The organism is Pseudomonas sp. SWI36 (genome assembly GCF_002948105.1).
GTDB lineage: Bacteria > Pseudomonadota > Gammaproteobacteria > Pseudomonadales > Pseudomonadaceae > Aquipseudomonas > Aquipseudomonas alloputida.
Genome location: NZ_CP026675.1, coordinates 5199201 through 5648894 on the forward strand (window position 1 = coordinate 5199201; position 449694 = coordinate 5648894).

The 449694-nt window shown below is 62.1% G+C and carries 424 protein-coding genes, 11 pseudogenes and 2 riboswitches (2 of these 437 running past the window's edge); of the genes and pseudogenes, 213 read left to right on the forward strand and 222 right to left on the reverse strand.

What is annotated here, in order from left to right; genetic code table 11:
• Positions 1 to 415: the 3' portion of an urease accessory protein UreG gene (ureG, locus tag C4Q27_RS24745; RefSeq protein ID WP_003253923.1), read on the forward strand. It extends 209 nt beyond the left edge of the window; only the last 415 of its 624 coding nucleotides appear in the window; the start codon falls outside the window, past its left edge; its stop codon occupies positions 413 to 415.
• An 803-nt stretch (positions 416 to 1218) separates the two neighbouring features.
• On the opposite strand, the gene C4Q27_RS24760 is transcribed toward ureG, so the two are convergent.
• From C4Q27_RS24760 to pnuC, 11 genes are all read right to left on the reverse strand, one after another.
• Positions 1219 to 2277: an IS110-like element ISPpu11 family transposase gene (locus tag C4Q27_RS24760; RefSeq protein WP_104887880.1), complete on the reverse strand. Its 1059-nt coding sequence runs from the start codon at positions 2275 to 2277 to the stop codon at positions 1219 to 1221.
• Between the two features lie 499 nt (positions 2278 to 2776).
• Positions 2777 to 3505, reverse strand: coding sequence for a thioredoxin family protein (locus tag C4Q27_RS24765; RefSeq protein WP_064491051.1), 729 nt, complete (start codon positions 3503 to 3505; stop codon positions 2777 to 2779).
• Between the two features lie 94 nt (positions 3506 to 3599).
• Positions 3600 to 5801 carry an LTA synthase family protein gene (locus C4Q27_RS24770; RefSeq protein WP_064491052.1) on the reverse strand — a complete coding sequence of 734 codons (2202 nt, stop codon included), beginning with the start codon at positions 5799 to 5801 and terminating at the stop codon, positions 3600 to 3602.
• Positions 5802 to 5936: 135 nt separating this feature from the next.
• Positions 5937 to 7217, reverse strand: coding sequence for a hypothetical protein (locus C4Q27_RS24775; RefSeq protein ID WP_004577464.1), 1281 nt, complete (start codon positions 7215 to 7217; stop codon positions 5937 to 5939).
• Positions 7218 to 7263: 46 nt separating this feature from the next.
• Positions 7264 to 8016 carry a hypothetical protein gene (locus tag C4Q27_RS24780; protein ID WP_010953760.1) on the reverse strand — a complete coding sequence of 251 codons (753 nt, stop codon included), beginning with the start codon at positions 8014 to 8016 and terminating at the stop codon, positions 7264 to 7266.
• 45 nt (positions 8017 to 8061) lie between these two features.
• On the reverse strand, positions 8062 to 8742 hold the full coding sequence (locus C4Q27_RS24785; protein WP_020191416.1) for a C39 family peptidase: 681 nt from the start codon (positions 8740 to 8742) through the stop codon (positions 8062 to 8064).
• A 60-nt stretch (positions 8743 to 8802) separates the two neighbouring features.
• Complete coding sequence (locus C4Q27_RS24790; protein WP_064491053.1) at positions 8803 to 10254, reverse strand: hypothetical protein; 1452 nt, start codon at positions 10252 to 10254, stop codon at positions 8803 to 8805.
• A 49-nt stretch (positions 10255 to 10303) separates the two neighbouring features.
• Positions 10304 to 10882, reverse strand: a complete 579-nt coding sequence (locus C4Q27_RS24795; protein WP_064491054.1) for a hypothetical protein — start codon at positions 10880 to 10882, stop codon at positions 10304 to 10306.
• 1 nt (position 10883) lies between these two features.
• Positions 10884 to 11321 carry a hypothetical protein gene (locus tag C4Q27_RS24800; protein ID WP_014591274.1) on the reverse strand — a complete coding sequence of 146 codons (438 nt, stop codon included), beginning with the start codon at positions 11319 to 11321 and terminating at the stop codon, positions 10884 to 10886.
• A 297-nt stretch (positions 11322 to 11618) separates the two neighbouring features.
• Entirely contained in the window at positions 11619 to 12188 is a 570-nt protein-coding gene (locus C4Q27_RS24805; protein WP_104887508.1) for an AAA family ATPase, read from the reverse strand.
• Positions 12185 to 12751, reverse strand: coding sequence for a nicotinamide riboside transporter PnuC (pnuC, locus tag C4Q27_RS24810; RefSeq protein ID WP_020191413.1), 567 nt, complete (start codon positions 12749 to 12751; stop codon positions 12185 to 12187). The genes C4Q27_RS24805 and pnuC overlap by 4 nt, the downstream gene beginning before the upstream one ends.
• Before the next feature lie 260 nt (positions 12752 to 13011).
• Here pnuC and C4Q27_RS24820 point away from each other — a divergent pair.
• Positions 13012 to 14366 (forward strand): IS3 family transposase gene (locus C4Q27_RS24820; RefSeq protein WP_104887510.1). Its coding sequence is split into 2 segments (ribosomal slippage): positions 13012 to 13485 and positions 13488 to 14366, totalling 1353 coding nucleotides; the frame shifts between segments, so codons are not numbered across the junction.
• Between the two features lie 102 nt (positions 14367 to 14468).
• Here C4Q27_RS24820 and mcpP read toward each other — a convergent pair.
• A complete protein-coding gene (gene mcpP, locus C4Q27_RS24825; RefSeq protein ID WP_104887511.1) occupies positions 14469 to 16103 on the reverse strand; it encodes a methyl-accepting chemotaxis protein McpP in 1635 nt (544 codons plus the stop codon).
• 300 nt (positions 16104 to 16403) lie between these two features.
• Here mcpP and C4Q27_RS24830 point away from each other — a divergent pair, with 300 nt between their 5' ends.
• Positions 16404 to 17234, forward strand: coding sequence for an undecaprenyl-diphosphate phosphatase (locus C4Q27_RS24830; RefSeq protein ID WP_003253910.1), 831 nt, complete (start codon positions 16404 to 16406; stop codon positions 17232 to 17234).
• A complete protein-coding gene (locus C4Q27_RS24835) occupies positions 17227 to 17640 on the forward strand; it encodes a DUF1294 domain-containing protein (protein ID WP_064491057.1) in 414 nt (137 codons plus the stop codon). Before C4Q27_RS24830 ends, C4Q27_RS24835 begins: the two co-directional genes overlap by 8 nt.
• 58 nt (positions 17641 to 17698) lie before the next feature.
• Here C4Q27_RS24835 and C4Q27_RS24840 read toward each other — a convergent pair whose 3' ends face one another.
• Complete coding sequence (locus C4Q27_RS24840) at positions 17699 to 18058, reverse strand: MmcQ/YjbR family DNA-binding protein (RefSeq protein WP_012052560.1); 360 nt, start codon at positions 18056 to 18058, stop codon at positions 17699 to 17701.
• Positions 18051 to 18953: a LysR substrate-binding domain-containing protein gene (locus C4Q27_RS24845; protein WP_003253907.1), complete on the reverse strand. Its 903-nt coding sequence runs from the start codon at positions 18951 to 18953 to the stop codon at positions 18051 to 18053. Before C4Q27_RS24845 ends, C4Q27_RS24840 begins: the two co-directional genes overlap by 8 nt.
• Positions 18954 to 19086: 133 nt before the next feature.
• Here C4Q27_RS24845 and C4Q27_RS24850 point away from each other — a divergent pair, with 133 nt between their 5' ends.
• The gene (locus C4Q27_RS24850) at positions 19087 to 19698 is read left to right on the forward strand and encodes an FMN-dependent NADH-azoreductase (RefSeq protein ID WP_020191409.1); all 612 of its coding nucleotides are present in this window, start codon (positions 19087 to 19089) and stop codon (positions 19696 to 19698) included.
• Between the two features lie 68 nt (positions 19699 to 19766).
• Here C4Q27_RS24850 and C4Q27_RS24855 read toward each other — a convergent pair whose 3' ends face one another.
• The 3 genes from C4Q27_RS24855 to C4Q27_RS24865 form a co-directional block, all read right to left on the reverse strand.
• Positions 19767 to 20969 carry an NAD(P)/FAD-dependent oxidoreductase gene (locus C4Q27_RS24855; RefSeq protein WP_104887512.1) on the reverse strand — a complete coding sequence of 401 codons (1203 nt, stop codon included), beginning with the start codon at positions 20967 to 20969 and terminating at the stop codon, positions 19767 to 19769.
• Between the two features lie 80 nt (positions 20970 to 21049).
• Positions 21050 to 21649 carry a helix-turn-helix domain-containing protein gene (locus C4Q27_RS24860; RefSeq protein ID WP_014591264.1) on the reverse strand — a complete coding sequence of 200 codons (600 nt, stop codon included), beginning with the start codon at positions 21647 to 21649 and terminating at the stop codon, positions 21050 to 21052.
• A 39-nt stretch (positions 21650 to 21688) separates the two neighbouring features.
• A complete protein-coding gene (locus tag C4Q27_RS24865; RefSeq protein WP_104887513.1) occupies positions 21689 to 23641 on the reverse strand; it encodes an FAD-dependent oxidoreductase in 1953 nt (650 codons plus the stop codon).
• Positions 23642 to 23815: 174 nt separating this feature from the next.
• On the opposite strand from C4Q27_RS24865, the gene C4Q27_RS24870 reads away from it, so the two are divergent.
• The 6 genes from C4Q27_RS24870 to C4Q27_RS24895 all read left to right on the forward strand — a co-directional run bounded on the left by C4Q27_RS24870 (position 23816) and on the right by C4Q27_RS24895 (position 27857).
• Positions 23816 to 24859, forward strand: coding sequence for an ABC transporter substrate-binding protein (locus C4Q27_RS24870; protein WP_020191209.1), 1044 nt, complete (start codon positions 23816 to 23818; stop codon positions 24857 to 24859).
• Between the two features lie 22 nt (positions 24860 to 24881).
• The gene (locus C4Q27_RS24875) at positions 24882 to 25637 is read left to right on the forward strand and encodes a class II aldolase/adducin family protein (RefSeq protein WP_104887514.1); all 756 of its coding nucleotides are present in this window, start codon (positions 24882 to 24884) and stop codon (positions 25635 to 25637) included.
• A gap of 162 nt (positions 25638 to 25799) precedes the next feature.
• Positions 25800 to 26684 (forward strand): EamA family transporter, encoded by an 885-nt coding sequence (locus tag C4Q27_RS24880; protein WP_003253899.1) that lies wholly within the window; start codon positions 25800 to 25802, stop codon positions 26682 to 26684.
• A 70-nt stretch (positions 26685 to 26754) separates the two neighbouring features.
• A complete protein-coding gene (locus C4Q27_RS24885) occupies positions 26755 to 27075 on the forward strand; it encodes a YbjQ family protein (protein WP_003258990.1) in 321 nt (106 codons plus the stop codon).
• Positions 27076 to 27213: 138 nt separating this feature from the next.
• Positions 27214 to 27402 (forward strand): hypothetical protein, encoded by a 189-nt coding sequence (locus C4Q27_RS24890; RefSeq protein WP_003253897.1) that lies wholly within the window; start codon positions 27214 to 27216, stop codon positions 27400 to 27402.
• A gap of 143 nt (positions 27403 to 27545) precedes the next feature.
• On the forward strand, positions 27546 to 27857 hold the full coding sequence (locus C4Q27_RS24895) for a hypothetical protein (protein WP_010953779.1): 312 nt from the start codon (positions 27546 to 27548) through the stop codon (positions 27855 to 27857).
• A 46-nt stretch (positions 27858 to 27903) separates the two neighbouring features.
• On the opposite strand, the gene C4Q27_RS24900 is transcribed toward C4Q27_RS24895, so the two are convergent.
• Positions 27904 to 28236 (reverse strand): hypothetical protein, encoded by a 333-nt coding sequence (locus tag C4Q27_RS24900; RefSeq protein WP_003253895.1) that lies wholly within the window; start codon positions 28234 to 28236, stop codon positions 27904 to 27906.
• A gap of 300 nt (positions 28237 to 28536) precedes the next feature.
• Positions 28537 to 29679 (reverse strand): class C beta-lactamase, encoded by a 1143-nt coding sequence (ampC, locus tag C4Q27_RS24905; protein WP_014591258.1) that lies wholly within the window; start codon positions 29677 to 29679, stop codon positions 28537 to 28539.
• A 106-nt stretch (positions 29680 to 29785) separates the two neighbouring features.
• Between ampC and C4Q27_RS24910 the strand changes: the two genes are divergently transcribed.
• Positions 29786 to 30787: a bile acid:sodium symporter family protein gene (locus C4Q27_RS24910; RefSeq protein WP_104887515.1), complete on the forward strand. Its 1002-nt coding sequence runs from the start codon at positions 29786 to 29788 to the stop codon at positions 30785 to 30787.
• 289 nt (positions 30788 to 31076) lie between these two features.
• Here C4Q27_RS24910 and C4Q27_RS24920 read toward each other — a convergent pair whose 3' ends face one another.
• Entirely contained in the window at positions 31077 to 31670 is a 594-nt protein-coding gene (locus C4Q27_RS24920; RefSeq protein WP_064491064.1) for a DUF4157 domain-containing protein, read from the reverse strand.
• Positions 31657 to 32220: a TetR/AcrR family transcriptional regulator gene (locus C4Q27_RS24925; RefSeq protein ID WP_020193790.1), complete on the reverse strand. Its 564-nt coding sequence runs from the start codon at positions 32218 to 32220 to the stop codon at positions 31657 to 31659. The genes C4Q27_RS24920 and C4Q27_RS24925 overlap by 14 nt, the downstream gene beginning before the upstream one ends.
• An 89-nt stretch (positions 32221 to 32309) precedes the next feature.
• Between C4Q27_RS24925 and C4Q27_RS24930 the strand changes: the two genes are divergently transcribed.
• The gene (locus C4Q27_RS24930; RefSeq protein ID WP_064491066.1) at positions 32310 to 33041 is read left to right on the forward strand and encodes an SDR family oxidoreductase; all 732 of its coding nucleotides are present in this window, start codon (positions 32310 to 32312) and stop codon (positions 33039 to 33041) included.
• Positions 33042 to 33069: 28 nt separating this feature from the next.
• The gene (locus C4Q27_RS24935) at positions 33070 to 33684 is read left to right on the forward strand and encodes a 2-hydroxychromene-2-carboxylate isomerase (protein ID WP_020192977.1); all 615 of its coding nucleotides are present in this window, start codon (positions 33070 to 33072) and stop codon (positions 33682 to 33684) included.
• Here C4Q27_RS24935 and C4Q27_RS24940 read toward each other — a convergent pair.
• The 5 genes from C4Q27_RS24940 to C4Q27_RS24960 all read right to left on the reverse strand — a co-directional run bounded on the left by C4Q27_RS24940 (position 33657) and on the right by C4Q27_RS24960 (position 37455).
• The gene (locus C4Q27_RS24940) at positions 33657 to 33956 is read right to left on the reverse strand and encodes a hypothetical protein (protein ID WP_231114224.1); all 300 of its coding nucleotides are present in this window, start codon (positions 33954 to 33956) and stop codon (positions 33657 to 33659) included. The genes C4Q27_RS24935 and C4Q27_RS24940 overlap by 28 nt on opposite strands.
• A gap of 2 nt (positions 33957 to 33958) precedes the next feature.
• Positions 33959 to 34504 carry a cupin domain-containing protein gene (locus tag C4Q27_RS24945; protein ID WP_003248033.1) on the reverse strand — a complete coding sequence of 182 codons (546 nt, stop codon included), beginning with the start codon at positions 34502 to 34504 and terminating at the stop codon, positions 33959 to 33961.
• An 81-nt stretch (positions 34505 to 34585) separates the two neighbouring features.
• A complete protein-coding gene (locus C4Q27_RS24950) occupies positions 34586 to 35791 on the reverse strand; it encodes an MFS transporter (RefSeq protein WP_064491067.1) in 1206 nt (401 codons plus the stop codon).
• A gap of 81 nt (positions 35792 to 35872) precedes the next feature.
• Positions 35873 to 36406, reverse strand: coding sequence for a cytochrome b (locus C4Q27_RS24955; protein ID WP_064491068.1), 534 nt, complete (start codon positions 36404 to 36406; stop codon positions 35873 to 35875).
• Entirely contained in the window at positions 36403 to 37455 is a 1053-nt protein-coding gene (locus C4Q27_RS24960) for a catalase family peroxidase (RefSeq protein ID WP_010953791.1), read from the reverse strand. The genes C4Q27_RS24955 and C4Q27_RS24960 overlap by 4 nt, the downstream gene beginning before the upstream one ends.
• A 124-nt stretch (positions 37456 to 37579) precedes the next feature.
• On the opposite strand from C4Q27_RS24960, the gene C4Q27_RS24965 reads away from it, so the two are divergent.
• Positions 37580 to 38101 (forward strand): sigma-70 family RNA polymerase sigma factor, encoded by a 522-nt coding sequence (locus tag C4Q27_RS24965; protein ID WP_019437145.1) that lies wholly within the window; start codon positions 37580 to 37582, stop codon positions 38099 to 38101.
• Positions 38098 to 38850 (forward strand): anti-sigma factor, encoded by a 753-nt coding sequence (locus tag C4Q27_RS24970; protein WP_104887516.1) that lies wholly within the window; start codon positions 38098 to 38100, stop codon positions 38848 to 38850. The genes C4Q27_RS24965 and C4Q27_RS24970 overlap by 4 nt, the downstream gene beginning before the upstream one ends.
• A gap of 40 nt (positions 38851 to 38890) precedes the next feature.
• Here C4Q27_RS24970 and xthA read toward each other — a convergent pair whose 3' ends face one another.
• The gene (gene xthA / locus C4Q27_RS24975) at positions 38891 to 39703 is read right to left on the reverse strand and encodes an exodeoxyribonuclease III (protein ID WP_020192971.1); all 813 of its coding nucleotides are present in this window, start codon (positions 39701 to 39703) and stop codon (positions 38891 to 38893) included.
• Positions 39704 to 39865: 162 nt separating this feature from the next.
• Between xthA and C4Q27_RS24980 the strand changes: the two genes are divergently transcribed.
• Genes C4Q27_RS24980 through C4Q27_RS24990 form a run of 3 tightly spaced genes read left to right on the forward strand, consistent with a single transcriptional unit; the run spans position 39866 to position 45982 of the window.
• Entirely contained in the window at positions 39866 to 40516 is a 651-nt protein-coding gene (locus C4Q27_RS24980; protein WP_104887517.1) for an N-acetyltransferase, read from the forward strand.
• 52 nt (positions 40517 to 40568) lie between these two features.
• Entirely contained in the window at positions 40569 to 42311 is a 1743-nt protein-coding gene (locus C4Q27_RS24985) for an autotransporter assembly complex family protein (RefSeq protein ID WP_104887882.1), read from the forward strand.
• Complete coding sequence (locus C4Q27_RS24990) at positions 42308 to 45982, forward strand: translocation/assembly module TamB domain-containing protein (protein ID WP_104887518.1); 3675 nt, start codon at positions 42308 to 42310, stop codon at positions 45980 to 45982. Before C4Q27_RS24985 ends, C4Q27_RS24990 begins: the two co-directional genes overlap by 4 nt.
• A 19-nt stretch (positions 45983 to 46001) precedes the next feature.
• On the opposite strand, the gene C4Q27_RS24995 is transcribed toward C4Q27_RS24990, so the two are convergent.
• The 4 genes from C4Q27_RS24995 to C4Q27_RS25010 form a co-directional block, all read right to left on the reverse strand.
• On the reverse strand, positions 46002 to 46556 hold the full coding sequence (locus tag C4Q27_RS24995) for a DUF2589 domain-containing protein (RefSeq protein ID WP_010953797.1): 555 nt from the start codon (positions 46554 to 46556) through the stop codon (positions 46002 to 46004).
• A 75-nt stretch (positions 46557 to 46631) separates the two neighbouring features.
• Complete coding sequence (locus C4Q27_RS25000) at positions 46632 to 47276, reverse strand: DUF2589 domain-containing protein (protein WP_064490732.1); 645 nt, start codon at positions 47274 to 47276, stop codon at positions 46632 to 46634.
• 65 nt (positions 47277 to 47341) lie between these two features.
• Positions 47342 to 47722, reverse strand: a complete 381-nt coding sequence (locus tag C4Q27_RS25005; protein WP_010953799.1) for a Mor transcription activator family protein — start codon at positions 47720 to 47722, stop codon at positions 47342 to 47344.
• A 251-nt stretch (positions 47723 to 47973) separates the two neighbouring features.
• Entirely contained in the window at positions 47974 to 48432 is a 459-nt protein-coding gene (locus C4Q27_RS25010; RefSeq protein ID WP_104887519.1) for a hypothetical protein, read from the reverse strand.
• A gap of 151 nt (positions 48433 to 48583) precedes the next feature.
• Here C4Q27_RS25010 and C4Q27_RS25015 point away from each other — a divergent pair, with 151 nt between their 5' ends.
• The gene (locus C4Q27_RS25015; RefSeq protein WP_003248064.1) at positions 48584 to 48772 is read left to right on the forward strand and encodes a hypothetical protein; all 189 of its coding nucleotides are present in this window, start codon (positions 48584 to 48586) and stop codon (positions 48770 to 48772) included.
• Positions 48773 to 48808: 36 nt separating this feature from the next.
• On the opposite strand, the gene C4Q27_RS25020 is transcribed toward C4Q27_RS25015, so the two are convergent.
• Positions 48809 to 49183, reverse strand: a complete 375-nt coding sequence (locus C4Q27_RS25020; protein ID WP_010953802.1) for a hypothetical protein — start codon at positions 49181 to 49183, stop codon at positions 48809 to 48811.
• Between the two features lie 217 nt (positions 49184 to 49400).
• On the opposite strand from C4Q27_RS25020, the gene C4Q27_RS25025 reads away from it, so the two are divergent.
• On the forward strand, positions 49401 to 51692 hold the full coding sequence (locus tag C4Q27_RS25025) for an acylase (RefSeq protein WP_177410046.1): 2292 nt from the start codon (positions 49401 to 49403) through the stop codon (positions 51690 to 51692).
• Positions 51693 to 51773: 81 nt separating this feature from the next.
• On the opposite strand, the gene C4Q27_RS25030 is transcribed toward C4Q27_RS25025, so the two are convergent.
• Together C4Q27_RS25030 and C4Q27_RS25035 are read right to left on the reverse strand one after the other, a co-directional pair.
• Positions 51774 to 52496 (reverse strand): UDP-2,3-diacylglucosamine diphosphatase, encoded by a 723-nt coding sequence (locus C4Q27_RS25030; RefSeq protein ID WP_104887521.1) that lies wholly within the window; start codon positions 52494 to 52496, stop codon positions 51774 to 51776.
• Positions 52493 to 52993, reverse strand: a complete 501-nt coding sequence (locus C4Q27_RS25035) for a peptidylprolyl isomerase (RefSeq protein WP_010953805.1) — start codon at positions 52991 to 52993, stop codon at positions 52493 to 52495. Before C4Q27_RS25035 ends, C4Q27_RS25030 begins: the two co-directional genes overlap by 4 nt.
• A 248-nt stretch (positions 52994 to 53241) precedes the next feature.
• Between C4Q27_RS25035 and C4Q27_RS25040 the strand changes: the two genes are divergently transcribed.
• Together C4Q27_RS25040 and cysS are read left to right on the forward strand one after the other, a co-directional pair.
• Complete coding sequence (locus C4Q27_RS25040) at positions 53242 to 54945, forward strand: glutamine--tRNA ligase/YqeY domain fusion protein (protein WP_010953806.1); 1704 nt, start codon at positions 53242 to 53244, stop codon at positions 54943 to 54945.
• Between the two features lie 9 nt (positions 54946 to 54954).
• A complete protein-coding gene (cysS, locus tag C4Q27_RS25045; protein ID WP_104887522.1) occupies positions 54955 to 56337 on the forward strand; it encodes a cysteine--tRNA ligase in 1383 nt (460 codons plus the stop codon).
• A gap of 315 nt (positions 56338 to 56652) precedes the next feature.
• On the opposite strand, the gene C4Q27_RS25050 is transcribed toward cysS, so the two are convergent.
• The 3 genes from C4Q27_RS25050 to csiR all read right to left on the reverse strand — a co-directional run bounded on the left by C4Q27_RS25050 (position 56653) and on the right by csiR (position 59472).
• Positions 56653 to 58044 carry a HAMP domain-containing sensor histidine kinase gene (locus C4Q27_RS25050; RefSeq protein ID WP_104887523.1) on the reverse strand — a complete coding sequence of 464 codons (1392 nt, stop codon included), beginning with the start codon at positions 58042 to 58044 and terminating at the stop codon, positions 56653 to 56655.
• Positions 58022 to 58702 (reverse strand): response regulator transcription factor, encoded by a 681-nt coding sequence (locus C4Q27_RS25055; RefSeq protein ID WP_010953809.1) that lies wholly within the window; start codon positions 58700 to 58702, stop codon positions 58022 to 58024. Before C4Q27_RS25055 ends, C4Q27_RS25050 begins: the two co-directional genes overlap by 23 nt.
• A gap of 74 nt (positions 58703 to 58776) precedes the next feature.
• On the reverse strand, positions 58777 to 59472 hold the full coding sequence (csiR, locus tag C4Q27_RS25060) for a DNA-binding transcriptional regulator CsiR (RefSeq protein ID WP_010953810.1): 696 nt from the start codon (positions 59470 to 59472) through the stop codon (positions 58777 to 58779).
• A 194-nt stretch (positions 59473 to 59666) separates the two neighbouring features.
• Here csiR and glaH point away from each other — a divergent pair, with 194 nt between their 5' ends.
• The 6 genes from glaH (at position 59667) to proP (ending at position 67330) form a co-directional block, all read left to right on the forward strand.
• On the forward strand, positions 59667 to 60644 hold the full coding sequence (gene glaH / locus C4Q27_RS25065; protein WP_010953811.1) for a glutarate dioxygenase GlaH: 978 nt from the start codon (positions 59667 to 59669) through the stop codon (positions 60642 to 60644).
• A 114-nt stretch (positions 60645 to 60758) separates the two neighbouring features.
• On the forward strand, positions 60759 to 62009 hold the full coding sequence (lhgO, locus tag C4Q27_RS25070; RefSeq protein ID WP_064490701.1) for an L-2-hydroxyglutarate oxidase: 1251 nt from the start codon (positions 60759 to 60761) through the stop codon (positions 62007 to 62009).
• A gap of 151 nt (positions 62010 to 62160) precedes the next feature.
• A complete protein-coding gene (gene gabP, locus C4Q27_RS25075; RefSeq protein WP_064490700.1) occupies positions 62161 to 63552 on the forward strand; it encodes a GABA permease in 1392 nt (463 codons plus the stop codon).
• A gap of 87 nt (positions 63553 to 63639) precedes the next feature.
• Positions 63640 to 64533 (forward strand): PA4780 family RIO1-like protein kinase, encoded by an 894-nt coding sequence (locus C4Q27_RS25080; RefSeq protein WP_064490699.1) that lies wholly within the window; start codon positions 63640 to 63642, stop codon positions 64531 to 64533.
• A 161-nt stretch (positions 64534 to 64694) separates the two neighbouring features.
• On the forward strand, positions 64695 to 65669 hold the full coding sequence (gene hemB, locus C4Q27_RS25085) for a porphobilinogen synthase (RefSeq protein WP_020192985.1): 975 nt from the start codon (positions 64695 to 64697) through the stop codon (positions 65667 to 65669).
• 158 nt (positions 65670 to 65827) lie between these two features.
• Positions 65828 to 67330: a glycine betaine/L-proline transporter ProP gene (proP, locus tag C4Q27_RS25090; protein WP_064490698.1), complete on the forward strand. Its 1503-nt coding sequence runs from the start codon at positions 65828 to 65830 to the stop codon at positions 67328 to 67330.
• Here the strand turns inward: proP and C4Q27_RS25095 are convergent, their stop codons facing one another.
• From C4Q27_RS25095 to C4Q27_RS25110, 4 genes are all read right to left on the reverse strand, one after another.
• Complete coding sequence (locus tag C4Q27_RS25095) at positions 67331 to 68032, reverse strand: YoaK family protein (RefSeq protein WP_104887524.1); 702 nt, start codon at positions 68030 to 68032, stop codon at positions 67331 to 67333.
• A gap of 9 nt (positions 68033 to 68041) precedes the next feature.
• Positions 68042 to 68671 (reverse strand): riboflavin synthase, encoded by a 630-nt coding sequence (locus C4Q27_RS25100; protein ID WP_003248093.1) that lies wholly within the window; start codon positions 68669 to 68671, stop codon positions 68042 to 68044.
• A gap of 172 nt (positions 68672 to 68843) precedes the next feature.
• Positions 68844 to 70910 carry a maltose alpha-D-glucosyltransferase gene (treS, locus tag C4Q27_RS25105; RefSeq protein ID WP_104887525.1) on the reverse strand — a complete coding sequence of 689 codons (2067 nt, stop codon included), beginning with the start codon at positions 70908 to 70910 and terminating at the stop codon, positions 68844 to 68846.
• A gap of 130 nt (positions 70911 to 71040) precedes the next feature.
• Entirely contained in the window at positions 71041 to 71958 is a 918-nt protein-coding gene (locus C4Q27_RS25110) for a LysR family transcriptional regulator (RefSeq protein WP_003248097.1), read from the reverse strand.
• A 120-nt stretch (positions 71959 to 72078) separates the two neighbouring features.
• Here C4Q27_RS25110 and C4Q27_RS25115 point away from each other — a divergent pair, with 120 nt between their 5' ends.
• From C4Q27_RS25115 to C4Q27_RS25125, 3 genes are all read left to right on the forward strand, one after another.
• A complete protein-coding gene (locus C4Q27_RS25115; protein ID WP_003248098.1) occupies positions 72079 to 72837 on the forward strand; it encodes a 5-oxoprolinase subunit PxpA in 759 nt (252 codons plus the stop codon).
• Positions 72838 to 72929: 92 nt separating this feature from the next.
• Positions 72930 to 73817, forward strand: coding sequence for an allophanate hydrolase subunit 1 (locus C4Q27_RS25120; protein WP_049586156.1), 888 nt, complete (start codon positions 72930 to 72932; stop codon positions 73815 to 73817).
• Positions 73814 to 74785: a biotin-dependent carboxyltransferase family protein gene (locus C4Q27_RS25125; RefSeq protein WP_014861077.1), complete on the forward strand. Its 972-nt coding sequence runs from the start codon at positions 73814 to 73816 to the stop codon at positions 74783 to 74785. Before C4Q27_RS25120 ends, C4Q27_RS25125 begins: the two co-directional genes overlap by 4 nt.
• A 62-nt stretch (positions 74786 to 74847) precedes the next feature.
• Here C4Q27_RS25125 and C4Q27_RS25130 read toward each other — a convergent pair whose 3' ends face one another.
• Together C4Q27_RS25130 and C4Q27_RS25135 are read right to left on the reverse strand one after the other, a co-directional pair.
• Positions 74848 to 75696: a TIGR03915 family putative DNA repair protein gene (locus C4Q27_RS25130; RefSeq protein WP_104887526.1), complete on the reverse strand. Its 849-nt coding sequence runs from the start codon at positions 75694 to 75696 to the stop codon at positions 74848 to 74850.
• The gene (locus C4Q27_RS25135; RefSeq protein WP_104887527.1) at positions 75687 to 76907 is read right to left on the reverse strand and encodes a putative DNA modification/repair radical SAM protein; all 1221 of its coding nucleotides are present in this window, start codon (positions 76905 to 76907) and stop codon (positions 75687 to 75689) included. Before C4Q27_RS25135 ends, C4Q27_RS25130 begins: the two co-directional genes overlap by 10 nt.
• A gap of 142 nt (positions 76908 to 77049) precedes the next feature.
• On the opposite strand from C4Q27_RS25135, the gene mqo reads away from it, so the two are divergent.
• A complete protein-coding gene (gene mqo / locus C4Q27_RS25140; RefSeq protein ID WP_104887528.1) occupies positions 77050 to 78669 on the forward strand; it encodes a malate dehydrogenase (quinone) in 1620 nt (539 codons plus the stop codon).
• A 9-nt stretch (positions 78670 to 78678) separates the two neighbouring features.
• Here mqo and C4Q27_RS25145 read toward each other — a convergent pair whose 3' ends face one another.
• Entirely contained in the window at positions 78679 to 80007 is a 1329-nt protein-coding gene (locus C4Q27_RS25145; RefSeq protein ID WP_020191326.1) for a UDP-glucose/GDP-mannose dehydrogenase family protein, read from the reverse strand.
• A 244-nt stretch (positions 80008 to 80251) separates the two neighbouring features.
• Here C4Q27_RS25145 and C4Q27_RS25150 point away from each other — a divergent pair, with 244 nt between their 5' ends.
• Positions 80252 to 81298 carry a class I SAM-dependent methyltransferase gene (locus tag C4Q27_RS25150; RefSeq protein WP_064490690.1) on the forward strand — a complete coding sequence of 349 codons (1047 nt, stop codon included), beginning with the start codon at positions 80252 to 80254 and terminating at the stop codon, positions 81296 to 81298.
• A gap of 130 nt (positions 81299 to 81428) precedes the next feature.
• Here C4Q27_RS25150 and C4Q27_RS25155 read toward each other — a convergent pair whose 3' ends face one another.
• The 6 genes from C4Q27_RS25155 to yghU form a co-directional block, all read right to left on the reverse strand.
• Positions 81429 to 82673, reverse strand: a complete 1245-nt coding sequence (locus C4Q27_RS25155; protein WP_003248123.1) for a saccharopine dehydrogenase family protein — start codon at positions 82671 to 82673, stop codon at positions 81429 to 81431.
• 32 nt (positions 82674 to 82705) lie between these two features.
• On the reverse strand, positions 82706 to 83803 hold the full coding sequence (nspC, locus tag C4Q27_RS25160) for a carboxynorspermidine decarboxylase (protein ID WP_003248125.1): 1098 nt from the start codon (positions 83801 to 83803) through the stop codon (positions 82706 to 82708).
• Positions 83804 to 83987: 184 nt separating this feature from the next.
• Complete coding sequence (locus C4Q27_RS25165) at positions 83988 to 84905, reverse strand: pyridoxal-phosphate dependent enzyme (RefSeq protein ID WP_064490689.1); 918 nt, start codon at positions 84903 to 84905, stop codon at positions 83988 to 83990.
• Positions 84902 to 85576 carry a transcriptional regulator gene (locus C4Q27_RS25170; protein ID WP_104887529.1) on the reverse strand — a complete coding sequence of 225 codons (675 nt, stop codon included), beginning with the start codon at positions 85574 to 85576 and terminating at the stop codon, positions 84902 to 84904. The genes C4Q27_RS25165 and C4Q27_RS25170 overlap by 4 nt, the downstream gene beginning before the upstream one ends.
• A gap of 82 nt (positions 85577 to 85658) precedes the next feature.
• Entirely contained in the window at positions 85659 to 87362 is a 1704-nt protein-coding gene (locus C4Q27_RS25175; protein WP_064490687.1) for an amidase, read from the reverse strand.
• Positions 87363 to 87553: 191 nt separating this feature from the next.
• A complete protein-coding gene (gene yghU / locus C4Q27_RS25180; protein ID WP_104887530.1) occupies positions 87554 to 88396 on the reverse strand; it encodes a glutathione-dependent disulfide-bond oxidoreductase in 843 nt (280 codons plus the stop codon).
• A 201-nt stretch (positions 88397 to 88597) separates the two neighbouring features.
• Between yghU and C4Q27_RS25185 the strand changes: the two genes are divergently transcribed.
• A complete protein-coding gene (locus C4Q27_RS25185) occupies positions 88598 to 89644 on the forward strand; it encodes a dienelactone hydrolase (protein ID WP_104887531.1) in 1047 nt (348 codons plus the stop codon).
• Here C4Q27_RS25185 and C4Q27_RS25190 read toward each other — a convergent pair.
• From C4Q27_RS25190 to C4Q27_RS25210, 5 genes are all read right to left on the reverse strand, one after another.
• Positions 89606 to 90799, reverse strand: a complete 1194-nt coding sequence (locus C4Q27_RS25190) for an MFS transporter (protein WP_076402995.1) — start codon at positions 90797 to 90799, stop codon at positions 89606 to 89608. The genes C4Q27_RS25185 and C4Q27_RS25190 overlap by 39 nt on opposite strands.
• Positions 90800 to 91042: 243 nt before the next feature.
• Complete coding sequence (locus tag C4Q27_RS25195) at positions 91043 to 92629, reverse strand: ABC-F family ATPase (protein ID WP_010953836.1); 1587 nt, start codon at positions 92627 to 92629, stop codon at positions 91043 to 91045.
• Positions 92630 to 92649: 20 nt separating this feature from the next.
• Positions 92650 to 93843, reverse strand: coding sequence for a site-specific integrase (locus C4Q27_RS25200; RefSeq protein ID WP_104887532.1), 1194 nt, complete (start codon positions 93841 to 93843; stop codon positions 92650 to 92652).
• A gap of 212 nt (positions 93844 to 94055) precedes the next feature.
• A complete protein-coding gene (locus C4Q27_RS25205) occupies positions 94056 to 94553 on the reverse strand; it encodes a hypothetical protein (protein ID WP_064490682.1) in 498 nt (165 codons plus the stop codon).
• A 53-nt stretch (positions 94554 to 94606) separates the two neighbouring features.
• A complete protein-coding gene (locus C4Q27_RS25210) occupies positions 94607 to 95527 on the reverse strand; it encodes a phosphohydrolase (protein ID WP_232862742.1) in 921 nt (306 codons plus the stop codon).
• 72 nt (positions 95528 to 95599) lie between these two features.
• Between C4Q27_RS25210 and C4Q27_RS25215 the strand changes: the two genes are divergently transcribed.
• Positions 95600 to 95785, forward strand: coding sequence for a hypothetical protein (locus C4Q27_RS25215; protein ID WP_104887533.1), 186 nt, complete (start codon positions 95600 to 95602; stop codon positions 95783 to 95785).
• A gap of 16 nt (positions 95786 to 95801) precedes the next feature.
• Here the strand turns inward: C4Q27_RS25215 and C4Q27_RS25220 are convergent, their stop codons facing one another.
• From C4Q27_RS25220 to C4Q27_RS25245, 6 genes are all read right to left on the reverse strand, one after another.
• Entirely contained in the window at positions 95802 to 96032 is a 231-nt protein-coding gene (locus C4Q27_RS25220) for a hypothetical protein (RefSeq protein ID WP_064490680.1), read from the reverse strand.
• Between the two features lie 34 nt (positions 96033 to 96066).
• On the reverse strand, positions 96067 to 96444 hold the full coding sequence (locus C4Q27_RS25225) for a hypothetical protein (RefSeq protein ID WP_256599817.1): 378 nt from the start codon (positions 96442 to 96444) through the stop codon (positions 96067 to 96069).
• Positions 96441 to 96836, reverse strand: coding sequence for a phage protein NinX family protein (locus C4Q27_RS25230; protein ID WP_104887534.1), 396 nt, complete (start codon positions 96834 to 96836; stop codon positions 96441 to 96443). The genes C4Q27_RS25225 and C4Q27_RS25230 overlap by 4 nt, the downstream gene beginning before the upstream one ends.
• A complete protein-coding gene (locus C4Q27_RS25235) occupies positions 96833 to 97156 on the reverse strand; it encodes a hypothetical protein (RefSeq protein ID WP_104887535.1) in 324 nt (107 codons plus the stop codon). Before C4Q27_RS25235 ends, C4Q27_RS25230 begins: the two co-directional genes overlap by 4 nt.
• Positions 97153 to 97440 carry a hypothetical protein gene (locus tag C4Q27_RS25240; RefSeq protein ID WP_104887536.1) on the reverse strand — a complete coding sequence of 96 codons (288 nt, stop codon included), beginning with the start codon at positions 97438 to 97440 and terminating at the stop codon, positions 97153 to 97155. Before C4Q27_RS25240 ends, C4Q27_RS25235 begins: the two co-directional genes overlap by 4 nt.
• Before the next feature lie 135 nt (positions 97441 to 97575).
• Positions 97576 to 98145 (reverse strand): hypothetical protein, encoded by a 570-nt coding sequence (locus C4Q27_RS25245; protein ID WP_104887537.1) that lies wholly within the window; start codon positions 98143 to 98145, stop codon positions 97576 to 97578.
• A gap of 124 nt (positions 98146 to 98269) precedes the next feature.
• On the opposite strand from C4Q27_RS25245, the gene C4Q27_RS25250 reads away from it, so the two are divergent.
• From C4Q27_RS25250 to C4Q27_RS25265, 4 genes are all read left to right on the forward strand, one after another.
• Positions 98270 to 98698 carry a LexA family transcriptional regulator gene (locus C4Q27_RS25250; RefSeq protein ID WP_104887538.1) on the forward strand — a complete coding sequence of 143 codons (429 nt, stop codon included), beginning with the start codon at positions 98270 to 98272 and terminating at the stop codon, positions 98696 to 98698.
• Complete coding sequence (locus C4Q27_RS25255; protein ID WP_104887539.1) at positions 98688 to 99962, forward strand: Y-family DNA polymerase; 1275 nt, start codon at positions 98688 to 98690, stop codon at positions 99960 to 99962. Before C4Q27_RS25250 ends, C4Q27_RS25255 begins: the two co-directional genes overlap by 11 nt.
• The gene (locus tag C4Q27_RS25260; protein ID WP_104887540.1) at positions 99956 to 100165 is read left to right on the forward strand and encodes a hypothetical protein; all 210 of its coding nucleotides are present in this window, start codon (positions 99956 to 99958) and stop codon (positions 100163 to 100165) included. Before C4Q27_RS25255 ends, C4Q27_RS25260 begins: the two co-directional genes overlap by 7 nt.
• A gap of 299 nt (positions 100166 to 100464) precedes the next feature.
• A complete protein-coding gene (locus tag C4Q27_RS25265) occupies positions 100465 to 101460 on the forward strand; it encodes a phosphotransferase enzyme family protein (protein ID WP_158666138.1) in 996 nt (331 codons plus the stop codon).
• Positions 101461 to 101521: 61 nt separating this feature from the next.
• Here C4Q27_RS25265 and C4Q27_RS25270 read toward each other — a convergent pair whose 3' ends face one another.
• From C4Q27_RS25270 to C4Q27_RS25290, 4 genes are all read right to left on the reverse strand, one after another.
• A complete protein-coding gene (locus C4Q27_RS25270) occupies positions 101522 to 102730 on the reverse strand; it encodes an aminotransferase class III-fold pyridoxal phosphate-dependent enzyme (protein WP_158666139.1) in 1209 nt (402 codons plus the stop codon).
• A 24-nt stretch (positions 102731 to 102754) separates the two neighbouring features.
• Positions 102755 to 103774 (reverse strand): cupin-like domain-containing protein, encoded by a 1020-nt coding sequence (locus tag C4Q27_RS25275; protein WP_104887543.1) that lies wholly within the window; start codon positions 103772 to 103774, stop codon positions 102755 to 102757.
• A 1118-nt stretch (positions 103775 to 104892) separates the two neighbouring features.
• On the reverse strand, positions 104893 to 105312 hold the full coding sequence (locus C4Q27_RS25285) for a hypothetical protein (protein ID WP_064490633.1): 420 nt from the start codon (positions 105310 to 105312) through the stop codon (positions 104893 to 104895).
• Positions 105313 to 105487: 175 nt separating this feature from the next.
• Complete coding sequence (locus C4Q27_RS25290; RefSeq protein ID WP_017147656.1) at positions 105488 to 105961, reverse strand: OsmC family protein; 474 nt, start codon at positions 105959 to 105961, stop codon at positions 105488 to 105490.
• Between the two features lie 1253 nt (positions 105962 to 107214).
• Here C4Q27_RS25290 and C4Q27_RS25300 point away from each other — a divergent pair.
• On the forward strand, positions 107215 to 107472 hold the full coding sequence (locus tag C4Q27_RS25300) for a hypothetical protein (RefSeq protein WP_020189883.1): 258 nt from the start codon (positions 107215 to 107217) through the stop codon (positions 107470 to 107472).
• Positions 107473 to 107743: 271 nt separating this feature from the next.
• Here C4Q27_RS25300 and C4Q27_RS25305 read toward each other — a convergent pair whose 3' ends face one another.
• Together C4Q27_RS25305 and C4Q27_RS25310 are read right to left on the reverse strand one after the other, a co-directional pair.
• Entirely contained in the window at positions 107744 to 108409 is a 666-nt protein-coding gene (locus tag C4Q27_RS25305) for an SOS response-associated peptidase (protein ID WP_104887544.1), read from the reverse strand.
• Between the two features lie 119 nt (positions 108410 to 108528).
• Entirely contained in the window at positions 108529 to 109899 is a 1371-nt protein-coding gene (locus C4Q27_RS25310) for an HD domain-containing phosphohydrolase (protein WP_104887545.1), read from the reverse strand.
• Positions 109900 to 110097: 198 nt separating this feature from the next.
• Between C4Q27_RS25310 and C4Q27_RS25315 the strand changes: the two genes are divergently transcribed.
• The 5 genes from C4Q27_RS25315 to C4Q27_RS25335 all read left to right on the forward strand — a co-directional run bounded on the left by C4Q27_RS25315 (position 110098) and on the right by C4Q27_RS25335 (position 115510).
• The gene (locus C4Q27_RS25315) at positions 110098 to 111096 is read left to right on the forward strand and encodes a cytochrome-c peroxidase (protein WP_104887546.1); all 999 of its coding nucleotides are present in this window, start codon (positions 110098 to 110100) and stop codon (positions 111094 to 111096) included.
• The gene (locus C4Q27_RS25320) at positions 111093 to 112907 is read left to right on the forward strand and encodes a DAHL domain-containing protein (protein WP_064490629.1); all 1815 of its coding nucleotides are present in this window, start codon (positions 111093 to 111095) and stop codon (positions 112905 to 112907) included. The genes C4Q27_RS25315 and C4Q27_RS25320 overlap by 4 nt, the downstream gene beginning before the upstream one ends.
• Positions 112904 to 114307: an ATP-binding protein gene (locus C4Q27_RS25325; protein WP_064490628.1), complete on the forward strand. Its 1404-nt coding sequence runs from the start codon at positions 112904 to 112906 to the stop codon at positions 114305 to 114307. The genes C4Q27_RS25320 and C4Q27_RS25325 overlap by 4 nt, the downstream gene beginning before the upstream one ends.
• 157 nt (positions 114308 to 114464) lie before the next feature.
• Positions 114465 to 114878 (forward strand): alternative ribosome rescue aminoacyl-tRNA hydrolase ArfB, encoded by a 414-nt coding sequence (arfB, locus tag C4Q27_RS25330; protein WP_010953846.1) that lies wholly within the window; start codon positions 114465 to 114467, stop codon positions 114876 to 114878.
• 266 nt (positions 114879 to 115144) lie between these two features.
• The gene (locus tag C4Q27_RS25335; RefSeq protein ID WP_014591145.1) at positions 115145 to 115510 is read left to right on the forward strand and encodes a histone-like nucleoid-structuring protein, MvaT/MvaU family; all 366 of its coding nucleotides are present in this window, start codon (positions 115145 to 115147) and stop codon (positions 115508 to 115510) included.
• 141 nt (positions 115511 to 115651) lie between these two features.
• On the opposite strand, the gene C4Q27_RS25340 is transcribed toward C4Q27_RS25335, so the two are convergent.
• Positions 115652 to 117034: a PLP-dependent aminotransferase family protein gene (locus C4Q27_RS25340; RefSeq protein ID WP_104887547.1), complete on the reverse strand. Its 1383-nt coding sequence runs from the start codon at positions 117032 to 117034 to the stop codon at positions 115652 to 115654.
• A gap of 121 nt (positions 117035 to 117155) precedes the next feature.
• On the opposite strand from C4Q27_RS25340, the gene C4Q27_RS25345 reads away from it, so the two are divergent.
• Positions 117156 to 118025, forward strand: a complete 870-nt coding sequence (locus tag C4Q27_RS25345; RefSeq protein ID WP_104887548.1) for a DMT family transporter — start codon at positions 117156 to 117158, stop codon at positions 118023 to 118025.
• A gap of 110 nt (positions 118026 to 118135) precedes the next feature.
• On the opposite strand, the gene C4Q27_RS25350 is transcribed toward C4Q27_RS25345, so the two are convergent.
• From C4Q27_RS25350 to C4Q27_RS25380, 7 genes and pseudogenes are all read right to left on the reverse strand, one after another.
• Positions 118136 to 119398: a GTP-binding protein gene (locus tag C4Q27_RS25350; protein WP_104887549.1), complete on the reverse strand. Its 1263-nt coding sequence runs from the start codon at positions 119396 to 119398 to the stop codon at positions 118136 to 118138.
• Positions 119395 to 120057, reverse strand: a complete 663-nt coding sequence (gene nthB, locus C4Q27_RS25355) for a nitrile hydratase subunit beta (RefSeq protein WP_064490624.1) — start codon at positions 120055 to 120057, stop codon at positions 119395 to 119397. Before nthB ends, C4Q27_RS25350 begins: the two co-directional genes overlap by 4 nt.
• A gap of 41 nt (positions 120058 to 120098) precedes the next feature.
• Complete coding sequence (nthA, locus tag C4Q27_RS25360; protein WP_064490623.1) at positions 120099 to 120680, reverse strand: nitrile hydratase subunit alpha; 582 nt, start codon at positions 120678 to 120680, stop codon at positions 120099 to 120101.
• An 88-nt stretch (positions 120681 to 120768) separates the two neighbouring features.
• Positions 120769 to 122282, reverse strand: a pseudogene (locus tag C4Q27_RS25365) (amidase).
• Positions 122283 to 122471: 189 nt separating this feature from the next.
• Positions 122472 to 122996: a group 1 truncated hemoglobin gene (locus C4Q27_RS25370; RefSeq protein ID WP_064490621.1), complete on the reverse strand. Its 525-nt coding sequence runs from the start codon at positions 122994 to 122996 to the stop codon at positions 122472 to 122474.
• A 53-nt stretch (positions 122997 to 123049) separates the two neighbouring features.
• Complete coding sequence (locus C4Q27_RS25375; RefSeq protein ID WP_064490620.1) at positions 123050 to 123916, reverse strand: transporter; 867 nt, start codon at positions 123914 to 123916, stop codon at positions 123050 to 123052.
• 82 nt (positions 123917 to 123998) lie between these two features.
• A complete protein-coding gene (locus tag C4Q27_RS25380; RefSeq protein ID WP_104887551.1) occupies positions 123999 to 125057 on the reverse strand; it encodes a phenylacetaldoxime dehydratase family protein in 1059 nt (352 codons plus the stop codon).
• A gap of 529 nt (positions 125058 to 125586) precedes the next feature.
• Between C4Q27_RS25380 and C4Q27_RS25385 the strand changes: the two genes are divergently transcribed.
• The gene (locus tag C4Q27_RS25385) at positions 125587 to 126528 is read left to right on the forward strand and encodes a helix-turn-helix domain-containing protein (protein WP_064490705.1); all 942 of its coding nucleotides are present in this window, start codon (positions 125587 to 125589) and stop codon (positions 126526 to 126528) included.
• An 85-nt stretch (positions 126529 to 126613) separates the two neighbouring features.
• Here C4Q27_RS25385 and C4Q27_RS25390 read toward each other — a convergent pair whose 3' ends face one another.
• The 3 genes from C4Q27_RS25390 to C4Q27_RS25400 all read right to left on the reverse strand — a co-directional run bounded on the left by C4Q27_RS25390 (position 126614) and on the right by C4Q27_RS25400 (position 128726).
• Positions 126614 to 127090: a nuclear transport factor 2 family protein gene (locus C4Q27_RS25390; RefSeq protein WP_010953850.1), complete on the reverse strand. Its 477-nt coding sequence runs from the start codon at positions 127088 to 127090 to the stop codon at positions 126614 to 126616.
• Between the two features lie 53 nt (positions 127091 to 127143).
• The gene (locus tag C4Q27_RS25395) at positions 127144 to 127710 is read right to left on the reverse strand and encodes a TetR/AcrR family transcriptional regulator (RefSeq protein ID WP_196766163.1); all 567 of its coding nucleotides are present in this window, start codon (positions 127708 to 127710) and stop codon (positions 127144 to 127146) included.
• Positions 127711 to 127835: 125 nt separating this feature from the next.
• Positions 127836 to 128726, reverse strand: a complete 891-nt coding sequence (locus tag C4Q27_RS25400; RefSeq protein ID WP_104887552.1) for a LysR family transcriptional regulator — start codon at positions 128724 to 128726, stop codon at positions 127836 to 127838.
• A 105-nt stretch (positions 128727 to 128831) separates the two neighbouring features.
• Between C4Q27_RS25400 and C4Q27_RS25405 the strand changes: the two genes are divergently transcribed.
• Together C4Q27_RS25405 and C4Q27_RS25410 are read left to right on the forward strand one after the other, a co-directional pair.
• On the forward strand, positions 128832 to 129839 hold the full coding sequence (locus tag C4Q27_RS25405; RefSeq protein ID WP_104887553.1) for a zinc-binding alcohol dehydrogenase family protein: 1008 nt from the start codon (positions 128832 to 128834) through the stop codon (positions 129837 to 129839).
• Positions 129840 to 130013: 174 nt separating this feature from the next.
• Entirely contained in the window at positions 130014 to 130340 is a 327-nt protein-coding gene (locus C4Q27_RS25410; protein WP_029615346.1) for a putative quinol monooxygenase, read from the forward strand.
• Positions 130341 to 130449: 109 nt separating this feature from the next.
• Here C4Q27_RS25410 and C4Q27_RS29480 read toward each other — a convergent pair whose 3' ends face one another.
• The 3 genes from C4Q27_RS29480 to C4Q27_RS25420 are packed head-to-tail and all read right to left on the reverse strand — an operon-like array spanning position 130450 to position 133145.
• The gene (locus C4Q27_RS29480) at positions 130450 to 130593 is read right to left on the reverse strand and encodes a hypothetical protein (protein ID WP_177410024.1); all 144 of its coding nucleotides are present in this window, start codon (positions 130591 to 130593) and stop codon (positions 130450 to 130452) included.
• A 56-nt stretch (positions 130594 to 130649) separates the two neighbouring features.
• Positions 130650 to 131561, reverse strand: a complete 912-nt coding sequence (locus C4Q27_RS25415; protein ID WP_064490615.1) for a magnesium transporter CorA family protein — start codon at positions 131559 to 131561, stop codon at positions 130650 to 130652.
• 3 nt (positions 131562 to 131564) lie between these two features.
• Positions 131565 to 133145: a RimK family alpha-L-glutamate ligase gene (locus tag C4Q27_RS25420; protein ID WP_020190206.1), complete on the reverse strand. Its 1581-nt coding sequence runs from the start codon at positions 133143 to 133145 to the stop codon at positions 131565 to 131567.
• A 94-nt stretch (positions 133146 to 133239) separates the two neighbouring features.
• Between C4Q27_RS25420 and C4Q27_RS25425 the strand changes: the two genes are divergently transcribed.
• On the forward strand, positions 133240 to 134334 hold the full coding sequence (locus C4Q27_RS25425; RefSeq protein WP_064490613.1) for a GNAT family N-acetyltransferase/peptidase C39 family protein: 1095 nt from the start codon (positions 133240 to 133242) through the stop codon (positions 134332 to 134334).
• Positions 134335 to 134425: 91 nt separating this feature from the next.
• Here the strand turns inward: C4Q27_RS25425 and grxC are convergent, their stop codons facing one another.
• Positions 134426 to 134680: a glutaredoxin 3 gene (gene grxC, locus C4Q27_RS25430; RefSeq protein WP_010953858.1), complete on the reverse strand. Its 255-nt coding sequence runs from the start codon at positions 134678 to 134680 to the stop codon at positions 134426 to 134428.
• A gap of 13 nt (positions 134681 to 134693) precedes the next feature.
• A complete protein-coding gene (locus tag C4Q27_RS25435; RefSeq protein ID WP_064490612.1) occupies positions 134694 to 135212 on the reverse strand; it encodes a carboxymuconolactone decarboxylase family protein in 519 nt (172 codons plus the stop codon).
• A 129-nt stretch (positions 135213 to 135341) separates the two neighbouring features.
• Between C4Q27_RS25435 and C4Q27_RS25440 the strand changes: the two genes are divergently transcribed.
• On the forward strand, positions 135342 to 136163 hold the full coding sequence (locus C4Q27_RS25440; RefSeq protein WP_003248200.1) for an AraC family transcriptional regulator: 822 nt from the start codon (positions 135342 to 135344) through the stop codon (positions 136161 to 136163).
• Positions 136164 to 136225: 62 nt separating this feature from the next.
• Here C4Q27_RS25440 and C4Q27_RS25445 read toward each other — a convergent pair whose 3' ends face one another.
• A complete protein-coding gene (locus C4Q27_RS25445; protein WP_014591125.1) occupies positions 136226 to 137104 on the reverse strand; it encodes a LysR family transcriptional regulator in 879 nt (292 codons plus the stop codon).
• A 107-nt stretch (positions 137105 to 137211) separates the two neighbouring features.
• On the opposite strand from C4Q27_RS25445, the gene C4Q27_RS25450 reads away from it, so the two are divergent.
• On the forward strand, positions 137212 to 138213 hold the full coding sequence (locus C4Q27_RS25450; protein WP_064490611.1) for a zinc-dependent alcohol dehydrogenase family protein: 1002 nt from the start codon (positions 137212 to 137214) through the stop codon (positions 138211 to 138213).
• Positions 138214 to 138409: 196 nt separating this feature from the next.
• Here C4Q27_RS25450 and C4Q27_RS25460 read toward each other — a convergent pair whose 3' ends face one another.
• From C4Q27_RS25460 to C4Q27_RS25475, 4 genes are all read right to left on the reverse strand, one after another.
• Positions 138410 to 138925: a GrpB family protein gene (locus C4Q27_RS25460; protein ID WP_019438508.1), complete on the reverse strand. Its 516-nt coding sequence runs from the start codon at positions 138923 to 138925 to the stop codon at positions 138410 to 138412.
• 118 nt (positions 138926 to 139043) lie between these two features.
• Complete coding sequence (locus C4Q27_RS25465) at positions 139044 to 139592, reverse strand: histidine phosphatase family protein (protein WP_104887884.1); 549 nt, start codon at positions 139590 to 139592, stop codon at positions 139044 to 139046.
• 17 nt (positions 139593 to 139609) lie between these two features.
• On the reverse strand, positions 139610 to 140638 hold the full coding sequence (locus C4Q27_RS25470) for an SDR family oxidoreductase (protein WP_064490609.1): 1029 nt from the start codon (positions 140636 to 140638) through the stop codon (positions 139610 to 139612).
• Between the two features lie 3 nt (positions 140639 to 140641).
• Complete coding sequence (locus C4Q27_RS25475) at positions 140642 to 140830, reverse strand: hypothetical protein (RefSeq protein ID WP_104887554.1); 189 nt, start codon at positions 140828 to 140830, stop codon at positions 140642 to 140644.
• 117 nt (positions 140831 to 140947) lie between these two features.
• On the opposite strand from C4Q27_RS25475, the gene C4Q27_RS25480 reads away from it, so the two are divergent.
• Positions 140948 to 141829: a LysR family transcriptional regulator gene (locus C4Q27_RS25480; RefSeq protein ID WP_104887555.1), complete on the forward strand. Its 882-nt coding sequence runs from the start codon at positions 140948 to 140950 to the stop codon at positions 141827 to 141829.
• Between the two features lie 65 nt (positions 141830 to 141894).
• On the opposite strand, the gene C4Q27_RS25485 is transcribed toward C4Q27_RS25480, so the two are convergent.
• Positions 141895 to 142338, reverse strand: coding sequence for a helix-turn-helix domain-containing protein (locus C4Q27_RS25485; protein ID WP_020190213.1), 444 nt, complete (start codon positions 142336 to 142338; stop codon positions 141895 to 141897).
• Between the two features lie 114 nt (positions 142339 to 142452).
• Between C4Q27_RS25485 and C4Q27_RS25490 the strand changes: the two genes are divergently transcribed.
• The 4 genes from C4Q27_RS25490 (at position 142453) to C4Q27_RS25505 (ending at position 146079) form a co-directional block, all read left to right on the forward strand.
• On the forward strand, positions 142453 to 143451 hold the full coding sequence (locus tag C4Q27_RS25490; protein WP_104887556.1) for an NADP-dependent oxidoreductase: 999 nt from the start codon (positions 142453 to 142455) through the stop codon (positions 143449 to 143451).
• Positions 143452 to 143497: 46 nt separating this feature from the next.
• Complete coding sequence (locus C4Q27_RS25495) at positions 143498 to 144292, forward strand: SDR family oxidoreductase (RefSeq protein ID WP_020190215.1); 795 nt, start codon at positions 143498 to 143500, stop codon at positions 144290 to 144292.
• Between the two features lie 40 nt (positions 144293 to 144332).
• Complete coding sequence (locus C4Q27_RS25500; RefSeq protein ID WP_064490605.1) at positions 144333 to 145400, forward strand: alkene reductase; 1068 nt, start codon at positions 144333 to 144335, stop codon at positions 145398 to 145400.
• A 199-nt stretch (positions 145401 to 145599) separates the two neighbouring features.
• Positions 145600 to 146079: a MerR family transcriptional regulator gene (locus C4Q27_RS25505; protein WP_104887557.1), complete on the forward strand. Its 480-nt coding sequence runs from the start codon at positions 145600 to 145602 to the stop codon at positions 146077 to 146079.
• A gap of 15 nt (positions 146080 to 146094) precedes the next feature.
• Here the strand turns inward: C4Q27_RS25505 and C4Q27_RS25510 are convergent, their stop codons facing one another.
• Both C4Q27_RS25510 and C4Q27_RS25515 read right to left on the reverse strand, forming a co-directional pair.
• Positions 146095 to 147021 (reverse strand): acetoacetate decarboxylase family protein, encoded by a 927-nt coding sequence (locus tag C4Q27_RS25510; RefSeq protein WP_104887885.1) that lies wholly within the window; start codon positions 147019 to 147021, stop codon positions 146095 to 146097.
• A 114-nt stretch (positions 147022 to 147135) separates the two neighbouring features.
• Positions 147136 to 147939 (reverse strand): type 1 glutamine amidotransferase domain-containing protein, encoded by an 804-nt coding sequence (locus C4Q27_RS25515; RefSeq protein WP_064490604.1) that lies wholly within the window; start codon positions 147937 to 147939, stop codon positions 147136 to 147138.
• 300 nt (positions 147940 to 148239) lie between these two features.
• Here C4Q27_RS25515 and C4Q27_RS25520 point away from each other — a divergent pair, with 300 nt between their 5' ends.
• Together C4Q27_RS25520 and C4Q27_RS25525 are read left to right on the forward strand one after the other, a co-directional pair.
• On the forward strand, positions 148240 to 149496 hold the full coding sequence (locus tag C4Q27_RS25520) for an NADH:flavin oxidoreductase/NADH oxidase family protein (protein ID WP_064490603.1): 1257 nt from the start codon (positions 148240 to 148242) through the stop codon (positions 149494 to 149496).
• Positions 149497 to 149663: 167 nt separating this feature from the next.
• On the forward strand, positions 149664 to 150206 hold the full coding sequence (locus C4Q27_RS25525; protein ID WP_020190221.1) for an AAA family ATPase: 543 nt from the start codon (positions 149664 to 149666) through the stop codon (positions 150204 to 150206).
• A 62-nt stretch (positions 150207 to 150268) separates the two neighbouring features.
• Here C4Q27_RS25525 and C4Q27_RS25530 read toward each other — a convergent pair whose 3' ends face one another.
• Positions 150269 to 150727, reverse strand: a complete 459-nt coding sequence (locus tag C4Q27_RS25530; protein WP_104887558.1) for a hypothetical protein — start codon at positions 150725 to 150727, stop codon at positions 150269 to 150271.
• A gap of 230 nt (positions 150728 to 150957) precedes the next feature.
• Positions 150958 to 151857 carry a LysR family transcriptional regulator gene (locus C4Q27_RS25535; protein WP_064490601.1) on the reverse strand — a complete coding sequence of 300 codons (900 nt, stop codon included), beginning with the start codon at positions 151855 to 151857 and terminating at the stop codon, positions 150958 to 150960.
• Positions 151858 to 151950: 93 nt separating this feature from the next.
• Here C4Q27_RS25535 and C4Q27_RS25540 point away from each other — a divergent pair, with 93 nt between their 5' ends.
• The 7 genes from C4Q27_RS25540 (at position 151951) to C4Q27_RS25570 (ending at position 156730) form a co-directional block, all read left to right on the forward strand.
• Positions 151951 to 152898, forward strand: coding sequence for a ketopantoate reductase family protein (locus C4Q27_RS25540; RefSeq protein WP_020190223.1), 948 nt, complete (start codon positions 151951 to 151953; stop codon positions 152896 to 152898).
• Positions 152895 to 153293, forward strand: a complete 399-nt coding sequence (locus C4Q27_RS25545) for a VOC family protein (protein WP_010953899.1) — start codon at positions 152895 to 152897, stop codon at positions 153291 to 153293. Before C4Q27_RS25540 ends, C4Q27_RS25545 begins: the two co-directional genes overlap by 4 nt.
• Positions 153290 to 153745: a MaoC family dehydratase gene (locus C4Q27_RS25550; protein ID WP_060537967.1), complete on the forward strand. Its 456-nt coding sequence runs from the start codon at positions 153290 to 153292 to the stop codon at positions 153743 to 153745. The genes C4Q27_RS25545 and C4Q27_RS25550 overlap by 4 nt, the downstream gene beginning before the upstream one ends.
• Positions 153742 to 154974: a CaiB/BaiF CoA-transferase family protein gene (locus C4Q27_RS25555; RefSeq protein WP_064490600.1), complete on the forward strand. Its 1233-nt coding sequence runs from the start codon at positions 153742 to 153744 to the stop codon at positions 154972 to 154974. Before C4Q27_RS25550 ends, C4Q27_RS25555 begins: the two co-directional genes overlap by 4 nt.
• Positions 154971 to 155789 carry a shikimate dehydrogenase gene (aroE, locus tag C4Q27_RS25560; RefSeq protein ID WP_064490599.1) on the forward strand — a complete coding sequence of 273 codons (819 nt, stop codon included), beginning with the start codon at positions 154971 to 154973 and terminating at the stop codon, positions 155787 to 155789. Before C4Q27_RS25555 ends, aroE begins: the two co-directional genes overlap by 4 nt.
• A gap of 4 nt (positions 155790 to 155793) precedes the next feature.
• Entirely contained in the window at positions 155794 to 156231 is a 438-nt protein-coding gene (gene aroQ, locus C4Q27_RS25565) for a type II 3-dehydroquinate dehydratase (RefSeq protein WP_010953903.1), read from the forward strand.
• Positions 156232 to 156472: 241 nt separating this feature from the next.
• Positions 156473 to 156730 (forward strand): hypothetical protein, encoded by a 258-nt coding sequence (locus tag C4Q27_RS25570; RefSeq protein WP_014591103.1) that lies wholly within the window; start codon positions 156473 to 156475, stop codon positions 156728 to 156730.
• 51 nt (positions 156731 to 156781) lie between these two features.
• Here C4Q27_RS25570 and C4Q27_RS25575 read toward each other — a convergent pair whose 3' ends face one another.
• The 3 genes from C4Q27_RS25575 to C4Q27_RS25585 all read right to left on the reverse strand — a co-directional run bounded on the left by C4Q27_RS25575 (position 156782) and on the right by C4Q27_RS25585 (position 158650).
• On the reverse strand, positions 156782 to 157474 hold the full coding sequence (locus tag C4Q27_RS25575; protein WP_104887559.1) for an anti-sigma factor domain-containing protein: 693 nt from the start codon (positions 157472 to 157474) through the stop codon (positions 156782 to 156784).
• Positions 157471 to 158019 carry a sigma-70 family RNA polymerase sigma factor gene (locus C4Q27_RS25580; RefSeq protein WP_104887560.1) on the reverse strand — a complete coding sequence of 183 codons (549 nt, stop codon included), beginning with the start codon at positions 158017 to 158019 and terminating at the stop codon, positions 157471 to 157473. The genes C4Q27_RS25575 and C4Q27_RS25580 overlap by 4 nt, the downstream gene beginning before the upstream one ends.
• A 103-nt stretch (positions 158020 to 158122) precedes the next feature.
• Positions 158123 to 158650, reverse strand: a complete 528-nt coding sequence (locus C4Q27_RS25585) for a DUF3455 domain-containing protein (protein ID WP_104887561.1) — start codon at positions 158648 to 158650, stop codon at positions 158123 to 158125.
• Between the two features lie 216 nt (positions 158651 to 158866).
• On the opposite strand from C4Q27_RS25585, the gene C4Q27_RS25590 reads away from it, so the two are divergent.
• From C4Q27_RS25590 to C4Q27_RS25600, 3 genes are all read left to right on the forward strand, one after another.
• Positions 158867 to 159154 (forward strand): hypothetical protein, encoded by a 288-nt coding sequence (locus C4Q27_RS25590; protein WP_104887562.1) that lies wholly within the window; start codon positions 158867 to 158869, stop codon positions 159152 to 159154.
• A gap of 403 nt (positions 159155 to 159557) precedes the next feature.
• Positions 159558 to 159926, forward strand: coding sequence for a hypothetical protein (locus C4Q27_RS25595; RefSeq protein WP_010953909.1), 369 nt, complete (start codon positions 159558 to 159560; stop codon positions 159924 to 159926).
• Between the two features lie 200 nt (positions 159927 to 160126).
• Complete coding sequence (locus C4Q27_RS25600) at positions 160127 to 160435, forward strand: hypothetical protein (protein WP_019438490.1); 309 nt, start codon at positions 160127 to 160129, stop codon at positions 160433 to 160435.
• Positions 160436 to 160660: 225 nt separating this feature from the next.
• Here the strand turns inward: C4Q27_RS25600 and C4Q27_RS25605 are convergent, their stop codons facing one another.
• On the reverse strand, positions 160661 to 160861 hold the full coding sequence (locus tag C4Q27_RS25605) for a hypothetical protein (protein ID WP_104887563.1): 201 nt from the start codon (positions 160859 to 160861) through the stop codon (positions 160661 to 160663).
• Between the two features lie 169 nt (positions 160862 to 161030).
• On the opposite strand from C4Q27_RS25605, the gene C4Q27_RS25610 reads away from it, so the two are divergent.
• Complete coding sequence (locus tag C4Q27_RS25610; RefSeq protein WP_020191127.1) at positions 161031 to 161390, forward strand: hypothetical protein; 360 nt, start codon at positions 161031 to 161033, stop codon at positions 161388 to 161390.
• Positions 161391 to 161432: 42 nt separating this feature from the next.
• Here C4Q27_RS25610 and C4Q27_RS25615 read toward each other — a convergent pair whose 3' ends face one another.
• Positions 161433 to 161639 carry a hypothetical protein gene (locus tag C4Q27_RS25615; RefSeq protein ID WP_020191128.1) on the reverse strand — a complete coding sequence of 69 codons (207 nt, stop codon included), beginning with the start codon at positions 161637 to 161639 and terminating at the stop codon, positions 161433 to 161435.
• 227 nt (positions 161640 to 161866) lie between these two features.
• Here C4Q27_RS25615 and C4Q27_RS25620 point away from each other — a divergent pair, with 227 nt between their 5' ends.
• The 6 genes from C4Q27_RS25620 (at position 161867) to C4Q27_RS25645 (ending at position 167211) form a co-directional block, all read left to right on the forward strand.
• Positions 161867 to 162847 (forward strand): quinone oxidoreductase, encoded by a 981-nt coding sequence (locus C4Q27_RS25620; RefSeq protein WP_019438486.1) that lies wholly within the window; start codon positions 161867 to 161869, stop codon positions 162845 to 162847.
• A gap of 13 nt (positions 162848 to 162860) precedes the next feature.
• Entirely contained in the window at positions 162861 to 163709 is an 849-nt protein-coding gene (locus C4Q27_RS25625; protein WP_012052451.1) for a TauD/TfdA family dioxygenase, read from the forward strand.
• A 54-nt stretch (positions 163710 to 163763) separates the two neighbouring features.
• The gene (locus C4Q27_RS25630) at positions 163764 to 164816 is read left to right on the forward strand and encodes a 3-keto-5-aminohexanoate cleavage protein (RefSeq protein ID WP_020191130.1); all 1053 of its coding nucleotides are present in this window, start codon (positions 163764 to 163766) and stop codon (positions 164814 to 164816) included.
• Between the two features lie 127 nt (positions 164817 to 164943).
• Entirely contained in the window at positions 164944 to 166224 is a 1281-nt protein-coding gene (locus C4Q27_RS25635; protein ID WP_104887564.1) for an MFS transporter, read from the forward strand.
• A 4-nt stretch (positions 166225 to 166228) separates the two neighbouring features.
• Positions 166229 to 166882 carry a DsbA family protein gene (locus C4Q27_RS25640; protein ID WP_104887565.1) on the forward strand — a complete coding sequence of 218 codons (654 nt, stop codon included), beginning with the start codon at positions 166229 to 166231 and terminating at the stop codon, positions 166880 to 166882.
• The gene (locus tag C4Q27_RS25645) at positions 166879 to 167211 is read left to right on the forward strand and encodes a Rieske 2Fe-2S domain-containing protein (RefSeq protein WP_020191133.1); all 333 of its coding nucleotides are present in this window, start codon (positions 166879 to 166881) and stop codon (positions 167209 to 167211) included. The genes C4Q27_RS25640 and C4Q27_RS25645 overlap by 4 nt, the downstream gene beginning before the upstream one ends.
• Here the strand turns inward: C4Q27_RS25645 and C4Q27_RS25650 are convergent.
• The gene (locus tag C4Q27_RS25650) at positions 167174 to 168205 is read right to left on the reverse strand and encodes an AraC family transcriptional regulator (protein WP_064490590.1); all 1032 of its coding nucleotides are present in this window, start codon (positions 168203 to 168205) and stop codon (positions 167174 to 167176) included. The genes C4Q27_RS25645 and C4Q27_RS25650 overlap by 38 nt on opposite strands.
• Before the next feature lie 246 nt (positions 168206 to 168451).
• Here C4Q27_RS25650 and C4Q27_RS25655 point away from each other — a divergent pair, with 246 nt between their 5' ends.
• The 9 genes from C4Q27_RS25655 to C4Q27_RS25695 all read left to right on the forward strand — a co-directional run bounded on the left by C4Q27_RS25655 (position 168452) and on the right by C4Q27_RS25695 (position 180956).
• Positions 168452 to 169027, forward strand: coding sequence for an alpha/beta hydrolase (locus C4Q27_RS25655; protein ID WP_064490589.1), 576 nt, complete (start codon positions 168452 to 168454; stop codon positions 169025 to 169027).
• 77 nt (positions 169028 to 169104) lie between these two features.
• Entirely contained in the window at positions 169105 to 171060 is a 1956-nt protein-coding gene (locus tag C4Q27_RS25660) for a DUF1302 domain-containing protein (RefSeq protein WP_064490588.1), read from the forward strand.
• Between the two features lie 38 nt (positions 171061 to 171098).
• A complete protein-coding gene (locus C4Q27_RS25665; RefSeq protein WP_104887566.1) occupies positions 171099 to 172457 on the forward strand; it encodes a DUF1329 domain-containing protein in 1359 nt (452 codons plus the stop codon).
• Between the two features lie 21 nt (positions 172458 to 172478).
• Positions 172479 to 173474: a YCF48-related protein gene (locus tag C4Q27_RS25670; RefSeq protein WP_104887567.1), complete on the forward strand. Its 996-nt coding sequence runs from the start codon at positions 172479 to 172481 to the stop codon at positions 173472 to 173474.
• A 15-nt stretch (positions 173475 to 173489) separates the two neighbouring features.
• Entirely contained in the window at positions 173490 to 175955 is a 2466-nt protein-coding gene (locus tag C4Q27_RS25675; RefSeq protein WP_104887568.1) for an RND family transporter, read from the forward strand.
• Entirely contained in the window at positions 175948 to 177726 is a 1779-nt protein-coding gene (locus C4Q27_RS25680; protein WP_104887569.1) for an acyl-CoA dehydrogenase C-terminal domain-containing protein, read from the forward strand. Before C4Q27_RS25675 ends, C4Q27_RS25680 begins: the two co-directional genes overlap by 8 nt.
• An 11-nt stretch (positions 177727 to 177737) precedes the next feature.
• The gene (locus C4Q27_RS25685; protein WP_256599829.1) at positions 177738 to 179378 is read left to right on the forward strand and encodes a fatty acid--CoA ligase; all 1641 of its coding nucleotides are present in this window, start codon (positions 177738 to 177740) and stop codon (positions 179376 to 179378) included.
• Between the two features lie 206 nt (positions 179379 to 179584).
• Positions 179585 to 180385: a hypothetical protein gene (locus C4Q27_RS25690; RefSeq protein WP_064490583.1), complete on the forward strand. Its 801-nt coding sequence runs from the start codon at positions 179585 to 179587 to the stop codon at positions 180383 to 180385.
• Between the two features lie 70 nt (positions 180386 to 180455).
• Positions 180456 to 180956, forward strand: a complete 501-nt coding sequence (locus tag C4Q27_RS25695; RefSeq protein WP_004576657.1) for a methylated-DNA--[protein]-cysteine S-methyltransferase — start codon at positions 180456 to 180458, stop codon at positions 180954 to 180956.
• 4 nt (positions 180957 to 180960) lie between these two features.
• Here C4Q27_RS25695 and C4Q27_RS25700 read toward each other — a convergent pair whose 3' ends face one another.
• Together C4Q27_RS25700 and C4Q27_RS25705 are read right to left on the reverse strand one after the other, a co-directional pair.
• Entirely contained in the window at positions 180961 to 181203 is a 243-nt protein-coding gene (locus tag C4Q27_RS25700) for a hypothetical protein (protein WP_064490582.1), read from the reverse strand.
• Positions 181200 to 181943 carry a carbon-nitrogen hydrolase family protein gene (locus C4Q27_RS25705; RefSeq protein WP_104887571.1) on the reverse strand — a complete coding sequence of 248 codons (744 nt, stop codon included), beginning with the start codon at positions 181941 to 181943 and terminating at the stop codon, positions 181200 to 181202. The genes C4Q27_RS25700 and C4Q27_RS25705 overlap by 4 nt, the downstream gene beginning before the upstream one ends.
• Positions 181944 to 182157: 214 nt before the next feature.
• On the opposite strand from C4Q27_RS25705, the gene C4Q27_RS25710 reads away from it, so the two are divergent.
• The gene (locus C4Q27_RS25710; protein WP_010953919.1) at positions 182158 to 182883 is read left to right on the forward strand and encodes a serine/threonine protein phosphatase; all 726 of its coding nucleotides are present in this window, start codon (positions 182158 to 182160) and stop codon (positions 182881 to 182883) included.
• Here the strand turns inward: C4Q27_RS25710 and C4Q27_RS25715 are convergent.
• Complete coding sequence (locus C4Q27_RS25715) at positions 182831 to 183445, reverse strand: LysE family translocator (protein ID WP_104887572.1); 615 nt, start codon at positions 183443 to 183445, stop codon at positions 182831 to 182833. The two genes, C4Q27_RS25710 and C4Q27_RS25715, sit on opposite strands and share 53 nt — an antisense overlap.
• An 83-nt stretch (positions 183446 to 183528) precedes the next feature.
• Entirely contained in the window at positions 183529 to 184338 is an 810-nt protein-coding gene (locus tag C4Q27_RS25720; RefSeq protein WP_020192415.1) for an AraC family transcriptional regulator, read from the reverse strand.
• Between the two features lie 131 nt (positions 184339 to 184469).
• Here C4Q27_RS25720 and C4Q27_RS25725 point away from each other — a divergent pair, with 131 nt between their 5' ends.
• Complete coding sequence (locus C4Q27_RS25725; RefSeq protein WP_012052432.1) at positions 184470 to 185093, forward strand: LysE family translocator; 624 nt, start codon at positions 184470 to 184472, stop codon at positions 185091 to 185093.
• Here C4Q27_RS25725 and C4Q27_RS25730 read toward each other — a convergent pair.
• From C4Q27_RS25730 to C4Q27_RS25800, 15 genes are all read right to left on the reverse strand, one after another.
• Positions 185090 to 187567 carry an autotransporter outer membrane beta-barrel domain-containing protein gene (locus C4Q27_RS25730; protein WP_104887573.1) on the reverse strand — a complete coding sequence of 826 codons (2478 nt, stop codon included), beginning with the start codon at positions 187565 to 187567 and terminating at the stop codon, positions 185090 to 185092. The genes C4Q27_RS25725 and C4Q27_RS25730 overlap by 4 nt on opposite strands.
• 112 nt (positions 187568 to 187679) lie before the next feature.
• Positions 187680 to 187955, reverse strand: coding sequence for a peptidylprolyl isomerase (locus C4Q27_RS25735; RefSeq protein ID WP_010953969.1), 276 nt, complete (start codon positions 187953 to 187955; stop codon positions 187680 to 187682).
• Between the two features lie 87 nt (positions 187956 to 188042).
• Positions 188043 to 189995, reverse strand: a complete 1953-nt coding sequence (locus C4Q27_RS25740) for an acetoacetate--CoA ligase (RefSeq protein ID WP_104887574.1) — start codon at positions 189993 to 189995, stop codon at positions 188043 to 188045.
• Positions 189996 to 190087: 92 nt separating this feature from the next.
• Positions 190088 to 190567, reverse strand: coding sequence for a serine protease inhibitor ecotin (gene eco, locus C4Q27_RS25745; RefSeq protein ID WP_012052429.1), 480 nt, complete (start codon positions 190565 to 190567; stop codon positions 190088 to 190090).
• Between the two features lie 55 nt (positions 190568 to 190622).
• Positions 190623 to 191393 (reverse strand): 3-hydroxybutyrate dehydrogenase, encoded by a 771-nt coding sequence (hbdH, locus tag C4Q27_RS25750; RefSeq protein WP_010953972.1) that lies wholly within the window; start codon positions 191391 to 191393, stop codon positions 190623 to 190625.
• Between the two features lie 10 nt (positions 191394 to 191403).
• Positions 191404 to 192795, reverse strand: coding sequence for a GntP family permease (locus C4Q27_RS25755; protein ID WP_010953973.1), 1392 nt, complete (start codon positions 192793 to 192795; stop codon positions 191404 to 191406).
• 225 nt (positions 192796 to 193020) lie between these two features.
• Complete coding sequence (locus C4Q27_RS25760; protein WP_104887575.1) at positions 193021 to 194403, reverse strand: sigma-54-dependent Fis family transcriptional regulator; 1383 nt, start codon at positions 194401 to 194403, stop codon at positions 193021 to 193023.
• A 59-nt stretch (positions 194404 to 194462) separates the two neighbouring features.
• Positions 194463 to 195479, reverse strand: coding sequence for an ABC transporter permease (locus tag C4Q27_RS25765; protein ID WP_020190943.1), 1017 nt, complete (start codon positions 195477 to 195479; stop codon positions 194463 to 194465).
• Positions 195479 to 196537 (reverse strand): microcin C ABC transporter permease YejB, encoded by a 1059-nt coding sequence (locus C4Q27_RS25770; protein ID WP_104887576.1) that lies wholly within the window; start codon positions 196535 to 196537, stop codon positions 195479 to 195481. Before C4Q27_RS25770 ends, C4Q27_RS25765 begins: the two co-directional genes overlap by 1 nt.
• The gene (locus C4Q27_RS25775; protein ID WP_104887577.1) at positions 196534 to 198333 is read right to left on the reverse strand and encodes an extracellular solute-binding protein; all 1800 of its coding nucleotides are present in this window, start codon (positions 198331 to 198333) and stop codon (positions 196534 to 196536) included. Before C4Q27_RS25775 ends, C4Q27_RS25770 begins: the two co-directional genes overlap by 4 nt.
• 142 nt (positions 198334 to 198475) lie before the next feature.
• On the reverse strand, positions 198476 to 198757 hold the full coding sequence (locus C4Q27_RS25780; RefSeq protein WP_003248318.1) for a peptidylprolyl isomerase: 282 nt from the start codon (positions 198755 to 198757) through the stop codon (positions 198476 to 198478).
• An 80-nt stretch (positions 198758 to 198837) separates the two neighbouring features.
• Positions 198838 to 199899, reverse strand: a complete 1062-nt coding sequence (locus C4Q27_RS25785; RefSeq protein ID WP_104887578.1) for a 3-deoxy-7-phosphoheptulonate synthase — start codon at positions 199897 to 199899, stop codon at positions 198838 to 198840.
• A 554-nt stretch (positions 199900 to 200453) separates the two neighbouring features.
• Positions 200454 to 201005, reverse strand: a complete 552-nt coding sequence (locus C4Q27_RS25790) for a YbhB/YbcL family Raf kinase inhibitor-like protein (protein WP_064490555.1) — start codon at positions 201003 to 201005, stop codon at positions 200454 to 200456.
• A 48-nt stretch (positions 201006 to 201053) separates the two neighbouring features.
• A complete protein-coding gene (locus tag C4Q27_RS25795) occupies positions 201054 to 201362 on the reverse strand; it encodes a hypothetical protein (protein ID WP_019438461.1) in 309 nt (102 codons plus the stop codon).
• An 81-nt stretch (positions 201363 to 201443) separates the two neighbouring features.
• Positions 201444 to 202742: an MFS transporter gene (locus C4Q27_RS25800; protein ID WP_020190937.1), complete on the reverse strand. Its 1299-nt coding sequence runs from the start codon at positions 202740 to 202742 to the stop codon at positions 201444 to 201446.
• Between the two features lie 426 nt (positions 202743 to 203168).
• Here C4Q27_RS25800 and C4Q27_RS25805 point away from each other — a divergent pair, with 426 nt between their 5' ends.
• Complete coding sequence (locus tag C4Q27_RS25805) at positions 203169 to 204044, forward strand: AEC family transporter (protein ID WP_014591064.1); 876 nt, start codon at positions 203169 to 203171, stop codon at positions 204042 to 204044.
• A gap of 136 nt (positions 204045 to 204180) precedes the next feature.
• Here the strand turns inward: C4Q27_RS25805 and C4Q27_RS25810 are convergent, their stop codons facing one another.
• The 4 genes from C4Q27_RS25810 to C4Q27_RS25825 all read right to left on the reverse strand — a co-directional run bounded on the left by C4Q27_RS25810 (position 204181) and on the right by C4Q27_RS25825 (position 210827).
• Positions 204181 to 206598, reverse strand: a complete 2418-nt coding sequence (locus tag C4Q27_RS25810; protein WP_104887579.1) for a TonB-dependent receptor — start codon at positions 206596 to 206598, stop codon at positions 204181 to 204183.
• Between the two features lie 155 nt (positions 206599 to 206753).
• On the reverse strand, positions 206754 to 207716 hold the full coding sequence (locus C4Q27_RS25815) for a FecR domain-containing protein (protein WP_049586091.1): 963 nt from the start codon (positions 207714 to 207716) through the stop codon (positions 206754 to 206756).
• On the reverse strand, positions 207716 to 208222 hold the full coding sequence (locus C4Q27_RS25820; protein ID WP_064490553.1) for a sigma-70 family RNA polymerase sigma factor: 507 nt from the start codon (positions 208220 to 208222) through the stop codon (positions 207716 to 207718). The genes C4Q27_RS25815 and C4Q27_RS25820 overlap by 1 nt, the downstream gene beginning before the upstream one ends.
• Positions 208223 to 208310: 88 nt before the next feature.
• Positions 208311 to 210827, reverse strand: coding sequence for an excinuclease ABC subunit UvrA (locus tag C4Q27_RS25825; protein ID WP_064490552.1), 2517 nt, complete (start codon positions 210825 to 210827; stop codon positions 208311 to 208313).
• Between the two features lie 58 nt (positions 210828 to 210885).
• On the opposite strand from C4Q27_RS25825, the pseudogene C4Q27_RS25830 reads away from it, so the two are divergent.
• Positions 210886 to 211179: pseudogene (locus tag C4Q27_RS25830) on the forward strand (IclR family transcriptional regulator); the annotation flags it as partial.
• A 78-nt stretch (positions 211180 to 211257) separates the two neighbouring features.
• Here the strand turns inward: C4Q27_RS25830 and C4Q27_RS25835 are convergent.
• Positions 211258 to 212130 (reverse strand): helix-turn-helix domain-containing protein, encoded by an 873-nt coding sequence (locus C4Q27_RS25835; protein WP_064490703.1) that lies wholly within the window; start codon positions 212128 to 212130, stop codon positions 211258 to 211260.
• 176 nt (positions 212131 to 212306) lie between these two features.
• Here C4Q27_RS25835 and C4Q27_RS25840 point away from each other — a divergent pair, with 176 nt between their 5' ends.
• Genes C4Q27_RS25840 through C4Q27_RS25855 form a run of 4 tightly spaced genes read left to right on the forward strand, consistent with a single transcriptional unit; the run spans position 212307 to position 216602 of the window.
• Positions 212307 to 213134 (forward strand): SDR family NAD(P)-dependent oxidoreductase, encoded by an 828-nt coding sequence (locus C4Q27_RS25840; protein ID WP_104887580.1) that lies wholly within the window; start codon positions 212307 to 212309, stop codon positions 213132 to 213134.
• On the forward strand, positions 213131 to 214846 hold the full coding sequence (locus C4Q27_RS25845) for an FAD-dependent oxidoreductase (protein ID WP_104887581.1): 1716 nt from the start codon (positions 213131 to 213133) through the stop codon (positions 214844 to 214846). Before C4Q27_RS25840 ends, C4Q27_RS25845 begins: the two co-directional genes overlap by 4 nt.
• Complete coding sequence (locus C4Q27_RS25850; protein ID WP_104887582.1) at positions 214846 to 215172, forward strand: NIPSNAP family protein; 327 nt, start codon at positions 214846 to 214848, stop codon at positions 215170 to 215172. Before C4Q27_RS25845 ends, C4Q27_RS25850 begins: the two co-directional genes overlap by 1 nt.
• A gap of 44 nt (positions 215173 to 215216) precedes the next feature.
• The gene (locus tag C4Q27_RS25855) at positions 215217 to 216602 is read left to right on the forward strand and encodes an MFS transporter (protein WP_104887583.1); all 1386 of its coding nucleotides are present in this window, start codon (positions 215217 to 215219) and stop codon (positions 216600 to 216602) included.
• On the opposite strand, the gene C4Q27_RS25860 is transcribed toward C4Q27_RS25855, so the two are convergent.
• Positions 216599 to 217282: an HAD family phosphatase gene (locus C4Q27_RS25860; protein WP_064490549.1), complete on the reverse strand. Its 684-nt coding sequence runs from the start codon at positions 217280 to 217282 to the stop codon at positions 216599 to 216601. The genes C4Q27_RS25855 and C4Q27_RS25860 overlap by 4 nt on opposite strands.
• A gap of 92 nt (positions 217283 to 217374) precedes the next feature.
• On the opposite strand from C4Q27_RS25860, the gene lexA reads away from it, so the two are divergent.
• The 4 genes from lexA to C4Q27_RS25880 are packed head-to-tail and all read left to right on the forward strand — an operon-like array spanning position 217375 to position 223114.
• Complete coding sequence (gene lexA, locus C4Q27_RS25865) at positions 217375 to 217992, forward strand: transcriptional repressor LexA (RefSeq protein WP_177410026.1); 618 nt, start codon at positions 217375 to 217377, stop codon at positions 217990 to 217992.
• Positions 217992 to 218612 (forward strand): translesion DNA synthesis-associated protein ImuA, encoded by a 621-nt coding sequence (gene imuA, locus C4Q27_RS25870; protein ID WP_064490548.1) that lies wholly within the window; start codon positions 217992 to 217994, stop codon positions 218610 to 218612. Before lexA ends, imuA begins: the two co-directional genes overlap by 1 nt.
• A gap of 6 nt (positions 218613 to 218618) precedes the next feature.
• A complete protein-coding gene (locus C4Q27_RS25875; RefSeq protein ID WP_104887584.1) occupies positions 218619 to 220037 on the forward strand; it encodes a DNA polymerase Y family protein in 1419 nt (472 codons plus the stop codon).
• A complete protein-coding gene (locus C4Q27_RS25880; RefSeq protein ID WP_104887585.1) occupies positions 220034 to 223114 on the forward strand; it encodes an error-prone DNA polymerase in 3081 nt (1026 codons plus the stop codon). The genes C4Q27_RS25875 and C4Q27_RS25880 overlap by 4 nt, the downstream gene beginning before the upstream one ends.
• Positions 223115 to 223590: 476 nt before the next feature.
• Here C4Q27_RS25880 and C4Q27_RS25890 read toward each other — a convergent pair whose 3' ends face one another.
• Together C4Q27_RS25890 and C4Q27_RS25895 are read right to left on the reverse strand one after the other, a co-directional pair.
• Entirely contained in the window at positions 223591 to 224412 is an 822-nt protein-coding gene (locus tag C4Q27_RS25890) for an aldo/keto reductase (protein ID WP_104887586.1), read from the reverse strand.
• Complete coding sequence (locus tag C4Q27_RS25895; protein ID WP_010954013.1) at positions 224400 to 225305, reverse strand: LysR family transcriptional regulator; 906 nt, start codon at positions 225303 to 225305, stop codon at positions 224400 to 224402. Before C4Q27_RS25895 ends, C4Q27_RS25890 begins: the two co-directional genes overlap by 13 nt.
• Before the next feature lie 140 nt (positions 225306 to 225445).
• Here C4Q27_RS25895 and C4Q27_RS25900 point away from each other — a divergent pair, with 140 nt between their 5' ends.
• The 9 genes from C4Q27_RS25900 to C4Q27_RS25935 all read left to right on the forward strand — a co-directional run bounded on the left by C4Q27_RS25900 (position 225446) and on the right by C4Q27_RS25935 (position 233817).
• Positions 225446 to 226144 (forward strand): CoA transferase subunit A, encoded by a 699-nt coding sequence (locus tag C4Q27_RS25900; RefSeq protein ID WP_104887587.1) that lies wholly within the window; start codon positions 225446 to 225448, stop codon positions 226142 to 226144.
• Positions 226145 to 226179: 35 nt separating this feature from the next.
• Entirely contained in the window at positions 226180 to 226836 is a 657-nt protein-coding gene (locus C4Q27_RS25905; RefSeq protein ID WP_004576290.1) for a CoA transferase subunit B, read from the forward strand.
• Between the two features lie 153 nt (positions 226837 to 226989).
• Entirely contained in the window at positions 226990 to 228408 is a 1419-nt protein-coding gene (locus C4Q27_RS25910; protein WP_064492808.1) for a short-chain fatty acid transporter, read from the forward strand.
• A gap of 76 nt (positions 228409 to 228484) precedes the next feature.
• Positions 228485 to 229027, forward strand: coding sequence for a helix-turn-helix domain-containing protein (locus tag C4Q27_RS25915; RefSeq protein WP_104887588.1), 543 nt, complete (start codon positions 228485 to 228487; stop codon positions 229025 to 229027).
• Positions 229028 to 229278: 251 nt separating this feature from the next.
• On the forward strand, positions 229279 to 229455 hold the full coding sequence (gene eppA, locus C4Q27_RS29485) for an EPS-associated small membrane protein EppA (RefSeq protein WP_004374238.1): 177 nt from the start codon (positions 229279 to 229281) through the stop codon (positions 229453 to 229455).
• Positions 229456 to 229719: 264 nt separating this feature from the next.
• Positions 229720 to 230277, forward strand: coding sequence for a polysaccharide biosynthesis/export family protein (locus C4Q27_RS25920; protein ID WP_014591044.1), 558 nt, complete (start codon positions 229720 to 229722; stop codon positions 230275 to 230277).
• Positions 230278 to 230301: 24 nt separating this feature from the next.
• A complete protein-coding gene (locus tag C4Q27_RS25925; protein WP_064492806.1) occupies positions 230302 to 231417 on the forward strand; it encodes a hypothetical protein in 1116 nt (371 codons plus the stop codon).
• 19 nt (positions 231418 to 231436) lie between these two features.
• A complete protein-coding gene (locus C4Q27_RS25930) occupies positions 231437 to 232999 on the forward strand; it encodes a Wzz/FepE/Etk N-terminal domain-containing protein (RefSeq protein ID WP_064492805.1) in 1563 nt (520 codons plus the stop codon).
• Positions 233000 to 233010: 11 nt separating this feature from the next.
• On the forward strand, positions 233011 to 233817 hold the full coding sequence (locus tag C4Q27_RS25935; protein ID WP_004576287.1) for a CpsD/CapB family tyrosine-protein kinase: 807 nt from the start codon (positions 233011 to 233013) through the stop codon (positions 233815 to 233817).
• Between the two features lie 62 nt (positions 233818 to 233879).
• Here the strand turns inward: C4Q27_RS25935 and galE are convergent, their stop codons facing one another.
• From galE to C4Q27_RS25950, 3 genes are all read right to left on the reverse strand, one after another.
• Complete coding sequence (galE, locus tag C4Q27_RS25940; RefSeq protein ID WP_064492804.1) at positions 233880 to 234845, reverse strand: UDP-glucose 4-epimerase GalE; 966 nt, start codon at positions 234843 to 234845, stop codon at positions 233880 to 233882.
• A gap of 105 nt (positions 234846 to 234950) precedes the next feature.
• Positions 234951 to 237551, reverse strand: a complete 2601-nt coding sequence (locus tag C4Q27_RS25945) for a cellulase family glycosylhydrolase (protein WP_104887887.1) — start codon at positions 237549 to 237551, stop codon at positions 234951 to 234953.
• 5 nt (positions 237552 to 237556) lie between these two features.
• Positions 237557 to 239083, reverse strand: coding sequence for an O-antigen ligase (locus C4Q27_RS25950; RefSeq protein ID WP_064492803.1), 1527 nt, complete (start codon positions 239081 to 239083; stop codon positions 237557 to 237559).
• Positions 239084 to 239178: 95 nt separating this feature from the next.
• On the opposite strand from C4Q27_RS25950, the gene C4Q27_RS25955 reads away from it, so the two are divergent.
• The 11 genes and pseudogenes from C4Q27_RS25955 (at position 239179) to C4Q27_RS26010 (ending at position 251245) form a co-directional block, all read left to right on the forward strand.
• Positions 239179 to 240555 (forward strand): oligosaccharide flippase family protein, encoded by a 1377-nt coding sequence (locus C4Q27_RS25955; protein ID WP_104887589.1) that lies wholly within the window; start codon positions 239179 to 239181, stop codon positions 240553 to 240555.
• A 236-nt stretch (positions 240556 to 240791) separates the two neighbouring features.
• The gene (locus tag C4Q27_RS25965; protein ID WP_104887590.1) at positions 240792 to 242258 is read left to right on the forward strand and encodes a GMC oxidoreductase; all 1467 of its coding nucleotides are present in this window, start codon (positions 240792 to 240794) and stop codon (positions 242256 to 242258) included.
• Positions 242259 to 242361: 103 nt separating this feature from the next.
• Positions 242362 to 242969: pseudogene (locus tag C4Q27_RS25970) on the forward strand (acyltransferase).
• 1 nt (position 242970) lies between these two features.
• The gene (locus C4Q27_RS25975; protein ID WP_054888345.1) at positions 242971 to 243927 is read left to right on the forward strand and encodes a glycosyltransferase family 2 protein; all 957 of its coding nucleotides are present in this window, start codon (positions 242971 to 242973) and stop codon (positions 243925 to 243927) included.
• An 8-nt stretch (positions 243928 to 243935) separates the two neighbouring features.
• Positions 243936 to 244460, forward strand: coding sequence for a serine O-acetyltransferase (locus C4Q27_RS25980; RefSeq protein WP_064492801.1), 525 nt, complete (start codon positions 243936 to 243938; stop codon positions 244458 to 244460).
• Positions 244461 to 244465: 5 nt separating this feature from the next.
• Entirely contained in the window at positions 244466 to 245443 is a 978-nt protein-coding gene (locus C4Q27_RS25985; RefSeq protein WP_104887591.1) for a glycosyltransferase family 2 protein, read from the forward strand.
• A gap of 9 nt (positions 245444 to 245452) precedes the next feature.
• Positions 245453 to 246457, forward strand: coding sequence for a VirK/YbjX family protein (locus tag C4Q27_RS25990; protein WP_104887592.1), 1005 nt, complete (start codon positions 245453 to 245455; stop codon positions 246455 to 246457).
• Between the two features lie 49 nt (positions 246458 to 246506).
• Positions 246507 to 247709 (forward strand): glycosyltransferase, encoded by a 1203-nt coding sequence (locus C4Q27_RS25995; protein ID WP_064492799.1) that lies wholly within the window; start codon positions 246507 to 246509, stop codon positions 247707 to 247709.
• The gene (locus tag C4Q27_RS26000) at positions 247706 to 248893 is read left to right on the forward strand and encodes a glycosyltransferase family 2 protein (RefSeq protein WP_010954029.1); all 1188 of its coding nucleotides are present in this window, start codon (positions 247706 to 247708) and stop codon (positions 248891 to 248893) included. The genes C4Q27_RS25995 and C4Q27_RS26000 overlap by 4 nt, the downstream gene beginning before the upstream one ends.
• Positions 248893 to 249645 carry a WecB/TagA/CpsF family glycosyltransferase gene (locus tag C4Q27_RS26005; RefSeq protein ID WP_104887593.1) on the forward strand — a complete coding sequence of 251 codons (753 nt, stop codon included), beginning with the start codon at positions 248893 to 248895 and terminating at the stop codon, positions 249643 to 249645. The genes C4Q27_RS26000 and C4Q27_RS26005 overlap by 1 nt, the downstream gene beginning before the upstream one ends.
• A 178-nt stretch (positions 249646 to 249823) precedes the next feature.
• Complete coding sequence (locus C4Q27_RS26010; RefSeq protein WP_104887594.1) at positions 249824 to 251245, forward strand: undecaprenyl-phosphate glucose phosphotransferase; 1422 nt, start codon at positions 249824 to 249826, stop codon at positions 251243 to 251245.
• Between the two features lie 33 nt (positions 251246 to 251278).
• On the opposite strand, the gene C4Q27_RS26015 is transcribed toward C4Q27_RS26010, so the two are convergent.
• Positions 251279 to 252220, reverse strand: coding sequence for a LysR substrate-binding domain-containing protein (locus C4Q27_RS26015; RefSeq protein WP_012052371.1), 942 nt, complete (start codon positions 252218 to 252220; stop codon positions 251279 to 251281).
• A 146-nt stretch (positions 252221 to 252366) separates the two neighbouring features.
• On the opposite strand from C4Q27_RS26015, the gene C4Q27_RS26020 reads away from it, so the two are divergent.
• Complete coding sequence (locus C4Q27_RS26020; RefSeq protein WP_104887595.1) at positions 252367 to 253743, forward strand: L-serine ammonia-lyase; 1377 nt, start codon at positions 252367 to 252369, stop codon at positions 253741 to 253743.
• A 69-nt stretch (positions 253744 to 253812) separates the two neighbouring features.
• On the opposite strand, the gene C4Q27_RS26025 is transcribed toward C4Q27_RS26020, so the two are convergent.
• From C4Q27_RS26025 to C4Q27_RS26040, 4 genes are all read right to left on the reverse strand, one after another.
• Entirely contained in the window at positions 253813 to 254490 is a 678-nt protein-coding gene (locus tag C4Q27_RS26025) for a DUF3313 domain-containing protein (RefSeq protein ID WP_064492796.1), read from the reverse strand.
• A gap of 140 nt (positions 254491 to 254630) precedes the next feature.
• Entirely contained in the window at positions 254631 to 255926 is a 1296-nt protein-coding gene (locus C4Q27_RS26030) for an FAD-binding oxidoreductase (protein ID WP_104887596.1), read from the reverse strand.
• 13 nt (positions 255927 to 255939) lie between these two features.
• Positions 255940 to 257028, reverse strand: coding sequence for a polyamine ABC transporter substrate-binding protein (locus tag C4Q27_RS26035; RefSeq protein WP_010954036.1), 1089 nt, complete (start codon positions 257026 to 257028; stop codon positions 255940 to 255942).
• An 80-nt stretch (positions 257029 to 257108) separates the two neighbouring features.
• On the reverse strand, positions 257109 to 258467 hold the full coding sequence (locus C4Q27_RS26040; RefSeq protein ID WP_010954037.1) for a glutamine synthetase family protein: 1359 nt from the start codon (positions 258465 to 258467) through the stop codon (positions 257109 to 257111).
• Positions 258468 to 258650: 183 nt separating this feature from the next.
• On the opposite strand from C4Q27_RS26040, the gene C4Q27_RS26045 reads away from it, so the two are divergent.
• Positions 258651 to 259550, forward strand: coding sequence for a helix-turn-helix domain-containing protein (locus C4Q27_RS26045; RefSeq protein WP_049587807.1), 900 nt, complete (start codon positions 258651 to 258653; stop codon positions 259548 to 259550).
• 186 nt (positions 259551 to 259736) lie between these two features.
• Positions 259737 to 261647, forward strand: a complete 1911-nt coding sequence (locus C4Q27_RS26050; RefSeq protein ID WP_104887597.1) for an AAA family ATPase — start codon at positions 259737 to 259739, stop codon at positions 261645 to 261647.
• Positions 261648 to 261684: 37 nt separating this feature from the next.
• Here the strand turns inward: C4Q27_RS26050 and C4Q27_RS26055 are convergent, their stop codons facing one another.
• A complete protein-coding gene (locus C4Q27_RS26055) occupies positions 261685 to 263070 on the reverse strand; it encodes an aldehyde dehydrogenase family protein (RefSeq protein WP_014591019.1) in 1386 nt (461 codons plus the stop codon).
• 107 nt (positions 263071 to 263177) lie between these two features.
• Between C4Q27_RS26055 and C4Q27_RS26060 the strand changes: the two genes are divergently transcribed.
• The 3 genes from C4Q27_RS26060 (at position 263178) to C4Q27_RS26070 (ending at position 265389) form a co-directional block, all read left to right on the forward strand.
• Entirely contained in the window at positions 263178 to 264044 is an 867-nt protein-coding gene (locus C4Q27_RS26060) for a LysR family transcriptional regulator (RefSeq protein WP_004374302.1), read from the forward strand.
• Between the two features lie 126 nt (positions 264045 to 264170).
• Complete coding sequence (locus C4Q27_RS26065; RefSeq protein ID WP_010954041.1) at positions 264171 to 264614, forward strand: hypothetical protein; 444 nt, start codon at positions 264171 to 264173, stop codon at positions 264612 to 264614.
• 253 nt (positions 264615 to 264867) lie between these two features.
• On the forward strand, positions 264868 to 265389 hold the full coding sequence (locus C4Q27_RS26070) for an acyloxyacyl hydrolase (protein ID WP_020193020.1): 522 nt from the start codon (positions 264868 to 264870) through the stop codon (positions 265387 to 265389).
• A gap of 31 nt (positions 265390 to 265420) precedes the next feature.
• On the opposite strand, the gene C4Q27_RS26075 is transcribed toward C4Q27_RS26070, so the two are convergent.
• Complete coding sequence (locus C4Q27_RS26075; RefSeq protein WP_064492794.1) at positions 265421 to 267541, reverse strand: TonB-dependent siderophore receptor; 2121 nt, start codon at positions 267539 to 267541, stop codon at positions 265421 to 265423.
• Positions 267542 to 267797: 256 nt separating this feature from the next.
• Positions 267798 to 268688, reverse strand: a complete 891-nt coding sequence (locus C4Q27_RS26080; RefSeq protein WP_104887598.1) for a universal stress protein — start codon at positions 268686 to 268688, stop codon at positions 267798 to 267800.
• Between the two features lie 125 nt (positions 268689 to 268813).
• Between C4Q27_RS26080 and hisN the strand changes: the two genes are divergently transcribed.
• From hisN to C4Q27_RS26155, 15 genes are all read left to right on the forward strand, one after another.
• The gene (gene hisN / locus C4Q27_RS26085) at positions 268814 to 269605 is read left to right on the forward strand and encodes a histidinol-phosphatase (RefSeq protein ID WP_104887599.1); all 792 of its coding nucleotides are present in this window, start codon (positions 268814 to 268816) and stop codon (positions 269603 to 269605) included.
• Positions 269606 to 269791: 186 nt separating this feature from the next.
• The gene (locus C4Q27_RS26090; protein ID WP_019751653.1) at positions 269792 to 270523 is read left to right on the forward strand and encodes a hypothetical protein; all 732 of its coding nucleotides are present in this window, start codon (positions 269792 to 269794) and stop codon (positions 270521 to 270523) included.
• Between the two features lie 299 nt (positions 270524 to 270822).
• Positions 270823 to 271779 carry a benABC operon transcriptional activator BenR gene (gene benR, locus C4Q27_RS26095; protein WP_010954047.1) on the forward strand — a complete coding sequence of 319 codons (957 nt, stop codon included), beginning with the start codon at positions 270823 to 270825 and terminating at the stop codon, positions 271777 to 271779.
• A gap of 94 nt (positions 271780 to 271873) precedes the next feature.
• Positions 271874 to 272803, forward strand: a complete 930-nt coding sequence (locus tag C4Q27_RS26100; protein ID WP_232968545.1) for an RHS repeat-associated core domain-containing protein — start codon at positions 271874 to 271876, stop codon at positions 272801 to 272803.
• Positions 272804 to 272886: 83 nt separating this feature from the next.
• Complete coding sequence (benA, locus tag C4Q27_RS26105; RefSeq protein WP_064491965.1) at positions 272887 to 274245, forward strand: benzoate 1,2-dioxygenase large subunit; 1359 nt, start codon at positions 272887 to 272889, stop codon at positions 274243 to 274245.
• Positions 274242 to 274727, forward strand: coding sequence for a benzoate 1,2-dioxygenase small subunit (gene benB / locus C4Q27_RS26110; RefSeq protein WP_004374327.1), 486 nt, complete (start codon positions 274242 to 274244; stop codon positions 274725 to 274727). The genes benA and benB overlap by 4 nt, the downstream gene beginning before the upstream one ends.
• A gap of 72 nt (positions 274728 to 274799) precedes the next feature.
• Complete coding sequence (gene benC, locus C4Q27_RS26115; RefSeq protein WP_010954050.1) at positions 274800 to 275810, forward strand: benzoate 1,2-dioxygenase electron transfer component BenC; 1011 nt, start codon at positions 274800 to 274802, stop codon at positions 275808 to 275810.
• Between the two features lie 193 nt (positions 275811 to 276003).
• Positions 276004 to 276765, forward strand: coding sequence for a 1,6-dihydroxycyclohexa-2,4-diene-1-carboxylate dehydrogenase (locus C4Q27_RS26120; RefSeq protein WP_104887601.1), 762 nt, complete (start codon positions 276004 to 276006; stop codon positions 276763 to 276765).
• A 57-nt stretch (positions 276766 to 276822) separates the two neighbouring features.
• Positions 276823 to 278151, forward strand: coding sequence for an aromatic acid/H+ symport family MFS transporter (locus C4Q27_RS26125; protein ID WP_104887602.1), 1329 nt, complete (start codon positions 276823 to 276825; stop codon positions 278149 to 278151).
• A 29-nt stretch (positions 278152 to 278180) separates the two neighbouring features.
• Positions 278181 to 279095 carry a catechol 1,2-dioxygenase gene (gene catA / locus C4Q27_RS26130; protein ID WP_064491967.1) on the forward strand — a complete coding sequence of 305 codons (915 nt, stop codon included), beginning with the start codon at positions 278181 to 278183 and terminating at the stop codon, positions 279093 to 279095.
• A 146-nt stretch (positions 279096 to 279241) separates the two neighbouring features.
• Complete coding sequence (locus C4Q27_RS26135; RefSeq protein WP_104887603.1) at positions 279242 to 280441, forward strand: benzoate/H(+) symporter BenE family transporter; 1200 nt, start codon at positions 279242 to 279244, stop codon at positions 280439 to 280441.
• Positions 280442 to 280495: 54 nt separating this feature from the next.
• Positions 280496 to 281746 (forward strand): OprD family porin, encoded by a 1251-nt coding sequence (locus tag C4Q27_RS26140; RefSeq protein ID WP_047602859.1) that lies wholly within the window; start codon positions 280496 to 280498, stop codon positions 281744 to 281746.
• 74 nt (positions 281747 to 281820) lie between these two features.
• Entirely contained in the window at positions 281821 to 282900 is a 1080-nt protein-coding gene (locus tag C4Q27_RS26145) for a metal-dependent hydrolase (RefSeq protein WP_064491970.1), read from the forward strand.
• 68 nt (positions 282901 to 282968) lie between these two features.
• The gene (locus C4Q27_RS26150; RefSeq protein WP_064491971.1) at positions 282969 to 283880 is read left to right on the forward strand and encodes a LysR family transcriptional regulator; all 912 of its coding nucleotides are present in this window, start codon (positions 282969 to 282971) and stop codon (positions 283878 to 283880) included.
• A gap of 100 nt (positions 283881 to 283980) precedes the next feature.
• Positions 283981 to 284961 (forward strand): LLM class flavin-dependent oxidoreductase, encoded by a 981-nt coding sequence (locus tag C4Q27_RS26155; RefSeq protein WP_104887604.1) that lies wholly within the window; start codon positions 283981 to 283983, stop codon positions 284959 to 284961.
• Between the two features lie 42 nt (positions 284962 to 285003).
• Here C4Q27_RS26155 and C4Q27_RS26160 read toward each other — a convergent pair.
• The 4 genes and pseudogenes from C4Q27_RS26160 to C4Q27_RS26175 all read right to left on the reverse strand — a co-directional run bounded on the left by C4Q27_RS26160 (position 285004) and on the right by C4Q27_RS26175 (position 290303).
• A pseudogene (locus C4Q27_RS26160) lies at positions 285004 to 286100 on the reverse strand (alkene reductase).
• Between the two features lie 95 nt (positions 286101 to 286195).
• A complete protein-coding gene (locus tag C4Q27_RS26165; RefSeq protein WP_104887605.1) occupies positions 286196 to 287206 on the reverse strand; it encodes an aldo/keto reductase in 1011 nt (336 codons plus the stop codon).
• A 72-nt stretch (positions 287207 to 287278) separates the two neighbouring features.
• Positions 287279 to 288799, reverse strand: a complete 1521-nt coding sequence (locus tag C4Q27_RS26170; RefSeq protein ID WP_104887606.1) for an FAD-dependent oxidoreductase — start codon at positions 288797 to 288799, stop codon at positions 287279 to 287281.
• A gap of 175 nt (positions 288800 to 288974) precedes the next feature.
• A complete protein-coding gene (locus C4Q27_RS26175; RefSeq protein WP_104887607.1) occupies positions 288975 to 290303 on the reverse strand; it encodes an MFS transporter in 1329 nt (442 codons plus the stop codon).
• 163 nt (positions 290304 to 290466) lie between these two features.
• Here C4Q27_RS26175 and C4Q27_RS26180 point away from each other — a divergent pair, with 163 nt between their 5' ends.
• Together C4Q27_RS26180 and C4Q27_RS26185 are read left to right on the forward strand one after the other, a co-directional pair.
• Positions 290467 to 291564, forward strand: a complete 1098-nt coding sequence (locus C4Q27_RS26180; RefSeq protein ID WP_104887608.1) for a sugar diacid recognition domain-containing protein — start codon at positions 290467 to 290469, stop codon at positions 291562 to 291564.
• 141 nt (positions 291565 to 291705) lie between these two features.
• The gene (locus C4Q27_RS26185; RefSeq protein ID WP_064491978.1) at positions 291706 to 292845 is read left to right on the forward strand and encodes a glycerate kinase; all 1140 of its coding nucleotides are present in this window, start codon (positions 291706 to 291708) and stop codon (positions 292843 to 292845) included.
• Between the two features lie 19 nt (positions 292846 to 292864).
• Here the strand turns inward: C4Q27_RS26185 and C4Q27_RS26190 are convergent, their stop codons facing one another.
• Positions 292865 to 293764, reverse strand: coding sequence for a LysR substrate-binding domain-containing protein (locus C4Q27_RS26190; protein WP_104887609.1), 900 nt, complete (start codon positions 293762 to 293764; stop codon positions 292865 to 292867).
• A 127-nt stretch (positions 293765 to 293891) separates the two neighbouring features.
• Between C4Q27_RS26190 and C4Q27_RS26195 the strand changes: the two genes are divergently transcribed.
• Positions 293892 to 294932 carry an SMP-30/gluconolactonase/LRE family protein gene (locus tag C4Q27_RS26195; protein WP_064491980.1) on the forward strand — a complete coding sequence of 347 codons (1041 nt, stop codon included), beginning with the start codon at positions 293892 to 293894 and terminating at the stop codon, positions 294930 to 294932.
• Here the strand turns inward: C4Q27_RS26195 and C4Q27_RS26200 are convergent.
• The 4 genes from C4Q27_RS26200 to C4Q27_RS26215 all read right to left on the reverse strand — a co-directional run bounded on the left by C4Q27_RS26200 (position 294922) and on the right by C4Q27_RS26215 (position 302794).
• Positions 294922 to 295902 carry a site-specific integrase gene (locus tag C4Q27_RS26200; RefSeq protein ID WP_081273223.1) on the reverse strand — a complete coding sequence of 327 codons (981 nt, stop codon included), beginning with the start codon at positions 295900 to 295902 and terminating at the stop codon, positions 294922 to 294924. The genes C4Q27_RS26195 and C4Q27_RS26200 overlap by 11 nt on opposite strands.
• A 60-nt stretch (positions 295903 to 295962) precedes the next feature.
• Entirely contained in the window at positions 295963 to 298278 is a 2316-nt protein-coding gene (locus tag C4Q27_RS26205) for a bifunctional diguanylate cyclase/phosphodiesterase (protein WP_104887610.1), read from the reverse strand.
• 81 nt (positions 298279 to 298359) lie between these two features.
• Positions 298360 to 299343 carry an SCO family protein gene (locus C4Q27_RS26210; protein ID WP_104887611.1) on the reverse strand — a complete coding sequence of 328 codons (984 nt, stop codon included), beginning with the start codon at positions 299341 to 299343 and terminating at the stop codon, positions 298360 to 298362.
• 55 nt (positions 299344 to 299398) lie between these two features.
• Positions 299399 to 302794 carry an Ig-like domain-containing protein gene (locus C4Q27_RS26215; protein WP_104887612.1) on the reverse strand — a complete coding sequence of 1132 codons (3396 nt, stop codon included), beginning with the start codon at positions 302792 to 302794 and terminating at the stop codon, positions 299399 to 299401.
• 241 nt (positions 302795 to 303035) lie between these two features.
• Positions 303036 to 303150: riboswitch (TPP riboswitch) on the forward strand.
• Between the two features lie 78 nt (positions 303151 to 303228).
• Here C4Q27_RS26215 and C4Q27_RS26220 point away from each other — a divergent pair.
• The 5 genes from C4Q27_RS26220 (at position 303229) to codA (ending at position 308493) form a co-directional block, all read left to right on the forward strand.
• Entirely contained in the window at positions 303229 to 303876 is a 648-nt protein-coding gene (locus tag C4Q27_RS26220) for a TenA family protein (RefSeq protein WP_104887613.1), read from the forward strand.
• Positions 303873 to 304538, forward strand: coding sequence for a thiaminase II (gene tenA / locus C4Q27_RS26225; protein ID WP_104887614.1), 666 nt, complete (start codon positions 303873 to 303875; stop codon positions 304536 to 304538). The genes C4Q27_RS26220 and tenA overlap by 4 nt, the downstream gene beginning before the upstream one ends.
• Before the next feature lie 229 nt (positions 304539 to 304767).
• Positions 304768 to 306033 (forward strand): cytosine permease, encoded by a 1266-nt coding sequence (gene codB, locus C4Q27_RS26230; protein ID WP_104887615.1) that lies wholly within the window; start codon positions 304768 to 304770, stop codon positions 306031 to 306033.
• On the forward strand, positions 306030 to 307247 hold the full coding sequence (locus tag C4Q27_RS26235) for a PucR family transcriptional regulator (RefSeq protein WP_104887616.1): 1218 nt from the start codon (positions 306030 to 306032) through the stop codon (positions 307245 to 307247). The genes codB and C4Q27_RS26235 overlap by 4 nt, the downstream gene beginning before the upstream one ends.
• Positions 307248 to 307251: 4 nt before the next feature.
• Complete coding sequence (codA, locus tag C4Q27_RS26240; RefSeq protein ID WP_047602846.1) at positions 307252 to 308493, forward strand: cytosine deaminase; 1242 nt, start codon at positions 307252 to 307254, stop codon at positions 308491 to 308493.
• 13 nt (positions 308494 to 308506) lie between these two features.
• Here codA and C4Q27_RS26245 read toward each other — a convergent pair whose 3' ends face one another.
• From C4Q27_RS26245 to C4Q27_RS26280, 7 genes are all read right to left on the reverse strand, one after another.
• Complete coding sequence (locus tag C4Q27_RS26245; RefSeq protein WP_014859560.1) at positions 308507 to 309454, reverse strand: ornithine cyclodeaminase family protein; 948 nt, start codon at positions 309452 to 309454, stop codon at positions 308507 to 308509.
• On the reverse strand, positions 309451 to 310440 hold the full coding sequence (locus C4Q27_RS26250; protein ID WP_104887617.1) for a threonine/serine dehydratase: 990 nt from the start codon (positions 310438 to 310440) through the stop codon (positions 309451 to 309453). The genes C4Q27_RS26245 and C4Q27_RS26250 overlap by 4 nt, the downstream gene beginning before the upstream one ends.
• Positions 310441 to 310533: 93 nt before the next feature.
• Positions 310534 to 311139 carry a transcriptional regulator gene (locus tag C4Q27_RS26255; RefSeq protein ID WP_104887618.1) on the reverse strand — a complete coding sequence of 202 codons (606 nt, stop codon included), beginning with the start codon at positions 311137 to 311139 and terminating at the stop codon, positions 310534 to 310536.
• 226 nt (positions 311140 to 311365) lie between these two features.
• The gene (locus C4Q27_RS26265; RefSeq protein WP_104887619.1) at positions 311366 to 311809 is read right to left on the reverse strand and encodes a heme-binding protein; all 444 of its coding nucleotides are present in this window, start codon (positions 311807 to 311809) and stop codon (positions 311366 to 311368) included.
• 2 nt (positions 311810 to 311811) lie between these two features.
• Positions 311812 to 313155 (reverse strand): amidohydrolase family protein, encoded by a 1344-nt coding sequence (locus C4Q27_RS26270; protein ID WP_104887620.1) that lies wholly within the window; start codon positions 313153 to 313155, stop codon positions 311812 to 311814.
• A 172-nt stretch (positions 313156 to 313327) separates the two neighbouring features.
• Positions 313328 to 314485 carry a S9 family peptidase gene (locus C4Q27_RS26275; RefSeq protein ID WP_104887621.1) on the reverse strand — a complete coding sequence of 386 codons (1158 nt, stop codon included), beginning with the start codon at positions 314483 to 314485 and terminating at the stop codon, positions 313328 to 313330.
• A 181-nt stretch (positions 314486 to 314666) separates the two neighbouring features.
• Positions 314667 to 315605, reverse strand: coding sequence for a LysR family transcriptional regulator (locus C4Q27_RS26280; protein WP_104887622.1), 939 nt, complete (start codon positions 315603 to 315605; stop codon positions 314667 to 314669).
• A 276-nt stretch (positions 315606 to 315881) separates the two neighbouring features.
• Between C4Q27_RS26280 and C4Q27_RS26285 the strand changes: the two genes are divergently transcribed.
• The 13 genes from C4Q27_RS26285 to C4Q27_RS26340 all read left to right on the forward strand — a co-directional run bounded on the left by C4Q27_RS26285 (position 315882) and on the right by C4Q27_RS26340 (position 329856).
• Entirely contained in the window at positions 315882 to 316823 is a 942-nt protein-coding gene (locus C4Q27_RS26285; RefSeq protein ID WP_104887623.1) for a VOC family protein, read from the forward strand.
• Positions 316824 to 316826: 3 nt separating this feature from the next.
• Positions 316827 to 317174: a Rieske 2Fe-2S domain-containing protein gene (locus tag C4Q27_RS26290; RefSeq protein WP_104887624.1), complete on the forward strand. Its 348-nt coding sequence runs from the start codon at positions 316827 to 316829 to the stop codon at positions 317172 to 317174.
• Between the two features lie 139 nt (positions 317175 to 317313).
• Positions 317314 to 318438: an FAD-dependent oxidoreductase gene (locus C4Q27_RS26295; RefSeq protein WP_010954084.1), complete on the forward strand. Its 1125-nt coding sequence runs from the start codon at positions 317314 to 317316 to the stop codon at positions 318436 to 318438.
• 86 nt (positions 318439 to 318524) lie between these two features.
• Complete coding sequence (locus tag C4Q27_RS26300) at positions 318525 to 320195, forward strand: DUF1302 domain-containing protein (RefSeq protein WP_064491994.1); 1671 nt, start codon at positions 318525 to 318527, stop codon at positions 320193 to 320195.
• Positions 320196 to 320209: 14 nt separating this feature from the next.
• A complete protein-coding gene (locus C4Q27_RS26305; protein ID WP_020191682.1) occupies positions 320210 to 321577 on the forward strand; it encodes a DUF1329 domain-containing protein in 1368 nt (455 codons plus the stop codon).
• A 54-nt stretch (positions 321578 to 321631) separates the two neighbouring features.
• Entirely contained in the window at positions 321632 to 322693 is a 1062-nt protein-coding gene (locus tag C4Q27_RS26310) for a YCF48-related protein (protein ID WP_064491996.1), read from the forward strand.
• Between the two features lie 3 nt (positions 322694 to 322696).
• On the forward strand, positions 322697 to 325186 hold the full coding sequence (locus tag C4Q27_RS26315) for an RND family transporter (protein ID WP_064491997.1): 2490 nt from the start codon (positions 322697 to 322699) through the stop codon (positions 325184 to 325186).
• Positions 325176 to 326366 carry an MFS transporter gene (locus C4Q27_RS26320; RefSeq protein ID WP_064491998.1) on the forward strand — a complete coding sequence of 397 codons (1191 nt, stop codon included), beginning with the start codon at positions 325176 to 325178 and terminating at the stop codon, positions 326364 to 326366. The genes C4Q27_RS26315 and C4Q27_RS26320 overlap by 11 nt, the downstream gene beginning before the upstream one ends.
• Entirely contained in the window at positions 326363 to 326527 is a 165-nt protein-coding gene (locus C4Q27_RS29490) for a hypothetical protein (protein WP_019438618.1), read from the forward strand. The genes C4Q27_RS26320 and C4Q27_RS29490 overlap by 4 nt, the downstream gene beginning before the upstream one ends.
• 11 nt (positions 326528 to 326538) lie before the next feature.
• Complete coding sequence (locus C4Q27_RS26325) at positions 326539 to 327111, forward strand: cupin domain-containing protein (protein WP_104887625.1); 573 nt, start codon at positions 326539 to 326541, stop codon at positions 327109 to 327111.
• Positions 327108 to 328100, forward strand: a complete 993-nt coding sequence (locus tag C4Q27_RS26330) for a fumarylacetoacetate hydrolase family protein (RefSeq protein ID WP_104887626.1) — start codon at positions 327108 to 327110, stop codon at positions 328098 to 328100. The genes C4Q27_RS26325 and C4Q27_RS26330 overlap by 4 nt, the downstream gene beginning before the upstream one ends.
• Positions 328091 to 329077 (forward strand): NAD-dependent epimerase/dehydratase family protein, encoded by a 987-nt coding sequence (locus C4Q27_RS26335; RefSeq protein WP_064492001.1) that lies wholly within the window; start codon positions 328091 to 328093, stop codon positions 329075 to 329077. The genes C4Q27_RS26330 and C4Q27_RS26335 overlap by 10 nt, the downstream gene beginning before the upstream one ends.
• A complete protein-coding gene (locus C4Q27_RS26340; protein ID WP_104887627.1) occupies positions 329074 to 329856 on the forward strand; it encodes a cyclase family protein in 783 nt (260 codons plus the stop codon). Before C4Q27_RS26335 ends, C4Q27_RS26340 begins: the two co-directional genes overlap by 4 nt.
• A gap of 79 nt (positions 329857 to 329935) precedes the next feature.
• On the opposite strand, the gene C4Q27_RS26345 is transcribed toward C4Q27_RS26340, so the two are convergent.
• From C4Q27_RS26345 to C4Q27_RS26370, 6 genes are all read right to left on the reverse strand, one after another.
• A complete protein-coding gene (locus C4Q27_RS26345) occupies positions 329936 to 330880 on the reverse strand; it encodes a PDR/VanB family oxidoreductase (protein ID WP_104887628.1) in 945 nt (314 codons plus the stop codon).
• The gene (locus C4Q27_RS26350) at positions 330877 to 332307 is read right to left on the reverse strand and encodes an amidohydrolase family protein (RefSeq protein WP_064492004.1); all 1431 of its coding nucleotides are present in this window, start codon (positions 332305 to 332307) and stop codon (positions 330877 to 330879) included. The genes C4Q27_RS26345 and C4Q27_RS26350 overlap by 4 nt, the downstream gene beginning before the upstream one ends.
• A gap of 38 nt (positions 332308 to 332345) precedes the next feature.
• Entirely contained in the window at positions 332346 to 333074 is a 729-nt protein-coding gene (locus C4Q27_RS26355; RefSeq protein ID WP_014862030.1) for an ABC transporter permease, read from the reverse strand.
• An 85-nt stretch (positions 333075 to 333159) separates the two neighbouring features.
• Positions 333160 to 334008 (reverse strand): ABC transporter ATP-binding protein, encoded by an 849-nt coding sequence (locus C4Q27_RS26360; protein ID WP_104887629.1) that lies wholly within the window; start codon positions 334006 to 334008, stop codon positions 333160 to 333162.
• Positions 334009 to 334073: 65 nt separating this feature from the next.
• Positions 334074 to 335099, reverse strand: coding sequence for an aromatic ring-hydroxylating dioxygenase subunit alpha (locus tag C4Q27_RS26365; protein ID WP_104887630.1), 1026 nt, complete (start codon positions 335097 to 335099; stop codon positions 334074 to 334076).
• A gap of 38 nt (positions 335100 to 335137) precedes the next feature.
• Positions 335138 to 336163, reverse strand: a complete 1026-nt coding sequence (locus C4Q27_RS26370) for an ABC transporter substrate-binding protein (RefSeq protein WP_104887631.1) — start codon at positions 336161 to 336163, stop codon at positions 335138 to 335140.
• Positions 336164 to 336819: 656 nt separating this feature from the next.
• Between C4Q27_RS26370 and C4Q27_RS26375 the strand changes: the two genes are divergently transcribed.
• The gene (locus C4Q27_RS26375; RefSeq protein ID WP_177410027.1) at positions 336820 to 337626 is read left to right on the forward strand and encodes a hypothetical protein; all 807 of its coding nucleotides are present in this window, start codon (positions 336820 to 336822) and stop codon (positions 337624 to 337626) included.
• A 192-nt stretch (positions 337627 to 337818) separates the two neighbouring features.
• Here C4Q27_RS26375 and C4Q27_RS26380 read toward each other — a convergent pair whose 3' ends face one another.
• Together C4Q27_RS26380 and C4Q27_RS26385 are read right to left on the reverse strand one after the other, a co-directional pair.
• A complete protein-coding gene (locus C4Q27_RS26380) occupies positions 337819 to 339402 on the reverse strand; it encodes a rhodanese-related sulfurtransferase (RefSeq protein WP_104887633.1) in 1584 nt (527 codons plus the stop codon).
• The gene (locus C4Q27_RS26385; RefSeq protein ID WP_104887634.1) at positions 339399 to 340007 is read right to left on the reverse strand and encodes a cysteine dioxygenase; all 609 of its coding nucleotides are present in this window, start codon (positions 340005 to 340007) and stop codon (positions 339399 to 339401) included. Before C4Q27_RS26385 ends, C4Q27_RS26380 begins: the two co-directional genes overlap by 4 nt.
• A 296-nt stretch (positions 340008 to 340303) precedes the next feature.
• Between C4Q27_RS26385 and C4Q27_RS26390 the strand changes: the two genes are divergently transcribed.
• Entirely contained in the window at positions 340304 to 341242 is a 939-nt protein-coding gene (locus C4Q27_RS26390; protein ID WP_010954101.1) for an ABC transporter substrate-binding protein, read from the forward strand.
• A gap of 57 nt (positions 341243 to 341299) precedes the next feature.
• Complete coding sequence (locus C4Q27_RS26395) at positions 341300 to 342619, forward strand: LLM class flavin-dependent oxidoreductase (protein ID WP_010954102.1); 1320 nt, start codon at positions 341300 to 341302, stop codon at positions 342617 to 342619.
• Between the two features lie 97 nt (positions 342620 to 342716).
• Here C4Q27_RS26395 and C4Q27_RS26400 read toward each other — a convergent pair whose 3' ends face one another.
• The 9 genes from C4Q27_RS26400 to C4Q27_RS26440 form a co-directional block, all read right to left on the reverse strand.
• A complete protein-coding gene (locus C4Q27_RS26400) occupies positions 342717 to 343817 on the reverse strand; it encodes an LLM class flavin-dependent oxidoreductase (protein WP_104887635.1) in 1101 nt (366 codons plus the stop codon).
• 140 nt (positions 343818 to 343957) lie between these two features.
• Complete coding sequence (locus C4Q27_RS26405) at positions 343958 to 345577, reverse strand: ABC transporter ATP-binding protein (protein WP_064492009.1); 1620 nt, start codon at positions 345575 to 345577, stop codon at positions 343958 to 343960.
• The gene (locus tag C4Q27_RS26410; protein ID WP_064492010.1) at positions 345574 to 346482 is read right to left on the reverse strand and encodes an ABC transporter permease; all 909 of its coding nucleotides are present in this window, start codon (positions 346480 to 346482) and stop codon (positions 345574 to 345576) included. The genes C4Q27_RS26405 and C4Q27_RS26410 overlap by 4 nt, the downstream gene beginning before the upstream one ends.
• Before the next feature lies 1 nt (position 346483).
• Positions 346484 to 347434, reverse strand: a complete 951-nt coding sequence (locus tag C4Q27_RS26415; protein ID WP_010954106.1) for an ABC transporter permease — start codon at positions 347432 to 347434, stop codon at positions 346484 to 346486.
• Entirely contained in the window at positions 347431 to 349050 is a 1620-nt protein-coding gene (locus C4Q27_RS26420; protein WP_064492011.1) for an ABC transporter substrate-binding protein, read from the reverse strand. The genes C4Q27_RS26415 and C4Q27_RS26420 overlap by 4 nt, the downstream gene beginning before the upstream one ends.
• Before the next feature lie 74 nt (positions 349051 to 349124).
• Complete coding sequence (locus tag C4Q27_RS26425; RefSeq protein WP_064492012.1) at positions 349125 to 349919, reverse strand: class II aldolase/adducin family protein; 795 nt, start codon at positions 349917 to 349919, stop codon at positions 349125 to 349127.
• Positions 349920 to 349934: 15 nt separating this feature from the next.
• Positions 349935 to 350879: a D-isomer specific 2-hydroxyacid dehydrogenase family protein gene (locus tag C4Q27_RS26430; protein ID WP_064492013.1), complete on the reverse strand. Its 945-nt coding sequence runs from the start codon at positions 350877 to 350879 to the stop codon at positions 349935 to 349937.
• The gene (locus C4Q27_RS26435; protein ID WP_064492014.1) at positions 350876 to 352009 is read right to left on the reverse strand and encodes an acyl-CoA dehydrogenase family protein; all 1134 of its coding nucleotides are present in this window, start codon (positions 352007 to 352009) and stop codon (positions 350876 to 350878) included. Before C4Q27_RS26435 ends, C4Q27_RS26430 begins: the two co-directional genes overlap by 4 nt.
• A gap of 194 nt (positions 352010 to 352203) precedes the next feature.
• A complete protein-coding gene (locus tag C4Q27_RS26440) occupies positions 352204 to 353094 on the reverse strand; it encodes a LysR family transcriptional regulator (RefSeq protein WP_020190852.1) in 891 nt (296 codons plus the stop codon).
• Positions 353095 to 353295: 201 nt separating this feature from the next.
• On the opposite strand from C4Q27_RS26440, the gene C4Q27_RS26445 reads away from it, so the two are divergent.
• From C4Q27_RS26445 to C4Q27_RS26460, 4 genes are all read left to right on the forward strand, one after another.
• A complete protein-coding gene (locus tag C4Q27_RS26445; protein WP_064492015.1) occupies positions 353296 to 354261 on the forward strand; it encodes an ABC transporter substrate-binding protein in 966 nt (321 codons plus the stop codon).
• Between the two features lie 16 nt (positions 354262 to 354277).
• Complete coding sequence (locus C4Q27_RS26450; RefSeq protein WP_064492016.1) at positions 354278 to 355234, forward strand: aliphatic sulfonate ABC transporter substrate-binding protein; 957 nt, start codon at positions 354278 to 354280, stop codon at positions 355232 to 355234.
• Between the two features lie 318 nt (positions 355235 to 355552).
• Positions 355553 to 356245: a phosphoribosyltransferase gene (locus tag C4Q27_RS26455; protein WP_020190849.1), complete on the forward strand. Its 693-nt coding sequence runs from the start codon at positions 355553 to 355555 to the stop codon at positions 356243 to 356245.
• A gap of 28 nt (positions 356246 to 356273) precedes the next feature.
• Entirely contained in the window at positions 356274 to 356909 is a 636-nt protein-coding gene (locus C4Q27_RS26460) for a dienelactone hydrolase family protein (protein WP_020415618.1), read from the forward strand.
• A gap of 17 nt (positions 356910 to 356926) precedes the next feature.
• On the opposite strand, the gene C4Q27_RS26465 is transcribed toward C4Q27_RS26460, so the two are convergent.
• Both C4Q27_RS26465 and C4Q27_RS26470 read right to left on the reverse strand, forming a co-directional pair.
• Complete coding sequence (locus C4Q27_RS26465; protein ID WP_104887636.1) at positions 356927 to 358294, reverse strand: erythromycin esterase family protein; 1368 nt, start codon at positions 358292 to 358294, stop codon at positions 356927 to 356929.
• 59 nt (positions 358295 to 358353) lie between these two features.
• Positions 358354 to 358923, reverse strand: a complete 570-nt coding sequence (locus tag C4Q27_RS26470) for a GNAT family N-acetyltransferase (RefSeq protein WP_010954116.1) — start codon at positions 358921 to 358923, stop codon at positions 358354 to 358356.
• Positions 358924 to 359147: 224 nt separating this feature from the next.
• Here C4Q27_RS26470 and fnrB point away from each other — a divergent pair, with 224 nt between their 5' ends.
• Positions 359148 to 359879: a Crp/Fnr family transcriptional regulator FnrB gene (fnrB, locus tag C4Q27_RS26475; RefSeq protein WP_104887637.1), complete on the forward strand. Its 732-nt coding sequence runs from the start codon at positions 359148 to 359150 to the stop codon at positions 359877 to 359879.
• On the opposite strand, the pseudogene C4Q27_RS30105 reads toward fnrB, so the two are convergent.
• Positions 359848 to 360572 (reverse strand): annotated as a pseudogene (locus tag C4Q27_RS30105) (hypothetical protein). The gene fnrB and the pseudogene C4Q27_RS30105 sit on opposite strands and share 32 nt — an antisense overlap.
• A 198-nt stretch (positions 360573 to 360770) precedes the next feature.
• Here C4Q27_RS30105 and C4Q27_RS26485 point away from each other — a divergent pair.
• The 5 genes and pseudogenes from C4Q27_RS26485 to C4Q27_RS26505 all read left to right on the forward strand — a co-directional run bounded on the left by C4Q27_RS26485 (position 360771) and on the right by C4Q27_RS26505 (position 363560).
• Positions 360771 to 361331: an Hsp20/alpha crystallin family protein gene (locus C4Q27_RS26485; protein ID WP_049587895.1), complete on the forward strand. Its 561-nt coding sequence runs from the start codon at positions 360771 to 360773 to the stop codon at positions 361329 to 361331.
• Between the two features lie 58 nt (positions 361332 to 361389).
• Positions 361390 to 361854: a CBS domain-containing protein gene (locus tag C4Q27_RS26490; protein ID WP_033730612.1), complete on the forward strand. Its 465-nt coding sequence runs from the start codon at positions 361390 to 361392 to the stop codon at positions 361852 to 361854.
• Positions 361855 to 361896: 42 nt separating this feature from the next.
• Positions 361897 to 362142, forward strand: a pseudogene (locus C4Q27_RS26495) (phosphoketolase); the annotation flags it as partial.
• Positions 362143 to 362257: 115 nt separating this feature from the next.
• Positions 362258 to 362509: pseudogene (locus C4Q27_RS29885) on the forward strand (outer membrane lipoprotein OprI).
• Positions 362510 to 362669: 160 nt separating this feature from the next.
• Entirely contained in the window at positions 362670 to 363560 is an 891-nt protein-coding gene (locus tag C4Q27_RS26505) for a universal stress protein (RefSeq protein ID WP_064492024.1), read from the forward strand.
• A 166-nt stretch (positions 363561 to 363726) separates the two neighbouring features.
• On the opposite strand, the pseudogene C4Q27_RS26510 reads toward C4Q27_RS26505, so the two are convergent.
• Positions 363727 to 363954, reverse strand: a pseudogene (locus C4Q27_RS26510) (phosphoribosyltransferase); the annotation flags it as partial.
• A 231-nt stretch (positions 363955 to 364185) separates the two neighbouring features.
• Between C4Q27_RS26510 and C4Q27_RS26515 the strand changes: the two are divergent.
• Both C4Q27_RS26515 and C4Q27_RS29890 read left to right on the forward strand, forming a co-directional pair.
• The gene (locus tag C4Q27_RS26515; protein ID WP_064492025.1) at positions 364186 to 365172 is read left to right on the forward strand and encodes a DNA-binding protein; all 987 of its coding nucleotides are present in this window, start codon (positions 364186 to 364188) and stop codon (positions 365170 to 365172) included.
• Positions 365173 to 365227: 55 nt separating this feature from the next.
• The gene (locus tag C4Q27_RS29890; RefSeq protein WP_010954124.1) at positions 365228 to 365392 is read left to right on the forward strand and encodes a DUF6021 family protein; all 165 of its coding nucleotides are present in this window, start codon (positions 365228 to 365230) and stop codon (positions 365390 to 365392) included.
• A 91-nt stretch (positions 365393 to 365483) separates the two neighbouring features.
• Here the strand turns inward: C4Q27_RS29890 and C4Q27_RS26520 are convergent, their stop codons facing one another.
• Both C4Q27_RS26520 and C4Q27_RS26525 read right to left on the reverse strand, forming a co-directional pair.
• The gene (locus tag C4Q27_RS26520) at positions 365484 to 365735 is read right to left on the reverse strand and encodes a hypothetical protein (protein WP_004374436.1); all 252 of its coding nucleotides are present in this window, start codon (positions 365733 to 365735) and stop codon (positions 365484 to 365486) included.
• Positions 365736 to 365743: 8 nt separating this feature from the next.
• On the reverse strand, positions 365744 to 366244 hold the full coding sequence (locus C4Q27_RS26525) for a DUF4142 domain-containing protein (RefSeq protein ID WP_104887638.1): 501 nt from the start codon (positions 366242 to 366244) through the stop codon (positions 365744 to 365746).
• Positions 366245 to 366396: 152 nt separating this feature from the next.
• Between C4Q27_RS26525 and C4Q27_RS26530 the strand changes: the two genes are divergently transcribed.
• Positions 366397 to 367965, forward strand: a complete 1569-nt coding sequence (locus tag C4Q27_RS26530; RefSeq protein WP_064492026.1) for a sensor domain-containing diguanylate cyclase — start codon at positions 366397 to 366399, stop codon at positions 367963 to 367965.
• 41 nt (positions 367966 to 368006) lie between these two features.
• On the opposite strand, the gene C4Q27_RS26535 is transcribed toward C4Q27_RS26530, so the two are convergent.
• Positions 368007 to 368516, reverse strand: a complete 510-nt coding sequence (locus C4Q27_RS26535; protein WP_064492027.1) for a GNAT family N-acetyltransferase — start codon at positions 368514 to 368516, stop codon at positions 368007 to 368009.
• Between the two features lie 17 nt (positions 368517 to 368533).
• Positions 368534 to 369247 carry an MgtC/SapB family protein gene (locus C4Q27_RS26540; RefSeq protein WP_004374444.1) on the reverse strand — a complete coding sequence of 238 codons (714 nt, stop codon included), beginning with the start codon at positions 369245 to 369247 and terminating at the stop codon, positions 368534 to 368536.
• Between the two features lie 397 nt (positions 369248 to 369644).
• Here C4Q27_RS26540 and C4Q27_RS26545 point away from each other — a divergent pair, with 397 nt between their 5' ends.
• Positions 369645 to 370112, forward strand: coding sequence for a sterol desaturase family protein (locus C4Q27_RS26545; RefSeq protein ID WP_020190834.1), 468 nt, complete (start codon positions 369645 to 369647; stop codon positions 370110 to 370112).
• 43 nt (positions 370113 to 370155) lie between these two features.
• On the opposite strand, the gene C4Q27_RS26550 is transcribed toward C4Q27_RS26545, so the two are convergent.
• On the reverse strand, positions 370156 to 371049 hold the full coding sequence (locus C4Q27_RS26550; RefSeq protein ID WP_012052327.1) for a bile acid:sodium symporter family protein: 894 nt from the start codon (positions 371047 to 371049) through the stop codon (positions 370156 to 370158).
• Between the two features lie 184 nt (positions 371050 to 371233).
• Here C4Q27_RS26550 and C4Q27_RS26555 point away from each other — a divergent pair, with 184 nt between their 5' ends.
• The 10 genes and pseudogenes from C4Q27_RS26555 (at position 371234) to C4Q27_RS26600 (ending at position 379938) form a co-directional block, all read left to right on the forward strand.
• A complete protein-coding gene (locus C4Q27_RS26555) occupies positions 371234 to 372097 on the forward strand; it encodes a Dyp-type peroxidase (RefSeq protein WP_104887639.1) in 864 nt (287 codons plus the stop codon).
• 89 nt (positions 372098 to 372186) lie between these two features.
• A complete protein-coding gene (locus C4Q27_RS26560) occupies positions 372187 to 373098 on the forward strand; it encodes an aldo/keto reductase (protein ID WP_104887640.1) in 912 nt (303 codons plus the stop codon).
• Positions 373099 to 373102: 4 nt separating this feature from the next.
• Complete coding sequence (locus C4Q27_RS26565) at positions 373103 to 374386, forward strand: NTP/NDP exchange transporter (protein ID WP_064492031.1); 1284 nt, start codon at positions 373103 to 373105, stop codon at positions 374384 to 374386.
• 204 nt (positions 374387 to 374590) lie between these two features.
• Positions 374591 to 374716 (forward strand): annotated as a pseudogene (locus tag C4Q27_RS26570) (general stress protein); the annotation flags it as partial.
• A gap of 58 nt (positions 374717 to 374774) precedes the next feature.
• Complete coding sequence (locus tag C4Q27_RS26575) at positions 374775 to 374972, forward strand: hypothetical protein (protein ID WP_020190830.1); 198 nt, start codon at positions 374775 to 374777, stop codon at positions 374970 to 374972.
• A gap of 18 nt (positions 374973 to 374990) precedes the next feature.
• Entirely contained in the window at positions 374991 to 376322 is a 1332-nt protein-coding gene (locus C4Q27_RS26580; RefSeq protein WP_104887641.1) for an iron-containing redox enzyme family protein, read from the forward strand.
• A complete protein-coding gene (locus tag C4Q27_RS26585; RefSeq protein ID WP_104887642.1) occupies positions 376322 to 377275 on the forward strand; it encodes a class I SAM-dependent methyltransferase in 954 nt (317 codons plus the stop codon). Before C4Q27_RS26580 ends, C4Q27_RS26585 begins: the two co-directional genes overlap by 1 nt.
• 6 nt (positions 377276 to 377281) lie before the next feature.
• Positions 377282 to 378388, forward strand: coding sequence for a carboxylate-amine ligase (locus tag C4Q27_RS26590; protein WP_064492034.1), 1107 nt, complete (start codon positions 377282 to 377284; stop codon positions 378386 to 378388).
• A gap of 56 nt (positions 378389 to 378444) precedes the next feature.
• Complete coding sequence (locus C4Q27_RS26595) at positions 378445 to 379032, forward strand: nucleosidase (protein ID WP_104887643.1); 588 nt, start codon at positions 378445 to 378447, stop codon at positions 379030 to 379032.
• 85 nt (positions 379033 to 379117) lie between these two features.
• Positions 379118 to 379938, forward strand: a pseudogene (locus tag C4Q27_RS26600) (Ku protein).
• A 22-nt stretch (positions 379939 to 379960) separates the two neighbouring features.
• On the opposite strand, the gene C4Q27_RS26605 reads toward C4Q27_RS26600, so the two are convergent.
• Genes C4Q27_RS26605 through ligD form a run of 5 tightly spaced genes read right to left on the reverse strand, consistent with a single transcriptional unit; the run spans position 379961 to position 385565 of the window.
• Positions 379961 to 380620, reverse strand: coding sequence for a glycosyltransferase family 2 protein (locus C4Q27_RS26605; protein ID WP_029615402.1), 660 nt, complete (start codon positions 380618 to 380620; stop codon positions 379961 to 379963).
• On the reverse strand, positions 380617 to 381216 hold the full coding sequence (locus C4Q27_RS26610; RefSeq protein WP_064492037.1) for a bifunctional 2-polyprenyl-6-hydroxyphenol methylase/3-demethylubiquinol 3-O-methyltransferase UbiG: 600 nt from the start codon (positions 381214 to 381216) through the stop codon (positions 380617 to 380619). The genes C4Q27_RS26605 and C4Q27_RS26610 overlap by 4 nt, the downstream gene beginning before the upstream one ends.
• An 11-nt stretch (positions 381217 to 381227) precedes the next feature.
• Positions 381228 to 381983 (reverse strand): PIG-L deacetylase family protein, encoded by a 756-nt coding sequence (locus tag C4Q27_RS26615; protein ID WP_064492038.1) that lies wholly within the window; start codon positions 381981 to 381983, stop codon positions 381228 to 381230.
• On the reverse strand, positions 381980 to 383023 hold the full coding sequence (locus tag C4Q27_RS26620; protein WP_064492039.1) for an acyl-CoA dehydrogenase family protein: 1044 nt from the start codon (positions 383021 to 383023) through the stop codon (positions 381980 to 381982). Before C4Q27_RS26620 ends, C4Q27_RS26615 begins: the two co-directional genes overlap by 4 nt.
• Positions 383024 to 383063: 40 nt before the next feature.
• Positions 383064 to 385565: a DNA ligase D gene (gene ligD, locus C4Q27_RS26625; RefSeq protein ID WP_064492040.1), complete on the reverse strand. Its 2502-nt coding sequence runs from the start codon at positions 385563 to 385565 to the stop codon at positions 383064 to 383066.
• A gap of 127 nt (positions 385566 to 385692) precedes the next feature.
• On the opposite strand from ligD, the gene C4Q27_RS26630 reads away from it, so the two are divergent.
• Positions 385693 to 386157 (forward strand): hypothetical protein, encoded by a 465-nt coding sequence (locus tag C4Q27_RS26630; RefSeq protein ID WP_064492041.1) that lies wholly within the window; start codon positions 385693 to 385695, stop codon positions 386155 to 386157.
• A complete protein-coding gene (locus tag C4Q27_RS26635) occupies positions 386154 to 386378 on the forward strand; it encodes a metallothionein (protein ID WP_020190819.1) in 225 nt (74 codons plus the stop codon). Before C4Q27_RS26630 ends, C4Q27_RS26635 begins: the two co-directional genes overlap by 4 nt.
• A 490-nt stretch (positions 386379 to 386868) precedes the next feature.
• On the opposite strand, the gene C4Q27_RS26645 is transcribed toward C4Q27_RS26635, so the two are convergent.
• From C4Q27_RS26645 to C4Q27_RS26660, 4 genes are read right to left on the reverse strand one after another with little or no spacing between them, the layout of a single operon-like run.
• Complete coding sequence (locus C4Q27_RS26645; RefSeq protein WP_064492042.1) at positions 386869 to 387822, reverse strand: lysylphosphatidylglycerol synthase domain-containing protein; 954 nt, start codon at positions 387820 to 387822, stop codon at positions 386869 to 386871.
• On the reverse strand, positions 387822 to 389024 hold the full coding sequence (gene clsB / locus C4Q27_RS26650) for a cardiolipin synthase ClsB (RefSeq protein ID WP_064492043.1): 1203 nt from the start codon (positions 389022 to 389024) through the stop codon (positions 387822 to 387824). Before clsB ends, C4Q27_RS26645 begins: the two co-directional genes overlap by 1 nt.
• Positions 389021 to 389794 carry an endonuclease/exonuclease/phosphatase family protein gene (locus C4Q27_RS26655; RefSeq protein ID WP_064492044.1) on the reverse strand — a complete coding sequence of 258 codons (774 nt, stop codon included), beginning with the start codon at positions 389792 to 389794 and terminating at the stop codon, positions 389021 to 389023. The genes clsB and C4Q27_RS26655 overlap by 4 nt, the downstream gene beginning before the upstream one ends.
• Positions 389791 to 390708 carry a DUF72 domain-containing protein gene (locus C4Q27_RS26660; RefSeq protein ID WP_064492045.1) on the reverse strand — a complete coding sequence of 306 codons (918 nt, stop codon included), beginning with the start codon at positions 390706 to 390708 and terminating at the stop codon, positions 389791 to 389793. The genes C4Q27_RS26655 and C4Q27_RS26660 overlap by 4 nt, the downstream gene beginning before the upstream one ends.
• Before the next feature lie 259 nt (positions 390709 to 390967).
• On the opposite strand from C4Q27_RS26660, the gene C4Q27_RS26665 reads away from it, so the two are divergent.
• On the forward strand, positions 390968 to 391519 hold the full coding sequence (locus C4Q27_RS26665) for an ATP-dependent Clp protease proteolytic subunit (protein ID WP_064492046.1): 552 nt from the start codon (positions 390968 to 390970) through the stop codon (positions 391517 to 391519).
• Position 391520: 1 nt separating this feature from the next.
• Here C4Q27_RS26665 and C4Q27_RS26670 read toward each other — a convergent pair whose 3' ends face one another.
• Positions 391521 to 391919 (reverse strand): NUDIX hydrolase, encoded by a 399-nt coding sequence (locus tag C4Q27_RS26670; protein WP_064492047.1) that lies wholly within the window; start codon positions 391917 to 391919, stop codon positions 391521 to 391523.
• A gap of 292 nt (positions 391920 to 392211) precedes the next feature.
• Between C4Q27_RS26670 and C4Q27_RS26675 the strand changes: the two genes are divergently transcribed.
• A complete protein-coding gene (locus C4Q27_RS26675) occupies positions 392212 to 392481 on the forward strand; it encodes a DUF6555 family protein (protein ID WP_004374494.1) in 270 nt (89 codons plus the stop codon).
• 78 nt (positions 392482 to 392559) lie between these two features.
• Here C4Q27_RS26675 and C4Q27_RS26680 read toward each other — a convergent pair whose 3' ends face one another.
• From C4Q27_RS26680 to paaF, 16 genes and pseudogenes are all read right to left on the reverse strand, one after another.
• Entirely contained in the window at positions 392560 to 392730 is a 171-nt protein-coding gene (locus C4Q27_RS26680; RefSeq protein ID WP_061405658.1) for a hypothetical protein, read from the reverse strand.
• Between the two features lie 251 nt (positions 392731 to 392981).
• A complete protein-coding gene (paaZ, locus tag C4Q27_RS26685; RefSeq protein WP_104887644.1) occupies positions 392982 to 395036 on the reverse strand; it encodes a phenylacetic acid degradation bifunctional protein PaaZ in 2055 nt (684 codons plus the stop codon).
• 37 nt (positions 395037 to 395073) lie between these two features.
• Positions 395074 to 396306: an OprD family porin gene (locus C4Q27_RS26690; protein WP_104887645.1), complete on the reverse strand. Its 1233-nt coding sequence runs from the start codon at positions 396304 to 396306 to the stop codon at positions 395074 to 395076.
• Between the two features lie 39 nt (positions 396307 to 396345).
• A pseudogene (locus tag C4Q27_RS26695) lies at positions 396346 to 397914 on the reverse strand (cation acetate symporter); the annotation flags it as partial.
• Positions 397905 to 398213, reverse strand: a complete 309-nt coding sequence (locus tag C4Q27_RS26700; RefSeq protein ID WP_004374508.1) for a DUF485 domain-containing protein — start codon at positions 398211 to 398213, stop codon at positions 397905 to 397907. The gene C4Q27_RS26700 and the pseudogene C4Q27_RS26695, both read right to left, overlap by 10 nt.
• A gap of 152 nt (positions 398214 to 398365) precedes the next feature.
• Positions 398366 to 399442: a 1,2-phenylacetyl-CoA epoxidase subunit PaaE gene (paaE, locus tag C4Q27_RS26705; RefSeq protein ID WP_064492051.1), complete on the reverse strand. Its 1077-nt coding sequence runs from the start codon at positions 399440 to 399442 to the stop codon at positions 398366 to 398368.
• 15 nt (positions 399443 to 399457) lie between these two features.
• On the reverse strand, positions 399458 to 399991 hold the full coding sequence (gene paaD / locus C4Q27_RS26710) for a 1,2-phenylacetyl-CoA epoxidase subunit PaaD (RefSeq protein ID WP_020190807.1): 534 nt from the start codon (positions 399989 to 399991) through the stop codon (positions 399458 to 399460).
• Entirely contained in the window at positions 399978 to 400736 is a 759-nt protein-coding gene (paaC, locus tag C4Q27_RS26715) for a 1,2-phenylacetyl-CoA epoxidase subunit PaaC (RefSeq protein ID WP_064492052.1), read from the reverse strand. Before paaC ends, paaD begins: the two co-directional genes overlap by 14 nt.
• Positions 400737 to 400744: 8 nt before the next feature.
• Positions 400745 to 401026, reverse strand: coding sequence for a 1,2-phenylacetyl-CoA epoxidase subunit PaaB (gene paaB / locus C4Q27_RS26720; protein WP_013972614.1), 282 nt, complete (start codon positions 401024 to 401026; stop codon positions 400745 to 400747).
• A 25-nt stretch (positions 401027 to 401051) separates the two neighbouring features.
• On the reverse strand, positions 401052 to 402041 hold the full coding sequence (gene paaA / locus C4Q27_RS26725) for a 1,2-phenylacetyl-CoA epoxidase subunit PaaA (protein ID WP_010954157.1): 990 nt from the start codon (positions 402039 to 402041) through the stop codon (positions 401052 to 401054).
• 199 nt (positions 402042 to 402240) lie between these two features.
• Complete coding sequence (paaK, locus tag C4Q27_RS26730; protein ID WP_064492053.1) at positions 402241 to 403560, reverse strand: phenylacetate--CoA ligase PaaK; 1320 nt, start codon at positions 403558 to 403560, stop codon at positions 402241 to 402243.
• Between the two features lie 121 nt (positions 403561 to 403681).
• Positions 403682 to 404902, reverse strand: coding sequence for a 3-oxoadipyl-CoA thiolase (gene pcaF, locus C4Q27_RS26735; protein WP_064492054.1), 1221 nt, complete (start codon positions 404900 to 404902; stop codon positions 403682 to 403684).
• A complete protein-coding gene (paaI, locus tag C4Q27_RS26740; protein ID WP_064492055.1) occupies positions 404895 to 405335 on the reverse strand; it encodes a hydroxyphenylacetyl-CoA thioesterase PaaI in 441 nt (146 codons plus the stop codon). The genes pcaF and paaI overlap by 8 nt, the downstream gene beginning before the upstream one ends.
• Entirely contained in the window at positions 405328 to 406845 is a 1518-nt protein-coding gene (gene paaH, locus C4Q27_RS26745) for a 3-hydroxyacyl-CoA dehydrogenase PaaH (RefSeq protein ID WP_064492056.1), read from the reverse strand. Before paaH ends, paaI begins: the two co-directional genes overlap by 8 nt.
• 2 nt (positions 406846 to 406847) lie before the next feature.
• A complete protein-coding gene (gene paaG, locus C4Q27_RS26750) occupies positions 406848 to 407639 on the reverse strand; it encodes a 2-(1,2-epoxy-1,2-dihydrophenyl)acetyl-CoA isomerase PaaG (protein WP_104887646.1) in 792 nt (263 codons plus the stop codon).
• A gap of 34 nt (positions 407640 to 407673) precedes the next feature.
• A complete protein-coding gene (gene paaF / locus C4Q27_RS26755) occupies positions 407674 to 408447 on the reverse strand; it encodes a 2,3-dehydroadipyl-CoA hydratase PaaF (RefSeq protein ID WP_104887647.1) in 774 nt (257 codons plus the stop codon).
• Positions 408448 to 408793: 346 nt separating this feature from the next.
• On the opposite strand from paaF, the gene paaY reads away from it, so the two are divergent.
• Both paaY and paaX read left to right on the forward strand, forming a co-directional pair.
• Positions 408794 to 409393, forward strand: a complete 600-nt coding sequence (paaY, locus tag C4Q27_RS26760) for a phenylacetic acid degradation protein PaaY (protein WP_010954164.1) — start codon at positions 408794 to 408796, stop codon at positions 409391 to 409393.
• Positions 409394 to 409470: 77 nt separating this feature from the next.
• A complete protein-coding gene (gene paaX / locus C4Q27_RS26765) occupies positions 409471 to 410394 on the forward strand; it encodes a phenylacetic acid degradation operon negative regulatory protein PaaX (protein WP_177410047.1) in 924 nt (307 codons plus the stop codon).
• 58 nt (positions 410395 to 410452) lie between these two features.
• Here the strand turns inward: paaX and fnrC are convergent, their stop codons facing one another.
• Positions 410453 to 411250: a Crp/Fnr family transcriptional regulator FnrC gene (gene fnrC / locus C4Q27_RS26770; protein WP_064492060.1), complete on the reverse strand. Its 798-nt coding sequence runs from the start codon at positions 411248 to 411250 to the stop codon at positions 410453 to 410455.
• 525 nt (positions 411251 to 411775) lie between these two features.
• Between fnrC and C4Q27_RS26780 the strand changes: the two genes are divergently transcribed.
• Positions 411776 to 412702, forward strand: a complete 927-nt coding sequence (locus tag C4Q27_RS26780; RefSeq protein ID WP_064492062.1) for a universal stress protein — start codon at positions 411776 to 411778, stop codon at positions 412700 to 412702.
• A 29-nt stretch (positions 412703 to 412731) separates the two neighbouring features.
• Here the strand turns inward: C4Q27_RS26780 and C4Q27_RS26785 are convergent, their stop codons facing one another.
• The gene (locus tag C4Q27_RS26785) at positions 412732 to 413280 is read right to left on the reverse strand and encodes a GNAT family N-acetyltransferase (RefSeq protein WP_104887648.1); all 549 of its coding nucleotides are present in this window, start codon (positions 413278 to 413280) and stop codon (positions 412732 to 412734) included.
• Positions 413281 to 413462: 182 nt separating this feature from the next.
• Between C4Q27_RS26785 and C4Q27_RS26790 the strand changes: the two genes are divergently transcribed.
• The 3 genes from C4Q27_RS26790 to C4Q27_RS26800 all read left to right on the forward strand — a co-directional run bounded on the left by C4Q27_RS26790 (position 413463) and on the right by C4Q27_RS26800 (position 416466).
• Positions 413463 to 414389 carry a universal stress protein gene (locus tag C4Q27_RS26790; RefSeq protein WP_064492064.1) on the forward strand — a complete coding sequence of 309 codons (927 nt, stop codon included), beginning with the start codon at positions 413463 to 413465 and terminating at the stop codon, positions 414387 to 414389.
• Positions 414380 to 415747, forward strand: a complete 1368-nt coding sequence (locus C4Q27_RS26795) for an MBL fold metallo-hydrolase RNA specificity domain-containing protein (protein ID WP_010954170.1) — start codon at positions 414380 to 414382, stop codon at positions 415745 to 415747. The genes C4Q27_RS26790 and C4Q27_RS26795 overlap by 10 nt, the downstream gene beginning before the upstream one ends.
• 74 nt (positions 415748 to 415821) lie before the next feature.
• Positions 415822 to 416466 (forward strand): hypothetical protein, encoded by a 645-nt coding sequence (locus C4Q27_RS26800; RefSeq protein WP_081273226.1) that lies wholly within the window; start codon positions 415822 to 415824, stop codon positions 416464 to 416466.
• Between the two features lie 60 nt (positions 416467 to 416526).
• On the opposite strand, the gene C4Q27_RS26805 is transcribed toward C4Q27_RS26800, so the two are convergent.
• A complete protein-coding gene (locus C4Q27_RS26805; protein WP_104887649.1) occupies positions 416527 to 416952 on the reverse strand; it encodes a potassium channel family protein in 426 nt (141 codons plus the stop codon).
• Positions 416953 to 417163: 211 nt separating this feature from the next.
• On the opposite strand from C4Q27_RS26805, the gene C4Q27_RS26810 reads away from it, so the two are divergent.
• The 4 genes from C4Q27_RS26810 (at position 417164) to C4Q27_RS26825 (ending at position 419653) form a co-directional block, all read left to right on the forward strand.
• Positions 417164 to 418054 (forward strand): universal stress protein, encoded by an 891-nt coding sequence (locus C4Q27_RS26810; RefSeq protein WP_064492066.1) that lies wholly within the window; start codon positions 417164 to 417166, stop codon positions 418052 to 418054.
• Between the two features lie 53 nt (positions 418055 to 418107).
• The gene (locus C4Q27_RS26815; RefSeq protein ID WP_064492067.1) at positions 418108 to 418545 is read left to right on the forward strand and encodes a YeeE/YedE family protein; all 438 of its coding nucleotides are present in this window, start codon (positions 418108 to 418110) and stop codon (positions 418543 to 418545) included.
• Position 418546: 1 nt separating this feature from the next.
• Positions 418547 to 418981 carry a DUF6691 family protein gene (locus C4Q27_RS26820; protein ID WP_104887650.1) on the forward strand — a complete coding sequence of 145 codons (435 nt, stop codon included), beginning with the start codon at positions 418547 to 418549 and terminating at the stop codon, positions 418979 to 418981.
• Positions 418982 to 419209: 228 nt separating this feature from the next.
• The gene (locus C4Q27_RS26825) at positions 419210 to 419653 is read left to right on the forward strand and encodes a hypothetical protein (RefSeq protein WP_256599856.1); all 444 of its coding nucleotides are present in this window, start codon (positions 419210 to 419212) and stop codon (positions 419651 to 419653) included.
• A 297-nt stretch (positions 419654 to 419950) separates the two neighbouring features.
• Here the strand turns inward: C4Q27_RS26825 and C4Q27_RS26830 are convergent, their stop codons facing one another.
• Together C4Q27_RS26830 and C4Q27_RS26835 are read right to left on the reverse strand one after the other, a co-directional pair.
• Complete coding sequence (locus C4Q27_RS26830; RefSeq protein ID WP_104887651.1) at positions 419951 to 420859, reverse strand: carbohydrate kinase; 909 nt, start codon at positions 420857 to 420859, stop codon at positions 419951 to 419953.
• A 161-nt stretch (positions 420860 to 421020) separates the two neighbouring features.
• Positions 421021 to 422589, reverse strand: coding sequence for a carbohydrate porin (locus C4Q27_RS26835; RefSeq protein ID WP_104887652.1), 1569 nt, complete (start codon positions 422587 to 422589; stop codon positions 421021 to 421023).
• Positions 422590 to 422757: 168 nt separating this feature from the next.
• On the opposite strand from C4Q27_RS26835, the gene C4Q27_RS26840 reads away from it, so the two are divergent.
• The 7 genes from C4Q27_RS26840 (at position 422758) to C4Q27_RS26870 (ending at position 430314) form a co-directional block, all read left to right on the forward strand.
• Positions 422758 to 424032, forward strand: coding sequence for an ABC transporter substrate-binding protein (locus C4Q27_RS26840; RefSeq protein WP_104887653.1), 1275 nt, complete (start codon positions 422758 to 422760; stop codon positions 424030 to 424032).
• Between the two features lie 21 nt (positions 424033 to 424053).
• The gene (locus C4Q27_RS26845) at positions 424054 to 425016 is read left to right on the forward strand and encodes a carbohydrate ABC transporter permease (RefSeq protein WP_104887654.1); all 963 of its coding nucleotides are present in this window, start codon (positions 424054 to 424056) and stop codon (positions 425014 to 425016) included.
• Positions 425013 to 425855: a carbohydrate ABC transporter permease gene (locus C4Q27_RS26850; protein ID WP_104887655.1), complete on the forward strand. Its 843-nt coding sequence runs from the start codon at positions 425013 to 425015 to the stop codon at positions 425853 to 425855. Before C4Q27_RS26845 ends, C4Q27_RS26850 begins: the two co-directional genes overlap by 4 nt.
• Positions 425856 to 425882: 27 nt before the next feature.
• Positions 425883 to 427028 (forward strand): ABC transporter ATP-binding protein, encoded by a 1146-nt coding sequence (locus tag C4Q27_RS26855; protein ID WP_104887656.1) that lies wholly within the window; start codon positions 425883 to 425885, stop codon positions 427026 to 427028.
• Positions 427025 to 428527, forward strand: coding sequence for a sucrose-6-phosphate hydrolase (locus C4Q27_RS26860; protein WP_104887657.1), 1503 nt, complete (start codon positions 427025 to 427027; stop codon positions 428525 to 428527). Before C4Q27_RS26855 ends, C4Q27_RS26860 begins: the two co-directional genes overlap by 4 nt.
• A 76-nt stretch (positions 428528 to 428603) precedes the next feature.
• A complete protein-coding gene (locus C4Q27_RS26865; RefSeq protein WP_020191092.1) occupies positions 428604 to 429596 on the forward strand; it encodes a LacI family DNA-binding transcriptional regulator in 993 nt (330 codons plus the stop codon).
• 214 nt (positions 429597 to 429810) lie between these two features.
• Positions 429811 to 430314 carry a CinA family protein gene (locus C4Q27_RS26870; RefSeq protein WP_020191090.1) on the forward strand — a complete coding sequence of 168 codons (504 nt, stop codon included), beginning with the start codon at positions 429811 to 429813 and terminating at the stop codon, positions 430312 to 430314.
• Positions 430315 to 430414: 100 nt separating this feature from the next.
• Here C4Q27_RS26870 and C4Q27_RS26875 read toward each other — a convergent pair whose 3' ends face one another.
• The 3 genes from C4Q27_RS26875 to C4Q27_RS26885 form a co-directional block, all read right to left on the reverse strand.
• Entirely contained in the window at positions 430415 to 431122 is a 708-nt protein-coding gene (locus C4Q27_RS26875; RefSeq protein WP_020191089.1) for an IclR family transcriptional regulator, read from the reverse strand.
• A gap of 163 nt (positions 431123 to 431285) precedes the next feature.
• Positions 431286 to 432512: an MFS transporter gene (locus C4Q27_RS26880; protein WP_232968549.1), complete on the reverse strand. Its 1227-nt coding sequence runs from the start codon at positions 432510 to 432512 to the stop codon at positions 431286 to 431288.
• 86 nt (positions 432513 to 432598) lie between these two features.
• Complete coding sequence (locus C4Q27_RS26885) at positions 432599 to 433276, reverse strand: RraA family protein (protein WP_020191087.1); 678 nt, start codon at positions 433274 to 433276, stop codon at positions 432599 to 432601.
• Between the two features lie 233 nt (positions 433277 to 433509).
• Between C4Q27_RS26885 and C4Q27_RS26890 the strand changes: the two genes are divergently transcribed.
• Both C4Q27_RS26890 and C4Q27_RS26895 read left to right on the forward strand, forming a co-directional pair.
• Complete coding sequence (locus C4Q27_RS26890) at positions 433510 to 434487, forward strand: hydroxyacid dehydrogenase (protein WP_064492076.1); 978 nt, start codon at positions 433510 to 433512, stop codon at positions 434485 to 434487.
• 82 nt (positions 434488 to 434569) lie between these two features.
• Positions 434570 to 435898: an MFS transporter gene (locus C4Q27_RS26895; RefSeq protein WP_020191085.1), complete on the forward strand. Its 1329-nt coding sequence runs from the start codon at positions 434570 to 434572 to the stop codon at positions 435896 to 435898.
• A 90-nt stretch (positions 435899 to 435988) separates the two neighbouring features.
• On the opposite strand, the gene atzF is transcribed toward C4Q27_RS26895, so the two are convergent.
• From atzF to C4Q27_RS29340, 8 genes are all read right to left on the reverse strand, one after another.
• Positions 435989 to 437752 carry an allophanate hydrolase gene (atzF, locus tag C4Q27_RS26900; RefSeq protein ID WP_104887659.1) on the reverse strand — a complete coding sequence of 588 codons (1764 nt, stop codon included), beginning with the start codon at positions 437750 to 437752 and terminating at the stop codon, positions 435989 to 435991.
• On the reverse strand, positions 437749 to 441357 hold the full coding sequence (gene uca / locus C4Q27_RS26905) for an urea carboxylase (RefSeq protein ID WP_104887660.1): 3609 nt from the start codon (positions 441355 to 441357) through the stop codon (positions 437749 to 437751). The genes atzF and uca overlap by 4 nt, the downstream gene beginning before the upstream one ends.
• A 202-nt stretch (positions 441358 to 441559) precedes the next feature.
• Positions 441560 to 442186: an urea amidolyase associated protein UAAP2 gene (locus C4Q27_RS26910; protein ID WP_064492079.1), complete on the reverse strand. Its 627-nt coding sequence runs from the start codon at positions 442184 to 442186 to the stop codon at positions 441560 to 441562.
• 9 nt (positions 442187 to 442195) lie between these two features.
• Entirely contained in the window at positions 442196 to 442909 is a 714-nt protein-coding gene (locus C4Q27_RS26915) for an urea amidolyase associated protein UAAP1 (RefSeq protein ID WP_064492080.1), read from the reverse strand.
• Positions 442906 to 443700 (reverse strand): ABC transporter ATP-binding protein, encoded by a 795-nt coding sequence (locus C4Q27_RS26920; protein WP_020193057.1) that lies wholly within the window; start codon positions 443698 to 443700, stop codon positions 442906 to 442908. The genes C4Q27_RS26915 and C4Q27_RS26920 overlap by 4 nt, the downstream gene beginning before the upstream one ends.
• Positions 443697 to 444512: an ABC transporter permease gene (locus C4Q27_RS26925; RefSeq protein WP_064492081.1), complete on the reverse strand. Its 816-nt coding sequence runs from the start codon at positions 444510 to 444512 to the stop codon at positions 443697 to 443699. The genes C4Q27_RS26920 and C4Q27_RS26925 overlap by 4 nt, the downstream gene beginning before the upstream one ends.
• A gap of 14 nt (positions 444513 to 444526) precedes the next feature.
• Entirely contained in the window at positions 444527 to 445594 is a 1068-nt protein-coding gene (locus C4Q27_RS26930; protein ID WP_104887661.1) for a putative urea ABC transporter substrate-binding protein, read from the reverse strand.
• Positions 445595 to 445656: 62 nt separating this feature from the next.
• Positions 445657 to 445757, reverse strand: a riboswitch (guanidine-I (ykkC/yxkD leader).
• 152 nt (positions 445758 to 445909) lie between these two features.
• Entirely contained in the window at positions 445910 to 446047 is a 138-nt protein-coding gene (locus C4Q27_RS29340) for a hypothetical protein (RefSeq protein ID WP_155741803.1), read from the reverse strand.
• 39 nt (positions 446048 to 446086) lie between these two features.
• Here C4Q27_RS29340 and C4Q27_RS26935 point away from each other — a divergent pair, with 39 nt between their 5' ends.
• Positions 446087 to 446488, forward strand: coding sequence for an ACT domain-containing protein (locus C4Q27_RS26935; RefSeq protein WP_064492083.1), 402 nt, complete (start codon positions 446087 to 446089; stop codon positions 446486 to 446488).
• 45 nt (positions 446489 to 446533) lie between these two features.
• On the opposite strand, the gene C4Q27_RS26940 is transcribed toward C4Q27_RS26935, so the two are convergent.
• Positions 446534 to 447985 (reverse strand): efflux transporter outer membrane subunit, encoded by a 1452-nt coding sequence (locus C4Q27_RS26940; RefSeq protein WP_064492084.1) that lies wholly within the window; start codon positions 447983 to 447985, stop codon positions 446534 to 446536.
• Between the two features lie 83 nt (positions 447986 to 448068).
• Here C4Q27_RS26940 and C4Q27_RS26945 point away from each other — a divergent pair, with 83 nt between their 5' ends.
• Entirely contained in the window at positions 448069 to 448683 is a 615-nt protein-coding gene (locus C4Q27_RS26945; RefSeq protein WP_010954179.1) for a TetR/AcrR family transcriptional regulator, read from the forward strand.
• Positions 448684 to 448760: 77 nt separating this feature from the next.
• Positions 448761 to 449694 carry the 5' portion of an efflux RND transporter periplasmic adaptor subunit gene (locus C4Q27_RS26950; protein ID WP_104887662.1) on the forward strand. 170 nt of this gene lie beyond the right edge of the window, so the window shows 934 of its 1104 coding nt (coding positions 1–934); it begins with the start codon at positions 448761 to 448763; its stop codon lies beyond the right edge, outside the window.

The window sequence follows — 449694 nt, forward strand, 5'->3', positions numbered from 1 at the left end:
TGGCTGCCCGCACACGGCCATTCGTGAAGACGCCTCGATGAACCTGGCGGCGGTCGAAGCGCTGGCGCGCAAGTTCGGTAATCTTGAAGTCATTTTCGTGGAAAGCGGCGGTGACAACCTCAGCGCCACCTTCAGCCCGGAGCTGGCTGACTTGACCATCTACGTGATCGACGTGGCCGAGGGCGAGAAGATCCCGCGCAAGGGCGGCCCAGGCATTACCAAGTCCGACTTCCTGGTGATCAACAAAACCGACCTGGCGCCTTATGTAGGGGCTTCACTGGAGGTGATGGAGCGCGACACCCAGCGCATGCGGCCGCAGCGGCCCTGGACCTTCAGCAACCTGAAGAAGGGCGAGGGGTTGCAGGCGGTGATCGATTTTATCGTTGAGCGTGGGATGCTGGGGGTGCGAGCCTGACAGATCGAGGTCTCTGTGCGGGCATGTCCGCAGAGAGACCAACGCGGTGGCTGGCACCGGCTCTGCCGGTGTTCGCGGGTAAACCTGCTCCTACGACGGGCTGTGTCCAATCACCGATGTGTGTCCACCAACGATCTGTGTGTAGGAGCGGGTTTACCCGCGAATACGGTAGCGGCGGCGACGGTGAACGGCGGGTGAAAATTGACCAGCAGGCCCGGCCCTTTCGCGGGTGAACCCGCTCCTACACGACGGGCTGTGTCCAATCACCGATGTGTGTCCACCAACGATCCGGCGTAGGAGCGGGTTTACCCGCGAATACGGTAGCGGCGGCAACGGTGAACGCCTGGTGGAGATTGGCCAGCAGGGCCGGCCTCTTCGCGGGTAAACCCGCTCCTACACGACGGTGCCTGCGCCCAACCATCGATGCGTGTCCACCCTCGATCCGGCGTAGGAGCGGGTTTACCCGCGAATACGGTAGCGGCGGCAACGGTGAACGCCTGGTGGAAATTGGCCAGCAGGGCCGGCCTCTTCGCGGGTAAACCCGCTCCTATGTATGGACTCGCCCACACTGTCTAGCTGCTTTTTTGAACATAGGAACCCGGTTGCATCTATGTATCAGGCCTGTTCGAGGAAGCTTTTTGCTTCTGGCCAACATCGTGGTGAGCTCGCAGTGTGCCGTTTACATGGAGGCCACTATCAGGCCTGTAGGAGCGGAGGCATCGGTCTGCGACGGTCTTACCTAGGGTCAATGTTCACTAGCAGGGGTTGGAGCGCCTAGCGCCCCGGTGGCATTACCCGGTTGGTCAGAGGCTCATAGCCGCCTCCGGTTTTTCGTTCGGTCTGCGTTGGTAAACCTGATCGCTCTGTAACAGGGCCCAGATAATCCGCAGATTTCGATTAGCCAGCCTGATCGCCGCCTCCTTGCGCCCAAGGCGGGATAGCCAGCGCAAGAGGCGGCGATCATCTGGCTGATCGGAATCAGGCCTTAACTGACTCAAGACAGCATGCGCGCCCTGGATCATCAGGCTGCGTATGTAGCCGTCACCGCGCTTGCTCATCTTGCCCAATCTGATTTTGTTTCCGCTGCTGTGCTGATCGGGCACGATACCGAAGAAGGCGGAATACATTCGGCCACTGGCGAAGCGGCTGGGGTCGGTCTGTTTCGCCACGATCGCCGTGGCAATGATAGGGCCGACGCCACGAATGGTGATCAGTCGCTGAGCGACTTTATCCTCTTGGGCAGTCGCTTCGAGCCGGCGGCTCAGCGCCGCTATGCGTTCACCTAGAGACAACCAGTCCATCAGCAACTCATCGAGCAACTCGCGCAACAGGTCGGGTAGAGGCAAGGAAGCATCCTCAAGCGCCTGAGGCACATGCTTATTGATCGCGGCATCGCCCTGGGGCATGGATACGCCATGCTCGAGTAGCAAACCACGGATCTGATTACCCAGCGCGGTATGTCGCTTGATGTTACCGCGCCGGATACGGTGCAGCGCTTGAATAGCCAGTGCTGTGGTGCTCTTGATCGGTATCGAAGCGATGCTCGTATCGCGACCGGCACGCAAAATGGCATAGCAGTCGTTACGATCGTTCTTAGCACCGCTGCGATGTTCGGCGACACGTTGCGCCGGCAGGATGCGAACCGGATTACCTTTGGCCTGCAGCAGTCTGGCCCAGGCTTGTGCACCTGGACCGCACTCCATCAAGACGGCCACGGTCGTTGGCAGCCTGAGCAGGAAATCGTGGAACGCTTGGCGGGATTTGATGCGATCTTCGTAGATCACCCGACCAGTAGCGTCCTCGCCTGCTAATTGGAAGACCTGTTTGGCCAGGTCTACGCAGATGGTTGTGCAAAGCTCCACATCAGTGGAAGACAGGGAATCGTGTTTCGAACTATGCTTTTTCATGGTCTCGCCCTCGCTGCCGTTGGCTTCTTCGAACACCACCGTGGCACTGTGATGCCTCGGCGGGGGCGAGTCCATCGATTACACGACGGGCTGTGTCCAACCTCCGATGTGTGTCCATCATCAATCTGTGTAGGAGCGGGTTTACCCGCGAATACGGTAGCGGCAGCAACAGTGAACGGCGGGTGGAAATTGGCCAGTAGGGCCGGCCTCTTCGCGGGTAAACCCGCTCCTACACGACGGGCTGTGTCCAATCTCCGATGTGTGTCCACCATCAATCTGTGTAGGAGCGGGTTTACCCGCGAATACGGTAGCGGCCGCAACGGTGCACGGCGGGTGGAAATTGGCCAGCAGGGCCGGCCTCTTCGCGGGTAAACCCGCTCCTACGGGGCGACCGCGCAGGCCGTCAATGTTGAGCAGGACAGTTGCCCCCCCACAGGTGTGCGTGTTGCCAGCATCATCTGTGACAGCAGTGAGGCTTGTCCGGTTGCCCTTCATAGCGGTCATGGTGCCGCACCCAGTCCATGGTCCCACCTTCGTTGCGCCCCAGTGGCGCAATGTCGAGGAAGTTGTAGGTGTTGACCAGAATGTCCAGTCCGCGGGCGTAGGTTGAGTAGGTGTGGTACACGCTGCCGTCGCCTTCGCGGAAAAACGCACTCAAGCCGGGCAGCTCGCTTTCATTGCCCTCGTACGGCTCATAGTTGTACTGCCGCTGGCCTTCGCTGCCGACACTGACGCCAAAGTCCTCGTTGAAGTCGCTGCCATGCGACGAATACCACGGGAACTGCCAGCCCATGCGCTGGCGAAATGCCTGGAATTCGGCATACGGCGCCCGAGACACCGCCACCAGCGACACATCGTGGTGGGCCAGGTGCAGATTGGCGCCGTCAAAGTGGTCGGCCAGAAAAGAGCAGCCGGGGCAGCCCTCGCTCCAGCCTTCGGCGAACATGAAGTGGTAAAGCAGCAACTGGCTGCGGCCTGCGAACAGGTCGGCCAGACTCAACGCGCCGTTTGGCCCGAAGAAGCGGTAATCCTGCTCGACCTTTACCCAAGGCAGGGCGCGACGGGCTGCAGCTAGCGCGTCGCGGTGGTGGGTAAATGCTTTTTCGTGCAGCCACAGTTGCTGGCGAGCCGCCAGCCACTGGCTGCGGGAAACCACCGGGTGCCTGCTTTCGCGGGTGCTCATGGTGCTGTCTCCTCGCTGGGGGATTCACACCTTGGTCGAGTACGACCAGGTCGATTCGACAAGCACCGGTGGCCGGGCGATGAGCGGTATCTGCTTAGCCCGAATGGGCGATATGCCCCTCGGCCCGTTCATCGGCGCCGTCATCCTCACCAGGCAGGGCGGTGATCACGCTGAAGTCGCTGACTTCTACCTTGCCGCCGCCATAGCCCAGCAAGTGGAAGGAAAACGCCTTGCGCTCGGTCGGGTTGTCGAAGCTGAACTCCATCTCCAGTGGCGCGTCGGTGGTGACCTTTACCTCTTCTGGCAGGCCCAGCGGCACGTCCTGTTCCAACTGCTTGGCCTTGAGCCGGATGTAGGCCGCACGTTTGGGGTCCAGCGAGCGGACCTTGACCCGCACGCGGGTGTGCGAGCCTCCGGGCATTTCCAGATACTGGGCGCCAATGAGGTTGTCGGCCCAGTCATCGTCAATGCGCTTGCGCAACTTGATCGGCGAAGGGCCGCCGAACTGGTAACGCAGGTTGAGCGGGGTTTGCAGCAAGGACTGGTCGAGCACCACGGCCAAGGCGCCGATCTGTTGGCCCAGCAGGCTGTCGGCCGGACCGAGGTAGCGGGCCTGGTCGGCGATGAAGCCTTCACTGGCATAACGCCGGCAGCGCTGCTGGAAGTCACATTCGGTGAACAGGCCCTGGCCGTTGTGGTAGCGCAGCATGCCGTTGGTGTAGGAGATCATCTCGCGGCCGCTGTCGTAGTCGCGGTACAGCGAGCGACCGCCAAGCGCGACGGGAATGGGCAGTGCGAAGTAGTCGAGCAGCGAGGTGGCCAGGTCGATATGGCCGTAGGTGCCGCGCTTGATGGTTGGCAGCTGGGCCTGCTCCGGCGCCAGGGTAAGGTTGAAGCCCCAGGACGAGGCCAGGCGCACGCCATCGATGCCGTGGGACTCGTCGGAAGTCACCACCACCAGTGTGTCCTTGAGGACGCCCTGGCGCTCAAGATTGTCAAGAAATGCCCCGACTGCGTCATCCAGGTAGGCGACCGCTGCCTGTTTCGGTGTGGCGTAGCGCTCGAGGTACTCGGCCGGCGCCGAATAGGGCTGGTGGGTGCCCACGGTGAGCAGCGTCAGCATCCATGGCTTGTCCTGCTTCTGCAACTGGCCCACATAGCCCAGGGCGCCTTCGAAGAAAGCGCGGTCATCCTTGCCCCATGGGAAGTGCAGGTAGTTCTTGTTGCTGAACCACTCCTGGCCATGCACCGCTTCGAAACCGATGTGCGGCATGATGCGGTCCTTGGCCATGAAGCGCAGGCCCGCGCCTTGCAGGTAGTGGGTGGTGAAACCGGCCTGGCGCAATTGTGCCGGCAGACAGGCCTGGTTGCGTTGGTTCTGGGTCAGCAGTTCCACGCCCTTGGGCGTGCCGTTGGCCAGCTTGTCGTAATCGCCGCACAGCATCGCATACAGGCCACGGATGGTCTGGTGGGTGTGCAGCACGTAGTCTGGGGTGTTCATGCCGCGCTCGGCCCATTTGCTGAGCTTGGGCATCAAGTCTTCGTTGAAATGGCTGTTCAGCGCCTGGCGGTTAGGTCGCAGGTAGGCGCCCGGGATGCCTTCCAGGGTAATCACCAGCAAGTTGCGGGCGCTTCCCGGGCCGGCAAGCAGCCTTTGCCCATGCAGGTCGGATTGAGTCAGGCCGCTGCTGGCCAGCGGGGTGAAGGTTTGCGTGTGGCCCATCCAGCCTTCGACCTGGCGTTGCAGGTTACCGACCCCGGCAGACATCAACTGGTGGGGGAGGTTGTATTGCCGCCACTGGTCGGCATCGGAAGGTAGCAACTGCTGGCTGCCCCAATGCGCGCCGAACAGCAGTACGGGTATGGCCCAGGCTTTGCGCGGCAGTGGCTGGCTACGCCGAGCACGGCTGCGCCACGCAAAGGCCAGCCAGGCCAGCAGGCCGCCACCCAGGGCCCAGGGGAGCCAGGCATGGGCCAGGCCGCCACCGGTCGAATTCTCCATGAATTGCGGGTCGGTCAGGTAGTTCAGGTCGGCGCTGGTGGGCAGTCGGCCCACTGCGCTCACCAGTTCGGCCGAGGCCACCCACAGCGCCGCCCAGGCCAGCAGCACCGGCAGCGCCAGCCACCACGGCCTGCGGTGTAGCAGCACTATCAACAGGCTGCCGAGGGCGAGATCGGACAGGTAACCGAACGGGTTGGACCAACCCAGCATGGCGCGCGTACCCAGTGGGATCACCAGCACCAGAGCCGCCAAAGTGGCAAGCCGGGTGCTTGGGTGGTCGGACAGGTTCTTCACAAAAACTTCCCTTTTGCCATTAAATCGTCATGCATCTGTGCTTGATGATATCAGGCCAGGGCAGGGAAGGCGGCCGGTTACAAGGCTCGTAACCAAAGCCGGGCCCGTTCGCACAGGCCCGGCCGATGGCAACTATCAGAAGTAATAAGGGAATTTCAGGCTGAAAGAAAAGTCAGGTGCGTCATCGGTCAGACCAATGGACAGGTTGGGCACGATGGTCAGGTTGTCGGTGGCGGCGAAGGTCAGGCCAATATTGAAGTTGGCGGCGTTGTAGTCACTGTTGGAGATCGATTGCCAGTCGCCGCCATCAGGTTTGATCTTGCTCTTGCGGGCGAACTGGTCAGATACCGAGAACGACATGCTCATCTTTTCGTTAAGGGCAAAGGCGATGCCCCCGCCGATCTGCCACGAGTCGCCAAGCTTGACGTCACCCGGCACCTTGCTGTTCACCTGCGGACTGATGTCGCTGAACGAGTCTTGCATGTTGTAGGTGTAGGACAGGCTGCCGAACAGCACGGCCGGGTCGAAGGTCTTGACCAGCGAGATGCCCGGTGTGATCGACCATACACCGTTGCCGGTCGGTAGGCTTTCCGGTACCGCGAGGTTGTTGTTGCCGTCCACCTCGCGCAGTTTGATGCCGTAGGGGTCTTTGCCGGTCGGTGCCTTGATGCGCAGGGTGGCCACTGCGTCAGGCCAGGTTTCGTCCTCGTCGAGGAATTTGTAGGCAACCCCGACGTTGATATCGCCGATTTCCGGGTCGCGGGTCACGCTGGCATCGGAAGTGGTTGCCCCGGCCCCCCCCGCACCACCGGACGAGTAGGTGGACTCGCGGTAAACCACGGGGACGTTGATATCGAACTGCCAGCGCTGCGCCAGGTTATAGCGGGCAGTCATGTCCAGGGTCCAGTTGTCAGCCTTGATCCGGTCGAGGTTGATGCTGCCGAGGAAGATCGAGTCCAGTGCCAGAAAGCCATTTAGGGTCAGCGCACGGGTATCGTAATGGGTATAGGTGACGCCGGTTTCGAAGCTGAACTTGCCCCCGCCAAAGAATCCGCTGGCTTCGTCATACAGGTTGGAAACGCTTTGCGCCGGCTCGGAATCGGCTGTCAGCGCCTGGCCGTAGGAGCTCCCTGTAGTGCCCGGTGCGCCAGAAGCGACGGTCTGCGCACCTTTCACCCCCTCGGCCGGAGACTTGACCAAGCGTTTGGGTTGCGCGGCAGCAGGGGCCTCCTCGACTTGGCGCACACGTTGCTCCAGCACCATCAGTGCCTGTTGCTGTGCCTCATAGCGGCGTTTGAGTTCAATCAGTTCCTGCTTCAGCGCTTCGACTTGTGGGTCGGCGGCTGCGTAAAGTGCGGTGGCGGGGGCCAAGGTCGTCAAGCACACAAAAGCTCGGAGCGTAAAAGATCGGTACATGGAGTTGCCGTCCCTTCCAACTACTTTCGATGAGACTGAGCGTAGATCAGTATCCGAAGGTGCGAAGACCTTTGAGCTGGTCGAGGCTACCGTTGAGGGAAGCCGCTGTCGGCACGCTCTCGCGCATGACAACGTTCAGGGTGGTGACGTTGTTGACCAGGTTGCCATTGCCAAGCAGCGTCGAGTTCTGCAGCAGGCCACCTTGGGCCAGGCGTTGAACGCTGCTGCCCTGGTTGTTGCTGGCATTGATGTTGAGCTGCACGCCTACACCGCTGGAAGACACACTGAGCGCGCCGGCGCCATTTTCCCCGACCAGGGTCTGGCCGGCGGCCAGTACCTGGCCTTGCTGTTGTACGGCGGGTGCCTGGTTGGCTTTGGTCACGTTGATATCGACGTTGTTGTAAGCGGCGTTGTTGTCACCGGCTGCACGGACCACCTGGGTCACACCTTCGGTGGTGGTCAGGCCGTTGCCGCCCGTTACCACGCCAGTCCCGGCAGCAGAAGCGTTGCTCGGCGCCGGACCTGCGCCTTTTTTGTCAATCATCGACACATAGAACTGGGGTTTGATGGTCGATTGCTGAACCTGCAGCGTGGACGTTGCCCCGATCACATCCCCTTTTGTATTTTGCCAAGTACTGGACATGACGATGCCGAAGCTCACGATTCTTCCGGGCATCACATAGCGGCCCCGCAGGTTCGCCAGCTCCTGGTCCTTCAGTTCAATGGGTTTCAACGCCTCTGCGTGACTGGGCAAGCTGGCTGCCAGGCAGGCGATGGCCAACCACAATGAAGTCTTCATGAAATGCTCCCTGGAGCCTCATGCTCCTTGTCATTAGAACAGTCGTTAGAAGAAGTCGCTTCTGATGAAGCCGAAGTCCAGCAGCTCTGAGTCCTGCACGGGGGTGAAGTTGTTCACCCGGCCCTTGGCGGTCAGTGGCAGGGGCGGGTCGAGCAGGATGTTGTTCTTGTCGTAACCCTGGCCGATCACCGCGAAGATGATGCCGTTCCAGCCCTTGAGGAAATCGTCGACCTTGTATCGTTTGTGGCCCAGCACCGGATCACCGACGTACACCCAACCTTTGTCGACTTTCTGCATGACCACGAAGTGCTTGTAGCCGCGCACATCCATCAGCACCACGACAGGAATGCGCACGCTGTGCAGGGTTTCGGGCGCCACCCGGTAACCGCGGGCACGCATCCCGAGGCTTTCGACGTAGCGCTTCATGTCGAGCATCGAGAAGCCTTGCGTGCGCACAAGGTCCTGGTCGGCGTGGGCCAGCATGCCTTCGATGATCTGATGTTCGTCCACATCCAGCCAGTATGCCTGGCGCAGGATGGTCGCCAGCGCGGCCGCGCCGCAGCTGAAGTCGGTCTTTTGTTGCACCAGGTCGGCGAACTTGCGTTCGCGCAAGCTCTGGATCGGTTTGAACACCACGGCGCCGCCCGGCAGGACGGACAGCGGCATTTGTGCAGCTTCGCTCACGCTGGCCAGGCACAGCAAAAACGCCAAGGCGAAAATACGCATGATCGGGTGCCTTACGGTGTGTTGAAGAAAGGCCCCCGAAGGGGGCCTCAAGCACAGCGGTCAGAACGAGGTGTTGGAGATGGCCAGCGAGTTGCTTTGCTGGTTGCCCACACCGGCTGCTACGTTCACGCCCAGGTTACCGCTGCCACCGTTCACCGAACCGCTAAGGGTTGCAGTGTTGGTGACGGGGTTGGCCCAGCCGGTCGGGGTCAGCACTTGGAAGGACACAGTATTGCTCAAGTCGTAAGCGCTGCTTTCGCTGTAGCTCTTCGAAACGTCGTTCGAGGATTCTTTCGAATGCTCGCCAGACTTCGAGAACTCAGACGCAGAAGCATTCTCGTACGAAGAGTCGTGAGACTTGGTGTACGAAGACTCCTTGGACTTGTCGTAGGACGACTGATGCGACTTGTCGTAGTTGGAGTCGAATGCTTTCTCGAACGACGAGTCGTATGCACTTTCGTGCGACTTGTCGATCGACGCATCCAGCGACGCATTCAGCGAGCCTTCGAAGGAGCTGGAATCGGTACGCTCGAAACGACCAAAGTCGGTGGTCCGGGTACGCGAGGCGCTAACGTCAGCGTCCAGCGAGGCTGTCAGGCTGGCGCTGCTCGACGCGCTGTGGCTGCCGCTGGCAGAGCCACTGGCATCCCAGCCGAACGAGCCACTTGCGCTCGAGTTGTGGGAGCCGCTGGCACTGCTGGATTGCGAGCCGCTGGAGTCCCAGCCACTGGAGCCGCTGGAGCTGGCGCTATGCGCACCGGCGAGGCTGAAGCTCGAAGACGAGCTGCGGTCGTCGGTCGAGTTGAAGCTGCCTTCCTTCGAGCTTGAACCGCTGGCCGACTTGGTGATGGTAATCGTATCCACCCGGTAGGTGCGGTCGGCGCTGTTGTTTACAACCAGGCCTGGGCCGTCCTGATTGGCCGAAGCCGTGGCAGTGGCGTTGCCCAGCGGAGCACCGGTGTTGGCGATGGCCATGGTGTTTTTCTGCTGGTTGAGGTCGCCACCGGCAACGTTGATGCCGATGTTGCCCTCAGCCCCGCTGGCTGAGCCGCTCATCACCGCCGAAGACTGGGTCGAATAGTTGTCGACCCGGTTGTTTCTGCTGGTTTGCACAACGTCAGCCGTGGCACTGGCCATGCCGAACACGAAGCTGTTGTCCAGGCTCGAGTCGGAGCCTGCGTTGGCAATGGCAGCGGCGTTGTCTTGCTGGTTGCCGTTACCGGCCGCCACGTTTATCCCAACGTTGCCGCTGGAGCCGGTGCCAGAGTCACTCATCTCGGCTTCGTTGATGGTGCCTTCATTGGAGATGCGGTTGCGAGTGCTGGTTTGGGTATCCCAGGCATTGGCCGTTGCATACACAGGGATCTTGGTGGGTGGAGGATTGTGATGACCATTGTTATGGTGGCCGTTATGGTGGTCATTACGCCGATCATTTTGCCCAGCTTGTACAGCAACAGCCATGACCGCAGCAATTGCGAAAACCAGAGGCTTGATTGCCATCGAGGGTTTCATGGTGATTCTCCGTACGCTATTAGGTTAAGTGTCGTTCTTAACTGCAGGGTCAATCCGCGACCCGGATGCTCAAGGTGTTGGCCATTCGGTTTCCCACCCCGGCACTCTGGTTCAACTGGATCACCCCTCGGCTACCGGTGAAGGCCTGGTCACTGGTAGTGACCTGGCGATAGCCTGCTGGAATGTCAGTTGCTCCTGAGTTGTTGATCAGCGCCACGTTCTGTTGCATGAGGACGCTGTCGTCGATGCTTTGCGGTTGTGCACCAATGCTGATGCTCAGTGCGTTGGCTTGCTGGGTGTTGGCACCTGCGCTCTGGTTGACCCCCAGGGCGCCGCTGCCGTTGCTGAAAGCGTTGCCCTGGATGGTTGAGCGCGCGTCCATCGCGGGGTCGGCGGGCGTGTTGAGCCGTTGCCGGATCTGAGTGCTTGCATTGGCTTCGGGGCCGACGGCGATGGCGCGCGCATTGACCTGCTGCTGTTTGTCACCAGCGGCCTGGTTGACAGAGAGGTTGCCCTGATAGCGGCTGCCGGAGCTGTCGATATCAGCGTTGTTGATGACCGGAACCAGGGATTGCGCAAAGGCCGGTGCAGTGCAAAGGGCGGCCAGCATCAGCAGTGTGCGCTTCATCTCACTTGCCCCCGCCGGTCAGAATCTGCAGCGGCGCGAGGCCACGCTGCACGCTCGAGTTGACCATGTTCGAGATACCGTTACCCGACCCCGTACCGCGTCCGCCCGCCAAGTTGGGAAGCTGGTTCTGGTTGCCGAGGTTGCCACCCAGGTTGTTGGTCTGCTGGGTGACCAGGTTGCTGATGCCTGCACCACTGCTGATGCTGGCGAAATCGCCATCGCTCAGCTCGTTGGTTTGCTTGAGCACGTGGGCAGAAGGGTTGGCATTGACGGTGGTAGGGCTCGGGTCTGGAATCAGCGGCGGGATGGTCGCGTTGCGCACCTGCACATCGCGCTTGATGATGATGATCCCCTTGTCCGCCTGAGCCGTCAGGCTGAGTGACCCCAGTACACAACCCACCAGTAATAGGTGATAGAGGCGTTTGTCACGTTTCCTCACGACGGCAACTCCTTCTTTGAGCGCTGGGCCTGTTCAGCGATGCGAACGACAGAGCAGAAGGTGTGCCGCTTTTTAGAATACGTTTCAGATCAGATAGTTAGGGCAAGAGGCTGACAAAATGCGGCGCATGCTGTCTCAGGCTTGAAACAGCTTGCCCTGCGCGTTGCCGGCAAAGTCAGCTGTGGCCTTGATGGGAAGGGTTTTTGCAAGTGTGTTTCACGGGCTTGACACTGCCCCCAGGACAGGGGGAAGCCCCGCAATTTCGGGGGCTTTGCCCCACCGGGGTGTGTCAGTGGTTTAACACTCGGTTGGGTATGATGGCGCATCGCTACCAAGCAGCATAGCAACCGATTGCAGGGCCAGCAATTGGCGTTGCGGCCAATTGCCATCAAGTATTTGGTGCGGTTGGTTGTGTCGCCTCAGCCACGCCTGGCTGTCGTCGAAAAAGCGCTGACGATCACTGAGGTCGGGTTGGCAACGCTGCCCATCGGCAATCCAGTCCACCCCTTGCGGGCTGAGCAACAGGTGCAGGTCGTAACGCCGTGCCAGCAGTGCCTCTTCCAGCCAGGTTGGGCAGTCGTCGAACAGTGCGTGGCTCCAGAGCATGTTGCTTAGCAGGTGGGTGTCCAGAATTAGCAGCGGGGGCGCCTGCTCACGTGCACGGTCCTCCCATGCCAGTTGTCCGCGGGCGATGGCGGGAATATCGGCGTAGCAGGTGTCACGGCATTGCTGGTCGATGAAATGGCGCACGTATTCGCCCACCACCACGCCACCAAAATGTGCCTGGATCACCCCGCTGAGCCAGCTTTTGCCACTGGATTCTGGGCCGCACAGTACCAGCACTTTCATTGCTTGCGGCGCACTCATGGCTGTACCAACGCCGGGTCGCGCCGCCATTCCAGCCAGCCGCGTACAGCAATCAGGGTGAGCACGGCGAAGAAGCCTGCGGTGAAATACAGCTGCTGATGCAGGTATTGGCCCACATAGACGATGTCGACCACGACCCACAGTGGCCAGCACTGCAGGCGTTTCTGCGCCATCCACAGTTGCGCGACCAGGCTGAATCCGGTCAGGGTGGCATCCAGCCAGGGCAGGGCGGCATCGGTCCAGTTGGCCATGGCCGCGCCCAGGGCGGCGCTCAGCAGCACCCCGGCGGCCAGGCCGGTGAGCAGTGCCGGGCGTGGCAGACGGGAGACCTGACGGGCGTCCTCAGCGTGGTCGGGGCGCTTCCATTGCCACCAGCCGTACAGTTGCAGGATGGCGTAGGCCACTTGCAGCAACATGCCCGAGTACAGCTTTACTTCGTAGAACAGCCAGCCATAGATCAGCACCATGACCAGGCCGATCGGCCAGCACCAGGCGTTCTGCTTGACCGTGAGCCAGACAGCGGTAACGCCGAGGAGGGCGGCAATGAGTTCAAGGCCGGACATCGGCGATCCTTGGAGACTACGGGGAAGGGGCGAGATTGTAGCGGGTCGGCCGGTGAAGGTGTAGGGCGCAGCGGTGGGATACCCCTTTGTAGGAGCGGGTTTACCCGCGAACACCGGCAGCGCCGGTGCCATCCACCGCGTTGCTTCCTTCGCGGGCATGCCCGCTCCCACAGGGATCGCGCCAGCTTTTAGAAATTGAGCTCCCACTCGGATGGACTGCCCCCAAGAAGTTGGACACCAATCCAACCCTTGGGGAATCTATGGGTAAGTACACCGAGCAATTCAAGCTCACAGCGATCACAGCCTACCTGGATGGCAGCAACGGTTTCCGAAAGATGGCTCAACACTTAGGTATCGATTTCAGCCTGCTTCGACGCTGGGTGGCCAGTTACCAGGCCAATAATGGCATTGGTCCAGGCTCGCATGGGCGGCGCTATACCAGTGATTTCAAACAGCAGGTGCTTAGCTATATGCACGAGCATCGGCTTTCGCTGCGCCAGACCGCTGCCCACTTTGGTCTTGGGCAGTCCTCTCAGATAGGCATTTGGCAGCGGCAGTACTACAGTGGCAGTCCTGCACCCTCTACTGCCATCAAGCCAAGAAAGCCAATCGACGTGTCGAAGAAGATCAAGCCTGCCAAACCCACCGATACCAATGATGATCAGAAGTCTCGAGATCAGCTGATGGCTGAACTTGAGTACCTGCGCATGGAGAATGCTGTCCTAAAGGAGCTCAAGGCTCTGCGCGAGGAAAAGGAACGAACACGCGGGAAAAAGTCCTGATCGTTTCCAAACTCAAGCGCAGGTTTCCTTTGCCTGACCTCCTTCAGTTGGTCGAGCTGGCGCGCAGCACCTTCTACTACCAGCTCAAAGCTCAGCAGAAGCCAGACCGGCATGCTGAGCTCAAGGCATTGGTGCATCGCGTCTATCACGAGCAGAAACGGCTTTATGGTTATCGCCGTATCGCACTCGTAATCAGGAAGGAAAAGCGGGTGAACAAGAAGGTCATTGAACGGCTGATGGCTGAGCAGGGATTGAAATCAGTAGTGCGCCCCAAGAAATATCGCTCCTATCGAGGTACCGTCGGCAAAGTGGCAGCGAATGTACTGGAGCGAAATTTTGTCGCTCAACGCCCAAACCAGAAGTGGGTGACTGACGTAACCGAGTTCAAAGTAGCTCAACAGAAGCTCTATCTGTCGCCCGTGATGGATTTGTACAACGGCGAAATCGTGGCCTACGAAATGGCCAGCCGCCCGTGCTATAGCCTGGTTGGGAACATGCTTGGCAAAGCGCTCGATTGCCTGGGAGAGAAACCGAAGCTCGTGCTGCATTCGGATCAGGGATGGCATTACCAGCAGGCGCAATACCGCCGTAAGCTAAGCGAATGCGGGGTAAAGCAGAGCATGTCCCGAAAAGGCAATTGCCTGGACAACGCGGCCATGGAAAGCTTCTTCGGCACGCTGAAATCTGAGTTTTTCTACCTGAAGCGTTTCGAGAGCATTGATGAGCTGAGAGCGGGTCTGGATGAGTACATTCACTACTACAACCATGATCGCATCAAGCTGAGGCTCAATGGCCTGAGCCCTGTGGAGTACAGGGCTCAGGCTGCAGCTTAAAACTGTCCAACTTTTGGGGGGCAGTCCAGGTTGCAGCACAGGCTTCAAGGTCACTCGATACCTGCTGGAGCAGGCCTGCCCGCTCCCCCAAAGGGCTTGTTCTCAGACCCGGAACTGCCGCAACAACTGCTCCAGCTCTTCGCTCAAGCGCCCCAATGCCACCCCGGCATCGCTGGACTGACGCGCCGCATCGGCGGTCTGCTGCGACAACCCGGCAGTATCCAGCACATTGCGGTTGATCTCTTCGACCACATGCGACTGCTGCAAGGTGGCGCTGGCAATGGAGGCGTTCAATGCGGTGAGGTTGTTCAGCACCTGGTTGATGGCGTCCAGGCTGGCGCCGGCCTCGCGTGCTTGTTCGACAGTCTGGCGCGATGCCTCGCTACTGGTGTCTATGGCCTTGACCGCAGCGTCCGACTGACTCTGCAGGTGCTCGATCATGGTATGAATCTCGGCCGTCGATTGTGCTGTACGCTGGGCCAACAGTCGCACCTCGTCGGCGACCACGGCAAAGCCTCGGCCTTGCTCGCCAGCCCGTGCCGCCTCGATGGCGGCATTCAGCGCCAGCAGGTTGGTCTGTTCGGCAATGGAACGAATCACGTCCAGCACGCCGCCGATGCGCGTGCTGTGACCGGCCAGGTCGCGGATTACCTGTACGGCCTCATCGATGGTCAGCGACAGGCGGTCGATCTGCGCCAGGCTGCCGTGGATGGCCTGCTGGCCGTGCGTCACCTGTTGTTGTGCCGTACGCATTTCTCCGGCGGCCTGTTCAGCGGTCTTGGCCACGTCCTGCACGGCGTAGGTCACCTCATTGACTGCAGTGGCCACCTGGTCCATCTGTAACGATTGCTGGGCACTGCGCTGTTGTGCGGCACCCGCATTGTCACCGACGTGCCCGGCGGACTGGGCCAATGCGTGGGCCGCGCCTTGCAGTTGGCCGACGACACCTTGCAGTTTGCCGTTGAAACGGTTGAAGTGCTCGCCAAGGTGGGTGATCTCGTCGCGGCCATGGGTGTCCAGGCGCCGGGTCAGGTCGCTTTCGCCGCTGGCGATGTTACCCATTGCCTGCACCGCTTCCTGCAGCGGGCGGGCGATGCTGCGGGCAATCAGCATGACCACCAGCGCCATCAGCAGGGCAATGCCCACGCCAACCAGCGAAGCGTCGCGTAACTGGCGAGCGAATTCGGCCTGCACGTCATCGACGTACACGCCCGAACCGATGATCCAGCCCCACGGCTTGAACAGCTGAATATACGAGGTCTTGGCTACCGGCTCACTGGCGCCGGGCTTGGGCCAGCGATAGTTGACCGGGCCGGCGTCCTGCTGGCGGGCAAGGGCGACCATTTCGTTGAACACGGCGAAACCATCGGGGTCGCGGATGGCGGAAAGGTCCTGGCCGTCGAGCTTGGGGTTGGCCGGATGCATGATCATCTTCGGCCCCAGATCGTTGATCCAGAAATAGTCGTCATGGTCGTAGCGCAGCGCGCGCACTACCTGCAGCGCCTGTTGCTGGGCGGCTTCGCGGCTGAGCGTGCCGGCAGCTTCCAGGCCTTGGTAATAGGCCAGCACACCCGCGGCGGTCTGCACCACGTGGCGGGTTTTCTCCGCCTTGGCCTGGTACAGGTCACCATGGATCTGCCGCAGCATCAGCAGGCCCAGTACCACCAGCATGGCCACCGCCACCACAAGGATCAGCCACAGGCGCCGACTGATTGACATCGATCTCAGAGTGTTCATCCATCAGCTCCCGCATTGTTCTTTTTATTGAGGTGCATCGAAGCATGCTTTGCAGCGAGCCCACACCCGACTAATGGCTAAGTGCTATGTTGGTGATAGTCTGCAACGGGTCAGGTAAAGCGATTGCCAAGGGGCTCTGTCAGGATTTCGGCCGCGCAAGATGAAACCTTTAACAGGCGTGAACTTTTCTACTGGCGTTGCGCCCAACAGTCGCTGTAAAAAAGCCGGGCCGTGTAAGGCAATTTCAAGCAAATCAAGAACAAGGGGCCTGCGACAAGCAGCGCTCCATCCGGGGGAATGATGGATTTTTGGACTGCCTTCCAGGCAATCATCTTAGGCGTGGTCGAAGGGCTGACGGAGTTTTTGCCGATCTCCAGTACCGGTCACCAGATTATCGTCGCCGACTTGATCGGTTTTGGCGGCGAACGGGCCATGGCTTTCAACATCATCATTCAGCTGGCGGCGATCCTGGCGGTGGTGTGGGAGTTTCGCAGCAAGATTTTCGAAGTGGTCTTCGGCCTGACCCACCAGCCCAAGGCGCGCCGCTTCACGGGCAACCTGCTGCTGGCGTTCATGCCGGCGGTGGTCCTGGGTGTGCTGTTCGCCGACCTTATTCACGAATACCTGTTCAACCCCGTCACCGTGGCGGCGGCTTTGGTGGTGGGGGGCGTGATCATGCTCTGGGCCGAGCGCCGTGAGCACCGCGTGGAGGTGGACCATGTGGACGACATGCGCTGGAGCCATGCGCTGAAAATAGGCTTCATCCAGTGCCTGGCGATGATCCCGGGCACGTCGCGCTCCGGTTCTACCATTATCGGTGGCCTGCTGTTCGGCCTGTCGCGCAAGGCAGCGACCGAGTTCTCGTTCTTCCTGGCAATGCCGACCATGGTCGGTGCGGCGGTGTATTCGGGCTACAAATACCGTGACTTGTTCCAGCCCGGCGATCTGCCGGTGTTCGCGCTCGGCTTCGTGACTTCGTTCATCTTCGCCATGATTGCCGTACGGGCGTTGCTCAAGTTCATTGCCAACCATAGCTACGCGGCATTTGCCTGGTATCGCATTGTGTTCGGCCTGTTCATTCTGGCGACCTGGCAGTTCGGTTGGGTCGACTGGTCCACGGCACATGGCTGAGGCGCTGCGTGGGCAACGGGCTGAAGGCGTGCGCAACGTGCGCCTGAAGCTGCTGCTGTTGGGCGTGCTTTGCCTGTTGCCCGGCCTGGGGGCGGCGCGCATGGCCTGGAACGATCAGGCCTGGTGGCCGTTGGCGTTGTACCCGGCCATGAGCCTGATCAGCCTGTTGCTGTATTGGCAGGACAAGCAGCAGGCACGTAACCAGGCCTGGCGTACACCCGAGAAAGTGCTGCATGCCAGTGAACTGCTCGGTGGTTGGCCGGGGGCGCTATTGGCGCAGCAGCTGTTTCGGCACAAGACCCGCAAGGTGTCGTTCCAGGTGGTGTGCTGGGGGATTGTGCTGCTGCACCAGGTGTTCTGGGCAGACTGGCTGTTTCTTGACGGGCGTTATCTGCCCCTTGGCTGATGTGCAGTTGTACCGGCCTCTTCGCGGGTAAAGCCGCGAAAGGGCCGGTACAGGTCGATCACATGACCAACCCCACCTGCAACCGCTTGGGCAACCGACGCACTACCAGCTGGTGCGACCGCTGCAACACATCACACAGTTCATCACGCCCCATGGGGTAGGGCGGCGCCATGCTGACCCACCGTGCCCGCGCCAGGTACGGCGCCGGCCGTATCCCGGGGCGATCGCAATAACCCAGAAACAGCTCGTCGGCTACCTTGAACGACAACCCGGCACCCGCCAGGTCGAGAACCGCGAACATCTTGTTTTCTGCAACCGAAAACACTCGGATGCCGCCCCATTTGTAGTCTTCCCGCGCACCCGGCAGGCTTAGGCAAAATGCCGCTACCTGGGCTTCGCTCATCTTCCGTTCAGACATACCGCTCTCCACAAGCCTCGAATGACGCCGCCAGGTGATCGATCCACACCCGGACTGCAGGCAGCAGGCCACGCCGGTGTGGGTAAACCGCCTGCAGGTAGCCACCCGGCAGCGACCAGTCTGGCAGCAGGCGCACCAGTTCGCCGCGTTCCAGTTCCTCTTCACAGAACATGCTGGGCAGCGCAGTGAACCCCAGGCCGGCACGTACAGCAGCGTTACGTACTACGAAATCGTCGATCGCCAAGCGTGGCTCCAGCGCTATTTCCTGCTGTTTGCCATGGGGGCCGAACAGGCGGAAGTGTACCAGCCGGTCTGCTTCGGCTGCGCCCAGTACGGGCAATGATGCCAACTCGCCCGGTTCGCGAATGTGGTCGGCAAAACCGGGTGCGGCCACCAGTTGCATTTGCGCCTGGCGCAGGCGGCGGGTGACCAGGGCCGGATCTTCGTCGCCCAGGTCGCGTACGCGCAACGCCACATCAATGCCTTCGGAAATCAGGTCGACCCGGCGGTTGAGCAATACCATGTCCAGTTGCACCAGCGGGTACTGCTCGAGAAAGCGGCTGATCACATCCGGCAGGAAGGCGTGTGCCAGTGCCACCGGGCACGATACCCGTAAACGCCCGCGCGGCTCACTGCTCATGCTGGCCACGGTCTCGTCGGCGGCTTCGGCCTCCAGCAACATGGCCTGGCAATGATGCAAGTAACGTTCACCTACTGCGGTGAGCTTGAGTTGCCGGGTGGTGCGCTGCAACAGGCGTGTGCCCAGGCGCTCTTCAAGCTCGGCGATACGCCGCGACAGGCGCGACTTGGGAATGCCCAGCTGGCGCCCGGCGGCGGCGAATCCGCCGGCTTCGACGACGCGCGCGAAGTAGAAGAGGTCGTTGAGGTCTTGCATGGGAATGTCTCACTGTTCCATATGTGGGACAAACTAACGCATTTTTGCTTACTTATCAGCTATTGGTCACTTCGATAGGATTCTCCCCATCGTGATCGCCCACAGCTGCGGTCTTCACTCACAGGAGAGTCCCATGAAACTGTTGCACATCGATTCGAGCATCCTGGGCGACAATTCCGCCTCGCGTCAGCTGAGCCGCGAAGTGGTCGAAGCCTGGAAGGCTGCAGACCCAAGCGTTGAGGTGGTTTACCGCGACCTGGCTGCCGATGCCATTGCCCACTTCTCCGCCGCCACCCTGGTCGCTGCAGGCACCCCTGAAGACGTACGCGACGCGGCCCAGGCTTTCGAAGCCAAGCTGAGCGCCGAGACGCTCGAAGAGTTCCTGGCTGCCGATGCCGTGGTGATTGGTGCGCCCATGTACAACTTCACTGTGCCGACCCAGCTCAAAGCCTGGATTGACCGCGTGGCCGTCGCCGGCAAGACCTTCCGCTACACTGAAGCCGGCCCGCAAGGCCTGTGCGGCAACAAGAAAGTGGTGCTGGTTTCCACTGCGGGTGGCCTGCACGCTGGCCAGCCGACTGGCGCCGGGCATGAAGACTTCCTGAAAGTGTTCCTGGGCTTCATCGGTATTACCGACCTGGAAATCGTCCGGGCCCACGGCCTGGCCTATGGCCCGGAGCAGCGCAGCCAGGCGATCGATGCTGCACAGGCGCAGATTGCCAACGAGCTGTTTGCTGCTGCCTGATCAAGGGAGCGGTTGGTTGCAAGCGTGGCCCTGTCGAAGCACAAGGCCACTCCAACCTGTAGAAGCGTTCAGGCCACCGGGATAAGCGGATCAGCTGCCGCCAGGGCCGATGCCCGGTCAGCCGCTGGCGGATAAATCCACACTGAATTGATCTGGCGCTTCAGCGCCTTGGCTTCGGCCTTGTCCTCCGGTGGCGAAACCTCACGGTCCCATCCTTCGGTGTACACCGCGCCCCAGGCCCCCAGGTCCAGGCACGTCACGTATTTGGGCTGGCTGTAAGCCATTGGTGCTACGCCAAGCAACTCGGCAGCGGCATTGTTGCCCGCATGGCGCCCCAGCGCAATCGCATGCTGGCACGACATCACGGCATGATTGCCAAGCTCGTCACAGGTGGCGTAGGCCACGTCTCCAGCTGCATACACGGCATCATTGCCCTTGACCTTCAGGTTGCCATCGACATGCAAGCGGCCGCGGTTGTCGCGCTCGCCGCTGATCTGTTCGGTGAGCGGGTTGGCCTTGAAGCCAACCGTCCAGACCACCGTGCTGGCGTCGATCCGCTGGCCGTTGTCCAGCTGCACACCGGCAGGGTCTACCGAAACTACTGTGGCACCGCAAACCCACTCCACGCCCAGGGCCTCGCATGCCTGCTCGATGGCTGGGCGGATGCCGTCACCCAGCGCTGCGCCAATCCTGGCGCCGCGGTCGATTACCACTACGCGCAACGCGGCGTCTTCACCCAGTATCGCGCGCAAGCGGGCCGGCAATTCGGTGGCCGTCTCGATGCCGGTAAAGCCGCCCCCGGCTACCACTACGGTATTGCGTGCCGGCGTGTTCGGCAGGCTGGCCAGTGACTTCAGGTGGGCTTCCAGGCGTGCGGCGCTGTCGAGCTTGTCGACGTCGAAGGCATGCTCGATGCCGACCATGTCAGGGCGCTCGAGCTCACTGCCGCAGGCCATGATCAGACGGTCGTAGGGCAGGGTGCAGCGAGTGCCGCTGCGAGTGCGATAGCCCACGCGGCGGGCCGCTTCATCGATGTGGTAGGCCGTGCCCTGCACGAAACGGACATTGACAGCGTCGAACAGCGCCTGCAGTGGTGCGGCCATGGTATGCACGTCTGGCTCGTAGAAGCGCGGACGCACATGCAGTTCAGCCTGGGGCGCGAGCAAGGTGACCTCGACGCCCTTGCTGCCGTTGAGGTCAAGCTGGCGGATGGCGCTGAGTGCGCTCCACAGGCCGGCAAAGCCCGCACCAATGATCAGGATCTGCTTCATGGTTGTGCTCCTTTGAAGTTCGGTGGACAAGGTAGACCGTATTGCCGGTCAACGGTGTTACCAGGGCTTGCTGGAGTGCTTCAGAATGTTGGCGGCGTGATCACCCAGATCACCACGGCATCCACTTCACCGGGGTTGCCGTAGCGGTGAGGTTCCTGGCTCGAGAAGCTGAAGCTGTCGCCTTCACTCAGCTGGAAATGCCGCTCGCCTACCCACAGCTCAAACGTGCCGCTGAGCAGGTAACCGGCTTCTTCGCCGTCGTGGCTGTAGCTTTGCTGGCTGTAGGTACCTGGCGGGAAACGTGAGTGCAGCATCTCCAGCTGGCGGTTGGGCTGGGGGGTGAGCAGTTGATCGACGATGCCATCTTCGTAATGCACGCTCAGGCGGCTGTTGCGCCGCACCACATAGCCTTGGTCTTCGGGCGCGGTGGTGGCCTCGCTGGCGAAGAACCACTGGATGGTCACGCCCAGGCTGCGGGCGATGTTGAACAGCGCCGGGATCGACGGGTAGGAGAGGTTGCGCTCCAGCTGGCTGATGTAGCCTGCAGTCAGTTCACTGTGTGCGGCCAGCTCCGCCAGGGTCATGCCGCGGCGCTTGCGCAGGCCGCGGATGCGGGTGCCGAGGAACTGCGGCGCGGCACCCCCGGGTTCGCTGGCAGGGGGCTGGGGGGGTTGGCTCATGCGCGTCGGTCCATCGCAAAAGCCGCAGTATGTACAGCCTCAGAGCGCCCAGGCAACCGTCAGGCCATCGTGAATCGCTTCTTCGGCCGTGCGCGGTGCCAGGCAGTCGCCAATCCGCCGTACGTCCACCACACCTGCCAGTTCAGTGGCCAGGCGGTCTTGCGGTTGATGCCCCATGCACAGCACCAAGGTGTCGATGCCTTCGAAGATCATCGGATCGCCGCTGGCGGTGTGCTGCAGGTACACCGTGTTGTCGTCGCTGCCATACAGGCGTGCGTATGGGGTGACAGGGATACCCAGGCGATGCAGCTCGCCGGCCAGTTGGTCACGTACGTAAAGCGGCAGGCTCTCGCCGCAATGAGTACCGTTGACCGCCAACTGGACCTGATGGCCTTCGCGCACCAGGCGTTCGGCGATACCGGGGCCGATCCAGTCACAGCGCCAGTCGATCACCAGCACCGAACGCCCCGGTTTCACCTCATTGCGCAGCACTTGCCAGGCGTCCACTACCTGAAGCTCGCCGGTACGCTCGAACGCCGGCCAGTAGGGGATGGCGCCGGTAGCGGCAATGACCAGATCAGGGCGCTCACGTTCGACCAGTGCGCGGTCGACCCGGGTGTTGCGCACCACTTCTACACCTGCCAGGGCCATTTCCCGTTGAAGGTTGGTGCTGGCACCCCCGAACTCGCTACGCCGTGGCAGTAGCTGGGCCAGCAGCACCTGCCCACCGAGCTGCGGGCCCGCCTCGTACAGCGTGACCTGGTGCCCGCGCGCGGCGGCCACGGCGGCGGCCTTCATGCCGGCAGGCCCGCCGCCGGCGACCATTATGCGCTTGGGCGAGGAAGTGGGCGTGAGGTGCCCGTACTGCAACTCACGCCCGGTTTCCGGGCGCTGGATGCAGGAAATGGGCAAGCCACGATGGAAATGGCCAATGCATGCCTGGTTGCAGGCGATGCAGGCGCGCACGTCTTCGACCTGGCCGCGTTCGGTCTTGCCTGGCATCGACGGATCGCAGATCAGCGCCCGGGTCATGCCGCACACATCAGCCTGGCCGCGGGCCAGGATCAGCTCGGCTTCCTGGGGCTGGTTGATGCGCCCGGTGACGAACAGGGGGATAGCCAGCTGTTGCTTGAAGGTGCCAGCCTCGCGGGCCAGGTACGCCGGTTCGATGGCCATCGGCGGCACGATATGGACCGCGCCCCCCAGCGAGGCCGAGGTACCGGCGACGATATGCAGGTAGTCGAGCTGGCCCTGCAAGGCCACGGCAGCAGCCAGTGACTCGTCTTCACTCAGGCCCTGGCTGTCGCGCTCGTCAGCGCTGATGCGCAGGCCAATGATGAATTGCTCATCGGTGGCGGCGCGCACTGCGGCCAGCACTTCGCGCAAGAACCTCAGGCGCTGATCCAGGTCACCGTTGTAGCCATCGCTGCGTACGTTCACACGCGGGTTGAGAAACTGCGCGGGCAGGTAGCCATGGCTGGCCACCACCTCGACGCCATCCAGCCCGGCCTGGTGCAGGCGGCGGGCGGCGCTGGCGTAGCCCTGGACGATTTCGTCGATCATTGCCTGGTCCAGCGCCCGTGGCATCACCCGGAAGCGCTCATTGGGCACCGCAGAGGCCGAGTAGGCTACCGCCAACAGGCCGTCTGCCGATTCCATGATCTCCCGCCCGGGGTGAAACAGTTGCGACAGCACCACGGTGCCGTGCGCGTGGCAGGCCTCGGCAAGCTGCCGGTAGCCATCGATGCAGGCATCGTCAGTGGCCATTAGCACATGCGAGGTGTAGCGGGCACTGTCGTGCACCCCGGCGACCTGCAGCACGATCAGGCCGACGCCGCCGGCAGCGCGGTCGCGCTGGTAGGCGATCAGCTTGTCGTTGACCAGGTTGTCGGTGGGCAGGCAGGTGTCGTGACCGGTGGACATGATGCGGTTTTTCAAGCGTTTGCCGCGGATCTGCAAGGGCTCGAACAGGTGTGGGAAGGCGGTCTGCATCAGGCGGCTCCGGTGCGGTGTTGTTATTTTTACTTATAAAAGTGTAGCGATAGTAAAAAATCAACTTGTTTTTTTACTTGCGTCTGTCTAGGTTTTCCTCACTCGCATGGCGAGGGTGTGACCTCAGAACAACAAGAAAACGGGCCCGTCGGGCACCGCCAGGAGGAAACTACGATGCAGCTATATCCACGTGTGACCGGCCTTTGTGCAGCCTTGTTGGCCCTTGGCCTAAGCAATGCGCAAGCTGCGCAGCAGATGGTCGTGGTCGGTTATGGCGGTGCAGGCCAGAAGGCCCAGGATGAGGCGATCTTCAAGCCCTTCATTGCCCAGGACGGCAGCCAGCTGATCCAGAGTGAATACAACGGCGAAATGGCACGGATCCAGGTCATGGCCGACACCGGCAATGTCGATTGGGATGTGGTGCAGATCGAAGGCCCTGACTTGATGCGCGGCTGCGACGAGGGGATTTACGAGCGCCTGGATTGGCAGCGCCTGGGCCATGCAGCCGAACTGATCCCGGCAGCCGCACAGGATTGTGGGTCGGCCGCGCTGGTCTGGAGCGTGGCTATTGCCTACGACCGCAGCAAATTGGCCCAGGCGCCGGCGTCGTGGGCCGACTTCTGGGACGTCGACAAGTACCCTGGCAAGCGCGGCCTGCGCAAGCGTGCGGTGTACAACCTGGAATTCGCACTGTTGGCTGACGGAGTCAAGGTCGAGGACGTTTACCGGGTATTGTCCACGCCGGCAGGTGTCGAGCGGGCCTTCGCCAAACTCAGCGAACTCAAACCCCATATCCAGTGGTGGGACGCCGGCGCTCAACCCGCGCAATGGCTGGCAGCCGGTGACGTGGTCATGACCTCCACCTACAGCGGACGAATTGCGGTGGCGGCGCAGCAGGGCAGCCCGTTGGCCGTGGTATGGCCTGGCAGCCTGTACGGTATGGACTATTGGGCGATCATCAAAGGCTCGCGGCATGTCGACCAGGCCAAGCGGCTGATTGCCTATGCCAATCAGCCGGATACCCAGGTGCGGTATGTACAACAGATCCCCTATGGGCCCACCAATACCCAAGCCGCGGCCAGGCTTGACCCGGCGCTGGCCAACTGGGTACCCACTTCGCCACAGAACCTGCAAGGGGCGCTGGCCATGAACGTGGAATTCTGGGTCGATCATGGTGAAGAACTGGAGCAACGCTTCAACGCCTGGGCCAGCAAATAGCGTTCAGTAAAGGGGCAACAAGATGACTGAAACGGAACTAAGCCTGCGTCGGGAGCTGGCTGCCTGCTACCGGCTGATCGCGCACTTTCGCATGAGCGATCTCATCTTCACGCATATCTCCCTGCGCCTGCCTGGGCCCGAGCACCATTTCCTGATCAACCCGTATGGGCTGCTCTTCGAGGAGATCACAGCGTCCAGCCTGGTGAAGATCGACCTGCAGGGGCGGCCGGTGGGGGCTGCCCGTCACCCGGTCAACCCGGCGGGGTTCGTCATTCACAGTGCCATTCACGCTGCCCGCGAGGATGCCCGGTGCGTGCTACACACCCACACCCGCGCAGGCTGCGCGGTGGCCGCACTGGAATGTGGCCTGCTGCCGGTCAACCAGATGTCCATGGAGTTTTACGGCAATGTGGCTTACCACGCCTACGAGGGCGTCGCGCTGGACATGGATGAACAGCAACGGCTGGTGGCCGACCTGGGCAACAAGCCGGTGATGATGCTGCGCAACCATGGGCTGTTGACCACGGGGCGTAGTGTGGCTGAAGCCTTCCTGCGCATGTACTACCTGGAGAAGGCTTGCGAGATCCAGTTGGCGGCGCAAAGTGCTGGGCAACTGATATTGCCGTCGACCGAAGTGTGCGTGCGTACCGAACGGCAGTTCAACGCGCCGGGGAGAGGGTTGAAGCAGGGGGAACTGACCGACCCGGATGCGCTGCAATTGGCGTGGGCGGCGTTGTTGCGAATGTTGGAAAAGGTGGCGCCTGGTTATCAGGATTGAACCTGTGCTTGCTGATTTGGCAGTTGGTCGTCCAGCCGACAGCGGGCAGACGGAACAGTCACTGTAGTGCAACCATTGGTTTCAACTGTGCTGGTCCCTTCTCAAGGAATACCGTTATGCTGTAACGAAATATGTCTAAAAAGCCTGCAGAAGGAAGTCGCAATGCCACTCAAGGATCTGCTTATCGCCCTGGTGGTGATTGTCGCCTGGGGCGTCAACTTTGTGGTCATCAAGGTTGGTCTCGACGGGCTGCCACCGATGTTGCTGGGGGCATTGCGTTTCTTGCTGGTGGCGTTCCCGGCGATCTTGCTGGTCAGGCGGCCCAAACTGCCGTGGCGCTGGCTGATCGCTTACGGTGCGACCATTTCACTGGGCCAGTTCGCGTTCCTGTTTCAGGCCATGTACAGCGGCATGCCGCCAGGGTTGGCTTCGTTGATCCTGCAGTCGCAAGCCTTCTTCACCCTCGGTTTTGCTGCGTTGTTTCTCGGTGAGCGGCTGCGCCTGGCCAGCGTGCTGGGGCTGCTGGTGGCGGCCGGCGGCCTGGCACTGATCGGCAGCGAAGACGGCGGCCATGTGCCCATGCTGGCGTTGGTGCTGACCCTGTGTGGTGGTGCGATGTGGGGCCTTGGCAACATCATTACCCGGCGGTTCGGCTCGGTCGACCTGGTCGCGTTGGTGATCTGGGGTGGGCTGATACCGCCACTTCCATTCCTGGCACTGTCCTGGTGGCTGGAAGGCCCCGAGCGCATTGGCCATGCCTTGGCCAATATCAGTTGGAGTTCGGTGCTGGCCCTGGCGTATCTGGCCTTTGTGGCCACCATGCTCGGCTACAGCCTGTGGAGCAAGTTGCTGTCGCGTCACCCGGCAGGCAAAGTGGCGCCATTCTCGCTGCTGGTACCGGTGATTGGGCTGAGTTCGTCGGCATTGCTGCTGGGAGAGCGCCTGACCGCTACGCAGGGCTGGGGCGCATTGCTGGTGATGGCCGGCCTGCTGGTGAATGTATTCGGTGCACGCATCGGTCAGCGTTTGCGGGCTGCCAACGCGTAAAGCGCTTAAATCTGCTGACCTGCGCTCTGTTAGAATCGGCCTCTTTCTGCCAGGCCAACGGAGCGCATCCATGATCATTTCCACCACCAGCCAGCTCGAAGGCCGCCCGATTGCCGAATACCTGGGCGTGGTCAGTTCCGAATCGGTGCAAGGTATCAACTTCGTGCGCGATTTCTTTGCACGGTTTCGCGACTTCTTCGGTGGCCGTTCGCAAACCTTGGAAAGCGCGCTGCGCGAGGCCCGGGAGCAGGCCACTGAAGAACTCAAGGCCCGGGCACGACAGTTGCAAGCCGATGCGGTAGTGGGGGTGGATTTTGAGATCAGCATGCCGTCGGTACAGGGCGGCATGGTCGTGGTATTTGCCACCGGTACGGCAGTACGCCTGAAGTAAAGCCTTTTGCCATTGGTCGGCTGCAAGGTTCTTGTCCGGTCGGTCCGCAAATGACCAGCTAGTCTCACTTTCACAGGCCGCGTTTCCTGGGCAACTTGTCTGGTTGCCGACGCGACCGCCACTGGAGGGAGACTGGGCATGAGCGAATCCTTTTTCGAAGACCTGAACGATGCGTTCCCGATCAACAGCCAGGTGCGTTGCGGCCAGGCGGCATTTCGCCTGGGTTTCGCCCACATGACGCTGGATGATTCCGAACAGCTCCAGCCTGCACATTTGCAGCGCAGCAAAAAAGGCCGCTTCATGCCGCGGGTACCGCTCAAGAAGTGATCCCGCGCCTGCACACGCCCCCCGCCCAACGGCGGGGTTTTTATTGCCATTCGTTGATCCGCCTCATGGTATTGCCCGGTAGCGCTCGCCGGATGGCCCGGCCTGTGGTTTTCTGACGCGGCATTCCAGCAACGGAGGATTGAATGCTCATGCGAGTCAGGGAAGAAACCTATTGGCAGTGGGCCGACGCACAGCTGCACAGCCGCTGCCACGACGAAGCACTCAGCGACGGCACCACACTGGACGTGCAGGTGCGCTTGTCGCGCCTGGGGGCGACGCAGCTGTTTCTGGGGTTGTACGCCGGGGATGGGCGGGCGTTGCTGGAAGAGTATTACCCCGCGCTGCCGGGCGAGACCATGACCCGTGCGCTGGTGTGGGGTGTCGACCGCGCCCGGGCGATGGCAACAGGCGCCTTGCCTCTGCCGGAAACCCGTCTGCAGCGGCGCCAGGCATGAAAAAGCCCGGCCTATGCAGGCCGGGCTCTGGTAAGGGTGCGAACCCTCAATTCAGCGGTTCGATCACCTTGACTGCCTGCTGCTCACGGGCAGCGGGCCATTCTTGTTGCAGGGTCTGCAGCACGCGGCCAACGAATTCAGTGTCGGCGGCGGCTTTCTTGCCGACGTAGCCTTGGCCACGGCGGTAGACCTTGAAGCGGGCACGCATGCTGGGCAGGTGCTCTTCAAATTCATCTTCGACGGTGTTCGGTGGCAGGCGGTCGAGGCGCACTTCACCGGTTTGGCTAACCCACAGCAAATGGTCGTCAAGGCTGTCCTTGCGCACGGCGAACAGCTGGGCCAATTGGTCGATAGTCGGATTGTTGTTCAAGTTCATCATAAAGCCCCCATTACCCATTCGTAGGTGATTTTCACAGTTGGCGCTATCACGGTGTAGCGCACTACCAAGGCTGCTACAGCAGCATCGCAACAGGGGCTTTCTCACGCTGCCTTTTGGACAGTTTCCCTCTCCACGGACGGCCTGCGTTACCGCGCAGGCCGTCTGGAACACCCTTGCCACCGCTCCCGATCGGGGAGACGGCTTCATCATGCCCAAGCGCGATGAACGGCGTCAACCATTTTGTAGTGAATATTTTTGCTCACTACATTCTGTCGTTTTGTCCGACAATCAAAGCTCGCGTTATAAGCCGGAAAGGATGTCGAAGGCGGCTTGAACCCGCGCCTGGTTGGGGTAATTCCGATTGGCCAGCAGCACGACTGCCAGCTGTTCTGCCGGCACGAACGCGGCGTACGCGCCGAAGCCGTTGGTGGCGCCGGTCTTGTTGTACCAAGCTGCCGGCAGCGCGGGCAGGGCCGGCTGCAAGCGAGTGGTGGCCTGCGGTTCGCGGATCAGCTGTGGGCTGTTGCCATCGATCAGTGTGCTCAGCGTGACCGGGTAGGGGTAGCGTTCCCAGCCCAGGCCTTGCGTCATGGCGCCAACCTGGAAGTAGCCCTGCTGGGTAATAGCGGTGGCTTTCGCCAGGGCCGGTGGCAGGCCCTGCGGCTGCATGTGCAACCGCACATAGCGCAGCAGGTCGCTGGCGCTGGTTTTGATGCCGTAGGCCTCATCGGCGTAAGGGCCGGGCCCTACACGCACCGGCTTGTCGTCGGCGTCATACCCTTGGGCATAAAGCCCCTGAGCGCTGGCCGGAACCTGAAGGTAGGTATTTTTCAGGCCCATCTTCGTCAGCAGGCCCTCACTCATCAGCGTGGAAAACGGTTGATGCTGCGCACGGGCGGCCAGGTCACCGAACAAACCCAGGCTGGGGTTGGAGTAGCAGCGCTGGGTGCCAGGTTTGGCACGAGGTTGCCAGTGGCGGAAGAAATCGACTACCTGTTGCGGTGTTTGTACGGTGTCGGGGAACTGCAGTGGCAGGCAGTCGGCGCTATAGGCGCCCAGTTCCAGCACCGTCGCGTCGCCGATGGGGACGCCGGCCAATGCCGGGTGATAGCGCTTGGCCGGGGCCTCGAGGTCAAGCTTGCCCTCGGCGCTGGCAAGCGCGGCCAGGGTGGCCGTGTAGGTCTTGCTCAGCGAACCGATCTCGAACAGCGTATCGCGGCTGACCGGTACGTTGTCGGCCTTGCTGGCCACACCGTAGCTGAAGTAATGCGCGTGGTCGCGTGCATAGATGGCCACAGCCATGCCGGTGATGCCTTGTTCCTGCATGAGCGGGCGGATGATCTGGTCGACCTTGGCCTGTAACTGGTCGTCGGCCTGGGCGCTGGCATGGCCTAAGGCAAGGGTAATGGCGGCTGCAAGTGCAGCCAGACGTGGGCGGAGCATGGTGAGTCCTTTTGTGGAGCGTGTCCGTTGAGCGATACCACTCGGGGTTCCGGCGTTAGCGACGGGGAGCCAAAGACCTTATCGTCTGCCCACCCACCATGACAAGATGGATACAGTGATGAAGTATTTGCGCATGTTATTTGACAATTTCACCCTGGCCTTGCTCGGTGTGGTACTCATCGCCACCGTACTGCCTTGCTCGGGCGATGGCGCGGTGTATTTCGGCTGGCTGACCAACCTGGCCATTGGCCTGTTGTTCTTCCTGCATGGCGCCAAACTGTCCCGTGAAGCCATCATTGCCGGTGCCGGGCACTGGCGCCTGCACCTACTGGTGTTCTCCTGTACTTTCGTATTGTTCCCGCTGCTGGGCCTGGCGTTCAAACCTCTGTTTCTACCGCTGGTGGGTAACGAGCTTTACCTTGGCATCCTGTACCTGTGTGCCTTGCCTGCAACCGTGCAGTCGGCCATTGCCTTTACCTCGCTGGCCCGCGGTAACGTGCCGGCGGCCATCTGCAGCGCAGCGGCCTCCAGCCTGTTGGGTATCTTCCTCACCCCGTTGCTGGTGATGTTGTTGCTGGGTGCCAGTGGTGATACAGGTTCCGGCCTGGATGCGGTGTTGAAGATCACTTTGCAGCTGCTGGTGCCGTTCGTTGCCGGGCAGGTTGCGCGGCGCTGGATCGGCGCCTGGGTCAAGCGCAATGCGCGCTGTCTCAAGGTGGTGGACCAGGGTTCGATCCTGCTGGTGGTGTACACCGCCTTCAGTGAGGCCGTGGTTACCGGTTTGTGGCACACCGTATCGCCGCAGCACTTGGCGGGGTTGTTCGTGGTGTGCGCAATTCTGCTGGCAGTGGTGCTGTTTGGCACCCGCTTGCTTGGCAAGGCGCTGGGCTTTGACCTTGAGGATCGCATCACCATCCTGTTTGCCGGCTCCAAGAAAAGCCTGGCTACGGGTGTGCCCATGGCCCAGGTGTTGTTCGTGGGCAGTGGCATTGGCGCGATGATCCTGCCGCTGATGCTGTTCCACCAGATACAGCTGATGGTGTGTGCTGTGCTGGCGCAGCGTTATGCCAGCCGTGAGCAGGCGGTGGAGGCTTCGGCGGTGTCTTGAGCGCCTTTACGTTCCCATGTAGATGCTGTGTTGGCGGTCAAGCTTTTCTGCGGTGCTGAGAGCTGAAAAGCTTGGTCGTATCAAAGGGGTGATAGCCGCGAAGAGGCCGGGCCTTCTGGCCAATCTCCACCCGCCGTTCAGCGTTGTGGCCGCTACCGTATTCGCGGGTAAACCCGCTCCTACACCTGATTGGGGGTGGACACACATTGGTGATTGGGCGCAGGCGCTAACGGCTGAATTTTGCGCCGGGCAAGACAGGCGCTGTAGATGTGGAGCGTAATGGCAGCGATCAGCGGGCCAGGCCTGAACGACGCTCGCGCAGCGCCTTGTCGACTTCGGCCTCGATCTTGTAGGCCGGCCCCTCCAGGTCGTCGAAGTTGCGCGTATAGCGTCGGGCAAACTCCTCCACGCCCAGCTCCTGATACTGCTGCACATGCTTGAGCTCGTGCGCCCACAAGGCCACGTTGTCCTCGGCATCGGCGGCCCGGCGGAAGATGATCGTGTCGATCAGTGTAACGGCGTTCACATCGGGGTTCTGCAATAGCGCATTGGCTGCGCTGATCTGTTGCTCATCCCCCACCCGGAAGCGCGCCGCGTCGAGCACGGCAAAGTCATACCAGGGTTCCAGCTGCGCCCGAATATGCAACGGAATCGGCTGCACACCGCTGGCCGTGGCTTCGTCGCGGGCCTGGCGCAAGGCGTATGCCAGGCTGGACGAGGCCATGACCTCCACATCCTTGAGGATCTGCCCGGCCTGGCCTGGATCGATCGGTGCGCAAAAGCAGCCCATCAGACACACTTGATACTGCCCAGGCGGGCAGGCCTGTTCGGCAAGCGCAGGGAGGGCCAATAGAAAACCCAGCAGGGCACTAATCCGCCTCATGCAGGGCCTGTTCGACAAACTGGCGGCTGGCGCCCAGTACCTGCGCTTGCACGCTTTCACTGGCCAGCATGCGCCCGACCAGCAATGCCCCTACGCACTGGCTGATCAGCACCCAGGCCAGCTGCTCATCCTCCAGGGTTGTGCTCCAGGCCCGGTGCAGTTCTACCAGCCAGTGCTCAGCCACTTCACGCACCGGCGTGTCGGCCCGGGCGATTTCCACACCCAGCGGCGGCAACGGGCATCCACCTTCGGCATTGCGCAGGTGGGCCAGGCTCAGGTACTGCTGCAGGCAGCGGCCCAGGCGTTCACGGTTGGCTCCCTGGTTGGCCAGGCGTGCGAGGGGGCTGTTGCTCAGCTCCTGGCGTACCACCTCGGTAAACAGGTCGTCCTTGGACGGGAAGTGGTTGTAGAAGGCACCGCCGGTCAGGCCGATCGCTTTCATCAACCCGGCCACGCCGGTACTGGCAAAACCCCCGCGCTTGGCCAGCGCGCCGCTGCTGGCCAGCAACCGTTCGCGGGTTTGCTGTTTGTGTTCGTTGGAATAGCGCATTCACATGCCTCGGCAAACAGGCTTGACGATGACCGCGATCATAACATAGCGTTCGTTTACTAAACGATCATTTACCAATGGAGGCAGGCATGTCAGAACAACAAAAAGTCGTGCTGGTGATCGGGGCGGGCGACGCCACTGGCGGCGAGATCGCCAAGCGTTTTGCGCGTGAGGGCTATATTGCCTGCGTAACCCGTCGCCAGGCCGACAAACTGCAGCCGCTGCTGGAGGAAATACACGCCGCTGGCGGCCAGGCCTACGGTTTCGGCTCTGATGCGCGCAAGGAAGAGGAGGTGGCCGAGCTGGTAGAGACTATCGAGCGTGATATAGGTCCGATTGAGGCATTTGTCTTCAATATCGGTGCGAATGTGCCGTGCAGCATCCTCGAGGAAACCCCACGCAAGTACTTCAAGATCTGGGAAATGGCCTGCTTTGCCGGTTTCCTCACCGCGCAGGCGGTGGCCCGGCGCATGGTTCAGCGTGAGCGCGGCACCCTCCTGTTCACCGGCGCTACAGCCGGTACCCGCGGCGCAGCCGGTTTTGCAGCCTTCGCCGGGGCCAAGCATGGCTTGCGTGCCCTGGCGCAGAGCATGGCGCGCGAGTTGGGGCCACGCAACATCCATGTCGCCCATGTGGTGGTGGACGGTGCCATCGACACGGCCTTCATCCGCGACAGCTTCCCCGAGCGCTATGCCCTCAAGGACCAGGATGGCATCCTTGACCCGGCGCACATTGCCGACAGTTACTGGTTCCTGCACGCCCAGCCCCGCGATGCCTGGACCTTCGAGCTGGACCTGCGCCCCTGGATGGAACGCTGGTAACCCCCGTTAACATGCAAGGACCGTCACCATGCAAACGTCTGTTGATTTCTTTTTTGACCTGGGTAGCCCGGCCAGCTACCTGGCCTGGACCCAACTGCCGAACCTGTGTGCCCGCCACGGCGCTACGCTGCGCTACCGGCCAATGCTGCTTGGCGGGGTTTTCCAGGCTACCGGCAATGCTTCGCCGGCCATGATCCCGGCCAAAGGGCGCTACATGTTCACCGACCTGGCCCGCTTTGCCGAACGCTACGGTGTGCCGTTCGGGATGCCGCCGGGCTTCCCGGTCAATACCCTGACGTTGATGCGCGGCGTGACAGGGACCCAGTTGCGTTCACCTGATCGGTTCGAGGCATTGCTATCGGTGCTGTTCACTGGGCTGTGGGTACAGCGCCGCAACCTGAGCGACAGCGCTGTGCTGAATGAAACACTCGCGCAGGCAGGCTTCGACCCGCAGGTTTTTCATGCCCTGGCCGCTGACAGCGAAGTAAAAGCAGCGCTAAAGCAGGCGACCGAGGCCGCTGTGGCGCGCGGGGTGTTTGGCGCGCCCACCTGTTTTGTCGGTGATGGGATGTTCTTCGGCCAGGACCGCCTGGACTTTGTCGAGGAGGCGCTACGTCAGGGGGCCAGCAGCCTCTCCAGCTGAGTGCGCTCCCACAGGCTGAGCAGGTCGGTGGGGTTGGTGCCATAGCGCTGCCAGTGTTCGAGGCCGGCCTGTTCGCCGTCGGGGGCTTGGCAATGAACGCAATGCGACAGGCCTTCGGTATCCAGGGCCAACGTCAGTTGCCAGCCCTGGATGCCGACATCGACCAGGCCGCCATCGCGGCGTGCAGCCACCTCAAGGTGATGCACGCCAAGGGCCACATTACGCAGGCACTGATAGACATCCCGGGCGCTCAGTGAAGGTCTGTGGGTCAAGATCAGAAATTCGCCGGCGTGTTGGCGCTGATGATCTCGGCCTCATCCGGGCCGATGTTCTTGAAACTGTGCGGCAGGGTCGTAGGGATGTAGTAGCCGTCGCCCGAATTGAGCACGCTGACCTGGCCGTCGACCCACAGCTCGACTGTGCCACGGGTGACCAACCCGCATTCTTCGCCTTCAGCGTGCACGATCGGCTCGCCAGAGTCGGCGCCGGGTGCATACAGCTCACGCAGCATGCGCATTTGGCGGCCTTCGACGCTGGCGCCGACCAGCAGCATGCGCAGGCCATTGCGGCCCAGGTCGGGTTGTTCGCCACCACGGAATACGTAGCGTTCCTCACGCACCGGCTCGTCGAAGCTGAAAAACTCCGCCAGGCTCATGGGAATGCCTTCGAGCAGTTTTTTCAGGGAGCTGACCGAAGGGCTGACGCGATTCTGCTCGATCTGCGAGATCGTCGAATTGGTCAGCCCGCTGCGACGGGCCAGTTCCCGTTGGGAGAGGTTGTTGCGTTCACGCACCAGTTTGAGTCGCGTCCCCGTGTCCATAGCCGCCTTGTAATCAGAGGTGTCAATAATAATGAGCGATGCGCATTAAAACACACTCTGCGCCCTTGCGCGCTGTGCTTCTCAAACCCGCTGCTCACGCGGCATCGGCCACAGCCCGACCAGCAGCAACAGCACGGCCACGGCCAGGAATGGCAAGCGCGGATCAAGGGCATACACCAAGGTACCGGCGAGCGGCCCGATCACCGCGCCCATGCCTTGGGCGGCGCCAATGGAACCGGCCGTGGCACCTTGTTCGGTGGCCTGCATGGCATTGGCCGCCAGTGCCGAAAACGCCGGGAAGACGAAGCCCATGCCGGCCGCCGCAACAAAATAGCAAGCCCACAGCCACGGCGCCGTGGTGGCCAGCGAGCCACAGGCAAAGCCCAGTGCCGATACCGTGGCACCCACCCGGATCATCTTCAGCGGTGGCCACTCCAGTTGGCGCAGTATCACCTGGGCCAGCATCAGTGCCACACCCACGGTGGTCAGGGCGATGCCAGCCGCCTGGGCCGCTTCGGCAGGGCCCAGATGCAAGCGGTCAAGGGCAAAGAAACCGACGATGATCTGCGACACGGTCACGCTGAGCATGGCGCTGAATGCCACCAGCAGCGGCCGGCGCAGGCGCGGGTCGTTCAGCCGCACCGGGCTGGGGACGTGGCTGTGCGGCAGCGCCTGTGGTTTGAGGGTGAAAAACAGCACGAGGAAGGCAGTGGCCGGCAGCAGCGACATGATATGGAACGGCAGGCTCAGGCTGTGCCGCGCCAGCAGTGCGGCCAGCGCCGGCCCGACCACCAGACCGACGGCGTTGGCCGCCCCCAGTGAGGCCATGGCCCGCGCCCGGCGTTGCGGCTCCACATGGTCGGCGATCAGCGCGTTGCAGCCTACCGGGATGGCGGCATAAAAGGCGCCGATGCAACCACGCGCGATCATCAGGCCGATGAACGCCAAGGTCGCCCCCGGCATCCAACGCAGTGCGCCTTCGACGAACAGGCACAGCAGCCAGTAGGCCAGGGTGAAGCCGGCGCTGCCCAGCAGCAGGATGCGCCGGCGGCCCAGGCGGTCTGCCGCGCGGCCCCAGGGCCGGGCCAGCAGCACCCAGACCACGCCGGCCACGGTCACGGCGGCGCCGGCTTGCCAGGTGGCCATGCCAAGCTGGCGGGCTATCGGGCCGATCAGGGCGACGAACGCCATCATCGACATGGTGCAGGCCATGTTGGCCAGCAGCAGCGGGCGCAGGTTCAGGGTGCTGGCAGGCAGAAGGGTTGCAGGATCCTTTGCGACGTTCATGGGCAGTCCAGGGCAGAGTGGCAAACAAAACCGATATTATTAGGAATCATTATCGACTGTCGAACCCCGTGCTGCTACCGTTCATTCGCTGCGGTGCAAGGGGCCAGGCCACATGCTACGCAACACACCGTCACGGCGCACCCACGCATGCATCAAGGCGGCCCCCACATGCACCAGTACCGTGGCAAACAGCAGGTAGCCGGCCCAGCCATGGGCCTGGCGCAACACGGCATATAGCTGCAGGTTGTGGGGGGCGATGGCGGGCAAGCCGAGCGGGCGCGGGTAATCGCCTGCCGACAGCATGGCCCAGCCCAGCAGCGGCATGGCCAGCATCAGGCCATAGAGCAGCAGATGCGAGGCTCCGGCGGCCCAGCGCTGCAGTTTTGGCAGGTCGTTCGGCAGGGGCGGGTGAGGTAGGGTCAGGCGCACAGCGATGCGCAGTACCACCAGCACCAGCAGGGCCAGCCCGGTGGCCTTGTGCAGGCTGATCAGCACCGGGTGGCGTAGCGACAGGTCGGCGACCATGCTCACGCCGATGAACAGCATGGCAAGAATCAGCACGGCCATCAGCCAGTGCAACAAGCGGGCGAAAGGGTGGAAGGCTTGAGGTTTCATGGCTTGGCTCCGGTGCTGAGCGATTCGCGGCTACGGCGGTTGAACGATTCCGAATAGGCGGCCGAGCGGGCGGCGAGGATCGGGTCGGCCGACGCCTCTATACCGCGCGGCAGGATCAGCGGGTCGAAGTTGAGGTCGCGGCAGGCCCCTTGCTCGGGGGCGTCGACCTGTTCCAGCACCAGAGTGCCGGCGTCCACGCTGCGCCGCTCGGCGGGCCACGGCCGTGCAGGGTCGTCCACGGCATCGCCTGGTTCGGCCAGTACCAGGCGCAGCGTCCAGCGCAACGGGCCTTGGGCAAGGCGCTGCTGCAAGTCGTGTTGCAGGAATTGCTTGTCATCAACTTGCGCGGGTAATGCTGCAAATGCAGTTTGTGGCTCGAGCTGCCAACGCACCGGATGCGCCGCGCCAGCTGCGTCGATCAGGCGGAAGGCATTGATACTGTGGTATTGCGTGTTGGCGAAGCTGTCGCTGGGTTTGTAACCCGCCGCCCATTGGCGAAACGCCGCGCTTTCCGGGTGGGCGGCGAAGAACGCCTGCAGCTTGCCAGGGTCCGGTTTGCCGGTCGCCGGGTCTGGTGCACTCGCCAGTACTTGCTGGTAGAACGCTTGCGGCGTGCTGACTGCCAGCACCGGAGGGTTGTTCATGCCCGTCCGCCAGACCTGGCCGTCGTCGGTGCTCAGCTCAATCGCCAGGCTGCGTACCGGTATACCCGTATCCGGGGCGAACGGGTTGGCACCGCCAATGGCAAAGCGGCCAACCACCGGCACCCGTTGCTGGCTGAAGGCGCGCGCCGTGGACAGGTTGGCGGCCTGCCCGCTGGCCTGGAAGTAGCCGCTCACGCACAAGCCCTTGGCGTGGTTCTTGCGGTAGCCTGGGTAATGCCCGGCCTGGGCTTCGAAGGTGTCGATGATGCGTTGTGGCGTCAGTCGGGGGGCGCCGAGCCAGCCAGCGGCATAGGCAAAGCCGGCACCTGCGGCCAGCAGCACGCCGCCAATGGCGGCCAGGCGCAAGGCTTTGGCCGGGCCGTGCAAGGGTGTGTTCATGGTCATCGTCCGGTTCAGTGAAGGTGCCAGTACGACGTGTCAGAGAAAAAGTTATTCCCTCATCGGGAATAGAATTTGTTCACAGGCGTCTGCCCTTTACACTGACAACCCCAGAGGCCGGGACCTAGCCATGCATGATTTGGACGACCACCAGTGGCGCGAGCTGCTGGCCCGCCTGCGCCGCTTTGCCGTGTGGCTGACCCGCGAGCCGGGCAGCGCCGACGACCTGGTGCAGGCTACGGTCGAGCGGGCCCTGAGCCGTCGCGACCAGCAACGGGACGCCGATGCCCTGCGTGCCTGGCTGTTCACCATCCTGTATCGACAGTTCCTCGACGGTAAGCGCCGTGAGCGATTGCATGCGCGCTGGTTGTCCTGGTTCGGCCGTAACGAGCACGACGATGAGCCGGCCGGTGACAACCTCGAAACCATCGTCCTGGCACAGGCCGACCTGCAGGCCTTTGCCCGGCTGACGGCGGAGCAGCGTGCCTTGTTGTTGCTGGTCAGCATCGAAGGCTTGAGTTACAAGGAGGCCGCCCAGGCCTTGGGCATCCCCATCGGCACTGTGATGTCGCGCCTGTCGCGCGCGCGCAATGCCTTGCGCGAACTGACCGAGGGCAACCCCCAACCCCCGGCCTTGCGGAGACTGAAATGACGCGCCTGATCCCCAGCGATGATGAATTGCACGCTTACGTCGATGAGCGCCTGGAACCTGTGCGCCGGGCCGAGGTGCAGGCCTGGCTGGCGGCCAACCCGCAAGCTGCGGCACGGGTGGAAGGCTGGCGCGCCGATGCCCGAAGGCTGCGCACAGCGCTGGCCGGGTTGGGCGAGCTGCCCGGTGCGGCGCAGCTGGACCTTGGCCAGTTGCGTCGGCAATTGCGCCAGCGTCGGCAGCGGCGCTGGGCTGCGGCGGCGGTAGTGATGCTGGCGTTGGGTGTGGGGGGCTTGGGCGGCTGGCAAGTGCGCGATGCAACCCTGGCGCGGGTCGACCTGCCCATGGCTGATGCTGTTCAGGCGCACCGTTTGTTCGCCAGCAGTGAAGCACTGGATATCCAGGCCAGTGATCCTGGGCAGTTGCGCGACTGGCTGGGCCGCCATTTCAGCCGGGTGGGCCAGTTACCGGACCTGGCGGGGTATGGCTTCAAACCGGTGGGCGCGCGCTTGCTCAGCAACGAGCAGGGGCCGGCTGCATTACTGGTGTTCGAAGATGGCAAGGGCCAGCGCATCAGCCTGTTCCTGCGCTCGCCGGGCAACCTTTATCGGCGCATGCCGGACGGGCAGCGGGTCGATGGCCAGCTGGAGGCGCGGTACTGGTCGCATGGGGCTTATAACTTTGCCCTGGTCAGCGCGGCGGACGATGTGCGTGGGGCGGGGGTGGGGGAAGCGTTGAGGTTGGGGTTGTGAGTGTGGGCCCAAGGCGTGCACCTTGGGCCCGTCACCAAAATCAGCTCAACTCCAGCCAGATCGGCGCATGGTCCGACGGCTTTTCCATCCCGCGCAGCTCATAGTCCACGCCCGCTGCCTTGATGCGCGGCACCAGCGGCTGCGAGGCCATGATCAGGTCGATGCGCAGGCCGCGCTTGGGCTCGTCCTCGAAGCCGCGGCTTCGGTAGTCGAACCAGCTGAAACGGTCGGTCACGTCCGGGTACAGGTGGCGGAAGCTGTCTACCAACCCCCAGCCTTTCAAACGTTCCATCCACTCACGCTCTTCCGGCAGGAAGCTGCACTTGCCGGTCTTCAGCCAGCGTTTGGCGTTGTCCGGACCGATGCCGATATCACAGTCTTGCGGCGAGATGTTCATGTCGCCCATCACCAGCACTGGATGGTCGTTGCGGAACTGGCTTTCCAGCAGTGCCTGCAGGTCACTGTAGAAGCGCTGCTTGGCCGGGAACTTGGTGGGGTGGTCGCGGCTTTCACCTTGGGGGAAATAGCCGTTCATGATGGTGATCGGGCTGCCGTCGGCATCGGCGAAGGTACCCCAGATGAAGCGGCGCTGGGCATCTTCTTCGTCGGTGGCAAAGCCCTTGTGCAGGCTCAGCGGCGCCTGGCGCGACAGCAGGGCCACGCCGTAGTGGCCTTTCTGGCCATGGTAGTGCACGTGGTAACCCAGTGCCTGCACGTCGGCCAGCGGGAACTGATCGTCGCTGACCTTGGTTTCCTGCAGGCCGATCACGTCCGGCTGGTGCTTTTCGATCAGCGCCGCCAGCTGATGCGGGCGGGCCCGCAGGCCGTTGATGTTGAAACAGACGATCTTCATGGAAAGACAATCCCGGTAAAAGGCGCGATGCTAGCCGACATCGACCTGCATCACCAGCATGGCGGCCAGGCGAGCCTGCTGCTAACGTGCTGTTGGGGGTGAACGAAGCGCGCTGGGGCACCTCCAAGGCACTGAACGCCCATTCCAGGAGGTCTGCCCGCAATGCCCGAAACCACAGCCGCCCCGGCCCGTGTCTGCCTGCTCGACGATGGTTACAGCCGCGAGGCACGTTCGCTGCTGTACAACGCCTACCGCCACGAGCCCACCTTCGCCTATATCTTCGAAGCCCAGCGCCCGGGGTATGAGCGGCGTCTGCGGGTGATGGTGCGCGAATGGGTGCGCCAGCACTTCTACCTGCAACTGCCCGCCATTGGCCTGCTGGTCGAGGACCGCCTGATTGCCCTGGCCCTGATCGTGCCGCCGCTGCGCAGGCTGGGCGTGGCCGACAGCTGGGCCTGGCGCCTGCGCATGATGCTGGGTACCGGCCTGCGCTGTACGCGGCGCTACATGGACTACCAGGCTGCGTTGGCCAGCTGTCTGCCCACTGACCAGGTGCATGTGCTGCCTTTGCTGGGGGTGCATCCGCAATTTCAGGGCAAGCATTACGGCGAGCAATTGTTACAAGCCGTGCACGGCTGGTGCGCGGAAGACCCAGGCACCCAAGGGGTGGTGCTGGACACCGGTAACGAGCACTACCTGGCTTTTTACCAGCGTCAGGGTTATGAGGAAATTGGCGAAGTAGCTGTAGGACCGATCCGAGAGAGGGTGTTCTTTCATCCTAATCCAGTCTCTTCAAAACCCGCTTTTGCCTGAACAGGCCGCCAGGCGGCTCCCTTGAGCGCCCGGCTCTGGTAGCATGCGCCGCATGACGTATTCAGGAAGATTGACCTGGGGCCTGGTTTTCTGGGTCGCCAGTTTCGCAGCATGGGGCCAGAGCGAGTTGTTGGTGAAGGTGAAGCCGGCCAACAAGGCGCTCAAAGCCAATGTCGAAGGCTATATAGGCACATTGGGTGACCGCGACGAAGAAGCACTTTTGCGCTTCAGTCGCGGGGCAGAGGAGCAGGCGCGCAAAGCGGCGCAGGCACTTGGCTACTATCAGGCGCAGATCGATACCGAGGTCAAGCCCGCCAGCGACGCAGACCATCCCCCACAACTGATCATCAGCATCAACCCGGGCGAACCGATTCGCCTGCGCAACGTGACCGTGCGCATCGAGGGCCCAGCAAGCGAGATGAAGGCCTTCCGCGTGCCTGACAGCAAGGCGCTGCGGCCGGGTGAGCAACTCAATCACGGCCATTACGAGGATGCCAAGCGGTTGATCCAGAACCAGGCGTCGCGCTATGGCTTCTTCAGTGGGCGCTTCAGTAGCCAGCGCCTGGCCGTCGACCCGCAAGCCGGTGTGGCGGATATCGAACTGGTCTACCAGAGTGGCCCGCGTTATCGCCTGGGCGCCGTCACCTTCGGTGGCGACACACCGCTGGACGAGGACCTGCTGCAGCGCATGGTGTCGTTCAAGCCGGGTACCCCTTACGACTCGGAACTGGTCGCAGAGCTGAACAACGACCTGCAATCGAGCGGCTATTTCGAAGGCGTGCGCGTGGATGCGGCGCCCACTGCTGCTGTGGGCGAAGAAGTCCCGGTGGATGTTCATCTGGAAACCCGTAAACCACGCACCATGGGCCTTGGCCTGGGCTTCTCGACCGACGTCGGGCCGCGCGGCAAGGCCAACTGGACCCGCCACTGGGTCAACCCACAAGGCCACAGCTATGGCTGGGAAACCGAACTGTCGGCCCCGCGCCAGAACGTCGGCCTGTGGTATGACATTCCCCTCGACCCGCCGCTGACCGACAAGCTGCGCTTTGCCGGCGGCTACCAGAACGAGGAGCTTGCCGGCACCGACACGCTCAGCAAGCTGTTGACGGTCGGCCCCGAGTGGCACAGCAAGCTGCCCAGTGGCTGGCAGCGGGTGATTTCGCTCAAGTACCAACGCGAAGAATATCGCCTGGGTGACGACTCCGGTTTGAGCAACCTGCTGATGCCGGGCGTCAGCTTTTCCTTCCTGCGCAGTGACAACCGTATCGATCCGCACAACGGCTATCGCCTGCAGTTCGATGTTCAAGGCGCCAAGGAAGGGCTGGTGTCCGACACCAACCTGCTGCACGGCAACGTATTGCTCAAAGGCCTGACCACACTCGGCCACAACCACCGCTTTCTCGGACGCGTACAGTTTGGTGGCAGTGCGACCAATGGCTTCAAGAACAACATTCCGCCGTCGCTGCGTTTCTTCGCGGGTGGCGACCAGAGTGTGCGCGGTTACGACTACCAGACCCTGTCGCCAAAGAACAGCGACGGTGACCGTATCGGCGGGCGCTACCTGGTGGCAGGCAGTGTCGAGTACCAGTATTCGTTGACCGAAAAATGGCGGGTCGCGACGTTCGTCGACCAAGGCAACTCGTTCAACGACCTGGAGCTGCCCAGCCTCAAGACCGGTGTCGGCTTTGGTGTGCGCTGGGTATCGCCAGTCGGGCCGCTGCGCCTGGACCTGGCCAAGGCGCTGGATGACGAAGGGGGCATTCGCCTGCACTTTTCCATGGGGCCCGAGCTGTGAAACGCGTAATCAAATTTACTTCACTGGGCCTGCTGGGGGGCGTCGCGAGCGTGGGCCTGGTGCTCGGCTTGCTGCTGGGTACCCAGGCCGGCAGCCGCTGGGTACTGGGCAAGGTGCCCGGGCTTGAAGTGGCCGACTTCCAGGGTCGCCTGGCGGGCAGTTGGCAGGCCAGCCGGCTAACCTGGGCCGACGGCGGCAGCACGGTAGAGATGCAGGCGCCGTTGCTGGCCTGGTCGCCTGCCTGCTTGCTGCGCGCGACCTTGTGCATTGACCGGTTGCAGGCAGACCGCATTGACATGGCCTTTGCGCCAAGCACCGAACCCACCGAGAGCGCCCCGCTGCAATTGCCGACCCTGCGCTTGCCGCTGGCCATCGAACTGGGCGAGGTCAAGGTCGGGCAGCTGCGCCTGGATGGAAGCGATCTGCTTGGCGATTTGCAACTGGCTGCGCACTGGACCAACAGCGGGATACGCATCGACAGCCTGCGACTGCTGCGCGACGACCTGCAATTGAGCCTACAGGGCGACCTGCAACCCGAAGGCGACTGGCCGGTAACACTACAGGCGCAATTGCAGTTGCCTGCGGTAGACGAAAAACCCTGGCAACTGGCACTGACGGCCAATGGCCAATTGCAGAAGACGTTGGAACTCGCCGGCACCAGCAGTGGTTACCTCGATGCCACATTGAGCGGGCAGTTGCAGGCACTGGCCGAGCACCTGCCGGCGACCTTGCACATCCGCTCCGAGGCGTTCAAGCCGGCTGGTGCGTTGCCTGACACCCTGCAATTGAACGCGCTCGAGCTCGATGCCAAGGGCGATCTGCTCGATGGCTATAAACTGTCCGGCAAGGCCAGCCTGCCGGCCGAGCAGTCACCGATCGCCTTGGTCCTGTCCGGTCTGGTCGACAGCAAAGGCGCCAGGCTCGATGCCCTGGACCTTACCGCCAGCGACAGCCAAGGGGTCAAGCTGCAAGCCACGGCTGACTGGCAGCAAGGCCTGAGCGCCGATGCGCAGCTGGACTGGCAGGACTTCCCGTGGTTGCGCCTGTACCCGATGGAGACCCCGCCCGAAGTCACCCTCAAGCGCTTCAATACCCAGGTGCATTATCGCGATGGCAATTACCAGGGGACTTTCACCGGGGACCTGGACGGCCCGGCGGGAGCGTTCAGCATCGCCAGCCCGTTCGAAGGTGACCTCACCCAGGTGAAACTGCCGCAGTTGGCGCTGACCGCCGGCCAGGGCAAGGCAGCCGGCAGTGTCGCCGTACGTTTTGCCGACACCCTGGCCTGGGATGTCGACCTGCAGCTCTCCGCGCTCGACCCGGCCTATTGGCTGGCCGAACTGCCGGGTACCCTGGCGGGGCCACTGCGCAGCAAAGGCGAACTGAAAGGCGATACGCTTACCCTGGATGCCCAGCTTGACCTCAAAGGCCGCCTGCGTGGCCAGCCAGCCATGCTCAAGGCCGAGGCCCAGGGGGCAGGGCAAAGCTGGACCCTGGGCACACTGGCCATCCAGCTGGGTGAAAACCGCATCAACGGCAGTGGCAGCTTGCAACAGCGCCTGGCTGGGCGAATCGACCTTGACTTGCCGCGCCTGGGCCAGCTGTGGCCGAGGCTACAAGGCCGGGTCAAGGGCCGGCTGGATGTCGCCGGCACCTTGCAGGCCCCGCAAGGTACGCTCACCCTGCAGGGCCAGCGCTTGGCCCAGGCCGAAAACCGCCTACAGCAGCTGGACCTGGATGCCCGCCTGGACAACGCCCAACGCGGTGTAGTGGAGCTCAAGGCAACCGGTATCCAATTGGGTGAAACAGCCTTGGGCACGTTGCAGGCCAACGGCAAGGGCGACATTCGCCAACAGGCCTTGACCCTGGCGCTGGACGGCCCGCAGCTCAAGCTCGACCTTGGCCTGGATGGCCAGTTGAACAAAGGTGACTGGCGCGGGCGCCTGGCCACGGGCCGAATCCAGGCCGGTGGCCAGGACTGGCAGTTGCAGGCGCCTGCACGCCTGCAGCGGCTGGCCAGCGGCCAGCTCGACTTCGGGGCCCACTGCTGGCGCTCCGGCCAGGCAAGCCTGTGTGGCGACGACCAGCGACTGGCCCCCGAACCGCGCCTGCGCTACCACCTCAAGCAGTTCCCGCTGGGCAGCCTGGCCCAGTGGCTGCCGAAGGACTTTGCCTGGCAAGGCCTGCTCAATGCCGACATCAACCTGGACATCCCGGCCAGCGGCCCCAAGGGCACTGTCGTTGTCGATGCCAGTGGCGGCACCCTGCGCGTGCGCGACAAAGGCCGCTGGATCGATTTCCCTTATCAGACCCTGCGCCTGGACAGCACGCTGGCACCGCGGCGCATCGATACGCGCCTGGCGTTTCGCGGTGAGCGCCTGGGTGAGCTGAACGTCAACGCCCGGCTCGATCCGCTGGGCAAGAACAAACCGTTGTCGGGTGATTTCCGCCTGGCCGGGTTGGACCTGTCGGTGGCCCGCCCATTCGTGCCCATGGTCGAACGCCTGGCGGGGCAGCTCAATGGCAGTGGTCGGCTTTCAGGCACCTTGCTGGCACCTCAGGTCAACGGCAACCTGATGCTCAGCGGTGGCGAAGTCAGTGGCGCCGAGCTGCCGGCCAGCCTTCAGGACCTGTCATTGCAGGCGCTGATTGCCGGCGAGCAAGTGCAGCTCAACGGTAACTGGCGCAGTGGCGAGGCGGGACGTGGCCAGTTGAGCGGCAACCTCACCTGGGGGCAGGCACTGGGCATGGACGTGCGTCTGCAAGGCCAGCAACTGCCGGTCGCGGTCGAGCCCTACGCCACACTGGAAGTTGCCCCGGACCTGACCTTGCGCCTGATCGATGACAAGCTGGCGGTGACCGGCAAGGTGCAGGTGCCCAAGGGCAAGATCACTGTACGTGAGCTGCCGCCGTCCACGGTCAAGGTGTCGGATGACACGGTAATCGTCGGTCACCAGACCGAGGAAGGCAAACCACCCATGGCCATGGCCATGGACATCGATGTCGAAGTCGGCCGCGACAAGCTGTCGTTCAGCGGCTTCGGGCTGACTGCCAACCTGCTGGGTCATGTGCACATCGGCGATAACCTCGATACCCGTGGCGAACTGAGCCTGGCAGACGGCCGCTACCGTGCCTACGGCCAGCGCCTCACCATCCGCCGGGCGCGTCTGCTGTTCGCCGGCCCGATCGACCAGCCGTATCTGGACATCGAAGCGATCCGCAAGGTTGACGATGTGATAGCCGGCATCCGCCTGAGCGGCAGCGCCGAGCAGCCGACGACCAAAGTGTTCTCGGAGCCGGCCATGAGCCAGGAGCAGGCGCTTTCGTACCTGGTCTTGGGCCGACCATTGGGCAATACCGGCGAAGATAACAACATGCTCGCCGAGGCAGCGCTGGGCCTGGGCCTTGCCGGGAGCGCCGGCATTACCGGCAGCCTGGCGTCGAGCCTGGGGATCGACGACTTTCAACTGGATACCGAAGGTTCTGGCAACAGCACCAGCGTGGTCGCCAGCGGTAACATCACCGAGAAGCTCAGCCTTCGTTACGGGGTGGGCGTGTTCGAACCGGCCAACACGATCGCATTGCGTTACAAGCTGAGCAAGAAGGTCTACCTCGAGGCCGCCAGTGGGCTGGCAAGCTCACTGGACATCTTCTACAAGCGCGACTTCTAGGCCCGCAGCGTGGCGGCCATCAACGGACGGTGGCCGCCTCGATGAACTCGTTGGTGTCGGGTGAGGGTGGTGGGGTGGTGGCGCGTACCGGGACGATCAGGTTGGTGTATTCCTCGATCAACCGGTTCAGGGCCTCTGGCGGTTCGCTTGCCTGGAACTGCATGCGGATCTGCACTTCGTCCGGGTCGCGGTTTTCGCCCTGACGGCCTTGGCCGCCAATGGTGACCTTGAAGCTCGCGGCCTTGCTCTCGCTTGCGGTCAGCAGTGCCTGCTGCGCCTCGGTGCCTTTGACCCTTACCGACAGGTCGACCTGCATGCGCTCAAGGGCCAGGCCTTTCGGTGACACCAGCGCAAACAGGGGGACGCGCATGATGTGCTGCCCATCCATGGCCACCTCGACCATCTTGGCTTTCATGGGGGCGCCCAGCGCCTCGGTGTCGCACTCGAAAAACTGGTCGAACAGGTTGATGTACTGCTGGGCAATCAGGCTGTTGGTGGCACTGGCGGCTTCTTGCAGGCCACGGGTAATTTCACGCAGGTCAATGGAGGTCATGGGGGCGGGGGGCTTTTGCAATGATTCGACTCCTCAGGCCAGGGTGTGCCCCTCCCACTACCGGCAGGAGGGGCTGTCGGGTCAAGTGCCAGTGTCTTACGGGGTCGCCAGGTTCGCAGGCGCGGGCCGTTTCAAGGTATCCGCCTGGGATATTTCGTCCGGGCTTTCCAGTTCGGCGGTTCGGACAACGGTTGGCTTGGTCGCGGCATCAGTGAGGAACTCGATTACCCTCATCATCGCTTCGGGCGGTTCCTGACGCTTCAGGGTCGTGTTGAAGGCATAGCGGGCGCGGGTATCTGTTTTGCGGGTTTGCGTGGATTTGTGGCTCACGCTGCCTTTCACGTTCAGCCTGAACGGCCCCCATCCGAGTGAGCCGGTAACTTCTGCATTCATGTCCTTGCTGGAAACATCTTCCGACATCTGGTTGATAACCAGCTCGAACTCTACAGTGCCCTCTTCGATGGAAATGTTCGGGTGGGTAATGGCCGCCATCAGCGGCACTTTCATGGTCTTGCTGACCACGCCTTTGTATTCGCCCTGTTCGTCGACGATGGTTTCGTCGTAGTCGAACTGGATGGCCACTGCCTTGCCATCCTGGACGCATACCTGCATCAGGAAGTCGGCGTACGATTTGCTGGCGGTGACCTGCGCCTGGACCATGGCCTGCAAGGGACCGGCGATCATGCGGTCCATCGGCAGGGCATTGATCACGGAGCCTATAAGGCTGTTATCTATCGACATATCGGGAAGCTCGCTCTGTGTAGTGGGTTAAGGCAGCCGCGAATAGCTGCCAAGGTGTTCGGGCGTCAGCGCTCGCAAAGCTCCTGGCGCCGGATGTTGCCGATCTGCCGCAGGCTCAGGCCGTACTTGTTGGCCAGCAGGCTGCGGGACAAACCGTTGGCGCTTTCCTTCTGGATCTGCTGGTTGCGCAGCTGACGCAGAAAGTGGTCAGCCTTGGGGATCTCCAGGGCGACCCCGGCAAAGCGCTTGATCAGTGCGTCAAGCGCTTCGGCCGGCAGCACGTCAGCGAGCTTGGTGCGCTCGCGGTGCTTGGGGATGTACTTGGGCCTGCCGCCGTAGGCGCAGGTCAGTTGGTAGGCGTTTTCGATGCCGATACAGTCGATCAGGGCCTGCAGCGAGTGGGGCAGTTGGCTGATATCGATCTGGCTCAAATCTGGCATTTGCATATGGCGCTCCTTCGGGGTGGATGGGATGTGCGACCCGATCACCCGCGGCGTTGTGTCGAAGGTGTGAGCAAATTCTGTGCGACAGCCGAGGCGCGTCGCTAGGCGGCATATGGGTTGGGGGTTGTAGCTTCGGTGAACAGGATTTGCAGGCAGCGATATCTGGCGCTGTAGGAAATGGCGTGGACATCTGGCTGCGCCTCCTGGTTTCCTGTCGGGGCGCTCGCGATGATGCGCAGTGGGTACAGCACCCCTCAATCGCACGGGTAGCTGCTCAGCAAACTGGCGCTACCCAGATAGGCTTGAGGGGTGGCGCGCATGCCCGGCGGCAACGTGCGCCAATCGACCAGCAGGCACAGCGCGTGCAACGGCTGGCCGTTGCGCTGGCCGATGACCTGGTCGGCAAAATGGCGGCGGTACAGTACCTGGGTCTGATTCAGTGGCTGTGCCTGGTCGGCCTGCGCCAGCGTTTGTCGGGCCAGGCCGGGCAAGCGGGCTGTGGGCACGCTGAAATGTACCGGTGCGGCGTCGGTCTGCAGGTAGCCGGCCTGGCGTACGCGTTGCCACAGTTGTTGCCATTGGCTGGCACCGGCATGGGTGGCCAACTCGCGGCCCAGTTCGAGCAGGTGTTCGGTCGGCGTCTGCTGGGTGTCCAGTGCATGAAGGGAGAGCGGGGTCAGTAACAGCGATGCGAACAGCAGGGGTTTGTACATGGTGCCTCCGGCGTGGGTGCTAGGAAGCCCCATGCTTTCAGGCTGACGTCACCCCACCCAGCAGGAAATCCAGCGCCGGGGGCGGTGACCGTTGTATCATTGCCGCGGCTCGTTGCGAGCCATTTGCCCCTGATGTTGCAAGGAACATTCGATGACACACGTGCAGCGCCTCAAATATTCACTTCTGATCATCCTGGTGGTACTGGGCCTGATGCTGGGCCTGTCCCACCTGCAGAAGCAGGGCACGATCAGTGAGCAGACCTTCCAGATGCTGGCCATCGCCATTGCCGTGGTGGTCGTGGTGATCAACGGCATTCTGCGGCGCAAGGTCAAGCCCTGATCTGCGCGGGCCGGCCAGGTATGGCCGGCCATGCGCTCAACGCGAGGGTGTTTGCTCCAGTACGGCGCGCGCCTGGGGGTTAAGCCTGTAGCACTTGTCGCTACCCAGTTGTATGACGCCTTCGGTGCACAGGCGCTTGAGCACTTCACGCACACTGAGGAACGACAGCGGGATATCCAGTTGTTCCAGTTGTGCGTGCACCCCGCGCACGCCAATACTGCGGCCATTGCGGTCGGCGGCGTGCAAGGCGTCGATAACCTTGAGGCGGATCAGGCTGGTGCGCAGGCCGAAGGTGCGCAACAGCTCGCGGATCTGTTCATTGCCGATTCGTTCTTCGGCAAACACGTCCTGTCCCTTGGACGTTTTGCCTGGGACGCGCCCGGCCTGGACCGAGGTTTGCGGGTTGTACATGCGAATGCTCCTTTTCGTGGACGAACCCGAAATGTGGGTGGCTCACTTACTAGGACGAATGAGCACGCAAAAACTGCAACCCATTCGTGAAAAAAATGCCTGTTTCTCATCAAGACGTTCCATCGCCTTGTAATACGTAAAATATTCATCTGGCCATTCGTCTGATCGGGATGACCCCCGAACCCGAGGAGTGCCCGTGTTTCCACTTTGCCGTCCCATGACCTGCGCCGGCCTGGCCGCTGCCCTGGTGGCCTTCAGCGTCGGTGTGCAGGCGCAGCCCGCGCCAGCCGATGCCAGTGCCCAGATCCGTTACACCCGTTACGGCGTACCGCATATCGTGGCCAAGGATGAGCGTGGCCTGGGCTATGGCGTGGGCTATGCCTACGCCCAGGACAACCTATGCCTGCTCGCCAATGAAGTGCTGACCGTGAGCGGTGAGCGCTCACGTTATTTCGGCGCCAAGGGCCAGACCCTGGAGCAGCGTGACAACCTGGCCAGCGACCTGTTCTTCACCTGGCTCAATAGCCCAGCGGCGGTCGATGCCTTCCTGCAGGCGCAACCCGCGCCGGTGCAGGCATTGCTGGCGGGTTACGCCAGCGGCTACAACCGGGCGTTGGTCGAACGCCGTCGTCAAGGGCTGCCCGCCGAGTGTGGCGATGGTGAGTGGGTGCGCCCCATCAGCAGCCAGGATCTGGTCAAACTGACCCGCCGGTTACTGGCCGAAGGCGGTGTCGGGCAGTTCGTCGAGGCGTTGGCAGGGGCGCAACCGCCAACGCTGGCCGGTCAGCAATCGTCAGCGGGCTTTGCCACCGCGCTGGTCCGGCAGGAGCGGTTCGCCGCGGAGCGTGGCAGCAATGCAGTGGCAGTAGGCGCGCAGCGCTCAGCCAATGGCCGCGGCCTGTTGCTGGCCAACCCGCACTTCCCGTGGATGGGCGGCATGCGCTTCTACCAGATGCAACTGACCATTCCCGGTCAGCTCGATGTGATGGGCGCGGCGTTACCAGGCCTGCCGGTGGTCAACATTGGTTTCAACCAGCACCTGGCGTGGACGCACACCGTCGACACCTCCAAGCACTTCACGCTCTACCGCCTGCAACTCGACCCCAAAGACCCGACCCGCTATGTGCTCGATGGCAAGTCGCTGCCGATGGCCCGGCAAACCATCCGTGTCGCGGTCAAAGGCACGGATGGCAGCCTGAGCCAGATTGAGCGGCAGGTCTACAGTTCGCAGTTCGGCCCGGTGGTGCAATGGCCAGGCCGCCTGGACTGGGACGCGCAGGCAGCCTACAGCGTGCGAGACGCCAACCTTGAGAACTCGCGGGTGTTGCAGCAGTGGTTCCAGATCAACCGAGCCGACAGCCTGGCGGCATTGAAGGGATCGGTCGAGCAGTTGCAAGGTATCCCTTGGGTCAACACGCTGGCCGTGGATCAGGGAGGTCGGGCCTTGTACCTGAACCAGTCGGTAGTGCCCTATGTTGACCAGCAACTATTGGATACCTGCAGCAACCCGCAGGCGCAAGGGCGCCTGGTGGTGCTGGACGGCTCGCGTAGCGCATGCCAGTGGAAGGTTGACGCGCAGGCGGCGCAACCGGGCATCTTCCCGGCGCGGCTGCTGCCAAGCCTGGAGCGTGAAGACTTCGTACAGAACTCCAACGACCCGGCCTGGATGGCCAACCCGGCGCAGCCGCTGACCGGCTACTCGCCACTGGTCAGCCGCAATGACCAACCACTGGGCATGCGTGGCCGCTTTGCCTTGCAACGCCTGCAGGGCAAAGCCCGGTTAGGTGTAGATGAATTGCAGCGCATGGTCACCGATGACGAGGTGTACCTGGCCAGCCTGGTATTGCCAGACCTGCTGCAATGGTGCAAGGGCGCCGGCGCAGATGTGCAGGCCGTGTGCAGCAGCCTGGCCGCCTGGAACGGCAAGGCCGACCTCGACAGTGGTATGGGCCTGGTGCACTTCCAGAACCTGTTCAATGCGCTGGCCGAGCACCCGGAAAGCTGGCGAGTGGCATTCAACCCGGCCGACCCGCAGCACACCCCGCGCGGCCTGGCTGTCGAGCAGGCGGCGGTAAGCAGGCTGGTTCATCAGGCAGCACTGGCGTCGCTCAAGCAGGTCAGTGAAAGTGGCGTGGCCGGGGAAGCGCGCTGGGGGCAGGTGCAACAGGCCCTTGATGGTACGCCGGTACCGGGCGGCCCGCAGGCGCTAGGGGTGTACAACGCGATCTACAGCGTGCCGCACGGGCAGGGCAAGCGGCTGGTGGTGAGTGGCACCAGCTACCTGCAACTGGTCAGCTTTACCGACAAGGGGCCAGAAGCCCGTGGCCTGCTTGCGTTTTCCCAGTCGAGTGAGAAGGCTTCGGCGCATGCCAGTGACCAGACCAAGGCATTTGCGGCCAAGCAACTGGCGCTGATCCCGTTTACCGAGGCGCAGATCAAGGCAGACCCTGAGTACCGGGAAGTGGTGATCAGTGAGCGGGACAAGGGGGCGGTAGTCAGCCAGCCCTGAGGCGTCAGCCTGCGCCGGCCCATTCGCGGGTAAACCCGCTCCTACAGGGGCCTGCGGGCTTGCCCGCGAGACCCTGTAATGTCAGGAAAACTCGAACGGCGCCAACTGAAAGCCCTGTTCGTCAACCTGCAAGGCCCAACCGCGGCGGTCCCAGTCGCCCAGCACGATACGCCGTGCCGGCTGGCCATCGACCATCAGCTTGTGAATCGCTGGCCGATGGGTATGGCCATGCACCAAGGTGCGTACGCCATGCGCCGCCATCACCTTGGGGACTTCTTCCGGCGTGACGTCGACGATTTCGGTGGACTTCATCCGCACTTGCGTGCGGCTTTCGCTGCGCAGCTTGCGGGCCAGCTTGTAGCGGGCCGACAGCGGCAGGTGGCGCAGGATCCACAAGCTCAGCGGATTGCGCAGCAGGCGGCGCATCTTCATGTAGCCCAGGTCGCGGGTGCACAGGGTGTCGCCGTGCATCAGCAGCACCTGTTCACCGCCCAGCTCGATCACGCTGGGGTCGCTCAACAAGGTGCAGCCAGCGGCATCGCAGAAGGCCTGGCCAATCAGGAAGTCACGGTTGCCATGCATCAGGTAGATGGCCGTGCCACTGTCGCTCAGCCGGCGCATGGCCTGGCAGATCGACTGCTGGAAGGGCGTCATGGCATCGTCGCCAATCCACGCTTCGAAGAAGTCACCAAGGATGTACAGGGCCTTGGCGTGGCGGGCGCGGCCATCGAGCAGATCAAGAAACGCCCGGGAAATATCCGGGCGTTCTTCTTGCAGGTGCAGATCAGAGATCAGCAGAATCACTCAATGATCTCGGCTTTCTCGATGATCACGTCGTCCTTCGGTACGTCCTGGTGGCCAGCTTTGGAACCGGTGGCCACTTTTTCGATGGCGTCGACCACTTCACGGCCTTCGATCACTTCACCGAATACGGCATAACCCCAGCCTTGCACGTTCTTGCCGCTGTGGTTGAGGAAGTCGTTGTCGGAGGCGTTGATGAAGAACTGCGCCGAGGCGGAGTGCGGCTCCATGGTACGGGCCATGGCAATGCTGTACTTCTTGTTCTTCAGGCCGTTGTCGGCTTCGTTCTGGATGCTGGCGCGGGTTTTCTTCTGGCTCATGCCAGCCTCGAAGCCGCCGCCCTGGATCATGAAGCCTTTGATCACACGGTGGAATACGGTGCCATTGTAGTGGCCGTCCTTGACGTACTGAACGAAGTTTTCGGTAGTCAGCGGCGCTTTCTCGGCGTCCAGTTGCAGGACGATGTCGCCGTGGTTGGTGCTCAGTTTGACTTTGGACATGCTGAAACTCGCTCTTTCAAGGCAATCAGAAATTAGGGTGCGCAGGGCGCGGGTTATCACCAGACGCAGGATCAGGCGATCGCGACACATGGCGCGCACTGGCCATTTTGCCAGGCTGCGGCAAAAAGCCGTGATAAATCACATCAGTTTGTCCGGGCGCGGCTGTCAGCAGCTTGACTGCTTCGGCTATGATAGGCCCTTTGATTCAATCGGCCTACCCAGGCTGGACACACGCATTCAAGGATCCTATGAGCAAGCCCACTGCCGACAACGCGCCCAACGCCGCTGCCAAAGGCGCCCCCGCTGTCCCTGCGAACTTCCTGCGGCCGATCATCCAGGCCGACCTGGACTCGGGCAAGCACAGCAGCATCGTCACCCGTTTCCCGCCGGAGCCCAATGGTTACCTGCACATCGGCCACGCCAAGTCGATCTGCGTCAACTTCGGCCTGGCCAAGGAATTCGGCGGCGTCTGCCACCTGCGTTTCGACGATACCAACCCGGCCAAGGAAGACCAGGAGTACATCGACGCCATCCAGAGCGATGTCAAATGGCTGGGCTTCGAGTGGGGCGGCGACGTGCGTTACGCCTCCGACTACTTCGACCAGCTGCACGACTGGGCGGTCGAGCTGATCAAGCGCGGCAAGGCCTACGTCTGCGACCTTACTCCCGAGCAAGCCAAGGAATACCGCGGCAACCTCAAGGAACCGGGCAAGAACAGCCCGTTCCGCGAGCGCAGCGTGGAAGAAAACCTCGACCTGTTCGCCCGCATGAAGGCCGGCGAGTTCAAGGACGGCGAGCGTGTGCTGCGGGCCAAGATCGACATGGCCTCGCCAAACATGAACCTGCGCGACCCTATCCTGTACCGCATTCGTCATGCCCACCACCACCAGACCGGCGACAAGTGGTGCATCTACCCCAACTACGACTTCACCCACGGCCAGTCGGATGCCATCGAGGGCATTACCCACTCGATCTGCACCCTGGAGTTCGAAGGGCATCGTCCGCTGTACGACTGGTTCCTCGACAACCTGCCGGTGCCGGCACACCCGCGCCAGTACGAGTTCAGTCGCCTGAACCTGAACTACACCATTACCTCCAAGCGCAAGCTCAAGCAGCTTGTGGACGAGAAGCACGTCGACGCCTGGGACGACCCACGCATGTCGACCCTGTCCGGCTTCCGTCGCCGTGGCTACACGCCGGCTTCGATCCGCAACTTCTGCGAAATGATCGGCACCAACCGTTCCGACGGTGTGGTCGACATGTCGATGCTCGAGTTCAGCATCCGTGACGACCTGGACCGCACCGCGCCACGCGCGATGTGCGTGCTGCGCCCGCTGAAGGTGGTCATCACCAACTACCCGGAAGGCCAGGTCGAGCAGCTTGAGCTGCCACGTCACCCGAAGGAAGACATGGGCGTGCGTGTGCTGCCGTTCTCCCGCGAGCTGTACATCGACCGCGACGACTTCATGGAAGAGCCGCCGAAGGGCTACAAGCGCCTGGAACCGGCCGGTGAAGTGCGCCTGCGCGGCAGCTACGTGATTCGTGCTGACGAAGCGATCAAGGACGCCGACGGCAACATCGTCGAACTGCGTTGCTCGTACGACCCCGACACCCTGGGCAAGAACCCTGAAGGCCGCAAGGTCAAGGGCGTGATCCACTGGGTGCCGGCCGAAGGCAGCGTCGAGTGCGAAGTGCGCCTGTACGACCGCCTGTTCCGCTCGCCGAACCCGGAAAAGACCGAGGAGGGCGGCAGCTTCCTGGACAACATCAACCCTGCTTCGCTGCAAGTGCTCAGCGGTTGCCGTGCCGAGCCGTCGCTGGCCCAGGCGCAGCCCGAGGACCGCTTCCAGTTCGAGCGCGAAGGCTACTTCTGCGCCGACCTGAAAGACAGCCAGCCGGGCCGCCCGGTGTTCAACCGCACTGTCACCCTGCGTGACTCCTGGGGCAGCTGAGGAACCGCCGTGCTTACCATCTACAACACCCTGAGCAAAGCGAAGGAAACCTTCAAGCCGCTGGATGGCAACAAGGTGCGCATGTACGTGTGCGGCATGACCGTGTACGACTACTGCCACCTGGGCCATGGCCGCAGCATGGTGGCCTTCGACCTGGTCACCCGCTGGCTGCGCAAGAGTGGCTATGAGCTGACCTACGTGCGCAACATTACCGACATCGATGACAAGATCATCAACCGGGCCAACGAGAACGGCGAAAGTTTCGACGCCCTGACTGCCCGCATGATCGACGCGATGCACGAAGACGAGCGCCGCCTGAACATTCTGCCGCCAGACCAGGAGCCGCGTGCCACCGACCATATCGCCGGCATGCACGCGATGATCCAGACGTTGATCGACAAGGGGTACGCCTACGCGCCAGGCAATGGCGACGTGTACTACCGGGTTGGCAAGTTCGTTGGCTACGGCAAGCTGTCGCGCAAGAAGATCGAAGACCTGCGTATCGGTGCACGCATCGAGGTCGACGAAGCCAAGCAGGACCCGCTCGACTTCGTCCTGTGGAAGGGCGTCAAGCCGGGCGAGCCGAGCTGGGAATCGCCATGGGGCCCGGGTCGCCCGGGCTGGCACATCGAGTGCTCGGTCATGTCCACCTGCTGCCTGGGCGAGAGCTTCGACATTCACGGTGGCGGCAGCGACCTGGAATTCCCGCACCACGAGAACGAGATTGCCCAGAGCGAGGCGGCCACCGGCAAGCAGTACGCCAACGCCTGGATGCATTGCGGCATGATCCGTATCAACGGCGAGAAGATGTCCAAGTCGTTGAACAACTTCTTCACCATCCGCGACGTGCTCGAGAAGTACCACCCGGAGGTGGTGCGCTACCTGCTGGTGGCCAGCCACTACCGCAGCGCGATCAACTACTCGGAAGACAGCCTGCGTGACGCCAAGGGCGCGCTGGAGCGCTTCTACCACGCCCTGCGCGGCCTGCCACGGGTGGCGGCCAAGGGTGGCGAAGCGTTTGTCGAGCGCTTCAGCGTGGCGATGAACGACGACTTCGGCACCCCCGAAGCCTGTGCCGTCCTGTTCGACCTGGTGCGCGAGATCAACCGCCTGCGCGACAGCGACGTGGAGGCTGCTGCTGGCCTGGCCGGTCGACTGCGCGAGCTGGGTGATGTGCTGGGTGTGCTGCAACTGGAGGCCGATGACTTCCTGCGTGCTGGTGCCGAAGGCAAGGTCGATGCGGCTGAAGTCGAGGGCTTGATCCAGGCGCGCCTGAAGGCGCGTGCGGACAAGAACTGGGCCGAGTCCGACCGCATTCGCGATCAGCTGACCGCCATGGGTGTAGTGCTGGAAGACAGCAAGGGCACGACTACCTGGCGCCTGGCTGACTAAAGCAACTGGGGCTGCGTTGCAGCCCTTCGCGGGCATGCCCGCTCCCACAGGTTGGCGCGACATTTCAAGTGTGCGCTATCTCTGTGGGAGCGGGCATGCCCGCGAAGGGCCGCAAAGCGGCCCCAGCTTTTATTTGCCTAGGCCCGCAAGCGGGCAGTGCAATACCAGCCTGGCCCCACCCAATTCGCTTTCGCCGATCTCCAGCCCGAAGCCGCATGGCGGTGGCCTCCCACAGGGATAGCGCACACTTGAAATGTCGCGCCAATCCTGTGGGAGCGGGCATGCCCGCGAAGGGCCGCAAAGCAGCCCCAGCTTTTATTTGCCTAGACCCGCAAGCGGGCAGTGCAATACCAGCCTGGCCCCACCCAGTTCGCTTTCGCCGATCTCCAGCCCGAACCCATGCAGGTCGACGATCGCTGCCACGATCGACAACCCCAGCCCGAAGCCGGCATGGCGGTGGCCCTCATCGCTGCGATAGAACCGTTTCAGTACAGCCGTGCGCTCGGCTTCGGGAATACCAGGCCCGCTATCCTCGATCGCCATGTGCACGCCGCTGTCATCCTGCGTGGCGGTGATGCGCACCCGACCACCCTCGGGCGTGAACTTGATCGCGTTGCCCACCAGATTCGCCAAGGCCTCGAACAGCAGTTCGCGGTCGCCGTGCAACGCCGGTAGCTGCGCAGGTTGGTGCAATTGCAGTTGAATGCCGCCATCCTCGGCCAATGGCAGGTAAAAATCATGCAGTTCTACCAGCAGCTCATGCGGGTCAAGCTGGATGAAGCCGGCGCGGCGCTGGCGGTCTTCCAGCTCGCTGATGCGCAACAACCCGCGAAAGCGCGCCATCAAGGTGTCGGTTTCGCCAATGGCCTGGTCCAGCGCTTCGGCTTGCGCAGAATCCACGTCGCTTTGCTGGCGAATACGGTACAGCTGGGCGCGCAGGCGGGTCAGCGGTGTGCGCAGGTCATGGGCAATGTTGTCGCACACACCCTTGACCTCATGCATCAGCCGTTCGATACGGTCGAGCATGGCATTGACGATCGCCGCAAGCATGTCCAGCTCGTCGCGGCGGGCCGACAGTGGCAGGCGGTGGGTCAGGTCGCCGGCGACGATCAGTTCGGCCTGGGCCTGGATCGCCCGTATACGCTTGAGCGGCCTGCGCCGTAGCAGGTACCAACCGGCAAAACCCGGGATCAGGGTCAGCGAGATGCCCCAGAGCAGGGCGTGCAGGATGATTCGGGTAACCACGAACAGCGAGCCATTGTCACGCACCAGCACCAGCCACCGGCCATCCTGTACCTTGATTGCCACCGCGTCGCAGCTGTCGCGGGGCATGCGTGGGTCGTCGGCATCCAGGCAGCGTTCCAGCTCATGGATCTTGCCATCCAGTCTGAGCTCTGGGGGCAGGGCTCGCACGGTGCCGCCAATCGGGTTGAGCTGGCTATCGAACAGGCCGTAGGCGTCAAAGCTGCGCTCCTCGAAGGCCTGGCTGGCAATCAGGGCGTCGTCCAGTTGCTTGCCGCTCATGTGGGCGAACAGGTGCTGGCGCTGCAGCATGGAATGACGGGTGAGTTTGTTCAGGTAGCTGGAGACCTCGAAGTACAGCACCCCCATGAGGATGCTGCTCCAGGCCACGAACAGAAAGCTGTACAGCGCCAGCAGGCGGCTGGTAGAAGAACTCCAGCCTTTAGACGGGTTCAGCAATGGCATAGCCGGAGCCCCGTACCGTACGGATCAGCGGCGACTGGCCGGGTGAGTCGATCTTCTTGCGCAGGCGGCCGATGTGCACGTCGATCAGGTTGGTGCCCGGGTCGAAGTGATAGCCCCAGACTTCCTCGAAAATCATCATCCGCGTGATCACCTGGCCGCTGTGGCGCATCAGGTACTCCAGCAGCTTGTACTCGGTGGGCAACAGGTTGAGGGTGTTGTCACCGCGGCGCGCTTCGTGGCTGATCAGGTCCAGCTGCAGATCGGCAACCTGCAAGCGGGTCTGGGTCGTGGGTACGCTGTTACGGCGCAGCAATACCTCGACTCGCGCGGCCATTTCGTCGGAGGCGAACGGCTTGGTCAGGTAGTCGTCTCCGCCGGCACGCAGGCCGCGCACCCGCTCATCGACGTCGGAGAGGGCGCTGATCATCAGGATCGGCGTAGCGATCTTGAGGTTGCGCAGGGTGGTGACGATGGTCAGGCCGTCGACCTCGGGCAGCATGCGGTCCAGGGTGATCAGGTCGTAGCCGCCCGCAATGGCTTTGGCCAGGCCTTCACGGCCATTGTCGGCCCAATCCACTTCCAGACCGTGGCTGGTCAGTTCGGCGACGATTTCCTGGCCGGTGACGGCGTCGTCTTCGATGGTCAGTACGCGAGGCATGCTGGTTCCTGGGCATCTAATGGAGATCTGATTGTGCCAAAGAATAGACAACCGGCGATTTAAGAAAAATTCATCTAGCGGGCACCGATGCCTTCGGCGTGCATGATCTGCGCAATGATCGGTACCGGTGTCATCAGGTGCGAGCGCATCATGGCGCTGGCGGTTTTGGCATCCCGGGCGAGGATCACCTCGACCAGTGCCGCATGCTCCTGGCGCTTGAGCGCCAGCGCCTCTTCGGAAAACACCGTCTGCGTCAGCCACAGGTGGCGGTAGCGCTCGGCCTGGTCGAACAGGTAGGTGCGTGCCTGCAGCAGGTGCTTGGAGCCGCAGCCCGAGGCAATGGCAGTATGGAACGCCTTGTGCCGCTCGTCCCACACATCCAGCCGCTGCTCGCGGGTTTTTACTTCCACCACCTTGGCCAAGGTATGCGAGTGGGCCAGCACCGATGCCTCCCAGGCGTCATCGCCGCGCTCGATGGCCAAGGCAATGATCATCGCTTCCAGGTTGGCGCGGGCGTCGTAGATGTCGTTCATCTCATCCAGCGACATGGGCGCTACCCGGTAGCCTTTCTGGCTGATCGCGTTGACCAGGTGCTCGGCCACCAGTTGCGACAGTGCTTCGCGCAGCGGGCCCACACCCAGGTCGTAGCGTTCCTTGAGGGTGCTCATCAACAGCTTTTCACCGGGCTTGAACACCCCGCGGATGATGTCCTTCTTGAGCCTCTCATACCCGCTGAATGCTGAGTTTTGTCGGGGGGCGAGCGCTTCCAAGATCCTGTTCCTCAAAACGTTTTGCCGATCATACCGAAACCCTCTGCCGACGAAAAACAATGGACAAACACGATAATTGTCGCTGAAACATAAAAATGTAGACATTTTAAGTTAGTGGCGATATTTTTATCTCGCCCGCACTGATCCAGGTCATGACCGGACGGCGCCACCTACTTTTTAGCCAGGACACTGCCATGAACGCCTTTACGCAGATCGACGAACTTGTCATGCCACTGCCTCTCGAACCGCAGGGCTACACCATCGCCCCCTCGAAACAGTCGCCGCGCCTGCTGGAACTGACCTTTGCCCGGGAAACCGTCGAAGCGTTCGTGCAGGCCGTTGCCCAATGGCCGGTGCAGGCATTGGAGTACAAGTCGTTCCTGCGTTTTCGTGTAGGCGAAATCCTTGACGAGCTGTGCCAGGGCACGCTGCGTCCGGTGCTGCTCAACACCATCCTCGACCGTGCCACAGGCGGTATGCTGATCACCCCGATCGGCCTGGATGACGTGAGCCAGGCCGAGGACATGGTCAAGTTCACCACCGCCTGCGCTCACCTGATCGGCCGTTCCAACTATGACGCCATGAGTGGCCAGTTCTATGCGCGCTTCGTGGTGGTCAACAGCGACAACTCCGACAGCTACCTGCGCCAGCCCCACCGGGTCATGGAGCTGCACAACGACGGCACGTTCGTGAACCAGATCACCGACTACGTGCTGATGCTGAAGATCGACGAAAAGAACATGGAAGGCGGCAACTCGCTGCTGCTGCACCTGGACGACTGGGAGCAGTGCGAGGCGTTCTTCCGTCACCCTCTGGCCCGCCGCGAAATGCGCTGGACCGCACCGCCGAGCAAAAAGGTTGCCGAAGATGTGTTCCATTCGGTATTCGACACTGATGCCGAAGGCCGGCCGACCATGCGCTACATTGACCAGTTCGTGCAGCCGGAAAACTACGAGGAAGGTATCTGGCTGAACGCCTTGTCCGAGTCGCTGGAAGGCAGCGGCAAGAAGGTCTCGGTACCGGTAGGCGTAGGCAGTTTCCTGCTGATCAACAACCTGTTCTGGCTGCATGGCCGCGATCGCTTCACCCCGCACGAGGGCCTGCGCCGCGAACTGATGCGCCAGCGTGGTTACGTCGCCTTCCCCAAGCCGCTGTACCAGCGCGGGCAATAATGACAGGGCGCGGGGCGGGCGCCCGCCCACGCGTTTTTGCACAAAACTATGCCACCAGGCCCCGTGCGGGCTTTGGTGAGCCTGCCAGGCAATGCCTGCGTGTGAGGTAAGGCTGTGTACGATTTCATCATTATTGGCGGCGGGATTGTGGGCATGTCCACGGCCATGCACCTGATCAAGGTCTACCCGGACGCGAAGATGCTCCTGCTGGAGAAAGAGTCTGGCCCGGCCCGCCATCAGACCGGCCATAACAGCGGCGTGATCCACGCCGGCGTGTATTACACCCCCGGCAGCCTCAAGGCGCGCTTCTGCCTGGAAGGCAACAAGGCGACCAAAGCCTTCTGCACCCAGCACGGCATTCGCTTCGATGAGTGCGGCAAGCTGCTGGTAGCCACCAACGATCTGGAAATGCAGCGCATGAAGGCGCTGTGGGAGCGTACGGCGGCCAATGGCCTGGAACGCTACTGGCTGTCGGCTGACGAGTTGCGCGAGCGTGAGCCCAACATCGTCGGTATGGGGGGCATCTTCGTGCCGTCCAGCGGCATCGTCAATTACGCCCAGGTGACTGCTGCGATGGCCGCAGAGTTCCAGCGTGCCGGTGGCGAAATCCGCTATGGCGCCGAAGTGGTCGGCCTGCAGGAACAGGCAAATGAAGTGATCGTGCGCACCCAGCGTGATGAATTGCGCAGCCGTTTCCTGGTGACCTGCTCGGGGCTGATGGCTGACCGCGTGGTGGGCATGCTCGGGCTGCGTACCGAGTTCGTGATCTGCCCGTTCCGTGGCGAATACTACTTGCTGCCCAAGCAGCACAATCAGATCGTCAACCACCTGATCTACCCGATTCCCGACCCGTCGATGCCCTTCCTGGGGGTGCACCTGACCCGCATGATCGATGGCACCGTCACCGTAGGCCCCAACGCTGTGCTGGCGATGAAGCGCGAGGGCTACCGCAAGACCGATGTCAGCCCCAGCGACCTGTTCCAGACCCTGACCACGCCCGGCATCCTCAAGGTGCTGGCGAAGAACTTCCGCCCGGGCCTGATCGAGATGAAGAACTCGCTGTTCAAGGGTGGGTACCTCAAGCAGGTGCAGAAGTACTGCCCGAGCATAACCAAAGCCGACCTCACGCCTTACCCGGCCGGCGTGCGTGCCCAGGCGGTGTCGCGCGACGGCAAGCTGATCGACGATTTCCTGTTCGTCAACACCGCGCGCAGTGTCAACGTGTGCAACGCACCGTCGCCAGCCGCGACCTCGGCCATACCGATCGGCGCCTACATCGTCGAGAAAGTGTGCGAGCAGGTTGGCCTGCAGGGCGGCAGCTTCCCCAAGGCCGACCGGTCGGCCAACCATAGGGCCGCCAGCTGACCCCCCGGTAACACCTTCTGCGGTTTCGTTTTACTCAACCCGTACTGCCCTGCTCACCATTCAGGGCAGGGCGGGCTTTTTTCGCGCCTGCGTCGGTGACGTGCAGCCGGCGGCCCCTGCGTGGGCATGACAAAAACAACAAGGTAGCGCCATGCAAACCCACAAGAACAATTTGAGTCATGGATTGAAATCCCGGCATGTCACCATGCTGTCCATTGCCGGCGTGATCGGCGCCGGGCTGTTTGTCGGCTCTGGCCGCGCCATCGCCGAAGCGGGGCCTGCCACCATCCTGGCCTATATCCTGGCGGGCGGCCTGGTGGTGCTGGTCATGCGAATGCTGGCTGAAATGGCTGTTGCCTCCCCGGACACCGGCTCGTTTTCAACCTACGCTGACCTCGCCATCGGCAAATGGGCCGGTTACACCATCGGTTGGCTGTACTGGTGGTTCTGGGTGCTGATCATTCCGATCGAGGCCAATATCGCCGCTACCATCATCAACTCCTGGGTCCCGCAGCTGGAGATCTGGGTGTTGTCGTTGGTGATCACGTTGCTGCTGACGGCCACCAACCTGTTCAGCGTGAAGAATTACGGTGAGTTCGAGTTCTGGTTGGCACTGGTCAAGGTGGTGGCCATCGTCAGCTTCATCGCCCTGGGTGTTTGCGCCATTTTCGGCCTGTTGCCGGGGTCCGGCGTCAGCGGCGTCTCGCGTTTGTGGGATACGGGGGGCTTCATGCCCAACGGCTTTGGTGCGGTGCTGAGCGCGATGCTGATCACCATGTTCTCGTTCCTCGGGGCCGAGGTGGTGACCATTGCTGCGGCTGAATCCGACGAGGCGGGCAAGCATATTTCCAAGGCTACCAATTCGGTGATCTGGCGGATAACGCTGTTCTACATCCTGTCGATCTTCATCGTCATCGCACTGGTACCGTGGACCGACCCACGCCTGGCGACCGAAGGCTCTTATGTCACGGTGCTGGACACCCTCGGCGTGCCAAATGCCAAGGCCATCATCGACTTCGTGGTGCTGACGTCGGTGACCAGCTGCCTCAACTCGTCGCTGTACACCGCCTCGCGCATGGTCTATTCGCTTAGCCGCCGTGGTGATGCCCCGGCCTGTGCCCAGATAACCAGCCGCAGTGGTACACCCGTGGTGGCAGTCTTGTTGTCGACGGGGGCTGCATTCCTGGCGGTGATCGCCAACTACCTGGTGCCGGCCCAGGTATTTGGCTTCCTCATGGCAAGCTCCGGTGCCATTGCCTTGCTGGTGTATCTGGTCATCGCCATTTCCCAGCTGCGCCTGCGCCAGCGCCTGACGGCACAGGGCAAGACACTGGGTTATCGCATGTGGCTGTTCCCGTGGCTGACCTGGGGGGTGATCCTGTTCATCAGCGGTGTACTGGTATTGATGCTGTTCCGCCCGGATCATCGCCTGGAAGTGGTCTCGACGATGGTGCTGGCGGTGTTGGTGGTGTGCTCGGGGGTGCTGGTGACCCGGCGCCGGGCGCGTGGCGGGGCCGTGGCTGGCGTGGGGCAGGGCGCCTGATTCGTCCGGCCTGAAGACAGACGAGCAAGACGCATCAGGCTGTGAGAGGATGTCCGCCAACAAAGCCAGGACCCTGAACGCAGCCTGATGAAGACACCTAAAAGAATCGAACCGTTGATCGAAGACGGCCTTGTCGACGAAGTACTACGGCCGTTGATGAGTGGCAAGGAAGCCGCTGTGTACGTGGTGCGCTGTGGCAGCGAGGTACGCTGCGCCAAGGTCTATAAAGAAGCCAACAAGCGCAGTTTCCGCCAGGCCGCCGAATACCAGGAGGGCCGCAAGGTACGCAACAGCCGTCAGGCCCGGGCCATGGCCAAGGGCAGCAAGTACGGCCGCAAAGAAGCCGAAGATGCATGGCAGAACGCCGAAGTGGCAGCGCTGTTCCGTTTGGCCGCCGCCGGGGTGAGGGTGCCCAAGCCTTACGACTTCCAGGACGGCGTGCTCCTGATGGAGCTGGTCACCGATGCCGATGGCGATGCGGCCCCACGGCTGAACGACGTACACCTCGAAGCGGAGGATGCCCGCGCGTTCCACGCCTTCGTCATTCGCCAGGTCGTGCTGATGCTGTGTGCCGGAATGGTGCATGGCGACCTGTCCGAGTTCAACGTGCTGCTCGGCCCGGACGGGCCGGTGATCATCGACCTGCCGCAGGCAGTGGATGCAGCCGCCAACAACCACGCCTTCAGCATGCTGCAGCGCGATGTGGACAACATGGCCCATTATTTCGGGCGCTTTGCCCCGGAGCTGAAAAGCACCCGCTATGCGCAGGAGATGTGGGCGTTGTACGAGGCCGGCGAGTTGCTGCCCGACAGCCCGTTGACCGGGGTGTTCGAGGATGACGAACATGAAGCTGACGTAACCGGGGTGATGCGCGAGATCGACGCCGCCCGGATGGACGACGCTCGCCGCCGTGCAGCACGCGCCGAGGCCGAGCATGGGGCGGCCAAGGCAGAGGAGGTAACGCCGCCCTGGCTGCAGTAGTTTATTCCTGTACCGCCTCTTCGCGGGTTTACCCGCGAAGAGGCCAACACAGGCAAACCCCGGCCGTTGCCATTGACGCAAGACACAATCTCGTCATTTAGCCTTTTCACTGGCGCGCGACAGGCATAAGGTATACGCCGTTCAAATTCCCTGGAGCTGTCATGTCCAACCAATTCCCGTCCGTTCGTCCCCGCCGCCTGCGGCAGAACGAGTCCCTGCGCACGATCTTCCAGGAAACCGAGTTCCGCCTTGAAGACCTGATCCTGCCGATCTTCGTCGAAGAGGGCATCGATGATTTCGTGCCGATCACCAGCATGCCTGGTGTCAACCGTATCCCCGAGAAGCTGTTGGCCCAGGAAATCGAGCGCTATGCCCGCGCCGGTATCAAGTCGGTGATGACCTTTGGCGTATCGCACCACCTGGATGCCGATGGCAGCGACACCTGGAACGAAAACGGCCTGGTTGCGCGCATGTCGCGTATCTGCAAGGACACCGTGCCGGAAATGGTGGTGATGTCCGACACCTGCTTCTGCGAATACACCAGCCACGGCCACTGCGGCGTGCTGCATGACCATGGCGTGGACAACGACGCCACCCTGGCCAACCTGGGCAGGCAGGCAGTCATCGCCGCTGCTGCCGGTGCCGACTTCATTGCCCCCTCGGCGGCGATGGACGGCCAGGTGCAGGCTATCCGCAGTGCCCTGGACGGTGCTGGCTTCCACGACACCGCGATCATGGCCTACTCGACCAAGTTCGCCTCGTCGTTGTATGGCCCCTTCCGTGAGGCCGGCGGCACCGCACTGAAGGGCGACCGCAAAAGCTACCAGATGAACCCGATGAACCGCCGCGAAGCGGTGCGCGAGTCGCTGCTCGACGAGCAGGAAGGGGCGGACGTGCTGATGGTCAAGCCGGCCGGTGCCTATCTTGATGTGATCGCCGACATCCGCGCCGCTTCGCGCCTGCCACTGGCGGCGTACCAGGTGAGTGGCGAGTATGCGATGATCAAGTTCGGTGGGCTGGCCGGTGCCATCGACGAAGGCCGGGTGGTGCGCGAAAGCATTGGCGCAATCAAGCGTGCCGGTGCCGACCTGATCCTGACCTACTTCGCCATGGACCTGGCGCGCGAAGGTATCTGAAGCCAGGCCTTGGTCATGAAAGCCGCTGCCATTGCAGCGGCTTTTCTTTGGGCGCCGTTGAATAGTGCCGCAAACGCACAAAAAAACAGTAAGCGCTGAATTATTTAGTGTCCTGCTGTATCTGATCCCTTAGAGCATTCATCGACAGGGATACGGGTATGAAACCTCGCAAGAAAAGCGTCCAGCCAATCGGCCTGAAGGACATTACCATCGTCGACGACGCCAAGATGAAGAAGGCGATCACAGCCGCCGCGCTGGGCAACGCCATGGAGTGGTTCGACTTTGGGGTATATGGCTTCGTCGCTTATGCCTTGGGCAAGGTGTTTTTCCCCAACGCCGACCCCAGCGTGCAAATGATCGCGGCCTTGGCCACCTTCTCGGTGCCGTTCCTGATCCGGCCTCTTGGCGGGTTGTTCTTCGGCGCCTTGGGCGACAGGTTCGGGCGGCAGAAAATCCTCGCCGCGACCATCGTGATCATGTCCCTGAGCACCTTCGCCATCGGCCTGATACCGTCCTATGCAAGCATTGGTATCTGGGCGCCGATCCTGTTGCTGCTGGCCAAGATGGCCCAGGGCTTTTCGGTGGGTGGCGAATACACCGGTGCCTCGATCTTCGTTGCCGAGTACGCGCCTGACCGCAAGCGCGGCTTTCTCGGCAGCTGGCTGGATTTCGGTTCGATTGCCGGCTTTGTCCTGGGCGCAGGGGTGGTGGTGCTCATTTCCACGGTGCTGGGTGAAGAAAAGTTCCTCGAATGGGGCTGGCGCCTGCCGTTCTTCCTGGCCCTGCCGCTGGGCATCATCGGCCTTTACCTGCGCAATGCGCTGGAAGAAACACCTGCGTTCCAGCAGCACGTCGACAAGCTGGAGCAGGGCGATCGTGAAGGCCTGGCGTCCGGGCCCAAGGTGTCGTTCAAGGAGGTGGCCACCCAGCACTGGCGCAGCCTGGTGACCTGCATCGGCGTGGTGATTGCCACCAACGTCACCTACTACATGCTGCTTACCTACATGCCCAGCTACCTGTCGCACAACCTGCACTATAGCGAAGACCATGGCGTGCTGATCATCATCGCGATCATGGTCGGCATGCTGTTCGTGCAGCCGATCATCGGCCTGCTCAGCGACAAGTTTGGCCGACGGCCGTTCATCATCGTCGGCAGTGTCGGCCTGCTGGCCTTGGCCATTCCGGCATTCATGCTGATCAACAGTGGGGTGCTTGGGCTTATTTTCGCCGGCCTGCTGATCATTGCCGTGCTGCTGAACTTCTTCATCGGCGTGATGGCCTCGACGCTGCCGGCCATGTTCCCCACGCACATCCGTTACAGCGCCCTGGCCAGCGCCTTCAACATCTCGGTGCTGATCGCCGGCCTTACCCCAACCCTCGCTGCGTGGCTGGTGGAGACCACAAACGACCTGTACATGCCTGCCTATTACTTGATGGTGATCGCTGCTGTCGGCCTGGTCACCGGCCTGACCATGAAGGAAACCGCCAACAAGCCCCTGCGCGGCGCCGCACCCGCGGCGTCAGACATCGAAGAGGCGCGTGAACTGCTGCAGGAGCACCACGACAACATCGAGCAGAAGATCGAGGACATCGATGCGCAGATCGCCGAGTTGGAAGCCAAGCGCGAAAAACTGGCACAGCAGCACCCGCGTATCGAATGATCAGCGCGGCATGTAGCCACGCTGCCAGGAACGCGGTATGAACCGCGATACCAGTGCCAGCACGCAGGCCAGCGCACAGCTGCCGGCCAGCGCCTGCAGGCCCAGGTGTTGTTGCAACCAGGCGCCGAGCGCGGCGCCCAGCAACATCCCGGCCCAAGGTACCAACTGCACCCGCCAGCCATTGCGCCGCTCGCCCAGCAGCCAACGCCCCAGGCCGCGGCCGAAACGCGACAGGGCGCCCGTTACGTAAGTCAGGCCGATGGGCAGGCCATTCACCTGCTCGACTACTGCATTGATCATGCCCATGGCCAGCGTGGCCGCCAACAGCGCAGGGAAGGTGACCGGCAGCGGCCACGCTGCCGCGAAAGCCAGCAGTGCGGCAACCACCAACAACACCGGCCAGGCTCGACGGCGCAATCCGTGAGCCAGGAGCACACCCAGCGCATTGCCCGCGACAAAGCCCAGTACCGCGCCACTGAGGCGTAGCACCAGGGCCAGGTCTGCTTCACTGATGGCCACCGCCAGGCGTGTGGTGTTGCCACTCATGAACGACACGAAATCGCCCAGTGCCAGCAAGCCGATGGCATCGGTCATGCCGGCCAGCACCGACAGGGCGGCGACCAGGCCGAGGCCGACGCGACCACGCATTACCTGCAGGCGCAAACGCCTGGCTGTGCGCGCGGGGAGGGCGTTAGGGAGCATGTGCAGGCCTCAGGGCAACAGGTTTTCGCGGGCCAGGGTACCTTTGATGGTGCGCTCTACCACATCGACCAGCACCATGGTCTGGTGGTCGACCTCGATGTTGAGCAGTTCACCTGTGTGGTAGCTGGCGAAGGTAGTCTGACGCAGGGTTTCCGGGATCAGGTTGATGGTGATCACGTTATCCTCCACGTCAGCGACCGTCAGGCTGCAGCCATTGACCCCGATGAAACCGCGCGGGAACACGTACTTGCCCCATCGCGGCGGCATGCGGAACTTGATGAAGGCGCCGGTTTCCTTGATCGACAGCTCGACGATCTCGGCGGTGGTGGCGATGTGGCCGGCCATCAGGTGGCCGCCGACTTCGGCGTTCATCTTCGCTGAGCGTTCGATGTTCACGCTCCGGCCAGGCTTGAAGCTGCTCAGATTGGTGCGTTCGAGGGTAGCGGTCATGGCGTCGAACCTGACCTGGCTGCCGTCGATTTCGGTCACGGACAGGCAGGTACCTTCGACACTGACGCTGGCACCGATTTTCAGTTCGTCGAGCAGTTCCGGGGTGAGGTCGATGGTGAATTGGTTGTGGCCCGGGTAGGTGGTCACATCAAGCAGAGGGCGGACGGCCTGGACGATGCCGGTGTACATGGAGTTGCTCCTGGGCACGGAAAAGAAAACTTCCGAACGCTATGCCCGTAGCGCCGTAAATGCAAGACCGGCTTCTTGGCTGGCAAGCCGGCTTGCGAGTCTGGCGCCTGCGCGGGGCAGGCGGCGTGCTTGCGGGCGAAACCGGTTTGCCGACGGCAGGGCCACGCCAGATTCAAACATGCCCGCTGCTGTTGACGATCCTCAGGCACAGCGCCTCGTAGGGGTCCAGGTTCACCATCAGGCGCCCGTCCTCGGTCAAATCGCCTTCGACCGTCTCGTTGATCATGTCGACCACCGGCCCAGGTGTGAAGCCGGTCAACAGCAGTTCCTCGGCAATTGCCTCCTGGCCGAAGTTCAGCGCAGTGATCTGGATACCACGCCCGGCTGGCAACTCATGCACCATCACCAGCAGCCCTGGGCTGCGTACCTCAGGTACCAGCACCTGACGGCTGGTGGCGATGCCGTAGGCCTGGCGCACAGCCAGCAGTTTCTTCACCTGGCAGGCAAATGAATCACCCTCGTCCAACTGGCTGTCGAGGCTGCCGTAAAGCGACCGGGCACGCGGCATGCCACGCACCGAAGCCGCCGCCTGTGGGTCAAGCCCGGCCAGGTCATAGCCGCCTCGGTGAATCCAGCGGGTATCGCCGTCGAGCATGCGTTCGGCAACCGCTTCGGCGGGCAAGGGCAGGGCACCGACCAGGTCCCAGCCGGACAAGGCGACTACCCCCGGCTGCATGGCGTTGTACATGACCAGCAGCAGGTGCACCTTCTTGATCAATTCGATATCCGTTGCGCCGATCTGTTCGAGGTCGCGAATACCCAGTGCAGCGGCGATCAGGCTGGCGGTGGTGCAGGCAATGCCGTTGGTCACGAAGCGCAGGTTGTACGGCGCATGCTCCCCCGACAGCCGTTCGTAGATCTCTTCGCGGATATGTTCGCGCAGGATGCTGCCAGGCAGGGTCTGGCCCTTGTACAGGTAGATGTCGTGTGCGTGCAGTGTCCAGAAGTGCACCAGCTCCACGGTCAGCTCGTCATGGTTTTGCAGGGCATGGATCAGCGAGGCCGGGTCGATGCCGAAGGCGTGCATCTCCTTGAGCATCAGGCGCAGGAACTCGGTGTCGCCGGTCAGCAGCGCATGCTGGTAGGCCGGCCGGGTAATGAAATCGTAGGACAGGTCGGCACCGCCCCTGGACATCTGCGCAATGTCATCGAGGGTCAGGTTCAGCTCCTGGAAGCTGAAACCGCCGGCCTTGCGGATCATGCCACCGATCAGCTGGTTGCCGACGAGCGACAGCGGGTGGCTTTCCGACCAGACGGTGCCGCTGGCGCGGGTTTCCACGCCGAGAAAGCCGTTGGCGTCCAGGCGCAGGCCGCGTGCACCCAGGCAGTCCAGCGCGTGCAGCGCGTCACCAATGATCATTTGTTGGGCGGCGAAGGTAGGGTCCAGCCAGTTCAGCGAGGGCTGGCCTTCCTTGAAGTAATGCAGGTACACCCAGCGGCGGGTCTTGCCGTCGACGCCTGTGATCGGCGGCGTGGCGCTCCAGTCGGTTTCCTTCACGCCCGGCTCGAAGAAGATTACCCGCTGCAGTTGGCCAACGATGTAATGGCGCGCCTTCAGCTCGTCACACTGAGCTGGCAGTAAATTGACCGCATCGCGCCCGGCGGGCACCTCGGGCAGCAGCGTCCAGTCTTCTTCGCGGATCTCGACCATGTGGTACAGCCCCGGGTAGGGGCCATGGGCGATCTCGGCCAGGCGGAAGTCGGCGCCCTTGCCGGTGTGCGAGGGGATCAGGTCGTCGATGGTCACGGCATTGTGCGCAGCGGCCATGCGGCTCATCTGGATCAGTTCCTGCTCGCTGCCGTACAGCGGGTCGATGTCGAAGCTGATGCGGTCGAAGTTGCCGTCCACACTGGGGGTGAGTTCGCGGCCGCGGATGCCACCGGACAGTTTGATCGGGCCCGTGTGCAGGCCCTGTACGCCGATCTCCGACAGGCGCTTCCACAACGCTTCGTGGGCCAGGGCACCGAGTACCGAGCAGCCCTCGGGCGCGATGATGGCGTCGGGGTAGACGGTCAGCCACACCGAGGCGATTTCGGTGGCGCGGCGTGGCTGCGCCTCGGCGTACGGTTGTTGCCACAGGCGCGACTGGCCTGAGTACAGGCTGGCGCGCGCCTGGGAGGCCTTGAGCATGGCGCGGTCTTCAAGCCATTTGACGTACGACGGGTCGGGCTGGGTCATTTCGCGTCCTCTTTGCGTGTCGGCACCGGCTCAGGTTATGACGGCGTCGCGGCGCGAACGTTCGGCTCGAGATGGGGGTTGGTTTCTTCGCGGGCTTGCCCGCGAAGAGGCCGGGCCTGCAAAGGCAGGATCAACGCCTTGCCGACAACTGCTGCGGCGTCAGAAACGCATCATGGAAGTAATTGCGCACCGCCTGCATCGCCGGGCTGAATGCCCGTTCCCGGTGCCAGGCCAACCCCACGCTCATCGGTGTGACCGGGTCGCTGATGGTCACCGTCTCGATGCGCTTGCCCTCCAGCGACCACGGCCGGTGCACCAGGTCCGACAGGATCGCCACACCGCTGCCATTGGCGACCATGCTGCGCACGGCCTCCACCGAGCTGGTCCGCACCCTTACGCTTGGCCGTTGCCCGGCCTGCTCCCAGTAGCGCATGGCACTGTGCTCGGCCTCATCCACGGTCAACAGAATGAACGGCTCACAGGCCACATCGGCCAGGCTCACGGCCGAGCGCTCGCACAGTGGGTGATGCCCGGGCAGCCACAGCCGGCGCTCGGAGTTGAACAGGGTTTCCGAGACGATGTCGGGGTGGGTGAGGTTGGCGGTGAGCACCACCGCCATGTCGAAACGCCCCTCCAGCAGGCCTTGCTCGATGGCGCTGCGCTCCTGCTCGTACAGCTCCAGGGTCACGTCCGGATGCCAGTGCTCCAGGCGCTGCAAGTGGTGCGGCAGGAAGTAGCCGATCACCGTGTAACTCGCCGCCAGGCGCAACAGGCCACTGGCACGCACGTCCGGAAGCGGGCTGTTCAACGCATCGTCGACACTGCGCAGGATGACGTAGGCACGGTTCAAGAAGTGCCGGCCGGCTTCGGTCAGGCTCATGCCTTGGGCCGAGCGCTGGAACAACAGCACGCCGAGCATCGCTTCCAGCTCCTTGATGGCCGTGGTCACTGCCGACTGGGAGATGTTCAGGTGGATTGCCGCTTGGGAGATCTGGCCGATTTCAGCGGTGGCAACGAAGTAGCGGACCTGGCGCAAGGTGAGTGACACGGTAGGCTCCCGGGGTATCTGATTTTCAGAAGGTACCCCATCTGTTTATAGATCTTCCCAAGGGGGTGTAGAGAATCTAACGTGGCTTGCATGCAGTCACAAGTGCCAGGAGACGCGGTCATGCAAGCAGTGGATTTCAACTCGGACATGGGTGAGGGCTTTGGCCCGTGGACGATTGGCGACGGCGTCGATCACGAACTGATGGGCTACATCAGCAGCGCCAACATCGCCACCGGTTTCCATGCCGGCGACCCCGGCACCATGCGCCGCACCGTCGAGCGCGCCAAGGCCCTTGGGGTTGCGGTGGGAGCACACCCGGGTTTCCGCGACCTGGTCGGCTTTGGCCGCCGGCACATCAATGCCTCGGCGCAGGAACTGGTGGACGACATGCTCTATCAATTGGGCGCGCTGCGTGAAATCGCTCGTGCCCAGGGCGTGCGCCTGCAGCACATCAAGCCGCATGGGGCGCTGTACATGCACTTGGCGCGTGACGAAGAAGCGGCGCGCTTGCTGGTGCAGAACCTGCGGGTGATCGAGCCCGAGTTGCTGCTGTACTGCATGCCGGGTTCGGTGATCTGCCGCATTGCCCGGGAAATGGGGCAGCCGGTGATTCGCGAGTTCTATGCCGACCGCGAGTACGACCTGAGCGGGTCGATCGTGTTTACCCGCAATGTGCGTGGCTATGAGCCCCAAGCCGTCGCCGAGCGGGTGCTGCGTGCTTGCCGCCAAGGCGTGGTGCGCACGGTCGAAGGCCAGGACCTGGCGATCGAATTCGATTCCATTTGCCTGCACAGTGACACCCCGGGCGCGCTGGACCTGGTCGAGGCCACACGCAAGGCACTGGATGCGGCCGGCATCGTGGTGCGTGCACCGCGCTGAACCCGTCAGGCATCCGGCAAACAGACACGCCGGAGCCCGTGCATTTTGTTTTCGCCTGCCTTTCTATAAAGATTCCAAGAAAAGGAACTGTCATGGCCGAACCGCTTGCTACAACCCCGATCCGTTACAGCTTCGGCGCCGACGAGCACCTGTTTGCCGAAGTCAGTGAAAGCATGTCGCTGGAGGCCTTTTTCAAGGGTATGGCCGTCACCCGTGCGGTGGAGCGCATGGCCCTGGATGGCGTGCTTGATGTGTGCCTGGCCAACGCGTCCTTCCAGGTCCGCTTCGACCCGGACCGTATCGCCCCCGAGGCACTGCTCGAAGCCGTGCGCGGCGCCGAAGCGCAGGCGGTGGCCGAGCGTTCGTTGCAGACGCGGATCATCGAGATCCCGGTGCTGTACAACGACCCCTGGACCCATGAAACCCTGATGCGCTTTCGGGATCGCCACCAGGACCCGACCAGCACTGACCTGGAGTACGCCGCGCGCATCAACGGCCTGGCCGATGTCGAGGCCTTCATCGCCGCCCACAGTGGCGCGCCATGGTTCGTGTCGATGGTGGGCTTTGTCGCCGGCCTGCCGTTCATGTTCCAGATGGTCGAGCGCGAGCGGCAGCTGCAGGTGCCCAAGTACCTGCGACCCCGTACCGACACGCCCAAGCTCACCCTGGGCCATGGCGGCTGCTTTGGTTGCATCTACTCGGTGCGCGGGGCGGGGGGCTACCAGATGTTCGGCGTCACCCCGGCACCGATCTACGATCCGCAGCAGACCTTGAATTACCTGAAAGAGCACATGGTGTTCTTCCGCCCGGGTGACATCGTGCAGTTCAAGCCTATCGACCGCCGCACCTACGACCAGGCGGTGGCGGAAGTGGAGGATGGCTGCTTCGACCTGCGCATTCGCCCGGTGGCGTTTTCCCTGGACGCCTTCCTCGCCGACCCGGTCGGCTACCCCAAATCGTTGCAGGAGGTGCTGGCATGATCAAGGTACTCAAACCGGGGCTGGCCACTTCTGTACAGGACCTGGGCCGCGAAGGTTACTACCACCTGGGTATCCCACCGTCCGGCGCACTCGACCAGTACGCCTTGAGCGCAGCCAATCACCTGGTGGGCAACCCGGCCGGCGCTGCGGGCCTGGAGTGTGCGCTGGTGGGGCCGGAGCTGGAGTTCCAGCAGGACGCACTGGTCGCTGTGTGCGGTGCGCAGATGCCAGCGTTGCTCGATGGCCGCGAGCAGCGCCCGGACACTGCGTTTGCCGTGCGGGCCGGGCAAGTGTTGCGTTTCGGCTTTCCAACAGCGGGCGCCCGGGCCTACCTGGCAGTGGCCGGAGGCATCGATGTGCCCGAGGTACTGGGTAGCCGGTCCACCTACGCGCTGGGCGCGTTGGGTGGCTTTCATGGGCGCAAACTGATGGCGGGCGACCTGCTGCCGGTCGGCGTGCCCAGCGGCAAGACCCGTGCCGGTGCAAGCTTGCCCATGGCCCTGCGTCAGGCCCTGGGGGGCGAGGTGGTGTTGCGGGTGGTGCCTGGGCTGTACTTCCACCGCCTGACCGAAGCTGCAGCGCAACGTTTCTTCACCGACGCCTGGACGGTTGGCTCCGAAGCGGACCGTATCGGATATCGCTACAAAGGCGGCAGCGCCTTGAGTTTCCAGCCTCGCGAGCAGCCGTTCGGTGCCGGGTCGGACCCGTCCAATATCGTCGACAGCTGCTACCCGATTGGATCGATCCAGGTGCCGGCAGGGTTGGAACCGATCATCCTGCATCGCGATGCAGTGTCGGGGGGCGGCTACGCCATGATCGGCACGGTGATCAGCGCCGACCTCGACCTGATCGGGCAGATGCAGCCCAACCAGCAGGCGCGGTTCCTGCCGGTGAGCCTGGAGCAGGCACTGGAGGCACGGCGTTCGTACAAGAAGAAGCTGGCCTGCCTGGCCAGGCTCTTCAGCTGAGCATGATGTTTTCGCTGTAGCTGCGGCCTTGTGTCTCGACGGGGCCGCAACAGGCTCCGCGGCTACACCGAGCGCGCAGGCTTGCTGATGGTCTTGCCGGTTTGCGAGGCCACCTCAAGGGCTTGGCCGTCTCGCTGTTTGCCTTGGCGCGCCAGGCCTTCAAGCTGCGGTATCAGCATGCCTTCCGGCAAATGCCGCCAGAACCGCCCTGGCATGTGCAGGCGCAAGGCATCCGGGTTGAGGCGGGCCGGGTTGAAGGTGTGGCGGTAGTAGGTGCGCCAAAGTTCGGCGCCGGGGTCTTCGGCGTTGCGGGCCCACTGGCGCCAGGGCTCGGGGCACTGTCGCTGGTAGTCGAACGACTGGCCGTCGAAGCGAATGCCATCCTGTGGCGTGGCAATCAACCAGCGCAAACGCCCCAGGCGATCGGCAAAATGCGCGCTGGCACTGTGCAGAATGTCGTGTGCCGGCTCGTGATAGGCCACCAGATCCAGCTGCAAGTGCTCAGCCAGTTCCTCAGGCAACGGCACGAAGCGTACAAACGCGTGCAAGTGATGCGCCTCGCGGGTTACCTGCTTGATGCGCCGTTGCAGCTCACTGCCCAGCCGGTCACCGGCCAGCATTGCCGTGCGGTCGCCATGGGCGACGCGCCACAGCACTTCATACAGCAGGTTCCAGCGCTGCTCGCCACGGTAGCGAGAGGCCTGCTCCAACTGGCTCAGCAGTGCGGCCGGGACTTTGGCCCGGAAAGGGCCAGGCCCTTCAGGCGGCGCAGCCGGCACGGCCAGCAGGTCAGCCATCGGGCCTTGCGACCAGGTGACTTCCGACGGGTCGATGCCATGGCTCAACAACCCCCGGGCCTGCTCGCGCCAGGTGGCGAACAGGTCGTCGCAGTCGAGTGCGATCACCCCCATAACCCCATCTGCACGGGCGCTGGCGGCTCACTCAAGCGCGCTCGCAGCAAGCCGCTGCGCAGCTCGGCCTGGGCGGGGCGGTAGTCGCTGGTGACGATGAACGGCCGTGCCTTGTCCAGCACGCAGCGCAGCTGGATCAGGTCGTCATAACGGATGCGCCGCTCCCGCCGCAGGGCGACCAGGCGCTGTACGCTGCGCAGGCCGATGCCGGGGATACGCGCCAGTAGCGCAGGTTCTGCGCGGTTCACGTCCAGCGGGAAGACTTCGCGGTTGGCCAGCGCCCAGGCTAGCTTGGGGTCGATGTCCAGTGCCAGGTTACCGCTGTGGCCCAGCAGCTCGCCAGCCTTGTAGCCATAGCCACGCAGCAGGAAGTCGGCTTGATACAGGCGGTGTTCGCGCAGCAGCGGTGGTGCGGCGAGGGGCACGCTGCCGGGGCTGTCGGGGATCGGGCTGAAGGCAGAGTAGTACACGCGCTTGAGGCCGTAGCCCTGGTACAGCGACTCGGCATTGCGCAGCAAGGTACTGTCGTCGGTGCTGTCGGCGCCGACGATGACTTGGGTGCTCTGCCCGGCCGGGGTAAAGCGCGGCGCCCTGGGCTCGTTGGCCACGGCCTGCTGGCCCTGATGAATCACGCCCATGGCCTGGCGAATGGTGTGCCCTTGCTTTTCCGGCGCCAGGCGCTTGAGGCTGGCGTCGGTGGGCAGTTCGATGTTGACACTGAGGCGGTCGGCCAGGCGCCCGGCCTCTTCGATCAGCAGCGGGTCGGCATCGGGGATGGCCTTGAGGTGGATGTAGCCGCGGAAGCTGTGTTCTTCGCGCAACAGCCGGGCCACACGGATCAGCTGCTCCATGGTGTAGTCCGCCGAGCGGATGATGCCAGAGCTGAGGAACAGGCCGCTGATGCAATTGCGCCGGTAGAAGTCCAGGGTCAGGCGCACCACTTCCTCGGGGCTGAAGCGTGCGCGCGGCACGTTGCTGGAGCGGCGGTTGACGCAGTACTGGCAGTCGTACAGGCAGAAGTTGGTCAGCAGTACCTTGAGCAGTGATACGCAGCGGCCGTCGGGGGTGTAGCTGTGACAGATACCCATGCCGTTGGTGGCACCCAGGCCGTCAGCGCCCCGCGAGTTACGCTTGGGCGCGCCGCTGCTGGCGCAGGAGGCGTCGTACTTGGCTGCGTCGGCAAGGATGCCGAGTTTGGCGATGAGTTGCATGGCGCTGTCTCGCAATACTGAATATTCATACAGTATTTTGAGATTTGATGGATTGCAAGCAGTTTGCGCCAGCCATGCCCGACCCTAACCGTCAGCTAAGCTTTGGCTGAGTCTTGCAGGGCAACGAGGCATGGGAGAGGTTATGAAGATCACCATCAAGCCAACATTGGCGCTGGCCGGCCTGGCGTGGGCAATCGCTATGCTCAATGCCCAGGCTGCAGAAACCCGAAAGGTCGATGTGCTGCTGGTAGGCGGCGGCATCATGAGTTCCACCTTGGCTGTGTGGCTCAACGAACTGGAACCCGGCTGGTCGATGGAAATGGTCGAGCGCCTGGACAAGGTGGCCGAAGAAAGCTCCAACGGCTGGAACAATGCGGGTACCGGCCACTCGGCCCTGGCTGAGCTGAACTACACGCCGGAAAAAGACGGCAAGATCGACATCAGCAAAGCGGTGGAAATCAACGAATCCTTTCAGGTGACCCGGCAGTTTCTTGCCTGGCAAGTGAAACAGGGCGTGCTGAAAAAACCGCATTCGTTCATCAACACCACCCCGCACATGAGCTTTGTCTGGGGCGATGACAATATCCGCTTCCTGAAGAAGCGCTACGAGGCGCTGCAGACCAGCCCCCTGTTCAAGCCCATGCAGTACTCCGAAGACCACGAGCAGATCCGCAAATGGGTCCCGCTGATGATGGAAGGCCGCGATCCCAACCAGAAGCTGGCCGTGACCTGGACGCCGATCGGCACCGACGTCAACTTTGGCGAGATCACCCGGCAGTATGTGGGTTACCTGCAGACGCGGCCGAACTTCGATCTCAAGCTGTCGAGCGAAGTGCAGGACATCACCCGTAACGACGACGGTTCCTGGCACGTCGAGTACAAGAATCTGAAGAATGGCAGCAAGGCAGCCACCGATGCCCGGTTCCTGTTCATCGGCGCTGGCGGGGCGGCACTGCCGCTGCTGCAGAAGTCGGGTATCGACGAGGCCAAGGACTATGGCGGCTTCCCGGTCGGTGGCTCGTTCCTGGTCACTGACAACCCGGCTATCGCCCAGCGCCACATGGCCAAGGCCTATGGCATTGCCGCAACCGGTGCGCCGCCCATGTCGGTGCCGCACCTGGACACCCGGGTACTTGATGGCAAGCGCCTGATCCTGTTTGGGCCGTTCGCCACCTTCTCGACCAAGTTCCTCAAGCAGGGCTCATTGCTTGACCTGCTCGCCAGTACCAGCGTGCACAATGCCTGGCCGATGGTGCGGGTAGGGGTACGCGAGTTCGACCTGGTGCAGTACCTGATCGGGCAGGTGCTGCAATCGGACGATGACCGCTTCGAAGCGCTGCGCACCTACTTCCCCGAGGCGAAGAAAGAAGACTGGCGGCTGTGGCAGGCGGGCCAGCGGGTGCAAATCATCAAGAAAGACGAAGCGTTGGGCGGCGTGCTCAAGCTCGGTACCGAGGTGGTGACGTCCAGGGACGGCAGTATCGCCGGCTTGCTGGGGGCTTCTCCCGGTGCGTCGACCGCTGCGCCTATCATGCTCGATGTGTTGAACAAGGTGTTCAAGAACAAGGTGGCGTCGCCCGAGTGGCAGGTCAAGATCAAACAGATCATCCCGTCCTATGGCATCCGCCTGAACGACCACCCGGATCAGCTAGAGAAGGAGTGGGCATACACCAACGAGGTGCTGCAGCTTGAGCCGCCTGTCAGTCCGCAGCGCCCTGAGTCGATAAGGCCGGCTGACAGCCAGGGAGTGGCCAGCCGGTAATCATTGCAGTCAAGCTGGCGCAATCTTGCCACGTCCGATGCCGTAGTAAGTCAGCCCTGCCGAGGCCATGTGCTCGGGTTCGTACAGGTTGCGGCCATCGAACACCACCCGGTCGGCCAGCTGCTGCGGCACCTCGTCCAGGTTGAGCACACGGTAGTCCTGCCATTCGGTGACGATCACCAGGGCATCGGCGCCCCGCAACGCATCGTCCTTGCAGGGCACCAGTTGCAGGTCGGCACGCGGGCCGTAGTGGCGCCGGATTTCTTCCATGGCCTGAGGGTCGTGAGCCTGCACCCGCGCGCCCGCGGCCCACAATGCTTCCAGCAGGACCCGGCTGGAGGCTTCGCGGATATCATTGGTATTGGGCTTGAACGACAAGCCCCACAGGGCAAACACCTTGCCCCGCAGGCCGCCGGGGTAATGGCGCTGGATCTTGCTGAACAGCCGGCCCTTCTGCTGCTCGTTGACCGACTCTACTGCGCGCAGCAACTGTGTCTCGAAGCCTTCCGCCTCGGCACTGTGGCGCAGGGCTTGCAGGTCTTTGGGGAAGCACGAGCCGCCAAAACCGCAGCCGGCGTAGATGAAGTCGTAACCGATGCGCGGGTCCGAGCCGATGCCACGGCGCACCATTTCGATGTCGGCCCCCAGGTGCTCGGCCAGGTTGGCGATCTCGTTGATGAAGGAAATCTTGGTGGCCAGCATGCAATTGGCTGCGTACTTGGTCAGCTCGGCACTGCGCGCGTCCATGACCATGAACTTTTCGCGGTTGCGGTTGAACGGCAGGTAAAGCTCGCGTAGCAACTCCACTTCGGCCGCTTCTGCGCCGCCGATGATGATGCGCTGGGGGCGCATGCAGTCATCCACCGCAGACCCCTCCTTGAGAAACTCCGGGTTGCTGATCACCTGGAAGCGGCTGGTATCGGCCACGGCCTGGGCGATGCGTGCCTTGATGCGGTGTACCGTACCCACCGGCACGGTGGACTTGTTGACGATTACTTTGGGCCCGTCAGCGTGTTCGAGGATGCTGTCGACCACGGCGAAAACGTGCTTCAGGTCGGCGCTGCCGTCGGCTTGCGGTGGGGTACCGACGGCAATGAACTGCAACCGGGCATAGTTGGCAGCGGCTGCGGCATCCGTGGTGAAGCGTAGCCGACCGCAGGCGAGGTTCTTCTCCAGCAGCGGCGCAAGGCCGGGCTCGAAGATCGGGCAATGGCCTTCACTCAGGCTGGCCACCCGATCGGCATCGACATCCATGCACAACACCGAATGGCCTACCTGGGCCAGGCACACCGCCTGGGTCAGGCCGACATAGCCGGTTCCGAAAACCGTGACCTTCATTTGACAGCTCCTTGATAGGAAAGCTGAAAAAAAATGTCACATCGTTGTTTAGGAATTGTGACCTGAGGGAAATGCTCGTGGACCATATGGCCGTTATTCCACGTCGCCCAGGCAGAGCATCTAAACTTACTGACAGCTCGCAGTTGCGTGTTGTACCGCGAACGAAAACCCTTGAACCGACCACCGCCTTCCCGGAGCGGACGTCCCTCGTTGGCGATGGCCTTCTTGCAGAGGAGGGCAGGTCATGGACGAGGCAAGGCTTCACGATTTCATGGGCAAGCTGGTGGGCGACATGGGCGCGGCGGCGACACTGGCCAATGTCATTCTCGGCGATGAACTGGGGCTGTACCGGGCCATGGCCGACAGCCAGGCGGTTACCCCTGAGCAACTGGCGGAAAAGACCGGCTGCCACCCGCGGCTGGTGCGCGAATGGTTGAATGCCCAGGCGGCATCGGGCTACATGGTCCATGACAAGGGTCGTTTTGTGCTGCCTGAAGAACAGGCCATGGCCCTGGCGCTGGAGGACTCCCCGGCCTACATGGCCGGCGGCGCGGCAGTGGTGGCGGCGCTGTTCCATGACAAGGACAAGCTGGTAGCTGCCATGCGCGGCGATGGCGGGTTGGCCTGGGGCGATCACCACCCGTGCATGTTCAGCGGTACCGAGCGGTTTTTCCGGCCGGGGTATCGCACCTTCCTGGTTGCGGATTGGCTGCCGGCACTGGAGGGTGTGGTGGCCAAGCTGCAGGCGGGCGCCAAGGTGGCGGACGTGGGCTGCGGTCATGGTGCCTCGACGCTGGTGATGGCGCAGGCGTTTCCGGCGTCGACCTTCGTGGGGTACGACTATCATCAGCCTTCGATCGTCACCGCCAACGCGCGTGCGCGGGAAGCGGGGTTGGAGGGGCGGGTGAGCTTCCAGCAGGCCAGCGCCAAGGAGTACCCGGGGCATGACCATGACCTGGTGTGCTTCTTCGATTGCCTGCACGACATGGGTGACCCGGTCGGGGCAGCCCGGCATGCCTACCGTGCTTTGAAGGCTGACGGCACGGTCATGCTGGTTGAGCCGTATGCCGAGGACTCGCTGGAGGGTAACCTGACACCGGTCGGGCGCTTGTTCTATGCGGCGTCGACGTTTATCTGCACGCCCAATTCGTTGTCGCAGGAAGTGGGGCTGGGGTTGGGCGCGCAGGCCGGGGAGGCGCGATTGCGGGCCGTCTTCGAGGAGGCGGGGTTCAGCCGCTTCCGGCGGGCGACGCAGACGCCGTTCAACCTGATTCTGGAGGCCCGCAAGTAGAGCGTGATCTTGCGCCGGCCTCTTCGCGGGCTTGCCCGCTCCCACAGGTTACGTGCTTGTTTCAGGGCTGTGGCGATCCTGGACCTGGAAAGCAGAAGGGGTGCTGCATGGCACCCCTTCTGTTTGTCGCTTAGGCTTCAGCGTCCCAAGGACGATCGCCTTTTTCATCTTTGACGCGGGTCGGCAGGCCCATCACGTCCAGCGCCTTGAGGAACGGCTCGGCTGGCAGCTCCTCGACGTTGACCATGCGCTTGGCATCCCACTCGCCACGAGCGACCAGCAGGGCAGCGGCCACTGGCGGTACACCGGCGGTGTAGGAAATGCCCTGGCTGTCGGTCTCGGCATAGGCTTCTTCGTGGTCGGCCACGTTGTAGATGAACACTTCGCGCGGCTGGCCATCCTTGGTGCCTTTGACCAGGTCGCCGATGCAGGTCTTGCCGGTGTAGCCAGGGGCCAGCGAGGCCGGGTCTGGCAGTACGGCCTTGACCACTTTCAGCGGTACCACTTCCAGGCCTTCGGCGGTTTTCACCGGTTGCTCGCTGAGCAGGCCCAGGTTTTTCAGAACAGTGAACACGTTGATGTAGTGCTCGCCGAAGCTCATCCAGAAGCGCACGTTCGGGACGTTGAGGTTCTTCGAAATCGAGTGAACTTCATCGTGGCCGGTCAGGTACAGGTTTTGCGAGCCTACCACTGGCAGGTCGTCGGTACGCTTGACCTCGAACATGGTGTTGCTGGTCCACTGGCTGTTCTGCCAGCTCCACACTTGTCCGGTGAACTCGCGGAAGTTGATTTCCGGGTCGAAGTTGGTGGCAAAGTACTTGCCATGCGAACCGGCATTGACGTCAAGAATATCGATCGAATCAATGCTGTCGAAATACTGCTGCTGCGCCAGCTTGGCGTAGCTGTTCACCACACCCGGGTCGAAACCGACGCCGAGAATGGCGGTAATGTTCTTTGCCTGGCACTCTTCGAGGTGTTTCCACTCGTAGTTGCCGTACCACGGTGGGGTCTCGCAGATCTTGCCCGGCTCTTCGTGGATGGCGGTGTCCAGATAGGCGACACCCGTATCGATGCAAGCACGCAGCACCGACATGTTGAGGAAGGCGGAACCCACATTGATCACGATCTGCGATTCGGTTTCGCGGATCAGCGCCTTGGTTGCCTCGACATCGAGGGCATTGAGCGAGAAGGCCTGGATGTCGGCGGGTACCTTGAGGCTACCCTTGGCCTTGACGCTGTCGATGATGGCCTGGCATTTGGAGATGTTCCGTGACGCGATGGCGATACGACCCAGTTCGTCGTTATGCTGCGCGCACTTGTGGGCCACCACCTTGGCGACACCTCCTGCACCAATGATAAGAACGTTCTTCTTCAATTTACCCTTTGCTCCTTACTTGAAAGCCGGTCTTACGACAGGCTGGAAACGTAGTCTTCGAAACCGAACTCGCGGACGACTTCGACGCTGCCGTCGAGCTGCTTGACCACGATGGAAGGCATCTTCAGCCCGTTGAACCAGTTTTTCTTGACCATGGTGTAGCCCGCCGTGTCGATGAACGACAGGCGATCGCCAATGGCCAGCGGACGGTCGAATTGGTACTCGCCGAAGATGTCACCGGCCAGGCATGACTTGCCGCAGACCATGTAGGTATGCTCGCCGTCATTGGGGGCCATCTTGGCGTTGAGGCGGTAGATCAGCAGGTCGAGCAGGTGCGCTTCGATCGAGCTGTCGACCACGGCCAGGTGCTTGCCGTTGTACAGGGTATCGAGCACGGTCACTTCCAGCGAGGCGCTGTTGGTGATGGCGGCTTCGCCGGGCTCCAGGTAAACCTGCACGCCGTATTTTTCCGAGAACGCCTTCAGGCGCGCGCAGAAGGCGTCTACTGCATAGTCTTCACCGGTGAAGTGAATGCCGCCACCAAGGCTGACCCACTCGACCTTGTGCAGCAGGTGGCCGAATCGCTCTTCGATGTGCGTGAGCATCTTGTCGAACAGGCCGAAGTCACCGTTCTCGCAGTTGTTGTGGAACATGAAGCCGGAGATCTGTTCGATCACCTGTTCGATCTTCGCCGGGTCCCATTCGCCCAGGCGGCTGAACGGGCGGGCCGGGTCGGCCAGCAGGTAGTCGGAGCTGCTGACCTGCGGGTTGACGCGCAGACCACGCACCTTGCCTTCGGACTGTTCGGCAAAGCGTTGCAGCTGGCCGATTGAGTTGAAGATGATCTTGTCGCAGTTCTCAAGCATCTCCTCGACCTCGTCGTCGGCCCAGGCCACGCTATAGGCATGGGTTTCGCCGGCGAACTTCTGGCGGCCGAGCTTGAGCTCGAACAGGGAGGACGAGGTGGTTCCGTCCATGTACTGCTGCATCAGGTCGAACACCGACCAGGTGGCGAAGCACTTGAGGGCGAGCAGCGCCTTGGCACCGGAGTGTTCGCGCACGTAGGCGATCTTCTCCATGTTGCTGAGCAGCTTGGTTTTATCGATGAGGTAATACGGCGTCTTGATCATTTAAAGGCCCCCGGCCAGGCCGGCCAAAAAAAGGACACGCATTGTGCCTTCACTTGCCGCAGACCGAAAGGGCGGGATACGCATTTCGTCAGGGTTGACGCCATTGCGTGGGCTTTTCGGTTGCGGCGGGCCTAGTAGATCAGGTGGATGTGACTGTCGTAATCACCCCCGACAGATGGCAGCTTCAGTCTGCCTGCTGCAGCCAGGCCTGGATCTGCTCCAGTGTTGCGGTAACGCCGCCACAGACCACCACCAGGACATTGCGCAAGGCGCCCAGTGCCTTGGCATCATAGGCCACTGCCAACGCCGCCCCGCACGCGGGCTCGACCAGCACACGGTGGTCCAGCAAGAACCGCTCACAGGCCTCCAGCGCTGCGCGATCGCTGACCAGATGGCTGTGCACCGGATGCTGCTGCACGCATATCAGCGCCTGATCAGCCACACGCTTGGCCCCCAGCGACGTCGCCACCGAGGCGATGCGCTCCAGCTCCACCGAATGCCCGGCCTGCATGGCCGCATGCAGCGACGCCGCGCCCTCGGTTTCTACTGCCAGCACCGGCACATCGCCCCAGCCATTGCGCTTGAGCCCCTCCACCACGCCACTGAGCAAGCCGCCACCGCCGACTGACAACACCACCGCGTCCGGCTTAAGGCCGGCTTCGGCCACTTCATCCACCAGGCTGGCATGCCCGGCCCACAGCAGTGGGTCGTCGAACGGGTGGATGAAGGCATCGTTCGGGCCTACCAGTGTCTGTGCCAGGGCGTTGGCCTCTTGCCAGGAACTGCCGTGCACCACCACCTTGGCGTCTTCCAGGTGCAGCAGCTGCTTGGCCCGTTCGGTGGTGGTTTCGGGTACCACCACGGTCACCGGCACCCCCAGCTTGCGTCCGGCGTAGGCGACTGCCAAACCGGCATTGCCACCTGACGAGGACACAAAGTGCCGGGCGCCACGCGCGTGGTGTACCTCGCAGGCGTGGCCTACACCGCGCAGTTTGAACGAACCGCAGGGTTGCAGGGCGTCGAGCTTGAGCCAGATATTACGCCCGGCCGCCAACGACAGCGGGCGCGACTCGATCAGGGGGGTATGAATGTGCAAGGTCATTGGCTGGCTCCGCGTAGTTGCTCGAGGTAGTTGTAAATGGTGTAGCGCGTCACGCCGAGGGCGCTGGCAGCCTTCTCGACGCCGCCCTTGACGATGAACAGGCCGCGCTCCTGCATGACGCGCACGGCCTCGACCTTGGCCTGTTTGTTCATCCGCCCCTGGCCGCTGCGCTGCAGGGCGGCCTGGATGATCTCGCTCATCAGCAGCTCCATGTCGGCAGGTTCGTTGACCGCAGGTATGGCCCCCAGTGGCTGCAACTGCTGGAGAAAGTTCATGGCAGCATCCAGGCCGGTGACGTCGGTGTTGACGCACAGGCTGGCGAACGGGTGGCCGCTGCTGTCACGGAAGATAGCCGTGGCACTTCGTAGCGTGCGGCCTTTGAGCGTAGTGGGGTAATCGGGCAGCACCACCGGCTCACGGCCGTGCTGGTCGGCCGAGGCCTGCATCAGTGCCTTGAAGCCCTGGTCCTGCTCCGGTGCGGCGAGGATCGGGCTGCCTACGCTGCGGCCGGACAGATGACCGTTGACGATCGCCACCACCGAGTGTTCGGGGTGGTCAAGGTCGTGCAGGAGTATTTCCATGTTGCGCGCGGCAACGCTGCCCAGGGCCTGGATGGCGGCCTTGAGCACGGTGAGGGTGAGTTGGCGTTCTTCGCTGGGGGTGATAGGCATGGCAGATCGCAAAATCAACTGTTTGTGTATTTTTACACATATGGTTGAAATTCGCGATCTGCTTTTAGGGGCCCTGTAAGACTCAGCCGAGCGCCGGCGTGCGCGGCGGAATCATCCGGCGCGAGCCAGTCGACTCAAAGGCGGCAGCAAAACTCAGCAGCGCGTTGTCGCTATAGGCCTTCCCGGCAAAGGTCAGCCCCACCGGCATACCGATATCGGCCATCACGCCCATCGGCACGGTCACGGTCGGCACGCCCAGGTGACGGATTGCCAGGTTGCCGTTGGCTACCCAGATACCGTTGCTCCAGGCGATGTCCGCCGATACCGGGTTGATATCGGCATCGGCCGGGCCAACGTCGGCTACGGTGGGGAACAGCACCGCGTCCAGGCCCAGCTTGTCCATCCAGTCTTCCAGGTCCAGCTTGCGGGTCTGCTCCAGGCCGCGCAGGCCGTCGGGCAGGGTCTCGATCTGGTCCCAGGTCTTCAGGCCACGTTTGGCCATGTTGACGTACTCGTCCATGCCGGCAGCCAGGTCATCTTCACGGTTGGGCAAGGTGCCCGGGTCGTGGGGGAAGATCTTCAGCCCGTCGACATCGGCCAGGCGGTTAAGCTTGGGGTCATCGTTGGCGCGCAGGAAGTCGTCAAAGGCCCAGCCCGACAGTTCCCACAGTTCGTCATGCAGGAATGCCTTGCTGACGATGCCACGGTTGTACACGGTCGGCGCGCCTGGGCGGTCACCTTCGCAGTTGGACACCAACGGGAAGTCCACTTCCAGTACTTCGGCACCCGCTGCTTCCAGGGCCTGGCGTGCTTGTTGCCACAGGTCGATCACCGTGGCGCGGGTGTTGATGCGTTGGCCGGTCGGCCCGCCGATGCCTGGCTTCTCGGAGGTGCCTGCTTCGGGATCGGCATTTATATACATGCGGGGTACGCCAAAGCGCTTGCCCTTGAGCGCGCTGGCATCTACCGCCAGTTCAAGGTACGACGCCGGACGTACCGTCGAGGCAGCGGGGATCGGCACCCATGGCTGCAGGCGCCACAGGTCGCCGCGCTTGTCGGCGTCATCGGCTACCACCACGTCGAGGATTTCAAGGAGGTCGGCCATGGTGCGGGCATAGGGCACCACCACGTCCATGGTCGGCGTCAGCGGCCAGTTGCCACGCACCGAAATCACCCCGCGCGACGGGGTGTAGGCGCACAGGCCGTTGTTGGACGCCGGGCCACGGCCGCTGGACCAGGTTTCTTCGGCCAGCCCAAAGGCGCTGAAGCTGGCGGCGGTGGCGGTACCGGCACCGTTGGACGAGCCCGAGGCGAAGGGCGCGGTCAGGTAGTCGGCGTTGTACGGGCTTTCGGCGCGGCCATAGACGCCGCGCTGCATGCCACCGTTAGCCATGGGCGGCATGTTGGTCTTGCCCAGGCACACGGCACCGGCGGCGCGCAGGCGCTCGATGGTGAAGGCGTCGCGCTGGGCGACCAGGTCCTTGAAGGCAGGGCTGCCGGAGGCGGCAGTCAAGCCTTTGACCAGGTAGCTGTCCTTGGCGGTGTAGGGGATGCCGTCCAGCGGGCTAAGCACCTGGCCCTTGGCGCGGCGGGCATCGGAGGCCTCGGCTTCTTTCAGCGCCTCCGGGTTGCGTACCACTACGGCGTTAAGGGCAGTGGCTGTGTCGGCGCCATCGTAGGCGTCGATGCGCGCCAGGTAGGCCTTGACCAGCTCGACCGCTGTCGTGCGGCCCGACTCGAGCGCGTCGCGCAGCTCGGCAATGGAAACCTCGGTTACCTCGATCATGCGTTCACCAAAAAATGTGCAGGTGGGGGCTAATGCGAGGAGTGTACAAGAAGGGCTTGGCCGACGCAGGTTTGCGCAGGGGCAAATGGTTTTATGCAGGGGGGCATTGTCGGGGGCATTCACAGGTATTGCCCGGCCCATTGTGGGGGCGGCCTTTCAGTCACCAAAGGGCCGCTCCCACACGGTTTGCGTCAACCTTCCAGGTCTGCGGCGCTATGGCGCTCCGGCACCTGGCTGTGTTCATCTCCCCAGGTACGGTTCACGCGTGTACCGCGCTGCACAGCAGGGCGCAGGGCGATGTCCTCGGCCCAGCGCTGTACGTTCGGGTACTCGTCAACCGCCAGGAACTGCGCGGCGTCATACAGGTTGCCGCGCACCAGCTGGCCATACCACGGCCACACGGCAATATCAGCGATACTGTATGCCTCGCCGCCCAGATAACGGCTTTCGGCCAAGCGGCGATCAAGTACGTCCAGTTGACGCTTGGCCTCCATGGTGAAGCGGTTGATGGCGTACTCGAACTTTTCCGGTGCATACACGTAGAAGTGGCCAAAACCACCGCCCAGGTAAGGCGCCGCACCCATCTGCCAGAACAACCAGTTCAGGCATTCGGTGCGCGCAGCCGGCGATTTTGGCAGCAAAGCACCGAACTTCTCTGCCAGGTACAGCAGGATCGAGCCTGATTCGAACACCCGCACCGGCGGCTCCACGCTGCGGTCGAGCAGGGCAGGGATCTTCGAGTTGGGGTTGACCTGGACGAAGCCGCTGGAAAACTGATCACCCTCGCCGATGCGGATCAGCCAGGCATCGTATTCGGCACCGGCGTGGCCCAGGGCAAGCAGCTCTTCAAGGGCAATGGTGACCTTGACGCCATTGGGCGTGGCCAGGGAATATAGCTGCAGCGGGTGCTTGCCCAGCGGCAGGTCCTTGTCGTGAGTCGGGCCGGCTACCGGGCGGTTGATGCTGGCGAACTGGCCGCCGGAGGCTGCGTCGTTGCGCCAGACTTTGGGTGGCACGTAGGCAGGCTTGCTCATGCATGAATCTCCTTCAAAGGCGCGAAAACGGTCACGTGAAAACGTTGACCTGCATCTATGCCATGGGTTCGACACAATGCGCAAATGCACAGGGTGCAGGCGCAGCTTGCATGACGGCGGTTTCATCCAGTTTTCATCCGGCACAACGCCGGCCGGTTTTATGCTGGGTTATCACTTCGTCTTGCAAGGAACCGCTGGCCGATGACCCTTGCACGCTGCGTGTTGGCGCTGGTCCTGCTCGGCGGCCTGCTGGCCCGCGCCGAGGCCGCGCCGTGGGTTGCCGGCCTGCACCTTATGACCTTGACCGACCCGGTCGATAGCCGCCCGATGCAAGCCCTGGCGTTCTACCCGGCCGTTGGCAAAACCCGTATCAGCCGTATAGACGGGTATCCCGTCGACGTGGCCGAAGAGGCGCCCGTGGCCATGGGCCGATTCCCGTTGCTGGTGTTGTCTCACGGCAATACGGGCAGCCCACTGGCCTTGCATTACCTGGCAACGTCGTTGGCGCGCCAAGGGTTCGTGGTGGTGGCGGTGGTGCACCCGGGGGACAACGTGCGCGACCACAGCCGCCTTGGCACCCTGAGCAATCTTTATGGGCGGCCGCTGCAAGTCAGCGCGGCGATCACCGCAGCGCGCGATGATGCAGTGGTCGGGCCTTATCTGAATGACGGCAAGGTGGGTGTGATTGGCTACTCGGCCGGCGGAGAAACCGCGTTGATCCTGTCTGGCGCACGCCCCGACCTGGAGCGTCTGCGTCAGTACTGCCTGGAGCGCCCGCATGACGCAGACGCCTGCAAGACCCACGGCATCCTGATTGCCGACCGCAGCGAACTGGCGCCCGAGACCGACCCGCGAGTGGGGGCGGTCATGTTGATGGCGCCGCTGAGCCTGTTGTTCGGGCGCCATGCGCTGGCCGGGGTGCAGGTACCCGCACTGATCTACAGTGGCGACAGCGATCAGCTTGTGGCAGTGGACCGTAATGCCGAGGCCCTGGCCCGCAAACTGCCGGTCACACCGGACTACCGCCTGTTGGCCGGTGCCGGGCATTTCGTGTTCATGGCCCACTGCGATGCCGAGCAGTACGCGCGAATGCCGGCGCTGTGCAAGGACGCCGACGGCGTCGACCGCCGGCATATCCATCATTCGCTGCAGCGAGAAACGGCAGCGTTCTTCAGCCAGGCGCTGGGGGCGCCAGCGCCGGCTCAGCGTTCAGCTGCGACGGGCGCGCCGCGCCAGCCACAACGTTAGGCCGACCCCGGCTAGGGCGAGCAGGGCAGCCACGCAGAAGATCGAGGCATACCCCAGGTGTACCGCCACGGCGCCCATCACCGGGCCGGCAATGGCCAAGGCCATGTCGAAGAACACAGCATAGGCGCCCAGCCCTGCGCCGCGGCTGCTGCTGGGGACTTGCTTGATCGCTTCCACGCCCAATGCCGGGTAAACCAGCGACAGCCCGAAACCGGTCAGCCCGGCGCCAACCAGCGCCCAGGGCGGCGAGGGCGCCAGCCACAGAAGGCTCAGGCCAAGCACTTCGGTGGCCATGCAGGCGACCGCCACGTTGTAGCCACCAAAGCGGTTGACCGCGTTGACGAACAGCAGGCGCGAAATGATGAAGCACACGCCAAACGCACTCAGGCACCAGGCCGCGCCGGCCCAACCGCGCTCGAGGTAATACAAGGTGACGAAGGTGGTCAAGGTGCCGTAGCCGATCGAGGCCAGGGTCAAACCCAGGCCACACGGGGCAACCCGGCCGAACGCCGACCAGAAGGGCAGGCGCTCGCCGCGCACCACGACCATGTCGGGGCGCTTGCGAAGCACCAGCAGGGCAAGGGTTGCCAGCACCAGCAAAGCCGGCCCCAGCACGCTGAAGTCCAGCCCGTCCACGGCCAGCACGCCAACTGGCGCACCGATGGCGATCGCGCCATAGGAGGCGATGCCGTTCCACGAGATGACCCTGGCAGTGTGTTCGGGGCCGACCTGGCTGATACCCCAGCTCAAGGTGGCCACGCCGATCAGCCCTTGGGCGATGCCCAGCAGCAAACGGCCACCGAGTAGCAGTGTCAGGCTCAGCAGCGGTAAGGTGAGGGTCCAGGCTGACAGCAACGTCAACACCCCGCAACCGGCAATCCCCAGCAGGCCAAAGCGGATGGCCTGTTTCCCTCCCAAGGTGTCCGCCACCCTGCCTGCAAAAGGGCGGCTCAGCAGCGTGGCCAGGTACTGCAGGCCAATGGTTACACCGGCGATCACAGCGCCAAAGCCGAGCTGGTCGTGCACATAGCTGGGCAGCACCGCGATCGGCAGGCCGATGCAGAGGAACGCAATGAAGGTATAGAAAACGATCGACAGGATCTGCAGGGTGATGTGCAGCGTGTTACTGGCGGGGGCAGGTTGTTGCGCGGTCATGGGCTCTTTCGCGGGCGGGCGGTTGGGCGTGCTCCCATCATGGCCGTTGCGCGAAGGAAAAGACAGCAGGCTAACGAATTATTCGTCGGGCCGTGCCGGTCGGTGGGATGGATGGTGGCCTCTTCGCGGGCTAGCCCGCTCCCACAGGGACCGCACAGGTATTGGACGCTTGTGGGGCCTTGGGAGAGCGGGCAAGCCCGCGAAGAGGCCCGGCCATCCGAGATGGCCAGGCCGTCCCATCAATCAGACCAGCACACCCTGGCTGCGCAGGTAGTCATCGTAAGTACCGCTGAAGTCCACCACACCATCGGCCGACAGCTCGATGATGCGCGTGGCCAGCGACGACACGAACTCGCGGTCGTGGCTGACGAACAGCAGGGTACCCGGGTAGTTTTCCAGCGCCAGGTTCAGCGCTTCGATCGATTCCATGTCCAGGTGGTTGGTCGGCTCGTCCATCACCAGCACGTTCGGTTTCTGCAGGATCAGCTTGCCGAACAGCATGCGACCTTGTTCACCACCGGAAATCACCTTCACCGACTTGAGGATCTCGTCGTTGGAGAACAGCATGCGCCCCAGGGTGCCGCGGATCACCTGCTCACCAGAGGTCCACTGGCCCATCCAGTCGAACAGGGTCATGTCGTCTTCGAAGTCGTGGGCGTGGTCCTGGGCGTAGTAGCCCACTTCGGCGCTGTCGGTCCACTTCACCGAGCCCGCATCCGGGGTCATCTCGCCGACCAGGGTGCGCAGCAGGGTGGTCTTGCCAATACCGTTGGGGCCGATGATCGCAACGCGCTCGCCCGCTTCGACGGTGATGTCGAAGTTCTTGAACAGCACCTTGTCGTCGAAGGCTTTGGCCATTTTCTCGACGACCACGGCCTGGCGGTGCAGTTTCTTCGCCTGTTCGAAACGAATGAACGGGCTGACGCGGCTGGACGGCTTGACCTCGGCCAGCTGGATCTTGTCGATCTGCTTGGCACGTGAAGTGGCCTGCTTGGCTTTGGAGGCGTTGGCCGAGAAGCGGCTGACGAAGGTCTGCAGCTCGGCGATCTGGGCTTTCTTCTTGGCGTTGTCCGACAGCAGCTGCTCACGCGACTGGGTGGCTGCGGTCATGTACTCGTCATAGTTGCCCGGGAACAGGCGCAGCTCGCCGTAATCCAGGTCAGCCATGTGGGTGCAGACGCTGTTGAGGAAGTGCCGGTCGTGGGAAATGATGATCATGGTGCTGTTACGCGCCGTGAGGATCGTTTCCAGCCAGCGGATGGTGTTGATGTCCAGGTGGTTGGTCGGTTCGTCGAGCAGCAGCACGTCCGGGTCCGAGAACAGCGCCTGGGCCAGCAGGACACGCAGCTTCCAGCCCGGTGCCACTTCGCTCATCGGGCCGAAGTGCTGCTCCAGCGGAATACCCAGGCCCAGCAGCAGTTCACCGGCGCGGGACTCGGCGGTGTAGCCGTCCATTTCGGCGAATTCGGTTTCCAGCTCGGCGACGGCCATGCCGTCTTCTTCGGTCATTTCCGGCAGCGAGTAGATACGGTCACGCTCGGCCTTGACTTTCCACAGCTGGCCGTGGCCCATGATCACCGTGTCGATCACGGTGAATTCCTCGTAGGCGAACTGGTCCTGGCGCAGCTTGCCCAGGCGGGTATTCGGCTCGAGCATGACCTGGCCTGCGGACGGCTCCAGGTCACCGCCGAGGATTTTCATGAAGGTCGACTTGCCGCAACCGTTGGCGCCGATCAGGCCGTAGCGGTTGCCGTTGTTGAATTTGACGGAAACGTTTTCGAACAGCGGCTTGGAGCCGAACTGCATGGTGATGTTAGCGGTGGAGATCAAGGAGCTTACCTATCAATAACTTACGTGGCTTCTTCGCAGCTACGGACCAATTTCGGACCAATTTGAAGCTTTTCCAGCTCCTGCCAGTCGTTGGACGAGTTAATCCAGCGCGCATAAGTCGATAAGAGCATCTGCACGCTATGCCCGAGCTGTTGGGCGATAAATGCGGGGTTGAGACCAGACATTAAGCATATTGTCGCATAGGTGTGGCGGCAGTTATACGGGGGGCGGTATCTGATCCCCAAACCTTTGAGGATCGGGCGCCACTGGTGGTGCAGGTCCGACGTCTGCTTGACGTGCTTCCCATTCTTCCCAGGCGGGAAGACGAACGGCGATTCGGTGAATTGGCCTTTGCCCAGCCTGCGGCGTTCTGCGTACTGCTTGGCGAACTCCAGGGCGTGCAAGGCCCTGTCGTTGAGCAGCACAAACCTGTCCCTCCCTGTCTTCGTCCTTTCCTCAACTACCCCGAGCGCGATCGTTCGCCGCACGTGAGCTGTCTTCTTGGTCGTATCCACCGCATCCCATCTCAGTGCCAGGCCTTCGGACAGGCGTAGGCCAGTGAAGAATATGAACTCGAAGAACGCTGCATAGATCTGGCTCGGCCAATGAGGGTGCTTGTACAGCTCGGCAATGATCAGATTCGCCTCGTCCAAGGTAAAGGGATCGACCTCTTTCCTCGAGCGTGCTGGCAGCTGTATTGCTTCAGCCGGGTTCCTCGTGATCAGCCCGTCCAGTACCGCTGAGCGCAGGATGGTCGACAGCTTCACCATTGCGTTGCGTTTGACCGACGGTGAAGTCCAGGTGATGGAGGCGACGATTCGCCTCAGGAGCGTCGACGTAATCAGATCAATACGCACCAAGGCGAGGTGGGGCACCCAGTACAGGTTCAGGGTGCCCTTATAGTTCAGCCTGGTACCAGCTGCGATCTCACGACTGTCCAGCCACAACTGGGCGTACTCACCGAATGTTGGAACGCCGCCCACAACCGCGGCGGAACTGGGGAACAACTCCGCGTACTTGTCGTGGTCGAGGAGGTTAAGCTTGATCAGGCTGTTTACTTTATCGCGAAGCTGGGATGCAGCCTTGATGCCTTTTTGTGTCGGGGGGTAGGGAAGGGTCTCACTTCGGCGAGTACCTTCCCACATGAACCTGAGCCGGAGCGAGCCATAGTGGACGTCGATTCCAGGGGGTAAATCCATTGGCTTTCCAGCCATTCGTCATACCTCTTTTTGCTGTAGATGATGCGTCCGCCGTGCTTCATCCAGACGCCTTCAGGTATCGCTCCGCGGAGGCGCCGGCCTTCCAGGGCGCGCTTGGTGCAGCCGAGCAGGTCAGCCATTTTCTGTTCTGTGACCTTGTCGACGTCACCGGTACTTTCGGTTTCCATGGGATGGTCTCCACGCCGCCGGTGGCGGCAGGTTGGTGGTCAGGCTGGGGTCTTGGCCAACACTGCGTCGGTGATCTTGATCGCGGCCTGGGCATCATCGACGTAAGCTGGATCGAAGCCTCCGGCGTAGTGGATCACCCGCTGGCAGGCGTCCAGCTCTTTGCGAGCCAGGCGGAGTGCTTGAACCAGTTCTTCCTGCAGCTCTCCCTCGGCCCGGCCGATATCCCAAAACCGCTGGCCCCAGTGCCCCTCGGGCGGCTGGTTATTGTTCTGTTTCCCGGCCGCCATTGCCCCTACGGCTACATCGCATACCCCGGACTTGTAGGCGTTGTCGCCATCAAGGCTCAGCGCAGCACGCCGGCGTAGGGTATTCACGACCTCATCAGTAGCGACACCGCGGCCCATCAGGACGATGTCTTGCTCAGGTTCGCCTGGTACGTAGATCACTAAGGTGAGCTTGGCTCCTGGCACCAGATGGTCGCTGATCTGCACCAGGGCATCGTTGGCTACTTCGTGGAAACGGTTTATTGCGGACATAGGTGATCCTCGACCGACAGCCATTGCCGCCGGCCTTGAGTGGAAGAGGGGAGTTACTTGGTCAGTTCGTGGCCGAACGGCACGCGGAAGCCGGAAGCGTTGCGGTGGCCACCACCGCCGTATTGCTTGGCGATCTCCGACACATCCATGCCATCGTCTGTGCTGCGCAGGCTGAATACGCGGCCATCAGGGGTATCCCAGTAGCAGGCGGCGAAAGGTTCACCCTGGGCCATGAGGTGACCCGCATCGCTGGTGAGCGTGTATGGCAGGCTGGCCACCGGCACATTGTGACCGCCGATGACCAGGCGGCGCTTGGTCACGGCCACCAGCTCGGCAACGTCCTTCTGGTGCTTTCGCTCAATCGCGGCGCCGTCCGAGCGGAGGGACTGCACATCAGTCGCCATGAGCGTGTCCCAGACTTCGAAGTCGTAGGGGTAGCTGAAGAGGTTGGCCTGAATCTCGCGGGTGCCATCCAGCTGGAACAGCCACAGGTCCCGGTCCTCGATATGGCGCAGTAGCATTGGCGGCTCCTGCCCGGGGAAGAAGTGGTCCCAGGCGAGCATGGCGCCGCTGCGGTTCATGTCGAAGCAGCAGGCGATAGCGGGGGAGTTCTGCGAATTCATGGAGATGTGGGCGCTTTCCCAGCCCAGTGCGACCGACCCGTCGGGGTGCCGACCATCCACCCGAACGCCGGCGTGGAAGGGCGGGAACTTGCCAAGGTCCTCGGCCGCCGATTTGTGGTGGTCCAGGATGATGATGCTGTTGGCCTTCCAGCTCAGCCTGGCCATGACTTCGTACTTGTAACTGAAGTCGACGATGATCACGTCTTTGTCGGTTACATCAGGAGGCTCCTGACCATGCACGCCGGCAACGAACTCAACCTGCTCGCCTAAGGCCTTGCGGACGACCCAGGCGCCGCCGAAGCCGTCAGCGCAGTTGCCATGGTAGATGCACATCGTTTTGCGTTCAGACATAGAGGTTCCTCGCCCGCGCACAGCGGCGGGCACGCATGTTTAAATAGTGCCCCCAAAGCAAGGAGCATTGAAATGGCAAAGGAAGTCAGGAAGCCGTTTGGCTATGTAGCGGTCACGCTCATACCCACGGGCATCGGGTTCGTTATGGGCGGGCTGCTGTCTGACCAGCCGGCATTCCTCTACAGCGGCCTGGGCATGGCTATACCTGGGGTGTTGCTAGCCGCGGCGCACTTCTGGACGACCCGTCGGCGGGCTTGAGTGGTAGGGGAAGGGGTTAACGCTTCTCGAGGTCGGTGGTGACGGCTTCGACGATCACCGGGCCCAGGATGCGGGTTGTAGCGACGTGATCCTTGAAGACGTTATTCAATCGCCCAATTGCCGCTTCGCGTGCTTGGCGGTAGACCTGGTCCAGGGTGCAGTCCGGGCCCCATGAGCCGAGATTCGTCATCTCGATGGTGATAGTGACTTTTGCGCCGGTGCTGGTTCGTGCGTGCGGCTTGCTCATCGCGGCCCCCTGTAGATCACGTAGGCCATGTAAATCAGGGGCAGGATCGTGGCTGGCCCTCCTGTTGCACGCCAAGCTCTCCAAGTACCTCGGTGGCAATGGCAAAGCCGGGGCTACCGAGCGGGCATTCCTTGATGATGCGGTTTAGTCCATCGACCAGGTCGCGGGCCGTGCCGATCATCATGTCGGCGTCGGCGTCCATATTCAGGCCGAGGGCTTCACCAATGCTGCCGATGGAGACACAGGCATCCAACAGCATGCGCTTGCTGCGCTCGGCGTCCTTGCGCAGCGCTTCGTTCTCGGCGAAAAGCTCAAGGGCACCTTCGGCCAAGTACCTGTGTTGTTCGTCGCAGCAGAACCGTCGGTCGTTCATCACCCGCTCAGCCAGCGCTTTCAATGCTTCTCGATTCACGGTATCAGCTCCTTCGGCACCTGTACGGTATCGCCGAGCTTGTAGTGGACCAGGCCCCGGCAGAAAGCGACCAGGGCGGTGGGGCCGTAGCACCAAACCCCTGCGCCGGCGGGGCCGCCTGCATAGCAGGTGTCTTCGGGAAGGCCGGGTATGTGTTGAGCGGTGCCTTTGTGCTTGTCGATCAGCAGGCCTCCGTGGTCCCACTGAGAAGAAGGGCGATAGCCGAAACCTTCGGTTGCGCCGCGGATGCTGATGCTGATGGGGTCAGTTCGGGTGCGCCATACCGTCGTTCGGCACACAGGATCTGCCTCGAAACCCTCGGCCCTTGCCACGGCCCAGTCCAGCGGAGCGCCGACCAGGTTGGATACCCTCACTTCGATCAGATCGGTCATGCGTGCCTCCGCTCGGGATTACCATACTGGTCGTACTCCGGGCGCTCTGGCGGGTATGCCTCAGCGGTCAGCGCTTGGTCGATGGCGGCGCGCAGGTTCTCGTTGTAATTCTCGCCGAGCACCCGCGCACATGGCTTGCCCATGTAATGGCCGACGATCTCAATGCCGATCGTGTAGTCGCCGTCCATGCCATTCGAATGACTCTCGAAACGAACATCCCAGCAGCATGACTCCAGCGCGTTCAATCGCTCGCGGTCGCGGCGTAATTCCTCCAGCTCTGCGCTGGAAACGATGGTGAAGTGGCTTTTCTTCCTGCTCACATCTGATACCTCTCATCAACCCAGCGCCCAGGCGCCAGTGCGGGTGTAGGTTCGGGTTGTGTTTCGTGCGGGGAGAGCTGGCGCTGGTTGCCGGCCTGCAACTGGCTGTCGGGGATGCAGCTGATGCCGACCCCGTTGAGCAGGTAGCAGGTGACGCCGCGCTGGCTGTCGTGCTGCACGTCGATGACGTTCTCGGTTGCGCTGGCGCCGGAGGCCAGCAGCAGGCAGAGGGCGAAGCGTTTGCTCGGAGAGTCTCGAGAGCATCTCACCGTCGAAGCGATCATGCTCCGGCCAGAGTTTTCTGTACTGTTTAGCCGGGATCTTCTTGAAATGGCCAAGTGGAGGATCGTCGAGTGCAAGAAGGAGCTCGCCAAGGGCAAAACCAGCTCTTGAACAGATTGGCCAGAACGCGAATGTCTTTAATCACCGCACATGCAGTCGATTAGGTCTTCGTCTCCAGCGAAGTCCAAGTCGAGTGGCATCTGGCGCCCGAGCTGATCAGCCATCCAGGCCATGGCTTTATAGTTTGGTCGGTCGCGGCGGAATACCTGGCCGGTGCGCTCTTCCGCCTTGATCCACCAGCGAGCCGCGCTGGGGTTCTCGATGATGGCCCGGATGATCTTCTCGGGTGACTTGAGGAAGCAGAGATCGCAGTTGCCCAGGTCGGAGTCGATGCCAAGGTCGAACAGCTGGCGCGCCCAGAAGCTGTTCACGTCAGCCTTCAGCACGCCAGCTTGGTACATGGGCGTCACGTTCTCCCACCGGTTACCGCCTTTTTCGTTGGCAGCCATCATGCGATGGTAGCGCCGCGGCTCGTCCGCCCGGATGCCGATAATCGCATCCCAGGAATTCAGGCCCAGCACGTCTCGCATGTACCAGGTGCTGGCTTTGATCTTCATCCGGTCCGTGCACATACGGTTGACCGGGTTCGGCAGGATGGGTGGTTCGCCCTTTTCCTCGCGCCGGTAGTCGGCGTAGTACTGCAGCATCAGGTCGAAAGGCTCCGCACATCTTCCACCTCTCGCCCGTCAGAAATTTCACCGCCCAGGATTGACCGGGCACCCGATGCCAGATTTACTGTATATGCATACAGTTTGCATTGGACCTTCCGTCATGACCATCACATTCTTGGGTACGCCTACCGGTGGTACCGAACCGCTACCGCTGTACTCATTCCACGTCCCGGCCGGGTTCCCTTCGCCTGCAGCGGACCACTTGGAGGGCCATATTTCCCTGGATGAGCTATTCGACCTCCGGGCGCCCCATGTGTACCTGGTAAAAGTTGAAGGCGACAGCATGCAAGGTGCAGGCATCTACTCGGGTGACCTCGTCATCGTAGACCGAGGCCGTGAGGCTGAGCACGGCGACATCGTGATTGCCGCGGTTAACAGCGAGCCTGTGTGCAAGCGTTTGCACCGACGCGATGGCGTGGTGATCCTCAAGTCGGAGAATCCGGCGTATCCACCGCGGTACATCATGGAGGGCGATGAACTCGTCGTATGGGGCGTTGTGCGTTACAGCGTTCGCGACCATGCGCAGTGATCACGTTTTCGCACTCATTGATTGCAACTCGTTTTACGCGAGCTGCGAGCGTGTATTCCGGCCCGACCTGGCCAAGACCCCGATCGTAGTGCTGAGCAACAACGATGGGTGCGTGATTGCCAGGTCATACGACGCCAAGCCTTTCGTGAAGATGGGCGAGCCGTACTTCCAGGCGAAGGACAAGCTACGTCGGCACGGCATCATGGCCTTTAGCAGTAATTACGCGCTTTACGGCGACATGAGCGAGCGCGTCATGTCGCTGATCGAGTCGATGGTGCCTGCCACCGAGATCTACAGCATCGACGAGTGCTTCGCTGATCTGTCCGGTATTCAGGAAAACCTTACCCAGTTCGGGCGAAAGCTGAGGTCCAGGATCTTCCAGTGCACCGGCATACCAGTGGGGGTTGGGATCGCCGGCACAAAGACCTTGGCCAAGCTGGCCAATCACACGGCCAAGCGCCTGCAGGCCCAGACCGGCGGCGTGGTCGACATCACCGATCCGTTCAAGCGAGATTGGGTGCTGCGCAATACCGAGGTGAAAGAGGTGTGGGGCGTTGGCCGGCGGATGACGGCGCACCTTGAAGCAATGGGCATTCATACGGCGATGGAACTGGCCAAGGCTGATGCCAGGACGCTGCGACAGAAATTTAGTGTGGTGGTAGAGAAGACTGCCCGCGAACTGGCTGGAACGCCTTGCCTGGAGCTGGACGAGGCCGAGCCGCCGAAGCAGGAGATCTGCTGCAGCCGGATGTTCGGCAAGCGCCTGACCGAGTTGGCGCCGATCAAGCAGGCAGTGGCCACCTACGTTGGTCGGGCAGCGGAAAAGCTGCGTGCCCAGGGATCGGTTTGCAAGCGCATGCGCGTCAGCATCCGCACCGGGATGTTCAACCCTGACGAGGCGCACCACGCCCAAGGGGCATTGGTAGAACTGCCATACCCCACCTGCGACACGCTGCTGATGACCAGGCTGGCGACCGACGCGGTTGGCCGGATCTTCAGGCCAGGGTTTCGATACAGTAAGGCAGAGGTGCTGTTGATGGATCTGCGGCAATCAGGCGAATTTTCAGAGGATTTGTTCGCGCTCAAGCAGTCGGTGGCATGTGACCGGCTGATGCAGGTGATGGATGGCATCAACGAGCGCTGGGGGAGGGGGACAGTGCGGGCCGCCAGCGTGCCGGCGATACCGGACTGGGGTATGAGGAGGGAGATGATGAGCCAATCCTATACGACACGGATCGACCAGCTATGGACGGTCAAATGTTAAGCCTGCCGTCCGCCTGGCTGGCCGAGCTGAATGACCAGCCTGCCTTGGTGACCGATCCCGATGGCAGGGCCGCGGTGCTCGTTGAGCTAGCGTTTTCCGCGCACCGACGCAGCGACGTTGACGCAGACCAGCTGGAAGACATGCTGGAGTTCACCGAGGCAGCAAGGCTGTGGGCGCTGATCGAGCATGAGGAGGTCGCTTGAGCCTCCTTGTGTGAACAACGGCTATGGGGAGAAAGCCCAGGGTAGCCAGTGACAGCTATCGACCCAGAGCTGCCCTTCACCTTACGCTGCACACGTTAATCAACGGACAGACAATGTGTCTATTGATCCGGGGACGACGATTCAAACCAAGCACCTCCCTCATCAATCTGTCGAAAATACACTACAGTGAAAAGCATAAAGGCTTGGCAGAAAGACCGGCACCCTCAAGAGTTACTCACGCTTGCTTCGGCAAGCACAGGCTCTTGGTGATGAACAAAATATGGATATAAGGAAAAATCTTGAGCAGACAAAAAATGGTCGAGTCAGAAAAAAAATTAAGGAATATAGCTCGAATTCTGGAAAGATACGATATTTCTCCATCCCGAGTTCTTTCTATAAAGATTATGAAAAGCGGAATGGAGAACGAAGTGATTCGTGTAACTCTAAGCGACGGTCACGTCATAGTCCGTAGGCACCTCAAAAACTCTCTTTCAGGGGTAGAGTTTGAATGCGCCATACTTGATAGAATCGTGGGGAAATTTGAAAAAATAACAACCCCGCACTTGCGGAGAACTATTGACGGAAAAGCCTACTGTATGTATCAGGGCGAAATTTTCACCGTTTATAATTATCTGAGTGGCTCACCTGTCTCGGAATCAAGCCCTAGGTTAATCGCTGAAGTTTGTGATTTTGCGACTAGATTTCAGCAGGTTACTTCTCTTTTCCAATGGCCAACAACCAACCAGTGGCCGAGCATTTCGCAGACGCAAGACTTAGCGCTTCAATTTACACGCGAAAATCGCGAGGCTTTTACCGATCAAGAAATGAATTTCTTGCATGCAAGAATCGATGACTTGAGCATGCTCAGAAGTGTGTTGGATAGATTTCCCATAGTTGTTGTCCACGGAGATCTTCATGGGGGGAATCTACTGACCGACTTTTCCGGGGATTTAAATGCTGTACTAGACTTTGACGATGCCTTCATGGGTTCTTCTATTCTTGAGTTCGCAGGAATAGTCAGAGGGCATTGCTTTGATGATTGTTGCAGATTACTACCGGAACAATGCAATAACGTGTACCTTCAAGCGGGAGCTTCCACCAAGAAAAATTGCAGCCTGATTGAATTTTACAAAATAATCGATTTTACGTGCTTGAAATATTTGTTGCACGCATACTTCATGGGTCGTTGCAAAAACCCTAGCCCAAGAATATTCAATCAGCTGCTATATAGTCAGCAAGTAGACTTTCAAAAATGGGTTGGCCACAGGCATGAGGAACTAAAATTTAGATTCTGAAATGACTTAGCCTAAGTCTTTTCAAACCTAGGTGATGGTTCATTATTAGATGAATTATGCTCTAATATTGCAAAGCACTTGAAACTCTTTCCATTGAAATGCTTATGGCTCTCTTTACTTTTGATAAGTCTTGATTGGTTATGGAGCCAGAGAGAAACCAATGGCTTAATGGATGAACGAGAACTCCTTCTCCAATCATCGAACTACAAAATGCTCTAGTAGCGCGCTTATTTTTATCATCATCCAAAAAGCCGAATTTTATACTTGGAGTGGCTTCGTGGCCGGTTAGTCTCACAGGTATAGAGCATTGCTCGGCTACGCACCCAACATGAGATCGGAGGGATGACCCGATATCAACAAGCTTTCTAAGAGTCTCGCCTCTCTCAAGCTCTTTAATAGTTTCGAGCGCGGCTGACATTGCTATGGGGTCTCTGTAGAAGGTGATTGTCAAATGCAAGTCTAACACATGAGACATATATATTTCTCGTCCAGCAAGCGCTGAAATAGGGAATCCATTAGCCATGGCTTTAGAAAAGGCTACAAGATCGGCGTTTACGTTAAAGTACTGCTGTGCACCACCCAAAGCCGATCGAAATCCGCTTCGAACCTCATCAAAAATAAGCAAAGCTCCGAACTCCGTGCAAATACCTCTAATTTTTTCTAAATAGTCCAGCCCTGGTAGCTCTTCACAATAAGGCATCATAACAACACAGGCAATATCTGTCGGATGACACTGAAAATGGTTTTGAAGATTGTCAAGGTCACCATACTTAAAGCCGATCGTGTATTTTTTTGTATCTTGCAGAACGCCTGGCGATTCGATGCAGCACCAGTCGTGCCATCCATGCATGCCCCATTGAAGGACATATTTTCTTCGAGTAATCGCACGAGCCAACCTCACAGCCGCGCTGACAGCATCGGAGCCAGTTTTGAGAAAGGTTACTTTTTCAGCATTTGGAACTAGTGACTGTATCTTCTCTGCTAATTCAACATGCACTTCCGATAAAAGAGTAGGATTGGCACCATTTGAGATCGACGCATAAACCTTTTCTTGAACAGCTGGATGTGCATGCCCGAGAATCACTGACCCGTAGCCCATAATCAGATCTACAAATTCATTTCCATCAACGTCTACGATACGCGAACCGAACGCCGAGCGGACGAATTTAGGCGCGCCCTTTACTGGTTCATATCCCGTCAGAAATAGCGAGGGGCGCTCGCCAATTAACGCTTCAGATTTCGCCGCTCGTTTGACAAGTGTGTCAGACATTTTGAAAGATCGCATAACGCCTCGCTAACTAAAATAGTCTGAAAGCTGGGGAAAGCTATTTTCGTATCTAAAATTTGTTCCCGATATAGACAATGTAAGATCAAGCGATGTGACGTGATGCCACCACGCAACAGGAATGAACAGTAAATCTCCTGGTGAAATCACCACTTCCAACACTCTTAATCTTTGAGCATTGTTGAATTTATCAAAATCGATAGCATCGAAGTTTATACTGCTGTGGTGGCCTTCATGGTTGTGCATCCTGGCGATTGCTAGCGGCGGGACAAGCTTTACTTTCTTGCGTCCAATTATTTGTGCTAAATAAACATTATTCTGATCTCTATGCATTGGTGTAACCGCCCCCTTAGGCCCTAACCAAAAGTGCGTGCACTGCGCTTTAGTATCCTCATCAAAGATCCCGTCCTGGGTGCAATCGATATGTTTCAATAGCTCTCTAAAAGCAACTCGCCGGAGCAATTGATCTTGCGACATCAGGTAAAAATCACGCGCAGGTAAGCTGTCAGCCTTGATTGTTTCTATGTACGATGAAAGCGTCCCTGTTTGATGGTTGTCATAAAAAGCCCGCGCATGATCATCATTGATATTACGGCATTGGTAGCGAACAACAAACTCTCCGAATTCCCGACTAAGATAATCGAGGTCCCATTTTTCAAATGCCGGCCACTTATTAACTATGCCTTTTAAAATAACCGGTCGATTTGAAGTGTAATAACTCTCAAAAAAACTGCTAGCTTGGATGTTGCTTTCAACTGGTACACTGGAACGCAATGATGACATATGATCCAGGTCTAAAATTACATCATTTAAGTCGGATAGCTTCTTTTTTTCTTTAGCGATTTTTAATGCGGCAAGAAAAAACGGACTTTTTTGAATTTTTTCGACCACTGCTTCTGCCGCATGATTTGAAAGCCCGCTAGCGCTGAGTCCACGAACAACATCTAACTTGCTTACCCCGTTCGCCAAGCTGTAGACAGCCCACTCTTGGAGATCATCAGGTATACCATGTGGACTTTTTTTGGTCATATCCTATGCACTCACTCAATACGTAATCCAAGTACGGACTTACTAAGATCATGCGATGAGCGTGCAGAGAGGTCCACCCCCATCCGTTGTAGTTCACTAATGATTAGCTCATTTACCTTTTCGCGAAGCTCATTACCCTGCTGAGACGAAAGCTCAAGTTGACTCAAGTCAAAAATAAGCATAGCCAAAGAGTTTTTAGGACTTTGAGTTCCGTTACTAAAGTAAGCACCGCGCGAGGACTCTGGGGGATTGTTTTTTCCGGATAACTTTGACATTGCACCACCCTCATAAAAGCTAGCTGCGAGTGCCGCAGCTGCATTATTGGTTTTTCTATCTAATGCACGGTAAAGCTAGGCCCCGGTTCATAGAGCATAGTATCTGGCAATCCACTGTCAAGGACTACACAAAAAAGTGTGCGCACGTCATACATCAAGGATGTATCATAAAATTTACAATCAGGCGCTTTAAGTAACAGTCGCGTAATTGGCGATTTAAGAGAATGTCAACTCCTAGGCAATGTACGAAGTAGACACCGCAGCCAGTAAGCCAGCAGGACCGTCGCAGCGAAGCTCTCCGCTAGCTTGCAGTAGCCTGTACCCAAACGGGGCTACTTCAGCCTACTAAATAGCCGTTTGATAGCGGTCCGATACTTGGGCCTGTTAAACAGGCGCGAATCCATTGCACCCAGTATTTCCTGCGAGACCTCCTGTCGCCGCAACATGGGATCGATGCACGAGACGTACACTTGAAGCGCGCTTAGAAATTTTAGGATATCTGAGGGTGAAAAGCTTTGCGCTATCTGATCAATGACGTTCGGCGGGGGGGGATCTTGAGCATTGGATTTTCGCAATGCGGCTTCGACGATCATGCTTATCGCTGGTGCATTGGTGCCGCCGCCCTTTCTAATCAAACAATCCATTTAATACCGCTCGCCGATCACAAAGATCTCGACGTCGGTCTAGGGTATCGAAAATCGCGCTGCGAATTTCTAGTCCTGGCCGGAAGCACTCAGCCCTAAAACCTACTCATCTCCACCCGCTAAACCCCATTGCATAGCGCATGGTGATGTTAGCGGTAGAAATCAAGTGCTTGTCCTGCGGGGGGTTCCAGAGGTGTATTTAGGCCCTGTCGTCAGTCTTGGGCCAATTTTGGGCCAATTCGACTCGGGGCGGCAGCTTCTCCAGCTCCCTCCAGTCCGAGGAGGAGCTGATCCATTTCGCGTAGGTAGAGAGCAACATCTCGACGCTGTGGCCAAGCTGGCTCGCGATGAACGCGGGGTTCATCCCAGGCATCAGGCATAGGGTGGCGTAGGTGTGGCGGGTGTCGTACTGACGGCGTTCACGGATGTTCAGCGCCTTCAACGCCGATTTGAAGGGGCGGATTGTAACACTTGGCTCGTTGATCCACAGCCCACCTTTGCTAGGTTGGAACACGAAGGGGCTAGTCAGGTGGGCCGACTTGGACGCCATGCGACGAAGGGTAGCCATTCGCTGGGCCTGGTTGATGGCGCTCAATGCGCGCTCGTTTAACAGGACCACCCGATGATGCTTGGTTTTCGTCTGGTCAGGTTTTCGCTTTGGATTGATCGCGGTCGGTTGTGATTATCAGCTTTCGACCTTTATCGGCCTCTCGTGAAAGAGTGTCTCCCCCCTCTATTGATAGCATCGATTGGAAGCCATTGCTAAACAACGGAAGCAGTCGTATTCAAAACATCTAGTCTTGATGCTTGATAACAGCACTGCATCTGATAGGGAAGTTGACTGAGTTGGCAATAAAACATTCGTGGTGAGCATCGTCATGCAGGCGTCTTGCAAGATCCAGATTTGACTGGCTGCTGATAATGACCTGAGGCCTTAACTCAGCGTCTTTGAAATGGCCCTTGCGCTGGCCATCCCCTTCAAGCATCCGGCCCACCGGGTAGTCGACATATTCCAAGACGTTCACGTTGTTGACTGCGCACAGATGAAGATACCAAAGCTTGTGGCAGGCCGAGATCGAGGCCAGCAACATGTCTTCAGGGTTCCAGCGTTCAGGGTTCCCGCGAAAGGCGGGGTCGGCAGAGCCAAGGATCGGTGCCTTGCCTGGAGCCTCCACGTTGAAGTCTCTCTGGTATGCCGTGTAACTGGCAGTGCCTTCACCCGTGTTACCTATCCAATTTACCGTGACAGCGTAATGGTGTTCTTTCATGGTCACTCCTGTGTCGAAAGATGGCCGGAAAATCTTGCCCATCGCTTGGGTGCTGTTATCTTGCTCTCGATTGAGGGCTCTCCACCAGCATCTAGTGTTTGCAGCGACGCATGAGCAATCCGAGCACATGCAATGATCCGAACTGCGAATAGTCCTGATTGCTGATTTTCTCGTGCTCTCTGTCGTGTCCTGGGCTTGAGGGTATCGAAACCCTATCTCAAGCTTGGGGCCTCAACACGCAAAATGGTGCTTCAGCTCAACGGAGCCTTCGCCGCCGCCTCGATCGCGTCGAGGTCCAACTCAATTGTTTCGGGCATGACGATTCCTTGGCCGCTCTTGCGACCGGCCTGTGCTTTAATGGGCGATTGTTGAAATGGATTTTTCTAGCGAGGGATAACGCTTATGTTTGCTGTCGGAATTGCGCTTCTTGCCGTTGGATTAGGCACTTCAAATCCTGGGCTCTGGATACCGGGCGCCGCGCTCATGGCTGCCTGCGTCGTGAAACGAGCACGCAGCTGACCCCTTGGCCCCCATATCGCGGCAGTGAATAGAGGGGGAAGGGGACAGGGGTTACACAGAAAGAGTACGGATTTGCCCTCAGATCAGAAGGACCTGCGCTGCGGTGCGGTCGTCCCTCAGCTTTTGCCCGGACGTGCGCCCACCTGGATCTGTGTGTAAGAAAGTGAAGCCTGTCGACCCGCACGGCGGCTCCGTATTGACTCACCGTGTTCTCTCATCTGGATAAAAAAATGTAATACACACCTTAAGCAGTGGATTCATTGGAACAGCTGTGTATTCTGTCTCTCCAGTCAAGAATATGAGTTCTAGGTCCGTTCCATGCGTAATCGCGGCAAAATCTATTGGGAATGGGCCAATTCTGCGTTGCATTCCCGCAACTACGATGAGCGCCTTCCCTGCGGCACTTTAATCAACATCCAAGCCCGACTCTCACTTGAAAACGCCACTCAACTTTTCTTGGGTATCTACGGGAAAAAAGGCGTGCTCTTGCTCGAAGAGGTACACCCTGACTGCCGTGGACAGAAACTGTCCGCGGCGATGGCCTGGGCGCTCGAGCGTGCTCACGACTGGGTCGCCAAGGCGTTTCCTGCGCCCAAGGCACCAGGGCCTGAACCACTCCCGCGCAGAGGCTCGCGTCTTCACGGATAACGATGCAGGGAAAACGGAACGCTCGTCAGATCGCTTGAGTCGTATCTCCATCAAAAGCGCATTGAGGCGCCCAGTTGGAGAAAGTGATGAGCCTTCAGTCCACCAGTCATGACCTTTACGTGCATTCCTACCTTGGTTACCAGGCATCGATTTACGTGCTGTGGGAGTCGAGCGTCGAATTTCCCACGGGGATGTTGGTCGAGGTAGGGAAGCCGGGCGCAACGGCGCGAACCCTGCGTGTGAGTCGACCATTCTCCTCTTCGACAGAAGCCATTCTCGAAGGGAAGGTTATGGCTGAACAGTACGTGGAAAGTCAGAAAAGCGGAGCTTGTGCTGCCAGGTGAGTTCGCCGAGGTCTGATCGGACCCACCGCAACCACGGGCAGGTCGACCGCCTGCGAATCTGTGCAGCTGTTGATAACGGTATTCCCTGTTCATCGAGTCGAGCCATTTCAACAGTAACCGCTTGCGTAAGTGCCGTTGTGGACGGTGGTGTTACCAGTCGTCGTGCTGCGCGGGTTCCAAAGTCGACCCGGTCCCCGAGTCGAAACCCTGCACATCAGTGGTCGATGATGTTGCGCTGCCGGTACTTGGGCCGGCATGGTCTACTACCGCTTCACTGAAGCGGCTCTATCAGCGCGGCGCCTTGGTTGCGCACATTGCCAATGGCTGTGCTCACTCGATACCACTCGAAGGCCTCGGCTGGCTCGCCCAGGTTGAGCGCCATTTGCTCGGCTTGTTCGCCCGGCGTCGCGGGTTGCATCCACTCACGCGCAAGGTCTGGGGCCAAAACCACTGGCCTGCGGTCGTGCACTTCTACCATTCCGCCCCGGGCATCGGCCGTAATGATGACGAACCCGTCATTCTCGCTGCCAGCGAACTGGCCGATGCTGGCGCAAAGGGAAGGGCGCCCGTCCCGGCGTCGGATGTAGTACGGCTGTTTCTTCGGTCCGCCTTCATCGACCCATTCATACCAGCCGTCGATCGGCGTTATGCCTCGGTGGGGCCAGATCGCCCGGAAGAAGGGGCCGTGTGCGACCTTTTCGACCCTGGCGTTAATCGGCGCAGCACGGTCGGTCGCCCAATGCGGCCGCCAGCCCCATCTCACCAGGTCCGCCCGCGGGCCTGCTTCATCCATTCGCAGCACTGCCACCAGCGTGGTCGGAGCGACGTTGTACCGGCCAAGTGGCTGGTCGCCGACGTTGTTCCGCCAGGCCTCTGGCAGGCTCAGGGTTTCGACAAAGTCGTGTATGCCTCGGTACTGACTCAACCTTCCACACATGCGCGGCCCTCCTGCCAGAGCAAGCATAGCGCTTGGGCGTATCGCCGGTGTGGAGGGGCGACGGCGTGCCGTACGCGCAGTCCTGGCGGTGCAGGGCTGAATGAACGCCCCACTGCCATTCAGCACGGCGCCAAGTCTGATCTTCCAGGCGTTATAGGCTCGTTCGAGGGGACCCGAACGAAAATGCAGTACTTACCACCCTCCATCGATTCAAAGGCCACCAGCTTCTCCACCAGCGCGGCGCTCAAAACCTTGCCGGCGTTAAGCAGCAACATGCCGTTGTCGGCGTTCAGGTTGCGCGCAAGCACCATTCCCGGCGCCAGGTCACGGGTGGTACACACCTGGACTTCAGGGTCCACCAGGGTGAGATCGCTGTGGAACGAGGCGCAAACCTGGACGAAATCCTCAAGGAGTGCTGGGTCATACAACCGGCCGGCGTACTTGCGCAGGTAGAGCAAGGCCTCGTCACTGTTCATCTGCCGTTCAAGAATCAAACCCCGTTGCAGCTCAACGAAGTCCACGGCCAGCTTGAGCAAGCGAGCGCCGAACGGGATAGCTTCACCCTTGAGCCGGTCGGGGAAACCGCTGCCGTCCCAGTGTTCCTGGTGATGCAGGATCAGGCGCGCGGCATCTTTCATGGGCTCAAGGGTCATCAGCAGCGCTTCACTTTGGCGTGGGTAGTCGCGATAGCGGTCGCGGTCGCTGTGCATCAACTGGTCCGAAGGGGCAACGATCATGCTATCCGGCCAACTCAATTTGCCTATGTTGTACAGCGCCGCAGCCATGGCCAGATCGCGGCTGATCGCCTCGTCCAAGGCGTGGGCCCGACAGTAGCAACGCACCAGTTCGATGATCTGTCGATTGGTCTGCTTGGCTGGAGGCAGCCGCAGATTAGCCAACATCGAGAACACTTCAGTCCCGGTCACATAGCTGTGTTTCAGTTCTTCGTAGGCCAGGTCGAGCATGTCAGCGGTCTGCTGCAGCTCCGCGGTACGGGCTGCAACGCGTTTCTCCAGGTCGTTATTGAGCAGTCTCAACTGGGCGTTCTGCCGACGTGCCAGCAGCTCCAGGCGTTGGCGCTCGCGTTCGGAATGCTGGTGCTCCAGGGCCTGGCGCAAGGTCAGTAGCAATTCGTCGTCGTTCCAGGGCTTGCTGATGTAACGGTGGAGCTGACCGTCATTGACGGCCTTGATGATTGCGCTCGGGTCGGCGTAGCCGGTCAGCAAGATCCTGACGGTCGATGGGTGATGCTGATTGATCTGTGCCAACAAGGTGGCGCCGTCCATACCAGGCATGCGCGCATCGCTCATCACCAGGTCTACCGGGCCCTCGGCCATCTGCGCCAGTGCCTGTTCGCCGCTGGTCGCCAGCTTCACGTCATAGGGTTGGCCACGCAATAGCCGACGCAGACTGCTAAGGATCGACTCCTCGTCGTCCACTAGCAACACGGTCGGCCGATAGGGTGGGTTCGGGTTCGGTTGCACTTCCATGGCAGGCCTCACGCGGTCGATCTATGGAGGCACTCGAGCTCAACGAGTGCTTAGGTCAAAGGCTAGATCATTTTTCCGCGACAGGTGTCGGAGCAAGGCGTGGCGGGTGGCAGGCAAATTGTCTGGAAGGCATCTAACCTGACGGCATGGCACCACCCTTCTGTATATCCGTAAGCCCAGGGAAAAGGATTCTCCCGGATGTTCGCGCAGACAACCTGTCGTTTTCGTTCCGTTCTTCACCCGCAGCGCTTGCGACGTTGCCTGAGCCTGTGGGTGCTATTCGTTCTGAGTGTGGACAGCGGGGCCGAGCTGCTGGACGAGCCGCTCAAGCCACTGCCTCCGATTCCCGCTCTGGCACCTGGGCGTGTCGAGCTGGGCCGCCAGTTGTTCAACGATCCGCGGTTGTCGCGCAACGGCACACTGTCCTGCGCCAGTTGTCACCGTCTGGACACGTACGGGGTCGATGGCCGGGCGTTCTCCATGGGTGCAGATGGCCTGCCGCTTACGCTCAATACGCCAACGGTACTCAATGCCAGCCTTAATTTCCGGCAGTTCTGGGATGGCCGGGTCGAGTCACTCGAGGAGCAGGGGGATGCCGTGATCACCAGCGCTCACGAGATGGGCGGAGACTGGCGCGTGATCGAGCAGCGCATCGCCGCAGACGTGCGTTACCGCCAGGCGTTCAAGGATGCCTACCTGGACGCGGTGACAAAGGACAACATCCTCAGCGCGTTGGCCGATTACCAAAGGACGCTACTTACCCCCGGCGCACGCTTCGATCGTTACCTGCAGGGCGATACCGAGGCGCTCACCCTGGACGAAAAATACGGCTACCAGCGCTTCAAGGACTATGGCTGCATCGCCTGCCACCAAGGGGTGAATATTGGGGGCAACATGTTCCAGAAATTTGGCGTGTTCGGCGACTACATCGCTGACCGCGGCAACCCCACCGAGGCGGATCAGGGCCGCTTCAACGTGACCGCAGAGGAGGCCGACCGGGGGGTGTTCAAAGTGCCGAGCCTGCGCAATGTGGCGATGACCGCGCCCTATTTTCACGATGGCTCGGCGCCTACGCTGGAGCGTGCGATCGACGTGATGTTCCAGTATCAGCTTGGACGAATCCCAAGCGATGAGGACCGCAGGCTCATCACGCTGTTCCTCAAAACCCTTACTGCTGAAAAGGCGGGTCAGCCATGAGGGTGATTTCCCGGCGTACAAGCCTGATTCTATTCAGTGGGTTGGTCTTTGTACTGGCGTCGATGCTGCTGTACTTGTACCTGAATTCCGGGTCAGAGCAGACCCAGACCTACAACGAATCCCGAGATCTCATTCGTCAGCTCAAGCAACAGGATGCTGTATGGGAAAACGAGGTGCTCAAGGCCCGGGTAGCCGTCTCCCATAACTACGATCCACTTGTGATTCCTCTCAAGGAGATGAAGCGGCTGTGGGCACGATTCGACCGCCGGGAAGCCGAGCAAGGGCGCGATGACTCAGACCAGTGGCGCGATGCCCATGACGGTTTTCTTTCTGCGTTCGGGGAAAAGGCTCGGCTCGTGGAGCAATTCAAGTCGCATAATGCCTTGCTGCGAAATTCGTTGGCATTTCTACCCACCGCCGAGGACGGTATTCAGGCCCAGATCAACACCATGCTGGCCCCGAATCGGCAGGAGGTACACGGATTCGTCACTGACACCTATGACCTCTTGCTGAGTGCCCTGGAGTTCGCGCAGGTTACCTCTGTGGAAAGGGCTGCCGAGATAGAGGTGGGGTTAGGCAACTTGGCTGTTAACACGGAGAACCTGCCCAAAGAATTCCAGACGCCCCTCAATCTGTTGAGCAATCACGTGGCGTTGATCCTGCGCGAGCAACCTGTCGTCAACCGCCTGCTCGAGCAGATCGAGGCGATCCCGGTTGCCGAGCGCCTGGATACGATCACCAGCCTTTTGGACAGGGATCAACAGCAGGTTGAAAAGATCAACCGTAAAAACCATCTCTACACGTTATGGCTATCAGGCTTGCTGATGTTCTCGGTCATTTGCCTGGCAGGGCTGCTGGTGCGCAGTTTCGCCGAGGTGAGACGGGTCAACAACGCATTGCAAAGCGCCAATGACGTCCTGGAACAGCGGGTCGAGGAACGCACCCTGGCGCTCCGGAACGCTCAGAGCGAGCTGTTCAACGCCGCGCGCCAGGCAGGTATGGCGGAGATCGCCACCAATGTGTTGCATAACGTGGGCAACGTGCTCAACAGCGTGAACACATCCTCTGATCTCATCGCTCGAACGTTGCGCAGCAGCAAAACCCAGGGTTTGGGCAAGGCCATGCAACTGTTTCGCGAGCATGCCACTGACATCGGTCGGTTTCTCGACGAGGATCCCAGAGGCCGGTTGCTTCCTGGCTACCTCAACCAGCTGACCGAGGCGATCGCCGATGAACAGAAGGAGATGGCGATCGAGCTGGAACGAATGAACAAGAGCATCGACCACATCAAGGAAGTGGTGGCCACCCAGCAATCCTATGCCGGCGCTAAAAATGTGCCAGAGCCGCTGTCGGTCAACGACCTGGTCGAGGACGCGCTGCGCATGAACGCAGGCGCGTTGACCCGGCATCAAGTGAGGGTAGTGCGCGACTTCGCAGATCTGCCTATGGTGATGGGCGACCGGCATCGGCTGTTGCTGATTCTGATCAACCTGATCAGCAACGCCAAGTACGCCATGTCCGGCCCCGGCAGCGACCCGCGGACGATGATCCTCAGGACGCGCATCGTTGAGGGGGGCTTCCTGGAAATGAGCGTGCTGGACGAAGGCGAAGGCATTGCCCCTGAAAACCTGCAGAAGATCTTTGCCCATGGCTTCACCACGCGCAAGGACGGGCATGGCTTCGGCTTGCACAGTTGTGCCCTGGCCGCCATCGAGATGAATGGTCACCTGACCGCACACAGCGACGGCCCTGGCTTGGGTGCTGTCTTTACCCTGAGGATCCCGCTGATCGCGGTGACGGAGCCTGCATGAGTGACATGATCAATCGCCGGATCCTGCTGATCGATGACATGCCGACTATCCACGAGGACTTTCGCAAGATCCTTGCCCCGGCCAGATCGCAGAACTCTGAGCTGGACGAGATGGAAGGGTTGTTGTTCGGCGAGCAGGTCAAGAACGAACGACCGGTATTCGAACTCGATTCAGCCTATGGCGGTGAGGAAGGTCTCGGCCTGCTGAAGCGTGCGCTGCAGGCCAGCAAGCCCTACGCGTTAGCCTTCGTCGACATGCGAATGCCAGGTGGATGGGATGGCGCTCAGACCATTGAGCACCTGTGGGAAGAGGACCCGCTGTTGCAGGTAGTTGTCTGCACTGCCTACTCGGACTATTCCTGGGATGAGTTGCTCGACCGGCTGCAGGCCCACGATCGCTTGCTGATCCTGAAAAAACCGTTCGACAACATCGAGGTCCAGCAAATGGCCAGCACCTTGCTGACCAAGTGGGAAATGACCCAACGAGCCTCGCTGAAAATGCACCAGCTCGAACAGCGGGTAGAGCGGCGTACCCAGCAACTGACCCAGGCCAGCGAGGCGCTGCAGCTGGAGATCGAGGAGCGCAAGCAGCTGGAAAGCCAACTGGTGCAATCGGAGAAGCTCGCCTCGTTGGGGCAGATGGCCGCCGGCGTAGCGCACGAGATCAACAATCCGATCGGTTTCGTGTCCTCCAACCTGGGCACTCTGGGAGGGTACTTCCAGCAACTGGCAGCGATGCTCGACGCCTATCGCGAGGCCGAACTGATGCTCGGCGCAAACGAAACCACTGGGCGCTTGCAAAGGCTTCGTGAGCAGACGGAACTGGAGTTCCTCATGGAAGACATCCCGATCCTCATCAAGGAGTCCAAGGACGGAATCGGTCGAGTGGCGCATATCGTCAAGGACCTCAAAGACTTCTCGCGCGTTGATAGCGCTCAGCAGTGGCAATTAGCCGATTTGCAGCAGGGCATTGACTCCACGCTTAACATCGTCGCGAGCGAGCTGAAACATAAAGCCGACCTGGTAAAACGGTACCAACCGTTACCCCCTGTCGAATGCCTGCCGTCGCAGATCAACCAAGTGATAATGAACCTGGTGCTCAACGCCGCCCAAGCCATGGGCCCCGAGCGGGGCACCATCACATTGGGCACTGCTCATCAAGGCGCCTGGGTGTGCATCGAAGTTGCAGACACAGGCGCGGGGATAGCACCGGAGAACATCAAGAAAATCTTCGATCCTTTTTTCACCACCAAGCCCGTCGGCCAAGGTACAGGGCTAGGCCTGTCCCTTTCCTATGGCATTGTAAAGAAACACGGTGGGGAGATAACCGTATCAAGCCAGGTCGGAGTGGGAACAACGTTTCGTGTACAACTGCCGGTAAAGCAGAGCGCAACGCTGTGATGGCGCACGCGTTCTAGCTCTGGCTGGCATGAAGTGCACGGCCCCGACGAGGGGAGTGCTCGCTTGGGTCGGCTTGCGCACTGATTCAAAGAACCCTGCATTGTGCTATGGGGGAGCGGCGCAGTCTGTGATAATGGGCAATGACAAGGGCCCTATCATGCTGACTATCTCCAATAACGTGCATCTGCCAGATGCCGAAATCGAACTCACATACATCCGCGCGCAAGGCGCGGGTGGGCAGAATGTCAACAAAGTGTCCAGCGCGGTACACCTGCGCTTCGACATCCCGGCCTCATCGTTGCCCGAGTTTTACAAGGCGCGGCTGCTGGCGCTGCGTGACAGTCGCATCACCGGCGACGGCGTGTTGATCATCAAGGGCCAGCAGTACCGCACTCAGGAGCAGAACCGTGTTGACGCATTGGCGCGTCTTGCCGAGTTGATCATCACCGCAGGCAAGACCGAAAAGAAACGCCGCCCCACCAAGCCGACCCTCGGCTCGAAGACCCGCCGCCTCGAAGGAAAAGCCAGGCGGAGCACTGTCAAGGCGGGGCGGGGGAAGGTGGAGTTCTAGTGTCTGTATGAACAGCGTTGAGACGAAGTTCAGGCAAGGCGAAAACAGCCGAGGAAGCGGAGTTTACGGGTTGTAATTGAGCATTCCGAGGCTGTTTTCAACGCGGCCTTACCGAGTATCAAGGTATTTCATACAGCGCCAAGAAGGAGATATACCCAATGTCGTCGAGCTGACGGTAGATCTTTGCCGCTGATTTTTAATTTTGGTTTGAACTTGAACTGCGTTAGGATTCTCTAAACAGCATCCACGTATTCAGGAGTATGCACATGTCGCGTTTGGCAGAGTTTAGACAGCTTGAACAGAAGTTGGCGGCCCAGTTGGCCGAACTGGAAGCCATGAAAAGCAGCGGTGAGCTTCAGAAAGAGATCGAGTTCGAGACCAAGCTGCGTGACCTGCTAAGCAAATACGGTTACAGCCTGCGCGATATCATCAACATCCTGGATCCTCAGGCCAGTCGCCGGTCCGCAGCTCCTGCGGCTACAGAGAAAGCCCCACGCCGTGCTCGGCAAGTGAAGCAGTACAAGAACCCGCATAATGGAGAGGTCATCGAGACCAAGGGTGGCAACCACAAGCTGCTCAAGGAATGGAAAGCCCAGTACGGGGCAGAAGAAGTGGAATCCTGGGTGTCCTGATTTGTGCTGATGTCGCCCTCATTGCACTAGCTGAAACACTTTGTCCCTTTTCGAGGAAGCGACAGCGTCGCCTCCTCGAAACAGGGCGTTCATCGTGGGTGGGCGGAATGAGCTGACGTGGTTAAACAGGAAGTTTCGCCACTAAGCGCTCAGTGTCCGTTTCAATACTTCGTAAATTTTGGCATCAGCCGATTGGGCGACATTGAAACGGAGGAAGTCACCCGCAGCCATCGACTGGCTGAACGCATTTCCGGGCGCCAGTACTACACCTTCATTCAAGCAAGCCCGAGCCAGCGTTGCTGCATCCTTGCCTTGAGGAAGTTGGCACCAGACGTACATGCCTGACTGGGGCGTTATCCAGGGCTTGATACCAATGGCTTGAAGCCTCGCTACCGTTCTGTCCATAGCCTCGGCCAGCCTGAGGCGAACACTTTCCATGTGTTTCCGGTACCCGCTATCGGTAATCGCCAGATGGATGATGTCCGCGGCCAGGCGGCCACCCCCGAATGTGGTCGCAATCTTGAGATCGACCAGGCTCTCGATCCAGTCACTGCGAGCCGCGATGTAGCCGCATCTAATCGAAGCAGAGATGGTCTTTGAAAAGCTACCTATCTGGATGACGCGAGAGAGGCCATCGAAGGCAGACAGCCGTGGCGCTGGTGCATTCTCGAAATCCCCGAAGATGTCGTCCTCTACGATCACCAGGCTGGAGGTGTCGGCCAGCTTCAGCAACCTGTGTGCCGTGACCGGAGACAGGGTGGCGCCGGTCGGGTTGTGGATGCCTGAATTGGTTATGTACAACCGGGGAGAATGCGCGAGCAGGGCAGCGCCAAAAGCATCGATGTCCGGGCCCGTCGCGGTGTAGGGAACGCCTACGATGTTCACCCTGTGCGCTTTCAGCAATGCGTGAAAATTGAAATAGCAGGGGTCGTCGACCAGCACAGTGTCCCCCGGCTCCAGCAGAAAACGGCAGATCAGGTCGATGGCGTGGGTGCCGGACTCAGTGAGCATGATCTGTTCAAGTGGGGCTTCGATCCCGATGCCTGTCAGCTTCCGTGACAAGAATTGCCTGAGCGGCAGATGCCCAAGTGGCGAGGCGTACTCAGTCAGTTTCAATGTGTCGGATCGGGCAACGGTGCGAAGCGCTTTGCGCAAGCCGGCTTCGAACATCCAGGAGGCAGGTAGCCACCCGCACCCCGGTTTCAACGCATCGCTAGCGGTGTCAAGAGACTGACGCGAGATCCACAGCGGGTCCACTTCACGATCAAGCCTTGGGCCGAGTTCGGTGAGTACCAAGGGCGCCACTGGCCCGGCTACGTAAAAGCCGGAGCCAGGACGAGAATTGAGTACACCCTCTGCCATCAGCCTTTCATAGGCCTCAAGCACCGTAGAAACCGACACCTGCATGGTCTGAGCCATCGCACGCACCGAGGGAATTCTCGCGCCTGGTGTGTAGGTTCGAGAGGCTATCCGCGACTGGATTTCACCCATGACAGTTCGAATTCGCGTTCCGTCCCGTTTCATCGCACCCTCAACTGTGCTGGAGTCATATGCATAACAGTTTGGTTTAAGTGTATTGGATTGTACATGGCCTGGGTTAGCCTGTCGGTGATGTACTGAGCCTTGGCTTATCGAGGACTTACCGATGGAAAAATCAGCAACCGGGTGGATCAACGGTTTCATAGGCGTCGCCATTTTTGCGGGTTCGTTGCCGGCAACCCGAGTGGCAGTGGCCGACTTCGAACCGACGTTCCTCACCTGTGCCCGGGCGACAATTGCCGCCATGCTGGGCGCGCTTTTTCTGATCGTGCTACGCCAGCCTCGACCTAAACGGCGGGATTTGTCGCCTTTGGCCGTAACAGCGCTCGGCGTCGTTATCGGTTTCCCGCTACTGACAGCATTTGCCCTTCAGCACATAAGCTCTGCTCACTCCATTGTTTTTGTCGGGCTCCTGCCATTGTGTACCGCAGGATTTGCGGTTTTGCGGGGCGGTGAACGACCTCGGCCATTGTTCTGGCTGTTCTCGTTGACAGGTGCCGGGTTGGTCGCTGGCTATGCGTTGATGAACGGAGGCGAGGCGTCGGCGGTGGGCGATCTGCTGATGTTGGCTGCGGTTGTGGTCTGTGGGTTGGGCTATGCCGAAGGAGCGCGCCTCTCGCGGACATTGGGTGGTTGGCAGGTGATCAGCTGGGCGTTGCTGGTAGCGTTGCCGTTCATGCTGCTGCTGACGGTAGTCAATCTTCCAGCCCCTGATGACTTTGCCAGGGTAAGTGCCCCTGCGTGGTTCAGCTTTGGCTACGTTTCACTGTTCAGCATGCTGATCGGGTTTGTGTTCTGGTACCGAGGGCTCGTCCAGGGGGGGATTGCGGCAGTGGGCCAATTGCAACTCTTTCAGCCGTTCATGGGGCTTGGGCTGGCAGCGTTGCTTCTGCACGAGCATGTCAGCTGGACGATGCTGCTCGTGACGCTGGGGGCTGTCATCTGTGTTTACGGGGCCAGGAAATATGCCCAATAGATGAACAGCCAGGCAGAGCGCAATGTCGAGCTGATGGGGTTAACGGGCCGGTTGTCTCGCCACTGCAAAACGGTTGCCGACTTTCGGCGAGACGTACTCCGCACCTCCAACTAGAAAATGGCATCAGCCGGTAATGACTGCGTCTTGCTGGCCGACAAGGCCCGGTTGTCGAACGCGCTGGCCCCCGGCAACCTTGCCCAGGCCAACGGACCGATGGCGATTTCTTCTGCACTCAACAGGCAATGGTCGAGTTCGCGTTGCAGTGTCTGGGTATCCAGGTCCTGGCCAATGAACACCAGCTCCTGACGGCAATCGCCGACGATGCTGTCCCACTTGGCCATGATGCCCTGCAAGCGATACTTGTCCTGCGGCCACTGTGACGGGTCGATGAAGTTCCACCAATGGCCAACGTAGTCCCATTGAAACTGCTGGCCGCTGTGTACCAGCAAGCCGATTTCGCGGTGGCGGCTGGCAAGCCAGAAATAACCTTTGCTGCGCAGAAGACGGCCGTTGCGCCAGGGCCGGGCGAGAAAATCAAGCAAGCGTTGCGGATGGAACGGGGCGCGCGCTCGGTACACCCATGACGTCACGCCATAGGTCTGCGACTCGCCGGCCGGGGCGTCGTGCGCGTCCATCTGTTTCATCCAGCCGGGCGCTGCGGCAAGGCTGGGCAAATCGAACAGCTGGGTGCCGAGGATGCTCGACAGCGCGACGTTGCCGGCCACCATCGGCAGGATCTGTGCGCCTGGATTGAGCCCGGCGAGAACTGCCTGCAGGGCCTGGTACTGCGCCTCATCGACCAGGTCGCGTTTGTTGACCAGAATCACGTTGGCATACTCGACCTGCTCGATCAGCAGATCGGCCAGCGGGCGCCTGCTGTCATCCGTGGCGACGTCGGCCCGCGCGACGGTTTCGGGTGAGTCGAGCATGGCCATGAACTGGCTGGCATCGACCACCGTCACCAGCGTATCCAGCCGCGCCAGTTCGCTGAGGCTGAAACCGTTGGCGTCGAGAAAGGCAAAGGTCTCGGCGACTGGCATCGGCTCGGAAATCCCGGTGGACTCGATCAACAGGTAATCGAAACGCTGCTGGCGCGCCAGCGCGCTGATCTGCTCAAGCAGGTCGGCGCGCAGGGTGCAGCAGATACAGCCGTTGCTCATCTCTATCAGTTCATCCTGGCCACGATACAGCGCAACGTCGCGCTGGACCTGGGCGGCATCGATGTTGACCTCGCTCATGTCATTGACGATAACCGCCACCTTCAGGCCCTGGCGGTTGCGCAGGATGTGGTTGAGCAGGGTGGTCTTGCCTGCGCCGAGGAAGCCTGAAAGGACCGTCACCGGCAGCCGGCCTGCCTGGGCGCCGGCAATCATGCGCGCACCACTCGCGGGCTTTCGACCTTGTCCAGATAGCTTTCGAACAGGTCTACCACCACCAGGCCGTCGTCCGCGGCATCGCCCCACAGGTCCCGCACGCGGAACTCGACATGGTAGGTCGGTTGATGCGCAGCGCTCTGGTCGCCATGGCCAATCGCGTCCGGAAACGGCCACTGTTCAGTGGTCCGGTGCAGCACTACGCCTTGCTTGCCGCGCACATATGCAGGCATGCGCACATGCCCGGCCACGTATTCATCGCGTACGATGACCCGGTCGCCCACTTCAAAAGGCGCTCGCCCGGTAATTGCAGCACGCCCTTGCGCATGGGCGGGGTTGGCCAGCTTGAAGTGCGAGCCGAGTGCTTCATCCAGTTCGGCCTGTGTGATGACGCCTGTTTCGACCAGCAGCGTGGCAGTGGCGATCACATAACGCTCGTAGTATTCGGTGCCGACGTGCTGGCGCACGTCAATGCGTTCGACGGCATGACGTATCTCGTCGACGCTGAACTTGTTCAGGTGGTCGACGCCAATGAACATCAGGCTGTAGGCAAGGTGTTCCCAGTCCTGCTTGAACACCTGCTTGTAGCTCAGGCTGTTGATGCGGTGGGGCACTTTGCCAAAGCCCTGGAAACCGCCGAGATCGTGAAAGCCATCCATATTGAACACTCCGGAAGTTGAATGGGGTTGGGCGGCCTTGCTCAGCCAACGCGGGGCAGGGCGACGCCGATCAGCACATCCTTGGTCACCAGTTGCCGCAACTGCTCTTCGTTCATATGCTCTGAGCCCGCTGGTCGTTGCGGCAGCACCAGGTAGCGGCTTTCAGCGCTGGTGTCCCAGACCTTGACCACCATGTCGCCGGGCAACTCAGTGCCCAGCTCGCGCAATACCGTGCGCCCCTCCCGGACCAACCGCGCACGGAACTCGAAGCCCTTGTACCACTCAGGTGGCAGGCCCAGCACCGGCCAGTTCGTGCAGGAGCACAGGCTGCAGACGATCACGTTTTTCAACTGCGGGGTGTCTTCCAGGGCGACGATGTATTCGCCCTGTGGGCCGGTGAAGCCGAACTGGGCGCAGGCGGCCGTACCGTCCTTGAGCAGCAGCTCGCGAAACTGCGGATCGACCCAGGCCTTGGCGACGATGCGCGCGCCGTTTTCCGGGCTCCAGCCGTGTTCCATCAGCTGGGTGAGCTGTTCAATGTAGCCCTCGGGGATGAGGTCTTTGCGCTTGAGCACTGCAAACAATGCGCGCGCGCGCTCACCAGGGGTTGAAGTTGCCGTCATGGGATTACTCCTCTCGTCCAACACGGTTGTTGAAATCTGTTGTTGTGCCAGCGGTATTTTTTCAGGGGCGCAGCGCCTGCTGCCTGGGTCACAGCGTGCGCCAGTCCACCGCGGCCTCGAACGCTGCCGCGGCCTGATAGATCGTGCCTTCGGCATAGTGCTTGCCGACCAGCATCAGCCCCACCGGCAGGCCGTCGACCAGGCCGCAAGGGATGGACATGGCCGGGTGGCCGGTGATGTCTTGCGCGGCGGTATTGCCGAGCATCTCCAGCGCGCGCGAGACACTCTCGGTGATCGAGCAACCTGGCGCTGGCAGCGGCTGGGCGATGATGGGCACGGTTGGCATTACCAGCAGGTCGTAGCGCTCCAGCGCCTTGTCGTAGCCGGCGCGCGCGAAACGGGCGATGTTCTGCGCCTTCGCGTAGTAACGGCCGTGGTAGTGTTCCAGGCCAAACTGGCCAACCAGCATGCACAGCTTGAGCGAGGGCGACAGGGCGTCGGCCTGGGTCCGCCAGCCGGCCTGCTTGTCGAGCAAGGCGACGTCGTACAGGCCTTTCCAGTTAAAGCCCGCGCCGTTGCCGTGCATCATCTGCATGGTCAGGCCTTCGCAGCCGATCGGGCTCCATAGCGAGCCGGCCAGCGTATGCTCGGTAACCGATACTTCCTCGACCACTGCGCCCAACGCCTCGAAGCGGGCGATGGCGCTGCGCACCTTGTCGCCAACGCGCTGATCAAGGTTAGCGAGCTGGAAACCTTGCTGGAGGATGCCGATACGCAGCCCGCGTACACCGCGCTCGAGGTAGTTGCCATAGGTATCGACTTCGGGCACGCCTTGGCGTGGGTCAAGCCCGTCGGCACCGGCCATGACTTCGAGCATGAGCGCGTTGTCGCGCACGTTGCTGGTCATCGGGCCGACATGGTCGAAGGTGGCCTCGATCGCCATCACCCCGGTGTACGGCACCAGCCCGAAAGTCGGCTTCATGCCATAGATGCCGCACCACGCTGCGGGAATACGCGCCGAACCGCCCTGATCGCCGCCCACCGCTAGGTCAACTTCGCCCGCCGCAACCAGCGCGGCGCTGCCCGACGACGAACCGCCGGTGCTGAAACCAGGGCGCAATGGGTTGTGCACGGGTGCCGGGTCCGAGGTGTGGCTGGCGCCGGACAGGCAGTAGTGCTCGCAAGTGGCCTTGCCGAGGATGGTCACCCCGGCGTCGAGCAAACGCGTAACTACAGTGGCATCGAATGACGGCACAAAACCGGCCAGTGGCGCGGCACCGTTCATCATCGGCACGCCCGCCAGCGAGATGTTGTCCTTGAGTGCGACTGTTTTGCCGAGCAGTTTGCCGGTGCTGGCGCCCATCACCTCGGTACGGTAGTACCAGGCGTTCAACGGGTTCTCCCGGCTGGAGGGGCGGTAACCCGCAGTGCGCTCGTAGCGCACCAAGGGGATGAAGTCCGGCAGTTCGTCGATCAGGTCATAGGCGTCGAGGCTTGCCTGCATGAGCGCCAGGTATTCGCTGGCTTGTTCGGGGTCAGCTGCATGTGCAGGCGGCTGGCGAGGGACTGCAACTGTTCGAGCGTCGGGCGGATGATGGCCATGGGGTGTCCTGTTTCCGGTGGCAGGCCGCAGGGGCCGGTAAATGACTGTTCGAGAGGCTCGCCGCGGCTGGGCCTGGTAACAAGCTAGCGCCAGCGCGCGAGCGGTACTTGGCTGAGCAGGACAGTCGCTTTGTTGAGCAGGACTGCGTTGCGCCAAGTGGAGTGCGTCCTGAATGTGGCCGGGTGGGCTTACGGCTCCAGCTTGGGCACGGCTGCCTGCTCAGCCGAATCGGTGCGTGCGGGCCACACTACGCCGACGCTTTTCATGCCTTTGGCCGGGTCCATCGTGGGGTTGGCCAACACCACATCGCGGTAGGAGGGGCTGCCGATCACGGCGGGTTTGAACTTGACCAGGAAGTCGTTGACCTCCTTGCGCAGTTCCGGTGACAGGTTGTAGTCGTTGTAGCATTCCTCCAGGCAATCCAGCGTGGCTTGCCAATGAACCTCGGTAAGCCCCATGCCGCGGTGTGCGGTAACCATGTCCCGGCCGCGGTACTTGGCGCTGCCACCCCAGTGTTGCGAGAGGAAGTCGACGAAGTTGATGTGTTCCTTCTGGAAGGTCGACTCGGACATGTGTGCCCAGATATGACCGATCGCCGGGTGGGCCATGGTCTTGCGCAGTACCGCGCCGGCGAACTGGTAGATAGCGTCATAGCCGCCGAGGCGGGTATACAACGAAGGTTGCTGTTCAGGGGTTGCCTGTTGATCAGTCATGTTCTGGTGCTCCGTATCTGCTGGGGGGCTTGCTGGTGCCAACGGGCCTTGGGTTAAAAGACCCGGACGTACCTGAGGTTCAGGCGGAAGTTTTCCTTGGGGCCGTTTTCTACCGCGAGGTCACGGCCAAGTTGCACCTGCAGCTGGTCCTTGGCGGTGAAGAACTTGTTCGCGGTGAGGCGCAAGTTGGTGGTTTCGGCGCGGTCGTCCTGCGCTGTTCCGTCAATCTGGTTTTCCCCGCCCCAGGCGTGACCGAGGCCAATTGCCAGTGAAGTGCCTGGGTCTACGATGTAGCGCCCCATCAGTTGCGCCCCGTAGGAAACCTCCTGTTCACGGCGCGCAGAGCTGGAGCCGAAGTCGTCGTTGTCGCTGTACCAGATGGCATCACCGACCAGGTCGACAGCCCATTTTTCGCCCAAATGTTTGACGTAGGCGGCCTGCAGATCGACCTTCCAGCGGTTCTCGCCAAGGTTGAGCGCGTCGTCGCGGTCGTAAGTGCCAGTGGGGGCGGTGAGGTAAACGGTGGCGCCAAGGATGTCGTTGGCCTCGTTCAAGCGGTACTTGAGCGGTGCCGTCAGGGTGAGGTCGCCAACGCCGCTGGTGTCGCCCAGGGCCGAGGCATCGCCGCTGCTCGATACGCGGCCGAACGGCAGCAGAAATTGCGGCTCCAGGGTCAGTCGATCAGTCAATTGATAGACGTGCAGCAGCCGCAGGATGCCGACGTTGGAGGTCAGGTTGAAATCGGAGCTGACTTTGTGGCCGTTGGCGTAAGCGCTGTCGGTGGTGGAATGCTGGTAATAGACCACACCGATCGTTGCACCCACCGGCAGCGCTTCATAATCACCCGGATCAACTTCGAACGCTTGCGCACACACGCTTGGCACGGCTGCCGCGAGCATCAGGTAACGGAGCTGTTTCATGGACAGAGGTCCTTTATTCTGGGCAAAAAGAGCCCCACTGCCGCAGGGACGGCAGGTGCGGGGCTAAACGTGGAGTTGGGGGCTAGTTGGAACTGACTTTTGCGTCGCGCAACATGCCGGTGTGTGGGTGGCAGTTGATGTATTCGAACACCTGGCTGCTTGCATCCGACACGGAGACTTCGTGATAGAGCCGCAACTTCTCGAGCCCTGCCGCTACCCGAAAGAAGGTGACGAAAATACGCAGATGAGTGGGGTGCGATTCCGCCCAGCGTTCGAGTTTCTCCAATGAACGCCAGTGGCCGATGTTGTAACTCATGTCGAGCAAATTGCCGTTCGCGTCGATATTGCGTACAAAGCGATTGCTGTAACAGCCCAGCGGCTGGCCGTTATCGCGCAGAAAATCCATACCATCCTGCAAGGTCGGCAAGATTTCATCCAGGTACAGCGAGCGCTCAGCCGCTTCTGCCGCTGCCCAGTCCTGGCCCGAGCGAATCAAGGCAATATTGTCATGGCCGATCACCACCACCCGACCGCCTTTGGCCGGGTCGCCAGCCACGACTCGCAGTTCGCCGTTCGGCTTCATCCAGTCCGTTTGCGACACCGGGAAACGGTCGCGCATCGAGCCCCAGTAACCGTGTTCCTCAATCTCGCCACTGGTGTTGTCCATGATCGCCCCGACCCCGGGCAAATCGCTCTGGAACGCATACAGCGTCTCGAACTGCTCGGCCCGCGGCGCGGTGATTTCGCGGTAGTAACCAAGGCCATCATTCAGGCGTTGCGGCGACCTCCACCAGCCATCCACCTCAGGCGAGCGTAACCAGCGGCAGTAAGCGCCGGTATCTTTCCAGTAGCCGACGATCATCAGGTTGTCGTAGCCGCTGCTGTCGGTGTGGTGCGTCAGGTCGTGAGTCAGCGGGCCGTCGTTCAAGCCAAAGCTGTCGAGAATCTCGCGCATCGCCTGCAAGGCCCGCTCACGCTGACCATCACCCTGGTACTGCACCCCCAGATAGGCCATCACGACTTGCGTCAGCTGCTCATCAGCGCGGCCGACCCACATCGGGAAGGGCGGCTGGTAATCATCAGGCACCCGGCGCGATAACGTGCGCGGGCACACGAGGTGTTTGTCGATTGCAGATTCCATCACAGGCTCCTTGTTATTTTATGTTCAGAACACGCTCAGCATTGCCTGGAGCGTTCGCCAGCCGGGCGCGCAGTGCACACGCGGCCCACTCGAGCACCCACGATAAAAACTCTTCGGGCGCCAGGTCGCGCCTATGCAGCCACCTGAACTCGTCGGCGATTCGCTGTTGTTGTAATTGCATGGGCTACCTCATCAGCGCAGTTGCTGGAAACAACGTGAGGTCAAAGTTAGGGAGGACTGGGCAACGTCGCTTTGTTCGCAAGGACAATCGTTTGGTTGGAAACGACAGCGCCGTAACACCCGCTTGAGCACGAGCCGCAATGGTGCAGCGGCCAGGGAAAAGCAGCTTTTTTGCCCTGAAATGGGGAGCAATATGGGGGCTTTTGGAAAGCGCCAGTTGGCGCCATGAGGACGAAGGCTGAGAGGGCTGCAGCCTGTGCCAGCGAATACCGCTGGCGTGAATATTGCCTATGCGAACCTCTGTAACAGTGCCCCTTTTTCAAGTTGCCACATGAAGGTGAGCGCCATCATGGCTGAGACCAACCACTATTCGACCCTTGCCGTTTCGCCATCCCGTCGCTTTGATTACTGGCGGGAGGTGGTCTGCCGCCATTGTTTGTCGGCAGACAGCAAACCCTCCTCGCAGAGCAACTTCGAAGGGGCGCTGCAGGTCAACGGCATCGGCCCGTTGGATGTCACGACGCTGTCGTCGCCGCTGCACCACTGGGTGCGCTCCGAGCAACACCTGCGCAGCGACCCCGCCGAAGACATATGGTTGGGAGTCACCCTCGACGGTTACGGCGAAATTGAACAACACAACCGCAAGGCCAGGCTCACGGCTGGCAATGTGTTTCTTTACGACGCAACCCAACCGTTTCGATTCAGCCTGGGTGGTACCGAAAACCACCTTATCCGCATCCCCCGGCCGCTGCTCGCACAGCGTGTCCCGCACATCGCTGACATCACCGCGCTGGTGCTGGAAGAGGGGCGCCCCGGAGTGATCCCGTTGCGGCAGATGATTGGCCAGGCGGCCAGTTCTGCGCCGTTGTTGCAGGACGAAGGCGTCTCCCGACGGTACTCCAACACCATCATCGACCTGCTGGTGCTCAGCCTTGAGTTGCAGGACCTGAAGACTACCCATCGGGAGCTGGATCTTTATGGGCGAATCATGAATTACATTCAACGCCATTTGACTGAGCCGGAGCTGTCGATCGAGTCGATTGCCCTGGCACATCACGTGTCGACACGGACGGTGACACGGGCGTTTGCCCGGCATCAGAAGTCTCCGGTTGCCGAGATCTGGAAGGAGCGGCTGAATGCTAGCCGCGCGGCGATTGAGTGTGGGCAGGTAAAGAGTGTTTCGCAGGCGGCGTTGGAGTTTGGTTTTTCAGACTTTTCACATTTTAGCCATGCGTTTCGCAAGGCGTTTGGCGTGGCGCCGCATTCGTTGTTACCGCGCAGTAGGGGGTGAGAATTGAAACCTGCGTTTGGCCATGCTCTGTGCCCCTCAAACAAAAAACCTGATCCCCTATGTAAAGGATCAGGTTTAACCTGACTTACAGGCCCAGTTCGGTCAGCCCTGGGTGATCATCCGGACGGCGACCCAGTGGCCAGTGGAACTTGCGCTCGCTTTCCTTGATGGGCATGTCGTTGATGCAGGCGAAACGGCGGTGCATCAAGCCATCGGCTTCAAACTCCCAGTTTTCGTTGCCATAGGAGCGGAACCAGTTGCCCGAATCGTCGTGCCACTCGTAGGCGTAACGGACGGCGATGCGGTTGTCGGTGAAGGCCCAGAGCTCTTTGATCAAGCGGTAGTCCAGTTCTTTCTTCCACTTGCGAGTAAGGAAGTCCCGAGCTTCTTCACGGTTGTTTGCAAACTCGGCACGGTTACGCCATTGGGTGTCCACCGTATAGGCCAGGGCAATCTTTTCGGGTTCGCGGGTATTCCAACCATCCTCAGCGAGTCGGACCTTTTCAATCGCCGATTCGCGAGTGAAAGGAGGAAGTGGCGGACGAGTGTGTTCGTTGGACATGGTGGTGCCTCCAATCTTTTGGATGGTTCAGTTGAGTGGGTATTTCTTTAACTTCAAGCGCTTGCGCGCTGCACGTCCTTGAGCAAAACCTTTGCGATTTCTCGTGCACTGTCGAGCGCGGTGTGATCACCCATGACGTGGGCCACGGTTATCGTGCCCTCTATAATCAAAAGAAGTTGCTTGGCCAAGCCAGTCGGATCGTTAACACCTAATTCGCTGGTCAGTTCTAGCGTGTAGTCCAGCAGCTTTTGTTTATGCAGTTTTGCGATCTGTCGAACAGGATCGTCTGCGTCACCCACCTCTCCGGCGGTGTTGATAAAAGCACATCCGCGAAAACCCTCTGACTCGAACCAACTTTTGAGGGCATCAAAAATGCCAAGGATGCGTGCCTCTGGCGTTTGCGCTTTTTCGCATTCACTTCTGAACCACGTCATCCAGCGTATATCGCGTGCATTGAGTGCCGCCGCTGCTACGTCGTCTTTATTCGCAAAATAGCGATAAATACTTTTACGGGCGACGCCCGAGGTCTTTACCAAGAGGTCCATGCCCGTGGCGTGAATCCCGTTCTCGTAAATAAGCTTCTCGGCAGTCGCCAGGATTTTTTCGCGTGTATCGGTCATTGGCTTATCCATGTAGTCAGAGTAGAACGATCGTTCTCCCTGGTCAAGCAGCTCTTGAAATTATTCGATTGCGTGCAAGCGGGGCGCCGGCGTGCGTTCGATCAGAGTGGTTGGCTTCGCGCTGATCAGTCGCGCTCCAGTTCGGCGAAGCGGCTGGACAACCAGGCGTGCAGGTGCCTTACCGCAGGCGACAACTGCTTGCGGTGCGGGCACACCAGGCTCAGTGGCATGGCGGGCCCGGGGTGATCCTGCATGAGCACGACAAGTCTTCCCGCCAGCACATCGTCGCTCACATCCAGCCAGGACTTGTAGGTTATCCCTTCGCCGGCCACGGCCCAGCGCCGGGCAATATCGGCGTCGTCGCAGAGCAGGGCGCCACGCACTTGGACGGTCTGCGTTCCCAGTTGCCACTTGTCGTAGACCCGCCCCTGCTGCATGTACAGCAGGCACTGGTGTTCGAGCAGATCTTCGGGGGCTTGCACGGTGCCTTGCCGCGCCAGGTACTCGGGCGAGGCCACCAGCACCTTGCGGTTCCAAGGTGCTGGTGGCAGGGCTATATAGTTGGCTTCGGCGTTCAGGCCATAGCGGATGGCGATATCTACCGGATCGCGAAAAAGATCGGCGATCTGGTCGGAGAGAAACAAGCGCAGGTTCAACTGTGGATGCTCTCGGCGAAACGCCGTGAGCCAGGGCAACAGCACGTTGCGGCCCAGATCGGAGGGTGCAGCCACCTGCAAGGTTCCGCTGAGCTGGGCGCTTTCCTGACGCAGGTTGTCGCGCCCGTGCCTGAGGGCTTCCAGGGCGACAAGGGCCGAGGGCAGGTACTGCTCGCCTTCGGCTGTGAGGCGCAAGCTGCGCGTGGTGCGGGCAAACAATCGCACATCCAGTTCACGCTCCAGGCGCTTGACTGCCTCGGCTGCCTGGCCAGGTAGCAGGTCGGCCTCGTGGGCCGCCGCGGTAAAGCTGCCCAGCGCAGCGCTGCGAACGAAGATACCCAGGTCGTCGAGACGGATCATTATCACTCCTGCAATGAAAGTGTTGACGGGCAGGGCCCGTTTTTCCCGGACGCCTGGCACGCCAGACTCGATGCCAAATCAAACCACATTCAGCAGTGAGTGCCTATGAAAGCGATCAGTTTCATCCACAAAGGCTTGCCTATCGAAGACCCTGCGTCTCTCCAGGACATCTTCATGCCCAAGCCCAGCCCTGGGCCCAGGGACATTCTGGTCGAGGTCAAAGCCGTGTCGGTCAACCCCGTAGACACTAAGGTACGCGCGGGAACTTTCACGGGAGAGCCGAAAATACTCGGCTGGGACGCGGCCGGTATCGTCCGCGAAGTCGGGCGTCAGGTGACCCTGTTCAAGCCCGGAGACCAGGTGTACTACGCCGGTTCCATCGCCAGGCCCGGCAGCTACAGTGAATATCACCTGGTTGACGAACGCATCGTCGGGCATCAACCGCGCAGCCTGGGTGCGGCGCAGGCAGCCGCGCTGCCGCTGACGGCCATCACCGCCTGGGAACTGCTGTTCGATCGCCTGGGGATCGCGGAGGGCGGCGGGGAGGGCGATGCCCTGCTGATCGTTGGCGCTGCCGGCGGCGTCGGTTCGATGCTGCTGCAGTTGGCCCGGCAACTGACCCGCCTGACGGTTATCGGCACGGCCTCCCGCGCCGAGACCAGCAACTGGGTACGCGAACTGGGCGCCCATCACGTCATCGATCACAGTGCACCGCTGCAAGGGCAGCTGCGGGCCCTGGGGATCGAGTCGGTCAGCCATGTCGCCAGCCTCACCCATACTGATCAGCACTTCGCGCAACTGGTTGAAGTGCTGCGCCCCCAAGGTCGCCTGGGCGTGATTGACGACCCGCAGATCCTGGACGTCATGCCGCTCAAGCGCAAGTCGCTGTCGCTGCACTGGGAGCTGATGTTCACCCGCTCGCTTTATGAAACCGACGACATGGTGCGCCAGCACGAGCTGCTCGAGCGCGTGGCCGGGCTGATCGATCAAGGCATCCTGCGTACCACCTTGGGCGAGCATTTCGGCGCCATCAATGCCGCCAACATGCGCCGTGCCCATGCGCTGGTCGAGAGTGGCAAGGCGCGCGGCAAGATCGTCCTGGAAGGCTTCTGAAACCTGTTTGACAGACAACGGCGGACCGGTTGATCCGGTCTGCCATGAGCATGCTTGAACGAACCGTGTTTCTCCGCGCCGCGCACATTCCCGGCGCTACGCCCGGTGAAACTCATGCACACCTTGACGCAGGCAGTACCGCGCCTGCTCTTTGCCACTGACCAAGAGCTTGATATGAACCGACAAGATTACCCCCTCGTTTCCCTCGCCATCCTCAAGGCCAAGCCAGGCCAGGCACCAAAGCTGAAAGCGGCCTTGCTGGCATTGATCGAACCGACTCGGGCGGAGCCCGGCAACCGCGACTACATGTTGTTCGAACGCAGCGACGAGCCTGGGACGTTCTACATGCGCGAGGCGTTCGACCATCAGCAGGCCCTGGACGCGCACCTGACCACCGCTCACTTCCAGCGGTTTGCCGAGCAGGCCGAACAGCTGTTGGCGGAGCCCTTGCAACTGATCTTCCTTGACCCGGTGTCATCTGCCGTTGCGCCCTGTCCCTGAGGCAGGCCAGGCAATGCGACCCGCCCTGGGGCACTGTTACCTCGACCGATGTGGATGGCTGTTCTCGAGGACGTTGGCGCCAGTTTGCGAGTGGGTCGCCATTCCACGTTCAAGGACGCCGCTGAACTTTGGTTGCCGGCTGCTTGATGCTGGGTTCTTCTGAGCGTGCGGCGCGGTGTTCAAACAGACTTATCAGGGTGCCTGTAATTGCAATCAGCGCCAGCATAAATAATCCGATGTCCGAATTTTCCATGGTCTCGTCCTGCGGGTTGATGGGTACACGTTGACACTATTTCTTGGCACGGCGGGTCATGCCATACGCCGTAAAGCCACGGCCATGGCCCCGCCAAGTACCGCCATGGCCAGCAGCAGCGCGGGGAACGTCAACCACCAGGGCATGCCGGCGGTCATCATGCTGAACTCCGACATGCCGCCGATGCTGGCGAGCAGGTTCAAGGGCAGGAACACCACATTGATCATGGTCAGGTTGCGCAGCGCGTGGTTCATGCCGTTGTTGGCCAGGTTGCCGCGGGCCTCGATCAGGTTGGTAAAGACCTGGGCATGGATCTTCGCCTGCTGGTAGCTTTGCTCGTTTTCGATGATCAGGTCATTCAGCACTTCCAGTTGCTCGGGCCCGAAGCCGTGTTTCTGGCCATGGCTGCGCAGCAGGGCTAGCACGGCGCCATTGCTTTGAATGGCGTTGACGTAATACACCAGGCTTTCGCTCAGGCTGTACATCTGCACCAGGTGCTGGTTGTCCATGGACCGATCGAACTGCAGCTGGATTTCGCGGGCCACCTGCTTTACCACCCGCAGGTGGCCCAGGTAGTGATGCACGCTCTCAGCCAGCATCGCCATCAGCACATCCAGTGGGGTACTCATGCCGGCCTGCCGGTCTACTCCGGCGAGTAGCGAGTTGGCGGCGCAGATCACCACCAGGCGCTTTTCGCTGAGTACAACGCCGAATGACGAGACATTGAATACCCGGCCATCAAAGCTTTCCGGGCGCTTCCAGATCAGGAACAGGTGATCGGGCTTGATCTCGATACGCGCCACTTCATCCGGGTCCAGGGAGGACTCCAGCGACTGGGCACTGACCCCCAGGCAATCGCACAACCGGGATTGCTCCGTTGCGTCCGGCGCGACACACAACCAGACGCTGGCTCGTTCCTCGGGGGCTTCAAGGAGGGCACCGTCTACGGCGAGGTAGTATTCGATCATCGTTTACCAGGCCTGGCCGAGGTGTTTACGTTCAAGCCGCTGCACGAAAGCCTGCAGCACTCGCTGGTAAAGCGCGTTACCCAGCACGGCATCTTCGGTGCCGGCATCGAGGTTGGGGTTGTCGTTGACTTCGATCACCAGTACACGGTCGCCGGTCTGCTTCAGGTCCACACCGTACAACCCTTGCCCGATCAGCCTGGCAGTGTCGACGGCCAGCTTTACGACTTCGGGCGGTGCCTGTTCCACCGGGACCGCGCGGCACAGGCCGTTGACTTCGCCGGCCTGGGCCTTGTGGTTGTAGATTTGCCAGTGGCCCTTGGACATGAAGTACTGGCAGGCATAAAGCGCTTCACCGTTGAGTACGCCGATACGCCAGTCGTATTCGGTGTAGCAGTACTCCTGGGCCAGCAGCAGTACCGAGTGTTCGAACAGCTCCTGTGCCGCCGAGGCCAGTGCCTGGGCGTCGGCGACCTTGATCACGCCTTTCGAGAAGCAGCCGTCGGGAATCTTCAACACCAGCGGAAAACCGAGGCGCCGGCCCACAAGTTCGAGTTCCTGCGGGCGGTCCTTGTACAGGATCTCCGTGGCCGGTGCGCCGAGGTTGTGGCGTTTGAGCAGATCGGCGAGGTACACCTTGTTGGTGCAGCGCAGGATGGAGGAGGGGTCGTCGATCACCACCAGGCCTTCGCTTTCGGCCTTTTTGGCAAAGCGATAGGTATGGTCGTCCACCCGCGTGGTCTCCCGAATGAACAAGGCGTCAAATTCGGCCAGGCGTGCATAGTCCTTCTTTTCGATCAGCTCTACATCGATGCCCAGCTGTTTACCGTTTTCGATGAATTGCTCCAGCGCCTCAGGATTGGACGGTGGCAGCGCCTCGGCCGGGTCATGCAGAATCGCCAGGTCGAACCGGGCCAGGCGTTTGGAGGCGGGCTGACGCCACGTCCGGCGGTTGAAGGCATCCAGCGCGTTGGCAAACAAGTACTGCTGCTCATCCCGCAGTTTGTGCAGCGCGCCGGCCTTGATCCCATCAATCTGCCAGGTATCACGCCTGCGAAACTCCACCAGCAAGACAGGGCAGGGGAACGACTCGAACAGCTGTCGACCGATATCCTGAAGGGGTTCAATGGCGGTCCGCCCGAAATACAAGGTGAGGGTGAAAGCCTCGGTGCTGCCATAGGGGTGATCGGCCAGGGCTCGCTCCAGTGTGCGTTCCAGGTCATCCAGCCCCACGCCATAGAGCGCCTTGCGGGTGAGCTCGCTGATGGTTCGCACCGACGGGAACACCTTGTGGCCCCGTGCCTCGGCGAGCAGCGAGCAGTAGTAGCCTTGCCCCAGATACTTGTAGCTGCGGCACAGGTTGATTACCTGCGTACGCCTCGCAACGTCGTCGCTGTGTTCAAAGTAATCCTGGGCCAGCATCAGGCTCTCGCTGGGAAAGTAGCTGGCCCAGTCTTCCTTGCGCTCCACCACGATCAACAAGCGGTTACCGGCGCTCCGCTTACTGGGTGGCTCCTCGGAGAGGGTTATTGTGGAAACTTCGGTTTTGGCCAATACTTCGGCCACGTTGGCTTGCACCGCTGACATGAGTATTCGATCCCTGTTGAAGAAGACGCCCCTTCAATAAATCACGGGTTTCCCGACCTGTCCCGGTTCGTTACTCAAACATTACGGTGTTGCCATGGCTTTTGATTTTCGCTTTGCATCGGTGGCCGATATCGATGCGCTGGTTGCCCTGGAGCAGGACTGTTTCACCCTCGACCGCCTGAGCCCGCGTAATTTCAACTGGATGGTGCGACGCGCCAATGCCAGCCTTATTGTCGCTGAACAACAGGGGCATCTGGCGGGCTACGCGCTGCTGCTGTTCCATCGCGGCACGTCACTTGCCCGTCTGTATTCAATTGCCGTAAGCCCGGCCTGGCGCGGCCATGGGTTGGGCCAGCAGTTGCTGGAGCAGGCCCAGGCAAGTGCGCTGGAGCGTAATTGCGCCTGGCTGCGCCTGGAGGTGCGCGCGGACAACCCTGCGGCCATCAGCTTGTACGAAAGCAATGGCTATCAACGCTTCGCTGTGGTTGAGAACTACTACGAAGACCACAGCCAGGCGCTGCGTTTCGAGAAGCGTATCCTGCGCAGCGCTCCGCCCCCTGCACGGCAAGTGCCGTACTACGCGCAAACGACCGAGTTCACCTGCGGAGCGGCCTGCCTTTTGATGGCCATGGCTGCGGTCGAACGGGGGCGGGCCATGCACCGCAGCGAGGAAATTCAACTGTGGCGAGAAGCGACCACCATCTTCATGACGGCGGGGCACGGCGGTTGCAGTCCGCAGGGGCTTGCACTGGCGGCCTGGCGCCGCGGGTTCGAGGTGTGCATGGTGGTCAGCCAGCCTGGATCGCTGTTCCTCGATGGAGTACGCAGTGCTCAGAAAAAAGACGTAATGCAATTGGTCGAGGACGGCTTTGCCGGGGCGTTGGCCGAAACCGACGTGCATCAGGTGCTGGCGCCCGGCCTTGATGTGCGGTCAGCGTTGCAAGACGGGTTCAGGCCGGTGGTGCTGATTAGCAGCTACCGTTTCACTCGTCTGAAAGCCCCGCACTGGATCTTGGTCACGGGTTGCGATGACGAATTCGTGTACCTGCATGATCCTGATGTGGATCACAGCCGCCAAAAACGCATCCTGGACTGCCAGCATCTGCCAGTAAGCCATGCCGAATTTCAGCGCATGAGCAGTTTCGGCAGGCAGCGGGTAAGGGCCGCTGTGCTGTTGCGCGGGCGATAGAACGGCTGTGCAGGTGGGTATGTATGGCATGGGCATGGAGTGAACATGAATAGTGCTCCGGATGGGATCGCATGCCGGAGCACTTTGCGCTTCAAGCGTGAAGCAATGCCTCGAGCTGGCCCTTGCGGTCAAGACGGGCCAAGTCATCGAAGCCGCCGACATGCACCTTGCCAACAAATATCTGTGGGACAGTTCGGCGCTGGGATCGCTGCATCATTTCCGCCAGGTGCAGGGGTGACGTTTCAACGTTGATTTCGTCAGGGGTGATGCCCTTGCTCGACAGCAGTCGCTTGGCGCTCAGGCAGTATGGGCAGTGCGGGGTGGTATAGATAGTCACAGGGCTCATGGCGGTTACCCTCCTAGTTTGCCGATGGCGGAAAGTCGATATCGGTAGCGGCGATGTTGTTCAGGTAGTTGGTCAGGGTTAACAGCGTGACCTGTGCCACCACCTCCACGATCTTGCTATCAGTAAGACCTGCCTCACGCGCGGCAGCGATCTGCTCGTCACTCAACTGGCCGCGCCTTGCCGTGATCTGCTGCGCCAGTGCGGCAACCGCGCTGAGTGTGCCGGCTCGGGCTTGGCTTACGGCCTCATCGTTCAAACCCGCCTTGCCGCCGAAGAAGGTGTGTGCGGCCAGGCAGTAGTCGCACCCGTTGATTTCCGAGGTGGCGAGGGCAACGACTTCACGCTCGGCGGCGCTCAGTGAGCTTTTACCCAACGCTTGGGCGAGGCCCAGGTAACCATTGAGCGCGACCGGAGCGTGCGCCAGGGTCCTGAATGCGTTGGGAATGAAGCCGAGACCTTTTTGAATGCCTTCGAGAGCTGCGCGCGAGCCAGTAGGCGCCTGGTCCAGCGAGAGAGCGGTAATACGAGTCATGGTCGTTCTCCAATAGGTTGAGTAACCGGCTTGTCTATCAAGCTTGGGGTCCATACTAGAGAGGCAGACTTTTCTTTCGGCTTCAGATCGTCGAAGTTATGCAACAGATCGTCTAAACCTGAGTGCGCTATGGACCGACTGTCGACACTACTTAAGCACTTCAACCTGCACGCTAGTGCGTTTCACCAGGGTGGGTTCTGTGGAACGACCCACCTTGGGCAACACAGTGTCGGGCACGCCCATCTGTTGCGCTCGGGGCGTCTGGCCTTCAAGGATAAGCGTGGGCAGCGTATCGAGTTGACCGAACCCACCCTGATTCTGGCGGTGCGCCCGCAGGAGCATCACTTGCTTGCCACCGACGCCGATGAAGCGGAGTTAGTGTGCGCCACCCTGCAATTCGATGGCGGCGCCAACAATCCGCTGACCCTGGCTTTGCCGGACTTCATCATCAAGCCCCTCGGCGAATTGCAAGGCCTTGATGGCACCCTTGACTGGCTGTTCGAAGAAGCCTTTGGAGATGAGTGTGGTCGTGATGTCATTCTCAATCGCTTGTTCGAGCTGATGATCATTCAGCTGCTTCGCCACCTCATCGCCAGCCGCAGCATCGCCTCGGGAATGATGGCGGGTCTGGCCAACGCTCAGCTGTCTCGCGCGCTTGTGGGGATCCACGATGAGCCGCAGCGCAATTGGTCCGTGGCGGAACTGGCGAATCTTTCGGGCATGTCGCGGGCAAGCTTCGCTTCGCACTTTCGCGAGATCGTGGGTATTACGCCTGCGGACTACCTGGCGAACTGGCGCATCAGTTTGACGCAAAAACGCCTTCGCGAAGGGCGCCCCATTGCCCTGATCGCCGATGAGGTCGGCTACGAAAGTCCTTCTGCGCTAGCCCGAACCTTTCGCCGCAAGGTGGGTGCGAGCCCGAAACAATGGCTGCAGCAGGGAACGGTGTGACGCCTGGTCGACCGACTTGCACGCCAGGGAATGAGCAAGGTCCTGCGCCTCATCGGGGTGGCCTACACGTTCTCCCGAAGAAAATCGATGAACGCCATCGTCCTTGCCGAGCGGCGCCGCTCACGGCTGAACACGGCGCTGACCGGCAGCGCGGTCGTCTGGTATTCGTCGAGCAGGCTACACACGCCACCCTGCTCGAAGTCCGCAGCAAACAGCCACTGCGGAGACAGGGAGATGCCCAGGCCTCCGAGGACCATCTCACGAATGGCCTCGCTGTTGTTGCTGGTGACGTTGCCTTTGATTGCAACCTCAAGTGCTTCGCCACGATGGGTGAAGTGCCAGCGGTCGTAATGCTCAAGCAAGGTGAAGGCGATGCAGTTGTGGCCTGCCAGTTCGGCGGGCTCGCGTGGCTGGCCATGGCGATCGAGATAGGCCGGTGCAGCATAGACTCGCCGTGTGCTGGTGCCCAGGGGCACGGCCACCAGCCCCTCGCTCTTCACCACACCAATGCGGATGGCCAGGTCGATGTTTTCCATGAGCAGGTCTTCGTTGTAATCGTTCAGGCGCAGGTCAATCTGCACATCGGGGTGGCGCTGTAGAAAAGCCCCGATCAGGGGCGCTATGCACAGCCTCCCATAGCTGACCGGTGCGGCTATTCGCAGGGGGCCGGCGATCTGCTCCTGGCCGCTGGCGAAGCTGCGCGTGGCATGCTCTAGCTGGCTGAGAATCTCTTGGCAGTGGCTGTAGAAGCGTTGCCCTTGATCGGTGAGGGCGAGGTGCCGGGTGCTGCGGGCGAACACGGCTCCGCCCAGGTACTGCTCCAACGCACGTACCTGCTTGCTGACTGCCGGCTGCCCCATGTTCAGCTCCCGAGCCACTGCGGAAAACGAGCCGCGCTCCACGACGCGCACGAAGATGCGCATGCTGTCGAACAGGTCCATCGCTATTGGGCCTCTTTGGGGAATAAGTAATATCCAAATTTAGTTTCTTATCGGAATGAGGAAGACGGTGCAACCTGTAAGCGTCCACTCATTCAGAGGTTCCCGTCATGAATCAGACCATGCTTGCCGCTATCGCCGAATCCGCCCAGACCCCGCTGGTCGTGCGCCACATCGCCCGCCCTGTGCCCGGTAAGGGACAGGTTTTGGTGCGGATTCACGCCGCCGGGGTCAACCCGCTCGACACCAAGATTGCAATCGGTGCGGGTGCTCACGCCCGCCAGGAGTTGCCGGCCGTGCTCGGCCTGGATCTCGCCGGTACGGTCGTCGAACTGGGCGAGGCAGTTGATGGCTTCACGCCTGGCCAGGAGGTCTTCGGCATGGCCGGCGGAATCGGCGGCGCCCAAGGCACCCTGGCCGAATACATCGCCGTGGATGCCAGGCTGATTGCATCTAAGCCGCATGCACTCGGCATGCGTGAGGCTGCCGCGCTGCCGTTGGTATTCATCACCGCCTGGGAAGGTTTGGTAGATCACGCCAATGTTCGTAGTGGTCAGCGTGTGCTGATTCATGGCGGCGCAGGTGGCGTCGGCCAAGTTGCGGTGCAATTGGCCAAGGCTCGCGGTGCCGAAGTCTACGCCACCGGTTCCGCGGGCAGTCTAGACTTCATTCGCTCGCTGGGGGCCACGGCAATTGACTATCAGGCGCAGGGTGTAGAGGCCTATGTCGAACAATTTACGGCCGGGGAAGGTTTCGACATCGTTTATGACACCGTCGGCGGCAGCACGTTGGACGCGTCATTCAAGGCAGTAAAGCCTTATACCGGGCACGTACTCAGCTGCCTCGGTTGGGGCCAGCACAGTCTCGCGCCTTTATCCTTCAAAAGTGCCACCTACTCGGGCGTATTTACCCTGGCACCGCTGCTAACCGGCAAGGGACGCGAACACCATGGAAGCATCCTGCGCGAGGCTGCCGTTCTGGCCAATGCCGGGCAACTGGCGATCCGGGTGGACCCGCAACAGTTTGCATTGGATGAGGTCAACGACGCATTCCGACAGGTCGCCGAAGGTCGCGGCAGGGGCAAGACGGTTATCCAGTTGATAAGTGAATAGTCTCCTGAGCTTTATGTATCAGTAATTACCCGCCGGAAACGCCCGCTTCAAGCCTTGATGGCAAGTGATCATGAAAGTCCTTCCTTGATGTGAGGGCTTTGTTCCAGGCGGTGCCGGCGGCCGGCCAAGCTGGCCGCAATCGAAGTGGTGACTTCGTCGCTACTGTCGGGACGAAAGGGTGTGCCAGAAAAACCGATCATTCACGCGTGGTTATACCGGCATGAAGCAGCGCCGCGATAATGAAAGGAGCCTTTTTCTCTAGATACTCAGCCATCCCACCCGTATTGCTCGACTCCAACTGAAGCTTCAGCGTTTCATACTGTTGGCGGATCGAGGCATCGCGCCTAAGCAAATCTCTGAACCCCAGCATCTGAGTGATCGTCAGGTGGTCGCGGGTACAAACATGGAGCTTGTGCGTGCGAATCCCATCCACATTGCGCCGGTAGAAATGATGGCCCTCTGACAGATCACTTCCCCGTACATACCCCAAAGCCATCAACACCTCGTCCCGCGTCGAGGTATTGCGATGCGCGTGAACCTCAATGAGCACATCCAGTTCGGGCTTCGCCGCCAGCCCTGGGACAGACGTGCTTCCAACGTGGTGGATAGCAATCAGTTCAGCGTCGAATGCCGAGGCAATGAGTGGCTTGTCTGTCAGGAAACGGGCGGGCCATGTGGGATCGTAGGGGGTAATCTTGCTGGTCAGTGCCATGTCCGTTCCTTGGCGATAACTACATGAGGCGCCGGATTGTCCATCAAGGCGTGTGCATTTGCCACCGACTTACAGGGCAATCACTGTCGCCGAGATGTGTCTTCGGAATCCGGGCGATTCACGCTTCAACACCCGCATATCGATAGACCGTCGCACTCCAATACTGGCTGCCGCTACGCGTTTGGCGTTTCCATCCGTCTGCCATCAGTTGTTTGGAGATCATCCGGTTCATGAAACCGTGACCGAGCAATAGAACGGGACCTTCGCTGGCAAGCGATTGCAGCCGTTGCGCTGCCACGTTGGCGCGGATCCTCGCAGTGCTTGCAGATTCGACGCGGCGTGAGTAGCCGCACAGCCATAAGACGCGAAGGATAAATGCCCAGGTAAACGGCGATAACCGTGGCAGCCTCCAGTGAGCATAAGGCAGTTGCGCTTCACAGAAGAGCGCGTCGACCAGAGTTGGCTTGAGACCGAGCGCCTGCAGGGAGGTCAGCGCACGTGGCGCACTACTTGAGACAATTACCGTGGCGGTTGCGGCGAGCTGCCTGCTGGCTTCCGGAATTGGCTGGTGGGTAATTTCGGACTGATTGTATTGTTCGATCCAGTCTTTCATTTGGAGCGCTGACATTTTCTCGGCTGCGACCAGTTTTGGCTGACCGTGGCGCATCAGGATTATTTCCCCGCTCACAGTAGGCTGCCTTTTTCAAACCAGCCGTGATCACGGTACCACGCCACGGTATCGGCGATTGTCAGCTCTAGTGCCCGGAAACTCAGCCCAAGCTCCTGTTCACTCTTGCGGTGGTCGAAACGGGTGCGGTCCTGCTCTCGAACCAGTAGACGCAACGTGGCCATGCTCAGCAGAATGGGTCTGCCGGTCAGGCGCGCGTAGATCTCCTGCACAGCCGCCAAGGTGTATAGAAAGGGCAGCGGTATTTGTCGGGCTGGTGTCTTGACGCCCGCCATGCGTCCTAAAACAGGCATCAGTTCGCGCATTGTCATATGTCGACCCGCCGCGAGATAGCGCTCACCTCGGCGCCCATGTCTGGCTGCGGCAATTTGTGCCAATGCCACATCGCGGGCATCGACAATGGAAAAACTGCCAGGGATCAACCCGGGCAAATTGCCCTGTACCACATCGTTGACCAATTGCCCCGACGAGGTTGGGCCAATGTCGCCAGGCCCCCACATCCAGCCAGGCAGGACCATACAGGCATGCATCTGGGGGTGGCTCTCAAGGAACGACAACACGACACGGTCAGCGAGGATCTTGCTGCGGTAGTAGTCATCGGCGTCGGCGTCAGCCCTCAGGCAGTTCTCCTCGATGGACGTGCCAGGTGCGCCGTTGAGCACAGCAATGGAAGACGTATGGATGAACCGACGTATGCCGGCCCCGTAGGCCTGCTCAAGCAGGCGCCGCGTACCCGACACGTTTATCTGTTCGAGTTCGTTCCAGTGGCTGCCGCCCTTGTAGCTATCGCGGAAGAACGCGGCTGTGTGAAATACCGTATCGCAGCCTTGCAGCGACGCTGCGAATGCGTCGACCTTGGCCATGTCCCCAACGACCAGTTCCACCCCCGGCAGATTGTTGAACTGCTGTTCACCTTTGGCTTTTGAGCGGACCAGGCCTTTGACCGTGTAGCCGCAAGCGACCAATTCACGCACCAGGTTGTTGCCCAGCAAGCCGGTTGCTCCGGTCACAAATACGCTGCGCATGGCTCAAGACCCTCGCTGTTCGGTTAACGGCAGCAACACGGCGCTGTCGAAAAAGGCCTTGTCCATGACGACAAGACCCATGGTATCGAGGTGGATGCAATCGTCGCCAACCACTGCAAGCAACGCCTCTGGATCTGGTCGATTGAAAGCGCCAAAGGCGTGCTGCGAATAGGCGTTGGGGGAGAGAGTCATAAAGTCCGGTCCATTCGTATCGAAGGGCAATAGATATACCTTTGAGGGTGCTTTCGAAAAACAGCAATCACTGCATAATGGCTTTGCATATTCGCAAAGCCAGGAATGACTGACAGTATGACGTTGCACGCAAATTGGGATGATCTTCGCCTTCTGCTGGCCGTCTCGCGACGTGGCAGCTTTCTTCAGGCGGGACAATTGCTCGGTATCGCAGCTTCTACCTTGTCACGCCGCCTGACCCAACTTGAGGTTGCAGTGGGCGAGCCACTTGTCGAGCGCGGCGTTGAAGGGTGCCGGCTGACGTCCCGGGGGCAATCCCTGGTGGAAGTTGCTATCGCTGCAGAATCAGGCCTGAGGCGGCAAACCCTTTCTGGCACATCGCAGCAGCCTACCGAGCTGTCCGGTAGTGTGTTGGTCAGTGCAGGGGAGGGGTTCTCGGATTACGTTCTGGAGGCGATAAGGCGCTTTACATCCCTGCACCCGCGTTGCTCCGTGGAGCTAACGGTGGCAGCCGACTTTCACAAGATCGCCCGCGGCGTGGCAGATGTTGCTGTGCGCACCGCCCATCTGGGGGAACCGTCACTGATTTATCGACCGATTGGCCGGCTCGCCTACGGCATCTTTGCTGCCCCGGGTTATCTGAAGCAATTTCCAGGCGTGACGCTTTCCACGGCGGTCAGTATTTCCTTGCTTCCCCCGCTGGATATCTTGCCGCAAATGCGAGCGGCAAAGGCCGCAGGTCTGGACCGCGCGCAGATCAGCGTGAACTCATTCGCCGTGCAGCTCCAGTCGGTGAGGCGAGGGATGGGGGTGGCTGTGCTGCCCCGTATCGCGGCTACCGATTTGGTCGAGCTGTTCCCGCATCTCCAGCTTCCAGATATGGAGATCTATTTGGTGACCCGGCCTCAGGCCTTGAAGCAAGCTCACATCAAATGCTTTTTTGACACCTTGGAGCGGGTTCTGCTCGAAGCCCTGTCCTCGGCACATGTTGACGGTTGATCCAGCAGCACCCTGATCACTGCGCAGCACCTCACCGACCGCCGACCAAGGCTGCAGAGGTCGTGTCAACTTTCCTCAGGTGTGACAATGCGCAGGGGGCGCGTGCCGATCTTTGCCCCCGTAATCTCGTCCACGGCGACAGCTTTGATTTCTGTGCCTGTTTGCGCATCGAAGAAGCGCGTCAGCTTACCACCGCCTCGGTATTGCCGGCCCCATGCACCAATCATGAACAGCACAGGCAGAAAATCGCGACCCGCAGCGGTCAGCAGGTACTCCTCCCTAGGCGGGTGCTCCGAGTAGCGCCGCTTCTCCAGTAATCCTTCCTCCGTCAGTGTCGCCAGCCGGCGGGTCAGCATTGTCGGTGCAATACCCAGGCTTTTCCTGAATTGGTCAAAGCGAGAAAGGCCGGCATGGGCATCACGCAGGATCAATATGCTCCAGGCATCACCGGCAACTGCCAGGCTGCGGGCGATCGGGCACGGGTTATCGCAACTATTTTTCACGTCCATACTATTTTGATAGTGACCTGCCTGCGAAAGGGTAGTATTGTCTGTATCAAATCGATAGTAACACCTCGATGACGAGCCATCCACCCGCAAAAACCAATGATGAATAGCCGAACCATGCAAGCACTGACCTTCAAGCGCTACGGCAAGTCACCCGACATCGGGTTGGCCGACGTTCCCCGCCCCACGCCAAAGGCTGACGAATTACTGGTGCAAGTCCACGCTGCCGGCCTGAACCCGATCGACAACATGATTCCAACGGGGATGTTCAAGCCTGTATTGCATTTCCAGCTGCCAGCCACCCTGGGCAGCGATCTGGCCGGCATCGTGACCGAGGTAGGTAGCAATGTGACCCGCTTCAAGCCAGGCGATGCTGTCTTCGCCAGCCTCTTCGATCTTGGCACAGGGGCGATTGCGCAATTCGCGGTTGTGCCGGAAAGCGCCGCCGCGCTGAAACCGGCCAATCTGAGCTTCGAGCAGGCGGCGTCGATCCCGATGGTCGGCCTCACCTCATGGCAAGCGCTGAAAGAGCGCCTCAAGCTTCAGGCCGGGCAGAAGGTGTTCATTCCTGCCGGGTCGGGCGGTATCGGTACGTTCGCAATCCAGTTGGCCAAACACCTCGGTGCAAAGGTGGGCACCACCACCAGTACAGGCAACGTTGACCTGGTGCGCGCTCTGGGGGCGGACGAGGTTGTGGACTACAAGACGCAGGATTTCGAGACCGTGCTGCGCGACTACGACGCGGTGCTCGGAACCGTAAGGGGGGATGCGATTGAAAAATCCTTGTCCATCCTCAGACCCGGAAGCCAGATTGTCTCGCTCATTGGCCCACTGGATGCTGCGTTCGCCCGGGCCAAACGCCTGAACCTCCTCCTGACCTTCGTGTTCGGCCTGATGAGCCGCAAGATCATGCGCCTGGCAAAGAGGCGGAATGTCCAATACTCGTTTCTTTTCGTGCAGCCCGACGGTGCCCAACTCGCCGAAATCGGCAAGCTTTTGGATGCCCAGCAAATTCAGCCGGTGATCGACCGGGTATTTCCGTTCGAGGACGCAAAGGGTGCGCTTGAGTACCTTGCTCAAGGGCGCTCCAAGGGCAAGGTCGTAATCAAGATGTGACTGCCGCCGTATTTCTCACACAACCATCGACATAAAGGTAACTTCCATGACCACCCGTCCGACCGTACTCATTACTGGCGCCTCCAGCGGCATTGGCGCCACCTACGCCGAGCGTTTCGCCCGTCGTGGCCACGATCTCATCCTTGTGGCGCGCGACACATCGCGCATGGAGGCGCTTGCATTACGCTTGCGCGAGGAAAGCCATGTGGCCGTTGAGGTGCTGCCAGCCGACCTGACCAGCTCGGCAGACCTGTCCGTGCTTGAAAGTAGACTGCGCGACGACGCCAATATCGGCGTGTTGATCAACAACGCGGGTATGGCCCAATCGGGTGGTTTCCTCGACCAGTCCGCTGAAGCTATTGAGCGCCTTGTCACGCTCAACACCACCGCGCTGACGCGGCTCGCTGCTGCAATCGCGCCGCGCCTCGCGCAGTCGGGCACTGGTGCGATCGTCAACGTGGGGTCAGTGGTGGGTTTTGCGCCCGAGTTCGGCATGTCCATCTACGGCGCTACCAAAGCCTTCGTGCTGTTTCTGTCACAGGGGCTGAGTCAGGAGCTGTCACCCAAGGGCGTCTACGTGCAAGCGGTGCTGCCGGCAGCGACCCGCACCGAGATCTGGGCGCGTGCCGGCATTGACGTCAACACACTCCCGGAGGTGATGGAGGTCGGTGAGCTGGTCGATGCTGCACTTGTCGGTTTCGACCGTCGCGAGTTGGTAACCATCCCGCCACTTCATGTTGCCGAGCGCTGGGATGCGCTGGAAGGTGCGCGTCAAGGGCTGATGTCTGACATTCGACAAACCCACGCGGCTGAACGATATCAGCGCCCACTGAACGCGTGATTGTGTACGAATGATCGAATCCGCCACCCAGGAGACTTCCATGAACGACCGCTTGTTCACCCCTGCGCAGCTCGGCAACCTCACACTGAAGAACCGCATTGTTATGGCGCCGCTGACCCGCAGCCGCGCGATCGGCAACCAGCCCAATGAACTGATGGCAGAGTACTACCGCCTTCGGGCGGATGCCGGACTGATCATCACCGAAGGCACCTCTCCATCACCCAATGGCCTGGGTTACCCACGTATCCCTGGCCTGTTCAACGAAGAGCACGTGCAAAACTGGCGACGCGTGACCGATGGCGTTCACCAAGCCGGCGGCAGGATTTTTGTGCAGTTGATGCACACCGGGCGGGTCAGCCACCCCGCGAACCTGCCGGCAGGCGCCCGCGTCCTGGCACCTTCGGCGATTGCCGCTCCCGGCGAGATGTGGACCGACAGCGAGGGCATGCAGCCGCATCCTGTCCCACACGCCATGAGCGAGGCGGACATCGCCCAGAGCATCAGCGAATACGCAGCTTCGGCCAAACTGGCGATACAAGCGGGTTTCGATGGCGTCGAATTGCATGCAGCCAATGGCTATCTGATTGACCAATTCCTCAATACCGCATCCAACCAGCGCAATGATCGCTGGGGAGGCCCGGTAGAAAACCGCATCCGCTTCGCGGTCGAAGTTGCCAAGGCAACGGTCGACGCCATTGGCGCGGAACGGGTTGGCATGCGTATCTCGCCGTATGGGGTTTTCAACGGCCAACTACCGGATGCCGATATGGACGCAATGTACCTGGGCCTGATTGAGGCATTGAATGCGCTTGGCCTGCTCTATATCCACATCGTCGATCACAGCGCCATGGGGGCGCCCGAAGTCAGCCCCGAATTGAAATCCGCGATCCGCGCCGCTTTCACCGGCCAGTACATACTCTCCGGTGGCTATGATGTCGCCCGCGCCAATGCGGACCTCGACGCGCAGCGTGGCGACCTGGTGGCTTTCGGTCGTCCGTTCATTTCGAACCCGGACCTGGTCGCCAAGCTAGCGTCGGGACAGCACTTGGTAGAACCTGACAGTTCGACCTTTTATACACCCGGAGAAAAGGGATATACCGATTATTGAGGTCTGTCGTCCTGTCAGACCCGACCCAGGCGGGCGGTTACCCATGCAGTGTCCATCCCAGACCCCAATCGTCCGCGCTGAGCGGCCTCCGCTTACCCCATGAATTTCCGTGGCGACCAAGTCACACGTTGTGCTTGGCCGCCCGATGACTTCAGGTTTAAAGTCAACTTTAAGGTCAATAGGTTTTTCAGGGTGAGGTATGAGAATAGGTGAACTGGCAAAAATCAGTGGACTGGCTCCGTCACGCATTCGATTCTATGAGGCCAGTGGCCTGATCAGCTCCGTCGAGCGCAAGGCCAATGGATACCGGGACTATGCGGCTGATACCGAATGGGTTCTGCAACTGATAACCAGCGCACAGGCGGCGGGTTTTTCTCTTGAGGAGATCCGGCAACTGATGCCGATGAACGCCAGTGGCTGGCGGCACGACGAGTTGCTCACTGGGCTCAAGCAAAAGGTTGAGGAAATCAGTGCGCTGGAGGAACGGCTAGCACAAAACAAAGCGCAACTTCTGCTCGTCATCGAAGGCATCGAGGGTAAGCCCGAAGGCATGGCGTGCGCGGACAATGCGCAAATGCTGATAAATCGTTTGCGTGAAGAAGGGGTTGGCCAAGCGTCCGGCAAGCGTGCGGTAACGTCTTCCACAAGAAAAAACACCCGCCAGGCTTCCGGGGCCTGACAGGCGCAAAAGGTCTCAACGCTCGCCAATCAGGCCGGCGAGCGGTTTGGGTGCATAGAGCGCACTCTGGAACTCTGGCACGTATTCGTACTTCATCATTTTCCCAAGCTTCAGGGTGCGGAGGTAATTCGACAGACTGCCGTCGCCTAGTGTGAGGGTGGCTGAATCTGCGTCGCGGCTCGAGCCGTGACGGAGTTGGCGGGAAACCGCATAACCGTATGCCAAGTGGCCCTGATGATCGAGATTGGTGAAGCTGCTGGTGACGATATCGACTTCGCGTGAGAGCTTGTCGAGTTTCTTCGCTTTGAAGGACACATCGACTTTTCCGGTCTGGCTGTCGGTGATGTCATAGACCACAGACTGGGCATCTTCTTTGCGGTCGATACCAGTCAGCCATTTAGGCAGGTTGTAACCGACGACACCACGCACCCGTGCAAGCTCGGTATTGACCGGCAGCTTGAGCACATAGCCCCAGAAGTCGCCGGACATCGACTGGCCAATCAGTGTGAACGGACCCAGATTGGCTTTGCCTGGCGTGTTGGTAATGATCGACACCGCCACTTCGTTATAGGCGTCGTTATCACAATGCTCATAGGTGTATGCAGTAAACGCAACCAAGCCACGGCCTGGCCAGACTTGCAGGGGAGATGCGGTTGCTAGTACTTCCGGCGGCATCAATGCCCGAAGTGCGTCCAAGTCGGCCGTGTAGACAGCCGTTACCCGACTGTTCTGGTAATAAAAGTTCGGGGAGTATGACTCGAAGCCGATGTCGACCTTGTGCTTTTCCAGTCCTTTGAACCAGCTCAAATCAACACCCGGCAGCTCTGCTGCAATCACCGACAAGGGCGGGTTCGAGCGATAACGGTCGTACAGGCCGCCTTTGACGACCGGCACCGGGTGGCCTGCGATTTCGATTGTGTTGGTTTCAGTCGACGTGAGCATTTCAGGCGTCCCCGCCAACCCTTGGTTGGCAATTGAGCTGAACAGCAATCCTGTTAATGCGGTGCTTGCAAGTTTCAATCGGTCTTTCTCCGCGGGTGGGAACAACTTGAGGGTTCAGCGAGCTACGTTGTCGCCAGAGAGCACCGCCATCACCGCTTCAGCTACGGCTTTGGGTGATTGAGGGTTTTGGCCGGTGACAAGCCTTCCATCCGTGATGGCAAATGACGTGAAGGGCAGCCAGCCTTTGCGGTACCGAGCCCCCTGACTCACCAACTTGTCCTCAAGGAAGAAGGGCACCTGGCTTTTCATGCCGGAGAACAGTTCTTCGCGATCAGAGAAGCCGGTGATGTTCTTGCCCTTGATGATCAACTGGCCCTTTTCATCCTTCAGATCCAGCAGGCCCGCTACGCCATGGCAGACGGCCGAGACGATGCCACCCTGGTTGTAGATGGTTTCGGCGACACGTCGCAGGTCGGGATTATTGGGGAAGTCCCACATCACGCCATGGCCCCCGGTGAAGTAGATGACGCCGAACTGGGACGGATCGATATCGGCGATCGGCAGCGTGTTCTGCAAGCGGGCGCGAAAGGCCGGGGACTGCAAATGCTCACGCGCGGCTTTGTCCATGTACAGCCAACCGAGACTGCGCTCGTCCAGTGGCACCGCACCGCCTTTGGGACTGGCAAAAACTGTGCTGTAGCCAGCCGCCTCCACCACATCGGTGAAATGCGTCAGCTCAGTAAGCCACAACCCCGTGGAATCGGTGCGTGAGGGATATCTGGCGTGATTGGTCATGATCACCAGAATCTGGCGATTCTTGGCAGTCGTTGTGGAAGCGGCGGTGCCAGCATTTGCAAATGTCATGAAAGCGCTACCTATCAGTACCAACGCATAAGAAACAAAGGTCTTGAGCATCATCCGAGCTCCATCACTCAAGCAGGCCAGTGCATGCTCACCTTAAACCTCGCTTTAAGGTCAATCCCCTTGCTGCAAATAATGTCCGATGCATTTGGCGCTGGGTTTGATTCGCGCTCGAGCTTTTCACCCGGTACGGCCAAGACTTCGATTGAACACTCCCCACTCGGTTGTTGGACGCCCATCGGGTGACGCACTTGCCAGGTGCCGGCGTATTGGAAATCGACTGACCTTGAAAAAGGTATTGACCTTAAAGTTGACTTCAAACTTAAGGTGGCCTCATATCCAGTTGAGGACTGCTCCATGAATGTGTTCGACACCCTGATGCTTCCCAACGGTTCGACCGTCAAGAACCGTATCGCCAAAGCCGCCATGGAAGAGAACATGGCGGATGCCGACCAGGCGCCTTCCGAAGCACTCATGCGTCTCTATCAAGCGTGGGCCGACGGTGGTGCCGGCCTGATTATCACTGGCAATGTGATGGTCGACGGCCGCGCCATGACCGGGCCGGGTGGCGTGGTATTACAGGACGATCAGCAACTGGACAAGTTCAAGCGCTGGGCGCGTATTGGTCGATCCGGTGGTGCGCAGTTCTGGTTGCAGATTAACCACCCAGGGCGGCAGATGCAGTCCAATCTTGGGCAAAAAACCTGGGCACCGTCAGCCGTGCCGCTGGAACTGGGCAAATTGTCCAAGCGTTTTGCCACGCCTCACGCGATGCCACTCGGCGTGATCGAAGAGGTTATTCAGCGCTTTGCGAACACCGCACGCCTGGGCGAACAAGCCGGATTCACAGGTGTGGAGATCCACGCTGCCCACGGCTATTTGTTGAGCCAGTTCCTTTCGCCGCTGACCAACCAAAGGACGGACGAGTGGGGTGGCTCTCTGGAAAACCGGGCGCGCCTGTTGCTCGAAATCGTCAAGGCGGTCAGGGCCGTGGTTTCTGTGGATTTTGCAGTGGCGGTCAAACTCAACTCCGCCGATTTCCAGCGCGGAGGGTTCACCACCGAAGACGCGAAAAAGGTCGTTGAGTGGCTCAACGACCTGGGCGTAGACATGGTGGAGTTATCGGGAGGCAGCTACGAAGTACCCGCCATGCAGGGTGACGCGCGCGATGGTCGCACCCTGGCTCGCGAAGCGTATTTCGTCGAGTTCGCCCGTGATCTCCAAACCGTTGCCAAAATGCCGGTGATGGTCACTGGCGGTATACGTCGGCGCCCGGTGGCCGAAAGCGTCGTGCAGAGCGGTGTGGACATGGTGGGTATCGGAACGGCGTTAGCCATCGATCCGCACTTGCCTCGTGACTGGTTGCAGGGCAAGGACAACGCCCCTCAATTGCCGCCGATCACCTGGAAAAACAAGGCCATCGCATCCTTGGCGAACATGGCAGTAGTGAAGTTTCAACTGCGCAAACTCAGCCGGGCTAAAAAGCCCGATCCGAGCGTTTCGCCGTTGCGCGCGCTGATCCAGCAACAGCTCTTCATGGCCTGTCGCGCTCGCCAGTATCGAAGATGGGTTGAAACGTCTGCGCATTACAACGGCCTGGAAGACGCAAGATGACGCTGGCCAGACCTGCGTTGCACCAGACTACGCCCTGGTTCATGAAGATGTCCTCGGCGAGTTCATCACCCAATGCCGCGACGCTGTTGCCCGTGCCTTGACCGCGTCGCCCATTGCCGTAAAATCGCGCGCCCGAAATTCAGTAGGCATGGCGAGAGGGAGCTTCAATGCAACGGGTGATGATCATTGGTCAGCCAGGGTCTGGGAAAAGTACCCTGGCGCGCAAGCTTGGCGAGCGCACAGGCTTGCCGGTCGTGCATATCGACACGATTCATTGGCAGCCAGGGTGGGTCGAGCGGAGCCGCGACGAGAAGACGCGTCTTTGTCATGAGATCGAGGCCCGTGAGCGCTGGATCTTCGAAGGCGGGCATTCGACCACATGGAACAACCGGCTGGCCCGCGCTGACATGTTGATATGGATTGATCGCTCGGCGCCGCTCCGATTCTGGCGCGTGCTCCGCAGAACAATGTTGAACCGCGGTCGATCCCGGCCTGACTTGCCGGAAAACTGCCCGGAACTGCTGGCCAACCTGCCGGAGTTTTTCAGGTTCATGTGGCGGACGAAAACCTCGTCTCGGGAGGCGATGAAGCGATTCGTGGCGACGGCCCCGTCGGGCTGTCGCGTGGTCTGCCTGCGGACCAATCGGGATACCGATGTTTTTCTCGCGAGTATGGGCACGCAGCCGGATCAGGTCGTGCAAGGTCATTGACTGAATCGCCGGTGGTTGCGAAGACATAGGAGTTGAAAAGTCGGATTTCCAGCCCGCCAGAACTAAGGCACAAACTGCTTTGATGCGCTGGCAATGCGTTGGTACTTACGCTGCTGCCGTTTAATGCTGCGGATATCCAGAAAAAATATCTCTGCGCTACGCCAAAGCAGCATCCACGCGGTGACAGTAACAACGCCCACCGAGATGGTGCCTTCAATGCCCAGCGCTGTGCCTGCCAGCACCAAGGCTAGCGCCAAGCCCAAGAGTGTCAGCGCCACCAGCTGTTGGGTGCGAATATCCCCTCCGAGTTGTTCCCTCTTTTGCGCAAAGGTATTTTTGATCGCTTGCTGCAGGCGTTCTCGCTCGTCTTCCGGGCAACGGATGTGCAGGCACAGTTCGGGGTGGTACCAGGCGCTATCTGACAGATAGTCCGCCAGTTCGGGGCTTAACTTGGGGTTTTCCGGCGAGGCAAACGGATTGAGGGAACCGTCGGTGATCGTCAGCTCGATTATTCTAGTCATAACGAACCTTTACCTGGTTGAGCTTTGAACGGAGATTTCAGTGTCCGAGGTAAAGCTAGTCGCAAGACAACTGCTCTGCCCGATCGGCAGTTGCGCGCGCGGTTGCAGAAGCGGATTTATCCGGGATCCGTGACTGATCTCTGTCCCTCCCGAAGATGGGCTTGCGGCCATGGCGGATGGCCTGAATCACATCAGCTATCCAAGTCGAAACGGGGTCATGCTTGGCTGGCTCACTGAAACAATCCGCGAACGACCTCCCTCAACCATCGATTTCCATTGTCCTGATGATAGCGGGCATGCCAATGCTGTTTGACCGTGAATCCCTCCACTTCGAACGGGCAGTCATGCACCTGTAGCCCATGCATATCGGCCAGTGTCTGCCCGATATGCCGCGGCAAGGTGCCCAGTAGGTCGGTAGTCCCGATTATCTTCCCCAACCCGAGAAACGCTGGCAGCTCGAGCATGATCCGCCGTTCGATCCCGGCCCGCGCCAATCCTGCTTCCAGCAGCTTCTGCCCGGTGCCGAAACTGATCTGCACATGCCCCTCGGCCCGATACCGCTCCAGGCTCATGCCATCGCCCAGGCGCGGATGCTGCGGGTTGCTCAGGCACACCCAGTCCTGCTCGAACAGCACCTGCTGATACATCCCCCCGCCCAGCCAGGGCACGAAGCCGATGGCCAGGTCCGCTTCGCCCGATTCCAGCGCGCTCTCGGTATTGCCGTCGATCCGCGCCGCCTCCAGGCGGATGCCCGGCGCATGGCTGCGCAGATGGTTGAGGATGCTGGGCAGCAAGGTGATGTGGCTGGCATCGCTGACACACAGGCGAAAACGCCGCTGCGCTGTGGCGGCGATGAACTGCGGCTCCCAGGCGGTCAGCCGGCGCAGCGATTCCAGCACCTCGCGGCACGGCCCTATCAGCTGATCGGCGCGCGGGGTAGGGGCCATGCCGCCCGGCGTGCGCACGAACAGCGGGTCGTTCAACTGCTCGCGCAGGCGCGCCAGCCAGATGCTGATGGTCGGCTGGCTCTGCCCCAGCTGTTCGGCGGCACGGGTCACGTTGCGGCATTGGTACAGCACGTCGAACAGCTGCAGCAGCTTGGGTTCGGGCAGGGCCTCCAGGGCAGTCATTATTGAAATTCTCAATAGCTGTATTGAGGCCATTGTATAGCGCAAATAAACCCCGCTGCATAAGGTGATCGCAAATCACAGGAGGTCTGCGACGTGAAAATCTGCATTCTGGGCGCCGGTGCACTGGGTTGCGCCATCGGCGCGGCCCTGAGCGAGGCAGGGCATGAAACCTGGCTGCTGAACCGTGGCCGCGCGCATGTCGAGGCGATGAACCAGCATGGGCTGCGGGTGCAGGACGAACGGGGCGAGCGCTATATACCGGTCAACGCGGCCATCGAAGCCGAAGACGTTGGCGTGACCGATTTGGTGGTGGTGCTGGTGAAGTCGTTTCACACTGCCGAGGCCATCGCCGGTGCCCTCGCGCTGATAGGCCCACAGACGCTGGTGCTGTCGCTGCAGAACGGGCTCGGCCACGAGGACATCCTGGCCGAAGTGGTGGGTCGCGAGCGGGTGCTGGCTGGCAAGACCTATGTCGGCGGCGTGCTCCTCGCACCGGGCTCGATCCGCGCCGGTGTGGCCGGCAAACAGACTTTCATCGGCGAGCTCGACGGCCAGCTGACGCCCCGCGTGCAGGCCATCGCCGAAGCGTTCAACAATGCCGGGCTGGCCACCACGGTCAGCGACAACATCCTCGGCACCATGTGGGACAAGCTGCTGGTCAACGTCGCCACCGGTGCGTTGAGCGGCATCACCAGGCTCAGCTACGGCCAGCTGTACAGCGAGCCGCTGCTGGAAAGCACCGCCAAGGCCGCCGTGGCCGAGGCCATCGCCGTGGCCGAGCGCGCCGGCATCCGCTTGAGCCTGACCAGCCCCGAGGCTGCCTGGTCACTGGCCGCCGAAGGCCTGCCGGCGAGCTTCCGCACCTCGATGCTGCAGAGCCTGGAAAAAAACTCGATCACCGAAATCGACTTCATCAACGGCTCCGTCGTGCGCTGGGGCCAGCGCCATGGCGTGGCCACGCCGGTCAACGCGACCCTGGTGGCCTGCATCAAGGGTATCGAGCGCGCCATGGCCGATCACCAGAAGGGAGAAACCCCATGAGCCAGCCAAAAGCCTACCTCGAACACGTGGCGTTCTGGGTGCAGGACATTCAGTGGCATATCCGCTTTTTCAGCGAGGTGTGCGGCATGACCATGCGTGAAGTGCAGGGTGACGTCGAGCAACCGGCGCAGTACTGGACACTCGGCGGCCTGCAGTTCATTCACCAGCCGGACTTCGCTGGCCCGGAAGGGCGCCTGGCGCACCTGGGCATCATGTGCGAAGACCTGGAAGCGGCGCTGGCCGCCGCCCAACGCTTTGGCGTCAGTGAGATGCCCCAGGGCCGCAACTGGCTGCGCCTGCCTGATGGCCTGGCGGTGGAGTTCATCCAGGCGCTGCCGGCCAAATGCGTAGCCCAGGCACTGGCCATCGACCCGCGCGCGGAGGTGCAGGCATGAGCGTGATTGAAAAGTACTGGGACGATGCCCGCGAAGGCGATGAGTGCATCAGCCCGACCTACACCGTGACCCGCGAACGCATCCTGGCCTACGCCGACCTCACCGGCGACCACACCCCGGTGCATGTCGATGAGGCCTACGCCAACGCCAGCCACTTTGGCTGCCTGGTCGCCCACGGCCTGTTCGGGCTGTCGATCGCCGATGGCCTGAAGACCCAGTGCGAGTACCGCTTCGTGCCGGGTATGTCGCTGGGCTGGACCTGGGACTTCGTGCTGCCGATCAAGGTCAACGACGTGCTCCACGTACGTATGCGGGTGGGGGCGATGCGTCCGAGCAACAGCCGACCTGGCTGGGGCATCGTGGTGCTGCCTTCGGAGCTGATCAACCAGCACGGTGAAGTCGTGCAACGTGGCGAGCACCGGTTGATGGTGCCGCGGAGGGCAGCAGCATGAACCAGGCATTGCCATTGGCGGGTATCCGCGTCATTGACTACAGCCACTTCCTCGCCGGCCCCTATGTCGGCCGTTGCCTGGCGGCGCTCGGCGCAGAGGTGATCAAGGTCGAGCGGCCGGGTAGCGGCGACGCTGGCCGCCAGCATGCGTTCACCCTGGACGACCAGCAGAGCGGCTATTTCCTGCAGCTGAACATGGGCAAGCAGGGCGTCAGCGTCAACATGAAGGACCCGCGCGGCAAGGCGTTCATGCAGCGCCTGACCGATTCGGCCGACGTGTTCATCGAGAACTACCGCCCCGGCGCCCTGGACAAGCTGGGCCTGGGCTACGCCGAGCTGTCGGCGCGCAACCCGCGCCTGGTGTACTGCTCGATTTCCGCCTACGGCCATACCGGGCCGGACGCCCACCGCGCCGGCTTCGGCCTGATCGCCGAGGCCAAGAGCGGGATCATGCAGATGGTTGGCGTGCCGGGCGAGGCACCGCCGCTGCTGCGTATTTCCCTGGGCGACATGTACACCGGCATCCACGCGGTGGCGGCGATCAATGCCGCGCTGCTCGGTCGGGTGAGCAGTGGCCGTGGCCAGCACATCGACATGGCGCTGTACGACACTCTGGTGTCGATGCACGAATACGCGGTGCAGTGTTACACGCTGTCCGGTGGCACTGTGTTGCCCCAGCAGACCGGCCACGACATGCCCACCTCGACCCTGTACGGCGTGTTCCGCGCCACCGACGGCGACCTGGTGATCGCCGCCCAGGTCGATGATGCCTGGCAGCGCTTCGCGGTCATGCTCGAAGCCAACGGCGGCCCGCCCGGGTTCGGCAGCGACCGCCGCTACCACAGCCTCAACGGCCGCAACGCCCACCGCGAGGCGATCCTGGCGGTGGTCCGCGACTGGGTCGGCGCGCGTCGGGTGGCCGAGATCCTCGCGTTGCTCGATGCCATCGACATCCCCAGTGCCAAGGTCCAACGCATCGACGAAGTGCTGGCCGACCCGCAGATCCAGGCACGCAACATGGTCATCGAGCAGCAGCACCCACGCTACGGCACGCTGCGCCTGGCCAACCTGCCGTTCCGCTTTTCCGACTGCGATACCACGATTCACCAAGTAGCCCCGGACCTTGGCCAGCATAACGCCGAAGTGGCCGCCGGGCTTGGCTTCAGCCCTGAAGAAATCACTGCCTTGCAGGCGGATGGCGTGTTGTTTACCCACGGAGATGCACGATGAGCGACCGCTACGCAGTGATCGGCCGACCGATCAACCACACCAAGTCCCCGCTGATTCATGGCCTGTTCGCCCAGGCCAGCAACCAGCAGCTGGAATACGGAGCTATCGAAGGCTCGCTGGACGACTTCGAAGCCCAGGTACTGCAGTTTCGTAGCGAAGGCGGGAAGGGCATGAACATCACCGCCCCGTTCAAGCTGCGTGCCTTCGAGCTGGCCGACCGGCGCAGTGAGCGGGCGCAATTGGCACGGGCGGCCAATGCGCTGAAGTTCGAGGATGGCCGCATCGTCGCCGAGAACTTCGATGGCATCGGTTTGCTGCGGGACATCGAGGAGAACCTTGGCGAGCCGCTGCGCAACCGCCGTGTGCTGCTGCTGGGCGCTGGCGGCGCGGTGCGCGGGGCATTGCTGCCGTTCCTGCAGGCGGGGCCTCGCGAGCTGGTGATCGCCAACCGGGACATGGCCAAGGCGCTGGCGCTGCGTAACGAGCTCGATCACCCGCGTCTGCGCATCAGCCGCTACGAAGCGCTGGAAGGGCAATCGTTCGACATCGTGGTCAACGCCACCTCGGCGAGCCTGACCGCGGACTTGCCGCCACTGCCGGCTGATGTGCTGGGTGAGGCGGCCCTGGCCTACGAGCTGGCCTATGGCAAAGGCCTCACGCCTTTCCTGCGCCTGGCTCGCGAGCAGGGCCAGGCGCGCCTGGCCGATGGCGTCGGCATGCTGGTGGAGCAGGCCGCCGAGGCGTTCGCCTGGTGGCGCGGGGTGCGGCCCGACACACGTGCGGTGATCGATCAGCTGACGATTCCCCTGGAGTAGGTCGATGGTCGCCAATGTACTGATGCTGCATGGCATCAACCACAACATGTTCGGCAAGCGCGACCCGCGCCAGTACGGCACAGCGACCCTGGCCGACATCGACCAGGCGTTGCAGGCCCTGGGCGAGGAGCTGGGGGCGCAGGTCGAGAGCTTCCAGAGCAACTTCGAGGGCGCCATGTGCGAGCGCATCCATCAGGCCTATGAGGACCGGGTGGATGCCGTGCTGATCAATGCCGGTGCCTGGACCCATTACAGCTACGGCATTCGTGATGCGTTGGCCATTATCGAAGTGCCGGTGGTTGAAGTGCACATGTCCAACATTCATGCCAGGGAGCCATTCCGCCATCACTCGGTATTTGCCGAGGTGGTGCGCGGGCAGATCTGCGGGTTTGGTGTCGAAACCTACCTGCTGGCGCTGCGCGCGGCGATGAGCATGGTCTGAGCAGGGCGCAGGGGGCGGATCTCCGAGCGCGTCTACCCGCGAAGCAGGTGGCGCGGGGCATGCGGCGACGGCGCCTGAAGTGGCCGTAGGTGTGGCGGGTGTCGTGCTGCCTACCCATCCAGCATGGATGGAAAGCCAGTAGCGACTTCCGTGACTGCATAGTACGGTCCGCCTTCAACAAGCCACCCGGTTCGTTGCCTCCAACCCCACGGACCGGGGCTCTCATGACCTGGGAGGTCGAATGGACGTCGCTACAACGATCAGTCAACAAGAACTGGATAACGCCTTGGTCGCGTTTGCACGCTACAAAATCGGAGAAATCAAGATCTTCGACCTGGAGCAGGCAATGAGCTTCGAAGCAGGCCAAGCCTTGTCCCAAAGCGGGCTGGTCCGGTTCTCAATTACCAAAATGGTGTCAGGACGTTATCGCATCAGCGATGAAGGAGAGAACGCCATCACAGAGGCTGGGCGGGATCGCCTTGAGGTGATCCGCGCCTGACCATAGGTCCAGCTTGCGAAGGCCGCAGTCGCGTTCTGCGGCCCTGTCGTGTCATATCACTTTCACCGCGCGACCAATGAACTTCACCGGCCCTGTCGGCAGACCGGTCGGCGAGCCACCGGCTTTCTCCAGCGTCAGCTCGAACAGTTGATTGGCCTCCAGGGGTGGCAAACTTTCCAGCGGAACTCGATAGGGTTCGCCCGGTTTGACCAGGCCAAGCGAAACCGGGGCACGCCATTGCTCGCCCTTGGTCCAGAACTGCAGGGCCATGCCGTCGGGGACCTTGTCCTTACCCAGCGGCAGCAGTTCGATCATGTGGCTGTCGCTGGCCTGCACCACCCAGCCGGGGGCCTGGCTGTTCGGCGCCACCAGCACCACCAGGTATTCCGTGGTAGAGGGGGGCGTGGTCAGCAAGGTAAACGCCAGCAGCAGGCTTGCAGCAAGCCCTGCGGCGCTGAGCCCTTGCCACAGGCCGAGGCGTTGCCACCAGCGAGCCTGCGTGCGCGGTGCGGGTAGCTCATCGAGGCTGCGCTGGATGCGGCGCCACAGGCGGGGGCTAGGGGGCTGCGGGGTAGACAGCGCGGTCAGCTCCAGCAGCCGAGCCTCCCAGGCATCCACGGCGGCGCGAAGCGCGGGGTCGGTACGCAGGCGTTCGGCCGTTGCGGCATATTGCTCCGGCGACAAGGTCCCCAGCACGTATTCCCCGGCGAGGCTGTCCAGTTCTTCGGCAGAATCGGGCTTCATTCCAGACACTCCCGTAGCGCTTTGAGGCTGCGTTTGATCCAGGCCTTGACGGTGCCCAGTGGCGCACCCAATAAACCGGCTATCTCGGCGTGGCTGCAGCCGTCCACGTAGGCGTGCAGGATGCAGCGTTGCGGTGCGGGCTGCAGTTGTTCAAGGCAGCGGTAAATCTTTGCTGAGCCGGACCAGAGGTCAAGGTCATCAACCCTCCCGTGCAATGTTGACGCAGTTTCGGTGTCGGCATCGGTCAGTACAGTTTCACGGCGGGTATCGCGTATCGAGTTCAGCGCCAGGTGGCGGGTAATGCTGTAGATCCAGCCTCGAGCCGAGCCGCGCGCCGGGTCGTAGCTGGCTGCGCGGGTCCAGATGCGGATGATCGCATCGTGGACGATGTCTTCTGCGGTGGCGTCGTCACGTGCGATACGCCGGGCAACGCCCAGCAGGCGCGCGCCTTCGTGATCGTAGAGCGCCTGCAGGGCCTGCCGGTCACCCTGTGCACAGGCTAACAGGCAGCGGTGGAAGTCGAAGGGGGCGGCCGGCGAGTTCAACGTGTGTGGCTTCCTTGTGAAAGGCAAGTACCCCGGCCATCCAGCCGGGGGGCTTGCCATCGAGCGTAGATCATCACTCGCAGGGCGTAGGGTCAGGTGCGTGTCACTTGGCTGTCCAGAACACATAGTCAGCCTGGTACTGGACGACCTGCCTGGCACCTTTGTTCTGCGCCGTGCAGTCGACTGACGGCGCCACACCGCCGCGGGTAGCCAGGCGCTGGATATAGCTGACCTCCTGCATGGCGCCTTTGCCTTCGGCCGGGTTGGCCTTGACCAGTTGATAGGGGATGGCGCCTTTGTCCGCCGGTGCCACTGCCAGCTGGGTGCCGGTGACCTTCGAGCCATCCTTGGCCTGCCAGGTAGCGGGTGGGCCAAAGTAGTCGCCCACCTGTTTACCGGTACGGTCATTGAGCACTGCCTTGGGGCCGACGAAAGTCCATTCGGTCTGACCGGGGGTGTTGGCCTTGTCGCGGCACTCGTAGGTGATCTCGCCGACGCCGACGGTTTCGAGCAGGACGCGATGGCCATCAGGGACTTTGACTGCGTCTGGCAGCGCGGTCTGGGCGAGGGCGGGCGGCAGCGCAAGGGCGAGGCTGCAGGCAAGCAGGCAGGCGGAGTATTTGAAGTTCATGGGCAGTGCTCCTGAAAGTCATTGGGCCGGGCAGTCAAAGGCCGCCCACTAGCAATACCCGCCAACGGGTGGAATGGATGCACGGAATGAAAAAAAATGCGTAGCGAGATGTCCCTGCATGTGCTTGCCTACCATCTCGAACGAGCGATGAGCCTCTTCGTCATCGAAGGACTGCTTTAACGCGCGCACCCCGACAACCCCACGAGGACACTGCAAATGAAGCGTTTGTTACTATGCCTGTTGCTTGCCGCATCGGGCGCTGCCCACGCCGGTATTCCGCTGTTGAACGCAACATGCCCCGGCAATATCGAGGTCCATGCCGATAAAGGTGGGCCTGTTTACATCAACGGCAAGGAAGCCACGCTGAAGAAATTCAATGACAACTATTTCGAGGCCAAAGGTGGCGGGGTAACGGTATCGTTGTCGATCAACCCGGACGGCTCGCCTGACGTCTCGTATACCGGTAAGAACAAAGCCAATGGCGTATGCCAGATCAAGGACTGACTGCGCGATTGCGCGGTTGGGCTGGCGCAGTGTCAGCGGGCTGCATCAGGGCGCTGGAACGGGAATTGCTGTGACCCCTGAGACATTGATCATGCGGAGTACGCAGAAATGACTCAGGATGACCGCTATTACATGATTTTCAGCGTGGTTGCTGTGCTGGTACTGGATCTGGCGGCGACATATGTGTTTCTCAATGCCATTCCCTGACCCCGGTTATGGGGCAGGCCTTACTCGTAATCGGGGGCAAGGCAGGGCGTGAGGGAAACGCCCCGAACCCTATATAGCAAACAAACCTGATGCCCTGTTGTCGTTGAGCAGTAACATGGGCAGGACAAAAACCAAAAAAGGGCAGGCTGCTTGGCAACATTTCCCAGTTTTCGATGGGGCTGCAGGAGCGTGTCGCGTGAAAAACTCAAGATCGCTGGCAGGTGCAATACTGGTAATCGGGGCAGCCTCGTTGTTCGTCGCAGGCTGCGCACAAAACCCTGATGTGCGTGACAGCCACGATTATACCGCTGGCACTACCGTGAAAAGCCCACCCGCTTATCTGGGCTGCGTCAAAGGCGAGCTACAAGGGAATGTGAAAACCTATGAAGTCGAGGGTGATAACGCGGTCAGGCTTTTCGTCGAAAGCACTGACCCCGACAAGGCAGAGGGTCTTGTAGAGTTGCGGGGCACGGGAAGCGAGCGCCACTTCACGGCCTATCAACGTGATGCCTGGTACGACCATGGCAGGTTGCTGGATGCTGCACTGATGTGTTCAAAAGCGTAATCATCCAACCCCACACCAATAGCCCGCCGTCGAGAGCGGGCTTTTTGTCTGCCCATCGCCTGCCCGGCAACGTTCAGAAAAGGGCGGGTGGAGCCGGTATGGCCTGAGCAGCGTTGCTTTGCATTTGCCGGCCCCGCCCGTAATAATCGTTGTATTTGGATGGAGAGTCGCAGGTGGAAGCAAGAAGCGTAGTTGCCGAAATGTTCATTGGGATTCCGACGCATTTCTGGGTTTTGCCTGTTGCCGGCCTGGTTGCCTACTACGGGCTGAAGTGGTCCGCCAGATCCAGTAATCGTGCCACCCTGCTACAAGCCTCGACTTACCTGTTATTGCTGGTACTGGCCGTTCTGCCCAACGGCTTTTATGCACTGTTTCCTCCCGCGCCCGAGCCGGATGTGCTGTTGAATCAATCACCGTTGCCCAACTATGCAGGGCGTTTCTACCTGGATGCGTTCTATGTCTTCAGTGGCTGGGCGCTGAGCAAAGTGGTCAAGTTGAAGTTCAGCTGAGTCTCAGCTCGCATTCCTGATGCACTGACTGGATCAGTATTTGCTTACCCCTTTTGAAACCGGGGCATCTGGGGGATACGGCAATGCTCTCTGAAGATCTGTACATCATGTTCGTGATTGTCGGCAGTGTGCTGGCCCTGGATATAGCAGCCATCGTGTTGTACAGGGGAGCCAAGCCCTGAGCCCGCATTTGGTTCGCAATGGGGCCGGAGCATCATGAGGACTTCAGCTTTTCTGCTGTACCTGCAGCACCGAACCCTTGTCGTCAGTTACCAGCAATCCGCCGGCGTCGGTGTCGTCTGATTGTCGCTCGGCAAGTGGTACGTCCGGCGAGCGAAAGATGCTACGTCCTTGTTCACCGGTTTTAAGGGTGACGAGTTTGCCATTCTGATAGAAGAACTGAGTGTGGTTGGCGTTGGTTTGCATGGTCTGAAGCCCCTGCCGAGTCGTGGTGTGATGTGCCGTGGGCAGTTTCACTGTTGCAGCGTGACCTTGCTACTGGCAGAAATATCAGGTGCGCTGCACGGTTCCCGCTTGGGCATCGTCTTGCAGCAAGACTTTGGTTGATTAGTAACGCGGCGTCACGCCCGTTAGAATGCAGCGTATCCATAACGGTCGATTGCAAATGCCTGACTTTCGTATTTTTATCGCTACTGTGTTGGTTGCCAGCCTCGCCGGTTGCGCAACCCCCGGCAAACCCACTGCCAGCAAACTGACCAAAAAATCGCCGCAGCAGTACGCCGCCTGTGTCCTGCCAAAATGGCAGGCGCTGGCGCCACAGGCCACGCAGAAGTCGATAGCCCACGGCTACCGGCTGACGGCGCCAAGCGCCGTGGCAAGCGACGATGTGCTTGACGTGGTCGACGCTCGCGAGGGCAGCCGTGCGACTTTCTACAAGGGCAGCTTTCTGTCTGGCGACAAGTTACGCCAGGCTGCCAGGCAATGCCTGGATTGAATCAGTGACCCGAGCGGGTTGTGCCGCCCCGATCGCCTGCAGTTACCCCAACTCATCCCGCTTGTTCAAATGCTCGCACTTCACCTGCGCCTCCATCCGGCTCGGATAGCTCGGCTTGAGCCGCTCCTTTGCCTGATTGTCATAAATGTCGAACCCTCCACACACGGTCGCGGCGTAGTAGCGGCTGCCAACGCGGAACGATTCCTTTTCGATCGGCACAGCGGGAACGATAACGAATCTTGGTTGCATTTTTCGTGCCTCCCCAGGCAGAGATTTAAGTATTAGTCTCGCAAGAGGTAACCATCAAGCAGCCTCATGAATAAAGGCGCTGGTCCGAACGCCGGTGGGTCGACACGTGCTGTCATCAAATGAAAACCCGCTGTCGTCCGATGCGAAGCACCCCGCAAGCCAAGGGCATACAGTCCAATCACCAGCACTGACGCCTGACGTCCAGATCGATGATTGGAGAGACAAGCATGTCCAAAGTGGTACGTTTCCATCAGACCGGTGGCCCCGAGGTTTTGCGCTACGAGGACGCCGAGGTTGGCGAGCCCGGCCCTGGGCAGGTACGTTTGCGCCAGGTGGCGGTGGGCCTGAACTATGCTGACACCTACTTTCGCAACGGCACTTACCCGATCACGCTGCCCAATGGCATCGGCGTGGAAGCTGCCGGGGTGGTGGAGGCGGTGGGCGAAGGCGTGACCCAGGTGGTGGTCGGTGACCGGGTCACCTATACCGGTTTCCTCAATACCCTGGGTGCCTATTGCACCGAGCGCCTGATCCCCGCAGCGGCGCTGATCAAGCTGCCGGAAACCATTGCCTTCGAGACTGCTGCCGCCATGACCATGCGTGGCCTGACCTCGGCCTACCTGTTACGCCGGCTGTATGACTTCAAACCCGGTGACAGCGTGCTGCTGCATGCGGCTGCTGGCGGGGTGGGCCTGATTGTCGCGCAGTGGGCGCGGCTGCTTGGGCTGAACGTGATCGGCACGGTCTCCACCGAGGCCAAGGCCGAGGTGGCCCGCGCCCATGGCTGCAACCACATCATCAACTACAGCGTCGAAGACGTCGCCAGCCGCGTACGCGAACTGACCGACGGAGTAGGGGTGAACGTCGTGTTCGACAGTGTCGGCAAGACCACCTTCACCGGCTCGCTCGATTCGCTCAAGCGTCGTGGGCTGATGGTTTGCGTCGGCACGGCGTCGGGCAGCATCCCGCCGTTCGACCCGCAGTTGCTGGCCATCAAGGGCTCGTTGCAGCTTACCCGCCCGGCACTGGCCGACTTCATCGCCGATCCGGCAGAAAAGGCTGACCTGGCCGGCGAATTGTTCGACCACGTCAGCAGCGGGCGCATTCGTATCGAAATCAATCAGCACTACGCCCTGCAGGACGCGGTACAGGCCCACCGTGACCTGGAAGCCCGCAAAACCACGGGCTCGTCGATCTTCGTCATCTGAAGAGGGCAACAGCATGCACATCGAACAACTGACCTGCGCGATCGGTGCCGAGGTGAGTGGCGTCAACCTGGCCGATGCGATTCACGATGACGAACTGTTCGCCCAGTTGCGTCAGCAGTTGCTCCAGCACCGTGTGCTGTTCCTGCGCGACCAGCACTTCAGCCGTGCCGAGCACGTGGCCTTCGCCCGCCGCTTCGGCGAGCTGGAGGACCACCCGGTGGCCGGGAGCGACCCGGAGCACCCGGGGCTGGTGCAGATCTACAAGCGCCCGGACCAGCCCAACGACCGCTATGAAAATGCCTGGCACACCGATGCCACCTGGCGTGAGGCACCGCCCATGGGGTGTGTGCTGCGCTGTGTGGAATGCCCTCCGGTAGGCGGCGATACCCTGTGGGCGAACATGGTGCTGGCCTATGAAAACCTGCCAAACGATGTAAAGGCCAGAATCGAAGACCTGCGCGCTCGCCACAGCATCGAGGCCAGCTTCGGCGCTGCAATGCCGCTGGACAAACGGCTGGCACTCAAGGCGCAGTTCCCCGACGCCGAGCACCCGGTCGTACGCACCCATCCGGAAACGGGCGAGCAGGTGCTGTTCGTCAACGCCTTCACCACCCACTTCAGCAACTACCACACCCCGCAGCGGGTGCGCTTCGGCCAGGATGCGAACCCCGGTGCCGGCGACTTGCTGCGTTACCTGATCAGCCAGGCCTACCTGCCCGAGTACCAGGTGCGCTGGCGCTGGAAGCCCAACAGCGTGGCGATCTGGGACAACCGCAGCACCCAGCACTACGCGGTCATGGACTACCCGCCATGCCATCGCAAGATGGAGCGTGCCGGGATCAAGGGCAGCCGCACGTTCTAAGCCTGCCGCCGTCCCTGGCGGTAACCGCACAATAACAATAGCGAGGACTACAGCATGCAATTCTTCGACGATTCGTTGCACCCGGAAAACATGGAAAAGGTGGTCATCACCGTCGCCCCTTATGGCCCGGAGTGGATGCCCGAAGACTTCCCTGAAGACATTCCGCTGACCATGGACGAGCAGGTGCAGAAGGCCGTCGACTGCTACGAGGCAGGCGCCACCGTGCTGCACTTGCATGTGCGTGAGCTGGACGGCAAAGGCTCCAAGCGCCTGTCCAAGTTCAACGAGCTGATCGCCGGGGTACGTGAAGCTGTGCCGGACATGATCATTCAAGTTGGTGGTTCGATTTCCTTCGCCCCGGAAGGTGAAGGCGAGGCGGCCAAATGGCTGTCGGATGACACCCGGCACATGCTTGCCGAGCTGACGCCGCGCCCCGACCAGGTGACCGTGGCCATCAACACCACGCAGATGAATATCATGGAGTTGCTGTACCCCGAGTACCTTGAAGGCACCTCGCTGGCCAGCCCCGCAATCCATGCCGCCTACAGCGAAATGACCGTGCCGGCCGGCCCGGCCTGGGTCCGCGAGCACTTGCGCCGCCTGCAGGCCAGCCATATCCAGCCGCATTTCCAGCTGACCGGCATGCATGCCCTGGAAACCCTCGAACGTATCGTGCGCCGGGGTGACTACATGGGGCCGCTGAACCTGACCTGGATCGGTATTGGCGGCGGTTTCGACGGCCCCAACCCGTTCAATTTCTTCAACTTCATCCACCGCGCGCCGGACGGCTGCACCCTGACTGCCGAATCGTTGCTCAAGAACGTGCTGCCGTTCAACACCATGGCGCTGGCCATGGGCCTGCACCCGCGCTGCGGAAATGAAGACACCATCATCGACCAGCACGGCAAACGCTTCACCTCGGTGCAGCAGGTCCAGCAGACCGTGCGCGTGGCCCATGAGTTGGGTCGCGAGATTGCCAGCGGCAAGGAGGCCCGCGCCATTTACCGCATCGGGCAACAGTACGACAGTGTCGAGCAAACGCTGAAAGCCAATGGCATGGCGCCGAACCGCCAGGCGGGTGAGAAGGGCGTGCCGCAGCGCACTTGATGCGGTTATGGCAGGCCCGGCCTCTTCGCGTGCGTCGCCGCGAAGAGGCCACAAAACGCAACGTGAGTTCTGGCGGTTACCCATAACAACAAAAACGACACCCACGCTTCACACCCAAGGAGGCAACATGGCCACCTATCTCGTCAGCGCCGAAGACTCCGGCACCGACACTGCCAACAGCATCCCCCGGCGCTATGCCTGGGTCGTCTTCGCCTTGACCTTCGGCCTGTTGATCTCCGACTACATGTCGCGCCAGGTGCTCAATGCGGTGTTTCCGCTGCTCAAGGGCGAATGGGCATTGAGCGACAGCCAGTTGGGCTTGCTCAGCGGCATCGTCGCGCTGATGGTCGGGCTGCTGACCTTCCCGTTGTCGCTGCTGGCCGACCGTTTCGGCAGGGTACGCAGCCTGGTGCTGATGGCCGTGCTGTGGAGCCTGGCCACGCTCGGCTGTGGCCTGGCGGAAAACTATTCGCAAATGTTCATTGCACGCTTCCTGGTCGGGGTCGGCGAGGCCGCCTATGGCAGTGTCGGCATTGCCGTGGTGGTCGCGGTATTCCCCCGCGACATGCGCTCGACGCTGGCCGGGGCGTTCATGGCGGGCGGCATGTTCGGCTCGGTGCTGGGCATGGCCTTGGGCGGGGTGTTGGCCCAGCACCTGGGCTGGCGCTGGGCATTCGCCGGCATGGCATTGTTCGGCCTGGTGCTGGCGATGCTCTACCCAGTCATCGTCAAAGAGGGGCGCATTGCCCCCAAGTGCGCGCAGCAGGCGCTGGACAAGGCCAGCCACCCGCTGCGCACCCTGTACAGCAGCCGTTCGGTCATCGCCGCCTATGTCGGCAGTGGCCTGCAGTTGTTTGTCGGCGGCACCCTGATCGTGTGGATGCCCAGCTACCTGAACCGCTATTACGCCATGGGCACCGACCGCGCGGGGGCGATCGCCGCCGTCATCGTGCTGTGCAGTGGTATCGGCATGATTCTCTGCGCCATGCTCTGCGATCGCCTTGGGCGGCAACGCCCGGACCGCAAGATCAGCCTGGCCATCGGCTATTGCCTGGGCAGTTGCGCGCTGCTGAGCATAGCCTTTGCGTTGCCTGCCGGTACCGCGCAACTGGTGCTGATCTGCCTGGGCATGATGATCGCCGCCGGCACCAATGGCCCGTCCAGTGCCATGGTCGCCAACCTGACCCACGCCGCTGTGCATGGCACGGCATTCGCCACCCTGACCTTGGCCAACAACCTGCTGGGCCTGGCCACCGGGCCGCTGATCACCGGTCGGGTGTCTGACCTGATCGGGCTTCAGGCGGCGCTGCAGTGGGTGCCACTGACAAGCATTGCAGCGGCGGCTGTGTTCTGGGTTGCCAAACGTCACTACCACCGCGACATGGATCGTCTGCGCTGCAGGAGTTGAAACCGTGAAACAGCAATTGTCCGTCGAAGTGTTCTTCGATTTCGTCTGCCCCTGGTGCCTGATTGGCCAGCGGTACTTGCAAGCTGCGCTGTTGCTGTTGCAGCGTGAGCAGCCACACGTGCAAGTGCAGGTTCACAGGCAGGGCGTGCAGTTGCTGCCGGGGCTGCCAGCCAATGGGGTACCCCTCAAACAGTTCTACCTTCAACGCCTGGGCAGCGAGCAGGCAGTGCGCGAGCGCCAGGCTCAGGTGCGCGCCGCTGCCCGCGTGGTGGGGGAGGATATCGACTTCTCGCGCATCTGCCGCATGCCAAACACCGGCAACGCCCACCGGTTGATGCAGCGGGCCGGCAGTCTGCTTGGCGCGTCGCAACAGCAAGCGTTGCTGGAGCGGCTGTTCATTGCCTATTTCCACCAAGGCCGCGACCTCGGCGATAGCCGCACGTTGCTCGGCATCGCCGAGAGTTGCGGGCTAAAGGCCGCGCAGGTAATCGATTGTCTGCGTGATGATGGCAGCCCGTTCCTCGACGGTGCAGGGCGTGCAGGCAGTGCCGTGCCACGTTATCGCTTCAACCTGGGCCCTCTGATTGCCGGGGTGCGGCCAGCCGAGGCGCTGTTTGCCGCGATGACCGACGCCTTGTCAGAGAGGGTGCAGGCATGAGCCTGCGTATCGCCCTGAACCCCAGCCAGCTGCCGGAGCGCAATGGCCGGGTGCTGCTGGCCTGCGAGGGCCGCAGCGTAGCGTTGTTCAATGTCGCCGGTGCGCTCTATGCCATCGACGATAGCTGCCCGCACCAAGGGGCGTCGCTGTGTGGCGGGCGCCTGGAAGGGCGGGTGATCCAGTGCTGTGCCCACGGCCTGCGTTTCGACCTGGCCAGCGGCTACCTGGTCAATTCTAAGGCGTTGAAAGTTGCCAGCTACCCGGTGCAGCAGGAGGGTGATGCGGTGTTCATCACCCTCGATGGTGACGGGCCTGGGGAGCAGGGCTGACACTGCGTGCCCGCCAGCTGGCCGGCGGCATGCCGTACTGGGCGATGAACCAGCGGGTGAACGAACTGGGCATCGAGTAACCGAGCATATCGGCAATGCGGCCCAGCGAATAGCTGGGGTTCTCCAGGTAGCGCATCACCAGGTCACGTCGCACGCTGTTGATCAGGTCCTTGAAGGTCAAGCCGCTGTCTTCCAGCCGCCGCTGCAGGGTGCGTACGTTCATGCCCTGGGTTTGCGCCACTTGCTCGAGGGTGGCCCGACCCATGGGTAGCAGCAGGTAGATGGTCTTGCGCAGCTCCAGCTCCAGCGATGGCTCGCTGCCTGCCGGCAGCGTGTCCAGGTAGCGCCGGGCCAGGCGGGCCATGGCTTCGTTGGCCAGCGGGCTGGCACTGTCGAGGTCGGCGGCAGGGCAGACGATGCCGTTGAACTCGCTGCCAAACACCAGCGTGCAGCCGAAAATGCGCCGGTGAATGGCGGGGTCGGCAGGGGCCGCATGGGTGAAATTGGCGCTGATCGGGTGCCAGTGCGTGCCGAGCAGCGCCGCGCACAAGCGCATCATCACGCCGATAGCCAGCTCGGTGGCCTGGCGGCTACAGGGCGCGCGCTCGCTGATCACCTCTTCGCGAATGACCACGGTCTTGCCAGCTTCTTCGATATGAATGGCCAGCGCGTCATTGAGCAGGTGGCGGTACTGCACGATCACCTGCAGCGCATCGCGCAGGTTGCGTTGGTGGCTGAGCAGCAGGCTGATTTCGCCGAAGTCCGACAACTGGCGCAGTTCGGCCATGCGCAAGCCGAAGCTCTCGCAGTGGCTGGCGCTGGCGGAAGCTTCCAGCAGGTTGATCACGCTGGCCACCGGGATACGCCGGTTGGGGTCGTCGAGCAACGCCGCGCTGAGGCCCACCTGCGCCAGCAGAGTGTGGGGGTTGAGGCCCAGGTGGCGGGACACTTCCAGGTAGTTGGTCAAGCTGGCGGCGCGGACGAGGGCAGGCATTTTTATTGTTATCCCTATTGTTCAGGCAACCTGGCGCTTTCAGGCAGCAGCACAAGGCTGTTGCGACAAAAAGCACTTGGCTTCCAGGTGCACAGGTTTTATAGCCTGCGTGTCATCAATTGAAAAGCAAAGCCCTGTTCGGGCCATTGTCATCAAATGAAAAGTACCTGACGCCCAATGTGAAGCACCCGGGGGGAGGGCTGTTTACTGTGAACCTCAACAGCTACACCGCACACGAGGTTCACCGTGGAAAAACTGCAAACCACTGCCACCGTGTTGATCGTCCCTGGCCTGCGCGACCACGTCGCCGATCATTGGCAGACGCTGCTTGCCAGCCGCCTGGCGAAGGTGCGCAGCGTACCGCCGCTGAAGGTTGACGGCCTTTGCTGCAACGCCCGGGTCGAGGCGATCCAGCGCGAACTGGAGCAGATCGACGGCCAGGTGCTGCTGGTGGCACACAGTGCCGGCGTTCTGATGGTCGCCCACTGGGCCGCGCGTTACCGGTGGCCGATCAAGGGGGCGTTGCTGGCTGCCCCGCCAGACCTCGACGCCCAGTGGCCGGCGCACTACCCAACCCCGGCCAGCCTGGCCGCCCAGGGCTGGTCGCCGTTGCCAACCACGGCGCTGCCGTTCCCGAGCATTGTCGCGGCCAGTAGCAATGACCACCTGGCCAGCTACGCCGCCGTTAGCGAACTTGCCCGCCATTGGGGCAGTGAGCTGGTCAACCTGGGCGCCGTCGGCCATCTCAACCCGGCTTCCGGTTTCGGCCCCTGGCCGTTGGCCGAGGCCCTGATCCGCCGTCTGGACGCCGAAACCCTGTAGTAACGCATGGACGCCCCAGCCACGCCCGCAACAGACGGGCGGCGTAAAAAACAATAACAATACGTGGAGCCATCGTAATGCCAGAACACCGCATTCACCATGCCGTGAAGCCACAGCGCTGCCTGCTCGCCTGCGCCGTCGCCCTGCTCACGCTGCCCGCCGCCCAGGCCGTCGAAGTCGAGACCGGCAATGAAGACTGGGCCGTGCGCTTCGACAATACCGTCAAATACAATTATGGCGTGCGCACGGAAAGCGCCGACAAGCGCATGCTGGGCACGCCCAACAGCAACGACGGTGACTACAACTTCCGCAAGGCCGGCACCAACATCACAAACCGGGTCGACCTGCTGACCGAGCTGGATGTGGTGTATCAGGGCAACACCGGTTTTCGCGTCAGCACTGCCAGCTGGTACGACAAGGCCTACGACAATACCGGCTCCAACAGCAACCCGTTCGTCAATGGCAACGGTGATCAGTCGGGCATCAGCCCCAGCCTCAATGGCCTGCCGGGTACTGGCATACCCCTGGGCAGCCCGCACCTGAGCAACTACGCCCAGCGATACTACAACGGCCCATCGGGCGAAGTGCTGGATGCGTTCGTATTCATGAGCCGTGATGTCGGCGAAGCGTCGCAGGTCAGTGCCAAGCTGGGCCAGCACAACCTGTTCTGGGGGGAAACCCTGCTCAACCCCGTGCATTCGCTGAGCTATGGCCAGTCCGGCCTGGACCTGGCCAAGCTGGCGGCATCGCCAGGCACCGAAGCCAAGGAGCTGTTCGTCCCCCGCAACCAGTTGTCGACCTCGTTCCTGGTCAACTCCGAACTCACCCTGGGTGCGCAGTACTTCTTCGACTGGGATGCTGCCCGCTTGCCCGAAGCGGGCACCTACTATGGCGGCGCCGATGTGGTAGGCGAGGGCGCGCAGAGCTTCCTGCTCGGCCACACCGGCACCCCGGGCTTGATCCCGGTGCGCGGAGCGCTGACCACCATCCGCCGCGGTCATGACCTGACGCCCGGCAAGAGCGGCGACTGGGGCATCATGGCCAGGTGGTCGCCGCAATGGCTGGGCGGCACCCTCGGTTTCTACTACCGCAAGACGTCCGAGATCCTGCCCCAGGCCTGGCTCGACGCGCGCGGCATGACCGTGGCCAGTGGCCCTTTCGGTAACCCACCGGGCAGCCGCCAGGCGGCGGTCGGCAACCTGTACAACTCGCTGCAAAGCACCACTTACCAGTTTGCCTATGCCGACAACATCGACATCTACGGCCTGAGCCTGTCCAAGGATGTGGGTGGCATCAGCGTCGGCAGCGACCTCAACATCCGCCACAACATGCCGTTGGCGAGTATCCCGGCAATCGTCAGTGCCCCCGGCCAAGGTGGCCTGGGTGGTGGCTTCGGTTTACTGCCGTCGCGCCTGCCCAGCAGCGGGGTGGTCTACGACGTACCCAAGGATGGTGACAGCCTGAGCGCCACTGGCGACACCCTGCATTTCACCGTCAACGGCCTGATGACGATGGGTGACACGCCGCTGTTCGACTCGGCAACCCTGCTGGGTGAGCTGTTCTACAGCAACCTGCTCAAGCTCGATGGCCACAACGAGGCTTTGTACAAAGGCAAGGGCAGCTACCGCGGCATCGACAAGGCGACCCGCGACAACTGGGGTATCGCCGTCAACTTCACCCCCACCTGGTACCAGGTGTTGCCGGGCATGGACCTGAGCATGCCGTTGTCGGTCAACGTCGGCCTGGACGGTGTCTCCCCGGTGCAAGGCGGCGGCGCCGAAAACACCGGCAATTACGCGGTGGGCTTGAGCGCTGCGATCTACAACCAGTACTTCGTCGACCTCAAGTACGTCGACAGCTTCGGTGAGACCAAGGCCTGCAAGGACGGCCAGACCGACGGCAGCACCCCCAATGCCCTGGACGGCGAACAGGATTACACCTGCTACGGCGGCGGCTACGCCTCCTTCTCCGGTGGTGGCGCCACCACCGAAGACCGTGGCGCGCTGTACCTGACCGTCAAGACGACCTTCTGAGTCCTGTTTCCTACCGCCTACACAGGAAGACAATCATCATGATCTTCGTACGTACCCTGCTGGCCTCGTGCCTGTCGCTGGCCGCGCTCAACGCCGCCCAGGCTGCCGTTTCTCCTGACCAGGCTGCACACCTGGGCAACAACCTGACCACCCTCGGCGCCGAAAAGGCCGGCAATGCCGACGGCTCCATCCCGGCCTACCAAGGCGGCCTGCTTACCCCGCCGGCCAGCTATCAGAGCGGCGCCAGCATGCGCCCCGACCCGTTTGCCAACGAGAAGCCATTGCTGGTCATCGATGGCAAGAATGCCGATCAGTACAAGGGGCAACTGACCGCCACTACCCTCGAACTGCTCAAGCGCTACCCCAGCTACCACGTTGACGTGTACCCGACTCACCGCAGCGTCGCGCTGCCGCAGGCGGTGCTGGACAACACCCGCAAGAACGCCACCGGCGCCAGAAGCCAGGAGGGCGGCAGCGCAGTGGACAACGTGCTGCCGGGCATTCCGTTCCCCATTCCGCAGAACGGCGCCGAGGCCATGTGGAATTTCCTGCTGCGCTACCAGGGCGTGAGCATGACCGCCAAGTACGACTCCTGGAACGTCGATGCTGCCGGCAAACCGTCATTGTCGACCACCGGCCAGGCGCACATCAGTTACCCGATCTATGAGGACATGACCAAGCCGATCGGCGCCAAGGACACCTATTACCAGATGAAACTGGTGTACACCGGGCCCGCACGCCGTGCCGGTGAAGCAATGATGCTGCGCGACGCTGCCAACCCGTTGGTGCAACCGCGCAGCGCCTGGCAGTACCTGCCGGGCCAGCGCCGGGTCAAGCTGGCGCCTAACCTGGCCTACGACACGCCCAACCCGGGCACCTCCGGCTCTGGCACTTACGATGACGTGTTCGTCTTCAACGGCGCGCTGGACCGCTACGACTGGACCCTGGTCGGCAAGCAGGAGATGTATGTGCCTTACAACACCTACCGGCTGACCTACAACACCGACGTCAAGCAGTTGATCACCCCCAATCACCTGGCGCCGCAGTTTGTACGCTGGGAAAAACACCGCGTGTGGGTGGTGGAAGGCAAGCTCAAGGACGGCGCGCGTCACATCTACCACAAGCGCCGCTTCTACCTTGATGAGGACAGCTGGATCGCGCTGGCCTCGGACCAGTACGACGCCCGTGGCCAGCTGTACCGGGGTTCGTTCGCCTTCCTCACCCAGAGCTATGACAAGCAGACCCCGGACGCCACGCCGTTCATGATCTACGACCTCATCGGCGGCACCTACAACCTCAATGGCGTGGTCGGTGCCTACGGCGGCATCCGTTACATCGACCCGTTGTCGAAAACCCAATGGTCGCCCGATTCGCTGGCCGGCAACGGCATTCGCTAAACGCACGGAGCAGAGGTTCCAATGCCTGTCTTCAAACGATGCAGCGTGGTGATGCTGGCCCTGGTTGCGCTGCATGGCGCGGCCCAGGCAGCGCCATTCACCGATGTGCTGGATGTGCCCGCCATGCCCAGCGCCCTTGCCAGCAGCAGCGCCCTGCGTGATGTGACCTTGGCCGGGCAACGCCTGGTCGTGGTCGGTCCGCGCGGGCACATCCTGTATTCCGATGACCACGGCGCGCACTGGCAGCAAGCCCAGGTGCCGGTCAGCGCCGACCTGAATGCAGTGAGCTTCGCCACGCCCGAGCTGGGCTGGGCGGTGGGCCATGACGGTGTGGTCCTGCACAGCCGTGACGGTGGCATGCACTGGCAAAAACAGCTGGACGGCCGGGTACTGGCCGAACAGCTGCCAGGCGCGGGCACCGACAATGCCTTGCTCGACGTGTGGTTCAGCGATACCCGCACGGGTTACGCGGTGGGGGTGTTCAACCTGCTGCTTCGCACCACGGATGGCGGCAAGCACTGGCAGCCGTGGCTCGACCACAGCGACAACCCGCAAGGCCTGCACCTGACCAGCCTGGCCGCGGTGGGCGACGAGCTGTTCATCACGGGCGAGCAGGGCCTGTTGCTGAAGTGGGACGGCAAGCGCTTCGCTCGCGTTGGCACACCCTACGCCGGCACCCTGTTCGGTGCCGTCGGCAAGCCCGGCGTGCTGCTGATATACGGCCTGCGCGGCCACGTCTATCGCAGTACCGATGGCGGCCAGCAGTGGCAACTGATCGACACAGGGATCAACACCAGCCTCACCGCCGCCGGTATCGACCCTGATGGGCAGCTGTGGCTTGCCAGCCAGGCCGGTGACCTGCTGCTCAGCCGTGATGACGGCGCCAGCTTCAGCCCGGTAGCCCACAGCCCCCGCAGCCCAGTCACCGCACTCGTCAGCGATGCCGGTAACGGCCTGGTGCTGGTGGGCGAGCGTGGCGTGCGCAACCAGGCCGGTAACCCCACGCAGCACCCCTGACAAGAGAAGACCCTGATGGCCGCTACCCGCCAAGATACGCTTCCGGTAATCCGCAACCTCGCCGATTTCGACCCACGCTCGGGCAATTGCCTGGAGCGCCTGGTGTTCAACCATCGCTGGCCATTTCTGCTGTGCATGCTGCTGGCAACCTCGGTGCTGGGCTTCATGGCGGCGACGCGCCTGGAGCTGCGCCCCAGCTTTGACAAGATGCTGCCGCAGAGCCACCCCTACATACAGAACTACCTGGAAAACCGCGCTTCGCTGCGCGGATTGGGCAATGCGGTCCGGGTGGTGGTAGAGAACACCCACGGCGATATCTTCGACCCGGGTTACCTGCAGACCCTGCGCCATATCAACGACGAACTGTTCCTCAGCCAAGGCGTGGACCGGGCATGGGTGAAGTCCTTGTGGAGCCCGGCGGTGCGATGGACCGAGGTAACCGAGGAGGGTTTCCAGGGCGGCCCGGTCATGCCTGACGGGTATCAAGGCGCAGCCGGTGATATCGAACAGCTAAGGCAGAACATCGAGCGTGCCAACATCGTCGGCAGCTTGGTAGCGCGCGACTTCAAGTCGAGCATGCTGGTGGTGCCGCTGCTCGACCAGGACTCAGCCACCGGCAAAGGCCTGGACTACCATGCCTTTTCGCAAAAGCTCGAACAGTTGCGCAGTCAGTACCAGGCCAGCGGCCAGTACCGCATTCATGTGATCGGCTTCGCCAAGCTGATGGGTGACCTGATCGACGGCCTGATCCAGGTGATGGCGTTCTTTGCGCTGGCTGTGCTGACCAGCCTGGTGATCATCTACTGCTATACCCGCTGTGTGCGCAGCACCTTGCTGGTGGTGGTGTGTTCGCTGACTGCGGTGGTATGGCAGCTGGGTATCGTCGCCTGGCTGGGCTATGCCATCGACCCGTATTCGATCCTGGTGCCGTTCCTGATCTTTGCCATCGGCGTGTCGCACGCGGCGCAGAAGATGAACGGCATCCTTCAGGACATAGGCCGCGGTACGCACCGGCAGATTGCCGCCCGCTATACCTTCCGCCGCCTGTTCGTGGCCGGGGTCACCGCACTGCTGGCCGATGCCGTGGGCTTTGCGGTGCTGATGCTGATCGATATTCCGGTGATTCAGGACCTGGCAATCACCGCCAGCATTGGTGTGGCAGTGCTGATTTTTACCTCTTTGCTGTTGATGCCGGTGGCGCTGTCCTATGTCGGTGTGGGCCGCAAGGCTGCCGAGCGAGCGCTACGTATCGATGCTCGCGCGGATCAGCACCGTGGCTTCGGCCGGCTGTGGGCGCTGCTTGACCGATTCACCGAACGCAAGTGGGCCAGTGCTGCACTGCTGGCTGCCCTGGCGTTGGCCGCCCTAGGCACCTGGGGTAGCCTCCAGCTGAAGATCGGCGACCTCGACAGTGGCGCCCCCGAGCTGCGTGCGGACTCGCGCTACAACCTCGACAACGCTTACATCACCCAGCACTACGCACTGTCCAGCGATACCTTCGCGGTCATGGTCAAGACGGCCCCCGAAGGCTGCCTGCAATACCAGACACTGATCCTCGCCGACCGCCTGGCCTGGGAGCTGCAGCAACTGCCGGGTGTGCAGACCACCGTGTCGCTGGCAAACGCGGTGCGCCAGATCACTGCGGGTACCTACGAAGGCAACGCGCGCCTGAACAGCCTTCAGCGCAACCAGGACGTGCTCAACTACGCCGCCCAGCAAGCCTCGGTCAACGCCCCGGAGCTGTTCAACAACGACTGTTCGCTGATGCCGGTGATCGCCTACCTCAAGGACCACCGCGCCGACACGCTGGCCCAGGTGGCTGTAGCGGCTGAGCGTTTCGCCCAGGCCAACAGCAGTGCTGACCACCAGTTCCTGCTGGCCGCCGGCAGCGCGGGCATCGAGGCCGCCACCAACGAGGTGGTGCGCGAGGCCAACCACCGCATGCTGTTGCTGGTGTACCTGGCGGTGACCCTGTTCTGCCTGGTCACCTTCCGCAGCTGGCGAGCGACGCTGGTGGCAATCCTGCCGCTGATGCTTACCTCGGTGCTGTGCGAGGCGTTGATGGTGGCCATGGGCATCGGCGTCAAGGTCGCCACCTTGCCGGTGATCGCCCTGGGGGTGGGCATTGGCGTGGACTACGCGCTGTACCTGCTCAGCGTGCAGTTGCACTACCAGCGCGCCGGCCTGAGCCTGGCCCACGCCTACCAGAAAGCCCTGGCCTTCACCGGTCGGGTGGTGGGGCTGGTCGGTATCACCTTGGCCGCTGGCGTAGCCGGCTGGGCCTGGTCGCCAATCAAGTTCCAGGCCGACATGGGCCTGCTGCTGACCTTCATGTTCCTGTGGAACATGCTCGGCGCGCTGGTGCTGATACCCGCGTTGTCGCACTTCCTCCTGCGCGGCCAGGGCGCCCCGGCAGCTGCCGAGGCCCAGGCGCCGGCGCTTTCGCAAACCCAAGAAACCGAGTGCTCGCCTCATGTCTGATTACCTTGCGCCACTGCGCGACATGGATTTTCTGTTCAACGAAGTGTTCGACATCCCGACCTGGTGGGCGCAAACGCCCATACTGGCCGAGGTGGTCGATGGTGACACTGCCCGGGCCATACTCGAGCAGGCCGGCAAGCTGATTGCCGAGCGAGTGGCGCCGCTCAACCGCAGTGGCGACGAGCAGGGCTGCCGCTGGGAGGCTGGCCAGGTAAGCACGCCCGACGGTTTCGCCGATGCCTACCGGGCATTTGCCGCTGACGGCTGGGTCGGTGTGGCCGGTGACCCGGCCTACGGCGGCATGGGCATGCCGAAGGTGATCGGCGCCCAACTCGAAGAGATGCTCAATGCCGCCAACCTGTCGTTTGGCCTGTACCCGATGCTGACCGCCGGGGCCTGCCTGGCACTGCTCAACCATGCCAGTGAGGCTTTGCAGGCGCTGTACCTGCCACCCATGTACCAAGGGCGTTGGGCCGGTTCGATGTGCCTGACCGAGCCCCACGCCGGCACCGACCTGGGCCTGATCCGCACCCGGGCACAACCCCTCGCCGACGGCTGCTACCGCATCAGCGGCACCAAGGTCTTCATCACTGGCGGCGAGCAGGACCTGACCGAGAACATCATCCACCTGGTGCTGGCGCGGCTACCGGATGCACCGGCCGGCCCCAAAGGCATCTCGCTGTTCCTGGTGCCCAAGGTGCTGGTCGGCGCCGACGGCGTGCTTGGCGAGGCCAACGCAGTGAGCTGCGGCTCGATCGAGCACAAGATGGGCATCAAGGCCTCGGCCACCTGCGTGATGAACTTCGACGACGCCATCGGCTACCTGGTCGGCGAGCCGAACAAGGGCCTCAATGCCATGTTCACCATGATGAACTACGAGCGCCTGGGCGTGGGTATCCAGGGGTTGGCGCTGGGCGAGCGGTCTTATCAGGGAGCCATCGCTTATGCCCGTGATCGTCTGCAAGGCCGCGCGCCGTCGGGTGTTGAAGCGCCGTCGCAGTATGCCGACCCGATTATCGTTCACCCGGACGTACGCCGCATGCTGCTGACCATGAAAGCGCTAAACGAAGGCGGGCGGGCATTTTCCACCTACGTGGCGTTGCAGTTGGACATGGCCAAATACAGCGACGACCCGGCTACACGCGCCAATGCCGAGGCCAAGGTGGCGTTGCTTACGCCGGTCGCCAAAGCCTTCCTCACCGACATGGGACTGGAGACTACCCTGCACGGCCAGCAGGTGCTGGGTGGCCACGGCTATATCCGCGAGTGGGGCCAGGAGCAGTTGATTCGTGACTGCCGCATTACCCAGATCTACGAAGGCACCAATGGCATCCAGGCGCTCGACCTGGTAGGGCGCAAGCTGCTGGGTGATGGCGGCAAGGCCTACCGTGGCCTGTCTGACGAAATCGTCAGCTTTGCCCAGGCGCTGCCAGTGGCGCACGCCGAGTTCAGTGCGCCACTGCTGGCTGCCGTGCACAACCTTGACGAACTGAGTGCCTGGCTGCTCGACCGCAGCCAAGGCAACCCACGCGAGCTTGGCGCGGCGGCGGTGGAGTACCTGCACGTGTTTGGCTACACCTTCTACGCCTACCTGTGGGCGCGCATGGCCGTGGTGTGCCAGGGCCAGGCGGCACCGGAGCCGTTCCACCTCAGCAAGCTCGGTACCGCGCGCTTCTACTTTGCACGCCTGCTACCACGCATCCACTCGCTCAGCGCCAGTGTCAGGGCCGGCAGCGATAGCCTGTACCTGCTCGAGGCCGAGCAACTGTGATGGCCGCCAACATGCTCACCACTCGCGTCATGCCCCGGGCCGAGCAGGCCTATGCCTATCCGCTGCTGATCAAACGCCTGCTGCTGTCGGGTGTGCGCTACCAGCCCAACCAGGAAATCGTCTACGCCGACAAGCTGCGCTACACCTACACCACGTTGCTGGAACGCATCCAACGGCTGGCCAACGTGCTGACCACGGCCGGGGTCAAGCCTGGCGACACGGTGGCATTGCTCGACTGGGACAGCCACCGGGCACTGGAATGTTTCTTTGCCGTACCAATGCTGGGCGCGGTGTTGCATACGGTAAACGTGCGGCTGTCCAGCGAGCAGGTGCGCTACACCATGAACCATGCCGAGGATCGGTGGGTACTGGTGCATGACGACTTCCTGCCATTGATGCAGCAGCTATGCGCCGACCTGCCGGCAGTCGAGGGCATCATCCGCCTCAGCGACGGCGCTGCCGACGCGCAGACAGTGCCTTTGCTGGGCGAATACGAAGCCATGCTGGCAGCTGCAGCGCCGCAGTTCGAATTTGCCGACTTCGACGAAAACTCGCTGGCCACACTGTTCTACACCAGCGGTACCACCGGCAACCCCAAGGGGGTGTACTTCAGCCACCGGCAACTGGTGCTGCATACCCTGGTCGAGCAGGGCACCTTGGCCGCGTGTGGCGAGGTACCGCTGCTGCGCACCGGCGATGTGTACATGCCGATCACGCCCATGTTCCACGTGCATGCCTGGGGCGTGCCCTATGTGGCCACGGCGCTGGGCATCAAGCAGGTCTACCCCGGGCGCTACGAGCCCAACCGCCTGGTGCGCCTGTTCCATGACGAGGGGGTGACGTTCTCCCATTGCGTGCCGACGGTGCTGCAGATGATGCTCGACAGCGAGCAAGGACGCTGCACCGACCTGACCGGCTGGAAGATGCTGCTGGGCGGCAGCGCCCTGACGCTGAGCCTGGCCCAGCGTGCCAGCGGGCGCGGCATCAGTGTGCATTGTGGCTACGGCATGTCGGAAAGCTGCCCGCTGCTCAGCATCACCCACCTGAGCACCGACTTGCTGGCACAGCCCATGGCGCAGCAACTGCCGCTGCGCATCGATGCCGGTGTGCCGATTGCCTTGGTGGACCTGCGTATCGTCGATAGCGAGGGCAGGGAAGTACCGCACGATGGCGCAAGCCTGGGCGAAATCGTGGTGCGCGCGCCTTGGCTGACCCAGGGTTACCTGCACGAACCGGAGCAAGGCGCGGCGCTGTGGTTGGGGGGCTGGATGCACACCGGTGACCTGGCCTGTATCGACTCGCTGGGCGTGGTGCGCATCCGCGATCGCATCAAGGACGTGATCAAGACCGGTGGCGAGTGGGTCAGTTCGGTGGCGCTGGAGAACCTGATCAGCCAGCACCCGTCCGTCGCCTCGGTCGCGGTAATCGGTATTCCTGATCCACAGTGGGGGGAACAACCTTTGGCCTTGGTGGTCTGTCATGACGGTGTGCAGTTGGACCAGCCGGCATTGGCCAGGCACCTGCAGCCGTATGTTGACAGCGGGCACCTGGCCAAATGGGCGATACCGCGGCAGGTGCGGTGTGTGGACGAGATCCCCAAGACCAGTGTCGGCAAGATCGACAAGAAACGCATTCGCCAGACTGCAATATAGATGTGGCTTGCGATGCCTGGGGGCGCCTTGCGCCCCATCTTGTTGCTGGCGGGGGCTTTGCCCGCGCGCTCAGCAGCCCCAAAACCCCGCCAAACAAGGGAATGGCGGTTGACTTGAGTTCACCCAGGTAAAGTTAGGTAAAAGCGGCCACGGCATATACACGGATCAGTATTGTGGTTTGTACTGTCCAGTTAAAGATGCCATTGATGAACACACTTCCGTCGCAGCCAAGCGCTGAACGCGGGGCGTTCTCCGGTTTCGAGGCGTGTCGCAATTCCCAGCAGGGCCCCGTGGTGATCCTTGCCTCCGGCGCTTCTGCCAAACATTTTCCGCTGGGCGAGTTTGCGCACTTGCCCATCATCGCCATGAATGGGTCGGTCGCCATGACCGCCGAACACGGCATCAAACCCTTCTTCTACGTGTGCACCGACAAAAGCTTTTGCCAGCAACAGCCGGCCTTGTTCGCCACTGCCGTGCGCGACAGCGAACGCCTGGCCCTGTGGCCAGAGCAGTATGCGCGTGCCGATGTGCCAGCCCACACCCAGTGTTATGCCTTGCACAAAGCCGACATGCCGAGCCTGCTGGACGGTTTGCGCGGCCATGGTGACAGTTGCGTGTGCAACCGGGCACTGTGGAGCAAACGCAGCCGCTCGATTGCCTTCAGTAAAGACATGGCCCATGGCTTTTTCGATGCCCGCACGGTGGCTTATGTGGCCTTGCAGTTGGCCTATCACCTGGGCTTCGAGGAAGTGTTGCTGGTGGGGGTAGACCTCGACCAGAGCGTCGGGCGCTTTTACGAGGACGGCCAGGGCCCGTCTTCGCCGTGCGGACTCGACCAGCATTGGGACAGCCGCATCCTGCCGTCGTTGAAGCTGATGGCCAGGGAAGTGGTCAGCGAGCATTTCCACGTCTACAACCTGTCGGCAACATCACGCATTCCCGCTGAGCTGATACCCAAGGTCACGCTCAGCCAGGCGCGGCACATTGCCGGCTGCGCAATGAACTGAGCAAGAAAGCGGGTGCATGAAAGACTGTGGATGCGTACAGTGGGCCGATCGCAACTTGCAGGAGCCCGCTATGTCCAGCGCATTCACGATCATGCCATCGCCCGTCGGCATGCTGACCCTAGTGGCCCGTGGCAATTGCCTGGCAGCCGTATTGTGGGAAGAGGAGCGGGAAAACCGCGTACGCCTGGGCGCACTGCACCGGGACGACCAGTGCCCGGTATTGCGGGAAACCGCTCGCCAGCTGGGTGAGTACTTTGACGGCAAGCGCCAGCGTTTCGAGCTGGCCCTGGACTTTGCCGGTACTGAGTTCCAGCGCCAGGTGTGGGCCGCATTGCTGGCGATACCGTTCGGCGAGACCCGCAGCTACAGCGACATTGCCCGGCAGCTCGGCAACCCCAGGGCGGTACGCGCGGTAGGCGCTGCCAATGGCCGCAACCCGATTTCGATCATCGCCCCCTGTCACCGGGTAATCGGCGCGTCGGGCAGCCTGACCGGCTTTGCCGGTGGCCTGGCGGCCAAACAGTATCTGTTGGCGCTGGAAGGGCGGCAAAGCCTGGCACTGGACCTGTAAGGCGTCAACCGAACCAGCTGGCGATCAGGCAGGCCAGCACAGCCAGCACCGAACCGGCGATCAGGGTGTATTGCCGCCGGGCCTGACGTGCGCGGGGCCCGACCTCACGCAGGTACTCGCCGGGCGTAGGCGCATCGGGCCGATGGCGCAAACCCTCGGCCACATCGGCAAGTTGACCCTGAATCAGCAAACCGACCAGGCAGTAGGTGCAGGCGTAACTCAGCAACGCTAGAAACAGATAGATCATGCAGGGTGCAGGTTCAAGGGCAGGGTGATCGCGCTGGCACTGCGGGTGTCGAGTACGATCAGCCCTTCACTGTGGTCATCCAGGCTGGCCAGCAAGTGCCCCTGGCTGTCCCATGCAGCAGAACCGCCGGCACCGATGAAGGTGTCGGCCGGCCCCACGCAGTTGGCCATCAATACCGGTATGCCCAGCTCGCGTGCCACCTCTGGGTAGTGCGCATATCCCTCGCGGATACCCTTGGCGGTTTTCGCAACGCTGACCAGGTACAGGTCGGCACCGCGCTCGCGGGCAACGGCGGCATGCGCCAGGAACATCGATTCGTAGCAGATCGCCGGCGCCACCCGGTGTTCACCCACCTCCAGCAGCAATGCCTGATCACCTGGGGTGAAGTAAGGCAGTTCATCATCATGCAAGCGCTGCTTGGCATAGGCCTGGCGCGGCGCTTCAGGGCAGAAGATGGGCATGCCGATGCGTATGCCGTCGGGCGTCGGCAATGGCAGGCCCACGGCAACCGTAATGCCCAGGCGGTCGCAGGCTGCCTGCAGCGGGTCCAGGCGCGCGGAGGTGACGGGCAGGGCGGCCTGGCGCGCCACACTCGGCTCATAGCCGGTCAGCGACAGCTCGGGGAACACCACCAGTTCGGCACCCAGGGCCGCAGCCTGCTCGATGCAAACCAGATGGCGCTGGAGGTTGCCTGGCAAATCGCCCTTGAGCGACGCCAGTTGTACGGCGCACAGTTTCATCAGAACCATTCCCTGGTGAAGATTGACGTGCCGAGCATACTACCGGCACCAACGCCTGTTCCAGTGAAGGGTTTTTCAGGAAGCCTGGGGTGCGCAGCAAAACGCCTCCCAACCTGCGCAGCCACGGTACCTTGTGCCATGCTGTCCAGTGACAGCGCCATGCGCACGGCCCGCGCGAAGGCGGGCAGGGTGCTACCAGCGGAGGAACACTGTAATGGCACGGTTTCGGCGGATGATCGCCAATATCCGGGGACGGGATCTGGCCGTGGGCGATATCCATGGCCACTTCCAGCGCCTGCAACAATGCCTGGATGCGGTAGGGTTCGATCCGGCGGTGGACCGCCTGTTCAGCGTAGGTGACCTGGTCGACCGTGGGCCGCACAGCGAGGCAGCGCTGGAATGGCTGGCCCAGCCGTGGTTCCATGCCGTCCAGGGCAATCATGAGGCCTTGGCAATCACCCGCGTGCGCGGTGGGCGGCTCGACCTGGGCATGTACCGCGCCGCCGGGGGTGGTTGGTTCCTCGACTTGCCGCGGCGCGAGCAACTGCGTTTCGTGGAGCGTTTCGAGCAGTTGCCGATTGCCATGGAAGTGGAGAGTGCGGACGGTCTGGTAGGCCTGCTGCATGCAGACAGCCCGTTCGCCGACTGGACAGACTTACGCTCCTGGCTGGAACTGGATGACGACCCTGAAGTGCGCCAAGTGTGCCAGTGGTCACGTCGGCGCCTGAAAGAGGGAGACACCCAACCGGTGCAGGGCCTGCGAGCCCTGCTGGTCGGCCACACCCCGGTGCTGGAGGCCAAGCTGCTGGGCAATGTGTGGCACCTGGACACGGGGGGCTGGGCCAGCGGCCATTTCACCTTGGTCGACATGCGCACCTTGCAACAAGTCAGCCCCGGGCCAGATGCAGCAACAACGCCCCCGCCAACATCACCAGCATGACCCCCGAGGCTCGCTCCAGCCACGCCAGGCTGCGGGCGAAGCGCCGCAATACCCGCTGGTTGCCGATGGCCACGGCGACCAGCAAGTCCCAGAGCAGGACGATGCTGAACATCCATAGCGCGTAGGCCGTTTTCCAGCCGGGGCTGACGCTGGCGACCATGCTGGCCAGGCTGGCATAGAACAGCGCGTTCTTGGGGTTGAGGATGCCAGATAGGAAGCCCATGCCCAAACTGCGCCACCAGCCATGAACCCGCTGGCTGCCGGCGACTGTGCCCAGGCTGGTTTGCCCGGCATGGCGCAGGAACAGCACGCCGATGTACAGCAGGTAGCTGGCGCCGGCCAGCTGCAGGGCGCTGAACAGCAGGCTGCCCTGCTGCAGTACCGAAAGCCCGGTGAAGGCGATGACGATGAACGCGCCATTGGCCAGCGCTATGCCCAGACAGGCGCCGCTGGCGATGCGCCAGCCGCTGCTGATCGCGTTGCGTGCGACCAGGAAAAAGTCCGGGCCAGGTGAGAGCAGGGCAAGGAAGTGGGCCAGGGCGATGATCATGAATTGTTGCATTAGGGGCTGCTCTACGGAAAAAACCGCAGTCTGCTGCCGGGCCCGTTCTGGCGTATTGAACAATATTGCATATGCAGCAGGTTTCAGTTTCCGCGGTACTGCCCCGGCGTAACCCCCACATGGGCCTTGAACACCCGCTGGAAATGGCTCTGGTCAGCAAAGCCAAGCTGGTAGGCCACTTCCGCCAGGGCCAGCCCTTCACTCAACAGTTGCCGCCCACGGTTGACCCGGGCATTGAGCAGGTAGGCATGCGGCGTGAACCCGGTAGCCGCACGAAACGCGCGGATCAGCTGATAGCGCCCCAGCCCGGCCTCCCGCGCCAACACCTCCAGGCTCAATTGCGCAGGGTCCTGGTGTTCGATGCGTGCAAGCAACCCGCTCAAGGTGGCGGCTTGCAGGGCGGGGGCCGCTGCCAGCGGTGGGTGCGCGGAAAAATCCAGGTCCCCCAGAAAGGCAATCAGCGCCGCATCTTTCTCGCCGTTGCAGGCACTGGAAAACAGTAACCTGTTCAGCGCGCAGAACTGCCGATATACCTCGGCCTCCCTGCAGATACGCACCGGTTCGCCAGCTTCGATACCGCCAAGACCCGACTCCAGGCGTAACTGCGTCAGCCAGTCGGCATCCACATGCAGCATCTGATAGCTCCACGCCAGGCCGGGGGCCGGGTTGCAGGCATGCACGCGGTGGGCCGGAACCAGTACCAGCGTGCCGGGCGCCAAGTGTTGCTGCCCGTCGGCAGCCCCGGTGAAATGGCTGCGGCCAGCATCCACCGCACCGATGGAAAACGTCGGGTGGCTGTGGGCCTTGTAGCAGGCCCGGCTGTGACAGGCGCGCCGGCTTTCGACATGTGCCAGAGCCGGATCGCGCCACAGGTCGGCGTGGGAACGGGGCATTACAGGCTCCTCGGTATTGCCGGCAGGGTAACAGGTACCGTGAACCCGTACAGTTTTTATCGCTGGCTGTTACTTGACCGCAGGGCCCGGAACGCGCCGAAATAGAGGGCTGTTGTCAGAGGAAAACGAGAATGGACCTTTCAAGCCTGCTGCTTTTCATCCCTGCCTGCTTCGCCTTGAACATGGCGCCAGGGCCTAACAACCTGTTGTCACTGCACAACGCCAGCCGTTACGGCCTGCGCACCGCCTGCGTAGCCGGCGCCGGCCGTATCCTTGCCTTCTGCGGCATGATCGCCCTGGCAGCGATGGGCCTGGCAGTGGTGTTGCATACCAGCGAATACCTGTTCCTGGCCATCAAGGTGGTGGGCGCGGCCTACCTGTTCTACATCGCCTGGCAACTGTGGCGCGCCCCCGTGAGCGAGACCGTGGTGGCAAGCGATCACCCAGGCGGCACTTGGCGCCTGGCGCGCCAGGAGTTCTGGGTGGCGGCTGGCAACCCCAAGGCCATCCTGATCTTCACCGCCTTCCTGCCGCAGTTCGTCTCGGTCGGTAGCAGCACCCCGGTAAGTGAGCAGTTCCTTTGGCTGGGTGTGTTGTTCCTGCTGCTGGAATGGGCGGCCATCGCCATCTACTCAGGCCTGGGCGCCTACATGCAGCGTTGGTTCAGCCAGCCCGGCCCACGCCGGATGTTCAACCGGGTCAGCGCGTCCTTGCTGGGCTGCGCGGGTCTCGGTCTGCTGGCTGCGCGCCGCTAGAACTGCCAGCGCACGCCCAGGTTCACGCCGCTGGCTTCCTGCTGGCGGCTGTCCAGGTTGGCGGTGTACTGCACGCCGCCATGCAGGCTCAGCGCTTCGTTGACCTGCGCTACCACACCGCTTTCCAGTTGCACTGAGGTATAGCGGTAATCGGTCTTGATCTTGTCAGCGTCATCGAAGGTCAAGGTGTCGCGCCCACCGTCGCCGTGCCACAGGTTGACCTGCGCAAAAGGCTGCAACAGGCGCCCGCTGCTCCCCGTGAACGCACCCTCCAGGCGCAGGCCCAAACGGCCGGTCAGCTCGCCCTGGGCGTCATGACTGATGCGCGAGACGCTGTCGCTGGCGCTGTCCAGCGCGACCTTTTGCGCAATCAGCTGAGCTTGCGGTTCCACGCGCCAGTGCTCGGACAGGGTGATGGGGTAGCCCGATTCCAGTGAAGCTGTCCAGGCGTGGCCGTCGAGGTTCAGCGTGTCGCCACGATCGGAGCGGGCGCGGCCATCCAGGCGGGTGTACTGCAACACCGCGTCCAGGTACGCGCCCTGTGGCCCGACCAGCGTCCAGTAGGTGCCCACGCTATCGCCATCGAGCTTCAGGTCGCCCACCCTGCGGTCGTGAACGGCCAGAGCAAACCCTTTGACGTCGGCGTCCAGGCGGCTATGGCTTACGTAGATACCGACATGCTGGCGGTAACCGTTCTCGCCAACCTTGGCATACAGGTCCTGGCCCACCTTGAAACCGTACAGGTCGCCATCCAGGCTCGGGCTGACCGTGCCGCTCCATTGCTGGCGCAGCGTGCCGCCGTAGGCTTGCCCCCAGCTGGCGGGGAGGGCGCTCTCACCCTGCAGTAACAGCTGGTCGCCCTGGCGTTGGTGGAAGGTGCCCAGTGCCTGGCGGGCGATGATCGCGGCCCCCCGCGGCGCTGCGGCATACACCGGGACCTCGGGGCGGTACAGCGGCAGGCTTTGGCCCTGCACCGGCGCCGGCAGCTCGGCCTGGCCGGGCGCTGGCGCAGCGACGGGCAGGGTGACGGCCGGGGCGATCACTGGCGGCTCGCCCGGTGCCGGCACAGGGGCTGGCGCGGGTGGCGCAACCAGCGTCGAGCGCAGGTACCAGCTGTTTTCACTGCCGGCAGTGACGCCCCCTTTGAACAACCGATAGTCGTAGGCACCGGCCGATAGCCTTTGGGTCTGAACAAAGGCGGTGGCCGTACTGGTGGCGCCGTCACGGGCTTCGACCACCTGGATGCCGTTCTGGGCAGTCGCCGCACCTGCGCCGTTGAGGTTGTTGATGAGCACCTGGGTAGAGCCGGCGATGGCGCCGCGGCTGATCACCAGGCGATCGGAAGCAGCGCCATCGCCGGCCAGCACGCTGTTCAGGCGCAGGGTGCCGTTGTTGCCGGTGTAATCGCCCTCGATGCGCAAGCGGCCCATGGCATCATTGCCGGCGGTGAGGTCAAGTGTGCCTGCGTTGCTGATTGCGGCGCGCTGGCCTGGGGCAAACGCAGTGATCACCCCTTGGCGTGAAGTGATGCTGCTGCTGGCGTCGAGGGTGAGGCTGCCCGTGCTGCTGTCACTGTCGCCCAGTACCAGCGTGTCATCCAGTGCCAGCCGGCTGCCGTTGTTCAGCGCCACGCGCTCCCAGTTCACATAGTGGGCACCGCCTGCCGGCTGGCTGGCATCGAACGTCAGGCTGTCGTTACCTCCGCCGCCGTCCAACGTGATACTCAGCACCTCGGGCGTAAGGCCTTTGAGCAGTGCCGTGTCATCACCTGGCCCGGCATCCACGCGCCCGCCAATACGGCCACCGTCCCAGGTGAAGCGGTCGTTGCCAGTGCTCAGCAACACATCGCCGCCAACCTGGCCACCGTGCACCAGCACCTGGTCATCGCCACCGCTGACGCTGATGTTGCCGCCGATGTTGCCCTCGAAGACTTCGATGTAGTCCTTGTCGAAGGCCGCGATGACGTTCCGGTCGACGCTGCCGCCACGCATGATGAAGGTGTTCTCGTCCAGCCGCATGTTGACGTTGCCGATACGCCCGTCGTCCATTTCGGCATAGTCGCCGCTGTCGAACGTGCCCTTGATCCAGCCACCGGTCATGTGAAAGGTGTCCAGGCCATCACCCTGGTTGAGGTTGCCTTCGATGACGCCGCCGCTCATGGCGAAGTCATCAATGCCAGCGCCTTGGTTGACGTTTCCGCCGACGCTGCCAGAGGCCATGTCGATGCTGTCTGGGCCGGCGCCAAAGGTTACGTCGCCGGTGATGGCGCCGCTACCGGATGCCGGGAATACCAGGCGGTTATCACCGCTGGTGTCCACCAGCGAGGGCGCAGTGCCGCTGTCACAGGTGTAGGTGTCGTTACCCGGGCCGGGTGAGAAGGTACAAGCCGCGTGTGCAGCGGGCGAGGCCATCCCCAGCAGCGGGAGCGAACCCAGGGTCAGCATCAGGCGTAGACGCATCAGGAAATCCTCCATTCTCCAGGGAGACCTGCGCACCACGTGTGGTGCACAGGGTTACCGGGGTTGTATAGAGGAGTGCGTCACGACCACAACTGGCAAAAATGTCAGGTGGCAAAGGGCTAGCGCATTAGTCGCGGTAGAACGTTTGCACCAGGTGGTAGCCGAATTTGCTCTTGATCGGCCCGTGTACCACTCGCAGAGGCTTCTTGAAGATCACCTGGTCGATGGCGCCGACCATCTGCCCCGGGCGAATTTCGCCCAAGTCACCACCACGCTTGCCGGATGGGCAAAGAGAGAACTTTTTCGCGAGCACGTCGAAAGCCTCGCCGTTGGCGATGCGCTGCTTGAGCTTTTCGGCTTCGTCAGCGGTCTTGACCAGAATGTGGCGGGCTTGGGCTTTCATGGGCTACCTGTGCATCGGGGAAAAAGGCGGCATTATGCCTGATTGAATCCCGTTGAAGCGATCGCGCCCAAATGGCCGCGATGAATGTCAGCTCTTCAGCTCAGCGCGATCGCGAAACTGCTCCAGCGCCTCCGGGTTGGCCAGGGCATCGGTGTTCTTCACCGGCCGCCCATGCACCACATCGCGAATCGCCAGTTCCACCAGCTTGCCACTGATGGTGCGCGGTATGTCGCTGACCTGGGCGATCACCGCCGGCACATGGCGGGGCGTGGTGTACTGGCGTATCACCTGACGGATGTGCTGGCGCAAGGCTTCATCCAGCTGCAGGCCGTCTTGCAGGCGCACGAACAGCACCACCCGCACATCCCCGTTCCAGTCCTGGCCGATGGCCACGCTTTCCACAACCTGTTCGACCTTTTCCACCTGGCGGTAGATCTCTGCCGTGCCAATGCGCACACCGCCCGGGTTGAGCACGGCGTCGGAGCGACCGTGGATCACCATGCCCCCGCTGGCACGCTGCTCCGCGTAGTCGCCCTGGGCCCACACCCCCGGAAACTGGCTGAAGTAGGCATCGTGGTAACGGCGACCGTCCGGGTCGTTCCAGAAACCGAGTGGCATCGAGGGGAAGTTGCGCGTGCACACCAGCTCGCCTTTTTCGTCCACCACGGGCTGACCCTGCTCGTTCCACACCTCCACCGCCATACCCAGGCCCTTGCACTGGATTTCGCCGCGACGCACAGGCAGGGTCGGGTTGCCCAGCACGAAGCAGGAGACAATGTCCGTGCCGCCCGACATGGACACGAGCCACAGGTCGGCCTTGATCTTGTCGTACACATAGTCATAGCTGTGCGGTGACAGCGGCGAACCGGTGGACAGCAGCAGCCGCAGGCTGGTCAGGCAGTGGCTGTTGGCAGGTTCCAGGCCTGCCTGCTCCAGTGCCGCCAGGTACTTGGCGCTGGTGCCGAAGGCGTGGATGCCTTCGGCCTCTATCAGGTCCAGAAGGCGCTCGGGGCCCGGGTGGAACGGCGAGCCGTCGTACAGCACCAGCGTGGCACCCACCGCCAGGCCGCTGGCCAGCCAGTTCCACATCATCCAGCCGCAGGTGGTGTAGTAGAACAGCACGTCATCGGCCTTCAGGTCGTTGTGCAGGCCGTGTTCCTTGAGGTGTTGCAACAGCACGCCTCCGGCGCGATGGACAATGCACTTGGGCACGCCGGTGGTGCCACTGGAATAGAGGATGTACAGCGGGTGGTCGAACGGTAGCGGGGTGAAACGGGGCTCGCCGCCAGGCTGGAAGAAGTCATCCCACAGGCTGACGTTGGCTGCCTGGAATTCATCGGCACGCGTGCCTTTGCGGGTATGGGGCACCACGATCAGTTGCTCCAGGCCAGGCAACTGCGCGCACACCTGGTTGACCTTGGTCACCTGGTCGATGGCCTTGCCCGCATACTGGTAACCGGCGCAGACGATCAGCAGCTTGGGTTCGATCTGGCCGAAGCGGTCGATGATGCCGTGCACGCCGAACTCGGGCGAGGAGGTAGACCAGACCGCGCCAAGGCTGGTGCAGGCGAGCATGGCCACCAGTGTTTGCCAGGTATTGGGCATGATGGCGGCTACCCGGTCGCCCGGGACGATACCTGCAGCCTTGAACGCCGTTTGCAGCCCGGCCACCTGTGCGGCCAGTTCGGCATGGGTGAATACTTCGCGCTGGCCATCTTCGCGTACGGCGACCACGGCCGGGCGGTCGTCGCGGCGGCGCAGCAGGTGTTCGGCAAAGTTCAGGGTGGCATTGGCGAACCATTGCGCATCGGGCATTTGCGGCCCTTCGCTGAGCACCTGGCTGGGTGGGGTATGCCAATGCACGTGGAAGTACTCGGCAAGGGTTTGCCAGAAGGCGCTGCGCTGTTCGATGCTCCAGCCGTGCAGGGCCTGGTAGTCGTTGAGTTGCAGGTTGTAGCGCAGGTTGACCCGGCGGCGGAAGGCATCCATCCGGCTGGCCTCGATCTGCGTTGTGGACGGGCGCCAGAGCACATCGTTCATGCCGAATCTCCTTTACCGGAACAAAAGCAGGCTCAGGGCAGGATCAGCCTTGTGTGGCGTATAGGCTGACCCTGCAGAGAAAGCGGTCCTGCCTACTCTACTTTAGCCTTCTGCACATCCTGCGATGCCGACCACACGCGGTAGCGCACTTCGACATCCTTGGGCACATACACCACCACCGGCAGCTTGCTGTTGTAGCGCAGCAGGAAGCCATCGCCGACCACCGGCACGAAGGCCTCGGTCTTCTTGCCGTCCGGGCAGGCCATCAGCGTGCTGGCCGGGCCGCTGACGTTGTCCAGGCGGTAGTAATTGTAGCCCCAGCCTTCCAGGGTGCGTGCTTCCAGGTTGCCGCCCAGGCGCTGACGATTGCAGTCGACCTGCAGCGTCTTGCCAGCGAGGATTTCCAGTTTATAGGCCGACTCGTCGGCCTGGGCCGGCAGGTGGATAACCTGCCGGGTGAAGCCTTTTTCCGCCTCGGGGTAGGGCGCGATGTCCTTCAGGCTGGCGGCCATCGCAGGTGCGGCGGCGGCCAGGCTCAGGGCCAGAATCGCGGTCATTGGGGTAGGGCGCATAAGGCCTCCTTGCTGATAAACGAATGCGGGGCCGTCGCCAGGCCCAGGTCGCCCGTCACTGGGCCAACCAGCCACCATCGACGTTCCAGGCGGCGCCGCGAACCTGGCTACCGGCCTCGCTGCACAGGAAGAGTACCAGCTCGCCGAGGTGTTCGGGGGTGACGAAGGCCAGCGATGGTTGCTTTTCTGCCAGCAGATCGTGCTGCGCTTGCAGCCGATCGCCACCCTTGGCCGCACGATCGTCGATCTGCTTTTGCACCAGCGGTGTCAGCACCCAGCCCGGGCATATGGCATTGCAGGTGACATGACTGGTGGCGGTTTCCAGGCCGACCACCTTGGTCAGGCCGATCACACCATGCTTGGCTGCCACGTAGGCTGCCTTGCCAATCGAGCCGACCAGGCCATGCACCGAAGCGATATTGATGATGCGCCCCCAGTTGCGCGTGCGCATGCCCGGCAGCGCCAGGCGCGTGCCATGGAATACGGCCGACAGGTTCAGGGCGATGATCTTGTCCCAGCTTTCTGGCGGGAACTGCTCAACCGGTGCCACATGCTGGATACCGGCGTTGTTGACCAGGATGTCGACGCCGCCGAACTCGCGTTCGGCCAGGTTGAACAAGGCCTCGATCTGGACCACATCCGACAGGTCGGCCGGGTGGTGCACAACCTTCACCCCGTGCCGGGCAATTTCCGCCATGGCGGGGCCCGGGTCACCAAAGCCGTTGAGCACGATGTTGGCGCCAGCCCGGGCCAATACCTGGGCGATGCCCAGGCCAATGCCGCTGGTGGAACCGGTGACGAGTGCAGTTTTGCCTTCAAGGGTCATGCAATGCTCCTTAGACGATGCCAGTGGCGTAGAACGTGGCGATGACCACGAACACCGCCAGGGTCTTGATCAGGGTAATACCAAAAATGTCCTTGTAGGCCTCGCGGTGGGTGAGGCCGGTCACCGCCAGCAAGGTGATCACCGCGCCGTTGTGCGGCAGGGTGTCCATGCCACCGCTGGCCATGGCCGCTACCCGGTGTAGCACTTCCAGCGGGATATCGGCCGCGTGGGCGGCGGCGATGAACGTGTCGCCCATGGCTGCCAAGGCGATGCTCATGCCGCCCGAAGCGGAGCCAGTGATGCCGGCCAGCAAGGTCACGGTGATGGCTTCGTTCACCAAGGGGTTGGGGATGCTGCGCAGGGCATCGGCCAGCACCAGAAAACCCGGCAGCGAGGCGATTACCGCGCCAAAGCCGTATTCCGAAGCGGTGTTCATGGCTGCCAGCAAGGCACCACCCACCGCGCTTTTGGTGCCTTCGGCCAGGCGTGTACGAATGGCGCCAAAGGCGCACACCAGGACCATCAGGATGCCCACCAGCAACGCGGCCTGCACAGCCCAGATGGCCGTCAGCTTGGTCACGTCGCTTTGTACCGGTGCACTCATGCCTGGCAATTGCAGGCTGTGACTGGGGCCGTACCAATGCGGTATCCAGTGGGTGAACACCAGGTTCATCACCCCCACCAGTATCAGCGGCGACAGCGCCAGCCAAGGGTTGGGCAGGCTCAGGTCGGCAGCGGTTTCCGGTTCGTTGCGCAAGTCGGTGCCATAACCTTCACCGGCGCGCTGGGCCTTGTTGCGCTGGCGCTGCAGGTAGGCCATGCCGGTAAAGAACACGAACAGCGTGCCGATCAGGCCCAGCCACGGTGCGGCCCAGGCGGTGGTGTTGAAGAAGGTGCTGGGGATGATGTTCTGGATCTGTGGGGTGCCGGGCAAGGCGTCCATGGTGAACGAGAATGCGCCCAGGGCGATGGTGGCCGGGATCAGGCGTTTGGGGATGTTGCTCTGGCGGAACATTTCGGCGGCGAACGGGTACACCGCGAACACCACCACGAACAGCGAAACACCGCCGTAAGTGAGCAGGGCACAGACCAGTACGATGACCAGCATCGCCTGGCGGGTGCCGAGCAGGCGGATGGCCGCGGCGACGATCGAGCGGGAGAAGCCGGACAGCTCGATCAGCTTGCCGAACACCGCCCCCAGCAGGAATACCGGGAAGTACAGTTTGATGAAACCGACCATTTTTTCCATGAACACCCCCGTGAACGCAGGGGCGACGGCGGCAGGGTCGGTGAGCAGGACAGCGCCGAGGGCGGCGATGGGGGCGAAGAGGATTACGCTGTAACCGCGGTAGGCGGCCAGCATCAGCAAGGCCAAAGCAGCGAGTGCGATGAGCACGGTCATCGGGGTGGGTCTCCTGGGTGAGTCTTGTTTTTATCGTTGAGCAGGAGATAGCGGGAATCGTGCCAACTATGTAACTGGCTGATTTGTAAGGGTTAAAGGGTTTTGTTAGAAGTCTGTGTCTACATTCAGAGACGCCATGGGCTGCCTTACAGCCCATCGCTGGCTTGCCTGTGGTTAAGGGCGGAGCTCTGGCGGTAATCTCAAATCAGAAACAAAAGTCTCCAATCAGAGACCAAGTGCCGCCATCTTCTTGTACAGCGTCGACCGCCCCAGCCCTAAGGCTGCTGCTGCCTCTGGCACGTTTCCCCCCTGTTCGGCCAGCGCCCCGGCAATCAGGCCGCGTTCAAAGGCCTCGCAGGCCTCACGGTAGCTCTGCCGCACGGGCGCTTCAGCCAGCGGGCTCAATGGCCCCAATGCCGCACGCAGGTCCGCAACCCCCAACCGGGGCTGATCCGCCAGCAGGGTCGCGCGCTCCAGCACATTGCGCAGCTCGCGAATGTTCCCCGGCCACGCATGCCTGGCCAGCAGTTGCTGCGCTTCAGCTTCCAACTCGTACTGGCTGCCCAGCTCAGCCAATATGGCCTCGCACAGCGCGGGCAGGTCCTCCAGCCGTTGCCGCAACGGCGGAACATCGATCGGCAGCACATTCAGCCGGTAGTACAGGTCGGCGCGGAAGGCCCCGCGGGCCATGGCAGCCTGCAGGTCGATGGAGGTGGCGGCAATGATGCGCACATCGCTGCGCAGCATCTGGTTCGACCCGACCGGTTCGTATTCCTTTTCCTGCAGCACCCGCAGCAGCTTGCTCTGCAGGGCCAGCGGCATGTCGCCGATCTCGTCGAGGAACAGCGTGCCGCCTTCGGCCAGTTGCAGCTTGCCGCTGCGGCCCTTGCGGTCGGCGCCGGTAAAGGCACCCGGCGCAGTACCGAAGAATTCGGCTTCCAGCAGCGTCTCCGGGATGGCTGCGCTGTTGATGCTGACAAAAGCTTTGTGTGCCCGTGCCGACGCTGCGTGAATGGCGTGGGCCAGCAGCTCCTTGCCGGTGCCGGTTTCGCCCAGCAGCAACACGGGCGAATCACTGCCGGCGCCACGCCGGGCGCGTCGTTTGGCTTCCAGGCTGGGCGCGCTGCTGCCTACGAACTGGGCGAAGCTGTATTTGGCCTGGCGGGCGCGCAGTTGCGAGCGGGTCGAGGCCAGTTCCTGCTGCATGCTGGCGTAGCGCTTGAGCAGCGGCGACAGGCTGCGCAGTTCGTCGAACAGGGCAAAGCCAATGGCGCCGATCAGCGCGCCCTGGTCATCGTGGATGGGCAGGCGCATGACCACCAACGGCTCGTTCGGCGTGTCGAGCATGTCCAGCAGGATGGGCCGGCCATTGCTCACCACGTCGCGCATCAGGCTGCCGGGGATTACCGTTTCGCAGGGCTGGCCGATGGCACTGGCAGCGTCGGCCAGGCCAAAGCGTCGGGCGTAGCGTTCGTTCATCCAGACGATGCGTGCCTGGCGGTCGACGATCACCGTGCCCTCGCTGGACTGCTCAATGATCTCGAACAGTGAGCGGATCGCCAGTTGCCGTACCTGGGGGTAGTCCTTGAGGCTGTCGCTGTCGTGCATGGGTGAACATCCTGAATCATGTATTGGCACAAGCCCGCGAAAAGGCCAGGCCTGAAAACTCATCGTCGGGGGTCAAACGCCTCACGCAAGGCATCCCCGATAAACACCAGCAGTGACAGGATCACCGCCAGCGCAAAGAACGCGGTAAAGCCCAACCACGGTGCCTCCAGGTGCTGCTTGCCCTGGGTCACCAACTCGCCCAGCGAGGCGCTGCCCGCTGGCATGCCAAAGCCCAGAAAGTCCAGCGCGGTCAGTGTGGTGATCGCCCCGGTCAGCATGAACGGCACATAGGTCAGCGTGGCATTCATGGCATTGGGCAAGATATGCCGCAACATCACCTGACTGTCCGGTAACCCCAACGCCCGCGCTGCCTTTACATACTCCAGGTTGCGCCCACGCAGGAACTCGGCGCGCACGACGTCGACCAGGGTCAGCCAGGAGAACAGCGCCATGATCCCCAGCAACCACCAGAAATCCGGCTCGACGAAACCGCTGAGGATGATCAACAGATACAACACTGGCAACCCCGACCATACCTCCAGCAACCGCTGGCCGAGCAGGTCGACCCAGCCCCCGTGGTAGCCTTGCAGGGCGCCCGCCGCCACGCCAATGAGCACACTGACCACGGTCAGGGCAAAGGCGAACAGCAGCGATACCCGCGTGCCATAAAGCACCCGCGCCAGCACGTCACGGCCTTGGTCGTCGGTGCCTAGCCAGTTGCTGGCACTGGGCGGACTGGGGGTGGGCACCTGCAGGTCGTAATTTGGTGTGTCGGCACTGAACGGGATAGGTGCGAACAGCATCCAGCCACCCTGTTCAGCGATCAGTTGGCGCACATAGGCGCTGCGGTAGTCGGGCTGAAACGGCAGTTGCCCGCCGAACTGCTGCTCGGTATAGCGTTTGAGCGCCGGAACGTACAAATTGCCCTTGTAGCCCAGCAGCAGTGGTTTGTCGTTGGCCACCAGTTCGGCGCAAAGGCTCAGCAGCAGAAGGCCGGCAAACAACCACAGCGACACCCAGCCCAGGCGGTGGCGGCGAAAACGTTGCAGGCGACGGCGCGACAGGGGCGATAGCATCAGTGCGCCCTCGTATCGAAGTCGATGCGCGGGTCGAGCAGGGTGTAAGACAGGTCCCCGATCAGGCGAATCAGCAGGCCCGCCAGGGTGAAGATGAACAGCGTGCCGAACACCACCGGGTAATCCCGCGACACGGCGGCCTCATAGCTCATGCGGCCCAGGCCGTCGAGCGAGAAGATCACCTCGATCAGCAACGAGCCGGCAAAGAACACGGTGATCAGCGCCTGTGGCAGCCCGGCCACCACCAGCAGCATGGCGTTGCGCAACACATGGCCATACAGCACGCGGCGTTCGCTGAGGCCCTTGGCCCGGGCAGTGACCACGTATTGGCGGGAAACCTCGTCGAGGAAGGCATTCTTGGTCAACAGCGTGAGGGTGGCGAACCCACCGATCACCAGGGCCGCGACCGGCAGCACCAGGTGCCAGAAGTAGTCGGCGACCTTGCCCAGCAGGCTGAGCTCGTCGAAATTGTCCGAGACCAGGCCGCGCACCGGGAACCAGTTGAGCGAAGTGCCGCCGGCAAACAGGACGATCAGCAGCAGGGCGAACAGGAACGAAGGCAGGGCGTAACCGATCACGATCAACGCGCTGCTCCAGGCATCGAAGCGGCTGCCGTGGCGCATCGCCTTGCGGATGCCCAGCGGAATCGACACCAGGTAGGTGATCAGCGTGGCCCAGAAGCCCAGCGACAGGGTGACCGGCAACTTGTCGAGAATCAGGTCGGTGACTTTGGCGCCGCGGAAGAAGCTGTTGCCAAAGTCCAGCCGGGCATATTGGCCGAGCATCAACCAAAGCCGCTCGGGGGCGGATTTGTCGAAGCCATACTGGCGCTTGATCTCCTCGATCAGTTTTGGGTCCAGGCCGCGTGTGGCCCGGGATTCGCCATGGACCACTTCAGCTCGAGAGCCGGGTGCGCCGCCACCGATGCCCTGCAGGCGCGCCACGGCTTGTTCCACCGGGCCACCCGGCGCGGCCTGGACGATGGCGAAATTGACCAGCAGGATTGCCAGCAGCGTCGGGATGATCAGCAACAGACGGCGCAGGATATAAGCGGTCATGGCGAGGCCTTCCGGTGTTCGGCCATCTGCGCGTTGGTCAGCGGGGTAGGGCTTACCTCCCACCAGGTGTCCAGGCCTTCGTCATAGGTGGCCTGGACCTTGGGCAGGCCGAAGCGGTTCCACCAGACGGTGGAGCTGCCCGGCGGGTAATAGTTGGGGATCCAGTAGTAATTCCATTGCAGCACGCGGTCCAGGGCATGGGCGTGGCGCAGCATGTCGGCTTGGGTGTCGGCGCGGACCAGGCCGTCGATCAGGTGGTCCACGGCCGGGTCCTGCAGGACCATCAGGTTGTTCGAGCCGGGGTCGTGAGCGGCCGCCGAGCCAAAGTAGTTGTACAACTCGGCACCCGGCGACAGGGTGACCGGGTAGCCGGTGACGATCATGTCGTAATCGCGCGCCATCAGCCGGTTGACGTACTGGGCCGAGTCGACGTTGCGGATGTTCAGGGTAACGCCGATCTGGGCCAGGTTGCGCTTCCACGGCAGCAGCAGGCGTTCAAGGCCCGCCTGGCCATTGAGGAACGTGAACGCCAGCGGCGTGCCCTGGCTATTGACCAGGCGGTCGCCTTCGGGGTGCCAGCCGGCTTGTTCGAGCAGGGCCAGGGCCTGCAACTGCTGTTTACGGATGATCCCCGAGCCGTCGGTGACCGGGGCAGTGAACACCGTGGTGAACACTTCATCTGGCACTTGGCCGCGCAAGGGGGCGAGCAGCTTCAACTCGCCCGCATCCGGCAACTGGCGAGCGGCCAACGGCGTATTGGAGAACACGCTTTGCTGGCGGATGTACAGGTTGCGCATCATCTGCCGGTTGCTCCACTCGAAGTCCCATAACATACCCAGCGCCTGCCGCACACGGCGGTCCTTGAACTGCGGCTGGTCGAGGTTGAACACAAAACCCTGAGCCACCTGCGGTTTGGCCGGGCCCAGGTGGGCGCGCTGCAGGCGGCCGTCGTCCAGTTGCGCACCGTTGTAGCCCAAGGTGTAGGCCGTGGCGGAGAACTCGCGGTTGTAGTCGTAGCCACCGCCTTTGAGTACCTGGCGCGCCACTTCGGTGTCGCCGAAGTACTCGATGCGCAGCTTGTCGAAATTGTAGCGGCCACGGCTGGCGGGCAGGTCACGTGCCCACCATGCCGGGTCGCGTTCGAAGGTGATGCTGCGGCCGTTGTCGATGCGCCCGATTCGGTATGGCCCGCTGCCGACTGGCTTGTCGAAGCCGGCACCGTTGGCAAAGTCGCGCTGCTGCAGGTCGTGCTCGGGCATTACCGGCAGGCTGGCGAGGTCCAGCGCCAGGGTGCGGCCGTGCTCGGGCTTCAAGTCGAATCGCACGCTGTGCAGGTTTTCCACGGTCACGCCGGCCACGTCGGCAAACTGGGTACGGTACTTGAGGCTGCCCTTGCTCATCAGCAGTTCGAAGGTGAAACGAACGTCTTCGGCGCGCACCGGCCTGCCATCGGCGAAGGTGGCGCGTGGGTCGAGGTCGAAACGTAGCCACTCATCATTGGGGCCGCGCTCCATGCGCCGGGCGATCAGGCCGTAAACGGTATAGGGTTCATCGTACGAGCGTACCGCCAGTGGCGCGTACAGCAGGCCATCGACTTCGCTGACACCGATGCCTTTGTCGATATAGGGAAGGATATGGTCGAACTGGCCGATCTCGATGGCCGAGCGGCGCAAGATGCCGCCCTTGGGGGCGTTGGGGTTTACATAGTCGAAATGCCGGAAGCTGGCGGCGTAGCGGGGGGCTTCACCGTAGACCGTGAGGGCGTGGGTGGGAGCGGCCTGGACCGTAAAGCCCATGCACGAAAATACAAGCCCCCACAATACTTGTGGGAGCGGGTTTACCCGCGAATGCGTCGGAGCAGGCAACGAGGTTGTCTGGTCTGGCCTCTTCGCGGGTAAACCCGCTCCCACAGGGGGGCTGATCACCGGGAGGGGTGAATCAGTCCTGGCGGCTGGTCACTTCCAGCAGGTGGTAGCCGAACTGGGTCTTCACCGGGCCTTGCACGGTGTTGACCGGTGCGCTGAAGACCACGGTGTCGAATTCCTTGACCATCTGGCCTGGGCCGAACGAGCCCAGGTCACCGCCCTGACGGCTGGACGGGCAGGTGGAGTTGGCTTTGGCGATTTCAGCGAAGTCGGCGCCTGCTTCGATCTGGGCTTTGAGTTCGTTGCACTTGTCTTCGCTGCTGACCAGAATGTGGCGGGCGGTTGCACGGGCCATGGGTACTGCTCCTTGGGGGTAAAAAGGCAAGCCTAGCGCACTTGTCCGGGGTATGTCTCGCCAGGCTTACAACCTTCGGCCTACAGTTTTTGTGCCGCCTCACGCAACAGGGTTTCGGTCGAGGCCCAGCCCAGGCAGCCGTCGGTAATCGACACACCGTATTTCAGCGTGCCCTTGCCCAGCGCCTGGCAGCCATCGAACAAGTGCCCTTCGATCATGACGCCGACCAGCGAACGGTCGCCGGCCAGGCGCTGTTCCAGCACATCATTGAAGACCGCTGGCTGGCGCGCCGGGTCCTTGCCGCTGTTGGCGTGGCTGCAATCGACCATGATCCGTGCCTGCAGGCCGGCCTTGGCCAACGCCTGACGGGCTATGGCAATGCTGTTGGCATCGTGGTTCGGGCCTTTGTGGCCGCCGCGCAGCACAAGGTGTGTGTCCGGGTTGCCCAAGGTCTCGATGATCGCCGGGTGGCCCTGTGCATCCATACCGAAGTGGCGGTGCGGGTGGGCAGCGCTGCGCATGGCGTCGCTGGCGATGGCGATGCCGCCGTCCGTACCGTTCTTGAAGCCGACCGGCAGCTCCAGGCCACTGACCATTTCGCGGTGGATTTGCGATTCGGTGGTGCGTGCGCCGATCGCCGCCCAGGCCAACAGGTCGTCGAAGTAGCCGGCGGCCATCGGTTGCAGCAACTCGGTGGCGATCGGCAGGCCGCGTTCGATCATGCTCAGCATCAGCCCGCGAGACAAGGCGATACCCGAGTGCATGTCGTCACTGCCATCGAGGTGCGGGTCGTAGGCAAGGCCTTTCCAGCCCACTGTAGTACGTGGTTTTTCGACGTAGGCGCGCATCACCAGCAGCAGCTTGTCGTTGACTTCGCGGCCAAGGGCGGCCAGGCGGTCGGCGTATTCAAGGGCCGAGCGTGGGTCATGAATCGAGCACGGGCCGACGATGACCAGCAGGCGCGGGTCGCGGCCTTCGAGGATGTTGCGGATGGCCTGGCGATGGGCCTGGACTTGCTGGGCCAGTTCGCTGGGCAGTGGCATCTGCTGCTTGAGCAGGTGCGGGCTGGGCAGGCGTTTGCTGACAGTGGTGTTGGCCGCTTGCGGCTGGGTCAGGGGCAGGGCGAGGCTGGAAGCGTGCATGGCGTTTTTCCCTGGGCGGACAGCGGGTTCAAGCCCGCATGGTCGGCCCTATCGAGGTGTTCGACAGATCGTTGAATTCGTATTGGCTGCTGCATTGCCACCTGTAGAAGACCGGTCGGAGGCGGCAGGCTGGCCCGAACGGGATTGGCTAAATCGCCAGGCGCAGGTGTTTGCGTAGTAATAAGTGGCGTAGTTCATGAATCTATCCTCAAAGTGAATCGGTGTTGGTCAAAGGCCTGAAAAACAAAACCCCCGGTCGGGAAGCCGACCGGGGGTTTGAGTATTCTCATGTTCGGCGGCCCCTCGAAGGTGGACGCCGGGTGGGTATCGGCGCCTAGTGGCTAAACCAATACCCAAAGTAATAGCTGGCAGGTGCCACGCAGCCGGCAACGGCCAGCACAGGGCGCAGGCTGCGACCGGTGTGGTTGGCGTGGTTGCGGGTGTGTTTCGGCATGTTGCTCTCCAGTGAATGAGCCCGAGCTTACTTCAGTTCGTGCGGGCCATTCAATGGATAAATGCTATGGGGCCGATCATTTATTTTTGTACTGACTGGTTCAATGGCCGTAGCGTCCGACCAGGCTCTGCGCCCCCAGGGCGTGGCCTTGCAGCAGTTGCAGCAGGCCGCTGCGGTCCAGCCCCTCGGGCAAGGTACCCAAGGGCAGGTCGGTGGCAATCAGGGTCAGGGCGTAATGATGGGGGTTGTCGCCGGCGGGTGGACAGGGGCCGCGGTAGCTCTGGGTGCCACGGGAGTTGCGGCCCACTGTCACGTAGGGCCCGCTCAACCCCGCCATGCCTTCCTTGAGCCCATCGTGTTCGGGATCGATGTTGTAGGCCACCCAGTGCACCACACCCACACCCTTGCCACCGTCCGGGTCGAACATGATCAGGGCCAGCGACCGCGTACCTGCGGGCAGGTTGTCCCAGCTCAGTTGCGGGGTCCGCTCTTCACCGGCACCGCATGCCGGGTCCTGGCCGACCTGTTGCAGGGCAATGACGCCGCCATCGGTGAAAGACGAGGAACTGACCGACATCGCGCCTTGGCCGCCTGCGGCGGCTAACGCTGTGCAGGGCAGCAAAGCAGCGAACAGCCAGTGTCTGAAGTGCATGGTCAATCCTTGGCAGGGCGTCAGGGCTCAGTCTAGACCAGGTCTGCTTCAGCGGCTGTCCTGGTCCTCGGCAGTGCCTCCGCTGGCTCCGGCACCAGAGCCGGTGGCTTCGCCGGTGCTGTTGGAGCCGCCAGACGCACCGTCGGCGGCATCGGCGTTGCTGCCGGTGTCACTGCTGTCGTTACCTTTGCTGCTACCGGGGCTGTTGACGCTGCTGCCTTCACCGGCGGTCTTGCCGCCGGATTGGTCAGTTTGCGGATGGCTGTCGGTATGGGTGTCGGTGGCGGCGAAGGCAGCGCCGGTGAGGCTGGTCAGGGCCAGCGCCAGGCTCAGGGACAGCGGGCGAATACGGATCATGGGACTTCTCCTTTGTGCAAGATCTGACATTCGTTTGGCTGGCAGCTGCTGGCGGGGTGCCTTCTGGGCGACGAGTGGCAATCAACAGGATTCCGAGCGCTGTGCGGTTGCCGGGGTTTCGACCGGCTCCAGCGGCGGATGCTCCTGCGCCGCATGCATCAGGTCTTCGGTCACCCGCAACTCGGCACCGGTTGGCGAGAAGGTGGTCGAAGCGGTGAACGGCGCCGGGTGCTCTGCCGCCGGGCGTTTGCCGCGGCGCCACATGAAGAAGCACACCATGGCCAGGTTGACCACGGCAAACGCCCAGAACAGCCCAGCCTCGCCAAACTCGGTCATCATCGGCGAAATGGCCACCGGTGCCATGGCCGAGCCCAGCGAGTTGATCAGCAGCAGGCCCTGGATCATCGGTACCAGGGCATCGGACGGCGCGCGGTCGGCCGCATGGCTGACCGCCACCGGGTACAGGGTGAACACGCCACCACCCAGCAGGAACAGCATGGCCGGCAGCAGGAACGAGTCCGATGGCAGGAACACCGTTACAAGGGACAGGACAACGCACAACGCGGCGAGCGCGAGCAGCACATCGAGGCGGTCCTTGCGGTCGGACCAGCGCCCGACCGGGTATTGCAGCAGCATCGCGCCAAGGATCACCCAGGCCATCATGTTGCCGACCTCACCCACCTCCAGGCCGATGCGCTGCAGGTACAGTGGCAGCAGCGCATAGATGCCGGCAATCGCTACACCCGAGCCGAAGCAGCCGACCAGGCCCGACGGTGCCACGCCCAGCAACTGGCGAGGTTTGAGGGGTTCGACCTGGTCCAGCAGCGGCGACACCCGCGGCAGGATCACGATCGGCAACACCGACAGGGCGGCCAGCACGCCGGCCAGCATGAACGGGGCGGTATCGCCTAGCTGGGTGATTTCGCCAAGACCGGCCTGGGCGATCACCCCGGCGCCGTAGAAGGCGATCATGTACAGCGCCAGCAGGCGGCCGCGGATTTTCGCGTCGCCGGCCAGCAGCAGCCAGCTTTCGATCACCAGGAACACGCCCACCGCGGCCCAGCCGTTGATCAGGCGTAACACCGACCACCAGGTGACCTCGTAGAACAACCCTTGCAGCAGGATGGTCACGGCGATCAGCGAGGCGAAGCTGGTATAGGCGCGGATGTGGCCGATGCGCAGGATCAGCCGGTCGTTGAAGATGGCGCCGAGGGTCAGGCCGATGAAGTAAGTCGACGAGACGATACCAATGGTAGTGGCAGACTCACCGGCGGCGCCCAGGCGCAGGGTGGTCAGGGAAGACATGAAGCCGTTGCCCAGGGCAATGATGAACAGCCCGAGCAGGGGCGCCAGCGCCATGGCCAGCAAACGCGGAGACATACGTACCTCTAGTTGGATGAGCGGAATGAGCACCTTCTCGGCGCGCACACCGGCTCGACCCGGCAAGGGGCGAGTGGCGACACGGATGCGACCTGGGCAAGACTCAACCGCTGGGCGCTATGGGAGATGGGCCGGGCGGGGAGGGTTGAGCCTACTTCACATGTGCGTTCATGTGTTCAGGCGCTGACTCTGTCATTGCTGCTGGTTGCCACCGTTCAAGGCGACGGGCGAAAAGGAAGCGGGATTCTACGGGCTTGGACGCTTTTGCCCAAGGGGCTCGGGTGTGCGACGAGACGCCGCAGTCTCAGCGCGACATGAACATGTCTTCCACAGACATTTTCGATGGCGGCTCCTGCGTGCATTGAAATCGGCCCGGTAATCTCACTGAGTGCTGCATAATGCCGAACCCCACCAAGGAAGGCCCCCATGTTCGCGTCGCTGTTCGCAGTCCTGGCCCCGGTTTTCATCGTCGCCGGAATTGGTTTTGCCTGGGCCCGCAAGGGCCTGGATTATCCCACTGACTTCATCGCCCGGGTGGTGATGACCGTCGGCACACCTTCGCTGGTACTGTCCACCCTCAGCCGTACCGAGCTGGACCCGAATGCCTTTACCAGCATGGCCGTGGCCTGCTTGCTGTGCACCCTGGGTATGGCCCTGGCCGCTTTGCTGGTGTGTCGCGCGTCGGGCATGCACTGGCGGGTACTGCTGCCGGCGTTCATGTTCCCCAACACCGGCAACATGGGCCTGCCGATCAGTCTGTATGCCTTCGGGGAGCATGGCCTGGCCCTGGCCGTGGCATTTTTCCTGACCCTGTCGATCGTGCAGTTCACCATCGGCATGGCCATCTCCGGCACGGCGGCTTCGCTCAAGGCGCTGTTGCGCAACCCTATCGTCATCAGCCTGGCCGGCGCCATGCCCATCATTTTTCTCGATTTCGAACTGCCGCGTTGGCTGGCCAACACCGCAGACCTGCTGGGCGGCATGACCATTCCGCTCATGCTGCTGACCTTGGGGGTGTCACTGGCCAGCATTCGCCTGCGTCATGTGGGCAGCGGCATGCTGCTGGGCGGCTTGCGCATTGGCCTGGGGGCTGCGGTGGGCTGGGCAGTGGGCGCGGTACTGGGTATGGACAGCCTGGAGCGTGCGGTGCTGATGGTGCAGTCGGCGATGCCGGTAGCCGTGTTCAACTACCTGATGGCGGTGCGGGCCAACCGTGAGCCAGAGCAGGTGGCGAACCTGGTGATGTGTTCTACGGTGCTGTCGTTTGCCTGGTTGCCGGTGGTGCTGGCTTGGTGGATGTAAGCCTGTTCTGGCCTTTTCGCGGGCTTGTCCGTGAAAAGGCCAGTGGCAATCACATCATGTTCTGCCGTGGACGCACCCGGGGCACCCTGCAGGAACTTTAGACGCTGCAGCGTTCAGCCTTGCTCATCAAAGCGTCTTAGAAGTCTACACTGGCCGACAAGCGCAAAACCCGCGGCGTACCTTGCGTCAGGTAGTTGTTCGAGGTCGACGCCGAAGCCCAGTACGCCTTGTTCGCCACGTTCTCCACATTGGCGCGCAATGTCACCTGCTTGTCGTCGAGCTTGAAGCGGTAGCGCCCGCCCAGGTCCACCCGGGTCCAGGCGGGGATGCTCAGGCTGTTGGCCGCATTCACATACTGGCCACCCGTGCGCAGCAGCCGGGCACTGAGCGCGGCGCCTTCGATACCGGGCACGTCCCAGTCGGCGCCCAGGTTGTACTGAAAGCGCGGCACGCCAGCAGCACGGTTGCCGTCGTTGCTGCCATAGGCCGTGTTTTTCTGTTCGGTGTGCATGAACACCGCGCCTGTCAGCAGACGCAAGCCGTCTAGCGGTTCACCGAACAGGTTCAGCTCCACCCCCTTGTTGACCTGCTCGCCGTCCATGCTGAACGTGTCCAGCGCTGCCCCGGGAGCGCGATAGGTCACGCTGTTGGGCTGCTCGATACGGTACACGCCCAGGCTCGCACCAAAGCTGTTCCAGTCCAGCTTCACCCCGGCCTCTACCTGTTTGCTGCGCTTGGGCGGGAATACTTCGTTGGCATTGCTGACACTCGAGGGGGCCGTTGGCCCCTGGGCCAGGCCCTCGATGCGGTTGGCATAGAACGACACATGCTCCCAGGGTTTGATCACCAGGCCATACACCGGGGTTGTAATCGACTCATCGTAAGGCGTGTTGCGCACACCTGTGGCAGTCGCCCAGCTGTCGACGCTGATCGACTGCCGGCGCACGCCCACGGTCAACAGCACGCGGTCATCCAGCAGCCCCAGGGTGTCGGACAACGCGACGCTCTTGTTGCGGTTTTTGCCGACGATGCGCGGGTCGTGCAAATCGCTGCCGAAATAGGTATCGGTCGGGCGCGGCACCTTGACCGGGTTGTAAAGGTTGCTGTCATAACGCTTGCTGGCCGCCAGCGCCTCGTAGGCCGAGCGCTGCTCACCCCACAGGCCCGACAGGCCAAAATTGACCCGGTGGCTGACCGGGCCGGTGGCAAAGCGGCCATTGACGCCGGCGACGGCGCTCTTGTTGTCTTCGTCGTGGGGCGTATAGAGGAACCCGCCGCGTGCGGTGCCATTCCCGTCACTGACATAGAGCGAGGAATACTCGCCGTTCTCACGGGTATGCTTGGCCCCGGCGCCGGCATACAGCATCCAGGCGTCGTTCAGGTCGTACTCGGCGTTGAGCATGCCGTAGGTGTCTTCCAGCTGCGACCAGCTCCAGGCCTGCGAGTAGTTGTCTCGCGCCGATGGCGCCCGGGGAACCTTGTCGCCGGTGGGGTAGATCACCGCACGGCCCTGGTTGATACGCTCTTTCTGGTAACCCAGGTCGGTGGACAGGCGCAGCCGTTCACCACGGTAGTCAAGGGCCACGGCAAGCAGGGTGGAATGCTGGGCCTCGTCATCGATGCCGCTGCCACCGTCATGCTGAGCCAGGTTGATGCGGGCGCCAAAACGGTTGTCTTCACCAAAACGTTGGCCCAGGTCGAGGTGGCCACCCACGTTGTCGCCCGTGGCGTAGTCGAGGGTGACATGCCGCGTGGCGCTATCTTCGGCACGCTTGGGCACCAGGTTGATCGCCCCACCGATGCCGCTACCCTGTGGTGCGACCCCATTGAGAAAAGCACTGGAACCCTTGAATACTTCGACCCGCTCGAGTGCCTCGGTCGTCACGATCTGCCTCGGTAGCACCCCGTACAGGCCGTTATAGCTGATGTCGTCGGTGTTCAGCGGCAAACCGCGAATGGTGAATACCTGCGAAAAGTTGCCAAAGCCCGCCGACTGGCGCACTGACGCGTCATTGAGCAGCACGTCACCCAGGGTACGGGCCTGCTGGTCGGCGATGGTCTTGGCGGTATAGCTGGTAACGCTGAACGGCACGTCGCTGATTGCCTGGTCGCCCAGCACGCCCAGGCGGGCACTACGGGCTACCTGGCCACCTTGCCAGGTATCGGTGCTGGCGGCCAGGTCGCTGTTGATGGTAGTCGCGCCCAGTTCCACGGCATTGCCCAGGTCGACCGTCGGCGCCAAGGTATAACCGCCACTGTCGGTAGTGATCAGGCTGTAGCCACTGCCGGCCAACAGACGGGCAAAGCCTTGCGCGATACTGTAGCTGCCCTCCAGGCCTTGGCTTTGTACGCCCCTGAGCAGGGCCGGGTCGAATGACAACGCCACCCCGGCGTTGGCGGCAAAGCGCGCCAGCACATCGGCCAACGGGCCTGCCGCCAGGTGGTAAGTGCGCGCGGAGGTGTCGGCTGCCATCGCGGTGGGGGCCAGGGCGGCCATGGCGATGGCTAGGCTCAGGGCCTTCAAAGGCAAGCGGTACGGCTGGCGAGGCGTCATGCGTGGGTCCTGTGGGTGCAGAAATGAAGGTTCTGCACTCATCACCGGACGACGCAGGAAAAGGTATCAATCGTGCTGCCCATCGTCCCTGTGGGAACAACTGTCCTGCTCACACGTTGAAGGTTGGCGCGATCACCGGGAGCGTTGCCAGGCTTTCACACGTGTGGCTCCACAGTTACCCAGTAGCGGGTCATGCCCTGAATGTTCACCGGCAGGGTGTCGCTCAGCAGCCGCAGGCTGGCATCGGTGTCGGCCAGCGGGAATGCGCCAGACACCTTCAGCTCGCGCACTGCCGGGTGGCAGCGCAGCACGCCGGGGCGATAGCGGGCCAACTCTTGCAGCAGGTCGGCCAAGCGCATGTCGCGAGCCAGCAGCATGCCGTGCTCCCAGGCCAGGTCACCGGTTTCCAGCGGTGAGGCCGGTAGCACCCGGTCCCCATCGAAAGCGCTGCGCTCGCCTGCCTTGAGCAACAGGCTGTCGGCATGCAGCGGTCGAGTGTCGACTGCGCCTTCCAGGACGGCGACCTGGGTCAGCGGGCCATGGATGCGCACGCTGAAGCGAGTGCCCCTGGCAGTTGCCTGCCCATGCGGGGTGCGCACTGACAGTGGCCGGGCCGGGGTCGCTGGGTCTTTGGCGCTGGTCAGTAGAATTTCGCCCGCCAGCAGGTCAATGCGGCGCTGTCGCGCGTCAAAGGTGATATCGATGGCGGTGTCAGTGTTAAGCAGCACCTGGCTGCCGTCGGCGAGCGTCAACGTGCGTTGTTCGCCGACCGCTGTATGCGCATCGGCGGTCCATTGCTGCCACGGCGTTTCGCGCCAGGCCAGCCAGGCTGCCGGTGCTGCCAGCAGCCACAGCCCCAGGCGATGCAGCGCTTGGCGACGACTTACCGCGCCGTTACGGCTCAGACGGCGCAGGGTTTCACCGGTAACCGGTGTGGGCAGGCGGCGGAAATCACCGAGGATGGCCTCTGCACGCTGCCACGCCTGGGCGTGCTGGGCACTGCGCTTGCACCAGGCCTGCACGGCGCGGTGGTCGGCTTCAGTGGCGGTGCCCGATTGCAGCTGCACCAGCCAGTCAGCCGCTTCGCCCAGGATCAGCGGGTCAATGCGCTGCACCATCACTCGATGCTCAGGCAGGCAAGGAATGCCGTACGCATGTCGCGCTTGATCGTGATCAGCGAAACCTGCAGCTGTTCGGCGATTTGGGCGTAGGTCAGGCCGTCCAGCTGTGACAGCAGGAACACCTGACGTACCCGCGCCGGCATGTCGCGCAGCATGGCGTCGATGCGGTACAGGGTTTCAAGGATCAGCCAGCGCGTTTCCGGCGAAGGCACCTCGGGTTGCGGCAAATGGGCGATGGCCTCCAGGTAGGCCCGCTCGACATCCTGGCGGCGCCAGCGGTCGACCACCAGGCCCTTGGCTATATGAGTAAGCAAGGCCCGGGGTTCGTTGCCAAAGTAGGGGTTGCCTTGGCGGCTGAGCAGGCGCACGAACGTGTCGTGAGCCAGGTCGGCGGCATCGCAGGCATTGCCCACTTTACGGCCCAGCCAACCCTGCAGCCAGCCATGGTGCTCGGTGTACAGCGTCTGGACCTGCAGGTTGAGGCTAGGTTCGGCGGGTGGCATGGCGGGCGCGTGGCTCCGGAAGCGTGAGTGCAATCAAGAATTGATCGCATTCTAATCGGCGGCCCAGGAAACTGGCAATGCGCAGGCATCACAAGGCCTTGGCCAAAAACGCCGCCGTGCGGCTGTCGGTACATGCCGCCACCACCTGCGGCGTGCCACTGACCACCACCTTGCCCCCGGCATCACCAGCCCCCGGCCCGATATCGATCACCCAGTCGCTCTGCGCCACCACTCGCATGTCGTGTTCGACCACCACCACGCTATGCCCGCTTTCTACCAGGCGGTTCAGCTGTACCAGCAGCCGGTCGATGTCCTGCGGGTGCAAGCCGTTGGTGGGCTCATCCAGCACATACAGGGTCGCCCCGCGGGCCATGCGCTGCAGTTCGGTCGCCAGCTTGATCCGCTGCGCTTCACCACCGGACAGCTCGGTGGCCGGCTGGCCCAGACGCAAGTAGCCCAGGCCGATATCCTGCAGCACTTGCAGACAACGGCGGGCAGGCGGTTGCTCGGCAAAAACCTGCAGGGCCTGGTCGACGGTCAACTGCAGCACTTGCGCGATGTTCATGCCTTGCCAGCTCACCGCCAGGGTTTCGGGGTTGTAGCGGGCACCCTGACAGGTCGGGCAGGGCGCATATACGCTGGGCATGAACAGCAACTCTACGCTGACGAAACCCTCTCCCTCGCAGTTGGCGCACCGGCCCTTGGCAACGTTGAAGGAAAAGCGCCCGGCATCGAAGCCCTTTGCCTTGGCCTGCTCGGTAGCCGCGAAGAGTTTGCGCACGTGGTCGAACAGGCCTGTGTAGGTGGCCAGGTTGGAGCGCGGCGTGCGGCCGATCGGCTTCTGGTCAACTTGCACCAGCCGCTTGATGCTGCCAAGCCCGGCGCTTACGTGGCCGCTGCTGGTCTGTTCGGGTTCGTCTTCCAGGCTTTGCGCTTCGGGCTCGCTACGTTGCTCGGCATGGCCCAGGTGTGCCCCCACCAGTTCCAGCAGGGCCTGGCTGACCAGGCTGGATTTGCCCGAGCCGGAAATACCGGTAACGGCGGTAAAGCAGCCCAGCGGAAATGCAGCGCTCAGGTTATCGAGGTTATTGCGCGTGATGCCTTCGAGCTTCAGCCAGTCGCGGGCCTGGCGAGGGGCGCGTGCGGCCTGTACCGGGGCATTGAACAGGTAGGTGCGGGTGCATGACTGTTGCACCTCGACCAGGCCGGCAGGCGGCCCGCTGTAGAGGATGGTGCCACCATGCTCGCCGGCAGCTGGCCCTACATCCACCAGCCAGTCGGCGCGGCGCATGGTGTCCAGGTCGTGCTCCACCACATACACCGAGTTGCCAGCCTGTTTCAGGCGCTGCAGGGCTTCGAACAGCGCTTCACTGTCGGCCGGGTGCAGGCCGGCCGACGGCTCGTCGAGTACGTAGACCACCCCAAACAGCTGCGAATTCAGCTGGGTGGCCAGGCGCAGGCGTTGCAGTTCACCAGAAGACAAGGTCGGGGTGCTGCGCTCCAGGGCCAGGTAGCCGAGGCCGAGGTCAAGCAGCGTATCAATGCGTTCGAGCAGCTCGTTGGCGATGCGTTGGGCCGCCAGGCGTTTTTCCAGTGTCAGCTCGTCCTGCTGCTGGGTCAGGTAGTCGGCTGCTGCCACCTTGCGGAACACCTCGGCCAACGCCTGCAACGACAGGTGCGACAGTTCGGCGATGTCCAGCCCGGCGAAGGTCACGCCCAGCGCTTCGCGCTTCAGGCGTTTGCCCTGGCACAGCGGGCAGGGGCTGGGGCGCATGTACTGGGCCACACGCTTGCGCATCTGCGCGCTCTGCGAGTGCATGAAGGTATGCAGCACGTAACGCCGGGCACCCATGAACGTGCCTTGATAGCTGGGCTCGAGTTTGCGCTTGAGCGCTTCGCGGGTCTGCGCCGGCGTCAGGCCGGCGTACACGGGGGCGGTGGGCGTCTCTTCGGTGAACAGGATCCAGTCGCGCTGCGCCTGAGGCAGGTCGCGCCAAGGGATATCGACGTCATAGCCCAGCGTGACCAGAATGTCGCGCAGGTTTTGCCCTTGCCAGGCCATTGGCCACGCCGCCACCGCACGCTCACGGATGGTCAGCGACGGGTCGGGGACCATGGTCGCTTCGGTCACCTCGTAGACACGGCCCAGGCCATGGCACTGCGGGCAAGCGCCTTGGGGCGTGTTCGGAGAAAAGTCTTCGGCGTACAGCATCGCTTGCCCGGGCGGGTAATGGCCAGCGCGGGAATAGAGCATGCGGATCGAGCTGGACAAAGTGGTCACGCTACCCACCGAGGAGCGTGCACTCGGCGTGCCGCGTTGCTGCTGCAGGGCCACCGCCGGCGGCAGCCCGTCGATGGCATCCACATCCGGGACGCCAACCTGGTCGATCAGGCGCCGGGCATAGGGCGCGACCGATTCGAAATAGCGGCGCTGGGCTTCGGCATACAGCGTGGAGAACGCCAGCGAAGACTTGCCCGAGCCAGACACGCCGGTGAACACCACCAAGGCGTCGCGGGGGATATCGACATCGATGTTCTTCAGGTTGTGCTCGCGGGCGCCACGGACGCGGATGAAACCGCTTGGGGTGGTCGGGCTTGGAGGCATGAAGCAGTCCTTGTCTGAAGCTGAGCAGTGCGCTCAAGTTAACAGCAATAGCAGCGCGCTGCAGCGCCTGGCGGCCCATGAGCGGCTGGATGACGATGGGTTGTTGCGCGATATCGAAGAACAAGCGCACAAGGGCTTTGGTCAGCGCACCGAAGGCTACTGGGAATACCCGGTACGCCTGCCGTTCCTGATCCGCGCCATTGCCTTGCCGGTACATGCCGAAGGGCGCCTGGTCGGCAGCATTGCCTTGCAATGGCCGCTGGATCAGGCGCCGGTGGAGCGGGTGTCGAGCCTGCACCTGAGCAGTTTGGCGACCACGGTGGGGGAAGTGCAGCGGGCCTTGGCTGTTTGATGTTTCCTGCACGGGTTTCTTCGCGGGTAAGCCACAGACGCAAGCATTGCCAGTAACACCCACAGAGCCTGCGGGGCGTTACTGGCCCTCCCGAAATCCGCTAGGGCTCACCCCCGCCTGCTTGCGAAAGAACCGGCTGAAATACCCCACATCGGCAAACCCCAGCTCATGAGCGATTTCTTTCACGCTCAGACTCGAATGCCCGAGCATGCGCTTGGCCTCCAGCACCAGTCGGGCATTGATCACATTCATCGGCGTCATGCCCAGGTGTTCCTGGCACAACCGCCCCAACGTCACCAGGGTCATGCCCAACTCGGCGGCGTATTCCGCCAGTGGCCAGTGCGCGCGGTAGTGCATGTCTACCAGCTCGCGAAAAGCAGTCAGTTGCTGGCTGCGTCTTGATACTGGGCGCTGCTCACCTGCGGGTATGTACGGCTCATGGCGCAGGACATGGATCATCAGTGCCAGCAATAGCGCCATGCTGCTGGCCACATGCTCGCGGGCGCGGTTGTGGTATTCCTCGCGCAGGGCCCGAAACAGGGGCAACAACGGGTCTTCATCGGCGGCCCGGTGGGGCAGGGCAATCACCTGTGGTTTGCGCAGTTGCACCAGCACGCTGGGTGCCAGCACCTGGGCGATGCTATCCAGCGGGTGCTGCGCAGCCGTGATTACCTGGCCTTCTACCTGGCTGGCCCAATGAAAACCATGCACCACCTGCGCCGGGACGTACACCACGCAGGGCGCATGAACCTGAATCCGGTCACTGTCGAACAGCACCTCGCCGCCACCGCTTTGCAGGTACAACAGCTGCAGCAAGCCTTCGTGACGGTGTGCGGCAATCTCCCAGTTGTGCGCGCCAGAGCGCTGGGATATCTGCTCCACATGCAAGGCTTCGTGCCACACCGGCTGCGCGGTTTCACCGTACAGGGCGTAATTGGGGATCTTGTTCATGGTGTTGTAATTGTTCTGTTCAGTACCCGCTACTGTGCCATAGCTGCACGCAGGCTTCAGGGCGCAGTGGGCAAATTGACGGGAATGTGGGGCTGGTTGCAGGTTTTGTCCATTCTGCCGGTGGGCCTGCCGGCCATAGCCTGTTGCCCAGAACAAGCAACGCTCTGGAGAACAGCATGCACAACAACAAGATCCTTTCTCAGTGGCTAGGCCTGGAGTCGGCCGTATGCGTGGTGACCGGCGCGGCCGGCGGCATTGGCGCAGCGTTGGCCGCAGCCTTGGTGGAGCAGCAGGCCCACGTGGTGCTGCTTGACCGCGACCTGGACAAATGCCGCGAACTGGCGGCCACCCTGGGGGAACACAGTGCAGGCGAAGTCAGTGCCCTGGCCTGCGACATTGCCGACCCGGCCAGCGTGGAGCAGGCTGCGGCCCAGGTACAGGCGCTGCATGGACGCTGCGATGTACTGATCAACAATGCCAGCGTGCTGCGCCCCGGTGCGCTGGACACGCTAAGCCTGGAACAATGGAACCAGGTGCTGGCGGTCAACCTCAGTGGCTACCTTTTGTGTGCCCAGGCCTTTGGCCGTTCCATGCTGGACTGCGGCCAGGGCCGTATCGTGCATGTGGCCTCGATTGCAGCACATTACCCGCAACCCAACAGTGGCGCCTACAGCGCGGCGAAGGCAGGCGTCAGCATGTTGTCGCGGCAGATTGCCGTGGAATGGGGGCCACGCGGTGTGCGCAGCAACGCCGTATGCCCGGGTTTGATCCGCACGCCATTGTCGGCAGCGTTCTATGCCGACCCACAGGTGGAGCGCCGGCGTAGCGCCATGACCGCCAACCAGCGCATCGGTGAACCGCAAGACATCGCCGAAGCCGTGCTGTTTCTGGCCAGCCGCCGCGCCGACTATATCAACGGCGCCGAGCTGACCGTGGATGGCGGACTGGAAAGCATGCCCATGGCATTGATCCCGCGCCCTGGCTTCGAGGGGGCAGGCCAATGAATACGCGTAGCTGCGATGTACTGGTCATCGGTGCGGGTGCTGGCGGCCTGGCGACAGCCATCACGGCGAAAAAGCTTGGCCTGGATGTGATCGTCATCGAAAAGGAGGAGTGCTTCGGCGGCACCACGGCGTTTTCCGGCGGCGTATTGTGGGTGCCGGGCACCCGGCACGGGGGCAATGACAGCCAAGCAGCGGCCATGACCTACCTGCGCAATGAAACCGGTACCTGCTTCGATGCGGCCGGGGTGGAGGCATTCTTGCGCTACGCGCCGCAGATGGTTGAGTTTTTCGAGCGCGAGACGGCAGTCAAGTTCGTGCCCACGCTGTACCCCGATTATCACCCGCAGGTGGAAGGCGGCGTCGATGTGGGCCGCTCAATACTGGCCGCACCTTACGACATCCGTGGTCTGGGGCCCGACATGGCGCGGCTGCGCCCGCCGCTGAAGACCATCACCTTCATCGGCATGATGTTCAATTCGTCGAATGCCGACCTCAAGCACTTCTTCAATGTCACCCGTTCGTTGACCTCGTTCGCCTACGTGGCCAAACGCCTGCTGACCCATTTGAAGGAGCTGGCCTTGTACCGACGCGGCACCCAGGTCACCAGTGGCAATGCCCTGGCGGCACGGCTGGTACGCTCGGCACTGGACCTGGGCATTCCGATTCTCACTGGCACCCCGGCGCGGCAGTTGCTGCGCGAAGGGGCGCGGGTAGTGGGGGCGGTGACCGGGCAGGCCGGCAGCGAGCAGCGCATCGAGGCCCGGCGTGGGGTGGTGCTGGCCTGTGGCGGTTTCTCCCATGACCTGCAACGGCTGCGCCAGGCCTACCCGCATGTACGGCGTGGCGGCGAGCATTTTTCACCGGTGCCAGCGGGCAACACCGGCGATGGTGCGCGCATGGCCGAAGCGCTGGGAGCAAAGGTCGATATCTGCCTGCAGGCACCTGCAGCCTGGATGCCGGTGTCGAAGGTGCCGGTGGGTGGTGGGCGGCATATTGCCTTTCCGCATTTGCTCGACCGCTACAAGCCGGGTGTGATCGGCGTGCTGCGTTCGGGGCAGCGATTCACCAACGAGTCGAATGCCTACCACGACGTAGGCGCAGCGCTGATCGAGGCGTGTTCCGATCAGGCAGAAACCGCCATGTGGCTGGTGTGCGACCGCCGCACCCTGGCCAAGTACGGGCTGGGCTTTGCCAAGCCTGCGCCGATGCCGCTGGGGCCATTGCTGCGCAACGGTTACCTGCTCAAGGGCCAGACCCTGGCGGAGTTGGCCGGCAAGGCCGGTATCGATGCACAAGGGCTGGAGCAGACTGTGCGCGAGTACAACCTTGGCGCCGTCCACGGTGAAGACCGTCAGTTCGGCCGCGGCAGCACCAGCTTCAATCGCTACCTGGCCGACCCGCAGCAACAACCCAACCCGTGCGTAGCGCCGCTTGGCGAGGGACCGTACTTTGCCGTGAAAGTGATCATGGGCGATCTGGGCACTTTCGACGGGCTGCGCACCCGTGTGACCGGTGAAGTGTTGGCGGCCGACGGGCAAGTCATCGACGGCCTGTATGCGGTGGGTAACGACCGCGCCAGCATCATGGGCGGCAACTACCCCGGGGCGGGCATCACCCTGGGGCCGATCATGACCTTTGCCTACATCACCGGGCGCCATCTGGCGGGTGTCGAGCAGGGGCTGGCGGCGGGCAACGCACGGGAGGTGGCGTGATGGACAAGCCTGTGGTCGACCACCGCATCTACACCATTCGCCCGCGCGGCATGGCGGCCTTTCTCGAGGCGTTCGACCAGCTGGCGATGCCGATCCTGCTGCGCCACCTCGGTGCACCCCTGGCGTTTTACACCAGCAGCATCGGGCCGTTGAACCAGGTGGTGCACTTGTGGGGCTATGACAGCCTCGATGACTTCGAGAAGCGCAGCGCAGCGCGGGATGCCGACCCGGACTTTGCCGCGTACCTGCATGCCACCCGCGACCTGGTGGTGGCTCAGGAAACACGCATCATAAAGCCTGTGCGCTTACCCAGCCTTTTCCACTAGGGCTGCGACAAACACCGTCATAAAAACAACAACAGGTGATACCTATGAACAACACGCTCGACGTGCGCCAACTGATCGACCAGCAACCCATCGGCCGCTACCAGAAATGGGTGGTGTTCCTTGGCTTTCTCATCATCGCCCTGGACGGCCTGGACGTCGCCATCATCGGCTTCATTGCCCCGCAATTGAAAAGCGACTGGGGCCTGGATGCGCAAAGTCTGGGCCCGGTATTGAGCGCCGCGTTGATCGGCCTGGCACTTGGCGCCTTGATTGCCGGCCCCTTGGCGGACCGTTACGGGCGCAAGGCGGTGTTGCTGTGCAGCGTGCTGCTGTTCGGCCTCTGGACACTGGCCTCGGCCTTTTCACCCAACCTGGAAGCCCTGGTCGCGTTGCGCTTTCTGACCGGCCTGGGCCTGGGCGCAGCCATGCCCAATGCCAGCACCCTGGTCAGCGAGTATGCCCCGGCACGCAGCCGCTCGCTGCTCATTACCCTGGCATTCTGCGGCTTCTCCCTGGGCGCGGCGGCAGGTGGCTTCGTCAGCGCCTGGATGATTCCGAACCTGGGCTGGCGCAGTGTCTTGGCATTGGGTGGGGTGTTGCCGCTAATGGTCCTGCCGTTGCTGTATTGGCGCCTGCCGGAATCGGTGACGTTCCTGGTCAGCAAGGGGGCGGACCGCAAGCGCATTCTGGCCATTGTCCGTCGCCTGGCACCTGAGCATGTCAACGCCGACACGACCTTTGTCTTGCCCGGTAAAGCCCAGGCTGCAGGCGGTGCAATCGGCACTATCCTCTCTGCGCGGTATCGCTTTGGTACCTGCATGCTCTGGGGCGGGTACGTGCTGGCGCTGTTCCTGGTCTATCTGTTCAGCGGCTGGCTGCCGACGCTGGTGAAGGAGGGGGGCGGGTTCTCGGTGGCCGAAGCGGCCATCGTCACGGCCTGTTTCCAGATTGGCGGCCCGTTGGGCGCAATTTCGGTGGGTTGGGCCATGGATCGTTACCCGGCGCAGCGCGTGCTGGTACTGACCTTCCTGTTCAGTGGTGCGGTGATTTTTGCAATTGGTCAGGTCGCTGCGGACTTCGCCTGGTTGTGCGCGGTTGCGAGCGCTGTAGGCTTTGGCCTTAATGGGGCAAGTGTTGGGATGAATGCACTGGCGGCGGCTTTTTACCCGACTGAAGCACGGGCGACCGGGGCCAGCTGGATGAGCGGCATCGGGCGCCTGGGTGCGATTCTCAGTGCCTTTGCCGGGGCACAGATGCTGGCGCTGGGCTGGAGTTTTGCCCAGGTGTTCGCTTCGTTGTTGCTACCCGCAGGGTTGGCGGCTTTGGCGGTATGGCTGCAGGGGCGAAATGCGGCGTCACGGCTTAGCGTTCCAGGCTGTACATCCGGCACCCCGGCTGCAGTGCCAGCAAGTTCGGCTCCCGCTCCCTAGCCTTCGGGAACACACCCCGTATCTGAAGCCATACGCTCGATCAACGCCCACAACGCCGCATCATTGAAATCGTCGACAACCAGCCTGGCGCCCGCCGCCAGCAACCGCTCCGGGGTCTGCGTCGTGGCCACGCCCACGGTAAAGATCCCCGCGCCACTGGCCGCGGCCGTCCCCGGCAATGAGTCCTCGAAGGCCAGCGCTTGCCCGGCCTCGGCACCCAGGCGCTGCAGGCCGGTGAGGTAGGGCAGCGGGTCCGGTTTGGGCCGTGCCAGTTCTTCGGCCACCAGCACATGTTCAAAGTGCTGGCCAAGGCCCATGGCGTTCAGCATGTGCTCGGCGTTCAGCCGCGGTGCGTTGGTCACCACGCACATGCCGATGCCATGGGCCTGGGCATGCTCCAGCAGGCGCAACAGGCCTGGCATCGGTTCAAGCGACGGCGACATCGCGCGAAACAGCGCTTCCTTGCGGTCGGCCAACGCCTGGCACTGTTCGACGCTGGCGCCGCTGAACAGCTCGGCGAACAGCTCGCCGTTGGCGCGGCCGCTGACCTGGGCGTCGAACTGCGCCTGGCTCAGCTCGCGGCCGTCGTGTTCGCGTAGCAGTTGGCGAAAGGCCTGCAGGTGCAGGGTGTCAGTGTCGGTGAGGGTACCGTCAAGGTCGAACAGCAGGGCGGTCAGCATGGGATATCCAGATGAAAAAACACAAGCCAGGGGGATCATAACCAAAGCTGACGACGAAGGGGGCTGTTCAGCGTGCTCCGAAAAGAGTACAAATGTGCTCCATGGACACTCTTACCCCCAAACGCCGCGCCATTTTCGAATTCATCCGTGAGCGCATTGCCGAGCATGGTCAGCCGCCGAGCCTGGCCGATATCGCCACGCGCTTCGGTTTTGCCTCGCGCAGCGTTGCACGCAAGCACATCACCGCCCTGTGCCAGGCCGGTTACATCGATGTCACGCCAAACCAGGCCCGGGGCATACGCCTGGCCGAACCGCTGCGCCGGCCGGAAATCCTCGAAATACCCGTGCTGGGCCAGGTGGCGGCGGGTGCCCCCATCGGCCCGGACCTGGACATCCACGAGCAGTTGCTGCTCGACCCCAGCCTGTTCCGCCGTACCCCCGACTACCTGCTGAAGGTGCGGGGCGACTCGATGATCGACGACGGCATCTTTGACGGTGACCTGGTCGGCATCCTGCAACAGGCCGACGCCCGCGACGGGCAAATCGTGGTTGCGCGCCTGGACGGCGAAGTGACCATCAAGCGCCTGCAACGCCAAGGCGGCACTTACCGGCTGTTGCCACGCAACCCGGCCTACGCGCCGATCGATGTGCAGCCCGAACAGGACTTTTTCATCGAAGGCGTGCTCTGCGGCTTGCTGAGGCGCGACTGATGGGCGCCGTGGTCGACCTCGACAGGCTGCTGGAGCAGCGCCGGGTATGGCGCGGCCGGCAGGCCCAGGCGCGGCCACTCGGGTTGCAGCCCACCGGCCATGCGGCCCTCGACGAACGTTTGCCGGAAGGTGGCTGGCCGGCGGCAGCACTGAGCGAGCTGTTGCTGGCCAACCCCGGTTGTGGCGAACTGCAGTTGCTGTGGCCAACCCTGGCTCGGCTGAGTGCAGAAGCCAGCAGAGTGGTGCTGGTGGCTCCACCCTTCATCCCTTTTGCACCGGCCTGGCAGGCAGCGGGGGTGGACCTGCGCTGGCTGGTACAGGTGGATGCCGAGCCTGCCGATGCCCTGTGGGCTGCCGAACAGTGCCTGCGCTCGGGCAGTTGCGCGGCGGTGCTGTGCTGGCCGGAACGTGCCGATGACCGCGCCCTGCGGCGCTTGCAGGTAGCGGCCGAAACCGGGCAGGCACTGGCGTTCGCCTGCAGGCCGCAGCAGGCGTCGCACAACCCTTCACCCGCAGCGCTGCGCATTGCAGTCGACACGCGCCCGGCGCAATGGCGCGTGCTGAAAAGCCGGGGTGGCATGCCTCCAGCGATGCCTATTCCCTGCCCGGGGCGGGGCTGATGCACCATGCTCTGGGCCTGCATCCTGCTACCGCAGCTTGCGCTGGACACCGTCCTGCGTGAGCGTGACGACCCTGACACGCCTTTGGTGCTGATTGGCGGGCCGACCCAGCGTCGCGTGTTGCAGGCAGTCAACCCGGCGGCCGCTGCACTGGGCCTGCGGGCCGGGCAAACCCTGACCGCAGCGCGTGCCCTGGCCGATGGCTTCACCTGTGTCGAAGCCGACCCCAAACGCATCGATCAGGTGCAACAGCTGCTGGCGGCCTGGGCCTACCGCTTCAGTGCCCAGGTCAGCCTGCATTACCCACGGGCGCTGCTGCTGGAAGTGGGCTCCAGCCTGCAACTGTTCGGGCCCTGGCCTTTGTTCGAGGCGCGTCTGCGTCAGGAATTGGCAGAACTGGGCCTGCGCCAACGCATTGTCCTGGCCAGCAACCCGGTGGCAGCTCGCATGCTCGCCAATGGCCACGATGGCCTGGCCGTGGGCGATGTCGACGCCACCCGAGCTGCGCTGCTTGGCATGCCCATCACGCGCGTCGGCCTGCCGGCAGAGGCGGCCGAAGCGTTTGCCCGCATGGGCTTGCACCAGCTGGGCCAGGTATTGGCCTTGCCGCGCGATACCTTGGCCAGGCGCTTTGCGGCCCAGGTGCAGCTGCACCTCGACCAGTTGCTCGGCCAGCGCAACCTGGGGCTGGATTTCTACCAGCCACCGGACCGTTTCGAAACCCGGCTGGAACTCAATTTCGACGTCGAGTCGCACCAGGCGCTGTTGTTCCCGCTGCGGCGCATGCTCAACGACCTTGCTGCATTTCTGGCCGGGCGAGACTGTGGCGTGCAGCGCTTCTGTCTGCATCTGGAGCACGCCGAGGGGCCGGATACCCTGCTCAAGGTGGGCCTGCTGGCGGCCGAACGCGATGCTGCGATGCTGTTCGAGCTGGCCCGTGGGCGCCTTGAGCCGCTGCGCATACCCGCACCGGTGCGCAACCTGCGGCTGGTTGCCGAAGACTTGCCACCCTTCGTGCCACAGCATCAGGCGTTGTTCGACCCGCGGGCGCAACAGGCGCAACCCTGGGCGCAATTGCGCGAGCGGTTGCGCGCCCGCCTGGGGGATGAGGCCGTCAAGGGGCTTGGTGCAGCCGCCGATCACCGCCCCGAATGCGCCTGGCAGTTGGCGGAGCAGGGGGCCCAAGGCAACATGCCGGTTGCACCGGGCAGCCGCCCGGGGTGGCTGTTGTCGGCACCGATCGCGCTGGATGACGCCGCCTACCAGGTGCAGGGCTACGCCGAACGCATCGAATCAGGTTGGTGGGATGGCGGCGATGTGCGTCGCGACTACTACCGCATCGAAACCCGTGACGGCCTGCGCGGCTGGGCCTACCGCGACCTGAGCCAGGCCGGCCCGCTTTGGCTGCAGGGTTGGTTCGCATGAACACCCCGGGTTATGCCGAGCTGCATTGCCTTTCCAACTTCAGCTTCCAGCGCGGTGCATCGAGCGCCGACGAGCTGTTCCGGCGTGCGCGCGAGCAGGGCTACCAGGCCTTGGCAATCACTGACGAATGTACGTTGGCCGGTATCGTGCGCGCCTGGCAGGCAGCCAAGGTGCACCAGTTGCGGCTGATCGTTGGCAGCGAGGTGCAATTGTGCGACGGGCCCAAGCTGGTGCTGCTGGTCGAGGACCTGACCGGCTACCAGAACCTGTGCGCCCTGATCACCCGTGCCCGGCGGCGGGCAGAGAAGGGTGCGTACCAGCTGTTTCGTGATGACTTGCTGCTGCACCACCAAGGCCTGCTGGCCTTGTGGGTGGCCGCTGACAGTGGCGATACCGCTACCGGCGCGTGGCTGCGCAGTGTGTTCGCAGAGCGCCTGTGGCTGGCCGTGCACCTGCATCGGGGCAGTGACGATGCCGTGCGCCTGCAACGGCTGCGGGCACTGGCGGCTGATGTGGGTATCCTCGCCGTGGCCTGTGGTGACGTGCACATGCACGTGCGTGGTCGCCGTGCCTTGCAGGACTGCATGACTGCCATCCGCCAGCATTGCCAGGTGAGCGAGGCCGGGCGCTTTCTGTTTGCCAATGGCGAACGGCACCTGCGCAGCCAGGCGCAACTGGCCGAGTTGTATCCGCTCGACCTGCTGGCCGAGACCCTGGTCATTGCCCGGCGCTGCCAGTTTGACCTGAGCGAACTGAACTACCAGTACCCACGCGAACTGGTGCCCGAGGGGCATACCCCGGCAAGCTGGCTGCGCGAATTGTGCGAGCAAGGCATGCCGCTGCGCTGGCCAGACGGGCCCAGTGGCAAGGTGCGTGATGTGCTTGCCAAGGAACTGGGGCTGATCGAAGAGCTGGGCTACGAAAGCTACTTCCTGACAGTGCACGACATTGTCGCCTTCGCCCGCAGCCAGCGCATCCTATGCCAGGGCCGGGGGTCGGCAGCCAACTCGGTGGTGTGCTTCGTACTGGGCATCACCGAGCTTGACCCCATGAAACACCACCTGCTGTTCGAGCGCTTCCTGTCGCGCGAGCGCAACGAGCCGCCGGACATCGACGTGGACTTCGAACACGACCGGCGCGAGGAGGTGATCCAGTATGTGTTCCGTCGCTATGGCCGGCACCGGGCGGCGCTCACTGCGGTAGTCAACACCTACCATGCCGCCGGTGCGGTGCGGGATGTGGCGCGGGTGCTGGGGCTACCTGCCGACCAGGTGGATGCCCTGGCCAAATGCTGTGGTCGCTGGAGCGATCGCATACCCGATGACCAGCGCCTGGCCGAGGCCGGTTTCGAAGCGGGCAGCCCTTCGCTGCGGCGGGTGCTGGTGCTGGCCGGCGAACTGATCGGCTTCCCCCGGCACCTGTCACAGCACCCGGGCGGTTTTGTCATCTCCCAGCAACCGCTCGACCAGCTGGTGCCGGTGGAGAATGCCGCGATGCCGGAGCGCACGGTGATCCAGTGGGACAAGGACGACCTGGACATGGTCGGCCTGCTCAAGGTCGACGTACTGGCGTTGGGCATGCTCAGCGCCTTGCGTCGCTGCTTCGACCTGCTGCAGCACCACCGTGGCCGGCACCTGACCCTGGCGACCATCCCCAGCGAAGACCCGGCCACCTACGCCATGATCAGCCGCGCCGAGACCATGGGTGTGTTCCAGATCGAGTCGCGCGCGCAGATGGCCATGTTGCCGCGGCTGCGGCCCCAAAAGTTCTACGACCTGGTCATCGAGGTAGCCATTGTCCGCCCCGGGCCGATCCAGGGCGACATGGTCCACCCATACCTGCGCCGGCGCCTGAAGCAGGAGCCGGTGACGTATCCGTCGCCGCAACTGAAGGAAGTGTTCGAACGTACCTTGGGCGTGCCGCTGTTCCAGGAGCAGGTGATGGAGCTGGCGATGGTCGCGGCCGACTATACCCCGGGCGAGGCCGACCAGTTGCGTCGCAGCATGGCAGCCTGGAAGCGCCACGGCGGCCTGGAACCGCACCGCGAACGGCTGGTGCAGGGCATGTTGCGCAATGGTTACACGCTGGCGTTTGCCGAGCGCATCTTCGAGCAGATCAAGGGGTTTGGCAGCTATGGCTTCCCTGAGTCGCATGCGGCCAGCTTTGCCTTGCTGTGCTATGCCAGCAGTTGGCTGAAGTGCCATGAGCCGGCGATTTTCACCTGTGCGTTGGTCAACAGTTGGCCGATGGGCTTCTACAGCCCTGATCAGCTGCTGCAAGAGGCTCGCCGCCAAGGTATCGAGGTACGGCCGGTGGATGTCTGCCACAGCGACTGGGACTGCACCCTGGAGCCTGATGCTGAGGGCACCCTGGCCATTCGCATGGGCCTGCGACTGGTGCGTGGCCTGGCCGAAGCCGACGCCAGGCGCGTGCAGCAGGCGAGGGCGCAGCGGCCGTGGCGCAACGTCGAAGACCTGTGCCTGCGCGCCGGCCTGGACGCACGGGCCCGTGCCCGCCTGGCTGATGGCGGGGCGCTGCGCGCCTTGGCCAGTGATCGGCATCAGGCGCGCTGGCAGGTGGCGGCGGTGCAGCCGCAGCTGCCGTTGTTCGCCGATGTGCAGGCCTTGCCTGAAGAACCGGTGCAATTGCCCGTGCCAACCGTGGGCGAGGACCTGATGGCCGATTATCAAACCCTCGGCACTACGCTTGGCCCACATCCGCTGGCCCTGTTGCGCGCTCGCCTGAGGGCGCTGGGGTGTCGCAGCTCCAGTGAATTGCAGGGTGTGGAGCATGGCGACAACATTGCCATGGCCGGGCTGGTGGTGGGCCGGCAACGGCCTCAAACCGCCAGCGGTGTGACCTTCGTTACTCTGGAAGACGAACATGGCATGGTAAACGTGGTGGTGTGGCGTGCGCTGGCCGAACGGCAGCGGCAGGCGCTGGTGGGTTCGCAGTTGCTCAAGGTCAGTGGGCGGTTGGAGCAGGAGAATGGGGTGCGGCACCTGATTGCGCGGCGGTTGGAGGATGTGAGTCCGCTGTTGCAAGGGCTGGATGTGCGCAGTCGGGATTTCCACTGAAACCCCAACGCTCGGTACTTGCACGGTTCCCTGTGCGGGCGAGCCCGCGAAGCAGCCACCGCGTTGCAAGGCACCGGCCTTGCCGGTGTTCACGGGCATGCCCGCGAAGCCAACACCGTGGTGGATGGCACGGGCTTCGCCCGTGTTCGCGGGCAAGCCCGCTCCCACAGGGATCGCGCCAGCTTTTAGAAATTGAGCAAGACAGTTGCTCCCACAAAGGTTGGATTGGTGTCCAACTTCTTGGGGCAGTCCAAAGGTCGCGTCCTGGGCCAGATTGCGCTTGGCGAACGGCAGCGGCGGGCGGTGGTGGTGGCGCAGTTGCTCAAGGCTTGCTCAACGCTCGGTACTTGCGCGGTCTCCTGTGGGAGCGGGCGAGCCCGCGAAGCAGCCACCGCGTTGCAGGGCACCGGCCTTGCCGGTGTTCGCGGGCATGCAGGCTCCCACAGAGGTCGTCTACTGGTCCAGCTTGTGCTCGCCTACACCATCGCCAACCGCTGCTTGCGCGTCGGTGCAGGGAACGCCCGGTCGATCGCCCGCAGATCTTCACCGGTCAAGGTCAGCGCTCCCGCCGCCGCATTGAGCCGCACGTGCTCGGGCGCCACCGCCTTGGGGATGGCGATCACGCCGTCATCGCGGGTCACCCAGGCCAGGCAGACCTGGGCCGGTGTGGCGCCATGGCGCTCGGCGATTTCCGCCAGTACCGGGTGCTGCAACAAGCGCCCGGCCTGAGCCAGCGGGCAGTAGGCCATGGTCGGCAAGCCACGTTTTTCGCACCACGGTAGCAAGTCGAATTCGATGCCACGCTGGGCCGGGTTATACAACACCTGGTTGGTGGCACAATCAGGGTTGTGCAGTTCGCGCAGGTCGTCGACGTCGAAGTTGGACACGCCCCAACGCTTGATCTTGCCTTGCTCGCGCAAGCGCTCGAAGCCTTCGACGGTTTCCTCCAGCGGGTGCTGACCACGCCAGTGCAGCAGGTACAGGTCGATGCAATCGGTGCCCAGCCGGGTGAGGCTGCGCTCGCAGGCAGCCGCCATGCCGCGCAGGCTGGCATTGTGCGGGTAGACCTTGCTGACCAGAAATACCCGGTCGCGGCGCCCGGCAATGGCTTGGCCAACGACCTCTTCTGCCCCCCCTTCGGCATACATCTCGGCGGTGTCGATCAGGTTCAGGCCCATCTCGATGCCCTGTTGCAGCGCCGCGACTTCGGCAGCCTTGCGACCTGGGTCTTCGCCCATGTACCAGGTGCCTTGGCCGATGGCTGGAACGCTAGTGCCTGCCAGATTTACGTAACGCATGTCACCTCCGGGATCCGGGTATTGGAAAGAAGCACCTCAAGCAGTGCTTGCGCTGCAGTGGAAAGCTTGTGCTCGCTGAGGGCAATCACGCCGATGCGCCGCTCGACAGTGGGTTCGACCAAGGTTACGCAGCGGGCACCCAGCTCCTGCATCTGGTTGATGCACAGCGCCGGCACGGCACTGACCCCCAGGCCGCTGGCCACCATGCGGCCGATGGTCGTCAGCTGGTGGCTTTCGAACGCGACTGCCAGCTTGCCGTGGCGGGCCGCCACATTCTGCTCCATCAACAGGCGCACCGCCGAAGGGCGTTGCAGGGCCACGAAATCTTCGGCCATCAGCTGTGCCCAGCTGACCTGGGGCAGCAGCGCCAAGGGCGAGTCGGCGGCCACTACGGCAACGAAGCGGTCCATGTACAACGGGTGGAAGTCCAGCCCATCGATGTTATCCGGCTCGAAGCCGATGCCCAGTTCGACGCGGCGATGGCGTACCAGTTCCTGTACCTGTTCGTTGATCACGTCGTGCACCGTGACGTTGACCTTGGGGTAGCGCTGGCGAAACACCTTGAGCGAGTGGGGCAACAGGTTGCCGGCAAAAGCCGGCATGGCCGCCACCGACACACGGCCCAATTGCAGGGTAAAGCGCTGGCGCAGCATCTCTTCGGTGTCGTCCCAGTCGGCCAGCAGGCGGCGTGCCAGTGGCAGCAGCACTTCGCCTTCGGCAGTCAGGCTGACGCTGCGCGTGGTGCGGCTGAGCAGGGCGCCGCCGAGGTTTTCTTCCAGCGCCTTGATGGTCAGGCTCAGTGCCGGTTGTGAAACGTGCAGGTGTTCACCGGCCTGGGCGAAGCTCTGGTACTTGGCCACGGCGACAAAGGCGCGCAGTTGTTTGACGTTCATGTCGGGCCTATCGTTTGTTTTGTAAAAATTATCAATCGATGACGAAAACAAAATTAACAAATCAGTCGCTTGCGGTGAAGATGTCTGCACACGCTCACCGACAGCCTCGTCGGTTAAACAACTACAAAAGGCGGATCAGCATGGCCGGACTGGACAAGCGCGTTGCAACCTATGAACAGGCCCTCGAAGGCCTGAGCGACAACATGACGGTACTGGCCGGTGGTTTCGGCCTGTGCGGCATCCCGGAAAACCTTATAAGCGAAATCAAGCGGCGCGGCGTCAAGGGCCTGACCGTGGTCTCCAACAACTGCGGCGTGGACGGTTTTGGTCTGGGCGTGCTGCTGGAAGACCGGCAGATTCGCAAGATGATCGCCTCCTACGTGGGCGAAAACGCCGAGTTCGAACGCCAGTTGCTCAGTGGCGAGCTGGAAGTGGAGCTGACCCCACAGGGCACCCTCGCCGAGAAAATGCGCGCAGGTGGTGCCGGCATTCCGGCGTTCTACACCGCCACCGGCTATGGCACCCCGGTTGCCGATGGCAAGGAAGTCCGCGAGTTCAAGGGCCGCAAGTACATCCTGGAAGAATCCATCACCGGTGACTTCGCCATCGTCAAGGGCTGGAAGGCCGACCACTACGGCAACGTGGTGTACCGCAACACTGCGCAAAACTTCAACCCGCTGGCGGCCACCGCCGGCAAGATAACCGTGGTCGAAGTGGAAGAAATCGTCGAACCCGGCGTGCTGCTGCCAAGCGAAATCCACACCCCGGGCATCTACGTGGACCGTGTCATCGTCGGCAGCTTCGAAAAGCGTATCGAAAAGCGCACCGTCAAGGCCTGAGCGCCATCCACCCGAACAATAAAGAGATCCTGACCATGGCACTGACCCGCGAACAGATGGCGCAACGCGTTGCCCGTGAACTGAAGGACGGCTACTACGTCAATCTGGGCATCGGCATCCCCACCTTGGTGGCCAACTATGTACCCGCCGACATGGATGTGATGCTGCAATCGGAAAACGGCTTGCTCGGCATGGGCGAATTCCCCACCGAAAGCACCCTCGATGCCGACATGATCAACGCCGGCAAGCAAACTGTCACCGCCCGCCGCGGCGCCTCGATTTTCGATTCGGCACAATCGTTCGCCATGATCCGTGGCGGCCACGTCGACCTGACCGTACTGGGTGCTTTCGAGGTGGACGTGCAGGGCAACATCGCCTCGTGGATGATTCCGGGCAAGCTGGTCAAGGGCATGGGCGGGGCCATGGACCTGGTGGCCGGCGCCGACAACATCATCGTCACCATGACCCACGCCTCCAAGGACGGCGAGTCCAAGTTGCTGCCACAGTGCAGCCTGCCGCTGACCGGTGCGGGCTGCATACGCAAGGTGCTGACCGACCTGGCCTACCTGGAAATCGAAGACGGCGCCTTCATTCTGCGCGAGACCGCACCAGGGGTCAGTGTCGAGGAAATCATCGAGAAAACCGCCGGCAAACTGATCGTGCCGGATGATGTGAAGGAAATGACCTTCTAAGGCATGACGTGATCTCACCTGTAGGCGCGGGTTTACCCGCGAATGCGTCGGTACATTGACCGCCGCATTCGCGGGTAAGCCTGTTCCTACAGGTTTTTTGCGTTGCCTGGCAATACCGCTTCATCCCATAAAACCAATAAAAGGAATTCAACCGTGGCCGCTGAAATCCAAGACAGCCGCTCCGCGCGCTTTGCCTTGCGCTGCTCCAACTGGGCTGAACGCTGGTTCCCCGACTCCTGGGTGTTCGCCGCGCTGGCGGTGCTGCTGGTGTGTATCGGCGCACTGGCCATGGGCGCCAAACCGACCGACACCGCCAAGGCTTTTGGCGACGGTTTCTGGAGCCTGATACCGTTCACCATGCAGATGGCCTTCGTGGTCATCGGCGGTTATGTGGTGGCCAGTTCGCCGCCCGCCGCGAGGCTGATCGATCGCCTGGCGCTCATTCCCGGCAATGGGCGCTCGGCAGTGTGCTGGGTAGCACTGATCTCGATGCTGGCCTCCTTGCTCAACTGGGGGCTGTCGCTGGTGTTTGGAGGTTTGTTGGTGCGCGCCCTGGCAAGGCGCACCGACCTGAAGATGGATTACCGCGCTGCGGGTGCGGCGGCTTACCTGGGCCTGGGTGCGGTGTGGGCGTTGGGCCTGTCATCCTCGGCGGCGCAGCTGCAGGCCAACCCAGCCAGCCTGCCACCTTCAATCCTGTCGATAACCGGGGTGATCCCGTTTACCGAAACCATCTTTCTCTGGCAGTCCGGTGTGATGCTGGCGGCGCTGGTGGTGGTCTCGCTGGTGATCGCCTACGCCACCGCTCCGGGCCCTAACAGCGCCCGTAGCGCAGAAGACTGCGGTGTCGACCCCAGCTTCACAGCGCCACCCGCGCCGCAACGCACGCGCCCGGGGGAGTGGCTGGAACACAGCCCGATCCTGATCCTGCTGTTGGTGGCCTTGGCTGCTGGCTGGCTGTATCAGGAGTTTGCGACAAAACCTGCGATTACCGCCATCTCGGGGCTCAACACCTACAACCTGTTGTTCATCATGCTCGGTGCTTTGCTGCACTGGCGCCCACGCAGCTTCCTTGACGCGGTGGCACGCGCGGTACCGACCACCACCGGTGTGCTCATCCAGTTCCCGCTGTATGGTTCGATCGCCGCCATCCTCACCCAGGTGAAGGGCGTCGATGAACAGACGCTGGCCCACCATATTTCACTGTTCTTCACCCAGATTGCGACCCACGACACGTATGCCGTGCTGATGGGCGTGTATTCGGCGGTGCTGGGCTTCTTCATCCCTTCGGGCGGCGGCAAGTGGATCATCGAGGCCCCTTACGTGATGCTGGTGGCCAACGACCTGCAGTACCACCTGGGGTGGGCCGTGCAGATCTACAACGCGGCCGAAGCCTTGCCGAACCTGATCAACCCGTTCTACATGCTGCCGTTGCTGGGCGTGCTGGGGCTCAAGGCGCGCGACCTGATCGGTTTCTCGTTCGTGCAATTGCTGGTGCATGTGCCGTTGGTGCTGGTGTTGCTGTGGGCGCTGGGTACAACGCTGCAGTACGTGCCGCCCGTGATGCCTTGATTCAAGGCCCCTGGAGGCTTGGCGTCAGCTTTCAGACGCGTATCATGGCTGCCTCAGCCTGGGAAACCCGCGTCACATGTCTATCCGATTGAAACTGCTGCGTAAGAAACTGGGGATGACCCTGGAAATGCTGGCCGACAAGACTGGCATGACCAAAAGCTACCTGTCCAAGGTCGAGCGCGGCCTCAACACGCCCTCGATCGCTGCGGCACTGAAACTGGCGAGGGCGCTGAACGTCAATGTCGAAGAGCTGTTCGCCGAAGAGCAGGCCGGGCAGAGCCGCTACAGCCTGGTGCGCCGTACCGAGCGCCAGGCCCTGGTTGGCGATGGGCAAGGGCCGGGGTACGCGGCCCTCACCAGTCAGGTTGGCCAGCGCAGCCTGCTGCCGTTTCTGATTCAGCCGCCGTCCGAGTTCAGCGACCCTACGTTCAAGGAACACCAGGGCGAAGAGTTCCTGTTTGTTCACACAGGCCAGGTGGAAGTGGATTTCATGAGTGAGCGGGTGTTGCTGGAGCAGGGCGACGCCCTGCATTTCAACGCCCAGACGCCGCACCGGCTGCGCTCGGTAGGTGTGACACCGGCGCAGTTACTGGTTGTTGTTCACCACGCAGACGAATGAAAGCGCAAGGGGGGCAACTATGCCCCCCACACGTTCTCAGGCGTGAAACGCCAGGTTCATCGCAACCGCCCTCCCTTGCATAATCTGCATGTCGTTTTTTTGACGAATACGCCCATTGCCCATTGAATTTTATTATGGTGTCGGATCATTGACGTAGTGTCATTGTGCCCATAAGCTCAAATCAAATACGAAACAACCCCCGCAGCACCGCATTAATAACTCATTGATTTTCCTGTTTTTAGGAGGGGAGTATGCGCACGACTCTGATAATCAAATCGATGTTCTTGCTGGTGATGCTAAGTGGTGCCGCCCGTGCGGCAGATTCGTATATAAATCAGAACAGTATCATTCCTGTTTCAACTGCTGGCTGGTTCTTTGCCTTTGCTGTAGTCGGTTTTGTTGCCGTTGCCAACCGCAGAAAGATCTGAACCGGCTGCCTTGTACCTGAAGTGACTGCTCCTTGCCGCGAAGCCACAGGCATGGCTTGTGAATTCTCCAACCGTTGCTATATTCCCAGTAGCCCGTAGGACCAACATTTACAAGGCGTTGCAGCCACGTCTGCAGCGTCAAGGCAAGGGCCTCCAGGAAGGTCGAGGCCATCGCGGCAGCAGTGCGCCGTGAAGCGGAGCGAGAGTTGGTGTGTTGTTCTCATTCAGTGCTCTTTGTCGGGCCATTTGGCCGGAGGGACCCTCATGGTGCGTTCAATGTTTGCCGCTTTCTGCATGCTGACGGTGTGGTCTGGCGCCGGTAACGCCGACCAGAGCAGTGCTGCCTACCTGCTCAGCCCCGGCGATGTGGTGATGGTATCGGTGTGGCAGGAAGACAGCCTGCGTCAAGAAGCCACCGTACTTCCCGATGGCAGTATCACCTTCCCCCTGGCCGGGCGCATTGATGTCGCCGGGCTGGACGTGACGGCAGTCGAAAAGCAGGTCGCTGCCAAACTCGAAAAATACCTCCCCGACCCTAACGTCAGCGTTGTCGTCAAAAGCATTGCCGGCAACATGGTCTATGTCCAAGGCAAAGTGATCAAACCCGGGCCCGTGCAAATGGCAGGCCCCACGGCGGTATTGCAGGCGCTGAGCATGTCGGGCGGCCTGGACAAGTTTGCAGATGAAAGCGAAATCAAGGTGGTCCGCGGCACCGGTGCTTCCCAAAAGATCCTGCCCGTGCGATATAAGGACCTGGTGTCTGGGCGGGACATGTCCACCAACATCCAACTTCAGGCTGGCGATACGCTGGTCGTTCCTTGATCTTGCCTTTAATAAGAACATTTAATGCCTCTTCTTAGAACAACTCGCATTGCAACGGCAATCTTGGTCTTGCCGTTCACGGACGCGGTACTGGCGGCAAATTGGCAGTCTACGGTGGTGGTACCGACATCCGTCGAATACGACAGCAACCCATTGCTGCTGACCTCGGGGGAAAAGGGCATAACGCGCACGATCATCGCGCCGGATTACACCCTGATCGGCACTTTTGACCGTGACGAATTGAGGTTGGGGCTTGGCATGCATGTGCTGCGCTCGTCCGATACGGATATCGTCGATGACCGTGAAGACCCTGATATCAGCCTGGGTTGGCAGCGCACCACCGAGCGGGGGCGGTTCGGCCTGGTGGGGCGCTACAACGAAAGCTCGACGCTGTCGGGCACAGTACTGGATACCGGGGTGATTACCACCGACGGTACGCAGAAGCTTTACACCTTGACTGGCAACTGGAGCCAGGCGGTGACCGAGCGCAGTACCTTGAGCAACGAAACCACCTACAGCCGTGCCCGTTACGACATCAGCACGCTGACGGGCTACGACGAACTGGCGAACGTCTTTACCTGGACTTACGCCTGGAGTGAGCGGGCTGACCTGTATACCCGTTTTGGTGCCCGGCGCTATGAGCCCGAAGAGGACCTTACCGCGACCGCTTCCAACAGCTACAGCCCGGCAGTCGGCATCAAATACCAGCTTGCCGAAGGCTTGAGCGCCGATGCCCATGTTGGCGTCAACCAAGTGTCAGGCGACGACGGCGGCCGGCGCGGGGAGGGTGGGGTTGCGTTGCTGTACACCGGCACGCGTGCCGATGCCAGCCTTACCGCCGAGCGCAGCACGGTGGCGAGCGCCGAAGGCGGCTTCGCCGAACTGGACCAGGTGCGTGGTGTGTGGAGCTATGCGCTGACCGAGTTGTCCCGGGTGGGCGCCGACGCCGCGTGGCAAGACAGCAAAGGGCAGTCGCCCAACACGCTGCAGACTTACAGCGTATGGGCCAGCCGCCAGTTTTCGCCTTACTGGGACCTGCGCCTGTCGCTGATGTACAAGGAACGGCAGCAGGACCATGTACCGGATGCGACCGCTACGATCGTTGGTTTGACGTTGACGTACAGGTACCCCGACATCTGAACTTCAGGCAGGTGGCCCTATGAAGTCTGACTACGAGCTCTCCCTCAGAGATTACATCGCCATTATCAAGGACAGGGCCCTGGTGTTAGGGGTGAGTGCCGCAGTCATTCTCGCCGCGACCGTGGCCGTCGCGTTGATGGTGCCGCCGATCTACCAGTCGACCGGCACCATTCTGGTAGAGTCGCAGCAGATTTCGCCTGAGCTGGTGTCGACCAACAACACCAGCTTTGCCGATGAGCGCATCGAAGTGATCCGCCAACGGGTGATGACCCGTGACAACCTGCTGCGCATCATCGGCAAGTACGACCTCTTCGCCGACAAGCGCTTCAGCGAAAGCGACAAGATCGACCAGATGCGCAACGCGATCGTGGTCGAAACCCTGACCACCTACGTGCGCGGTCGTGGTGAAGCGACCGTGGCGTTCAATGTCTCGTTCGAGCACAAGCAGGCACAAGTGGCCAAGGAAGTCGCCGATGAACTGGTGACGCTGTTCCTCAACGAAAACCTCAAGCAGCGCACCGAGCGGGCCAACGAAACCACCGAATTCCTCACCCAGGAAGCCAACAAGCTGGGTGCCGAGCTGGCCAGCCTGGAAAACCAGCTGGCCGATTTCAAGCAGGCCCACGCCAATGCCTTGCCCGAGCACCAGACCCTGCGCATGAACATGCTGTCGCGGGCGGAGCTGGAATTCCGTGAGGTCGACCGTGACTACAAGGCTGCCCAGGAAGAGCTGCGCTACCTGGAACTGGAGCTGTCTGCGGCCAATGCCGGCCTTGCCACCAAGGTTGCCGAGGGCACCCGGCCAACCCGTGCCGACCTGCCCGAAGACCTGCCAAGCCTGAAAGCCGAATACGCGCAACTGCTGACCCGCTACAAGGACGCCCACCCGGATGTCGTGGCGGTCAAGCGCAAGATCCAGGCGCTCGAAGCCAGTGGTGGTCGCACTGCGGCAGTGTCCACGGTCAGCCTCGACGCGGCCCGTGTCCGCGCCAAGATGAGCGCCGCCCAGGTGCGTATTGCCTCGCTGGCTGAACAAAAGCGTGAGCTGACCCGGAAAATGGAAGGCTACGAAGCCGAGATCCTCGAGGCGCCGCAGGTCGAGCGTGGCCTGGTGACCTTGATGCGTGACCACGACAACGCGCGCAAGAAATACGAAGAGATTCGTGCCAAGGAAATGGGCGCAAAGATTACCGAAAGCCTGGAGCAGGAGAACAAGGCTGAACGCTTTGTGCTGCTGGAGCCTCCCCTGTTGCCTGAGAAGCCGATCAAGCCTAACCGCAAGAAAATCGCTGCGCTGGGCCTGGTGCTGGCACCGGCCGGTGGCGGTGCGCTGGTGATGCTGCTGGAAATGCTCAATCAGCGCGTGCGTGGCGTTGGCGCCCTGGAAAGCCTGCTGGGCAAACGGGTGCTGGTGGCACTGCCCTATATCGATACCCGGGCCGACGTGGCCCGACGCAAGCGCTGGCGCAATCGACTGATCCTGGCAGCACTGGCGCTGGCAGCTATCATGATAGGGCTGGTGCACGTGTTCTACATGCCACTGGATGTGCTGTTGTACAAAGTCATGTCTCGGTTTGTATAGGGAAAGCAGTGATGGACAGGATCAAGCCGGCTGTTGGCAACAATATTCATCAGGTTACCCCAGGTACTCCCCAGGCACTGTCTCCCGCCCCCGGTACGGCGCTGGCCGAAGTGCCGGGTCAGTTCGATTACGTGAACACCAAGGTGGTACCGCTGCGTGCAGACCACCTGGAGCGTAACCGCATCGTGGCGTACAACAAGAACTCCAACATGAACGGGCCGATCGACCTGTTGCGTACGCAGGTGCTCAGGGCCATGGACGAGAACGGCTGGCGTACCTTGGCCATCACCTCGCCAACGCCGGAAGCGGGCAAGACCATGCTGGCGATCAACCTGGCCATGAGTATTGCCCACCACACCACCAAGACTGCGTTACTGGTGGACTTCGACCTGCGCCGGCCCAAGGTCGGCAGTTACCTGGGCCTGCCCATGGAGCAGGCACTGAACGAGTTTCTGACGGACAAGGCCGAGTTGCAGGACTGCCTGGTCAACCCCACCTTGCCGCGCTTCGTGGTGCTGCCAACGCGGGTACCCGTGCCCCTGTCGACCGAGATGCTGTCCTCGCCCAAGGTGAACAACCTGATTGGCGATTTGCGCAACCGCTACGAATCGCGCATCTGCATTTTCGATTTGCCACCGCTGCTCAGCTCGGACGATGCGATCACCGTGTTGCCCAAGTTCGACTGCGTGTTGCTGGTGGTGGCCAACGGAATGAACAACAAGAAGGAAATCGAGGATTGCCTGCATCACCTGGGCACGGTGAACCTGATCGGGACAGTGTTGAACAAGGCTGACGAACAGCCACGCACCTATTACTGAGCCTTCTGGCAATACGCTTTCAGGCGCAGCCTTGTGCTGCGCCTGAAGGCAACGCGGGCAACTTAGCGCTTCCAGGGATACTGCAACTCCCACTGCCACGCATGCCGCACAATCTGCTCCAGCGAGGCGAATGCCGGGCGCCAGCCCAGCACCTGCATGGCTTTGCTCGCATCCGCCACCAGCCGTGGCGGGTCGCCGGCGCGGCGCGGTGCGTCAAGGGCAGTGATCTGTCGCCCGGTCACGGCCCGGGCCGTATCGATCACCTGCTGCACCGAAAAGCCCAGGCCATTGCCCAGGTTGAACGCGGCACGCTCGCCACCGTCCAGTAGATAATCCACAGCCAGTGCATGGGCCGCCGCCAGGTCTGCCACATGCACGTAGTCGCGTATGCAGGTGCCATCCGGCGTGTCGTAGTCGCGACCAAACACTGTCACCGCCTCGCGCCGGCCAGATGCAGCCTGCAGGATCAACGGGATCAGATGGGTTTCCGGCTCGTGACGCTCGCCTAGCTGGCCTTCCGGGTCAGCGCCCGCTGCATTGAAATAGCGCAGGCTTACCGACTTCAAACCATAGGCCCGGTCGAAGTCCTCAAGAATCTGCTCGACCATCCATTTGCTCAACCCATACGGGTTGATCGGCCCCTTGGTGTGCGCTTCATCGATCGGCACGTACTGCGGGTTGCCGTATACGGCGGCACTCGAAGAAAACACCAGGTGCCGGATGCCGGCATTGACCATGGCCTGCAGCAGGGAAAGGGTGGCTGCAACATTGTTCTGGTAGTACTTGCCTGGGGCACTGACCGACTCGCCCACTTGAATGAACGAGGCGAAGTGGAACACCGCATCGAAGCGGCACACGCCAAACAGCACATCCAGTGCGGCTTCGTCGGCGATGTCGAGCTTGGCCCACTGGATACCGGGGCCAGGTGAGACCAGGTCCGCCACCAGCACTTCATGGCCGGCGTCGAGCAGGTGCTTGACCATGTGCGAACCAATGTAGCCCGCACCACCCACAACCAGATATTTCATCCCTACCTCCTGGAATCTGCTGTTTACAGACGCAGTGAACACTCCCTGACACGTGCAGGTGGGATGATCAGCTACAGGTGACCTGAGCGTAGATGGCCATATGCTCTATTTCAAGAATAGCCAGTTGGACATGTAGGTACCGTCGAAGGTAATGGTGTATTGCCCATCCTTGTAGGCCACCGGCAGCGGTTTCAGCTGCTCCCGTGCATCGCGGGCGAACAGTTTCAGGCCGGCGGGTGCCTTGATGTCCAGGCGGCCTTCAAGGGGCTCGACATTGAACGGCGTCTTGTCATCGGCCTTGGGCATGGCACGGGTGCCCAGAGACAGCAGAAGCTCGCGCGACTGGCCCAGTGGCTTGCCGTCCAGGCTCTGGACCACGACGCTGGCGTAAGGCGTTTTCGTTTGTATCTGAATGGCACCCAGGTTGATCGGGCGGCCGCCCAGCCAACCGCTGGCGGCCTGGGTCAGTGGCGTGTCGATGGTGTAGATGCCTTGTTGCCAGTTGCGCCTGAGTTCGCCTGTGTCGGTCACCGACTCGGTGGCATCGGCGGCCAGCAGCGCTTGCCCCGGGTCGTGCAGCACCTGCGCGTCTGCCGGGATGGGCGCGGGTTTGAGCCAAGGCAATTCCGGCGTGTGTGGCAGGGCGATCTGCAACTGGCCCTTTTCCATGGCCGTGCGCAGCAGCGGTGAGTTACGCGGGGTGATTTCCTGGTTGTAAAGGGTGGCAGGTGTCGGTGCGAACACGTAGCGAGTGGTGGCTGGTCTTACGTCCGCACGGCGATAGAGCAGGGCAGCGGCGGGCAGAGTGGCGATCATCGCCGGGTCGTTGTACGCGTGCCAGTTGTCCGCCGTGCGCCAACCGGGGTTGAACGCCTGTTGGCTGTAGGCGTATTGCAGCATGGCGTCCCAGCCTTGGTGGCTGGCGGTGCCGGCGATGTAAATTGGTAGCGAGTGACGGTCAGGCAGCGGGAAGGGCTCGGCGTTCCACTCGGTGACGGTCAGCGGTTTGCCGACGACCTGGGCGGCAGCAATCCAGTCGATCATGCCGTCGCTGGTCAGCGGGTTCTTCTCCAGTTGGCCTGTGTCGCCGTAGCTGTGGGCGTCGATGACATCACCAACGCTCAGTGCCGGCAGTGCGCTAAGCCCATTGCCGCCCCAGGTGCTGGTGGTAGCAATGGGGACTTTCACGCCCACGCTGCGCAAGTGGGCGATCATGTCGGCATTGAAGCGTTGTTCCAGCTCGTTGAGCAACAGCTTCGACGGCCCATGCTCCCAGGCACGCCAGGTCAGGTCGGCGGGCAGGTCAAACTGTTTGGCAAAGGCCTTGGCCGCCGTCATGTAGCGCGCGCTGTGGCGGGGTACATCCTTGTTCGGCATCAGGGCGTTGCCGTAATGCTGGGTCAGGTCATTCTCGTTGGTGATCAGCACGGCGGCGATGGCCGGGTCGTCCTTGTAGGCCAGGCCCGTGTACTCGTTCACATGGGTCAGGTACTGCTCGGCGAAGCGTTTCATCGCTTGCCGGATACTGTCATTCACGTAGGCGTAACCTTTCAGGTCGACGCGACCGTCCTGCTCGGGCAGCTCCTTGAAGTCTTCGATGTGGTCGTTGGCGGTAAACGCACGCTGCACATGCATGTCCAGCCAGATGTAGATGCCTTCGTCCTTGAGTGACTTGATCCACAGGTCGAGCTTGCGCAGCGATTCGGTGCTGAGCTGCTGGGTATCGCGCACCAAGGTGCCGTCGCCAAAGACGTTGGGGCTGACCCAGGGCGAGTCGTGGTGATGCAGGCGCACCAGGTTGAAACCCAGTGCCGAAAGGCGTTTGGCTTGTTGGCGGATTTCGTCGTCGGGGCTCTTGAACAGCGAGTAGGCCGACAGGTTGGTGCCCCAGAAGCGTACCGGGGTGTTGTCGGCGAACATCAACTGGTCGCCGACCGCCTTGACGAAGCCACGCTTGCCGGCGGGTTTTTCCGCTGCGTTGAGGAAAGACAGGTCCACCGGCGAGGTGCGCCAGTCCAGCTGGTCATCAGGCCAGGTGGCGGGGTCTGCCAGGCCGAAGCGCTCGCTGGGTGTCGGGCCGAGTTCGATGTCGCCGGTCACGTTGAGCACGGCCTTGAGCTGCTGGCGGCCGGCGCTGATCGGGTCCTTGTAGAGGAATGCGCGCAGCTCGGACGGGTTGCCACGCTCGAAATAAACCTTGGCCAGTGGCGGGTCGAAGCGCATTTCGATGCGTCGCCCCTGGTCAGCCTTGCCCCACGTCCAGCCGCGGTTGTCGGGCAACAATTGCGGGGCCCCCATGTCGCCGGCGATTTGCGCCGGGTCGAACTGGAACACCAGGCCGCCACCCATGACACCGCTCTGGCGGCTGTGGGCGTCGAGGTCGAAGGCCCAGCTCAGGGTTTGCGCCTGTTCCTTACGGATGTCAGCCTGCAGGTCGAAGTCCAGTTCCTTGTTCTTCCCCCGCAGCGTGTAGTGATAAGGGCCATTGACCTTGAAGTCGGTATAGAAACCGGTCCAGCTCCAGTTGGCAGCCCAGAAATCGAATTTGGCCTTCATGACCGGTCCACCGCCGTGTGTCACGGTAGGCAAGCCATTTTGCTCATCGACACTGACCTGCCAGTCTGAAGCCCAGCTGGCCAGCGGCAGCAGGGCCAGGCCGGCAATGGCCGAAAGGCGCACGTAATGACGCAGGGACAGCCTATTCATGAACATTACCTGGGTTGTAGGTCGGGTTCTGCCAGTTCCACGGCCGGGCTGTTGTGCAGCCGGCGAACCATCTGGATGTAGGCCACGCCCAGGCCAGCGATAGACCAGTACACCACCGGGATGAAGGTGATGCTGCTGACCGTGAAGATGATGACCAGAATGCCGATCAGCGTTGCCAGCAACACCCGGCCGAGCTGTCGTCGCTCGTCGTCCTTGTCGGCAAAGCTGAGCATGGCCTTGCGGATACCCCGCAGCACGACGGCAAAGAACGCCAGGAACAGGCCTAGCCCGACCAGGCCGACCCGCAACGCCAGGTTGATGTAGGTGTTGACGATGTCGATGATGCCGTCGCCCTGGATCATCGCCTGCATTTCGGGTGTGTTGCGGAAGTCGAAGGAGCCGAACAACGGGTTGCGCTGGATGACGATCCACGAGTTGTCCATCAGCCGCTCGCGGTAGGTGATGTTCTCTTTCTCGAGGTTACCGATGAACGGCAGCAGGTCCAGCACCTTTTCGCCCCCAGGCACGACGGTCAGCAAGGGCAACGCCAGCATGCCAGCCGCACCCAGCAGCGCCAGGCGCTTGACGGCGCCTTTGCCCAGGGCGATGAATACCACCACGATGACCACCGCGCCGATCCATGGGCCACGCGACAATGGCGCGAACAGCCCGGCGGCCAGCAGCAGGGCGCCCATGGCCCTGTGCAGCGGGCGTTGCACATAGCCCTGCACGAACAGGAACAGGCCGATGGCCACGCTCATCACGTAACCCAGTGCAATCGCCTGGCCGGTGGTGACGCTTGCCCGCAGTGCACCGCCCCGGCTCAGGTAGCCGGACATGCTCCATGGCACGCCCATGGCGTCGACCAGGGCGCTGTACAACAGCCAGTGGCGCACATACTCGGCCACAGCGATCAGCGCCATGACGAAAGAGGCGAGCACGAAGGCCAGCAGGGTGTCCTTGAAGTCGCTGATCTGGCGCAGGCCACGGCTGGCCACGTAATACGGCAGGAGAACGTCGACATACAGGTACAGCGCCTGGCGCAGCGTGTCGGTAAGGGTGGTTTCGCGCAAATAGAGCACGCTCATCAGCAGCAGGCCTGCCGCCAGCAGTTTATCGGCCCAGGTGCGGCCAAAGCGCAAGGTGTCACCTTGGCGGCGCAGGTGCAGCGCGGCCGGCAGCAGCACGCACAGGGTCAGCAGGCGAATATGGTTCAGGTCGACCAGGTAATTGACCACGCCAAACCCGGGCACCTGCACCGACGCTGGCGGGATCAGGAACAGCAGCATGTAGAACAGCGCCATGGGGTTGTGCTCGCGGCGCCCGGCCAGCAACAGGACGACCGCGCCCACCCCCAGGTACAGCCAGAAGCTGTGGGAGAAAAAAGCCAGCAGGGTCAGCAGGAACCACAGATTGCGCCGGCGCTTGTAGTCGCTGAGCGGAATCAGGTCGGTGGCAGGCCGCCGGGCCATCAGGAAGACCACGCTCGCCAGAAACAGGATGACGATCAACGCACGAAAATGTTCAGGCATCGGCTATGTACACCTTTCCCTTGGTGGGCAACGGCTAGCATCGTGGCTAATTGAAACTATAGTGACTTTTAGCCAATCAGTCAGAGATTGAAGTCATGCCGTCGATTGATGTGTCAGCCACCGCGAGCCTGCGCAAGCGGGCCCTGAGGGCCGGGTCTTGGAACCTGGTCTCGCAGGTGGCTTCACAGGTGATGCGCCTGGGCGGCAATCTGATCATGGCCCGCTTGCTGCTGCCGGAAATGTTCGGGGTGATGGTCATTGCCACCACTGTTTCGATACTGCTGCATTTGCTTTCCGATGTCGGCCTGCGCCAGAACATCATTCAGAGCCACCGCGGAGACGACCCGGACTTTCTCAATACCGCCTGGACCGTGCAGATCATCCGCGGTTTCCTGCTGTTTGCCCTTACCCTGCTGCTGGCCCTGGGGGCTTGGTTGGCCCAACTGGCTGAGCTGTGGCCGGCCGACTCGACCTATGCCGCACCCGTCCTGCCGATGGTGCTGGCGGTCACCGGCCTGTCGGCGGCCATCTGGGGTTTCCAGTCCACCAAGATAGATGTGGCGGTACGCACTTTCCAACAAAAGCGCGTGGTACTGGTCGACCTTGCCTCGCAGGTGGCCGGCCTGGTGGTGATGCTGGTGCTGGGCTTGCTGACCCATTCGATCTGGGCGCTGGTGTTATCAGGCCTGGTTTCGGCGGTCGTCTGGACCGTGCTGGGGCATACCGCCCTGGAGGGGCCCAACAACCACCTGCGCTGGGACCGTTCGGCGCTGACCGAGCTGATCGTGTTTGGCCGCTGGATCCTGTTGTCGTCGATGGTCGGCGTGCTGGCGATGTACGGCGACCGCATGTGGTTTGGTGCCAGCATGTCGGCGGCGCAACTGGGTGTGTATTCGATCGCCGTGCTGATCCTGGGTGCGGTGCAGACCGCGCTCATGAAAATTGTCGGCGCGGTGGCGCTGCCTGCTTTCAGCGAAGCGGCCCGGGCCGACGACAAGCCGCGCCTGAAAGCGCTGTATTTCCGCTTTCGGCTGCTGGTCGACCTGCTGGTGCTGTTCATTTGTGGCGGTTTCCTGACCGCCAGCCCGCTGCTGATCGGCTGGATGTATGACGATCGCTACCGCGAGGCAGGGCCGATGCTGGCGATTCTCTCGCTATCGTTCATCGTATTGCGCTATACCTTGGCTCATCAGGTGTGGATTGCCTTGGGCCTGACCAAGTACCAGGCCATGGACAACATCATCCGCCTGGTCTCGTTATGGGGGCTGTTGCCGCTGTTACTGGCGATTGGCGGGGTGGAGTGGGCTATCTGGGGGGTTGCCCTGCATGCTGTGCCAACGCTGGTGCTGGTTGTGTATGTGAACTGCAAACTGGATATCTTCAGCCTCAAACGTGAACTGGTGGTACTGCCGATGTTGCTGGTCGGGGCGCTGTGCGGGGCACTGTTGACGGCCTTTTTCAACTGGCTGTAGCGCAGTTTGCCGGGTGTAACTTTCATGGCTACAGGTCACGGGAACATGGGGAAGCTCACTTTTTGTACTGCGCAATTGGGTCGTAGAGGCTTTCTCCAGAGCTGTGTCTTGCTCGGCGCGGGGGGCGCGGTGTTCGGCGCCTCGGCGGCCGTTGCGGGCAAGACGGTCGAAAAGCCCGGGTTCGTGGTAATCAACGGTTGGGTATTGCCGTCCCGTTACTTCCGGAACGCGTCAGCATGATCAAGGACTTTGAGCAGCAGAAGGTGCTGCGCGATCACTATGATTTCTGCATCATCGGGGCCGGCCCGGCGGGTATAACCCTGGGCTTGCGCCTGGCAGCCGCCGGCTGGAGCGTAATGATCGCCGAAGGCGGGGGGCGCGAGTATGCGCCGCACTCGCAAGACTTGTACGCGTGCTCATCCACCGGCCTGGAGCTGTATGCCGGGGAAACCCGCCTGCGCTACCTGGGTGGCACTTCCAATCACTGGGCTGGCCGGTGCCGACCATTCACCCCTTCGGATTTTGCCGTCGCCCCGCCAGGCGTCTTGCCGGGCTGGCCAATTCCCTACTCGGAGATCGAAGGCTTTCTGCCGGCAGCCATGGAGATCGTCGATCTGGCGCCTGGCTCGGATTTTCGCGCGATGAATGCCGGCCTCACTGGCGGTGACTTCGAGGCGGACCGTTTTCTGCTCAGCACGCCGACACGCTTTGCGCAGAAGTACGCTACAGCACTGGAGCAGACCCCAGGCCTGGATGTGTTCATCAACTGCAATTGCGTTGACCTGGAGTTCGACAAGGCTTCCGGCCACCTGGCTGCGGTGGTTTTGTCTGACTATGAATGCAATCGTCAACGCCTGGTGGCTGGAAATTTCATTCTGGCCACAGGGGCCATCGAGAATGCCCGGCAGTTGCTGAACAGCGAGACCCTGGTGGCCGCAGGCGTGGTGAGCAAGGAAGGGCTGGTCGGCGGGTGTTTCATGGAACACCTGAATATCGAAATGGGCACTTTCATCCTCAAGTCCGGGCAGGACCCAGAGCCGCGCCAGTACTACACCACCGATGCTTTCGTCGACGAGTACAAGGCCGGTAAAGGTAATGTCACCGCCTCCTTGCTGGCCGATGTGCAAACCTATGGCCGCACTGCCGAGGTGAAGTATTTTCTCGAGAGCCTGGCCTGCGACATGGGGTTTGCCAGCAAGGTCGCCTTCGTCGCCAAGTTCAGCTGCCCTGGTGACGGCGTGATTGGCACCATGATCGAGCAGTTTCCCAACCTGCACAGCCGCATTTCGCTGCTGGACAAGAAGGATGCGCTGGGCGTGGCCAAGGTCAATGTCAATTGGGTGCTTAGCGCCGAAGACCGGCACACCATCAAGTGCATTGGCAGCGAACTGGCCAAGCAGTTCGCCGACATGGACCTGGGGTTCGTCAAGCTCAACGATTTCGTTTACGACACCTCGATACCGCTGAGAATGGCACCCCATGCCCATCACATGGGCACCACGCGTATGGCCGCCTCGCCGCAGTTCGGTGTGGTCGATGCCAATTGCAAGGTGTTCGGTACCGAAAACCTGTATGTCGCCGGCAGCAGCATTTTTGCCAAGGGCGGCGCCTCCAACCCGACCATGCCGCTGTTGCAATTTGCCTTGCGGCTGGCCGACCACCTCGATAACAAGATGAAAGCGGCCAGCGGCGCCGCGGCGTGATGAAGGTTGTACACGGGTGAGTGCGATGCGGTCAGCACCTAGAAGAACGAGACCGGAACGCCTCAGGAGACTCCAGATTGTTCAGATCGCGAGGCCAGGCAGTATGAAAGGATGGATACGCAAGGCAGTGGCGCGCTACGCCCATGCAACCGGGCGAGGTGGCAAATTCTACAGGAGGTTCTGCAACCCCTCTGGTCTTGAATGGGGGCCTATCTGGCCCGATGGGGCAACTTTCATTCGGTCGGCAGCAATTTCTACGTCAATACAGGCTGCAAGTTTCTCGACCCGTCGCTGGTACGTATCGGTAACAGCGTGGGCTTGTCCGACTGCACGTTGATCGGTCATGACGGGGTGGTATTGCTGATCGAGCATCGCTTTGGCAAGCACCTGGATTCGGTCGGTTTCATCGACATCAAGGACAACTGCTTCATCGGCCATGGTGCGATCGTGATGCCTCGCGTGACCATCGGGCCCGAATCCATCGTGGCGGCAGGGGCGGTGGTGACCAAGGACGTGCCGCCAGGCACCGTCTATGGTGGCAACCCTGCCGAGTTCATTTGTACCACCGAACAGTTGATCAAGCGGGTCGAGGCACGTTGCGAAGCCTACCCATGGATCGATCTGGTGAAGCAGCGCAACGGTGCCTACGACCCGGAAGTGGAACCGTTACTGATGGCGCAAAGACGTCAGTATTTCTTCGGGGACAGCTGAAATGGCTAGCAAACCTGTGGATGTCATGGTGGTCAACTTCAATACCGCTGGACTGTTGCAGCCGATGTTCGATGCGCTGCGCCGGGCCGACAGCGAGCGCCTGGCCAGTTACCTGGTGGTCGACAATGCCTCGCGCGATGACTCGGTGCAGCGCATGGCCCAGGTGTGCCCCGAGGCACTGCTGCTGAGCAACAAGCAGAACGTGGGTTTCGGCCGGGCCAACAACCAGTTGTTGGCGCACCTCAAGGGCAAGTACGCCTTGCTGCTCAATACCGATGCCTTCGTTGCCGCCGACTCGCTGCAAAAAACGCTCGACTACATGGACGCCCACCCGGAGTGCGGCGTACTGGGGGTGCGCCTGGAGGGTCGCGATGGCGACCTGCAGCCCAGTTGTCGCTACTTCCCCACGCCGCTCAATGTGTTCGTCGGGCGCACCGGGTTGGGGCGGTTCTTCCCAGGGCTGAAGATGGTCGACGACATGAACTGGGACCACGCTTCGGTGCGCGAGTGTGACTGGTTGCCCGGCTGCTTCTACCTGGTGCGCCGCGAAGTACTCGACAAGGTGGGTTTGTTCGACCCGCGCTACTTCCTTTATTACGAAGAGGTGGACCACTGCAAGCGGGTGAAGGAAGCGGGCTGGAAAGTGGTGTTCTACCCGCATACCACGGTGGTGCACATCGGTGGCGAAAGCTCCAAGTCGGTGGCGGAGCTGGAGGCCGCCAGCCGGCAGATCTCGTCCTATCAGATCGAAAGCGAGTTGCTGTACTTCCGCAAGCATCATGGGGTGGCGGGGCTTGCCCTGCACATGCTGCTGGTCACGCTGGGCGACCTGGTGCTGGCACTCAAGGCGCTGTTGAAACGACGCGGCTGGGGCGCCATTCAGGCCTGCTGGCGTCATTGCCGGGCAACCTGGTCTTTGCTGTTCAAGACCCGGTACGCCAGCCAACCGACAAGGTAGGTGGAGCCATGTTCGATAATATTCGCGCCGACCTGCGGGCCCATGGCGGGGACTGGGGCGCCCAGGGCTTCTGGGTATTGCTGGTGTACCGCTTTGGCCGCTGGCGTTATACGCTGCGCCCGGCACTGCTGCGCAAACTGTGCTCGCTCATCTACAAGGTGCTGTTCAAATTCGTCCAGATCATCACCGGTATCGAACTGCCGTGCGAGGTGGTGATCGGGCGCAACTTCGTCATCGATCATTTTGGCGGCATCGTTGTCAGCGGCTATGCCCGCTTCGGCGATGACTGCCGTATCCGCAACGGCGTGGTGGTGGGCCTGAAGAATGTCGACGAGCCGATTGCCCCGGTGTTCGGCAACAACGTCGACATTGGCACCGGGGCCAAGGTGCTGGGCAGTATTCGCATCGGCAACAACGTGATCATCGGCGCCAATGCCGTCGTGCTGGTAGATGTGCCTGACAATTCACTGGCAGTGGGGGTGCCGGCCATCATCAAGGCCCGGCAACCGGCCGCCACGGCATCGGTCGAGTGAGGCCTATGGCAACGGTGATCGGCGTGGTGGTGATCGGCCGCAATGAAGGCCTGCGTCTCGAGCGCTGCCTTGTTTCGCTGGCGCAGGGGGCGGACAAGGTCATGTACGTCGACTCAGGATCCACCGATGGTTCGCTGCAGTTGGCCGCCAATCTTGGCGTGGACGTGCTGGCGCTGGACATGGATATCCCGTTCACGGCCGCACGCGCCCGCAATGAAGGCTTTACCGCCTTGCAGCGCCTGTTGCCATCGATGCAACTGGTACAGTTCGTCGATGGTGACTGCGAGGTGAATGCCACCTGGCTGGCCACGGCGCAGGCTTTTCTTGAGCAGCACCCCGCCGTGGCAGTGGTGTGTGGTCGACGGCGTGAGCGCTTCCCGCAGCGCTCGGTGTACAACTTGCTGTGCGACCTGGAGTGGGATACCCCGGTCGGTGAGGCCAAGGCCTGTGGCGGCGATGCGCTGATGCGGGCAGACGCCTTTGCTGCCGTGGGTGGCTTCCGTCCTGACCTGATCGCCGGAGAAGAGCCTGAACTGTGTGTGCGTTTGCGGGCCAACGGCTGGAAAATCTGGCGACTGGCTGCCGAGATGACCCTGCACGATGCCGGCATGACGCGTTTCAGCCAATGGTGGCGGCGTAGCCTGCGCGCTGGGCATGCCTATGCCGAGGGCGCCTACCTGCATGGCCAGCCACCCGAGCGGCATTGGCTGCGTGAGTCACGTCGGGCCTGGTTGTGGGGCCTGGGCATACCTTTGGTGATCGCGCTGGCCTGCCTGCTGCTGGGCGGCTGGGGCCTGCTCTTGCTGTTGATCTACCCACTGCAGGCCGTGCGCCTGGCGCGCCGCGGCGGCAAGTGGACGCGCGAGAACTGGTTGCAGGCTGTGTTCCTGGTGTTGGGCAAGTTCCCGGAAATGCTCGGCCAACTGAAGTTCCTGCGCCACCGCCTTGCGGCTGGCAAATCGGCTTTGATCGAGTACAAGTGAGAGAAACCCATGATGCTCGGCACCCTCGTGAAAAGCGTGTTTACCTTGCAACCGGGTTACTCGTTGCGGGCGATGCACAACAAGTACAAGTTGGCACGGCAGATCGCCAGGCAGTGGCCTGAGCTGAACGGGTTCATGCAGCGCATGACGGCGGCGCTGGGCCCGCATGGTCTGCAGCGGCTGGGGGTGGATTGTATCGGTGTCGTGCAATGGCCTTACATCAGCCGATGCTGGGAGGCCCCGCAGCGTCTGGAGGTGGTGGCTTCGCACTTTGAATTGATGGCTGGGCAGTTCCCGGCGTTGCTGTTGCTGGGGCGCGACGAAAGCCTGAGGCTGTGTGACCTGTCCAGCCACTCGCCGGGCTGTTGCCTGGTACTGGACCGGCCAATCTGGTTCAAGCGTGAAGGCGAGCTGGTGTTGAACCTGTTCCAGGCCGACCTGCGTGTGGCATCCCTGGCCTTCACCCTGGGCCGCAGCCAGGGTGAAACCTGCCTGTTCATTGGTGCGGTGCAGGGCATCCACAAAGGTATCGACAGCGAAACCTCGCTGGCCATCTACCGTGACCTGACCAAGGACTTCGAAGGGCTGCGGCCACGCAGCCTGTTGCTCGAAGCGTTGAAATGCCTGGGCAGAACCTTGGGTGTGACACAGCTGTATGCCGTCAGCGACGCCTGCCGGCACCATCGCCATCCCTATTTTGGCAGCGACAAGGGCCAGGACCTGGCGGCCAACTACGACGTGATCTGGCAAGAACACGGTGCCACAGCGTCTGACCGTGAGGATTTTTTCAGCCTGCCATTAGCGCCGGCGCAACGGGCGGAAACTGACATCCCGGCCAAGAAACGGGCGATGTACCGCCGCCGCCAGGCATTGCTCGACGATGTTTTCACCCGTTTGCAGGCAGCATTGCCAAGCAGCAATCACAACCTTGGACTACAAGGAAAACAGGGGGATGCATTTGCTGTGAGTGCATCGGCAGTAGACGGACCGCCCGTAGTCGACAGCCTGAAGTGAAGGTTGCCAGGGAAGGTTGGTCATCAAGCGGGTTTGGATCTGGATTCGTATGCGCATTGCTTACTTCATCAATCAGTACCCGAAAGTCAGCCACAGTTTCATCCGTCGCGAAATTCTGGCGCTGGAGCGCCAGGGGGTCGAGGTGCAACGTATAGCCCTGCGTGGGTGGGACGCCGAAGTGCAGGATGCCGAGGACACAACCGAACGGGGCAAGACCCGCTACGTATTGCAAGGTGGGCTCAAGGGGTTGTTGGCACCGACGTGGCAGGTACTGCGTACGCAGCCGCGGCGGTTTTTCCAGGCGCTGTGGCTGGCCATGCGCCTCGGCTTGCGGGCCGACCGTGCCTGGCCCTACCACCTGGTCTACCTGGCCGAGGCCTGCCAGGTGCTGCAGTGGTTGCAGGCAGGGGAGGCGACACATGTGCACGCGCATTTCGGCACCAACTCTACTGAAGTGGTCATGCTGGCCAACGCCCTGGGCGGGCCGGCATACAGCTTTACCGTGCACGGCCCTGAAGAATTCGACAAGCCACAGTTCTTGCACATGGGTGAGAAGGTGCGCCGCGCCGCCTTTGTCGCGGCGGTGAGCTCGTACGGGCGCAGCCAGCTGTACCGTTGGGTGGCGCACGAGCACTGGGGCAAGGTGAAGGTGGTGCACTGCGGCCTGGAGCGTGGCTTTCATGAGGTGGCGCCGGTCGCTGTGCCGTCGGCGCCACGGCTGGTGTGTATCGGGCGCCTGTGCGAACAGAAGGGCCAGCTGCTGTTGCTGGAAGCGGCGCGCTGTCTCGCTGCCCAGTCGATCGCCTTCGAGCTGGTGCTGGCGGGTGACGGTGAAATGCGCGAGCAGATCGAGGCCTTGATTGCCCGGCACGGCTTGCAGCAGCAAGTGCGTATCACCGGTTGGATCAGCAGTGCGCAGGTACGCGAGGAAATCCTGGCCGCCCGTGCGCTGGTGCTACCCAGCTTCGCCGAGGGCTTGCCCGTGGTCATCATGGAGGCCATGGCCTTGCGCCGGCCCGTGCTCACCACCTATGTAGCGGGTATCCCCGAGCTGGTGCGGCCTGGCGAAAACGGCTGGCTGTTCCCAGCCGGTGCCGTGGACGAGCTGGCAACAGCCATGGCCGACTGCCTGGCGCAACCGGCCGAGGTGCTGCAGCGCATGGGCGAGGTGGCCTACCAGCGTGTCGTGCAACGGCATGACATCGATACCGAGGCGGCCAGGCTGGCCGACTATTTCAAGGCATACGCATGATAAGTGTATTGGGTTGGTTACTGGGCCTGTTGGCGATCATCGTCCTGGTACCGGTGTCGGTGCTGTTGCTGCAAGTGTTGCTGGCTTGCCTGCCGGCGCGGTCCAGGCCCAAGGGCATTGGCGAGCGCCCGCGAGTGGCGGTGTTGGTGCCCGCCCACGATGAGGCGCTGGTCATTCGTGCGATGCTGGCCAGCGTTACGCCGCAACTGCTGGACGGCGACCGCTTGCTGGTCGTGGCAGACAACTGTTCGGATGACACGGCCCGGTTGGCACGCGCGTCCGGTGCCGAAGTGGTAGAGCGCCACGATACGCGCTTGCGCGGCAAAGGTTACGCATTGGATTTCGGCGTGCGCCACCTGGCTCAGCGGCCGCCCGAGGTGGTCATCGTGGTGGATGCCGACTGCCAGGTGGGCGAGGGGGCGATCGATTGCCTGGCGCGCCGCTGTCACGCACTTGCCCGCCCGGTACAGTCGCTGTACCTGATGCGTGCACCGGCAGGTGCCGGGTTGAGAGTGCAGGTTGCCGAGTTTGCCTGGCGGGTCAAGAACCTGGTGCGGCCACGTGGCTGGGCGCGTCTGGGCCTGCCATGCCAACTGATGGGCGCGGGCATGGCGTTCGGCTGGCACGATCTGAGCCTGATCAACCTGGCCAATGGTCATCTGGTCGAGGATGTGAAGCTGGGCCTGGACCTTTGCCAGCAGGGCAAACCGCCTGCTTTCTGCCCCGAGGCACTGGTCACTAGCCAGTTCCCGCTCAGCCAGCAAGGCCTCAACAGCCAACGCACCCGCTGGGAGCATGGCCATCTGGGCTTGATGCTTGCCGACGCACCCAAGCGGGCGATGGCTGCCATCACCCAGCGCAACGCTAGCCTGGCGGCCTTGACCCTGGACTTGCTGGTGCCGCCCCTGGCGTTGCTGGTACTGACCTTGCTCGGGCTTAACCTGGTGACCTGGCTGGCGTACCTGCTGTTCGGCCTGGCGGCACCCGCGTGGCTCGCCTTTGCCGGTTTGGCCTTGCTGGCCTTTGCCGTTGTGTTGGCCTGGGCGCGCTTCTGCCGTGAAGTGATACCGTTCTCGGTGCTGCTGTACGCGCCGTTTTACGCGGCCAGGAAAATTCCCTTGTACCTGAGTTTCCTGATCAAGCGCCAAGTTGAATGGGTGCGTTCAAAACGGGATGACGACTGATGGCTCAGTGGCAGAATCGCTGGAAGCGTGTGATCGACCAGCTGGCAGTGATCGCTGATGACGCCGCCGTGCAGCACCTGCTCGATCGCCTGGCCACACCGGATACGGCCACCGTGCTGGGCTTCGTCAACGCCCATGCGATGAACCTGGTGGTGCGCGATGGTGGCTACAGCCAGGCGCTGTCGGCCGCAGATGTGCTGCTGCGCGATGGTGCCGGCATGGCGATCCTGTATCGCTGCCTGGGCCTGGAACCCGGGCTCAACATGAACGGCACAGACTTCATTCCCAGGCTCATGGCTGCTTACCGAGGGCGCAAGGTCGCCTTCTTGGGCACCCGGCAACCCTACCTGGACCAGGCTGTGCAGCGCTGTAAAGCCGAATTCGGCATCGTGCCAGTGTCGGTTCACGATGGCTTCGCCAGCCTGCAAACCTATCTGCAGTTGGCCCGCGTCCAGCAACCCGAGCTGATCGTGCTGGGCATGGGCATGCCCAAGCAGGAAGCGGTGGCAGCGGCGTTGGCAGCCACTGGCGGGCCATGCCTGATCGTGTGCGGTGGGGCGATCCTGGACTTTCTCGGCGGCAAGGTCAGCCGTGCCCCCGAATGGCTGCGGCGTTTGGGGGGCGAGTGGCTGTACCGCCTGCTGCGCGAGCCCAAGCGCCTGTTCATGCGTTATGTGGTGGGCAATCCGCTATTCCTGTTGCGCACCCTGTTGTACCGGCGGGCGGCGGTTTCGGCCAGGCGGGCCCTATGAATCGGCCAAAAATCGCAAAAGCGGTGATCCCGGGTACGCCAGCGCCGGGTGGCTGCTACAGTGATATCAATCGCTTGAGGGCGCCACGCGCCTGCTGCACGGTTTTTGCTTAAGTCTGTTTTCAAGGCTTGCTGTTTGATGGAAGGCACTTGCTACGCTCATCTTGATGAGGTCTGAAATGGTTTTCGAACCCAGAAGCAGTCGTTCCTTACTCCAGAGAAGAAGCAGTGTCAGTAACGCCATCCAGGCCGGCCTCGATGGTATTGCCGTCACCGGTATTGCCTGGTACCTGATCTACGACCAGTTCGGCTATATCACATCCGATTACGTGATCATGCTGCTGCTGCTGATTGGCGCACTGGCAGTCATTTATGATCATTACGCGATCTACCGCACCAACGTCGGGCTTTCGATCAAGGCGTTCCGCCTGTTCAAGGCCTGGTCGGCAACGTTTTGCTTCCTGGTCGTCATGGCGTTCCTGACCAAACAGAGCGAAACCTATTCACGGCTATTGGTGGTGCAACTGTTCGTCATTGGTTATGTCGCCCAGTTATTCTTGCATTTTGCCGTGCGCGAACTGCAAAAGCGCTTTAGCGCGCATGCGCGCCTGGACAATGCCCTGATCATCGGCAACGGTGACCTGGCCAACTTCCTGTATCAGAAAATCAGCAACAACCCGTGGTTTGGCGAGCGGGTGCTGGGTTGCGTGCTGCTCGACAAAGGCGATGGGCAGGGGCTGGAGAGTGCCGAGGGCAAGCAGCGCCTGCCGGTGCTGGGGCATATTGGCGACCTCGACGAGCTGGTGGCCCAACACGGCATTCGTACGGTGTATCTAGTGACGCCACTGGGTGGCTCCGAGGTCATCAACGACGTGTATTTCAAGTTGCTCGACAAGTGCATTGCGGTGAACTGGGTGCCGGATATCTTCTCGTTGCGCCTGATCAACCACAGCGTGCGGGAAATTGCCGGCATTCCGGTGCTGACCTTGTCGGAGACACCCTTGACGGGCATGAGCCTGTTCTTGAAAAACCTTGAAGACCGGGTGCTGGCCGCGTTGATTTTGCTGTTTGCATCCCCCGTATTGCTGGCTGTTGCGCTGGCCATCAAGATCGACAGCCGCGGGCCGGTGTTCTTCCGCCAGGAACGTACCGGCTGGACAGGAGAATCGTTCCGCATCTGGAAGTTTCGCAGCATGCATGTTCACCAACCGGAAGCAGGTGTGGTCCAGCAGGCGCAGAAGAACGACCCACGGTTGACCCGGGTCGGCGCCTTTATCCGGCGTACAAGCCTTGATGAACTGCCACAACTGTTCAATGTGCTGACCGGGGAAATGTCCCTGGTAGGGCCGCGGCCGCATGCCCTGCAACATGACACCTTGTATTCGCAGGATATCGTTGACTACTTTGCCCGCCACAATATCAAGCCAGGCATGACAGGTTTGGCGCAGGTGCGCGGCTTCAGGGGGGAGACCAAGGATATCGAGCAAATGATCCAGCGGGTCGACTCGGACATCGAGTACATCAACAACTGGTCGTTGTGGCTGGACTTCGTGATCCTGGTGCGCACGCTTAATGCCTTCACCGGTAAGCAGGCTTATTGAGCGCAGCGCTCCTGCTCAAGCGCACCCAAGTGGCTATTCCTTGTTCAACGGATGCAACGCCCTGAACCCCCGCGCTTCTTCCACCAGCCAGTCATGCACCGCCCGCGCACCTGGCTGGTTCAAGCCGCCTGGCGGGTAATGCACTACGTAACGCTTGTGGTTGGCGATCGGTACACCAAACGGCACGATCAGTGCCCCGCGTTCCAGTTCATCATTGAGCAGCGTGCGGCGGGCAATCGCCACGCCGATACCGGCAATAGCCGCCTCGATGGTCAGGTGGTTGCGGTTGAAGGTGTGCCCGCGCCGCACATCCAGGCCGGCGGCGCCGATGCCTTCCAGGTAGAACTCCCACTCGGCATATTCCGAACTGCCACGCCAGGCGGTGATGTCATGCAGCAGCGGGTAGTGCGCCAGGTCAGCGGGGCCATGCAGCGGCGGGCGCCCGCGCAGCAGGGCAGGTGAGCACACCGGGAAGATCTGCTCGTCCAGCAGTGGCGTCGAAAGCATGCCTGGGTAGCTACCATCGTTCAGGTCGATGGCCAAATCGAAATCACCCGGGGTCAGCGCCTGGGCACTGTCTTCGGCGACCAGGCGCAGTTCGATATCCGGGTAGCGCTGTTGAAAACGCGGCAAGCGCGGCGTGAGCCATTTGGCCAGGAACGAGGGGATCGAACGCACACGCAAGGTGCCGCGGATTTCCCCCGCGTCCAGCCGCAGCAGCTCGGCTTCGATACTGCCGTAGGCCTCGGCCACCGTCTGGGCCAGGCGTTGCCCCTCGGCGCTCAGCTCCACGCCGCGCGCCCGGCGCAGGAACAGCCGGTAGCCCAGGCGCTCTTCCAGTTGGCGCATCTGCTGGCTGACCGCGCCCGGGGTGATGTGCAGCTCTTCGGCACAGCGGGTGAAGGACAAGTGCCGGGCTGCGCAGGCAAATACATGCAGCCAGACGAACATCTGACCATTGAGTTGTCGTCGCATCGTTTAGTACCACTAAAGGCTTGCTTAGGAAGTTTCGTTGGTCATCCGTGAGCCAGCGCGGCAGTATCGCGCAAAATCGCAATAACGCTCAATTTCTTCAGATAACCCTACCCTGGATGCATGTCAGGGTAGGGTCAGGCATTAGCATGGCTATCAGTGTTTTCGACCTTTTCAAAATTGGCATCGGGCCGTCCAGTTCCCATACCGTCGGCCCGATGCGCGCGGCGGCTACCTTTGCCCAGGCCTTGCGTGAGCAGGGGCTGCTGGCCCAGGTGACGCGCGTGGAAGTGCGGCTGTATGGCTCGCTGTCGGCCACCGGGGTTGGCCATGCCACCGATCGCGCGTGCCTGCTAGGCTTGATGGGCCAGTGGCCGGACCGCATCGACCCGTCCACGATCGAGTCGCGCATCGGACAGGTCCTGCAAGAGCACTGCCTGATGCTCGACGGTAGCCATCCGCTGGCCTTCGACTACGGCCGTGACATGCTGCTGCTCGACGAGAGCCTGCCTTATCACCCCAATGCCATGAGCCTGGAAGCCATGGACGGGCAGCGCAGCCTGTTGAGCCAGACCTATTTTTCGGTGGGCGGCGGCTTCATCGTCGAGCAAGCCGAGATCGATGCGCCGGCAAGCGAAACGAATGCCGTGATGCTGCCTTATGAATTCGACAGTGGTGCCCAACTGCTGGCTTTGTGCAAGGCCCACAACCTGAGCGTGGCGCAACTGATGATGGCCAACGAGTGCGCCTGGCGCCCGGAGGCCGAGGTGCGCGAAGGCTTGCTGCGCATCTGGGCGGCCATGCGTGAGTGCGTGGCGAACGGCCTGCGCAACGAGGGCGTCCTGCCGGGCGGCTTGCACGTCAAGCGCCGCGCCGCGCGGTTGCATCGCAGCCTGCAGGAGTTGGGCAAGCCCAACGTGATCGGCTCGACCCTTGGCGCCATGGAGTGGGTCAACCTGTTCGCCTTGGCGGTCAATGAAGAGAATGCCGCCGGTGGGCGTATGGTTACCGCGCCCACCAACGGGGCAGCCGGCATTATCCCGGCGGTGCTGCACTATTACATGAAGTTCAACCCCGGTGCCTGCGATGCTGATGTGGTGGACTTCCTGCTTGGGGCAGCGGCGGTTGGTATCCTGTGCAAAAAGAACGCCTCGATTTCCGGTGCCGAGGTGGGTTGTCAGGGGGAGGTGGGCTCAGCCTGTTCGATGGCTGCTGCCGGCTTGGCGCAGGTACTGGGCGCTACGCCGCCCCAGCTTGAAAACGCCGCCGAAATTGCCCTGGAGCACAATCTTGGGCTGACCTGCGACCCGGTGGGTGGCCTGGTGCAGGTGCCGTGCATCGAGCGCAATGCGATTGCTGCGGTCAAGGCGATCAATGCTGTGCAGATGGCGCTGCGGGGGGATGGCGAGCACTTCATCTCGCTCGACCGGGTGATCCGCACCATGCGTGATACCGGGGCGGACATGCATGCCAATTACAAGGAAACCTCGCGCGGCGGTTTGGCGGTCGCTTTTGTCGAGTGCTGATTTTTAACGCGGTCAACTGGAGCGGCCTTGTGTCACGATGGGCCGCTCCTGAACCCGGTTGCGACGGACTCAGCGGCCTTTCTGCTTGGCTGCCAGGAAGCTCGCACGCATGTCTTTGGCCCAGCCATCGAGCACCGGCTTGACGTCATTCAAGGTCAGCTTCTGGGTATCGTTCTCCAGTTCCTGGCCCGCGCCCTTGCGGACCACCTGGGCCAGTACCTTCTGGCTGGCGCCGTCCAGGAACGCTGCCTCCACACCGACATCCACGTCCTGGTCACGGCCCCCCATGGCGGTATTCACTCCCGCCGCGATAAGCGCGATAGGGATCACTTCGTAAGGCCTGAGGCCCTCGTTACTGGTGGACACTGCCGTGATCGCCGGGCGTACCACGATCACGCCCGGGCCTGGCCCCTTGGCCAACGGCATCACGCTGCCCATTTCGCGGCGCAGCGCCTCGTTGAAGTAGCGGGTGATTTCCTGCAGCGTCTGCTGCGAGATAACGGCTGTGGGCTGCGGCTTGGGGTAGAACTGGCTTGGCTCGACGAACACCTGGCTGTATTGATTGATATTGACCTTGGGGTCGATCCAGCGCATCACCGGGTCACCCGACGGGCTCTTGGCCTCTTGCAGCCGGCTGTAGTCTTTGAGGAAGCCGGAGTAATCCTTGGGGTCCACGCGGTTGCTGGAGCAGGCGGCCACGGCAAGCAGCGCGGCGCACAATAGGGTAATGCGAGGCAATGATTTCATGATGAAAAGGCATCCGTGAGAGGTCGGCCTCAACAACGCTAGCAGGTGCGAGGCAGTTGGCCAGTGGACGGGGCAATCCTCTTTGAAAAGAACACAGTGCGTGGCTCGCCCTGAGGGGCGCTGCAAACGTTGCTGCCCACTCAACCCAGGGCCTCACGCAAGCGGTACCACAACATGCCCAGTGCCAGCAGGGGTGAGCGCAGGGCCTTGCCGCCAGGGAAGGTCAGGTGCGGCACGGCGCTGAACACATCCAGGCCGTGGCTGTGGCCGAGGGCGATGCTTTCGGCCAGCAGTTTCGCCGTCCAGTGCGTCACGTTCAGCCCGTGGCCTGAATAGCCCTGGGCGTAATACACGTTAGGGTGCTGGTTCAGGCGCCCGACCTGAGGGAAACGGTTGGCGGTGATGCCGATCATGCCACCCCACTGGTAGTCGATGCGCACGTTGGCCAGTTGCGGGAATACTTTCAGCACCTTGGGCCGCATATAGGCAGCGATGTCCTTGGGGTCTCGTCCAGAATAGTGGCAGGCGCCGCCGAACAGCAGGCGGCGGTCTGCGGTGAGGCGGTAGTAGTCCAGGCCGACCTTCTGGTCGCACAGCGCCATGTTCTGCGGGATCAGGCTGCTGGCCAGCGCTTCGGGCAAGGGTTCGGTGGCCACCACATAGCTGCCGGCCGGCAGTACCTTGCCGCTCAGGCGCGGTTCCAGTTCATCCAGGTGAGCATTGCAGCCCAGCACCAGGCTGCTTGCGCGCACCTTGCCGCGCGCCGTGTGCAGCGTCAACCTGGGCCCGTGCTCAATGCGCAGCACCGGGCTTTGTTCGAAAATGCGCACGCCCAGGCCGTGGGCCGCGCGTGCTTCGCCCTGCACCAGATCCAGCGGGTGCAGGTGGCCCGAGCCCATGTCGACCAGGCCGCCAGCGTACTGGTCGCTGGCGACGATCTCGTTCAACTGCCCGGCGCTGACCAGGCGTGTTTCATGGCGATAGCCCAGGGCGGCCAGGTCGTCCTGTTCCTCCTTGAAGGCGGCGAACTGCGCCGCGGTGTTGGCCAGTTCGCAGAAGCCCCAGCGCAGATCGCAGGCAATGCCGTAGCGGGCGATGCGCTCGGCCACCAGTTCCACTGAGTCGATGCCGGCCTGCTTCAGGTAGCGCACACCGTCCTGGCCGACATGCCGGGCAAAGCCGCTGACATCATGGCCGATACCGCGAATCAGCTGGCCGCCATTGCGCCCACTGGCGCCCCAGCCGATGCGTCGGGCTTCCAGCAGTACCACCGAGAGGCCGCGCTCGGCCAGCTCCAGGGCGGTATTGACCCCAGTCAGTCCGCCGCCGATCACGCATACGTCGGCCGTCAGTTCACTGTCCAGGCTGGGGTAGGGTGCCGCGTCGCGCGCGGTGGCGGCGTAGTACGAGGCGGTGTGTTGGGTATTGAAAGACATGAGCGTTCTCGACTCAGCGGTTGGACTTGATCTTGCTCCAGGAGCGGGTCATGACGCGCATGATTTTTGGGCTCGGGGTGCTAGAGATGTACAGCTTGTCCAGCACCTCCTGGGGTGGGTAGATCTCGGGGTTGTTCACCAGCGATGCATCCATGTAGGCCTTGGCGTCCGGGTTGGCGTTGGCATAGCCGACCGTGGCGCTGACCTTGGCGATCACTTTGGGGTCGAGCAGGTAGTTGATGAACGCCAGGGCCTGCTCGGGGTTGTTGGCGTCCTTGGGGATGGCCAGCAGGTCGAACCACAGGTTGCTGCCTTCCTTGGGAATGCTGTAGGCGACCTTCACGCCGTTTTTCGCCTCTACGGCGCGGTTGGCAGCCTGGAACACGTCGCCGGAGTAGCCGAACGCGATGCAGACATCACCGTTCGCCAGGTCAGAGACGTACTTGGAGGAGTGGAAGTAGGTGATGTAGGGGCGCAGTTCGAGCAGGCGGGCCTCGGCCTTGGCGTAGTCGCCCGGTTTTTCGCTGCGCGGGTCCATGCCCAGGTAGTTGAGCACGGCCGGGAACAGCTCGTCGGGCGAGTCCATGAATGCCACGCCGCACTGCTTGAGCTTTTTCAGGTTTTCGGGCTCGAACAGCACCGCCCACGAGTCGATATGGTCCACACCCAGTGCCGCTTTGACCTTGTCGACGTTGTAGCCGATGCCATTGGTGCCCCACAGGTAAGGCACGGCGTACTGGTTGCCGGGGTCGTTCTGTTCAAGTTGCTTGAGCAGTTTGGGGTCCAGGTGCTGCCAGTTCGGCAGCTTGCTGCGGTCCAGCGGCAGGAAGGCGCCGGCCTGGGCCTGGCGTGCGAGGAAGTGGTTGGACGGTACCACCACGTCATAACCCGTACGCCCGGCCAACAGCTTGCCTTCAAGGGTTTCGTTGGAGTCGAACACGTCATAGACCACCTTGATTCCGCTGCTGGCCTGGAAGTCGGCCAGGGTGGTGTCACCGATGTAGTCGGTCCAGTTGTACACACTGACCGTGGGCGCGGCCTGGGTGGTGGTGGCGAACAGCAGGGTGAATGCAGCGGGGATCAGGGCTTGCAGATGACGCATGGGAACACCTCGTTGGTCTTGTTCTTCGAGTTCGGAGCAGGCTTGCCTGTGCATGGGGTGCAGAGCACCCCCGCGGTGGATCAGACACTCAGCATCAGGAATTCACGCTCCCACGAGCTGATGACGCGCTTGTAGTTCTCGTGCTCGGCGCGCTTGACCGCCACGTAGCCCTGGACGAACTGCTTGCCCAGGTACTGCTGCACGGTTTCGCAGTCTTCCATGTGCTGCAGCGCATCCTCGATGGTGATCGGCAGGCGCAGGTTGCGGCGTTCATAGGCGCGGCCCTGCACCGGTGCGCTAGGGTCGATCTGCTCGACCATGCCCAGGTAGCCGCACAGCAGGCTGGCAGCGATGGCCAGGTACGGGTTGGCATCGGCGCCCGGCAGGCGGTTTTCCACCCGCATCGCCTCAGGGCTGGAGGTGGGCACGCGCAGGCCGGCCGTGCGGTTTTCTTCGCCCCACTCGACGTTGACCGGTGCCGAGGTATCCGGCAGGAAGCGGCGGAACGAGTTGACGTTGGGCGCGAACATCGGCAGCAGCTTGGGGATGTACTTCTGCAAGCCGCCGATGTGATGCAAAAACAGCTGGCTCATGCTGCCGTCTTCGTTGGCGAAGATCGGTTTGCCAGTGGCGATGTCGACCACGCTCTGGTGCAGGTGCATGGCACTGCCGGGTTCATCGGTGATCGGCTTGGCCATGAACGTGGCGGCCACGTTGTGCTTGAGCGCGGCCTCGCGCATGGTGCGCTTGAACACGGTGATCTGGTCGGCCAGGTCCAGCGCGTCGCCGTGGCGGAAGTTGATCTCCATCTGCGCCGGGCCGTCTTCGTGGATCAGCGTATCCAGGTCCAGGCCCTGGATCTCGCACCAGTCGTAGACGTCTTCGAACAGCGGGTCGAATTCGTTGGCGGCGTCGATCGAGAACGACTGACGGCCACTTTCAGCACGGCCGGAACGCCCCAGTGGTACCTGCAGTGGCAAATCCGGGTCTTCGCAGCGCTTGGTCAGGTAGAACTCCATCTCGGGTGCGACGATCGGCTGCCAGCCCTTGTCGGCGTACAGCTTGAGCACCTTCTTCAGGACGTTGCGTGGCGAAAGCTCGATAGGGTTGCCTTGCTTGTCGAAGGTGTCGTGGATCACGATCGCGGTTGGCTCGATCGCCCACGGGATCTGGTAAACGGCGGTGGGATCGGGGCGGCAGACCATGTCGATGTCGGCGGCGTCGAGCAGGTTGTAATAGATGTCATCGTCGACGTAGTCGCCGGTGACCGTCTGCAGCAGCACGCTTTCTGGCAGGCGCATGCCTCGCTCATGGAGGAACTTGGCGGTAGGCGCAATCTTGCCGCGGGCGATGCCGGTCAAGTCGCTGATCACGCATTCGACTTCGGTGATCCGGTGTTCTTTCAGCCAGGTGGACAGCTGATCGAAGGGGGCGTTCATACAGACCTCTTGGTTGGGTTTTAGTGGGGGAGCGTGGGCGCTTGCGAAAATCGTTGAACAGTTGCGAAGGCGTTACGCTTCCCAGGTGACGCGCTGGAGACTATCTTGGGCGCAGCCCCCCGGGGCGATCTATCCACTTTCTTCAGTATCGAATGCACCAAAAGAGTGCATACAGGACGATGTGTGACAACCGCCAATGCGTTGAAGGTCCAGGCTTTCCACACCACTGATGTCACCGAGCAAGTGCGCGCCACCCCTGGCTGGCAGCAGCAGTACCGGCAGATGTCGCCCGGGTACTTCAGCGGTGAGCTGCGGTGTCTGGGGCTGGATGGTGTGGAGGTGTACGAAGAGCGCCTGAACACCCGGGTGGAGCAGTTTTTCCGCGCGCCAAGCGGCTCGCTGGCGTTTTGCTTCGACCGCAGCGAGAACAGCCTGTACCTGCTGAACGAGCAAAGCCGCAATATCTGGATCACGCCGGAGAACTACCAGGAGGTGGCGGTCGTGTTCGACCAGGCCTTCCTGGCCCGCCATGGCCTGGACCCGCAGCGCCTGGAAGGGTTGTTCATGGTGCCACTGGGCAGCGGCCAGAATGCGCTGTTCGGCAGCTGGCTCAGCGCCACCTTGACCCGGTTGGGCGAGGAGGGTTGCCCGTTGCAAGGGCAGGCCCTGGCTGAGCAGCTGCTGGAGGACTGCCTGTTCATTCTCGACAATGCCAGCCAGCGGTTACAGGGCGTGGCCCTGGGGCGGCGGGACGAGGAGAGGGCGATCATGCACCGGGTCAGCGAATGGGCGGCCGATTGCCCGGAAGAGACGCTGAACCTGCTTGAGCTGGCAGACGTGGCTGGGGTTTCCCTGCGCCAGTTGCAACAGGCGTTCAAGGCCTTTACCGGCATGCCGCCGGCGCACTGGCTGCGCCTGCGTCGGCTCAACGGTGCGCGGCGTGATCTGTTGCGCGGTGGCGGCGTGACCGTGGCCGAGGTGGCGATGCGCTGGTCGTTCTGGCATTTAGGAAGGTTTTCAGAGAGTTACCGGCAGTTGTTCAAGGAGTTTCCCAGTGAAACATTGAAGCGCTGCAGGGTTTGAGGTGGAGGCGGGGCTGCCGGCCTCTTCGCGGGCTCGCCCGCTCCCACAGCACCAGCATGGTTTCGTGAATCGCACGTTGCCTGGGGCGCGGGCAAGTCCGCGAAGCGGCCAGCCCAGGCAACACTGAACCCAGCATTCCACGCCAAAAGTTGCTATCGTGCCGCCCTGATTTCACCCGAGGTGCCGATGTTCTACCTGCCTTTGCCCAGCGACCAGGCCGACCGCCTCGCCAGCGCGGCCGTTACCGAGTTCTTCACCACCGCCAGTGTTGTCGATGCCGCTACCGTGCTGTTCGTGCAAAACCTGCCACGCCAGCCTGCCACCGCCTCGGCCGACGCGCAGGAGCGTCGTTTCGCCGAAATCGTGCGCATCGCCAACGAAGTAGAAGGTGTCGCCCCCGGGCGCTTCCAGGCCCAGGTAGCGCAGCAATTCGATCGCGAAGCGTTCGCCATGGGCCTGGGCATGCTGGGCGAAAACGGCATTGCACTGCTGTCGGCCGAAGTGCAGTACCACGCGGACGAATGGCTGGATGACGAAGGCCAGTGGAACTTCCAGTTCGCCGACCGCTACCGCCAACGGGCCACGCCGCTGCACCCGGTGTACCTGCCGTCGCTGGCCAGTGACTTGATGCTCAGCGACCAGCAGAACCGCCTGCTGCGCGAATTCCTCAGTGGCATCGACGAGTCTGTGGCTGTGCAAGGTTTCGCCGGCACCGGCAAGACCTTCCTGATTCACCAGTTCGCCCGGCTGCTGGAGCCACAGCGCACCTTGCTGCTGGCCTTGACTGAAGGCCAGTTGCGCGCGCTGCAGGCGCGGGTCAAGGACGCTGCCGCCTATACCGCGCTGACCTTCGGCCAACTGGCTGACGAGCTGCTCAACCGTGACCTCACCAGCAACGGCTGGCGATTGCGCGATCCGTACCGCACCAAGCTGTCCTGGCGCCCCCAGGAAGCGCAAGTGGTGCGCTGGCTGTCCATCCCAGATATCGGCCCGCTCGCAGCGCGTGATGTGGTTGCCTTGTGCATCCGCGCCGTGCGCACGTTCTGCCACAGTGCCGATACCCAGCTTCAGCTGCACCACTTGCCCTGGGCCGGGCCTGGCACCTCGCCGCTGGATCAGGAGGTGCTGCTGGAAAAGGCACGCCTGTACTGGCAAGAGCTGATTCGCCCGTCGGCGCGGGACATTCAGCTGCCGGTGCGTGACTACCACCGGGTCAAGCTGCTGTCGCTGACCGAGCATGTGATCGACAGCCGTTACACCCATGTCATCGTCGACGAGGCCCACGAGCTGTCGGCACCGATGCTGGCGGTACTCGATCGCAGTCCGCAGTCGATCATTACCCTGGGTGACGAACTGCAAAACCTCAACGGCCTCAGCCCGCACCATGGCAGCTTCATCCGGCAACGCTGCATCGACCATTCACTGCGCGCCGGGCCGGCAATGGACAATGTGCTCAACCCGTTGATCCAGGCGCACCCGGCCACGATCCAGGCGGCCTTCAGTGGCAGCGCCGAGCACTACACCCGGGTCAGCTTCTTCGATACGGTGATGGTACCGGAACAGCCCACGGCGCTTATCGTCGATGATGAATGGGGCCTGTTTGGCTGGTTCCAGCGCCTCACGCATCAGGGGGTGCCGTTCTTGTTGCTGAAAAGCGCCCGCAAGGACTTTGAGCTGTTCGTCGAGGACTGCATCGAGCTGTACCGCTACGGCACCCGGCCGCGCCACCCGATGCTGTTCCGCTATGCCAGCTGGCAGGCGCTGGAACAGGACAAGGGCGATGACAAAGCGTTCGTCGCCGTGGCCAACATGCTGCGCAAAGGCTACACGCCGGAGCACTTTGCCAAGGCCAAGAGCCGTTACCGCTGGGACAAGGCGCCGAAGCTGTTCCTAGGGCGAGTACGGGATGTGAAGAACATGGAGTTTGCCCGGGTAATGGTGTCGCCGGAGCTGATGGTGGCGCCACAGGTGGCGGGTAACCGCAATGAACGGGCGCGTATGCTGGCGGGGTTGTATACCGCCTGTTCGCGGGCGCGGCATGAACTGATCGTGCCGGGGGGGATGCTGGACTGGGTCAAGGACCAGGTGCGGGATTGACGCAGCTGGGGCTGCAAAGCAGCCCCAGGGTCATGAATCAGTTACGGTCCAGCCACACGGTCTGGGCATTGGTGAACTCGCGCACACCAAAGTGCGACAGCTCACGGCCGAAACCGCTCTTCTTCACGCCACCAAACGCCACGCGGGGGTCCGAAGCGCAGTAGCCGTTGATGAACACGCCACCGGTATCCAGTGCGGCGGTCATGCGTTCGGCCAGCGCATAGTCGGCTGTGTAGATGGTCGAGGCCAGGCCAAACTCGCTGTCGTTGGCCAGTTCCACGGCATGGTCGGCATCGCGTGCAGTGATGATCGCCGCTACCGGGCCGAACAGCTCCTGCTTGAACGCGGTCATGTCCGGGGTGACATTGGCGAACACGGTCGGCGCGTAGAAGTTGGCCACGCCTTCGACCTTGTTGCCGCCCAGCAGCAACGTGGCGCCTTCGGCCAGCGTCGCCTGAACCTGGCCATCCAACTCGTCGCGCAGGTCATAGCGGGCCATCGGGCCGATATAGGTGTCGTCCTCCAGCGGGTTGCCGACTTTCAACTGGCGAGTGGCTTCAACGAACTTGTGGGTGAACGCGTCGACGATGCTTGCTTCCACGATCAGGCGCTTGGCGGCGGCGCACACCTGGCCGGTGTTCTGGTAGCGGCCTATCACCGCGGCCTGGACGGCGGCATCCAGGTCGGCATCGGCCAGCACGATGAAGGGATCGGAGCCTCCCAGCTCCAACACGCACTTCTTCAGCGCGGCGCCGGCCTGTGCACCAATCGCCATGCCGGCACGCACGCTGCCGGTCAGGGTCACGGCGGCGATGCGCGGATCGTTGATGGCGCGGGTGACGCCATCCGGGGTCACGTTCAGCACTTCGAACACGCCTTCCGGCAGGCCGGCATCCTTGAACAGCTCAGCCATCAGGTAGGCGCTGCCCATCACGTTCGGTGCATGCTTGAGCACGTAGGTGTTACCCGCCAGAATCGCCGGCACGGCACCGCGCAGCACCTGCCAGACCGGGAAGTTCCACGGCATCACGGCCAGGATCGGGCCAAGCGGGCGATATTCGATACGGGCTTTTTCGACCTGCGTCGGCTCGGCGGCGAGCATCGCCGGGCCGTGCTCGGCGTACCAGCGGCAAAGGCCCACACACTTGCTGACTTCACCGCGAGCCTGGGCGATCGGCTTGCCAATTTCGCGGCTGATCATGTGCGCGAAAGCTTCAGCCTTGGCTTCGAGGGTGCCGGCCAGGGCCAGCAGGTACTCGCTGCGCTGACCCAGCGACACCTGGCGCCACTGGCGGTAGCCAACCTTGGCGCGTTGCAGCGCCGCTTCCAGTGCGGCGTCGGTGTCGAACGGGTAGGCGCCGATCTGCTCGCCGCTGTACGGGTCGAGGGAGATGGCGTGGGTCAGGCTGCTGATCGCGCTCATGGCGGGACACTCTCGATGTTGTTAATCAGTGAGGCCAGACTAGTGGGCTATGGCTTTAATGAAAACTGAATAATAATGAGCGAAACATTCACGTTTGGAGAATGGCTGTGGACCTGGTGCAACTGGAGATCTTCAAGGCTGTGGCAGAGCAGGGCAGCATCAGCGCCGCCGCGCAGCACATCCATCGGGTGCCGTCGAACCTGACCACGCGCATCAAGCAACTGGAGGAGGACCTGGGTGTAGAGCTGTTCATTCGGGAGAAGAGCCGCCTGCGCCTGTCGCCTGCGGGTTGGAACTTCCTCGAATACACCCGGCGCATTCTAGACCTGGTCCATGAGGCGCGGCTGACCGTGGCGGGTGAAGACCCGCAGGGCACCTTTGCCCTCGGATCGCTGGAAAGCACGGCGGCGGTGCGCATTCCGGCGTTGCTGGCCGCCTACAACCAACGCTACCCCAAGGTTGACCTTGACCTGTCCACCGGGCCCTCCGGGACCATGCTCGAAGGCGTGTTGTCTGGCCGCCTGGTGGCCGCGTTCGTCGACGGCCCGGTGCTGCACCCGACGCTGGAGGGCATACCGGTGTTCGAGGAAGAGATGATGGTCATTGCGCCGCTCAACCATACACCGGTGACCCGCGCGCAGGACGTGAACGGTGAAAGCATCTACGCCTTCCGCGCCAACTGTTCATACCGCCATCACTTCGAAAACTGGTTCGTGCAGGACCAGGCGGTACCGGGCAAGATTCACGAAATGGAGTCGTACCACGGCATGTTGGCCTGCGTCAGTGCAGGTGCCGGCCTGGCCATGCTGCCGCGCAGCATGCTCGACAATATGCCCGGGTGCAGCACCGTCAGCGCCTGGCCAATGTCGGAGGACTTCCGCTATCTGAAAACCTGGCTGGTATGGCGACGGGGTACGGTCTCGCGCAGTTTGAGCATGTTCGTGAAGTTGCTTGAAGAAGGCCGCGCAAGCTGATGTTTTCACTCGATAACCTGATTATCTGAAGTGCATTTCACCGACATGACCAGGCATCAGCACGAACACCCTTTCGCTGGGAGGATCAGATAATAGGTAAGCCATCCTCGAAAGGAGGGTCGTACCATGCGTAACCATCACTATGCGCTCGGCGCTGCCTTGCTGATCACCCTGGCCCTGCCATGGACCCTGGCCGCCGCTGCCGACCTCAATGCCCCCATCGACATGCAGGCCGTGCAGTTGCAACCGCAGGAGCAGAATGGCGTGCGCTACCTGCAGGGCGGTATCGGCCAGGACGAGGCCAATGCCCTGCGCAAGACCACGGGTTATGACCTGCACGTAGAGCTTTCGACCGGCCCGGAAGGCAAGTTCCAGAGCGGGGCCACCGTCGATATCCAGAATGCCCAGGGCCAGCCCGTACTCAGTGTCAGCGATGCCGGGCCGCTGCTGTATGTGCAATTGCCTCCCGGCAAATACAAGGTCATTGGCAATGCCCAAGGCCAGGCAGTGCAGCAGTGGGCGACCGTCACGGGCAAGGCGCCCACGACCGTTAACCTTAACTGGCGTTGATGAAAAGTCGGGCAGGAGTACGCCTGTACTCCTGCCTGGGGTCAGGTCACGCCTCGCGAATTCCTGTGCCCGGCAGGCACATCTTTACCAAGTGATTTAGCCAATAGTGGCAATACACTTCCAACTTTCTGATTATCTGGACAATAATCAGAAAAGTATTACTTCGTATGACCGGTCTGGATGCACCGGTCAGCGCAAAACATCGAGGGGCCCAAGCCCCCGCTTGCCGTGTAGACCATCAGGAGAGTCGTTGATGAAAACCCGTCTAGCCGCTTCGCTGGCCGTTGCAGTGCTGGCCTTTGCCGGGGCCGATCTGGTCCAGGCTGCGCAGATATCAGGCGCCGTGGGCGCCACTGGCCAAGGTGACATGACGTACCGTATTGGCATGTCGTTCGACTGGGACAAGAAATGGCTGGAAAGCAGCACCGGCCATGTGAGCGGTTACTGGGATGCGGCCTACACCTATTGGGAAGGTGGCGATGCCAGTGGTGCGCATTCGCTGTCGTTCAGCCCGGTGTTCACGTATGAGTTCAGCGGCTTTACCTACACGCCTTACATCGAGGCAGGTATTGGCCTGGCAGCGTTTTCAAAGACCGACGTGGGCGACCAGCGACTGGGGTCGGCGGTCAACTTTGAAGACCGTATCGGCTTTGGCCTGAAGTTGCCGGGAGAACAGAAGGTAGGCATCCGTGCCATGCACTACTCCAACGCCGGGATAAAGCAGCCAAACGACGGCATAGAGTCGTACTCGCTGTTCTATAGCACAGCGTTCTGACATTACGGGGCCGCGGCGCGGCCCCGGCAATTCAGAAGGTATAGGAAACGCCGGCCTGCACCGTGCGCGGTGCGCCGGGGTATACGTAGCTGTTGAACGCGCCCTCGTCATACCCCTTGTTGAACACGTTCTTCACGTCCAGGTTCAACCGCACGTGTTCGTTTACCTTGTAGAACGTCAGCAGGTCAACCACGGTGTACTGGTCCATGTTGTAGGTGACCGCCTCGGTCTGACCATTCCGGTCATCCACATACTTCACCCCAAGTCCTAACCCAACACCTTTGGCAAAACCGTCCTGGAACTCATAAGTGTTGAGCAGGCTGAAGCTGTTGCGCGGGATGTTGGCCAGTCGCGTACCCGTCGGCAGGCGGTTGTCCTTGGTAACTTCGGCATCGACATAGGCGTAGCCACCGATTACCCGCCACTCAGGCGTGATATTGCCGGCGATGTTGATATCCAGCCCGCGGCTGCGCACTTCCCCGGCGGCCAAGCTGTAGTTGGTATTCACAGGGTCGCGCGTCAGTACGTTTTCCTTGACGATATGGTAGATCGCCGCGTCGACACTCAACTGGCGGTCGAGTGACTCCCATTTCACACCCAGCTCGTAGGATTTGCCCTTCTCCGGGTCGAAACCACCGCCACTGGCCGGCGTGCCCGTATTGGGTTTGAACGAACGTGCGGTGTTGGCGTAGACCGCCAGGGTATCGGTCAGGTCATAGATCAAGCCAAGGCGGGGTGTGACGCCGTTTTCGCCCTTGCTGAAATCGCCGGCATTGTTCAGCTTGTTGTCATAGTCATGCTCGAAACGCTCGAAGCGCACGCCTGCCAATGCCTTCAAACGCTCGGTCAGGGCCACTTGGTCCTGAATGAAGAACGCCCACGTCTGCAGGTTTTCCTTGTCCCAGGTGGTGGTGCGGTTCAGGGCCGGACGCGGCTGGCCCAGTACCGGGTTGTAGATGTCGATTGGGTAGGCTGCCGAGGAACGCTGGATGATCGAGTTGTAGTCGTAGTTCTCGTATTCGACCCCGGTCAACAAGGTATGGCTGAAATTGCCGGTGTCAAAATGCCCGGTCAGGTTCAGCTGCCAGTCGCGGTCGGTCCACTCCAGCTTGCGGTAGTTGAAGTTGCGCTGCAGCGTGCGTCCGTCTGCCGGTGCGCCGTCGGCTTCGACAGCGTTGCCCTTGAGCGAGCCATCGAGGAACTGGAACCCGCCAGCCAGCGACCAGTTGTCATTGAGCAGGTGCTCGAAACGCACTTGGGCCATGTTGTTGTCATTGTGCAGCAGGTTGTCGCTGCCTTTTTCCCAGATATAGGTATCGCGCGAGGCGCTGCCGGTCTGGGTGGGGTAGCGGGTCAGGCCGCGATCGAGGGGGTGGTTGTTGCGCATGAAATCGCCTTCGAAGGTGATCTTCGTGGCGTCATTGACCTGCCAGCTGATGACCGGAGCGACATCGTAGCGTTCGCTTTCGACATCGTCGCGGAAGCTGTCGCCGCCTTCACCCAGTACGTTCAGGCGGTAGGCCAGCGAGCCGTCCTGGCTCAGCGGCCCGGTGGCATCAAGGGTGGCACGGTGCATGCCCTGGTCGTCGAACTGGCTGCCAAGGGTGACCTTGGACTCGGGCAACGGCTGCTTGCTGACCACGTTGAACGTACCGCCGGGGTCGCCACGGCCGTACAGGCTGCTGGCTGGGCCACGGATGACCTCCAGGCGCTCGACGGTGTTGGCATCCGGAGCATTGGGGTAGCCGCGGTTGATCGGAAAGCCGTTGCGATAGAACTCGCCGGTCGTGAAGCCACGCACGGTGAAGGTTGTGAGGCCCTGGCCGCCGAAGTTGTTGGCGCGGCCGACACCACCGGCGTAGTCCAGGCCGTCCTGCAGGCGCGTGGCGCCCGTGTCTACCAGCACATCCTTGGGCACCACGCTGACCGATTGCGGGGTTTCGTGCAGCGCCGTGTCGGTGCGGGTGGCACTGGCCGAGCGGGTGGCCTTGTAGCCATCGACCGGGCCGTCGGCGCGTTCACCGTCGGCAGTACTGGTGATGCTCAGGGCCTGGAGTTCGATCTGGTTAGGGTCGCTGAGCGGTTCAGGCTCGGCAAAGGCCAGCGGGGAGACAGCATGAAGCACACAAAGCGAGACGAACGTGCGGCGCATCGACAGTACGGTCCTTGAATAGGGCGCTGAGGGGCTGGGTCGGGAAACGCCGCGAACATACTACGAATCATTATCAAATGCATTAATTTTGAGTGGCACTGGTGTACCAGATACCAGCGAAGATAAAGCGTCAGTGACAACAGTGCCTGCTGGGCACTGCGAAGGGGCCCACAGGTTAGAAGCTGCTCTGTGGGTGCAAGTGCCTCTTCGCAGTACAAGGTTATTCCTGCCTGGCCCCTGGGCAGGCTGCTGAAGCTCAGCGAACAGCCTTGATCGCCAGCACATTGCACAGCGGGTGTTCCAGCACATGCGCCGTTGTCCCGCCCAGGAATGTCTGCATGGCGTCATGCCTATGGCTGCCCATGACGATCACGTCCACCCGGTTGTGGCCGACGAACTGGGCAATGGCCCTGATAGCGGCCCCTTCGAGGAAGTGCCGGCGCTCCAGCGGGATCTGGTGATGGTCGCCCAGGCGGTTGAACGCCGCCCGCTGCGCGGTTCGCACACTGCTGTCGAAGCCGGGCATGGTGACCGTACCGGCGCCGAAGTCGGCGATGTGGGTCTTGGACGCGTCGCACACATGCAGCAGGTGCAGTTCGGCGTTGCACTGCAGGGCCAGGTCATGGGCGCAGTGGATGACCTGCTCGTCCAGGTGCTCGCCAGCGCCATGGCTGTTCAGGTCCACCGCGGCGGCGATCTGCCGTGGCAGGGGCAGGCGAATGTCGCTGACCAAGTGCACGGCGACCGGGCTGTCCTTGAGCAACTGCCAGTCCAGCGGCGTGACCAGCAGGCGTTTGAGTACGGGCTCGTGCTGTACGTCCTTGACCAGCAGATCGCAGCCCAGCCGTTCGACCCGTTCCAGTACGCTGCCCAGCGGGTCGCGGGTCAACAACAGCTCGGTGGACACGTCCACGCCGGCATCGCTCAGCTGTTCGGCCTCATCCGCCAGCCATTGGCGGTTGTCGCTGAGCAGCCGCTCACGCTCACGACCATCGCTCATCAAGCCAAAGGTGTCGACGTCGTCGACGAACACATTGATATCCAGCAGGGCACCGCTGGACTCTGCCAACGCCGCCGCGCGTTGCAGCGCATGCGTATGACGCATTTGCGGGCCGAGCATGACGAACAGACGTTTGAACTGGCTCATCGCACACCTCCACGTGTGGCAGCCCCCCGGTGACCTGATCAGTTTCAGTCTAGACTGCCGCAGCGTACAGCGGGGCGATGTGTCGGGTATGATGCGTGCCCCATCATTGTCACGAGGCCCGTCCCATGTCCCTGAGTGCTGAACAGATCGTTGAGTATCGCGCCTTTGCCGAGCAATTGGCCGATGCTGCCGCTGCAGCGATCGCGCCGTACTTCCGCGCCAGCCTGGATGTCGAGGACAAGGGCGGGCGTCTGTACGACCCGGTGACCGTGGCCGACAAGGCCGCTGAAGACGCCATGCGTGAGTTGATCCAGGCGCGTTATCCCGAGCACGGCATTCTTGGCGAAGAAGCCGGCATTGCAGTGGGCAGCAGCCCGTTGACCTGGGTGCTGGACCCGATCGATGGCACCCGCGCCTTCATTACCGGCTTGCCATTGTGGGGCACCTTGATTGCCCTGAATGACGGTACCCGCCCCGTGCTGGGGGTGATGAACCAGCCGTTCACCGGCGAACGTTTCGTGGGTACCCCGGCAGGCGCCTGGCGCAGTGGCACGCCCCTGAAGACGCGTGCCTGCGCCGACCTGTCTGCCGCCACACTGATGTGCACCACGCCGGACATGTTCGACACCGCCGAGCGCAAGGCGGCATTCGAAGCGGTCGCCGGCAAGGCGCGGTTGATGCGTTATGGCGGTGATTGCTATGCCTACTGCATGCTGGCGTCGGGCTTTGTCGACGTGATTGTCGAAGCGAGCCTTCAGCCGTATGACGTACAGGCACTGATGCCGATCATCGAAGGGGCGGGTGGCGTGATCACGGCGTGGGATGGCAGTTCGGCGCAGGATGGCGGGTGCGTGGTGGCCTGTGGTGATCCTGCGCTGCATGCGCAGGTGGTGGAGATGTTGCGCCACGCCATGTGATCCGGGTTCGTCGCTCCTAGGCTCTTCGCGGGCGAGTCCCTTATTGTGGGAGCGGGTTCACCCGCGAAGAGGCCGCCACAGGTTTGCATTCTCTCCAGCCACCGCACTTTTTCCCATTTTCGGGCTCTATGCTTGGCCAGGCCGCGCTGACTCCCGGCGCAGCCGCCGAATATCGACCCGGTGCCGATGGTTGCAAGCTACGCGAATTTCCTCCCCCGCCTGCTACTGACAGGTGCCCTGGCATGCCTGTGCGCCTGTACGCAGCAGCAGGGCCGTGACATGGTCAACCAGCTCGGCAACGGCAAACCCAGCGAGCTGTTCCAGACCAGCGTCGACCGCCTGGCCACGCTGTCGATGCGCGACAACCTGCAAAGCCTGTACCTGCTGATGAACAAGCTGTACCTGCGCAACCCCAGCCAGTGGAAGATGTCTGGCTACCTTGACGCCGCCACCGCCGAGCGACAGATCCGCATTGCCATCGAACAGCGCCGGCCGCTGCCGCAACTGGGCAACCGCCGTGACCTGGCGGCATTGAGCTACGCCCTGAGCCCGGAGTTTCGCGGGGACCGGGTCGGCGCCTTCATCTACGCCATCGGCAGCATGCTGATCACCGCGCATGGCGGGCGTACCGAGTTCTACATGACCGATACCATCGACCCCCTGTTCGTCAACAACGCCGCGCGCAATATCGAGAAGGCAACATGGATGCTCAGCCAGCGGCAAGATGCCAATGGGGTGTTGCTGCTGTTCTCGAACGAAATCTCGGAGGAGGGCAGCAACCTGAGTTTTGCCGTTGAGTTCGGCAAGATCGTCGCGCGGCTGGACTTGCTGGCCGAGTTGCTGGATGAGCGTTATCGGCGCATAGGCTTGAATTACGCGCAAAGCCTGTTGCTGATGAACTTCCTGCCGGTGCAGTGAATGACGGTCGTTGCAGGAGCGCTTGGTCCGCCGTCACGTGCAGGCCACGCGAGTACCGGAAGATACTGTTCGATAAACGAACACGCATGACGCCGGACCTGTCCGCTATCCGCCCGGCCAATCCCATCGTTGCATTGCCCAACACCCGCCTTTTTGCTGTAGTGTCCCTGTCCGCCGGCTGTCGCCTGCCACTGCGACGCGCTGCCAGCCCGATAGAATGACCGTGATGACCGCAACCACCGCCCACAAGGCGGTAGGGCGCGGCGACCAGAACAATAACGATACCGAGTGCCTTGCCTATGGAAAGCCGCCTGCTGAGCGAGCGCAGTAGCGTGTTTCACCACGCCGATCCTTACGCTGTGTCCGATTATGTGAACCAGCATGTAGGCCAGCATTGCATCGGTCTGTCCCGTACTACCCACCCCCAGGCCAGCCTCAGCCATCGCAAGTTTGCCGAGCTCGACCTGTGCCGTATCAGCTATGGCGGCAGTGTTCGCGTGACGTCGCCTGCGCTGGAAACCATCTACCACCTGCAAGTCTTGCTCAATGGCAACTGCCTGTGGCGCGGGCACAAGCGCGAGCAGCACCTGGTGCCGGGCGAATTGCTGCTGATCAACCCGGACGACCCGGTTGACCTGACTTACTCGGAAGACTGCGAGAAGTTCATCCTCAAGGTGCCGACCCGGCTGCTGGACTCGATCTGCGATGAGCAGCGCTGGCAGCGGCCTGATGGGGGTGTGCGGTTCTTGCGCAATCATTACCGGCTGGATGAGCTGGATGGCTTCGTGAACCTGCTGGCCATGGTTTGCCACGAGGCGGAAGTGAGCGATTCGCTGCCAAGAGTGCAGGGCCATTACAGCCAGATTGTCGCCAGCAAGCTGCTGACTCTGATGAGCACCAATATCCGCCGCGAGAGCCTCAGTGCCCCGCAGGCCGGGCTAGAGCGCATTCTTGATTACATCGAACGCAACCTGAAACTGGAATTGTCGGCTGAAGTGCTGGCGGAGCAGGCTTGCATGAGTTTGCGTTCGCTGTATGCGTTGTTCGACCAGCACTTGGGCATCACGCCCAAGCATTACGTGCGCCAGCGGAAACTGGAACGGGTGCATGCCTGCCTGAGCGACCCGACGTGTGGCGTGCGCAGTGTGACGGAATTGGCCCTGGATTACGGCTTTCTTCATCTGGGGCGGTTTTCCGAAATTTATCGGCAGCAGTTTGGGGAGCTGCCTTCACAGACATTCAAGCGGCGCGCGTGACGGCGTTTGGCTTGTAGACCTGGCATTTCTGCCAGTTGCGAGCACTTTGCTCTTAAACCACCATTAGTTCTATGCCGGACGAATGGTGACAGCCATGCAGCAGTCGCAGAAACAAATTTATTTCTACGCTCCCGAAGGACTTTCGCTGGTCAAATATGTTGGCGCAGAAGCTTCGGCTTTGGTGCGCGCAGCAGGCCGGACGCTGGCGCAGCGTGATGATGTCCAGGCAGCGCTTTACGCAGCGGATCTACAAGGCTCGGTTCAGGGATGCATTGGGCGAAATGCAACGAACCGGATGCACTACACGGCGTATGGCTGGGACAGCCAAAATACTGATGCATCAGCGTTGTTGCGATTCACCGGCCAGCGGAAAGACACTCTCACGGGGCACTATTTGCTGGGCGATGGATATCGCGCATTCAGCCCGGTGCTGATGCGGTTCAATGCGCCAGACAGCTTGAGCCCGTTCGGTGATGGGGGGGGCAATGCGTATTGTTATTGCAAGGGTGATCCAGTGAACATAGTGGATCCAAGTGGTCACGTTCCAAGTGGTCCCGTTGTCTATCCGCCCAGTAGCTTCATTGCGGGCGGTTTATTTACCAAGCGATGGGGACTTCGCTCGGCTGCATCATATCAGTGGGGTCAAAAAGCTCCGGCCTTGAAAACCCTCGGTGTGCAGAAGGCAGTGGATGAATTCGACAGTACCCTCCCAGCCAGGATAAAACACGCCAAAAGAAACCAATCGTGGCACCCAAATGACGTACAGCGACTAAAGCGAGCTGCTGGCTGGCTCCAAAGCAGAGCAAATCGTTTTGATCTGGCAGTAAAGCACTTTGAAAAGGAACGTCTCCCGGTGGATACCCAAGCAGCCCGGGAGACATTGCAGGAGGTGTTAAGTATCAAACAATGGGTTGATCGACACCTGATAGCTGCAAAAGGATTTTTAGAAAAGCGCGAGTTGTTTGAAGCATTGCCATTTTCTCAAGCGACCGAAAAAGTACCGAACATCCGTAAATCTGGATAACGTTCTGCACAATCCGGATAGTCCCCCGCCAGCCGTCTCCCTAACCTGACCAGGTCTAAACAATAACAAGGGAGACCCTGGCCATGTCCCTGGGATTCGACTACCTCAATGCCATGCTCGAGGACGACCGTGAAAAGGGCATCTACCGCTGCAAGCGGGAGATGTTCACCGACCCACGGCTGTTCGACCTGGAGATGAAACACATCTTCGAGGGCAACTGGATCTACCTGGCCCACGAAAGCCAGATCCCCGAGAAGAATGACTTCCTCACCCTGACCATGGGGCGCCAGCCGATTTTCATCGCGCGCAACAAGGACGGTGAGCTCAATGCCTTCCTCAACGCCTGCAGCCACCGCGGCGCCATGCTCTGCCGGCACAAACGCGGCAACCGTTCCAGCTACACCTGCCCGTTCCACGGCTGGACGTTCAACAACAGCGGCAAACTGCTGAAGGTGAAAGACCCCAGCAACGCCGGCTACCCTGACAGCTTCAACTGCGACGGCTCCCACGACCTGACCAAGGTGGCACGCTTCGAGTCGTACCGGGGCTTTTTGTTCGGCAGCCTGAACGCCGACGTGAAACCGCTGGTCGAGCACCTGGGCGAGTCAGCGAAGATCATCGACATGATCGTCGATCAGTCGCCTGAAGGCCTGGAAGTGCTGCGCGGTGCCAGCTCGTACATCTACGAAGGCAACTGGAAGCTCACCGCCGAAAACGGCGCTGACGGCTACCACGTGAGCTCCGTGCACTGGAACTACGCCGCCACCCAGAACCAGCGCAAGCAGCGCGAGGCGGGTGACGAGATCAAGACCATGAGTGCTGGCGCCTGGGCCAAGCAGGGCGGCGGTTTCTATTCCTTCGACCACGGCCACCTGCTGCTGTGGACCCGTTGGGCCAACCCGGAAGACCGCCCGGCCTATGAGCGCCGCGACCAGCTGGCCGCTGATTTCGGCCAGGCGCGCGCCGACTGGATGATCGAAAACTCGCGCAACCTGTGCCTGTACCCCAACGTGTACCTGATGGACCAGTTCAGCTCGCAGATCCGCGTTGCCCGGCCGATTTCGGTGAACAAGACCGAAATCACCATCTACTGCATCGCGCCGAAAGGCGAGAGCGCCGATGCCCGCGCCAAGCGTATCCGCCAGTACGAAGACTTCTTCAACGTCAGCGGCATGGCCACCCCGGACGACCTGGAAGAATTCCGTTCGTGCCAGACCGGCTATGGTGGCGGCACCGGCTGGAACGACATGTCTCGCGGCGCGAAACACTGGGTCGAAGGCGCCGATGAGGCGGCCAGGGAGATTGAACTCGAACCCCTGCTGTCGGGCGTGCGCACCGAGGACGAAGGCCTGTTCGTGCTGCAGCACAAGTACTGGCAGGACACCATGATCCAGGCCCTCAAGGACGAACAGCAGCTGATCCCCGTGGAGGCCGTGCAATGAGCCTGTATGAAACCGTGCGCGACTTCCTGTACCGCGAAGCGCGCTACCTGGACGATGCCCAGTGGGACCAGTGGCTGGAACTGTACGCCAGCGATGCCAGCTTCTGGATGCCGAGCTGGGACGATGACGACACCCTCACCGAAGACCCACAAAGCGAAATCTCGCTGATCTGGTACGGCAACCGTGGCGGCCTGGAAGACCGTGTGTTCCGCATCAAGACCGAGCGCTCCAGTGCCACCGTGCCCGACACCCGCACCTCGCACAACATCAGCAACATCGAGATCGTCGAGCAGGGCGAGGGCAGCTGCCAGGTGCGCTTCAACTGGCACACCCTGAGCTTCCGCTACAAGACCACCGACAGTTACTTCGGCACCAGCTTCTACACCCTCGACCTGCGCGGCGAGCAGCCGCTGATCAAAGCCAAGAAGGTGGTGCTGAAGAACGATTACGTCCGCCAGGTCATCGACATCTACCACATCTGATACTGGGTTTTTCGAGCATTGCCCGGTGCGTCTTGTGACGCGCCGTGGCCCGGCTCGCCCGCGAGGTGCAACATGAGCTACCAGATCGCACTGAATTTCGAAGACGGGGTTACCCGTTTCATTGAGGCCACCGGTCAGGAAACCGTGGCCGACGCCGCTTACCGCCAAGGCATGAACATTCCGCTGGACTGCCGCGACGGCGCTTGCGGGACCTGCAAGTGCAAGGCTGAGTCCGGTCGTTATGACCTTGGCGACAACTTCATCGAAGACGCCTTGAGCGAAGACGAAATCGCCGAAGGCTACGTGCTGACGTGCCAGATGCGTGCCGAAAGCGACTGCGTCATCCGCATCCCGGCTTCGTCGCAGCTGTGCAAGACCGAGCAGGCCACTTTCGAGGCCGCCATCAGCGATGTGCGCCAACTGTCGGTCAGCACCATTGCCCTGTCGATCAAGGGTGAGGCCCTGAGCCGTCTGGCCTTCCTCCCGGGGCAGTACGTCAACCTCAAGGTGCCGGGCAGCGAGCAGAGCCGGGCCTACTCGTTCAGCTCGCTGCAGAAGGACGGCGAAGTCAGCTTCCTGATCCGCAACGTACCGGGTGGGCTGATGAGCAGCTTCCTGACCAACCTTGCCAAAGCCGGCGACAGCCTGAGCCTGGCCGGGCCGTTGGGCAGCTTCTACCTGCGGCCGATCCAGCGCCCGCTGTTGCTGCTGGCCGGTGGTACCGGGCTGGCACCGTTCACCGCGATGCTGGAGAAGATCGCCGAGCAGGGCAGCGAGCACCCGCTGCACCTGATCTACGGCGTGACCAACGACTTTGACCTGGTCGAACTCGACCGCCTGCAAGCGCTGGCGGCACGTATCCCCAACTTCACCTACAGCGCCTGCGTCGCCAACCCGGACAGCCAGTACCCGCAGAAGGGCTATGTCACCCAGCACATCGAGCCACGCCACCTCAATGACGGCGATGTGGATGTGTACCTGTGCGGCCCGCCACCCATGGTGGAAGCGGTCAGCCAGTACGTGCGTGAGCAGGGCATTACCCCGGCCAACTTCTACTACGAGAAGTTTGCGGCGGCGGCCTGACAGCCCCTCTGCTTCAAAGCAATACGCCGACCCTGTGGGAGCGGACGAGCCCGCGAAGCAGGCTGCGCGGTGGATGGCACGGGCTTCGCCCGTGTTCGCGGGCAAGCCCGCTCCCACAGTGATCGCGCAGCCTTTCCGACTTTGAGCAAGACAATTGCTGCCACAGGGTCTCTCGCGAACTGGAGATTTACATATGAACAACAGATTCCAAGGCAAGGTTGCCCTGGTCACCGGTGCCGCCCAAGGCATCGGCCGTGGCGTGTGCTGGCGGCTGAAGGCTGAAGGCGCGCAAGTGGTGGCGGTAGACCGTTCCGAGCTGGTCCACGAACTGGCTGGCGAGGGCATGCTCACCCTCACCGCCGACCTGGAACAACACGCCGATTGCGCCCGGGTCATGGCCAGTGCGGTGGAAACCCATGGCCGCCTGGACATCCTGGTCAACAACGTGGGCGGCACCATCTGGGCCAAGCCCTTCGAACACTACGAAGTCGAGCAGATCGAGGCCGAGGTGCGCCGCTCGCTGTTCCCCACCCTGTGGTGCTGCCACGCCGCGCTGCCGTACATGCTCGAACGTGGCAGTGGCGCCATCGTCAATGTCTCGTCCATCGCTACCCGCGGCGTCAACCGTGTGCCTTACGGCGCAGCCAAGGGGGGCGTCAACGCGCTCACTGCCTGCCTGGCCTTCGAAACCGCCGGCCGGGGCATCCGCGTCAACGCCACTGCGCCCGGCGGCACCGAAGCACCGCCCCGGCGCGTACCGCGCAACAGTGCAGAGCAAACCGAGCAGGAAAGGCGCTGGTACCAGCAGATCGTCGACCAGACCCTCGACAGCAGCCTGATGCACCGCTACGGCAGCATCGACGAGCAGGTGGGGGCCATTCTGTTCCTCGCGTCCGACGAAGCCTCGTACATCACCGGCGTGACCCTGCCGGTAGGAGGCGGCGACCTGGGCTGAACCGCAACCTCAAGGCAAAAGTTTTCTTCCACAACAAAAACAAGAGCGACAGATGCCATGCGAACCCTTGATGTACACCCGATCATCGACAATGCGCGCTTTACCCCGTTTCACTGGATGGTCATGGCCTGGTGCGGCCTGCTGCTGATTTTCGACGGCTATGACCTGTTCATCTACGGTGTGGTACTGCCGGTCATCATGAAAGAGTGGGGCCTGACCCCGTTGCAGGCTGGTGCATTGGGCAGCTATGCGCTGTTCGGCATGATGTTCGGCGCCCTGGCCTTCGGCAGCCTGGCCGACCGCATCGGGCGCAAGAAGGGCATTGCCATCTGTTTCGCCTTGTTCTCGGGGGCGACCATCCTCAATGGCTTTGCCAGCAGCCCGAGCGAGTTTGGCATCTACCGCTTCATCGCCGGCCTGGGCTGTGGCGGCCTGATGCCCAACGCCGTGGCGCTGATGAACGAATACGCGCCCAAGCGCCTGCGCAGCACGCTGGTGGCGATCATGTTCAGTGGTTATTCGCTGGGCGGCATGCTGTCGGCAGGTGTCGGCATCTTCATGCTGCCGCGTTTTGGCTGGGAGTCGATGTTCTTCGCCGCAGCGGTGCCTCTGCTGCTGTTACCGGTGATTCTTTACTACCTGCCTGAATCCATCGGCTTCCTGGTGCGCCAAGGCCGTATCGAGGAAGCATGCACATTGCTCAAACGGCTGGACCCGGACTGCGATGTCCAGGCCGATGATGTGCTTCAGGCGGCCGACCGCAAAGGCAGCGGCGCTTCGGTGCTGGAACTGTTCCGCAATGGCCTGGCGATTCGCACCCTGGCGCTGTGGGTTGCGTTCTTCTGCTGCCTGCTGATGGTCTATGCACTGAGTTCCTGGCTGCCAAAGCTGATGGCCAACGCCGGCTACAGCCTGGGCTCAAGCCTGTCATTCCTGCTGGCACTGAACTTTGGCGGCATGGCCGGGGCGATCCTCGGCGGCTGGCTGGGTGACCGCTACAACCTGGTCAAGGTGAAGGTGGCGTTCTTCATTGCCGCCGCACTGTCGATCAGCCTGCTGGGGGTAAACAGTCCGATGCCGGTGCTGTACCTGCTGATCTTCATTGCCGGCGCCACCACCATTGGTACGCAGATTCTGCTGTACGCCGGCGCAGCGCAGATGTACGGCCTGTCGGTGCGCTCTACCGGCCTGGGCTGGGCCTCGGGCATCGGCCGTAATGGCGCCATCGTCGGCCCGCTGCTGGGCGGTGCGCTGATGGGCATCAACCTGCCACTGCAACTCAATTTCATCGCCTTTGCCATCCCTGGCGCCATCGCTGCGCTGGCCATGGCCGTGCACCTGGCCAGTGGTCGGCGCCACGCCCAGACCCTGGCGGCGCAGGCCTGAACCGAACAGAACAAGACGAGGTAACCCCCATGACCGTGAACATTTCCCATACTGCCGAGGTACAGCAGTTCTTCGAGCAGGCCGCAGGCTTTGGTAATGCGGCCGGCAACCCACGCCTCAAACGCATCGTGCAGCGCCTGCTGCAGGATACCGCGCGGCTGATCGAAGACCTGGACATCAGCGAAGACGAGTTCTGGCACGCCGTCGACTTCCTCAACCGCCTGGGCGGTCGCGGCGAAGCCGGGCTGCTGGTGGCGGGGCTGGGCATCGAACACTTCCTCGACCTGCTGCAGGATGCCAAGGACCAGGAGGCAGGGCGCGTTGGCGGTACTCCACGCACCATCGAAGGCCCGTTGTACGTGGCTGGCGCACCGATTGCCCAAGGTGAAGTGCGCATGGACGATGGCAGCGAGGAGGGCGTGGCCACGGTGATGTTCCTGGAAGGCCAGGTGCTGGACCCGCACGGACACCCGCTGCCGGGTGCCACGGTCGACCTGTGGCATGCCAATACCCGTGGTACCTACTCGTTCTTCGACCAAAGCCAGTCGGCGTACAACCTGCGTCGGCGCATCGTTACAGATGCCCAGGGGCGCTACCGTGCGCGCTCCATCGTGCCATCGGGCTATGGCTGCGACCCGCAGGGGCCAACCCAGGAATGCCTGGACCTGCTGGGCCGTCATGGCCAGCGCCCGGCGCATGTGCACTTCTTTATCTCGGCGCCAGGGTACCGGCACCTGACCACGCAGATAAACCTGTCGGGGGACAAGTACCTGTGGGATGACTTTGCCTATGCCACACGGGATGGGTTGGTCGGGGAGGTGGTGTTCGTCGAAGGGTCGGAGGGTCGGCATGCCGAGCTGAAGTTCGACTTCCAGTTGCAGCAGGCCCAGGGCGGTGCCGATGAGCAGCGCAGCGGGCGGCCGCGGGCTTTGCAGGAGGCCTGATCCACCGCGTGGGCTGTTTCGCGGGCATGCCCGCTCCCACAGGTGAAGCCTGTGCAGTCGTTGTTGGAGCGGGCATGCCCGCGAAACAGCCAACACCCAAACAAGAGCCCGCCACAAAGGCCGGCCGCTGGCTTGCGAGAAGCTTCATGAATACGCTGATCAAGGACTGCTCTGTGTCGGCCATCGTCGCCGGCGGCATTGCTACGACGATCTCCTACGCCGGCCCGTTGGTGATCATTTTCCACGCCGCCGAAGCGGCCGGCCTGTCGCACCAGCAGCTGTCATCCTGGGTCTGGGCCGTGTCCATGGGCAGTGCGGTGCTCGGTGCGCTACTCAGCCTGCGCTACCGCGTGCCGGTAGTGATCGCCTGGTCGATCCCGGGGTCGGCCCTGTTGGTCACCGCCTTGCCGCAACTGGGCCTGGAGCAGGCCGTGGGCGCCTACCTGGTGGCCAACCTGGTCCTGCTGCTGATCGGCATCAGCGGGGCCTTCGACCGCATCATCGCGCGACTGCCGGGCTCTATCGCTGCCGGTATGCAGGCCGGGATCCTGTTCAGCTTTGGCATCGAAGTGTTCCGCGCCTTGCCGGTGCAACCGCTGCTGGTACTGGCGATGTTCGTCACCTACGTGCTGATGCGTCGGGTGCAGCCGCGCTATGCAGTGGCTGCGGTGCTGGGCGTGGGCATGCTGGTGACCGTGGCCAGCGGTACGTTGCGCAGCGAGGCACTTGTGCTGGAACTGGCCTCACCTCAGTGGATCACCCCCCAGTTCAGCCTGGCGGCGGTATTCAGCCTGGCGCTGCCGATGGTGCTGGTGGCGCTGACCGGGCAATTCATGCCGGGTATGGCGGTACTGCGCAACGCTGGCTACCCCACGCCGGCCAGCCCGCTGATCAGCGCCAGTGCCCTGATCGGAGCGCTACTGGCGCCGTTCGGTTGCCACGGGCTGAACCTGGCGGCGGTTACCGCCAGCCTGTGCACCGGCCATGAGGCCCATGAAAACCCGCAACGGCGCTATGTAGCTGCGGTGGCTGGCAGTGTGTTGTACCTGCTACTGGGCATCGCCGGGGCCACCTTGATGTCACTGTTCGCCGCCTTTCCCGCCGTACTGATCGCTGCCCTGGCCGGTTTGGCCCTGTATGGCGCCATCAGCGAAGCCTTGGTCCGCAGCCTGGCAGAACCGGCCGAGCGCGACGCCGGGCTGTTCACCTTCCTGGTCACCGCTTCGGGGGTGGCTTTTCTGGGCCTGTCGGCAGCGTTCTGGGGGCTGCTGTTCGGCCTGCTGGCGCACGCGCTGCTGAGGCTGCGCCAGCCACGTGCCCGGGAGGTGCTGCGCCGTACCCCATGAACTGCCGTGTTTCCAACGCTTTACCCATAAAAACAAGATCAAGAGAGCTTCGGAATGAACCACACCCCTTGCGTTGCCCTGGGCCTGACATTGCTCAGCCAGCCACTGCTGGCTGCCGAAGGCGGCTTCTTCGAGGACTCGAAGGCCACCCTGAGTGCCCGTAACTACTACTTCAGCCGCGATTTTTCCGACATTGTCGGGGCCAACAAACAGTCCAAGGCCGAGGAGTGGGCCCAGGGTTTCATCCTCGACTTCAAAAGTGGCTACACCCCGGGCCCCGTCGGTTTTGGCGTGGACGCCCTGGGCTTGCTGGGCATCAAGCTGGACAGCAGTCCAGACCGCACCAACACCGGCCTGTTGCCGGTGCATGGCGACGGCCGCGCTGCCGACGAGTACAGCCGCCTGGCGCCGACCTTCAAGGCCCGGATATCAAAAACCGAACTGCGTGCAGGTGAACTGCAACCGAACCTGCCGGTGCTGACCTTCAGTGATATTCGCCTGTTGCCACCCACCTATCAGGGCGTGAGTTTGAGTTCGTCGGAAATCGACGGGCTGACTATGCAGGCCGGGCACTTGAAAAGCACCCACCTGCGCAACGAAGGTGGCGACGGCAAGATGAACGCGATGCTCGGCCATGTGCCGATGCGACAGGCCGAAAGCGACGCGTTCAACTACGTGGGTGGGGATTATGCGTTCAATGCCAACCAGAGCAGCGTCAGCCTTTGGTACGGTCAGCTGGAGGACATCTACCAACAAGGCTTTGTTGGCCTGAAGCACAGCAAACCCGTCGGCGACTGGGTACTCAGTGCCAACCTGGGTTATTTCACCGCGCGTGAGCAAGGCGATGCGCTGCTGGGCAACATCGACAACCAGGCGTTCTTCTCGCTGTTCACTGCCCGGCATGGCGGGCACAGCTTCCATGCCGGCTACCAGGGCATTTATGGCGATAGCCCGTTCCCACGGGTATTCGCCAACATCTCGCCGTTGGGCAACGAGGTGCCGACCTATGAGTTTGCCTACACCGACGAACGCTCGTACCAGGTGCGTTACGACTACAACTTCGCCGCCATGGGCGTGCCGGGCCTGACAGCGACCGTGCGCTACATAACCGGTAACAATGTCGATACCGGGCTGGGTTACGAAGGGCGTGATCGCGAGCGTGATCTGGATATCGGCTATGCGGTGCAGAGCGGGGCACTGAAAGGGTTGGGGATACGGGTGAGGAACGCCATGGCGCGCTCCAACTACCGCAGTGATATCGACGAGAACCGCCTGACGCTGGTGTACACCTGGCAGCTGTTCTGAGCCATCCAGAAGAATTGCGCATCAGGGGTGTATGGGGGTAGCGTGCGGAAACGACTCTTTCAGGAATCCCCACCTTGGACTCCATCACCCAAGCCGTACTTGGCGCGGCGCTGCAAGGGACCGTGCTCGGGCGCATCCAGGGCCGACGCTCGCTGCTGTATGGTGCAGCACTGGGCACGCTGCCGGACCTGGATGTGATCATTCGCTATGCCGACCCGGTGTCGCAGATGACTTATCATCGCGGCTTCTCCCACTCGTTGTTCGTGCTCACCGGCCTGGCCTTGCTGTTGGCCTGGCTGGTCAACAGGCGCTGGCCCGGCAAGGGGTATACCTTGCCCAGGCTTTTCTTGGCGTTCTGGCTGGTATTGGTAACCCATCCGGTGCTCGACGCCTTTACGGTTTACGGCACGCAGTTGTTCTGGCCTTTGCACACCACCCCGGAAAGCTGGGCGGCGGTGTTCATTATCGACCCGGTCTACACCGTGCCGCTGCTGGCTGCGGTGGTCTTCACCCTCATGAAGGGCGTGACCCGCAGCGCTACCCGCCTGCTGACCATGGCCCTGGTGTTCAGTACCTGCTACCTGGGTTTCGGCCTGGCGGGGCGCATGGCTGCCGAACAGCGCTTCCAGTCGGCACTGGACCAGCAAGGTATCGTCGTGAGCGAGGTGCGTGCCGTGCCGATGGCATTCAACAGCCTGGTCTGGCGGGTGCTGGCCAAGACCCCGGATGGCGATTACTACGAAGGCATCAGCAGCGTGCTCGACCAGCAACCACCCGAAATGCAACGCTTGTCGCGCAACCTGGAACTGGCGCAAGCACTGAACGATGACCCGTTGCACCAGCGCTTGCGCTGGTTCACCGATGACTGGCTGCGTTATGACCAGATTGGCGACGCACTGGTGGTCACCGACCTGCGCATGGGAATCCCGGGGAATTACACCTTTCGCTTCAACATGGCTCAGCGCGATCATCAAGGGCAGTGGATGGTCGGTGTGCCTTCGGCGTGGCGAGGCAGCGGGCCTGGCTCGCTGTTCAACGCTCAAGAGCTGATGCTTATCTGGCGACGCATTGTCGACCAGCAGCCGCCGCTGCCGCTGGCTAACTGGACAGATCGCTACCTCTGGCAAACCGAAGCTGCAAGGCAGCCCCAATAGATCAGGAACCTTGCATTGCCTGAAATTGCACCCATCTATGGCGGTTCGATCAGCGTCAGGAAAACACCATGGAACCCAATCGCTTCGGCGACATCGCCGCCTTCGTCAGCGCCGCGAAGGCCGGCAGCTTCACCGCCGCTGCTGCCAGCCTGGGCCTGACCCGTTCGGCGGTGGGCAAGAGTATCGCCCGCCTGGAGGCCCGCATGGCGGTGCGTCTGCTCAACCGCACTACGCGCAAGCTGAGCCTGACTGATGAAGGCCTGGTGGCGTTCGAGCGCTGGCGGCAGATTCTGGATGATCTGGACGAGGTCGAAAGCACCATGGCCCTGCGCCGGGGCAAGCCCACTGGCACCCTGCGCCTGACCGCACCGCTGTCGCTCGGGCAGCGTCATGTTTTGCCGGTCCTCGACCAGTACCTCAAGCAATGGCCCGAACTGCGGGCGGATATCCGCTTCACCGACCGTTTCGTTGATCTGGTCGAAGAGGGCGTGGACGTCGCCGTGCGCATCGGTGCACCCAAGGAAGATTCGCAATTGCTGACGCGCACCGTCGCCTGGCAGCAGTTCGTGACCTGTGCATCGCCTGCGTACCTGGAAAAGCGCGGTGTACCGCAGATGCCCGGCGACCTCTATGGCCACGACAAGATCGCCTTCCTGGCGGGCGAGAAGGCCATGCCCTGGCGCTTTCACACAGAAGCGGGGCTGCACCTGTGCGAAGATCCCGGGCGGCTGAACATCGACAGTTCCGAGGCCATGCTTGACGGCGCCCGGGCCGGTTTTGGCCTGATTCACCTGCCTACCTATATCACCGGTGACGACCTGCGCGCTGGCAATCTGGTGGAAGTACTGCACGCCTACCGCCCCCCGGCAGACCCCATTCGCATCGTCTACCCAAGCAAGCGCCACCTGTCCCCTCGGGTGCGCGGCTTCATCGACTTGTTGGTGGCCAGCTGGGAGCCAGGCGTGCCTTGGGAATACTGATTGGGGAATGCCAGGCCCCTATGCCGGGCCTGAAACTGGGTTTATCGCTGGCGGCGCAGCATGGAAACTGGCAGCCACTGATAATCCCTCTGGAGACCCCATGACTGCACTGTCCGTACTGGATCTGGTCATGATCGGCGAAGGCAAGACCTTCGCCGACGCGATCGAAGAATCCCGCCAGCTGGCGGGGCATGTCGAGCAACAGCACTACAGCCGCTACTGGATCGCCGAGCACCATGACATGCCGGGCATTGGCTCGGCTGCCACGTCGCTGGTGATCAACGAAATCGCCAACGCCACCCGACACATTCGTGTGGGTGCTGGCGGCATCATGCTGCCCAACCATGCGCCGTTGGTGGTGGCCGAACAGTTTGGCACCCTCGATACATTGCACCCAGGCCGTATCGACCTGGGCCTGGGCCGTGCGCCAGGCACGTCCGGGCCGACCGTGCGGGCATTGCGCGGCGCCGCGCCAGAGCGTGATTTCAGCCAGGACATCGCCGAGCTGCGTGATTACCTGGCGGATAACGGCAAACGCCGGGTGCGCGGCGTACCGGGTGCGCACGATGTGCCAGTGTGGATCCTCGGTTCCAGCCTGTTCGGTGCTGACCTGGCGGCGAAGCTGGGCCTGCCTTATGCCTTCGCCTCGCACTTTGCCCCGCGTTACCTGCTGCAAGCCATTGCCCATTACCGCGCCAACTTCCAGCCTTCCGCGCAACTGGCCAAACCCTATGTGATGGTTGGCATGAACCTGTTCGCCGCTGCCAGCGATGCTGAGGCGCACTACCTGGCCAGCTCCCACCGCAAGTGGATGCTGGACCTGCATGTCGGGCGCTTTGGCTTGCTGCCCAAGCCGCAAGAGGGTTACATCGAACGCTTGCCGGACCACGAGCGCGCCGTGCTCGATCAGGTGATGGCCTGCACCGTAGCCGGAGGGCCCGAACGGGTGAGGGAAGGGCTGCGCTCGCTGATCGAGCAGACCGGGGCGGACGAGCTGATGATCGACTGCCGCATCCATGACCCCCTGGCGCGGCAGCGGTCACACGCCTATGCCGCGCAGGCGCTGGCTGAACTGGGCTGACACGACAAAAAACGGGCGCCCGCAAGAGCGCCCGTTTTTGCATCAAGCCTGCTTCAGGAACGGATAATCCGTATACCCTTCAGGCCCATTGGCGTAATCGAACTTCGCCCGGTGCTCATTCAGCGGCGCTTGCAGCCGCAGACGCTCCACCAGGTCGGGGTTGGCAATGTAGGCGCGCCCGAACGCCACGGCATCGATCAAACCCCGCCCGATGAGGTCTTCGCCTTTCTCGGCAGTGTAGGCACCGGCCGCGATGATCACCCCGGGGTAGGCGGCGCGAATGGCCTGGCGGAACTCGTCACGCAGTGGCTTGCCACCGGCCCAGTCCGGCTCGGACAGGTGCAGGTAGGCGAGGTTGCGCTTGGCCAGCTCGCGGATCAGGTACAGGCCGGCGGCTTCCTGGTCTTCGCCATTGTCCACACCATTGAAACCACCCAACGGGAACACGCGAATACCGACCCGGTCGGCGCTCCAGTTGGCAATGGCCGCATCCACCGCCTCCAGCACAATGCGCGCACGGTTTTCAACGCTGCCGCCGTAGCGGTCTTCGCGCTGGTTGGCACTGGGGGTGAGGAACTGGTGCAGCAGGTAACCGTGGGCGGCGTGCAACTCGATGAAGTCGAAGCCGGCTTCACAGGCATTGATCGCGGCCTGGCCAAAGTCGGCGACGATGCCAGCGATCTCCGCTTCGCTGAGCGCCCGGGGGCGGAGGTTTCCACGCGCGTCAGGTTGCCTTGCGCGTCACGCAGGGTGGTGCGTGCATCCGCCGGCAGTGCCGAAGGGGCCACGGGTGCCTTGCCGCCAGGTTGCAGGGAGGTATGCGACACCCGCCCGGTGTGCCACACCTGCACGGCGCTGTGGCCGCCATCGGCATGGATGCCTTCGTTGATGTGCTTCCAGGCAGCGATCTGTTCGGCGCTGTGAATGCCGGGCGAGCCCGAGTAGCCCTTGGCCTGGAAGGAGATTTGCGTGGCTTCAGTGATGATCAGCCCAGCACTGGCACGCTGACGGTAGTACTCGGCCATCAGCGCGGTGGGTACATCACCCGGCTCCAGGCTGCGCAGGCGGGTGAGGGGGGCCATGAATACGCGGTTGGGCAGGGTGAGTGGGCCGATTTGCAGCGGTTGCAAGAGTTTCATTGCAGCTCCAGAGGTGGAAAACCAATGGTGCGCACGATACCGGGGTGATTGGGGAAAGGGGGGACCGGGAGCCCGGCTCAGGGCTCCCCAATGCGTCAGCTGCGTGCCAGCCGCCCACTCACATAATGCGCCACGTCATTGAAGCCCGGCGTGGACGCATGCCCTGGCGTTACCAACGAATCGATGAATGCCTCATCCTCCGCGGTAATCTTCACCGCCAATGCGCCGCCATAGGTATCCCACTGCTCCTCGGTCCGCGGCCCGACAATCGCGGAACTGACCCATTGGTTATTCAACACCCAGGCAATGGCGAATTCGACAATACCCACCCCCTTGGCCTCTGCATACGTCTGAATCTGCCGGGCAATGGTCAGCGACTCCTGGCGCCACTCCACTTCCATGATGCGTTTGTCCTGCCGCCCTGCGCGGCTACCGGCATCCGGCACCGCGCCCGGCGCATACTTGCCACTGAGCACGCCCCGGGCCAGCGGGCTGAAGGGTACGACGCCCAGACCATGGGCGGCGGCGGCCGTGAGCTGTTCGGGCTCGGCCTGACGGTTGACGATGTTGTACAGCGGCTGGCTGACTACCGGCCTGGGCACACCGAGGCGCTCGGCAACATGGCAGACCTCGGCAATGCGCCAACCACGGAAATTGGACACCCCCCAGTAGCGGATCTTGCCCTGGCGCAACAAGTCGCCAATGGCCTGCACGGTCTCTTCCAGCGGTACCTTGTGGTCTTCTCGGTGCAGGTAGTAGATGTCCAGGTAGTCCATGCCCATGCGGGTCAGCGTGGCATCCACGGCATTGAAGATGTGCTTGCGCGACAACCCGCTGCGGTTAGGCAGGCCGTCGGCCGGGCCGAAGCCGACCTTGCTGGCGACGATCCAGTCATGGCGATGGCGCGCCACGGCTTCACCGACGATTTCTTCCGAGCGCCCGGCGTTGTACACGTCGGCGGTGTCGATGAAGTTGATGCCTTGGTCCCAGGCCTTGTCGATGATGCGCAGGGCATCCTCGGTACTGGTCTGCTCGCCGAACATCATGCTGCCCAGGGTAAGGGCGGAAACCTGCAGGCCACTGTGGCCTAGGGGGCGGTAGATCATGCGCGTGGGTCCTTATGCAGTCGGCTGACCTACCTGTTTTACACACAACCGGGAAGCATTGAAAGGCGCCCCTCAGCCAATGAGCGCCAAAGCCTCCTGCAGGCTCAAGGGGCGCTTCAGGCGTTGCGACAGCGTTGCCATGGCATCGGAGTAACCCTTGGCGATAACGGCCTCGACGCGCTCATCCACACACTGCAGGGCAACGAAATCGCCTTTTTCCGGCTCACCGACGAATTCGATGCGGTTCCAGTCCCTGGCATGGCCTAACACTTCATAGGTACGGCCATGCTGGTAGGTCCAAAAGAACGGTACATCGGCATAACGGCGTTGTTCGCCAAGCATGTTGGCGGCGGCGATAACCCCGTGTTGCTGGGCCAGGCGCCAGTGCTCGATGCGCACCGGGCGCCCCGTGAGCGGGAACGTGGCGATGTCACCGGCGGCCCACAAACCGTCGGCTGCGCGCATTTCTGCGTCGACCCTCACCGATTTGTCTTCGCCAAGCGGCACGCCTTGAAGGAACGCGGTGGCGGGCTTTACCCCGGTGCCGAGCAGCACCAAGGGGGTATGCAGCCGTTCACCATTGGCCAGTTGCACCGCTTCGACCTTGTCCAGGCCTTCGATCCGCTCGACCTCGGTGGGGCCGTGGAAGGTGATGCCTTTTCGTTCATGCAGCGCGCGAATGCAGCGCCCGATCCGCTCGCCCAACTGTCGGGCCAGAGGGACTTCGTGGCGCGAGACCACGTGCACCTGCAAGCCATACTTGCGCAATGCCGAGGCTGCCTCCAGGCCGATGAAGCCATCACCGACGATGACCACCGGTTGGCCAGGCTCGGCTGCGTCGAGCAACTGTGCAGCATCTTCCAGCGAGCGGAGGGTGAACACCCCGGGCAAGTCGGCACCGGTAATGTCTGGGCGCAGTGCTTTACCGCCGGTTGCCAGCAGGCAGGCGTCGTAATCGATCTGCTGACCATCGGCGAGGGTGACCTGGCGCTTCTGGCTGTTCAGGGTGCGCACCTTGCCGTACTTGCGCTCCAGCTGGCCCTTGCGCAGGGCGTCGGCTTCGAGCAGCGCGGGGACCTCATCGGGCGGCATCTGCCCGGCAATCACGAATTTGCTCAGTGCTGTGCGATCGTAGGCCGGCTGGCGCTCCTGGTCGATCCATACCAGCCTGCCCGCGAAGCCATGAGCCAGCAGCGTGGCGACGGCGGCGCTGCCGGCGGCCCCGGCGCCGACCACCACAAAACAGCGGGCATCGCTGTGCCTGGGCGGTTCGGTTGCCGACAGGGGCTGGTCATCGACCCAGACTTCATCGCCCTTGATCCACGCCTTGTAGCGGCGCAGGTCGGCGAGTGCAGGCGGCTCACAGACCACGCCATCGTCAACGGCGAATGCAGCTTTGTGCCAAGGGCAGACCAGCAAACCACCGCAAACCACGCCTTCATCAAGGGGGGCGCCTGCGTGGGGGCAGTTGCCCTGGTAGGCGTGTACCTGATCGCCTTGGCGGATGAGGATGAGTTCTTCGTTGCCGGCCTGGACGCGCAGGGGGCGGTGCTCGTCGAGCTGGGCCAAGCGGGCCACGGCGTACTGGGTCATGGGGCTTCTCCAAAGGGGCCTTTGGAACCATTTGACGCCTGGGGCGGGAAGGGGATGCGTTGAGCTGACGATCGGTGGCGGGTGTGGATTTGGTGCGGCTTGGGTGGGCCTCATTGCAGGCTTGCCCGCGCCCACAGGCTTGAAACTTGTGGGCGTGGGCAAGCCTGCGAATGCCTCAACTCACCCGTGCAGTACTCAGCGAACCCGCTCGCGTTACACGCAAGGCCACCAGGCTACCCAATACGATCAACGCCGCGAGCGAATACAGTGCGGCATCGGTTGAGCCGGTCTGGTCCTTGATGAACCCGACCAGGTACGGGCTGAGAAAACCCGCCATCTGGCCTACCGAGTTGATGATCGCCAGACCTGCCACGGCGGCTCCGGCACTGAGCAGCGCAGTCGGCATTGGCCAGAACATCGGCAAACCGGTAAGCGCGCCCATGGTGGCGATCGACAAGCCAAGAATGGCAATGCTCGGGTTGCCGGCGAAGTTCACCGCAATCAGCAGGCCGACGGCGCCCATCAGCATTGGCACCACCAGGTGCCAGCGGCGCTCGTTGCGCAGGTCGGCCGAGCGCCCGCAAAGAATCATGAACACACCCGCCAGCAGGTACGGGATGGCGCTGAGCCAGCCGATCAGCAGCGGGTTGTCGAAGCCCATGCTCTTGATGATCGAGGGTAGCCAGAAGTTGATCGCGTATACGCCGCTCTGGATGCAGAAGTAGACGAAGCCGAAGGTCCAGATCAGCGGGTTGGTCAACACGGCCAGCACGCTGTCGCTGGTGGTGCTCGGTTTGCTTGCAGCATCGGCCTGCAGGTCGGCAGCGATCAGCTGACGTTCAGCCGGGCTCAGCCAGGCGGCTTTCTGGTAGCCGTCACTGAGCAGGAACACCGCTAGTACGCCCAAGGCCACGGTCGGCAGGCCCTGGATCAGGAACATCCACTGCCAGCCGGCCAGGCCGTGCTGGCCGGCGGCGAAATGTTCGAGGATCCAGCCGGAGAACGGCCCGCCAAGCAGGCCCGATACCGGGATCGCCGACATGAAAAGGGCCATGATGCGGCCGCGCCGGGCCGCCGGGAACCAGCGCGAGAGGTACAGCACCACACCCGGGAAGAAGCCGGCTTCGGCAGCGCCGGTGAGCAGGCGCAGGGTGTAGAACTCGGCAGGGGTAGTGACGAACAGCAGGCAGGTGGACAGGCTGCCCCAGGCGATCATCATCAGCGCGATCCAGCGCCGTGGGCCGAAGCGGTTGAGGGCCAGGTTGCTTGGCAGGCCACACAGTACGTAGCCGATGAAGAAGATGCCGGCGCCAAGGCCGTACACCGTTTCGCTGAATTTCAGGGCGTCGAGCATCTGCAGCTTGGCAAAGCCGACGTTGACGCGGTCCAGGTAGTTGAACAGGTAGCAGATGAAAATGAACGGAATCAGCCGCAAGGTGATACGCCGGTACAGCGCGTTGCGGGTGGTGTCCGTGCCTTGGTCAGGGGCGGGGCTGTGTGCCATGATCGGGTTCTCTGTTGTTATGGTTTTCGCCGCGTCGCCTGTTCCGGCGCTCGCCCTGACGAGTCTCGGGGACTGCGGCCAGCCTGTCTTTGTGCTTTTGCACAGCGCTTGGCCCAGGCTGCTGTGCCCGAGCCCAAAAGCCAAACACCTAAAGGAACACGCAATGTTCGAACTCGACCATGACCTGGCGCAGGATATCGTTGACCGGGCAATGGCCATCTTGCCTTGCAACGTCAATGTCATGGACAGCCAGGGGTTGATCCTGGGCAGCGGTGAGCCGGAGCGTATCAACACCCGTCACGAGGGCGCGCAGCTGGTCTTGGCCAATGGCCGGATCGTCGAACTGGATACCGACGCGGCCAAGTGCCTGAAGGGCGTGCAGCCCGGCGTGAACCTGCCATTGATGCTCGATGGGCGGCTGATGGGCGTGTTGGGCCTGACCGGCGACCCGCAGCAGGTGCGCACCTATGGCGAGCTGGTGCGCATGACCGCCGAAATGCTGCTGGCCCAACGCAATTTACAGGCTGACCAGCAATGGCGAAGGCAGCGCTGTGACGACCTGCTGGCGCTATTGCTCGGCGGCAGCGGTAACTCGCCGCGCTTGCTGGACGAAGCCCGTCAGTTGGGCTTGAAACCTCAGCTACCGCGGATACCGTGCCTGTTAGAGATTGCCTCGGGGCCACCTGCCGAGGCGCTGGCCGCATGGTTGATGAGCCGTTATCCGGATAGCTGGTGCGTCAGCCCGGCCCGCCAGTCGTTGCTGTGGTGCCGCCCGGCAGGCGTGGCACTGGATGAACTGCGCCTGCTGGAACGCCTGCAACGCCACGGTTGGGACATTGAGCGACTGGCCCTGGGCAGTGCAGCGCAGAGCCTGGAGCAGTTACGCCGTGGTTACCGCCGGGTGCGTGACTTGCTGGCCTATGGCCGCGAAGTGTTGCCCAGCGAACGATTGCTCAGCCTGCAGCGCTACCGGCTGCCGGCGCTGCTGTGGCGCCACCGTAACGACGACGCGCTGGACGAGCTGCTGGAGCCGTTGCAGCGCATCCGCGCCAAGGACAGCAGTGGCCAGTTACTCGCCACCCTGCGCGCCTGGTGTGCCCATGACGGCCAGAGCCAGTCCTGTGCCGATGCCCTGGGCATCCACCGCAACAGCCTGCGCTATCGACTGGAGCGCATAGCCGAGCTGGGTGAGGTCGACCCGCTGCGCCTGGAAGGGATGCTCAGCTTGTATCTGGGGTTGCAGCTGTTGCCAGCTGACTGAAGTGTTCACTTGCCGGCGATTGCGCCAGAACAGGCAAAAAGGCATCTGCCCAAACAACCCGGCCGGCGTTTTGTGCATTTGACCGAGGTCACCTTGGCTGCCACCTGTCAGCATGCCGCTCATCAGGACAGGAGAAACCCCATGAAGATCGTCATTGCCCCCGACTCGTTCAAGGACAGCCTCGACGCTGCCGGTGTCGCCCGCGCCATCGCTGCGGGCCTGAGCGAAGCGTGGCCGGAGGCTGAACTGGTCGAGTGCCCAATGGCCGACGGTGGCGAAGGCACCGTGGAGGTGATCCTGGCCGCCAGCCGCGGTGAATTGCGCCGCCAGACCGTGCGCGGGCCATTGGGGCAGCATGTCGAGGCTGGCTGGGGCTGGTTGCCGCAAAGTCGCACCGCAATCATCGAAATGGCCCAGGCCAGTGGCCTGCAACGGGTGCCAACCGGCCAGCGCGATGCTTGCCGCAGCAGCACCTGGGGTACCGGTGAACTGATTGCCGCAGCCCTCGACGCCGGCGCCCGGCGTGTGGTGCTGGCCATCGGCGGCAGCGCCACCAACGATGCCGGCAGTGGCATGTTGCGAGCACTTGGCCTGCGCCTGCTGGATGCTGACGGGCAAGCGCTGGAAGAGGGCGGCCTGGCCTTGGCCAAGCTGGCCCGTATCGACGCCAGCGGCCTCGACCCGCGCCTGGCCGGGGTGCAGTTTGAAGTCGCGGCGGATGTCGACAACCCCTTGTGTGGCGCCAACGGCGCATCGGCCATCTTCGGCCCGCAAAAAGGTGCCAACCCGCAGCAAGTGGAGGCGCTGGACCACGCGCTGAATCATTTTGCCGACCATTGTGCGCTGCTGTTGGGCGAGGATGTGCGCGATTACCCTGGTTGTGGCGCGGCCGGTGGCATGGGCTTCGCTGCCCGGGCATTCATGGACGCGCAGTTCCGCCCCGGGGTGGAAGTCGTGGCTGAGCTGGCTGGCCTTGACGCCCTGGCGCAGGGGGCAGATCTGGTGGTGACGGGCGAGGGGCGTTTCGATGCCCAGACACTGCGCGGCAAGACGCCGATGGGGGTGGCACGGGTTGCCAAGCGCCATGGCGTGCCGGTGGTGGTACTGGCCGGGACCTTGGGGGAGGGGTATCAGCAGTTGTATGCCCATGGGGTCGACGCTGCATTTGCCCTGGCCAGCGGACCGATGAGCCTGGAGCAGGCGTGTGCAAATGCTGCCGAGCTGTTGCAGGCCAGGGCCTGTGATATCGGTCGGCTGTGGCGCTGCGCGAAGCGAGGCTGAACACCCTGTAGAAATGGCCTTATTGCTGCGTCTCGAACATGGCAATGAAGTTGGCCAGCGCTGGCGAAGCATTCTGGGCGCTCCATTTCATGTACAGCCCAAGCCCTGGGGCGGGCTGGTCATCGATAGGGCGGATCGGGCAAAACCGCACGCGTTCGCGTGGGGTCGAGCGGACGAACGACTCCGGCACCAGGGCCACGCCAAAGCCGCAGGCCACCAGACCCAGCAGGGTGTGGATCTGCGCCGCCTCCTGCACGACCTTGGGGTAGAACCCGGCCGACTCGCACAGCGCAACCAACTGTGCGTGGTAACCCCCGCCCAGCGCTTGCGGGGTGAACACGAAGTCCTCATCGGCAAACTCGCGCAAGTCGACGGCCTCGTGCCGCGCCTTGGGATGGCTGGCGGGCAGCGCCATGACGATCTGCTCATCAAGCAGCAAGCGAGCCTCCAGGGTGCCGGCCGGCAGCGGTAGCCTGCGCATGAAGCCGATGTCCGCCTCACCGGCCAGCAAGGCCTTGGCCTGAGAGGCAGATGGCATCTCGCGGATGGTCAGCTGTACGTTTGGATAAGTCTCCCGAAAGCGGCGCAAGCGGTTGAGCAGCGAATCGTAATAAGCGATGGAAATGGCCGTGATGGTCAGTTTGCCGCTGACCCCCGCAGAAACGTTGCGCGCGTACTCGATCCCTTGTTCCAGTTCAGCAAGCGTGCGGTAGGCGGTATCGAGAAACGCTGCACCCGCTGCGGTCAGGCGCACCCCGCGCTTGTTGCGCAGAAGCAGGCCGAAACCGAGCTTTTCCTCGAGCCGGTTGATCGCCTGGCTCAGCGGTGGTTGCGCCATGTGCAGGCGCTGGGCGGCCTTGTGGAAGTGCAGCTCTTCGGCCACGGCGATGAACTGCCTGAGCAAGCGTGTTTCGATCATCCAGCATTCCTGCAGCGTGGCGACTCGGCGGTGATATCCATGGGATATCAAAGTTGCATGCTTTTAATATTAAGTCATTGATTTTTTTGTTGATATCGTAAGAAAGGAGAATTGAAGGTAGCCAGAAATGCCCGTTACTCACCTGGCCGGTGCGCTGTGCCATCCCACTGATTGCACCTTGCGCGCCAGCAATAGCCAGCACATCGCCACGCGCTTCAACGAACACAGCAGTGTCAGCCACCCTCGGGACCTTGGCCGTGTGCAGGTGGCCGAGCGCTGGAGCCGCATCAAGGAATGCAGTTACGTGCCGGTCAAAGTGGCCAACACGCGCGCGGACCTTGGTGAAAGCCTGGTCTGGGATGAACGCAGCGGCGTGCTGTACTTTGTCGATATCTCTGGCGGGCGCATCAACGGCCTGACACCCGATGGCGAAGTCGAGTGCCTTTACGAGTCTGCCGCGCGCATTGGCGCCCTGGCGCTGACCGACCGGGGCAACCTGATTTTCACCGAGGATGCCAGCGTGGCCCTCTTCGATGTGCCAACGCGCAAGGTGAGCCAGCATTCGGCATCGGTCCATCCGCGCTCGACTTACCGCTTCAACGATGGCGCCTGCGACCCACAGGGACGCTTCGTCACTGGCCTGATGGACGAGGCCCTCAGTGGCAATACCGGGGCGCTTTTTCGCTTTGACTGGCAATTGAGCGACCAGGTGATCCACGATGACATGGGCTTGCCCACCGGCCTTGCCTGGTCGCAGGACGGCCATACGGTGTACTTCGTCGATTCGGCGGCGCGTGCGATCTACCGCGCCGAGTACCTCATCGAAGGCCGGCTGGGCGCTGTCACGCTGTTTGCCGAAACCCCCGCCGAACTGGGGCGGCCGGATGGCCTGGCGCTGGACCGCGAAGGCGGGCTGTGGGTGTGCCAGTACCATGGCAGCTGCCTGCTGCGCTACGACCGCCACGGGTACCTGACCGACCAGGTGTTGATGCCAGTACCGTGCCCCACCAGTTGCTGCTTTGGCGGGCCCGGGATGAACACCTTGTACATCAGCACCGCGCGTTACGACATGACGCCAGAAGACCTGCACCATTATCCGGACGCTGGCGACCTGTATGCCATCCGCCCGGAAACGGGCGGCGTCGCCAGGCACAGCTTCAAGGAATAAGCGGTTGCACCTGACTGGCCGGTAGCACGGCCAGTTCGCCAAAACGCTGCGCCGAGTCGATGTAGCGCAGCGCCGACTTGGCGTCTTTCCAGCCCACATAGCTCATCAGCGACTTCAGCTCCCAACCATTGGCCGTGGCCCAGGTGGCGAAGCCCCGCCGTAGCGAGTGGCCGGTATACAGCGCCGCCGGCACCCCGGCACGTTCCAGCATGCGCCGCAGCAGGCCGACCAGGCTGTTGCTGTTGAGTGCGCTGTCACCAAGGTTGCCCCAGCGGTCGAGTTTGCGGAACACCGGCCCATGGGCAATACCGGCGACTTCAAGCCATTGCAGGTAGGCAGTGACAGGGCACAAGGCCTTGAGGGCAGGGGTGCGGTGCTGGACGCCCAAGGCTTCGCGGTCGCCCTTGCTGCGCGGCAGGAAAAGCGTGATGCCGACACCGGCTTGTGCCTGGATGTGTTCGATGCGCAGGCGTGCCAGCTCATCGCCGCGAAAACCACGCCAGAAACCCAGCAACAGCAAGGCGCTGTCACGGCGAGCCCGGCGCAGGGCTGCCAAATCATGATGCTCGCGGGCTTGTCGGGCTTCTTCTTCGAAACACGTCACAGCGGTTTGCAGGTGTTGCAGCAACAGCGGGGCGGCCTGTTTGGGTGGCGTCGGGTGCAGGGTGCGGATGCCGCGTAGCACCTGACGCACCAATGGCGCCTTGGTCGGATCGGGGAAGCCTTGGGCGACGTGCCATTGGCTGAGCGCGGCCAGGCGTTGGCGCAGGGTACTGACTGCATGCTGGTCGGCGTGATCGGCCAGGTAGCGGGCGATACTCTCGGCGGTGGCCGGGAGAAAGCCGCCCCAATGGCTCTCGAAGTGCTCGATGGCGGCCTGGTAGCTGCGCCGGGTGTTGTCACGGGTGGCGGCGCGAAGGTAGCGCTCGATATCGGTCATGGTGCGGGTGTCGGTGTGTGATCGGTACACGATAAACCGAAATGCGTTGCCTGTCCTTGCCCAACGCCCTCGGCAAGCCTGCCGTTGCGCTCAGTACACGCATGCCTTGTCCTCGATACCGTTGAAGGGCGGGTAAGCCCACAGCTGCGGCAGCGACAGTGGCCGGCTGAAGTGGTAGCCCTGGGCGATATCGCAGCCGGCAAGCTTCAGGTACACCACCTGTTCACGGGTTTCCACCCCCTCGGCCACCACTTCCAGGCCCAGGCGCTTGGCCAGGATGATGGTGGAGGACACGATTGGGCTGTCGTCATGGCTGTTGGACAGCGCCGCGATCAGCGAACGATCGATCTTCAGCTTGCTCAGGGGCAGTGAATGCAGGTGGGCAAAGCCGGCGTAGCCACGGCCAAAATCGTCCAGACTGATACCCAGACCTGCGCCGCGCAACGTATGCAAGTGCGTCACCGCCGTGCCTTCGGGGTCGAGGATGGTGGTTTCGGTAATTTCCAGCTCCAGCTGCTGGGGCGCGATGCCATGATGCTGCAACTTGCTCAGCAGCCGGTCAGCAAAGTCGGCTTGACGCAGTTGCAGGGCGGAGACATTGACGGCCAGCCGTGTCTTGCGCCCTTGGGCATCCCAGCTCGACAAGGCTTCACAGGCCAGCTGCAGTACTTCCCAACCCAGCTCGACTATAAAGCCACTGCGCTCGGCCAAGTCGATGAAGCGGTCCGGGTACAGCAGGCCGAACTCGGGGTGATCCCAACGCACCAGCGCCTCGTAGCCCTGCACCTGGTGGGTGTCGAGGCGCATCTGCGGCTGGTAGTGCAGCACGAACTGGCGCTCGGCCAAGGCACTGCCGAAGGCCTGTTCAAGGGTGAACGCCTGGATATCGGCCAGGTTCAGCGAGGGGTCGAAAAAGCGATACTGCGCGCGCCCTGCCTGCTTGGCCGAGTACATGGCCGCATCGGCACTGCGTATCAGGCTGTCGATGTCCTGGCCATCACGCGGACAGATGCTCACCCCTACACTGGGGCTGGTGTTGACCTCTTGGCCATCCAGGGCGTAGGTGGCCGACAGTTTCTGCACCAGTTCGTGGACCCAGGCGTTGATCTGCTCCTCGCTGCGCTCACCGGCCAGCAACACCACGAATTCGTCGCCGCCAAACCGCGAAGCTTCGTCGCCGGGCTCCAGCAGGCGCTGGATACGCCCGGCCACAGCCTGTAGCAGCAGGTCACCAATCTTGTGGCCGAGCGAGTCGTTGATCGACTTGAAGCGGTCCATGTCGATGAACAGGATCGCCATCAGTCTGCGCTTGCCACGTTGCCGAGTCAGCACCTGACTGGCCACTTCGACGAACTGGCGGCGGTTGTGCAGGCCACTGAGGTGGTCGGTGGCGGCGGCGTGGCTGCTGCGCCGGTGTTCGTCCTCCAGGCGCACGATCAGCTGCTGATTGACTTGCTGGGCATGTTCCAGCGCGTCGAACGCCTCCTGGCGTTTGCGCAGCAGGCGCAAGGTCCATAGCAGGCTGGCCAGGATCATCAGGGTCATGCTCAGGTTCAACCAGAACTGCCGGGAATAGGCCAGCGTCGAGGGTGCGAGGATTTCTGCCTGGCGCTGGCTGACCACCACGCTGAAGCCGTGCTCAGGTACACGGCGGTACACGCTTTGGTAGGCATCACCCGCTACGTACTGGGTCAGCATGCCCGCTTCGGTGTCTAGCGCCGGCAGCGGGGGCTGCAATAGGTCGCCGGCAGTCACCACGCCGCTGTTGTCGATGCGCAGCCGCTCCAGGCCGTCATCCTGCAGCAGACGCACCAGGCCACTGTTGCCCAGGTCGATAGGCTGGAACAGCACCGCCAGGTAGCCGACGTCCAGATGCACCACCAAAATGTTGTCGATTTCCCGGCCGGTCGAATTGGTCAACGGCAGCAGGAAGGGCAGGCGCCAAGTGGGCAGGGCAGCGGTTTGGCTGACAGGTTTAATGCTTGGCAGGAAAGGCTTGAAACCGTAGTGGTCAATGTGCCGCTGCAGTTGGCGCAACCAGTCTGCCGGCAACTCGGCGGCCTCATCGGTATGGCTGGCCGCTAGCAGCCGGCCTTGTCGGTCGTACAGGCTCAAGCGCTTGAACACTGGGTCTGCTGCCAGGCTGAGGTTGCCTTGGCGCCGCGCTTTCATGTCGTCCTGGGTCACACGACCCACCGCCTGGGCGCGGTCGACAAGCTGTCGCAGGTTTTCGCCCACGATGCTGGCCAGGTTCAGGTGCTCGATGGCCTTGGCCGACAGTGCATTCTGTCGGGCGGTGGCTTTCTGGGTGACGTGCAGCCCCCAGAGAAACGCCAGGGTCGCTGCACAGAGCATCAGGATCAGCAGTCGCAGAAGGCTGGTGGAGGAAAGCGAACGGCGAATCACTGCTGATAGTTCCCGACCCTGGGTGATGCTCGGAAAATACGACAATAAGATGACAGTCTGATGACTGGTGGCTAATAGCCTTTAGGGGATTTCCCTATTAGCCATGGGTGTTTGCAGGCGAGCCGTTTCCTCTTCGAGGTAGCTCATCAATGCGCTAACTTCGGCATCGCCCAAGCGCATGTTGGGCATGGCCAGGCGGTTGTATTGTTCGAACAGCAGCATGGCCAAGGGGTCTTTTTCGGCCAGCATCTGGTCGGGCACCTTCAGCCAGCGGACCAGCCAGTTGGCGTCACGCTGACGGGTCACGCCCAGCAGGTCGGGGCCGATGCCTGGCTGGCCTGGCTCGGTGTTGCCCACGGTATGGCAGGACGAGCAACGGGTACGGAATATCTGCTCGCCGCTGCTGGGTGAGCGGATTTGCGGAGCCTCAGCGTAGTCATTGCTCATGGCGCTGGCCTGCTTCCAGTTGTGCAGGCTGTTGCCCAGGCGGTCTGCGAGGATGTACGGGCTTTCGAAAGGCGAGGCTTTCATCCAGCGGCCGGTGGCCTGGTTGCCGATGATGAGGCTCAGGTTGTGGTCTTTGGAGCGGCCGTTTTCCAGGCCATCGATCCACAGCCCCAGGCTGCGGCGTAGTTGCTCGATGTCGTCGGGTTCGCCGGTCAGCAAGGTCCAGCCTGGGCCGATGCCGAACTTTTCGGCATAGCGCTTGAGGGTGGCGGGGGTGTCGTTATAAGGGTCGATGCTGATGGAGTAGAGGAAGATGTCTTTGCCGACCCGGTCACCGAGGATTTTCTGTACCTGGCGCAGGCGCGCGGTTTCCACTGGGCAGGAATCGGAGCAGCCGGTAAAGATGAAGTTGATGGCGACCACCTTGTCCTTGATCAGGTCGTCGAAGAAATGCACTTTTTCGCCATCCTGGGTGAGCAGGGGGATGTTGGGGAAATAGCTGGCCCCCCAGGGAGAGGCCGCTGCTTCGGCCACCGTTCGTTGGGGTTGCAGCGGCCAGAACGGCATGCTGGCGGCGAACAACGCGAGTACCAGCAGGAATCGCCATGAGCCAGGCATGATGCGGTCCTCGTGGGTTGGCTGATGGGGGCCGCATGGCGGCCCCGCTTTGCACTCACTTGTATGTGACTGGCGCTGTCACCGTCTGGCCCAGCGTCGATTTCACCGTGACCGTCGCTGGCGTGGCCGGGCCAAAGCCGGTGGTGGTCACCGCTACCCGCCAACGGGCCCCCGTAGTCGTGGCAGTCAGCGTCGCGTTCCCCAGGCTTACCGGACCACCGGTGGTTGCTGCAGTCACGCTGATGCTGTTGCCCGTGGCGACCGTGGTTGTCCCCTGCACATCCCAGGTGAACCGGTTGCCGCTACGCAGTTGCACTGTGGCACTGGTGACCTTGAGCTCGTCGGCCGCCACTGCTGGGGTGACGGCGATGCTGACCGTGGCCGGGGTCACCGACTCGGCCCCCTTGGTATCACGCGCCGTGTAATTGAAGCTGGCCGTGAACGGCGTGGCGACCGTAGCGGGTGGGGTGTACGTCACTGTGCTGCCGTCCGTGCTCACGGTACCCTGGCCGGAGTCCGGCTGGCTGAGGCCGGTGACCGTGAGCGGTACGTTGCCGTCCGGGTCGCTGTCGTTGGCCAGCACGTTCAGGGTGATCGGCTTGCCTGCAGTCGTTGCGGCACTGTCGTTGGCCACGACAGGTGGTTTGTTGGCCGGGTCGTCATCGTCGTCATCGGTTTTGGTGCGGAACGTTGGCAGGCCTACCGAGGCCATGTAACGCACGCCATCCCATCCTGGCAGCGGGGTGGGCATTACCTGGAACTGCCCCGGGTGTTCAAGGTCCCAGCGCAGCAGCATCGAAGAGTCCTCGTGCTGGGTGTTGTGGCAGTGCTCCATGTAGGTGCCTGCGAACTCGCGGAAGCGGATGGCCATTTCCACCTCTTCGGACGAATCAGGTTCCGACCCGATACGGTACACATCCTTGCGCGCCCATTTTTCCCATTCTGGCGGGGCCTTGCCGTCGCGGCTAAGAATCACGCCTTCCTCGAAGTGCACGTGTACCGGGTGGCTCCAGCCATTGCCGCCGTTGACGATTTTCCACACTTCCAGGGTGCCGTCGCCGCTGAAACCACCGTCGGTGGACTGGTTGGCCAGTTGCGGTGCGGCACTGATACGGCGTGGGTCCATGCTGTAGCCAAAGCCGCCGTCGGTCTTGATGGTCCACGGGGTGGTGTCCGTGCCGTCAGAGCGGCCAAAGATGAACTCGCGGTGGCGGGCATCCTTGAGTTTGGCCTGGTCGGCTGCGGCGTCGCGGTCAATGGGCAGGGGCAGCATTTTCAGGCCAGCAGCCTTGCCTGGCTTGGCCGGCTCATAGGCTACCGGGTCCATGCTCAGGTCCTGGCCGGTGTACGGTTGCACCCACAGTTGCAGAAACTTGCCGACAGCCGGGTCGCCGTTGTCCCACTGCGGGCCTTTGCTGGTCTGCTTGATTACTGCCTTGTATTTTTCCGACAGCACGTCGGCCAACGGGATAGCTTGCTTCGGACCTTTGCCGGAGTCGTGCTCCATCAGGTTGACGAAGTACAGCTTGTCGCCGGCCTTGATGCCGTTCTTGGCGAAGTTGATGATGATGTCGTAGCGCTCGGCAATGGCCTGCAACGGCAAGACGCCGTTGTTGTCCTGCAGGTTGCCGTCACCATTGAGGTCCATCGTGCCGTCGAATGGCACCGCGTGTTCCATGATGTTGCCGTCGTTGGCAATCATGTGGAACGGCACCCGCGCATACGACAGGTTGGAGCCGGACGGGCCTTTGAACTCACCACTGGTACCGGCAATCTCCCGCACCACGGCGAACTTGAAGTAGCGCGACACCGAGCCGTTGAGGAGACGGAAGCGGTAACTGCGCGCACGCACCTTGAGCCTGGGCTTGTACTGCCAGTTGACCAGAATCTGGTCAGCGAGGAAGCCGTCCGTGTTGAACGGGTTGAACCACAGCTGGCCATTGGCATCCCAGGCTTTGTCGGCAACCACCAGGTTGACGTCATAGTCACGGTTCCCCCAAGGCATGGCTGACCCGCTTGGGAAGCGCAGGTTGACACCGTCCTGCAGGGCCTCGTTGCCGCGGTCCAGGGCGCTGTAGTAGTTCATCATCACGGCGTTGCCCTTGTAGACGTTCTGCGCCGTGAAATCCATCATGTGGTCGTGGAACCAGTGGGTACTCATGGTTTCGCGCCAGTCGCCACGAATCTTGATGCTGCCGTTCTCGCAGGTTTTCAGGCCCGGTGAACCATCGTTGACGAACAAGGTTTCACCCGGCGAGCAGGGGAAAGCGGCACGCGGGTCCTGGGCACGGGTGTTGATGGTGTCGTAGCCGGCCAGTTGCACCGGCCACCGGTAGTCGTAGTACTGGCCGGGGAAGAAGTACGCGTTGGCAAAGCCGTCGCTTTCGGCCGGGGAGTGGCCGTTGTGCTCGTGGGTCGAAATGGTATGCAGGCCAAAGCCACCGTTGGCCGAGGGGTCAATTGGCAGGGCGTTGTAATGGCGCATCAGGATCGGCTGGCCGTAGCGCACCATCAGCAGCTTGGGCGGGAAAGTGCCGTCGAAGGTCCACAGCGATTTGTGGTTTTGCAGCGGCATGTTCGGATGGAAGCGTGTGTCGATGCCCTTGGTGGTGCCCAGCGTGGTCGGAATGTCGGAGGTCTGGTAGTACAGGCCGCCCGGGGCAAATTCGCCGACGGCATAGTTGTGCATTTGCTTGCGGTCGCGCAGACCGAGGTTGATGCGCGCACCGGCCTGGGCCGTCTTGAACGCTGCCTGCGGGTAAAACTCGTTCCAGCGCTGGTGTGACCAGCCTTTTCCTGGCGGCCGGCCTTCAGCGGGCGAGCCGACCGGCTGGCGGTTGAGGAACATCTCGATCTGCGCCTTCCATGGGTTGCGGTCCAGCACGTTGGCGTACTGGGTCGGAAACGGGTACAGGCCGGGTTGCTTGAGGAACGCTTCCAGTGCGTTGCCACTGGGGCCGCTGCGTGCCACCACGTTGGGGTCTTGGGCGGGGGCCGCGCCGAGGGTCGGTACCGGGAAGGTCAGATCGGGCACCGGCGTGGTCGGGTCGAGCTTCTCTGGTCCGAATTCTTCGAACAGCAACAGTTGCTGGGTGAAAGGTTGCGCACCGAACAACGGGCTGGGTTTGCCGTTGGTAGGGTACTTGTCCGACGTTTGCAGGGCAGGCGGCAGTACGTTGTCGGTGCGTACCGTGTTGCGGTCGCCATACGCGCCATCGGTCAGCTCCAGCGAGCCTTCGTTGGCCTCTGGCATGGTGTTCAGCTCAAGCAAGGCAGCGGTCGGGTCGTCCGGCTGGTCGGTGTAGGCCGACGGGTCGGTCGGCGGTGGCATGCTGTTGTCGTCGAGGGGGGCTGCCATGGCCGTGATCAACCCGAGGCTGATCATCAGCGCAGTGACGGAGGAGAGATGGAACGCGCGTCTGGACGCGTGACTCGCAGCAGGTGTTTTCATTGGCTTAAGCCTCTTTTGCGGCCTTAGGGCCTTAAGCCATCAATGGCGTTTTGCCCGTTAAATGGCCATCAGCAACAGCTATGCCAACAGATTTTTCAGTAATGCCTTGACATACAAAACCTTGCAGCGTCTGGCGTGCACTAAAAGATGGCGCGTCAAGAATGGGGACAGATACCCATTAGCGGGTCACCATTGCCCACAGTTTGGGGAGTGACAGGCGCGGCGCCCTCGGGTATACCTGAGCGTCACCAAGGGGAGCCCGGCAATGGGCTGAGAAACCGCTGAACGCTACAGCGCGGTGACCCTTCGAACCTGATCCGGATCATGCCGGCGAAGGGATGGGGCTTGTAACCTGCCTTTTTGCCGGCCTCACTGCGAGGCCAGTCCATGTCAATTGCCAAGGTCTCGCTGTCACCCTCATCAAGGACAGCAACATGACCGAACGTTTCAGCCAGTCCCTGCGCCGCCAGAGCGAGCCGACCTGGTCGGCGGCCGTTGGCCACCGTTTCGTGACCCGATTGTGCGACGGCAGCCTGCCTGACCCGATCATGGTCGATTACCTGGTCCAGGATCACCGTTTCCTCGACAGCTTCCTGACCCTGCTGGGCGCGGCCATCGCCACCGCTGACACGTTTGAAGCCCGCCTGCGCTTCGGCCGCTTTGCCGGGATGATCTGCAGTGACGAGAACACCTACTTCCTGCGTGCCTTCGAGGCCTTGGGTGTCAGCCCGGCGCAACGCAGTGAACCGGCCGATACCGCGCCTACCGCAGGTTTCAAGGCGATCATGCGCGAAGCGGCAGCCACCCGTTCCTATGCAGCGGCACTGGCGGTGCTGAACGTTGCCGAAGGCCTGTACCTGGACTGGGCGCTCAAGGCGCCGAAACCGATGCCGGACAACTTCGTCCATGCCGAGTGGATTACCCTGCATGACAACCCGGCATTCCAGGCATTCGTCGCTTTCCTGCAAGCCGAACTGGACCGCGTCGGCCCGCAGGAGGCCGCATTGGCAAGTGACTTCTACCAGCGCACCGTGGCGCTGGAGCTGGCTTTCTTCGATGCAGTGTACCCGGAGGGCAAATGAGCATGGATATCTTCGAGCGCCTCAAGACAGCTGCCTCGCCACAATGGAACCGCTACGTAGACCATGACTTCGTGCGTCAGATGGGCGAGGGCACGCTGAGCGAGGAAGCGTTCCGGACCTACCTTGTGCAGGATTACCTGTTCCTGATCCAGTTCGCCCGCGCCTGGGCGCTGGCCGCCTACAAAAGCCGCCGCCCGGCCGACATTCGTGCAGCGCAGGCCGGGCTGTCGGCGATCCTGGATGAAACCGAGCTGCACGTGCGCCTGTGCGCGCGCTGGGGCTTGACCCAGGCAGACATCGAGGCCGCGCCAGAGCATCAGGCCACGGTGGCATACACCCGTTATGTGCTGGACTGCGGCGCAGCGGGCGACCTGCTGGAGCTGCATGTGGCACTGGCACCTTGCGTGATCGGCTATGCCGAAATCGGCCGGACCCTGGCCGAGCGCATTGGCGACTTGAGCAATCACCCCTACCGCGAGTGGATTGGCGAGTATGCCGGGGAGGGCTACCAAGGGGTGGCCGCAGCAGCGCGCAAGCACCTGGATGAACTGGCGGCGCGCAGCATGACCGAGCAGCGGTTCGCCGAACTGGCAGGGATTTTTGGCCAGGCCTCCAGCCTGGAGGCTGATTTCTGGCAAATGGGGTTGGACGGGACCGTGTAAACCGCCGTGGGCTGGGTGATTACTACCCAGCCCAGGCCCGCTTTGGTGCATGGGCGCCTCAAAATAAGTCGTCGCGCACACTCCAGATCGTCAGATCGTAGCTTTAATGTGCACAGTGCATATGGATTTCTGGGCGAACAGCCCGATTTCTTCCGGGTGGCGGCGCAGGGAAAAGCGGCCCGCATATTGCTCTTTCTGCTCCCAACTACACACCCGGAGCCCCCGTGCAATGAGCTCACCCAGCGAATTTCCCCTCAGCGCAGCCCCCCAGTCCGCCCGCAAGGGCCTGCTGCCGATCGCGATGGTCTTGTTCAGCTTCACCTTCTTTACCGGCACGATGTTCGCCGGCGGCAAGCTGGGCATGGCATTCAGTTTTGTCGACATGCTGTGGGTGGCTACCCTCGGCAACAGTTTGCTTGCCTTGTATGCCGCAGTGTTGGCCTTCATTGCCTCGCGCAGCGGGCTGAATACCGTGTTGATGGGACGCTTCTGTTTCGGTGAAGCGGGGAGCCGGCTCTCGGACTTTCTGCTGGGTTTTGCCGAACTGGGCTGGTATGCCTGGGGTACGGCCACGGTGGCCATCGTGCTGGTCAAGCTGCTGGGGCTGGCGGATGGCTTCGGCATGCCGTTGATGGTGCTGTTCGGGCTGGGTTTCAGCATTACGGCCATCATCGGGTTCAAGGGGCTGGACCTGTTGTCGCGGGTGTCGGTGCCATTGATGTTCGTGCTGCTGTTGGTGTCCATGTACATCGCCACCCGCGATGCCGGTGGCTTTGCCGGCCTGGCTGCAGTCGTCCCGCATGAAACCATGACCTTTTCGGCGGCAGTGACCATGGTCTTCGGCACCTTCGCCAGTGGCGCCACCCAAGCCACCAACTGGACACGGCTGGCACGCAGTGGCCGGGTAGCGGTGATCGCCAGCGTGGTGGCATTCCTCCTTGGCAACGGTCTGATGGTGGTGGCCGGGGCGTGGTGCGCGATGGTTTATCAGCAGGCCGATATCGTCGACGTGATGATGCTGCAGGGCCTGTCGTTCGCGGCCGTGGTGATGCTGTGCCTGAACCTGTGGACCATTCAGGGTCCGACCATCTACAACGTGTCGGCCGCCGCCTGCCACTTGTTGCGCAGCGAGCGCCGGCGCACGGCAACGCTGGTGGCGGCCGGGGTTGGCATTGTGCTGGCGATGGGTGGCATGTACGAAATGCTGATCCCGTTCCTGGTGCTGCTGGGGTCGATCATTCCGCCGGTGGGTGGGGTGATCATGGCTGACTTCTGGTACCGCCACCGCGGCAAATACCCGGCACTGGGTACGGCAAACCTGCCACGCTACAACCTCACCGGGCTGTTTGCCTATGCCGTGGGCGCTGTACTGGCCTATGCCTCACCGTGGGTCGCGCCGCTGGTGGGCATCGCCGCCTCGGCAGTGTGCTACATCGTCATTCTAGAGCTGGGCGCACGCCGCCGCGCGCCCGGCCAGGCGGGCGTCGAACCGTGAGCCTGGCGCTGGAAGAGCTCCTGCATTTGCCCGGTCTGCACGAAATGCAGGTGCGGGCCGGAGCGCGCAACCTGCAGCGGCGGGTACGCTGGCCTTACGTGGCGGAGAACGAGGGTATCGCCGAATGGGTGATGGGCGGTGAACTGGTATTCGTCACCGGCATCAACCACCCGCGCGGCGAAGCCAACCTGCTGAGCCTGGTGGAGGATGGCGACGCCGTGGGCATTGCCGGCATGGTGATTCTCACCGGCGGCAGTTTCATCCAGAGCATCCCGGCGCCCGTTGTCGCGCGCGCCGAGCAACTGGGCTTGCCATTGATCGAACAGCCCTACGCGCTGAAGATGGTGGTGGTCACCCACCTGATCGGCACTGCACTGGTGCAGATGAGCCAGGTACGCCGCTCGCGCAACGACATCCTTGGCCAACTGCTCACAGGCGACTACCCGAGCCTGGCGATTGCCCGGCAGCGGGCAGCACACCTGCAACTGGCCCTGGATAAACCGCGGCGCCTGCTGGCTTTGCGCCTGACGGGCGTGGACGCCTTGTTCGAGCGCCACGGCCTGGCGCACGGCGAGCGTACCTGGCAAGGCACCCGCCAGGCCCTGGAAGACCAGCTCGAAGCCTGGTGCCGCCAGCAGCCAGGCAGTGTGACGGCGCAGTTGCCGGGCGACCTGTTCGTGGTGCTGCTGGCCGATACACACGACTTACCCGAGACCTTGGGCGCGCTGTACCGGCAGCTGCAAGCCGCGACAGGTGAACTGGGCCTCTACATGGGCCTGTCGAGCCTCGCTGACGATTGCGCGCACTATCGCCAGGCCCTCAACGAGGCACGCCAGGCGCTGGATGTGGCGCAGCATCTGCGCCCGGCCAACGGCTATTGCAACTTCAGCGAGCTCGGCGTATTGCGCCTGCTGCAAGGTATTGTCGACCGCTCGCTGGTCGACGATTTCGTCAGCCGCACCCTCGGCCCGCTGATCGCCCCTGGGGGCAAACACGTCCATGCTTTGGTGCATACCCTCGACGCCTTGCTCATGGAAAATGGCAACGGGCTCAAGGCCGCACAGCGTCTGGGGCTGCACCGCAACACGATCAATCAGCGCATCCAGCGCATCGAACAACTGAGCGGGCAGTCGCTCGACGACCCGCTTTTTCGCATGAATGCTTCGGTCGCCATGCTGGTATGGCGCATGAGCGAAGCCCACGGCAAGGAGTAACAGCATGAACATCATCAACGCACGCCTGCGCGGCAAGCCTGGCCTGTTCCGCGTCGAACTGAACGGCGAGCGCATTGCCGCCATCGTGCCCCAGACCGACGTCGTGGCGCCCGCTACGGCCAATGACCTGGACGCCGGGCAAAACCTGGTGGTCGCGCCCTTTGTCGAGCCGCACATTCACCTAGATGCCACGCTGACCGCAGGTGAGCCGAAGTGGAACATGAGCGGCACGTTGTTCGAAGGCATTGAGCGGTGGTCGGAGCGCAAGGAAATCACCACCCACGACGACATCAAGACCCGTGCGAAAAAAACCATCGGCATGCTGGTGGACCACGGTATCCAGCATGTGCGCACCCATGTCGATGTGACCGACCCGAAACTCACCGCGCTCAAGGCCATGGTCGAGGTACGTGACGAAGTGCGTGAGCTGATCGACCTGCAGATTGTCGCCTTCCCGCAGGAGGGCATCGAGTCGTACGCCAACGGCCGGGCGCTGATGACTGAAGCCGTGGCGATTGGCGCCGACGTCGTCGGCGGCATTCCGCATTTCGAAAATACCCGCGACCAGGGGGTATCGTCGGTGAAGTTCCTGATGGACCTGGCCGAGCGTACCGGCTGCCTGGTGGACGTGCACTGCGACGAGACCGACGACCCGCAATCACGCTTCCTCGAAGTGTTGGCCGAAGAAGCGCGGGTACGCGGCATGGGGGCCCGGGTCACGGCCAGCCACACCGTGGCCATGGGCTCGTATGACAATGCGTATTGCTACAAGCTGTTCCGCCTGCTCAAGCTGTCGGGCATCAACTTCGTGTCGTGCCCGACCGAGAGCATTCACCTGCAAGGGCGCTTCGACAACTACCCGAAGCGTCGTGGCGTGACCCGCGTGGCCGAGATCGACCGCGCCGGCATGAACGTGTGCTTCGGCCAGGACTCCATCGTCGACCCGTGGTACCCACTGGGCAATGGCAATATCCTGCGCATTCTCGAAGCCGGCCTGCACATCTGTCACATGCTCGGCTATGAAGACCTGCAGCGCTGCCTGGACCTGATTACCGACAACAGCGCCCGCACCCTGAACCTGGGCGAGCGCTATGGCATCGAGGTGGGTCGGCCGGCGAACCTGTTGCTGCTGTCGGCGCCAGATGATTACGAGATGGTGCGCAGCCAGGGGCACGCGTTGGTATCGGTACGCAATGGCAAGGTGCTGATGCAGCGCACGCCAGCGCAGGTGCAACGTTTGCGCTGACGCTGTTGTCGCCTCAGGCGCACAGGGCTGCCAGGGCGTAGCTTGCGACTTGTGCATCCTGCACTGCCACACCGGTCAGGTCCGCCAAGGTAATCTGGCTGTCGTGCTCACGCCCCTTGGCACGGCCAGCCAGCAGCGTACCCAGCTCGATCAGCTGGTGAGCGTCGATCTGGCCACTGCCGAGGGCATGGGCCACTTCGCCGTACTGGCTGCACTGCGCGATGGCGTCGACGATGATGCGGTCCGCCCTTGCCACCAGTGCCGGGTCCAGTTCCTGCTTGCCGGGCGCATCGGCACCGACGGCGGTGATATGCGTGCCCGGCTGGACCCAATCGCTGTGCAACAGCGCCTGGCGAGAAGGCGTGGTGCAGACGATCAGGTTTGCCGCGCCCGCAACCTCGGCAGCATCCTGCGTGCTGTGCACTGCGAAGCCCAGCTCGCGGGCAAATGCCGTATAGGCCGCAAGCCCGCGTTCATGCCGACCCCAGACAATCACCTGGCGACAATCGGTAACAGCGCGAAGCTGCTCAAGCTGCATCTGCGCCTGCATGCCGGTGCCGAGGATGCCAATGGCCTTGACCTGGGCCGGCGCCAGCAGCCGGGCGGCGATACGCCCGGCCAATGCGGTGCGCATGGCAGTCAGCCAGCCTTGGTCCTGCAGCAGTGCCAGCGGCTGACCGGTGTGTGCAGACAACACAAGCATCAAGCCATCATTGCTCGGCAGGCCCTTGGACGGGTTGTCGTAGAAGCCTGTCGAAAGCTTGACGGTGAAGGTCGGGCTGCCTTCGATGTAGGCCGACTTCACGCAACAGTCACCGTTCGCGCCCTTGAATGCGAAGCCCTGCACGGGCGGCACCTGCACCTTGCCTTCGGAGTAGGCGATGAAGCCTTCCTCCAGTTGGCTGACCGCGAGCTCGGGGTTGAAGCGAGCAATGATCTGCGCCTTGCTGAAGACCCTCATTGAACGGCCTCGAGGAACTTTTCCAGCAGGATGTTACGGCCACACAGGATCACCGCGACACGCTTGCCCTGATAGCGTTCGGCGAGCTTCTGCATGCCGGCGACCGCAACCGCTGCAGCGCCTTCGATGATCCAGCGCTCACTGCTGGCGATGTCGCGCATGGCGCAGCGGATTTCGTCCTCGCTGACCAGCACGGTATCGGTGAGCAGCGCCTGGCAAAGCGGGAAGGTGATGGAGCCTGGCTCGACGCCGCCAGCCGTGCCATCCGACAGCGTTTCGCAGGCATCCAATTCGATGATTTCACCGGCCTTGAGTGATTGTTGCAGGGTTGGGTCATTTGCCGGCCAGCAGCCGATGATCTCAGTGCCCGGCTTGAGTACGCGCAGGGCGGCGCCGATACCGGAAATCATCCCGCCACCGCCCACGGCGACGAACACCGCGTCCAGGTCTGGCGCCTGCTCGAACAACTCCATGCCTATGGTGCCCTGGCCGGCAATGACTTGCAGGTCGTTGTAAGGTGACACGAAAGGTACGCCCTGGGCCTTGGCTTGCCTGGCTGCTTCCAGCTCTGCACTCAGCGGGTCGGTGGGCAGGCAGACCACTTCGGCGCCCAGCGCGCGCATTGCCTCTGTTTTGTATGCCGATGCGCCCGTGGTGGTGTAGACCTTCACTGGCACGCCAGCCATCTTGCCGGCCAAGGCTAGTGCCTGCCCATGGTTACCGGAAGAGGCAGCTATCACCCCCTGCTTGCGCGCCTCGGCCGGCAGCAGGCGCATCTTGTTGCTGGCACCGCGAAACTTGAATGAACCGGTGTGCTGCAGGTGTTCGCACTTGAGCAGCACTTCACAGCCGGTCAGTGCCGACAAACGAGCGCTGTGCAAGAGCGGGGTAATGCTGACGGCCGGGCGGAGCGCCGCATGGGCGTCCTGAATGTTTTGGTGCAATGTATCAAGGAACTGGGCATCAACGGACGGGGTGGCTGGCATGACGGGTCCTTGCAGGCGTATGGATAATTTGTCCACCATAGAATAATATTCCACCAACAGCAAGAGCGTGTGCCTACAGCCAGGCAATACCGCCTAGGCCCTGACTTCCTTCAGGTATTTGTACACGGTGGCCCGCCCCATGCTGAGGACGTTGGCAACGTAATCGGCGCCGCTGCGCCCCTCGAATGCACCCTCGGCGTGTAAGGCCAGTACGAGGTTGCGCTTGTCTTTCATCTTCAAGGTCTGCAGCGACAGGTTATGCGCTTGCAGCCACGCTTGCAGGAAGGTGTTGATGCGCTCCTGCCAATCGTTGCGGAACAACGCATCCGGTTGCGGCTCCAGCCGACTCATCTGGAAGAACGCATCCAATGCCACACGCGCCTGTTCCAGCACCGACACGTTCAGATTGATGCACATCAGATACTCGGCTTCGCCTTGCGGATTATGCAGCACAGTGCTGATCGAGCGGACCTTCTGACCGTTCCAGTTGAGCTTCTCGTAGGGACCAAGGTTGGTACCCTTCAAAAGGTCACCCAGTTCTGAACCGAGTGCTGAATCATCGCCGAGCTTGCGATGTGAGAAATTATTGGCGATATGAACGATTGTCTGGCCGCGTATCTCATGAATGACGACTTCCGCGTGGGGGTACAGCAGCAGGGCAATGCTTTCAGCGATTGCCTGGTAATTTTCCAGTGTCATGCATTAGCCAATGATCTGTTGAAGAATGCCTATGGTGGCCCTGGAGAATACTGGGCACAAGACGGATCTTTACCGGGTCGGGATCAAGTCCTGGCTGCGAGCCGCTCGCCTCGGCCATTACTGCGTCAGCAGCATCCCAGGTCCTCCAGTGGCATCCGCAGCAGGGGAGCGACCTCGCCTTGGCCTGGCTCCGCCAATTGCTGGTGGAGCAGGCCAAGGCGTTGGCTCAGGGCTGAAGATCGCCGCTGTCGCCGATCAGCCCTAGCGCTTCGATAGCCAGCAGCGCGCACCGCTCATCGTTGTCCGAGGTATCGCCACTGACGCCGATGGCGCCCAGCAGGCGGCCTTCTGCATCGCGCAGAAGAACGCCGCCGGCGACCGGAATCACCTCGCCACCGGTGAGGCTGTTGATGGCATCGAAGAAGCCCGGCATGGTCTGGGCGCGGCGCGCCAGTTCGCGGCCGCCGAAGCCCAGGCCCAGGCAGCCGCGGGCCTTGCCGGTGGCGATCTGCGGGCGCAGGAAGCTGGCCTGCTCATCGCGCAGCACCGCCAACGGGTGGCCGGCGTTGTCGAGCACCGCTGCGGCCATAGGCTTGAGGTTCAAAGCGCGTGCCTGGTGCAGGGTCGCGACGGCCAGTTGCACTGCCAGTTCGAAGTTGAGCGTTGTCATGTTCACAGGCTCCATTTGCCGAGTTCGGACACGCGGTCGCGGGTGTAGAGGTCGGTCCATTTCAGCGAATTGAAGTCCGACACCTGCTTGGGGTTGTAGGCGGTGCGTTGCAGCCGTACCGGCTCGCCGGCCTTGTACACCGCCTGCAGCCGAGCGCGGTCTTGAAGGATGCGGATGTCGTCCAGGGGCGAACCGTCGAGCACCAGCAGGTCGGCCTGTTTGCCCGGTTCCAGGGTGCCGAGCGTCTCGCCGCGCGGCATCAAGCGTGCGCCGACATGGGTTGCGGCGAATAATGCTTCGGCCGGGGTGAAGTCCAGGTGCCGTACCAGCAGCTCCAGTTCACGAGCGTGCCATTCGCCATAGGGTGTCACAGCAAAGCCGCTGTCGCTGCCGCAGGCGAAGGGTACGCCGGCGGCCTTGGCGCGCTTGAGTACCGGCGCGCCGAGCTCGAGGGTCCGGGCGCAGTAGGCGGCGTAGCCGGTGCTGTTCGCGGGGTCATGGGGCTGGCAGAAGTCCACGGTGTTTTGCGGGAAGGTCATGGTCGGAGCGAGCACGCTGCCAGCCTCAAGCAGCGCTTCGATGCAGGCGTCATCCATGTAGAAGGCGTGGAACACCAGGTCGACGCCAGCCTTGGCCGCGTACATCACCGCTTCTCGGCCATAGGCGTGGGTAGCCACACGGCAGCCGAGGCGATGAGCTTCGTAGACCATCTCACGGGTCTCGTCGGCGGTGAAAGCGGCGATGATTTCGCCGTTGGGGCGACGGTGGGTGCCGTCCATGGCAATCTTGATCAGGTCCACGCCGTCCTTGGCCTGCTTGCGGATCTGGGCAATGGCATCGTCACGGCTGGTGACCAGCGCGGCGGTGAAGTACTCAGGGGCGCCGACGCGGCTGGGGAACCAGTCGTTCAGGCTCTGTCGATTGGTGATCACTCGACTGCTTGCAGCGATACGGGGGCCTTCGAACAGTCCGGCGTTGACCGTATTGCGCACGGCAATGCTGAGTTGGCCACTGTCGCCAGGGCAGACCATGGACGTCACGCCGGCAGCCAGAACGTGCTGAGCGAAGAACAGCCCCCGCAGGGCGCGAAACTCGTCGCTGGTCCAGATGTCGATGTCTTCCTCGCTCTGGGCATTGCCAAACGCCAGGTGGGTGTGCACGTCCACCAGCCCGGGCATGACGAACTGGCCGTGGGCTTCACGGTCGCCGGGTTGCGGACGGGGTGCCTCGGCGGATGGCCCGACATGGCGGATCACGCCGCCTTCGATGATCAATGTCTGTCGTTGGCGGGTGTGCAGGCCAGTACCGTCGAACAGGGTAGAGCAGTGCAGGTGCAGGGCACTCATTGGTGAGCTCTCTCATCGTGAGGGTGGTGCAAGGCTAGGCCGTGGTGACTGCCCAGCACCAACAGATGCTATTGATGGCCAGGTATCGATGGCATCGATACCTGGCGCTCTCTGGCGCAGAAACGAGAACGGCGCCAATCGGCGCCGTCGGAGCCAGGGCCGGCAGCGCCGATCAGGCCGTGTGGCCGCCAAGGGTTTCGGCGATCCAGTCGGCGATGTAGTGCCCGGCATTGATGCTGTTGTCGAAGCTCGAATGCTGCACGCCACCTTCACGGTCAGTGAAAATCTTCAGTTCGCGTTTCGGGCTGTTGACCAGTTGTTCGTAGGTGCGGTGTGCCCATTTGAGCGGGATCTGCGAGTCTTTCTCGCCGTGGGTGACCAGGAACGGTACGCGGATACGGTCGAGGACACCGTCGAGGTGTACGTTTTCGGCGATGCGCATGAAGTCGTCCAGGTCCTTCGCCCCCCAGACCCATTGCACGTGCGCCCAGTAGTGCGGCACCGGGAAGTTGCCTTCCTTCTCCAGGCGACGCTTCTGCACGTCGCGCCAGTCGTGGTTGGCGCCCCACACCACGCCGCAAGCAAAGCGCGGTTCGAACGCCACTGCGCGCGGACAGTAGTAGCCGCCCAGGGAAACGCCTTCCAGGCCGATGCGCCTGGCATCGACATCAGGGCGGGTTTCCAGCCAGTCCACTATGCGGCTGGCCCAGTGTTCGCTGTCATGGCGTGCCGTCATGCCGTGGAGGCGAAGCGCTTCGCCGGTGCCAGGCTGGTCGACAATCAGCGACGACACGCCTCGCCTGGCCAGCCAGGCAGGCAGGCCGACGCGGTATTTCATTTCCTTGGTCGAATCCAGCCCGTTGACTTGCACCAGCAGCGGTGCCGGGCCACTCACGCCTTCTGCGCGCACCAGCAGTCCCGAGAGGTGCTTGCCTTCATACGGGATCTCTACGCGCTCACAGTTCTCCTTGGCCAAATCGATGCCGCGGGCGAAGGTTTCGAGGAAGCGCTGATACAAGGCTGCACGACCCGGCGCGCCGTGGGCCTGCAAGCGTTCGCAGGTGAGGTAGTAGGTGGCCGCGCGGTTGTATTTTTCGCCGGCGGACAAGCGTCGGCCGGCGGTTTCGTCTTCTTCGGCCAAGCCGCACAGCTTGTCGGCCATGGTCGACCATATTTCCCGGAAGGCCTGGGTGCCGGCGGCGTCGGGCTGTTTGGCGGCTTCCTGCAGCGGTGCGCACATTTCCTCGATTTCACCCATGCGGGCACCCATTTCGATGGCCAGGTCCACCGAGAGGTTCCAGACGTAATTGGTGGGGAAGTAACGGAACATTCTTGTTGTCCTTCTGCGGTCGTGGAGTCCGGCGCCCACTTGAGCGACAGGCAGGCAGGGCGCGGTTTGAAGGCAAGGTACGCAGGCAGGGCAGGGTGGGGCCAATCGTGATCAGGGATGCGAGGTATCGCGAAACGCGATGCCCCAGCACCGTTGCGGTGTCTGGGGCGATGGCCGCCGCTCAGGCGGTGGCGCGCAGAGCATCTGGCTGCGTGCTGGCGCACTGAATGACATCGCTGATGCGCTCGCGCAGCCATCTGTGCATGGGGTCGCCGTCCATGCTGCGGTGCCACAGCATGAATTCGCGCATAACCGGGATCTTCACTGGCGGTGGCAACAGGCGCAGCGGCAGGTAGCCGGCATAGAGTTCGGCCAGTCGGCGGTGCATGGTAGCGATCCGCACGGTGCCCACCAACAACTGGGGCAGGGTGTTGAAGTCGTTGGTGATGACTTCCAGCCGCCGATTGAAGCCGTACTGGTTCATGAACCAGTCCTCGATGCTCAAGTGGCGGTTGCGGCCAAAGCCCACCGAAATGTGGCCCATCTGCATGTACTGCTCAAGTGTCAGATGCTCGCCCACCTCGGGGTTGTCGCGCCACACCACGCAGACATGATCTTCCTCGAACAGCAGCTGCGCCGGATGGCCTTCGATGAGGTAGCGCTCGGGCACGATCATCATGTCGACCTCGCCTCGCATCAGCAATTCGGCGCTACTGTCGCCTGGGCCGATCATCTCGAAGGTAATGTGCGGCGCCTCCTGATGGATTTTCTGGATGACCTGAGCGAATACCACACTGATCAGGTAGTCCGAGGTCACCAGGCGGAAGTGTCGCTTGCTGGCGGCCGGATCGAACACCGGCTTGGCCGTTATCGAGGCGCGAATGGTCAGTAGCACCTCGCGTACCGGTTTGGCCAGTTCCAGAGCATAGGGGGTGGGCTGCATCTTGCGGCCGACCTGCACCAGCAACTCATCCTCGAAAAACGTTCGCAAACGCCCCAGCACCCCACTGGTGGCCGATTGAGTCATGTGCAGGCGCTCGGCAGCGCGTGTGATGTTTTGCTCCTCGAGCAGGATGTCCAGGGCAACCAGCAGGTTCAAGTCCAGGTGGTGAAAGCGCATGGTGATAGCTCTCGGTTCTTGTAGTTATTTTCGCGATACCTTCCCGCTGCATTGCCGATACGTCAAGACCTTCAAGCCACGATACCGAGCCAACGCCACAGCACATGGGCTTTGGCCCAGGTATCGCGATTGTCGATGCCTCGCATTCTGACTCGCGATTGGTCACGCCACCCCGCCACCGAGCAACCTGCACGCCAGTCGTACGGCCGATGTGCCGCCGCGACCCACTACCGGTGACCTGCCTCGCCGAATAACAATTTCAATGGAGTGGTAGCCATGAATATTCTTGGTCTCGACGCGCTGGTGTTTGGCGTCGACGATATCCAGGCCTGTGCCGATTGCCTGCGTGACTATGGCCTCGATGCCGTTCAGCTGGACGGCGACGGCGGCCGTTTCGAGGCGCTGGACGGCACCTCGATCATTATCCGCCGCGGCGACGACCCTGGCCTGCCGCCAGCGCTGGGGCCGGCTCCATCGCTGCGCGAGACCGTTTACGGCGTCGCGTCGAGCACCGATCTGGCGGCCATCGCCGACGAGCTGGGCCGTGATCGCGAAGTGCGGCGCGACGCCAGCGGCGCGTTGCACACCTTCGACGACCTGGGCTTTGCCATTGCCTTCCAGGTGACCTGCCGTCGCCCCTTCGACGCGCCGGCCGACCTTACCAACGCCCCCGGTAGCGCACCGCAGCGCCCGATCAACCAGCTCGGCATTGCCCCGGACATGTCGGCGTTGCCGCGCACCTTGTCCCACGTGGTGTACTTCGTACCCGATGCGGCCAAGGGCGAAGCGTTCTACCGCGATCGCCTGGGCTTCGTCACCACCGACAGCTTCATCGGCGTCGGCCCGTTCATGCGCACCGCCGCCATGGATGATCACCACTGCCTGTTCATGATCCAGACCCCACCCCACATGCAGGGTTGCGAGCACTTCACCTTCCATATGGGCAGCGGCACCGAGGTCCTGCTGGCCGGTACGCGTTTCCAGCAGCAAGGCTGGACCAGCTTCTGGGGCCCGGGCCGACACCTGCTGGGTTCCAACTGGTTCTGGTACTTCAACAGCCCGCTGGGCTGCCACATCGAGTACGACGCCGACATGGACAAGCACGATGACGCATGGGCGGCGCGTCAGGCGCCGATGTCGGCCGACAACTCGCAGCTGTTCCTGTTCGCCTCGCGGGAGAAATGGGCACCCAGCGGCCCGCCTGCGAAGCAGGGTTGAAACATGGCGTGGGTGGAGCTGTGCCGGCTCGATGAGCTGGGCGAGGGTCACGCGCGCGGTTTCGACCCACAGGGCAGGGGCGCGGACAGCCTGTTCGCCCTGCGGTACCTGGGCCAGGTACGCGTCTACCGCAACCTGTGCCCGCATTTGATGGTGCCCCTGGAGTACCGCAAGAACCGCTTTTTGAGCGCCGATGGCCATTGGATCGTCTGCTACGCCCACGGCGCGCGCTTCACGCCCGAAGACGGTACTTGCGTTCACGGCCCCTGCCGAGGCGAAGCCTTGGAGGCACTCGATCACAAGGAAGCGGACGGCTGGCTGCTATTGCCGCTGGAGCAGCTCGATCGCTGACCTATCGCGCCGCGCGATAGGTCGCATCCCGCGACGCGATTGGTCATGGACCGGCGCAGGCGGGAAGCTGTGCATAGGCACAGGAAACGGCCGCCCCGCATGACGGGGCGCACAACAAGAACAAAACGTGAGACATGCCATGAATACTGTGAACAACGTGTTGATCGTGGGCGGCGGAATTGGCGGGCTGTGTGCCGCCATCGCCTTGCGCCGCAAGGGCATCGCCGTCGATCTGGTCGAGCTGAAAACCGAGTGGACCGTCTACGGCGTCGGCATCATTCAACAGAGCAATGTGGTGCGCGAGATGCACCGGCTGGGCCTGCTCGAAGCCTACCTTGATGCGGCCTACGCCTTCGAGGACGTGGCCATCTATACCACCGAAGGGCAGCAACTGGCGCGCATCCCTGGCCAGCGCCTGGCCGGTCCGCAGTATCCGGCCAATGTGGGTATCTCGCGCCGCGCCCTGCACAAGGTGTTGAGCGAAACTGCCATCGAACTGGGCACCCAGGTGCGCCTGGGCACCTCGGTGGAAAGCTTCGAGCAAGACGACAGCGCAGTGGACGTGTTGTTCACCGATGGCAGCCAGGGGCGCTACGGTCTCATGGTCGGCGCCGACGGGTTGTTCTCGAAAGTCCGCAGCGTGCTGTTCGGTGATCGTTATCAGCCGCGTTTCACCGGGCAGTCGGTGTGGCGCTACAACTTCCCGCGTGCGGCAGGTATCGACCACCTTGCCAACTACCAAGGGCCCTCTGGCAACGCGGGGCTGGTTCCGCTGGCCGATGACCTGATGTACCTCTTCACCACCTCCCACGAGCCGGGTAACCCCTGGATGGAACCGGCTGCTTTGGCTGATGGCCTTCGCCAGCGCCTGGCCGGTTTCGGCGGGCTGATCGGCGAATTGCGCGAGCAGATCGTCGACAACGCCGGGGTCGTTTACAAGCCGCTTGAAGCGGTGTTTGTCGACGAACCCTGGTACTGCGGTCGAGTGCTGCTGATCGGCGATGCCGCCCATGCCACCACGCCACACCTGGGGCAGGGGGCAGGCATGGCCATTGAGGACGCCGTGGTGCTCGCCGAGGAGCTCACCGCGGGTGGCAGCCTCGACGCGCAATTGCAGCGGTTCATGGGCCGACGTTTCGAGCGCTGCAAGTTCATCAGCGAAATGTCCCTGCTGGCAGGTGTGAAGGAGATCCAGCGCGATCCCTCCTTCGACCGCATCGGCCTGGTCAAGCGCATGCTGGAGGTCACCGCGCAGCCGATCTGACTCCCCGTACCCGGTACGCCCTGCCTTGTCGGCGCGCCGGCCCTATGCCAACACCGACGCACAATAAAAAGAAAGAGGAAACCCCGATGTTGACTCGCAAAGGTGCATTCACACGGCCGTTACCGGCGCTCAAGCCCCTCAGCCTGGCGCTTGTCGCGCTGGCCGCAAGCCAGGCGCAGGCCTTCGAATTCGATACCGGCAACCCCGACCTGCGGGTGCGCTGGGACAATACGCTGAAATACAGCGCCGCCTGGCGTACACAGGACGCGAGCAGCAAGCTCACCGAAGGGCAGACCGCGCTGAACCTGGACGATGGTGACCGCAACTTCGACAAAGGCCTGATCTCCAACCGCCTCGACCTGCTGTCGGAACTGGACATTACTTACAACAACGTCGGCGCACGGGTCAGCGGCGCGGCCTGGTACGACGATGTCTACAACCAAGGGACTGACAACAACGACCCTGGCCGTGCCAACAGTTATTCGGTCGACTACGACGCGTTCACCGACGACACGCGCAAGCTGCATGGACGCAAGGGCGAGCTGCTCGACGCCTTTATCTTCGGCAAGACCGAGATCGGCGACATGCCGCTGTCCGGCCGTTTGGGTCAATACGCCATGCAGTGGGGCGAGAGCCTGTTCTTTGGCATGAACGGCATTGCTGGTGGCATGGCTCCGGTGGACGTGGTCAAGGGGCTGTCGGTACCCAACACGCAGTTCAAGGAACTGATCCGTCCGGTACAGCAGATTTCCGGACAACTCCAACTGACGCCGGATGTGTCGGTGGGGGCCTACTACCAGTTCGAGTGGGAGGCCAACCGCCTGCCGGCAGCGGGTAGCTATTTCTCCACAGACGACTTCTTCGGCGATGGCGCCGAGCGCATGTTCGTCGGCGCGCCGGTGTTCCCCGGTGGCCAACCTCTGGCGTTCTTCCACGGCAACGACAAGCAAGCCAAGGACTCAGGGCAGGGCGGCATGCAGGTGCGCTGGCGCACCGAGACGGTCGACTGGGGCCTGTACGCCATCCGCTTCCACGACAAGTCGCCGCAACTCAACGTACGCCCGAACTTCGCCAACCTCGACCCGGTCAGCGGCAAGGCCGGCGAGTTCTACTGGGTGTATCCCGAGGGTATCGAGGCGTTCGGTGCGAGCTTCTCCACCACCGTTGGCAACTTCAACCTCGCCGGTGAGTTGTCAACCCGCTGGAACCAGCCGTTGGCCTCGACCAACCAGCATGCGTTGGCCGTGGGCGAGGCGATCGACAATGACGATAACCCGGTTTACGCCACCGGCCGCACGCTGCACGCCAACGTCTCCTGGCTTGCCAGCCTGGAGCCGAACTTCATCGCTGCCGAGTCGAGCTTCCTCGGCGAAATCGCCTGGAACCGGGTGATGAGCGTGAGCAAGAACGCCGATGCCGTTGACCCTAACGCCGACCGTGACGCCACCAGCCTGCGCCTGGTGTTCGAACCGATGTACCGGCAGATCTTACCGGGGCTCGACCTGTCGGTGCCGATCGGCGCGAGCTACACCAACGGCGCGTCGATGGCGCTGGGCACCGGTTTTGGCACCGATCATGGCGGTGACCTGAACATCGGCCTGAAAGGCAACTACCTCAACACCTGGAGTTTGGGCCTGACCTACACGCACTACTACGGCCCGGAGAACACCTTCCTCGACGCCGATAACCACTACACCTTCGAACAGTCGCTCAAAGACCGCGACTTCATCGCCTTCACTGTCAGCCGCACCTTCTGACCGAGGACCACCCGATGAAACACAATAATAAAGTCGTTTCCCTGCTCACTGCCCTGAGTGCCTCGCTGCTATTGGCCCACGGCGCCGTTGCCGCAGTGCCCGCCGAGCAGGCGGCCATGCTCAAGACCAGCCTGACCCCGCTCGGTGGCGAGCGGGCCGGCAACGCGGATGGCAGCATTCCTGCCTGGACCGGTGGCTACATCCAGGCCGACCCGGCCTACAAGGAAGGCGGCAAGCGTGGCGATCCGTTCGCCAGCGACAAGCGGCTGTTGAGCATCACCGCGCAGAACATGGCGCAGTATGCCGACAAGCTGACGCCGGGCATCCAGGCGATGCTGAAGAAGTACCCGGACAGCTATCGTCTCGACGTCTACCCGACGCGCCGCAGCGCTGCCGCTCCGCAGTCGGTGTACGACGCTACCCTCGCCAACGCCACCAGCGGCAAGCTGGTGGACGGCCCCGCCGGCCCCATGCCCGAAGGCGCATCCGGCGGCATCCCGTTCCCGATCCCGGCCAATGGCGTGGAAGCCATGTGGAACCACCTGCTGCGTTGGCGGGGTGCGTCCTGGCACGCCAGCTTCAATCAGTACCTGACCACCGCCGACGGCAAGCACGTGCTCACCAATGACTCGCGGGCCGATTTGCAGATGCCCTGGTACCTGCCCGGTGGTAGTGGCGACAAGGGTGTGTTCTGGTCCATCCGCATGACCAACGACGGCCCGCCCCTGCGTGCCGGGGAGGCCATTACCGGCCTGGAGAACCTCAACGCCGACAAAGCTGCGGTCTGGACCTACCTGCCTGGTCAGCGCCGTGTGCGTCGCCTGCCCAACGCCTGCTGCGACACGCCGACCCCGGCCACCGCCGGCGTCATGAGCTTCGATGAGCTGTACGTGTTCAACGGTCGTCTCGACCGCTTCGACTGGAAGCTGGTGGGCAAGAAGGAGATGTACATCCCCTACAACGCCAACAAGGTGTTCACCGCCAGCAACGCCGAGGCGCTGCTGGCCCCCCATCACCTGAACCCCGACTCCATCCGCTGGGAGCTGCACCGTGTGTGGGTGGTGGAGGCGACGCTGAAGAATGGCCAGCGCCATGTGATGCCGCGTAGCACCTACTACCTCGACGAAGACACCTGGGCTGCCGTGCTGGGCGAGCGCTATGACGCCCGCAACCAGTTGGCCAAGGTGGTCTGGACCTCGCCGGTGGTGCTGCCTGACCTGCCGGGCGTGGTGACCTTGACCAACGGCTTCTACGACCTGCTCTCCGGTGCCTGGTTCGCCGGTGACCTGTTCGCAGGCAAGAACGAACAGTACCGCATCGTGCCGCCCTACAAGGACTCGGTGTTCACCGCCGACGCCATGGCCGGCGAGGGCGTGCGCTGAGCAGGCGCGCTGCGCAGGTGCTGTACCGACTCTAAGAACAAAAGGTTGCGTGCGATGAACAAGATGCTCTACGGCTGGCTGCTGGCAGCCTGTTGCGGGCTGCCGCCGGCGTTCGCCGGTGACAGCGTGGATGTGCTCGCGCAGCCCGCGCTGCACGGCCCCCAGGCCCTGCGTGCGGTATTGCAGGATGTGGCCCGGGCCGATGCACGCCTGGTCGCGGTGGGTGAACGTGGCGTGGTACTGCTGTCCGATGACAATGGTGCCACCTGGCGCCAGGCCACTGCCGTGCCGGTGAGTGTCAGCCTGACCGCCGTGCAGTTCATCGACGCCCGCAACGGCTGGGCGGTCGGCCATGCCGGCGTGGTCTTGCACAGCCAGGACGGTGGTGAGCACTGGAGCGTGCAGCTCGACGGCAAGCGCGCCGCCGCCCTGGAGGTGCAGGCAGCCGAGGCGGCCGCAGACGAGCGTCGCTTGGCGGCGGCGCAACGGCTGCTGGCTGACGGCGCGGACAAGCCGTTGTTGGCCCTGAATTTCACCGATGCCCGCAACGGCCTGGTCGTGGGTGCCTACGGGGTGGCCATGCGCACCGCCGACGGCGGGCGCAGCTGGCAGTCGGAGATCGGCCGACTGCCGAACGGGCGTGGACTGCACCTGTATGCCCTGGCGCGCCAAGGCAACCAGGTGTATGTCGCCGGCGAGCAGGGCCTGCTGCTTCGCTCGCGTGATGGCGGTGAGCATTACGAGGCGCTGCACGGGCCCTACGATGGCAGCTACTTCGCCGCCACCGTGTTGCCCGATGGCCGTCTGCTGCTCGGCGGCCTGCGCGGTTCGCTGTTCGCCTCTGACGACGGTGGCGACAGTTTCCAGGCGCTAGCCAACCCGATTCCGGCATCGATCAACGGCCTGCGTGTCGCCGATGGCCAGTTGTTGCTCGCCAACCAGGCAGGGATGCTCCTGCGCAGCGGCCTCGGCGCCTTTGCCGCCCAGCCCGTGGCGGTCTCCGATGGCCTGCCACTGACCGCCGCTACTGCCGCCGCCGATGGCTCCATCGTCGCCGTCGGCATGGCCGGTGCGCGCCGCCTGGAACCTTCCTCTCTTTCCACCACGACGGACTGAACCATGCACGTCATGAATTCATCTGCGCCTTCCAGCGGCCATCTCGACGACTTCGACAGCGCGTCCGGCTCGCTGCTGGAACGTGCGCTCTTCAACCACCGTGTGCTGGTGTTGCTGCTGTGCCTGGCGGCGACCTTGCTGCTCGGCTGGCAGGCCTCGCGCCTGACCCTCAATGCCAGCTTCGAGAAGATGATCCCGCGCGATCATCCGTTCATCCACAACTACCTGGAGCACCGTCAGGAACTCGCCGGCCTGGGCAACGCGGTGCGCATCGCCGTGGCCAATCCGCGCGGTAGCATCTACGACAAGGACTACCTGCACAGCCTGCAGCAGCTCAACGATGCGGTATACCTGCTGCCTGGCGTCGACCGTGCGGCGATGAAGTCGCTGTGGACGCCGTCCACCCGCTGGACCGGAGTCACCGAGGAGGGCCTGGAAGGTGGCCCGGTGGTGCCCGACGGCTACGATGGCGCTGCCGCTAGCCTGGAAGCGCTCAAGCGCAACGTGGAACGCTCCAACGAGATTGGTCAACTTGTGGCCTTCGACCAGCGTTCGAGCATTGTCTACGTGCCGCTGCTGGAGAAGACCCCGGACGGCCAGGCCCTCGACTACACGGCCTTCGCCCATGAGCTGGAAACCCTGCGCGAGCGCTTCCAGGCGCAGGGGGTGGAGATCCACATCACCGGTTTCGCCAAGGTCGTCGGCGACCTCATGGACGGCCTGCGGCAGATCCTGCTGTTCTTTGCCGCCGCCATTGCCATCACCGCCGCCGTGCTGTACTGGTACACCCGCTGTGTGCGCAGCACCGCGCTGGTGGTGGTGTGTTCGCTGGTGGCAGTGATCTGGCAGCTCGGCCTGCTGCCGCTGATGGGTTACGAGCTCGACCCGTATTCGGTGCTGGTACCGTTCCTGGTGTTCGCCATTGGCATGAGCCATGGCGCCCAGAAAATGAACGGCATCATGCAGGACATCGGCCGCGGTATGCATCGCCTTGTGGCAGCGCGGTTCACCTTCCGCCGGTTATTTCTGGCCGGGCTCACCGCGCTGCTCTGCGATGCGGTCGGTTTTGCCGTGCTCATGATCATTCAGATACAGGTGATCCAGGACCTGGCCGTCATCGCCAGCCTGGGCGTGGCGGTGCTGATCTTCACCAACCTGATTCTGCTGCCGGTGCTGCTCTCCTACGTGGGCGTCAGTGCCCGTGCGGCACGGCGCAGCCTGCGCGCCGAAGAGGCCGAGGCCAGCGGGGCGGGCAAGCATGCGGTGTGGCGCTTCCTCGATCTGTTCACCCGCCGACGCTGGGCGGCGGCGTGCATCGCCGTCGCTGCGCTGATGGCTGCCGGGGGCTACGCCGTGAGCCTGCACCTGAAGGTAGGCGACCTCGACGCCGGCGCTCCCGAGCTGCGCGCCGATTCGCGCTACAACCGCGACAATGCCTTCGTCACCCGGCACTACGGCGCCAGCAGCGATGTGTTCGCGGTGATGGTGCGCACCGCCCCCGGTGGCTGTTCGGCCTACGGCACCTTGAAACACGTGGATGACCTGGACTGGCAACTGCGTGGCCTGCAGGGCGTGGACTCGACAAACTCGTTGGCGCTGCTCAACCGCCGGGTGCTGGTCGGCCTCTCCGAAGGCAGCCCGAAGTGGTATGACCTGGTCAACAACCAGGCGACCCTGAACATGGTCACCGCCGGTGCCCCGCGCGGGCTGTACAACGACGACTGCAGCCTGCTGACGCTCTATGCCTACCTGACCGATCACAAGGCCGACACCCTGGCGCGGGTGGTCGACAGCGTCCAGGCGTTTGCCCAGGCCAACGACAGCGAGCAGGCCAGCTTCCTCATGGCTGCCGGCAGTGCAGGCATCGAGGCTGCCACCAACCAGGTGGTCAAGCAGGCCAACCGCGACATGCTCTGGTGGGTCTACGGCGCGGTGATCGTGCTCTGCCTGGTGACCTTCCGCTCCTGGCGCGCGGTGCTCTGCGCGGTGCTGCCGCTGGTACTCACCTCGATCCTCTGCGAAGCGCTGATGGTGGCGCTGGGTATTGGCGTGAAGGTGGCGACCCTGCCGGTGATCGCCCTTGGGGTCGGCATCGGCGTGGACTACGCGCTGTATGTGATGAGCATAGTGCTGGCCCAGCTGCGCCAAGGCGCGAGCCTGTCCCAGGCGTATTACCGCGCGCTGCTGTTCACCGGCAAGGTGGTCATGCTCACCGGTATCACCCTGGCCATCGGCGTTGGTACCTGGATCTTCTCGCCGATCAAGTTCCAGGCCGACATGGGCGTGCTGCTGGCATTCATGTTCGTCTGGAACATGGTCGGTGCATTGATCCTGCTGCCGGCGTTGGCCTACTTCCTGTTGCCGCACCGCAAGGCCTGTACCGAGCAGCTGGCATTGCCGGCGCATGAGCACACAAGGCGCGAGCGCAGTAGCGGGATGCTGGAGCAGGGCGCCAGTTTTCGCCCGCTGGAGGAGGTGAGCCATGGCCGCTGAACGCACCGCCGGAAGCGCCCAGGCTGCCTTGTTGCTGTTCGGCAGTTGCCTGCCCGTCCTGGGGGCGGTGCTCATCGCACCGGTGCTACCCCGCATGCACGCGCATTTTGCCGAGACGCCGGGCGTGGCCGTGCTGGTGCCGGTGGCCCTGACGTTGCCGGCACTGGTCATAGCCTTGTTGGCGCCGCTGGCCGGGGTGTTGGCAGACCGAGTGGGGCGGCGAGCACTGCTGCTGGCGAGCATGTTGCTCTACAGCCTGTGCGGTTTGTTGCCGTTGTGGCTGGACTCGCTGGTGCTGATTGTCGCCAGCCGCGCCGGCATCGGCTTGGCCGAAGCCGGCATCATGACCTGTTGCACCACGCTGATGGGTGACTACTTCGACGGCCAGCGCCGGGCGCGGTTGTTCGCTTTGCAGATGGTGGTCACCTCATTGGCGGCGGCGTTGTTCATGGGCTTGGGCGGTGCGCTGGGGGAAAGCGACTGGCGGACACCGTTCACCCTCTATGCGGTGGGTGCGCTGTGCCTGCCCTTGATGGCCCTGCTGTTGTGGGAGCCGCGTGCCTGCCAGACCGCCAGCGAAGCCACCGTCGATTCGCGTTTTCCATGGGCGGCCCTGACGCCGTTATACCTGCTCACCGTGCTGGCTGGCGTCAGCCTGTTCATCGTCCCGGTGCAGGCCGGTTACGTGCTGCAGTTACTGCACATAGATGCGCCCCGTCAGGTCGGCCTGGCCATGGGCGCCAACCAGCTCGGCGTGTTGGCCGGTGCACTGGCTTTTCGCTTACTGGCGCGCTTGCCGGCTGGGCGGTTGCTGGCCTTGGGCTTTGCCACGGCGGGGCTCGGTGGCGGCCTGATGGCGCTGGCCAGCAGCCATGCGCCAGTGGTGCTGGCGGTGCTGATCAACGGCCTGGGTGTTGGGCTGTTGCTGCCGACGCTGATCACCCTGGTGATGCAGCAGGTTGGCTTCGATCAGCGCGGCCGTGCCACGGGTGGGTTCACTTCGGCGATTTTCGCGGGTGAGTTCGTCAGTCCATTGATCGTCCTGGCATTGACCGCTGGTGTGGCTACGCAACTGCCGCATGCACTGCTGCTGGTCGCCATCGGACAACTGCTGCTGGCGCCTGTGTGCCTGTCCTTGATGCGCCACCGGCGTGCGGTGACGGTGGCAGGTGCACGATGAACGAAATTTTCCTTGGCGGGCGAGCCGGTGCCAGTCGCTCTCTGCGCAGCGCCATGTGGCTGACCAGCACGCGCCTACCGGCCATGGCTGAAGGCGCAGCGTTCATCAGCGAACAGAATCTTATTGTCGACGGTGGCTCGACCATCGGCGACGGCAATTGAAAGGAGACAGCATGCAATCGCTTCCTGCATTCAAACGTGTAGTCACCGGCCACGATGCCGAGGGCCAGGCGGTCGTCGCCAGTTGCGGCCCGACACCGAACAACTTCCCACTCAAGGCGGTGCCTGGCACCCTGTTCTACGAAGTCTGGAACAGTGTCGGCAGCCCGGCGACACTGGACAACGGCGATGATCCGACAGCGCAGCCGCTGCAATTGAGCCCCGGCCCGCTGGGCAGCGTGATTCGCGTGGTGGACATACCGCCCGACAGCGTGCAGAACCAGGTCAGTGCCGAAGATGCAGCCGCTGCCTTCGCCGAGATCGGCGAGGCGAGTGCCGGCACGGGCAAAGCCGATTCGAAGCACAAGCTGATGCACCGCACCGAAACCCTGGACTACGGCATCGTTACCGAGGGCGAGGTCTGGCTGGTGCTGGACGATGGCGAAGTCCACCTCAAACGAGGCGACATCGTGGTCCAGCGCGGTACCAACCATGCCTGGAGCAACCGCAGCGAACAGATGGCCCGGATGGTCTTCATCCTGCTCGATGGGCGTTATGCCGAGACGCTCAAGGAGCTGCTGCCATGAAGCTCGCCACGTTCGACGACGGCAGCCGCGATGGTCGCCTGCTGGTGGTGGCCCGTGACCTCGGGCATGCGGTCGATGCCAGCGACATCGCCACCAGCTTGCAGGTCGCGCTGGAAAACTGGCCCCAGGTCGAAGCCCGCTTGCAGGCGCTGTATCAGCAGCTCAACGACGATGCGGTTGCGGGTGCCTTCGCGCTCGACCTCGCTCGACTGGCTGCGCCCCTGCCGCGTGCCAGCCAGTGGCTGGATGGCTCGTGCTTCCTCAGCCATGGCGCGTTGATGCAGAAGGCCTTCAACCTGGACCCGATCGAAGGCGTCGAGCACACCCCACTGATTTACCAGGGTGCCAGCGATGACTTTCTCGGGCCACTCGCGGACATACCCTTGCCCAGCGAGGCCCACGGCATCGACTTCGAGGGCGAGTTCGCGGTGTTGCTCGATGACGTACCCATGGGATGCCCGGCGGAGCAGGCCTTGCAGCATGTTCGCCTGATCCTGCAACTCAACGATGTCAGCCTGCGGGCCTTGGCACCGCGGGAAATGAAGACCGGCTTCGGCTTTCTCCAGGCCAAGCCCGCCAGCAGTTTCGCGCCCGTCGCGGTCACCCCGGACGAACTCGGCGAGGCCTGGCGCGACGGCCGGGTGCACTTGCCGCTGCACGTGCACTGGAATGGCGAGTGGTTCGGCCATCCCCATGGCGGCGCCATGCACTTCGGTTTCCACCAGTTGATTGCCCATGCGGCGCTGACGCGACGCTTGAGTGCGGGCACGCTACTGGGCTCCGGCACCGTGTCCAACGACGAGCGCAGCGTGGGCTCGGCGTGCATCGCCGAGCGCCGCGCCATCGAAACCATCGCCTGCGGTGCGCCGCGCACGGCCTTCATGCGCTTTGGCGACCGGGTGCGCATGGAGGCTCGCGGGCCCGAGGGCGAGGTGCTGTTCGGGGCCATTGACCAGCGCGTGGTGCGGGGAGGCTGGCCATGCGAGTGATGGTCACCGGCGCCAATGGCTTCGTCGGGCGCCAGTTGGTGCAGCGCCTGCTGGACCTGGGCGAGCTGCGCGGGCGGCGAATCGAGGCATTGCTGGTGCTGGATCAGGCACTGGATGGCCTGCCCGAAGACGCGCGCCTGCGTCGTCATCACGGTAGCGTCACCGACGCGGCCTTGCTGCGTCGGGTGCTGGCTGACGGTGTCGATGTAGTCTTCCATCTCGTCAGCGTACCTGGCGGCGCTGCCGAGGCGCAGTACGAACGGGGTTACCAGGTAAACCTGCAAGCAAGCCTGGAGCTGCTCGACCAACTGCGTAATCCCCTCTGTCCACCGGTGCTGGTGTACGCCAGCAGCGTCGCGGTGTACGGCGGCAAGTTGCCGACGCGCATGGACGAAGGCCAGCCAGCGTCGCCGCAACTGTCCTATGCGGCGCACAAACGCATGGTGGAGATCGCGTTGCAAGACCTTGCCCGGCGTGGCGAGGTTGACGGCCGCGCCTTGCGTTTGCCCGGTATCGTTGCTCGCCCGCGCGAGCCGAATGGTCTGCGCTCGGCGTTCATGAGCGACCTATTGCACGCCTATGTGGCCGGGGAGGCCTACACCTGCCCGGTGTCACCCGAAGCGAGCGCCTGGTGGATGTCGGCCCGTTGTTGCGTGGACAACCTGCTGCACGCCGCCGAGCTGGAAGCGCCGGGCAGCCAGCGGGTCTGGCAACTGCCTGTGTTGCATTTGACCATCGCCCAGGTGCTGACCGGGCTGGCGGCTGTTGTTGGCGAGGCCAACCGTGAGCGCATCGCCTTCGCCCCCGATCCCCAGCTCGAAAGCCTGTTTGGCCGCTACCCACCGTTGCGTACCTCGTTCGCCCGCGAACTGGGCTTCTGCCACGACGGTTCAGTGGCCGGTCTGCTGCGTAATGCCCTCGACTTGCCGCCGCGCCACACCCGTCGCGCGGCCATCCGCAAAGGAATCCTCGTATGAGCTTGAACACACGTCGCTTGCTGGACCTGTCTGTCACCCTGGACAACAACCCTTACACTGATCCGCCACCTTTGCTGCCGAAGATCGATTATATGGATCATCAGCAGGGTTGGCCGGAGATGGCCGCGATGTTTCCCGGGCTGCGCAAGGAGGACCTGCCGGGCGACGAGTCCTGGGCGGCAGAGCGCCTGCAGATCACCACTCACAGCGGTACTCACATGGACGCGCCCTGGCACTACGCATCCACCACCGACGGTGGCAAGCCGGCCTTCGGCATCGACGAACTGCCGCTGGAGTGGTGCCTGCAGCCGGGGGTGAAGCTGGATTTTCGTCATTTGCCGGATGGCCACGTGGTCACTGCGGCCCAGGTAGAGGCCGAGCTTGCGCGTATTGGGCATGATCTGCAGCCGCTGGACATCGTGCTTGTGAACACCCGCGCGGGCAGCTTGTTCGGCCAGCCTGGCTATCTCGAAGCAGGAGTGGGGATGGGCCGCGAGGCGACGTTGTACCTGCTGGAGCGCGGGGTGAGGGTGGTCGGTACCGATGCCTGGAGTTGGGATGCGCCATTCAAGTTCACCCGCGAACGCTTCAGTGAAACGGGCGACGCCTCGATCATTTGGGAGGGCCATAAGGCCGGGCGTGATATCGGCTATGGGCAGATGGAGAAGCTGGCCAATCTGGAGCAGCTACCGGCGGATGGGTTTCTGATAAGTTGCTTCCCTTACAAGATCCGGCATGCCTCAGCCGGCTTCGTCCGGGCGGTAGCGATCTTCGATTAGGGACAAAGCCATGGGCCGCGAGGAGGGGACGTGCGCAGCTGCCGTCAGCCGTTGGCCGTCGGGCAGCTGCGGGCGATGGTCAAATGTCCAGCACCAACCGGGCGCTGTGGCAGCCCGATACGCAGGGCGTTATCCATTCTCCGCTGTTGCGCTGGGCATCGCTGAGGTACTCGTCGCGGTGATCAGGCGCCCCCTCGATGACCCGGCTGACACAGGCGCCGCAGATACCCATTCCACATGACACGGGTAGCTCCACGCCCGCCCGCGATGCCGCCTGTACCAAACTTTCGCCCGGTTGCACCTCGACCTGGAGACGACTGCGCTGTAGCACCAGCGTGCAGTGACGCTCGACGTGCAAGGTGGGCTCTGTGGCCTGGAAATGTTCGCGGTGAAGCGCCGTGGTTGGCCAGCCGCTTGCCAGCGCGACCTGTTCGACACACGCCATGAAACCGGCAGGGCCACAGCAATAGAGGCTTGCGCTGCCGTCCCAGGCCGGCAGGTGTTCCTCCAGGTACCCGGCGATCATCGGGGCGCGCAAGCCTGCATGAACCTCGGTATTCGCATCGAGGTACTGGATAAAAGGCACCTGTTTGGCATCGCGGGTGAAAAACAGCAAGCGCACCGACCGACCTTGCGCTTGGCATTGCCGGTACATGGCGAGCAGTGGCGTGATTCCTATGCCTGCGGCCACCAAGACGACCTGTCCTGTGCCAGGTTGCAGGCTAAAGAGATTACGCGGCAGGCCCACCTCCACCCGGGCACCCAGCCGCAGGTGCTCGTGCAGCCATTGCGAGCCGCCGCGGGAGGCTTTTTCGCGCTTGATGCCCAGGTATACATGACCGTCCTCGGGCAGGCTGACCACTGAGTATTGGCGTACCACGCCATTGCCCAGGCGCAGGTCCACATGAGCACCGGGTGCCCAGTCGAAGGGCAGGGAAGCTGGACCCGGCGGGGCCAGTTCGACACCCAGCACGTCTTCGGCTTCGAGGCGCAGGGCCCGCACCTGCAGAGGTGTCCAGCTCATGCGCGTACCCCCGCGGCCTGTTGCAGATGAAGTACAGCCTGGCGTGCCTGGCTGCCCAATTCGGCGAGGTCCAGGCCAGGAATCGCATCGTTTTCCACGCTCAGGCGGCCGCCTACCAGCAATGCCCGCAGCGTCGGACGGCCACCGCCTACCACTGGCGCGATACCCAGATCGTGCAGACCGAAGTAGCGGGGTTGATCGAGGCGGTAGATCGCCAGGTCCGCCGCCATGCCGACCTGCAGCGTGCCGATGGCGTCCAGGCCCAGCACCTGGGCGCCACCTGCTGTGCCCCAGCGCACAACGTCCTCCACGCTGGTGACATGGGCACCACCCTCCAGATCGCCGCCAGCATGGCGGGCCATGGCGCGTTCGCCAGCCTTGGCCCTTTGCATCAGCCAGGCGGCGTGGGTTTCGCTGATCATGTCGCAGGCTTCGTTGGAGGCAGCGCCATCCACGCCGATCGAGACCGACATGCCTGCGGCCTCCATGGCAACGATATCTGCGATACCACTGCCAAGCCGGCCATTGCTTTGTGGGCAGTGGGCGATGCCGGTGCCGGTGGCGCCCAGCAGCTGGATTTCTTCGGCGCTCAGCTTGACCAGGTGCGCGAACCACACGTCCGGCCCGAGCCATTCCTGCTCCGCGCAGAACACCACGGGCGAGAGGCGGTGGCGATCATGGACTTCGTTCTGGTACTCCACGGTTTCGCTCAAATGGCTGTGCAGGCGGATGCCCAGGCGGCGTGCGGCGCGGGCGGTCTCGCGCAGGTGCTCGGGCGGCATGGAGTAGGGCGGGCTGGTCGGTGCCATTACCACACGGCGCCAGGCATCGTCGGCGGGATCATGGTAGACCTGTACCAAGCGCTGAACATCGTCCAGGTACTGCGTGAGGGTCTCAGGTCCGGCTGTCGCGGGGCCTTCAGCCTGACGTACCTGGGTTGCGCCGCCCCGGCAAAGGACGAAGCGCAGCCCCAGGCGCTTGGCCTCTTCGAAGAGGATCTGTGCGCTGTCGAAGGCCATGCCTGGCAAGTACAGGTAATGATGGTCGGCCACCGTGCTGCAGCCGGAGCGGGCCAGCTCCACCAGCCCGACCCGTGCGGCCAAGCGGAAACTGTGCTCATCGAACAGCCCGCGATAGCGATAGGGCACGGCCCCCAACCAGGCACCAAGGCTCTGGTCGATGCCAGCGGGAATGCCCTTGAGCAAGGACTGGAACAGATGATGATGGGTGTTCACCCAGCCTGGATACACCACGCAATCGGTGGCATCGAGCACTTGCTCACCGGGTAACGGTTGCAGCGAGCCCAGGGCAGCGATACGCCCTTGGGTGATGCGGATGTCCGGCCCCACATGGCGCGCGGCGCCGCCACGCAGGCCAGTGAGGATGGCGCTGGCGTTACGGATCAGCCAGCTGTTGGTGTGTTTCATGTTCGTCTCCATAGGCAGTACGGCGTTTCGCATGGAACTCAGCCCAGCTCGCTTTCGTGCCAGTGGCGCAGGCTCAAACGAGCCAGCAAAGCCATCAGGCTGAACAGCGCCACGCCGGTCAGGGCGATCAACACCAGGGCGGCGAATAGGCGGGGGATGTTGAGCTGGAATCCCGCTTGCAGGATCTGATACGCCAGGCCCGCGCCCGTGCCACCCGTACCGGCGACGAACTCGGCCACCACCGCGCCGATCAATGCCAAGCCGCTGGCGATGCGCAGGCCAGCGAAAAAGCACGGTAAGGCGCTGGGAATGCGCAGGCGCAACAGCACTTGCCAGCGGCTGGCGCGGTTCAGGTGGAACAGGTTGAGCAGGCCAGGGTTGACGCTGCGCAGGCCCAGGACGGTGTTGGCGATGATCGGGAAGATCGCCACCAGCGTGGCGCAGATCACCAACGCCAAGGTCGTGTCGCTGCACCAGATGATGATCAACGGCGCGATGGCCACCACCGGCGTTACCTGCAGCAGGATCGCGTAGGGAAACAGACTGGCCTCCACGACGCGGCTCTGCACGAACACGAACGCCGCCAGCGTGCCGATGACCACGGCGAGGGCGAATGACAGGAAAGTGATCTTCAGGGTCATCCACAGTGCCCCCAGCAGCATCGGGCCATCGGCGACCAGGGTGCGGCCGATATCGGCTGGTGACGGTACCAGGTACACCGGGACTTTCCAGGCGATGCATGCCAGTTGCCAGACGCCGAGCAGCAAGGCGCCAACCAGTAATGGTGAAACGATGCGTAGTACAGAAGGGTGGCGTAGCCAGGGAGTAGAGGGTCGGCTCATGATGATGCTCTCAGGAAGGGTCGCCATTGGCCTGGGCCAGGAGTCGGGACAGGTGCGCGCATTGCTCGATGAACGCCGGTGAAGTGCGGTATGCCTCGTCGCGCTCCAGTGGGCCGTCGATGATTACATCGGCGATCACCCGACCGGGACGCGCGCCCATCACGATCACCCGCGAAGACAGGTACACCGCCTCGAAGATGCTGTGGGTCACGAATACCACCGTCAGGTCGCGCTGGAGCCAGAGCTGGCGCAGGTCGCTATCGAGCTTGTTGCGGGTGAACTCGTCCAGAGCGCCGAAGGGTTCGTCCATCAGCAGCAGATTGGGTTCGGTGGCTAATGCCCGGGCAATGGAGGCGCGCATCTGCATACCGCCGGAGAGCTCCCGCGGGTAAACGTCGCCGAACTTGCCCAGCCCCACCAGTTCCAGGGCGGCTTGCACCTTGGGCTGGCTCTGGGCCTTGGGGGCGCCAGCCAAGTCCAGGGGCAAGCGCACGTTGTCGTGCACTTTGGCCCATGGCATCAGGGTGGCTTCCTGGAACACCATGGCCAGGCTGCGCCCCGGTGTGCCTGCGTGGTGGTCCGTACCCGGGGCATCCTTGCCCCACCAGCGCACATGGCCGGCGGAGGGCTGTTCGAGCCCGGCGAACATTTTCAGCAGGGTGCTTTTGCCACACCCCGACGGGCCCAAGAGCGAGACGAACTCGCCGCGTTCGATCGCCAGTTTCACGCGGCTCAAGGCATGGGTGCCATTGCTGTAGGTTTTTTCCACCTGATTGGCGAACAAAGGAGTGTCCACACCGATGGTGTTCGGCAGGGCCTGCGGCTGGACGTCGGCCTTGGATAGGATCTGCATCAACATAGCGCTCTCCCCGTGGGTCATGAGCGGTGGTGTATGCCCCGGCGCACCGGGGCGTTGGGCAAGTGTCAGTGGCTGAGGAACACTTCGCTTTCGCCATGGGCTTCAAGCAGACCCAGTAGTTGCCGACGGATAACCAACCCAGGCTTGTCCGATGGCATGTGCAGTTCCACCCTGCGCCGGATGTCGACACATGCGTCAGGATCGGTAGCCTCCAGGATGTCGCGGTCTTCGGCTGTGATCGCTGCGTCCCAGTCGATCAGTTCCTGGGTCGAGCATTGCTCTTCGCTGTCGTTGCGATACAACCACTGCACGAGCATCAGTCGGTTGTCGTCGATGGGCGTGGCGCAGTTGTAGATGATGTGATGGATACCGCTGTCCGGATACATGCAGCCGAAGCGCCGGGAGAAGGGCAGGTAATAGCGGTTGAGCAGGTGCCGCTGGGTAATCGGCTCGGTCGTACCGGTGATACGGAAGCTTGCCTCGGGGTTGCGGATCGGCACGCGGGTCTCGGCTTCGAAGCCATAATCGGTTTCGCGAAACTCGTAACTGGCCGGTTGCGGCTGGTCGAACAAGCCGAAATTGGCCTTGTGCACGAAGGAAAAGTGCGAGTTGTCGAAGGAATTCTCCATGACCCGCAGCGGGCTGGTCTTCCACTCTTCGTAAAACTGGAAGATGCGTCGGTAACCGGGGGCGCCGTCTTCCGGGAACTCAGGGATCGGTTGTAGCGGGTCGTCCAGGCTGACCCAGGCATAGCCGTACTTTTCCTGGCAGTGATAAGCCTTCACCACGGCACCCGGAGGAATAGCGCCGGTGGGATTCTGCGGGATCTTCACGCACGTGCCGGTGCAGTCGTATTCCCAGCCGTGATACCCGCAGGCGATATTGCCTTCAGCACTGACGAAGCCTTTGGACAGTTTGGCGGTGCGGTGGCAGCAGCGGTCCCGCATTGCCACCGGGGTACCATCGGGACGCTTCCACAACACCAGCGCTTCACCCAGAAGGGTGAATGGCTTTGGGCCGTCTTCGAGGGCTGTCATGGGGAGCAGGGCATACCAGAAACGGCGCAATACAGGTTGTTTGGTAACCAACATAATCAGGATTCCTCACAGCGTTGAGCTTGTTATGGTGTTCAGCGGCTGCCGACCTGCTCGGCCTCAGGGAGTACCTTCAGGTCTTGCACAAAGCGCGTGGTATACGCGTTGCGCCAAGGTGCGTCGGGACCGAGCAGACCCGCCTCGACCATGAAGTCGCGGGTCGCTTGCCAGCGGCTGTCAGTCATGGTGCCGATCCCCTGGGTTGCGGCCTCTCCACCGGTGATCAGGCGGTACTGCTTGAGGGTCGAGACGCCCCAGGCCAGCAGTTCATCGGTCATGTTGGGGTTGTCGCGCTTGATCAGTGCATTGCCGGCGCTGGGGTCATCCAGATAGCGCTTCCAACCCTCCATGGACGCGCGCACGAAACCTGCTACCCGCTCCGGGTGCTCAGCGATGATGTCTTGACGGGTGACCACGGTGGATCCGTAGGGTGGATAACCGGCATCTGCGAAGAGGAAAAAGTTAGGGGTCACGCCTGCCTTTATCGCCTGGAACAGTTCCGAGCTGGCATACGCCTGTTGTGTGGTTTGCGGGTCGGCTAGAAAGGGTTGCAGGTTGAAGGTGTAAGGCCGCGCCTGGTTGTCAGCCAATTGATATTTACCCTTCAGCCAAGGCCACCAGGTTTGCTGGCCCGAAGTGGACACCAGCACAGGCTTGCCACCGAGAGCATCAAGTCCGCTGACGTCCGCGTGGGTCATCAACCCTTGCGGGTCTCCCTGGAAGGGCGCAGCCACTGCGACCACTGGCAGGCCTTGCTCGACACTTTTTAGAATCTGCAGGTCATAGTTGACGATGAAATCAGCTTGCTTGCTGACCAGCAGTTGCATGCCATTGACCTGTGGTCCCCCCATTCGGATGGACACATCCAGGCCTTCCTTTTCGTACAACCCATCGGCCAGTGCCTGGTAGAAGCCGCCCTGTTCGGCCTGAGCATACCAAGAGGTCAGCAACACCACTTTGTCGCCAGCGATCGCCAGCGGAGCGATCGTCAGCGTGGTGGGGAGCAACGCTGCTGCCAACAGCGAGCGTAACGGGCGAGCCAAGGCAAAACGCGTTTTCATCATGTGTTCTTCACCCCGATTCAAAAAACCGCCGTGCGCCGGATAGCGCGACAGCGAAGGAGCCGGGCGGAGAGAACGGGGGAAGAGAATGGCGTCGCGAAGCAAAAGGGCGTGAACTGGCGACTGACATTGCTCTCTTGCCCGGGGCTGCCATAGCCTCGTTCAAACATCCGCTCGGATGTACGCCCCGAAGGACGCAAGAGCAATGCCCCATGCCATGCCTGGCACTGACCGCTTCTACTCGCTGATACAAGAAGCCAGAAGCATGCCAATTTCATGAAACCGCTGACTTTGCGGTGTAGCGACCCGCACCCGAGGGGGCCGGCACTGACGCGTGAGTTGAGAAGGTGCAGAACGTACCGATTGAGCACTAATAAAGTGCGCAATGTTCTGGTGGGATGGTGTTCATTGATGCTTGGGATTGCTCACAATAAGCAATTTACGTGTATCCGATTAGTTGGCACGCGCCCTGCTTTGCGCTAACTCGAGTAGAAGCGGTCAGTGCCCAAAGATGGCATGGGACATTGCTCTGGCGGCCTTGCGCCGCTCCCCCGGCAAGGGTGGCGCCTCGGCATGAGCCGGGGCCAGAGGAGAGGTCGTCCGCTGCTGCATCCCCTTGCTGGCGAAAACCAACAATCACGACCCAAGGGATGCAAATGAAACCGAACGCTCTTTCCTGGCTGCTTCACAGCGTCGTCCCACTCTGCGCGTTGGCCACTGGCAGTGCCCAGGCGAATCCGCTGATGTGGAGCAACAACAGCCTCAGCTACCTCTACGGTCACGGTTATAAAGTCGATGGCACCGGCAACGATATCCAGCAAACCATCACCTTCGAGCACGCCAGTGGCTGGACGTGGGGCGACATGTTCTTGTTCGTTGATAACAAGTGGTCCAACGGCTTGTCCGGCAACGATGGCTACACCTATTACGGCGAGTTTTCACCGCGACTGTCGCTCGGCAAAATCAGTGGTCACCGTCTCAGCTATGGCATCGTCAAGGATGTGTTGATCGCTGCCACCTATGAGCGCGGAGAAGGGCGCAATCGAAAGTACCTGCTTGGGCCCGCTGTTGACCTGAACCTGCCTGGATTTGATCGTTTTTCACTCAACACTTACTACCGCAAGCCCGATGGGGTAACCGGTAAAGCGTCTGGACAGTGGCAGATCAACCCGACCTGGGCCATGACGATACCGCTCGGCCGCTCAGACATTTTGTTCGACGGTTATCTGGAGTGGTACGTCAATGATGTGGGGACGAAGGGTACCTCGAACTACGTAGCCAAGAGTTTCCACTTCAACCCCCAGATCAAGTACGACGTCGGTAAGGCGATGGGGCAAGCGCCGGCGCGTTTCTATGCCGGGATCGAATGGGACTATTGGTCCGACAAATATGGCATCGAAGACAGCCACGGCTTTCCGACCGATCAGAACGCGTTGAGTGCATTGATCAAGGTGCATTTCTAATGTGATGTTTCAGACCCACCACTGAGTATCTGGTACAGGCTCCGTTGATCATCACTCATCAAGCGTTGTGTATCGACGAGAGCCGACCAGCAACGGTTATTACCGTTGTAACGCGTCTGGTTCGAAAGCTTTCGGCCGTCCAGGCCCGCTTTCGATCCAGCGCGTCGTTTCAGATACCACCGTGGATACGGTTCAAAGCACCCTGAAACCATGAGTGCCATCGCGCTCAAGCTGCGCAATCAGGCCAAATTCCCAGTCCAGGTAGCCCTGCATCGCCTCGTGTGGGTTGTCTGTGCCTTCATAGGGACGCCGGTAGCGATCGCTGCGCGGTACGGCAAGGCGGGCCTCACCGCCTTCCAATCGAAGACCGGCGGCGATCCAGCGTGCGGTGCCTCCTGCGAGCACGTAAACCGGCGTGCGGGTCAGCGTCTGCAGGTCGCGCGCGGCGAAACGCGCCAGCAGGCTGCTGCCACAGGTCAACACATAACGGCGGGCCTCGGGCGGCCGTTCCAGGGCGTCGGCCAGCTGGGCACGGATCGCCCAGTACGCGCCCGGGATATGGCGCTTGACGTAATTGGCACTGGCGGTGAAGTCCAGTACTACGGTGCCGTCTTCCTGCAGCCAGCTGGCCAGTTGCTCGACGGTTATTTCGCTGGCCTCCGGCAATTCGGGCAGCGGCGGTTGCCATTCGCCCCGGTCGCTGAAGTCCGCTGCAGTCAGCCCGTCGACCACAGCGACTTGCCAGCCCATCTGTGCCAGCCACGAGGCGCTCATGTTGGCGCGCACGCCATCGTCGTCCACCAGCGCGATGCGCGCCCCGCGCACACTGGCGACGTGGTCGGTCTCTTGAACCAGTTGCCCGCCGGGCACCGGGCGGCTGCCCGGCAGATGACCGGCGCTGTATTCCTCGGTCGTACGCACATCGAACAGGTAGAGGGTGCGCTGCGTGTCGGCCTGCCACTGGCCCAGCCCGGCGCGGTCCAGGCGCAGCACGCCGGCGCGGTCTGCTACCGCCCGGGCCTGGCCGGCGGCGTTGGCGCGGGTAACCGCGGTGACCTCGGCAAAGCGGCGGTCCTGACCATGAGCCAGTTGCTGCCCCGCCAGGGTCCAGCCGATGGTGCCATTGCGCAGGGCCGCCACCGGATTGGGAATGCCGGCATTGATCAGCGACTGGGTGCCGATGATGCTACGGGTGCGCCCGGCACAGTTGACGATCACCTGGGTCGCCGGGTCAGGCGCCAGTTCGGCCACGCGCAGCACCAGTTCGGCGCCAGGCACGCTGATGCCGCCGGGGATGCTCATGGTCTGGTATTCGTCGAAACGGCGGGCATCGAGGACCACCACATTGGCCTGTCCATCAAGCAGCGCCTTGACCTGTTCGGCAGCCAGCGAAGGCGTGTGGCGCACGCTCTCCACCAGTTCGCCGAAAGCTTTGCTTGGCACGTTGACATCACGAAACAACTCGCCGCCCGCAGCGCGCCAGCCGGCAAGGCCGCCATCAAGCACGGCAACATTGACGTAGCCCAAGGCCAGTAAGCGCTGCGCGGCGACAGCGGCGAGCCCCTCACCGTCATCGTAGACGGTGAGGGCGGTGTCCCGCCGGGGTACGCGGGCGAAGATTTCCAGCTCCAGTTTCGACAGGGGTATGTTGGCCGCGAACAGCGGATGGGCCTGGGCGAAAGGGTCTTCTTCGCGTACGTCGATCAGGGCCAGCTCCTCCTTGGCCAGTAAAGCACGGCGGATGTCGTGGTAACGGCGGGTGGTGACGGTGCTCATGGGGCAGGGTTCTCTTTGGACAGGTCCCAGATGTTTGGCAGGCGGGTATTGGAATAGCCGGAGACAAACGGTTTTTCGCTGCCATCCAAGGCGTACACCGCGCGCTTGACGGCGCCGATGTTGCCGCCATAGACGTGAATGCTGATCGATACCTGGTCGGCGAACGCATTGCTCACCTGATGAATGTCGCCGATGCGCGGCGACACCGCTTCCACCTGGCCGGGCATCAGACGGATGGGGGCCCCCTCTGGCAACAAAGCGCCCCTGGCGTCACGCACGAAGCCCTGAGCGTGCTCGGCACCGCGCAGCATGCCGATCAGCCCCCAGACCCGGTGGTCGTGGATCGGTGTTTGCTGCCCCGGGCCCCAGACGAAGCTCACCACCGAGAAACGTTGGCGCGAGTCGCAGTGCAGCAGGTATTGCTGATAGCGCTGCGGGTCGGGCTGGGCGAGGTCGTCCGGCAGCCAGTCGTCATGGGCGACCAGCTCGGCCAGCAGGCCTTGGCCTGCGTCGAGCAGGGTGGCTTCGTCAGGCTTTTGGTCAAGCAGCGTGGCGAGGTGGTCGATGAAGTGGCGCAAGCGCTGCGGGCGCAGGGGTTCGGTCATGGTTCAGGCTCTGCTCTCAGGTTTCAGTTAACCCTAGCAAACCTTTTTTCTATTCTCAAAATGCAAAATAAACATAAGCTAATATGCAAAATATGCATTTACAGAATGGACCGTTTCTTTTGAAATTGCCGCAGTGAAAGGCATGAGGATATACCCAACGTGCATTTCACAGGATGGGTGACACTGATTAGATTATAAAGAATACTCCGTTAATACCTCGGAGCTATAAACAATCACAGACGAGACCGCACGCGCGGATCGCCTCACATGCCCCAAGCGGGTATCTGGAGACGAACGTGCGTTACTTCAAACAGCTGGCCGCCACCGTGTTGGCCACCACTTTCAGCCTTGCCGCCGCCGCCCAGACCCTGGTGGTCGGTGACCAGAGTTACAACGCTCGTGCCGTGATGGAAGCCGCCGGCGTGCTAGAACAACTGCCTTACACCCTGGAGTGGAAGCAGTTCACCGCAGGCTCCCCGGTGGCCGAAGCGCTCAACGTCGGCAGTCTCGATATCGGCCTGCTGGGCGACGCGCCGCCTCTGTTCCTCGGTGCCTTGGGGGCGCCGATCAAGGTGATTGCGGTCAGCCGGCAGAACCTCGAAGGCGTGGCCATCCTGGCGCGCAAGGATTCGCCGATCCATAGCCTGCAGGACCTGCGCGGCAAACGCGCGGCCATCTGGAAAGGCTCGTGGAGCCAGCAATTGCTTTTCAGTGCCCTGGACAAGGCCGGGGTGCCGCGTGATGCCGTGGAGCTGCGTTACCTCAGTGCGCTGGATGCATCCCACGCCTTGGACGGTGGTTCGGTGGATGTGATCGCCACCTGGGAGCCTTACGTCACTCAACAGGAGCGGCAGGGCGCCCGGGTGCTGGCCACCGCCGATGGGGTAATCCCGGCGCAGAGCTTCGTGGTCGCCAACAGCAAGGCGGTGGAACTCAAGCGTGCGCAGATCGCCGATTTCCTCCAGCGCCTGAAAAAGGCCCGTGACTGGACCCTGAGTGCCCCTGCCAATACCGAGGCCTACGCCGACGCGTGGGCCAAGCTCACCCGTGCTGATCGCGACATCGCCCGTGCCTGGTTCGCCCGTGCACGCACCGACCTCGCGCCGCTGGACCCGCAGGTGATCGCCGATGCGCAGAAAACCGTGGATTTCTTCTCCGGGCTCGGGCTGATCAAGGCATACCCGGCGCAAAGCCTGTTCGATACCTCGTTCAACGCAGCGTTCGGCAATAACTAGGCCGCTGCGCAAGGACCGCGGCGGCATTCAGATATGGACCATCCAACAGGAACTCCCATGAGCAAACGACAGATCAAACTTGGCGCCCTGACCATGGGCAGTGGCGGCCCGGGCCGGCACAACCTGTGGCTCGACCCCGAACTGCCCGCCGACGCCAGCGTGAACATCGACTGGTACATCGCCATCGCCCGGCAGGCGGAAGCCGCGTTGTTCGACCTGATGTTCATCGTCGACAGCCAGTTCATCACCCCCGGCTCGCCTTCGCACTATCTCAATCGGCTGGAACCGTTGACCCTGCTCTCGGCTCTGGCGGTCAGCACCCGCCATATCGGCCTGGTGGGTACCCTTACCACTTCTTACAACGCGCCCTTCAACGTCGCCCGCCGCCTGGCTTCGCTGGACCTGATCAGCAAGGGCCGTGCAGGGTGGAACGTGGTCACCAGCGGCGATGCCGGCACTGCCGGTAACTACGGGCTCGACGAGCATTATGACTACGACACCCGTTACGCCCGTGCCGAGGAGCATGTGCAAGTCGTGCAGGGGCTGTGGCAGTCGTACGAAGACGATGCTTTCCCCCGTGATCGGGCCAGTGGCCGGTTCCTCGACCCGACCAAGCTGCATGCGCTCAACCACAAGGGTAAGCATTTCTCGGTCGTCGGCCCGCTTAACATCCAGCGCTCGCCCCAGGGGCAGCCGGTGATCTTCCAGGCGGGCGATTCCGAACAAGGCCGAGCGCTCGGGGCCGCCACGGCTGATGTGGTGTTCACCCACGCCGCCAGCATCGAGCAGGGCCAGGCCTTCTACCGCGACATCAAACGCCGCGCCGCGCGCCTGGGTCGCGACCCGGAGCAGTTGCTGGTATTGCCCGGCGCGGAGATCTACGTGGGTGACAACGACGCCCACGCCCGTGAGATCGAGCGCCATTACCATCAGGCCGACCACAGTTTCGAACTGGCGTTGAAGGAATTCGGGCGCAACTTCGGCTGGCATGATTTCAGCCAGTACGACCTGGATGCCCCGTTCCCGCAAGAGAGCCTGGAGTTTGCACGGAGCAGCTTTTTCACGAATGCCAAGCGTATTGCCGACCAGGCGCGGGACAAGGCCTTCAGTCTGCGTCAGGCTGTTGAGTTTGGCCGTCAGTTACGGCCAGGGGCCTTCGTTGGTTCGGCCGAAACCGTGGCGGCGAAGATGGCCGAGTGGTTCGAAGCGCGGGCGCTGGATGGGTTCAATATCTACATTGGTCATCCTGGCCAGTTCCGGCGGTTTACCGAAGAAGTGGTACCGTTGCTGCAGGCACGTGGGGTGTATCGCACGGCGTATGAGGGCACGACCCTTCGGGAAAGCTTGGGGTTGGCGATACCGCGGTCTGGCCGCTAGATCGCCTGGGCCGGCCTCTTCGCGGCTAACAACCGTTCCTACAGGGATCTTCAATCACCTGTAGGAACGTCCTTGGTCGCGAAGAGGCCGGTGCAGATCAGGCGCTGCGGGTGCTGCGACCGGCTTCCTGGTCTGCTACCAGCGCCCGAATCCGCGGAATCAGCGCCTGCCCATACTCCACGGCATCACGCAACTGATCGAAGCCACGGAACAGGAACGTGCTCACGCCCAGGTCGTAGTACGCCAGCGTCGCTTCGGCGACCTGTTCGGCGGTACCGACCAGCGAGGTGGAATTACCGGCCCCGCCACCCAGTGCGGCAATCTCTGTCCACAGCCGAGTGTCGTGGACCTTGCGCTGACTGGCCAGTTGCACCAGGCGTTCGGACCCCACGTTGCTCTTGCCGGAATTCTTCTCGCGGCGGTTGCCCTGGCGGATGCCAATACGCTGCTGTGCATCGGCCAGGATGCGTTCAGCGCGGGCCCAGGCTTCCTCCTCGGTGGCCCCCAGGATCGGCCGCAGCGACAGGCTGAAGCGAATGTGCTGCTCACGCCCATGGCGAGCGGCGGCCTTGCGCACCTGGGCGATGCGTTCGCGCACCTGCTCCAGCGGCTCGCCCCACATCATGTAGACGTCGGCATGCTTGGCCGCGACTTCTACCGCCGCGTCCGAGGCGCCGGAGAAGTACACCGGCAGCTTGCCCACGGGTTTGACCAAGGTCAGGTTGTCCTCTACCCGGTAGTGGTCGCCGTGGTGGTCGAAGGGCGACGTCTGGGTCCAGGTGTTACGCAGCACATCGAGGTACTCGTCGGTACGTGCGTAGCGGGCATCTTTGTCGAGAAAGTCACCGTCGCGCTGCAGGTCGCCGCTGTCGCCACCGGTTATCACGTTGATCGAAGCACGGCCGCGGCTGAGCTGGTCGAGGGTGGCGAATTGGCGGGCAGCGAAGGTCGGTGCCTGGAAGCCGGGGCGGTGTGCCACCAGCAGGCCGATGCGCTCGGTGAGCGCGGCCACGTAGCTGGCGAGAATCATCGAGTCTGGCGCGCTGGTATTCACCGCCAGCAGGGCCTTGTCGAAGCCGGCGTACTCCTGGGCCTGGGCGAAGGCCTTGATGAAGCCCAGGTCAACCTGCGGTCCGCGCGGCGCCTGTGATTCGCTGCTTTCATGGGGGCCGATCAGGCCAATGAATTCGAGGCTCATGCAATGGAACTCCTTTTGTGGCCGACGCCGTGGATCATGGCGCCGAGATGGACCTGCCGTTTACTCATGGTCAATACCTCTTTTCAGATGTGCACCAAGGGTCGATCCGTGCAACACGTCAGTGCCGCACGGCACAACCGTTAAATCGCCACGGGCAACACGCTGCGTGAATGCCCTGGTATCGCGTCGATCAGCGCCCGTGTGTAGGCGCTGGCCGACTTGCTGAGCACCTGCAGCGCCGGCCCTTGCTCGACCACCTGCCCGCGCCGTAGCACCAGCACCTGGTCTGCCATGCTCGCCACCACCGCCAGGTCATGGGAGACCAGCACATAGGCCATGCCGAGCTCGCGCTGCAATTCGTCCAGCAGGGCGAGGATCTGCGCCTGCACAGACACGTCCAGTGCACTGACTGGCTCATCGAGCAGCAGCACCTCTGGCTCCAGTGCCAACGCCCGTGCAATCGCCACGCGTTGGCGCTGGCCACCTGACAATTCCCTGGGCAGGCGATCGAGGAACTGCACTGGCAATTGCACCCGTGTGATCAGCTCGCGGGCCTTGCGCTCCAGTGCCTCGCCCCGGAGCAGGCCGAAAGAGACCAGCGGCTCGACGATGCTGTCGAACACGGTGAAACGCGGGTCGAGCGCGGCGAACGGGTTTTGCTGCACCAGCTGGATACGCCGGCGCAAGGGGCGGAACTGGCTCCAGGTGTAATCGGTGACGTCCTCGCCGGCGAACACCACCTGCCCTTGACTGGGCTTCTCCAGGCCCAGGGCGATGCGCAGGGCGGTGCTCTTGCCCGAGCCGGATTCGCCGACAATCGCCAGGGTCTGCCCGGCATGCAGTTCAAGGCTCAGGTCGTGCAGGGCGGTGTAGCGCGCGTTTTTGCCGGGCAGCTCGAACCGTTTGCCGACATGGCTCAGGCGCAGCAGGGGCGTCTGGCCCCGCGGTGCGGCTGGCCTGCGCCGTGGCACGAAGGCCGGCGCGGCATCGAGCAGGGCGCGGGTGTAGGGTTGCCGGGCGCCCCAGAGGATCTGCCGGGGCGAGCCGTGTTCGACCTGCTCACCCTGCTTCATCACCAGCAGGCGGTCGGCGCGGTCACAGGCCATGCCCAGATCATGGGTGATGATCAGCAGCGAGATGCCACGCTCGGCGACCAGCAGTTGCAGGTGATCGAGAATACGCCGCTGCACGGTCACGTCCAGCGCACTGGTGGGCTCGTCGGCGATGATCAACCGTGGCTCGCCGGCCAGGGCGATGGCAATCAGCACCCGCTGGCGCATGCCGCCGGACAGCTCATGGGGGTACTGCCGCGCACGCAGCGCCGGCTCGTCGAGGCCGACCTGGTCCAGCAGCGCCAGCACCTCGGCCTCTTGGCCTGGATAGCGTCGTCCACGCGCCAGCTGCAGCGCCTCGGCGATTTGCTGGCCGATCCGTTGGGTGGGGTTAAGGCTGACCATTGGGTCTTGCGGCACCAGGCCGATGGTGCGCCCGCGCAACTGGCGCCTGGCGCGTTCGCTGGCTTGCGCCATATCGACACCATCGACCCATAACTGGCCTTGGTCGATGCGTGCATTGCCCGGCAACAGACCAAGCAGGGCGTTGGCCAGGGTCGATTTGCCCGAGCCTGACTCGCCCACCACCGCCAGGGTCTCGCCCTGGGCCAGGCTGAACGACAGCTGGCGCAGGGCCTGGCTGCGTTGCCCGGCGAAGCTGTAGCTGACGCTTAGGTCGCGGACCTCGATCAGGGGTGACTGGCTCATCGGGCATGCTCCTCGGCGCTGCGCGCCAGGTGGTTGAGGCTGAACACCACGGCCACCACGAACAGCCCCGGTAGCAGGGATAGCCAAGGGGCGGTGATGAGGAAGTGACGGCCGTTGGCAATCAGCGTGCCCCATTCCGCGGCGGGTGGCGCCGCGCCAAAGCCGAGGAAACTCAGCCCGGCCGTGGCCAGGATGGCAGCGCCGAAGTCCAGGGTGGCGAGCACCGCTACCGGGCTCCAGGCATTGGGCAGTACATGGCGCAGCAGGGTGCGTGCCCAGCTGGCACCGCACAGGCGTGCGGCTTCCACAAAGGGCAGGGTCTTGATCCGCAGCACTTCGGCTCGGGTGGTGCGGGCAAAACCGGGCAGGATGCCGACGCCCACGGCGACGGCCACCGGCACGGTGCCGAAGCCAATGGCGGTGACGATGGCCAGGGCCAACAGCAGGCCGGGCAGGGCCAGCAATACGTCGATCAGGCGCATCAGCGCCGCGTCGACGCGCCCGCCGGCAAAACCGGCCAGCACGCCCAGGCCCAAGCCGCCCAGCAAGGCGATGGCCACCGCCAGCAGGGCGGCGAGCACCGACAGGCGCGCGCCGTACACCACCCGGGTGTAGAGGTCGCGGCCCAGTTCGTCGGTGCCGAACCAGTGCGCCAGGCTGGGTGGACTGAGCTTGTCGGCGGGTGCGGTGGCGTAGGGATCGAAGCTGCTGAGCCAGTGCGGGGCCAGCGCGCAAAGCAGGGCGAACATTACGATCAGCAGCGCCAGGCTGAAACCGGGTCGGCGCAGCAGCGGGGCCAACATCTGGTGTGCGCGCTGCCAACGCGTGCGACGCCTCCAGGTGGCGGCAGGGCGGGGCTCGGAGGGCGCGGTGTCGAGGGGTGACAGGGGTATGTCGAGGGTCATCTCAGTTCACCTTCGCGGTGTGGGTGATGCGCGGGTCGAGGTAGGGATAGAACAGATCGACGAGCAGGTTCACCACCACGAAGGCCGCAGCCGACGCCCCGACGATCGCCAGCACCACGGGTATGTCCTGGCGCAGCACGGCCTCCTGGGCCAGACGGCCGACGCCGTTGCGCGAGAAGATGGTTTCCACCAATACAGCCCCGGACACGGTATTGCCGACTTGCAGGCCGACCAGCGTCAATAGCGGCAGCGCTGCGTTGCGCAGGCCATGGCGTGCCTGAACCTGGGCCCGGCTAAGGCCCTTGGCGAAGGCGGTGGTGATGTACGGCTCCTGCCACACCCCCTGAAAGCCGCGTTGCAGCACCTGGGCGTACACCGCAGCGCTGGGGATCGCCAGGGTGATGGCCGGCAGCACCAGGCTGGCCAGGCCTTGACTGCCCGTGGCCGGAAACCAGCCCAACGCGAAAGCGAACACCTGGATCAGCAGCAGGCCCATCCAGAACACCGGCACCGAGAAGCCCAGCGAGGGCAGGCGCGCCAGTGCAGTCTTCAGTGGACGCCATTGCAGGTAGGCGGTCAGACAGGCAAGGCCGACACCCGCCAACAGCGACAGGGCAATGGCGGCACCGGCCAGGGCCAGGGTCTGCGGCAGGCGCTCGGCCAACAGTGCCGTGACCGGTCGGCCCAGCGACAGCGATTGGCCAAGGTCGCCGTGCAGGGCCCGCCACAGCAGGTCGAAATACTGCTCGAACAAGCCTTTGTCCAGCCCATAGTAAGTGCGTGCTTTGGCCAGGTCCTCGGGCGACAGGCCGTCGGCTTCCATGCCGGAGGCGCTCAGCATGATCGCCAAGGTGTCGCCGGGCAGCAGGTAGAGGATGAAGTAGGTGATGGTATAAGCCCCCCACAACACCAGCAGGGCCTGGCCGACGCGGCCGATCAGGTAGCGTCTCATGGCTGGCCGACCTGGATGTCACTGAGCAGGGCGAAGCCTTCGGCGGTCCAGTGGAAGTGCTTGACCCGCGGCGCGGTGGCGGCCTGCCAGACGCGCTCGTACAGCGGGAACGCCGACGCTTCGTCGACCAGCAGGTCCTGCAGTTGGCCGTAGGCCTGGGCCCGTTGCGTGTCGGCAGTGGCGGTGATACCGCTGTCGAACAGCGCCTGAGCTTTGGCCAGGGTGTCGGGCTCGTAGGTGTTGGTGGCGAGCGTGGCGCTGTTGGCGGCGCGCGGGTCGAGGATGGTCTGCAGGATGATCGGGTCGGCGCGGGTCATGTAGGTGGAGGTGAGGTCGTAGGCGCCTGTCGAGTTGCCGGTCACCCATTCGGCGCGGGTCAGTACGTTCAGCTTGAGGTCGATGCCCACTTTGCGCAGTTGGTCCTGTACCAGCACGTCACCGGCGCTTTCGGCGGGTGTGAGGTTGTAGCGCAGCGTCAGGCGCTGGCCGTTCTTGTGCCGGTAGCCGTCGTCGCCTTTGTGCCAGCCAGCGGCGTCGAGCAGTTGCTCGGCGCCTTTGGGGTCGTAGGCGAGCTTGTCGGTTTGGGCTTTGAAGAACGGTGTGGTGACGTCGTATACGCCACTCACCACCGGGAACGCAGTGTTGTAGACGGTGTGCGCGTAGCTGGTGCGGTCGATGGCCTTCTGCAGCGCCAGGCGCACTTGGCGGTCACCGAGCAGGCGGTCGTTGCGGGTGTTGGGGTAGAGGTTCAGCGCCGGGCCTGGCAGCGAACGGCTCTGGATGGTCGCGCCCTTGGACTGAAACAGCTTCAGGTCGACTTCCGAGAACGGGTTGCGTGGCCACAGGATGTCGACCTTGCCTTGCAGGAACAGGCCGTTGCGCACACTCTCTTCGGGGATGTAGCTGATGTCCACGGCATCCAGGTACGCCGCGCCCTGGTTGCGCACATTGGCCGAGGGCCAGGCGTAATCGGCACGCTTGAGCAGGCGTGCGCCGACCTCCGGGGTGTAGTGATCGAGGGTGAATGGCCCGGTACCGATGATCTTGCCCAGCGAGCGTTGCTGCGCGCTCAACCGGTACGAGGCCGGGGCGAGAATGGCCAGGTTGGTGGTGGACGTGGCCTGAAGGAAACCCGCGTTGGGTTTTGCCAGGACCAGGCGCACGGTGAAGTCGTCGATCACCTCGGCGTGGTCGTAGCCGGCCAGGTAGGTGGCACCGAAGGTGGCCGGCAACTGGCTGGCGAACGCTTTGTTGCTGTCGAAGGCAGTTTTCACGGCGTGAGCATCGAAGCGTTCGCCGTTGCTGAAGGTGACGTCCTCGCGCAGGTGGAAGGTATAGCTCAGGGCATCGGCACCGACCTCCCAGGTTTTCGCCAGCCACGGGATGATGCGACCGGTCTGCGGGTCTTGGTCAGTGAGCGACTCGACGACGTTGCGCAGCAGCACGCGGTGTTCGAGCCAGTAGACCTGAAAGGGGTCGACGCTGACCAGCGTGGTGTTGTCACCCCAGAAGGCGATGTTGAGGGTCTTGCTGGTTGAGGTGTTGTCGGCCGGCGAGCAAGCGGTGAGGCCCAGGGCCAGGGTGCCGATCGCGAGCAGTTGGTGCAGTGGGGGCATGGGATGGATCCTTCAATGAATGGGGCTCTCCTGTTCCGGCCGGTTCGCCGGAACAGGCAAAAGGTGCCTTGGAGTCAGTCCTGGTAGTCGAGGCCCTCGCGATCCAACTGCCGAATCAGCGCATCCCAATGCCGTTGGATACCTTCCCCCTGGCCATCGGAAAACCGCTTGGACTGCTCATGCACCTTGGCAATCGCCGCCTTTGACGCATGTAACAGTTGGTCGTTGCCCCCGGCCTGGGCGGCGACCTGGATGTTGCAGGCCCGCTCCAGCCCGTGCAGCTCACGGAACGCGTGTTCCACGCTGACACCTCCGGTCAGCAGCCCGTGGTTGCGCAAAATAAGAATGTTGCTGTCGCCCAGATTGGCCACCAGCCGTGCTTGCTCGTCCAGGTCCAGGGCGACGCCTTCGTAGTCGTGGTAAACCACGCGGCTGTAGTAGGCCAAGGCGTGCTGGGAGATCGGCAGCAACCCGTCGCGCTGGGCGGACACCGCCGCGCCGTCGCGAGTATGGGTGTGCAGCACAGCCTTGAGATCAGGCCGTGCGCGGTGGATGGCGCTGTGAATGACATACCCGGCCTGATTGATGCCCAGCCCCAGCGGGTCGTCGATGATCGCGCCGTCGACGTCGACCTTGACCAGGTTGGAGGCGGTAATTTCGTCGAACAGCAGGCCGAAGGCGTTTATCAGAAAATGCTCATGCGGCCCCGGCACGCGGACCGAGAAGTGCGTGTAGATGTGGTCGGTCCAGCGCAGCAGCGCAGCCAGACGGTAAGCGGCGGCCAGCTTGACCCGCACCTCCCACTCTTCGGCGCTGACCCGGTCGCGTACGTTGCAGTTGCTGGTGGTGAAGGCAGACAGTGAACTCATGGGGCTCTCCGGTAATCAGTAGCCGCGCGCCGTGTCGACCAGGTTGGCCAGGGGCGCCTGCTCGCGGTAGCGGTGGAAGTTGGCGATGAAGGCATCGAGAAAGGCCGGGTAACCGTCCTCGGAAATGGCCGAGGTGTGCGGTGACAGGAACACCCGTGGGTGGTGGTACAACGGGTGGCCTGCCGGCAGTGGCTCGGGTTCGGTGACATCCAGGCTGGCCCGGCCGATCAAGCCGCTGTCCAGGGCGTCGAGCAGGGCCTGTTGGTCGAGCAAGCCGCCGCGGGCAATGTTGATCAGGTGCAGGCCGGGGCGGGCATAGGCCAGGACCTGGCGGTCGATCAGGCCACGGGTGGCCGCAGTGAGCGGGGCGGCCAGCACCAGATGGTCGCTGCCGGCGAACAGCTGTCGCAGGTCGGCCACAGGTTCTACGCCAGGGATGTCTGCGATGCCCTGGCCGGGGCGGCTCAGGGCCAGAACCCGAAGCCCCAGGGCCACGGCCTTGCGCGCCAGGCTCTGGCCGATACTGCCGAAGCCGAGGATGCCCAGGGTGCGACCACGCAAGGGGGCCAGCGGGGTCAGGCGCCAGTCGGCGTCCTTGACCCACAGACCGGGCAGTTGCTTGGCGGCGGCGAACACCAAAGCCAGGGCAAACTCGGCCACTTGTTCGGCGTTGGCGCCTTTGCCGCTGGTTACCGTTGCCCCCTGGAACACCCAGTCGGGGTAGAAGTCGATGCCCGAAGACACCAGTTGCACCCACTTCAGGCCCCAGGGCCACCCGGGTGGCGGGGTGCCTACGCGTCGCCCACGCACATTGATCGGGCGCAGGATTAACACATCGGCGGGGGCTTCGACAGCCAGCTGGTCGGGTGAGATATCAATGACTTCATGGCCTGGCAAGTGTTCGCGCAGGTGCTGGTTGGCCTGGTCGTCGAGCTGGCTGGCGATGATCGAGTGGTTCATGCCTGTACCTCCGTCAGCGCGGCACGGCCGACCTGGCCGAACACCACATCGTCCTGTGGGGTGTGGATCCGGCTGCAAAGTACATCGCGGTAGTGGCGCTCCAGCGGGTTGCGCCGCGACAGCCCGGGATTGCCGGCGGCCTCGATGGCCAGTTCCACGGCCTGGATGGCGTTGGCGCTGACCAGATGCTTGAGCTGCCCGGCATGCTGGGGTGAGATGTGCCCGGCGGCGGCACCGTCGAGCAGGCTCTGGTTGGCGAACAGCAGGGTGTCGATGCGGCCCAGTACATGCTGGAAGCGTGGCAGGCTGGCCAGCGGCGCTCCCAGGTTGGAAGGTGTGCGCTGCTTGAGAAAGCCCGCCAGCCAGTCGCGCGCGGCGCGGGCCACGCCGTCGTATACGGCCGGCAGTAACACCGCCATCCACAGTAGGCTCTCGCCGTCGAGTTCGGCCTTCGGGGCACTGGCGGGGCTGACGCTGACGGCGTGGTCGAGGGGAATCAGCACATCGTCGAAGCGCACTTCGTGGCTGCAAGTGGCGCGCATGCCCAAGTGGTCCCAGTCATCGATGATCGTGATGCCAGGCGTGTCGCGGTGCACAAGGAAGCCGCCGACCAACGGGTCGGTGTCGTCGCTGCGGCCCCACACCAGGTACCAGGTCAGGCCGTGGCTGCCGGTGGAGTAGATCTTTCGCCCGTTCAAGCGCCAGCCTTCGGCCGTGCGTCGCGCCACGGTGGCGGGCAGGCCACCACGGGCCGGAGTTCCCAGTTCAGGTTCGACGCGCAGGGCGTTGATCAGCGCGCCGTGCCGCACGGCATCATAAGCCACGCGCTGGCGCAGAGGCTCGGGCCAGCGCGCTTCGTCCTGCAGGCGAAAATGCTGCAGGTATTGCATCACCAGGATCAGCGCGGTGGCCGGGTCACCCTTGCCGACCGCGCCGATCACCCGGCGGGCGCTGGCAAGGTCCGCGCCGCCTCCGCCGAAGGCACGGGGTACGGTGAGGGCGAGCAGCCCGTGGCGGTGCAGCAAGTGGAAGTTGTCCTGGGGGAACTGGGCGCTGCGGTCGTAGCGCTCGGCGTTTGCCGCGAGGGCCAGCGTCAGCTCGGCGAGAGCGCTGTCGGACGGTTGACTCATGAGGCTCATCCCTGAATGACGGTGCGTTGCCTAAGACCGTATTCGTATGGATGAAGGCTGTAAAAGGCTTTTTAGTTCTATGCTAATTATCAGTTTTAATAATTTAGACTTTTGTTTGTTATGCGTAATTTGCATTTATTGCTTGGGCTGCGTTGCAGCCCTTTCGCCACGCAAGGCCCCACAGGCCAGTGAGCTCAACCCAACAACCGATGTCCCGCGACCTCACCAAAAAGCTCCACCGGCTCCTGTAAATTACCCAGGTAGCGCGGATGGAACAGCCACAGATCCACCTGCGGCTTGAAATCGCTGATATTCAGTACATCCAGCGCACTGCGGTGCCGGCTGGACTGCAGCAGCGGCTCGGGAACCAGTCCCAGGCCCTGGCCGTTGGCGACCAGCCCCAGTTGCAACTCGGTGCCGAAGGTTTCGAGGTTGATCGACAGGCTCAGCCCTTGCTCACTCAGTGCCCGTTGCAGCCCGGCGCGGAAGCCACAGCCATCCGGGTTCAGCACCCAGCCGCGGGTGTAGCAGTCCTTGAGCTTGTAGCTGCGCTTGCCGGCGCTGCCCTTGGCCGTGACCACCCTCAGCGGCATGCGCGCGATCGACTGGCTGGCGATCCCTTCGGGGAAAATCTTGCCAGGCGGGAACAGGGCCGCGGCAGCGTCCAGTTCACCGTTTTCCATGCGCGCGATCAGGCTGCTACCCCAGCCGCTGGTGACCTGGGTGCGCAGTTGGGGGTAGGCCTCACGGATCTGTGCCAGGGCGTCGAGCAGCACAACGTCGCCCAATGTCTGCGGCACACCCAGGCGCAAGGTGCCCGACGGCGCGCCGTCGTTGGCTACCAGTTCACGCAGCGAGTCTATCTCGCGCAGGATCGCCTTGCACTGCTCATAGACCCGCAAGCCCATGGGGGTGGGCTTGAGCGGCTTGGTGTTGCGGTCGAGGAGGGTGGCGCCGAGGTCTTCCTCGAAATTCTGCACCCGGCGGGTGATGGCCGGCTGCGTCAGTTGCAGGGCCTCGGCGGCAAGGTTGGTGGACTGGCAACGAATGACGGCGACGAAGGCGTCCATATCATCGATTTTCATAATCGGCGCTCTCTGGGTCGAACGGGAAAAAATCAGGCATCAGCATCATCGCACTGGAGGGTAGTGCCATCGGGACGATTCTAGAAGATAAAAACGCATATTAGGTTATTCCTAAAATCAATTTAATTTATTTAAAAGATCTCGCTAGAGTCGCTTGACCCGGGCCGCACGATGCTGCCCGCCAAGACACCGAGGAGCATCATGTCCATCCGAACGAAGCTGCTGACCGTTGCCGTTGCCCTGCTGCTGGCCGGTCATGCCGGCGCCAGCGAGCGCCTGACCCTGCGCATCGGCGACCAGAAGGGTAACATGCGCGCCCAGCTGGAGGCCGCCGACGCCCTGCGCGACCTGCCCTACGACATCCGCTGGGCCGAGTTCCCTGCCGCCGCGCCGCTGGCCGAGGCGCTCAACGCTGGGGCGATCGATGCCGGCATCATCGGCGATGCGCCACTGCTGTTCGTGCTGGCCTCCGGAGCACCGGTCAAGGCCATCGCAGTGGACAAGTCCGACCCTTATGGCACGGCGTTGCTGGTGCGGCCGGAGGCGCCGCTGCGCAGTGCGGCCGAACTCAAGGGCAAGCGCATCGCGACCGGGCGAGGGTCGATCGGGCACCACCTGGCGCTCAAGGCGCTGGCCCAGGCAGGGCTGACCGAGAAGGATGTGGAGTTCCGTTTCCTTGGGCCGGTGGATGCCAAGATCGCCCTGGCCAACGGCTCGGTGGATGCCTGGTCGACCTGGGAGCCTTACACAGCGCTGGCCGAGTTGAGTGGGCAAGGCCGTGTGTTGGTCAACGGTCGTGGCCTGTCCACCGGCAACAGTTTCCTTGCCGCCACCGACAAGGCGTTGGAGGAGCCTGGGCGTCGTGCAGCGCTGCAGGACTATCTCAACCGCCTGGCCGCAGCGCAGGTGTGGGCCAACCAACACCTGGATACCTACTCGAAAACCTTGGCCGCGATCATTGGCTTCCCGGTAGAGGCGGCCCGCCTGCAATTCGAGCGTCGGCAGCTGCGCTGGCAGGTGATCGACACGCAAACCGTGACCGAGCAGCAGGACACCGCCGACTTCTACCACACCCACGGCCTGATGACCGAGCGCCTCGATGTGGCCCCGACCTTTGCCACCGGCTTCACCCTTCCCGCCGCCGCCAAGCTTGCAGCGCAACCCTGACCTCGGAGACGTATTCATGACCTTTAAACCCCTGCGCCAGCTGGGCCTGGCGCTGCTCGCCAGCGCCTTGCTGCCAAGCCTTGCCAGCGCCGAGCAGACCCTGCGCATCGGTTACCAGAAATCCTCGACCCTGCTGACCCTGCTGAAGGCCAGGGGCACTCTCGAACAGCGCCTGCAGGCCGAGGGCATTCGCGTGACCTGGCACGAGTTTCCCAGTGGTCTGCCGCTGCTGGAGGCCCTGAACCTTGGCAATGTCGACCTCTCGGCGGACGTTGCCGACACCGTGCCGGTGTTCACTCAGGCGGCAGGCGCCAAGTTGACCTATTTCGCCCGGGAAGCCCCTTCGCCGACCGCCCAGGCGATCCTGGTGCCGGCGGATTCACCGCTCAAGACCCTGGCCGACCTCAAAGACAAGCGTGTGGCGGTGACCAAAGCCGCTGGCAGCCACTATCTGTTGATCCAGGCCCTGGCCAAGGCTGGGCTGACCTTCAAGGACATCACGCCGGCGTACCTGATCCCCGCCGACGGCCGCGCTGCCTTCGAGAACCACAAGGTCGATGCCTGGGTGACCTGGGACCCTTACGTGGCCAGCGCCCAGCGTCAGCAGAACGCAAGGATCCTGGCCGACGGCAGCGAACTGGCCAGTTACCAGCGCTATTACCTCGCCGGCAGCGATTATGCCAAGGCGCATCCTGAGGTATTGCAGCAGGTGTACCTGGCATTGCGTGAAGCCGGTGCCTGGACCAAGGCCAACCCCGAGGCCGCTGCCCGGATCCTTGGCCCGCTGTGGGGTAATCTGGACAGCGCCACGGTGCAGCAGGCCAACGCCCGGCGCAGTTACGATGTGCAGCCGGTGAAGCTGAACAACCTGACCGAGCAGCAACGGATTGCCGACGCGTTCTATCGCGAGGGGTTGTTACCCAAGGCGGTGGATACCAGCGCGGTGGACGTGTATCAGCCGCCTGGCAACTAAAATCTGGGTGCTCACATGCGATAAGCGGTTTTCTGATCTGCATCAAATGCCGATGCGGGTGTGCGCGGATTATCGACTGCATCGCACCCCAGCGGCCTTTCTGAAGCGCAATGGGGTGTTCCGCCTGGCCTGTTCGAAACGCCCATGCAGGAAGTGAGCGGCCCGAGGGCGCTGCCCCCCCCCTTGCAGATGAGCAGCGTTGCCTCGCGCAGTTCGACCTGTTGCCCGAGGAGGGGCGTGCAGTCACGGCTTGAAGCAACCAACGGCCCCCATCGGAAACCGCAGTGACAGGCGCCTGTAGCGGCGCGGGAGGTGTTCATGTCCCATGACCTTGCGTTGCCAACCTTGTTTGCCGACCGTACCCAGGCAGGACGATGCCTGGTCGAGCCACTGGCCCGCTACGCTGGCAGGCCCGACGTGATCGTGCTCGCACTGCCGCGTGGTGGCGTTCCGGTGGCCTACGAAGTCGCGACCGCCCTCAACGTCCGCCTGGACCTGCTGGTGGTGCGTAAGCTCGGCATGCCGTTTCACCCCGAGTTCGCCATGGGGGCGATAGCCAGCGGCGGAGTCACTTTCCTCAATGACGACACGCTACGGGCCTATCCGGTAGAACCCGCGTTGTTCGACGCCGTGGTTGCCAGGGAAACCGAGGAGCTGGCCCGGCGCGAACGGGGCTACCGGGGAGGGCGGCCACCCCTGCAACTCAAGGATCAGGTGGTGATTCTCATCGATGACGGCCTGGCGACCGGCGCCACGATGCGGGCGGCTATTCAGGCCGCGCGAGCCCAATCACCGGCGCGGATCGTGGTCGCCGTCCCGGTCGCACCGCCAGAAACGCTCGAAGCGCTGTACGGTGAAGTGGATGAGCTGGTATGCCCGCTGGTGCCTGAGCGGATGGTTTCGGTTGGCTATTGGTATCAGGACTTCCCGCAGACATCAGACGAGGAAGTGATGACGCTCATGGGGCAGGCCGATCAGCAAGCGCTTTGCCGGAGGGCGCCCCATGACTGAGCACAGGGTTGAAGTTCGCACACAGACGATGAAGCTGGCAGGCGTTGAACTCGTGGCGGACGTGCGTGAGCCGGCCAACGCCTGCGCCTTGGTCATCTTTGCCCATGGCAGCGGCAGCGGACGTCTGAGCGCCCGCAATCAATACGTAGCAGACGCTCTCGCGGCACGTGGCCTGGGGTCACTACTCTTCGACCTGCTGACCGAGGCTGAGCAACGTCTGGATAACGAGACCGGAGAATTGCGCTTTGACATTGCCTTGCTGGCCAAGCGCTTGATCGATGTTGTCGATTGGGTTGCAAACGATGCGCAACTGCGCAAGTTGCGCATCGGCTTGTTCGGTGCAAGCACGGGGGCCGCTGCGGCCCTGTGGGCGGCTGCGCAGCGTCCCGAACGGGTGGCGGCGGTGGTGAGCAGAGGCGGCAGAACAGACCTGGCTGGGCCGATGCTGGACCGTGTGCAGGCGCCAACCTTGCACATCGTAGGTAGCCAGGACGCCCTGGTCCTTGAGCTCAATCGTCAGGTGGACCGCTTGCTGAGCTGTGAGCGGCATCTTGAAGTGGTGCCAGGCGCTACGCATCTTTTCGAAGAGCCTGGCACCTTGGCGAAGGCCGCGGCGCTCGCCGGTGACTGGTTCGTGAAGTACCTGCAGCGCATATCCGTCTGATGGGGCTTAGCCGAGGCTCATACACCAAATGGATAGGTTTCGTCCTCTGGCTCAAGATGCTGTTGTTTCGGCAAGGGCAGGGCAGTCACCGGCCGGGTCTGCTCGAACCAGAGCAGCGCATCGAACTGCTCGGCCAGCACCGCCTCGAAGTAATGGCTCAGCCGTTCACTCTCTGGGCGATAGATGACGCCGATGGCGCGTTCGAGTAGCACCGTGGACAACACATGGCGCAGCTCCTTGCGCTGTGGGTCGCGCCAGTCGCTCAGGCAGGCTGGCACGCCTGCGAGGCGGAACTGATGCTCCCAGCTGTCGCTGCGCGAAGGTCGGATTTCCTTGATCTGCATGTCGCCGTCCCAGTCATCGGCGGCGGCCACCTGGCCGCGGTCGGTGGCCATGCCGATCAACACCGCGTCGTGCCCGAAAGCGCTGCGGCAGAGCTGGCCGATGTTGAACTGGCCTTTCCAGCCCATTTCCGTGGCTGCGGCATTGCCGATATGGGAGTTGTGAGCCCAGACCACCGCCTTGGCGTGGGGGCCACGGTGTTCCAGCAGCGCGCGCAAGGTATCGAACATGTGCCGGTCGCGCAGGTTCCAGGACGCCGTCGAACCTCGGTAAATGGCGCGGTAGTACTGCTCTGCGGCGATGATTACACGGGCATTCTGCGTGGCGTTGAAAAAAGCTTCATCATTGCGGACAAGCCCTGACAATTGCTCGGCGAGCATGGCATTCAGTTGCTGGATCACCGGTTGCTCGCATGGCATGACGCCACTGTGCTCGACAAAGTGCCCGTACAGCGCGGGGTCGTCCTGCCAAGGCGTCAGGCAACCGTAGCGGCGACGGGCTTCATGGGCCAGATGCGGATCGACCCGGTCCAGATACGCCAGGACTTCATGGATGGAATTGCGCAGGCTGTAGACATCCAGGCCGCGGAATTCCACGCGGTGGTCGGTGGGCAGCAGGCGGTTGTGCCCGTGCAGCCATTGGGCGAAGGCTTTGACTTCGCTATTGCGCCACATCCAGGTTGGAAAACGGCTGAAAATATGGCGTTTCCACGCCGAGTGCGCCAAGCCTCGGACGTACTGATCGACATGCCCGCCATCCGGCCAGTCGGCCTCGACGGCGACGATGTTGAAGCCATGCTGTTCGATCAGGCGCCGGGTGATCGCCGCTCGGGCGCGATAGAACTCGCTGCTGCCGTGGCTTGCCTCGCCCAGCAGGATGACGCGCGCGTCAGCGTAGCGGTCGAACAGCGCTGCGAATGCCGGCGTATCCAGGTTCGGCAAAGGTTCGGCGTACTGATGAAGCACCGGGGCAATATCGGCAGTGTCGACCTGATACTGCTTGCCGTAGAGTTTTTCCATCAATTTCTTCGAAGGGCCGTTCATGGGGAGCCTCCCGTAATCGGGCCGCCGCGCATTGACCCGTCAGTGCGACGGCCCAGGGTTCAGATCAGGGAGAGCCGGTGGATGACCTGGCTGGGATCATCCGGGTCAGCGGCGGTGGTGAACCCCGCCGCTTTGGCCAGCTCGCGCATCGCTTGGTTGGCTGCTGCGTCGACCGAATACATCTGCCGCAAGCCCTTGGCGCGGGCATGGTCGATCAGGTGCTTGAGCAGCAGGCGACCCAAGCCATGATGCTGCCAGCTATCCATGACGGTAACGGCGCATTCGCACTCGTCCTTTCCGCTGGCGGTGGCGTAGCGGGAAATGCCCACTTCCTGCAATTCGCCATCGACGTGGGCGAGGGCGACGTAGGCCGCCTGGCGATCCTGGTCGACCTTCATCAGTTGGTCGAGCATGGCCTCACCGGGCTCCCTGAGCTGGCACAGGAAGCGGAAATGCCGCGATTCGGGCGACAGCCGTTCGATGAAGGCTTTTTCGCGTTCTCGGTCCTGGGCTTGCAAGGGCCTGATCAACACGTGAACGCCGTTTTCAAGGGCTTCGATCCAGTGTTCACCGGAAGGCTTGGGAAACGAAGGCGTTGTATGTACTCGGGAAGTTTCGGCGGGTGCCATGGCAATGTCCTCTGTGTCGAATGAACAAGGAAGTTCAGTTTCGGCAGCGGACCTTGCCCTGACTTGACAGTTGTCAAATGCTTCCCACATGACCTGTCGAGCCGATAGAAAAAGCGGGTATAGCCGGGGGTAGCGTCCGACCCTTGGTCGGACAGACCGCTAACGTTTAGTGGAGCCGCTAACTTCAAAAGATACCCGCCTGCAAGAAAAGCAGAGGCATCGTCATGTCAGGCCCTGCGGAAATGGGAGCAAAGCTCCATGTCAAGTGCCTTGCGTGCTCGTTGAGCCGGCTTTGCCTGCCCGCCAGCCTCAGTACCGACGAAGTGGACAAGCTGGAGCGAATTGTCCGCCGTAACCGCCCATTGAAGCGGGGTGAGTACCTGTTCAAGGCCAATGAACCCATGGAGCACGTGTTTGCCTTGCGCTCTGGGGCGATCAAGAATTTTCTGCTCGATGCCGAGGGCACCGAGCGGGTGACCGGCTTCCTCCTGCCGGGTGAAATGCTCGGGCTGGACGCTATTGGTGCCAGTCATTACCGAAGCTTTGCCGTTGCCCTGGAACTCTCGCTGGTCTGCTCCATCAGGCTGGATCAGCTGGTGGACCTGTCCGGCCAGATTCCGGGGTTGCGTTATCAGTTGCTGCACATGCTCAGCCTGGGGATCCAGGGCAAGGACGAGCACCTGCGCTGCTGCCATGGGCGTGCCGAGCAGCGGCTGGCGATCTTCCTGCTGGGCATGTCGGCGCGTTACCTGGCGCGGGGGTTGCGGGAGGATGTGTTCAACCTGCCCATGTCCCGTGGTGATATCGCCAACTACCTGGACCTTACGCTGGAAACGGTCAGCCGACTGTTCAGCCGCTTCGTCCATGCAGGTCTCGTGCTGTGCGCCGGGCGTGAGGTCAGGCTCATCGACATGCAAGGCCTGGTCAACCTGACCCGCCTGGAGGAGCCCACTTGAGCGCGGCAAGCACCCGGTCATAGCGTTGCACAGGCCAGCTTTCGGCGGAGTGCCCCCCCAGGTCGGACGTGCCACATGATCCGTGCGGATCCAGATGCGCTGCGGTGCTACGCCTGTTTGCCAGCACAGCTGGGCTACCTGGCGCGCCACCTGTGACGGTGCGCAGCAGTACACCGTGTCCGGGTGAAAGGTGATCAGCAAGCGCCTGGTTTGCCACCAGCCACTGCTGCTGTCACGCGGCAGTAGCGACAGCCAGGTTCGACAATCGTCTGGCAGCAGTTCAGCCGCAATGCCGTCATGTGACAGCTGCAATTGTATCCAGGGCAGCCAACAGCGAACCTCATCCAGCGCACCCAGCAAGGGCAGCAGGCCATCGGCGCGACTGATGGCCAGCAACCTTGTACTTTGCAGGGGCAACGGCCAAGCGCTGCCAAGCGGCCCGGAATAGTCGAACAGTTCCCCCGCCCGTCCCAAGGGCTGCGCACTCTGGGTGCTGACGATAAATTGCCCGGCCACGCCAGGCAGGGTCACGTAACTGCATGGCCAGCACTCGGTTCGACCGCTGAGCACGCAGTACTGGCCAGCCATTGCCTCGCTGCATGGCTGCCTGCAAAGGGCCAGGCGCACGAATTGCTGGATGCCCAGGCCGGGCAATGTCTGGAGCAAGCGGACGCTGGCACCCTCCCGGTCCATGACTGCCTCGCACGGTAATGATGACTTGCTGTAATCAGCCTAGACCGTGGCCAATCCGGCACTTTGACCAGGATCAAACCAGCGGGCGGCAGGGACTTCACCTTGTTGATAAAGATCAAATGGGGTGCTGCCCCACGGCGCATGATCGAGGCGTCTCCCCGGGAGGCATTACTCATTCACTCATTCGAGGAGGGCGCCATGTCAGACGTTGCCAAGAAAGTGCCTGTTACCCCCGTCGCCAGCCAGCCAACCGAAGGTTCGCCACCCAGCGTCGAACCTTCAGAGCTGTGGCGGCCCTTCCAGCAATTGCGCCGCCAGATCGACAGCCTGTTCGAGGATTTTGGACGGCGGCCGATGCGCATGCCGTTCAGCCACACACCGTTCGATGTCGAACCGTTCTGGCGGCGTGACCTGTTCACCCACGGCATGCCGGCCATGGACATCAGCGAGCTGGCCGAGGAATACCGCATCAGCGCCGAGTTGCCTGGCGTGGATGCCAAGGATATCGAGATCAAGCTCGTCAATGGCAACCTGTTGATCCGGGGCGAGAAAAAGGAGGAAGTGGACGAAAAACGCAAGGAATATCACCTGTCCGAGCGCCATTACGGCAGCTTCGAACGGGTTTTCCAGCTGCCCCGTGGGGTCGACGCCGAGAAAATCGACGCCCAGTTCGACAAGGGGGTGCTGCTGGTGCACCTGCCCAAACGTGCTGAAGCCATCCATCCGGAAAAGGTGATTCCGATCAAAAGCGGTAAATGATCACCCACCCTCACTGCATCGAGGAGCAAGGAGGCTCCGCCCGTGTAGGTAGAACATGATGTCCATTGGCAAATACTGCAACCGGGACGTGGTCACCGCACCACCCGGTATCTCCATCTATGCCGCGGCGCGCATGATGAATCAGTACCATGTCGGCGATCTTGTGCTGGCCGAACATGTCGACGGCGAGCGTTGTCGGCCCATCGGCCTGATCACCGATCGCGACCTGGCGTTGCGGATCATTGCGCGCAACCCACCGGATCAGGAGGACCTGCAGGCGGTCGATGTACTGCCCCGGCCTCTGATCACCGCGAACCAGAACGAGGACCTGTTCGATGTCATCCTCAATATGCGGCGCGCCAATATCCGACGTATTCCGGTAGTCGATGATTTCGGCCTGCTGGTCGGCATTGCCACGGCGGACGACCTGGTGGGCCTGCTGTCGGACCACCTGCACGAACTGTCACTGCTGATCCGTCAACAGAGCCGGCGGGAGGAAGATCTGCGCGGCGAAGACCTTTGAGCGCCCGCGTGCGCGATGACGAAAGGAGGCTGGCATGCTTATCAGATGGAGTGGCAGTGGCTCGATAGCGAAGCGGCCACTCTGCATTGTCAATCAGGTATCGGGCGCTGGGGCTGGGCCTGCCATGATGACGAGATGCCCAAGATGGTGCTTGCCTGCGCGGGCGATGTGCCGACACTGGAGGTACTGGCGGCGGTTACACTGCTGCAAGAGCAGGCTCCAGACGTGCGTGTGAGGGTGGTGAATGTCGTTGACCTCTTGGCGCTGCAACAGTCGCAACAGCATCCCCGATTGATAAAGGTCAAACCCGGTGAAAAGGCCGCTCGCGGTTGACAAATGTCAGGCTGCAGCGCACGCCGCCAGCGATACTCAGCGTGTCCTGGGCATGCAAGAGGGTACGGACATGCGACGTTATGTGCTTTGCGGGTGGGCAAGCCTGTTGCTGGTTAGCGCGTCAGGCTGCACGGCGTAGCGCGCCGAGGAATACGATGCGCGCCTGGAGTCGGCGGAGAACAACGCCGCCACCGCAAGGTTGCGCGCCGATCAAGTGTGTTACCGCATCGATCTGGTCGAGCAGACCGCCAACGAGGCCCTAAGGCGGGCAACCCAGGCTCAGGACGAGGTGCGGCAACTGCGCCAACAGGCCAGACATTGAGCCACGCTGCAGGCGTTCGCACGCTTGATAAAAATCAAGCGCCAAGGGCGGAATGAACTGGATGCTTGCAGCAGCAGTCAATCACTGCCCGCCGAAAGCCCCCTCTCGATGCAACCCGAGCGACCTGAGTGATCAGGCCGGCCCACCGTTGGAGGTAATCATGAGCCACTATCAACGCCTGTTGCTGATCATGCGCCCAATGCTGCACCAGGCGGTCGCTCTGGAGCAGGCCGGTGCACTGGCCCGATCAGCATCGGCCAGCTTGCACATTGTCGCCTTGCTCGAAGCACTGGACAAACTCTGGCTACTGGAGTCCGGTAAGCACCAAACGGAGCGGGAGGCTTACCGGCACACTCAGCAGCAACAGCTGGAAACCCAGGCGAACGCGCTGCGTGCCTCCGGCGTGCAGGTGACGACCGAGGTGGCGTGGAGCAATGACCTGCAGGATGACATCCTGGAGCACGTCATGGAGATGCAACCGGACCTGCTGCTCAAGCAGGTCGAGCATGAGCCCGCGCTCAAGCGCGCCTTCTTCACCCCGCTTGACTGGAAACTGTTGCGCCACTGCCCGGTCCCGGTCTACCTGCTCGGGGCCAACCGGCCGACGTTGCCGCGTCAGGTCGTGGCGGCGGTGGACGTGGCCGACACCTCGGAAGAGGGGCAAGCCCGAAATGACAGCATCGTCCAGCAGGCCAGTGCCTTGGCCTTGCAGACAGGGGCGCAACTGGACCTGCTGCACGCCTGCGATCTGTCGATGGCCTACATGGGCGACATGGGCTATGCCGCCTGGGCCATCGGTGACATTGCCGAGCCCATGCGCCAAGCGCTGGAAGATGATTTCAGGAAACTGGCCGAACGCTTCGGCGCACCACCGGAACGCTGCCACTTCGTGCTCGGCCGCCCGGTCCCGGTGCTCAGCGAATACGTCGAATCACAGCCGGTGGACGTACTGGTCATGGGGCGACCAATTGCACGGGGGCTGGACCGTCTGTTCGGCAGTACCACCGAGCATGTGTTGTACCAGGTGCCTTGCAATATTCTGGTGGTGTAGGGCTGTGCGGCTAACGACGACTGCAAGAACGACGAACAGTTGGCGACGGGTAGTCAGTGGCTCAGTACCACCCGGTGCAAGGTAGCGCCTGGAGGCCTTGATTCTCAATCCTGACGAGAAGGCCCCGCACCCGGCCGTTGAATCAGGCGGTATCGCCTGTTCGGCCGTGGCGCATGACCTTGATCGGGTAGAGCGGCAATGGCGCAGCACCGTTCAGTGCTTGCAGGTGCAGTTGCAGGCGCTGCGCCAGCGGCTCACCACGCCGCTGAATGCCTACCAGCGCGACTTCAGACGTAGGCAAGCAGGCCATGGCCTGGCGGGCCATCGAGCGCAGCACACAGTCCAGATCGTCTTCGTCATACAGGCGAACCCTCGATGGAGCGGGGCGATTCATGGTGTTTTTCCTTTATTGGATATCACTCTGTTCGGGAGCCTACCCGGGCACCTTGAGGTGGGCTTGATAAAAGCCAAGTGATCGAATCGAAAACAAGCCCGTTTTGTGCATCACATGCGATAAGCCGTGATTATTCCACCTGAGGAAATGTTTGCAGGAGGGGTTTGCTATCGCCATAATTGGTACGTAATTACATGTTACATAACACAGTACAAAATCGTAGGAGCAAGCATGGCCCGTGGCGGTATCAACAAGGTGGTAGTGCAGCAGGCGCGTCAGGCACTGATCGCCCGGGGTGAGAACCCCAGCATCGATGCCATACGTATCGAGTTGGGCAACACCGGCTCCAAAACCACGATTCACCGCTACCTGAAGGAACTGAACGGCCAGCAGCCGGTGGCGTCCGAAGGCGGGGTCGCGCTGAGCGATGTGCTGAGCCGCCTGGTCGGGCAACTGGCAACGCAGCTGCAGGACGAGGCCGACCTGAAGATCGAGCAGGCCGAGAGCACGTTCACTCAACAGCGCGAGCAGCTTGAGGCGCAGCTGGAAATTGCCCGGAAGGCACTGGCCGCAGCGCATCAGCAACACAAGATCGATGCAGCGGCATTGGCCGCGGAATCCGAAAAACTGCTGTCCACGCAAAGCACGCTGCAGGCCGAACAGCTGCGCAGTGCCAGCCTCAACCAGTCGCTGGGTGAGTTGCAGGTGCGCCTGGCTGACAAGGACGAGCAGGTCAAGTCGCTGGAGGACAAGCACCGCCATGCCCGCGACGCCTTGGAGCACTACCGCAATGCCAGCCGTGAACAGCGCGAGCAGGAACAGCGCCGCCACGAAGCGCAGTTGCAGCAGATGCAGGTGGAATTACGTCAGTTGCAGCAGGGCATGATCGTCAAGCAGGACGAACTTACCCGTTTGCACCGTGACAATGAGCGCCTGCTGGGAGAGCATCGTCAGGCGGCCAGCGAATGCCGGGCGCAGGATGAGTTGCTGGAACAACGCGATGCGCAGATCCAGGGCCTGCGCACCATCCTGGCCCAGGCACAAGGCGCCAGCGAAGAGATGCGTCGGCAGCTGGATGTGCAAGCCCAGAGCCTTGAAGCCAGGCGCGACGTGTGCGCCGAGCAGGCGCGGCAGTTGCAGTGGCTTGAGGAGCAGTTGAAGGCGCGTGATGAGGCGCTGGCGCAGTGTCGGGCGCAATTGGCCTCGGTTGCAGATTAATCAAACTTTTCCTGGCGGGTGGTTTCTTCCTTAGACACTCACCGGAGACAACGCCATGCCTGGATCTCAACCGCCACACAAAGAGGGGCCTCACTCGGCCGAGCAGGCCGATAAAAAGGCAGACCTTGGTTTCGACCCCGACTCCCCGGATGCCGAAGACCCTCAAGTCGACCCACAGGGGCCGGCCAAGCCGCCTAGAGACATTGAGAAAAAGGAGTAAACCACGGCCTTGATTACTGGTCTCGTCGCCGGCAAGCCATGTGCGATCCCTTGGGAACCAGCTTGCCGGCGACGGTCACCACAGACGACTGTCAGCCTTCAGCGCGCCTGGCGGCCTCTACGCCCGCCGCCGACAGCTTGATCGGGTAGTGCACGCTGATCTGGTGATCACTGCTTACCGCCACGCTACCGTCGTGAATCAAACCGGCTTCCTGCAACGTCTTGAGCATGCCGGCCACCGCCTTTTCACCGCGGTAGTTGTCCAGCACTTCCTTGCCTAGGCCTTCGGGGTGGGCATGCAGCAGGCGGGTAAGTACTTCGGTCTTCAATGCATCGTTACTCATGTGCGGCCTCACTTGCCGTGCTTGGACTGAAGGGCTTTGGCCTGTTCCAGGTGCTGTTCGAGTTTGGGCAGCGTTTCGCTGGCAAAGGCCTTCAGCTCGGCCTTGTCGGACGATGCGGCCTCTTTCTTGAATAGCTCCACCGCTTTTTCGTGAGCGTCGACCTGGTTGTTGAGGTACGACTTGTCGAAGGACTCATCGCGCCACTCCAGGATCACTTTCTTGATCTTGTCGGTCATCGCGGCCTCATCCGGAACCGAAATGTCCAGTTCGCGGGCAATGTCGCCGAGTTTCTGGTTGGCCTGGGTGTGGTCGGTGACCATTTGCTGGGCGAATGACTTGATCTCGGCGTTCTGGCTTTTCTCCTGAGCCAGCTTGCCGGTCACCACTTCGGCAATGCCGGCCTCGGTGGCTGCATCGACGAAATCATCGGAAGTCGCGGCCATTGCGTGCACCGATGCCAGGCCCAACACCATGGAAAAACCAACGCGTCTGATGAAGAGACTATTCATGCTTCACTCCTTTAAACCGTGGCGCGACCTCAATGTCGCGTACGGTTGAGGGTGAAGGCGGGGCAAAGGTTTAATCTTTTTTGCCGCCGGTTCCGACCGTGCGACGCTGAACTATAGTGAAGACGGCGAACGCCGTAGGGCCAGGGATTCCAATGTGCGCAGCCAGGAAACAGGATGACGATGGGCTTTTCGCCATAAGTGGCGAGGGCCGCGCCGTGGCGCTGTTCCGCCTGGTACTGGCATTCATGCTGGTGGTGATGCTGGCATTTGTACTGGTGGAAGGTTGGCGCATCTGGCGCGACTACCGCTTTGCCTATAACAATGCCGAGAACATGGTCAGCAACCTGGCCCGGGCTACGGCGCAGCACGCCGAGGACGCTATCCGCCAGGTCGACGCCATTACCGCAGCCTTGGCCGAGCGCCTGGAAGGCGATGGTTTCGATCACATCGACCGGCCCCGCCTGCATGCCTTGCTGGCCCAGCAAAAACGCATCATGCCGCAGTTGCACGGGCTTTTCGTTTACGGCCCGGACGGCAGCTGGATCGTCACGGATCAGGCGGCCATCCCGCCCAAGGCCAATAACGCCGACCGGGACTACTTCGCCTATCACCGCAGCCATACCGACCCTGGTGTACATATCGGTTCGGTGGTGCGCAGCCGTTCCACCGGCGACCTGATCATTCCTATTTCCAGGCGCCTGGAGCATGCCGACGGCAGCTTCGCCGGCGTATTGCTCGGCACCATCAAAGTGGCGTGGTTCGTGCGTTACTACGGCGACTTCAAGATCGACGAACGCGGCGCGCTGGTGCTGGCCAAGCGCGACGGCACCCTCCTGGTACGGCGCCCGTTCGTGGAACAGGTGATAGGCCGAAGTCTTGCCAACAGTGAGATCTTCCGCAACCACTTGCCGTATGCCACAGAAGGGGTAGCCGAGGCGGTAGCGGTCGTCGACGGTACCCCTCGGCTGTATGGCTACCGCGCGTTGTCCAGCTACCCGTTGGTCGTGGAGGCGGGGCTGTCGCGTGAATCCATAGTCGCGCCCTGGCGGTACGATGCAATCAAGTCGGTGGCGGTCTTGCTGCTGTTGTTGGTGGGGCTGGCAGCGTTTGGCGGTGTGGTGCTGCGCCAACTGCGCGAGCGGATCGTGATCGAGCGGGCGCTGCTCCAGGCTCACCAGACGCTGAAAGCGTTGGCCTTGACCGACAGCCTTACAGGGCTGGGTAACCGTCGGCGGCTGGATGGCGTGTTCGAACCTGAACTGCGCCGTGCACGGCGCCAAGGCTATCCCCTGGCACTGGTGATGCTGGACCTGGACTACTTCAAGGCCTACAACGACCACTACGGTCACCCGGCTGGCGACCAGTGCCTGCGACGCTTTGCCGAGGTGCTGCAACAGGCCTTGAAACGGCCGGCCGATCTGGCGGTGCGCTATGGTGGGGAGGAATTCACGCTGTTGCTGCCCGATACCGATGGCCGTGGCGCGGAACTGCTGGTGCAGGAGTTACAGCAGCTGTTGCGCCGTCAGGCGCTGGAACATGCCGCCAGCCCATTGGGAAGGGTGTCGTTCAGTGCCGGGATCGCGGTGGTCGACCTGGCGCGGGAGGGGGGTACTGCCGAGGCGCTGGTCGCGGCGGCTGATGGGGCGTTGTACCAGGCCAAACAGCAGGGGCGAGATGGGTATTGCGTGGCCGGTAGTGTGGCGGCAGGGCAGAATTGCTGACCTGGCTGGAGATCGCGGGGGCACCATGCGGCGCGATGAAACTAGAGCCCCACGTTCAGACGCATTGCACAACGCCCGAGAAGACCGTGAGCATGCTCGCTGGCCAGGATGCCACGGAGTCGTTCGCAAAGCCGGCTATCCTGAAGCATCTCAAACCCGAAACGGGCATAAAACGGAGCATTCCAAGGCACATCCACAAAGGTGGTCAGCGTCAGCTCGCGTACACCGGCGCAGCGCGCTGCATCGACCACTTGCTGCAGCAACCGGCGCCCGACACCTTGCCCTTGGGCCTCCTGGCACACCGATATTTCATGAAGGTGCAATGCCTGATCCGCCAGCCGGGCGCATGCAAAACCCACAATGCGCCCAGTCGCGTCCTGCGCCACCCAACTACCCCCTGCCTCGACGAAAGCCCTGTGCGCCGCGCAATCCATGACTTCGCCTTGCGCCAGCCAGGCCAGTGCCGGCCAACTGGCAAAGGCCTGGGCTGCCGAGCGCTCGACGTCCGGCAGCCACGTGATGTCTGGTTCAAGGGTCGGGCGGATAAGCATGAATCACTCCTGTCGTTCTAATCCGTCGCCAGCACCTGCGGCTGCAATTGCCAGCGCACCGAGCTTACACCTTTCTCCAGGCTGACCCTGCTGACCAGGCGCTCCAGTTGCGCCGGCGCCTGCGCGGTGCCCAACAGCTCGGCGCGCACTTCCAGGCGCGCAGGGTTGTCCAGGTCCTGGCTCTGCAACGACTGCAGGCGCAGCTGTGGATCGCCCAGGCTGTGCAGCATCAGGCTACGCACCTGGATCTCGTCCTCGCCGCGGCAGACGATACGGACTTCGAAGTGCTGTTCCACCTCGCTGGCCGGCACCACGTCCTGACGGTCCAGACGCTGGGCGATATCACGCAACAGGATGTTGGCGCAGAGCACCACCAGGCTACCCAGTGCCGCCTCCATCATCAGCCCGAGGCTGCACAGCACGCCGACCGCAGCCGTGCACCACAAGGTGGCCGCGGTGTTCAGGCCACGTACATTGAAACCATCGCGCATGATGACGCCACCGCCGAGAAAGCCGATGCCCGACACCACATAGGCTGCGACCCGCGACGCATCGGCAGGCGCCATGCCTGGCACCGCCTGGGTCATCAATACGAACAGGCAGGCACCGGTACTGACCAGCGCATTGGTGCGCAGCCCGGTCAGGCGTTGGCGCAATTGCCGTTCGGCACCGATCAGCGCCCCCAGCACCAGGGCAATGCTGACGCGCAGCAGAAATACTTTCCAATCCATAGCAAACCTCTTCCGCAGGCACACGCCCGCATGAACGCCATCAGTTGGCGCGGTTGAAATAACCAGAAATTGCGCAGGACCACGCGGAGGGAAGGAGAAGCGGGGGTTACGGGAAACCACCGTCTTGCCAGAGCGGCCAGACAGTGCGGAACACTGCCGGGCTAGCGCGCCACGCGGGCCTGTCGCAAGCGACTGGGGCTACTGTCCAAGGCAGGTCTCCTGTTGAGGAAGGCAAAATTGCGTCGCGGACCATACGCCGCAGGGCAGAGCAGGTCAAGGGCAAAAACATGACAATGGCTTCATCCGGGAACGGCCTGCTGCCGGTCACGCCCACATGGAAAAAACCCTGGGCAGCCGGTAACCTTGCGCCTTCCTTTGCCATCACCCGGACCGTTCCATGCTGTTCAATCTCGCCATATTGTTCGGCACCCTGGTGGCCATGGAGGGCGTTGGTACACTGGCTCACAAGTACATCATGCATGGCTGGGGCTGGTGGCTGCACCGATCGCACCATGAGCCACACCTGGGCATGCTTGAAACCAACGACCTGTACCTGGTGGCCTTGGGGCTGATCGCCACGGTGCTGGTGGCGCTGGGCAAAAGTGGTTATGCGCCTTTGCAGTGGGTAGGCGGTGGTGTGGCAGGCTATGGTGCACTGTATGTACTGGCCCACGACGGTTTCTTTCACCGGCACTGGCCGCGCAAGCCGCGGCCGGTCAACCGCTACCTGAAACGCTTGCACCGCGCGCACCGCCTGCACCATGCGGTGAAGGGGCGCACGGGGAGCGTGTCGTTCGGGTTCTTCTATGCGCCGCCGCTGAAGGTGTTGAAGCAGCAATTGCGCAGCAGGCGCAGCCAATCGTGACGCATCCCTGGCACGCCCGGCACCTGCCGGGCATCGGGTGACATCAGTTCACGGTTTCACCCTTGGGCTCTGCCGCCACATGCCCGCGGCTCACCCACCAGCCAAACCCGGCCGCGGTAAAGAACATGATCAAGCTGTACAACGCAGCCGGCACCGCCATGGTCGCGTTGTTCAGCAACGAAGGGCTCAACGCCAGGGCAATCGCCAAGGTCCCGTTATGGATGCCAATTTCCATACCAATCGCAATCGCCTGGCGCTTGGGAATGTTCAACAGCCGCGGCACCCAATAGCCCACCGTCAGGCTCAGCAGGTTGAACAGCAGCGCCGCCAGGCCCACCACCGGTGCGTACTCGACCACTGTCTGCCAGTCCTTGGCCAATGCCAGGACGATGGTGAAGGCCAGGAACAGCGCAGCCACCAGCTTCATCGGTTTTTCCATGCGCGCAGCGAACGCCGGGGCGAAATGGCGAATCAGCATGCCCAGCGCCACCGGCAGCAAGACGATGGCGAACACCTGCATGACCTTGGCGAACTGCAGTGGAATAGCCTGGTCCGAGGCCATGAACCAGCTCAGCGACAGGTTCACCAGCAACGGCATGGTCAGGATCGCGATCAGTGAGTTGACCGCCGTCAGGGTGATGTTCAATGCCACGTCACCGTGGGCCAGATGGCTGAACAGGTTGGCCGTGGTACCGCCCGGCGAAGCAGCCAGCAGCATCAACCCCACTGCCAGGGCAGATTCCAGGCCAAAGCCGTTGGCGATCAGGAAGCACACCAGCGGCAACAGCAGGATCTGGCACACCAGGCCCACCACCACGGGCTTTGGATACTTCACTACGCGCGCGAAGTCAGCCAGGGTAAGCGACAGCCCAAGGCCAAGCATGATGATGCCCAGGGCAAGCGGCAGAAACGCAGTGAGCAGGGGCGAGGCGGTCATGAGTGGTCTCTCGGGCGAAGGATCTGAAGCAGTGTAGGTCGGCCTTGATTGATAGCTAATTGCAAAGGGCCAGCTCTTGGTAACCGTTTGTTACCACGTGCAGCGGCTGGCGAGGCTGCATGCCGCATTGCAGCAGGCATGCAGGCGAAGTAGCATTCCGTTTTTACCTTAGGATTAACCTGATATGCCGTTCCAGCAAGGTCTGCTTGCCACCCCGGTGCCGGCCCACGCCCGTCACCTGTTCTTCACCCTGCAGTCGCCCGAGGCGTTGCCTGCCGCGCTGGATGCCTTGCTGCCGCAGGTCGATGGCAAACAGTTGCTGCTGGGCGTAGGCGCCCCCTTGGCCAAGGCCCTGGGCCGGGAAATACCAGGCCTGCGCCCGTTCCCGCTGCTGGATGCTGCAGTGGAGAACCCCAGCACCCAACACGCCCTGTGGCTGTGGCTGCGTGGCGACGAACGTGGCGACCTGCTGCTGCGCGCCCAGGCCCTGGAGCAGGCGCTGGCACCCGCCCTGAGCCTGGCCGACAGCGTTGATGGTTTCCTGCACCGGGGCGGCCATGACCTTACCGGTTATGAAGACGGCACCGAAAACCCGGCAGACGAAGAGGCGGTGCAAGCGGCCATTGCCGCAGATGGCTCCAGCTTTGCCGCGTTCCAGTTGTGGAAGCACGACCTGCAATACTTCAAGTCGCTGCCTCAGGCTGACCAGGACAACATCATCGGCCGTCGCTTGAGCGATAACGAAGAACTCGACGACGCCCCCGCGTCCGCGCACGTCAAGCGCACCGCCCAGGAAAGCTTTGAACCCGAGGCGTTCATGGTCCGTCGCTCGGTATCCTGGGCCGACCAACGCGGCGCCGGCCTGGCTTTCGTCGCCCTGGGCAAGAGTTTCGAGGCATTCGAAGTGCAGCTGCGGCGCATGAGTGGCCTGGAAGACGGCATCATCGACGGGCTGTACCGCTTTAGCCGCCCGCTGACGGGGGGCTACTACTGGTGCCCGCCAATGAGCGAGACGGGTGTCGATCTGAGCCCCTTGCTGCGGGCCTGATCTCTAAACATCCGGATACAGAAACACCCGCAGGCGAGGGATAGAGCGGCTAGCCTTGAAAGTTTCCGATTCATGACGGGAGATTTTCCATGTACGCACGTCGTGAAGTCCTACGCGCAGGTGCAACATTGGGGTTGCTGGCCGCCGCCAGCCCTTGGCTGCACGCTGCCGCGCCGGCGGGTTTGCTTGCGCGCAAAGTCCCGTCCACCGGTGAAGCGTTGCCGGTGATCGGTGCCGGTACGTCGGGCAGTTTCGAGGTAGAAAGCGGTTCGCCCCAGTACCTTCAGCTCAAAACGGTGCTCAAGGCATTTTTCGAAGGCGGCGGCCGGGTGATCGACACCTCGCCCAACTACGGGGGCGCCGACAGCATTCTCGGCCAGTTGCTGGAAGAGGGCGGCTGGCACCGACAGTGCTTCCTTGCCACCAAGATCGCCGCCAATAGCCGGGCTGAAGCCCAGGCGCAGTGGGCCGGCAGCCTCAAGAGCCTGCGCACCGACAAGGTCGACTTGCTGCAGATTCACAACCTGCGTGACTGGCAGACGCAGCTGCCTTATGCCCGCGAGCTGAAGCAGCAGGGCGGGACACGTTATGTCGGCATCACCCATTACCTGAACAGTGGCCACGACGACGTCGCCCGTATCGTGCGCAGCGAGCCGCCGGACTTCATCCAGATCAACTACTCGGTCAACGCGCCGGACGCTGCCCGGGAACTGCTGCCGCTGTGCCAGGACAAGGGCGTTGCGGTGTTGATCAATCGGGCCTTCGACGATGGCCGGCTGTTCGCCCGGGTCAAAGGCCAGGCCTTGCCGGGCTGGGCTGCCGAAGCAGGCATCGGCAGCTGGGCACAGCTGTTTCTCAAGTTCGCCATCAGTCACCCGGCAGTGACCACGGTCATACCCGCTACCAGTCGACCTGACCGCCAGCTCGATCAGCTCAAGGCCGGGCATGAGCCAATGCTCACCCGGGCGCAGCAACAGGCGCTGATCACGCAGTTTGCCTGACACCATGCAAACCTGGCGGCGGCGCCTGGACCAAGGGCTGAACATCCAGCCTGGTGAGGGGCCGGCGGTCATCGCCGGCTTGCTGCTGTTCTATCTGCTGTTCACTGGTTACTTCATGCTGCGCCCGGTACGCGAAACCATGGGCGTTGCCGGTGGCGTGGAAAACCTGCAGTGGCTGTTCACCGGCACCTTCCTTGCCACGTTGGCGTGCCTGCCGCTGTTTGGCTGGCTGGCCTCCAGGGTGCAGCGCAGGCATATCCTGCCTTGGACCTATGGTTTTTTCTCCAGCAACCTGTTGCTGTTCGCGGCACTTTTAGCCGGTAACCCTGACAATCTCTGGACCGCCCGGGCGTTCTATATCTGGCTGTCGGTGTTCAATTTGCTGACGATCTCGCTGGCCTGGAGCGTGCTCGCCGATCTGTTTTCCACCGCCCAAGGCAAGCGGCTGTTCGGTCTGCTGGCAGCCGGGGCCAGCCTGGGCGGGCTCAGTGGCCCCGTGCTTGGCACGTTGCTGGTGGCGCCGCTCGGCCATGCCGGGTTGCTGGTGCTGGCGGCGGTGTTTCTGCTGGGCAGTATCGGCGCGACACTGTTCCTGCAACGCTGGCGAGCACGCCAACCTATTGCGATGCAAACCAAACACCAGGACGCGCGGCCACTGGGTGGCAACCCGTTTACCGGCGCCACCGCCGTCCTGCGCTCGCCCTATCTGCTAGGCATCGCTTTGTTCGTGGTATTGCTGGCCAGCGTCAGCACATTCCTGTACTTCGAGCAGGCGCGTATTGTCAGCGAAACCTTCACTGACCGCACCCGGCAGACACAGGTGTTCGGCCTGATCGACACGGTTGTGCAGGCCCTGGCCATCCTCACCCAGGTCTTTCTTACCGGGCGTCTGGCCCGTCGGCTGGGTGTCGGTGTGTTGCTGGTTGCAGTGCCGCTGATAATGGCTGCCGGCTTCTTGTGGCTGGCACTGGCCCCGGTGTTTGCCCTGTTCGTGGTGGTGATGGTGGTGCGCCGGGCAGGTGAATACGCACTGGTGCGGCCAGGGCGGGAGATGCTGTTCACCGTGCTGCCCGCCGAGGACAAGTACAAAGCCAAGAACTTCATCGACACGGTGGTCTACCGTGGCGGCGATGCGCTGAGCGGCTGGGTCAAGCGTGGGTTGGACGTCATGGGCGAGCACCCGCAATTGGCGATGCTGATCGGCGCGCTGCTTGCCGTGGGCTGGGCCGCGACGGGTGGCTGGCTGGGCCGGCGCCAGGCGCGCATGGATAGCCCGCCGCACCACTGACACGCGCACCAAATACGGCGATGCCGCTTATTTAACGCCACCGGTCCGAACCTCTCGTAATAAAGCGAATCTGCCGATATCGCCGAACTCCGAATCTGTGTACGGCATCTTGCCGTGCATTCCGAAGTCATATGAGGTTTGAACACCATGGCCACTAAAGACAACAGCCGCACCGGCAATCAACAAGGCAGCCAAGGCGGTAACAAGAACCCGGGCAATTTCGCCAATGACCGTGAAAAAGCCTCCGAAGCCGGTCGCAAAGGCGGCCAGTCCTCGGGCGGCAACATGCCCCACGACCGCGAGTCGGGCCACAAGGGCGGCCGTTCGTAACTGACCGAGGCGCAGTGCCGGGGCGACCTGGCACTGCAATTATCCAAGGGGGTACTCCATGCGCCTGACTCCACTGATCATCCTGATGGGTTCGCTGAGTTTGGTCGGCGGTTGTTTCGACCGCGACAATGACCACCCCGGCAAAGATTCGGACCCCAGCAAACCTTCGCTGCAGATGCAGCAACCGGATAACAAGCCTGCACCGCAGCCTGCGCCCGACCCCGAGCCGATGCCGGGGCAGAAGCCGAGCCAGTAAGTAGACAAGGAGCACGGCATGACGGTGATGAACCGCAATACTGCAAGCGCTGGGCAAGTGGCCGCCGAATCGACCAGTCTGCGACAACGCTATGAAACAATGCTCGCAGGGCAGGATGCTGGCAGCGCCTCATGGCTCGAGGAGCAACTGGCGGGTGCCGCAAGCATGCCGGACGACTTGCCCGACACACCGTCCGAGTTGCCCGACTGGAGCAGAAAGCATACTGCCAAGGTCGCCGAGGCCTATACCCGTTACCTGGCACAACGCCGTCAAGGCATGCCACGCCGTTACTTTTCCAACCGCGCCCACGCATTGTGGTTCCTGCAACAGGTTGCGCCGACCAAGGCCGTCGACGGCGCCTGGCTACAGGGCACCCTGCATCACTGGCGCGATCCACGTTACCACGGGCTGATTCGCACTTACCTGGAAGAGCTCGGCAACGGCGACCCACGCTGCAATCATGTGCTGATCTATCAGCGTCTGCTTGGTCGCCTGGGTTGCGTAGAGGCCATGCCCCTGGATGACACGCGATATCTGCAAGGGGCCCTGCAACTTGCCCTGGGGCAGCATTGCGACAGTTACCTGCCAGAGGTGGTTGGCTACAACCTCGGTTATGAACAGCCACCGCTGCATCTGCTGATCACCACGTACGAGCTGGCCGAGCTGGGCATCGACGGGCAGTATTTTCAGCTGCACGTGACCATCGACAATGCCGCCAGCGGCCACGCGCGCCTGGCAATCCAGGCATTGAACCAGCTAAGCCCCCCGCGTGCCCCCCAGGGGTTCTACGCGAGGGTGCGCCGCGGCTACCGTCTGAATGACCGGGGTATCGCCACGCCAGACCTCATCCGCCAATTCGACCTGCAAGGCGAACTGTTCGCAGCCTTGGAACGCAAGCGGGTATACGGCCAGTTCATGCATGCCGACCATTGCCGTCTGCAGCAGCGCACGATCAATCAATGGCTGGCCGAACCCGGCGCCATGCCCGCATTCGTTGCCGCATTACAGGCTCATGGCTGGATCCGCAGAGGGCAGCCGCCAGCTAACAGCCGCTGGTGGACGCTGATCGAGGGGCCGTCTGCGGCGATGTTCGGTGTCTTCAACGCCTATGAAAAACAGCTTTGGCATGACTGGATCGCCGACGACTGGCGGCCGTCCATCCGCCGCGTGGCCCCTGGCAGTTGGGGGCTGCCGGAGGTGCATGAGGAAATACCCGGCGACGCCTTGAATGTGGCCCCCGAGGCCTTGATCCAGAGGATGGCTGGCAACCGCCACGCCACGCCGGACGGTCTGTCTGCCACGCGCGCCTACATGCGCGTAACCGGGCTGCGCCAGGAGGAACCGCGTTGATGATGCTTGCGCCCAGTCAAATGGAGGCAGACCAGGCGTTGCTGCAACTGGGACAGCGCCTGCGTGCCGATGGATACCGCTTTACCTGCGTAACGCCCGCCACCCACGCGCGCGTCAATGCCCGCGTGGGCTGCGGGCAGGCCAGCACCCTGCGCGATGTATTCGGCTGGAGCCGGCCTTTCGACCCCGGTTTGCTGTCGGAAGATCAGTTGCAGTTGCTCGAACGTGCGCAGGCGTTAGTTGCGCAGGGTGAACTGCTGACCAGCACGGTACGCTGGTCCAGCCTGGATGAATTTCTGTTGCTGCATTCGGCGTTTCCAACCGACGCCAGCGATGCCGTGTTCTTCGGCCCGGACAGTTACCGCTTTGCCCAGGTCATTCACGATCACCTTCAGCACTGCCCCGCGCGGGTCGAGCATGCAGTGGATATCGGCTGTGGCAGCGGGGTGGGCGCCTTGCTGATTGCCCGCGCCGCCCAGCACGCACAGGTCAGCGCCGTTGACATCAACCCCCTGGCACTGCGCTATACGGCAATCAATGCAGCCCTGGCGGGTGTGAGTAACGTGTCGGTCGAGCCCAGCGACTTGCTGGACGGTATCAGCGGCACGTTCGACCTGATCGTTGCCAACCCGCCCTACATGCTTGACCCCAACGCCCGCCTGTACCGTCACGGCGGAGGCGCGCTAGGCGTCGACCTGTCGTTACGTATCGTGGAGCAGGCTCGCGATCGGCTGAGCCGCCACGGTACGTTGCTGCTGTACACAGGCGTGGCCATTGTCGAAGGCCGCGATGCCTTGCTCGAAGCCATCCGCCTGCGCCTGGCCGGTCCGGATTGGGCCTGGGTGTATCGGGAAATCGACCCCGATGTATTTGGCGAGCAACTGGCTGAGCCGGGCTATGAACAGGTCGAGCGCATCGCCGCCGTGGCGCTCACCGTTACCCGCAGCCGCTGAGTCAGCATGATCCGGCCCTGTACGTTCGGCATCGAGGAAGAGTACCTGCTGGTGAAACTGGGCTCGGGTCAGGTTACGGCTACACCGTCACCCGTGGTGATGGGGCGCTGCCGTGAAGCACTTGGCCGCTATTTCGCCCAGGAAATGTTCCGCAGCCAGATCGAGCTGGCGTCGCCGGTGTTCACCAACCTGTATGAAGCACGTGAGTTTTTCCAGCGCAGCCGTCAACGGCTGCGCGTGGCATTGGCCGAAGAGGGGATGGGGCCATACGCTGCGGCAAGCCACCCCTGCGCCGCGTGGCTGCTGCAGAAGCCCGCGGCACAAGGGCACTATAAGCAGCTGTTCGATGACTACCGCCATGTGGCAAGGCGTAGCCTGCTCAATGGCCTGCATGTGCACGTTGGCGTGCCGCCGGCTTGTGACCGCATGCAACTGATCAACCGCCTTTTGCCCTGGTTACCGTTGTTGCTGGCGTTGAGCACTTCGTCGCCCCTGTGGGCTGGCCAGCCTACCGGGTACATGAGCTATCGCCGTGTGATCTGTGGTGAGTGGCCGCACATGGGCTTGCCCGAAGCGTTGCCGGACTGGGCCGCCTATGAACGCTACCGTACCCTGTTGCAGCGAACCGGTGCACTGGCTGCCGATGGCGACCTTTGGTGGGCAATCCGGCCTTCGCGGCGCTATCCGACAGTGGAGTTGCGCATCTGCGATGGCTGCCCGAATCTGGAAGACGTTCTGTGCATTGCAGCACTGTTTCGCCACCTAGTTGAACACAGCATTGCCTACCGCCATGACCCGCTGCCCAGCAGCCGCGAATTGCGCTGGATCGCCCAGGAGAACTACTGGCGTGCCATGCGCCATGGGCGCCACGCACAATTCATAGGTTGTCACGAGCAGCAGCCGGTCACGGCGCAAGGCTGGCTCGCCCAACTGCAGGCCCAGATGCCCATAGACAGCGCGGACGCCGAGCGCGCCTGCCAGCACGCCCTGCACGTGCTGCGCCATGGTACCCATGCCGACCAGCAATTGCTCTGCCTGGCACAGGCCAGGGCAGACGGGCTTGGCAAAGAGCAGGCGCTACGCGCCGTGGTGGCTGCCGGGACTTGCATTTAGCCCGGGTTGACCGACAATGGCCGCGCCCTTTGCAGCCACTCGGAAACACCTGCTCCATGATGCTTATCAAGCAATTCCCCGACATTTCCCTGGATGACACGCTGTTCGTCTTTGCCCTCGAGGCCGAGGCTGGCGATGTCTTTACCGAGGTGAACACCGTATTCACCGGCATTGGCAAGGTCAATGCCGCTATCGCCCTGACCAAGGCGATAGCCAGGCGCAGGCCCAAACTTATCGTCAACCTGGGCTCGGCTGGCAGCCAGCGTCATGGCAAGGGCGAAGTCGTGTGCTGTAACCGCTTCGTTCAACGCGACATGGATGTGACCGCACTGGGCTTTGCCCGTTATGAAACGCCCTTGTCCGACACCCCGGTGGTACTCCAACACGGGGTGGCAATACCCGGCCTGGCTGTGGAAGCCTGTGGCAGCGGTGACAGCTTCGAGATCAACCATGGCGACGCGCCTTATGACGTGGTCGACATGGAAGCCTACGTGCTGGCATTGATCGCGCGTGACGAAGGTATTCCGTTCGTGTGCCTTAAATACATTTCCGATGATGCCGGCAGCGATGCTGCGCAGGATTGGGCAGTGCAAGTGCACCTGGCGGCCGAAGCGTTCAAGCGGGTGCTGTTCAGCCAGGCGTGACAGTTGCCGCAGGGCAGGGCAGCTAAACCTTTGTCGCCCGGCGCAGTCACTTCTGGTATCAGCAGGCAACCCTGGGAGCACCCTCATGGCTCGGGCAATCTGGAAAGGCGCCATCAGTTTTGGCCTTGTGCACATCCCCGTGGCACTCAATACCGCCGTGCGCACCGAGCGCGTGGACTTCGACTGGCTGGACAAGCGCAGCATGGAGCCGGTCGGCTACAAGCGGGTGAACAAAGTGACCGGCAAGGAAATCGACAAGGACAATATCGTCAAGGGCGTAGAGTTCGAGAAGGGCCGCTATGTGGTGATCAGTGAGGAGGAGATCCGCAAGGCCCGGCCCGAAGCGACCCAGACGATCGATATCTTTTCCTTTGTGGAAGCGGGCGATATTCCGCTGCAGCATTTTGATACGCCGTACTACCTGACCCCGGACCGCCGTGGCGGCAAGGTGTACGCCTTGCTGCGCGAGACGCTGGAAAAGACCGGCAAGGTGGCACTGGCCACCGTGGTATTGCATACCCGGCAGCACTTGGCGCTGCTGCGGCCGCTGGACCAGGCGCTGGTGATGATCACCTTGCGCTGGCCTGAAGAGGTGCGCGGGCTGGAAACGCTGGAGCTCGATGCCAGCGTGACCGACAGCAAGGTGGAGAAGCGTGAGCTGGAGATGGCCAAGCGCCTGGTGGAGGACATGAGCGGGCCCTGGAACCCTGAGGATTATCACGACGCCTTCCGCCAGACGATCATGGACCTGGTGGAAGAGAAGGCCAGCAAGGGCAAGATCGAGGCGGTGGAGAAGGGCGACGCAGGGGGGCCGAGAAAGGTGCGGACATCCTCGACCTGACCGAACTGCTCAAGCGCAGCCTGGGTGGCAAGAAACCGGTGAAGAAAACGCGCAAGGCTTCATGAACACCGCCGAAATCCATTGATTTCAGGACTGCGCCTGCAACCCGGCCAGGTAATCACCAAACCCCTCGCGGGCGCGGCTGTCGCGCCGGCTGCTGGTGGCCACGCTATGCCTGGCGGTCCAGACGATCTGGGCGCCGCTGGCCTGCAGGTCGCTGACCAGTTGCACATCCTCATGCGCCGCCAGGGGCTGGAAGCCACCCACACGCTCGTAAGCATCGGCGCAGACCCCCAGATTCGCGCCATGCACATGCCGATGCCCTTCACAAGCCTGGTAGCGGCTCTGGTACAGCTTGCGCAGCGCGGCGGTCTGCCAGGGTTGCCAGTACTCGATATGCACGGTGCCGCAAACCACCTCGGCGCTACAGGCCAGCTGCGACAGCAGCCAGTGCGCCGGGACCCGGCTGTCCGCATCGGTGCACGCCAGCCATGTGGCGCCACGCTCGACCATGTGCGCGGCCCCCACACGACGTGCCATGCCGACATTACCGGCTTCCACCTCCAGCATGTGTACTCCGAAACGCCGCGCCACGGCGGCGCTGCCGTCGCTGCAACGGTCCAGTACCACCAGCACTTCCACGTGCAGTCCCGCTTGCTGCGCCTGCCGGGCAGCCACCAGCACCGCCCGCAGGCATCGTCCAAGGCGGCGGGCTTCGTTATGCGCCGGGATGACAACGGCGATCATGGGCAAGTCTCATCGAGATCGACGACGCTTGGCTGGCATGACCAGTATTCCAGCAAAAAGTCCGCCTCCTCATGCCGAAACTGCTGATGCAACGGCAGATGCCGGGTCAATAGGCGGTGCACTTCGCGACCGTCCTGCGGGCAACCCGCGATAGGGTGCTTCCAGTGGCAGGCCAGCAGCGCACCGTCGTAGCTGAGGCTGGCCAACGATTGTTCGATGACCTGCAGCCAGTCAGTGGGATCGAGGTAATAGCCCACCTCGCTGAGCACGATCAGGTCAAAGCGCCCGCCTGGCCAGTCCCCCGGTAACCGGGCCAGTTCGACCGAAGCATTGTGCAGGTGCGCCAGGCGTTCCCGGGCCAGGCCTACGGCCGTGGGGTCCAGGTCCTGGCACAGCAGGTCGGCGCAGCGTTCGGCCAGTAGCGCACTGAGCTCGCCATTTGCGCAGGCTGGCTCGAACACGCGCTGATAGCACTGCCGTGGCAGGCTGGCCATCACCAGCTCGCGTTTGCGCTTCTCGTACCAGCGGGTGCGAAAGGCCCAAGGGTCTTCATTGGTGGCGTATAGCTCGGCAAAATAGTGTGGATCGAGGCTCATGACAGCTCCATTCAAAGGAACACCAGTTCGAAAGGTTGCAGAAGGCAATCCAGCAGGTGCGGCGGTAGCACCGGCGGCTGCTCGCCGTCCGGCTGTAGCTGGCTGACATGGGCGGCCAAGGCCTTGCGCTTGCGTGCCAGACGGCTTTCATCGAGCTGCACGCGGTGCGCACGGGGCCATGGCAGGCGCGGGTCGTCAGGCTCGGCCCAGTGCCAGGCCCAGACCGGTACCTCAGCCAAGTGCACCCCACGGCTTGCCGCCGCCTGCGCAGCGGCGCGGCCGACGGCCTCGTGATCGCAATGGCCGTCACTGCGCCAGGTGGCCATCAGCAGGTCATCGGGTCGCAGTAGCTGGGTGAGGTGACGGGTCAGAAACGCTTCTTCGCGCGGCAACTGGCCATCCTTCAGATGGAGCCTGCGCCAGTCCAGGCGTTCAAGGTCCAGGTCGAGCTGTTGCAGCGCCTGTCGGCTTTCCTGGGGACGCTGGCGGCGCAGGCGATGTTCGGTCCACTGGCTGGAGCCAGGGTGGCTGCCTTCGCCGTCGGTGGCGGAGATCAGCACCAGCTCATCCTCACGCCCCTTGAAGCCTGCCAGCAGGCCGCCGGCCATGAGAATTTCGTCATCCGGATGCGGTGCAATCAATACCAGCCGGCGCCCCGGCGGGCACAGTTGGCGTGAGTCGAGCCAGGTCGCACGCGCCAGGTGCGCGCTTTGCTGCCAGGCTGCCCAAGGCGTGCCGCCCGCGGACTGGATCAGGTTCTGGCTCATAGTTGCCACACCCCGGCTGGCAACTGGGCCAGCTGCTGGCCCAGCATCGCCAGATCACGCTCGGCGTGGCTCTGACGCAGGAACACCGGCAGGTCGGCGCTCAGCCGGGCAAAATGACTGCTGCGACAGAACGGCGTGGCCCCCAAGGCACGCCCGACGTGGCTGATGACCTGCTCTACGGCCTGTTCTACCTGGGCGCGGGTGCGGCGAACTTCGAAACTGGCATCCACACCGGGCTGTTGATCGATCCAGGCAGCACATTCACGCAGTGACGCACGGGCGCCATGCAATGCAGCGTCCACAGCGCCCAGATGCGCATCGGCATGCGGGTCTGGGCGGGGTTTGCGGCAATGTTCACGCAGGTAATCCGCCAGCGCCTCGGCCGCGCCGTACCAGCAGGCGGCGATACCCGCACCGCCTTGCCAGAAGCCAGGGCGCGAGAGGTATTGGCCTGGCGTGCCGATGAGCGTGCCTGGGGTATCGTTGAACGCCACCTCGACACTGGCGGTAGTGGCCATGCCAACGGCCTGCCAGTGCTCGATGTTCAGGCCCTGGCTTGGCTGTGACAGCTCGATTGCCACCAATTGCGGCTGCTCGGCCTCATCCCAGGCAGTAATCAGCGCGCGATCGATCTGCAAGGCACCGGAACACCAGGCCTTGGTGCCGTTGAGGCGCACCTGGTCACCTTCACGCGCAGTGATGTGGACCCGCGCATCGGGTGGCTCGGCCGCCCACACGCCCCAGATGCCGTCGTTGGCGTGGTGCGCTGCGCCGCATTCCGCCAGGATCGCCAAGGCATCGGTATGGCCCTCATAGAGCTTGGCCAGTGCAAGGTCACAGCCGGCCACCCGTGCCAAGGTCTGCCAGCGACGCAAGGTGTTGCCTTGCCCCGGCAACGGTAGCAGGTCGAGGTGATCAGCTTGCAGCGCCTGGATCAGTTGCGGCAATTGGGTATCGAGGTTGAGCGGTAGCTGGCGTTCGCCAAAGGTGCGTAAAAGGCGGTCAAGGGTGGTCAGGTTGAAGTCCTGAACGATGCTCATGGGCGGGCCTCCCGGGTCGTGTCCAATCGCTTTAGCGTCATCATTCGAGCCCTAGCTGCTTGCGCATGCGCGCGGTGATCGACTGGCGTACCTTGCCCATGTCGGCCCAAGGGTCGTCGACCTCCGCCAGACGCTCGCGCAGGTTGGTGATGTTCCATTGGTTGGCGCCTTTTATTTGCGCCAGCTCCTCACGCCAGACAGGTACCGATACAGGCAGCCCGTCACGGGCACGCAGTGAATAGGCGCACGCCGTGGTAGCGCCCTTGCCATTGCGCAGGTAGTCGATGAAGATGCGTCCCACGCGATTTTTCGGCCCCGACACCGCGCTCAGGCGCTCCGGAAACAGCTTGGCCAGGTAATTGACGATGGCGTGGCTGAAGTCCTTGACCTCGTCCCACCCGGCTCGCCGGGTCAAGGGCACAACCACGTGAATACCCTTGCCACCACTGGTTTTCAGGAACACCTTCAGGCCCAGTTCGTCCAGCAGGGTGAGGGTCAGTTGGGTCGCTTCCACCATGGCCTTCCAGGGCAGCGCGGGGTCAGGGTCCAGGTCGAGGACAAAACGGTCCGGTTTGTCGAAGTCTTTGTCCGTGGCGTTCCAGGTGTGCAGTTCCAGCATGTTCATCTGCACCACACCCAGCAGCGTATCGGCGCGATTGATGACCATCGCTGCCTGGCCGGCCTCGGCCTTTTCGTAGCTGAGTACGTTGGGTATGTGCAGTTGGCCCGCGTTTTTCTGGAAGAACAGCTCGCCGCCCAGGCCGTCCGGGGCGCGTACCAATGCCACCGGGCGGTGCTTGAGCTGAGGCAGGATCCACTGGCTGATGCCGGCGTAATACTCGGCGACCTCACGCTTGGTCACCCCGGTTGAAGGGTCGATGACCCGGTCGGGGTGGGTCAGCCGCAGTTCACCCAGGTTCTCGGACGCCTTGGCCTGCTTGTTGCGGCTGGATACAGTTTTGGCGGGCATGGCGCGCTCCAGGTCAATGGCGGTTGCCGCCTTGTCATCGCGCAGGCCGTGGAACACCGAATGGCGCACGATGCCGTCACGGGTCATCTGGGCAAAGGCGACTTCCGCCAACAACTGCGGCCGCAGCCAGTGCACACCACGCGCTTCGGCTCCGGCAGGCGGCGAGGGCAGGGCAGGGCTGGCGATTTCCAGGGGCTTGAGCCGCGCATGGATGCTGGCCAGTGTCGTGGTATTGAAGCCGGTACCGACCTTCCCGGCATAGCGCAGCTCGCCACTGTCGTTGTCGTGCAGGGCCAGCAGCAGGGCACCGAAGCCGCTGCGGCTGCCTTTGGGGTCGGTGTAGCCGACGATCACGAATTCCTGGCGTTGCTTGCACTTGAGCTTGATCCAGTCCGGGCTACGGCGGCCGCTGTAGACACTGTCAGCTCGCTTGCCGATCAGGCCTTCCAGCTTCAGCCGGCAGGCACTGTCGAGCAGTGACTGGACAGGTTCGTCGAAGTCGGCGGAATACTTGATGACGTCAGAATGGTTGTGCTCAAGCAGTTGGCGCAATGTATCGCGGCGGTGCTGCAGCGGTAGCTGTCGCAGGTCCTGGCCGCCCAGAAATGGCAGGTCGAACAGGTAATAGGTGATGCGTTCGTCGTGCTCGGTATCGAAGGCGTTCTGCAACGCCTGGAAGTCAGCCATGCCATTCTCATCAGCCACCACCATTTCGCCATCGAGCCAGGCCGAGTCGATGCCCAGCGCGCGCAGGGCGGCAACCTGCCGGGGCATCTTGCTGCTCCAGTCATGGCCGTTGCGGGTGAACAGGCGGATGTCCTGGCCCTCGATGCGGGCCAGGATACGGTAGCCATCGAACTTGACTTCGTAGCGCCAGTCGCCGCTGGGGGGAGAGTCCACCAACGTTGCCAGCTGTGGCTGTAGCTGTGCTGGCAAGGGTGCAGCCTGAGCTTTGTCGGCGCGTTTACGGCTGCTGCGCGGGGCAGTGGCTTTTTTGGCAGCGGATTTGCGTGGCACCAGCGTGCGCTCGCTGAGCACGCTGTCGGGCAGGGCCTCGACAATGCTGTACTCGGTTTCGCTGCGCGCCTGGGCGTCGTGCGACTTGACCAGCATCCATTGTTCTTTCTTGCCGGCCAGGTGGGTGCGGAACAGGTTCCACACGCCGCCTAGCTTCTCACCCAGCAGGCGGAATCGCAGTTTGCCTTTGGCGTAGGCTTCATGCGCGTCGCCTTCAGGCTCCCAGATACCGCGGTCCCAGACGATCACGTCCCCTGCACCATAGTGGCCTTCCGGGATATGGCCCTCGAAATCGGCGTAGTCCAGCGGGTGATCCTCCACATGCACCGCCAGGCGGCGCACCTTGGGGTCCAACGACGGGCCTTTGGGGATCGCCCAGCTTTTCAGGGTGCCATCGAGCTCCAGGCGGAAGTCGTAGTGCAAATGACTGGCGTCGTGTTTCTGGATGCAGAACTGCAGCGCATGGGCCCGTTTGCCACGTTTGCGTTTGCCGCTGGGCTCGGGTGTGGCGTTGAAGTCGCGCTTGCGCGCGTATTCCTGCAGGGGCTTGGCCATGGCGGGCTCCGGGCAGATCAAGGTCTCTAAGGTGGGAGGCGCCGGCCGAGGCGGTAGTTCAAAAAACTCTGAATCTTCCGTGAGCTGGCGTAGTCGACCGAATGAAGCCACCTGATGGAGAACGCACATGACCCGACCCGATGCACCTAAGCCATACACCCCCACCGAAATCGATGACATCGAAGACCGCATGGGCAGCGTGCATGAGCTGGATTTCGATGAACGCCTGGATGAGCGCGAAGGGCGTGTGGGCGACGAGCGACCGGCCGCCGAGGTCGACCGTGAGTTTCCCCCCCGGCGCGTGGCGCAAAGTGGCATGACCGGCGGCGAGGCGCTGAAAGACAGCCTGCATGAGGACAATGTCACCTACGACGATTTGAGCCCGGACACCCTGCTGGACGAAACCGGTGCCCGCGACCCCCACGAACCGGGCGGCAGTGGCGGCCCGGCAGACCAGCGTCTGCGCGAGGTGGATGCCGATGAGATCGGTGGCGGGGTTGGCCTGGACGAGGCCGAACTGGCCCGATCCGCGCCGCTGGACGGGGTGCCCTGGACCGACGATGTGATTGATGACGAGGAGAGCAAGCCATGAACGAACAACGCTGCGCCTGCGCGCACTGTTCCTGCACGGTGGATGCCAATGCCTTGCAACGCGACGGCAAGGCCTACTGCTGCCAGGCCTGTGCCAGCGGGCACAGCAACAGTGAGCCATGCCGGATGCAGGACTGCCATTGCGGTGAAAAGCCAAGTGAGAACGCGGTGGACAATGCACTGGATGAAACCTTTCCGGCGAGCGATCCGATATCGCCCTGAAGCCAGTAGGCGGGCTGCCTTTTCACCCGGTCGCCCAGTCCTTTGGGCCTAGGGTGTTGCGTTGCCTGCTTCGCGGGTAAACCCGCTCCTACATTTACGGCGCATGGCTTGGGCCTGGTTGGTTTCTCGGCGTGTCCCCCCGTAGGAGCGGGTTCACCCGCGAACACCGGCAAAGCCGGTGCCATGCAACGTGTTGCCTGCTTCGCGGGTAAACCCGCTCCTACATTTATGGCGCATGTCTTGGGCCTGGTTGGTTTCTTGGCGCGTCCCCCGTAGGAGCGGGTTCACCCGCGAACACCGGCAAAGCCGGTGCCATGCAGCGTGTTGCCTGCTTCGCGGGTAAACCCGCTCCTACATTTATGGCGCATGCCTTGGGCCTGGTTGTTTTCTCGGAGCGTCCCCCCGTAGGAGCGGGTTTACCCGCGAACACCGGCAAAGCCGGTGCCATGCAACGCGTCGCATCTGCCACCTCCAGCGCACATGGCCCCTTTCAGGTCCGGGCTGGCTTGTCCCGTAAGCGCATGGCCTTGGCGCGCTTTTCCAGGATCAGGTAGGTCACCACCGCCAACAGCAACGGAATCAGGTAGTACAACGTGCGGTAGCCGAGCAGGGCCGCCACCAGCGTGCCCTGGCCCATCTGCCCATGCAGGAGGGCCAGGAACACCGCTTCCAGCACACCCAGCCCCGCAGGGATATGCGCCACCACGCCGGCCACACAACTGATCAGCAGGATGCCGAGAATCGACGGGTAGAACGCTTCGCCCGGTAGCAGCCAGAAGATCAGCAGCGCCATCAGTGCCCAGTTACTGGCACCCAGCGCCACCTGGCACAGCGCCAGACGCAGCGAGGGCAGCGTCACTTCGTGGTCGCGCCAGCACCAGGTGCGCTTCTTGGCAAAACCACAGGCCAGCAGGTAGCCGCCCGCAATCGCCAGCAACAGCAGGCCGATCAGGCGCAGGCCTGTAGTGCCCACCGCCCAGTTGCCGGGCATCTCGACCAGGCCCAGGGCAAATACGGTGCCGGCCAGCAGCATATAGCCCATCCAGTTGGTCAACAGCCCCAAGGTGAGGATTCGTGTAATGGTCGCGGTATCCAGGCCCAACCGCCCATAAAGGCGGTAGCGCAAGGCAACCCCGCCTACCCAGGTAGTGAAATTGAGGTTGAAGGCGTAGCACACGAACGCGACGGGCAATACCTGCCGGGCAGGTAGCGTATGGCCGGTGTAAGCCCGGGCCAACAGGTCGTAACTGGCAAACGCGAAGTAGCTGCACAACGCGATCGCCAAGCCGATGGCAAGGGTGCCAGGCTTGTAGGCGAGCAAAGACTGGCGCACTTCGTTCCAGTCCAGATTGCGCGCCAGCAGGTACAGCAGCACAGGGATCAGGATCAGAAACGCGAGTGTGAACAGGCGTTTGCCCCACGTTTGCCAGCTTTTGCGCGCCATCAGGAGTTGCCCTCGTGCAAGTTGCCCTGGGGTTCGGCTTCCGGCTGCACCGAGCGCAAACGCTGCCGGTGCGCAGGGAACCAGCCCGCAATGCGCGGGAAGTGGCGGATCACGTGGAAGCACACGAAGATCAACGGTGCTCGCCACCAGTAGCCGCGAATCATGCGCTCCAGGGTGACCGGTTTGCATTGCTCGCTGGCCAGTGTCTGCAGATGCTGGTGCAGTTGCTGGTTGAAGGCCCGGTCACGAATGAACAGGTTGGCCTCCAGGTTGAACGACAGGCTCAGGGGGTCGAGGTTGCTGGAGCCGACGGTGGCCCATTGGTCGTCCACCAGTGCCACCTTGCCGTGCAACGGCCGTTGGCAGTACTCATGAATCTTCACGCCGTCGCGCAGCAGGTAGTTGTACAGCAGGCGCGACAGTGCGCGTACCCAGCGCATGTCGGGCTGGCCCTGCAAAATCAACCGAACCTCCACGCCACGCCGGGCCGCGTTGCGCAGCTCACGCATCAGCCGGTAGCCTGGAAAGAAATACGCATTGGCGACCACAATGCGTTGCCGGGCTTTACGAAACGCCTGAAGGTAGTGTGCCTCGATATCGGTGCTGCGCATGCCGTTGTCACGCTCGATCAACACAGCACTGCTGCTACCGGCGGGCTCGGTAACCGGGCGTACCGCACTGGGTGGCTGCAGCACGGGAGACATCAGGCGCTTACTGGCTGAATGTACCTGCGCCACTACCGGCCCAGTGACCTCCACGGCATAGTCCTGCTTGGCCATCGCACCAAAGTCGCCTAAATGGTCGGCGCTGTAGTTGATACCGCCGATGAAGGCCCGCTCACCATCGACCACCACGATCTTGCGGTGCAAACGGCGAAACAGGTTGGTGCGCATGCCCAACAAGCGGGGTTGTGGATCGAAGGCATGAAAGCTGACACCCGCGTCGGTCATCGCTGAAATGAATTCAGCCGGTAGCTCGGCTGTGCCGTAGCCATCCGCGACCACTTCCACGCGTACACCGCGCCGGGCAGCCTCGATCAACACCTGCTGCAATTGCTTGCCCACTTTGTCGTCGAAGATGATGAAGGTTTCCAGCAATATTTCTTCCCGCGCCTGGGCCATGGCCTCGAACACGCGGGGGTAATACTGCTCGCCATTGATCAGCAACTGCACGCTGTTGCCGTCTACCCAAGGTCGGTTCACAGGTTGATCTCCGCAGCCAGTGGTACATGGTCGGACAGATGCGACCACGGGTATTTGGACAGCACCTGGGCTGCGCCCGGCACCGCGTTTCGCAGGTAGATGCGGTCCAGGCGCAACAACGGCAGGCGCGCGGGGAAACTGCGCGCCGGGGTGCCGAAGGCCTCTGTCAGGTGTTCGCTCAGTACCGCGTCCGCCTTCAGCCGCCAGTCGTTGAAATCGCCGGCGATGATGACCGGCGCGTTGGGCGGCAGGCTGGCCAGCAGGTCGAGCATCAGCTTCACCTGGCGCTGCCGGTGGGCTTCCCGCAGGCCCAGGTGCACGCATACCGCATGCACCTCGTCATGGCCCGGCACCTCCAGCTGGCAATGCAGCAGGCCACGCTGTTCATTGCCCTGCACCGAAACATCCAGGTTGTTGAAGCGCCTGATGGGGAATTTCGACAAAAGCGCGTTGCCGTGGTCGCCATGGGGATAGACCGCATTGCGGCCATAGGCGAACTGCGGCCACATGCTGTCGGCCAGAAACTCGTACTGCGGCGTTTCGGGCCAGGCTGGGTGGCGCAAGGCATGCTGCTGATGACTGCCGTGCACCTCCTGCAAAAACACCAGGTCGGCGCCGGTGGCGCGCACCGCCTCGCGCAACTCGGGCAGGATGAAGCGCCGGTTGAAGAAGGTGAAGCCTTTGTGCACGTTCAGCGTCAGCACATTCAGCCGACGAACAGCGGTCACCTTGTCGATGATGCAGCGCGGGGCGGGCAGGGTCTTGTTCACAAGGCCACCTCCGGTACCACGCCGGGCTCGGTCATCAGCTCATGGTCCAGCGACAGCTTTTGCAGCAAGCGCCTGGCGTCGTATGGCGCGTGAACCTTCTGGTCATTGTCGAAGTAGCAATACACATCCCGTGCCGCACACCGAGGCGGCGGCCCCGGCACGATCAGGCGGGCATCGTCAGCCTGGTTACCTTCGCTCCATAGCTGGATACGCTGCTTCCAGCGCCGCAGCGCGCGTGCGGTATATCCGCTGCTGTACAACTCCACATCCCCGTGCAGGCGCATGTAGACGAAGTCGGCGGTTACATCTTCGGCACAGGGCCATTTGCCGGCGCTGTCGGCAACCACCAGCGCCACGCGATGTTTGCGTAACAGCTTGACGAAGGCTTCACAGAGGAAGCTCTCGTGGCGGATTTCCACGGCGTGGCGCAAGCGCGCATTGCCCTTGATGGCAAGGCTGCCATTACCCTTCAGGCGCTCGGCGCAGCCTTGGGCGCGTTCACGGGCCGCTTCGCGTGTGTGTGGCAGCAGCTCCAGGAACCGGGCAAAACGGTCTTCATCGAACTTCATGCTAGGGGGGAACTGCCACAGGAACGGCCCGAGCTTTTCGCCCAACAGCAGCGGGCCGGAAGCGAAAAAATTGGCCACAGGCTCTTCGATTTCCTTCAACCGCCGGACATGGGTGATATAGCGCGGCCCCTTGACCGCGAACACGAAACCTTCCGGCGTTGCTTCACGCCAGCCCAGATAGCGCTCGGGCGTCTGCAGGCTGTAGAACGAGCCATTGATCTCGATGCTGTTCACCGCCCGTGAAGCGAATGCCAGTTCATCGTCCTGTTTCAGGCCTTTGGGGTAGAAATCCTTGCGCCAGGGGCCATAGCGCCACCCGGAGATACCGATGCGAATATCGCTCACGCTGCCGTCCTCACTGCCGGTTCCTAGTTCGGTCGCTCTGAAGGTGCGACCGGCAAAGACCGCCGAGGGTTCACAACGCTTGACCAACGGAAATGCTGACGCCGAGTTGAACTTTGCGGCAGTTGGCGTCTCCACCGCATACCCGTTTCATGGAAGGGTGCCAGGATGACATTCGAGCGTTTCGCCCACCGCCAGAGGGCCGGGCTGGGCGACGATGGGCAAAAGATCAAGCAATGACCTGCCACCCGTGGAGGCAAGCATGGCCAGACATATCATCCACTTCACCGGACCGATCAATTCGTCTACCTGCGGCAACCTGATCACGACCTGCTCGCGGGCATTGCAACAGGGTGCCGAGCTTCTGCAACTGAACATCGCCACCATGGGCGGTGAATGCAGCTATGGGTTTACCCTGTACAACTTTCTGCGGACGTTACCCGTGGAGGTGCACACCCACAATCTGGGTACGGTGGAATCCATGGGCAATATCCTCTTCCTTGCCGGGGAGCGACGCACGGCTTGCAGTTTCAGCAAGTTTCTTTTCCACCCGTTTCATTGGACCTTGCATGGGTCGGTGGACCATTCGCGGATGTCCGAGTATGCGATGAGCCTGGATTACGACCTGCGCCTGTATGCGCAGATCGTGGCGGAGCGCACGAAAGGCGCGGCCGAGGTTTTGGATGTACCGCGTTATCTAATGGCCTATCCAAGGATACTGGCGCCGCGGGAGGCGCTGGAAAACGGAATGATCCATGCAATCGACGAGATGCCGATCGCGTCAGACACCGTTCAGTGGAGTGTGCACGCCTAGCTTACCGAACGGACGCCGCCGTGCCCGCGTCACAAGCCAGCAAGGAGCGGATCAGGGCCTTGATCTCGCCCTTCACGAGAGCCACCTGATCCAGGTGGGCAAAGCGGCAGTCGGAAATTTCGTGCCGGGCCTTGGGCTGCGGTGCTTCGGCAAACTCCGCTGCGAACACGTAATGCACACGCTCTGGCGTTTCATGGCGCATCAACAAAACCAGCGATTCAGCCTGTAGCCCAGTCTCTTCCAGCAACTCCCGCTCGGCGGCCTGCATAGGTGTCTCGCCGGGCTCGATCTTGCCGCCTGGAAGGGTCCAGGGCGCGTTGGGCTTTCTTACCCACAACCATTTGTGGCGCTGCTTGCCATGCCGGCAAATGATGGTGGCGCGATGCTTGACTGGCTTCATTCAGGCTCCTGGGCAATTCCTTCATTGCATGAAGTTTCGGCCCTGGCTGGCAATAAACGTTGCGTTGAAGCTGACGAACGGTCATCTCCGTCACGCAAATATATTGTGTGCTGCTTTTTGTACCGACGGTCAGCAGCAAAGCGATCAAGCACAGCGATAAAACAGGCTCTCGAAACCTAGACAGGGGCACACATTCGGCCACCGGTAACAAAGGTCGACAAAAATTTTGAATCTTCTGGCCATGGCCCGATCAATCAAAAGGTCATCCATGGAGAAGAGGAGGCCCCCTGCGATGCCTAGCCCACAGCTGTACATAATCGATTACAAACTGCATGACCAGCCGCGCAGTTTCATCATCCGCCTGGAACGCCTGGACAATGCCGAGGCCTGGCATTGGGCAAGTTGTGATGCGGGCATCGGCATCATTCCCAAGTTCGGTCGCGAGAAGATCAGGAAGGTCAGTCGGCCGATGGCCGAGCGCTACGGGATTACCGCCGTGAGCTGGCGGATTTCGGGGAGCAAGCCCAACCAGTCGGTGGGCGATCCGGCGGCGATGGTTTAACAGCTCGCCTGCAACCGGTTAAAGAAACTGCAGGAACGGACGTGCCCGCTCCTGCAGTGTACGCTGACACTTCTAGTGTCAGGCGCCAGACTCAGGGTCGCTGGCCGGAACGCCGGGCCGGTTTTCCTCATCATCAGTCACATTAGGGTCGGTATCCGGGTCGTCTGCCCGATCATTGCGTCGATCCGGCTCCAGCTCCGGCCAGTCATCTTCAACATTGCCGCCACCCATTCGCAGTAGGGAATTCATGGTGCAGTCCTCGTTCATGATCCTTATGAATTAAGAGCGACAGGTGCACGCCAGAGGTCCACTGAGCATTGGCAGTCGCTGACCAACGGTTTCAGGTGCCTGAGTAATTCACGGCAGCCACTTAGGTGCATTGATCCCAAGTGCCTTGAGCAGCTACTGGCCTCTTCGCGGGTGAACCCGCTCCTACGGGGGAGCTGTGCAGTGCCGGTCAGAGGCGGCTTGCCCGAGAAGAGGCCAGTAGCGTCAACACATCATGCTGGTTTTTTCAGCACCAAGGTCAGGATGTCATAGCTGGCCACCAATTCACCCAGCTGATTGGTTACTTCCACATCCCACGCCACCACCCCCTGCGGCTGCCCCAGCGGGCTGGTCTTGCCCTGGTCGATCTTGCGCTTGCAGGTCAGGCGCGCCTGGATGGTATCGCCAATGCCCACCGGGTTGATGAAGCGCAGGGTGTCCAGCCCATAGTTGGCCAATACCGGTCCGGCGCCGGGCGACACGAACAGCCCGGCCGCTGCCGACAGTACGAAGTAACCGTGGGCAATGCGTTTACCGAACTGCGAGGCCTTGGCGGCGATTTCGTCGAAGTGCATGTAGAAATGGTCGCCTGACAGGCAGCCGAAATTCACCAGGTCAGCTTCTGTCACGGTGCGGCGATGGGTGAGCAGCGACTCGCCGACACGCAGCTGCTCGAAGTAGCGACGGAACGGGTGTACTTCGGTTTCGATCACTTCGCCGCCGCGCACGTACTCGCCGGTGACCGCCGTGAGCATGCTCGGCGAGCCTTGTACTGCGGCGCGCTGCAGGTAGTGCTTGACCGCACGCAGGCCTCCCAGCTCTTCACCACCGCCGGCGCGGCCCGGGCCACCGTGCTTGAGCTGCGGCAGCGGCGAGCCGTGACCGGTGGACTCCTTGGCGGCCTGGCTATCGAGCACCAGCAGACGGCCATGCCAGGCAGCAGCCACCGGGATAGCCTTGGCGGCCACGCTGCGGTCGGCGGTGACCAGGGTCGCCACCAGGCTGCCTTTGCCACGGGCAGCCAGTGCCAAGGCTTCGTCGAGGTCGTCATAGGCCATCAGCGTACTGACCGGGCCGAACGCTTCGATATCGTGGGCGCCGCCCTCGGCATGTGGGTCGCGGGCCTGCAACAAGGTTGGCGCAAAGAACGCGCCTTCTGCCACGCCTTCGCCACGCGGGGCAAAGCCATCGCTGGCGCCGAACAGCTGGTCACAACTCTGCAGCAGGCTGCGCACACGCTCGCCAACGTCGCGCTGCTGGTCATGGGAGGCCAGGGCCCCCATGCGCACACCTTCAAGCGACGGGTCGCCTACCACGACCTTGCTCAGGCGCTCGCGCAGGCGCGTGGCAACGGCATCCAGGTGCCTGGCCGGGACGATCGCGCGGCGGATGGCGGTGCACTTCTGCCCGGCTTTAGTGGTCATTTCACGCACCACTTCCTTGATGTACAGGTCGAATTCTTCGCTGTCCGGACTCACGTCCGGGCCGAGGATGGCGCAGTTGAGCGAGTCGGCCTCGGCGGTGAACGGCACCGAGTTACGAATCAGGTTGGGCGTCACGCGCAGTTTCGCGGCAGTGTCGGCGGAACCGGTGAAGGTCACCACGTCCTGCCCCTGCAGGCGGTCGAGCAGGTCGCCGGTGCTGCCGATAACCAGCTGCAGGCTGCCTTCGGGCAGCAGGCCGGAAGCACTCATCAGGCGTACCACGGCCTCGGTCAAATAGCTGGTCGAGGTCGCCGGCTTGACGATGCAGGGCATACCGGCGAGGAACGTCGGGGCAAACTTTTCCAGCATGCCCCAGATGGGGAAGTTGAACGCGTTGATGTGCACCGCAACGCCTGCCCGTGGCACCAGGATATGACTACCGGCGAAATGGCCTTGCTTGCCCAACGGTATGGCTGGGCCCTCGTGCACCAGGTTACCCGACGGCAGCTCGCGGCTGCCGATACCGGCATAGGAGAACAGCGTGGCGTTGCCGCCTTCGATATCGATCCAGCTGTCAGCCCGGGTGGCGCCGCTGTGGTGCGACAGGGCGTAGAGCTGCTCCTTGCGTTCGGCCAGGTACAGGGCCAGGGCTTTGAGGCGTTGGGCACGCTGTTGGAAATCCATGCCCATCAGCGAAGCAAGGCCGCGTGCACGCGCGTAGTCCACAGCTTCGGCGAAGTCCGGGCGCTCTTCATGGCTGTAGGCCAGTTCGTGGCCGTCGAGGGCGCTGCGCAGGGCCTGGGCGCCGTGCTGGCCGAGCCAACGGCCGGCGATGAAACTTTGCAGAGTAGGGGCGGCAGACATGCTGTTCTCCATGCTGTTCAAAAAGTGGGGGGCGCTGTTACCACAGCGCCAGGGTGTAGCCGATGATCAGGCGGTTTTCGTCCACGGCGTTGGTCAGGCCGTTGCCGGAGCGGAAGGTGACATTGCGCCAGCGCAGGCTGACGTCCTTGAGCGGGCCACTCTGGATGACATACGTAATGTCGGTGTCGCGCTCGCGCTCGCGGCCATTGGTCACGGTGGCAGTTTCCGCGTGGCGACCGTCGGTGTAGCGGGTCATGAAACTCAGGCCGGGGATGCCCATGGCAACGAAGTCGTAGTCGTAGCGCACTTGCCAAGAGTCCAGCCCGGCGCGGGTGAAGGTGTTATAGGTGACCAGGTTGACGGTGAACGGGTCGCCGCCGTTGACGAACGGGAAGGCGCTGTCACCGGACATCTGCTGCCAGGTGGCGGTGAACTTGTGCGCCCGCACGCCCAGGGTGAACATGGCGTTGAAGTTACGATTGTCGATGTTGCCGGCACGCTCGGCACCGTCATTGCGGCTGTCGAAGTAGCGCAGGTCACTGCGCAGGCTCACGCCTTCTGCCAGTGGGCGGGTGTCGATCAGCCCGACGAACTGCTGACGGTAGATGTCCTGGAGCTTGGCGTAGTAATAGCTGACCGTGGTTTGCGGGGAGATGGCGTAGCTGCCACCACCAAAGTCCAGGTGGTCACTGCTGGCAGCGCCATAGCCGATGTCGTCGCGGCCAGAGGAGTCACGCAGGTTGGCCTTGGTCAGGCGTCCGGCATTGAAGGTGAGGCCATCGAGGTCCTGACTGGTGAGCAGGCCACCCTGGAAGGTGGACGCCAGCAGGCGGGTGTCGTTGTACACCACCACCGGCAGGATCGGCTGCAAGGTGCCCAGCCGCAAGGTGCTCTTGGACACACGTACCTTGCCGGTCAGGCCCAGCTCGCTGTAGTCGTCGACCGGTTCGTGACTGTTCGGGCCAAAAGGCAGCAGGCCGGTGTTGCGACGGTCGCGGCTGGAGTCGAGCTTGATGCCCAACTGCCCCAGGGCGTCCACGCCAAAGCCGACCGGGCCTTCGGTGAAGCCCGATTCCAGCTTGGCGGTAAAGCCCTGGCCCCATTCCTCAGCCTTGGCCTGCGGGGCGTTGCTCTGGCGAAAATCACGGTTGATGTAGTGGTTGCGCAGCTCCAGGCGTGCATGGCTGTCGCCGATGAAGTCAGCCAGCGCGGGCATCGGCAGGGCGAAGGTGGCCAGCCAGGCGGCTGACAGGAAGTGTGTGCGGTTCATTGTTGTTGTTTTACCCGACATGTCTGTTCGTCCTTGAAGTCAGTGTTTGCTGGCGCCAGCCGCGCCGATACCGGTCATGGAGCGGATGAACTGGCCCAGGTAGCGACCCCGTTCTTCAACGGCACGTTCGGAGCTGTCGGTAACCGAGAACACCCAGGCACTGAGGAAGGCCAGGCTCATGGAGAACAGCGCAGGGTTGCTGTAGGGGAACAGCGCCGTTTCGTTGTGCAGCACGTTGACCCACACCGCCGGGCCCAGCACCACCAACAGCACCGCCGAGACCAGTCCGGCCATGCTGCCGCACACCGCGCCGCGGGTGGTCAGGCCTTTCCAGAACATGGAAAGGAGCAGCACCGGGAAGTTGACCGAAGCGGCCACCGCCAGCACCAGGCCGGAGAGGAAGGCAATGTTCTGCGACTCGAACATCAGGCCCAGGATCACCGCCAGCAGGCCGATGACCAGCGTGGCAATGCGTGACACGCGCATTTCCTCTTGCTCGGTAGCCTTGCCTTTGCGCATCACGCAGGCATACAGGTCGTGGGACACCGCCGATGCCCCGGACAGCGCAAGGCCAGCGACCACAGCCAGAATGGTGGCGAAGGCCACGGCTGAGATGAAGCCGAGGAACAGGTTGCCCCCCACGGCCTGGGCCAGGTGCACGGCGACCATGTTGCCGCCACCGATGATGGCGCCAGTGGCGTCGCGGTAGGACGGCTCGGTGCCGACCATGACGATGGCGCCAAAGCCGACAACGATCAGCAGCAGGTAGAAGTAACCAATGAAACCGGTGGCGTAGAACACGCTCTTGCGTGCTTCCTTGGCATCACTGACTGTGAAGAAGCGCATCAGGATATGCGGCAGGCCAGCGGTGCCGAACATCATGCCCAAACCAAGGGAAATGGCGTCCACCGGGTTGGACAACAAGCCGCCTGGGGCCATGATCGCCTGGCCCTTGGCATGCACGGCCACGGCGCTGGCAAACATGGCCTCGGTGCTGAAGCCGAAGTGCTTGAGCACCATGAAGGCCATGAAACTGGTGCCCGACAGCAGCATTACCGCCTTGATGATCTGCACCCAGGTGGTGGCGAGCATGCCACCGAAGGTGACATACGCAACCATCAGCACACCGACCAGCATCACGGCGTACAGGTAGCTGATGCCGAACAGCAGCTCGATCAGCTTGCCGGCGCCGACCATTTGCGCCACCAGGTACATCAGCGCCACCACCAGGGTGCCGAAAGCCGAGGTCAAGCGCACCGGGGTTTGCGCCAGCCTGTAGCTGACCACGTCGGCGAAAGTGTACTTGCCCAGGTTGCGCAGGCGCTCGGCAATCAGGAACAGGATGATCGGCCAGCCTGCCAGGACACCGAGGGCATACAACAGGCCGTCGTAGCCGTTCATGAACATCATCGCGGAAATGCCCAGGAACGAAGCGGCACTGATCATGTCGCCCGCGATCGCCAGGCCGTTCTGCATGCCGCTCAAGCCGCCGCCGGCGGTGTAGAAGTCGCTGGCCGAGCGGGTGCGCAGGGCCGCCCAGCGGGTGACCAGCAGGGTGAAGCAGACAAACACCATGAACATCGAAATGGCTGTCCAGTTCATTGTGCGCACTCCTGCTTGACCTTGTCGTTGAGCGGGTCGAGCACGTTGTTGGCGCGGTGTACGTAGATGCCGGTCAGGGCAAAGGACAGCAGCACCATCAGCACGCCCACCAGCATGCCGACCGTGGTCACGCCGCCGCTGAGGGACTGGCCGAGGGTGCTGGGCGAAAACGCAACCAGCAGGACGAAGCCGTAGTAGACCACCAGCATGGCCAGGGTCAGGCTGCCGTTAAGGCGGCGTTTGCGCCGTACCAGGTGCTGGAAGTCGGGGTGGTTGGCGATGCTTTCTATGCGTTCGGGTGTCATGGGTTGCGATCTCTGGGTGTTGTAATTGTTTTGTTGAGGTCACGCGGGGTATTGCGTTGCTGCTTAGCCCCTCTTCGCAGGCAAGGATGCCGCCCTAAGGCCTTGCGCAGCCCCTGTAGGAGCGGGTTTACCCGCGAAGCAGCCGACTCGGTCTACAGCTGGTCGAAGTCCAGCACCACCTTGTCACTCACCGGGTAGGTCTGGCACGACAGCACATACCCGGCCGCCACTTCGTAGTCTTCGAGGGCATGGTTGCTGTCCATCTCCACTTCGCCCTCGATCACCCGGCACTTGCAGGTGGAGCACACGCCGGCCTTGCACGAGTAGGGCAGCTCGGCGCCAATGGCGTTGCCGGCGTCCAGCACGTTCTGGGTGTTGCGCGGCAGGTCGAAGCTCAGTGCCCGGCCGTCTCTGATCACGGTGATATGGCTAAGCGCCGAATCCACCTGGCGTGCCGCCTCACGGGCTTCGCGGCGGGCCTCGCTGCCGGCGGCGGCGAACAGCTCGAAGTGAATGCGTTCCTTGGCCATGCCGTTGGCCTGCAGGCTGTCACGCACGGTCTCGGTCATCGCCTGCGGGCCGCAGATGAATGCCGCGTCCAGCCCGGCAACGTCCAGCCAGCGCGAAAACAGCTGGCCGCATTTGTCGGCGTCGATGCGGCCGTTGTACAGGTCGACATCCTGCTGTTCGCGGCTGAACACGAAAATCAGGTTCAAGCGGTCGAGGTAACGGTTTTTCAGGTCTTCGAGCTTGTCGCGGAACAGCGCCCCCGAACTGGAACGGTTGCCGTACAGCAAGGTGAAACGGCTGTGCGGCTCGCTGGCCAGCGTAGTGGCGATGATCGACAGTATCGGGGTGATGCCGCTGCCGGCAGCTACCCCCAGATAGTTGCCCTGGCGAGCCGGGTCCAGTGGCACGAAGAAGCTCCCCGATGGCGGCATCACTTCCAGCTGCTGGCCGGCCTTGAGCACTTCATTGGCAAACGCCGAGAAGCGCCCGCCCGGCACGCGCTTGACGGCCACGCGCAGCTCGCCTTCCTGCACGGCGCTGCAGATGGAGTAGGAGCGGCGGACTTCTTCGTTGTCCAGCTGGGTGCGCATGACCAGGTACTGGCCCTGAGTGAAGCGGAACTGGTCCTGCAGGTGCTCGGGCACATCGAAGGCAATCGATACCGCATCACGGGTCTCATTGCGCACTTGCTTGATGGTCAGGCTGTGAAACTGGCTCATGGTGGTCTCCACGGCTCAAATGCATTTGAAATAGTCGAATGGCTCCAGGCACTCGCGGCAGCGGTACAGCGCCTTGCAGGCCGTGGAGCCGAACTGGCTGAGCAATTCGGTATGGGCGCTGCCGCATTGCGGGCAGCACACCTGGGGGGCTTCGCCGAGCAGGCTGCGCTTGCTGGCGCTGCCTTGCGGCGGCGCAATGCCATAAGCGCGCAGGCGCTCGCGGCCCAGTTCGGTGATCCAGTCGGTGCTCCAGGCCGGGGTCAGCCGACGCTCCAGGTCTGGCGCGGTGAAACCGGCCTGTTCCAGCGCCTGGCGGATATCCCCTTCGATCACTTCGGTGGCCGGGCAGCCAGAGTAGGTCGGGGTAACCACCAGGTGCAGGTGGCCGGCGCGCCAATCGACATCGCGCACGATCCCCAGGTCGACCACGCTGACCACCGGCACTTCAGGGTCCATGACCTGGCCCAATACCGCCCAGGCGCGGGCCAGGTCGTCGCCTTGCTGTGCCCGTGCGCCGCGGTCGCCGGCAATCAGTTCACCAGGTTGCATCGGGGTAGGCCCTTGGAAGGAACTGCATTTCGGCCAGCAGCAGGCCCAGATGCTCGGTGTGCAGGCCTTTGCGGCCATCCAGATAGAAGTGGCTGGCGGCCTTGGGCAGCGGCAGTTCGACCGAAGCAAACGTCGCGGCGACCTGCTTCAGCCAGCTGGCGCCGACGGTAGCGGGATCGGCGCCGATACCGCATTCGGCCAGACGGACTTCGTTGTCGCTGCCAGCGGTGAGTTCAACGGTGAAGCGCCACAGTGCCGGGATAGCGGCGAGCATGCGCTGGCGGCTGGCATCGGTACCACCGCCCAGACGTTGTACCCATTCGCTGGACCGGCGCAGGTGGTAGGTGACTTCCTTCAGGGCCTTGGCGGCAATACCGGCGATTCGCGCGTCGCTGGACTCGACCAGCCCCTGGAGCACGGCGAAGTGCCACGCGTCGTAAAGGAACTGCTTGGTCATGGTCACGGCAAAGTCACCGTTGGGTTGCTCGACCAGCAGCAGGTTGCGGTAGGCGCGCTCGTCACGGCGGAACGCCAGGGCATCGGCATCCCGGCCATCGTCGAGCAGCTCGGCGGCATACTCCAGCCAGTTGCGGGCCTGGCCGACCAGATCGAGGCCGACGTTCATCAGGGCCAGCTCTTCCTCGATGGCCGGGGCACGGCCACACCATTCGCAGAGGCGCTGGCCCTGGACCAGGGCGCTGTCGCCGAGCAACAGCAGGTAGGGGATAAGGGCTTCTTTATGCATGGCCCACCTCACATGTGTCCGACTTCGTCGGGCAGCTCGTAGAAGCTGGCATGGCGATAGACCTTGTCGTCCGCGGGGGCGAACAGCGGGTCTTTCTCGTCGGGGGAGGAGGCGGTGATCAGCGCCGACGGCACCACCCACAGGCTCACACCTTCGCTACGGCGGGTGTAGAGCTCGCGGGCATTCTCGATGGCCATGGCGGCATCGGCGGCGTGCACGCTGCCGACATGCTTGTGGTTAAGGCCGTGCTTGCTGCGCACGAACACTTCGTAAAGGGTCCAGACAGACATTTTCGATCTCCGCATCTATCGCCGCTCAGGCGGCGTTCTTGTTCTGTTGCTTGCGCGCATAGGCCACTGCGGCCTCGCGTACCCAGGCGCCGTCCTCGATGGCCTTGCGCCGGGTGGCGACACGCTCCAGGTTGCATGGGCCATTGCCCTTGATCACTTCGTAGAACTCGTCCCACTGGATTTCGCCGAAGTCGTAGTGGCCGCGCTCGGCGTTCCACTTCAGCTCAGGGTCAGGCGCAGTGCAGCCAAGCAGTTCCAGCTGCGGCACGGTCTGGTCGATGAAGCGCTGGCGCAGTTCGTCGTTGGTCTGGCGCTTGATCTTCCAGGCCATCGACTGGGCGCTGTTGGGCGAGTGTTCATCGCTCGGGCCGAACATCATCAGCGCCGGCCACCACAGGCGGTTGATGGCGTCCTGAACCATGTCGCGCTGGGCTTGGGTGCCCTGGCGCATCATGGTCAGGAGCATTTCGTAGCCCTGGCGCTGGTGGAAGCTCTCTTCCTTGCAGATACGGATCATCGCGCGGGAGTAGGGGCCGTAAGAGGTGCGCTGCAGTACCACCTGGTTGACGATGGCGGCGCCGTCCACCAGCCAGCCCACAGCGCCCATGTCGGCCCAGCTGAGGGTGGGGTAGTTGAAGATGCTCGAGTACTTGGCCTTGCCGCTGTGCAGTTTGGCGATTTCTTCGTCGCGGTCAGCCCCCAGGGTTTCCATGGCGCTGTACAGGTACAGGCCGTGGCCGGCTTCGTCCTGAATCTTGGCCATCAGCTGCAGTTTGCGCTTGAGGCTGGGGGCACGGGTGACCCAGTTGCCTTCGGGCAGCATGCCGACGATTTCAGAGTGGGCGTGCTGGGAGATCTGCCGGATGAGGGTCTGGCGGTAGGCCTCGGGCATCCAGTTCTTGGCTTCGATCTTGATTTCGGCGTCGATCTTTTCCTGGAAGTTGCGTTCCTCGGGGGACATCTCTTCCAGCGACTTGATGCGCTTGACTCCGGTTTCCACTAGCTGTGCGTACATGTGCTGCGACTCCTGCTAAGGCATGAGTCATTTGTAAGCGATACAAAACATAACGTCAAACACATTTATGTGTATCAAGTAAGATTTGTGTATCACATTGACAGCCAAGAGGGCTGTCGGGCAGCAGCGCGTGCCCGGCAGAACGCAGGCAAAAAAAAGGCCCCGGACAATGCCGGGGCCGAAATGGCAGCCGAATGGGTCAGCTGGCCAACCGTCTGTCGAACACGTGGCACGCCTTGCCCTCGGAGCGCTTGAGCGTGCCGCAGGGCTGCAGGTGCACCTGGGTGCTGATACCGATGTAAGTCTTGATCTGTTTGCTCAACTCCCCGACAACCAGCTTGCGCTGGCCTTCGTCAAGGTACTGGCACTCTGCGCGCAGCTCCACGTGCACCTGGACACTGTCCAGATTTCCATTGCGATACAGATGAATCTCATAAAGCTCAGAAAGCTGTTTTATTTTTAGCACCTGTTCCTCGATCTGAGTCGGGAACACATTGACCCCGCGAATGATCAGCATGTCGTCACTGCGGCCGGTGATCTTGCCGATCCGCCGCATCGGCCGAGCGGTGCCTGGCAGCAGCCGGGTGAGGTCGCGGGTGCGGTAGCGCACCATCGGCAATGCCTCCTTGCTTAGCGAGGTGAACACCAGCTCGCCCAGTTGGCCATCCGGCAGCACTTCGCCGGTGGCAGGGTCGATGATTTCGGGATAGAAGTGGTCTTCCCAGATGGTCGGGCCGTCCTTGGTCTCTATGCACTCCATTGCCACCCCGGGCCCCATGATTTCCGAAAGGCCGTAGATATCGAGGGCATTGATGCCCAGACGCTGCTCGATCGAGCGGCGCAGCTCGTCGGTCCACGGCTCGGCACCAAAAATGCCCAGGCGCAGCTTGAGGTCGTGCGGGTCGATGCCCTGGCGCTCGATTTCATCAGCCAGGTTGAGCATGTAGGACGGCGTGACCATGATGATGTCGGGCTGGAAGTCGCGAATCAGCTGCACCTGCTTTTCGGTCTGGCCACCGGACATGGGGATCACGGTGCAGCCCAGGCGTTCGGCACCGTAGTGCGCGCCGAGCCCGCCGGTGAACAGCCCGTAGCCGTAGGACACATGCACCTTGTCACCTTTGCGCCCGCCGGCCGCACGAATCGAACGGGCAACCACATTGGCCCAGGTGTCGATATCGTTCTGGGTGTAGCCGACCACCGTCGGCTTGCCGGTGGTGCCACTGGAGGCATGCAGGCGCACCACTTCTTCCTGGGGCACGGCAAACATGCCGTAGGGGTAGTTGTCGCGCAGGTCGTTCTTGCCGGTGAAGGGGAACTTCGCCAGGTCTTCCAGGCACTTGAGGTCATCAGGGTGGATGCCGTACTCGGCAAAGCGCTGGCGGTACAACGGCACATTGTCGTAGGCGTGCTTCAGGCTCCAGCGCAGACGTTCCAGCTGGTGCTGGCGCAGGGCATCGACGCTGGCGGTTTCCATCGGGTCCAGCAGGGCACGATCGGCATCATGGTACATGTTCATGGCTTCACTCGAATTGTTCTTGTACGCCGCGCGCCAGCGGTTGCAGGCCGCGCGGTGAGTGTCATGGAGGCAGCATATACGGCTGCGTTCAGTTCGGTAACAAGCGCAGGGTCTGAACCGCTCAGAGGCGCTCGATGATCATGGCAATGCCTTGGCCTACGCCGATGCACATGGTGCACAGGGCGTAGCGGCCGGCCGTTTCTTCAAGCTCGTGCAAGGCAGTGGTCACCAACCGGGCACCGCTCATGCCCAGGGGATGGCCCAGGGCGATGGCGCCGCCGTTGCGGTTGACTCGCGGGTCGTCGTCGGCAAGGCCCAGCTCGCGCAACACGGCCAGCCCCTGGGCGGCAAAGGCCTCGTTGAGTTCGATGACATCCATGTCAGCCAGTGCCAGGCCGGTGAGCGCCAGCACCTTGCGGGTCGCAGGCACCGGCCCGATGCCCATCAGCCTGGGCTCAACCCCGGCCACAGCCATGCCGACGATGCGCCCGCGCGCCTTCAGGCCATGGCGGCGGGCCGCGGCACTGCTGGCCAGCAGCAGGGCGCAAGCGCCGTCATTCACGCCGGAGGCATTACCGGCCGTTACGCTGCCGCCTTCACGAAAAGGCGTGCCGAGCCGAGCCAGCTGCTCCAGCGTGGTGTCGCCGCGCGGGTGCTCGTCATGCTCGACCACTTTGGACGGGCCTTTACGCTGCGGGATTTCGACCGGCACGATTTCCCGCGCCAGGCGGCCGCGGGCCTGAGCTGCTGCAGCCTTGTGCTGGCTGCGCAGGGCAAAGGCATCCTGATCGGCGCGCGAGATGCCGAACTGTTCAGCCACGTTTTCGGCCGTTTCCGGCATCGAATCGATGCCGTAGGCGGCCTTCATCAGCGGGTTGACGAAACGCCAGCCGATCGTGGTGTCGAACAGCTCGGCCGCACGCCCGAATGCCTGCTCCGACTTACCCATCACAAACGGCGCACGCGACATGGATTCCACACCACCGGCCAGCATGAGCCCTGCTTCACCACAGCGCAGGGCACGTGCCGCATTGCCGATGGCATCCAGGCCGGAACCGCACAGGCGGTTGATCGTGGTCCCTGGTACTTCGACTGGCAGCCCGGCCAGCAGGCTCGCCATATGAGCCACGTTGCGGTTGTCTTCGCCGGCCTGGTTGGCGCAACCGAAGATGACGTCATCAATGGCCTTCCAGTCCAGTTCGGGGTGGCGCTGGATCAAGGCTTTGAGCGGGATGGCCGCCAGGTCGTCGGCGCGCACGCTGCTCAGGGCCCCGGCATAGCGGCCAATGGGGGTGCGCACGGCGTCGATGATCAAGGCATCGGCGTGGGTCGGTTCATTCATCTTGCGTCTCCTGCGCCAGCACGGTGCCGCGCACTTTGTAGGATTTGCCATGGAACATCGCAACCAATTCGCCGCGCTGGTTGTCGATGCGCACGTCATACAGGCCGGTGCGGCCTTTGCGGCTGACTTCGCTGGCGTGGGCGGTGAGCACGTCATCGCGCAGCGCCGGGGCCAGGTAGTCGATGCTGCAGCCCAGCGCCACCGTGGCCTGGTCGTAGCTGTTGCAGGCGAAGGCGAACGCCGAATCGGCCAACGCGAACAGGAAACCGCCATGGCAGGTGCCATGCCCCTGGATCATGTCGGCACGTACCGCCATGCGCAGGCTGGCCCGGCCCGGGCCGGCATCCAGCAGGCTGATACCCAGGCCCTGGGTGGCCGGGTCGCGGGCGTACATGGCGTCGGCACAGGCTTGTGCCAGTTGCTCTTCAGTCATGCAGGGTGCCTCCTTTGGCTTCACAGCGGCGTAACAACAGGGAAGGGCGGTAGCGGCTCTCGCCATAGCTGCGCTGCAGGTTGTCGAGCACGCGCAGGGTATGGGCAATACCGACGTTCGCCGCCCAGGCCAGCGGGCCGCAGGGGTAATTGACGCCGGCGCGCATGGCCAGGTCGATGTCGGCGGCGCTGCCGACGCCCTGAAGCACCGCATCGGCGGCCTCGTTGGCAAGCATTGCCACGGTGCGCAGTACCACCAGGCCGGGCAGGTCGGCGATGCCGGTCACTTTCAAGCCTGCGCGCTGCAGCAGGGCTACGGCCTGGTCACGGGCGCTGTCGCTGGTATCCGCTGACCAGCTGATGGCAATGCGCGTGGCGCTGCTGTAGTCCAGCGCCAGGTCGAGCAGCACAAGGTTGCGCAGCCCGTCCTCTCGGGCACGTTGGCTGGCCAGGCGGCCGTCGGACAGGGCCAGGGTGGCGTCGCCCACCTGGATCAGGCCACTACCGGCGCGCTGGGTCACGGCAATGCCGCTTTGGCGAAGGCGCTCGACCAGCGGCTGCATCACCCCCAGGTTGCCCTCGACTACGCAGGCCTCTGCACGGGAGGAGCTGTGCAGTTCGGCCGGCTGCGGGCGCTCGACGCCTTCGGCATAGCGATAGAAGCCTTGGCCGGTCTTGCGACCCAGGCGACCGGCGTCCACCAGTTCCTTCTGCACCAGCGAAGGCTGGAAGCGGAAATCGCCATAGAAAGCATCGAATACGGAACAGGTGACAGCGTAATTGACGTCATGGCCAATCAGGTCGGTCAGCTCGAACGCCCCCATGCGGAAGCCGCCAGCGTCACGCATCAGCGCATCCAGGCTGGCGCAATCAGCGGCACCTTCCTGCAGCAGGCGCAGGCTTTCGGCATAGAACGGCCGCGCTACCCGGTTGACGATGAAACCGGGTGTAGAGCGCGCATGGACCGGCTGCTTGCCCCAGGCCTGGGCCGTGGCGTAGATGCGTGCGGCCACTGCCGGGTCGGTTGCCAGGCCCGACACCACCTCGACAAGCGCCATCAGCGGTGCCGGGTTGAAAAAGTGCATACCGACCACGTGCTGCGGGCGTTCAAGGCCAGCGGCGAGGCTGGTGATGGACAGTGACGAAGTATTGCTGGCAAGGATACAGTCGGCCGCGCACAGGGTTTCGAGCTGGCTGAACAACGCCTGCTTCACCTGCAGGTTTTCGACGATGGCTTCAATGACCAGGCCGGCATCTGCCAAGGCTTCGAGTGTATCGACCGGGCACAGGCGGGCATTGATCGCTTCGCGTTCAGCGGCCAGCAACTTTCCTTTGTCCACCAGCCGGGCCAGTTGGCGATCGATACCCGTCACCGTCTGGGCGGCAGCACCCGGGCGGTTATCGTAGAGCTTGACGGGGTGACCGGCCTGGGCCGCGACCTGGGCGATACCGGCGCCCATGGCGCCGGCACCGATCACCCCCACCTGGACATTGCTTGCGAGTGCGCCCATGTTCAGCGCCCCTTGAAGGCTGGCGTGCGTTTGTTCATGAAGGCGTTCACGCCTTCGCGGTAGTCCTCGCTGCGCCCGGCCAGGCGCTGCAGGTCGCGCTCCAGCTCCAGCTGCGCCTCAAAACCGTTGTCGAAACTGGCATTGAGGCTGCGCTTGATCAGTGCCAGGCCGTAGGTGGGCTGGGCGGCGAGGTGGCGGGCGAGGGTGAGGGCTTCATCACGCAGCGCGGCATCATCCACCACGCGGTGGATCAACCCCCATTGCTCGGCCTGTTCGGCGCCAAGGCGCTCGCCCAGCATGGCCAGCACCTTGGCCCGGGCCATGCCGACCAAGCGCGGCAGCAGCCAGGTACCGCCGGAGTCCGGCACCAGGCCGATCTTGCAGAAGGCCTGGATGAAACTGGCCGAGCGGGCGGCCAGCACCAGGTCGCAGGCCAAGGGAATGTTGGCACCGGCACCGGCCGCCACGCCGTTGACCGCACAGATCACCGGCAAAGGCAGGTCGCGCAGGGTACGTACCAGCGGGTTGTAGAACTTGTCGATCGATTGGCCGAGGTCCGGCATTTCGGCGCCTGGGGCAACGTTGCGGTCGGACAGGTCCTGGCCGGCGCAGAAGCCGCGGCCCTCAGCCGTCAGCAGGAGCACCCGCGCGTCACTGCTCCGGCGCACTTGCCTGAGCGCTTCGCGCACCTCCAGGCGCATGGCCGTATTGAAGCTGTTCAGCTGCTCGGGGCGGTTCAATGAAAGGAAGGCAACGCCGTCCTCGATGGAAAACAGGATGTGCTGGAAAGTCATGACAGACTCGCTCCGTCAGTCGAGAGAATGAAGTTCAGCGCCCCTGGAAACGGGCCTGGCGCTTTTCCTGGAAGGCGCGGATGCCTTCATCGCGGTCGGCGGTGCCCGCCAGCAGGGTGAAGGCATGGCGCTCGAAGCGCAGGCCGCTGGCCAGGTCGGTATCACCGGCCTTCAGTAACGCCTCCTTGGCCAGGCGCACAGCCAGCGGCGCTTTGGCGGCGATGCTGCGGGCAACCTGCATGGCGCGTTCTACGGTGAGTTCGGGCTGGGTGATTTCGCTGACCAAACCGGCCTGCTGGGCGCGGAGGGCAGTGATGGCTTCCCCCGTCAGCACCATCTGCATGGCCAACGGCTTACCGACGGCACGTAACAGGCGCTGGGTACCGCCAGCACCGGGGATGATGCCAAGGTTGATTTCCGGCTGGCCGAAACGGGCGTCGGTACTGGCGATGACGATGTCGGCGCACATTGCAAGTTCGCAGCCGCCACCCAGGGCATAGCCGTTGACTGCGGCAATCAGCGGTTTGGCGAATGCGGCGATGCTTTGCCAATGCGCTACGCGCGGGTCATTGAGGATGCCGACCAGGTCGCGATCGGCCATCTCGCCGATGTCGGCGCCTGCGGCGAATGCCTTGGCGCTGCCGGTAATCACTATGGCACGGACATGCTCGTCGTTCCCGGCAGCCTGCAGCGCAGCGGCCAGTTCTGCCAGTAGCTCGGTGCACAGGGCATTCAAGGCCTCGGGCCGTTGCAGGGTAATGAGCTGAACGCCATGTTCGGGCGCCTGCACATCGATATATCGCGGCATCTCGGGTTCCTCTGGCTGCACGCACGGCACATCGCTTGGCCGGCATTTTTTGGAATTGTTTGCAGGGACGTAATGCGGGATCACGACCAGGTGAGGTCAGTATATGCTCTATGCGATACAGTAATGCAAGGTACAAAATGATTTCGCGTATCTCTTTTTTGTTTTTCTATGATCACAGCTCCAGTGCAATGCTTGCTGAAGAATCGTTTAACCTTGGCATTTCCTAGTATTTATAGCGGGTTTTTTCCTTGCAGCATTAACTCAACACAAGTGATACACGATTGACGACCAAACAGAATCTGATACAAGATCTACTGACATTTCAAATCATTTCGAGAGTGTTGCCATGCCTTGCTATCGACTGGACGGCCTGACGCCTGTGGTTCACCCGACAGCCTACGTGCACCCCAGCGCAGTCCTGATCGGTGACGTCATCGTCGGCCCCCGCTGCTACATTGGCCCGCTGGCATCGCTCAGGGGCGATTTCGGCCGCATCGTGCTGGAGGAGGGCGCCAACTTGCAGGACACCTGCGTGATGCATGGTTTCCCGGGGGGCGACACCGTAGTGGAACGTAACGGGCATGTCGGCCACGGCGCCGTGCTGCACGGCTGTCGCGTCGGCGAAGATTCATTGATCGGCATGAACGCCGTCGTGATGGATGGCGCCCATGTAGCACCACGCTGCATCGTCGCGGCCACCGCCTTCGTCAAAGCTGGCTTCGAATGCGCGGCGCAGAGCCTGGTGATGGGGTCGCCAGCCCAGGTCAAACGCCCACTGAGCGAGCAGGAGCTGGCCTGGAAACAGCGCGGGACGGCGGAGTACCAGCACCTGGCGCAGCGCTGCATGAACAGCATGGTCGAATGCCCGCCGCTGGCCGAGGCAGAGCCGGGACGCCCGCGCATGGAAGACACCGGGGTCAGGCCCAAGGGCCAGGCGAGCGCATGAGCCTGGCAGTGACACGCAATGGCCAGGCGGCCCGCCGCACAGGTATAGTCGATGCTTTATCCGCGCACAGTTCGCCCATGAGCAATCTCGCCCCACTGAACCACTTGATCACCCGCTTTCAGGAGCAGACGCCAATCCGCGCCAGTTCCCTGATCATCACGTTGTACGGCGATGCCATCGAGCCGCACGGCGGTACAGTCTGGCTCGGTAGCCTGATCAACCTGCTGGAGCCGATCGGCATCAATGAACGGCTGATACGCACGTCGATCTTTCGCCTGACCAAAGAAGGTTGGCTCACTGCAGAAAAGGTGGGCCGACGCAGTTATTACAGCCTGACAGGCACTGGCCGTCGGCGTTTCGAAAAAGCCTTCAAGCGCGTCTATAGCCCGAGCCAGCCAGCCTGGGACGGGGCCTGGACACTGGTGTTGCTGTCGCAACTCGAGGCGGGTAAACGCAAGGCCGTGCGTGAAGAGCTGGAGTGGCAGGGGTTTGGTGTCATGGCGCCGAACCTGCTGGGTTGCCCACGGGCAGACCGTGCCGACCTGGTGGCCACGTTGCGTGATCTTGAGGCGGGCGACGACAGTATCGTCTTCGAAACCCACACCCAAGAGGTACTCGCGTCCAAGGCGATGCGCGCCCAGGTGCGGGAAAGCTGGCGTATCGACGAACTGGGGCAGCAATACAGCGAGTTTATCCAGCTGTTCAGGCCGCTGTGGCAAGGTTTGAAAGAGCAGCCGTTGCTGGATGCTCAAGATTGCTTCCTGGCGCGCACGCTGCTGATTCACGAATACCGCCGCCTGCTGCTGCGCGACCCACAACTGCCCGATGAGCTGCTGCCAGGGGACTGGGAGGGAAGGGCTGCGCGACAGTTGTGCCGTAACCTCTACAGACTGGTGTTTGCCAAAGCCGAAGAATGGTTGAATGCAGCGCTGGAGACGGCAGATGGCCCATTGCCGGACGTGAGCGAGAGTTTTTACAAGCGTTTTGGCGGGTTGGCTTGAGGGGAGTGCTCGCCTCACAGTGCCGCGGCCAACATTCACGGCGTCGAGCAGGGTGCCTTCAGGGGCCCTTGGCCTCACACTCACCGCCACCTTGTTCGAGCGCCATGAGTGCAGGCATATCAAGAATTTCTACCAACCTGCCATGCAGGTCGACGATACCCAGCGCGCGCAGACGGGCGACGGATCGGCACACGGTTTCCAGGCGTAAACCCAGGTACGAAGCCATGTCTTCACGAGACATCCGCAACATGAAGCCATGGGCAGAGTAACCGCGGCTGACGAAGCGCCTGGAGAGCCCCACCAGGAAGCTGGCCAGCCGCTGTTCTGCAGTGAGGTTGCACAGCATCAGCACACGCCCGTGCTCACGCACGATCTCCCGGCTCATCAGGCGATTCAGGCTTTGCTGCAGGTCCGGAAACTCACGCGCCAGGGTTTGCAAGCGGCGATAGGGGACAGGGCAGACTTCGCTGTCTTCCAGGGCAATGGCGTCACAGACATGGTGCTCTGTGGCAATGGCATCGAGGCCGATTACATCGCCCGGCATCCAGAAGTTGATCACCACGCCTTGCCCCTCGGCGCTGTTCAGGCTGGTCTTGAAACTGCCGCAGCGTAAGGCATAGAGCATGGTCAGCGGATCGTTGGCATTGAACAGCGCGGCGCCCTTGCGAATGCGCATGCGTGGGCCTATCAACGCGCCCAGGCAGCTGTTTTCGTCAACCGGCAGGCCAGTGGGGAGGCACAGGCCGCTTACCCGGCAATCCATGCAGTGGTTCACCAGCGGTTTCAGGTGAATAGGGTTTGCCTTGGGCAAAGGGTTGGGTGAGTCGAGCAGGGTGACCTTCAGCTGGCCAGGCATTTTCGGGCCTCCTTCGCATTTCGGAGGCCCCTTTGGGCCCCCGCGCCATTACGCGCACCGAGCCCGACGGGCGACCAATCAGCAAGCATGTCCCGCGAGTGGGGGGCATTGAGGCGGCTTGTAAGCCGTTCGACAAATCGCTCGGCTTCGGCAGCCGTACTGAAACCCACCCGCCAGTCATCCATGCGCACCCAACAGCGTCCCTGCTCAGTGCTCTTCTCGACGTAAACGTTCATCAGGGCCTCCAAAGCATGTATCGCTAGACAATGCAGAATGAAGGCGTCCCTGCCGGCAGCGCAGGTGAAGCTCAGGGCGTTAACGCCATGGCACGCCTGCGGCGCCTGAGGTGAATGTTGATATGGCTACAGGGTGCGCCAGCGCAGTGTCGAGACATTGATCGGCGTCAAGTTCTTGCGCCATGGGCAATGCCATTGGTCGGTAGGTGCCTCGAGTTGATAAACATCAAGTTCGCAACGTGTAGCTGGCAGATGCTTTACCCACGTATCGCAACCTCAGAGGTGTGCCATGGAAACTCCGCAAAGACTGCTGCTGATCGCCTCGCCCCTGATGCGCCGAACCCCGGTCTATGACCGGGCTGCTGCGCTGGCCAAGGCCAAGGGGATGGCGCTGCACATCGTGGCTTTCGACTACGTGGAAGGGCTTGCCACGGCGGGCCTGGTGAATGAACAGGCGCTGGCAGTCATGCGCGAGGGTTACGTGCAGCAGCACCGTGAATGGCTGGAAACCCAGGCGTTGCCGATGCGGCGCAATGGTGTCACCGTCACAACCGAGGTGGTGTGGGTGCAGCAGCCCTTGAATGAGATCCTGATACACTTGCGTGAGCAACCGTTTGCCATGCTGATCAAAGAGCTCGAGCATGAGCCTTGGTGGATGCGCGCAATGTTTACCTCGCTGGATATCCAGTTGCTGCGCGAAACGCGAATACCCTTGCACTTGGTACACAAGGCCAGCCATGCGTTGCCACGCAGGATTCTGGCGGCGGTGGACCTGTCCAGGCCGGAGGATCAGTTTGAAGGCTTCAACGACCAGATCATCAGCGAAGCGCTGAAGCTGGCATTGCAGTGCAATGCCCAGATCGAGTTGCTGTACGCCTACGACTTGGGTTCCATGTACCTGGACGCCGGCGGCAGCCGGGAACATTCGTTCCTGTTCGATTCAAACGATGCCCAGACCTTGCATGACGCTCAAAGCGCTGCCTTCCAGGAGCTTGCCGAACGCAACGGCATCGCCGTCGAACACCGCCATATGCGCATAGGCGACCCGGCAAAGGCCCTGGCGATATTCATGGATAACAATGATATCGACGTACTGGTCATGGGCAGTTATCACCACCGTGGCATCGGCTGGTTCATCGGCAGTACTGCCGAGCGCGTTATGCATCGGTTGTCCAGCAGTGTGCTGGTGATTTCTCCAGAGCGCTCCCAAGGCTGAAGCACAAGGCCCGCAAGGGCCTTGTCTTTTCAAGGCCGCAGGTCAAGTTCGTGCAGAATCTCGCTCACATCGCCGCCGGGGTAGCGGGAGGTGAAGCCCAGTGCCTTGACCAGCCGGTGCATCGCATAGTTGCTGGCCAGATCCCTGGAGACCATGCACTGAAAGCCATTGCGCCGTGCGGCTGCAATCAGGTGTTGCATCAGGCGCTTGCCCAACCCCTTGCGCTGCCAGTCTTCGCTGACCGCCACTGCACATTCGCAACGTTGACTGCCTGGTATGCCCGCATAGCGGCTGACGCCGATCTGTTGCAATTGACCGTCTACATGAACCAAGGCGACATAGGCCATGCGCTGGTGGTAGTCCACGGGCATGTCTTGCGTGTCCAAGCTAGGCAAGCCGCCGCTGAGTCCGGCAATGAAGCGAAAGCGCCGTGATTCATATGCGATTGTGCTCAGAAAACGCTTGTCCCGTTCGCGGTCCTCCTCGCGCAGTGGGCGGATCAGCACCGCCGAACCGTCCTCGAGGTTTTCGACCCAGTGTTCGCAGGTCTGTGGCTGTGCTGTCTGCTGCCCGTTCATGACGCCTCCCGTTGCCTGATCAGTGTCTGGTGCAGCTGTTTTAACGTGGCGGGCCGGTTCGGTTCTGACAATCATCAAGTTCAGGCTGGGTAGCGGTTTTCTGATCTGCATCAAGCAGTAGCGATCCTGTGCGCGGAATATCGTCAGCATCACACCCACTGACGAAAGCGCGGAGGTTCACCATGGGGCAATATCGACAATTGCTGGTGCTGCTGACCGAGGTCGATCCGCATTCCGCCGCTTTGCGCCGAGCCCTTGCCTTGGCGCAAGTCAGCGGCGCCAGCGTGCATGTGCTGGGCCTGTTCGAGCCGAGCGAGGAGCACCTTCTGCGCGAAGAGCGGCTGAACGAGGCCGATATCAAGCGCCAGTACCAGCATTATCGCGTTCAGTTGACGGGATTGGTCGAACGGCATCGGGGCAGCGGTACGACGCTGACGGTCGACAGCCTGAATGCGGAGGATATCCGCAGCCAAGCGATCGATTACATCAGTGAACTGCAGCCGGATATGGTCATCAAGGACAGCGAAGCCGCGTCGGCCCTGGTGCGCATGTTCGGCACCCCACTGGATTGTGCGCTGATGCGAGGTTTCAAAGGCGTCAGCCATTTCGTGCCGGCGGCGGCCGTTTCATTGCCGCGGCGTGTGCTGGTCGCCGTGGATACTGCGTTCAGCGAGACCCCTGCCGTCCAGGCGTGCTTCAATCGTGGACTGATTCGTGCTGGCCAGGCGCTGGCGTTGCAGTGTGACGCGCACCTGCATCTGCTATCGGCCTACAACCTGGCAGGGGTATTTGCCTCGGACATGAATGTCTCCCAGGCCTGGATCGACGAGATGCGCGAGGCACTGCAGGAGCCATTCGAAGCGCTGGCCGATGCCGAAGGCGTCGCGCCGGACCGCCGACATTTCATGGAAGGAGGCCCGGTACAGGTGATCCGGGAACAGGTCGCTGCCCTGGACATCGACGCGGTGGTGATGGGCGTGGTACAGCCCAAAGGCCTGGACAAACTGTTGGGTGACACCACCGAGCGTATCGTCAGCCGCCCACCGTGCAGTGTGCTCGCCGTTCATCCCCAAATAGCCGAAAGTTGGGAGCCTTGGCCATGCAACTGACTTTTCTTGGCGGCACCGGCACCGTGACCGGCAGCAAATTCCTGTTGACCCGTGACAGCACGCGGGTATTGGTCGACTGCGGGCTCTTCCAGGGTTTCAAGCAACTGCGCCTGCGCAACTGGCAGCCGCTGCCCCCGGCGTTGCGGGCACTTGATGCGGTGGTGCTGACCCACGCCCACCTTGACCACAGTGGTTATTTACCTGTGCTGGTTCGGGAAGGCTACCGCGGGCCGATCTACGCCACGCCGGCAACTTGCGCCTTGGCGGAAATCCTCTTGCTCGACAGTGCGCGGCTGCAGGAAGAGCAGGCCGAACATGCCAATCGCCACGGTTACTCCAAGCATGCGCCGGCGCAACCGCTCTATACCGAGCAGGATGCCAAACGTGCCCTGGCACTGTTTCGCCCCGTAGCGTTACACCAGGTGACCATGATCGCCGAGGGCATGGAGTTGCTGTTGCGTACCGCCGGACATATTCTGGGAGCGGCCACGGTCCAGATCAGCGCCGAAGGGCAGACCGTGCTGTTTTCGGGTGACCTCGGCCGCCCTCAGGATCCGATCATGCGTGCGCCTGAGCTGGTCAGGACGGCGGACGTGCTGTTGATCGAATCTACCTATGGCGATCGCCAGCATCCCGCCGAATCGACCGAGCAGTACCTGGCCAAGGTCATCAACGAAACGCTCCTGCGCCATGGCATTACCCTCGTACCCTCGTTCGCCGTTGGCCGCGCCCAACTGCTCATGTATTACCTGTACACGCTCAAGCGCGACCGGCTGATCCCTGATATCCCGATCTACCTGAACAGTCCGATGGCCACCGACGCCACCGCCCTGTACCAGCAGTACCGCAGTGAGCATCGGCTGACCGCAGCCGAGTGCGCCGCCATGTGCAGAGGCACGCACATCGTCCGGACGGTCGATGAGTCCAGGCACCTGGACCAGCTGCGCGAGCCCGCAGTGATCATCGCCGCCAGTGGCATGGCGACCGGTGGACGGGTGCTTCACCACCTGAAGGCACTGGCGCCAAACCCGCGCAACAGCATTCTGTTCTCCGGCTTTCAAGCCGGGGGGACGCGGGGTGCCGATATCGTCGCGGGCGCCCACAGTGTGCGGTTGCACGGCGAGGATGTGCCCATCCGTGCACAGGTGCACGCGATGGAGAATCTTTCTGCGCACGCCGATGCCGATGAAATCATGGAATGGTTGCGCGGGTTCACCCGGCCACCCCGTCAGACCTATGTGATTCATGGCGAGCCACACGCTGCCGACACCTTGCGGCGGCGGATCAGCCTCGAACTCGGCTGGCAGGTGTGCGTGCCTGAATATCAGGAAACGGTTGCCATCGACCCTGTTCGCTAGAGGCTGTTTTCCACGCAACATCACCGAGTATCAAGGCTTTTCATACAGAGCCCAGGCTGGCACGGGAGGTATTCATGAACACACAAGCTAGGGCGAAACTCAGAGCGTGGTTGCATCGCCCCAAGGGCAGCCTGGGTTGGATCGTAGCGATCCTTGTGTTACTCCTCGCCGCATCGGCCTATCGCGGGCTGAGCCCGACCTGGCGCCTGCCCATGCACACTCCGGTCGTGATGCTGGCCTTGCTGACCTTGAGCGTGGCGCTAGGCTGGGCGGTGCAGCGGGGCGTGAAGCGCACCGTTGGCAAAGCCATTTTCAACGGCCAGGAGACAGGCTGGCAGGCCAGACTGGCGTTCCTTCGCTCAGTGGCTCGGGAATCGAACATCCTGCTGGTGGTGCTGTTGTGCCTGGCCCTGCTGGGCACGGGCACCTTGTGGTTGGCAGGGCGCTCAGTGACGCAGATCGTGGCGAACTGCGAGGCCAACCTGCAGGCTCAAGTTGATATACCCGAAGATGAAAAACTCACCGCGCTTGTCGGCAAACCGGTGTGCACGTGCCTGGCGCAGACCTTCATGGAACGCAACGGGGTGCTGCGCATGGCCTTGTTCGAAACCCCCATGCAGGAAGTGAGCGGCTTGAAGGTGCTCACTGCCGATGATGAACAGCGCTGTCTTGAACAGTTCGACCTGCTGCCCGAGGAGCCCCAGGCAACCGCGTCTTGAACCGGCCCGCCTGTGGGTGCCCTGGTGCTGGACGCCGCAGCCCGACGACTGGAACCGCCGCTATTTGGCTTTCCAGTACTTCTGCATTTCCAGGAAGAGAAACGAAGCGGTCCAGGTGATCAGCACTAGGCCGGTCAATGCCTGCAGGCCAGTCAGGTATTTCAGGTGCCCACCAGGGGTGATGTCGCCGAAACCGATGGTGGTATAGGTGGTGAAGGAAAAGTACACGCAGTCCAGGAAACTCCCGTCGAAATTGCCGCTGAGTGTGCCCCAGCCGTCAGCATGGGCCATCAGGTAATACACCAGGGCAAAGCACCAGACCTCAATGGCATGGGCCAGCAGTGCGCCAAACACACCCGCCACGATGCGAAACCGGCTCCAGAGCTTCAGGCGGGGTAGCCAGTCATTCAGGCGCAGCAAGCATTCGTAGTGAATGATCACCACCAGGATCACGACCAGCATGTTGATCAGCGTGACAGTGAGCATCGCCTGCACTCTTGCCCTGATGGGCGGTTCATTTCAAGTTGTCGACCAACGCATGGATGGTAGCTCATTGGCCTGCGGCAGCAACGCTAGGATTTCTTCACTAGCAGGTGCAAAGTGGCGCCTGGGGGCATTGATATTTATCAAGAACGAACCAGCACCTGCTTCAATAATGACAGCGCATGCAACCCAGGCAACGCGCCGGGAGGTACCCATGAAGCCGTATCGCCGGATTCTGCTTATCATGACCGAGGCCCAAGCCAATGCCGCGCTGTCCCGGGCCATGGCATTGTCTGCGGCGGCGGGTGCGAGTTTGCATGTACTGGGCATCCATGAATCTGGTGCACTGCGCCTGCCTCACGAATTGCAGGAGGCCCCACTTCATTCGGCCTCGTTCATGCATTTCAGTACCGAACTCAAAGCACTGCTGGATGAGCAGCCATTCGTTGGGGCTCGGCCAGGTTTCGAGGCAGTTGAAACCTCCAATCCGCGTGATCAGCTGCCAGCGTGCATTGCCCGCTACGCACCTGATTTAGTGATCAAGGGCTGCCCGGGCCACTCCCTGCTCGAGCAGATCGCTCGGACCTCGCTCGACCAGGCGCTGCTGCATGGGAGTGAGACGCCGTTGTTGTTCGTACCGGCGGATGCCCCAGCCATCCCCCACAACATTCTGGTCGCAGTGGATGTCGCCAACCCGTCGCCACACAACGACGCCCTCAACCATGCCCTGGTCGCGGCAGGTCAGCAACTGGCGACTCAATGCAAGGGGCAGTTGCACCTGCTGTCGGCTTACGACCTGCCCATCGCCATGCTGGCCAACCCTGACCTTGCAGGCCCTTGGGCGAACCAATTACGCGAGTCACTGCAGCTGCCCTTCGATGCGTTGGCCGATGCACATGGCATCGCTCACACGCACCGGCATTTCAGCGAAGGTGCGCCCCTGCGCGTGATCAAGTCCTACATCGCCACGCTGAAAATCGATGCAGTGGTGGTCGGCGCCGTGCAGCCCAGGCATTGGGCCAAGGTGATCGGCGATACCACCGAGCGGCTTGTCAGCCATGCACCGTGCAGCATCCTGACGATCAGGTCTGCACCCGTCAGCTGACTTCATTAAGATGGCATCTTTTCTTGTCTCTGATTCGACAATGGAGCGCTGAGATGTTTGTTGATATGGCTGCCTTCACGCCGTGGTCGGCATTGGCAGGCGGGGCATTGATCGGTTTGGCCGCCGGGCTGTTCGCCGTTGCGAACGGGCGCATCGCGGGCATCAGCGGTTTGCTCGGTTCTATGCTGCAAAGTGGCGGGGAAGGGCGGGGCGAAAAAGTGTGCTTTTTGCTGGGACTCATTGCCGCGCCACTTTCCTGGCAACTGTTCTCAGCAATGCCTCCCGTTCATTTCAGTGTGGCGCCTTGGCTGCTTATGGTCTCGGGAATTCTGGTAGGCCTCGGTACCCGCTATGGCAGTGGCTGCACCAGTGGCCATGGCGTTTGTGGCTTGTCACGCCTGTCGCCTCGTTCTGCAGTGGCGACGCTGTGCTTCATGGCAGCAGGCTTTGCCACGGTCTTCGTGGTCAGGCATGTACTTTCAGGAGCATGAAATGAAGCGGATCAGTGGCTTTATCGCAGGGTTGCTGTTCGGCATGGGGATATTGCTATCCGGTATGGCAAACCCTGCCAAGGTGCTGGGGTTTCTCGACATTGCCGGGCAGTGGGACCCGTCGCTGGGACTGGTCATGGTGGGTGCGATAGGTGCCGCACTGTTGCCGATGACTTGGGCGCGACGTCATACCACGGCCTTGCTGGGAGGTAAGATACAGCTGCCTGCCAGGCGCGACATCGACCGTCGACTCGTCGGCGGGAGCCTGGTTTTCGGCATAGGCTGGGGGCTTGCCGGCGTATGTCCGGGGCCGGTGCTGGTGTTGCTCGCCGGGGGGTACTGGCAAGCCTGGCTATTTGTGCTCGCGATGCTTGTTGGTATGGGAGTGTTTAATGTTGCGGAAGCGTTTCGCAGCCGTCATCAGGGCAGGGTTTGACGGTAAACAACTTAGTTCTGGTCGATATCAGAATAAGGCACTTATTGAGTGTAACTCTACTAAATGAATATTTAGCGTAGTTATTTCTTGTGTTCATATTATAAGGGCAGGGTAGCTCATCTGTTGAGCTAGGGGTAGCTCATGCGTTATCGCTAACGCCACGATTGCACGCTAGCGTTCAAGAATGAGCTACCTCCGGCGGCAGTCACCACCAACGACCACCATTTAATGACTCACTTTCCAGGCTGGATGCTTGAAAGCGCCCGTTACTACCTCAAGGCCGCTGAGCTTTTAGACGCCCAAAACCTCCTGCATGTCGCCATGGTCAATGCAGCGATCGGTATGGAAATCCTGCTGAAAAGCTTTATTTCCGTGCCAGATCAGCACGAAGGTACGTCCGGCGAAACCTATAAGCTTGACGTCGAAGCACTCAAAACGGCTCACCAATACCTGCAGTCAATCGGCAAGATTCCACCCAAACAAAAGCGTGACGCTCACGATCTGCTGACACTGTTTCACGCGATGCCTGCAGCTATTCGCGAGAGCCTGGCCCTGAACAGCCAGGAACACTCATTCGAGCGGTATTGCGATGTGTTCACCATCGCGATGTGTTCACCAACAGCCGGTATCAGCACGAGTCGGCCAGCTGGAAATTTGCCGATCCGGTGCTGATGAGGTAGCTGCGGTGGACGTTGGCCAACGTGGTTGGCTACTACAAGGAACGAGGCTCGCAGGATCCGTTCGTGCCGAGTTACATCGCTGAGGTCCAAGCTTGATCTGCGGCCCAGTAATCGAGGCCCGTGGCCTGGCTTTAAATCTGCCCACCCATGGCCCCGGTAGCTCCATACAAAGGTGCTCATAATGCATATTATGTTAAACCAGATGCTACGTCAGAAATGCTCATGAGCTCCCTTGGATTCGGCGCCGCGTCTTTTTACTTAGACGACTCCTCGGCGCCAGCAACCCTGATCAAGTATGTTTTAGCAGTTGCAGCAAACCTTCCACATCAGCTAACGCTGGAGCATGGGCTCCGGCATGGCGGCAAGATATGGATGCGCAAGCCGCTGAAAATTGCAGGCGCTCTCTCAAGTCCGCGATCCCCAGCAGCTCCGCCGCCAGCCAACCAGCCATACAAGCGTCTCCAGCTCCAACCGTGTCCTCCACCTTCACGGCAATCGCCGGCTGTTCGAGCTGGCTGTCCGGGGTATGGAGAATTATCCCGTGTTCCCCTCGAGTAAAAAGAATCTGCGCCTGAGGATTAAGAGCGCGAAGCTCATCTATTGCCTGGTGTTCTGTCAGCCCTGGATAAATTTGCCGAAGGTCTTCGTCGGAAAGCTTAACCATGTCAGCAAGAGTGGTCATCTTAGGGAAGGTCTGCTCCCGATAATGGCTATCCATTAAATTGCGCCAGTTCGGATCATAGCTAATCCGTTTACCGACTTCTTTGGCCTGCTGAGCAATTTTAACCAGCCTGTCTGCAAGTGGCTGTCGAGCCAAACTGATGCAACTGAAATGACACAGCTCTGCCTGGTTGATCCATCCTTCTGGCATCAGATCCGGATCAAAAAACAGATCGGCATCTCCGGCAAAAAAGTACCTTGGAGGACGGCTAGATGGAATGATGGCGACCAAAGGATCTCGGTCTACCCGTTGGATAAACCTCATATCCAATGCTGCCGCTTCCGACTGCGAAACGATCTGGTCACCCAGTGAATCCATGCTCACCGATCCAGCAAAAGCGCTGCTGACACCCAAGCGACTTAGCGCTCGTGCAACGTTCCAGGGAGCACCACCCGGGTAGCCCATCCACTGCCCAGGAGTGCCTTGGACAAGATCGGTCAGGGCTTCACCAAACACTACTGCGCGAGGCAATACCATCGTCATTTCCTCAATTTTTTTGTCGTAGGGAACTGCTGGCTGATCAGATTCGACCGGTAATCACTTACTCAGTGCGCTTTGATGAAAGGCAGGGTTTGTTGAGGTTAGTGAAGCTCTCATAACCAACCTCAAAGCAGATGTTGGCCGCACGCGTTCAAACATTAAAACCAGGTTTCCATTTGTATACCGTACTGCCATACACCTCCGCCTTCGAAGTCCGTCATGCCAAAGGAGTCTGTGGTACTGAACCTGTCCAGATCCGAAGACCAGTTCATGAAGCTTGCGAACACTCGCAATTCAGGACGCGTAAGAAGATCTCCAACCTCAGGTTTGAATGTCGGGGCGACAGTGAATTTCCAAAAGTTACCGTCGACCGCACTACGTTGTAGATAATCCTTCGGGTCCAGGTTCATGGTTTGCCAGCTTATTTCGTAGGCCATCTCGAAATTTCTGTTGATTTTATTGGCCAAGCGCACATTCAGGGTCAGCCAGCGGTAGTCGTCACCCTCGACGTATCTATCCTTGCTCTGTTCGGCCAGCACGCTGGGGCCGATACGCCAGTCGGGCGCAAGTGATGTCTCACCGTAAAGTGCCAGACGCAGAGCGCGGGCATCGTCTATGAGTTCGCCATCTGAGCCGATGTTCTTGACCTCTGCCCCCAGACCTTGCCCATAGAGCAGCGCCGTTTTGAAGAAGCCTTCCCTGCCGAAAAAGTTTTTCTGGTGGTTGGCCAGCATGCTGTGCAAGCCGGAGTCCGCAGGCTTCAGGCCCGCTTCATTGGTGCGAGTGCCAAAGTCGTTTTTCTTTGAGCCAATGCCATTGAACATCCACTGCCACTGACCATTATCGAAGAACTGGTTGGAGGTGAGGATGTAGCTTTCCACATCGGCATTGAGACCGCCCTCACTGAAATCCCCGTAGTTACGCCCGATCAACGAGTAATTCGAGCGCCAGTTCTTGTTCATCTGTACGTCGTAGATACCACCCCCGGTGCCGGCCAGAAAGACGACGTCCGAGTCCAGCCAATGGATATCGAAGTTGTCCCTGTCGAATCGCTTGCCTGCCCACAGGGTGGCGTTCTCGAACATCGAATTGCCCTTGAATGCGGCGAGATGATCGAGTTCCGCAAATACCTGGCGTACGTTCAGGTTACTTTCAGCGGCCGTCCAGTCATTGGAGCTTTCCACGCCATCGGCAATGGAAACCGTGAATTTGGAATGGGTGCCGTTCTGCGCATAGGCTTCTTTCGACAGGTCTATACGCATGTAAGTATCGTCTTCATTACCCAGTCGCCCGACTGCGCCACCGACTGAACCGGCAGGCGTTGTATAAGGACCGCCCCGCCCGCCCCCCAGGCCATCGTTGATCAGCAATCCGGAGCGGGCGTACCCCTTGAAGCTGAACCCGTCGGTGAGGTGTCCAGTACTGCTGCCCTCCTTCTCCATGCTTTGCTGACGGGCTTCGAGTTTTGCCAACCGCGTATCCAGACTGGGCATCACAGTGGTGGCCGCAGTGGACGCAGCAGGCTGCAAGGCGGCAGTGGACTGTTTGAGCTGCTGCAGTTCCCTGGCGAGCGCCTGGGTTTGTTGTTCGGCGGCGGCTGCACGTTTTTCCGCAGCGGCGGCACGGGCTTCAAACGCGGCCATGCGCTCTTCCAGAGTCGCGGCCTGAGCGTTGGCCGCCGAGGTGCCGAGTACGCCTGCGAGTACCCAGCTTGATGCTTTCTGCATGGGGGATTTCCTGTTTTGTTTTTATTTTTTGTCCTGCGACCGGCCTCTTTTTCCGTGAAATGTTGATTGTCGAAATCCACAAAAAAAAGGATGCCTCATCGCTAATACGCTGCTACATTTGGCGATGTTAACGTTAACTTTTCTAAAAACAAAAATAAAGAGGGCTACATGAAACAGCTCAAAACACTCTTTCCAGCAGCACTGCTTGCCCTTTGCGCCGGGCTTCCATCCCTCTCCAGCGCAGGCAATCTGACGATTTCCTGCGGTGCGGTGGGCGCGGAATTACAACTGTGCAAAGAGGCCGTCGAGGCGTGGTCTCAACAGACCGGCAATCACGTCGAGGTGGTGTCCACGCCTAACTCGGCAACCGAGCGGTTGTCGTTCTATCAACAGATCCTCAGTGCGCAGTCCAGCGACATCGACATCATTCAGATCGACATGGTGTGGCCGGGGATGCTGGCCAAACATCTGCTGGATTTGCGCGAGGTGCTACCCGCCGATGCAACCCAAGGCTACTTCCAGGCGCAGGTGGACAACGCCACGGTGAACGGACGGCTGGTGACGATGCCGTGGTTCACCGACTCGGGCCTGCTGTATTACCGCAAGGACTTGCTCGAGAAATACAACAAGCAAGTCCCCCAGACTTGGGAGGAAATGACCGCAACCGCCAAGGATGTACAACAGGCCGAGCGCAATGCCGGCAACGCCAACGCCTGGGGGTACATCTTTCAAGGGCGTGCCTACGAAGGCCTGACGTGTAACGCGCTGGAATGGATCAGCAGCCAACCGGACGGCGGCCTGGTCAATCCACGAGGCGACATCGTGGTCAACAGCCAGGCCTCAAGAGCGGTGTTGACCCTGGCCAAAAGCTGGGTAGGCGACATCTCCCCGCGTGGCGTGCTCAATTACACCGAGGAAGAAGGACGCGGCGTATTCCAGTCGGGCAATGCGCTGTTTATGCGCAACTGGCCTTATGTCTGGGCCTTGGTGCAAAGCCAGGACAGCGCCGTAAAGGACAAGGTCGGGGTCGCTCCCCTGCCCCGCGGCGGCGAGGCCGGCAGCCATGCATCCACCCTCGGAGGCTGGGGCCTGGCAATATCGCGCTACAGCGCCCATCCCAAACTTGCCGCCGAGCTGGTGAGCTACCTGACCAGTGCCCAGCAGCAAAAACATCGTGCCCTGATAGGCGCCTATAACCCGGTTATCGAGTCGCTGTATCGAGATCCCGAGCTGCTCGCGGCCATGCCTTATTACGCTCAGCTGCACAGCATTCTCAACGACGGGGTCATGCGCCCCGCTTCAATCACTGCCGCTCGCTATCCACGGGTCTCCAATGCGTTCTTCGATCGAGTGCACGGCGTTCTGGCAGGCGAGTTGCCCGTCGAACAGGCGCTGGCCGAACTGGAAAGCGAACTCACACGCATCAAACGCCGGAACTGGTAGGCCACAAGGAAGAAAATCACCATGCCTGTCTCTACTACCCATGCCTCCTGTGACGAGCGCCTGCTCACCAGGGAAACGCCCATACAGAGTCGCCGAGTACGCGCCGCCTGGCTATTTCTGACACCGATGTTGCTGTGTCTGACCCTGGTGGCGGCATGGCCGCTGCTGCGCACATTCTGGTTCAGCCTGACCGATGCCAGTCTGGCGGACAGCAGTGGCGGTTCCTTCGTAGGCTTGAGCAATTACCTGTTCTACGACGGTTCCAACTGGTCGGGCATCCTGGTCGATCCACAATGGTGGAACGCTGTGCGCAACACGTTGTATTTCACTGTGGTTTCGGTGGGACTGGAAGTCATCCTTGGGCTGTTGGTGGCGTTGCTGTTGAACATCCAGTTCACCGGCCGTTCCCTGGTGCGTGCGTTGATTCTGATTCCCTGGGCGATTCCGACCATTGTCTCGGCGAAGATATGGTCATGGATGCTGAACGACCAATTCGGCATCATCAATCACCTGATGCTGAGTCTCGGCCTGATTGACGCGCCTCTGGCCTGGACGGCAGATGCGGATCTGTCGATGTGGGCAGTGATCATCGTCGACGTGTGGAAGACCGTCCCTTTTGTCACGCTGCTGATGCTGGCGGCCTTGCAGATGTTGCCGAGTGATTGCTACGAAGCCGCCAGGGTTGATGGCATACATCCGCTGAAAGTGTTCTGGCGTGTCACGCTTCCCCTGTTGATGCCTGCATTGTTGGTGGCCGCGATCTTCCGCATCCTCGATTCCCTGCGGGTATTCGACGTCATCTATGTGCTGACCTCAAATTCTTCTAGCACCATCAGCATGTCGGTCTATGCCCGCCAACACCTGGTGGAGTTCCAGGATGTTGGCTACGGCAGCGCGGCCTCTACTCTGCTGTTTCTGGTGGTTGCGGTAATCGCCATGCTTTATCTCTACCTCGGACGCCGTCAAATGGAGGTTCGATCATGAGCCAGCGCCTACTGGAAAAATCGCTGTTGCGCCTCGGATTCTGGTGTCTGATCGGAGTTTTGCTGCTGTATGCGGTCTTCCCTTTCTACTACGCCATCGTGACTTCGCTGAAGCCGTCCAGCACCTTGTTCGAGGTGAGCTACTGGATCGAAAACCCCGACTTCTCCAATTATGCGGCGGTACTTCACCAAGCCTCATTCCTGCGGGCAATTGGTAATTCGCTGGTGGTTGCGCTGTGCGTGGTGACGCTGGCGCTGTTCCTCAGCCTGACCGCTGCCTATGCCTTGGGCCGGGTGAAATTCCGTGGGCGTGGGACGGTATTGATGATGGTCCTTGGCGTCTCCATGTTTCCCCAGGTCGCGGTGCTGTCGGGGCTGTTTGAAGTGGTCCGCGCCCTGGGCCTGTACAACACGTCCTGGGCGTTGATCCTGAGCTACACGATTTTCACCCTGCCCTTCACCGTCTGGGTGCTGACCACGTTCATGGGGCAATTGCCCCATGAACTGGAAGAAGCGGCAATCATGGATGGTGCTTCGCCCTGGGTCACGCTGACCCGCGTGCTGTTGCCGCTGCTCTGGCCCGCCCTGGCCACCACCGGTTTATTGGCCTTCATCGCAGCGTGGAACGAGTTCCTGTTTGCCCTGACCTTCACCCTCACCGACACCCAACGCACGGTGCCAGTCGCCATCGCCTTGATTTCCGGCGGCAGCCCCCATGAGCTGCCTTGGGGGCTGTTGATGGCCGCATCGGTGCTGGTCACCGTCCCGCTGGTGATTCTGGTGCTGATCTTCCAGCGCCGAATCGTTTCCGGTCTCACTGCCGGCGCGTTAAAGGGTTGATGCCCAACAAATACAAGGAACAGCATCGTGATCAAATTGAAACTGGACAACGTGAACAAACAACTGAGTGGCGTGCGGATTCTTCGCGACATCAACCTGGAGATCGCTGCGGGTGAATTCGTGGTGTTCGTCGGCCCGTCGGGCTGCGGAAAGTCGACCCTGCTGCGACTGATCGCCGGACTGGATTCGATCTGCGCCGGCGACCTGCTGATCGACGGGCGACGGGTCAACGACCTGGAGCCGCGCGAACGTGGTGTCGGCATGGTGTTTCAGTCTTATGCGCTGTACCCGCACATGAGCGTTTACGACAACATCAGCTTTGGTCTCAAACTGGCCAAGACCGAAAAGACCAGCCTGCGCGAGCGCGTGCTGAAAACTGCGCAGATCCTGCAATTGGACAACCTGCTGCAACGCAAGCCAAAGGAACTGTCTGGCGGCCAGCGTCAGCGTGTGGCGATGGGCAGAGCCATGGCGCGGGAACCGGACATCTTGTTGTTCGATGAGCCGCTCTCCAACCTGGATGCTTCCTTGCGGGTGCAGATGCGCAACGAAATCGCCCGGCTGCATGACCGACTGGGCTCGACCATGATCTACGTCACCCACGATCAGGTGGAAGCAATGACCCTGGCCGACAAAATTATCGTGCTCAATGGCGGGCGCGTAGAGCAGGTCGGTTCACCGCGCGAGCTCTATGAACGCCCAGCGAGCCGCTTTGTCGCCGGTTTTCTCGGTTCGCCGAAAATGAATTTTCTACCGGCACGCCTGCATGCCCCGGGCGAAACCAGCCTGGTCGATACTCCCGTTCTGGGTATGACCGCCCTGCCCTTCGACAGCTCGGATCTGGCGGCGGGCACGCTGCTGAGCTTGGGGATTCGCCCGGAGCACGTATCGCTCAAAGCGGCGGAAGAAACCGCCGGCATCGTCGTGATGGGGGTCGAGTACCTGGGTAGCGAAACGTATATGCACCTCGAAACAGGTCAGGACGAGCTTCTGATTTGTCGTTGCGAGGTCAACGCCGGATGGCAGGCAGGCGATCGGGTCGAACTGCAACTGGACACAGACCACCTGCACCTGTTCGACGCCGACGGGACGGCCTTGAAGCGCCACCCACAAGCCATTGAAAACCTGCCGAATGACATTTCTCTGCGTTCAGTCCGAGCACGCGCCCTATGACCTTGTCTTTGAATACCATGAGCGACCCGATGTCTTCTTCCCTTGACCTTGCGCAGCGTGCACTGAGTGACGGTGCGTCTCGCGTCATCCACGATTATCGCCCGGGCTATCATATTGCGCCGCCGGCAGGCTGGATGAACGACCCTAACGGGGTCGTGTACTTCCGTGGCGAATATCACGTGTTCTATCAGCATTATCCCTTCGACGCGAAATGGGGCCCAATATATTGGGGCCACGCCAAGAGTGCCGATCTGGTTCATTGGCAGCACCTGCCCATTGCACTGGCACCCGGCGATGACTTCGACTGTGACGGTTGTTTTTCCGGTAGCGCCGTGGTGTGTGGCGATACCCTGGCCCTGATCTACACCGGGCACACCTGGCTGGGGGAAGTGGGTGACGAGCGCTTCATCCGTCAAGTCCAGTGCCTGGCAACCAGTAGCGATGGCATCCATTTCGTCAAACATGGCGCCGTCATCGACACCGCGCCGCACAACACCATCATGCACTTTCGCGATCCCAAGGTATGGCAGGAGGATGACTATTGGTACCTGATTGCCGGCGCACGTCTGGGCGATGTGCCGCTGCTGCCGTTGTACCGCTCCACGGATCTGCACGTCTGGGAGTTCCTTGACTATGTGTCCGGCGGCGGCGAGGGTGATGGCTATATGTGGGAATGCCCGGATCTGTTTCGACTGAGTGGGCGCGATGTACTGCTGTACTCGCCCCAAGGCATGCAAGCCGAAGGTTACGACCGCCTCAACAAGTACCAGACGGGTTATCGAGTGGGCCGACTCGATAGCGAATGGCACTTCACGGGAGGGCCTTTTATCGAGCTGGATAACGGCCATGATTTCTATGCTGCGCAAACGCTACTGGCCGCTGATGGTCGGCGCCTTGTGTGGGCGTGGCTCGACATGTGGGAAAGCCCGATGCCGAGCCAGGACCATCACTGGTGCGGCATGCTCGGTTTACCGCGCGAACTTGAACTGTGCGCCGATCGCCTTTGCGTGTATCCGGCACGGGAGCTTACCGCCCTACGCAAGACGCCATTACCGAGTACGCCCTGGTGGGATGAGGCGGGGTCCCGATGGGTGCCGGACGTGAAAGGCGATATGCTCGAAATCCACGTGCATCTGGACTTGCTCGGCTGCACCGACGGCCACCTGGGAATTGCCTTGCGCTGCAGCGACGATGGCCGTGAAGAAACCCTGCTCTACTACGATGCATCACTGCATCGCCTGGTGCTTGACCGTAGCCGCTCGGGTGCGCAAGTCACAGGCCAGCGCAGCGTATCGATAGACCCGACACAAGAGCGACTTGAACTGCGCGTGTTCCTCGATCGCTCCTCCATCGAGGTATTCGACGAAAACGGGCGCTTCAGCCTCAGCAGTCGCCTCTATCCGCGGCCCGACAGTCTGGGCGTGAAGCTTCTGGCTAGGGGGAGTGGCGGGCGTGTCTCGATCCCCAAGGCGTGGTCTCTCGGTTCTGGATGGCTGTGAGACAGCGTCATTCGAGTCGCGAGAAGTCCGGGCAATGTGTCATGATTCGGCGTCAACCTGACCGATTTCGCCTCACATGACTTCAGTGAAAGACGTTGCACAGCTGGCCGGCGTGTCCCTGATGACGGTTTCTCGAGCGCTCAACACTCCGGAAAAACTGAGCGCCGAAACCCTTCTGCGGGTGCGTCGTGCCATTGATGAACTGCAATTCGTACCGAGCCTGTCGGCGCGCAGGATGCGCGGCGACAACCTCCAGTCGCGAACCATCGGTGTGTTCGCGCTGGACACTGCGACCACACCATTTGCGGTCGAGCTGCTGCTGTCCATTGAGCAGACCGCGCAGCAAGCCGGCTGGAATGTCTTTATCCTCAACCTGTTAAGCAACCCGCCCACTGACCAGAACATCGACCTAATGCTGTCGCACCGTCCGGACGGCTTGATCTTCAGCGCCATGGGGTTTCGCCAGGTGTGCATTCCCGAGCGGTTGAAGAGCAAACCACTGGTACTCGCCAATTGCCTGACCGATGACAGTCGCCTGGTGAGTTATGTGCCAGACGACGAAAAGGGGCAGTATCGAGCCGTACATCACGCGTTAAGCCAAGGCTATCGGCGCCCGCTGTGTATCAATCTGCCAAAACAGAGTCTGGCCTGGGGCTTGCGACAAAAAGGCCTGCAACGTGCCTGTCAGGAATTCGGCCTAGCGCCTGACACACTCCTGCAATACGACCTTTCCGATCATGACGCCTACGGTGAAACCGCAGCCATCCTCGACCGACATATCATCGAAGGTCGCCCCCAATTCGACATTCTGATCTGTGGCAATGACCGTATTGCCTTTTGTGCCTATCAGTTGTTGTTGGGCCGTGGCCTGAAGATTCCCGCCGATGTCGCTGTGCTCGGCTATGACAACATGATCGGCATCGCCGAACTGTTCATCCCACCGCTGACCACCGTGCAATTGCCATATTACGAGATCGGTCGCAATGCTGCCCGGCACCTGATCCAGGCCCTCGAGGTATCGGGAGCCCAGCCAGTTGATTGTCCGTTGGTGGTCAGGGCATCACTATAAGAATCAGTAAAGCGGACAGGCGCTCATGAAGCAATGCGCCGGCCCACTCATGAACGAATGACAACGCCTCGGAGCCCAGCTCCGTGCTCCCTACAGTGATGTCAACGAGGGAAATAAAGTTCAGCTCAAAAAACAAGGCGAAGCTGCGCTAAACCGGTGAACCATTTACATGGCCGACACGTCCACCACAAAAGAACAATGAGTCGACATAAAAATGGCAACGGATCCCGTATTGGCCGTGCTCGGCTACCTCAAAGACCACCATCTGGTACTTACCACTGCCGAATCCTGCACAGCAGGCTGCATGGTCGCTCTGCTAGCGGCATTCCCAGGCACAGGCGAGGTACTGGAAAGCGGCTACGTCGTGTATTCGCCCTCCGCCAAGAAGCGTCTGCTAGGTGTAAGCGCGCAAACCATCGAACGGTACGGGCTGACTAGCGAACCAGTCGCATGGGAGATGGCCCTGGGGGCGTTGAAGGACAGCGATGCCAATGTCGTTATCGCAACTACGGGTGTAGCCGGGCCTGACCCAGCATCCGGGGTTCTACCCGGCACCCTTTGCTTTGCGTGGGCTTTTGCCGGCGAACCGATAGCCGTGTTTACCCGTACCCAGCGTTTTTTTGGTGAGCGAGCGCAAGTCATGCACGACGGCGCCGTCTATGGACTGACGCGCCTGATCCATTATCACGAGCGCTGGCTTCGTGGGGAGCGCGCCTGAAGGGGGCAGGTAATGACAGGCACGGAGGCGACTTTCGACATCGAATACTGCAGGTGAATCCCTCGACGACTCTCCTCCACCTTTTGCCTGAGCAGTTGGATCATGCGGATTCCAAAGATGCAGACTTAAAGCCCAAGCTTCGCATCAGATCACGTGCCGCTTCGAAGAACATCGGCTTGAGGCTTTCGGCATACTCTTCAGTCAAACGACTCGCAGGCCCTGAAATCACAAGGGCGCCCATCAATTCCTGTTGGGCACCGTAGATGGGCAGCGCCATCGAAGCAGCATGAGGGTCTGTTGCGCCTTTGGAGTAATAAGGTTTTTGCAAGGCAATGCCGATTTGATAGGGAGCGCGCAACGCCTGAGCACCCGCGGCTTCATCCATCGGCCGCATGTCACCAGGTTGCAGGTTCAGACGCAGTCGATGCGATGAATTGACCCGATATTGACACATCCGATACGCACCGTGACGCACATAGAAGGAAGCAGTTTCACCCGACTGTTCAGCCAGATAATGCAAACGTGGCATCACGTGCTTTTCCAGGTCTAGCGCCTCCTGATACACAGCGTTCAAACGCATGACTTCGCTTGCCAACTGATAGCGACCATCAGCCATGCGGGTAATGAACCCGTGGTTCTCCAGAGAAACCATCAAGCGCATGATCGTGCTCTTGATGAGCCCGGTACGCTCAACCAGCTCGACCAGGCTCAGCGCAGCGTCGCCTACCTGAAAAGCGGTTAACACGGTCAAAACACGGTCTGCCGATGCCACACCATTTACCGCGGGACGCGGCCGCGCTTTTGCCATTTGCAAACCTCACACGATTGAAGCCCTCCATTCAATGCGAGGGCAGAAAAACCTCATTATCCGACAACGGTCGGTCCCCGCCAACGTAGCATGCGCAGTGGGCCAGATAAAAAAACAGTAGGGCAAGGCTCGCATGGCTGTCGCTGATCAGGTCGCGTACCCATCAATGGTGGCGGTAACTGATGTACTGCCCCAGCAACCCCAGCACCAATACCGCGCCGGCGATCCCCAGCGTCGCCGGCGCGCCCAAGCGAGCGGCGATCAAACCTGCGGCCATACCGCCCAAAGCCTCGAAACCAAAGCGCATGGCAATGTAGAAGGCGATGACCCGGCCGCGCAAGTGGCTCGGCGCGCCGCTCTGCAACTGCATATTGGTGCTGACGTTGCTCAAGGTGATACCAAAACCCAACACCGCCAACGCCAGCAGTGCCAGCGGCAGCTCCGCCGCCAGCCATAAGCCTATCAACGCGACCGCGCAGGAAAGCGCCCCGGCACCGGTGAACTGGCGCAGCCGCGGCATGGCGCCGCCCACCGCCAACACCAGCGTCGCCCCGAACGCCCCGGCACCTGCCGCCCCCCATAGCCAACCCAACACACGCGCATCACCGGCGAACACTGCCCTGGCCAGGATAGGCAGCAGTGCCGCGTAGCAGGAAGCCAGCAAGTTGACCATGATCACGTTGATCAACAGCTGGCGCACGTTCAAGTTCTGCCACATATAGTCCAGGCCCTCGCGGAACACCTGCGAGGTTGAGCCGCTAGCCTTGGGGCTGGCAGTGCCGCGGACCTTCAGCAAGCCACCCCACAGCGCGAGAAAAGCCAGTGCAGTGAGCAGGAAACAGGCTGCTTCCCCGGCAAAGGCAATCAGCGCGCCAGCCAGTGGGGGGCCGACGAAACGCGCAGCATTGATCAGCATGGCATTGAGCACGAGCGCATTCGGCAGGTCGCCCGGGTTGTCGACAAAGCTGCCGATCAGCGCCTGGCGCAGTGGTGTTTCAAGGGCGTTGAGCAGGCCCAGCAGCAGGGCCATGCCGGCGATGAACGGCCCGTCCACCCAGCCCAGCCAAGTTGCGATGCCCAACACAAGCGACTGCATGATCAAGATCAGTTGCACAATGATGAGCAGGCGACGTTTGTCGTGGCGGTCGATCCACGCCCCCGCCAGCGGGCCGATGAGCAGTTGCGGCGCCAGCGAAAGAAAGGTGATCAGCCCCAGCAGCACGGCCGAACCGGTCAGGTGATAGGCCAGCCAAGCCAATGCTACCTGCTGCACCCACTTGCCCAACGTGGAAACACCCTGGCCGACGAAATAGATCTGGAAATTGCGATGAGAGAGCGCCCGCACAGCGGCGGGCCAGCGTGTGCTGTGCGGTGGTGATGAATCGGACAAGTCTTCGAATCCTCAATAATCCCGCGACCGACACCGATCCATCAGCCACTGCGCACCCCATCGCAAGGTGCGCAACTGATGCTGGATCAGCCTGGCAGCAGGCAGCCTTTTTTCTTCAAGGACTCCAGGACCCAGGAGCGGTCGTTGGTGCCTTGGGCAATTTTTTCCATCTGTGCGGTTTCGGCAGCGTGTTTGGCGGTAGCATGCGCATAGACCTCGGCAACATGGTCGTAAGGCACACACAGCATGCCATCGTCATCACCGATCACCAGGTCGCCCGGCTCGATCACCATACCATCAATGGCGATCGGCACGTTGATCTCGCCCGGGCCATCCTTGTAAGGACCGCGGTGCGAAACACCTGCAGCGAACAACGGGAATTCACCCGCGCCAATGTTGGCAGCGTCGCGGATGGCGCCGTTGATGACGATACCGGCCACGCCACGCTTGACCGCGTAGGCCACCATCATTTCACCGATCAGAGCGTTGGTCAGGTCGCCGCCGGCATCGACGACGATCACGTCGCCCGGCTGAGCGATGTCGATCGCGTAGTGCAGCATGAGGTTGTCACCCGGACGGGCTTTGACGGTCAACGCCGGACCGCACAGCCCGCCTTCGCGATGCATGGGGCGCAAGCGGGCACCACCTGCAGTCATGCGGTTCATCGAGTCGCTGACGTTAGCCACCGGAACTTCACGGTAGCGTGCAACCCACTCATCGCCGACTTTACGTGTGCGCTCAAGCACTTGGAAGCCAATGCTCATGTGACATACCTCTCTTGGTGTTATTCGACATCATTGGTATTTTCGAAACCTATTTCTAGAATGGCATTTCATTAAAATCATGACAACGGAATTTTTGCTCGCTTTTTTCGCAAAATCGAGTCTGCAATCAATTTTCTTGCAATGGCGTTTCATTATGGTAGGGTCTAGGTCAATGCTGCACATGCGCGGCAGACCGCCCCTGAACTGCCCCTGACAAGAACAAGGTATCCACGATGTCCCGTACCATTCTGCTGACCGGCCCCGAGCTCGCCGCCGAGGCCATGCACCTTGCCGCCGAACAGGGCGTCAGAATCGTCCCCACCACGCCCTACCTGCCGAGCGAGGAACTGGAAGCGATCATTCGCGCTGAACAGCCCGATGCCATCGTGGTACGCCAGGGCAATCTGACCCGCGCCATGATCGAGGCTTCGGACAAACTGAAAGTGATCGCAAAGCACGGCGTGGGCTATAACACCATCGATATCCAGGCCGCCGCAGACCGCTGCATCCCGGTATCGATCGCCGTTGGCGCCAATGCCCAGTCGGTGGCCGAGCTAGCCTTCGCCCTGATGTTCAGCGTGGCCCGCCAAACCGCGCTGCTGGATGCGCGCATGCGTGACGGGCATTGGGACAAGGCCTCGGCCAACGGCATCGAGCTGTCGGGCAAGACCTTGGGCCTGATTGGCCTGGGCTCGATCGGGGGCATCCTCATGGACCTGGTGGCGCCGCTGCGCATGAAGGTCAAGGTGTTCGACCCCTACCTCAAGCAACTGCCAGAACGCCCGCATCTCGAACGTGAAGAGGACTTCGATCGCCTGCTGGCTGAAAGCGATATCATTAGCCTGCATTGCCCGCTGACCGAGACCAACCACAACCTGATCGGCGCTGCCCAACTCGAGCGCATGCGCCCAGGCGCCATCCTGATCAACACTGCCCGTGGCGAGCTGATCGATACCAACGCCTTGGTGAAAGCGCTCAGCGAACGCCGCATCGCCGGTGCCGGGCTGGACACATTCAATCCCGAGCCGCCGCCTGCCGACAGCCCGCTGTGGGGCCTGCCGTCCTTGGTCGCCACACCGCATGTCGGCGCCAACACCACCGAGGCCCGTGACCGTGTAGGCCTGGTAGCGTTGAAACAGATTCTCGATGTCTGGGCGGGCATTGCTCTGGACCCGCGTTGCGTGGTCAATCGCCACCTGTTCGCCAGCTGACCGCACTCCCTCGCGCGCCGCTTCGCGAGAAGGGGCACGCTCCCGACGCTTCACTCCAGAAAAAAAACAATTGGAGAGCACCATGACTTCAGCAAGCCCCCAGCCGGACGATCTCGAACGCAGTACCATGCGCCGTGTCGCATGGCGCCTTCTGCCATTCCTGATCATCTGCTACCTCATTGCGATCATCGATCGGGGCAACATCGGCATGGCATCCCTGCAGATGAACGAGGACCTGCAGCTCACGGCCAAGGTCTTCGGCTTTGCCAGCAGCCTGTTCTTCTTTGCCTACTTCCTGGTGGAAGTGCCCAGCAACCTGGCCATGCAACGGTACGGCGCGCGTATCTGGATCGCTCGCATCATGATCACCTGGGGCCTGATTTCCGCAGGCACGGCGTTCGTCCAGGGCGCCAACTCCCTCTACGTGATGCGTTTTTTGCTAGGCGCTGCCGAGGCCGGCTTCTTCCCAGGTGTACTGCTGTACCTTACCTACTGGCTGCCGTCGGCCTACCGTGCACGCATGGTGGCACTGTTCATGGTGGCGATCCCTGCTGCCAACTTCATCGGTTCGCCACTCTCGGGCCTGCTACTGAGCCTGGATGGCTGGTTGGGTATGCGTGGCTGGCACTGGCTGTTCATTCTCGAAGGGATACCTGCAGTACTGCTTGGCATCGCCTGCCTGTTCGTGCTCACCGACCGCCCAGAGCAAGCCAGGTGGCTGAGCGACGAGCAGCGCGGCTGGCTCACTCGGCGCCTGGCTGATGAAGCCTCGAAAAAGACCGCCATCGGCCATATCTCGCTGTGGAAGCTGCTGCGCCACAAGGATATCTGGGTGTTGGCACTGATCTACTCGGGCGCTTCCGCCGCTGGGAGCACCATGAGCGTATGGGCCCCGCAGTTACTGAAAACCTTTGGCCTCAGTGCCCTGGAAATCGGCCTGGTCAACGCCATCCCTTACGGCATTGCCTCGGTGCTGATGATCTTCTGGGGCCGCAGTTCCGACCGTACCGGCGAGCGTCGCTGGCACACCGCGATGACCATGCTGCTGATCGCGGCGGGCCTGCTGATGACCTTGTTCACCGCTTCTCTGCCGGCAACGGTGGCGATGCTGACCATGGTACTGGTGGGCGCGTATTCGATGAAAGGGCCGTTCTGGGCACTGGTGTCCGGCTGGCTGTCTTCCTCGACCGCTGCCGCGGGCCTTGCCGCCGTAGGCGCCATGGCCAACCTGATCGGCGGAGGCCTTATGGTCAATGCCTACGGCGCCATTCACGATGCCACCGGCAGCTACTCCCTGGCGCTGATGCCCTTGGCCGCGCTGTGCACCGTGGCCGGTATCGCAGTACTGGTAATCGGCCGCAAACGCCAGCACGAGCAAGCTGAATCAGCCAGCGCCGTTAGCGCAAAATAAGCCACGCGAGTCGCACCTCGATGCCCACTTTCTTACTTCAGGAATGTGGGCATAGTCATTTCACAACGGCAAGAAGTGTCCGCCTCAACCTCAGCTCATCGAAGCCAACCAGGCCCTCCACCCTCCCCATTCGGTGATGTCTGCGGCACCATCGAGTCCCGCGCCTTCGCATATGAAACCTGTCTCCCAGCGACCATCGCTCAGTTCCACCTTGCCCAGCCCCAAAGGCGCAGGGATACCGGTCAGGAATGAGCCCAGCTCCGTGCTCGGCATCTCCCAAACCTCCACTGCGATGGCGACGCCCCCTTCCTGCACCCGCACCATCCCGGGTCGTTTCACAGGCCCGCCGGCAAGCGCGTAGAGCTTGTAATGGGGGGAGCTGCTTGTGGACTCCAGCAACCGAGCCCCACGATGCTGGAGCTGCCAATTGAGCGCGAGCCCATCCAGATGGGCACCACAAACGACCAGGCGGGCCATGTCATTGCGAGCATCGATCGCCGGTGCTTCGAACCCTTGGTAGGCGTTTGCGAGGCTCAGCAGGTAGTGGTCAGTGAATGCCCGACCGAATAGCGTGATCCCCCAAGGCAGGTCGTTCTTCATGACACCGCTGGGCACAGCAACGGCTGCGTAATCGAGCAGGTTCATGAAGTTGGTGTAATAGCCCAGCTCAGAGTTGCGCTTCACGGGTTCATCAGCGAGCTCGGCCAAGGTCACGGGGCGACCAATTGTGGGCGTAAGCACACAATGCAGGTCTTTCAGGACTTCATCACATTTGGCCTTGAGCATCTGCAACCGATACTGAGCACGGAACGTATCGACGCCGCTTACCTTCGGGCCTTTCTCAAGCACCGCATGAATGACTGGCAGCACGGCTTCTGGGTGTACCTGCGCGAGCTCTCCCACCACACTGTAACGCTCGGCAACCCACGGGCCTTCGTACAACAAGCGGGCAGCTTCAAGGAATGGCGAAAGGTCGATGGTGACCGGCTCTCCCCCCAGCGACTTCAGTCGCTGGATGGACGCTTCAAACAGGCCAGGCCCCTCGCTGCATCCAAAAAACTCCAGGTCGCACTCGCGTGGGATGCCAAACCGGAAGGAAGTGATGCGCCCGAACGCACTGCCATCATTCCAAGCAGGGTTGGCTCTGCTGTATTCGTCCGCAGGATCTTGCACAGCAAGCAAGGCCAACAATTGGCTGGCCTCCCGTGCTGTAGCCGTAAATGTAGTGACGCAATCCAGCGTTCGGCATGCAGGTACGACTCCAGCAGTCGAAATCAGCCCCCTTGTTGCCTTCAACCCTACAAGCCCATTGAGGGCTGCAGGTACGCGACCTGAACCTGCAGTATCGGTACCCAGGGCGAAACTGGTGATACCCAGCGCCACGGCCAAAGGTGATCCGGCGCTTGATCCACCTGAGGGGTAATCACGATTCACACTGTTCACGCATGCACCGTATGGTGATCTCGTGCCATTCAGCCCTGTCGCAAACTGATCGAGGTTGGTCTTGCCTAATGGAACGGCCCCGAGGTCGATCAGCCGCTGGACGACGCTGGCCGAGCGAACCGGGATGTAAGCATACGCAGGGCAAGCCGCCGTGGTCGGCACGCCTGCCAAATCGATGTTGTCCTTGATGGCGAAAGGCACCCCATACAAGGGCAAACGCTCAATAGGCGTCGACTCCAGCACCGCAAGGTACGGCTCAAGCTCCTCAGCGCTCAGAAGATGGATGAACGCGTTGAACTGGGGGTTGATGGCCTGGGCCTCGTCACGCAATGCCAGAATCAGTTGGCGAGGGCTCACGTCACCACGCACATAGCGTTCACGCAATACATCGATTCGCAGATCATTCTTCATGCTGCCGCCCCTTTTGCGATAGGCTCAATGACAACTACGCGCTGACCGGCACGAATGGCTGCCCCTGGCTCCACGTGAATCTCCCTGACGACACCTGCACAAGGCGCGCAGACCGGTATTTCCATCTTCATGGATTCAAGTACCACCAAGGTCGTGCCCGCCTCGACCTCATCACCAGCGGCAACCTGGACTTGCCACAAATTGCCGGCAATCGGGCTCTCTACGCCCAGGAAATGGCTGGGGATAGGGCTTTCCTCGCTCGTTGGGGCGGCCGCCTCGCTACTTTCGAAGTGCGCTTGTCCCGTATCAATCCAACGCTGCCGCTCGGCTGCAAACGCGCTCTGTTGCTGGCTACGGAAGGTTGCGATGCTGTCCGCCTCACCCGCCAGAAACTCTTGGTAATCCGCCAGTCGTAGTTGACTCTCCTCGATACGCAGGTCGTATCGGCCGAGCGGAAAGTCCCTACGGATGCGTTGCAACTCTTCAGCGGTCACGTGGTAGAAGCGAATTTGGTCAAAGAAGCGGAGCAGCCAAGGTTTGCCACCGAAAGCCTCTACTTCTCGATAGCGGTTCCACATCTGCAGGGTTCGCCCGACAAATTGATAACCTCCCGGCCCCTCCATGCCGTAAACGCACATGTAAGCACCACCGATGCCGACCGCGTTTTCTGCAGTCCACGTACGTGCGGGGTTGTACTTGGTGGTCACCAGGCGGTGCCGAGGATCGAGCGGAGTTGCCACGGGAGCTCCGAGGTATACGTCCCCAAGGCCCATGACCAGGTAACTGGCCTCAAACACCGTGCGCTGCACCTCCTCCAGGTTCGCAAGATCGTTGATGCGACGTATGAACTCCAGGTTGCTTGGGCACCAGGGGGCATCCTTGCGCACAGTGGTCATGTATTTTTCGATGGCCAGCTGGCACGCAGGATCGTCCCAAGACAGAGGTAGGTGAACGATTCGAGAAGGCACCGCAAGATCCTTAGCTGCGCAGACCGCATCCCACTCGCCGGCGATAGCTTCCAACAGGTGGCCTAAGGAAAGTCGCTCCGGCTGGTAGTGCACCTGAAGCGAGCGGATCCCGGGTGTCAGATCGATGACCCCTGGGAGTGCTTGAGCTTCGAGAGCTTGCATCAAAGCATGGCCACGGAACCGCAGCACCAGATCAAGCTCTGGTTCGCCAATCTCGAGCAATAAATGGGTATCACCAGCCAATCGGGCTACCAGTCGCATCTCGCCCTCCCCCAAGTCCATTACGATTGGGGACACAAGCTCGGACATTTTCACATCGGATGTGCTGCGCACCGGCACCTCCCCCAGCAACGGCGAAGTCGCCAGTGCTCGGGCACGCGCGATGTCTGTAGGTACAAACCTGACCTTATCGCCGGCTTTAAGCTGCCCCAGCTTCCACAGGTCGGCCTCGATCACTGTGACCGGACAGACGAAACCACCCAGGCTTGGGCCGTCCGGGCCCAGAATCACCGGCATGTCGCCCGTAAAATCCACGGCCCCGATCGCATAAGGATTGTCATGGATGTTGGAGGGATGCAGCCCAGCCTCCCCTCCGTCGGCGCGCACCCACTCGGGTTTTGGCCCGATCAACCGAACACCGGTGCGGCTCGAATTGAAATGCACTTCCCACTCTGTGGCGAAGAATGTCTCGATATACGCCGGTGTGAAATACTCGGGCGCCCCATGGGGGCCGTAAATCACACGGATCTCTCGGCGCGCCCCCAGCGGTTCCTGCTCTGGCAGTTGCCTGCCTGCACTTGAGTCAGTCAAGCGGCTGATGTGCAGCACATCCCCCGCGCGCAAGGCTCGACCTGCGTGACCGCCAAACTGCCCCAGGGTGAAAGTGCTCTTGCTGCCCAGATACTCCGGTACCTGGATGCCTCCACGTACACACAGGTAGGCCCTGGCGCCAGCACCAACGATCGTGCCGATGCTGAGTACCGAACCAGCCTTGATCATCAGTGCAGTGTTCATCGGCACGACGTTGCCATCGATCAGTACCGGAATCTCCGCCCCCGTGACGGCTACCACGGCGTCAGCATTGAATCGCATGCTTGGCCCGGTCATGGTGATTTCGAGTCCAGCCTCACCTTCCGGGTTGCCGATCAGTTGATTGCCAAGGCGCAATGCTCGACTGTCCATTGGCCCAGACGGCGGCACTCCGACGGCCCAGTACCCCTGGCGTCCAGGGTAGTCCTGGACGCTAGTCTGAGTGCCGCCGCTGAGTATCTCGATGGTTGACGCTTTATACACCAACCCCTCAAGGCAGCGTGTCCAGGGCTTGCCGGTCGCGAATGGGGCATCCAGCAGGATCTGCTTGAGGTACTCCCGGTTGGTTTCCACGCCGTAGATGACGCTGTTGTCGAGCGCAGCGTGCAAACGGGAACAAGCTTGGTCGCGATCCTCTGCCCAAGTGATGACCTTGGCGATCATGGGGTCGAAAAACGGAGGAATCTCACACCCCGCCTCTACCCATGTATCGATACGTAGGGTTTGGCCTTCTGCGTGCGGAAATTGAACGGCCGTGAGCAAACCAGGGCTGGGCTGGAATTCCTTACCTGGATCTTCTGCATAGAGGCGCGCCTGCACGGCATGGCCCCGAGGCGTCAGGGTGCGCGCCAACTCCTTGAGCGGTGCCAGGGTTCCAGCCGCGAGCTCAACCATCCAGCGAACAAGATCAATACCCCACACCTGCTCGGTAACGCCATGCTCGACCTGCAGGCGGGTGTTGACCTCCAGGAAGTAGAATTGCTGCGCATCGCTGTCGAACACGAACTCAACAGTACCTGCGCTCCGATAGCTCACTGCCTTGGCCAGACGAATGGCAGCTTCACAAAGTGACTGGGAAATCCGGTCAGTGAGATCAGGAGCCGGGGTCTCTTCCAGCACCTTCTGGTTGCGGCGCTGGACTGAGCAATCACGCACACCCAGTGCGATGACATCCCCACACCCATCCCCGAAAATCTGGACTTCAAGATGACGCGCACGCTGGATGTACTTCTCGATGAAGACGCCTGCATCACTGAAGTTGTTCTGACCTAACCGCCTGACAGTCTCGAAGGCATCTGCGAGCTCTGTCGGTGACCAACATACCCGCATGCCGATTCCGCCGCCGCCGGCCGTGCTTTTGAGCATGACCGGATAGCCCACCGCCTGCGCAGCTGCAACAGCCTCCTCCACGCTGTCGAGCAGTTCGGTACCCTCAAGCATTGGGACGCCGTACTTGCGCGCCAAAGCGCGCGCAGTATGTTTGAGGCCAAACAGCTTCAACTGATCTGCAGTGGGGCCGACAAAGGCTATCCCAGCCGCCTCACAAGCCGCCGCGAAAGCCGCATTCTCTGAGAGGAAGCCGTAACCTGGGTGAATGGCGCCCGCGCCCGTTTCCTTGGCAGCAGCAAGGATCTTGTCGACGCAGAGATATGTGTTGGCAGCAGCTCCTTCTCCCAGGCTCACAGCTTGGGCTGCTTCACGAACGTGAAGGCTGGCTACGTCAGCTTCTGCGTAGACAGCGACACCTTTTACATCCATTTGGCGAAGCGTACGCAGGATCCTGCAGGCGATAGCGCCACGGTTGGCAATCAACAATGAATCGAACATAAGAAGCCCCTTACGACGGTACATGTCCGTGCGGTTGGGTTGTGGGTCGTCCCACAGTGCTTATGAGGTCTTGGGGTCGTCCCCAGCCTGGATCAGGAGTGCTTGTCAGGACAGTCTGGCGGGTCGCTGCGGTATTGGATGCGCCCAGCACGGTAGTGGCAGTACACGAAGAACATGTACCTCAAACGCTTTACCCAGGTTTTCATGCCCATATGGTCAGCTCTGCGGGTGTTGGGTCGTAGCCGTTGCAGGGGTTGTTCAACTGCGGGCAGTTGGAGATGAGCACGATTACATCCATCTCTGCGCGCAGCAGCACATATTTACCTGCCGCCGAAATGCCGTCCTCAAAGGTCAGGCCGCCTTCCGGAGTGACCGGGACATTCATGAAGAAATTGATGTTCGGGCTGATGTCGCGCTTGCTCAACCGGCCATCATGGCTGCAGGCCCGAAGGTAATTGTCACGGCAGCTGTGCATGTGACGCTTGTCCAGGGCATAACGGACGGTATTGCTCTCCTGTGCACACGCACCGCCGAGTGTGTCGTGGCGCCCGCAGTTATCTTCGATGAGGGTGAGTAATGGTCGGCCCAGGTTTGAGTACAGAACGCTGCCTTTGCCCAGGTAAACATTGTTCTGCCGCCGCAACGTGCGCTGGACGTCGTAGCGCTCACGAGGATTCGCGGCACTGTAGAACAGGGTATCGATCGCCTGGTTACCTTCGAGATCCCGGATGCGTAGAATCTGGCCAGCCTTCACTTCGGTCAGCCATGGTTCTCCGGCTGGAATGGTGGCTTGGTATAAGGCATTTTCAAGGTGCAATGGTGCAGTCATGAGGCGTCCTCAGGCATGAATCCGTTGGGTGTTGATGAAACCGCGCTCGTTCTCTGGCCGCGAAGTTCGACAGTGTTCGGCGACCGCGTCCGCAGCCTTCATGAAGGTGAGCTCGACAGGCTTTGGCGAATAGGTCTTCGAAGGGTCCATCGGATGCTGAAGGGCTGTAATCACGAACAAGGTGTCCATCGGTGCGTAAAGCTCGATGCAGTCTCCGGCTTTGGAATTACCCTCGACAAACCGCAGCCCGCCATGGGCATCGACGTCGACGCGACTGAACAGATTGAGCACCATCGTCAGATCGCTCAAGCCCAGCCCCCACTTGCCCATTTCGACGAGCAGGTTGTCCGCGCCGTTGCGGAAGAAACCATTGCGCAACTCCTGGTAACGGCCGTTACCGTATTTCTCTACGACCTCCTGAGCGCAAAGCACGCCACCGATGCTGTCACTCCAACCACAGGTATCACGAGTGATTGCAGCGAGCACCCGCCCCATATCCGAGTAAAGGCAATGGCCTGCAGTGAGCTTTGCGGTGTGCTGACACTTCAAGCTGTCGGGCAGATTCAGGCGCTCGGTCTTCTCGTGGGCGTTGAACAGCATGGCGCTGACGTTCGCCCCGCCCTCCACGTCGGTCAGGCGCAACAACTCACCACGCTTGAGCACGAATGAGAGGTGTCCTCCTCCCGGTAGCAACTCATTGGAAAACACAGTTGTTTCGATCATGGGTAGCAGTCCTTGGTTGGTTGAATCGCACACGACAGCGATGCAGCAGCAGCCAGCCGCGAATCTGTGCGTTTACTGTTGAGTGGCAAGTCGTAGGTCACGCGCGCGCCGTATGAGAGGGGCGCATGGGGGTCGACGCGAATCTTGTCGAACACCATCAGCCGAGTACCCAGGCTGAATCCTTCGCTAAGGTCGTGGGTCACCATGAAGACTGTCAGGCCCGTCTCCTTCCACAGCTCCAGCAGCAGCGCATGCATGTCCTTGCGAATGCCAGGGTCGAGCGCGCCAAACGGCTCATCAAGTAGCAGAACGCGAGGTTTCATGATCAACGCCTGCGCGATAGCCAGGCGTTGCTGCATCCCGCCAGAGAGCTGTGAAGGGTATTTCCCAAGTGCTGCCTGCAGACCCACTTTGCGCAAAAGCTCTGCCGCCTGATCCCGAGCAGCGCGTTTTCTCGCTCCGAATAGTCGACCAAGCAGAAACGCGTTCGGCAACTCAAGTCCCAGTGCGACATTGTCCAGCACCGTGAGATGTGGAAAGACGGAGTAGCGTTGGAACACGACGCCACGTGCAGGATCGGGCTCGGCGCAAAGCGGTTGGCCACCCAGAAGGATCTGACCTTTACTCGGGGTTTCCTGGCCCAGGAGCAGGCGCAAGAACGTGGATTTTCCGCATCCGGAAGTCCCGACCAGGGTGCAGAACTCGCCCTCCTCGATCGTGAGGTTCAAGCCCTCCAGCACCACATGCTCTGCGTACTGCTGCCATACATTCTTGACTTCGATGAAGCTCATGCTCGCGCGCCCTCATACCAGGGGAAGGCTCTACGTGTGAGCGTCCTCAGCCCCCAATCCATCAACCAGGCCAGAAGCGTGATCCAAACGACGTATGGAAGAATCACGTCCATCGCCAGGTAACGGCGCACCAGGAAAATCCGATAGCCCAAGCCGTTTTCAGAGGCGATGGCTTCGGCAGCGATCAGGAATAGCCATGCGGAGCCGAGCACCAGACGCAGTGAAATCAGCAGGCGCGGCAGTAACTGCGGCAGGACGACCCGCAGGATCAGCGTCCAGGTACTGGCCCCCAACGTCTGGGCCTTGATCAGCAGCTCCACCGGGATCTCTCGGGCCCGTTGTTCGAGGTCACGGGCCAGGATGGGGGTGATCCCGATGGCGATGAGCATCACCTTGGACAATTCGCCCAGCCCGAAGACAATGAACAGGATCGGCAGAATGGCCAGTGGCGGAATCATCGACAGCACGACGAGCATGGGTGACAGCGATGCGCCAACCAGCGGCAAGGTACCGGCAGCGATACCCAGGCACAGGCCGGCCCCTGCAGCGATGGCCAGGCCAGTACCCAGCCGTTGCAGGCTGGCGCCTGTGTCCTGCCACAGCAGGTAGGCACCACTGCGCTTGTCCTCGGTGAACGCCATGCGCTTCACAGCGTCGGACATTTGCATGGCGCTGGGCAGTAGCTTGTCGTTGGGGTTGTCAGCCAGGCGCTGCGCCGAACTCACGAAGTACGCGCACAGCACCAGGACCAGCGGGAGTATCACCAGCAACAGCCGTGAACTCCGATCGGGATGTCGGTTGATCAAGCGCATTGAGCACTCTCCGCTTACAGGGCGCCGTCGACGGCCATTTGCACGTAGGTCGGGTCAAAGCGCAGCTTCAAGTTGGCCTGGTCGCCCAGGGTGACATCGTTGGCGAAACTCATCCCCACCACATTGCTGTCGGGTGCTCCATCACCCAACAAACCGTGCTCGAACGAAAAGTTCGCGACCTTCGCCATGGTCTCCGGCAGATCCGGGCTCTTGGCGAATACCAGTGCATCGTGAGCGGTGAAGAACAGGTGGGTGGTTGCCAGTTGAGACCTGAAACCGGCAAGGTCAGTACCCGAAGCCTTGGCCATGTGCTCCTCGGCGGCTTCGGAGCTGGCGTCCTTGGCGTTCATCATGCTCATGACCTCAAACCACGCCCCTGTGAGCACCTTGCCAAGTGCGGGGTTGTCTTTGAGGGTTTCGGTGTTGACCACCATCATGTCCAGGATCTCGCCAAGTATCTGGCTGGAACTGAAGACTTCGGTTACACCGGGAGTGGCCTTGATGTCGGCGAGCATCGGATTCCAGGTGGTGACGGCCTGGACGCTCTCGGTGTTGAAAGCGGCGGAGATGTCCGCATCAGACGTATTGATCACCTTCAGATCTTTCTCTCGAAGGTTGGCCGTATCGAGTGCGCGGGCTAGCAGGTAATGCGACACCGATAGCTCGACCAGATTCACATCCATGCCTTTAAGGTCGGAAACGGTCTTGCCTGCCCCCTTGATGACAACACCGTCGTTGCCGTTGGAGTAGTCGCTGACGATCAATGCCGTGCTGTCGACACCGCCAGCAGCTGGGATCGTGAGCGCGTCCATATTGGTCATGGTGCAGCCGTCGAACTGGCCAGCGGTGTACTGGTTGATCGACTCCACGTAGTCGTTGAGCTGAGTCAGAGCGACATGGATACCGTACTTCTTCGCCCATTTGTCGACGATGCCTTGTGCCTGAGCAAACTCCCAAGGCATCCAGCCGGCATAGATCGTCCAGCAGACGTTGAAGTCTGTCTTGGCCGCAGCGTGTGATGAAGTGGCAGCCAACAGGCCAATGCCTGCTGCCATGAAAGCGGAGAGTAGGGGCTTTCGCATGGTGGGACTCCAGTTGACGGTGAGCGGACAGGAGCAGCGCATCACCCTCTACAAGGTGGTCTGTCTCCCGGGCTTTTATCCCGCCGTGTAACCTCAACTGGAGGTCGTCAGCTCTCGGTCCAGACACTCGTTTTTGCGAGCCGGAACCCTAGCCAACCATTTTTCAAATTGTGGTGCACTCAGCCAGCGCTGCTCCTGCACGGAATTACATGATGCGAGAGGCGTGCCAAGCTCGCGGGATCAATGCCATTGCCGCTGCGACCCCGCAGTTACGGCCAGTTGAGCGACAGGCACAACTGATCGCCTAGCGATCTTTCATTGCTGTGCGCGCTGTGAGGCGCCTCTTTTAAGGGCGGCGATGCCCTTAAAGTGGGCAAAAAGGTGGTTCAGCAGAATCCGGCGCATCAGTTTCTCTAATCCGTCATGCTCGTTATTCATTGCACTGATCATCATTTCAGGCAGACTTCTGCCACTAATTATTGGAGGTGAGACGTGGCGGGTGAAAAATCTATCTCTGCCCTATTACGCGGTATGAGCCCAATCCTCAACGAAGGTGAGTACGTCTTCTGCACCGTCGCTGACTTCGCAGGGCTGAGCCCGGACGACCTGGTGGGTAGCTTCAAGGAAAAAGAAGGCTTGACCTTGATCATCGAGCGAAGCCGAGCAGAAACGCTCGGGCTGAAGTTTGATTTCGTCGCTGCGTGGATCACCCTGACCATCCATTCGGCCCTGGATGCAGTCGGCTTGACTGCGGCGTTCTCGACCGCTCTGGGCCAAGCAGGGATCAGCTGCAATGTGATCGCAGCCTATTTCCACGATCATGTCTTCGTAGGCAAAGATGATGCGCAAAAAGCGATGAAGGTGCTGAACACCCTTTCCCAGACTTCTGAGTGAGGCTGGTCGAGACGCTTTACCGCTCAAGGCATGTACGCAGTCCCATCATCGCAGTGCCACATCTGAGTCAGTTGACCACCCGCCACCCAGGGCGAGGTAGGCAGCAATAGCAGCACGCACCGCTTCAGTTTGCGCAACTGCTCGGGAATCCGATGTCCTGAGAAGCTGCTGATCTGCGTTCAGAACGTCTATCAAACTGGCTACGCCGTTCTGAAATGCTACGAAGGACGAACGTCGTGCTTGCTCCAGGGATACCTCACCGCGTTTGAGCGACTGTGCCTGCGCTTGCCGATTGATCAATGCAGACAAAGCTGTTTCAACATCTTCCGAAGCCTCCAGCACAGACTGCCGATAGATGGCCAGGGCTTCGGCTTCACGTCCTTTGGCCTGGTCTATCTGCGCGTTGATGCGGCCAAAATCAAAGAGTCGCCACCTCAAGCCGAGCAATACGGCTGATTGGTCGGCATCGCCCGTGAAAAATGTTCCGCCAGAGGTAGACGCACTGCCGATCAGCCCGCCTATCGAGAATTTTGGGTAATACTCACTGATCGCACTGCCGATCATGGCATTGGCAGCCATGAGCCTGCGCTCAGCGGCGATCAGGTCGGGCCGACGGCGGAGCAGATCGGAAGGTTTGCCGATTTGCGCAAGCGCAGGCACCTGAGGGATTGACGAGGCAATTGCCATCTGGGCGCGGTGGGTACCTGGCGCACTGCCAAGCATGACATCCAAGGCGTTGAGAGCCGCATCCAGGCCCGCACGCAAAACTGGCACGGTTGCCTCGACTTGAGACAGTTCGCCTTCGGTTTGACGAACCTCGTAGTCAGGCGCCAGACCTTTGCGGTTGAGCAGGTTGACTTTGGCCAGAAGGTCTTGCTGTGTCTGCACCTGGTTCTGAGCAATGGCCAGGCGCGCCTGCAGCCCCCTCACGGTGGTGTAGATATCGGCTGTTTGCGCGGCAACGGCAAGACGCGTCGCGATTGCCCCCGCCTCAGAAGCCTGGTACTCACCGACGGCGGCTTGCCGATCACGCCGCAGCCCACCAAACAAGTCGATTTCCCAGCTTGCTTGCAGATTGAGTTCATAGCTGTTGCCGTAGCGGTCATAGTCAGGCGTTGAGTTCAGCAGCTGGCCCAATGGCGTTTCAACGGATTGCCGTGAGCGTGCAGCTTGACCATTGATACCCGCGGACGGCACAAGCGCCGCGGTCGCTGAGCCCAGTGCTGCGCGAGCCTGAGCTACGCGGGCCTGTGCCTGCGCCAACTGCAGGTTTTGCCCCAGCGCCTCGGTCACAAGCCTGCTCAACAAAGGATCTCCAAATCCTTCCCACCAGACATCGAGGCTGCCGACCGATGTGTCGCTTGCGGTCAACGGCTGTGCATCCGTGACGTAATGATCGGCCAGCGCAACCTCTGGCTGTTTATAATCCGGGCCAACCATGCACCCTGCAGTGAGACTGGCGCTCAACAGCAGAGCAATCGTTCGGTAGGGAAGCATGATGATTCTCATAGACCAAGAGGAGATGTGACCATATTATATTTTGGTCACACTCTGTCAATCAGTTCCAGGATGCTTCAAAAATGAGTAAATCTTCTCCACCCTCGCCGGCGCGCGGGCCAGCCGACCACGACGTGAGGGATCAGATCATCCAGGCTGCCATGGAGCACTTCGCCCATTATGGGTACGACAAAACCACTGTCTCAGACTTAGCCAAATCGATCGGCTTTTCAAAGGCCTACATCTACAAGTTCTTCGAATCCAAACAAGCGATCGGAGAGGTGATTTGCTCCAGTCGGCTTGCGCTCATCATGCAGCGCATTGCGACGGCCACCAGCGACGCCCCGACTGCATCGGAAAAGTTGAGACGTCTATTCCGAGCGATCGCTGAGGGCGGGGCTGACCTTTTCTTCCACGACCGGAAGCTCTATGACATAGCGGCAGTGGCATCGCGCGACCAATGGTCGTCGGTCAAGTCTCATGAGGCCAATATCAGCAAGGTCATTCTGGAGATCCTGACACAAGGCCGCGACGCAGGAGAATTTGAACGCAAGACCCCCCTGGACGAACTGACGCTGGCGATTTTTCTGATCATGAGGCCATACGTAAATGCCGCGCTCCTTCAGCACAACCTGGACACGCTTCAGGATGCGGTCGTCCAACTGCCGGCTTTGATACTCAGAAGTCTCGCCCCTTAGCAGAGCGTGACCATTGACAATATTGGTCACTGGTAGAAAAATGGGATTCCTATATCGCCTTTTGAGAAAGGGATCCCATGCGCCTGCGTCCTGCCGCCATAGTCGGTTGCTTACTCCCACTCGCCCTTGTCGCTTGCGGGGACTCTTCACCTGGAAAAGACCCGAGAGACACACCGCCGGTCGTGAAAGCGGTCTCGGTACAGGACGCGTCAGCCCTTGCACGTTCGTTTTCCGGAGTAGTGGTCGCTCGCATACAGAGTGACCTCGGCTTCCGAGTATCCGGAAAAATCCTGCAGCGCCTGGTCGATACCGGGCAAACAGTCAAACGCGGTCAGCCCTTGATGCGTCTGGATCCGGTGGATCTGAATCTACAGGCACGCGCACAGCAAGAGGCCGTAACTGCCGCTCGGGCACGGGCCAAGCAGACCGGTGACGACGAAGCTCGATATCGAGGGCTGGTTGCCGAGGGCGCGGTCTCGGCCTCGTCCTACGACCAGATCAAAGCTGCGGCTGATGCTGCGAAGGCGCAACTCAGTGCCGCGCAAGCTCAGGCTGACGTTGCCAGGAACGCCACCGAATATGCGGTATTGCTAGCCGACGCCGATGGTGTGGTGATGGACACGCTGGCCGAACCGGGCCAGGTCGTCAGTGCTGGTCAAGCGGTTGTAAGGCTGGCCAGGGCCGGGCAACGAGAAGCTGTCGTCTACTTGCCAGAAACGCTTCGACCTGCACCTGGCTCGACTGCACTCGCCACGCTATTTGGCAAGCCTGCGCAGGCCGTACCCGCCAAACTGCGCTTGCTTTCAGATGCAGCAGACCCCATCACGCGCACATTCGAGGCCAGGTACGTGCTCACTGGGCCTATGGCGAGCGCGCCATTGGGTGCAACCATTACGCTTGAGATTCCGGATACCGATACGAATTTCGAAGCGAAGCAGATACCCATCGGCGCACTCTTTGACCCGGGTAACGGAGCTGGAGTTTGGGTGATAGCAGGCCAGCCGGCCAAGG

What these genes read in the sequence shown, in the direction of transcription:
- C4Q27_RS25175 (WP_064490687.1), bottom strand. Translation starts at nt 87,362, where the DNA reads ATGATCGAGGTAACCGAGGTTTCCATTGCCGAGCTGCGCGACGCGCTC.
- C4Q27_RS25200 (WP_104887532.1), bottom strand. Translation starts at nt 93,843, where the DNA reads ATGGCTGGAAAGCCAATGGATTTACCCCCTGGAATCGACGTCCACTAT.
- paaK (WP_064492053.1), bottom strand. Translation starts at nt 403,560, where the DNA reads ATGAACATGTACCATGATGCCGATCGTGCCCTGCTGGACCCGATGGAA.
- C4Q27_RS26615 (WP_064492038.1), bottom strand. Translation starts at nt 381,983, where the DNA reads ATGAGCCAGAACCTGATCCAGTCCGCGGGCGGCACGCCTTGGGCAGCC.
- C4Q27_RS26445 (WP_064492015.1), top strand. Translation starts at nt 353,296, where the DNA reads ATGTCCATCCGAACGAAGCTGCTGACCGTTGCCGTTGCCCTGCTGCTG.
- C4Q27_RS25010 (WP_104887519.1), bottom strand. Translation starts at nt 48,432, where the DNA reads ATGTACAAACCCCTGCTGTTCGCATCGCTGTTACTGACCCCGCTCTCC.
- paaF (WP_104887647.1), bottom strand. Translation starts at nt 408,447, where the DNA reads ATGCCGCGATATATCGATGTGCAGGCGCCCGAACATGGCGTTCAGCTC.
- C4Q27_RS26290 (WP_104887624.1), top strand. Translation starts at nt 316,827, where the DNA reads ATGGCGTGGGTGGAGCTGTGCCGGCTCGATGAGCTGGGCGAGGGTCAC.
- imuA (WP_064490548.1), top strand. Translation starts at nt 217,992, where the DNA reads ATGGGCGCCGTGGTCGACCTCGACAGGCTGCTGGAGCAGCGCCGGGTA.
- C4Q27_RS26415 (WP_010954106.1), bottom strand. Translation starts at nt 347,434, where the DNA reads ATGAGACGCTACCTGATCGGCCGCGTCGGCCAGGCCCTGCTGGTGTTG.
- paaC (WP_064492052.1), bottom strand. Translation starts at nt 400,736, where the DNA reads ATGCATAAAGAAGCCCTTATCCCCTACCTGCTGTTGCTCGGCGACAGC.
- C4Q27_RS25690 (WP_064490583.1), top strand. Translation starts at nt 179,585, where the DNA reads ATGAACACACTTCCGTCGCAGCCAAGCGCTGAACGCGGGGCGTTCTCC.
- C4Q27_RS26690 (WP_104887645.1), bottom strand. Translation starts at nt 396,306, where the DNA reads ATGAACCGCACACACTTCCTGTCAGCCGCCTGGCTGGCCACCTTCGCC.
- C4Q27_RS25250 (WP_104887538.1), top strand. Translation starts at nt 98,270, where the DNA reads ATGACCATCACATTCTTGGGTACGCCTACCGGTGGTACCGAACCGCTA.
- C4Q27_RS24850 (WP_020191409.1), top strand. Translation starts at nt 19,087, where the DNA reads ATGAAACTGTTGCACATCGATTCGAGCATCCTGGGCGACAATTCCGCC.
- C4Q27_RS26075 (WP_064492794.1), bottom strand. Translation starts at nt 267,541, where the DNA reads ATGCGCCGCACGTTCGTCTCGCTTTGTGTGCTTCATGCTGTCTCCCCG.
- C4Q27_RS26275 (WP_104887621.1), bottom strand. Translation starts at nt 314,485, where the DNA reads ATGTTCCGTTACTTCCCCACCAATTACGTCTGGAACCTCTCGGTGGAC.
- C4Q27_RS25420 (WP_020190206.1), bottom strand. Translation starts at nt 133,145, where the DNA reads ATGTCAGCGGTGCAAGCCAACGTGGCCGAAGTATTGGCCAAAACCGAA.
- C4Q27_RS26645 (WP_064492042.1), bottom strand. Translation starts at nt 387,822, where the DNA reads ATGGCGCGCAAAAGCTGGCAAACGTGGGGCAAACGCCTGTTCACACTC.
- C4Q27_RS26815 (WP_064492067.1), top strand. Translation starts at nt 418,108, where the DNA reads ATGTTTGTTGATATGGCTGCCTTCACGCCGTGGTCGGCATTGGCAGGC.
- C4Q27_RS25345 (WP_104887548.1), top strand. Translation starts at nt 117,156, where the DNA reads ATGGAAAAATCAGCAACCGGGTGGATCAACGGTTTCATAGGCGTCGCC.
- C4Q27_RS26945 (WP_010954179.1), top strand. Translation starts at nt 448,069, where the DNA reads ATGAGTAAATCTTCTCCACCCTCGCCGGCGCGCGGGCCAGCCGACCAC.
- C4Q27_RS25695 (WP_004576657.1), top strand. Translation starts at nt 180,456, where the DNA reads ATGTCCAGCGCATTCACGATCATGCCATCGCCCGTCGGCATGCTGACC.
- C4Q27_RS25320 (WP_064490629.1), top strand. Translation starts at nt 111,093, where the DNA reads ATGAGGGTGATTTCCCGGCGTACAAGCCTGATTCTATTCAGTGGGTTG.
- glaH (WP_010953811.1), top strand. Translation starts at nt 59,667, where the DNA reads ATGAACGCCTTTACGCAGATCGACGAACTTGTCATGCCACTGCCTCTC.
- pnuC (WP_020191413.1), bottom strand. Translation starts at nt 12,751, where the DNA reads ATGTCCGGCCTTGAACTCATTGCCGCCCTCCTCGGCGTTACCGCTGTC.
- C4Q27_RS25720 (WP_020192415.1), bottom strand. Translation starts at nt 184,338, where the DNA reads ATGCCCCGTTCCCACGCCGACCTGTGGCGCGATCCGGCTCTGGCACAT.
- C4Q27_RS25705 (WP_104887571.1), bottom strand. Translation starts at nt 181,943, where the DNA reads ATGAAACTGTGCGCCGTACAACTGGCGTCGCTCAAGGGCGATTTGCCA.
- fnrC (WP_064492060.1), bottom strand. Translation starts at nt 411,250, where the DNA reads ATGCCTGGCCAGCTGAAGGTCACCCTGCTCGACTCACCCAACCCTTTG.
- C4Q27_RS26050 (WP_104887597.1), top strand. Translation starts at nt 259,737, where the DNA reads ATGTTCTACCTGCCTTTGCCCAGCGACCAGGCCGACCGCCTCGCCAGC.
- C4Q27_RS26630 (WP_064492041.1), top strand. Translation starts at nt 385,693, where the DNA reads ATGACCCGACCCGATGCACCTAAGCCATACACCCCCACCGAAATCGAT.
- C4Q27_RS25635 (WP_104887564.1), top strand. Translation starts at nt 164,944, where the DNA reads ATGGCCACCTATCTCGTCAGCGCCGAAGACTCCGGCACCGACACTGCC.
- C4Q27_RS25825 (WP_064490552.1), bottom strand. Translation starts at nt 210,827, where the DNA reads ATGCCTCCAAGCCCGACCACCCCAAGCGGTTTCATCCGCGTCCGTGGC.
- C4Q27_RS25855 (WP_104887583.1), top strand. Translation starts at nt 215,217, where the DNA reads ATGAACAACACGCTCGACGTGCGCCAACTGATCGACCAGCAACCCATC.
- C4Q27_RS26675 (WP_004374494.1), top strand. Translation starts at nt 392,212, where the DNA reads ATGCCTAGCCCACAGCTGTACATAATCGATTACAAACTGCATGACCAG.
- C4Q27_RS26400 (WP_104887635.1), bottom strand. Translation starts at nt 343,817, where the DNA reads ATGAGCCTCGAATTCATTGGCCTGATCGGCCCCCATGAAAGCAGCGAA.
- C4Q27_RS26385 (WP_104887634.1), bottom strand. Translation starts at nt 340,007, where the DNA reads ATGACCGAACCCCTGCGCCCGCAGCGCTTGCGCCACTTCATCGACCAC.
- C4Q27_RS26515 (WP_064492025.1), top strand. Translation starts at nt 364,186, where the DNA reads ATGGCCCGTGGCGGTATCAACAAGGTGGTAGTGCAGCAGGCGCGTCAG.
- C4Q27_RS25380 (WP_104887551.1), bottom strand. Translation starts at nt 125,057, where the DNA reads ATGGAATCTGCAATCGACAAACACCTCGTGTGCCCGCGCACGTTATCG.
- C4Q27_RS25290 (WP_017147656.1), bottom strand. Translation starts at nt 105,961, where the DNA reads ATGAAAGAACACCATTACGCTGTCACGGTAAATTGGATAGGTAACACG.
- C4Q27_RS26580 (WP_104887641.1), top strand. Translation starts at nt 374,991, where the DNA reads ATGACGGTGATGAACCGCAATACTGCAAGCGCTGGGCAAGTGGCCGCC.
- C4Q27_RS25475 (WP_104887554.1), bottom strand. Translation starts at nt 140,830, where the DNA reads ATGACTCTCTCCCCCAACGCCTATTCGCAGCACGCCTTTGGCGCTTTC.
- paaH (WP_064492056.1), bottom strand. Translation starts at nt 406,845, where the DNA reads ATGGGCGCACTCGCAAGCAATGTCCAGGTGGGGGTGATCGGTGCCGGC.
- C4Q27_RS26485 (WP_049587895.1), top strand. Translation starts at nt 360,771, where the DNA reads ATGTCAGACGTTGCCAAGAAAGTGCCTGTTACCCCCGTCGCCAGCCAG.
- xthA (WP_020192971.1), bottom strand. Translation starts at nt 39,703, where the DNA reads ATGAAGATCGTCTGTTTCAACATCAACGGCCTGCGGGCCCGCCCGCAT.
- C4Q27_RS25395 (WP_196766163.1), bottom strand. Translation starts at nt 127,710, where the DNA reads ATGACCGATACACGCGAAAAAATCCTGGCGACTGCCGAGAAGCTTATT.
- atzF (WP_104887659.1), bottom strand. Translation starts at nt 437,752, where the DNA reads ATGAAGAATGATCTGCGAATCGATGTATTGCGTGAACGCTATGTGCGT.
- benC (WP_010954050.1), top strand. Translation starts at nt 274,800, where the DNA reads ATGAGCTACCAGATCGCACTGAATTTCGAAGACGGGGTTACCCGTTTC.
- C4Q27_RS25900 (WP_104887587.1), top strand. Translation starts at nt 225,446, where the DNA reads ATGGCCGGACTGGACAAGCGCGTTGCAACCTATGAACAGGCCCTCGAA.
- C4Q27_RS26340 (WP_104887627.1), top strand. Translation starts at nt 329,074, where the DNA reads ATGAGCTTGAACACACGTCGCTTGCTGGACCTGTCTGTCACCCTGGAC.
- C4Q27_RS25340 (WP_104887547.1), bottom strand. Translation starts at nt 117,034, where the DNA reads ATGAAACGGGACGGAACGCGAATTCGAACTGTCATGGGTGAAATCCAG.
- C4Q27_RS26820 (WP_104887650.1), top strand. Translation starts at nt 418,547, where the DNA reads ATGAAGCGGATCAGTGGCTTTATCGCAGGGTTGCTGTTCGGCATGGGG.
- C4Q27_RS26215 (WP_104887612.1), bottom strand. Translation starts at nt 302,794, where the DNA reads ATGAAAACACCTGCTGCGAGTCACGCGTCCAGACGCGCGTTCCATCTC.
- C4Q27_RS25525 (WP_020190221.1), top strand. Translation starts at nt 149,664, where the DNA reads ATGCAACGGGTGATGATCATTGGTCAGCCAGGGTCTGGGAAAAGTACC.
- C4Q27_RS26070 (WP_020193020.1), top strand. Translation starts at nt 264,868, where the DNA reads ATGAAAACCCGTCTAGCCGCTTCGCTGGCCGTTGCAGTGCTGGCCTTT.
- C4Q27_RS25815 (WP_049586091.1), bottom strand. Translation starts at nt 207,716, where the DNA reads ATGGTGCAGCGCATTGACCCGCTGATCCTGGGCGAAGCGGCTGACTGG.
- C4Q27_RS26015 (WP_012052371.1), bottom strand. Translation starts at nt 252,220, where the DNA reads ATGCGACGACAACTCAATGGTCAGATGTTCGTCTGGCTGCATGTATTT.
- C4Q27_RS26620 (WP_064492039.1), bottom strand. Translation starts at nt 383,023, where the DNA reads ATGAGCATCGTTCAGGACTTCAACCTGACCACCCTTGACCGCCTTTTA.
- C4Q27_RS24935 (WP_020192977.1), top strand. Translation starts at nt 33,070, where the DNA reads ATGCAAACGTCTGTTGATTTCTTTTTTGACCTGGGTAGCCCGGCCAGC.
- C4Q27_RS25210 (WP_232862742.1), bottom strand. Translation starts at nt 95,527, where the DNA reads ATGTCTGAACGCAAAACGATGTGCATCTACCATGGCAACTGCGCTGAC.
- C4Q27_RS26665 (WP_064492046.1), top strand. Translation starts at nt 390,968, where the DNA reads ATGGCCAGACATATCATCCACTTCACCGGACCGATCAATTCGTCTACC.
- C4Q27_RS24830 (WP_003253910.1), top strand. Translation starts at nt 16,404, where the DNA reads ATGGATTTTTGGACTGCCTTCCAGGCAATCATCTTAGGCGTGGTCGAA.
- C4Q27_RS25025 (WP_177410046.1), top strand. Translation starts at nt 49,401, where the DNA reads ATGACCTGCGCCGGCCTGGCCGCTGCCCTGGTGGCCTTCAGCGTCGGT.
- C4Q27_RS26835 (WP_104887652.1), bottom strand. Translation starts at nt 422,589, where the DNA reads ATGCAGAAAGCATCAAGCTGGGTACTCGCAGGCGTACTCGGCACCTCG.
- C4Q27_RS25405 (WP_104887553.1), top strand. Translation starts at nt 128,832, where the DNA reads ATGAAAGCGATCAGTTTCATCCACAAAGGCTTGCCTATCGAAGACCCT.
- C4Q27_RS25890 (WP_104887586.1), bottom strand. Translation starts at nt 224,412, where the DNA reads ATGCGTTACGTAAATCTGGCAGGCACTAGCGTTCCAGCCATCGGCCAA.
- mcpP (WP_104887511.1), bottom strand. Translation starts at nt 16,103, where the DNA reads ATGAACACTCTGAGATCGATGTCAATCAGTCGGCGCCTGTGGCTGATC.
- C4Q27_RS26330 (WP_104887626.1), top strand. Translation starts at nt 327,108, where the DNA reads ATGAAGCTCGCCACGTTCGACGACGGCAGCCGCGATGGTCGCCTGCTG.
- C4Q27_RS26910 (WP_064492079.1), bottom strand. Translation starts at nt 442,186, where the DNA reads ATGACTGCACCATTGCACCTTGAAAATGCCTTATACCAAGCCACCATT.
- C4Q27_RS24920 (WP_064491064.1), bottom strand. Translation starts at nt 31,670, where the DNA reads ATGAGGCGGATTAGTGCCCTGCTGGGTTTTCTATTGGCCCTCCCTGCG.
- C4Q27_RS26365 (WP_104887630.1), bottom strand. Translation starts at nt 335,099, where the DNA reads ATGTTGGTTACCAAACAACCTGTATTGCGCCGTTTCTGGTATGCCCTG.
- paaG (WP_104887646.1), bottom strand. Translation starts at nt 407,639, where the DNA reads ATGACTTTCCAGCACATCCTGTTTTCCATCGAGGACGGCGTTGCCTTC.
- C4Q27_RS26850 (WP_104887655.1), top strand. Translation starts at nt 425,013, where the DNA reads ATGAGCCAGCGCCTACTGGAAAAATCGCTGTTGCGCCTCGGATTCTGG.
- C4Q27_RS25230 (WP_104887534.1), bottom strand. Translation starts at nt 96,836, where the DNA reads ATGACCGATCTGATCGAAGTGAGGGTATCCAACCTGGTCGGCGCTCCG.
- C4Q27_RS25275 (WP_104887543.1), bottom strand. Translation starts at nt 103,774, where the DNA reads ATGACCAAAAAAAGTCCACATGGTATACCTGATGATCTCCAAGAGTGG.
- C4Q27_RS26325 (WP_104887625.1), top strand. Translation starts at nt 326,539, where the DNA reads ATGCAATCGCTTCCTGCATTCAAACGTGTAGTCACCGGCCACGATGCC.
- C4Q27_RS26505 (WP_064492024.1), top strand. Translation starts at nt 362,670, where the DNA reads ATGAGCCACTATCAACGCCTGTTGCTGATCATGCGCCCAATGCTGCAC.
- C4Q27_RS26680 (WP_061405658.1), bottom strand. Translation starts at nt 392,730, where the DNA reads ATGAATTCCCTACTGCGAATGGGTGGCGGCAATGTTGAAGATGACTGG.
- C4Q27_RS25185 (WP_104887531.1), top strand. Translation starts at nt 88,598, where the DNA reads ATGACCCTTGCACGCTGCGTGTTGGCGCTGGTCCTGCTCGGCGGCCTG.
- C4Q27_RS24805 (WP_104887508.1), bottom strand. Translation starts at nt 12,188, where the DNA reads ATGAGTGCGCCGCAAGCAATGAAAGTGCTGGTACTGTGCGGCCCAGAA.
- C4Q27_RS24980 (WP_104887517.1), top strand. Translation starts at nt 39,866, where the DNA reads ATGCCCGAAACCACAGCCGCCCCGGCCCGTGTCTGCCTGCTCGACGAT.
- C4Q27_RS26190 (WP_104887609.1), bottom strand. Translation starts at nt 293,764, where the DNA reads ATGATCGAAACACGCTTGCTCAGGCAGTTCATCGCCGTGGCCGAAGAG.
- codA (WP_047602846.1), top strand. Translation starts at nt 307,252, where the DNA reads ATGAACATCATCAACGCACGCCTGCGCGGCAAGCCTGGCCTGTTCCGC.
- C4Q27_RS25145 (WP_020191326.1), bottom strand. Translation starts at nt 80,007, where the DNA reads ATGAAGGTCACGGTTTTCGGAACCGGCTATGTCGGCCTGACCCAGGCG.
- C4Q27_RS25005 (WP_010953799.1), bottom strand. Translation starts at nt 47,722, where the DNA reads ATGCAAATGCCAGATTTGAGCCAGATCGATATCAGCCAACTGCCCCAC.
- C4Q27_RS25845 (WP_104887581.1), top strand. Translation starts at nt 213,131, where the DNA reads ATGAATACGCGTAGCTGCGATGTACTGGTCATCGGTGCGGGTGCTGGC.
- C4Q27_RS24890 (WP_003253897.1), top strand. Translation starts at nt 27,214, where the DNA reads ATGAGCGAATCCTTTTTCGAAGACCTGAACGATGCGTTCCCGATCAAC.
- C4Q27_RS26830 (WP_104887651.1), bottom strand. Translation starts at nt 420,859, where the DNA reads ATGGTATTGCCTCGCGCAGTAGTGTTTGGTGAAGCCCTGACCGATCTT.
- C4Q27_RS26795 (WP_010954170.1), top strand. Translation starts at nt 414,380, where the DNA reads ATGCAACTGACTTTTCTTGGCGGCACCGGCACCGTGACCGGCAGCAAA.
- C4Q27_RS26560 (WP_104887640.1), top strand. Translation starts at nt 372,187, where the DNA reads ATGTACGCACGTCGTGAAGTCCTACGCGCAGGTGCAACATTGGGGTTG.
- C4Q27_RS26545 (WP_020190834.1), top strand. Translation starts at nt 369,645, where the DNA reads ATGCTGTTCAATCTCGCCATATTGTTCGGCACCCTGGTGGCCATGGAG.
- C4Q27_RS25880 (WP_104887585.1), top strand. Translation starts at nt 220,034, where the DNA reads ATGAACACCCCGGGTTATGCCGAGCTGCATTGCCTTTCCAACTTCAGC.
- C4Q27_RS25780 (WP_003248318.1), bottom strand. Translation starts at nt 198,757, where the DNA reads ATGGCCCGTGCAACCGCCCGCCACATTCTGGTCAGCAGCGAAGACAAG.
- C4Q27_RS29490 (WP_019438618.1), top strand. Translation starts at nt 326,363, where the DNA reads ATGAACGAAATTTTCCTTGGCGGGCGAGCCGGTGCCAGTCGCTCTCTG.
- C4Q27_RS25895 (WP_010954013.1), bottom strand. Translation starts at nt 225,305, where the DNA reads ATGAACGTCAAACAACTGCGCGCCTTTGTCGCCGTGGCCAAGTACCAG.
- C4Q27_RS25625 (WP_012052451.1), top strand. Translation starts at nt 162,861, where the DNA reads ATGCACATCGAACAACTGACCTGCGCGATCGGTGCCGAGGTGAGTGGC.
- C4Q27_RS25050 (WP_104887523.1), bottom strand. Translation starts at nt 58,044, where the DNA reads ATGCCATTGCTGAACCCGTCTAAAGGCTGGAGTTCTTCTACCAGCCGC.
- C4Q27_RS24960 (WP_010953791.1), bottom strand. Translation starts at nt 37,455, where the DNA reads ATGACCATGAACACACCCTTGCACGGCCCGGCCAAAGCCTTGCGCCTG.
- C4Q27_RS25995 (WP_064492799.1), top strand. Translation starts at nt 246,507, where the DNA reads ATGCGCATTGCTTACTTCATCAATCAGTACCCGAAAGTCAGCCACAGT.
- C4Q27_RS25725 (WP_012052432.1), top strand. Translation starts at nt 184,470, where the DNA reads ATGGACCTTTCAAGCCTGCTGCTTTTCATCCCTGCCTGCTTCGCCTTG.
- C4Q27_RS25520 (WP_064490603.1), top strand. Translation starts at nt 148,240, where the DNA reads ATGAATGTGTTCGACACCCTGATGCTTCCCAACGGTTCGACCGTCAAG.
- C4Q27_RS25095 (WP_104887524.1), bottom strand. Translation starts at nt 68,032, where the DNA reads ATGCTCCCTAACGCCCTCCCCGCGCGCACAGCCAGGCGTTTGCGCCTG.
- C4Q27_RS24780 (WP_010953760.1), bottom strand. Translation starts at nt 8,016, where the DNA reads ATGAAGACTTCATTGTGGTTGGCCATCGCCTGCCTGGCAGCCAGCTTG.
- C4Q27_RS26100 (WP_232968545.1), top strand. Translation starts at nt 271,874, where the DNA reads ATGCAGCAGTCGCAGAAACAAATTTATTTCTACGCTCCCGAAGGACTT.
- C4Q27_RS25945 (WP_104887887.1), bottom strand. Translation starts at nt 237,551, where the DNA reads ATGAATAGGCTGTCCCTGCGTCATTACGTGCGCCTTTCGGCCATTGCC.
- C4Q27_RS26450 (WP_064492016.1), top strand. Translation starts at nt 354,278, where the DNA reads ATGACCTTTAAACCCCTGCGCCAGCTGGGCCTGGCGCTGCTCGCCAGC.
- C4Q27_RS25205 (WP_064490682.1), bottom strand. Translation starts at nt 94,553, where the DNA reads ATGTCCGCAATAAACCGTTTCCACGAAGTAGCCAACGATGCCCTGGTG.
- paaI (WP_064492055.1), bottom strand. Translation starts at nt 405,335, where the DNA reads ATGACTGAAGAGCAACTGGCACAAGCCTGTGCCGACGCCATGTACGCC.
- C4Q27_RS25550 (WP_060537967.1), top strand. Translation starts at nt 153,290, where the DNA reads ATGAGCGTGATTGAAAAGTACTGGGACGATGCCCGCGAAGGCGATGAG.
- C4Q27_RS26345 (WP_104887628.1), bottom strand. Translation starts at nt 330,880, where the DNA reads ATGAGCTGGACACCTCTGCAGGTGCGGGCCCTGCGCCTCGAAGCCGAA.
- C4Q27_RS25610 (WP_020191127.1), top strand. Translation starts at nt 161,031, where the DNA reads ATGCAGCGTATCCATAACGGTCGATTGCAAATGCCTGACTTTCGTATT.
- C4Q27_RS25040 (WP_010953806.1), top strand. Translation starts at nt 53,242, where the DNA reads ATGAGCAAGCCCACTGCCGACAACGCGCCCAACGCCGCTGCCAAAGGC.
- C4Q27_RS29480 (WP_177410024.1), bottom strand. Translation starts at nt 130,593, where the DNA reads ATGGAAAATTCGGACATCGGATTATTTATGCTGGCGCTGATTGCAATT.
- C4Q27_RS26785 (WP_104887648.1), bottom strand. Translation starts at nt 413,280, where the DNA reads ATGAACGGGCAGCAGACAGCACAGCCACAGACCTGCGAACACTGGGTC.
- C4Q27_RS25445 (WP_014591125.1), bottom strand. Translation starts at nt 137,104, where the DNA reads ATGGACCTGTTCGACAGCATGCGCATCTTCGTGCGCGTCGTGGAGCGC.
- C4Q27_RS26930 (WP_104887661.1), bottom strand. Translation starts at nt 445,594, where the DNA reads ATGCGAAAGCCCCTACTCTCCGCTTTCATGGCAGCAGGCATTGGCCTG.
- C4Q27_RS24955 (WP_064491068.1), bottom strand. Translation starts at nt 36,406, where the DNA reads ATGAAACCTCAAGCCTTCCACCCTTTCGCCCGCTTGTTGCACTGGCTG.
- C4Q27_RS25630 (WP_020191130.1), top strand. Translation starts at nt 163,764, where the DNA reads ATGCAATTCTTCGACGATTCGTTGCACCCGGAAAACATGGAAAAGGTG.
- C4Q27_RS26700 (WP_004374508.1), bottom strand. Translation starts at nt 398,213, where the DNA reads ATGACACCCGAACGCATAGAAAGCATCGCCAACCACCCCGACTTCCAG.
- C4Q27_RS25170 (WP_104887529.1), bottom strand. Translation starts at nt 85,576, where the DNA reads ATGCCTATCACCCCCAGCGAAGAACGCCAACTCACCCTCACCGTGCTC.
- hbdH (WP_010953972.1), bottom strand. Translation starts at nt 191,393, where the DNA reads ATGACCCTTGAAGGCAAAACTGCACTCGTCACCGGTTCCACCAGCGGC.
- paaB (WP_013972614.1), bottom strand. Translation starts at nt 401,026, where the DNA reads ATGTCTGTCTGGACCCTTTACGAAGTGTTCGTGCGCAGCAAGCACGGC.
- C4Q27_RS24910 (WP_104887515.1), top strand. Translation starts at nt 29,786, where the DNA reads ATGGATACAGTGATGAAGTATTTGCGCATGTTATTTGACAATTTCACC.
- C4Q27_RS25485 (WP_020190213.1), bottom strand. Translation starts at nt 142,338, where the DNA reads ATGGACGTGAAAAATAGTTGCGATAACCCGTGCCCGATCGCCCGCAGC.
- paaA (WP_010954157.1), bottom strand. Translation starts at nt 402,041, where the DNA reads ATGTACGCACAGCTAGTGGAAACCGGAGTCAAGCGCATCAAGTCGCTG.
- C4Q27_RS24865 (WP_104887513.1), bottom strand. Translation starts at nt 23,641, where the DNA reads ATGCAGACCGCCTTCCCACACCTGTTCGAGCCCTTGCAGATCCGCGGC.
- C4Q27_RS25925 (WP_064492806.1), top strand. Translation starts at nt 230,302, where the DNA reads ATGCCTCTTCTTAGAACAACTCGCATTGCAACGGCAATCTTGGTCTTG.
- C4Q27_RS26525 (WP_104887638.1), bottom strand. Translation starts at nt 366,244, where the DNA reads ATGAATAGTCTCTTCATCAGACGCGTTGGTTTTTCCATGGTGTTGGGC.
- C4Q27_RS25165 (WP_064490689.1), bottom strand. Translation starts at nt 84,905, where the DNA reads ATGACCTTGCACATTCATACCCCCCTGATCGAGTCGCGCCCGCTGTCG.
- C4Q27_RS26120 (WP_104887601.1), top strand. Translation starts at nt 276,004, where the DNA reads ATGAACAACAGATTCCAAGGCAAGGTTGCCCTGGTCACCGGTGCCGCC.
- C4Q27_RS25545 (WP_010953899.1), top strand. Translation starts at nt 152,895, where the DNA reads ATGAGCCAGCCAAAAGCCTACCTCGAACACGTGGCGTTCTGGGTGCAG.
- C4Q27_RS24790 (WP_064491053.1), bottom strand. Translation starts at nt 10,254, where the DNA reads ATGAAACCCTCGATGGCAATCAAGCCTCTGGTTTTCGCAATTGCTGCG.
- C4Q27_RS26300 (WP_064491994.1), top strand. Translation starts at nt 318,525, where the DNA reads ATGTTGACTCGCAAAGGTGCATTCACACGGCCGTTACCGGCGCTCAAG.
- C4Q27_RS25740 (WP_104887574.1), bottom strand. Translation starts at nt 189,995, where the DNA reads ATGAACGATGTGCTCTGGCGCCCGTCCACAACGCAGATCGAGGCCAGC.
- C4Q27_RS25965 (WP_104887590.1), top strand. Translation starts at nt 240,792, where the DNA reads ATGATCAAGGACTTTGAGCAGCAGAAGGTGCTGCGCGATCACTATGAT.
- C4Q27_RS25220 (WP_064490680.1), bottom strand. Translation starts at nt 96,032, where the DNA reads ATGAGCAAGCCGCACGCACGAACCAGCACCGGCGCAAAAGTCACTATC.
- C4Q27_RS25240 (WP_104887536.1), bottom strand. Translation starts at nt 97,440, where the DNA reads ATGATCGCTTCGACGGTGAGATGCTCTCGAGACTCTCCGAGCAAACGC.
- C4Q27_RS25510 (WP_104887885.1), bottom strand. Translation starts at nt 147,021, where the DNA reads ATGCTCACGTCGACTGAAACCAACACAATCGAAATCGCAGGCCACCCG.
- C4Q27_RS25055 (WP_010953809.1), bottom strand. Translation starts at nt 58,702, where the DNA reads ATGCCTCGCGTACTGACCATCGAAGACGACGCCGTCACCGGCCAGGAA.
- C4Q27_RS25435 (WP_064490612.1), bottom strand. Translation starts at nt 135,212, where the DNA reads ATGACTCGTATTACCGCTCTCTCGCTGGACCAGGCGCCTACTGGCTCG.
- C4Q27_RS26140 (WP_047602859.1), top strand. Translation starts at nt 280,496, where the DNA reads ATGAACCACACCCCTTGCGTTGCCCTGGGCCTGACATTGCTCAGCCAG.
- paaE (WP_064492051.1), bottom strand. Translation starts at nt 399,442, where the DNA reads ATGAGCCAGTTTCACAGCCTGACCATCAAGCAAGTGCGCAATGAGACC.
- C4Q27_RS26405 (WP_064492009.1), bottom strand. Translation starts at nt 345,577, where the DNA reads ATGAGCCAGTCACCCCTGATCGAGGTCCGCGACCTAAGCGTCAGCTAC.
- C4Q27_RS26780 (WP_064492062.1), top strand. Translation starts at nt 411,776, where the DNA reads ATGGAAACTCCGCAAAGACTGCTGCTGATCGCCTCGCCCCTGATGCGC.
- C4Q27_RS26255 (WP_104887618.1), bottom strand. Translation starts at nt 311,139, where the DNA reads ATGACACTGGAAAATTACCAGGCAATCGCTGAAAGCATTGCCCTGCTG.
- C4Q27_RS25080 (WP_064490699.1), top strand. Translation starts at nt 63,640, where the DNA reads ATGAAGACACCTAAAAGAATCGAACCGTTGATCGAAGACGGCCTTGTC.
- C4Q27_RS26270 (WP_104887620.1), bottom strand. Translation starts at nt 313,155, where the DNA reads ATGAGTGCCCTGCACCTGCACTGCTCTACCCTGTTCGACGGTACTGGC.
- C4Q27_RS25730 (WP_104887573.1), bottom strand. Translation starts at nt 187,567, where the DNA reads ATGGAGGATTTCCTGATGCGTCTACGCCTGATGCTGACCCTGGGTTCG.
- C4Q27_RS25495 (WP_020190215.1), top strand. Translation starts at nt 143,498, where the DNA reads ATGACCACCCGTCCGACCGTACTCATTACTGGCGCCTCCAGCGGCATT.
- C4Q27_RS26595 (WP_104887643.1), top strand. Translation starts at nt 378,445, where the DNA reads ATGATGCTTATCAAGCAATTCCCCGACATTTCCCTGGATGACACGCTG.
- C4Q27_RS25000 (WP_064490732.1), bottom strand. Translation starts at nt 47,276, where the DNA reads ATGTCGATAGATAACAGCCTTATAGGCTCCGTGATCAATGCCCTGCCG.
- arfB (WP_010953846.1), top strand. Translation starts at nt 114,465, where the DNA reads ATGCTGACTATCTCCAATAACGTGCATCTGCCAGATGCCGAAATCGAA.
- C4Q27_RS25575 (WP_104887559.1), bottom strand. Translation starts at nt 157,474, where the DNA reads ATGAAGCCCGATTCTGCCGAAGAACTGGACAGCCTCGCCGGGGAATAC.
- C4Q27_RS25335 (WP_014591145.1), top strand. Translation starts at nt 115,145, where the DNA reads ATGTCGCGTTTGGCAGAGTTTAGACAGCTTGAACAGAAGTTGGCGGCC.
- C4Q27_RS25860 (WP_064490549.1), bottom strand. Translation starts at nt 217,282, where the DNA reads ATGCTGACCGCCCTGCTGTTCGACCTTGACGGTACCCTCACCGACACT.
- C4Q27_RS24885 (WP_003258990.1), top strand. Translation starts at nt 26,755, where the DNA reads ATGATCATTTCCACCACCAGCCAGCTCGAAGGCCGCCCGATTGCCGAA.
- C4Q27_RS26575 (WP_020190830.1), top strand. Translation starts at nt 374,775, where the DNA reads ATGCGCCTGACTCCACTGATCATCCTGATGGGTTCGCTGAGTTTGGTC.
- C4Q27_RS25410 (WP_029615346.1), top strand. Translation starts at nt 130,014, where the DNA reads ATGAACCGACAAGATTACCCCCTCGTTTCCCTCGCCATCCTCAAGGCC.
- C4Q27_RS26210 (WP_104887611.1), bottom strand. Translation starts at nt 299,343, where the DNA reads ATGCCTGGCTCATGGCGATTCCTGCTGGTACTCGCGTTGTTCGCCGCC.
- C4Q27_RS25530 (WP_104887558.1), bottom strand. Translation starts at nt 150,727, where the DNA reads ATGACTAGAATAATCGAGCTGACGATCACCGACGGTTCCCTCAATCCG.
- paaD (WP_020190807.1), bottom strand. Translation starts at nt 399,991, where the DNA reads ATGCAACCTGGTGAACTGATTGCCGGCGACCGCGGCGCACGGGCACAG.
- uca (WP_104887660.1), bottom strand. Translation starts at nt 441,357, where the DNA reads ATGTTCGATTCATTGTTGATTGCCAACCGTGGCGCTATCGCCTGCAGG.
- C4Q27_RS25645 (WP_020191133.1), top strand. Translation starts at nt 166,879, where the DNA reads ATGAGCCTGCGTATCGCCCTGAACCCCAGCCAGCTGCCGGAGCGCAAT.
- C4Q27_RS25615 (WP_020191128.1), bottom strand. Translation starts at nt 161,639, where the DNA reads ATGCAACCAAGATTCGTTATCGTTCCCGCTGTGCCGATCGAAAAGGAA.
- C4Q27_RS26305 (WP_020191682.1), top strand. Translation starts at nt 320,210, where the DNA reads ATGAAACACAATAATAAAGTCGTTTCCCTGCTCACTGCCCTGAGTGCC.
- C4Q27_RS26025 (WP_064492796.1), bottom strand. Translation starts at nt 254,490, where the DNA reads ATGAAATCATTGCCTCGCATTACCCTATTGTGCGCCGCGCTGCTTGCC.
- C4Q27_RS25460 (WP_019438508.1), bottom strand. Translation starts at nt 138,925, where the DNA reads ATGGCACTGACCAGCAAGATTACCCCCTACGATCCCACATGGCCCGCC.
- C4Q27_RS26185 (WP_064491978.1), top strand. Translation starts at nt 291,706, where the DNA reads ATGAAGATCGTCATTGCCCCCGACTCGTTCAAGGACAGCCTCGACGCT.
- C4Q27_RS25920 (WP_014591044.1), top strand. Translation starts at nt 229,720, where the DNA reads ATGGTGCGTTCAATGTTTGCCGCTTTCTGCATGCTGACGGTGTGGTCT.
- C4Q27_RS24930 (WP_064491066.1), top strand. Translation starts at nt 32,310, where the DNA reads ATGTCAGAACAACAAAAAGTCGTGCTGGTGATCGGGGCGGGCGACGCC.
- C4Q27_RS25850 (WP_104887582.1), top strand. Translation starts at nt 214,846, where the DNA reads ATGGACAAGCCTGTGGTCGACCACCGCATCTACACCATTCGCCCGCGC.
- C4Q27_RS25310 (WP_104887545.1), bottom strand. Translation starts at nt 109,899, where the DNA reads ATGGAAGTGCAACCGAACCCGAACCCACCCTATCGGCCGACCGTGTTG.
- C4Q27_RS26565 (WP_064492031.1), top strand. Translation starts at nt 373,103, where the DNA reads ATGCAAACCTGGCGGCGGCGCCTGGACCAAGGGCTGAACATCCAGCCT.
- proP (WP_064490698.1), top strand. Translation starts at nt 65,828, where the DNA reads ATGAAACCTCGCAAGAAAAGCGTCCAGCCAATCGGCCTGAAGGACATT.
- C4Q27_RS25660 (WP_064490588.1), top strand. Translation starts at nt 169,105, where the DNA reads ATGCCAGAACACCGCATTCACCATGCCGTGAAGCCACAGCGCTGCCTG.
- C4Q27_RS26875 (WP_020191089.1), bottom strand. Translation starts at nt 431,122, where the DNA reads ATGGCAAAAGCGCGGCCGCGTCCCGCGGTAAATGGTGTGGCATCGGCA.
- C4Q27_RS25955 (WP_104887589.1), top strand. Translation starts at nt 239,179, where the DNA reads ATGCCGTCGATTGATGTGTCAGCCACCGCGAGCCTGCGCAAGCGGGCC.
- C4Q27_RS25490 (WP_104887556.1), top strand. Translation starts at nt 142,453, where the DNA reads ATGCAAGCACTGACCTTCAAGCGCTACGGCAAGTCACCCGACATCGGG.
- codB (WP_104887615.1), top strand. Translation starts at nt 304,768, where the DNA reads ATGAGCTCACCCAGCGAATTTCCCCTCAGCGCAGCCCCCCAGTCCGCC.
- C4Q27_RS25775 (WP_104887577.1), bottom strand. Translation starts at nt 198,333, where the DNA reads ATGGGCTTTACGGTCCAGGCCGCTCCCACCCACGCCCTCACGGTCTAC.
- C4Q27_RS25800 (WP_020190937.1), bottom strand. Translation starts at nt 202,742, where the DNA reads ATGTCTCCGCGTTTGCTGGCCATGGCGCTGGCGCCCCTGCTCGGGCTG.
- C4Q27_RS26010 (WP_104887594.1), top strand. Translation starts at nt 249,824, where the DNA reads ATGGTTTTCGAACCCAGAAGCAGTCGTTCCTTACTCCAGAGAAGAAGC.
- C4Q27_RS26885 (WP_020191087.1), bottom strand. Translation starts at nt 433,276, where the DNA reads ATGAGCATTGGCTTCCAAGTGCTTGAGCGCACACGTAAAGTCGGCGAT.
- C4Q27_RS25375 (WP_064490620.1), bottom strand. Translation starts at nt 123,916, where the DNA reads ATGAAACAGCTCCGTTACCTGATGCTCGCGGCAGCCGTGCCAAGCGTG.
- C4Q27_RS26550 (WP_012052327.1), bottom strand. Translation starts at nt 371,049, where the DNA reads ATGACCGCCTCGCCCCTGCTCACTGCGTTTCTGCCGCTTGCCCTGGGC.
- C4Q27_RS25680 (WP_104887569.1), top strand. Translation starts at nt 175,948, where the DNA reads ATGTCTGATTACCTTGCGCCACTGCGCGACATGGATTTTCTGTTCAAC.
- grxC (WP_010953858.1), bottom strand. Translation starts at nt 134,680, where the DNA reads ATGAGCCCTGTGACTATCTATACCACCCCGCACTGCCCATACTGCCTG.
- C4Q27_RS24765 (WP_064491051.1), bottom strand. Translation starts at nt 3,505, where the DNA reads ATGAGCACCCGCGAAAGCAGGCACCCGGTGGTTTCCCGCAGCCAGTGG.
- C4Q27_RS24970 (WP_104887516.1), top strand. Translation starts at nt 38,098, where the DNA reads ATGACGCGCCTGATCCCCAGCGATGATGAATTGCACGCTTACGTCGAT.
- tenA (WP_104887614.1), top strand. Translation starts at nt 303,873, where the DNA reads ATGAGCATGGATATCTTCGAGCGCCTCAAGACAGCTGCCTCGCCACAA.
- C4Q27_RS26800 (WP_081273226.1), top strand. Translation starts at nt 415,822, where the DNA reads ATGAACACACAAGCTAGGGCGAAACTCAGAGCGTGGTTGCATCGCCCC.
- C4Q27_RS26585 (WP_104887642.1), top strand. Translation starts at nt 376,322, where the DNA reads ATGATGCTTGCGCCCAGTCAAATGGAGGCAGACCAGGCGTTGCTGCAA.
- C4Q27_RS24840 (WP_012052560.1), bottom strand. Translation starts at nt 18,058, where the DNA reads ATGTCTGAACGGAAGATGAGCGAAGCCCAGGTAGCGGCATTTTGCCTA.
- C4Q27_RS25755 (WP_010953973.1), bottom strand. Translation starts at nt 192,795, where the DNA reads ATGACCGTGCTCATCGCACTCGCTGCTTTGGCCTTGCTGATGCTGGCC.
- C4Q27_RS26610 (WP_064492037.1), bottom strand. Translation starts at nt 381,216, where the DNA reads ATGAGCCTCGATCCACACTATTTTGCCGAGCTATACGCCACCAATGAA.
- C4Q27_RS25325 (WP_064490628.1), top strand. Translation starts at nt 112,904, where the DNA reads ATGAGTGACATGATCAATCGCCGGATCCTGCTGATCGATGACATGCCG.
- C4Q27_RS26135 (WP_104887603.1), top strand. Translation starts at nt 279,242, where the DNA reads ATGAATACGCTGATCAAGGACTGCTCTGTGTCGGCCATCGTCGCCGGC.
- C4Q27_RS25120 (WP_049586156.1), top strand. Translation starts at nt 72,930, where the DNA reads ATGGCCGAACCGCTTGCTACAACCCCGATCCGTTACAGCTTCGGCGCC.
- C4Q27_RS25805 (WP_014591064.1), top strand. Translation starts at nt 203,169, where the DNA reads ATGTTCGCGTCGCTGTTCGCAGTCCTGGCCCCGGTTTTCATCGTCGCC.
- C4Q27_RS25020 (WP_010953802.1), bottom strand. Translation starts at nt 49,183, where the DNA reads ATGTACAACCCGCAAACCTCGGTCCAGGCCGGGCGCGTCCCAGGCAAA.
- C4Q27_RS25440 (WP_003248200.1), top strand. Translation starts at nt 135,342, where the DNA reads ATGGACCGACTGTCGACACTACTTAAGCACTTCAACCTGCACGCTAGT.
- benA (WP_064491965.1), top strand. Translation starts at nt 272,887, where the DNA reads ATGTCCCTGGGATTCGACTACCTCAATGCCATGCTCGAGGACGACCGT.
- paaX (WP_177410047.1), top strand. Translation starts at nt 409,471, where the DNA reads ATGAGCAATCTCGCCCCACTGAACCACTTGATCACCCGCTTTCAGGAG.
- C4Q27_RS29340 (WP_155741803.1), bottom strand. Translation starts at nt 446,047, where the DNA reads ATGATGATCAGTGCAATGAATAACGAGCATGACGGATTAGAGAAACTG.
- C4Q27_RS25015 (WP_003248064.1), top strand. Translation starts at nt 48,584, where the DNA reads ATGACACACGTGCAGCGCCTCAAATATTCACTTCTGATCATCCTGGTG.
- C4Q27_RS25675 (WP_104887568.1), top strand. Translation starts at nt 173,490, where the DNA reads ATGGCCGCTACCCGCCAAGATACGCTTCCGGTAATCCGCAACCTCGCC.
- C4Q27_RS25590 (WP_104887562.1), top strand. Translation starts at nt 158,867, where the DNA reads ATGAAGCGTTTGTTACTATGCCTGTTGCTTGCCGCATCGGGCGCTGCC.
- C4Q27_RS25515 (WP_064490604.1), bottom strand. Translation starts at nt 147,939, where the DNA reads ATGATGCTCAAGACCTTTGTTTCTTATGCGTTGGTACTGATAGGTAGC.
- C4Q27_RS24870 (WP_020191209.1), top strand. Translation starts at nt 23,816, where the DNA reads ATGCAGCTATATCCACGTGTGACCGGCCTTTGTGCAGCCTTGTTGGCC.
- C4Q27_RS24880 (WP_003253899.1), top strand. Translation starts at nt 25,800, where the DNA reads ATGCCACTCAAGGATCTGCTTATCGCCCTGGTGGTGATTGTCGCCTGG.
- C4Q27_RS25685 (WP_256599829.1), top strand. Translation starts at nt 177,738, where the DNA reads ATGCTCACCACTCGCGTCATGCCCCGGGCCGAGCAGGCCTATGCCTAT.
- treS (WP_104887525.1), bottom strand. Translation starts at nt 70,910, where the DNA reads ATGACCCAGCCCGACCCGTCGTACGTCAAATGGCTTGAAGACCGCGCC.
- C4Q27_RS25035 (WP_010953805.1), bottom strand. Translation starts at nt 52,993, where the DNA reads ATGTCCAAAGTCAAACTGAGCACCAACCACGGCGACATCGTCCTGCAA.
- C4Q27_RS25585 (WP_104887561.1), bottom strand. Translation starts at nt 158,650, where the DNA reads ATGAACTTCAAATACTCCGCCTGCCTGCTTGCCTGCAGCCTCGCCCTT.
- C4Q27_RS25305 (WP_104887544.1), bottom strand. Translation starts at nt 108,409, where the DNA reads ATGTGTGGAAGGTTGAGTCAGTACCGAGGCATACACGACTTTGTCGAA.
- C4Q27_RS25765 (WP_020190943.1), bottom strand. Translation starts at nt 195,479, where the DNA reads ATGCTATCGCCCCTGTCGCGCCGTCGCCTGCAACGTTTTCGCCGCCAC.
- C4Q27_RS26825 (WP_256599856.1), top strand. Translation starts at nt 419,210, where the DNA reads ATGACTCACTTTCCAGGCTGGATGCTTGAAAGCGCCCGTTACTACCTC.
- C4Q27_RS25905 (WP_004576290.1), top strand. Translation starts at nt 226,180, where the DNA reads ATGGCACTGACCCGCGAACAGATGGCGCAACGCGTTGCCCGTGAACTG.
- C4Q27_RS26165 (WP_104887605.1), bottom strand. Translation starts at nt 287,206, where the DNA reads ATGATCTACCGCCCCCTAGGCCACAGTGGCCTGCAGGTTTCCGCCCTT.
- C4Q27_RS26155 (WP_104887604.1), top strand. Translation starts at nt 283,981, where the DNA reads ATGACTGCACTGTCCGTACTGGATCTGGTCATGATCGGCGAAGGCAAG.
- C4Q27_RS25255 (WP_104887539.1), top strand. Translation starts at nt 98,688, where the DNA reads ATGCGCAGTGATCACGTTTTCGCACTCATTGATTGCAACTCGTTTTAC.
- fnrB (WP_104887637.1), top strand. Translation starts at nt 359,148, where the DNA reads ATGTCAGGCCCTGCGGAAATGGGAGCAAAGCTCCATGTCAAGTGCCTT.
- paaY (WP_010954164.1), top strand. Translation starts at nt 408,794, where the DNA reads ATGCCTTGCTATCGACTGGACGGCCTGACGCCTGTGGTTCACCCGACA.
- catA (WP_064491967.1), top strand. Translation starts at nt 278,181, where the DNA reads ATGACCGTGAACATTTCCCATACTGCCGAGGTACAGCAGTTCTTCGAG.
- C4Q27_RS29890 (WP_010954124.1), top strand. Translation starts at nt 365,228, where the DNA reads ATGCCTGGATCTCAACCGCCACACAAAGAGGGGCCTCACTCGGCCGAG.
- C4Q27_RS26465 (WP_104887636.1), bottom strand. Translation starts at nt 358,294, where the DNA reads ATGAACGGCCCTTCGAAGAAATTGATGGAAAAACTCTACGGCAAGCAG.
- C4Q27_RS26895 (WP_020191085.1), top strand. Translation starts at nt 434,570, where the DNA reads ATGACTTCAGCAAGCCCCCAGCCGGACGATCTCGAACGCAGTACCATG.
- C4Q27_RS26540 (WP_004374444.1), bottom strand. Translation starts at nt 369,247, where the DNA reads ATGGATTGGAAAGTATTTCTGCTGCGCGTCAGCATTGCCCTGGTGCTG.
- C4Q27_RS25415 (WP_064490615.1), bottom strand. Translation starts at nt 131,561, where the DNA reads ATGATCGAATACTACCTCGCCGTAGACGGTGCCCTCCTTGAAGCCCCC.
- C4Q27_RS26395 (WP_010954102.1), top strand. Translation starts at nt 341,300, where the DNA reads ATGAGCAAACGACAGATCAAACTTGGCGCCCTGACCATGGGCAGTGGC.
- C4Q27_RS24875 (WP_104887514.1), top strand. Translation starts at nt 24,882, where the DNA reads ATGACTGAAACGGAACTAAGCCTGCGTCGGGAGCTGGCTGCCTGCTAC.
- C4Q27_RS26310 (WP_064491996.1), top strand. Translation starts at nt 321,632, where the DNA reads ATGAACAAGATGCTCTACGGCTGGCTGCTGGCAGCCTGTTGCGGGCTG.
- nspC (WP_003248125.1), bottom strand. Translation starts at nt 83,803, where the DNA reads ATGATCAAGACGCCGTATTACCTCATCGATAAAACCAAGCTGCTCAGC.
- C4Q27_RS25875 (WP_104887584.1), top strand. Translation starts at nt 218,619, where the DNA reads ATGCTCTGGGCCTGCATCCTGCTACCGCAGCTTGCGCTGGACACCGTC.
- C4Q27_RS26295 (WP_010954084.1), top strand. Translation starts at nt 317,314, where the DNA reads ATGAATACTGTGAACAACGTGTTGATCGTGGGCGGCGGAATTGGCGGG.
- C4Q27_RS24985 (WP_104887882.1), top strand. Translation starts at nt 40,569, where the DNA reads ATGACGTATTCAGGAAGATTGACCTGGGGCCTGGTTTTCTGGGTCGCC.
- C4Q27_RS25785 (WP_104887578.1), bottom strand. Translation starts at nt 199,899, where the DNA reads ATGCACGCTTCCAGCCTCGCCCTGCCCCTGACCCAGCCGCAAGCGGCC.
- C4Q27_RS26035 (WP_010954036.1), bottom strand. Translation starts at nt 257,028, where the DNA reads ATGCGTCATCTGCAAGCCCTGATCCCCGCTGCATTCACCCTGCTGTTC.
- C4Q27_RS25370 (WP_064490621.1), bottom strand. Translation starts at nt 122,996, where the DNA reads ATGACTGATCAACAGGCAACCCCTGAACAGCAACCTTCGTTGTATACC.
- C4Q27_RS25650 (WP_064490590.1), bottom strand. Translation starts at nt 168,205, where the DNA reads ATGCCTGCCCTCGTCCGCGCCGCCAGCTTGACCAACTACCTGGAAGTG.
- C4Q27_RS26335 (WP_064492001.1), top strand. Translation starts at nt 328,091, where the DNA reads ATGCGAGTGATGGTCACCGGCGCCAATGGCTTCGTCGGGCGCCAGTTG.
- C4Q27_RS25985 (WP_104887591.1), top strand. Translation starts at nt 244,466, where the DNA reads ATGGCAACGGTGATCGGCGTGGTGGTGATCGGCCGCAATGAAGGCCTG.
- C4Q27_RS25260 (WP_104887540.1), top strand. Translation starts at nt 99,956, where the DNA reads ATGTTAAGCCTGCCGTCCGCCTGGCTGGCCGAGCTGAATGACCAGCCT.
- C4Q27_RS25425 (WP_064490613.1), top strand. Translation starts at nt 133,240, where the DNA reads ATGGCTTTTGATTTTCGCTTTGCATCGGTGGCCGATATCGATGCGCTG.
- ampC (WP_014591258.1), bottom strand. Translation starts at nt 29,679, where the DNA reads ATGCTCCGCCCACGTCTGGCTGCACTTGCAGCCGCCATTACCCTTGCC.
- C4Q27_RS25500 (WP_064490605.1), top strand. Translation starts at nt 144,333, where the DNA reads ATGAACGACCGCTTGTTCACCCCTGCGCAGCTCGGCAACCTCACACTG.
- C4Q27_RS26870 (WP_020191090.1), top strand. Translation starts at nt 429,811, where the DNA reads ATGGCAACGGATCCCGTATTGGCCGTGCTCGGCTACCTCAAAGACCAC.
- eppA (WP_004374238.1), top strand. Translation starts at nt 229,279, where the DNA reads ATGCGCACGACTCTGATAATCAAATCGATGTTCTTGCTGGTGATGCTA.
- C4Q27_RS26440 (WP_020190852.1), bottom strand. Translation starts at nt 353,094, where the DNA reads ATGAAAATCGATGATATGGACGCCTTCGTCGCCGTCATTCGTTGCCAG.
- C4Q27_RS26915 (WP_064492080.1), bottom strand. Translation starts at nt 442,909, where the DNA reads ATGATCGAAACAACTGTGTTTTCCAATGAGTTGCTACCGGGAGGAGGA.
- C4Q27_RS26375 (WP_177410027.1), top strand. Translation starts at nt 336,820, where the DNA reads ATGAAACCGAACGCTCTTTCCTGGCTGCTTCACAGCGTCGTCCCACTC.
- C4Q27_RS25150 (WP_064490690.1), top strand. Translation starts at nt 80,252, where the DNA reads ATGGACGAGGCAAGGCTTCACGATTTCATGGGCAAGCTGGTGGGCGAC.
- C4Q27_RS25450 (WP_064490611.1), top strand. Translation starts at nt 137,212, where the DNA reads ATGAATCAGACCATGCTTGCCGCTATCGCCGAATCCGCCCAGACCCCG.
- C4Q27_RS26520 (WP_004374436.1), bottom strand. Translation starts at nt 365,735, where the DNA reads ATGAGTAACGATGCATTGAAGACCGAAGTACTTACCCGCCTGCTGCAT.
- C4Q27_RS24945 (WP_003248033.1), bottom strand. Translation starts at nt 34,504, where the DNA reads ATGGACACGGGGACGCGACTCAAACTGGTGCGTGAACGCAACAACCTC.
- C4Q27_RS25790 (WP_064490555.1), bottom strand. Translation starts at nt 201,005, where the DNA reads ATGCACTTCAGACACTGGCTGTTCGCTGCTTTGCTGCCCTGCACAGCG.
- C4Q27_RS26940 (WP_064492084.1), bottom strand. Translation starts at nt 447,985, where the DNA reads ATGCTTCCCTACCGAACGATTGCTCTGCTGTTGAGCGCCAGTCTCACT.
- C4Q27_RS24795 (WP_064491054.1), bottom strand. Translation starts at nt 10,882, where the DNA reads ATGAAGCGCACACTGCTGATGCTGGCCGCCCTTTGCACTGCACCGGCC.
- C4Q27_RS25840 (WP_104887580.1), top strand. Translation starts at nt 212,307, where the DNA reads ATGCACAACAACAAGATCCTTTCTCAGTGGCTAGGCCTGGAGTCGGCC.
- C4Q27_RS26435 (WP_064492014.1), bottom strand. Translation starts at nt 352,009, where the DNA reads ATGAGTCAACCGTCCGACAGCGCTCTCGCCGAGCTGACGCTGGCCCTC.
- C4Q27_RS26250 (WP_104887617.1), bottom strand. Translation starts at nt 310,440, where the DNA reads ATGCCAGCCACCCCGTCCGTTGATGCCCAGTTCCTTGATACATTGCAC.
- C4Q27_RS26865 (WP_020191092.1), top strand. Translation starts at nt 428,604, where the DNA reads ATGACTTCAGTGAAAGACGTTGCACAGCTGGCCGGCGTGTCCCTGATG.
- aroE (WP_064490599.1), top strand. Translation starts at nt 154,971, where the DNA reads ATGAGCGACCGCTACGCAGTGATCGGCCGACCGATCAACCACACCAAG.
- yghU (WP_104887530.1), bottom strand. Translation starts at nt 88,396, where the DNA reads ATGAGCAAGCCTGCCTACGTGCCACCCAAAGTCTGGCGCAACGACGCA.
- C4Q27_RS26080 (WP_104887598.1), bottom strand. Translation starts at nt 268,688, where the DNA reads ATGAGCCAGTTCAAACGTCTGTTCGTCATGCTCGGCCCGCAAATGCGT.
- C4Q27_RS26195 (WP_064491980.1), top strand. Translation starts at nt 293,892, where the DNA reads ATGCCCGTTACTCACCTGGCCGGTGCGCTGTGCCATCCCACTGATTGC.
- C4Q27_RS25710 (WP_010953919.1), top strand. Translation starts at nt 182,158, where the DNA reads ATGGCACGGTTTCGGCGGATGATCGCCAATATCCGGGGACGGGATCTG.
- C4Q27_RS25810 (WP_104887579.1), bottom strand. Translation starts at nt 206,598, where the DNA reads ATGACGCCTCGCCAGCCGTACCGCTTGCCTTTGAAGGCCCTGAGCCTA.
- C4Q27_RS26180 (WP_104887608.1), top strand. Translation starts at nt 290,467, where the DNA reads ATGTTCGAACTCGACCATGACCTGGCGCAGGATATCGTTGACCGGGCA.
- C4Q27_RS26840 (WP_104887653.1), top strand. Translation starts at nt 422,758, where the DNA reads ATGAAACAGCTCAAAACACTCTTTCCAGCAGCACTGCTTGCCCTTTGC.
- C4Q27_RS26460 (WP_020415618.1), top strand. Translation starts at nt 356,274, where the DNA reads ATGAAGCTGGCAGGCGTTGAACTCGTGGCGGACGTGCGTGAGCCGGCC.
- C4Q27_RS24845 (WP_003253907.1), bottom strand. Translation starts at nt 18,953, where the DNA reads ATGCAAGACCTCAACGACCTCTTCTACTTCGCGCGCGTCGTCGAAGCC.
- C4Q27_RS24855 (WP_104887512.1), bottom strand. Translation starts at nt 20,969, where the DNA reads ATGAAGCAGATCCTGATCATTGGTGCGGGCTTTGCCGGCCTGTGGAGC.
- C4Q27_RS26065 (WP_010954041.1), top strand. Translation starts at nt 264,171, where the DNA reads ATGCGTAACCATCACTATGCGCTCGGCGCTGCCTTGCTGATCACCCTG.
- C4Q27_RS26790 (WP_064492064.1), top strand. Translation starts at nt 413,463, where the DNA reads ATGGGGCAATATCGACAATTGCTGGTGCTGCTGACCGAGGTCGATCCG.
- C4Q27_RS25665 (WP_104887566.1), top strand. Translation starts at nt 171,099, where the DNA reads ATGATCTTCGTACGTACCCTGCTGGCCTCGTGCCTGTCGCTGGCCGCG.
- C4Q27_RS25795 (WP_019438461.1), bottom strand. Translation starts at nt 201,362, where the DNA reads ATGATCCGTATTCGCCCGCTGTCCCTGAGCCTGGCGCTGGCCCTGACC.
- C4Q27_RS25570 (WP_014591103.1), top strand. Translation starts at nt 156,473, where the DNA reads ATGGACGTCGCTACAACGATCAGTCAACAAGAACTGGATAACGCCTTG.
- nthB (WP_064490624.1), bottom strand. Translation starts at nt 120,057, where the DNA reads ATGGATGGCTTTCACGATCTCGGCGGTTTCCAGGGCTTTGGCAAAGTG.
- eco (WP_012052429.1), bottom strand. Translation starts at nt 190,567, where the DNA reads ATGCGCCCTACCCCAATGACCGCGATTCTGGCCCTGAGCCTGGCCGCC.
- C4Q27_RS24900 (WP_003253895.1), bottom strand. Translation starts at nt 28,236, where the DNA reads ATGATGAACTTGAACAACAATCCGACTATCGACCAATTGGCCCAGCTG.
- C4Q27_RS26360 (WP_104887629.1), bottom strand. Translation starts at nt 334,008, where the DNA reads ATGTTGATGCAGATCCTATCCAAGGCCGACGTCCAGCCGCAGGCCCTG.
- pcaF (WP_064492054.1), bottom strand. Translation starts at nt 404,902, where the DNA reads ATGAATGAACCGACCCACGCCGATGCCTTGATCATCGACGCCGTGCGC.
- C4Q27_RS26470 (WP_010954116.1), bottom strand. Translation starts at nt 358,923, where the DNA reads ATGGCACCCGCCGAAACTTCCCGAGTACATACAACGCCTTCGTTTCCC.
- C4Q27_RS26410 (WP_064492010.1), bottom strand. Translation starts at nt 346,482, where the DNA reads ATGACCCTCGACATACCCCTGTCACCCCTCGACACCGCGCCCTCCGAG.
- benR (WP_010954047.1), top strand. Translation starts at nt 270,823, where the DNA reads ATGGAAAGCCGCCTGCTGAGCGAGCGCAGTAGCGTGTTTCACCACGCC.
- C4Q27_RS26805 (WP_104887649.1), bottom strand. Translation starts at nt 416,952, where the DNA reads ATGCTCACTGTCACGCTGATCAACATGCTGGTCGTGATCCTGGTGGTG.
- C4Q27_RS25465 (WP_104887884.1), bottom strand. Translation starts at nt 139,592, where the DNA reads ATGCGCCACGGTCAGCCAAAACTGGTCGCAGCCGAGAAAATGTCAGCG.
- C4Q27_RS25935 (WP_004576287.1), top strand. Translation starts at nt 233,011, where the DNA reads ATGGACAGGATCAAGCCGGCTGTTGGCAACAATATTCATCAGGTTACC.
- C4Q27_RS26420 (WP_064492011.1), bottom strand. Translation starts at nt 349,050, where the DNA reads ATGCCCCCACTGCACCAACTGCTCGCGATCGGCACCCTGGCCCTGGGC.
- C4Q27_RS25820 (WP_064490553.1), bottom strand. Translation starts at nt 208,222, where the DNA reads ATGCCACCCGCCGAACCTAGCCTCAACCTGCAGGTCCAGACGCTGTAC.
- C4Q27_RS26490 (WP_033730612.1), top strand. Translation starts at nt 361,390, where the DNA reads ATGTCCATTGGCAAATACTGCAACCGGGACGTGGTCACCGCACCACCC.
- C4Q27_RS25270 (WP_158666139.1), bottom strand. Translation starts at nt 102,730, where the DNA reads ATGTCTGACACACTTGTCAAACGAGCGGCGAAATCTGAAGCGTTAATT.
- C4Q27_RS26055 (WP_014591019.1), bottom strand. Translation starts at nt 263,070, where the DNA reads ATGAGCGCGATCAGCAGCCTGACCCACGCCATCTCCCTCGACCCGTAC.
- C4Q27_RS26170 (WP_104887606.1), bottom strand. Translation starts at nt 288,799, where the DNA reads ATGACCCAGTACGCCGTGGCCCGCTTGGCCCAGCTCGACGAGCACCGC.
- lexA (WP_177410026.1), top strand. Translation starts at nt 217,375, where the DNA reads ATGTGCTCCATGGACACTCTTACCCCCAAACGCCGCGCCATTTTCGAA.
- C4Q27_RS24860 (WP_014591264.1), bottom strand. Translation starts at nt 21,649, where the DNA reads ATGAGCCAACCCCCCCAGCCCCCTGCCAGCGAACCCGGGGGTGCCGCG.
- C4Q27_RS25480 (WP_104887555.1), top strand. Translation starts at nt 140,948, where the DNA reads ATGACGTTGCACGCAAATTGGGATGATCTTCGCCTTCTGCTGGCCGTC.
- C4Q27_RS25535 (WP_064490601.1), bottom strand. Translation starts at nt 151,857, where the DNA reads ATGACTGCCCTGGAGGCCCTGCCCGAACCCAAGCTGCTGCAGCTGTTC.
- C4Q27_RS26175 (WP_104887607.1), bottom strand. Translation starts at nt 290,303, where the DNA reads ATGGCACACAGCCCCGCCCCTGACCAAGGCACGGACACCACCCGCAAC.
- C4Q27_RS25980 (WP_064492801.1), top strand. Translation starts at nt 243,936, where the DNA reads ATGTTCGATAATATTCGCGCCGACCTGCGGGCCCATGGCGGGGACTGG.
- C4Q27_RS26925 (WP_064492081.1), bottom strand. Translation starts at nt 444,512, where the DNA reads ATGCGCTTGATCAACCGACATCCCGATCGGAGTTCACGGCTGTTGCTG.
- galE (WP_064492804.1), bottom strand. Translation starts at nt 234,845, where the DNA reads ATGAAATATCTGGTTGTGGGTGGTGCGGGCTACATTGGTTCGCACATG.
- C4Q27_RS25385 (WP_064490705.1), top strand. Translation starts at nt 125,587, where the DNA reads ATGGCTGAGACCAACCACTATTCGACCCTTGCCGTTTCGCCATCCCGT.
- C4Q27_RS26670 (WP_064492047.1), bottom strand. Translation starts at nt 391,919, where the DNA reads ATGAAGCCAGTCAAGCATCGCGCCACCATCATTTGCCGGCATGGCAAG.
- C4Q27_RS26040 (WP_010954037.1), bottom strand. Translation starts at nt 258,467, where the DNA reads ATGAACGCCCCCTTCGATCAGCTGTCCACCTGGCTGAAAGAACACCGG.
- nthA (WP_064490623.1), bottom strand. Translation starts at nt 120,680, where the DNA reads ATGACGGCAACTTCAACCCCTGGTGAGCGCGCGCGCGCATTGTTTGCA.
- C4Q27_RS26635 (WP_020190819.1), top strand. Translation starts at nt 386,154, where the DNA reads ATGAACGAACAACGCTGCGCCTGCGCGCACTGTTCCTGCACGGTGGAT.
- C4Q27_RS26810 (WP_064492066.1), top strand. Translation starts at nt 417,164, where the DNA reads ATGAAGCCGTATCGCCGGATTCTGCTTATCATGACCGAGGCCCAAGCC.
- C4Q27_RS24895 (WP_010953779.1), top strand. Translation starts at nt 27,546, where the DNA reads ATGCTCATGCGAGTCAGGGAAGAAACCTATTGGCAGTGGGCCGACGCA.
- C4Q27_RS25735 (WP_010953969.1), bottom strand. Translation starts at nt 187,955, where the DNA reads ATGAAAGCCCAAGCCCGCCACATTCTGGTCAAGACCGCTGACGAAGCC.
- ligD (WP_064492040.1), bottom strand. Translation starts at nt 385,565, where the DNA reads ATGGCCAAGCCCCTGCAGGAATACGCGCGCAAGCGCGACTTCAACGCC.
- C4Q27_RS26090 (WP_019751653.1), top strand. Translation starts at nt 269,792, where the DNA reads ATGGTTGCAAGCTACGCGAATTTCCTCCCCCGCCTGCTACTGACAGGT.
- C4Q27_RS24965 (WP_019437145.1), top strand. Translation starts at nt 37,580, where the DNA reads ATGCATGATTTGGACGACCACCAGTGGCGCGAGCTGCTGGCCCGCCTG.
- C4Q27_RS24925 (WP_020193790.1), bottom strand. Translation starts at nt 32,220, where the DNA reads ATGCGCTATTCCAACGAACACAAACAGCAAACCCGCGAACGGTTGCTG.
- C4Q27_RS25700 (WP_064490582.1), bottom strand. Translation starts at nt 181,203, where the DNA reads ATGATCTATCTGTTTCTAGCGTTGCTGAGTTACGCCTGCACCTACTGC.
- C4Q27_RS24950 (WP_064491067.1), bottom strand. Translation starts at nt 35,791, where the DNA reads ATGAACGTCGCAAAGGATCCTGCAACCCTTCTGCCTGCCAGCACCCTG.
- C4Q27_RS25915 (WP_104887588.1), top strand. Translation starts at nt 228,485, where the DNA reads ATGTCTATCCGATTGAAACTGCTGCGTAAGAAACTGGGGATGACCCTG.
- C4Q27_RS25975 (WP_054888345.1), top strand. Translation starts at nt 242,971, where the DNA reads ATGGCTAGCAAACCTGTGGATGTCATGGTGGTCAACTTCAATACCGCT.
- C4Q27_RS25100 (WP_003248093.1), bottom strand. Translation starts at nt 68,671, where the DNA reads ATGTACACCGGCATCGTCCAGGCCGTCCGCCCTCTGCTTGATGTGACC.
- C4Q27_RS25620 (WP_019438486.1), top strand. Translation starts at nt 161,867, where the DNA reads ATGTCCAAAGTGGTACGTTTCCATCAGACCGGTGGCCCCGAGGTTTTG.
- gabP (WP_064490700.1), top strand. Translation starts at nt 62,161, where the DNA reads ATGCAAACCCACAAGAACAATTTGAGTCATGGATTGAAATCCCGGCAT.
- mqo (WP_104887528.1), top strand. Translation starts at nt 77,050, where the DNA reads ATGAAGATCACCATCAAGCCAACATTGGCGCTGGCCGGCCTGGCGTGG.
- C4Q27_RS26020 (WP_104887595.1), top strand. Translation starts at nt 252,367, where the DNA reads ATGGCTATCAGTGTTTTCGACCTTTTCAAAATTGGCATCGGGCCGTCC.
- C4Q27_RS25130 (WP_104887526.1), bottom strand. Translation starts at nt 75,696, where the DNA reads ATGGGGGTGATCGCACTCGACTGCGACGACCTGTTCGCCACCTGGCGC.
- C4Q27_RS25770 (WP_104887576.1), bottom strand. Translation starts at nt 196,537, where the DNA reads ATGACCGCTTATATCCTGCGCCGTCTGTTGCTGATCATCCCGACGCTG.
- C4Q27_RS25470 (WP_064490609.1), bottom strand. Translation starts at nt 140,638, where the DNA reads ATGCGCAGCGTATTTGTGACCGGAGCAACCGGCTTGCTGGGCAACAAC.
- C4Q27_RS26030 (WP_104887596.1), bottom strand. Translation starts at nt 255,926, where the DNA reads ATGTCTTTCAATACCCAACACACCGCCTCGTACTACGCCGCCACCGCG.
- C4Q27_RS26370 (WP_104887631.1), bottom strand. Translation starts at nt 336,163, where the DNA reads ATGAAAACGCGTTTTGCCTTGGCTCGCCCGTTACGCTCGCTGTTGGCA.
- C4Q27_RS26125 (WP_104887602.1), top strand. Translation starts at nt 276,823, where the DNA reads ATGCGAACCCTTGATGTACACCCGATCATCGACAATGCGCGCTTTACC.
- C4Q27_RS26860 (WP_104887657.1), top strand. Translation starts at nt 427,025, where the DNA reads ATGACCTTGTCTTTGAATACCATGAGCGACCCGATGTCTTCTTCCCTT.
- C4Q27_RS25190 (WP_076402995.1), bottom strand. Translation starts at nt 90,799, where the DNA reads ATGACCGCGCAACAACCTGCCCCCGCCAGTAACACGCTGCACATCACC.
- C4Q27_RS26000 (WP_010954029.1), top strand. Translation starts at nt 247,706, where the DNA reads ATGATAAGTGTATTGGGTTGGTTACTGGGCCTGTTGGCGATCATCGTC.
- C4Q27_RS26005 (WP_104887593.1), top strand. Translation starts at nt 248,893, where the DNA reads ATGGCTCAGTGGCAGAATCGCTGGAAGCGTGTGATCGACCAGCTGGCA.
- C4Q27_RS25245 (WP_104887537.1), bottom strand. Translation starts at nt 98,145, where the DNA reads ATGCTGCAGTACTACGCCGACTACCGGCGCGAGGAAAAGGGCGAACCA.
- C4Q27_RS25605 (WP_104887563.1), bottom strand. Translation starts at nt 160,861, where the DNA reads ATGCAAACCAACGCCAACCACACTCAGTTCTTCTATCAGAATGGCAAA.
- C4Q27_RS26285 (WP_104887623.1), top strand. Translation starts at nt 315,882, where the DNA reads ATGAATATTCTTGGTCTCGACGCGCTGGTGTTTGGCGTCGACGATATC.
- C4Q27_RS26605 (WP_029615402.1), bottom strand. Translation starts at nt 380,620, where the DNA reads ATGATCGCCGTTGTCATCCCGGCGCATAACGAAGCCCGCCGCCTTGGA.
- C4Q27_RS25990 (WP_104887592.1), top strand. Translation starts at nt 245,453, where the DNA reads ATGATGCTCGGCACCCTCGTGAAAAGCGTGTTTACCTTGCAACCGGGT.
- C4Q27_RS24835 (WP_064491057.1), top strand. Translation starts at nt 17,227, where the DNA reads ATGGCTGAGGCGCTGCGTGGGCAACGGGCTGAAGGCGTGCGCAACGTG.
- C4Q27_RS25715 (WP_104887572.1), bottom strand. Translation starts at nt 183,445, where the DNA reads ATGCAACAATTCATGATCATCGCCCTGGCCCACTTCCTTGCCCTGCTC.
- hemB (WP_020192985.1), top strand. Translation starts at nt 64,695, where the DNA reads ATGTCCAACCAATTCCCGTCCGTTCGTCCCCGCCGCCTGCGGCAGAAC.
- C4Q27_RS25215 (WP_104887533.1), top strand. Translation starts at nt 95,600, where the DNA reads ATGGCAAAGGAAGTCAGGAAGCCGTTTGGCTATGTAGCGGTCACGCTC.
- C4Q27_RS25350 (WP_104887549.1), bottom strand. Translation starts at nt 119,398, where the DNA reads ATGATTGCCGGCGCCCAGGCAGGCCGGCTGCCGGTGACGGTCCTTTCA.
- C4Q27_RS26320 (WP_064491998.1), top strand. Translation starts at nt 325,176, where the DNA reads ATGGCCGCTGAACGCACCGCCGGAAGCGCCCAGGCTGCCTTGTTGCTG.
- C4Q27_RS26150 (WP_064491971.1), top strand. Translation starts at nt 282,969, where the DNA reads ATGGAACCCAATCGCTTCGGCGACATCGCCGCCTTCGTCAGCGCCGCG.
- C4Q27_RS26920 (WP_020193057.1), bottom strand. Translation starts at nt 443,700, where the DNA reads ATGAGCTTCATCGAAGTCAAGAATGTATGGCAGCAGTACGCAGAGCAT.
- C4Q27_RS25300 (WP_020189883.1), top strand. Translation starts at nt 107,215, where the DNA reads ATGAGCCTTCAGTCCACCAGTCATGACCTTTACGTGCATTCCTACCTT.
- C4Q27_RS25555 (WP_064490600.1), top strand. Translation starts at nt 153,742, where the DNA reads ATGAACCAGGCATTGCCATTGGCGGGTATCCGCGTCATTGACTACAGC.
- C4Q27_RS26430 (WP_064492013.1), bottom strand. Translation starts at nt 350,879, where the DNA reads ATGAACCACTCGATCATCGCCAGCCAGCTCGACGACCAGGCCAACCAG.
- C4Q27_RS25505 (WP_104887557.1), top strand. Translation starts at nt 145,600, where the DNA reads ATGAGAATAGGTGAACTGGCAAAAATCAGTGGACTGGCTCCGTCACGC.
- C4Q27_RS25400 (WP_104887552.1), bottom strand. Translation starts at nt 128,726, where the DNA reads ATGATCCGTCTCGACGACCTGGGTATCTTCGTTCGCAGCGCTGCGCTG.
- C4Q27_RS25135 (WP_104887527.1), bottom strand. Translation starts at nt 76,907, where the DNA reads ATGCAACTCATCGCCAAACTCGGCATCCTTGCCGACGCAGCCAAGTAC.
- C4Q27_RS26845 (WP_104887654.1), top strand. Translation starts at nt 424,054, where the DNA reads ATGCCTGTCTCTACTACCCATGCCTCCTGTGACGAGCGCCTGCTCACC.
- C4Q27_RS26280 (WP_104887622.1), bottom strand. Translation starts at nt 315,605, where the DNA reads ATGCGCTTTCACCACCTGGACTTGAACCTGCTGGTTGCCCTGGACATC.
- C4Q27_RS26245 (WP_014859560.1), bottom strand. Translation starts at nt 309,454, where the DNA reads ATGAGGGTCTTCAGCAAGGCGCAGATCATTGCTCGCTTCAACCCCGAG.
- C4Q27_RS24785 (WP_020191416.1), bottom strand. Translation starts at nt 8,742, where the DNA reads ATGCGTATTTTCGCCTTGGCGTTTTTGCTGTGCCTGGCCAGCGTGAGC.
- C4Q27_RS25115 (WP_003248098.1), top strand. Translation starts at nt 72,079, where the DNA reads ATGCAAGCAGTGGATTTCAACTCGGACATGGGTGAGGGCTTTGGCCCG.
- C4Q27_RS26590 (WP_064492034.1), top strand. Translation starts at nt 377,282, where the DNA reads ATGATCCGGCCCTGTACGTTCGGCATCGAGGAAGAGTACCTGCTGGTG.
- C4Q27_RS25760 (WP_104887575.1), bottom strand. Translation starts at nt 194,403, where the DNA reads ATGCACGACAGCGACAGCCTCAAGGACTACCCCCAGGTACGGCAACTG.
- C4Q27_RS25125 (WP_014861077.1), top strand. Translation starts at nt 73,814, where the DNA reads ATGATCAAGGTACTCAAACCGGGGCTGGCCACTTCTGTACAGGACCTG.
- C4Q27_RS25315 (WP_104887546.1), top strand. Translation starts at nt 110,098, where the DNA reads ATGTTCGCGCAGACAACCTGTCGTTTTCGTTCCGTTCTTCACCCGCAG.
- C4Q27_RS25930 (WP_064492805.1), top strand. Translation starts at nt 231,437, where the DNA reads ATGAAGTCTGACTACGAGCTCTCCCTCAGAGATTACATCGCCATTATC.
- C4Q27_RS25390 (WP_010953850.1), bottom strand. Translation starts at nt 127,090, where the DNA reads ATGTCCAACGAACACACTCGTCCGCCACTTCCTCCTTTCACTCGCGAA.
- aroQ (WP_010953903.1), top strand. Translation starts at nt 155,794, where the DNA reads ATGGTCGCCAATGTACTGATGCTGCATGGCATCAACCACAACATGTTC.
- C4Q27_RS26890 (WP_064492076.1), top strand. Translation starts at nt 433,510, where the DNA reads ATGTCCCGTACCATTCTGCTGACCGGCCCCGAGCTCGCCGCCGAGGCC.
- C4Q27_RS26425 (WP_064492012.1), bottom strand. Translation starts at nt 349,919, where the DNA reads ATGAGTTCACTGTCTGCCTTCACCACCAGCAACTGCAACGTACGCGAC.
- C4Q27_RS24775 (WP_004577464.1), bottom strand. Translation starts at nt 7,217, where the DNA reads ATGTACCGATCTTTTACGCTCCGAGCTTTTGTGTGCTTGACGACCTTG.
- C4Q27_RS25600 (WP_019438490.1), top strand. Translation starts at nt 160,127, where the DNA reads ATGTTCATTGGGATTCCGACGCATTTCTGGGTTTTGCCTGTTGCCGGC.
- C4Q27_RS26535 (WP_064492027.1), bottom strand. Translation starts at nt 368,516, where the DNA reads ATGCTTATCCGCCCGACCCTTGAACCAGACATCACGTGGCTGCCGGAC.
- C4Q27_RS26265 (WP_104887619.1), bottom strand. Translation starts at nt 311,809, where the DNA reads ATGACAACGCTCAACTTCGAACTGGCAGTGCAACTGGCCGTCGCGACC.
- hisN (WP_104887599.1), top strand. Translation starts at nt 268,814, where the DNA reads ATGTCCCTGAGTGCTGAACAGATCGTTGAGTATCGCGCCTTTGCCGAG.
- paaZ (WP_104887644.1), bottom strand. Translation starts at nt 395,036, where the DNA reads ATGTCTGCCGCCCCTACTCTGCAAAGTTTCATCGCCGGCCGTTGGCTC.
- C4Q27_RS26315 (WP_064491997.1), top strand. Translation starts at nt 322,697, where the DNA reads ATGCACGTCATGAATTCATCTGCGCCTTCCAGCGGCCATCTCGACGAC.
- C4Q27_RS26455 (WP_020190849.1), top strand. Translation starts at nt 355,553, where the DNA reads ATGTCCCATGACCTTGCGTTGCCAACCTTGTTTGCCGACCGTACCCAG.
- C4Q27_RS25670 (WP_104887567.1), top strand. Translation starts at nt 172,479, where the DNA reads ATGCCTGTCTTCAAACGATGCAGCGTGGTGATGCTGGCCCTGGTTGCG.
- benB (WP_004374327.1), top strand. Translation starts at nt 274,242, where the DNA reads ATGAGCCTGTATGAAACCGTGCGCGACTTCCTGTACCGCGAAGCGCGC.
- C4Q27_RS26530 (WP_064492026.1), top strand. Translation starts at nt 366,397, where the DNA reads ATGTGCGCAGCCAGGAAACAGGATGACGATGGGCTTTTCGCCATAAGT.
- C4Q27_RS26555 (WP_104887639.1), top strand. Translation starts at nt 371,234, where the DNA reads ATGCCGTTCCAGCAAGGTCTGCTTGCCACCCCGGTGCCGGCCCACGCC.
- C4Q27_RS26220 (WP_104887613.1), top strand. Translation starts at nt 303,229, where the DNA reads ATGACCGAACGTTTCAGCCAGTCCCTGCGCCGCCAGAGCGAGCCGACC.
- C4Q27_RS25835 (WP_064490703.1), bottom strand. Translation starts at nt 212,130, where the DNA reads ATGAACAAGATCCCCAATTACGCCCTGTACGGTGAAACCGCGCAGCCG.
- C4Q27_RS25950 (WP_064492803.1), bottom strand. Translation starts at nt 239,083, where the DNA reads ATGCCTGAACATTTTCGTGCGTTGATCGTCATCCTGTTTCTGGCGAGC.
- C4Q27_RS26350 (WP_064492004.1), bottom strand. Translation starts at nt 332,307, where the DNA reads ATGAAACACACCAACAGCTGGCTGATCCGTAACGCCAGCGCCATCCTC.
- C4Q27_RS26380 (WP_104887633.1), bottom strand. Translation starts at nt 339,402, where the DNA reads ATGAGCACCGTCACCACCCGCCGTTACCACGACATCCGCCGTGCTTTA.